General features: G+C 71.0%; 399 protein-coding genes, 11 tRNA genes and 1 CRISPR repeat array (1 of these 411 only partly in view). Of the genes, 240 read left to right on the top strand and 170 right to left on the bottom strand.

What is annotated here, in order from left to right:
* The 6 genes from BDW27_RS04715 to BDW27_RS04690 form a co-directional block, all read left to right on the top strand.
* Positions 1-813: the 3' end of an Rne/Rng family ribonuclease gene (locus BDW27_RS04715; RefSeq protein WP_110048353.1), read on the top strand. It extends 2319 nt beyond the left edge of the window; only the last 813 of its 3132 coding nucleotides appear in the window; its start codon lies beyond the left edge, outside the window; it ends in the stop codon at positions 811-813.
* A 279-nt stretch (positions 814-1092) separates the two neighbouring features.
* Positions 1093-1404 carry a 50S ribosomal protein L21 gene (gene rplU / locus BDW27_RS04710; protein ID WP_017545212.1) on the top strand — a complete coding sequence of 104 codons (312 nt, stop codon included), beginning with the start codon at positions 1093-1095 and terminating at the stop codon, positions 1402-1404.
* A gap of 13 nt (positions 1405-1417) precedes the next feature.
* Complete coding sequence (gene rpmA / locus BDW27_RS04705; protein WP_026129380.1) at positions 1418-1678, top strand: 50S ribosomal protein L27; 261 nt, start codon at positions 1418-1420, stop codon at positions 1676-1678.
* A 139-nt stretch (positions 1679-1817) separates the two neighbouring features.
* Complete coding sequence (gene obgE, locus BDW27_RS04700) at positions 1818-3182, top strand: GTPase ObgE (protein ID WP_017545214.1); 1365 nt, start codon at positions 1818-1820, stop codon at positions 3180-3182.
* Positions 3183-3283: 101 nt separating this feature from the next.
* On the top strand, positions 3284-4471 hold the full coding sequence (gene proB, locus BDW27_RS04695; protein ID WP_370446427.1) for a glutamate 5-kinase: 1188 nt from the start codon (positions 3284-3286) through the stop codon (positions 4469-4471).
* Positions 4472-4625: 154 nt separating this feature from the next.
* Positions 4626-5513, top strand: coding sequence for an alpha/beta hydrolase fold domain-containing protein (locus BDW27_RS04690; RefSeq protein ID WP_017545216.1), 888 nt, complete (start codon positions 4626-4628; stop codon positions 5511-5513).
* Between the two features lie 38 nt (positions 5514-5551).
* On the opposite strand, the gene BDW27_RS04685 is transcribed toward BDW27_RS04690, so the two are convergent.
* The 3 genes from BDW27_RS04685 to BDW27_RS04675 are packed head-to-tail and all read right to left on the bottom strand — an operon-like array spanning position 5552 to position 7466.
* Entirely contained in the window at positions 5552-6301 is a 750-nt protein-coding gene (locus tag BDW27_RS04685) for an SDR family oxidoreductase (RefSeq protein ID WP_110048351.1), read from the bottom strand.
* Positions 6298-7161 carry an SDR family NAD(P)-dependent oxidoreductase gene (locus tag BDW27_RS04680; RefSeq protein WP_110048350.1) on the bottom strand — a complete coding sequence of 288 codons (864 nt, stop codon included), beginning with the start codon at positions 7159-7161 and terminating at the stop codon, positions 6298-6300. The genes BDW27_RS04685 and BDW27_RS04680 overlap by 4 nt, the downstream gene beginning before the upstream one ends.
* Positions 7158-7466 carry a hypothetical protein gene (locus tag BDW27_RS04675; protein ID WP_233515636.1) on the bottom strand — a complete coding sequence of 103 codons (309 nt, stop codon included), beginning with the start codon at positions 7464-7466 and terminating at the stop codon, positions 7158-7160. The genes BDW27_RS04680 and BDW27_RS04675 overlap by 4 nt, the downstream gene beginning before the upstream one ends.
* 40 nt (positions 7467-7506) lie before the next feature.
* Between BDW27_RS04675 and BDW27_RS04670 the strand changes: the two genes are divergently transcribed.
* From BDW27_RS04670 to BDW27_RS04650, 5 genes are all read left to right on the top strand, one after another.
* Entirely contained in the window at positions 7507-8091 is a 585-nt protein-coding gene (locus tag BDW27_RS04670; RefSeq protein ID WP_233515635.1) for a TetR/AcrR family transcriptional regulator, read from the top strand.
* 206 nt (positions 8092-8297) lie between these two features.
* On the top strand, positions 8298-8693 hold the full coding sequence (locus tag BDW27_RS04665; protein ID WP_017545221.1) for a type II toxin-antitoxin system PemK/MazF family toxin: 396 nt from the start codon (positions 8298-8300) through the stop codon (positions 8691-8693).
* Positions 8694-8861: 168 nt separating this feature from the next.
* Positions 8862-10136 (top strand): glutamate-5-semialdehyde dehydrogenase, encoded by a 1275-nt coding sequence (locus BDW27_RS04660; RefSeq protein WP_110048347.1) that lies wholly within the window; start codon positions 8862-8864, stop codon positions 10134-10136.
* A 295-nt stretch (positions 10137-10431) separates the two neighbouring features.
* Positions 10432-11403: a hypothetical protein gene (locus BDW27_RS04655; protein WP_017545223.1), complete on the top strand. Its 972-nt coding sequence runs from the start codon at positions 10432-10434 to the stop codon at positions 11401-11403.
* Between the two features lie 234 nt (positions 11404-11637).
* Positions 11638-12402, top strand: a complete 765-nt coding sequence (locus BDW27_RS04650) for an SDR family NAD(P)-dependent oxidoreductase (RefSeq protein ID WP_017545224.1) — start codon at positions 11638-11640, stop codon at positions 12400-12402.
* Between the two features lie 133 nt (positions 12403-12535).
* Here the strand turns inward: BDW27_RS04650 and BDW27_RS04645 are convergent, their stop codons facing one another.
* Positions 12536-13459: a PaaX family transcriptional regulator C-terminal domain-containing protein gene (locus BDW27_RS04645; protein WP_110048346.1), complete on the bottom strand. Its 924-nt coding sequence runs from the start codon at positions 13457-13459 to the stop codon at positions 12536-12538.
* 382 nt (positions 13460-13841) lie between these two features.
* Between BDW27_RS04645 and BDW27_RS04640 the strand changes: the two genes are divergently transcribed.
* Complete coding sequence (locus BDW27_RS04640) at positions 13842-14609, top strand: S9 family peptidase (RefSeq protein ID WP_110048345.1); 768 nt, start codon at positions 13842-13844, stop codon at positions 14607-14609.
* Between the two features lie 80 nt (positions 14610-14689).
* Here the strand turns inward: BDW27_RS04640 and BDW27_RS04635 are convergent, their stop codons facing one another.
* Positions 14690-15757 carry a M48 family metallopeptidase gene (locus BDW27_RS04635; RefSeq protein WP_017545227.1) on the bottom strand — a complete coding sequence of 356 codons (1068 nt, stop codon included), beginning with the start codon at positions 15755-15757 and terminating at the stop codon, positions 14690-14692.
* 274 nt (positions 15758-16031) lie between these two features.
* On the opposite strand from BDW27_RS04635, the gene nadD reads away from it, so the two are divergent.
* The 7 genes from nadD (at position 16032) to BDW27_RS04600 (ending at position 21310) form a co-directional block, all read left to right on the top strand.
* Positions 16032-16640 carry a nicotinate-nucleotide adenylyltransferase gene (gene nadD, locus BDW27_RS04630; protein WP_255421452.1) on the top strand — a complete coding sequence of 203 codons (609 nt, stop codon included), beginning with the start codon at positions 16032-16034 and terminating at the stop codon, positions 16638-16640.
* 49 nt (positions 16641-16689) lie between these two features.
* Positions 16690-17088, top strand: coding sequence for a ribosome silencing factor (gene rsfS / locus BDW27_RS04625; RefSeq protein ID WP_110048344.1), 399 nt, complete (start codon positions 16690-16692; stop codon positions 17086-17088).
* Between the two features lie 42 nt (positions 17089-17130).
* A complete protein-coding gene (locus tag BDW27_RS04620) occupies positions 17131-17754 on the top strand; it encodes a histidine phosphatase family protein (RefSeq protein ID WP_026129382.1) in 624 nt (207 codons plus the stop codon).
* A 77-nt stretch (positions 17755-17831) separates the two neighbouring features.
* A tRNA-Ala gene (locus tag BDW27_RS04615) sits at positions 17832-17904 on the top strand.
* 279 nt (positions 17905-18183) lie between these two features.
* Positions 18184-18516: a lactococcin 972 family bacteriocin gene (locus BDW27_RS04610; RefSeq protein WP_370446422.1), complete on the top strand. Its 333-nt coding sequence runs from the start codon at positions 18184-18186 to the stop codon at positions 18514-18516.
* Positions 18517-18570: 54 nt separating this feature from the next.
* Positions 18571-20631 (top strand): hypothetical protein, encoded by a 2061-nt coding sequence (locus BDW27_RS04605; RefSeq protein WP_110048343.1) that lies wholly within the window; start codon positions 18571-18573, stop codon positions 20629-20631.
* 28 nt (positions 20632-20659) lie between these two features.
* Positions 20660-21310: an ABC transporter ATP-binding protein gene (locus BDW27_RS04600; RefSeq protein WP_110048342.1), complete on the top strand. Its 651-nt coding sequence runs from the start codon at positions 20660-20662 to the stop codon at positions 21308-21310.
* A 59-nt stretch (positions 21311-21369) separates the two neighbouring features.
* On the opposite strand, the gene BDW27_RS04595 is transcribed toward BDW27_RS04600, so the two are convergent.
* A complete protein-coding gene (locus BDW27_RS04595; protein WP_110048341.1) occupies positions 21370-23127 on the bottom strand; it encodes an ABC transporter ATP-binding protein in 1758 nt (585 codons plus the stop codon).
* Positions 23128-23277: 150 nt separating this feature from the next.
* On the opposite strand from BDW27_RS04595, the gene BDW27_RS04590 reads away from it, so the two are divergent.
* A complete protein-coding gene (locus BDW27_RS04590; RefSeq protein ID WP_017545235.1) occupies positions 23278-23865 on the top strand; it encodes a TetR/AcrR family transcriptional regulator in 588 nt (195 codons plus the stop codon).
* 22 nt (positions 23866-23887) lie between these two features.
* Here BDW27_RS04590 and BDW27_RS04585 read toward each other — a convergent pair whose 3' ends face one another.
* Complete coding sequence (locus BDW27_RS04585) at positions 23888-24181, bottom strand: co-chaperone GroES (protein ID WP_017545236.1); 294 nt, start codon at positions 24179-24181, stop codon at positions 23888-23890.
* 172 nt (positions 24182-24353) lie between these two features.
* Here BDW27_RS04585 and BDW27_RS04580 point away from each other — a divergent pair.
* Together BDW27_RS04580 and BDW27_RS04575 are read left to right on the top strand one after the other, a co-directional pair.
* Positions 24354-24426, top strand: a tRNA-Ala gene (locus BDW27_RS04580).
* Positions 24427-24762: 336 nt separating this feature from the next.
* The gene (locus BDW27_RS04575; RefSeq protein WP_233515633.1) at positions 24763-25332 is read left to right on the top strand and encodes an NmrA family transcriptional regulator; all 570 of its coding nucleotides are present in this window, start codon (positions 24763-24765) and stop codon (positions 25330-25332) included.
* Here the strand turns inward: BDW27_RS04575 and BDW27_RS04570 are convergent.
* Positions 25325-25927, bottom strand: a complete 603-nt coding sequence (locus tag BDW27_RS04570) for a DUF998 domain-containing protein (RefSeq protein ID WP_110048340.1) — start codon at positions 25925-25927, stop codon at positions 25325-25327. The genes BDW27_RS04575 and BDW27_RS04570 overlap by 8 nt on opposite strands.
* Before the next feature lie 135 nt (positions 25928-26062).
* On the opposite strand from BDW27_RS04570, the gene BDW27_RS04565 reads away from it, so the two are divergent.
* Together BDW27_RS04565 and BDW27_RS04560 are read left to right on the top strand one after the other, a co-directional pair.
* Positions 26063-26920, top strand: a complete 858-nt coding sequence (locus tag BDW27_RS04565) for an SRPBCC domain-containing protein (RefSeq protein ID WP_110048339.1) — start codon at positions 26063-26065, stop codon at positions 26918-26920.
* A 4-nt stretch (positions 26921-26924) separates the two neighbouring features.
* The gene (locus BDW27_RS04560; protein WP_017545240.1) at positions 26925-27242 is read left to right on the top strand and encodes a metalloregulator ArsR/SmtB family transcription factor; all 318 of its coding nucleotides are present in this window, start codon (positions 26925-26927) and stop codon (positions 27240-27242) included.
* On the opposite strand, the gene BDW27_RS04555 is transcribed toward BDW27_RS04560, so the two are convergent.
* Positions 27214-27447: a hypothetical protein gene (locus BDW27_RS04555; protein ID WP_017545241.1), complete on the bottom strand. Its 234-nt coding sequence runs from the start codon at positions 27445-27447 to the stop codon at positions 27214-27216. The two genes, BDW27_RS04560 and BDW27_RS04555, sit on opposite strands and share 29 nt — an antisense overlap.
* 92 nt (positions 27448-27539) lie before the next feature.
* Entirely contained in the window at positions 27540-29072 is a 1533-nt protein-coding gene (locus BDW27_RS04550; RefSeq protein WP_110048338.1) for an endonuclease/exonuclease/phosphatase family protein, read from the bottom strand.
* A 202-nt stretch (positions 29073-29274) separates the two neighbouring features.
* On the opposite strand from BDW27_RS04550, the gene BDW27_RS04545 reads away from it, so the two are divergent.
* From BDW27_RS04545 to BDW27_RS04520, 6 genes are all read left to right on the top strand, one after another.
* Positions 29275-29347, top strand: a tRNA-Ala gene (locus BDW27_RS04545).
* 323 nt (positions 29348-29670) lie between these two features.
* Positions 29671-30891, top strand: coding sequence for a glutaminase A (gene glsA, locus BDW27_RS04540; protein WP_110048337.1), 1221 nt, complete (start codon positions 29671-29673; stop codon positions 30889-30891).
* Between the two features lie 46 nt (positions 30892-30937).
* Positions 30938-31501, top strand: coding sequence for a DUF4291 domain-containing protein (locus tag BDW27_RS04535; protein WP_110048336.1), 564 nt, complete (start codon positions 30938-30940; stop codon positions 31499-31501).
* Between the two features lie 84 nt (positions 31502-31585).
* A complete protein-coding gene (locus BDW27_RS04530; RefSeq protein ID WP_110048335.1) occupies positions 31586-31936 on the top strand; it encodes a helix-turn-helix transcriptional regulator in 351 nt (116 codons plus the stop codon).
* Positions 31929-32402, top strand: coding sequence for an SRPBCC family protein (locus BDW27_RS04525; RefSeq protein ID WP_110048334.1), 474 nt, complete (start codon positions 31929-31931; stop codon positions 32400-32402). The genes BDW27_RS04530 and BDW27_RS04525 overlap by 8 nt, the downstream gene beginning before the upstream one ends.
* 93 nt (positions 32403-32495) lie before the next feature.
* Complete coding sequence (locus tag BDW27_RS04520; protein WP_110048447.1) at positions 32496-34613, top strand: ATP-dependent DNA helicase; 2118 nt, start codon at positions 32496-32498, stop codon at positions 34611-34613.
* 183 nt (positions 34614-34796) lie between these two features.
* Here BDW27_RS04520 and BDW27_RS04515 read toward each other — a convergent pair whose 3' ends face one another.
* Both BDW27_RS04515 and BDW27_RS04510 read right to left on the bottom strand, forming a co-directional pair.
* Positions 34797-35321, bottom strand: coding sequence for a DUF6315 family protein (locus tag BDW27_RS04515; RefSeq protein WP_026129386.1), 525 nt, complete (start codon positions 35319-35321; stop codon positions 34797-34799).
* A gap of 194 nt (positions 35322-35515) precedes the next feature.
* Positions 35516-35863 (bottom strand): hypothetical protein, encoded by a 348-nt coding sequence (locus BDW27_RS04510; RefSeq protein WP_017545249.1) that lies wholly within the window; start codon positions 35861-35863, stop codon positions 35516-35518.
* A 185-nt stretch (positions 35864-36048) separates the two neighbouring features.
* On the opposite strand from BDW27_RS04510, the gene BDW27_RS04505 reads away from it, so the two are divergent.
* Entirely contained in the window at positions 36049-37860 is a 1812-nt protein-coding gene (locus BDW27_RS04505) for a hypothetical protein (protein ID WP_110048333.1), read from the top strand.
* 34 nt (positions 37861-37894) lie between these two features.
* Here BDW27_RS04505 and BDW27_RS04500 read toward each other — a convergent pair whose 3' ends face one another.
* A complete protein-coding gene (locus tag BDW27_RS04500) occupies positions 37895-38686 on the bottom strand; it encodes a glutamate racemase (RefSeq protein WP_110048332.1) in 792 nt (263 codons plus the stop codon).
* A 270-nt stretch (positions 38687-38956) separates the two neighbouring features.
* Between BDW27_RS04500 and BDW27_RS04495 the strand changes: the two genes are divergently transcribed.
* The 6 genes from BDW27_RS04495 to BDW27_RS04470 all read left to right on the top strand — a co-directional run bounded on the left by BDW27_RS04495 (position 38957) and on the right by BDW27_RS04470 (position 45821).
* Entirely contained in the window at positions 38957-40441 is a 1485-nt protein-coding gene (locus BDW27_RS04495; protein WP_017545252.1) for an FAD-binding oxidoreductase, read from the top strand.
* A gap of 86 nt (positions 40442-40527) precedes the next feature.
* Positions 40528-41814 carry a cyclopropane-fatty-acyl-phospholipid synthase family protein gene (locus BDW27_RS04490; protein ID WP_026129387.1) on the top strand — a complete coding sequence of 429 codons (1287 nt, stop codon included), beginning with the start codon at positions 40528-40530 and terminating at the stop codon, positions 41812-41814.
* Positions 41815-41995: 181 nt separating this feature from the next.
* The gene (locus tag BDW27_RS04485) at positions 41996-42481 is read left to right on the top strand and encodes a hypothetical protein (protein WP_017545254.1); all 486 of its coding nucleotides are present in this window, start codon (positions 41996-41998) and stop codon (positions 42479-42481) included.
* A 154-nt stretch (positions 42482-42635) separates the two neighbouring features.
* Positions 42636-43922: a sugar ABC transporter substrate-binding protein gene (locus BDW27_RS04480; RefSeq protein WP_110048331.1), complete on the top strand. Its 1287-nt coding sequence runs from the start codon at positions 42636-42638 to the stop codon at positions 43920-43922.
* A gap of 60 nt (positions 43923-43982) precedes the next feature.
* Positions 43983-44882 carry a carbohydrate ABC transporter permease gene (locus tag BDW27_RS04475; RefSeq protein WP_017545256.1) on the top strand — a complete coding sequence of 300 codons (900 nt, stop codon included), beginning with the start codon at positions 43983-43985 and terminating at the stop codon, positions 44880-44882.
* 45 nt (positions 44883-44927) lie between these two features.
* Positions 44928-45821: a carbohydrate ABC transporter permease gene (locus tag BDW27_RS04470; protein WP_017545257.1), complete on the top strand. Its 894-nt coding sequence runs from the start codon at positions 44928-44930 to the stop codon at positions 45819-45821.
* Positions 45822-45992: 171 nt separating this feature from the next.
* Here BDW27_RS04470 and BDW27_RS04465 read toward each other — a convergent pair whose 3' ends face one another.
* Positions 45993-47576, bottom strand: coding sequence for a long-chain fatty acid--CoA ligase (locus BDW27_RS04465; RefSeq protein WP_110048330.1), 1584 nt, complete (start codon positions 47574-47576; stop codon positions 45993-45995).
* Between the two features lie 279 nt (positions 47577-47855).
* Between BDW27_RS04465 and leuS the strand changes: the two genes are divergently transcribed.
* The 3 genes from leuS (at position 47856) to BDW27_RS04450 (ending at position 51719) form a co-directional block, all read left to right on the top strand.
* The gene (leuS, locus tag BDW27_RS04460) at positions 47856-50351 is read left to right on the top strand and encodes a leucine--tRNA ligase (RefSeq protein WP_110048329.1); all 2496 of its coding nucleotides are present in this window, start codon (positions 47856-47858) and stop codon (positions 50349-50351) included.
* A gap of 82 nt (positions 50352-50433) precedes the next feature.
* The gene (locus BDW27_RS04455) at positions 50434-51051 is read left to right on the top strand and encodes a hypothetical protein (protein ID WP_370446421.1); all 618 of its coding nucleotides are present in this window, start codon (positions 50434-50436) and stop codon (positions 51049-51051) included.
* Positions 51048-51719 (top strand): hypothetical protein, encoded by a 672-nt coding sequence (locus BDW27_RS04450; protein WP_110048327.1) that lies wholly within the window; start codon positions 51048-51050, stop codon positions 51717-51719. The genes BDW27_RS04455 and BDW27_RS04450 overlap by 4 nt, the downstream gene beginning before the upstream one ends.
* 15 nt (positions 51720-51734) lie before the next feature.
* On the opposite strand, the gene BDW27_RS04445 is transcribed toward BDW27_RS04450, so the two are convergent.
* The gene (locus BDW27_RS04445; protein ID WP_233515632.1) at positions 51735-52826 is read right to left on the bottom strand and encodes a S9 family peptidase; all 1092 of its coding nucleotides are present in this window, start codon (positions 52824-52826) and stop codon (positions 51735-51737) included.
* 49 nt (positions 52827-52875) lie between these two features.
* Positions 52876-53604, bottom strand: coding sequence for a transcriptional repressor LexA (lexA, locus tag BDW27_RS04440; RefSeq protein WP_110048325.1), 729 nt, complete (start codon positions 53602-53604; stop codon positions 52876-52878).
* A 608-nt stretch (positions 53605-54212) separates the two neighbouring features.
* Here lexA and nrdR point away from each other — a divergent pair.
* The 3 genes from nrdR (at position 54213) to BDW27_RS04425 (ending at position 58109) form a co-directional block, all read left to right on the top strand.
* Positions 54213-54689 (top strand): transcriptional regulator NrdR, encoded by a 477-nt coding sequence (gene nrdR / locus BDW27_RS04435; protein WP_017545263.1) that lies wholly within the window; start codon positions 54213-54215, stop codon positions 54687-54689.
* A gap of 128 nt (positions 54690-54817) precedes the next feature.
* The gene (locus BDW27_RS04430) at positions 54818-57562 is read left to right on the top strand and encodes a vitamin B12-dependent ribonucleotide reductase (protein WP_110048446.1); all 2745 of its coding nucleotides are present in this window, start codon (positions 54818-54820) and stop codon (positions 57560-57562) included.
* 118 nt (positions 57563-57680) lie between these two features.
* Positions 57681-58109 carry a CBS domain-containing protein gene (locus BDW27_RS04425; protein ID WP_049565779.1) on the top strand — a complete coding sequence of 143 codons (429 nt, stop codon included), beginning with the start codon at positions 57681-57683 and terminating at the stop codon, positions 58107-58109.
* Here BDW27_RS04425 and BDW27_RS04420 read toward each other — a convergent pair.
* Positions 58106-58411 (bottom strand): hypothetical protein, encoded by a 306-nt coding sequence (locus tag BDW27_RS04420; RefSeq protein WP_110048324.1) that lies wholly within the window; start codon positions 58409-58411, stop codon positions 58106-58108. The genes BDW27_RS04425 and BDW27_RS04420 overlap by 4 nt on opposite strands.
* A 544-nt stretch (positions 58412-58955) precedes the next feature.
* Here BDW27_RS04420 and BDW27_RS04415 point away from each other — a divergent pair.
* Together BDW27_RS04415 and BDW27_RS04410 are read left to right on the top strand one after the other, a co-directional pair.
* Entirely contained in the window at positions 58956-60752 is a 1797-nt protein-coding gene (locus BDW27_RS04415; RefSeq protein WP_110048323.1) for an SPFH domain-containing protein, read from the top strand.
* Entirely contained in the window at positions 60753-62222 is a 1470-nt protein-coding gene (locus BDW27_RS04410) for an SPFH domain-containing protein (RefSeq protein ID WP_017545268.1), read from the top strand.
* 110 nt (positions 62223-62332) lie between these two features.
* Here BDW27_RS04410 and BDW27_RS04405 read toward each other — a convergent pair whose 3' ends face one another.
* The 3 genes from BDW27_RS04405 to BDW27_RS04395 form a co-directional block, all read right to left on the bottom strand.
* Positions 62333-62539, bottom strand: coding sequence for a hypothetical protein (locus BDW27_RS04405; RefSeq protein ID WP_110048322.1), 207 nt, complete (start codon positions 62537-62539; stop codon positions 62333-62335).
* A gap of 167 nt (positions 62540-62706) precedes the next feature.
* On the bottom strand, positions 62707-63363 hold the full coding sequence (locus BDW27_RS04400; RefSeq protein WP_017545270.1) for a hypothetical protein: 657 nt from the start codon (positions 63361-63363) through the stop codon (positions 62707-62709).
* A gap of 74 nt (positions 63364-63437) precedes the next feature.
* Entirely contained in the window at positions 63438-64064 is a 627-nt protein-coding gene (locus tag BDW27_RS04395; RefSeq protein WP_110048445.1) for a DoxX family protein, read from the bottom strand.
* A gap of 208 nt (positions 64065-64272) precedes the next feature.
* On the opposite strand from BDW27_RS04395, the gene BDW27_RS04390 reads away from it, so the two are divergent.
* The 4 genes from BDW27_RS04390 to BDW27_RS04375 all read left to right on the top strand — a co-directional run bounded on the left by BDW27_RS04390 (position 64273) and on the right by BDW27_RS04375 (position 69317).
* Complete coding sequence (locus BDW27_RS04390; RefSeq protein WP_110048321.1) at positions 64273-64989, top strand: ribonuclease HII; 717 nt, start codon at positions 64273-64275, stop codon at positions 64987-64989.
* A 202-nt stretch (positions 64990-65191) separates the two neighbouring features.
* Entirely contained in the window at positions 65192-67711 is a 2520-nt protein-coding gene (locus tag BDW27_RS04385) for an AAA family ATPase (RefSeq protein ID WP_110048320.1), read from the top strand.
* Positions 67712-67746: 35 nt separating this feature from the next.
* Positions 67747-68478: a nucleotidyltransferase family protein gene (locus tag BDW27_RS04380; RefSeq protein ID WP_110048319.1), complete on the top strand. Its 732-nt coding sequence runs from the start codon at positions 67747-67749 to the stop codon at positions 68476-68478.
* Positions 68479-68519: 41 nt separating this feature from the next.
* On the top strand, positions 68520-69317 hold the full coding sequence (locus BDW27_RS04375) for a tyrosine-protein phosphatase (RefSeq protein ID WP_110048444.1): 798 nt from the start codon (positions 68520-68522) through the stop codon (positions 69315-69317).
* A gap of 188 nt (positions 69318-69505) precedes the next feature.
* Here BDW27_RS04375 and BDW27_RS04370 read toward each other — a convergent pair whose 3' ends face one another.
* Together BDW27_RS04370 and BDW27_RS04365 are read right to left on the bottom strand one after the other, a co-directional pair.
* On the bottom strand, positions 69506-71122 hold the full coding sequence (locus BDW27_RS04370; protein ID WP_110048318.1) for a hypothetical protein: 1617 nt from the start codon (positions 71120-71122) through the stop codon (positions 69506-69508).
* Between the two features lie 220 nt (positions 71123-71342).
* Positions 71343-71627 carry a three-helix bundle dimerization domain-containing protein gene (locus BDW27_RS04365; RefSeq protein ID WP_110048317.1) on the bottom strand — a complete coding sequence of 95 codons (285 nt, stop codon included), beginning with the start codon at positions 71625-71627 and terminating at the stop codon, positions 71343-71345.
* A 580-nt stretch (positions 71628-72207) separates the two neighbouring features.
* Here BDW27_RS04365 and BDW27_RS04360 point away from each other — a divergent pair.
* Together BDW27_RS04360 and BDW27_RS04355 are read left to right on the top strand one after the other, a co-directional pair.
* Positions 72208-74262 (top strand): SpoIIE family protein phosphatase, encoded by a 2055-nt coding sequence (locus BDW27_RS04360; RefSeq protein ID WP_199560536.1) that lies wholly within the window; start codon positions 72208-72210, stop codon positions 74260-74262.
* A gap of 196 nt (positions 74263-74458) precedes the next feature.
* The gene (locus tag BDW27_RS04355; protein WP_193374245.1) at positions 74459-76129 is read left to right on the top strand and encodes an RNA polymerase sigma factor; all 1671 of its coding nucleotides are present in this window, start codon (positions 74459-74461) and stop codon (positions 76127-76129) included.
* Positions 76130-76456: 327 nt separating this feature from the next.
* Here BDW27_RS04355 and yaaA read toward each other — a convergent pair whose 3' ends face one another.
* Entirely contained in the window at positions 76457-77251 is a 795-nt protein-coding gene (yaaA, locus tag BDW27_RS04350; protein ID WP_110048316.1) for a peroxide stress protein YaaA, read from the bottom strand.
* A 104-nt stretch (positions 77252-77355) separates the two neighbouring features.
* Between yaaA and BDW27_RS04345 the strand changes: the two genes are divergently transcribed.
* A complete protein-coding gene (locus BDW27_RS04345) occupies positions 77356-78048 on the top strand; it encodes a GNAT family N-acetyltransferase (RefSeq protein WP_199560535.1) in 693 nt (230 codons plus the stop codon).
* Positions 78049-78344: 296 nt separating this feature from the next.
* Here the strand turns inward: BDW27_RS04345 and BDW27_RS04340 are convergent, their stop codons facing one another.
* Complete coding sequence (locus BDW27_RS04340) at positions 78345-78569, bottom strand: hypothetical protein (protein ID WP_026129396.1); 225 nt, start codon at positions 78567-78569, stop codon at positions 78345-78347.
* A 494-nt stretch (positions 78570-79063) separates the two neighbouring features.
* On the opposite strand from BDW27_RS04340, the gene BDW27_RS04335 reads away from it, so the two are divergent.
* Entirely contained in the window at positions 79064-81169 is a 2106-nt protein-coding gene (locus BDW27_RS04335) for a type IIA DNA topoisomerase subunit B (protein ID WP_017545282.1), read from the top strand.
* An 80-nt stretch (positions 81170-81249) separates the two neighbouring features.
* Here the strand turns inward: BDW27_RS04335 and BDW27_RS04330 are convergent, their stop codons facing one another.
* From BDW27_RS04330 to BDW27_RS04310, 5 genes are all read right to left on the bottom strand, one after another.
* Entirely contained in the window at positions 81250-82386 is a 1137-nt protein-coding gene (locus tag BDW27_RS04330) for a PLP-dependent cysteine synthase family protein (RefSeq protein ID WP_110048315.1), read from the bottom strand.
* Between the two features lie 176 nt (positions 82387-82562).
* Entirely contained in the window at positions 82563-82889 is a 327-nt protein-coding gene (locus tag BDW27_RS04325; RefSeq protein WP_026129397.1) for a M48 family metallopeptidase, read from the bottom strand.
* Between the two features lie 230 nt (positions 82890-83119).
* Complete coding sequence (locus tag BDW27_RS04320; RefSeq protein ID WP_017545285.1) at positions 83120-83650, bottom strand: carbonic anhydrase; 531 nt, start codon at positions 83648-83650, stop codon at positions 83120-83122.
* An 87-nt stretch (positions 83651-83737) separates the two neighbouring features.
* Positions 83738-86230: a DNA topoisomerase (ATP-hydrolyzing) subunit A gene (locus BDW27_RS04315; protein ID WP_017545286.1), complete on the bottom strand. Its 2493-nt coding sequence runs from the start codon at positions 86228-86230 to the stop codon at positions 83738-83740.
* A gap of 210 nt (positions 86231-86440) precedes the next feature.
* Positions 86441-88783, bottom strand: a complete 2343-nt coding sequence (locus BDW27_RS04310; RefSeq protein ID WP_110048314.1) for a glycosyl hydrolase — start codon at positions 88781-88783, stop codon at positions 86441-86443.
* Positions 88784-89305: 522 nt separating this feature from the next.
* On the opposite strand from BDW27_RS04310, the gene BDW27_RS04305 reads away from it, so the two are divergent.
* A complete protein-coding gene (locus BDW27_RS04305) occupies positions 89306-91510 on the top strand; it encodes an ATP-dependent DNA helicase RecQ (RefSeq protein ID WP_110048441.1) in 2205 nt (734 codons plus the stop codon).
* A gap of 271 nt (positions 91511-91781) precedes the next feature.
* Here BDW27_RS04305 and BDW27_RS04300 read toward each other — a convergent pair whose 3' ends face one another.
* Complete coding sequence (locus BDW27_RS04300) at positions 91782-92717, bottom strand: carbohydrate kinase family protein (RefSeq protein WP_110048313.1); 936 nt, start codon at positions 92715-92717, stop codon at positions 91782-91784.
* Positions 92718-93073: 356 nt separating this feature from the next.
* On the opposite strand from BDW27_RS04300, the gene BDW27_RS04295 reads away from it, so the two are divergent.
* The 4 genes from BDW27_RS04295 (at position 93074) to BDW27_RS04280 (ending at position 98666) form a co-directional block, all read left to right on the top strand.
* Positions 93074-95794, top strand: a complete 2721-nt coding sequence (locus BDW27_RS04295; protein ID WP_017545290.1) for a GNAT family N-acetyltransferase — start codon at positions 93074-93076, stop codon at positions 95792-95794.
* Positions 95795-95880: 86 nt separating this feature from the next.
* The gene (locus tag BDW27_RS04290) at positions 95881-96459 is read left to right on the top strand and encodes a DUF5998 family protein (RefSeq protein WP_017545291.1); all 579 of its coding nucleotides are present in this window, start codon (positions 95881-95883) and stop codon (positions 96457-96459) included.
* 628 nt (positions 96460-97087) lie between these two features.
* Entirely contained in the window at positions 97088-97912 is an 825-nt protein-coding gene (locus BDW27_RS04285) for an enoyl-CoA hydratase-related protein (protein ID WP_017545292.1), read from the top strand.
* A 100-nt stretch (positions 97913-98012) separates the two neighbouring features.
* Positions 98013-98666: an MBL fold metallo-hydrolase gene (locus BDW27_RS04280; protein WP_017545293.1), complete on the top strand. Its 654-nt coding sequence runs from the start codon at positions 98013-98015 to the stop codon at positions 98664-98666.
* Positions 98667-98714: 48 nt separating this feature from the next.
* On the opposite strand, the gene BDW27_RS04275 is transcribed toward BDW27_RS04280, so the two are convergent.
* From BDW27_RS04275 to BDW27_RS04265, 3 genes are all read right to left on the bottom strand, one after another.
* A complete protein-coding gene (locus BDW27_RS04275; RefSeq protein WP_233515631.1) occupies positions 98715-100982 on the bottom strand; it encodes a CHAT domain-containing protein in 2268 nt (755 codons plus the stop codon).
* A 208-nt stretch (positions 100983-101190) separates the two neighbouring features.
* Positions 101191-101610: a hypothetical protein gene (locus BDW27_RS04270; protein ID WP_017545295.1), complete on the bottom strand. Its 420-nt coding sequence runs from the start codon at positions 101608-101610 to the stop codon at positions 101191-101193.
* A gap of 3 nt (positions 101611-101613) precedes the next feature.
* A complete protein-coding gene (locus BDW27_RS04265; RefSeq protein ID WP_110048311.1) occupies positions 101614-102213 on the bottom strand; it encodes an RNA polymerase sigma factor in 600 nt (199 codons plus the stop codon).
* A 312-nt stretch (positions 102214-102525) separates the two neighbouring features.
* Here BDW27_RS04265 and BDW27_RS04260 point away from each other — a divergent pair, with 312 nt between their 5' ends.
* A complete protein-coding gene (locus tag BDW27_RS04260; RefSeq protein ID WP_040694042.1) occupies positions 102526-103020 on the top strand; it encodes a DUF3145 domain-containing protein in 495 nt (164 codons plus the stop codon).
* A 317-nt stretch (positions 103021-103337) separates the two neighbouring features.
* Here BDW27_RS04260 and BDW27_RS04255 read toward each other — a convergent pair whose 3' ends face one another.
* From BDW27_RS04255 to BDW27_RS04240, 4 genes are all read right to left on the bottom strand, one after another.
* On the bottom strand, positions 103338-103793 hold the full coding sequence (locus BDW27_RS04255; RefSeq protein WP_017545298.1) for a DUF1707 domain-containing protein: 456 nt from the start codon (positions 103791-103793) through the stop codon (positions 103338-103340).
* Positions 103794-103917: 124 nt separating this feature from the next.
* On the bottom strand, positions 103918-104706 hold the full coding sequence (locus tag BDW27_RS04250; protein WP_110048310.1) for an inositol monophosphatase family protein: 789 nt from the start codon (positions 104704-104706) through the stop codon (positions 103918-103920).
* Positions 104703-105761, bottom strand: coding sequence for an ATP-grasp domain-containing protein (locus BDW27_RS04245; protein WP_110048309.1), 1059 nt, complete (start codon positions 105759-105761; stop codon positions 104703-104705). Before BDW27_RS04245 ends, BDW27_RS04250 begins: the two co-directional genes overlap by 4 nt.
* Before the next feature lie 250 nt (positions 105762-106011).
* Entirely contained in the window at positions 106012-106542 is a 531-nt protein-coding gene (locus BDW27_RS04240; RefSeq protein ID WP_110048308.1) for a YbhB/YbcL family Raf kinase inhibitor-like protein, read from the bottom strand.
* Between the two features lie 175 nt (positions 106543-106717).
* Between BDW27_RS04240 and BDW27_RS04235 the strand changes: the two genes are divergently transcribed.
* A complete protein-coding gene (locus BDW27_RS04235; protein WP_110048440.1) occupies positions 106718-107683 on the top strand; it encodes an LLM class F420-dependent oxidoreductase in 966 nt (321 codons plus the stop codon).
* 104 nt (positions 107684-107787) lie between these two features.
* Here the strand turns inward: BDW27_RS04235 and BDW27_RS04230 are convergent, their stop codons facing one another.
* Positions 107788-109038, bottom strand: coding sequence for a CdaR family transcriptional regulator (locus BDW27_RS04230; RefSeq protein ID WP_110048307.1), 1251 nt, complete (start codon positions 109036-109038; stop codon positions 107788-107790).
* Positions 109039-109336: 298 nt separating this feature from the next.
* Positions 109337-110962 (bottom strand): bifunctional aspartate transaminase/aspartate 4-decarboxylase, encoded by a 1626-nt coding sequence (locus tag BDW27_RS04225; RefSeq protein ID WP_110048306.1) that lies wholly within the window; start codon positions 110960-110962, stop codon positions 109337-109339.
* Positions 110963-111249: 287 nt separating this feature from the next.
* Between BDW27_RS04225 and BDW27_RS04220 the strand changes: the two genes are divergently transcribed.
* From BDW27_RS04220 to BDW27_RS04210, 3 genes are all read left to right on the top strand, one after another.
* Positions 111250-111756: a lumazine-binding domain protein gene (locus tag BDW27_RS04220; RefSeq protein WP_110048305.1), complete on the top strand. Its 507-nt coding sequence runs from the start codon at positions 111250-111252 to the stop codon at positions 111754-111756.
* 191 nt (positions 111757-111947) lie between these two features.
* Positions 111948-112271, top strand: a complete 324-nt coding sequence (locus tag BDW27_RS04215; RefSeq protein ID WP_017545306.1) for a putative quinol monooxygenase — start codon at positions 111948-111950, stop codon at positions 112269-112271.
* 43 nt (positions 112272-112314) lie between these two features.
* Positions 112315-113364, top strand: a complete 1050-nt coding sequence (locus BDW27_RS04210; RefSeq protein WP_110048304.1) for an aldo/keto reductase — start codon at positions 112315-112317, stop codon at positions 113362-113364.
* A 51-nt stretch (positions 113365-113415) separates the two neighbouring features.
* Here BDW27_RS04210 and BDW27_RS04205 read toward each other — a convergent pair whose 3' ends face one another.
* Positions 113416-113613 carry a hypothetical protein gene (locus BDW27_RS04205; protein WP_026129400.1) on the bottom strand — a complete coding sequence of 66 codons (198 nt, stop codon included), beginning with the start codon at positions 113611-113613 and terminating at the stop codon, positions 113416-113418.
* Positions 113614-113668: 55 nt separating this feature from the next.
* Positions 113669-114883, bottom strand: a complete 1215-nt coding sequence (locus BDW27_RS04200; protein ID WP_110048303.1) for an acyl-CoA dehydrogenase family protein — start codon at positions 114881-114883, stop codon at positions 113669-113671.
* Between the two features lie 267 nt (positions 114884-115150).
* On the opposite strand from BDW27_RS04200, the gene BDW27_RS04195 reads away from it, so the two are divergent.
* Positions 115151-116965, top strand: a complete 1815-nt coding sequence (locus BDW27_RS04195; RefSeq protein WP_110048302.1) for a long-chain fatty acid--CoA ligase — start codon at positions 115151-115153, stop codon at positions 116963-116965.
* 71 nt (positions 116966-117036) lie between these two features.
* Here BDW27_RS04195 and BDW27_RS04190 read toward each other — a convergent pair whose 3' ends face one another.
* Entirely contained in the window at positions 117037-117885 is an 849-nt protein-coding gene (locus BDW27_RS04190) for an LLM class F420-dependent oxidoreductase (protein ID WP_110048301.1), read from the bottom strand.
* Positions 117886-118071: 186 nt separating this feature from the next.
* On the opposite strand from BDW27_RS04190, the gene BDW27_RS04185 reads away from it, so the two are divergent.
* A complete protein-coding gene (locus tag BDW27_RS04185) occupies positions 118072-118872 on the top strand; it encodes a winged helix-turn-helix domain-containing protein (RefSeq protein ID WP_110048300.1) in 801 nt (266 codons plus the stop codon).
* A gap of 49 nt (positions 118873-118921) precedes the next feature.
* On the opposite strand, the gene BDW27_RS04180 is transcribed toward BDW27_RS04185, so the two are convergent.
* From BDW27_RS04180 to BDW27_RS04160, 5 genes are all read right to left on the bottom strand, one after another.
* The gene (locus BDW27_RS04180; protein WP_233515630.1) at positions 118922-119932 is read right to left on the bottom strand and encodes an ABC transporter permease; all 1011 of its coding nucleotides are present in this window, start codon (positions 119930-119932) and stop codon (positions 118922-118924) included.
* Positions 119929-120891 (bottom strand): ABC transporter permease, encoded by a 963-nt coding sequence (locus tag BDW27_RS04175; RefSeq protein WP_199560534.1) that lies wholly within the window; start codon positions 120889-120891, stop codon positions 119929-119931. The genes BDW27_RS04180 and BDW27_RS04175 overlap by 4 nt, the downstream gene beginning before the upstream one ends.
* Positions 120888-122408, bottom strand: a complete 1521-nt coding sequence (locus BDW27_RS04170) for a sugar ABC transporter ATP-binding protein (protein ID WP_110048298.1) — start codon at positions 122406-122408, stop codon at positions 120888-120890. The genes BDW27_RS04175 and BDW27_RS04170 overlap by 4 nt, the downstream gene beginning before the upstream one ends.
* Before the next feature lie 54 nt (positions 122409-122462).
* Entirely contained in the window at positions 122463-123584 is a 1122-nt protein-coding gene (locus BDW27_RS04165) for an ABC transporter substrate-binding protein (RefSeq protein ID WP_199560533.1), read from the bottom strand.
* A 141-nt stretch (positions 123585-123725) separates the two neighbouring features.
* Entirely contained in the window at positions 123726-126044 is a 2319-nt protein-coding gene (locus BDW27_RS04160) for an AbfB domain-containing protein (RefSeq protein ID WP_110048297.1), read from the bottom strand.
* A gap of 248 nt (positions 126045-126292) precedes the next feature.
* Between BDW27_RS04160 and BDW27_RS04155 the strand changes: the two genes are divergently transcribed.
* On the top strand, positions 126293-127339 hold the full coding sequence (locus tag BDW27_RS04155) for a LacI family DNA-binding transcriptional regulator (protein WP_110048296.1): 1047 nt from the start codon (positions 126293-126295) through the stop codon (positions 127337-127339).
* Positions 127340-127497: 158 nt separating this feature from the next.
* Here BDW27_RS04155 and BDW27_RS04150 read toward each other — a convergent pair whose 3' ends face one another.
* Positions 127498-128379, bottom strand: coding sequence for a LysR family transcriptional regulator ArgP (locus BDW27_RS04150; RefSeq protein ID WP_110048295.1), 882 nt, complete (start codon positions 128377-128379; stop codon positions 127498-127500).
* Between the two features lie 84 nt (positions 128380-128463).
* Here BDW27_RS04150 and BDW27_RS04145 point away from each other — a divergent pair, with 84 nt between their 5' ends.
* Positions 128464-129141, top strand: coding sequence for a LysE/ArgO family amino acid transporter (locus tag BDW27_RS04145; RefSeq protein ID WP_110048294.1), 678 nt, complete (start codon positions 128464-128466; stop codon positions 129139-129141).
* Between the two features lie 142 nt (positions 129142-129283).
* Positions 129284-129556: direct repeats of the CRISPR family, unit length 29 nt; unit sequence GTGCTCCCCGCGCATGCGGGGATGGGTCC.
* A 175-nt stretch (positions 129557-129731) separates the two neighbouring features.
* Here the strand turns inward: BDW27_RS04145 and BDW27_RS04140 are convergent.
* Genes BDW27_RS04140 through BDW27_RS04125 form a run of 4 tightly spaced genes read right to left on the bottom strand, consistent with a single transcriptional unit; the run spans position 129732 to position 134355 of the window.
* Entirely contained in the window at positions 129732-131324 is a 1593-nt protein-coding gene (locus tag BDW27_RS04140) for a glycoside hydrolase family 43 protein (protein ID WP_110048293.1), read from the bottom strand.
* Positions 131325-131352: 28 nt separating this feature from the next.
* A complete protein-coding gene (locus BDW27_RS04135; RefSeq protein WP_017545322.1) occupies positions 131353-132177 on the bottom strand; it encodes a carbohydrate ABC transporter permease in 825 nt (274 codons plus the stop codon).
* Between the two features lies 1 nt (position 132178).
* A complete protein-coding gene (locus BDW27_RS04130; protein ID WP_017545323.1) occupies positions 132179-133066 on the bottom strand; it encodes a carbohydrate ABC transporter permease in 888 nt (295 codons plus the stop codon).
* Positions 133063-134355: an ABC transporter substrate-binding protein gene (locus tag BDW27_RS04125; RefSeq protein WP_110048292.1), complete on the bottom strand. Its 1293-nt coding sequence runs from the start codon at positions 134353-134355 to the stop codon at positions 133063-133065. The genes BDW27_RS04130 and BDW27_RS04125 overlap by 4 nt, the downstream gene beginning before the upstream one ends.
* A 216-nt stretch (positions 134356-134571) precedes the next feature.
* On the opposite strand from BDW27_RS04125, the gene BDW27_RS04120 reads away from it, so the two are divergent.
* A complete protein-coding gene (locus BDW27_RS04120; protein WP_110048291.1) occupies positions 134572-135588 on the top strand; it encodes a LacI family DNA-binding transcriptional regulator in 1017 nt (338 codons plus the stop codon).
* A gap of 179 nt (positions 135589-135767) precedes the next feature.
* Here the strand turns inward: BDW27_RS04120 and rpsN are convergent, their stop codons facing one another.
* From rpsN to BDW27_RS04070, 9 genes are all read right to left on the bottom strand, one after another.
* Positions 135768-136073, bottom strand: coding sequence for a 30S ribosomal protein S14 (gene rpsN, locus BDW27_RS04115; protein WP_049579603.1), 306 nt, complete (start codon positions 136071-136073; stop codon positions 135768-135770).
* The gene (gene rpmB, locus BDW27_RS04110) at positions 136073-136309 is read right to left on the bottom strand and encodes a 50S ribosomal protein L28 (RefSeq protein WP_017545327.1); all 237 of its coding nucleotides are present in this window, start codon (positions 136307-136309) and stop codon (positions 136073-136075) included. Before rpmB ends, rpsN begins: the two co-directional genes overlap by 1 nt.
* Before the next feature lie 75 nt (positions 136310-136384).
* Positions 136385-136636 carry a 30S ribosomal protein S18 gene (rpsR, locus tag BDW27_RS04105; protein ID WP_017545328.1) on the bottom strand — a complete coding sequence of 84 codons (252 nt, stop codon included), beginning with the start codon at positions 136634-136636 and terminating at the stop codon, positions 136385-136387.
* 51 nt (positions 136637-136687) lie between these two features.
* Entirely contained in the window at positions 136688-137800 is a 1113-nt protein-coding gene (locus tag BDW27_RS04100; protein ID WP_199560532.1) for a GTP-binding protein, read from the bottom strand.
* A 108-nt stretch (positions 137801-137908) separates the two neighbouring features.
* Complete coding sequence (locus BDW27_RS04095) at positions 137909-139114, bottom strand: FAD-dependent monooxygenase (protein WP_110048290.1); 1206 nt, start codon at positions 139112-139114, stop codon at positions 137909-137911.
* 145 nt (positions 139115-139259) lie between these two features.
* Positions 139260-140117 (bottom strand): NAD-dependent protein deacetylase, encoded by an 858-nt coding sequence (locus BDW27_RS04090; protein ID WP_110048289.1) that lies wholly within the window; start codon positions 140115-140117, stop codon positions 139260-139262.
* A gap of 74 nt (positions 140118-140191) precedes the next feature.
* Positions 140192-140905 (bottom strand): PIG-L deacetylase family protein, encoded by a 714-nt coding sequence (locus BDW27_RS04085; protein ID WP_110048288.1) that lies wholly within the window; start codon positions 140903-140905, stop codon positions 140192-140194.
* A 566-nt stretch (positions 140906-141471) separates the two neighbouring features.
* Positions 141472-144843, bottom strand: a complete 3372-nt coding sequence (locus BDW27_RS04075) for a pyruvate carboxylase (RefSeq protein ID WP_110048287.1) — start codon at positions 144841-144843, stop codon at positions 141472-141474.
* Between the two features lie 302 nt (positions 144844-145145).
* Positions 145146-145745 carry a TetR/AcrR family transcriptional regulator gene (locus BDW27_RS04070; protein ID WP_026129404.1) on the bottom strand — a complete coding sequence of 200 codons (600 nt, stop codon included), beginning with the start codon at positions 145743-145745 and terminating at the stop codon, positions 145146-145148.
* Positions 145746-145818: 73 nt separating this feature from the next.
* Here BDW27_RS04070 and BDW27_RS04065 point away from each other — a divergent pair, with 73 nt between their 5' ends.
* From BDW27_RS04065 to BDW27_RS04045, 5 genes are all read left to right on the top strand, one after another.
* The gene (locus tag BDW27_RS04065; protein WP_017545335.1) at positions 145819-147006 is read left to right on the top strand and encodes an alpha/beta hydrolase; all 1188 of its coding nucleotides are present in this window, start codon (positions 145819-145821) and stop codon (positions 147004-147006) included.
* Between the two features lie 646 nt (positions 147007-147652).
* Positions 147653-148384, top strand: coding sequence for an ABC transporter ATP-binding protein (locus BDW27_RS04060; RefSeq protein ID WP_017545336.1), 732 nt, complete (start codon positions 147653-147655; stop codon positions 148382-148384).
* Positions 148385-151342 (top strand): ABC transporter permease, encoded by a 2958-nt coding sequence (locus tag BDW27_RS04055; RefSeq protein ID WP_110048286.1) that lies wholly within the window; start codon positions 148385-148387, stop codon positions 151340-151342.
* Positions 151329-152630, top strand: a complete 1302-nt coding sequence (locus BDW27_RS04050) for an MFS transporter (RefSeq protein ID WP_110048285.1) — start codon at positions 151329-151331, stop codon at positions 152628-152630. The genes BDW27_RS04055 and BDW27_RS04050 overlap by 14 nt, the downstream gene beginning before the upstream one ends.
* The gene (locus BDW27_RS04045) at positions 152627-153670 is read left to right on the top strand and encodes a 3-oxoacyl-ACP synthase III family protein (RefSeq protein WP_017545339.1); all 1044 of its coding nucleotides are present in this window, start codon (positions 152627-152629) and stop codon (positions 153668-153670) included. Before BDW27_RS04050 ends, BDW27_RS04045 begins: the two co-directional genes overlap by 4 nt.
* On the opposite strand, the gene BDW27_RS04040 is transcribed toward BDW27_RS04045, so the two are convergent.
* Positions 153649-153903: an acyl carrier protein gene (locus BDW27_RS04040; RefSeq protein ID WP_083927543.1), complete on the bottom strand. Its 255-nt coding sequence runs from the start codon at positions 153901-153903 to the stop codon at positions 153649-153651. The two genes, BDW27_RS04045 and BDW27_RS04040, sit on opposite strands and share 22 nt — an antisense overlap.
* A 94-nt stretch (positions 153904-153997) precedes the next feature.
* Between BDW27_RS04040 and BDW27_RS04035 the strand changes: the two genes are divergently transcribed.
* The 10 genes from BDW27_RS04035 (at position 153998) to BDW27_RS03990 (ending at position 163840) form a co-directional block, all read left to right on the top strand.
* Complete coding sequence (locus BDW27_RS04035) at positions 153998-154267, top strand: acyl carrier protein (RefSeq protein WP_017545341.1); 270 nt, start codon at positions 153998-154000, stop codon at positions 154265-154267.
* On the top strand, positions 154264-154914 hold the full coding sequence (locus BDW27_RS04030; protein WP_110048284.1) for a GNAT family N-acetyltransferase: 651 nt from the start codon (positions 154264-154266) through the stop codon (positions 154912-154914). The genes BDW27_RS04035 and BDW27_RS04030 overlap by 4 nt, the downstream gene beginning before the upstream one ends.
* 4 nt (positions 154915-154918) lie before the next feature.
* Positions 154919-155704 (top strand): SDR family NAD(P)-dependent oxidoreductase, encoded by a 786-nt coding sequence (locus BDW27_RS04025; RefSeq protein WP_017545343.1) that lies wholly within the window; start codon positions 154919-154921, stop codon positions 155702-155704.
* Positions 155701-156648: an ACP S-malonyltransferase gene (locus BDW27_RS04020; protein ID WP_110048283.1), complete on the top strand. Its 948-nt coding sequence runs from the start codon at positions 155701-155703 to the stop codon at positions 156646-156648. Before BDW27_RS04025 ends, BDW27_RS04020 begins: the two co-directional genes overlap by 4 nt.
* Complete coding sequence (locus tag BDW27_RS04015; protein WP_110048282.1) at positions 156645-157592, top strand: ACP S-malonyltransferase; 948 nt, start codon at positions 156645-156647, stop codon at positions 157590-157592. Before BDW27_RS04020 ends, BDW27_RS04015 begins: the two co-directional genes overlap by 4 nt.
* 13 nt (positions 157593-157605) lie before the next feature.
* On the top strand, positions 157606-158976 hold the full coding sequence (locus tag BDW27_RS04010; RefSeq protein WP_233515627.1) for a class I adenylate-forming enzyme family protein: 1371 nt from the start codon (positions 157606-157608) through the stop codon (positions 158974-158976).
* 551 nt (positions 158977-159527) lie between these two features.
* Positions 159528-160898, top strand: a complete 1371-nt coding sequence (locus BDW27_RS04005; protein WP_110048280.1) for a radical SAM/SPASM domain-containing protein — start codon at positions 159528-159530, stop codon at positions 160896-160898.
* Complete coding sequence (locus BDW27_RS04000; protein ID WP_017545348.1) at positions 160895-161884, top strand: hypothetical protein; 990 nt, start codon at positions 160895-160897, stop codon at positions 161882-161884. Before BDW27_RS04005 ends, BDW27_RS04000 begins: the two co-directional genes overlap by 4 nt.
* Positions 161865-162983 (top strand): hypothetical protein, encoded by a 1119-nt coding sequence (locus BDW27_RS03995; protein ID WP_110048279.1) that lies wholly within the window; start codon positions 161865-161867, stop codon positions 162981-162983. Before BDW27_RS04000 ends, BDW27_RS03995 begins: the two co-directional genes overlap by 20 nt.
* A complete protein-coding gene (locus BDW27_RS03990) occupies positions 162980-163840 on the top strand; it encodes a JmjC domain-containing protein (protein WP_110048278.1) in 861 nt (286 codons plus the stop codon). Before BDW27_RS03995 ends, BDW27_RS03990 begins: the two co-directional genes overlap by 4 nt.
* Positions 163841-163852: 12 nt before the next feature.
* On the opposite strand, the gene BDW27_RS03985 is transcribed toward BDW27_RS03990, so the two are convergent.
* The 3 genes from BDW27_RS03985 to BDW27_RS03975 form a co-directional block, all read right to left on the bottom strand.
* Positions 163853-165538, bottom strand: coding sequence for a glutamate synthase-related protein (locus tag BDW27_RS03985; protein WP_110048277.1), 1686 nt, complete (start codon positions 165536-165538; stop codon positions 163853-163855).
* A 217-nt stretch (positions 165539-165755) separates the two neighbouring features.
* Complete coding sequence (locus BDW27_RS03980; RefSeq protein WP_110048276.1) at positions 165756-166583, bottom strand: peptidoglycan recognition family protein; 828 nt, start codon at positions 166581-166583, stop codon at positions 165756-165758.
* A gap of 204 nt (positions 166584-166787) precedes the next feature.
* Entirely contained in the window at positions 166788-167717 is a 930-nt protein-coding gene (locus BDW27_RS03975) for an alpha/beta hydrolase (RefSeq protein WP_110048275.1), read from the bottom strand.
* Between the two features lie 415 nt (positions 167718-168132).
* On the opposite strand from BDW27_RS03975, the gene BDW27_RS03965 reads away from it, so the two are divergent.
* On the top strand, positions 168133-168609 hold the full coding sequence (locus tag BDW27_RS03965) for a nitroreductase family deazaflavin-dependent oxidoreductase (protein WP_110048274.1): 477 nt from the start codon (positions 168133-168135) through the stop codon (positions 168607-168609).
* Here the strand turns inward: BDW27_RS03965 and BDW27_RS03960 are convergent.
* The 6 genes from BDW27_RS03960 to BDW27_RS03935 form a co-directional block, all read right to left on the bottom strand.
* A complete protein-coding gene (locus BDW27_RS03960) occupies positions 168546-168821 on the bottom strand; it encodes a hypothetical protein (protein WP_233515626.1) in 276 nt (91 codons plus the stop codon). The genes BDW27_RS03965 and BDW27_RS03960 overlap by 64 nt on opposite strands.
* 6 nt (positions 168822-168827) lie before the next feature.
* Positions 168828-170072, bottom strand: coding sequence for a tetratricopeptide repeat protein (locus BDW27_RS03955; RefSeq protein WP_110048273.1), 1245 nt, complete (start codon positions 170070-170072; stop codon positions 168828-168830).
* A gap of 115 nt (positions 170073-170187) precedes the next feature.
* Complete coding sequence (locus BDW27_RS03950) at positions 170188-170919, bottom strand: ABC transporter permease (RefSeq protein WP_110048272.1); 732 nt, start codon at positions 170917-170919, stop codon at positions 170188-170190.
* Complete coding sequence (locus BDW27_RS03945) at positions 170916-171659, bottom strand: ABC transporter ATP-binding protein (protein ID WP_110048271.1); 744 nt, start codon at positions 171657-171659, stop codon at positions 170916-170918. The genes BDW27_RS03950 and BDW27_RS03945 overlap by 4 nt, the downstream gene beginning before the upstream one ends.
* 97 nt (positions 171660-171756) lie before the next feature.
* Positions 171757-172665 carry an ectoine hydroxylase gene (gene thpD, locus BDW27_RS03940; RefSeq protein WP_110048270.1) on the bottom strand — a complete coding sequence of 303 codons (909 nt, stop codon included), beginning with the start codon at positions 172663-172665 and terminating at the stop codon, positions 171757-171759.
* Between the two features lie 342 nt (positions 172666-173007).
* Positions 173008-173529, bottom strand: coding sequence for a MarR family winged helix-turn-helix transcriptional regulator (locus BDW27_RS03935; protein ID WP_110048269.1), 522 nt, complete (start codon positions 173527-173529; stop codon positions 173008-173010).
* Positions 173530-173733: 204 nt separating this feature from the next.
* Between BDW27_RS03935 and BDW27_RS03930 the strand changes: the two genes are divergently transcribed.
* Together BDW27_RS03930 and BDW27_RS03925 are read left to right on the top strand one after the other, a co-directional pair.
* Entirely contained in the window at positions 173734-175569 is a 1836-nt protein-coding gene (locus BDW27_RS03930) for an NAD(P)/FAD-dependent oxidoreductase (protein WP_110048268.1), read from the top strand.
* Positions 175570-175607: 38 nt separating this feature from the next.
* Positions 175608-176624 carry an SMP-30/gluconolactonase/LRE family protein gene (locus BDW27_RS03925; protein WP_110048267.1) on the top strand — a complete coding sequence of 339 codons (1017 nt, stop codon included), beginning with the start codon at positions 175608-175610 and terminating at the stop codon, positions 176622-176624.
* 83 nt (positions 176625-176707) lie between these two features.
* On the opposite strand, the gene BDW27_RS03920 is transcribed toward BDW27_RS03925, so the two are convergent.
* The 11 genes from BDW27_RS03920 to BDW27_RS03870 form a co-directional block, all read right to left on the bottom strand.
* Complete coding sequence (locus BDW27_RS03920; protein WP_110048266.1) at positions 176708-176923, bottom strand: hypothetical protein; 216 nt, start codon at positions 176921-176923, stop codon at positions 176708-176710.
* Positions 176920-178539 carry a BCCT family transporter gene (locus BDW27_RS03915; RefSeq protein WP_233515625.1) on the bottom strand — a complete coding sequence of 540 codons (1620 nt, stop codon included), beginning with the start codon at positions 178537-178539 and terminating at the stop codon, positions 176920-176922. Before BDW27_RS03915 ends, BDW27_RS03920 begins: the two co-directional genes overlap by 4 nt.
* Positions 178540-178826: 287 nt before the next feature.
* Positions 178827-179813 (bottom strand): NAD(P)-dependent oxidoreductase, encoded by a 987-nt coding sequence (locus BDW27_RS03910; protein ID WP_110048265.1) that lies wholly within the window; start codon positions 179811-179813, stop codon positions 178827-178829.
* Positions 179814-179940: 127 nt separating this feature from the next.
* Positions 179941-180543: a dTDP-4-dehydrorhamnose 3,5-epimerase family protein gene (locus BDW27_RS03905; protein ID WP_110048264.1), complete on the bottom strand. Its 603-nt coding sequence runs from the start codon at positions 180541-180543 to the stop codon at positions 179941-179943.
* 80 nt (positions 180544-180623) lie between these two features.
* Positions 180624-181337 carry a class I SAM-dependent methyltransferase gene (locus BDW27_RS03900; RefSeq protein ID WP_110048263.1) on the bottom strand — a complete coding sequence of 238 codons (714 nt, stop codon included), beginning with the start codon at positions 181335-181337 and terminating at the stop codon, positions 180624-180626.
* A gap of 121 nt (positions 181338-181458) precedes the next feature.
* Complete coding sequence (locus tag BDW27_RS03895) at positions 181459-182583, bottom strand: DegT/DnrJ/EryC1/StrS aminotransferase family protein (protein ID WP_110048262.1); 1125 nt, start codon at positions 182581-182583, stop codon at positions 181459-181461.
* A 4-nt stretch (positions 182584-182587) separates the two neighbouring features.
* Entirely contained in the window at positions 182588-183937 is a 1350-nt protein-coding gene (locus BDW27_RS03890) for an NDP-hexose 2,3-dehydratase family protein (RefSeq protein ID WP_110048261.1), read from the bottom strand.
* Positions 183938-184068: 131 nt separating this feature from the next.
* Entirely contained in the window at positions 184069-184872 is an 804-nt protein-coding gene (locus tag BDW27_RS03885) for a PhzF family phenazine biosynthesis protein (protein WP_110048260.1), read from the bottom strand.
* Positions 184872-185759, bottom strand: coding sequence for an LLM class flavin-dependent oxidoreductase (locus BDW27_RS03880; RefSeq protein ID WP_110048259.1), 888 nt, complete (start codon positions 185757-185759; stop codon positions 184872-184874). Before BDW27_RS03880 ends, BDW27_RS03885 begins: the two co-directional genes overlap by 1 nt.
* A complete protein-coding gene (locus tag BDW27_RS03875; protein WP_110048258.1) occupies positions 185756-186628 on the bottom strand; it encodes an L-tyrosine 3-hydroxylase in 873 nt (290 codons plus the stop codon). Before BDW27_RS03875 ends, BDW27_RS03880 begins: the two co-directional genes overlap by 4 nt.
* Positions 186625-187098 (bottom strand): VOC family protein, encoded by a 474-nt coding sequence (locus BDW27_RS03870; RefSeq protein ID WP_110048257.1) that lies wholly within the window; start codon positions 187096-187098, stop codon positions 186625-186627. Before BDW27_RS03870 ends, BDW27_RS03875 begins: the two co-directional genes overlap by 4 nt.
* A gap of 443 nt (positions 187099-187541) precedes the next feature.
* On the opposite strand from BDW27_RS03870, the gene BDW27_RS03865 reads away from it, so the two are divergent.
* The 10 genes from BDW27_RS03865 (at position 187542) to BDW27_RS03820 (ending at position 203667) form a co-directional block, all read left to right on the top strand.
* Positions 187542-188669, top strand: a complete 1128-nt coding sequence (locus tag BDW27_RS03865; RefSeq protein ID WP_233515624.1) for an aminotransferase class V-fold PLP-dependent enzyme — start codon at positions 187542-187544, stop codon at positions 188667-188669.
* Positions 188666-189478, top strand: a complete 813-nt coding sequence (locus BDW27_RS03860; RefSeq protein ID WP_017545375.1) for a tryptophan 2,3-dioxygenase family protein — start codon at positions 188666-188668, stop codon at positions 189476-189478. Before BDW27_RS03865 ends, BDW27_RS03860 begins: the two co-directional genes overlap by 4 nt.
* A gap of 73 nt (positions 189479-189551) precedes the next feature.
* On the top strand, positions 189552-190598 hold the full coding sequence (locus BDW27_RS03855; RefSeq protein WP_017545376.1) for a methyltransferase: 1047 nt from the start codon (positions 189552-189554) through the stop codon (positions 190596-190598).
* Complete coding sequence (locus tag BDW27_RS03850; protein WP_110048255.1) at positions 190588-191418, top strand: alpha/beta hydrolase; 831 nt, start codon at positions 190588-190590, stop codon at positions 191416-191418. Before BDW27_RS03855 ends, BDW27_RS03850 begins: the two co-directional genes overlap by 11 nt.
* Entirely contained in the window at positions 191415-192602 is a 1188-nt protein-coding gene (locus BDW27_RS03845; protein ID WP_110048254.1) for a glycosyltransferase, read from the top strand. The genes BDW27_RS03850 and BDW27_RS03845 overlap by 4 nt, the downstream gene beginning before the upstream one ends.
* Positions 192599-193627 carry an FAD-dependent monooxygenase gene (locus BDW27_RS03840; RefSeq protein WP_110048253.1) on the top strand — a complete coding sequence of 343 codons (1029 nt, stop codon included), beginning with the start codon at positions 192599-192601 and terminating at the stop codon, positions 193625-193627. Before BDW27_RS03845 ends, BDW27_RS03840 begins: the two co-directional genes overlap by 4 nt.
* A gap of 97 nt (positions 193628-193724) precedes the next feature.
* Positions 193725-196028, top strand: coding sequence for an excinuclease ABC subunit UvrA (locus BDW27_RS03835; RefSeq protein WP_110048252.1), 2304 nt, complete (start codon positions 193725-193727; stop codon positions 196026-196028).
* A 43-nt stretch (positions 196029-196071) separates the two neighbouring features.
* Positions 196072-197880 (top strand): amino acid adenylation domain-containing protein, encoded by a 1809-nt coding sequence (locus BDW27_RS03830; protein WP_110048251.1) that lies wholly within the window; start codon positions 196072-196074, stop codon positions 197878-197880.
* Entirely contained in the window at positions 197877-202289 is a 4413-nt protein-coding gene (locus BDW27_RS03825; RefSeq protein ID WP_110048250.1) for an amino acid adenylation domain-containing protein, read from the top strand. The genes BDW27_RS03830 and BDW27_RS03825 overlap by 4 nt, the downstream gene beginning before the upstream one ends.
* On the top strand, positions 202282-203667 hold the full coding sequence (locus tag BDW27_RS03820; RefSeq protein ID WP_233515623.1) for an NAD(P)/FAD-dependent oxidoreductase: 1386 nt from the start codon (positions 202282-202284) through the stop codon (positions 203665-203667). Before BDW27_RS03825 ends, BDW27_RS03820 begins: the two co-directional genes overlap by 8 nt.
* 74 nt (positions 203668-203741) lie before the next feature.
* Here BDW27_RS03820 and rfbB read toward each other — a convergent pair whose 3' ends face one another.
* On the bottom strand, positions 203742-204719 hold the full coding sequence (gene rfbB, locus BDW27_RS03815; RefSeq protein ID WP_110048248.1) for a dTDP-glucose 4,6-dehydratase: 978 nt from the start codon (positions 204717-204719) through the stop codon (positions 203742-203744).
* 69 nt (positions 204720-204788) lie between these two features.
* Positions 204789-205853 (bottom strand): glucose-1-phosphate thymidylyltransferase, encoded by a 1065-nt coding sequence (locus BDW27_RS03810; RefSeq protein ID WP_110048247.1) that lies wholly within the window; start codon positions 205851-205853, stop codon positions 204789-204791.
* A gap of 453 nt (positions 205854-206306) precedes the next feature.
* Between BDW27_RS03810 and BDW27_RS03805 the strand changes: the two genes are divergently transcribed.
* Positions 206307-207239, top strand: a complete 933-nt coding sequence (locus tag BDW27_RS03805) for a cyclopropane-fatty-acyl-phospholipid synthase family protein (protein ID WP_199560531.1) — start codon at positions 206307-206309, stop codon at positions 207237-207239.
* Between the two features lie 126 nt (positions 207240-207365).
* Here the strand turns inward: BDW27_RS03805 and BDW27_RS03800 are convergent, their stop codons facing one another.
* Together BDW27_RS03800 and BDW27_RS03795 are read right to left on the bottom strand one after the other, a co-directional pair.
* Positions 207366-209168 (bottom strand): gamma-glutamyltransferase family protein, encoded by a 1803-nt coding sequence (locus BDW27_RS03800; protein WP_110048246.1) that lies wholly within the window; start codon positions 209166-209168, stop codon positions 207366-207368.
* A 3-nt stretch (positions 209169-209171) separates the two neighbouring features.
* A complete protein-coding gene (locus tag BDW27_RS03795; RefSeq protein ID WP_233515622.1) occupies positions 209172-210656 on the bottom strand; it encodes an FAD-binding protein in 1485 nt (494 codons plus the stop codon).
* Between the two features lie 409 nt (positions 210657-211065).
* On the opposite strand from BDW27_RS03795, the gene BDW27_RS03790 reads away from it, so the two are divergent.
* Both BDW27_RS03790 and BDW27_RS03785 read left to right on the top strand, forming a co-directional pair.
* Entirely contained in the window at positions 211066-211938 is an 873-nt protein-coding gene (locus BDW27_RS03790; RefSeq protein WP_017545389.1) for an NAD(P)H-binding protein, read from the top strand.
* A gap of 241 nt (positions 211939-212179) precedes the next feature.
* Positions 212180-212896, top strand: coding sequence for a response regulator transcription factor (locus BDW27_RS03785; protein ID WP_370446418.1), 717 nt, complete (start codon positions 212180-212182; stop codon positions 212894-212896).
* Positions 212897-213418: 522 nt separating this feature from the next.
* Here the strand turns inward: BDW27_RS03785 and BDW27_RS03780 are convergent.
* The 3 genes from BDW27_RS03780 to BDW27_RS03770 all read right to left on the bottom strand — a co-directional run bounded on the left by BDW27_RS03780 (position 213419) and on the right by BDW27_RS03770 (position 213689).
* Positions 213419-213492: transfer RNA gene (locus BDW27_RS03780), tRNA-Val, on the bottom strand.
* 13 nt (positions 213493-213505) lie between these two features.
* A tRNA-Cys gene (locus BDW27_RS03775) sits at positions 213506-213576 on the bottom strand.
* A 40-nt stretch (positions 213577-213616) separates the two neighbouring features.
* Positions 213617-213689 (bottom strand) — tRNA-Gly (locus BDW27_RS03770).
* A 201-nt stretch (positions 213690-213890) separates the two neighbouring features.
* Between BDW27_RS03770 and BDW27_RS03765 the strand changes: the two genes are divergently transcribed.
* Positions 213891-215084 (top strand): molybdopterin molybdotransferase MoeA, encoded by a 1194-nt coding sequence (locus BDW27_RS03765; protein ID WP_110048244.1) that lies wholly within the window; start codon positions 213891-213893, stop codon positions 215082-215084.
* 72 nt (positions 215085-215156) lie between these two features.
* On the opposite strand, the gene BDW27_RS03760 is transcribed toward BDW27_RS03765, so the two are convergent.
* Positions 215157-216833 (bottom strand): MFS transporter, encoded by a 1677-nt coding sequence (locus BDW27_RS03760; RefSeq protein WP_110048243.1) that lies wholly within the window; start codon positions 216831-216833, stop codon positions 215157-215159.
* 194 nt (positions 216834-217027) lie between these two features.
* On the opposite strand from BDW27_RS03760, the gene BDW27_RS03755 reads away from it, so the two are divergent.
* On the top strand, positions 217028-217579 hold the full coding sequence (locus BDW27_RS03755; RefSeq protein ID WP_026129411.1) for a TetR/AcrR family transcriptional regulator: 552 nt from the start codon (positions 217028-217030) through the stop codon (positions 217577-217579).
* 33 nt (positions 217580-217612) lie between these two features.
* Here the strand turns inward: BDW27_RS03755 and BDW27_RS03750 are convergent, their stop codons facing one another.
* Positions 217613-218110: a GNAT family N-acetyltransferase gene (locus tag BDW27_RS03750; RefSeq protein ID WP_110048242.1), complete on the bottom strand. Its 498-nt coding sequence runs from the start codon at positions 218108-218110 to the stop codon at positions 217613-217615.
* A 513-nt stretch (positions 218111-218623) separates the two neighbouring features.
* Between BDW27_RS03750 and manA the strand changes: the two genes are divergently transcribed.
* From manA to BDW27_RS03735, 3 genes are all read left to right on the top strand, one after another.
* Positions 218624-219823, top strand: coding sequence for a mannose-6-phosphate isomerase, class I (gene manA / locus BDW27_RS03745; protein ID WP_199560530.1), 1200 nt, complete (start codon positions 218624-218626; stop codon positions 219821-219823).
* 69 nt (positions 219824-219892) lie between these two features.
* On the top strand, positions 219893-220276 hold the full coding sequence (locus BDW27_RS03740; RefSeq protein WP_026129412.1) for a VOC family protein: 384 nt from the start codon (positions 219893-219895) through the stop codon (positions 220274-220276).
* 276 nt (positions 220277-220552) lie between these two features.
* Entirely contained in the window at positions 220553-220927 is a 375-nt protein-coding gene (locus tag BDW27_RS03735; RefSeq protein ID WP_017545397.1) for an FKBP-type peptidyl-prolyl cis-trans isomerase, read from the top strand.
* Between the two features lie 154 nt (positions 220928-221081).
* Here BDW27_RS03735 and BDW27_RS03730 read toward each other — a convergent pair whose 3' ends face one another.
* Positions 221082-222257, bottom strand: a complete 1176-nt coding sequence (locus BDW27_RS03730; RefSeq protein ID WP_110048240.1) for an acyl-CoA dehydrogenase family protein — start codon at positions 222255-222257, stop codon at positions 221082-221084.
* A 201-nt stretch (positions 222258-222458) separates the two neighbouring features.
* On the opposite strand from BDW27_RS03730, the gene BDW27_RS03725 reads away from it, so the two are divergent.
* On the top strand, positions 222459-223100 hold the full coding sequence (locus BDW27_RS03725) for a TetR/AcrR family transcriptional regulator C-terminal domain-containing protein (RefSeq protein WP_017545399.1): 642 nt from the start codon (positions 222459-222461) through the stop codon (positions 223098-223100).
* Positions 223101-223107: 7 nt separating this feature from the next.
* On the opposite strand, the gene BDW27_RS03720 is transcribed toward BDW27_RS03725, so the two are convergent.
* The 4 genes from BDW27_RS03720 to BDW27_RS03705 all read right to left on the bottom strand — a co-directional run bounded on the left by BDW27_RS03720 (position 223108) and on the right by BDW27_RS03705 (position 227850).
* Positions 223108-223686 (bottom strand): TetR/AcrR family transcriptional regulator, encoded by a 579-nt coding sequence (locus BDW27_RS03720; RefSeq protein ID WP_017545400.1) that lies wholly within the window; start codon positions 223684-223686, stop codon positions 223108-223110.
* A 112-nt stretch (positions 223687-223798) separates the two neighbouring features.
* Positions 223799-224761, bottom strand: a complete 963-nt coding sequence (locus BDW27_RS03715) for an SDR family NAD(P)-dependent oxidoreductase (protein WP_110048239.1) — start codon at positions 224759-224761, stop codon at positions 223799-223801.
* 669 nt (positions 224762-225430) lie between these two features.
* On the bottom strand, positions 225431-227089 hold the full coding sequence (locus BDW27_RS03710) for a hypothetical protein (RefSeq protein ID WP_110048238.1): 1659 nt from the start codon (positions 227087-227089) through the stop codon (positions 225431-225433).
* Complete coding sequence (locus BDW27_RS03705; protein ID WP_017545403.1) at positions 227074-227850, bottom strand: ABC transporter ATP-binding protein; 777 nt, start codon at positions 227848-227850, stop codon at positions 227074-227076. Before BDW27_RS03705 ends, BDW27_RS03710 begins: the two co-directional genes overlap by 16 nt.
* A gap of 169 nt (positions 227851-228019) precedes the next feature.
* On the opposite strand from BDW27_RS03705, the gene BDW27_RS03700 reads away from it, so the two are divergent.
* Together BDW27_RS03700 and BDW27_RS03695 are read left to right on the top strand one after the other, a co-directional pair.
* Positions 228020-229258 (top strand): sensor histidine kinase, encoded by a 1239-nt coding sequence (locus tag BDW27_RS03700; RefSeq protein WP_110048237.1) that lies wholly within the window; start codon positions 228020-228022, stop codon positions 229256-229258.
* Positions 229258-229971 carry a response regulator transcription factor gene (locus BDW27_RS03695; protein ID WP_017545405.1) on the top strand — a complete coding sequence of 238 codons (714 nt, stop codon included), beginning with the start codon at positions 229258-229260 and terminating at the stop codon, positions 229969-229971. The genes BDW27_RS03700 and BDW27_RS03695 overlap by 1 nt, the downstream gene beginning before the upstream one ends.
* A gap of 22 nt (positions 229972-229993) precedes the next feature.
* Here the strand turns inward: BDW27_RS03695 and BDW27_RS03690 are convergent, their stop codons facing one another.
* Entirely contained in the window at positions 229994-230569 is a 576-nt protein-coding gene (locus tag BDW27_RS03690) for a TetR/AcrR family transcriptional regulator (RefSeq protein ID WP_017545406.1), read from the bottom strand.
* A gap of 101 nt (positions 230570-230670) precedes the next feature.
* Between BDW27_RS03690 and BDW27_RS03685 the strand changes: the two genes are divergently transcribed.
* A complete protein-coding gene (locus BDW27_RS03685) occupies positions 230671-232143 on the top strand; it encodes an FAD-dependent oxidoreductase (RefSeq protein ID WP_110048236.1) in 1473 nt (490 codons plus the stop codon).
* A 3-nt stretch (positions 232144-232146) separates the two neighbouring features.
* On the opposite strand, the gene BDW27_RS03680 is transcribed toward BDW27_RS03685, so the two are convergent.
* Complete coding sequence (locus tag BDW27_RS03680) at positions 232147-233541, bottom strand: MATE family efflux transporter (protein ID WP_110048235.1); 1395 nt, start codon at positions 233539-233541, stop codon at positions 232147-232149.
* A gap of 97 nt (positions 233542-233638) precedes the next feature.
* On the opposite strand from BDW27_RS03680, the gene BDW27_RS03675 reads away from it, so the two are divergent.
* Positions 233639-234085, top strand: a complete 447-nt coding sequence (locus BDW27_RS03675; RefSeq protein WP_017545409.1) for a carboxymuconolactone decarboxylase family protein — start codon at positions 233639-233641, stop codon at positions 234083-234085.
* Positions 234086-234244: 159 nt separating this feature from the next.
* Here BDW27_RS03675 and BDW27_RS27985 read toward each other — a convergent pair whose 3' ends face one another.
* Both BDW27_RS27985 and BDW27_RS03670 read right to left on the bottom strand, forming a co-directional pair.
* Positions 234245-234373 (bottom strand): hypothetical protein, encoded by a 129-nt coding sequence (locus tag BDW27_RS27985; protein ID WP_255421451.1) that lies wholly within the window; start codon positions 234371-234373, stop codon positions 234245-234247.
* A gap of 166 nt (positions 234374-234539) precedes the next feature.
* A complete protein-coding gene (locus BDW27_RS03670) occupies positions 234540-235667 on the bottom strand; it encodes a hypothetical protein (protein WP_110048234.1) in 1128 nt (375 codons plus the stop codon).
* A gap of 269 nt (positions 235668-235936) precedes the next feature.
* On the opposite strand from BDW27_RS03670, the gene BDW27_RS03665 reads away from it, so the two are divergent.
* Genes BDW27_RS03665 through BDW27_RS03655 form a run of 3 tightly spaced genes read left to right on the top strand, consistent with a single transcriptional unit; the run spans position 235937 to position 238632 of the window.
* Positions 235937-236770, top strand: coding sequence for an ABC transporter permease (locus BDW27_RS03665; RefSeq protein WP_110048233.1), 834 nt, complete (start codon positions 235937-235939; stop codon positions 236768-236770).
* Between the two features lie 49 nt (positions 236771-236819).
* A complete protein-coding gene (locus BDW27_RS03660) occupies positions 236820-237857 on the top strand; it encodes an ABC transporter substrate-binding protein (RefSeq protein ID WP_110048232.1) in 1038 nt (345 codons plus the stop codon).
* Complete coding sequence (locus BDW27_RS03655; protein ID WP_110048231.1) at positions 237841-238632, top strand: ABC transporter ATP-binding protein; 792 nt, start codon at positions 237841-237843, stop codon at positions 238630-238632. Before BDW27_RS03660 ends, BDW27_RS03655 begins: the two co-directional genes overlap by 17 nt.
* A 58-nt stretch (positions 238633-238690) precedes the next feature.
* On the opposite strand, the gene BDW27_RS03650 is transcribed toward BDW27_RS03655, so the two are convergent.
* Positions 238691-239191, bottom strand: a complete 501-nt coding sequence (locus BDW27_RS03650) for a hypothetical protein (RefSeq protein ID WP_110048230.1) — start codon at positions 239189-239191, stop codon at positions 238691-238693.
* A 214-nt stretch (positions 239192-239405) separates the two neighbouring features.
* Between BDW27_RS03650 and BDW27_RS03645 the strand changes: the two genes are divergently transcribed.
* The 8 genes from BDW27_RS03645 (at position 239406) to BDW27_RS03610 (ending at position 246606) form a co-directional block, all read left to right on the top strand.
* Complete coding sequence (locus BDW27_RS03645; RefSeq protein ID WP_110048229.1) at positions 239406-239957, top strand: helix-turn-helix transcriptional regulator; 552 nt, start codon at positions 239406-239408, stop codon at positions 239955-239957.
* Between the two features lie 210 nt (positions 239958-240167).
* Positions 240168-241058, top strand: a complete 891-nt coding sequence (locus BDW27_RS03640) for a serine hydrolase (RefSeq protein WP_233515621.1) — start codon at positions 240168-240170, stop codon at positions 241056-241058.
* The gene (locus tag BDW27_RS03635; protein WP_017545414.1) at positions 241055-241432 is read left to right on the top strand and encodes a hypothetical protein; all 378 of its coding nucleotides are present in this window, start codon (positions 241055-241057) and stop codon (positions 241430-241432) included. The genes BDW27_RS03640 and BDW27_RS03635 overlap by 4 nt, the downstream gene beginning before the upstream one ends.
* A 337-nt stretch (positions 241433-241769) precedes the next feature.
* Positions 241770-243758 (top strand): sensor histidine kinase, encoded by a 1989-nt coding sequence (locus BDW27_RS03630; protein ID WP_110048228.1) that lies wholly within the window; start codon positions 241770-241772, stop codon positions 243756-243758.
* Between the two features lie 95 nt (positions 243759-243853).
* The gene (locus tag BDW27_RS03625; protein WP_110048436.1) at positions 243854-244273 is read left to right on the top strand and encodes a roadblock/LC7 domain-containing protein; all 420 of its coding nucleotides are present in this window, start codon (positions 243854-243856) and stop codon (positions 244271-244273) included.
* The gene (locus BDW27_RS03620; protein WP_017545415.1) at positions 244270-244671 is read left to right on the top strand and encodes a DUF742 domain-containing protein; all 402 of its coding nucleotides are present in this window, start codon (positions 244270-244272) and stop codon (positions 244669-244671) included. Before BDW27_RS03625 ends, BDW27_RS03620 begins: the two co-directional genes overlap by 4 nt.
* A 37-nt stretch (positions 244672-244708) precedes the next feature.
* Entirely contained in the window at positions 244709-245323 is a 615-nt protein-coding gene (locus BDW27_RS03615) for an ATP/GTP-binding protein (protein WP_017545416.1), read from the top strand.
* Positions 245320-246606, top strand: a complete 1287-nt coding sequence (locus BDW27_RS03610; RefSeq protein ID WP_110048227.1) for a cytochrome P450 — start codon at positions 245320-245322, stop codon at positions 246604-246606. The genes BDW27_RS03615 and BDW27_RS03610 overlap by 4 nt, the downstream gene beginning before the upstream one ends.
* Positions 246607-246667: 61 nt before the next feature.
* Here the strand turns inward: BDW27_RS03610 and BDW27_RS03605 are convergent, their stop codons facing one another.
* On the bottom strand, positions 246668-247909 hold the full coding sequence (locus tag BDW27_RS03605; protein ID WP_017545418.1) for a cytochrome P450: 1242 nt from the start codon (positions 247907-247909) through the stop codon (positions 246668-246670).
* A gap of 276 nt (positions 247910-248185) precedes the next feature.
* On the opposite strand from BDW27_RS03605, the gene BDW27_RS03600 reads away from it, so the two are divergent.
* Entirely contained in the window at positions 248186-248842 is a 657-nt protein-coding gene (locus BDW27_RS03600; RefSeq protein WP_110048226.1) for a PadR family transcriptional regulator, read from the top strand.
* Positions 248843-248900: 58 nt separating this feature from the next.
* Here the strand turns inward: BDW27_RS03600 and BDW27_RS03595 are convergent, their stop codons facing one another.
* Complete coding sequence (locus BDW27_RS03595) at positions 248901-249242, bottom strand: UBP-type zinc finger domain-containing protein (protein ID WP_017545420.1); 342 nt, start codon at positions 249240-249242, stop codon at positions 248901-248903.
* Between the two features lie 188 nt (positions 249243-249430).
* Here BDW27_RS03595 and BDW27_RS03590 point away from each other — a divergent pair, with 188 nt between their 5' ends.
* Positions 249431-250195 (top strand): enoyl-CoA hydratase/isomerase family protein, encoded by a 765-nt coding sequence (locus BDW27_RS03590; RefSeq protein ID WP_017545421.1) that lies wholly within the window; start codon positions 249431-249433, stop codon positions 250193-250195.
* Between the two features lie 22 nt (positions 250196-250217).
* Here BDW27_RS03590 and BDW27_RS03585 read toward each other — a convergent pair whose 3' ends face one another.
* From BDW27_RS03585 to BDW27_RS03560, 6 genes are all read right to left on the bottom strand, one after another.
* Entirely contained in the window at positions 250218-251012 is a 795-nt protein-coding gene (locus BDW27_RS03585) for an SDR family NAD(P)-dependent oxidoreductase (RefSeq protein WP_110048225.1), read from the bottom strand.
* 94 nt (positions 251013-251106) lie between these two features.
* Positions 251107-252570: a GntP family transporter gene (locus BDW27_RS03580; protein WP_110048224.1), complete on the bottom strand. Its 1464-nt coding sequence runs from the start codon at positions 252568-252570 to the stop codon at positions 251107-251109.
* A gap of 4 nt (positions 252571-252574) precedes the next feature.
* Complete coding sequence (locus BDW27_RS03575; protein ID WP_110048223.1) at positions 252575-253483, bottom strand: NAD(P)-dependent oxidoreductase; 909 nt, start codon at positions 253481-253483, stop codon at positions 252575-252577.
* Positions 253480-254955: a four-carbon acid sugar kinase family protein gene (locus tag BDW27_RS03570; protein ID WP_110048222.1), complete on the bottom strand. Its 1476-nt coding sequence runs from the start codon at positions 254953-254955 to the stop codon at positions 253480-253482. The genes BDW27_RS03575 and BDW27_RS03570 overlap by 4 nt, the downstream gene beginning before the upstream one ends.
* A 191-nt stretch (positions 254956-255146) precedes the next feature.
* Positions 255147-255854 carry a FadR/GntR family transcriptional regulator gene (locus BDW27_RS03565; protein ID WP_110048221.1) on the bottom strand — a complete coding sequence of 236 codons (708 nt, stop codon included), beginning with the start codon at positions 255852-255854 and terminating at the stop codon, positions 255147-255149.
* Positions 255855-256374: 520 nt separating this feature from the next.
* Positions 256375-257361, bottom strand: a complete 987-nt coding sequence (locus BDW27_RS03560) for a LacI family DNA-binding transcriptional regulator (protein WP_110048220.1) — start codon at positions 257359-257361, stop codon at positions 256375-256377.
* A 252-nt stretch (positions 257362-257613) separates the two neighbouring features.
* Between BDW27_RS03560 and BDW27_RS03555 the strand changes: the two genes are divergently transcribed.
* The 9 genes from BDW27_RS03555 to BDW27_RS03520 all read left to right on the top strand — a co-directional run bounded on the left by BDW27_RS03555 (position 257614) and on the right by BDW27_RS03520 (position 266950).
* Positions 257614-258411 (top strand): ABC transporter permease, encoded by a 798-nt coding sequence (locus tag BDW27_RS03555; RefSeq protein WP_017545428.1) that lies wholly within the window; start codon positions 257614-257616, stop codon positions 258409-258411.
* Positions 258408-259196 carry an ABC transporter permease gene (locus tag BDW27_RS03550; RefSeq protein ID WP_110048219.1) on the top strand — a complete coding sequence of 263 codons (789 nt, stop codon included), beginning with the start codon at positions 258408-258410 and terminating at the stop codon, positions 259194-259196. Before BDW27_RS03555 ends, BDW27_RS03550 begins: the two co-directional genes overlap by 4 nt.
* Before the next feature lie 38 nt (positions 259197-259234).
* Positions 259235-260266, top strand: a complete 1032-nt coding sequence (locus BDW27_RS03545; RefSeq protein ID WP_110048218.1) for an ABC transporter ATP-binding protein — start codon at positions 259235-259237, stop codon at positions 260264-260266.
* Positions 260263-261324: an ABC transporter substrate-binding protein gene (locus BDW27_RS03540; protein WP_110048217.1), complete on the top strand. Its 1062-nt coding sequence runs from the start codon at positions 260263-260265 to the stop codon at positions 261322-261324. Before BDW27_RS03545 ends, BDW27_RS03540 begins: the two co-directional genes overlap by 4 nt.
* Before the next feature lie 29 nt (positions 261325-261353).
* Complete coding sequence (locus BDW27_RS03535; protein WP_110048435.1) at positions 261354-262304, top strand: nucleoside hydrolase; 951 nt, start codon at positions 261354-261356, stop codon at positions 262302-262304.
* Positions 262305-262365: 61 nt separating this feature from the next.
* Positions 262366-264090 carry an adenine deaminase C-terminal domain-containing protein gene (locus tag BDW27_RS03530; RefSeq protein WP_110048216.1) on the top strand — a complete coding sequence of 575 codons (1725 nt, stop codon included), beginning with the start codon at positions 262366-262368 and terminating at the stop codon, positions 264088-264090.
* Between the two features lie 7 nt (positions 264091-264097).
* On the top strand, positions 264098-265381 hold the full coding sequence (locus BDW27_RS03525) for a cytochrome P450 (RefSeq protein ID WP_370446415.1): 1284 nt from the start codon (positions 264098-264100) through the stop codon (positions 265379-265381).
* A 298-nt stretch (positions 265382-265679) separates the two neighbouring features.
* Positions 265680-265811, top strand: coding sequence for a hypothetical protein (locus tag BDW27_RS27980; protein WP_255421450.1), 132 nt, complete (start codon positions 265680-265682; stop codon positions 265809-265811).
* The gene (locus BDW27_RS03520; RefSeq protein WP_110048214.1) at positions 265811-266950 is read left to right on the top strand and encodes a methyltransferase domain-containing protein; all 1140 of its coding nucleotides are present in this window, start codon (positions 265811-265813) and stop codon (positions 266948-266950) included. The genes BDW27_RS27980 and BDW27_RS03520 overlap by 1 nt, the downstream gene beginning before the upstream one ends.
* A gap of 352 nt (positions 266951-267302) precedes the next feature.
* On the opposite strand, the gene BDW27_RS03515 is transcribed toward BDW27_RS03520, so the two are convergent.
* The 6 genes from BDW27_RS03515 to BDW27_RS03490 all read right to left on the bottom strand — a co-directional run bounded on the left by BDW27_RS03515 (position 267303) and on the right by BDW27_RS03490 (position 275327).
* A complete protein-coding gene (locus tag BDW27_RS03515) occupies positions 267303-268352 on the bottom strand; it encodes a ParA family protein (protein ID WP_110048213.1) in 1050 nt (349 codons plus the stop codon).
* Positions 268349-269530 carry an ATP-binding protein gene (locus tag BDW27_RS03510; protein WP_017545438.1) on the bottom strand — a complete coding sequence of 394 codons (1182 nt, stop codon included), beginning with the start codon at positions 269528-269530 and terminating at the stop codon, positions 268349-268351. The genes BDW27_RS03515 and BDW27_RS03510 overlap by 4 nt, the downstream gene beginning before the upstream one ends.
* A gap of 372 nt (positions 269531-269902) precedes the next feature.
* A complete protein-coding gene (locus BDW27_RS03505; RefSeq protein WP_110048212.1) occupies positions 269903-271837 on the bottom strand; it encodes a substrate-binding domain-containing protein in 1935 nt (644 codons plus the stop codon).
* Positions 271827-273359 carry a sugar ABC transporter ATP-binding protein gene (locus BDW27_RS03500; RefSeq protein WP_110048211.1) on the bottom strand — a complete coding sequence of 511 codons (1533 nt, stop codon included), beginning with the start codon at positions 273357-273359 and terminating at the stop codon, positions 271827-271829. The genes BDW27_RS03505 and BDW27_RS03500 overlap by 11 nt, the downstream gene beginning before the upstream one ends.
* Positions 273352-274377, bottom strand: coding sequence for a LacI family DNA-binding transcriptional regulator (locus BDW27_RS03495; protein WP_110048210.1), 1026 nt, complete (start codon positions 274375-274377; stop codon positions 273352-273354). The genes BDW27_RS03500 and BDW27_RS03495 overlap by 8 nt, the downstream gene beginning before the upstream one ends.
* Before the next feature lie 266 nt (positions 274378-274643).
* Positions 274644-275327: a GntR family transcriptional regulator gene (locus tag BDW27_RS03490; RefSeq protein WP_110048209.1), complete on the bottom strand. Its 684-nt coding sequence runs from the start codon at positions 275325-275327 to the stop codon at positions 274644-274646.
* A gap of 147 nt (positions 275328-275474) precedes the next feature.
* Here BDW27_RS03490 and BDW27_RS03485 point away from each other — a divergent pair, with 147 nt between their 5' ends.
* The 7 genes from BDW27_RS03485 (at position 275475) to BDW27_RS03455 (ending at position 282039) form a co-directional block, all read left to right on the top strand.
* Positions 275475-276659 carry a CaiB/BaiF CoA-transferase family protein gene (locus BDW27_RS03485; protein WP_026129421.1) on the top strand — a complete coding sequence of 395 codons (1185 nt, stop codon included), beginning with the start codon at positions 275475-275477 and terminating at the stop codon, positions 276657-276659.
* Complete coding sequence (locus tag BDW27_RS03480; RefSeq protein WP_110048208.1) at positions 276659-277531, top strand: CoA ester lyase; 873 nt, start codon at positions 276659-276661, stop codon at positions 277529-277531. The genes BDW27_RS03485 and BDW27_RS03480 overlap by 1 nt, the downstream gene beginning before the upstream one ends.
* A 390-nt stretch (positions 277532-277921) precedes the next feature.
* Positions 277922-279265 (top strand): TRAP transporter large permease subunit, encoded by a 1344-nt coding sequence (locus BDW27_RS03475; RefSeq protein WP_110048207.1) that lies wholly within the window; start codon positions 277922-277924, stop codon positions 279263-279265.
* 60 nt (positions 279266-279325) lie between these two features.
* Positions 279326-279589, top strand: coding sequence for a hypothetical protein (locus BDW27_RS03470; protein ID WP_017545446.1), 264 nt, complete (start codon positions 279326-279328; stop codon positions 279587-279589).
* 137 nt (positions 279590-279726) lie between these two features.
* Positions 279727-280326, top strand: a complete 600-nt coding sequence (locus BDW27_RS03465) for an RraA family protein (RefSeq protein WP_017545447.1) — start codon at positions 279727-279729, stop codon at positions 280324-280326.
* A 42-nt stretch (positions 280327-280368) separates the two neighbouring features.
* The gene (locus BDW27_RS03460) at positions 280369-281136 is read left to right on the top strand and encodes an IclR family transcriptional regulator (protein WP_233515620.1); all 768 of its coding nucleotides are present in this window, start codon (positions 280369-280371) and stop codon (positions 281134-281136) included.
* A gap of 129 nt (positions 281137-281265) precedes the next feature.
* Positions 281266-282039 (top strand): NAD(P)-dependent oxidoreductase, encoded by a 774-nt coding sequence (locus BDW27_RS03455; RefSeq protein WP_017545449.1) that lies wholly within the window; start codon positions 281266-281268, stop codon positions 282037-282039.
* 67 nt (positions 282040-282106) lie between these two features.
* On the opposite strand, the gene BDW27_RS03450 is transcribed toward BDW27_RS03455, so the two are convergent.
* Entirely contained in the window at positions 282107-283222 is a 1116-nt protein-coding gene (locus BDW27_RS03450; RefSeq protein ID WP_110048205.1) for a winged helix DNA-binding domain-containing protein, read from the bottom strand.
* 154 nt (positions 283223-283376) lie between these two features.
* Positions 283377-285530: an alpha-N-acetylglucosaminidase TIM-barrel domain-containing protein gene (locus BDW27_RS03445; protein WP_199560529.1), complete on the bottom strand. Its 2154-nt coding sequence runs from the start codon at positions 285528-285530 to the stop codon at positions 283377-283379.
* Positions 285531-285776: 246 nt separating this feature from the next.
* Between BDW27_RS03445 and BDW27_RS03440 the strand changes: the two genes are divergently transcribed.
* The 3 genes from BDW27_RS03440 to BDW27_RS03430 are packed head-to-tail and all read left to right on the top strand — an operon-like array spanning position 285777 to position 288875.
* On the top strand, positions 285777-287108 hold the full coding sequence (locus BDW27_RS03440) for an ABC transporter substrate-binding protein (RefSeq protein WP_110048203.1): 1332 nt from the start codon (positions 285777-285779) through the stop codon (positions 287106-287108).
* Positions 287101-288051 (top strand): carbohydrate ABC transporter permease, encoded by a 951-nt coding sequence (locus BDW27_RS03435; protein WP_110048202.1) that lies wholly within the window; start codon positions 287101-287103, stop codon positions 288049-288051. The genes BDW27_RS03440 and BDW27_RS03435 overlap by 8 nt, the downstream gene beginning before the upstream one ends.
* Complete coding sequence (locus BDW27_RS03430) at positions 288051-288875, top strand: carbohydrate ABC transporter permease (protein WP_110048201.1); 825 nt, start codon at positions 288051-288053, stop codon at positions 288873-288875. The genes BDW27_RS03435 and BDW27_RS03430 overlap by 1 nt, the downstream gene beginning before the upstream one ends.
* A 111-nt stretch (positions 288876-288986) precedes the next feature.
* Here the strand turns inward: BDW27_RS03430 and BDW27_RS03425 are convergent, their stop codons facing one another.
* From BDW27_RS03425 to BDW27_RS03415, 3 genes are all read right to left on the bottom strand, one after another.
* Positions 288987-290063: a ferric reductase-like transmembrane domain-containing protein gene (locus tag BDW27_RS03425; protein ID WP_110048200.1), complete on the bottom strand. Its 1077-nt coding sequence runs from the start codon at positions 290061-290063 to the stop codon at positions 288987-288989.
* A gap of 195 nt (positions 290064-290258) precedes the next feature.
* Positions 290259-291827 carry a BCCT family transporter gene (locus BDW27_RS03420; protein ID WP_233515619.1) on the bottom strand — a complete coding sequence of 523 codons (1569 nt, stop codon included), beginning with the start codon at positions 291825-291827 and terminating at the stop codon, positions 290259-290261.
* A 935-nt stretch (positions 291828-292762) separates the two neighbouring features.
* Positions 292763-294010 carry an amidohydrolase family protein gene (locus tag BDW27_RS03415; protein WP_110048198.1) on the bottom strand — a complete coding sequence of 416 codons (1248 nt, stop codon included), beginning with the start codon at positions 294008-294010 and terminating at the stop codon, positions 292763-292765.
* Positions 294011-294169: 159 nt separating this feature from the next.
* Between BDW27_RS03415 and BDW27_RS03410 the strand changes: the two genes are divergently transcribed.
* The 10 genes from BDW27_RS03410 (at position 294170) to BDW27_RS03365 (ending at position 307549) form a co-directional block, all read left to right on the top strand.
* Positions 294170-295003, top strand: a complete 834-nt coding sequence (locus BDW27_RS03410) for a MurR/RpiR family transcriptional regulator (RefSeq protein ID WP_017545458.1) — start codon at positions 294170-294172, stop codon at positions 295001-295003.
* Between the two features lie 110 nt (positions 295004-295113).
* Positions 295114-296523, top strand: coding sequence for a sodium:solute symporter (locus BDW27_RS03405; protein ID WP_110048197.1), 1410 nt, complete (start codon positions 295114-295116; stop codon positions 296521-296523).
* A 220-nt stretch (positions 296524-296743) separates the two neighbouring features.
* Positions 296744-297121 (top strand): DUF2255 family protein, encoded by a 378-nt coding sequence (locus BDW27_RS03400; protein WP_017545461.1) that lies wholly within the window; start codon positions 296744-296746, stop codon positions 297119-297121.
* A 342-nt stretch (positions 297122-297463) separates the two neighbouring features.
* Positions 297464-298849: an MFS transporter gene (locus BDW27_RS03395; RefSeq protein WP_110048196.1), complete on the top strand. Its 1386-nt coding sequence runs from the start codon at positions 297464-297466 to the stop codon at positions 298847-298849.
* Entirely contained in the window at positions 298846-300981 is a 2136-nt protein-coding gene (locus tag BDW27_RS03390) for a molybdopterin oxidoreductase family protein (protein ID WP_110048195.1), read from the top strand. Before BDW27_RS03395 ends, BDW27_RS03390 begins: the two co-directional genes overlap by 4 nt.
* On the top strand, positions 300978-302420 hold the full coding sequence (locus BDW27_RS03385) for an FAD-dependent oxidoreductase (protein WP_110048194.1): 1443 nt from the start codon (positions 300978-300980) through the stop codon (positions 302418-302420). Before BDW27_RS03390 ends, BDW27_RS03385 begins: the two co-directional genes overlap by 4 nt.
* Before the next feature lie 360 nt (positions 302421-302780).
* The gene (nirB, locus tag BDW27_RS03380; protein ID WP_110048193.1) at positions 302781-305291 is read left to right on the top strand and encodes a nitrite reductase large subunit NirB; all 2511 of its coding nucleotides are present in this window, start codon (positions 302781-302783) and stop codon (positions 305289-305291) included.
* Complete coding sequence (gene nirD, locus BDW27_RS03375; protein ID WP_110048192.1) at positions 305288-305650, top strand: nitrite reductase small subunit NirD; 363 nt, start codon at positions 305288-305290, stop codon at positions 305648-305650. The genes nirB and nirD overlap by 4 nt, the downstream gene beginning before the upstream one ends.
* A 29-nt stretch (positions 305651-305679) precedes the next feature.
* On the top strand, positions 305680-306819 hold the full coding sequence (locus tag BDW27_RS03370) for a uroporphyrinogen-III synthase (protein WP_370446426.1): 1140 nt from the start codon (positions 305680-305682) through the stop codon (positions 306817-306819).
* Positions 306820-306859: 40 nt separating this feature from the next.
* Entirely contained in the window at positions 306860-307549 is a 690-nt protein-coding gene (locus BDW27_RS03365; RefSeq protein ID WP_110048190.1) for a sirohydrochlorin chelatase, read from the top strand.
* A gap of 90 nt (positions 307550-307639) precedes the next feature.
* Here BDW27_RS03365 and BDW27_RS03360 read toward each other — a convergent pair whose 3' ends face one another.
* On the bottom strand, positions 307640-307957 hold the full coding sequence (locus tag BDW27_RS03360; RefSeq protein ID WP_017545470.1) for an antibiotic biosynthesis monooxygenase: 318 nt from the start codon (positions 307955-307957) through the stop codon (positions 307640-307642).
* 358 nt (positions 307958-308315) lie between these two features.
* Between BDW27_RS03360 and BDW27_RS27055 the strand changes: the two genes are divergently transcribed.
* From BDW27_RS27055 to BDW27_RS03315, 10 genes are all read left to right on the top strand, one after another.
* Positions 308316-308591 (top strand): transposase, encoded by a 276-nt coding sequence (locus BDW27_RS27055; RefSeq protein ID WP_146223243.1) that lies wholly within the window; start codon positions 308316-308318, stop codon positions 308589-308591.
* A 219-nt stretch (positions 308592-308810) separates the two neighbouring features.
* Positions 308811-310082, top strand: coding sequence for an XRE family transcriptional regulator (locus tag BDW27_RS03355; RefSeq protein WP_158543564.1), 1272 nt, complete (start codon positions 308811-308813; stop codon positions 310080-310082).
* Positions 310083-310698: 616 nt separating this feature from the next.
* Entirely contained in the window at positions 310699-311712 is a 1014-nt protein-coding gene (locus BDW27_RS03350; RefSeq protein ID WP_110048188.1) for a hypothetical protein, read from the top strand.
* Positions 311713-311721: 9 nt separating this feature from the next.
* The gene (locus BDW27_RS03345) at positions 311722-312735 is read left to right on the top strand and encodes an SDR family oxidoreductase (protein WP_110048187.1); all 1014 of its coding nucleotides are present in this window, start codon (positions 311722-311724) and stop codon (positions 312733-312735) included.
* Positions 312732-313961 carry an acyl-CoA dehydrogenase family protein gene (locus tag BDW27_RS03340; protein ID WP_110048186.1) on the top strand — a complete coding sequence of 410 codons (1230 nt, stop codon included), beginning with the start codon at positions 312732-312734 and terminating at the stop codon, positions 313959-313961. Before BDW27_RS03345 ends, BDW27_RS03340 begins: the two co-directional genes overlap by 4 nt.
* Position 313962: 1 nt before the next feature.
* Positions 313963-315192, top strand: coding sequence for an aspartate aminotransferase family protein (locus tag BDW27_RS03335; protein ID WP_110048185.1), 1230 nt, complete (start codon positions 313963-313965; stop codon positions 315190-315192).
* Between the two features lie 197 nt (positions 315193-315389).
* Complete coding sequence (locus BDW27_RS03330; RefSeq protein WP_017545476.1) at positions 315390-315851, top strand: hypothetical protein; 462 nt, start codon at positions 315390-315392, stop codon at positions 315849-315851.
* A 104-nt stretch (positions 315852-315955) separates the two neighbouring features.
* The gene (locus BDW27_RS03325; protein WP_026129426.1) at positions 315956-316408 is read left to right on the top strand and encodes a type II toxin-antitoxin system RatA family toxin; all 453 of its coding nucleotides are present in this window, start codon (positions 315956-315958) and stop codon (positions 316406-316408) included.
* The gene (locus tag BDW27_RS03320) at positions 316405-317316 is read left to right on the top strand and encodes an ABC transporter ATP-binding protein (RefSeq protein ID WP_110048184.1); all 912 of its coding nucleotides are present in this window, start codon (positions 316405-316407) and stop codon (positions 317314-317316) included. Before BDW27_RS03325 ends, BDW27_RS03320 begins: the two co-directional genes overlap by 4 nt.
* Positions 317313-318080, top strand: a complete 768-nt coding sequence (locus tag BDW27_RS03315; RefSeq protein WP_017545479.1) for an ABC transporter permease — start codon at positions 317313-317315, stop codon at positions 318078-318080. The genes BDW27_RS03320 and BDW27_RS03315 overlap by 4 nt, the downstream gene beginning before the upstream one ends.
* A 77-nt stretch (positions 318081-318157) precedes the next feature.
* Here BDW27_RS03315 and BDW27_RS03310 read toward each other — a convergent pair whose 3' ends face one another.
* Entirely contained in the window at positions 318158-319438 is a 1281-nt protein-coding gene (locus tag BDW27_RS03310; RefSeq protein WP_110048182.1) for a helix-turn-helix transcriptional regulator, read from the bottom strand.
* Between the two features lie 235 nt (positions 319439-319673).
* On the opposite strand from BDW27_RS03310, the gene BDW27_RS03305 reads away from it, so the two are divergent.
* From BDW27_RS03305 to BDW27_RS03260, 10 genes are read left to right on the top strand one after another with little or no spacing between them, the layout of a single operon-like run.
* Positions 319674-320087, top strand: a complete 414-nt coding sequence (locus BDW27_RS03305) for a 6-carboxytetrahydropterin synthase (RefSeq protein WP_110048181.1) — start codon at positions 319674-319676, stop codon at positions 320085-320087.
* Positions 320084-320803, top strand: coding sequence for a 7-carboxy-7-deazaguanine synthase QueE (locus BDW27_RS03300; RefSeq protein ID WP_110048180.1), 720 nt, complete (start codon positions 320084-320086; stop codon positions 320801-320803). Before BDW27_RS03305 ends, BDW27_RS03300 begins: the two co-directional genes overlap by 4 nt.
* Before the next feature lie 46 nt (positions 320804-320849).
* Positions 320850-321491, top strand: coding sequence for a GTP cyclohydrolase I (folE, locus tag BDW27_RS03295; protein ID WP_017545483.1), 642 nt, complete (start codon positions 320850-320852; stop codon positions 321489-321491).
* Positions 321488-322018, top strand: a complete 531-nt coding sequence (locus BDW27_RS03290) for a phosphoribosyltransferase (RefSeq protein WP_110048179.1) — start codon at positions 321488-321490, stop codon at positions 322016-322018. Before folE ends, BDW27_RS03290 begins: the two co-directional genes overlap by 4 nt.
* Before the next feature lie 55 nt (positions 322019-322073).
* A complete protein-coding gene (locus BDW27_RS03285; RefSeq protein ID WP_110048178.1) occupies positions 322074-322784 on the top strand; it encodes a thymidylate kinase in 711 nt (236 codons plus the stop codon).
* Positions 322774-323808 (top strand): radical SAM protein, encoded by a 1035-nt coding sequence (locus BDW27_RS03280; protein WP_110048177.1) that lies wholly within the window; start codon positions 322774-322776, stop codon positions 323806-323808. Before BDW27_RS03285 ends, BDW27_RS03280 begins: the two co-directional genes overlap by 11 nt.
* Positions 323805-324920, top strand: a complete 1116-nt coding sequence (locus BDW27_RS03275; protein ID WP_110048176.1) for a DegT/DnrJ/EryC1/StrS aminotransferase family protein — start codon at positions 323805-323807, stop codon at positions 324918-324920. Before BDW27_RS03280 ends, BDW27_RS03275 begins: the two co-directional genes overlap by 4 nt.
* A 47-nt stretch (positions 324921-324967) precedes the next feature.
* The gene (locus BDW27_RS03270) at positions 324968-325738 is read left to right on the top strand and encodes a hypothetical protein (RefSeq protein WP_017545488.1); all 771 of its coding nucleotides are present in this window, start codon (positions 324968-324970) and stop codon (positions 325736-325738) included.
* Positions 325735-326451, top strand: coding sequence for an HAD family phosphatase (locus BDW27_RS03265; RefSeq protein ID WP_110048175.1), 717 nt, complete (start codon positions 325735-325737; stop codon positions 326449-326451). Before BDW27_RS03270 ends, BDW27_RS03265 begins: the two co-directional genes overlap by 4 nt.
* A 59-nt stretch (positions 326452-326510) precedes the next feature.
* Positions 326511-327176 (top strand): PolC-type DNA polymerase III, encoded by a 666-nt coding sequence (locus BDW27_RS03260; protein ID WP_110048174.1) that lies wholly within the window; start codon positions 326511-326513, stop codon positions 327174-327176.
* Between the two features lie 8 nt (positions 327177-327184).
* Here BDW27_RS03260 and BDW27_RS03255 read toward each other — a convergent pair whose 3' ends face one another.
* Positions 327185-327745, bottom strand: coding sequence for an NUDIX hydrolase (locus BDW27_RS03255; protein WP_017545491.1), 561 nt, complete (start codon positions 327743-327745; stop codon positions 327185-327187).
* A gap of 226 nt (positions 327746-327971) precedes the next feature.
* Here BDW27_RS03255 and BDW27_RS03250 point away from each other — a divergent pair, with 226 nt between their 5' ends.
* From BDW27_RS03250 to BDW27_RS03215, 8 genes are all read left to right on the top strand, one after another.
* Positions 327972-328802 (top strand): class I SAM-dependent methyltransferase, encoded by an 831-nt coding sequence (locus tag BDW27_RS03250; protein WP_110048173.1) that lies wholly within the window; start codon positions 327972-327974, stop codon positions 328800-328802.
* A 633-nt stretch (positions 328803-329435) separates the two neighbouring features.
* Entirely contained in the window at positions 329436-330398 is a 963-nt protein-coding gene (locus BDW27_RS03245) for a DUF6282 family protein (protein ID WP_370446413.1), read from the top strand.
* Between the two features lie 3 nt (positions 330399-330401).
* Complete coding sequence (locus BDW27_RS03240) at positions 330402-331316, top strand: hypothetical protein (protein WP_110048171.1); 915 nt, start codon at positions 330402-330404, stop codon at positions 331314-331316.
* Entirely contained in the window at positions 331313-332065 is a 753-nt protein-coding gene (locus BDW27_RS03235) for an HpcH/HpaI aldolase/citrate lyase family protein (RefSeq protein WP_110048170.1), read from the top strand. Before BDW27_RS03240 ends, BDW27_RS03235 begins: the two co-directional genes overlap by 4 nt.
* Positions 332058-332828: an ABC transporter ATP-binding protein gene (locus tag BDW27_RS03230; RefSeq protein WP_233515618.1), complete on the top strand. Its 771-nt coding sequence runs from the start codon at positions 332058-332060 to the stop codon at positions 332826-332828. Before BDW27_RS03235 ends, BDW27_RS03230 begins: the two co-directional genes overlap by 8 nt.
* Positions 332825-333685: an ABC transporter permease gene (locus tag BDW27_RS03225; protein ID WP_017545497.1), complete on the top strand. Its 861-nt coding sequence runs from the start codon at positions 332825-332827 to the stop codon at positions 333683-333685. The genes BDW27_RS03230 and BDW27_RS03225 overlap by 4 nt, the downstream gene beginning before the upstream one ends.
* Positions 333686-333710: 25 nt before the next feature.
* Positions 333711-334796 (top strand): ABC transporter substrate-binding protein, encoded by a 1086-nt coding sequence (locus BDW27_RS03220; RefSeq protein ID WP_110048168.1) that lies wholly within the window; start codon positions 333711-333713, stop codon positions 334794-334796.
* Positions 334789-335439, top strand: a complete 651-nt coding sequence (locus tag BDW27_RS03215; RefSeq protein ID WP_233515617.1) for a flavin reductase family protein — start codon at positions 334789-334791, stop codon at positions 335437-335439. Before BDW27_RS03220 ends, BDW27_RS03215 begins: the two co-directional genes overlap by 8 nt.
* A 5-nt stretch (positions 335440-335444) precedes the next feature.
* Here BDW27_RS03215 and BDW27_RS03210 read toward each other — a convergent pair whose 3' ends face one another.
* Entirely contained in the window at positions 335445-336218 is a 774-nt protein-coding gene (locus BDW27_RS03210) for an IclR family transcriptional regulator (protein ID WP_110048166.1), read from the bottom strand.
* A 309-nt stretch (positions 336219-336527) separates the two neighbouring features.
* On the bottom strand, positions 336528-337409 hold the full coding sequence (locus tag BDW27_RS03205; protein ID WP_017545501.1) for a LysR substrate-binding domain-containing protein: 882 nt from the start codon (positions 337407-337409) through the stop codon (positions 336528-336530).
* Positions 337410-337480: 71 nt separating this feature from the next.
* On the opposite strand from BDW27_RS03205, the gene BDW27_RS03200 reads away from it, so the two are divergent.
* From BDW27_RS03200 to BDW27_RS03190, 3 genes are read left to right on the top strand one after another with little or no spacing between them, the layout of a single operon-like run.
* The gene (locus tag BDW27_RS03200; RefSeq protein WP_110048165.1) at positions 337481-338686 is read left to right on the top strand and encodes a thiolase family protein; all 1206 of its coding nucleotides are present in this window, start codon (positions 337481-337483) and stop codon (positions 338684-338686) included.
* Positions 338683-339378, top strand: coding sequence for a 3-oxoacid CoA-transferase subunit A (locus BDW27_RS03195; protein ID WP_110048164.1), 696 nt, complete (start codon positions 338683-338685; stop codon positions 339376-339378). Before BDW27_RS03200 ends, BDW27_RS03195 begins: the two co-directional genes overlap by 4 nt.
* A complete protein-coding gene (locus BDW27_RS03190; protein WP_110048163.1) occupies positions 339375-340067 on the top strand; it encodes a CoA-transferase in 693 nt (230 codons plus the stop codon). The genes BDW27_RS03195 and BDW27_RS03190 overlap by 4 nt, the downstream gene beginning before the upstream one ends.
* Positions 340068-340171: 104 nt before the next feature.
* On the opposite strand, the gene BDW27_RS03185 is transcribed toward BDW27_RS03190, so the two are convergent.
* Positions 340172-341011, bottom strand: coding sequence for a helix-turn-helix transcriptional regulator (locus BDW27_RS03185; RefSeq protein WP_110048162.1), 840 nt, complete (start codon positions 341009-341011; stop codon positions 340172-340174).
* 189 nt (positions 341012-341200) lie between these two features.
* On the opposite strand from BDW27_RS03185, the gene BDW27_RS03180 reads away from it, so the two are divergent.
* A complete protein-coding gene (locus BDW27_RS03180; protein WP_017545506.1) occupies positions 341201-342145 on the top strand; it encodes an SDR family oxidoreductase in 945 nt (314 codons plus the stop codon).
* Positions 342146-342359: 214 nt separating this feature from the next.
* Here the strand turns inward: BDW27_RS03180 and BDW27_RS03175 are convergent, their stop codons facing one another.
* The 3 genes from BDW27_RS03175 to BDW27_RS03165 all read right to left on the bottom strand — a co-directional run bounded on the left by BDW27_RS03175 (position 342360) and on the right by BDW27_RS03165 (position 345404).
* Positions 342360-342620: a hypothetical protein gene (locus BDW27_RS03175; protein ID WP_110048161.1), complete on the bottom strand. Its 261-nt coding sequence runs from the start codon at positions 342618-342620 to the stop codon at positions 342360-342362.
* Positions 342617-343963 carry a TRAP transporter large permease subunit gene (locus BDW27_RS03170; protein ID WP_110048160.1) on the bottom strand — a complete coding sequence of 449 codons (1347 nt, stop codon included), beginning with the start codon at positions 343961-343963 and terminating at the stop codon, positions 342617-342619. The genes BDW27_RS03175 and BDW27_RS03170 overlap by 4 nt, the downstream gene beginning before the upstream one ends.
* An 88-nt stretch (positions 343964-344051) precedes the next feature.
* Positions 344052-345404: an NAD(P)-binding domain-containing protein gene (locus BDW27_RS03165; protein WP_233515615.1), complete on the bottom strand. Its 1353-nt coding sequence runs from the start codon at positions 345402-345404 to the stop codon at positions 344052-344054.
* Positions 345405-345620: 216 nt separating this feature from the next.
* On the opposite strand from BDW27_RS03165, the gene BDW27_RS03160 reads away from it, so the two are divergent.
* The 4 genes from BDW27_RS03160 to BDW27_RS03135 all read left to right on the top strand — a co-directional run bounded on the left by BDW27_RS03160 (position 345621) and on the right by BDW27_RS03135 (position 352683).
* Positions 345621-346373, top strand: a complete 753-nt coding sequence (locus tag BDW27_RS03160) for an IclR family transcriptional regulator (RefSeq protein WP_110048158.1) — start codon at positions 345621-345623, stop codon at positions 346371-346373.
* Positions 346374-346708: 335 nt separating this feature from the next.
* The gene (locus tag BDW27_RS03155; RefSeq protein ID WP_110048157.1) at positions 346709-348976 is read left to right on the top strand and encodes an APC family permease; all 2268 of its coding nucleotides are present in this window, start codon (positions 346709-346711) and stop codon (positions 348974-348976) included.
* A 251-nt stretch (positions 348977-349227) separates the two neighbouring features.
* Complete coding sequence (locus BDW27_RS03150; RefSeq protein WP_110048156.1) at positions 349228-350598, top strand: VTT domain-containing protein; 1371 nt, start codon at positions 349228-349230, stop codon at positions 350596-350598.
* A 960-nt stretch (positions 350599-351558) separates the two neighbouring features.
* Positions 351559-352683, top strand: coding sequence for an alcohol dehydrogenase catalytic domain-containing protein (locus tag BDW27_RS03135; RefSeq protein ID WP_158543561.1), 1125 nt, complete (start codon positions 351559-351561; stop codon positions 352681-352683).
* Between the two features lie 221 nt (positions 352684-352904).
* On the opposite strand, the gene BDW27_RS03130 is transcribed toward BDW27_RS03135, so the two are convergent.
* The 6 genes from BDW27_RS03130 to BDW27_RS03105 form a co-directional block, all read right to left on the bottom strand.
* Positions 352905-353729: an SDR family oxidoreductase gene (locus BDW27_RS03130; RefSeq protein WP_110048153.1), complete on the bottom strand. Its 825-nt coding sequence runs from the start codon at positions 353727-353729 to the stop codon at positions 352905-352907.
* A gap of 388 nt (positions 353730-354117) precedes the next feature.
* A tRNA-Val gene (locus tag BDW27_RS03125) sits at positions 354118-354191 on the bottom strand.
* 20 nt (positions 354192-354211) lie between these two features.
* Positions 354212-354286: transfer RNA gene (locus tag BDW27_RS03120), tRNA-Cys, on the bottom strand.
* A gap of 48 nt (positions 354287-354334) precedes the next feature.
* Positions 354335-354407, bottom strand: a tRNA-Gly gene (locus tag BDW27_RS03115).
* Positions 354408-354480: 73 nt separating this feature from the next.
* A tRNA-Gly gene (locus tag BDW27_RS03110) sits at positions 354481-354553 on the bottom strand.
* A 162-nt stretch (positions 354554-354715) separates the two neighbouring features.
* Positions 354716-355147 carry a roadblock/LC7 domain-containing protein gene (locus tag BDW27_RS03105; RefSeq protein WP_017546789.1) on the bottom strand — a complete coding sequence of 144 codons (432 nt, stop codon included), beginning with the start codon at positions 355145-355147 and terminating at the stop codon, positions 354716-354718.
* Positions 355148-355545: 398 nt separating this feature from the next.
* Between BDW27_RS03105 and BDW27_RS03100 the strand changes: the two genes are divergently transcribed.
* On the top strand, positions 355546-356388 hold the full coding sequence (locus BDW27_RS03100; protein WP_110048152.1) for an aminotransferase class IV: 843 nt from the start codon (positions 355546-355548) through the stop codon (positions 356386-356388).
* Between the two features lie 90 nt (positions 356389-356478).
* Here BDW27_RS03100 and BDW27_RS03095 read toward each other — a convergent pair whose 3' ends face one another.
* Positions 356479-356901, bottom strand: a complete 423-nt coding sequence (locus BDW27_RS03095; RefSeq protein ID WP_017546787.1) for an SsgA family sporulation/cell division regulator — start codon at positions 356899-356901, stop codon at positions 356479-356481.
* A 476-nt stretch (positions 356902-357377) separates the two neighbouring features.
* Here BDW27_RS03095 and BDW27_RS03090 point away from each other — a divergent pair.
* Positions 357378-357451: transfer RNA gene (locus BDW27_RS03090), tRNA-Val, on the top strand.
* Between the two features lie 150 nt (positions 357452-357601).
* Here the strand turns inward: BDW27_RS03090 and BDW27_RS03085 are convergent.
* Positions 357602-357907: a PGPGW domain-containing protein gene (locus BDW27_RS03085; RefSeq protein WP_199560528.1), complete on the bottom strand. Its 306-nt coding sequence runs from the start codon at positions 357905-357907 to the stop codon at positions 357602-357604.
* Positions 357908-358463: 556 nt separating this feature from the next.
* Between BDW27_RS03085 and thrS the strand changes: the two genes are divergently transcribed.
* Positions 358464-360440 (top strand): threonine--tRNA ligase, encoded by a 1977-nt coding sequence (thrS, locus tag BDW27_RS03080; protein ID WP_017546785.1) that lies wholly within the window; start codon positions 358464-358466, stop codon positions 360438-360440.
* Between the two features lie 102 nt (positions 360441-360542).
* Here the strand turns inward: thrS and BDW27_RS27375 are convergent, their stop codons facing one another.
* From BDW27_RS27375 to BDW27_RS03055, 6 genes are all read right to left on the bottom strand, one after another.
* Complete coding sequence (locus BDW27_RS27375) at positions 360543-360701, bottom strand: hypothetical protein (protein WP_017546784.1); 159 nt, start codon at positions 360699-360701, stop codon at positions 360543-360545.
* Between the two features lie 112 nt (positions 360702-360813).
* A complete protein-coding gene (locus tag BDW27_RS03075) occupies positions 360814-361500 on the bottom strand; it encodes a hypothetical protein (protein ID WP_017546783.1) in 687 nt (228 codons plus the stop codon).
* 446 nt (positions 361501-361946) lie between these two features.
* Positions 361947-363509, bottom strand: a complete 1563-nt coding sequence (locus BDW27_RS03070; RefSeq protein WP_110048151.1) for a serine/threonine-protein kinase — start codon at positions 363507-363509, stop codon at positions 361947-361949.
* Between the two features lie 327 nt (positions 363510-363836).
* Positions 363837-364994, bottom strand: coding sequence for an acyl-CoA dehydrogenase family protein (locus BDW27_RS03065; RefSeq protein WP_110048150.1), 1158 nt, complete (start codon positions 364992-364994; stop codon positions 363837-363839).
* Positions 364991-367078, bottom strand: coding sequence for a biotin carboxylase N-terminal domain-containing protein (locus BDW27_RS03060; RefSeq protein WP_110048149.1), 2088 nt, complete (start codon positions 367076-367078; stop codon positions 364991-364993). The genes BDW27_RS03065 and BDW27_RS03060 overlap by 4 nt, the downstream gene beginning before the upstream one ends.
* Before the next feature lie 7 nt (positions 367079-367085).
* A complete protein-coding gene (locus BDW27_RS03055; RefSeq protein ID WP_370446412.1) occupies positions 367086-368711 on the bottom strand; it encodes a carboxyl transferase domain-containing protein in 1626 nt (541 codons plus the stop codon).
* Between the two features lie 121 nt (positions 368712-368832).
* On the opposite strand from BDW27_RS03055, the gene BDW27_RS03050 reads away from it, so the two are divergent.
* Entirely contained in the window at positions 368833-369438 is a 606-nt protein-coding gene (locus BDW27_RS03050) for a TetR/AcrR family transcriptional regulator (RefSeq protein ID WP_017546778.1), read from the top strand.
* Positions 369439-369543: 105 nt separating this feature from the next.
* A complete protein-coding gene (locus BDW27_RS03045; RefSeq protein WP_110048147.1) occupies positions 369544-371010 on the top strand; it encodes a catalase in 1467 nt (488 codons plus the stop codon).
* Positions 371011-371086: 76 nt separating this feature from the next.
* On the opposite strand, the gene BDW27_RS03040 is transcribed toward BDW27_RS03045, so the two are convergent.
* A complete protein-coding gene (locus BDW27_RS03040) occupies positions 371087-371599 on the bottom strand; it encodes a hypothetical protein (protein ID WP_110048146.1) in 513 nt (170 codons plus the stop codon).
* 303 nt (positions 371600-371902) lie between these two features.
* Here BDW27_RS03040 and BDW27_RS03035 point away from each other — a divergent pair, with 303 nt between their 5' ends.
* Complete coding sequence (locus BDW27_RS03035; protein ID WP_040694821.1) at positions 371903-373279, top strand: NAD(P)/FAD-dependent oxidoreductase; 1377 nt, start codon at positions 371903-371905, stop codon at positions 373277-373279.
* Here the strand turns inward: BDW27_RS03035 and BDW27_RS03030 are convergent.
* On the bottom strand, positions 373264-373962 hold the full coding sequence (locus BDW27_RS03030; RefSeq protein WP_110048145.1) for a metal-sensitive transcriptional repressor family protein: 699 nt from the start codon (positions 373960-373962) through the stop codon (positions 373264-373266). The two genes, BDW27_RS03035 and BDW27_RS03030, sit on opposite strands and share 16 nt — an antisense overlap.
* A 70-nt stretch (positions 373963-374032) precedes the next feature.
* Positions 374033-374323 (bottom strand): metal-sensitive transcriptional regulator, encoded by a 291-nt coding sequence (locus BDW27_RS03025; RefSeq protein ID WP_017546773.1) that lies wholly within the window; start codon positions 374321-374323, stop codon positions 374033-374035.
* 455 nt (positions 374324-374778) lie between these two features.
* On the opposite strand from BDW27_RS03025, the gene BDW27_RS03020 reads away from it, so the two are divergent.
* The 5 genes from BDW27_RS03020 (at position 374779) to BDW27_RS03000 (ending at position 380284) form a co-directional block, all read left to right on the top strand.
* Positions 374779-375024: a DUF2630 family protein gene (locus tag BDW27_RS03020; protein WP_110048144.1), complete on the top strand. Its 246-nt coding sequence runs from the start codon at positions 374779-374781 to the stop codon at positions 375022-375024.
* Positions 375025-375135: 111 nt separating this feature from the next.
* Positions 375136-375828, top strand: coding sequence for a DUF4126 domain-containing protein (locus BDW27_RS03015; protein WP_110048143.1), 693 nt, complete (start codon positions 375136-375138; stop codon positions 375826-375828).
* 84 nt (positions 375829-375912) lie between these two features.
* Complete coding sequence (locus tag BDW27_RS03010) at positions 375913-376590, top strand: HAD family hydrolase (RefSeq protein WP_110048142.1); 678 nt, start codon at positions 375913-375915, stop codon at positions 376588-376590.
* A gap of 212 nt (positions 376591-376802) precedes the next feature.
* Positions 376803-378854, top strand: a complete 2052-nt coding sequence (locus tag BDW27_RS03005) for an acetoacetate--CoA ligase (protein WP_110048141.1) — start codon at positions 376803-376805, stop codon at positions 378852-378854.
* 131 nt (positions 378855-378985) lie between these two features.
* A complete protein-coding gene (locus BDW27_RS03000; RefSeq protein WP_110048140.1) occupies positions 378986-380284 on the top strand; it encodes a heparan-alpha-glucosaminide N-acetyltransferase domain-containing protein in 1299 nt (432 codons plus the stop codon).
* A 39-nt stretch (positions 380285-380323) separates the two neighbouring features.
* Here the strand turns inward: BDW27_RS03000 and BDW27_RS02995 are convergent, their stop codons facing one another.
* Positions 380324-381013, bottom strand: coding sequence for a hypothetical protein (locus tag BDW27_RS02995; protein ID WP_017546767.1), 690 nt, complete (start codon positions 381011-381013; stop codon positions 380324-380326).
* Between the two features lie 324 nt (positions 381014-381337).
* Between BDW27_RS02995 and deoC the strand changes: the two genes are divergently transcribed.
* The 7 genes from deoC (at position 381338) to BDW27_RS02960 (ending at position 388549) form a co-directional block, all read left to right on the top strand.
* Positions 381338-382285, top strand: a complete 948-nt coding sequence (deoC, locus tag BDW27_RS02990) for a deoxyribose-phosphate aldolase (RefSeq protein WP_110048139.1) — start codon at positions 381338-381340, stop codon at positions 382283-382285.
* 3 nt (positions 382286-382288) lie between these two features.
* Positions 382289-383719, top strand: coding sequence for an aldehyde dehydrogenase family protein (locus BDW27_RS02985; RefSeq protein ID WP_017546765.1), 1431 nt, complete (start codon positions 382289-382291; stop codon positions 383717-383719).
* Complete coding sequence (locus BDW27_RS02980) at positions 383712-384644, top strand: aldehyde dehydrogenase (RefSeq protein ID WP_110048138.1); 933 nt, start codon at positions 383712-383714, stop codon at positions 384642-384644. The genes BDW27_RS02985 and BDW27_RS02980 overlap by 8 nt, the downstream gene beginning before the upstream one ends.
* A 67-nt stretch (positions 384645-384711) precedes the next feature.
* A complete protein-coding gene (locus tag BDW27_RS02975) occupies positions 384712-385362 on the top strand; it encodes a GNAT family N-acetyltransferase (RefSeq protein ID WP_110048137.1) in 651 nt (216 codons plus the stop codon).
* Positions 385359-385997 carry a GNAT family N-acetyltransferase gene (locus BDW27_RS02970; RefSeq protein ID WP_110048136.1) on the top strand — a complete coding sequence of 213 codons (639 nt, stop codon included), beginning with the start codon at positions 385359-385361 and terminating at the stop codon, positions 385995-385997. The genes BDW27_RS02975 and BDW27_RS02970 overlap by 4 nt, the downstream gene beginning before the upstream one ends.
* Positions 385994-386791, top strand: a complete 798-nt coding sequence (locus BDW27_RS02965) for a purine-nucleoside phosphorylase (RefSeq protein ID WP_017546761.1) — start codon at positions 385994-385996, stop codon at positions 386789-386791. Before BDW27_RS02970 ends, BDW27_RS02965 begins: the two co-directional genes overlap by 4 nt.
* A gap of 84 nt (positions 386792-386875) precedes the next feature.
* Positions 386876-388549, top strand: a complete 1674-nt coding sequence (locus tag BDW27_RS02960) for a phospho-sugar mutase (protein ID WP_110048135.1) — start codon at positions 386876-386878, stop codon at positions 388547-388549.
* Between the two features lie 18 nt (positions 388550-388567).
* Here the strand turns inward: BDW27_RS02960 and BDW27_RS02955 are convergent, their stop codons facing one another.
* Entirely contained in the window at positions 388568-389062 is a 495-nt protein-coding gene (locus BDW27_RS02955; protein WP_017546759.1) for an Lrp/AsnC family transcriptional regulator, read from the bottom strand.
* A gap of 624 nt (positions 389063-389686) precedes the next feature.
* Here BDW27_RS02955 and BDW27_RS02950 point away from each other — a divergent pair.
* The 10 genes from BDW27_RS02950 to BDW27_RS02905 all read left to right on the top strand — a co-directional run bounded on the left by BDW27_RS02950 (position 389687) and on the right by BDW27_RS02905 (position 400731).
* Positions 389687-390724 carry a thiamine pyrophosphate-dependent dehydrogenase E1 component subunit alpha gene (locus BDW27_RS02950; RefSeq protein WP_110048134.1) on the top strand — a complete coding sequence of 346 codons (1038 nt, stop codon included), beginning with the start codon at positions 389687-389689 and terminating at the stop codon, positions 390722-390724.
* On the top strand, positions 390721-391740 hold the full coding sequence (locus BDW27_RS02945) for an alpha-ketoacid dehydrogenase subunit beta (RefSeq protein WP_017546757.1): 1020 nt from the start codon (positions 390721-390723) through the stop codon (positions 391738-391740). Before BDW27_RS02950 ends, BDW27_RS02945 begins: the two co-directional genes overlap by 4 nt.
* A gap of 5 nt (positions 391741-391745) precedes the next feature.
* Positions 391746-392090 carry a biotin/lipoyl-containing protein gene (locus tag BDW27_RS02940; RefSeq protein WP_017546756.1) on the top strand — a complete coding sequence of 115 codons (345 nt, stop codon included), beginning with the start codon at positions 391746-391748 and terminating at the stop codon, positions 392088-392090.
* 137 nt (positions 392091-392227) lie between these two features.
* Complete coding sequence (locus BDW27_RS02935; protein WP_110048133.1) at positions 392228-392959, top strand: alpha/beta fold hydrolase; 732 nt, start codon at positions 392228-392230, stop codon at positions 392957-392959.
* 336 nt (positions 392960-393295) lie between these two features.
* Positions 393296-394348, top strand: coding sequence for a BMP family protein (locus tag BDW27_RS02930; protein ID WP_110048132.1), 1053 nt, complete (start codon positions 393296-393298; stop codon positions 394346-394348).
* Positions 394349-394529: 181 nt separating this feature from the next.
* Positions 394530-396137 (top strand): ABC transporter ATP-binding protein, encoded by a 1608-nt coding sequence (locus tag BDW27_RS02925; protein WP_017546753.1) that lies wholly within the window; start codon positions 394530-394532, stop codon positions 396135-396137.
* Positions 396134-397696: an ABC transporter permease gene (locus BDW27_RS02920; RefSeq protein WP_110048131.1), complete on the top strand. Its 1563-nt coding sequence runs from the start codon at positions 396134-396136 to the stop codon at positions 397694-397696. Before BDW27_RS02925 ends, BDW27_RS02920 begins: the two co-directional genes overlap by 4 nt.
* Positions 397693-398952 (top strand): ABC transporter permease, encoded by a 1260-nt coding sequence (locus BDW27_RS02915; RefSeq protein WP_110048130.1) that lies wholly within the window; start codon positions 397693-397695, stop codon positions 398950-398952. The genes BDW27_RS02920 and BDW27_RS02915 overlap by 4 nt, the downstream gene beginning before the upstream one ends.
* Complete coding sequence (locus BDW27_RS02910) at positions 398931-399344, top strand: cytidine deaminase (RefSeq protein WP_017546750.1); 414 nt, start codon at positions 398931-398933, stop codon at positions 399342-399344. Before BDW27_RS02915 ends, BDW27_RS02910 begins: the two co-directional genes overlap by 22 nt.
* 97 nt (positions 399345-399441) lie before the next feature.
* Positions 399442-400731: a thymidine phosphorylase gene (locus BDW27_RS02905; protein ID WP_110048129.1), complete on the top strand. Its 1290-nt coding sequence runs from the start codon at positions 399442-399444 to the stop codon at positions 400729-400731.
* Positions 400732-400762: 31 nt separating this feature from the next.
* On the opposite strand, the gene BDW27_RS02900 is transcribed toward BDW27_RS02905, so the two are convergent.
* Both BDW27_RS02900 and BDW27_RS02895 read right to left on the bottom strand, forming a co-directional pair.
* Complete coding sequence (locus tag BDW27_RS02900; RefSeq protein WP_017546748.1) at positions 400763-401338, bottom strand: hypothetical protein; 576 nt, start codon at positions 401336-401338, stop codon at positions 400763-400765.
* A 79-nt stretch (positions 401339-401417) separates the two neighbouring features.
* Complete coding sequence (locus BDW27_RS02895) at positions 401418-401933, bottom strand: hypothetical protein (protein WP_110048128.1); 516 nt, start codon at positions 401931-401933, stop codon at positions 401418-401420.
* Positions 401934-402085: 152 nt separating this feature from the next.
* Between BDW27_RS02895 and BDW27_RS02890 the strand changes: the two genes are divergently transcribed.
* The 8 genes from BDW27_RS02890 (at position 402086) to BDW27_RS02855 (ending at position 413821) form a co-directional block, all read left to right on the top strand.
* The gene (locus BDW27_RS02890) at positions 402086-403834 is read left to right on the top strand and encodes an acyclic terpene utilization AtuA family protein (protein WP_233515614.1); all 1749 of its coding nucleotides are present in this window, start codon (positions 402086-402088) and stop codon (positions 403832-403834) included.
* A complete protein-coding gene (locus tag BDW27_RS02885; RefSeq protein ID WP_110048126.1) occupies positions 403831-405429 on the top strand; it encodes an acyl-CoA carboxylase subunit beta in 1599 nt (532 codons plus the stop codon). The genes BDW27_RS02890 and BDW27_RS02885 overlap by 4 nt, the downstream gene beginning before the upstream one ends.
* 14 nt (positions 405430-405443) lie before the next feature.
* The gene (locus BDW27_RS02880; protein WP_110048125.1) at positions 405444-407504 is read left to right on the top strand and encodes a biotin carboxylase N-terminal domain-containing protein; all 2061 of its coding nucleotides are present in this window, start codon (positions 405444-405446) and stop codon (positions 407502-407504) included.
* A gap of 8 nt (positions 407505-407512) precedes the next feature.
* Positions 407513-408673 carry an acyl-CoA dehydrogenase family protein gene (locus BDW27_RS02875; protein WP_233515613.1) on the top strand — a complete coding sequence of 387 codons (1161 nt, stop codon included), beginning with the start codon at positions 407513-407515 and terminating at the stop codon, positions 408671-408673.
* 22 nt (positions 408674-408695) lie between these two features.
* Positions 408696-409307 carry a TetR/AcrR family transcriptional regulator gene (locus BDW27_RS02870; RefSeq protein WP_110048123.1) on the top strand — a complete coding sequence of 204 codons (612 nt, stop codon included), beginning with the start codon at positions 408696-408698 and terminating at the stop codon, positions 409305-409307.
* Between the two features lie 136 nt (positions 409308-409443).
* A complete protein-coding gene (locus BDW27_RS02865; RefSeq protein ID WP_110048122.1) occupies positions 409444-412137 on the top strand; it encodes an AAA family ATPase in 2694 nt (897 codons plus the stop codon).
* A gap of 92 nt (positions 412138-412229) precedes the next feature.
* On the top strand, positions 412230-413000 hold the full coding sequence (locus tag BDW27_RS02860; protein ID WP_233515612.1) for a DUF2306 domain-containing protein: 771 nt from the start codon (positions 412230-412232) through the stop codon (positions 412998-413000).
* Positions 413001-413299: 299 nt separating this feature from the next.
* Positions 413300-413821 carry a hypothetical protein gene (locus BDW27_RS02855; protein WP_199560541.1) on the top strand — a complete coding sequence of 174 codons (522 nt, stop codon included), beginning with the start codon at positions 413300-413302 and terminating at the stop codon, positions 413819-413821.
* Here BDW27_RS02855 and BDW27_RS02850 read toward each other — a convergent pair.
* Positions 413811-414221, bottom strand: coding sequence for a hypothetical protein (locus BDW27_RS02850; RefSeq protein ID WP_110048119.1), 411 nt, complete (start codon positions 414219-414221; stop codon positions 413811-413813). The two genes, BDW27_RS02855 and BDW27_RS02850, sit on opposite strands and share 11 nt — an antisense overlap.
* Before the next feature lie 82 nt (positions 414222-414303).
* A complete protein-coding gene (locus tag BDW27_RS02845) occupies positions 414304-415569 on the bottom strand; it encodes an MFS transporter (protein WP_017546739.1) in 1266 nt (421 codons plus the stop codon).
* Positions 415570-415684: 115 nt separating this feature from the next.
* Here BDW27_RS02845 and BDW27_RS02840 point away from each other — a divergent pair, with 115 nt between their 5' ends.
* Positions 415685-416434: a glyoxalase gene (locus BDW27_RS02840; protein ID WP_233515611.1), complete on the top strand. Its 750-nt coding sequence runs from the start codon at positions 415685-415687 to the stop codon at positions 416432-416434.
* A gap of 6 nt (positions 416435-416440) precedes the next feature.
* On the opposite strand, the gene BDW27_RS02835 is transcribed toward BDW27_RS02840, so the two are convergent.
* Positions 416441-417046 (bottom strand): PadR family transcriptional regulator, encoded by a 606-nt coding sequence (locus BDW27_RS02835; RefSeq protein WP_110048117.1) that lies wholly within the window; start codon positions 417044-417046, stop codon positions 416441-416443.
* Between the two features lie 68 nt (positions 417047-417114).
* A complete protein-coding gene (locus tag BDW27_RS02830) occupies positions 417115-419106 on the bottom strand; it encodes an acyl-CoA dehydrogenase (RefSeq protein ID WP_110048116.1) in 1992 nt (663 codons plus the stop codon).
* A gap of 257 nt (positions 419107-419363) precedes the next feature.
* On the opposite strand from BDW27_RS02830, the gene BDW27_RS02825 reads away from it, so the two are divergent.
* Positions 419364-420263: a polysaccharide pyruvyl transferase family protein gene (locus BDW27_RS02825; RefSeq protein ID WP_199560540.1), complete on the top strand. Its 900-nt coding sequence runs from the start codon at positions 419364-419366 to the stop codon at positions 420261-420263.
* 45 nt (positions 420264-420308) lie between these two features.
* Here the strand turns inward: BDW27_RS02825 and BDW27_RS02820 are convergent, their stop codons facing one another.
* Positions 420309-420593, bottom strand: a complete 285-nt coding sequence (locus BDW27_RS02820) for a helix-turn-helix domain-containing protein (RefSeq protein WP_017546734.1) — start codon at positions 420591-420593, stop codon at positions 420309-420311.
* A gap of 81 nt (positions 420594-420674) precedes the next feature.
* On the opposite strand from BDW27_RS02820, the gene map (BDW27_RS02815) reads away from it, so the two are divergent.
* Complete coding sequence (gene map, locus BDW27_RS02815; RefSeq protein ID WP_110048115.1) at positions 420675-421442, top strand: type I methionyl aminopeptidase; 768 nt, start codon at positions 420675-420677, stop codon at positions 421440-421442.
* Between the two features lie 86 nt (positions 421443-421528).
* On the opposite strand, the gene BDW27_RS02810 is transcribed toward map (BDW27_RS02815), so the two are convergent.
* From BDW27_RS02810 to map (BDW27_RS02785), 6 genes are all read right to left on the bottom strand, one after another.
* Positions 421529-422527 carry an LD-carboxypeptidase gene (locus BDW27_RS02810; protein ID WP_017546732.1) on the bottom strand — a complete coding sequence of 333 codons (999 nt, stop codon included), beginning with the start codon at positions 422525-422527 and terminating at the stop codon, positions 421529-421531.
* Between the two features lie 23 nt (positions 422528-422550).
* Complete coding sequence (locus tag BDW27_RS02805; protein WP_110048114.1) at positions 422551-423942, bottom strand: M20/M25/M40 family metallo-hydrolase; 1392 nt, start codon at positions 423940-423942, stop codon at positions 422551-422553.
* 144 nt (positions 423943-424086) lie between these two features.
* Positions 424087-424920 carry a M55 family metallopeptidase gene (locus BDW27_RS02800; RefSeq protein WP_017546730.1) on the bottom strand — a complete coding sequence of 278 codons (834 nt, stop codon included), beginning with the start codon at positions 424918-424920 and terminating at the stop codon, positions 424087-424089.
* Positions 424921-425050: 130 nt separating this feature from the next.
* Entirely contained in the window at positions 425051-425614 is a 564-nt protein-coding gene (locus tag BDW27_RS02795; protein WP_110048113.1) for a dihydrofolate reductase family protein, read from the bottom strand.
* A gap of 97 nt (positions 425615-425711) precedes the next feature.
* Positions 425712-426509, bottom strand: a complete 798-nt coding sequence (locus BDW27_RS02790; RefSeq protein ID WP_110048112.1) for a HEAT repeat domain-containing protein — start codon at positions 426507-426509, stop codon at positions 425712-425714.
* 482 nt (positions 426510-426991) lie between these two features.
* A complete protein-coding gene (map, locus tag BDW27_RS02785; RefSeq protein WP_233515609.1) occupies positions 426992-427843 on the bottom strand; it encodes a type I methionyl aminopeptidase in 852 nt (283 codons plus the stop codon).
* An 89-nt stretch (positions 427844-427932) separates the two neighbouring features.
* On the opposite strand from map (BDW27_RS02785), the gene BDW27_RS02780 reads away from it, so the two are divergent.
* Together BDW27_RS02780 and npdG are read left to right on the top strand one after the other, a co-directional pair.
* Positions 427933-428124, top strand: coding sequence for a hypothetical protein (locus tag BDW27_RS02780; protein WP_110048111.1), 192 nt, complete (start codon positions 427933-427935; stop codon positions 428122-428124).
* Positions 428125-428199: 75 nt separating this feature from the next.
* On the top strand, positions 428200-428895 hold the full coding sequence (gene npdG / locus BDW27_RS02775) for an NADPH-dependent F420 reductase (protein WP_017546725.1): 696 nt from the start codon (positions 428200-428202) through the stop codon (positions 428893-428895).
* On the opposite strand, the gene BDW27_RS02770 is transcribed toward npdG, so the two are convergent.
* Positions 428892-429932, bottom strand: a complete 1041-nt coding sequence (locus tag BDW27_RS02770) for an LLM class F420-dependent oxidoreductase (protein WP_110048110.1) — start codon at positions 429930-429932, stop codon at positions 428892-428894. The two genes, npdG and BDW27_RS02770, sit on opposite strands and share 4 nt — an antisense overlap.
* A 166-nt stretch (positions 429933-430098) precedes the next feature.
* Between BDW27_RS02770 and BDW27_RS02765 the strand changes: the two genes are divergently transcribed.
* Positions 430099-430713: a winged helix-turn-helix domain-containing protein gene (locus BDW27_RS02765; protein WP_110048430.1), complete on the top strand. Its 615-nt coding sequence runs from the start codon at positions 430099-430101 to the stop codon at positions 430711-430713.
* A complete protein-coding gene (locus BDW27_RS02760) occupies positions 430710-431966 on the top strand; it encodes an MFS transporter (RefSeq protein WP_110048109.1) in 1257 nt (418 codons plus the stop codon). The genes BDW27_RS02765 and BDW27_RS02760 overlap by 4 nt, the downstream gene beginning before the upstream one ends.
* Here the strand turns inward: BDW27_RS02760 and panB are convergent.
* Complete coding sequence (panB, locus tag BDW27_RS02755; RefSeq protein WP_017546722.1) at positions 431954-432808, bottom strand: 3-methyl-2-oxobutanoate hydroxymethyltransferase; 855 nt, start codon at positions 432806-432808, stop codon at positions 431954-431956. The two genes, BDW27_RS02760 and panB, sit on opposite strands and share 13 nt — an antisense overlap.
* 372 nt (positions 432809-433180) lie before the next feature.
* Here panB and BDW27_RS02750 point away from each other — a divergent pair, with 372 nt between their 5' ends.
* The 3 genes from BDW27_RS02750 to BDW27_RS02740 all read left to right on the top strand — a co-directional run bounded on the left by BDW27_RS02750 (position 433181) and on the right by BDW27_RS02740 (position 440710).
* Entirely contained in the window at positions 433181-434749 is a 1569-nt protein-coding gene (locus BDW27_RS02750; protein ID WP_233515608.1) for an MFS transporter, read from the top strand.
* A gap of 94 nt (positions 434750-434843) precedes the next feature.
* The gene (locus tag BDW27_RS02745) at positions 434844-437807 is read left to right on the top strand and encodes a helix-turn-helix transcriptional regulator (protein ID WP_110048108.1); all 2964 of its coding nucleotides are present in this window, start codon (positions 434844-434846) and stop codon (positions 437805-437807) included.
* Positions 437808-437845: 38 nt separating this feature from the next.
* Entirely contained in the window at positions 437846-440710 is a 2865-nt protein-coding gene (locus BDW27_RS02740) for a helix-turn-helix transcriptional regulator (RefSeq protein WP_110048107.1), read from the top strand.
* Positions 440711-440740: 30 nt separating this feature from the next.
* Here BDW27_RS02740 and BDW27_RS02735 read toward each other — a convergent pair whose 3' ends face one another.
* From BDW27_RS02735 to BDW27_RS27370, 4 genes are all read right to left on the bottom strand, one after another.
* Positions 440741-441319 (bottom strand): rhodanese-like domain-containing protein, encoded by a 579-nt coding sequence (locus BDW27_RS02735; RefSeq protein ID WP_110048106.1) that lies wholly within the window; start codon positions 441317-441319, stop codon positions 440741-440743.
* A 126-nt stretch (positions 441320-441445) separates the two neighbouring features.
* Positions 441446-442807 carry a glutamine synthetase family protein gene (locus BDW27_RS02730; RefSeq protein WP_199560527.1) on the bottom strand — a complete coding sequence of 454 codons (1362 nt, stop codon included), beginning with the start codon at positions 442805-442807 and terminating at the stop codon, positions 441446-441448.
* Positions 442808-442960: 153 nt separating this feature from the next.
* The gene (locus BDW27_RS02725; protein ID WP_110048104.1) at positions 442961-446008 is read right to left on the bottom strand and encodes a helix-turn-helix transcriptional regulator; all 3048 of its coding nucleotides are present in this window, start codon (positions 446006-446008) and stop codon (positions 442961-442963) included.
* Entirely contained in the window at positions 446008-446163 is a 156-nt protein-coding gene (locus BDW27_RS27370) for a hypothetical protein (RefSeq protein WP_199560526.1), read from the bottom strand. The genes BDW27_RS02725 and BDW27_RS27370 overlap by 1 nt, the downstream gene beginning before the upstream one ends.
* A gap of 331 nt (positions 446164-446494) precedes the next feature.
* Between BDW27_RS27370 and BDW27_RS02720 the strand changes: the two genes are divergently transcribed.
* The 3 genes from BDW27_RS02720 (at position 446495) to BDW27_RS02710 (ending at position 449610) form a co-directional block, all read left to right on the top strand.
* Positions 446495-447115 carry a hypothetical protein gene (locus tag BDW27_RS02720; RefSeq protein WP_017546715.1) on the top strand — a complete coding sequence of 207 codons (621 nt, stop codon included), beginning with the start codon at positions 446495-446497 and terminating at the stop codon, positions 447113-447115.
* 79 nt (positions 447116-447194) lie between these two features.
* The gene (locus BDW27_RS02715; protein WP_017546714.1) at positions 447195-447533 is read left to right on the top strand and encodes a hypothetical protein; all 339 of its coding nucleotides are present in this window, start codon (positions 447195-447197) and stop codon (positions 447531-447533) included.
* A gap of 256 nt (positions 447534-447789) precedes the next feature.
* Positions 447790-449610 carry a carbohydrate-binding module family 20 domain-containing protein gene (locus BDW27_RS02710; protein WP_110048103.1) on the top strand — a complete coding sequence of 607 codons (1821 nt, stop codon included), beginning with the start codon at positions 447790-447792 and terminating at the stop codon, positions 449608-449610.
* A 43-nt stretch (positions 449611-449653) separates the two neighbouring features.
* Here BDW27_RS02710 and BDW27_RS02705 read toward each other — a convergent pair whose 3' ends face one another.
* Positions 449654-450244, bottom strand: a complete 591-nt coding sequence (locus BDW27_RS02705; protein WP_110048102.1) for a M15 family metallopeptidase — start codon at positions 450242-450244, stop codon at positions 449654-449656.
* 157 nt (positions 450245-450401) lie between these two features.
* Between BDW27_RS02705 and BDW27_RS02700 the strand changes: the two genes are divergently transcribed.
* On the top strand, positions 450402-451076 hold the full coding sequence (locus BDW27_RS02700; RefSeq protein ID WP_017546711.1) for a response regulator transcription factor: 675 nt from the start codon (positions 450402-450404) through the stop codon (positions 451074-451076).
* Positions 451073-452206, top strand: coding sequence for a HAMP domain-containing sensor histidine kinase (locus BDW27_RS02695; protein ID WP_110048101.1), 1134 nt, complete (start codon positions 451073-451075; stop codon positions 452204-452206). Before BDW27_RS02700 ends, BDW27_RS02695 begins: the two co-directional genes overlap by 4 nt.
* Here BDW27_RS02695 and BDW27_RS02690 read toward each other — a convergent pair.
* Complete coding sequence (locus BDW27_RS02690; protein ID WP_110048100.1) at positions 452194-455295, bottom strand: bifunctional [glutamine synthetase] adenylyltransferase/[glutamine synthetase]-adenylyl-L-tyrosine phosphorylase; 3102 nt, start codon at positions 455293-455295, stop codon at positions 452194-452196. The two genes, BDW27_RS02695 and BDW27_RS02690, sit on opposite strands and share 13 nt — an antisense overlap.
* A 112-nt stretch (positions 455296-455407) precedes the next feature.
* Positions 455408-456832 (bottom strand): type I glutamate--ammonia ligase, encoded by a 1425-nt coding sequence (glnA, locus tag BDW27_RS02685; protein WP_017546707.1) that lies wholly within the window; start codon positions 456830-456832, stop codon positions 455408-455410.
* A gap of 329 nt (positions 456833-457161) precedes the next feature.
* On the opposite strand from glnA, the gene BDW27_RS02680 reads away from it, so the two are divergent.
* A complete protein-coding gene (locus tag BDW27_RS02680; protein WP_017546706.1) occupies positions 457162-457668 on the top strand; it encodes an RDD family protein in 507 nt (168 codons plus the stop codon).
* A gap of 226 nt (positions 457669-457894) precedes the next feature.
* On the top strand, positions 457895-458577 hold a 683-nt coding region (locus tag BDW27_RS02675; RefSeq protein ID WP_199560525.1), incomplete at its 3' end, for an LCP family protein.

Genomic DNA, 458577 nt, shown 5'->3' with positions numbered 1-458577 from the left:
GGCCAGGGCCTGCTCGAAGCCTTCTCGCACACCTGTGACCACTGCAACGGTCGCGGCCTGCTGCTCTCCGGCGACCCGGTGGAGAACAAGGGCGGCGGCGGTGGCGGCACCGGCGGACGCAAGAAGAAGAAGGGCAAGGGCGACGCCGAGTCGACCGGGGACAAGGCGTCCTCGGGTGACAAGGACGCCTCGGGCAAGGCGGACAGGTCCGACAAGCAGGACGGCGACGACCTCCCCGTGAACGGCGAGGAGGCGGCCGACCAGCCCGTCGAGCAGGCCGAGAAGCCCGCCAAGGCGGAGAAGGCGGAGAAGACCACCAGGAAGAGCCGTGGCCGCAAGGCAGCGGAGCCGGTGGCCGCCGGAGCCGACCAGCCCGAGTCGGCTCCCTCTGGCGAGTCCGCTCCGGCCGAGGCTCCGGCCGCCGAGGAGGCCGCTCCCGCGAAGAAGACGCGTAAGCGCTCCTCGCGTGCGAAGAAGGTCGCCGAGCCCACTGAGGCGGCCGAGGGGTCCGTGTCGGAGGACAAGCCGGCTGAGGAGCCCGCTGAGGCCCCTGTGGCCGAGGAGGCCCCGGCCAGGAAGACCCGTCGGCGCACCAGCACCCGCAAGGCGGCCCCGGCCGACAGCGGTGAGGGTGAGCAGACACCGGCGAGCGGTGCCGAGCAGGTCTCGGACTCCGACGCCACCGAGACACCCGCCACCGCGGAGGGTGACGCCGACGGCGCCACCGAGCGGCCCAAGCGCCGCCGTACGCGGCGGACCAAGGCGGCGGTGACCTCACAGACCAGTGAGTCCACCGCGGTCGACGTCCGCTGATCAGCGGTCGAGGCGGGACAGCAGTCTGGCCCGGACCCGTTCGTGAACGGGTCCGGGCCAGGGCACGTGTGCGGGCCTGTGTCGGGTCGGTGGTAATCTGATGGACGGTGCGTCGGCGCGCCCCAAATGTTCGCGCGCCCCGAGACCGCAGTGCTCTCCACCAAGGTGGGTTTGTTTCCCTCAGATCCCCGCGCCCCGCTACAGGCGATTCGTGGATCGTGGCATCACGGTCATGAGTGAGCGCATTATTCGTTGAGCGAGCAGGAAGAGAGTTACCCGGTGTACGCGATCGTGCGAGCGGGCGGCCGACAGGAGAAGGTGTCTGTCGATGACGTCCTGAACATCGACAGGGTCTCCGACGAGACCGGCGCCACCCTCACGTGGCAGCCCATCCTTGTGGTCGACGGTGACAATGTCATCAGCGAGGCCGACAAGCTGAGCGGCTACACGGTCACCGCCGAGGTCCTCGGCGAGACCAAGGGCCCCAAGATCAACATCCTGAAGTACAAGAACAAGACCGGTTACAAGAAGCGCCAGGGTCACCGCCAGAAGCACACCCAGGTGCGCGTCACCGGCATCGCGGCGAAGTAGGAGGCCTGGAGAAATGGCACATAAGAAGGGCGCTTCGTCCAGCCGTAACGGTCGTGACTCGAACGCCAAGCGCCTCGGCGTGAAGCGCTTCGGCGGTCAGGCCGTCTCGGCCGGTGAGATCCTGATCCGTCAGCGCGGCACCAAGTTCCACCCCGGTGCGAACGTCGGCCGTGGCGGCGACGACACGCTGTTCGCGCTGGTCGATGGCGAGGTCAAGTTCGCCAACTTCCGCGGTCGCAAGGCCGTCAACATCGTTCCGGTCGCCGCCGAGTAGGCTGCGCCGGCAACAGCGGTTTTTCGGGGGCGGGCCAGGGAACACTGGCCCGCCCTTCGCGTTGTCACTGGTGAGATGACGCATGAGGAGTACCGGTCCACGCCGGGTGGCGGGGACCGCAAGAGTAACGGGGAGAGCTATGCCTGACTTCGTCGACGAGGCGGTCTTGCACGTCAAGGCCGGGAACGGCGGGCATGGCTGTGCCTCCGTGCACCGTGAGAAGTTCAAGCCGCTGGGCGGCCCGGACGGCGGCAACGGCGGCCAGGGCGGCGACGTCGTCCTGGAGGTCGACGCCCAGTCCGCGACGCTGCTGGACTACCAGCGCCGTCCGCACCGCAACGCTCAGAACGGCACTCCGGGACAGGGCGGCCACCGGGCCGGAGCCAAGGGGCAGGACCTGGTCCTGACCGTCCCCGACGGCACCGTGGTCACCAAGGGCGACGGGGAGGTCATCGCCGACCTGGTCGGCCACGGCACCCGCCTGGTCCTGGCCCAGGGCGGCAGTGGCGGCCTGGGCAACGCCGCGCTGGCCTCCAAGAAGCGCAAGGCCCCCGGCTTCGCCCTCAAGGGCGAGGAGGGCGAGGCCTTCGACGTGCGCCTGGAGATGAAGACCATCGCCGACGTCGGCCTGGTGGGCTTCCCCAGCGCCGGGAAGTCGTCGCTGATCGCGGCGATGTCGGCGGCCCGGCCCAAGATCGCCGACTACCCGTTCACCACCCTCATCCCGAACCTGGGAGTGGTGGAGGCGGGCGCGACCCAGTACGTCATCGCCGATGTGCCCGGCCTGATCCCCGGTGCGAGCGCGGGCAAGGGCCTGGGCCTGGAGTTCCTGCGCCACATCGAGCGCTGCTCCACCCTGCTGCACGTCCTGGACTGCGCCACCTACGAGCAGGGCCGCGACCCGGTCAGCGACCTCGACGCCCTGGAGGCGGAGCTGTCCGCCTACAGCGAGCAGGCCGGGGTGGACCTGTCCGACCGCCCGCGCATCGTCGCCCTGAACAAGGTGGACGTCCCCGAGGCCCGCGACCTCGCCGACATGGTCACCCCCATGCTGGAGGAGCGCGGCTACAAGGTGATGGAGGTCTCCGCGGCCTCCCGTGAGGGTCTGCGCGAACTCTCCTTCGCCCTGGCCGAGCAGGTGGCGGCGGCCCGTCAGGCCGCACCGGTCGAGGAGCCCACCCGCATCGTGCTGCGCCCGAAGATGATCGGGGACGTCCCCTTCGAGGTCGTGCCGCTCGGCGACAACTCCTTCCAGGTGCGCGGTGACAAGCCCGCCCGGTGGGTGCGTCAGACCGACTTCTCCAACGACGAGGCCGTCGGCTACCTGGCCGAGCGGCTCAACCGCCTCGGCATCGAGGAGGCGCTGGCCAAGGCCGGTGCCACCCAGGGCGCCGAGGTGCAGATCGGCACGGACGAGGACGCCGTGGTCTTCGACTGGGACAACTCGATGGACGCCGAGGTCGTCCCGTCCGGCCCGCGCGGAACCGACGCCCGGCTGGGCTGACCCGCGCGGGGACCGACCGCTCCACACACCAGCCGGACCCAGACAAGGTACGAGCACGGCGCTCGGGAGGGCGCCGTGCCACGGATGGAAAGCCCCTCGTGGTGCACAGCGCAGACACCCAGCAGCACACCGGCCGACAAGCCGGGCAGAGTGACGTCGACACCCTGGAGTCGGCCGGGCGGGCGGCGGTCGCCGGGGCCCGCCGGATCGTGGTCAAAGTGGGGTCGTCCTCACTGACCACCCCGGACGGGCTGATCGACTCCGGCCGGATCAGGGACCTGGTCGAGGTCCTGGCGGACCGCAGGGCCCTCGGCCAGGAGGTGATCCTGGTCTCCTCCGGCGCGGTGGCCGCCGGGATGGCGCCGCTGGGTATGGCCCGCCGCCCGCACGATCTTGCCTCACAGCAGGCCGCCGCCAGTGTCGGCCAGGGGCTCCTCGTGGCCTCCTACGCCGCCGAGCTGGCCGGGCACGGTCTGACCGCCGCCCAGGTTCTGCTGACGGTGGAGGACATGATGCGCCGGGTGCAGCACCGTAACGCCCAGCGCACGCTGCGCCGCCTGCTGGACATTGGCGCCCTGCCGATCGTCAACGAGAACGACACCGTGGCCACCCACGAGATCCGGTTCGGAGACAACGACCGCCTCGCCGCTCTGGTCGCGCACCTGATGAGGGCCGACGCCCTCGTGCTGCTCTCCGACGTGGACGCGCTCTACGACGGCAACCCCGCCGACGAGGGGACCTCGATCGTGCACCTGGTGCGCGGACGGGACGACCTGGACGGGATCGACATCGGCTCCTCGGGCAAGCGGGGCGTGGGCACCGGCGGGATGGTCACCAAGGTCGACTCGGCGCGCATCGCCACCGAGGCCGGGGTGCCCACCCTCCTGACCTCGGCCGCCAACGTCCGTTCCGCCCTGTCCGGCGAGCGGGTGGGTACGTTCTTCGCTGCCGCTGACGGCCGCCGCCCCTCCGCGCGCCAGCTGTGGCTGGCCCACGCCACGGCGGGGCGGGGCAGCCTGGTCCTGGACCCGGGGGCGGTCAACGCGGTGGTGCGTGAGAAGGCGTCGCTGCTGCCCGCCGGGGTCGTCGGGGTCGACGGCGACTTCAGTGCCGGTGACCCCGTGGATCTGCGCGACGAGCAGGGCACGGTGGTCGCTCGGGGCCTGGTCAACTACGACGCCGCCGAGATCCCGGACCTGATGGGCCGGTCCACCCGGTGGCTGGCCCGGGAGATGGGCCCCTCCTACGAGCGCGAGCTCGTGCACCGCGACGACCTCGTGGTGCTCTGACGGACGACCGCCGAGGGCCGGTCCGGGCCGTGGGTCCGGGCCGGCCCTCGGTGTGTCCGGGCGTTCGATCACCGGCCGCGCCGTCGCCCTTCGCGCACGCCTGTCGTCCGTGCGTGAAAGAGTCCGAGAGAACGTCCCGAGGAGGGTGACACCCATGTCCAGTCTGATGACACACCTGGCGTCGCTGGCCCTCCGGGTCCTGCGCAAACCGACCCTGGAGTCGGTGGAGGACACCCGGGAGTGGCTCCACGAACCCAAGGAGGACGCGGAGCCGCCGCAGTGGCTCAGCGCACGGCACTGGATCACCCGCAGGGAGGTCGGCGGCTTCCCCGTCTACACGGTGCGTCCCCGCAGCGTCGTCGAACCGGAGAGGGCGGTGTTCTACCTGCACGGGGGCACCTACGTCAGCGAGATCGCCGCGTGGCACTGGGTGCTGGTCGCCCGGATCGCCGACGCCGGCTGCCGGGTGGAGGTGCCGATCTACGGCCTGGCACCGGAGCACACCTACCGTGAGGCCTTCCCGTTCGTCACCCGGGTCTACCGGGAACTGACGGAGGACGCCCCGCCGGAGCGCACCCTGATCGCGGGTGACTCCGCCGGGGGAGGGCTCGCGCTGGCACTCACCCAGACCCTGCCCGGGGCACGGCTGCCGCTGCCCGCGAGGCTGGTCCTGATCTCCCCGTGGACCGACCTGACGATGTCCAACCCCGACATCGCGGAGGTGGAGGGGTCCGACCCCTGGCTGGCACCGGTGGGTCTGCTGGAGGCCGCAGGGGAGTGGGCGGACGGGGACGACCTCGCCGAGCCCCGGCTCAGTCCGCTGTACGGGCCGATGGCGGGGCTGCCCCCCATGGACCTGTACATCGGCACCCGCGACCTGCTCCTGCCCGACACACGTCGCCTGCACGACCGCGTCACCGAGGCCGGGGGAGTGGCCGAGCTCTTCGTGGAGGAGGGGGCCTTCCACATCCACCCGCTGGTCCCGGTCCCCGAAGGCGTTGACGCGCGTGACCGGATCATGCGCACTGTCCGGGAGCTGTGAGGCCGCCCCGATGCGGCTCCCCCGGGGGACCCCTCGGCTCACGTCAGTCTTCTGACCACGGAGAGCGGCAGCCGCTTCAGCAGGAAGCCGATGGGCGCCCAGGGCCAGGCGGGGACGTAGGCCCGGACCCGCCGCCTCTCGATGGCTGCGACCATGGCTCGGACGCCGACCTCCGTGTCGACCATGAACCGGGTCCTCTGAGCGACGTGCTCGTTCATCTCCGTGCGGATGTAGCCGGGGTAGACCACCGACACGTCCAGCCCCGGCACGCCCTCGGAGCGCAGCCCCTCGGCCACGGCGGCCACCCCGGCCTTGGTGGCGGAGTAGACGGTCATGGCCCGGCGCATGCCGCGCAGGGCCGACATGGAGGAGACCATCACGAGGTGGCCGCGCTCCTGTCCACGGAAGATCTCCATGGCGGCGTCGGCCTGCGCGAGGGCGCCCACGAAGTTGGTCATGGCGGTCTGCCGGTTGGCGTCGTGTCGGCCCGTGCCGAGCGCCGCGCCCTTGCCCAGGCCCGCGTTGACGATGACCCGGTCCACCCCGCCGAGCTCGGCGGCGATCTCCCCGAAGACCCGGTGCACCGCCTCGTCGTCCGTGACGTCCAGGGCCCGGAGCACCACGCGGCGGTCGGGGTGGACCGCGGCGATCCCGTCCCGGAGGACGGCCATGGGCTCGGTGCGCCGGGCGCACAGGCCGAGGTCGTAGCCGAGCGCCGCGAACTGGCGGGCCATCTCGGCGCCCAGCCCGGCCGAGGCGCCGGTGATGATGATGGTTCCCTTGCTCATACGCGGTTCTCCGTGGGGTCCTCGGGTGTGGGGGAGGGGCGCTCCACACGGCGGCGCACGCCCTCGGCCACCCGGCGCATCGCGCGGTCGTACAGGGGGCGCAGCCAGCGCTTGGCGAGGACCGCGGCTCGGCCCTCCCGGTCGGTGAGGATGACCGGACGACGCCGGTCCGTCCCTCGGAGCACGCGCGCGGCCACCTCGTCGGCGGACAGCCGCGAACCGTTGATCAGCCTGGTCGCGGAGGCCTCCACCTCGGGGTCGCTGCCACTGAGGGAGGCGGCCAGGTTGGTACGGAAGAACGACGGGCACACCACCGAGGCGGTGACGCCGTAGGGGGCGAGCTCGTGCCGGAGGGTCTCGCTGAGCGCGACGACCGCCGCCTTGACCGCGTTGTAGGAGCTCATGACCGGCGGGTGCACGAGCCCGGCCATGGACGCGACGTTGACGACGTGTCCCGACCCCTGCCGCTTGAACAGCGGGGTGAACGTGCGGCAGCCCCGAACCACGCCGAACAGGTTGATCTCGGTGATCCGCCGCCAGTCCTCGACGGTGAGGACGTCGATCCGTCCGCCCGCGGCGATCCCGGCGTTGTTGACCAGCACGTCGAGCCCGCTCCACCGTTCCTCGACGTGGGTCAGGGCCGCCGCCCAGTCGTCGTCGGAGGTCACGTCCAGGCGCAGGTAGGTGACGTCCTGGGGAAGGGGGTCGGGGGCGCGTTCGGCGAGGTCGGTGGCGACCACCCGGTCCCCGCGCGCCGCGAACGCGGCCACCAGTGCGGCGCCCAGGCCGGAGGCGCCGCCCGTGACGAGGACGCGTCGGCCCGCACCGGTTGTCGGGGTCCCCCGCTCGGGGGCGCTCATCTGCGGACTCCGTGCTTCACCGGTTCGAGCCGGGCGACCACGGCCCGGTGCGCCTCGCCCGGTCCGTCCGTGAGCCGCTCGGCGTCGGGGCCCTCGTGTGCGGCGGGCGGGAAGAGGTTCCACAGTCTCCGGGCGCGGGCGCGGTGCTCGTCGACCACGGGCAGGGGGCGCCACGGGTCGCCGTCGGCCCGGAGCGCGGCGGGGTCGTGTTGGCGGGCCTCCTCGACGGGCTCGATCCCGGTCTCGACGAAGGTGCGGACCCGCCCGACGAGGTCGGTGGCGCGGGGGGAGGGTGCGAAGTCCATGTCGTTGACACTACGACCTTGTTGAGCAACGCTCAATAGGGTGAGTGGAGCAGCTCCGCGCCGGACGCGGATGACCCAGGACGAACGCAGGCGCCAACTGGTCGGGATCGGCCTGCGCATGCTGGTGGAACGTCCCATCCAGGAGTTGGCGGTGGACGAGGTCGCGAGGGAGGCGGGCATCTCCCGAGGTCTGCTGTTCCACTACTTCCCCAACAAGACCGCCTTCCACGAGGCCGTCGTGGCCGCCGCCGGACGGCGCGTCGTGCGCAACACCGCCCCCGACGAGGACCGCACCGGCTGGGACGCGGTGACCCAGTTCGCCGAGCGCTACATCGAACAGGTGAACCGGCGCCGGGCGTCCTATGCGGCGCTGGTGTTCGGCGCGGGTCCGGTGACCCTGGACGGCGCGCTGGTGGAGGACCTGCGCGAGACCATGGGTGCCCGCGTACGCGCCCTGCTCGGCGCCCCCGAGTCGGCGGCGGCGGTCACCGACGCGTGGACCGCCTACCTGGAGGCCAGGGCCCTTCGCTGGGCGGCCGTCCCCGACGAGGAACGCGTCACCGACCCGACCGCCGAGGCCGACCACTGCGTCCGGGCCCTGCGCGCCCTGCTGGACCTGGACTGATCGCGTGCCGACGGCGCCCCCGGAGCGCTGTGCGCGGGGGCCGCGCGGGTCCTAGGATGCGGTGCGTGAGCCAACACACGACACAGCACGGAAACCCGCCACAGGGCGGCGCACCCCGACGGAACGGCAGCTCCCGGCGCGACGGCGACACCCCGCAGCGGGGCGGTCTCCAACAGGGAACCGAGACCCACCCCCATGAGGGTGCGGTGCGCGAGGTCCCCACCGGACGCAACGCCACCAGACTCGTCTACGCGCCAGAGAAGGACGGCCTCGCTGACGCGGGCGAGATCGTGTGGACCTGGGTGCCCTACGAGGAGGACGCCACCCAGGGCAAGGACCGCCCCCTGCTCGTGGTGGGGCGAAAGGGGCGGCGTCTGCACGGACTCATGCTCTCCACGCAGGTCCCCGACGAGCACGAACGCCAGGACTGGCTGCCGATCGGCACGGGCGCCTGGGACCGGGAGGGCCGTGACTCCTTCGTGCGGGTGGACCGCCTCTTCGAGTTCGACGAGGCGGCGATCCGCCGGGAGGCCGCCGTCATGGAGGAGAGCCTGTTCTGGAAGGTCGCGGCGGTCCTCAGGGACCGCTACGGCTGGACCTGAGAGGGACGCGGGGCGCTCCGCCGTCTCACCCTGTGGATAACCCGGTGTCTCCGGGGGCGGGGCCCTATACGCTGAGGGAGATCCTCCTGGTCCGGTGCCCTACGAAGGGGTGGGTCCACCGGCCCGGGCGGCCTCCCGAGCAAGGAAGCCCCGACAAGGATGACAGCCATGAGTGACATCGAGCGCGCGGTCCACGCGGTCGCCGAACGCGCAGGGGACGCGGCGGCCGACCTCGCCCCGCTCAGCCGGTCCGTGAAGGACGCCGCCCTGCTGGCCATCGCCGACGCCCTGGTCAAGAGGGCGGACGAGATCACCGCCGCCAACGCCGAGGACGTCGAACAGGCCCGCCAGGACGGCACCAGCCCCGCCATGATCGACCGGCTCACCCTGAATCCGGCGCGGATCGAGGCCATCGCGGAGGCGGTGCGCGAGATCGTCGAGCTGCCGGACCCGGTCGGCGAGTCCGTGCGCGGCGGTGTCCTGCCGGGCGGCCTGGACCTGCGGCAGATCAGGGTGCCCCTCGGGGTCATCGGCATCATCTACGAGGGCCGGCCCAACGTCACCGTGGACGCCGCAGCCCTGTGCCTCAAGAGCGGCAACGCCGCCCTGCTGCGCGGCTCCTCCTCCGCCTACAACTCCAACACCGCCATCGTCGCGGTGCTGCGCGAGGCACTGGAGGGCACCGGCGTCCCGACCGACGCCATCCAGATGGTCCCCGGCCGAACCCGGGAGTCCTCCACCGCGCTGATGCGGGCCCGCGGGCTCGTCGACGTACTCATCCCGCGTGGCGGCGGTTCGCTCATCCAGGCCGTGGTGCGCGACTCCACGGTCCCTGTCATCGAGACCGGCGAGGGCCTGTGCCACGTGTACGTGGACGCCGACGCCGACCTCGACAAGGCGGTGGCCATCGCGGTCAACTCCAAGGCCCAGCGCTGCTCGGTGTGCAACTCCGCCGAGACCCTCCTGGTGCACGAGTCCGTGGCCGAGGACTTCCTGCCGCGCGTGCTCGTGTCCCTGGCCGAGGCCGGGGTGACCGTGCACGGCGACGAGCGCGTGCTCGCGGTCGCCGCGGCCCACCCGACCGGCGCCACCGTGGTCGAGGCCACCGAGGAGGACTGGGCCACCGAGTACCTGTCCATGGACCTGGCCGTGCGGGTGGTCCCGGACGTGGACGCGGCGATCGCGCACATCCGGCGGTACTCCACCCAGCACACCGAGGCGATCGTCACCGACTCGCTCAGCACCTCCCGGTACTTCGTCGCCCGGGTGGACTCGGCGGCGGTGATGGTGAACGCGTCCACGCGCTTCACGGACGGCGGCGAGTTCGGATTCGGCGCCGAGATCGGCATTTCCACCCAGAAACTGCACGCCAGGGGCCCGATGGGGCTCACTGAAATGACCTCGACCAAGTACGTGGTCACCGGGGACGGTCACCTGAAGTAGCCGGGGGAACCGTCGGCACGTACCAGAATGGTCGCTCGGATGTCCGGGCGACCATTCGTGTGCCCGCACCGGCCGTGCACAACCGCACCAGAGGCTATCCGCAGCCCCTCGGGGTAACACACGTCACCAGGTGAATTCTTCTGCTGGAAACCTGGGCAGAAGCGAATCTTCTCCTGCAAGTATTCCCAAAGCGCTTTGGGGTCGGTACTTTCACTGTGGTGTCCCCAGGCGCTCTTCCCGCACCCTCATCAGGAGCGTCGGACCCCACCGGTCACGACGAAAGGAATTCCCCCGCATGAAGTTCGGGAGCAAGATCGCTGCGTCCACCGCCACCGCGGCCCTGGCCATCGGCGGCGTCACCCTCATGGCCGCCCCCGCCCAGGCGGACCTGATCACTCTCTGCTCTGGGCACGGTGGCGCGGTCACCCTGCCCACTGATCTCAAGGTCCCGGCCGGTGCGAGCTGCTTCCTTGACGGCACCGTCATCCAGGGCAAGGTCACCGTCGAGGGCGACGCCAACCTGCACGTCCTCGGTGGTCAGATCGACGGCGGCGTGACCGTCTCCAACGGTGGCTACTTCGACGCCTCCGACACCAAGGTCGCCGGGGACGTCGTCAACACCGGCTCCTACGGCACCTACCTGGAGGAGGGCACCTCGGTCGCCGGTCTGAGCGCCGCGCCCGCCGAGGGCGCCGACAACGACGGCTTCGTCTTCGTGGTCGGTTCCTCCGCCTCCTCCGTCGACGCCAGTGTCGGCGAGGTCTACGTCACCGACTCCCGTCTGGGTGGCGTGACGGCCGAGGGTGTGGAGTACGTGGACATCTTCGACAGCGTGGTGCGCGGTGACCTCTCCGTCACGGACGCGGCCTCCGGCGGCATCCTCGCCGACAGCGAGGTCATCGGAGACGCGACCTACAGCGGCGGCAACGGCCCGGTGGCGGTCGGTGCGGGCGCCGAGGAGGGCTTCGCCAGCTCGCTCAACTACATCGACGGCAACCTGACGGTCACCGGAGTCTCCGGTGGTGTGTACATCGACAACAACATCGTGGGTGGCGACCTGACCACCTCCGACAACAGCCCGACCGCCCAGGTCGGCGACAACAACCGCGTGCGCGGTGGCATCGTCACCCAGGAGGTCGCGCTGCGGGCGCTGGCCGCCGAGGTGACCGCCGAGTTCGAGGCGCACGAGGCGGACCTGGAGGAGACGGTCGAGGAGCTTCGCGCCCAGACCATCGAGGACGCCCTGGAGGCCGGTCCCGCCTTCTAGCCGGTCCCGCTCCAGTCGGTCTCGCCGTCCCAGGCGGCGCGACCACGGCACACCCGGCGGAGGGCCACCCCCCGCCCTCCGCCTCCAGCAGCGCCGACGGCCCCGTGCCGTCGGCGCTGTTCTCGTGTGGGTCCAGGCCGCCTCCGGGAACTCTTCGACCCCATCTGTCCCACAAACACCACTGATATGTCGTAGCAGTGACGACGGTCATGGCCCGGTGATACATTCCGGGGCATGGCTGACTCCGAACGGCGTGTCGTGGTCTCCGGTGGTTCCGGCGGAATCGGGCGGGCCATCGTGTTCGCCCTGGCGAGTGAGGGGGACGAGGTGATCGCCCTCGGGCGGGACTCCGGGCGGCTCGCCGCCATGGAGCGCCGGGCCCGCGCACACGGCCTCAACGTCACCACCCGGATCTGCGACATCACCGACGAACAGGCGGTGGAGTCCCTCGCGGACGGCCTCGGAGAAGTGTCCGTCCTGGTCAACAACGCGGGCACCGCACAGAGCGCACCGTTGCGAGGCACCAACCTCGACCTGTGGGACACCCACCTGCGCACCAACACCACCTCGGCCTTCCTGCTCACCAGGGCGCTCCTGCCCGGCATGCTCGCCCGCGACCGGGGGCGGATCGTCTTCATCGCCTCCACCGCCGCGCACACCGGATCCCGCTACACCGCCGCCTACACGGCCTCCAAACACGCGATGCTCGGCCTCGCTCGGGCCGTCGCCGCCGAGGTCGTGGGCACCGGTGTCACCAGCAACGCCGTGTGCCCCTCCTTTGTCCGCACCCCCATGACCGAGCGCTCCGTGGCCCGCATCGCCGAACGCACGGGGCGCGGGCTCGAACAGGCCGAGGCGACCCTGGCCACGACCAGCCCTCTGGGCCGACTCATCGAACCCGACGAGGTGGCCGCCGCCGTCGTCTATCTGGCGAGCCCCCTGGCAGGGGCGGTCAACGGCCAGTCACTGACCATCGACGGCGGAGGAACCCACCGGTGAGCCCCTTCCGTGAGTCCGCCCCGTGGCCGAACACTGGCGGCACTTCGGACTTCACCGGGGAGAGGGGGTGGCCACCGTGATCCCCGGGCAGGTCGCCCTGGCGGGCGCCCGCTCCGAGGTGCTGGGAGGAGCCCTACGAGGCGGTGGGGCCGAGGGCCGCCGCGGCGCGGACGTGCTGCAGGCCCGGTTCGCGCAAGAGGGCGTGCAGATCGAAGAAGACCCGAGACGCCCGGCTGCCGGCCCAGCGGTCGGGGAGCAACTCCGGGGGCAGACCCGGGTCGTGGAAGGGCATCCGCCGCCACGCGTCCACCGCCCGTAGGTGGTCGGCGAAGGCTGCCGCGCGCAGTCCCGGTTCCTGGTGTGAGCGGGCGCCCCGGCGGCGCCAGACGGCCGCCACCGGTTCGTGCTCGTCGAGGAACCCCTGGTACATCGCCTGGAGCCCGGGCAAGTCCCACCAGCGCGACACGGACGCGGTGAGATCGCGAAAATCCAGGTAGGAGGCGTGGAACAGCTCCGCGTGCTCCTCCAGTCCGAGGTCGCGAAGCGCTCTGCGGGCCTGGTCGGCCAGGTGGGCGGGGGCGATCCACACACCGGCGGCGGTGGTGCCGAAGCCGAGCCGGGTGAGCTGGGCGCGCAGGGCGTGGCGGCGGCGCCGCTCGGTCTCGGGCACCGAGAAGACCACGAGCACCCAGCCGTCCTGAACGCGGGCGGGCCGGTGGCCGAAGACGCGCTGGTCGTCCTCGGCGAGGATGCGTCGTCCCTGTTCGGACAGGCGGTACCCGGCCACCCCGCCCAGGCGTTCCGGGGTCAACAACCCCCGGCGCTTGAGCCGGGACACCGCCGAGCGTACGGCGGGGCCGTCCACGTCGAGGCCGGCCATGAGCACGATGAGGTCGGCCACCCCGATCCACCCGCCCACGTCACGGGCGTAGGAGCCGAAGAAGGAGACGATCAGCGACCTCGGCCGCCGCCGCTCGGAGTCGGCCGAGGTACCGGTGGGGGTGTCCGGCAGGGGATCGGCGGCGGTCCCGGCTGGCCGGTCGCTGTTGGACGTCACGCGGACACGATAGCGGCAGGAACCCACATGCCCCGGGTGGTCCACGCCATCACCGGTGGTCGGGCACACCGCGGAGAACTCTCCATGTAGGTCTCTTGGCGGTCGTCACCGTTACCGCACATCTATGATGTCGGGTGGATCACGTCACGACGAGGGTCGAGGTCCTTCCGTGGAGCTCCTCAGCGACGACACCACGTCTTCGCGCACCGGCGCCGGGAGCGCGCGGCCGACTTCGACACCGGGTCGTCCCCCACGGCCCCCCACCCCGGCCCGACCTGCTACGTTCCTCCGAGACACCGGCCACCCGGCACTGGAGGGGCGCCCAGAGGCCCCGGGCGCCCCGGAACCGGGACGGGACGGGCCACGAGCAAGGGAGACCGCGGTGACGACGTCCTACGGTGCCTACCCCAGCCAGATCATCCACCGTTGGGACCCCGAGGACCCCGAGGACCCCGGGGACCCCGAGGACCCCGGGGACCCCGAGGGCGCCGAGGGCCCCGCGCCCGTGGCGGTCCTCCTGCACGGCGGCTGGTGGCGCGACCTGCACGACGCCCACCTCATGGACCCGATCGCCCACGACCTCGCCGCCACCGGGTGGGCGGTCTGGAACATCGAGTACCGGCGCACCGGAGAGGACGGCGGCGGCTGGCCGCAGACCCGGGACGACGTCGCCCGCGCCCTCGACCTGCTCGCCGCCACCGCGGACCGCGACCCGGGCCTGGACGCCTCACGCGTGGTGTCCATCGGGCACTCGGCCGGGGGACACCTCGCCCTGATGACGGCGGCCGAATCCCTGGTCACCTCAGTGGTCGCCATCGCCCCCATCACCGACCTGCGCCGCTGCGCGGAGGCCGAACTGGGGGAGGGGGCCGTCGCACCCTTCCTCGGCCCCGACCCCGCACCCGCCCTGTACTCCGAGTCCTCACCACTGCACCGACTGCCCCTCGGCCTTCCCCAGCTGGTCGTCCACGGGGACGTCGACCAGCGAGTACCGGTCCAGCACAGCCGCGACTACGTGGCAGCGGCCGCAGCGGCCGGCGACCCCGTCGACTACCGGGAGGTCCCCGGCATCGACCACTTCGCCGTCATCGACCCCGAACGCGCCGCCTGGCGCGAGGTGCGCGACACACTCGCCCACGGCTGGGGCTGACCGCGCCCCAGGGCCCCGGACACACCAAGGGGGCGGTACCCGGCCGGACCGGGCGCCGCCCCCGAAGAGTTCGGGTGGGGCTAGTTGCTGTTGCCGCTCTGGTCGCCGCCGCCCTCGGAGCCGCCGTTCTGGCCGCCCCGCCAGCGGTCCGCCACCGTGTCGAAGATCTGGCCGCCGGCGCGCCCGGCGCCGCCCGCCACGTCCCGGATGGTCTTCACCAGAGGGTCGGAGGAACGGCTCCAGCCCTCCCGGTAGGAGTTGGCCGCGTTGCTCGCCTCCTCCGAGACACTGGCGTCACGGTCGGTGGAACGGCGCGCGTACTCACCGTCCAGGACCCGCTGGTACTCGCCGCTCTCGATCCACCGGTGCAACTCGGCCACCCGCACCACCGCGAACGGGTGGCTCTGCGGGATGGTGGTCATCAGTTTGAGGACGCTGTCCACGGCGTCGCCGCCGCCCTCGTACTCGCGGGCCTGCTCCATGAACGCGTCCGGGTTCATCTGGGACAGGTTCGAGCCGCCGGCCAGCTTCATCAGGGCGCGCTTGGCGGCCTCGGGGTTCTGGCAGGCGAGCAGACCGGCGCGGTCGCTGGAGAGCTCGGACTTGCGCTGCCACTCCCGCAGACCCGCCAGGATCGCCTGGATCGCGATCGCGCCCAGCGGGATCCACATGATCTTGGTGGAGAGCCACACCAGCAGCAGGAGCATGGTGCGGTACACGGAGTGCCCGCTCAGCACGTGACCGACCTCGTGGCCGATGACGAACCGCTTCTCCTCGTCGTTGAAGAGGTCGAACAGACCGGTCGTCATGACGATGAACGGCTTCTTGCGGCCGATCGCCATGGCGTTGGGCTGGGGGTCCATCTTCACGTAGAGCTCGGGCACCTCGTCCAGGTCCAGGACGTAGGCGGCGTCGCGGAGGTAGTCGTGCAGCTCCGGGAACTGCGTGGGGCTGACCCGCACGGCGCTGGAGAGGAACATCAGGCGGAGCGAGCGCTCGTTGACCCGACCGAACAGGGACTTGACGAGAGTGTCGAAGCCCGACAGCGATCGCAGCGCGACCAGGGCGCCACGGTCGGCGGGGTGCTCGTAGGCACGTGGGGAGATGTCTGTGAGCCGGACGCGTACGCGGTCTGGTGAGTTGGCCATAACGGCATGCTATGCGGCACGATGCCCGTTGGCCACGGTTCCGGGCCATCGAGATATGACTTGACTCCCCGGAGTTTCACGAACCCGCGGGAAGTACGGCGTCCCGGCCCTTGTTTCAGCTGATCCGGGAGTAACGCGCCCGGGAGAGGGCCGACACCCGCCAGGGTCGGCTAACCTCGGTTGGCCGAAACCGGCAAGACGGCAGCGCCACGGCGAAACGGAGCGCACAGTGACACACCAGGCCACCGGCGGCTCCCACGGAGGGAGCTCACCCGTGAGACGGGACGGCTCCGCACCGACGCGGGTCGGAATCATGGGCGGAACCTTCGACCCCATCCACCACGGACACCTCGTCGCCGCGAGTGAGGTCGCCCACCTCTTCGGACTCGACGAGGTGGTCTTCGTGCCCACCGGCCAACCCTGGCAGAAGGACCTCGACAAGGTCACCCCCTCCGAGGACCGCTACCTCATGACGGTCATCGCGACCGCCGAGAACCCCCAGTTCAGGGTCGACCGGGTCGAGATCGACCGTTCCGGACCCACCTACACCCTCGACACCCTCCGCCAGATGCGCGCCGCCTACGGCCCGGACGTGGAGCTCTTCTTCATCACCGGGGCCGACGCTTTGGGCGCCATTCTGAGCTGGCACAACGTCGACGAACTCTTCGACCTCGCACATTTCGTAGGCTGTAACCGGCCCGGACACCACCTCAGTGACACCGGCCTGCCCGCGGGCAAGGTCTCCCTGGTGGAGGTCCCCGCGCTCGCCATCTCCTCCACCGAGTGCCGCGAACGCGTCCGCAAGGGCGAACCCATCTGGTACCTCGTACCGGACGGCATCGTCCGCTACATCCACAAGACCGGGCTCTACCTGGAGTCCTGACCGCGCCACGCGGACCCGCATCCCGACCAAGTAAGGCAGCAGGCACAACGTGACAGCCACCGACAGGGCCCTGGAACTCGTCAAGGTCGCCGCAGAGGCGGCCTCCGACAAGCTCGCCCAGGAGATCATCGCCTACGACGTGAGCGACCAGCTCGTCATCACCGAGGCCTTCGTCCTGTGCTCGGCGCCCAACGACCGCCAGGTCCGCGCCATCGTCGACGAGATCGAGGACCAGCTCCGCATCCACTCCGGCGCCAAGCCCGTGCGTCGCGAGGGCGAGCGCGACGGCCGCTGGGTCCTTTTGGACTACGCCGACATCGTCGTCCACATCCAGCACGAGGAGGAGCGCGGCTACTACGGCCTCGAACGCCTCTGGAAGGACTGCCCGGAGATCGAACTCCCCGAGACCGCCCAGGGTGCCGAGCGCACCCCCCTGGACGAGCCGTAACCTCCGCGGCCGTCCGGTCGCCGAACAAGAGGGACACACCACGTGACTGACGCGCCCCGTGTGCTGTTCTGGCGGCACGGACGCACCGCCTGGAACGTCGAGAAACGCTTCCAGGGACAGACCGACATCGACCTCGACCCGGTCGGCCACGCCCAGGCCGAACGGGCCGGTCGGCTGCTCGCCACCCTGACCCCCGACGTCATCGTCGCGTCCGACCTCAGGAGAGCCGCGGACACCGCCGGGTACCTCTCCCGGTGCTCCGGGCTCCCGCTGGAGTACGACAAGGGGCTCAGGGAGCGCTTCGGCGGCAGCTGGGAGGGACACACCGCCACCGAACTCGCCGAACGCTGGCCCGTCGAACACCCCCGCATGGACATCCCTGACGGAGAGCCCATCTCCGAAGTCGGAGACCGCATGTACGCCGCCATCCACCGGGGTATCGACAGGACCCCGCCCGGCGGCCTCCTGGTCGTCGTCAGCCACGGAGCGGCCCTGCGGATAGGCATCACCCGCATGCTCGGCATCCCCGACGAACAACGGGAGATCCTCGGCCCGCTCAGCAACGCGTGCTGGTCCGTGCTCCAGACCCGAGCCGACACCTGGCGACTCATGGAACACAACGCCGCCAGCCTCCCCGAGCCCGTGGTGCTCAGCGACGACGCCTGAACCCGTTTCGACGAACCGCCCAACTTCCGCTAAGGTTCAGGGAGTCGGAAGGGCGCACGCCCCCACGACTCCCACACGGGGCTATGGCGCAGTTGGTAGCGCGCCTCCATGGCATGGAGGAGGTCTGGGGTTCGAATCCCCATAGCTCCACTCGACTCCGAAACGACCCTGCTCGGGGGACCTCGTCCTCCTCGCCGGGTCGTTTCGTCGTTTCTCTGGGGGGCGCCCCCACGCCCCCGGTGTGCGTTCGCTGGGGCTCGCGCACCTCGCCGCCCCTGCCCGCGCGTAGCCGCGCTCATTGAGGCGCCTGGCTCGCTCGCGTTCTCCCAGACCCGTGGTGGGTGCGGGTGATGGGTTTCCCGTTCGGCCCGCGCTGTCGGTTCCCTCTTGATTTCTCGCGAATGGACGTGCATTCTCTGGTCTACTCGTGTGTGGTCGTCGATCCGAGAAGAGGGTCAATTAGTGGGCAGCTTTCAGCGTACGTCTCTCGTGGTTATTCTGTCCGGATTTCTCGCTTTCGCCGCTATTGGTCCGGTTGCTGCCCGAATCCAGAATGTCGGTGGCGGAAAGTGGGACCAGGGAATGACGTCGTCCCGCGTCTACTCGAACTATCTCCACGAGACCGTGTGCCACACCTCCACCGCTGTGGGCACCTACACGTCCGTGGGCAAGGCGCCCGCGGGCAAGTGGTCGTACGCCAGCGCCCCGCGTGCGGAGAAGAACAACGCCACCTACTGGAACAACGACGTCGCCTCGTGCTGACCTGAGGGGCGGCGGGACGCCGCCCCTTTATCCCCCTATTCCTCGGAGTGTTCGGTGCTGCACCGAAGTGTCACCTTCACGCATTTCATTCTCCTCCTGGTCGCGGCCTTTCTCTCCTTCGTCACGGTTCGCACCTACGAGGAAATGGCGATCACGGTTCCCTCCGGCGTGGTCTGGGTGAACAGCAACAGCGGGGACGCCGATCTCCCGCAGATCGTCGACACGGTCGAGGGGTTCGCGGAGGAGACCGGGGTCTCCGTCGCACTGCACACGCCCGACCTGCGCGATCCCGGCAACGCCCGCCACCTGTACCTGGCGGCGGGCGCGGCCGGGGCGCCCGCCGCGAACTGGCTGGAGGACGGCTACCCCTCCTTCGGGCACACGATGCGCACGGACGTCCGTCCCTTCGCTGACCTCGAACAACCCGATCCGCGCGGGTTCTACCTGGTCTTCGGGACGCGGGAGGACACCCAGCGGTTCGAGGAGGAGCTCGCCGGGATCGGCCTCCGTGAGGTCTCCAGCGTCGGCGCGCAGGAACTGAACTGGACCGACCTCTACCGGTACGGCGGCGACCTCGACACCGCGTTGGTCATCCTCCTGCTGTTCTCCGTCACGGTCACGGCCTCCGGGGTCCTCCTCAACGCCCGTTCCTACGGTGTGCTGCGTCTCCAGGGCCACTCCTACGCGGGCATCCTCGGGCGCGACCTGGCCCAGCTGGCCCGGTTCCACCTCGGGTACGGGCTCGGCGCCGCGGCCCTGGTCCTTCTGGCCCTGTACCTCCACAACCGCTGGTCCCAGCTCGGGCTGTTCGCCGCGATCTCGGGACAGCTCCTCGCGCTGCTCCTCGGTGCGGCCCTGGTCGCCCACGCCTTCGCCCTGGCCATGGTGCACGCCACCGACATCCTCGGCGCACTCAAGGGGAGGCTGCCCGCCCGTCTCGCCGGGGCAGGGGCCTACCTCGTACGCGTCCCGGCACTGGTCTTCGTGCTCGTGGTGATCGGGCACGTCGTCGTCTCCGCCCAGAACGTGCGCGCCCAGGAGGAGAGCCTCGACAGCTACGAGCAGGCGGGGCAGGCGTCGCGGGTCACCCTGTCCGGAAGCGTCGACCTGACGGACGAACGCGAGGACATGGAGGGTCTCGTGGCGGGCTGGCTCCGCCAGGCCGACACGGAGGGCCAGCTGGTCCTGACCGCACGGGAACGGGGCGAGAACCTCCTGCCGCCCGGCAGACCGCGCCCCGACTTCGACGTCCTGGTGGTCAACGACACCTACCTGGAACAGCAGGTGGTGACCGCCGCCGACGGGCGACGCCTCGGCCGGGAACCCGGGGTGCGCCTCCTCGTCCCCGAGAACCGGACCGAGGAGGTCGGCGCCATCCTGGAGGGGTTCGGCTCGTGGCTGCGGTTCGTCGGTGAGGGATCGGCCCAGGGGTTCCGGACGGCGACCGTCGCGACCGGACAACGGATCTTCACCTACGGCTCGGACCTGCCCGGGGACGTCCACAGCCGGGCCCACCTGGAGGACCCGGTGATCGTGGTCCTGCCCGACGGCGGTGTCCTGGACGACCACACCTACGTCTCCTATGCGACCAGCGGGGGACTGGTCTTCCCCGACCCCGGATTCGCCGCGGCGTCCATCGCGCGACCGCCCTTCTCGACCTACGTCAACGGCCTCCAGATGGTCGTCACCAGCGCGGCGGACATCCAGACGCAGCTCGTCCGCGACCTGCGGCTCCAGACCTTCAACCTGGCGGCGGCCACGGTCGTGCTGCTGATGACCGCCGTTTCCGTCTGCGTCATCCACGTCCGCGCCCGGGCCCAGACGATCTTCGCGCGCCACCTGGCCGGATGGGGGTTCCTGGCCATCCACCGGAGGCTGCTCGTGGTGGAGTCCGCCCTGGCCGCGCTGTTCGTCGGCTGGGCCGTCTGGCGTACCAGGGCCGAACTCGCCTGGCACGCCGACCCTGCCAACCCGGTGACCGGTGAACCCGCGGCGGCCCTCGGACTCCAGCCCTTCCTCGCGGCGGCCATCGCCGTGTCCGGCCTCCTGCTCGTCACCGCCACGCTCCTGGGTTTCCACCGCCGCGTGGTGCGTGAGGGCGCCTCCCAGGCATGATCCGGTCGACCATCCCAAGGAGCACAGCGTGATCAACACACTCGACCTCGGCAAGTCCTTCGGACGGCGCGTCCTGTGGGAGGGCGTGAACCTCGACATCCGTCCCGGCGAGACGCTCGCGCTGGTCGGCCCGTCCGGCAGCGGAAAGACCACCCTCCTCAACTGCCTCGGACTCCTGGAGGCCCCCGACTCCGGAGAGATCCTCTTCTACGGCCGGTCCGTGACGAGGCAGGGAGCCGGGCGCCGACGGCGCTTCCGGAGGGACCACCTCGGCTACCTGTTCCAGAACTACGCCCTGATCGAGAACGCCACCGTCCGCCAGAACCTCGACGTGGTCCGCCGCGACCGGGAACGGCAGGAAGAGGCGCTCGACCGCGTCGGTCTGGCAGGGCGGGACCGGGAGCCGGTGCACCACCTGTCCGGGGGCGAGCAGCAGCGCGTGGCGCTGGCCCGGCTCCTGGTCAAGCGGCCCCGCCTGGTCCTGGCCGACGAGCCCACCGGCGCCCTGGACCAGGAGAACGGCGTCATGGTCATCGACACTCTGGCGGAGATGGCTGACGAGGGGTGCTCGGTGGTGATCGCCACCCACGACGCCTCGGTGCGGGACTCCTGCGACGCCGTGTTCGACGTGGGGGAGGCCTCCGGCCGTCGCCCGGTCGCCGCCGGACCCGGCCGCTGACCCGCACCTCGCGGCGGCCGATCGCAGGTACGTGCCCGAGCCCGCCACCGGAGCTCCGATCACACGGACGGCGCCCCTGAGGCCACCTCCTCGCCGCGGTCCTCGGTCTCGGCGATGTGCAGCGCGGAGACCAGGTTCCGGTACAGGTCGTCCTGCTCCAGGAGCTGCCCGTGGGTGCCCTGCGCGCGGATGATCCCGTCCTCCAGGAGCAGGATGCGGTCGGCGTGGATCACCGTGGACAACCGGTGCGCGATGGTCACCACGGCCGCCCGGTCCGCGTGTCCGCGTACGCTGCGGGTGATGGCCGACTCGGTGATCGCGTCCACCTGCGAGGTGGCCTCGTCGAGGAGCAGCACGTCCGGGGAGCCGAGCAGGGCCCTGGCCAGGGCGATGCGCTGGCGTTGACCCCCGGAGACCGAGCTGGCGTCCAACGGGGTGTCCAGGCCCTCCTCCAGGGACGCGAACTTCTCGGTCAGCAGGACGTCGTCGAGGACCCGCCGGATGTCGTCCTCCGTCGCCTCCGGGTTGGTGAACAGCAGGTTCTCGCGGATGGTGCCGGGCACCACCGGGGTGTCCTGCTCGACGTAGGCGAAGTGTCCGCGCACCTGCTGCGGGGACAGTTCGCGGTAGGGCGTGCCGTTGACCGTGATCCGGCCCTCCTCCGGCTCCAGGAACCGCAGGAGCAGCGACAGGACCGTGGTCTTTCCGGCCCCGGAGGGGCCGACGATCGCCGTGTGCCCGCGTCTGGGAATGGCCATGTCGACCCCCTGCAACGCGGCGGCGGCCCCGGGCGCGTACCGGGCGGTGACCCCGCGCAGCTCCAGCAGCGGTCCCCCGTGACCGTCGCCGGACCCCGGAGCGGAGCCACTCGGGCCCTCGGCCGTCGGTTCGAGGGGAATGGCCTCCACCTCGCGGATGCGCTTGGCGGCGGCGATGCCCGACTGGAGGGTGGTCACGCTCTGGGAGAGCTCCATGACCGGGTTCATCAGGGTGAAGGCGTAGAGCAGGAACGCGACCAGCGTGGAGACCGCGATCTCCCCCGAGGCCACCCGCATCGCGCCCACACCGAGGATGGCGATGATCGCCAGCTGGACGCCGCCGAAGGCGATGGTCCAGGCCACGGCCTCGCGCCGGACCGATCGGATGCCGTGCCGGGTCGCGTCCTCCGCGTGTTCGAGGATCTGCGATCCCAGACGCTCCTCGGCCCGGCTCACCTTCACTGTGCGGATCGCGCGCAGGGAGCCGTCGAGCACCCCGCCCATGAGCCCGAGGGAGTTCTGAGCCCTCTCCTGTGCCCTGGCGATGGCGGGCATCAGAGTGAGGAACAGGACCGTGACGACGACCACCGCGACGACGGTGACGCTCAGCAGGACCAGGTCGAGGACGCCCATCATGACCAGGGTCCCGATCATCAGAACACCGCCGTTGACCAGGCTGATGATGCTGCTGGAGGCGGCCTCCTTCAGCAGGACGGTGTCCGAGGTGGCCCTGGTGACGAGCTCGCCGGAGGAGCGCTTGGACATCGGGAACAGGGCCGCCCGGAAGTAGCGCCGGACGAGGGAGGTGCGGGCCTCGAGGACGACCTTCTCGGCGACGGTCCCGAGCACGATCCAGTGCCACAGGCCGGTGACGAGACCGACGCAGAACAGGCTGAGCAGGATCGCGATGGGCATCGCGAGGCTGCCCGCGTCGGAGATGGTGTCCAGGACGAGCTTGACCACCATCGGGTTGGCCAGCTCCAGGGCCGAGCCGAACAGGGCGAGGACCAGGCCCAGCAGGAGCTTGCTCCGGTACGGGCGGACGAAGGACCAGAGCACCCTCAACTGGGCGAAGCGCGGCTCCTGTGTGGTTCCGTCCGAAGAGTCGGGTGGGGCATGTTCTACCGGTGGATGAGCAGTCATGGATGAAAGTAGGTCATATGTGCCCGATTATTGTCAACAGGTTACCGACGCCCCTACTATGAGGACATGGTGAAGAGCGCTCCCTCTGAGGAAGAGACCAGAACCCGCGCCCGAACCCGCCGGGCGATCCTCGACGCCGCCGTCGACGTGCTCGGCGAGAACCGAGCCGCGCCACTGTCACAGGTGGCCACCCGCGCCGGGGTGGCGCGGAGTACGCTCCAGCGCTACTTCCCCGAGCGCGCCGACCTCGTGGCGGCCCTGGGCGACTACACCGACGAACTGGCCAACGAGGCCACCGAACGCGCGCGGACCACGGAGGGCACCGCCATCGAGGCCTTCTCCCGGCTCGTGTCCGAGTACTTCGCGCTCCGCCGGGCCGCCATGCTCTCCTTCGCCGGGGAGGAGGCCGCGCAGGCGCAGGACGAGGAGGAGTGCGGGCCCAGCGACCTCGCCCTCTACGAGATCGTCGAGCGCGGACACGAGGACGGCACCATCGACCCCCGGATCACGCCGCTGTGGGCACAGCAGCTCATGTGGTCCACCCTCTACGCGGGCTGGCTCCACGTGACCACGGCCAGGGTCCCCGCCTTCGAGGCACACAACATGTGCCTGATGTCACTGGTCAAGGCCGTCTCGCGGGAAAGGGCGGCCTGACCGCTCGGGGGCCGGTCGGCCCTCACAGGTAGAGGCCGGTGCCCCGATCCGGAGCCTCGTTCGCGATCGCGTGGACGTCCCGCTCCCGCAGGATCACGTAGCGCTCACCGTTCAACTCGACCTCGCCCTGTTCCTCGGGGTCGAAGAGCACACGGTCACCCGTCTTCACGTGACGCGCACCCGTCCCGGCGCCGCGCACCTCGCCCCAGGCCAGCCTGGTCGCCAGCTTCACCGTGTCCGGGATGACCAGACCCGCGCTGCTGCGCCGCTCACTCTTGTCCGGGACCGTCTTCACCAACAGGCGGTCATGGAGCATCTGGATTTCAAGCTTTGATTCGGCCACCTCCCCAGAGTATTCGGCCCGACCGGGACCAGCCCCCACGCCCGGGAGCACTCGAAGGTCACCCAAGGTTTCACCCTGGTCCGACCCACCCTTGACTTCCTGTAGAGTTGAAGTGTGCCGAGCGGGGAAACCGCCCGGCCTACCAGGGGCTATGGCGCAGTTGGTAGCGCGCCTCCATGGCATGGAGGAGGTCTGGGGTTCGAATCCCCATAGCTCCACGAGTAGGGCCCGCTGGGTGGTTGCCGCGCAACCTCCCGGCGGGCCTTCCTGCTTTCTCCGAGACGACCCCGATCGCACGCGATCGCCGGGTCGTCCCGTCGTTGCACCGGGGTGACCCCCACTCCCGGTGCGCGCTCGCCGGGGCTCGCGTACCTCGCCACCCTGCTCGGGGTGGGCACGCCCACGACGTCCCGTCCGCGGCTGACACGGGTGTTCGGCCCTCCGTTCGGCTCGCTCACGGCGGTGCCGTTCCGCGACCGGTTCCCTCTCTTCCTTCCTCCCGCCGTACCGGCGTCTCCTGTGCCCCGGATCCTGGCTCCCGTCGCGTTCCGAAAGTGGCCCGATCCGGGTTCGACACCGACTACCACCTTCCGGTGGAGAGGGCGGTGGAGGCCTCGGGAATGGAGTGGACCCACGTGCGCCCGGGGGAGTTCGCGTTGAACAAACTCTGGCTGTGGGGGCCTTCGATCAGGCGCCGGCGGACGGTCAGGGACCCGTTGCCGGAGGAGGCCTGGTACCCGGTGCACGAACGGGACATCGCGGACGTCGCGGTGGCCGCACTGACGGGGGAGGGGCACACCGGACGGGCGTACACCCTGAACGGCCCGGATCTGGTGAGCCGCCGGGAACAGGTGGCCGCGATCGCGGAGGCGATCGGGGAACCGGTGCGCTTCGAGGTGGTCGACGCCCACACGGCGAGGAAGGACTACCTGGCCCAGGGCGGATTCGCGGCCGAAAACGCGGACTTCCTGTTGGGCTTCGAGGACTACTCCGGTGGCGAGTCGGGCCCCGGGGACCTGGAGGTCCTGCAACCGGAGGCGGTGCCGACCTCGATGGACGCCCTCGGGCGGCCCGCACGCACCTTCCGGCAGTGGGCGCGCGACCACGCGGCGGACTTCAGGTAGTCGCCCCGTAGGCGAACAGGCAGCCGAGCCAGACCAGGCTGATGGTGATCGCGGCTCGCTGCACCAGGCCCACCCTGGGCGAGTCCTGCTCCCACAGTCGGCCGAAGGCGCCGGCGGCCACGGCGGACGCCGCGGCGACGATCCCCGACGCCACCTTCCAGACCGGGTCCGCGAGTTCGAGGACCGCGATGAGCGCGACCCCTGGCAGCAGCAGGAACACCACCGTGCCCGCCCAGTCGTGCGCCTGGTGCCGTGTGGAGTACTCCTCCGGGGTGGAGTCCGGGGTGCCGGGCGGGTAGCCGCGCATCGGGTCCATGCGGAAGATTCCCGAGGCCGCCAGGGCGAGTCCGAGCACTCCCACGCCCAGGGCCAGCGCATAGCCGTCGGTGGCGGTGGGCAGGGTGGTGGCCCCGGCCGTGATCAGCAGACCGCAGAGGACGAAGTTGGTCGTCTGGATCCACCCGCGAGGGCCGAGTGCCAGGGCGCTGACGGGTTGCCTGACGGACTGGTATCCGGGTCGGGTGAGGCCGTCCAGCAGGAAGACGGCGACGAACAGCCAGGAGCCGACGGCTCCGGACCACAGGAGTGGGGTCATGGGGGGCTCCGAACGATTAGGCCGTATGGACGGATTTTAGGCCGATCGGACTGATTCCCGCAAGGATTGTGCAATGCGTTGGTTGCGGTTTGGTTGACCCATGTGCAACCCTGGAGTTGCACAAAGGGGGTTGGTATGGACAGGATCGAACGACGGGTGGACATCGACGCCACCGCTGAACGGGTCTGGGAGCTCGTCTCGCGGCCGGGATGGTTCATCAACGACGGCCGAGTGGTCGACCACCGGATCGAGGAGGTCGAGGAGGGTGTGCACCTCGTGCACGACCCCACGCACGGTGTGTTCCGGGTGCGCACGGAGAAGCTCGATCCGCCACACCACGCCGTGTTCAGCTGGGTCGGCAGGGTGGAGGACGAACAGTCCACGCAGGTGGAGATCCGGATTCGTGAGCGTCCGGGCGGCGTCACGCTCACGGTTGTGGAGAGCGGGTTCGAGGGGTTGGGTCTGGCCGAGGCCGAGCTGCGTCGCCACGTCGCCGGACAGGTCGAGGGCTGGGAGATCGAACTCGCCGCCGCGCGCGGTCTGCTCGATCCACTGACGGTCGAGCGCACCGTGCACGTGGAGGCCAGCCCTGAGCGGGTGTGGGAGGTCCTGACGACGCCGGAGCACTTCGCGGCCTGGTACGCCTTCGACGGTGCGGACTTCGAGCCACGTGCGGGCGCACCGATGGAACTGCGCTGGGCCGAGCACGGAACGTTTCGCGGCCGGGTCGTCGAGGTGGACGCGCCGCGCAGGTTCGCCTACCGGATCGCCATGGAGCCCGGGACCGACCCCGGGGCGGACGACAGCACACTGGTGACCTTCGAGGTCAGGGCCTCGGGGACGGGGAGTCTGCTCACCGTCACCCAGGTGGGGTTCGACGCCCTGGAGGCGCGGTTCGGTGACGCGGCGGACAATGCCGCCGTGGAACTCGAGGGTTGGAACGGCGGACTCACCACCCTCACCGAACACCTCTCCGCCACGCAGGGGAGATGAGGCCGTGGACACCGCACTGCCTCCGGTCTTCGCCGCTCTGGGGGACGACACCCGGTGGAGCATCCTGGTCCGGCTGGGCCGGGAGCCCGCCTCGGCCTCGGAGCTGGCCCGGGAACTGCCCGTCTCCCGGCAGGCGATCGTGAAGCACCTGGAGGTCCTGCGCACCGTCGGGCTGGTGCGCACGAGGCGCAGCGGGCGCTCGGTCCTTCACGAGGTGGAGGGCGCCCGCCTCGACGAGGTGGGGCGGGACCTGCGCGGTATCGCCGCCGCCTGGGACCGCAGGTTGGAGGGGATCAGGTCGATCGCCGAGGATCGGGGCTGAGGGGCTCCTCGGAGCTGGTCCGCTGACCGAGGAAGGAGAGGAGTTCGGGGTCGTCCGAGGTGACGCGGTCCACCTCGGTGCCGCCGTCACAGGTGAGCATCGACACGGTCACGGTGCTGCCGGTGCGTGCCACCACGCGCCACAGGGCACCGTGCTCCTCCCAACGGAGCAGGGCGGCGACGTGCGGGTTTCCTTCGTCGCTCACTCGGACCCCCTTTCCCGGGACGTCTGGGCGCCGTCGTCCCAAGGTACGGGAGTCCCGCGCGCCCCTCCCCGGTCCGGGGAGGGGCGGAGCGCCTAGGAAGTGAGCGAGTAGAAGGTCAGCACCGCGGCGTGGTCCGTGGTCCACTCGTTGTCGGCGTGCCCCGGCGCCGGGGCGGGGTCCCCGACGACCAGGTCGTGCGACTCCCGGACCGTGAGATCACCGGCGTGGTAGACGAAGTCGATCCGGTCCTGCGGTTCCACGGGGCCGGTCGAGCCTTCGTGGAACGGGAAGAGCGGTGACCAGGTGAGGCCCGGAGAGCTCACCGGGTCCGGATGGGCCACACGGTAGGAGTCCGTGAACCCGGCCTCCGTCGGCAGCACCGAGGTCGGCCACGGCACGTCCGCGTACCCGCAGTTCTTCTCCCTCAGCTCCTCGGTCCAGTCCAGGTGCGAGGGCGCGTTGAAGTCACCCACGAGCAGTACCGGTACCTCGTCGGCGGCGTCGACCTGGTCGGACATCGCGGCCAGGGTGTCGGTGATCTGCGGGGTACGACCCGACTCCGCCTCACGCTCCAGGACCCGGTCCACGTCCATGCCGTCGAAGCAGAAGTCGTAGGGACCGTAGGGGGTGTACCCCAGGTGCACGTTCCACAGGTTGACCTGGGACTCCTCGCCGTCCAGCGCGATCCGCACGCCGCCGGAGGCGTTGACCTCGCCGTACTCCTCCACGATCGGGTACCGGCTGATCACCCCGAGACTGCCCGACCCCTGCCAGTGGTGCCAGCCCAGGGCCTGCGCCAGCCGGGCCGCGTGCGTGCCCTGCGTCTCCTGGAGCCCGACGACGTCGGCACCGCTCTCCAGCAGGAAGCGCACCTGCTTCTCGTGGTAGCCGTTGACCTGCGTGCCGCCGTGCCAGGTGTTGAGACTCATGACGCCCAACTCGTCGACCAGCGGCTCGTTGTGGCGGCGCACGGGGATGGTGACGTCCAGGCGTGCGGAGGAGCCGTCCTCGCCGGTGGCCTCCACCGTCACCATCGCCGAGGAGCGGTCGGGGCGGGAGACACCCGGCTCACGTCGCGCCGAGGCGCGCGGGGTGCCCGAGAGGGTTCCGTCCGCGGCCACCTCGACCCAGGCGTCCCCGCTCACCTTCGTGAACTCGGCACCCGCACCCGAGACCAGTCCGCCCAGGCGCGCCTCGTAGGCCTGACCCTGGCGGGCGTTGTGCAGCGTGGCCTCCTCCACCGGGAAAGAGATCGACCCCTCGTCCGACAGCCGCACCTCGATCGGTTCGGCCAGCCACGCGTAGCCGTCACGTGCCAGGAAGAAGGCGGTGTAGGAGCCGGGTTCCAGGGAGTCCGCGGACAGCCGCACGGTCCCTTCGGCCTCGGGTGCGTACTCCCAGACGAGGGAGGGGGCAACGTACTCCTCCTCCACGGGCCCGCCGCCGGACGAGCGGTAGAGCCCGATCCAGTTGGTGGCGTGCGGCTCGGAAGTGGAGTAGGCGAAGGTGAAGTCCTCACCCTCGGCCAGGGACAGGGTGCCCTGCGGTGCGGCGGACACGGGGAACGCCCCCAGCGCCAGGAGGAGTGCTGTGAGCACCGTCGGGATCAGGAAACGGACACGCATCCGGGGGAAGCCTCTCGTTCGGGGGATTTCCAGACTCAAGCCACCATCCGATACCCCGGAAACGGGCATGTCCAACATGGGGGTGTCTCGTCTGAAGACCCGGTGAACTCGGACCGGCGTCGAACGCCCGCGGTGTGACTCGAAAGATGTTCACGGCACCGCCGGACATCCGATAGAATCGAACCGTTGCCGCAAGGCACACGGGGCTATGGCGCAGTTGGTAGCGCGCCTCCATGGCATGGAGGAGGTCTGGGGTTCGAATCCCCATAGCTCCACGAGAAACGGGCCGCTGCTCGGGGGACGTCGTCCTCCTCGCCGCGGTCCGTTCCTGTTTCCAGGGGGAGGCCCCCAAGCCCTGCGGATTGCGCTCTCTGGGGCTCACCCACCGCGTCACCCTGCCGGGTCGTATCGTCGTTTCTCCGAGGGGACGCCCCCCAAGCCGCCCGGTGCGCGCTCCCGGGAGCTCACGCCCCCGGCCGCCCCGGTTCCCCCGCGATCACGACCTCCAAGCGTCCGTTTCCGGAGAACTCGGCCCGTTCCACGGACTGGCCCGCGTGGCCGGGGACGGTGCGCGCTCCCGCCTTCCTAGACTGGGCGGATGGACCACGACTCCGCCGACGAGACCAGCCCGGTCAGCCAGGTGCTGGACAAGATCCGCGAGGAGGTCGCCGGACTCACCGGCGGCCGGGTGGCCGACTACATCCCCGAACTGGCGGGCGTCGACCCTGGACAGTTCGGGATCGCCGCGGTGAGCGCGCACGGCCGTTCCTACTGCGTGGGGGAGTCCGAACTCCCGTTCACCATCCAGTCGATCTCCAAGCCCTTCGTGTACGCGATCGCCGTGGAGCAGCTCGGGCTGGACACGGTGCACGGACATGTCGGCGCCGAACCCAGCGGCGAGCCCTTCAACGCGATCAGCCTCGACGAGCACGGTCGTCCCGAGAACCCGATGATCAACGCCGGGGCCATCGTGACCACCTCCCTGGTGGAGAGCGCGGAGCCCGACAGACGCTTCGACCGCATCCGCTCGGTCCTGTCGTCCTTCGCCGGTCGCGCATTGGACGTGGACGAGGACGTGTTCCGCTCCGAGGCCGAGACCGGGCACCGGAACCGTGCCCTCGGGTACCTGAGTTTGGCCGGCGGCGTGCTGGTGGGGCAGGTCGAGGACGCCGTGCGGGACTACTTCCGCCAGTGCTCCCTCAGTGTGACCGTGCGCGACCTGGCGGTCATGGCCGCGACCCTGGCGGTTGGCGGGGTCAACCCGGTGACCGAGGAGCGCGTGGTCTCCCAGCGCACCGCGCGGCACACCCTCTCGATCATGTCCAGCTGCGGCATGTACGACCGCGCGGGGGAGTGGGGGCTGCGGGTCGGCATCCCCGCCAAGAGCGGGGTGAGCGGCGGCATCCTCGCGGCCGCTCCGGGCGCCTTCGGTGTGGGGGTGTTCAGCCCGCCGCTGGACGACGCGGGCAACAGCGTGCGCGGGGTGGCGGCGCTGGAGCGGCTCTCCGACGACTACGACCTGCACATGCTCCAGACTCCCTCGGAGCCGCCCTCGCCGATGCACAGCGTGACCAGGGACGGGAGCCGGCTCGACGTGCGGTTGCGGGGTGAGATCGATTTCCTCGCTGCCGAACAGATCGTGTCCCGGTTGGAGGAGGCCATCGACGACGCGCGGGTGACATCGGTGAGCGTGGCCCTGGAGCGGGTGTCCGGGCTGAGCGACGCCGCCAGGTCGTTGCTGGCCGCCGAACTCTCCGAGCTGGCCGACGCCGGAGTCGACGCCACGGTGAGCGACCCCAGGGGTGTCCGCCGGTCCTGAGGAATTCTCTTGCGGTGGGCACGAGGCGCTTGGAAGTCTGATCCGCATGCAGACCCAACGCCAGGTGCGCGCCGACTTCGACGACCGGACGATCGTGGTCTACCAGGCCTACTCCTCGGCGGTCGCTGACCCCGCGCTGCGGGCCGGTCGGTTCGTTCCGCCGTTCTCCCTCAAGCGGATGACGTGGATCAAACCGTCGTTCCTGTGGCTCATGCACCGGAGCAACTGGGCCCGCAAGCCGGGTCAGGAGCGTGTGCTGGCGGTGCGGATCACCCGTGAGGGATGGGAGGAGGCGCTGGCGGCGGCGCTGACCACCTCGGCGCCGGACGTGGTCGCCGGAGCGGCCGTGCACGTCCAGTGGGACCCGGAGCGCTCGCTGCGCGGTGCGGCGCTCAACCACTACAGCATTCAGGTGGGCGTGGGCCGGGGGCTCATCACCAGCTTCGCCGAGGAGTGGGTCGTGGGGCTGACCGACATCACCGAACGGACGCGCAGGATCTCCGAGGCGGTGCGCTCGGGCCGGGTGGCCAGGGCCCGGCGCCTGCTGCCTCCGGAGCGGGTCTACCCGGTCCCGGGCGGAACCGCGGCGAGGCTCGGGATCGAACGCTAGAGACCGGGACGGGTCTTGACGCGGGGCAGGGGCCGGGCGCATAATCAACATGTTGGTTGATTAACAGAGAGGTTGAATGCACAGATGGCGGACGACCCGCTCAGCCTTACCTTCGCCGCACTGGCGGATCCCACCCGTCGGGCGATCCTCGCCCGGCTCGCGGAGGGCGAGGCCACCGTCAACACCCTGGCGGACCCGTTCGACATCAGCCTCCAAGCGGTCTCCCGACACCTGAAGGTCCTGGAACGGGCCGGACTCATCACCCGGGGGCGAGACGCCCAGTGGCGCCCCTGCCGTTTGGAGTCAGCGCCGTTGGAGCAGGTCAACGAGTGGGTGGACCGCTACCGGGACCACTGGGAGGGACGCTTCGCCCGCCTGGATGAGGAAATACGAAGGCTACAGAGCCGTACCGGAGGAGAGCAGAGCCATGAGTGACCTCAGGATCGTCGCCGAGCCGGGCCGTCAGGACATCGTGATGACCCGCACCTTCGACGCACCACGCGACGTCGTCTTCCGTGCCATGACCGACCCCGGACTGCTGCCGAAGTGGTGGGGCCTCAAGGACACCGAGACCGTCATCGACCGGTACGACTTCCGCTCCCAGGGGAACTGGCGGATCGTTGAGCGCGACACGGACGGACAGGAGTACGCCTTCCACGGCGTCATCCACGACGTGAGCGCGCCCGAGAGCTACACCCAGACCTTCGAGTTCGAGGGCATGCCCGGGCACGTCCTGATGGAGACCCACCGCCTGGAGGAGGCCGACGGAGGCACGAGGTACACCTCCACCGCCGTCTTCCAGAGCGTGGAGGACCGGGACGGCATGCTCGCCTCCGGAATGGAGACCGGCGCCGGGCAGTCCATGGACCAGCTGGAGGCGCTGGTCCGCACCCTGGTCTGAACCCGGGGTTCGCCGCCCGGCGGCCGGGCCGGGCCGCGAACCGTGCCTGTGGACGACGCCGAACCTGTCGTCACCGACGGGTACTGTCGATCCGTGGCAGATCTCCCCGACGTTCCCACTCTGCTCGGCGCGGCCGTCAAGGCCCTGGGCGGCAGCAGCCGAGAGGGCCAGCAGACCATGGCAGCCGCCGTCGCCGAGGCGGTCGAAGAACGCGAACACCTGGTGGTCCAGGCCGGTACCGGCACCGGCAAGTCCCTGGCGTACCTGGTGCCCGCGATCAGACACGCGATGGCGACGAAGACCACCGTGGTCGTCTCCACCGCGACCATCGCGCTCCAGAACCAGCTGATCGACCGCGATCTGCCGCGCCTGGCCCGAGCGCTGTCACCGTTGCTGCACCGCGAACCCACGTTCGCGGTACTCAAGGGGCGGCGCAACTACCTGTGCCGCAACCGTATGCAGACCGCCTCGGACGAGGAGGCCGAGGGCAGCGAACTGTTCGATGCCCGCCAGCTCTCGTCACTGGGCCGCCAGGTCGCCCGCGTGCACGAGTGGGCGGAGGAGACCCTCACCGGAGACCGCGACGAACTCGTGCCCGGCGTGAGCGACCTGGCCTGGCGCCAGGTCTCCGTGGGCGGGAACGAGTGCATGGGCGCCCGCGTGTGCTCCTTCGGCCAGGAGTGCTTCGCCGAGTTCGCCCGCGAGGCCACCACCGGGGTGGACGTGGTGGTCACCAACCACGCCATGCTCTCCATCGACATGTCGCAGGGCTACCACATCCTGCCCGAGCACAACACGATCATGATCGACGAGGCGCACGAACTCGTCGACCGCGCCACCTCCGTGGCCACCGGAACCCTCACCGAGCGCAGCGTCACCACCGCCGCCAAGCGCGCCGCCCGCCTGGTCGAACCGGGGATCAGTGAACGGCTCAGCGAGTGCGCGGACGGGCTGGCCCTGATGTTCACCGAGGTGCCCGAGGGGCGGCTGGACCACATCGACGAGGGCCTCGCGGGGGCCGTGGCGGCGGCGCGTGACGCCTCCGCCGCCTGCGTCGCCGCGATCGGCCCCTCCCCGGGCGAGCTCGACCCGGACACCGCCTCCGACCGCCGCCTGGCCCTGGCCGCGCTCGCCGAGGTCCGTGAGGCGGCCGAACGGGTCCTGGAGTCCTTCGAGCCGCCGCTGCGCGACCGCACCGAGATCGTCTGGCTCACCAAGGCCCCCGCGCGCCCGCCGACACTCAACGTCGCCCCGCTCGGCGTGGGCGGTCTGCTCCGGGAGAAGCTCTTCGGCGACCGCACCGTGGTGCTCACCTCCGCCACCCTCACCCTGGGCGGCGACTTCGGCGCCCTGGCCCGCCAGTGGGGGCTGGGCCGCGAGGTCACCCAGGAGGCCGCCGAACGGGCCGCCCGCGACGGAGCCGTGACCGAGTCCGCCCCGTCCCCGGGCGCCCCGGAGGCCGAGACGACGCAGGACGCCGACGAGGACGGTCCGCACCGGGCCGCCGGTGAGCCGCGCTGGCGCGGCCTGGACGTCGGGTCGCCCTTCGACCACGGCCGCAGCGGCATCCTCTACGTCGCCCGCCACCTGCCCAAACCCGGCCGCGACGGACTCTCCGACGCCTACCTCGACGAGATCGCCGAGCTCATCGAGGCCTCCGACGGCCGCGCCCTCGGCCTGTTCTCCTCGATGCGTGCCGCCCAGCAGGCCGCCGACGAACTGCGCGAGCGCCTGGACCAGCCCATCCTGTGCCAGGGCGAGGACTCCACCGGGCAACTGGTCCGCCGCTTCTCCGAGGAGGCGCGCTCCTGCCTGTTCGGCACCCTGTCCCTGTGGCAGGGCGTGGACGTGCCGGGCCCCTCGCTCCAACTGGTGATCGTCGACCGCATCCCCTTCCCGCGCCCCGACGACCCGCTGGCCTCCGCACGCCAGCGCTCCGTCTCCGCGCACGGGGGCAACGGCTTCCTGTCGGTGTCGGCCACCCACGCCGCGCTGCTGCTGGCTCAGGGCACCGGTCGCCTCCTGCGCTCCACTGACGACCGGGGGGTGATCGCCGTCCTGGACCCGAGACTGGCCACCGCCGGGTACGGGGGGTTCCTGCGGGCTTCCCTGCCGCCCTACTGGGGGACGGCCGACCCCGAGGTCGCCCGTTCGGCCCTGCGACGTCTGGCCGAGAAGGCCGCGGCGGGGCAGGACGAGTCGGCCGCCTGATCGCGCTGACGCTCGCCGCCGCCGGGGGCCGGTCCGGCCGCGCGTGCCGAGCGGGGGGACGGGGTCACACGACGGAGGCCGGGCTCCCCTGGGGTGCCCGGCCGCTGCCGTCGCCGAGATCGAGCCGGGGCCTCGTACCCCGCGCCCTCGCGCTGTCCGTGTTGTTCCGGCGTCCCCGCCGGATCAGCCGCGTGTGCGGTAGCCGAAGAGCCGGACCGCGTACCCGGGGGAGTCGTCCTCCGGCTCCTGGATCTGCCACCGGTCGTCGTGATCGCCCACCAGCAGCTCGTTCCACATCATGTCGATGAGCTTGAGCCGGGACACCACCGACGCCTCGGGGTCGAGCACGATCGAGTAGGCGTGGTCGGTGAGTCGCTGGGTCACCATGCCGACGGACTGGCCGTCCCAGATCGCCGGCACGGGGGCGTGACCGATCTCGACCCCGCACAGCCGGAGCTGCTCGACCTCCTCGTCGAGTGCCTCGGCGGCCAGTGCGCCGTCGAGCCGCAGGGCGTCCTCCAGCTCGTCGCGTTCCTCGTCGGCTCGCAGGTAGGCGTGGTAGGTGCGGTAGCCGCACGGGCGGCACTTGCGCCAGACCACGCAGCGGGCCAGCCCGTACGCGGACTGTGCCTCGCCGACACTCTGGTGGTCGCTCACCTCGCGAACCATGCCGCATTCGCAACACAAGGCAGTGAGATCCTGCTTCATCAGAGTCCCCCCTCCCAGGCGAGTATGCGACGGATGGAGGTCGTTAGGGAACCCGTTCGGCGAGGAAGTCGCGGCAAGGACTCGTCATCAATGCCCAAAATGACCGGCTGACGGGTTTCGGACGTGCTCAGAGGGGGTGTGGACGTGGCCGGTCTCACCTTGGGGCGGTATGCTCCGCCCGCACTGCTCGGGGGTCAGTCGTCCATGGACAGGCCGCGCTTGTTCCGCTCGGTCCAGTCGCGCATGCGCTGCGGATAGCCCACGATCTGTACGTCGTACGCGGGCTTGGCCAGGTTGCTCGCCACCTTGCGGAGCACCTCGGGGGAACCGCAGCGCCGTCGGATCCACTCCCCGTCCGTGGCGACGGCGACAGCGGTGGCCCGTGTGGCGAAGGTTTCGGGCTCCACGAAGAACTCCACCCCCACCCGGCTCTTGGCGAACTCGATCAGCGCCTTGATGTCCGAATCCTCGGAGGCGCGGTCGAAACGGGCCTTGCCCTTGCGATTGGCCTTGCGGAGTCCGAACCGGTCTCGCCATCCCATCGGCGCTCATGTCTCCCTCGTGCCGCCCTGAGCCAGCCGCTCGCTGGCCGCCTCCGAGTCTATCCGCCGTGATCCAGCCGCACAGGGGCCAGAGCGCCCGAGTGGCAGCGGGTTTGCGCGTTCGCCAGACAGCCCTGTCACCACGCTGCTACGTTCTGTCGCACATGGCACAGGGGGGAGACACCATGACGATGTGGACATGGGTGGGGGAGACCGGACGCCAACTCCGCGCCGCCGGTCAGGACGAACTCGCCGAAGCCGTCGCAGAGCTGCCCGTACTCAGCGAGGCGGGCGACGCGGTCAAGGTGGAGGCGCTGGCCAGGTCGGCGATGCGCACCGCCCGCCGCCTCGTCGCCGAGGCCGCGAAGTCCGACAACCCCGCGCCCACGGCGGTTCCGGCCTCGGTCCCGGGGGTGTTCGGCCCGCCGACCCTGTTCTTCCTGGCGCACTGGCCGCTCGCCGTGCGGGTGGGCGCGCTGGCGGAGGGGCGTCGCGCCCTGGACCAGGCCAAAGCCGTGGTCGAGGACGAGCCCGCACCGAACCGGTACGGGCCGCTGCCGGTCTCCGCCCTGGAGACCCTGGTCCGCTGCCACGCCAACATCGACGCCAGGGGCACCACCGACCAGCGCCGCGAACTCCTCTCCGCCCGGCGCCTGTCCGGTTGGGAGGGCACCCCGGCCTGGCCCGGCTTCACCTTGGCCCGCGTCCACCTGCTCATCGACGAGGGTCAGGCCGACCGCGCCGAGGCCGAGCTGCGCCGCTACGACCACACCGCCACCGGTCCGGCCGTGCTCGGCGCTGAGGGTGTCTTCGCCCTGGTCAGGGCATTGCGTCACCAGGACAAGCACACCGACGCCCTGGACGCCCTGGACCGGATGGAGGCCGAGCTCGACCTGGGCGGCAGGGGCGGGGACGGTTCCTCCGCCAACCCGCGTCGCGCCGCCCTGCTGCGGATGATCCGCTTCGAGCGCGCCCGGCTGCTGTCCTGGCTGGCCCGCCTGGGGCTGTGCGACGCCCGCCAGGCCATCGGCCTCCTGCCCACCGTGGAGGAGGCCGAGACCTACCCGAAGCTGCGTTCGGCGTGGGTGGAGGCGGTGGAGAACCTGGTCTGCCAGGGGAGCGTCCGCAACGACTGGCGACTGGGCGTACGCGTGACCACCTGGTCCCGGTACTTCGAGCGGGTGGGGGCGCCCCGCCGGGGCGCCGAACTCGCCCTGTCCGCGTCCCGGTTGGCCAGCGGTCGCGGTGCGCGGTGGGTCGCCGAGTGCTCCGCGCAGCGGGCCGAACGCCTCATCCGGGAACTCGGCGGCGCCGAGGAGATCACCGGTGACCTGACGGAGGTGAGGTCCATGGTGCGGGGGATGGAGGCCATCCTTCCCCTGGCCCCCTCCGGGGGCATCCTGGAGTTCCTCCGTGCGCAGAAGGCCGAGGAGGTCAACCCCGAGCAGCAGGCCGAGCAGGTGAACGTGGCGCTCATGGAGCGACCGCACGACTCCGCGCTGCTGAGCGCGCTCGGGCAGGTGGGCCGCACCCTGATGCTGTCCGACGTGGCCACCGAACCCCAGTGGCGCCACGTCCGCGAGCAGCCGGGCGACCAGCGCGCCGCCCTGTCGCTGCTGGAGACACTGCTGCATGACAACGACACCGCCGGGGTTCGCGACCTCGTCCGCACGCTGGCCGCCGGCGCGCTGGTCCCGGATCGAGGGTCGCTTCCGGAACAGTCGCTGGTGAGTGGTCGCCGGTCGGTTCCGGACCACCCGGGGGTCGACGACCCGCGGCAGGTCCCGGACGACGCGCCGGTGTGGGAGGAGCATCCGGCTCCGAGCCGCCCGCAGGCGGTCGAACACCCGTCGGTCCCGGAGTACCCGCCGGTGCGTGAACACCGGCCCGCGCCCGCGCACCCGCAGGTCGGGGACCACCCGCAGGTGCCGGACCATCCGCCCGCCCGGGAGCCGCAGGAGGCCGCGGGGGCGGTGCGGTTCGGGGTCGGAGGCTGATCGCTCCACCCAGGTGCCGACGTCGGCGCCGGGGTCAGTGAGGCAGGAGTGAGCGGCCCGCCGGGTAGGTCAGGGCCGCCGGGGGGAGCTGCGCGGGTCGGCCGCTGGCCAGGACGGTGACCCGCCCCGGTCGGTCGGCGGGGGTGGCCTCGGGGGAGCCCTCACCGGCCTCGTCGGTCGCGCCCATCCTGCGCAGGGTCTGGGCGGCCACGGCGCGGTCCGCGGTGAACAGGTCCGCCCTGCCGGACAGCGCCTTGGAGATCTCCTCGCCGACCAGGTCGTAGTGCGTGCAGCCCAGCACCACACCCCTGACCTCCGGTGGCGTCAGCGAGGCCGCGTACGCGACCGCGTCACTGATCAGGGCGGGATCGGCGGACTCCACCGCCTCCGCCAGGCCCTTGCAGGCGACCTGGGTCACGGCCACGTCCCGGGCGAAGGTCTCCACGAGCCGCTTCTGATAGGCGCTGCTGGTGGTGGCCTCGGTGGACCACACCGCGATGGGCGTGCCGGCGGCCGCCGCCGGTTTGATGGCCGGGACGGTCCCGATCACCGGGATGTCCGGCTCCAGCTCCGTGCGCAGTCGGTTCAGCCCGTGCACCGACGCCGTGTTGCACGGCACCACCACCGCGTCCAGGGAACCCGCCGCGTCCAGGGCGGCACGGGCACCGGCCACGGCCCGGTCGATCACCTGTTCCGGGGTACGACGGCCCCACGGCATGTGGTCCGGGTCCATGGACAGGTAGAGGTCCGCGTCGGGCCGGGCGGCGTGCAGGGCGGCGGCCGTGGACAACATGCCGATACCGGAGTCAACGAGAGCGATGCGCATGGAACCGCATCCTATGCGGCCCCCGCCGTAACCCTCGTATCACCGCAGGTAAGGGCGGAACCGAGGGGTTCGGACGCCGCGAAGGCCCCCGTTCCCGCCTTCGGTGGCTTCTTCGTCCGTGCCCGAGAGTGGGTAAGACACGTACCGAAATGGGGTGGCCGTGGACCGATACCGATAGGTAGAACTGAGGGGATCGGCCTGCCGAGGCATGCCACCACCGGTCCTGGCCGACCCAAGCTGTGCGCCGTCAACAGTTCAGGGGAACCCGGTATGACTCCGAAACAGCCCGGTACGACCTCCAACTCCGGCCCCCGGTCCCCACGGGGGCCGTCGGCCGGTACGGGGCTGGCGGAACACGTCGCGGCGGTCCAGCGGCTGCGGCGCGACTACCGGGCCCTTCCCGAGGGCGCCCCGGTCCGGCTGGCCAAACCGACCTCCAACCTGTTCCGGTTCCGCGAGGAGTCCTCCGCCCCGGCGCTGGACGTCTCGGCCTTCTCCGGGGTCATCTCCATCGACCCCGTCGAGCGCCTGGCCGACGTCGGCGGCATGACCACCTACGAGGAGCTGGTCGCCGCGACCCTCCCGCACGGGCTCATGCCCACGGTCGTGCCGCAGCTGCGCACCATCACCCTGGGCGGGGCCGTCACCGGACTCGGGATCGAGTCCTCCTCCTTTCGCAACGGCCTCCCGCACGAGTCGGTCCAGGAGATGGAGATCCTCACCGGCTCCGGGGAGGTCGTCACCGCCACCCGGGACAACGCGCACAGCGACCTGTTCCACGGCTTCCCCAACTCCTACGGCACGCTCGGGTACGCCCTGCGCCTGCGGGTGGAACTCGACCCTGTGTCCCCCTACGTGCACCTGCGCCACCTGCGGTTCCACGACTCCTCGGCAGCGATGGACGCCCTCGCCCGGATCTGCTCCGACGCGGCCCACGAGGGGTCGCCCGTGGACTTCGTGGACGGGGTGGTGTTCGGCCCCGACGAGCTGTACCTGACGTTGGCCCGGTTCACCGACCACGCCCCCTGGGCCAGCGACTACACGGGCAACGACGTCTACTACCGCTCGATCCCGCGCTACGCCGACCGGGAGGGCGGTTCCACGGGCCCCGGCGACTACCTCACCGTGCACGACTACCTGTGGCGCTGGGACACCGACTGGTTCTGGTGCTCCCGGGCCTTCGGTACCCAGAACCGGTTCGTGCGCCCGTTCTGGCCGCGCTCCCTCAAACGCTCCGACGTCTACCGCAGGCTGGTGGCCTGGGACCGGCGCACCGACTTCTCCCGGCTCCTGAACCACTACCGGGGCCGCCCGCAACAGGAGCCCCTCATCCAGGACATCGAGGTCGGAGTGGAGCACGGGGCCGAGTTCCTGGACTTCTACCACGCGGAGATCGGCATGACCCCCATGTGGTTGTGCCCGCTCCGGCTCCGCGAGCCCCGCCGCGCCGGGCTCGCCGACGACGAGCACGTCTGGCCGCTCTACCCCCTGGAGAACGACCGCCTCTATGTGAACTTCGGGTTCTGGGGTCTGGTCGACACCGAACCCGGCCAGCGCCGCGCGCACCACAACCGCAGGGTCGAGGAGGAGGTCACCCGGTTGGGCGGCCACAAGTCCCTGTACTCGGACTCCTTCTACTCGGAGGACGACTTCTGGGCGCTCTACAACGGCGCCGACTACGCGGGCCTCAAGGAGACCTACGACCCCCAGGGCCGGCTCCTTGACCTGTACGCCAAGTGCGTACGCAACGGCTGAGTAGCCCATCGCCGAGCAGTCGACAGCACCGCCGGGCGGCGACCTGTGGGCAGGGGCCGCGTACGGGAGGGAAAAAGGACATGAGCATGCGGCTTGCAGAGATCTTCGAGCGTGTCGTCGGACCCGACGCGCCCATCCGGTTCACCGCCTACGACGGCAGCTCCGCGGGGGACCCCGACAGCGAGGTCACGGTCAACGTACGGACCCCGGTGGCCGTCAACTACCTGGCCCAGTCGCCCAACGCCGTGGGCCTGACCCGGGCCTACGTCTCCGGCCACCTGGAGCTGGAGGGCGACATGTACACGGCGCTCAGACACATGGCGGACTTCACCTTCGCCGAGGGCGTCAACGTGACCGCCCGCGACCTCCTCGCCATCGTGGGATCGGTGGGCTGGGTGAAGTTCGTGAACCGGGTGGCGCCGCCGCCCCAGGAGATGCGTCAGGGAACCCTGCTGGGGCGGGGGATGCGGCACTCCAAGCAGCGCGACGCCGAGGTGATCCACCACCACTACGACGTCTCCAACGAGTTCTACGAGATGGTCCTCGGGCCGTCGATGACCTACACCTGCGCGGTCTTCGACGAGGAGGACGGTGCCCTGGACCGGGTGGGCTCCTTCGACGGCGCCCTGGAGAGCGCCCAGTTCCGCAAGTACGACCTGGTCTCGCGCAAGCTGGGCCTGGAGAAGGGCATGCGGCTGCTCGACGTGGGCTGCGGATGGGGTGGCATGGTGCGCCACGCCGCGCGTGAGCACGGGGTCAAGGCGGTCGGCGTGACCCTGTCCAAGGAACAGGCGGAGTGGGGTGCGAAGAGGATCGCCCAGGAGGGGCTGACCGAGCTCGCCGAGATCCGCCACATGGACTACCGGGACGTGCCGGACGGCAGCTTCGACCGGATCAGCTCCATCGGGCTGACCGAGCACATCGGGTCCAGGAACCTGGACCCCTACTTCGCCTCGCTCAACGCGAAGCTGGTGCCGGGCGGGCGACTGCTCAACCACTGCATCACTCGTCCCCGCAACAACCTCAAGCCCATGAACACCAAGGGTGTCATCAACAAGTACGTCTTCCCCGACGGCGAGCTGGAGGGCCCCGCCCAGATCCAGACCGCGATGAACGACGCGGGCTTCGAGATCCGCCACCAGGAGAACCTGCGCGAGCACTACGCCCTGACTCTGCGCCACTGGGGCGCCAACCTCGAACGCGACTGGGAGAAGGCCGTCGCCGAGGTGGGGGAGGGCACCGCGCGCGTGTGGCGTCTCTACATGGCCGGGTGCGTGCTGGGCTTCGAGCGGGACGTGGTGCAGCTCCACCAGATCCTGGGAGTGAAGCTGGACGGAACCGACGCTCACCTGCCCCTGCGCCCGGACTACTGACGCCCACGGACGGCTGCCCGATCGACCGACCAGCACCGCGACGGGCGCTTCACGGCAGCTGTCACACACGGGGGTGTTCGCGTTGCGCGGACACCCCCGCGCCCGGCCCCGGCCTGCGCCGCGCAACGACGTCGAGGCGGCATCATGGAGCCATCAGATCCAGCATGAAGGGACCCACCCCGTGTCCTCCGACGACAACGCGCACCAGAGCGACCCGACACCCGAGCACGACCTGCCGGACCATGTCAGGGAGACCGCGATCGAGCTGATCAGCGCCTACGTGGACCACAACAGTGAGGAACTGGACCGGGTCATCCCCCGGGCGGTGGACCACGTCGACGACGTCCAGTCCGAGCTCAGGGTGATCGCGGCCTTCCTCGGACGCCGCGTCCAGGAGACCGGCGTGGTGTGGAAGCCCGCCGACTCGCGCGAGGCCGTGGCCCGCACCGTGGCGGAGATGCTGCCGCCTGAGCTGGAGTTCGCCGTCTCCACCGCGTGGGAGGCCCACTCGATCGGTGAGGAGGAGACCGCCGAGCGCCTCGCCCAAGGCGACCGCATGGTGTTCGTGCACATGCTCGCCGCCTTCTGCGCCGCCATCGGACTCGCCGTCTACAAGCGCGCCGAACTCGTGTCGACCCTGCGCCAGGTGACCGGACTGAGCGACTGACCGCGCCTGTCGGGCCGCTCGCGATCCCCGGCCGGAACCGCTCGCCTAACAGGTCAGACACAAGTGGCAGTGGTTTACTTCACAAGTCGTCCTTCTTTACGTAGGTTTCCTACCAACCCTCACGGGACCCTCGAAAGGAACGGGAGGCGAGCCGATGGCCCGCAGACGAGCACACAAGTACGTCACCCTCCCCGCGGCCACACTGACGCTGGCGCTTGCGGCGACAGCCTGTGGCGGCGGTGGTGGCGGCGGCGGAGCCACCGACGCCCTCCAGGTGTGGATCATGGAGGGCACCAACCCGGACGCCAGCGCCTTCTTCGACGCGGTCAACGAGGCCTACACCGAGCAGACCGGGATCGACGTCCAGGTCGAGTTCGTGCCCTGGGCCGACGCCCAGAACAAGATCTCCACGGCCATCGCGGGCGGGACGGTTCCCGATGTCGTCGAGCTGGGCACCACCTTCACCCCGGAGTTCGCGGACGCGGGCGCCCTGCACGACCTCTCCGGGTACATCGACGACCCCTCCCGGTTCCAGGAGGAGATGTACTCCATGGGCGTCGTCGACGACGCCGCCTACGGGGTGCCCTGGTACGCGTCGATCCGCTCGATCATCTACCGCAAGGACATCTTCGAGGAGCACGGCCACGAGGTGCCGACCTCCTGGGAGGAACTGCGCGAGACCGCGACCGACCTCGCCGAGGCCGAGGACGGCATGATCGGCTTCCCGGTGCCCGGCCAGGCGCAGTACTCGGTCATGCCGTGGGTCTGGGGCGGCGGAGGTGAGGTCGCGGTCCAGGAGGACGACGGCACCTGGACCTCCACCATCAACTCCCCGGAGGGGCGAGCCGGGGTCGAGTTCTTCACCAACCTCTCCCTGGAGGACGGCCTGTCCACCACGGGCGCGGTCAACTGGAACGAGATCGACGTCATGGAGTCCCTCGCCGACGAGGACGCCATCATGGCGATCTCCAACAGCTCCAACCCGAAGGCCATCATCGAGTCCAACCCGGACCTCGAGGGCAAGCTCGGCGCGTTCGTGCTGCCCGGCCAGGAGGACGGGTACACGGACTCCTTCGCCGGCGGCTCCCTGCTGTCGGTGTTCGAGGGCACCGGCAACGAGGAGGCCGGCTGGGAGTACGTCGACCTCCTCACCCAGGGCGAGTTCTTCGACCGCTGGGGCGAGGAGAGCGGCTTCTTCCCGGCCGGGGTGGCGGAGATCGAGGCCTACGCCGACTCCGGTGACCCGCTGGTCGAGCCGTTCGCCGTCCAGCTGCTGGAGGCGGGCAGGAGCACCCCGGCCGTCCCCGCCTGGTCGCAGGTCGAGGCCGAGGGGATCATCGTCGGCATGCAGCAGGACATCCTCAACGGCGAAGCGACCGTGGAGGAGGCCACCGACCGCGCCGCCGAGTCCATCGAGACCATCCTCAACGAGGGAAACTAGTTGCGCCCCGCCACACCGGTCCGGCCGCCCAGGAGCGGTCGACGCGCGCCGCTCCTGGGAATGCGGGGGCGGCGCGCCCTCCTGCCCTGGGCACTCCTGGTACCCCCACTCGGGGTCATCGGCGTCCTGCTGCTGTTCCCCATCGGCCGGATCGTGTGGCTGTCCTTCCGGGACTTCAAGCTGCGCAACCTGGTCTCGGGGGAGTCGGACTTCGTCGGCCTGGGCAACTTCGTCACGCTGCTGACCGACCCGTACCTGTGGCGCGTCGTCCTGGTCAACACGGTCGTGTTCGCCGTGGTCGCCGTGGTCACGACGGTGGTCCTGGGCACGCTCGTCGCCCTGCTGCTGGCCAACCTGAAGCCCGTCACGCGGGTCATCGTGGTCTCCTGCGTGATGGTGGCCTGGGCCATGCCCGCTGTCAGCGGCACCTACGTGTGGATCTGGATCTTCGACGTGGACCAGGGGGTCGTGGCGCAGGCCCTGAAGTCCCTGGGCCTGATCGAGCCCTCCGGATACAACTGGTTCGCCAACCGCTTCTGGTTCTACGCGATCGTGACGCTCAACATCGTGCACAGCGGCTTCCCGTTCGTCGCCGTCACGGTCCTGGCCGGACTGCTCACGGTCCCCAAGGAACTGCACGAGGCGGCCCGGATCGACGGAGCCGGCGCGTGGAAGCGCTTCTGGCACGTCACCTTCCCGACGCTGCGCCCGGTGTTCGCCGTGGTGACGGTCCTGTCCACCATCTGGGACTTCAAGGTGTTCGCGCAGATCTACCTGATGCCCGGCGGTGACGTCGGCGGCTCCCAGATGCTCAACCTGGGCGTGTGGGCGTACGTGCGGTCCTTCGGGCAGAACGACTTCGGTATGGGCTCGGCCATCGCGGCCCTGCTCACGCTGCTCCTGCTGGGGATCACGGTCGTCTACCTGCGCGCGCTGTTCCGGGAGGACGAGATCAGATGACCCTCACCGCACGCCGTCAGCACCCCGCCCCCACGAGGAGGTCCGATGGACACGCACACCGCTGACACGTCCTCCGAGTGGGAGGCACGGGTACGGGCCTCCCGGCGCCGGGGCGGAGCGCTCCGCCTCTGGCGCGTGGTCGGCAAGGCCGCCGGGGTGAGCGTGCTGCTGCTCTTCACCCTGTTCCCCGTGTACTTCATGCTGATGAGCGCGTTCTCGGACAGCTCGACCTCCGGGACCGGGGCGCTGCTGCCCACCTCGTTCACGCTCGACAACTTCGTCTACGTCATGACCGAGGGCAACTTCGGCACGTACCTGCGCAACTCGCTGACCGTCGCCGGGATCACCGTCGCCTTCGCCTGCGTGCTGTCGATGCTCGCGGCCGTGGCGGTGGCGCGCTTTCGCTTCCGGTTCCGCACGGCCGTGCTCGTGATGATCCTCATCGTGCAGATGGTGCCCCTGGAGGCGCTGGTCATCCCGCTGTTCATCCAGGTGCGCGACCTCCAGATGCTCAACACGGTGATCGGCCTGAGCATCGTCTACGTGGCGCTTTCGCTGCCCCTGGCGGTCTGGATGATGCGCGGCTTCGTCGCGGCGGTCCCCAAGGAGGTGGAGGAGGCCGCCTACATCGACGGCGCCACCTGGCCCCAGATGTTCTGGAAGGTGCTGTTCCCGCTCGTGGCCCCCGGCCTGGTGGCCACGGCGATCTTCTCCTTCATCGTCGCCTGGAACGAGTTCGTGCTGGCGTTCACCTTCATGACGCAGAGCTCGAACTACACGGTGGCGGTGGGTCTGCGCCAGTTCTTCGGGCAGTACGCCAACGACTGGGGGCACGTCATGGCGGCCTCCACGATCATCACCATCCCCGTGATGGTGTTCTTCGTCCTCGTGCAGCGCTGGATGGTCTCCGGGCTCGTCCAGGGAGCCGTCAAGGGGTAGCCCGGGGTTCACTTCGGAGGGTGGTCGGCCGGTGCCCCGCTGCCCCGGAAGGGGCGTGGAACGCGGGGTGGCCCGTGTGGTCTCCCTCTGGGCTCCGCACGCCTGACGGCCTCTCGTCCCGTGGCCGCGCCGGCGGGGGAGGCCGGACACCGGCCTTCCCCACCCCGGCACTCACCCGGCGTCGCGCAGCTCGCGCTTGAGGATCTTTCCGGTGGAGGTCATCGGCAGCTCCGAGCGGAACTCGATCTGGCGCGGGTACTTGTACGCGGCCAGCCTCTCGCGGGCGAACGCGGTCAGTTCCTCGGCGGAGACCTCCGTGCCCTCCTTGAGGATCACGAACGCCTTGATCTCCTCGCCGTGGGTCTCGTGAGGGACGCCCACCACCGCCGCGAGGCTGATCGCCGCGTGGGTCATCAGGACCTCCTCGACCTCACGCGGGTACACGTTGAAGCCGCCACGGATGATCATGTCCTTGGAGCGGTCGATGATGAAGTAGAAACCGTCGTCGTCACGGCGGGCGATGTCGCCCGTGCGGAACCAGCCGTCTCTGATGACCTCGGCGTTCACCTCGGGGCGGTCGTGGTACCCCTTCATGACCAGGTGCCCGCGGACCGCGATCTCGCCGACCGGCTCCTTGTCGCCCTCCCTGACGACCTCGTTCCACTCGGGGTCGATCAGCTTCATCTCCACACCCCACACCGGGCGGCCGATGGAACCCGTCTTGGCGCCGGTGGCGGGGTTGTTGAAGGTGGCCACCGGGGAGGTCTCGGACAGGCCGTAGCCCTCCTTGATCCCCACCCCGAAGAGCTTGGTGAAGTCCTCGGCGAGCTGGCCGGGCAGGGCCGAGCCACCGGAGACGGCGTCGACCACGTTGCGGGCGATGGCCTCCAGGTCGTACTTCCCCGGCTCCGCCTGCTGGGCGGCGTTGAGCAGACCCCAGTACATGGTGGGCACGCCGGCGAACCCGGTGACGCCCTCCTTCTGCATGAGCTCCAGCGCCTGGTTCCCGTCGAAGCGGGGCATGAGGACCATGGTGCCGTGGCGGTACAGCGACGCGTTGAGCATCACCGTCTGCCCGAAGATGTGGAACAGGGGGAGGACGGTCAGGGACACGTCGCGGCCGTCGGGGTGCGCGTTGACCAGGTTGGAGGCGACCACCGCGTTCATCATCAGGTTGTTGTGGCTCAGCTCGGCGCCCTTGGGCTTGCCGGTGGTGCCGCTGGTGTAGATGATGACGGCCGTGTCGTCGGCCCCGGACTGCACGGTCTCGAAGGTGCCGGGTTGTCCGGCCAGGGCCGCCCAGATCGTCTCGGCGCCTTCGATGGTGGACTCGGTGGCTCCTGCGGTGGCCGGCATGTCCACGAAGATCTCGCAGCCGTCCACCTGGCCGAACGCCTCGAAGGAACGCTGCCCCAGCGGGAGGTCGGGGGTTCCGGTGAAGGCGAAGAGCGCCTTGGCGCCCGAGTCCTCCAGGTGGTAGGCGAGCTCGCGCGGGGTGAGCAGGACGTTCAGCGGGACGACCACGGCCCCCGCCTTGAGCGCGCCGAAGTACACGAACGGGAAGTACGGCAGGTTGGGGCTGGCCAGCGCCACCCGGTCGCCCGGGCGCACCCCCCTGGAGACCAGGAGGTTGGCCACCTGGTTGGCGATCATGTCGGTGATCGCGTAGTTGAGCCGGGTGTCGCCGAAGACCAGGCACTCCTTCTCGGGCGCGGAACGGGCGCCGTCCTCAAGGAGCACGGACAGGTTGAACATGGGGGCCTCCCGCAGACATGTGAATCCGGACAGGTGAAACGCATGCCAGGTGTGACCTGGATCGCGTGTTCTGCGCCACTTTGACGGCAGAGTAACAAACCGGGCGGTCGGTGTGGAGGGGCGCAGGGTCCGGAAAACCACCGGTGCGCTGGTCACCCTCCGTGAGGCCAGCCCTGTTCGGGGTCCCGGCCCGGACGGCGGGAAACCGGTCTTCGGCCGTGTACCGCAGCCGCTAACCTGAAGGCAACACACCCAGAACCGGCTAAGGAACACTCAGCGATGACAGCGGTAGACGGCGACCAGACGACGGGCGACACCTACGACGCCCGCGCCCTCCAGGACAAGTGGCAGGCGCGCTGGGCCGCCGAGCTTCCGTTCGAGGCCGACACGGACCCGGGGGACACCCGCCCCCGCTCGTACATCGTCGACATGTTCTCCTACCCCTCCGGTGACCTGCACATGGGCCACGCGGAGGCCTACGCCATCGGTGACGTGATCGGCCGCTACCGCTTCCAGCGCGGCGACAACGTCCTGCACCCGGTCGGCTGGGACTCCTTCGGCCTGCCCGCCGAGAACGCGGCCATCAAGAACAACGACCACCCCTACAAGTGGACGTACGCCAACATCGAGACCCAGGCCTCCTCGATGCGCCGCTACGGCCTGGCCCTGGACTGGTCGCACCGCCTGCACACCAGTGACCCCGAGTACTACAAGTGGAACCAGTGGCTGTTCACCCGCTTCTTCGAACGCGGGCTGGCCTACCGCAAGGACGGCCTGGTCAACTGGTGCCCCCAGGACCAGACGGTGCTCGCCAACGAGCAGGTCGTGCAGGGCAAATGTGAGCGCTGCGGCGCCGACGTCGAGCGCCGCGCCCTCAACCAGTGGTACTTCAAGATCACCGACTACGCCCAGCGCCTGCTGGACGACATGGACCAGCTGGACGGCGGCCGCTGGCCGGACGAGATCCTGGCTATGCAGCGCAACTGGATCGGCCGCTCCACCGGCGCCGACGTGCGCTTCGAGATCGAGGGCCGCGACGAGCCGGTCACCGTCTACACGACCCGGCCCGACACCCTCTACGGCGCCACCTTCTTCGTGGTGGCCGCCGACGCCGACCTGGCCGCTGAGCTGTGCGCGCCCGAGCAGCGCGAGGCCTTCGAGGACTACCGTTCCGAGGTCGCCAAGCTCTCCGACATCGAACGCCAGACCACCGAGCGCCCCAAGACCGGAGTGTTCCTGGGCCGTTACGCGATCAACCCGGTCAACGGCGAGCGCATGCCCGTCTGGGCCGCCGACTACGTTCTGGCCGGATACGGCCACGGCGCCGTCATGGCGGTGCCCGCCCACGACCAGCGCGACCTCGACTTCGCCCTCGCCTTCGACCTGCCCGTGCGGGTCGTGGTCGAGACCGGTGAGGCCGACCCCGCCGAGACCGGCGTCGCCACCGCGGGCGAGGGCGTCCTGCGCGACTCCGGCCCCCTCGACGGCCTGACCAAGACCGACGCCATCGAGCGCATCATCGGCATCCTGCGTGAGCGGGGCACCGGCGACGCCACGGTCAACTTCCGCCTGCGCGACTGGCTGCTGTCCCGCCAGCGCTACTGGGGCACCCCGATCCCGATCGTCCACTGCCCCTCCTGCGGCGAGGTGGCCGTTCCCGACGAGCAGCTGCCGGTGACCCTGCCCGACCTCCAGGGCGCCGAGCTGGCCCCCAAGGGCATCTCCCCGCTGGCCGCCGCCAAGGAGTGGCTGCAGGTGGACTGCCCGTCCTGCGGCGGTCCGGCCGAGCGCGACACCGACACCATGGACACCTTCGTGGACTCGTCCTGGTACTTCCTGCGCTACGTCTCCTCGCACCTGGACACGGCCCCCTTCGACACCGAGGAGGTGAACAAGTGGGGTCCCGTCGACCACTACATCGGCGGCAAGGAGCACGCGACGCTGCACCTGATGTACGCGCGCTTCTTCACCAAGGTCCTCTACGACATGGGCATGGTCGGCTTCACCGAGCCCTTCCGCCGTCTGACCAACCAGGGCCAGGTCATCAACGAGGGCCGGGCGATGTCCAAGTCGCTGGGCAACGGCGTGGACCTGGGCAGGGAGATCGACGCCTACGGTGTGGACGCGGTCCGGCTGACCATGCTCTTCGCCTCCCCGCCCGAGGAGGACGTGGACTGGGCGGACGTGTCCGTGGTCGCCGCGCAGAAGTTCCTCAACCGCGCCTACCGGGTGATGAGTGAGGCCGGTGCGGGCAGCGCTCCCGGAACGGACCCCTCCACCGGCGACACCGACCTGCGCCGCTTCACGCACCGCTCCATCGACCAGATCACGGCCCTGGTCGAGGACAAGCGCTTCAACGTCGCCATCGCCCGCTGCATGGAACTGGTCTCGGCCGCCCGCAAGGCGATCGACTCCGGGCCCGGCGCCGCCGACCCGGCCGTCCGCGAGGCTGCCGAGTTCGTGGCCGTCGCCCTGTCCCTGTTCGCGCCCTACATCGCGGAGGAGGGCTGGGAGAAGCTGGGCCGCAGCGGCTCGGTGGCCGTCGGCAACTGGCCCGAGGCCGACCCGGAACTGCTGGTCCAGGAGTCGGTCACCTGCGTGGTGCAGGTGCAGAGCAAGGTCCGCGACAAGCTCTCGGTGTCCCCCGACATCGACGCCGCCGAGCTGGAGCGCCTGGCCCTGGCCTCGGAGAAGGCCCAGAGCTTCATCGGTGACAAGACCGTGCGCAAGGTGATCGTCCGCGCACCCAAGCTGGTGAACATCGTCGTCGGTTGATCCGTCGCACGGGGCGGTGGTCGCGGTGGCGGCCACCGCCCTCTACCTTGGGCGTGACAACTGATGGGGAGGCGGTGGCCGGGTGGGATCTGCGACAGGTTCCGGACCCAGACCCTGGGTGCGGGCGGCGATCGTGGTGACGGGCACGGTGGCGGTCTCCGCCGCCGCTGTCGGAGGCGGTCTCTGGCTCACGGGGAAAGACCCGGACCAACCCCGTGGCGGTGACGCCCACACCACGGCGCCACCGTGCGGCGTGGTCCCGGAGGAGGCCATAGCCGAGGCGCTGCCCGGTGCCGTCCTGGAATCGGACGACGGCGGCCCCCTCGCGGGCGGTGAGAGCACCTCCTGCGTGTGGACCACCGCCGGACTCGACGCCGAGGAGCAGGGGGTCCTGCGGGTCGATCTGTCCGCGCGCTTCACCGACGCCTCCGCCGAACCGGCCGTGACCGGTGACGAGTCCGCAGCCCGGGCCCAGACCGCCATGGCCCCGGCTCGCGGTCGTTCCGTGGCCCTGGGAACCGGCGCCGAGGCCGAGGTCTGGCGCGGCCAGGTCCCCGGCACCGCCGAACTCGCCTTCCACAGCGACAACCTGCTGGTCCGCGTCTCCTACAGCGCCATGGACGAGGACGACCCCATGTCCTACGACCGCGCCCAGGAGACCGTCGTGGCCTTCGCCGAACAACTGGGAGAGGCCCTGTGAGCACCCCCCACCCCGGGCCCCCACCCGCCTTCGGGCAGCCGGAGGACCCCGGAACCACCCCGCCGCAGAGCCGGGGACTGGCCGTCACCCTCCTCGTCGTCCTGGTCGTGGCCGTGCTGGCGCTCGCCGCGTGGCTTGTCTGGTTCCTGCTGCGGGACGACGTGGAACTGGGCGAGTTCGAGGCCGCGCCCGAGTGCGGGACCGGTGAGACCGAGGCCCTGGAGGAGCTGGTGCCCGGCTACGAGAGGGAGATCGAGGAGACCGTCGGCAGCGCCCAGGACCCCTTCGGGGCCGGGTGGCAGTGTCGCTGGGCCACTACCGAGGGAGCGGGGGCCTCCGTGCCCTCCGCCGCCACCCTCGTCCTGGTCGCCGCCCCGGTCGAGGCAGGCCCGGAGACCGCCGCCGAAACCCTGCGCTCCACCGCCGGTGAGAGCGACGCCCAGCCCGTGGAGGGCCTTGGGGACGAGGCCCTCACCTGGGTCGAGGAGGGTGCCTTCGAGGTGGGCTGCGTGGGTGTGCGGGTCTCCAACCTGTACGTGGAGTCCTGCTACACGGCCGCCACAGACTACGACGCGATCGGTTCCATGGACGGTGTGGCCGCCGCCGAGGAGGCCGAGATCCTCGCCCGCGCCGTCGTCGAAGAGCTGCCCGCGCCCGCGGACGACTAGCGGCTCCCGGGTCGGCTACCAGAGACCGTCGAGGAACCGCTCCAGCGCCGGGGTGACGTCGGGGGAGAAGGCACGGTCCGCGTCGAGGGCGGCGGCCCCCGGGGTGTCGTCGTACTCGCGCAGGATGTGGTCCACCCCGGACAGGTCCACCCGCTCGGCGCCGTCCAGACCGGTCATGAGCCGGTCGACCTCCTCCTCGTTCACCTGGGCGTCCTGGTCGCCCCACAGGACCAGTACCGGGGTGTCCCCGGGCAGGCCCTCGGCCAGCTCCACGGGGTCGAAGGAGTCGATCCAGGTCAGGTAGTCCGCACTGTTCTCGTCGAACAGCCCCGTGGTGTCGCTCTCGGGCAGCTCCCCGCCCGCGCGCACGGCGGCCCGGCCCGCCCGCAGGTCCGAGAGCATGCGCGCGGCGGTCACCTCGCCGACACCGCCCTGGGCCTCGGCGGTGCGGATCTGCTCGGACACCTGGCGGTCGATGAGATCCAGCATGCGGGTGCCCGGCGGAGCGGCCAGCACCAGTGCGGGTTCGGCGTCGAGGAGTTCGTGGGCGCGCAGCGCGAACAGGGCGCCCTCACTGTGGCCGAGGATGACCGTGCGCTCGGGGTCCACCTCGGGCTGGGAGACCAGCTCCGTGTAGGCGGCGGCCATCTGCCGGTCGAAGACGAGGGGGTCGACCGGCTGGTCGAGAGCCTCCTCCTCGGCCGCGCTCATGTCGGCCGGATCGGCGCTGCCGAACTTGTCGTAGCGCAGCGAAGCGGCGCCCGCACCGCTCAGCACCCGGGCGAGGTTCAGGTTGGTGTTGGCGTCCGGTCGCGCGGCGCCGTTGCCGTCCCGGTCGGTGGGGCCGCTGCCGGAGACGATGAGCACCCCCGGGACGGAGCCCTCGCCGGCGCCGGAGGGAGCGGTGAAGGTGCCGGGCACGGTGAAACCGCCACCCTCGAAGGAGACCTCGCGCTCCTGCCCGGCGGCACCCGGTAGCGCGGGGCCGTCACCGTCGCTGGGCGTACACGCGGAGACCAGCAGGGCCCCGGCGACCAGGGCCGCGGCCAGGGCAGTGCGCGGTCGGCTCGGGGAAGGGGACACGGGGGCGGAGGCAGGTGTCGACACGCCCTCAGCGTATCGGCACGCCCACCACCCCCGGCTCCGGGACCTGGGCTCAGACCCGGCGCATGACCGTGACGACCTTGCCGAGGATGGTGGCCTCGTCACCCTGGATGGGCTCGTAGGCGTCGTTGCGCGGCATCAGCCACACGTGCCCGTCCGGCTCCCGCCGCAGCACCTTGACGGTGGCCTCGTCGTCCAGCATCGCCGCGACGATGTCACCGTTCTCGGCGGTCTGCTGCTGACGGACCACCACCAGGTCGCCGTCGGTGATCGCGGCGTCGATCATGGAGTCGCCGACCACGGTGAGCATGAACAGGCGGCCCTCGCCGACCAGCTGACGCGGCAGCGCCAGGACGTCCTCCACGGCCTCCTCGGCCAGGATCGGGCCACCGGCCGCGATCCGGCCGACCAGCGGCACCGAGGCCGCCCTGGTGGAGTCGGCGGTGAGCTCCTCCTGGGTGAGGGTCTGGGAGGCCTCACGGCCCGGGGTGCGCAGCTCCACGGCGCGCGGCCGGTTCTGGTCCCGGTGCAGGTAACCCTTGCGCTGGAGCACCTTGAGCTGGTGCGCCACGCTGGAGGGGCTGGACAGGCCGACCGTGTCGCCGATCTCCCGGATGGACGGCGGGTAACCCCGTTCCCGGACGTACCGCTGGATGCAGTTGAGGACACTCTGCTGACGTGCGGTGAGCTTGGGGGTGTCGGACCCGGGCGGGCCCGGGTCCACGGGCGAAAGAACGGTGGTGGGTCCGGAGCCGACGGCTCCGGGGTTCTCCTCCGGCACGGCCGGGCCTCCTCGGTGTTCGGTTCGGTCAGGGCCTGTGTGTGGCCGGATCGGCCACGCGGACCGGACGGCGAAGCCGGTGTGAAATCAAGGTCAACTTTAGTCGTTGCACACGGTGATATCAAACAAGCGTTCGAGAACGTGTGGACGAGGGCGCGCACGGATTTCGCATTGTGTTTTCGCGTCCCGATTTCCGGTGGCCCGGACTTATGTGTGTACACGCTCGCCGTGGCCGTTGTCCGTGGAATGCGCGCTCCGGTATGGGGTTCGTCTCGCCGTGCCCCGCCGCCACTCCGTGCTGACAGGAGAGGGGGGAATTCGGTCGGCGCCGAGGCGTGGCGGGCGTCGAGCCGCGCGCCCGCGCCCCCTTATCCTTGGATTCGTCTCCCGGAGCCGCGCATCCCCGTTTCCACCTCCTCGAACCCCGTTCCTTGGCCGCCCCTGTTCCGGGTTTGGGGACACGCCGTCGGCAGGGTTGCGGGTGTCCGCCCCAACGCCTAGGTTCGACCACAACATCTGGTGTTGACATGGGGGCTGTGGTCAATAAGTTGTGGTTAAGTAGACCTCCAGGGTTGTTGGTCGGGTACAGGAAAGCCAGGTGAACCGGGATGCACTGTCCGTTCTGCCGTCATCCGGACACCAGGGTGATCGACAGCAGGTCCACCGACGACGGCGCGGCCATCCGGCGCCGCAGGACCTGCCCCGTCTGCGAGCGGCGCTTCACCACCCAGGAGACCGTCCTGCTGATGGTGGCCAAGCGGTCCGGGGTCACCGAACCCTTCAGCCGCACCAAGATCATCGCCGGGGTACGCCGCGCCTGCCAGGGCCGTCCCGTCTCCGAGGACGCCCTCGCCAAACTCGGCCAGCAGGTCGAGGAGGAGATCCGCGGCCGGGGCGTGGCCGAGGTGCCCGCCCACGAGATCGGCCTGGCCATCCTGGGCCCCATGCGTGACCTGGACGAGGTCGCCTACCTGCACTTCGCGAGCGTCTACCGTGGGTTCGAGAGCCTCGCCGACTTCGAGGCCGAGATCGCGAGCCTGCGGGAGGACCGCGAGGGAGAACCCGCGGTCGACACCACCGGGTAACCCCGGAGGCCGCCGCATGGTGGGCGGAGAGCCGGGCAGAGACCGTGCCTTCCGCACCACCCCGAACACACATGAACGTCCGCGCGGTCACCGCCGGGTCCGCGCATGACCTTCGGGGAGGGGTCGCCATGACGCGAAGGACGAACGGCACGACCAGGCGCGGGGGCAAGGGCCTGACGATCGGCCGAGTCAACACCACCGAGGGCGTCCATCCGTACGACACCCTCGAATGGGAACTCCGCGACGTCGTCATGACCAACTGGCGCGACGGCACCGTCAACTTCGAGCAGCACGGCGTCGAGTTCCCCGTCACCTGGTCGGTGAACGCCACCCAGATCGTGGCGAGCAAGTACTTCCGGGGGGCCGTGGGCACCCCGGAACGCGAGTCGAGCCTCAGACAGCTCATCGACCGCGTCGTCGGCGTCTACACGAGTACCGGCCGCGAGCACGGCTACTTCGCCTCCGACCAGGACGCCGAGGTCTTCGACCACGAACTCAAGTACGCCCTGGCCCACCAGCTCTTCAGTTTCAACTCCCCGGTCTGGTTCAACGTCGGCACCACCTCGAAGGCCCAGGTCTCCGCGTGCTTCATCCTCTCCGTGGAGGACACGATGGAGTCGATCCTGGAGTGGTACAAGGAGGAGGGGCTGATCTTCAAGGGCGGCTCCGGCGCGGGGGTGAACCTGTCGCGCATCCGCTCCAGTCGGGAGCTGCTGTCCTCCGGGGGCTCCGCTTCGGGCCCGGTCTCCTTCATGCGCGGCGCGGACGCCTCCGCCGGGACCATCAAGTCCGGCGGCGCCACCCGTCGCGCGGCCAAGATGGTGGTGCTCGACGTGGACCACCCCGACATTGAGGAGTTCGTCGGGACGAAGGCGCGCGAGGAGCACAAGATCCGCGCGCTGCGCGACGCGGGCTTCGACGTCGATCTGGGCGGCGACGACATGTTCAGCGTCCAGTACCAGAACGCCAACAACTCCGTCCGCGTGTCCGACGCGTTCATGCGCGCGGTGGAGACCGGCTCCGAGTTCGGTCTGACCTCCCGCACCACGGGCGAGGTCATCGCCACCGTCGACGCCAAGGAGCTCTTCCACAGCATGGCCGCCGCCGCGTGGGAGTGCGCCGACCCGGGCATCCAGTACGACGGCACCATCCAGGACTGGCACACCAACCCCGAGACCGGCCGCATCAGCGCGAGCAATCCCTGCAGCGAGTACCTCAGTCTGGACGACTCGTCCTGCAACCTGGCCTCGATCAACCTGCTGAAGTTCCTGCGCGAGGACGACACGTTCGACGTCGAGGGGTTCACCCGGCTCACCGAACTCGTGATCACCGCGATGGACATCTCCATCACCTTCGCGGACTTCCCCACGGAGAGGATCGGTGAGACCACCCGCGCCTACCGGCAGTTGGGGATCGGGTACGCGAACCTGGGCGCGCTGCTGATGGCCACCGGCCACGCCTACGACTCCGAGGGCGGACGGGCCGTGGCCGCCGCCGTCACCTCTTTGATGACCGCTGCCGCCTACCGCCGAAGCGCCGAACTGGCCGGTGTGGTCGGCCCCTACGACGGATACGGGCGCAACCAGAGCGCCCACGAGCGCGTCATGCGCAAGCACGCGGCGGCCAACGACGGCCTGCGCACCGTCGGCGCACTGGAGGAGCCCGTCCACGCGGCCGCCACCAGGGAGTGGGAGCGGTGCCTGGAGGTCGGCGAACGCAACGGCTGGCGCAACGCCCAGGCGAGCCTTCTCGCCCCCACCGGGACGATCGGGTTCATGATGGACTGCGACACGACCGGGATCGAGCCGGACTTCTCGCTGGTCAAGTACAAGAAGCTGGTCGGCGGCGGGTCCATGCGGATCGTGAACCAGGCGATCCCCCGGGCGCTGCGGAACCTGGGCTACCAGGGCGAGCAGATCGAGCCGATCGTCGACCACGTGGCCGAACACGGGCACGTGGTGGACGCTCCCGGTCTCCGACGGGAGCACTACGAGGTGTTCGACTGCGCCATGGGGCGCCGGTACATCGAGCCCATGGGGCACGTGCGCATGATGGCCGCCACCCAGCCGTTCCTCTCGGGGGCGATCTCCAAGACGGTGAACGTGCCGGAGGGAGCCACGGTCGCCGACTTCGAGGAGATCTACTACGAGGGCTGGCGCCTCGGGCTCAAGGCCCTGGCCGTCTACCGGGACAACTGCAAGGTGGGCCAGCCGTTGTCGGCCTCCGCCGCGGAAGCCGAGGACGCGTCGAAGCCGGTGCGGCGGCGACTGCCCAAGAAGCGGCCGAGCGAGACCACGTCGTTCTCCGTGGGCGGCGCCGAGGGGTACATCACCGCGGGCTCCTACCCGGACAGCGGGCTCGGCGAGGTGTTCCTGAAGCTCGGCAAACAGGGCTCCACCCTGGCGGGGGTGATGGACGCCTTCTCCATCGCGGTCTCCATCGCACTCCAGTACGGGGTGCCGCTGGAGACCTACGTGGAGAAGTTCACCAACATGCGCTTCGACCCGGCGGGCATGACGGACGACCCGGACATCCGTATGGCGCAGTCGGTGGTGGACTACATCTTCCGCCGCCTCGCCCTGGACCACCTGCCCCACGAGGAGCGGGCCGCCTTGGGGGTGCTGTCCGCCTCGGAGCGGGAGGCCCGGGTCCACGGGGAGGACCCGGCCCAGGCCGCCGTTCAGGTGGAGTCTTACGCGCAGTCCGCGGCCTCCGCCGAGGCGCCTGCGCGGGAGGAGCGCCCCGAACGGGCGGCCCCCGACGAGGGGTTCATGGCCGACGCCCCGCTGTGCACCACCTGCGGGACCAGGATGCGCCCCGCGGGCAGCTGCTTCGCCTGTGAGGGCTGTGGCGCCACCAGCGGGTGCAGCTGACTCCCGGGGGCCGGGTTCCGGAGGGAGCCCGCCCGCGGGTGGTCCACACCTTTGGTTGGCGGGGCCGGGAACGGGTACCCCTTCGGCACCCGGCGACGGCCAGTGGAAGGTGGTTCCCATGCTGATAGCCGCGATCCTGCGGGCGAAGGGCCCGGAGGTGGTGAGCGTCGCCCCCGAGGCGACCGTCGCCCGACTGCTCACCGAACTCGCCCGTCACAACGTCGGCGCCGTCGTGGTCGCCGAGAACGACACCCTCGTCGGGATCGTCTCCGAGCGCGACGTGGTCCGGCACCTGGAGCGCCGGGGGCCGGAGCTGATGTCCGCCCCCGTCTCCGACATCATGACCTCCGACGTCGTCACCTGCACCCCCGACGACACCGTCGAGGAGGTCAGCGAACACATGACCGTGCGGCGGTTCCGGCACGTCCCCGTGACCGCCGAGGGACGCCTGGCCGGGATCGTCAGCATCGGCGACCTCGTCAAGAGCCGTCTACGGGGTCTGGAGGACGACCGGGCCCAGCTGGAGGCCTACATCCACGGCCGTTAGGGCTCGGAGCGGTCGCTGGAGGCCACGGCGACGGCGGCGGTCGCGGCGGTCACCCCCAGGACGGCGGGCCACGAGCCGACCTTCTTCGCCAGCGGGTGCGACAGGCCGAAGGCGGCCACGTACACGCCGGTCAGCGCGACGGCGGTGCCCAGACCGGAGCTTCGGCGGGTGGTCTCGAAGGCCGCCGCGCCGAAACCGGCCAGGACCGCGCCGCCCAGGGGCCGGTTTCCGGTGGCGCGCGCCACCGAGTAGCCGCCGATCAGACCGGCGGTGGTCAGGACGGCACTGGGTACTGCGGGCATGGAGAACTCCCCGTTCGGTGCGATGCGGTCATGACGAGGCTGGGGTGTGGTTTCGGACGCCTGCGGCGCGGTGTGGACCCTCTTCGTCGCCCGCCACCACCCTCAACGGACGCCTGCGGCGCGATGGCCGCGTTACCACCAGGTTGCCTCTGGCCCCGGCAGATGAAGCTCGGACAGCCAACCCCGGGGCAGCCCCCGCCGCACGAGACAGCGGAGCCTGCGTAGCAGGAACACAGCAGGGCAGGCGGCCGCCCGCATCGGTGGCGGCGGAGTCGCCACCGGCGAAGCATCCGAAAACCCACCCTAGCCCCGCACCCGGGGCCGCGCCATCCGGCACGCATTGGCGGCCCCGGATCACCGAGCGGCTGATTCCGCGTCACGCTCGGGACACACCCATGGGTTTCGGCTGGCCCCCGTGTCAAGCTGGGGGCTGACCACTACCGGTTTGTCCTGAAACGAACCCGCCCCGACCTGGAACCAGGTCGCGGTACGCGACGTCGAAGCCGATAGTTCCCGACGTTCCGTCACAAGGAAGTGCATGCCTATGTCGTTCGCGCAAACGGTGCGCGGCGCGGCCGGCGCCGTCGCCCAGGGGGGCGACCCGCGCCAGGCCATGACCGACGCAGTCCAACAGGCCGCGGGCCAGATGACCGGACAGGACTCCGGCCAGCGGTCCGGGAAGAGTACGGAGGGCGGCCTCGATCCCCGTGACTTCGTCGCGGCACGGGAGCAGGGCGCCTCCGTCGACACCCGGATCGAGCAGAAGACCACCTCGCTGAGCAACGCGGGCGAGGCCCTCAACCGCAGCTACTACGAGCGCGGCGGGGGCGGCCCCGTCCACGTCATCTGCCCGATGGTCATCCCCCGGGGACGCACCTTCGTGACGATGCTGCCGGCCATCGCCCTGCTCGTCATCGGTGTCGTCGGTTTCTCGACCTCCGCCGCCACGGCGATGGTCAGCGGCGCCAACCCGCTGCTCAACCCCTTCTTCGGCGTCCACTACTGGATCATCACCATCGCCGTCACCGCCTTCATGTGGTGGCGCCAGGGCATGGTCATGGTTCCGGAGGGCTGCCAGGCCATCGTGACGCGGTTCGGGAAGATGGAGAACCTCTACCAGCCGGGCAGGGTCACCCTGTTCAACCCCTGGAAGCGCGTCTCCTACATCGTCAACACCACGCGCGAGTACCCGTTCAACGCCCCGATCCGCTCGGCCCCCACCAAGAGCGGCGTGCAGGCTTCGGTCGACCTCTTCGTGCAGTTCAAGATCGAGAACGCCACCGACTTCGTCTACACGCTGGGTGGTGTGCCCGGCTTCCAGGAGAAGCTCAACAACGCCATCAGCGAGACCACCCGCAGCCTCATCTACGAGCAGGAGGCCTCGGCGATCTACGACATGGTCGGCGAGAGCACCCAGGCGCTCCTGGACTCCCTGAACCGCCAGTTCGGCGGCATCGTCGTCCTGACCAGCGCCAACATCACCCACGCCGAGCCCTCCAGCCAGGAGTACCGGATGGACCTGGCGGCGCCGGAGATGGTGCGTGTGGCCAAGGACGCGTACACCTTCGAGTACGAGCTCCAGCTGCGCAAGGAGCAGAACGAGGGTGACCTGAACAAGGAGCTCGCCACCCTCAACGAGACGCTCTCCGCGATCCAGGCCGACATCGCCCAGTACCAGGCCCAGATGGACACCGCCCTGGAGCGCGAGACCAACCGGGCCCGCGCCACCGCCCGGCAGCGCTTCGTGGAGGCCGAGTCCGAGGCCAACGCGAACGCCGCGCTCCTCCAGGCCCAGGCCCTGGACATCCGCGCGGTCAGCGCCGCCGAGGCCCCCGAGATCCTCAACTACCGGTTCCGGGAGAACCTCCTCGACAAGCTGGAGTCCGTCGCCGACAGCCTCCCGCAGGTGCTGCGGATCGGTTCGGGAGACGGCGCCAGCGTCGACTACCTGCGGATCGCGCAGGAGATCATCGGCCAGACCGACGCCGCCCTGTTCTCCGACGAGGACATGGCCGCGATCCGTGAGCGTCTGGGCGCGATCAACGCCCGTATCTCCGAGCGCCAGCAGGAGATCAGCGCGCTCGTGGAGGACGAGGCGGACGAGCGCCGCGGCCCCTCGGCGGAGGACCCCGGCGTGGACCTGGTGGAGGAGATCCGCCAGTCGGTGAGCGACGATTCCCTCGACGAGCGCATCTCCGAAGCCGCACCGGAGCCGTCCGCCGGTCAGGCCCCGGCCGACTCCCCGCCGCCCTCCGGCGCTCCGTTCCAGAACCCGCAGGACCCGCCGCCGCCCCCGTGGTCGCAGGGCGGTTCCGAGGGCCAGTACCCGGGAGGTCAGTAGATGAGTGAGTCCTTCAACCCCGGCGGCGGCTCCAACATCAAGGAGTCCCTGGCCTCGTGGGGCGACCTCGCCGGTCTGCTGCGCGGCGGCGACCAGGGCGCGATCGTTCCCGTGGTCATACCGCGCGACAACCGGGGCCTGCGCTGGACCATCCTGGTCTGGTTCGGCCTGTTCGCGATCAGTTCCGCCCTGATGATGTCGCTGAACGTCGCGTTCGGCAGCGGCGTGGCCGGTTTCGCCTACGGCGCTCTGGCCGTGCCGACCCTGTTCGTCGGCGTGCTCAGCGTGCTCGCGGCGGGCCTGTGGTGGTGGCGCGGTTCGATCGTGGAGATCGAGGAGGGCACCACCGGCATCCTCACCAAGTACGGCGCCTTCGCCAAGAGCATCGGCCCGGGCCGCCACTACCTGTGGCACCCGTGGTCGCGCGTGGACTTCGTGGTGGACACCCGCACGGAGATCCCGTACACGGCCCCCGTGCTGGCCTGCCCCACGCGGGAGAACGTGCCGCTGAAGTCGATCGAGTTCTTCCTGAAGTTCCGGATCGAGGAGCCGTACCGGTTCGTCACCTCGATCGGTGCGAGCAACTTCGACCTGGTGCTGTCCAGCGCGGTGCAGGACGCCATCCGCCAGCGCAGCCGCATGGTCAACACCGAGTCCGCGTACGACCTGCGCGGTTCCAACGTCGAGGACATGCGCAGCCTGCTCAACACGCAGCTGCACAAGTACGGCGTGACCATCACGGGCTGCAACATTCCGGACGTGCAGCTTCCCAGCCAGTACCAGCAGCACCTGGCGACCCGGGAGCGGGTCGCCAAGGAGCTGGTGGCCTATGAGCAGGAGTGGGAGCTCACCCGCAAGCGTCGCATCGACACTCTGCTCATGGACATCGAGCGCTCCAAGAAGACCCGCGACGCCAAGATCGTCGAGGTCAACGCCTCCCTCAACAAGGCGCGCAAGGACGTGGCGCAGATGCTGGAGGAGCAGGAGACCGAGGCCCAGCGGGTGCGGTACGAGATCGAGACGCGCGGCCGGGCCGACCTGGTCGCCGCCGAGAACGAGGCCAAGGCGCAGCACCGCCTGGCCACCGCCTACCGGGACAACCGGGCGGTGCTGGAGTACGAGCTGGCCCGCCGCCGCCTGGACGTCGGCGCGGCGCTGGCCGAGCGGGCCCCGAGGCCGGTCGTCGTCCAGACCGAGGGCGGATCCGGTGACGGCTCGGCGCTGTCCACGCTGATCACGGCCCAGCTGCTGCCGCAGGTGCTCAACAACGGTGGCGGGTCCTCCCGCTCGCTGGGCGCCTCGGCCGCGCAGGACGCCCTCGACGGCGTGCAGGGTTCGGTGGCCGCTGCCGCCGCCCGTCAGCAGCAGATGGCCGAGGAGTACCAGAGCCAGCAGGACACCGCCATGCGTCAGCAGTTCGAGCGCGGTGAGGGCTACGGAAGCGGTCAGGGAGGTCGTCGGGGGCGCTGACCCCGACCTGGCCGACGGCACGGAACGGCGGAACGCGAAGGGGCCCCGACACTCTCCTGGAATCCAGGCGGGTGGCGGGGCCCTCGCGTGTGTACTGGGGGAGTGCGGGCTCAGCTCGCCGTGGTCAGGGCCCGGTGGGAGGTCAGGCCCGCGTACCCGGCGATGTCGATTCCGTGCCGCGCGGCGATCTCCACCAGGTCCTCGACCTCTCCGGCCTGGGCGGTGGCCAGGTCGTCGTCGCCGACGGCGTGGGCGCGGCGCAGCGCGGTGAGGGAGTCGTGCAGACGCAGGTGAAGGGTGAGCGCGAACTCGCGCATGGGTCCTCTTCTCGGGTAGCGAGACTGCCGTGGGGGAGAACCGTGAGGGTGTCTCCCGGGGGACGGACCCATGTCTACACGTCGAGGGTGAGAGTCAGGTTGGAGCGGGACAGCGCCGAGTAAAGAGGTGGTCGGGGGACCGTCCGTTCCGGCGGACGGCCAGCCCCCTAGTGGTCCACCCAGACGTACCAGTCACCGGAGACGTGTTCGTAGATCCGCGAGCCCTGGCCGGGAACGAAGACCCCCACAGGGATCTCCTCGGTGCTGTGCGCCAGTCCCGCGGGTTTGAGGAGTCCGGCCTTCTCCACCTCGTAGTGGGTGACGTCGTCGGCCACCGACACGCTCCGCAGCGCGTACAGGCCGGTCCACTCCCCGTTGCGGGGGATGGTCGTGGGGTCGGCCACCTCGTCGCGCAGTTCGAGGAGCTGTTCGGAGGAGGCCTGCACACGGGTCTGGAGGGGCACGTCGGCGACGGCCAGACTCAGCGCCACGAACGCGATGAGCGGGGCGGAGATCCAGCGCAGCCAGTAGTGGCGGATCATCGGTCGGGCGACCGCCAGTGCGATTCCCAGACGGAGCGCCCCCATCCCGGCCAGGAGGAGGCCGCCGCCGAGTCCGACGACGAAGGTGGGCAGGTGCCCGGCGGGCATGCTGTCCTCGAAGAGCAGGACGAGTCCGATCACCGCGCACGCGGGGATGTAGAGGCGGCCGGGCGGACGGGAGGCCCAGCTGATCAGTCGCTGGCCCAGCGTCGGCTTCTCGGCGATCTCGATCAGCTTGGCCACGGACCCGTCAGGGGTCGGGCCCGAAGCTGAGGCGGACATGGCGATCCTTCCATCGAATCCGGGTCACGGCGACGCGGGCCCGATGGGCGGCCGAGGGGCTCGAACGGGCCGCGTCACAGTCGATTCGGCCTACGCGGTGCGGCCTGTTCCACAGGATAGAGCAGAGGCGGGGCGTGTTCGGGGCGACGGGGTGAAAAGGCGGGAGCTTTCCCCCGCGCGAGGGACGGGGCTCGGCGTCGGACCTGGTGGGACCCCCGGGAGCGGGGTGAGAGGACCAGGTGGTCCCACGACCACCGTCCTCCGCCGACCGCCATGAGTACGCACACCGCCGTGACCAGCGCCGTCGCTCCCCAGGAGCCGAACGGGGAGGGGGCAGCGGCCGTCGCGGCGAGCGTCCCGGCGACGGCTGCCAGGGCCAGGAGCGGGCCGGTGAGCCATGTGAGCAGACCCACGGCGAAGGCCACCGAGAGGGCGACGAGCACCGCGGGGAGTACGGGGGCGACCAACGCGGCGGCGGGTGTCCCGGCTCCGGAGAGGCGTTCGGCGATCACGTCCTCCCGGCCGCGCAGGGCCAGGCCGTACTCAGCGAACACCCAGCCCACACCCACGCGGGTGCCGGCCGCGATGACGTCGTAGAGGCGGCCGCGCAGGAACGGTGGCGCGGTCCGCCGCTTCGGGGTGGGGCGGGCCGGGAGGCGCGGTGGGGGTACGGGCCGTGTTCTCGGCCTGGTCTGCTGCATGTCCATTCCTCCCGGGCGGCCCGGCACGGCGTTTCCAACAAGCGGAAACTACCGAAAGTCACGGCTCATGACTGGGTGTCACTCTCGGTGAGTCGCACAAAACCCACCGGATTGGCCGTCCCCTGCCGCCCGGTGGTTCTCCCCGCGCCTGTCCCGTTCCTCGGCCGAACCGGCCCGGAAGGTCACCCACCCGCTCTAGGGTTGTGGCGTGCCGACGACGACTCCCCAGAAGAACAGCCCCCCCGAGAGCGAACCGATCCCCGCTCCCACCTTCGAGGTCGAGGACGAACTCCGTGCCTCGGGCGCGCGGGTGGTGGCCGGTGTGGACGAGGTGGGCCGAGGCGCCTGGGCCGGGCCCCTCCTGGTCTGCGCCGCCGTCCCCGGAGAGGGCGAGCCCCCGGCCGGACTCACCGACTCCAAACGCCTGACCCCCAAACGGCGCCGCGAGCTCGCCGCCCAGATCGAACCCTGGGTCGCCGACCACGCCTTCGGGTGGTCCGAGGCGACCGAGATCGACGAGGTCGGCATGACCGAGGCCCTGCACCGGGCCGCCCGCCGCGCCCTGGAGGCACTGGAACCCCGTCCCGACGCGGTGATCCTGGACGGCCGCCACGACTTCATCGGTCGGCCCTGGCGCGTGCGCACCCAGGTCAAGGGCGACCTCACCTGCGTGAGCGTGGCCGCAGCCGCCATCCTGGCCAAGGTGCGGCGCGACGCCCTCATGGCCGAGCTCGCCGAGGAACATCCCGGCTACGGGTTCGAGAGGGCGGCGGGCTATCCCTCGCCCGTGCACCGGGCGAACCTGGCCGAGCACGGACCCACCCCGCAGCACCGCATGAGCTGGTCCTACCTCGACGACCTGCCCCGATGGAGCCACCTGCGCCGGGTCCGCGCCGCCCCCGGAGGCCAGATCCCGCTGCTCTGATCCTTGCCGGGGCGGCCCGCGACACGGCGCCCCGCACTGGACATCCGGCCCCACTTGGGGCAAGGCTGTTCCTGGGCCGTGCCCGCCGAGCACGGCCCAGAGGAAGACGACCCGGCTCATGTCCGGATCGCGGGTGTCGGCCCCTCCGACCCGGCCCGCCCCCGGGCCGCCCACGCGACCCCCACGCAGGAAGGGGCTACGGATGACGCGCGAGACGCGCTCCACCGCCGCCGCGCAGCCGAACCGCGTCTCGGGACTGGACCGCATGCGCGCCGTCTACCACCGGGTGCCCCTCGGACGGCGCCTGGTGGCGGCCCTGGTCGTGCTCACCGTGGTCGCGGTCGCGGCTTTCGTTCTGAGCCTGCCCGTACTCAACGTCCTGTTCGGCACCCTGCTGGCGCTGGTGGCGTTCTCCGCCCTGATGCGTTCCCTCGACGCCTTCCTCACCGTGGTGGTCTCGGTGGTCTGGCTGGCCATCGCCGTGCCGCTCTTCCAGATCCCGCTCAGGGGCGAACCCGTCACCCTGCTCGTCCTGCCGCTGCCCCTCCTGGTGGTCCTCGCGGCGGGCCGCGCCCGCGAGTTCCCCTCCTGGCACACCGCCCTGCTCTCGCTCACTGCCGGGCTGGTCGCCGGGTTCTCCGTGGCGCTGTTCGGCATGATCGTCGAACCCTTCCCGGCCGGTGCGGGGATCGCCGCGCTCTACGCCGCGGCCGGGGCCTGCCTCCTGTGGCGGCTGGTCGCCTCAGGACAGGTGGCCAAGGAGAGCCGGGAGAACGATGAGAAGCGCCGCAACAGCACTTCGAGATCCGGGCCGGGCCCACGTGACGCCCAGGCGCCCCGGGGGAACTCCTCCGGGAGATCGGACCGGAACGGTGCCTCGGGCGGGTCCGAGGGCCGGACCGCCCAAGGGCTGCGCGGTCGGGGCTCGGACGCACCGCACCGGGGCGCCGCCGCCGACCACGGTGCCGACGGCGAGGAGGAACCCGTCCCCGTGGACGTGGCCCTGGCCGAACTGGAGGACATGATCGGCCTCGACCCGGTCAAACAGCAGGTCCGGGGGATCGCCGCCTCCATCGAGGCCGCCCGGCTGCGCGCCGACGCCGGGCTCTCCGTGGAACGCCCCCTGCGCCACCTGGTCTTCTCCGGGCCGCCCGGCACCGGCAAGACCAGCGTCGCCCGCACCCTCGCCACGATCTTCCACTCCTTCGGCCTCCTGCCCAGTTCCCGGGTGGTGGAGGCCCAGCGCGCCGACCTCGTGGGTGAGTACCTCGGTGCCACCGCCATCAAGACCAACGAGCTCATCGACAGCGCCCTGGGCGGGGTGCTGTTCGTCGACGAGGCCTACTCGCTGGTCAACGAGGGCGACGGCCAGGCCGACCGGTTCGGCAACGAGGCCGTCCAGACCCTGCTCAAGCGCGCCGAGGACGACCGCGACCAGCTGGTCGTCATCCTCGCCGGGTACGAGAAGGAGATGGACGCCTTCCTGGCCACCAACCCCGGCCTGGCATCCAGGTTCGCCACCCGCATCAGCTTCCCCAGCTACTCCGCCGCCGAACTGTTCCGCATCGCCGAGGCCCTCGTGGCCCAGCGCGGCGACCTCCTGGACCCCGAGGCCGCCCGGACGCTGCGGCGGCGGTTCGACCAGACCGTGCAGCGCGAGGCCGTCGACGAACTCGGCAACGGCCGCTTCGCGCGCTCCGTTGTGGAGAAGGCCTCCCAGGCCCGCGACGTCCGCGTGGTCACCTCGGGGACCAACGGGGACGAGCCGGCCCTGCGCCCCACCGCGGACGCACTGGTCACCGTGCGCGCGGTGGACGTCGAGTCGGCCTACTCCGAGCTCACCTCGCGCCTTCCGGGCTTCGGGGAGTCCCCGGGCCTGGAGGAGGCGATGGCCGAACTCGACGGGATGATCGGCCTGGAACCGGTCAAGGAACAGGTGCGGTCCCTGGTCGCGCAGCTGCGCGTGGCGCGTCTGCGCGAGGAGCAGGGGCTGCCGCACCAGCCGCCGATGCGGCACTTCGTCTTCACCGGGCCCCCGGGCACGGGCAAGACCACGGTCGCGCGCGTGCTCGGCCGGGTCTTCTCCGCCCTGGGCATGCTGGGCCGCTCCGAGGTGGTGGAGGCCCAGCGCGCGGACCTGGTCGGCGAGCACCTGGGCGCGACCGCCGTCAAGACCAACCGCCTGGTGGACCGGGCCCTGGGCGGGGTGCTGTTCATCGACGAGGCCTACTCCCTGGTCAACCCCGGTTACAGCGGCGGCGACGCCTTCGGGGCCGAGGCCATCCAGACCCTGCTCAAGCGGGCCGAGGACGACCGCGACCGGCTCGCGGTGGTCCTGGCGGGCTACACCGACGAGATGGAGCGGTTCCTGGCCTCCAACGCCGGGTTGTCCTCCCGGTTCAACGTGCGCGTCCGGTTCCCGTCGTACAGTCCGGACGAGCTGTCCGAGATCGCGGACACGGTGGCGGCGCGTACCGGAGACGCCTTCGACGACACGGCGCGTGAGGACCTGCACAGCATCTTCACGCACGTGTGCGGGACCGGGTGGATCGACGAACTGGGCAACGGGCGCTTCGCGCGTTCGCTGTACGAACGCGCCTGCTCCCACCGTGACCTGCGGGTCTCCCAGGAAGTGGGGGAGTCGGCCACCGCCGCCGAGCTGACCGTGGTCACCAGCGAGGACGTGCGCAGGGCCTACTCCGACGCGACCCAGCAGAGCTAGGGATTCGCGACCCCCCTCCTGCTACTGTCCAGTACATGACCGCTGCACCCACATCCTCCGAGTCCCCCGTCAGGCAGGCGCTGATCCTCGCTGGAGGACAGGCCACCCGGCTGCGGCCCTACACCGACACCCGCCCCAAGGCGATGGTGGAGGTGGCCGGACGGCCCATCATCGACTACCAGCTGGAGTGGCTGGCCTCGCACGGGGTCGAGCAGGTCGTCGTCTCCTGCGGCTACAAGGCCGAGGTCCTGCGCGAACACCTGGAGAACCGGAGGGGCGGCCCCGAGATCGCCCTGCTGGTGGAGGACGAGCCGCTGGGCCGGGGCGGTGCCCTGCGCTACGCCGCCACCGGGCTCCGCGACCCCGGAGCCCCCTACTTCGCCCTCAACGGCGACGTGCTCACCTGGTTTCCGCTGGACGAGTTCACCAGGCGCCACCGGGCCAGGGGCGGCCTGGGCACCCTGGCCCTGGCTCAGTTCCGCACCACCTGGGGCATCGTCGACGTCGACGGCGACGACCGCATCGAGGGCTTCACACAGAGCCCGCTCCTGCCGGTGTGGATCAACGCGGGCGTCTACCTGTTCGAGCCGGGCGTGACCCCGCTGCTGCCGGTCAGGGGCGACCACGAGTCCTCGACCTTCCCCGACCTGGCCAAGGAGGGGAAGCTGACCGCGTTCCGGATCGAGGGCTTCTGGCGCGGGGTGGACACCGCCAAGGACGTCAAGGAGGCGGGCGCCGAGATCGAGGCGATGCGGTCCACTGACTGACTGACCCACCCCGGAACCGAGTGGTGACGGGCACCGGAGCGGTGGGTATCGTCTGCGTCGTGACGAATGACGGATTCCTCCTCTCCAGTGCCCCCAACTTCCGTGACCTCGGCGGCCACCGCACGAAGGACGGCCGTACCCTGCGCGGCGGTCTCCTCTACCGTTCCGACGCCCTGCACACCATCGCCGAACACGACCTGCCCGCGTACCAGGGGTTCGGCATCCGCCAGCTGATCGACCTGCGAACCCACCACGAGCGCGACCGCCTCCCCGACGTGGTCCCCGAGGGCGCCGAGTATGCCGCCGTGGGCGTCCAGGACGCCGAGGCGGCGGGCGCCAACTTCGTCGAGCTGCTCGCCGACCCCGAACGGGCCAGGGCCATGTTCGGGGACGGAGCGGCCGAGCGGTTCATGCTCGAGGTGTACCGCGCCCTGGTCTCCGACACCGAGGCCCTCGACGGCTACCGTGACCTGGTGGAACGCGCCGCCAAGGGGCCGACCGCGCTGGTCTTCCACTGCAGTGCGGGCAAGGACCGCACCGGCTGGGGTGCGGCGCTGCTGCTCACCCTCCTCGGTGTCGACCGCGCGGCGGTCACCGAGGACTTCCTGGTCAGCAACGAACGCCAGGCCAACACCGACCACTGGATGCGCCAGCTGTCCAAGGACAGCCAGCTCCCGTGGGAGGACGTGGAGCCCATGACCCGCGTCCGGGCCGCCTACCTGGACACCGCCTTCGCGCACATCGACGAACTGTACGGCTCCTTCGACGCCTACGTGGCCGACGGCCTCGGGCTCTCCGGCGGAACCGTGGAGGCCCTCAGGGACCGGATGCTCGACTGACCCTCTGAGGGCTTCGCGCGGGGACGCGGCTCGTCTCGCCGAACGGGAGAGCAGGGGCTCGCGGCCGGTGTCCGAACAGCCGAGTACCCGTCGCCGCTGACCGGGAGCGCTCGGGAGGGAGACGGGCGGTCCTGCCGGGCGGATCGGGACGTCCCTGCCTGCGAGCGGCCCCGCGGGACCGCTGGGTGCTACAGCGCGTCCAGTCTTCGGCGGAGGTCGCTCTCGCTGGTGGCGCTGGACAGTTCCTCGGAGAGGGCCGCCAGCACCGTCGGGCGGTCCTGGCCCCGGTCGAGCATCCGGCGGGCCGCCGCCCACAGGTTGGCGGGGCGGCCGTCCCAGAGCCTCTTGGCGAGGCGTTCGTGGCGGTCCAGCTCGCGCTCCCGCTCGGGGTCCAGGCCGGTGACCGGGCGGTACCAGCGGTCCTGCCCGGTGGAGTGGTGACGGCCGCTGTGCGGGGTGGCGGCCTCGTACTCGCCGTAGTGGTCCAGCCTCAGCAGGGCCCGGCGGCCCCTGGAGGTGTCCGGGGCGAACTCCTCCTCCGGGGCGCCGGTGACGATCTCGCTGGCCAGCAGGGGGAACGCGAACATGCGCCGGGCCAGGGACGCGAAGTCGCCGTCCGGGAGCAGCCGCCGGACCGCCTCCTGGCGCAGGCCCAGAGGGCGGGCCGGGTCGCGGTAGGTCGAGGCGAAGGCCGAGATGGTCTCCCACACCGCGTCCAGCGTGGCGCCCACGGCCACCTCCGGGAGCTGGGAGCGGGCACCCGCCCAGCGCACCCAGGCGGCGAGGACGTGCGGCATGGCCTCCTGCTCCTCGGGCAGGAGCACCACCCGGCCGGGTAGCCAGTGCAGCAGGAACGACTCCACCTTGCGGGGGCTCACCCGCAGCGGTCGGCCCGAGTCGACGTCGCAGCCGTGCGCGATGATGTGGTCCACGCACCGGCTCGCCGCGTAGGAGTCCGAGAGTTCGGCAGCCTGGTCCGAGGCGAGGAAGCGCGCGGCCAGCACCGCGCGCCGGTCGCGCCGCCACACGGGGACCGGCGAGGCCGCCACCCCCTCGGGTGGGAGGGGGAGCCGCTGCACCCGGGAGGCGGCCAGCGCGAAGTGCGAGGCCAGCGAACCCCCGGCGAGGTCGGCGGAGGAGATCCCCACCGGTTCCACGGTCGGTCCGGTGGAGGGGTCGGCGGCGGCCCCCGTCACCACGCGTTCGGTGCGTTCCAGCGCGCGGGAGAGCAGGGACCGCGCCTCGCTCAGTTCCAACCGCTCGAACCGGGCGAGGTCGTCGTTCTCGGCGCGCTCGCGACACTGCTCCAGCAGCTGCTCCACCTTGGTGGTGACCCAGGCGTCGCGCAGCAGACCGCCGCTGTTGTGGTCCAGGACGAGGATGAGCGCGTGTTCGGGCGGCATCGCTCCGTCGCTGCCGGGGGCGTCCCTGCTGAACACGCACACGACGTCGTCGGTGTCGCCGAACCGGTCGCCGTTGACGTACGCGGCCACGGGGGAGACCGCGCCCAGCTGGGCGGCCCAGGCCGGGGCCTGGAGCCCCCGCTCGCGCAGGGCGATCATCCCCTGTTCGGCCAGTTCCCGTTGTGAGGGGGAGGTGCCCAGCGCCGTGACCGCGGCCAGCACGCCGAGACCGGCCGGTTTGCCGGAGGCGGTGGCGTGCGTGATCAGCCCCTCGCCGAGCAGCCGCTCCACGTCGACCCCGGGCAGTCGTTCACCCCACCAGGAGCCCAGGAGCGCACTGAAGGCCAGTTCCGCGTCGAGCGGGTGCCGCATGGCGAGCAGGGCTCTGGCCGCGCGCAGCATCTCCTCGAAGGCGGCGGCGGGGACGTCGGGGCCTGTGGGTGTGGGCGAAGGGGATGGCACGAACTGAAGCGTATGCCAGCGGGAAGCGGGTCCGCTCCCGCTTGTGGACAACGGGTCCGCGAGGAGTCGGTCACTGACCCGTGACCGTCCGGTGCCGGGCGGCGCGACAGCCGGGCGCGGTTCCCGTGGGGGTCCGTGCCCGGCTGTCGTGCCACCGGGTTCAGCGCGGCTCGGGTACCGCGCGGTGGCCGGTGAGCAGGGTGGTCCCCGTGCGGCGGACGGTCTTGCGGACCGTGGAGGGCGGCACCGAGTTCACCATGGCCTCCAGGTGTTCACGGGCGACACGCTCGACGAGGTGTGGTGTGACCGTGATGCCCAGGTGTTCGACGCAGTGCCAGGTATCGCTGACACAGCGCTCCACACAGCGGGGGGACAGCCCGCTGAACTCGTCGTGGAGCCGTGCCGAGATCTGTCTGAGATCCTGGACCGGGAAGGTCTGGAGCATTCTCGCTCACACCCCTAGCTGATGATGGTCTGGACGGTGACCTCCACCTATTTCACTTGTTCTGGGCGGACAGTCAACCCTCGTCGCGGCACACTGTTGATAAAACCTGGGGGAGGTCCCGTTTACCCGGATGACTCCGTCGCCGCAGGTCATCACGGAGAAATGGACCTTTCAGACATATAACGTTCCCGTTTCGAAGGGTTCGACGCAAACCCGGTCCCCTCGTGAGGCATCGTGAATTATGGGAAAACACGCCCGCAAACCCCCCGGTCGACTGTGCCGAAGCGACACCGTGGCCTAACATTTACCTTCCGTGTCCACGGCGGGTCCCCCGCACCGGCGGCCGTTGCGAGTCAGCGGGTGTGTCTTATGCTTGAGCCGTGACAGCGGCCGAGAGGAGTCATGGAGCGTGACTCCTGGGAGCCGCGGAGCCCCCCGACCGGAATCGGCGCCGCGCACCCAGCGCCGGAGCGCCACCGTGAACGGGTGGCGGGCACGGTGCACAGGGGACCACGCGGTCCAGAAAGCCCCCCATCGAAACCCGGCTGGGGAATCCGACGGTTCCGGAGGTGTCGAGCAGTTGAGCGCCGAGACGTCCATTCCCCCACCCAGGATCAGCGCGGCGGAACTGCCGGACGCGGTGAAGTCCCTCCTCACCGACGCCCCCATCGGTTTCGCGCTCCTGGGCCCCGACGACGTCTTCGTGTCGATCAACGCCCGCATGGCCTCCGTCCTCGGCAGTACTCCCGACCGCTGTCTGGGACGCACCCCCGCCGAAGCCGGGGAACAGGCCGGTGACCCCGACGGGGCCTCCGCCCACAGCACCTCCGTCGCCAAGGTCCGCGACACCGGACGCTCCGTGCGCGGCCGCCACCGGACCGCCTCCGGCCAGACATGGGACCTCACCTGGTTCCCGGTCAACGACCCCTCCGACGGCGCCCGCCACATCGCCCTCATCGCCGCCCGGGACCACGAGGACGCCTCCCACCGCGAGGAGGAGCGCCTGCGCGCCCTGCTCCAGGCGGGCAACCAGATCATCTGGTCGGCCGGGGCGGGCGGCGACGTCCGCGAGGACTGCCCCCAGTGGCGGGCCATCACCGGCCAGGACCTGGACGCCTACCTCGGCCGGGGCTGGCTGGACGCCGTGCACCCCGACGACCGCCCCGGTGTCGAACGCGCCTGGGACGACGCCGTCCTGGACGTCACCCCCTTCGACGCCATGTTCCGCGTGCGCACCCGCGCGGGCGGGCACGTCCACTACAGGGCGCGGGCCAACCCGATCATGGACGGCGCCGCGACCGCCGAGTGGGTCGGCACCCTGGTGGACATCACCAACGAGCGCGAGGCCGACGAACTCCGCCAGCGCCTCAACCAGCAGCTCAGCGAGGCGGCCATGCGCACCGCCCGCCTCCAGAAGGCCACCTCGGACCTGGCCGAGGCGCTCACCGCAGACGAGGTCGTCCAGGCCATGTCCGAGATCGGCCGCTCCGGCGTGGGCGCCGACCACACCTCCGTCGCCCTGTTCGACCGGGACCGGCTGCGCCTGCGGGTGCTCTCCGCGGACGGCTGCCTGGGCCTGCCCGAACGCGGCTTCTCCCTGGACTACCCGGACGTCGCGGCCCGCGCCGTGGCCTCCCGGGCGCCGCGACTGGCGGCCAGCCCCGCCGATCTGCGCGAGCTCATGGAGCACGCCCCCGAGGTCGACGAACTGCTGGAACGGACCTCGGAGCGCGCCTGGGTGGCGCTGCCCATGATGGCCGCGGGCCGCCCCATCGGCGCGCTGCGCTTCTCGTTCAGGGCCCAGCGCGACGTCACCGACGAGGAACGCGTCTTCCTGGAGGCGCTCGCGGGACAGTGCGCCCTGGCCATCGGCCGGGCCATCGTCTACGAACGCGAACACGGCACCGCCGAGGAGCTCCAGCGCAGCCTCCTGCCCGAGGAGCTTCCCGTGGTGGCGGGCGTGCGGCTGGCCGCCTACTACCGTTCGGGCTCACAGCACGTGCAGGTGGGCGGCGACTGGTACGACGCCTTCCCCCTGTCCGACGGGCGGGTCGCCGGGGTCCTCGGTGACGTCATGGGCAAGGGCATCCAGGCCGCCGCGGGAATGAGCCGGATCCGCAACGCGCTGCGCGCCCTGGCCTTCTCCATGCCCGAACCGGCCGACGTGTTGACCGGGCTGGACCGCATGTTCACGGCCACAGAGGGAATGGATCAGGTAACAACCCTGGTCTACTTCGTCCTGGACCCGGTCACCGGACAGCTCGACCTCAGCAACGCGGGGCACCTCCCGCCGCTCGTGGTCGCCGGGAACGCCGGGCCCTCACTGCTCGACACCGAGCCCGACACACCGCTCGGAGTCAGCTCTCCGAGGGGGCATCACAAATTCTTCGTGCAACCCGGTAACACTGTCGCCCTCTACTCCGATGGACTGGTTGAGAACCGCAGACGATCCGTCGACGCCGGTCTGGACGAGCTCGTCAGGGTCGCGTCGAGGGCGCGTCCCGAGGTGGTGGGCGATCCACAGCAGATGCTGGAGTACCTTGTTGAGAGAATGCTCGATGGGTATGAGCAGGACGATGACGTCACTCTGCTCGCCGTTCAGCTTCCGGTGATCGATTCCGCGTCGGAGCGGTAGACCGTACGAACAAGTCCATTGCCTTGCCTACAGTGAAGAAGCCGCCGCGCCCCGCGAAGCGGAGGTGACCACGGCTTCCCCGCCCAGTGGGGACGATCCCAGGCCGCAGGTGGGAGAGGGTGCAGTGCCCGGTCCCGGCCAATCCGGACCACCGGGTCCGATCAATTCTCGCCACACGTCCGTTCGAGAGGTGTTTGTGTCATCTGCCAGTTCGACTCGCTCGAAGCAGTCCGAGTCACTGCAAGAGCCCGTCATTCAGCAGCTGATCGAGCGTGGGCGGTCCCAGGGCTTTCTTGAGCCCGAGGACGTGCGCCGTGCCTTCGAAGAGGCCGAAATCCCGATGTCGCAGGCGCAGTCCGTGCTCCGCAGCCTCGCCAAGGAGGGCGTGACCGTACTCGTTCCCGAGTCGGCCTCCTCGCGGCGCAAGACCACGCGGCGCAAGTCGGCGGCTCCTCGGTCCAGCACCACCACCACCCGCTCGACCACCACCACGAGCCGGGCCGCCAAGCCCGCCCGTGCGGCGGCCGCTCAGGACCAGCCGGAGACGGTCACCGCCGTCGTCGACTCCTCCGAGGGCTCCACCGCGAAGAAGGCCCCGGCCAAGAAGGCGGCGACCGCGAAGAAGGCGGCCGCCCCCAAGAAGGCCACGGCCAAGAAGCCCGCCGCCAAGGCCGCCCCCGCCAAGAAGGCGACGGCGACCAAGAAGTCCACGAAGAAGGACCTCGAACTCGCCTCGGGCTCCGGTGACTTCGCCGAGGAGGGCCTGGACGACGACCTCGAACACACCGGCGCTGAGCTGGAGCTGGTCGAGGACACGGCCGAGCCGGAGAAGGAGACCAAGCCCGCCAAGCCCGAGACCGTCGGCGCGCCCGTCAAGCCCAGCAAGGACGACGACTCCTTCGTCCTGTACGACGATGACGACGACGCCCCCGCCGCTCAGGTGGTCGCCGCCGGTGCCACCGCGGACCCGGTCAAGGACTACCTGAAGCAGATCGGTAAGGTCCCGCTCCTCAACGCGGAGCAGGAGGTCGAGCTCGCCAAGCGTATCGAGGCCGGTCTGTTCGCGGAGGAGAAGCTCTCCGAGGAGAACGACGTCCTCACCTTCGAGCTCCGTGACGAGCTCGAGTGGATCTCCGAGGACGGCGGCCGCGCCAAGAAGCACCTGCTGGAGGCCAACCTCCGTCTGGTCGTCTCCCTGGCCAAGCGCTACACCGGCCGCGGCATGCTGTTCCTGGACCTGATCCAGGAGGGCAACCTCGGTCTGATCCGCGCGGTGGAGAAGTTCGACTACACCAAGGGCTTCAAGTTCTCCACGTACGCCACGTGGTGGATCCGCCAGGCGATCACCCGCGCGATGGCCGACCAGGCCCGCACCATCCGTATTCCGGTGCACATGGTCGAGGTCATCAACAAGCTGGCCCGCGTCCAGCGCCAGATGCTCCAGGACCTGGGTCGCGAGCCCACCCCGGAGGAGCTGGCCAAGGAACTCGACATGACCCCGGAGAAGGTCGTCGAGGTGCAGAAGTACGGCCGCGAGCCGATCTCCCTGCACACTCCGCTGGGCGAGGACGGCGACAGCGAGTTCGGTGACCTCATCGAGGACTCCGAGGCGATCCAGCCGGGCGAGGCGGTCAGCTTCACCCTGCTCCAGGAGCAGCTGCACTCGGTGCTCGACACCCTGTCCGAGCGCGAGGCCGGCGTCGTCTCCATGCGCTTCGGTCTCACCGACGGTCAGCCGAAGACTTTAGACGAGATCGGCAAGGTCTACGGGGTCACCCGTGAGCGCATCCGGCAGATCGAGAGCAAGACGATGTCGAAGCTCCGTCACCCGTCGCGCTCCCAGGTGCTCCGCGACTACCTGGACTAGTCAGCCGGTCCGGGTGAAGACCCACGCTTCAGGCTGAGAAGCAGAACAGGCGCGCCCTCCCGAGATGAACCGGGAGGGCGCGCCTGGCGTTCATGCCCCCTGCATGCCCACGGGTGTGGCGACGCCCGCGTGTCCCTCGCATGTCATCAGGCACTCACTGTCCCCGCACGGAGTCCGATCTCCATCCGATGGCCACCATGCTGCCGCACGTGCTGTAGGTGCGGCATAAAAGTGCCGTGATCCGGCCTTCCTGATGGTTCGTCCCGTTTGACCTGCGAAGAAGCCCGAGGCCGACGGTTTCGCCCCCGCCCCGGGCCGCTCGGGGGATCAGTCGCGGACGACGACGTCCATCGTGCACGAGGTGCCCGGTTTCGACGCGGGCGGAAGCTCCACGGTGTGCCCGAGGTCGCGCAGCGCCGCCACCAGTTCCTCCGGACTGTCGGCCTGGACGTTCTCGCTGACCAGTACCCGGGCGATGTCCCCCCGGGTGGCCTTGGCCATGTGACTGACCACGGACCGCTTGGTCACGCCGTCGACCTCGCGTTCGCGCAGCACCCGCACCGCGACGGTCCGCTCGGCGGCGGCGCCCGTGGGCCTGAACGCCGCCGCGTAGGCCGCCGACCGGCAGTCCACGAGCAGGCGTCCCTCCGTGAGCTCTCCGAGCGGCCCGCTCATGGCCCCGCGCCAGTACGTCCCCAGGGCGCCCAGCGGCGGCAGCTTCACTCCCATGGACAGGCGGTAGGGCGGCAGCTGGTCGGCGGGGCCCACCACGCCCCACAGGCCCGAGAACACCAGGACGCGCTCGCGCGCGGCGGCACCGTGCTCGCCGAGCAGTTCCGGGAGCCCCAGGCGGTCGTAGAGCACACCCGTGTAGAGGTCGGCGGCGCGCAGCGTGGGAGCCGTGGTCAGGTCCAGGTTGCGCTTGAGAGCGTCGGTCTGGGACACCGACAGGCCCAGGACCTCGCGTGCGGCGTCCTCGGGGCCAGAGCAGAGTACGGCCAGCGCGTCGACGACCCGCTCCCGGGTCTCGGTCAGCTCCGGCAGGGTCAGTGACCCCACCTCCAGCGGGGGGCCCTCGCCGGAGGTGGCCTTGCCCTCGGAGGGCGGGAGCAGGATGAACATGGACTCTCCAGGTCACGGGTGGGGCGGGGACCGTGCCCATGTTAGGGCGTGAACGGCCGGATAGGATGTGCGGCTTCCGACAGCGGGACAGTGAGGGGACGAACATGCACACGTGGGCGGAACGGGTGTCCAGGGACTGGCCCGCCTTCCGGACCGAGTCGCGCGCGGGCTGGAGGTTGGGCCTGGCGGACGGGTTCACCAAGCGGGCCAACTGCGCCGTGGTGGAGGACCCCGGGGCCGATGTCGCGGAGGTCACCCGGTTCTACCGCGCCCACGGGCTCCGCCCCTGCGTGCAGGTGTGGCCGGGGGAGGAGGCGGTGGACACCCGCCTGGCCGAACACGGGTACGAGCTGGTGGAGCCCACCCTGGTGCTGGCCAGGGAGCTTCACGAGCGGCCGGACGCCCCGGGGCGGACCCTGGTCTCGGACGCGCCGACGCCGCGCTGGACGGAACTCTTCGCCGAGACGGGTGTGTCCCCGGACTGGGCCGACGGTGTCCTGCGCATCCTCGACCAGGTGACCACGGCCTACGGGGTCCACGAGGACGGGGAGGGCCGGGGCTGCGCGGTGCTGGACGGGGAGTCGGTGGCGGTCTGCGCGATGGTCACCGCCCGTGCGGCCCGCGGGCGCGGTGTGGCGGGGAGCATCCTGGCCGATCTCCTCGCCTGGGCGCACGACAAGGGGGCCCGCCGCGCCTACCTCTGCGTGGTGGCCGGGAACGAACCCGCGCTGCGCCTGTACCGGAGTGCGGGGTTCGAGGAGGTCTCGCGCTACCACAACCGGGTCCTCGCGGACTGAGGTGGCGCTCCGGCCCCGCCGGAGTGCCGTACCCCTGGGGCCTCGGCCAGGGACGACCCGTCTCCGGACCGGAACCCGGAAGGGATCCATGGAGCCGGGTCCCGGGCTGGACACGTCACTCACTTCTCAGGTGTCACACCTGGGACCCCGGCGGAGGCCCGTGGTTCATCGGGCCTGACCCCCGAGGAGTTCCCGAGATCGCGTACGTCACTCGCGTCCCGGGTGTCCCACCCCAGAACGAGGACGGCGGCCCCCGGAATCCGGGGACCGCCGTCGACGTTTCGTGGTCGTCGTGGCTAACGCTCTTCCGCGTCCTTGTCGCTCTTGGTGAGCTTGTCCGTCTCGTCCTGGATGTCCGAGGCGATCTTGCGGAGCGAGTCGTCGTGTTTACGCATGTGGTGCGCGCAGAACAGGAGTTCGCCGCCGGAGTTCAGCAGCACCCGGACGTACGCCTGTGCACCACAGCGGTCGCAGCGGTCAGCAGCCGTCAGCGGCTGAGTGGGGGCAAGGGTTCCAGTCACTTCGCCATCCTCAATACTCGGCGTTAGTCACCTCTGACAACATCTAACCCGACCCAGACGTTCCCAACCGGGTCCCGTGTACGCCGACAGCGGAATCCGCCCGGTTCGTGCCCGTCTGGTACCCAATGGGTCATATTCGTCGGACACGCTTCCTCGTTCTTGTTGTACCCCTGAGGGGGGCCTGGCTATCCCCGGAAAACGGGAGTATCCAGGTCGCATCCACCAGAGGTGGTAGTCTCGCGCGGGCAGGCCCCGTCCGACCCCCATGTCGGCCCGCTCCGACCCGCACACGGGTGCGTGGAGCCCGTCACGGCGGCCCCGGCGTCGACGCCGGAGACCCGCACCCGGGGGACACGACCCCGCCCACACACGGCCGTGCCACGGCAAAGTCCCCGGCTCGCCGTAGCCTGGCCCCCTCAACAGTCGGCGCGGCGCGGTACAAAGGGCACGCACCGCACAGCCACGATGGCCCTCAAGACGCAGGAGATGTCCGAGTGACCGCCTTGACCGCAGCCGTCCACGATCCCGAGGATTACTCCGCTCGGCACCTGTCGGTCCTGGAGGGCCTCGAAGCGGTCCGCAAGCGGCCGGGCATGTACATCGGGTCCACCGACAGCCGAGGCCTCACCCACTGCATGTGGGAGATCATCGACAACTCCGTCGACGAGGCCCTGGGCGGCCACTGCGGGCGCATCGACGTGACCCTGCACAGCGACGGCTCCGTCTCCGTCAGCGACGACGGGCGCGGTATCCCCGTGGACACCGAGCCCAAGTCCGGACTCTCCGGTGTGGAACTGGTCATGACCAAGCTCCACGCCGGCGGCAAGTTCGGCTCGGGTTCCTACACCGCCTCCGGCGGTCTGCACGGCGTCGGCGCCTCCGTCGTCAACGCCCTCTCGGCCCGCGTGGACGTGGAGATCGACCGCCAGGGGCACACGCACGCCCTGAGCTTCCGCCGGGGCATCGCCGGACGGTTCGCCGGTGCGGGCCCCGACGCCGAGTTCACCCCGGTGTCCGGGCTGGAGCAGGTCCGCAAGATCGCCAAGAAGATCACCGGCACCCGCATCCGGTTCTGGCCGGACATGCAGATCTTCCTCAAGGACGCCGAGATCACCCGGGAGAACCTGCTCGACCGGGCGCGCCAGACCGCCTTCCTCGTCCCCGGGCTGACCATCGCGGTGCGCGACGAGCGCGCCGAGGGTGAGACCGCCTACACCGAGGAGTTCCGCTTCGACGGCGGCATCAGCGAGTTCTGCACCTTCCTGGCCCCCGACGACCCGGTCAGCGACGTCCTGCGCATCCAGGGCTCCGGCAACTTCACCGAGACCGTCCCGGTCCTGGACGAGTCCGGCCACATGGTGCCCGCCGACGTCGAACGCCGCCTGGACGTGGACGTGGCCCTGCGCTGGGGCACCGGCTACGACACCACCGTGCGCTCCTTCGTCAACGTCATCTCCACCCCCAAGGGCGGAACCCACATCAACGGGTTCGAACGCGCCCTGGTGCGGGTGATCAACGACCAGCTGCGCGCCACCAAACTGCTCAAGAACAGCGACGACCCGGTCACCAAGGACGACACCCAGGAGGGCCTGACCGCCGTCGTCACGGTGCGCCTGCCCGAGCCGCAGTTCGAGGGGCAGACCAAGGAGATCCTCGGCACCTCGGCGGCCTCCCGGATCGTCTCCCAGGTGGTCGGCAACGAGCTGCGCGAGTTCCTCACCTCCACCAAGAAGGCGGAGAAGGCCAGGGCCCGCACGGTCATGGAGAAGGTCGTCGGAGCCGCCAAGGCCCGGCTGGCCGCCCGCCAGCAGCGCGAGACCCAGCGCCGCAAGAACGCCCTGGAGAGTTCCGCGCTCCCCGCCAAGCTGGTGGACTGCCGCAGCGAGGGGCTGGAGCACAGCGAACTGTTCATCGTCGAGGGTGACTCCGCCCTGGGCACCGCCAAGCTCGCCCGAGACTCCGAGTTCCAGGCGCTGCTGCCCATCCGGGGCAAGATCCTCAACGTGCAGAAGTCCTCTGTCGCGGACATGCTCAAGAACGCCGAGTGCGCGGCGATCCTCCAGGTCATCGGGGCCGGTTCGGGGCGTACTTTCGACCTCGACGCCGCACGCTACGGCCGGGTCATCCTGATGGCCGACGCCGACGTGGACGGCGCGCACATCCGGTGCCTGCTGCTCACCCTCATCTACCGGTACATGCGGCCGATGCTGGAGGCCGGGCGCGTGTACGCGGCCGTGCCGCCGCTGCACCGCATCGAGCTGACCAACGTCCGGCGCAAGCGCGGGGCCAAGCCGGAGGACCGGTACGTCTACACCTACTCCGACGCCGAGCTGCGCCGTACCCTGCTGGACCTGGAGAAGCGCAAGATCTCCTGGAAGGAGCCGGTGCAGCGGTACAAGGGTCTGGGTGAGATGGACGCGGACCAGCTCGCCGAGACGACCATGGACCCGCGCCACCGCACGCTGCGCCGCATCCGGGTGGAGCAGGCGGAGGAGGCCGCGTCCGTGTTCAGCCTGCTGATGGGCAACGAGGTGGCGCCGCGCCGCAAGTTCATCCAGGAAGGCGCCCAAGAGCTGGACCTGGAGCGCATCGACGCCTGACCGGCTCCACACGCGAGGGCCCGCACCGGCCCGGGGTTCGATCGAACCCCGGGCCGGTGCGGGCCCGTTCGCGTTCCCGCTCAGGGGGCCTTCGGCGGCTCCCAGACCCCGTCCCCCAGGAAACGGTCGATCGCCGCCCGGTACGGGCCGGGGTCCAGGCCCCGCTCCGACACCCAGGCGTCGTTGTAGTAGCTGTGCTGGTACCGTTCGCCGCCGTCGCAGATCAGGGTGACCACACTGCCCCCTCGGCCCTCACGGAGCATTCTGGCGACCAGGTGCCACACGCCCCACAGGTTGGTACCGGTCGATCCGCCCGCGCACCGGCCGGTGACGTCGTTGAGGTGGCGCATCGCGGCGATGCTCGCGGCGTCGGGCACCGGCATCATCAGGTCGATCACCGACGGTACGAAGCTCGGCTCCATCCGGGGGCGGCCGATGCCCTCGATCCGGGAGGGCATGCCGGTGGCGTAGTCGGCGGCACCGGTGACCCAGCCCGGGAAGAACGCCGAGTTCTCGGGGTCCACCACGGCCAGGCGGGTGTGCAGGCGCCGGTAGCGCAGGTAGCGGCCGATGGTCGCCGAGGTCCCGCCCGTGCCCGCGCCCACCACGATCCAGTCCGGGTCGGGGTGGCGCTCCATGGCGAGCTGCTCGAAGATCGACTCGGCGATGTTGTTGTTGCCCCGCCAGTCCGTGGCCCGCTCCGCGTACGTGAACTGGTCCATGTAGTGGCCGCCCGTCTCGGCGGCGAGGCGCTCGGCCTCGGTGTACATGTCCGGCGGGTTGTCCACGAAGTGGCAGCGACCGCCGTACCTCTCGATGAGCGCGATCTTCTCCGGGCTGGTCCGGCGGGGGACCACCGTGATGAAGTCCAGCCCGACCAACTGCGCGAAGTAGGCCTCCGACACCGCCGTGGAGCCCGAACTGGCCTCCACGATCGTGGTGCCCTCGGTGATCCACCCGTTGGCCAGCCCGTACAGGAACAACGACCGCGCCAGCCGGTGCTTGAGGCTGCCGGTGGGGTGCACCGACTCGTCCTTCAGGTACAGGTCGATGCCCCACTCCGGGGGCAGCGGGAACACGTGCAGGTGCGTGTCGGCCGAACGCGTGTCGTCGGCGATCACCCTGCGGACCGCCTCGTCCGCCCAGGAACGGGCGCTGTCGGAACATCGGTCGACCCAGGGCAGGTCCGGGTCGGGGCGGTCAGGAAAGGGAGCCATGGTCAGGAGGCTACCCGCATCCTTTCGGGCCTGCCGCTTCGCTTCGGCCCGGGGCCGGCGCCTCGCGGAGGAACCTTCGGCGTCTGCGGTGCGATGGCTCGTTCCCCGCGATCCCACCGGGTTCCGGACGACACAGGGCCGGGCCCTGGGAGGCCCGGCCCGGTTCGGTGTTCCCGTCAGTCCAGGGAACCGCCCGACATCACCGCGTGCATGCGCCGGTAGGTGGCCGCCTCCTCGTGGCGGCTCTGCCTCTCCAGCGTGCGCGCCAGAGCGATGTGCGCCCAGTTGTCCACCGGGTCCAGCTCGATCAGACTGCGGAAGGCCGACTCGGCCTTGTTGAGCTGAGCGGAGTGGAAGTAGGCACGCCCCAGAAGCTCCAACATGGAGCGGCTGCCGGGCTCGTTCTCCACCACCGGTTCGAGGATCCGGGCGGCGTAGATCGGGTCGCCCAGCTCCATGAACATGCGGGCTCGGTTGTAGGTGTCGTAGGTGCTCTCTTCCACGGTGCTCCTCTCGACGGTGCCACCGTCCCGGGTCACAACCGTCCGGGAAGGGGCGGCATTCCCGGGTGATGGGCGAGGCGGGTGCGGGGGCGGGGACGGGGACGGGTGGTGGTGCGCACCACCCACCACAGTGATCCCCGTGCCGCACCCTCGCGACACCTTCCCGCAAACGACACACGACCGCCCCCGGCCGTACTCGGCTGGGGGCGGTCGTGTGTTCACCGGGCCGACTAGAGGTCGACCGGGGTCACGCTGCCGTTGTCCACGTCGTAGATCGCACCGGCCACCGGCAGGCCCTTGGGCAGCAGCGGGTGGTGCCGGATGCGCTCGAGGTCGTGCTGGAGCGCGCCCAACTGGTCGTTGTCGGTCTTGAACTCCAGGCTGCGCGTGTCCACCCCGTAGTCGTTCAGGATGAGGTCGTGGACGACGTCGTCGTTCTCCACGGACGCCATCTTGCACTTGGTGTGGGGCAGGATCAGGACTCGTTCGACACCCAGCAGGTACACGGCGAGGACCAGCGTACGCAGGGTGTCGTCGGTGACCCGGGCGCCCGCGTTACGCAGGATCTTGGCGTCGCCGGGCTCGAGGCCGAGCATGTCCAGCGGTTCGATCCTGGAGTCCATGCACGTGACGAGGGCCAGACCTCTCGCCGCCAACGGCTTGAGGCCGTTGAGTGAGAAGTCGGCGGCGTAGTCGGCGTTGGCGCCGAACACGTCGTCGAAGACCCCGGGGGGAGGGGTGGCGTCGGTGCTGTCGCTCACTTTCGGTGACTCCCTGTGTCGTTTGGGTGCATGGACTCTCGTGCACACAGACAAGCACATCCGCGTGCACGTTGGGTCGGGTTGTACTCAGGCCCCTGAGCCCGGAGGGGTGATTCCGGAGTCGGTCTGGCCACTGCCGACCGTGACGACCGCACTGGTCAGGGCCTCGCCGGAGCCGTCCCTGCGCTCGGTCAGGTCGGGCAGGCGGACCGGCTTTCCGTCGGCTCGTGAGGCACGGGCCGGTGCGCGTCCCACCCACGCGAACATCAGGGTGTCCTCACCCTTCAGGTAGCGGTGGCAGCGCACGCCGCCGGTGGCCCGCCCCTTGGACGGGTAGGACGCGAACGGGGTGACCTTGGCAGACCCGGGCTGGGTGCCCTCCAGGGCGTCGCCGCCGGACACGGTCACCACAAGGGAGTCCTCGGGGCTGGGCACCGCGCCGAACCACAGCACGCGGGCCTCCTCGGAGAGTCTGACCCCGGCCACGCCGCCCGCCTGGCGGCCCTGCGGCCGGGCGGTGGAGGCGGAGAAGCGCAGCAGCTGCGCCTCGGAGGTGATGAAGACCAGGTCCTCGTCGCCCGTGGACAGCTGGGTGACGCCGATCACGCGGTCGTCGTCCTTGAGTGTGATGATCTCGAAGTCGTCCTTGTTCGGCGGGAAGTCGGGTGCGACCCGCTTGACCACCCCGCCTACGGTGCCCACGACGAACCCGGGCCCGGAGGTGTTCATGGACACGATCGACACGACCCGTTCGCCCTCTTCGAGCTGGACGAACTCGCCGACGTCCAGACCGGCGGCCAGAGGCGGACGCTCGGGTTCGCCCTCGCCGTCGACAGGGAGCTCGGGCAGCTCCACCACCGGGACGCGGATCATCCGGCCCAGGTCGGTGACCAGCCCGATGTCCGAACGCGAGGTGGTCGGGACCGAGACCTCGATCGCGTCGTGCTTGGCGCGCAGGCCCGTGTACACGCGCGGCGGGGTCGCCCCCTTGGTGCGGCCGACGTGACCGTCGACGCCGAACAGCACGTGGCAGGGCTGGTCGGCCATCTCCAGCGGGATGACGGCGGCGCGGGCCACTCCGTCACTCTCGCGCAGCTGCGTGCGGCGCGGGGTCGCGAACTTCTTCGAGACGTCGTTGAGCTCCTTGGAGACCACGCGACGCAGCTTCTTGTCCGACTCCAGGATGGAGGTGAGCTCCTCGATCTCCAGGTCGAGCTTGTCCCGCTCGGTCTCCAGCTCCAGCCGGTCGAAGCGGGTGAGGCGGCGCAGCGGGGTGTCGAGGATGTAGCGCGCCTGGATCTCGGACAGGTCGTAGGCGCCCATCAGGGACTCACGCGCGGCGGCGGTGTCGTCGGCCTCGCGGATGAGCGCGATGACGCGGTCGATGTCGAGCAGGGCGACGAGCAGACCCGCGACCAGGTGCAGGCGCTCCTGGCGCTTCTTGCGGCGGTGCTCGCTGCGGCGGCGGACCACGTCGATGCGGTGGTTGACGTAGACCTCGAGCAGTTCACGCAGGCCCAGGGTCTGGGGCTGGCCGTCGACCAGGGCCACGTTGTTGATGCCGAAGGTCTCCTCCATCGGCGTGAGCCGGTAGAGCTCCTCCAGGACCGCCTCGGGGTTGAACCCGTTCTTGAGCTCGATGACCAGGCGCAGGCCCTGGTTGCGGTCGGTGAGGTCCTTCAGGTCCGAGATGCCCTGGAGCTTCTTGGACTGCACCAGTTCCTTGATGCGGCTGATGACCTTCTCGGGGCCGACGCTGTAGGGCAGTTCGGTGACGACCAGGCCGGTGCGGCGGGCGGAGACCTTCTCGATCGCGACGGTGGCGCGGGTCTTGAAGGTGCCGCGGCCCTTGCGGTAGGCGTCGCGGACGCCGTCCAGGCCGACGATGGTGCCGCCGGTGGGCAGGTCGGGCCCGGGGACGAACTCGGTGAGCTCCTCCAGGGTGGCTTCGGGGTTGGCGATCAGGTGGCGGGCGGCGGCGATCACCTCGCCCAGGTTGTGCGGGGCCATGTTGGTGGCCATGCCGACCGCGATGCCGGACGCGCCGTTGACCAGGAGGTTGGGGAAGGCCGCAGGTAGGACCTCGGGTTCGGTCTCCTGACCGTCGTAGTTGGGCTTGAAGTCGACGACGTCCTCGTCGATGGACGACACCAGGAGTTCTGCGGCGCTGTCCAGACGGGCCTCGGTGTACCGCATGGCGGCCGGGGCGTCGTCGCCGCCCAGGGAGCCGAAGTTGCCGTGGCCGTCGACCAGCGGGACGCGCATGGCGAAGGCCTGGCTCAGACGGACCAGGGCGTCGTAGATGGCGGAGTCGCCGTGGGGGTGCAGCCGACCCATCACCTCCCCGACGACGCGGGCGCACTTGACGTGGCCGCGGTCGGGCCGGAGGCCCATCTCGTTCATCTGGTACAGGATGCGCCGTTGGACCGGTTTCATGCCGTCACGCGCGTCGGGTAGCGCGCGTTGGTAGATCACCGAGTACGCGTACTCCAGGAAGCTGCCGCGCATCTCCTCGGAGACGTCGATGTCGATGATCTTCTCGGCGAGATCCTCGGGGGGACGGGAAGTAGTACGGGCCATGTCCGTAATTCTGGCCTGTGCCAGGGACTGAAACGTACCGGGGCGCGTGGTTGGGCGTGTGTGAGTCGCACGACTGGGGGGTTTCGCACCGTCTTCGACACGGTTTTCCGTCCCCGGAGGACCCGGGGACGGAAAACCCGACTCGCGTGTCGCGGGTGTGCCTCCCGTCCGCGCGCCCGGTCACGGGAGGGGGCGCGGAGGGAGGGACCGTCAGCCGGTGGTCACGGCGGTCTCCCCGGCGGGGACCTCAAGCGAGGTGCCGTCGGAGAAGGAGACGGTGAGCGGGCCCGTGCCCGGGTTGAAGGCGGTGTACGTGCTGGTCCCGTCCTTGTCGAACACCGCGTAGTGGGCGGTGTCGGCGGTCACGGACACGTCCACGGTGCCGAGCTCGGCGAGGGTGGAGACCCACTGGTAGGTGTGCGGCTTGGAGCCGCCCGCCTCGGGTTCGTAGGTCTGCCACTGCTCCTCGAACATCCGCAGGGCGTCCTCGCCGTCGGAGAGCGCGCGGTGCGCCCAGTGGATGTCCCGCCAGATCTCCGGCTCCCCGCCGAGCTTGTCCACGAGTGATTCGTAGATCACCCCGGCGTGCTCGGGGTCGTGACCCAGGTAGAGGGAGCCAGCGGTGATGGGGAGGTAGTTGATGCCGTAGTGCTCCTCGTGGCCGCCGTCCCACCAGATGCGGTAGTCGCCGCCGTCGCCCCAGACCATGCCCACGACGTCCTCGGGGTAGTCCTCGGGGAAGGTGTCCCCGCCGGCGTTCTGCCAGTAGCGGGCGATGGTGGAGGCCTGGGTGGTGTGGAGGTAGACGCCGAGGTCGCGCAGCTCCTCGTCGCCGGTCAGCGCGCCGAAGTGGGCGGTGGCGGCGGCGAAGTGCATGCCCTCGGAGGAGGACTCCTGGTTGTTGCCCGCCGCGAACCCGGCGTGGCCGGAGGCCCAGCCGTGCCCGGCGTAGGGGGAGAAGGAGCGCAGGCGCGGGAACATGTCGCCTTCGGTTCCGGCCACGTCCTGGATGAGCAGGCGGATCATGCCTCCCCAGGCGTCCTCGTCGGCCCAGTCGCGATCGTAGCGGGCGACAACGGCAGCGGCCGAGACGAAGTAGCCGTAGTGGAAGTCGTGGTCGTTGAGTTCGGTGGCGGCCCCGAAGCTGTCGGGGTAGCCGAGCATGGTGCCCCACTCCTCGTTGTAGTGGAACTGGCGGGTGCCCCCGGCGGTCAGCCAGTCCTCCAGGCGTTCCTGGACCAGGGAGAGGAGTTCGTCGCGGGCCTCGGTGTGGCCGATGGAGTCCGCGATGGGGATGAGCTGGGCCAGACGGCCCATGGCCTTGCCGTCCCAGTAGGTGTCGCCGGGCTCGGGGAAGAGTTCCTCCTCCGCGAGGACCTCGTCGATCAGGGAGGCCAGCCGCTCGTGGTCCGCGGCGTCGACGGTGGGCAGGCTGGGCATGATGCCCTGCGTGGTCAGCTCGGTGGTGAAGGAGGCGCCCTCGGAGACCTTCATCTCACCGCGGGGGGAGGCGTAGGCGAGGTCGGTGAGGTCGCTCGTGGCGTTGGCCCACTGGTGGGGGTACAGGGCGGTGAGGGTTCCGGTCTCCTCGCCCTCCCTGGCCTCGGTCTCCAGCTGGTAGGTGCTGGTGAGGGTGGACGCGGCCTCGTCGTAGTCGTACTCCACGACGGAGCCGGTGACGAAGGAGTGGGCGTAGGGGGCGAAGGCGTCCAGGTCCTCGGGTGAGGGCAGGACGGCCACCGAGTAGTACCCGTCGTCCCCGGTGTCGGCGGTGAGGGTGTCACCGGAGACGCTCCAGGGCGAGTCGGAGGGTGAGAACAGGGCGTAGTGCCTGCCGTTGACGGTGGCGCCGACGGTGGAGCCGTCCTCGTGCCAGATCTCGGGGGTGCCCGAGAAGGTCACCTCGGCCCCGGCGCCGTCGGTCTCGGCGTAGGCGAAGGGGAGCCCCTGGCCGATCGTGACCCGGAGCTGGGCCCCGCCGCCCTCCCACTGCGCGGTGACGGTCCAGTCGCCGCTGTCCGCGGTGCGGGTGTCCGGGGAGTCCAGACCGGCCGCGCCGAGGGTGAGGTCGGAGACGGCGGTGTACTCGTACTTGAGGTCGTCGCCGACCATCTGGTGGGAGTCGGGGTAGCCCATGTCGAGCCCGCCCTCGTGGGGCTTGTAGCTCAGGGGGTGCGCGAAGAGGTTCTCTCCGTGGGGGTTGTCGGGGTAGCGCTGGAAGATCAGTGACGACCACCACTCGTTGGTGGGGGCTGGACCTGTGTGGTCGTCGGTGACCTTGGGCGCGACGGGAGCGCCGTTGAGGTCGGAGGGGCCGGAGGCGCCCGCGGGGAGCGTGGTGGTGTAGCTGCCGGAGCCGACCGGGACCTCGGCCGCGCTGTCGGCGGAGACCGGGGTGGCCGGTGTGGCGCCGGTGACCGCGAGGGTCGCGCCGCCGACCGCGAGGGCGGAGGCGGCGGCCAGCAGACCCAGGGAGGTCCGGGTCCGCGGGTGCGCGTGTCGGGGGGATCGGGGGAGGAAACCGCTGGTGGGGCGGCCTCGTGGTTGCGCCATCGTCTGCCTTCCGTGTTTCTCTCGGGGGAGCCCACGTGATCGGGAGCGCTCCCATTCCTGGGAGACATGAGCCCTGGCGTCGAGTGTTCAGATGACACTCGGTGAGCGCAATGCCACATAACTGGAAAGTTTCCATTCTGTTACCGGCGCCGCCTCTGTGGAACCCGGAACCCGGTTCCCGTCCGTACCCGCTGCCCCGGACGTGATCCAGGGCCGGAGGAAGCGCCTCACCTCCTCCGTCGACCCGCTCAGCGGCGTTCCGGGAGGGGGCCACGGGACCGCGAGGAAGGACAGGGAGCTTGGGAACGCCGCCGAGCTGCCGGGTGGAGCCCGGTGGCGTTCGGCGGTGCGGCCGGAGCCGCCAAGCGACCGAACGGGCCCTGGTGCGTCGCCTGGCTTCCGTGCGGCCCGCTGAGAGTTCGCCCACGGAGCCGTCGCGCGAACCCACGCCCACGGGCGCCCGGAACGGTCGCACCTGTGGACAACCGCGTCCACCCCCGCGGCCTCTGGTACCAAGGACTCATGGCCACTCCCACCCCGCCTGACGTCCCCGTCCCCGACGCACCGACCGCCGCCGACTCGGCATCGCCCGCCGCCACCGGCGGTGTCCTGCGTGAACGCGCCGAGGGGCACCTGCGCGCCCTCGCCGGAGAGTCCGCGCGCCTTCGTGAGGACCAGTGGACCGCCATCCACGCCCTGGTCGCCGAACAGCGCCGGGCGCTGGTCGTCCAGCGCACCGGTTGGGGCAAGTCGGCGGTGTACTTCGTGGCCACCGCCCTGCGCCGGGCCGAAGGAGCCGGGCCCACGGTCATCGTCTCCCCGCTGCTCGCGCTGATGCGCAACCAGATCGCCGCCGCCGAGCGCGCCGGCATCCGCGCCCGCACCATCAACAGCTCCAACACCACCGCATGGGAGTCCACCTACGCCGAGGTCTCCCAGGGCCTGGTGGACGTGCTCCTGGTCAGCCCCGAACGGCTCAACAACCCGGAGTTCCGGGACCGCGTCCTGCCCGAACTCGCCGCAGGGGCGGGTCTGGTCGTCATCGACGAGGCGCACTGCGTCTCCGACTGGGGCCACGACTTCCGCCCCGACTACCGGCGCATCCGCTCCCTCCTGCACGACCTGCCCGACGGGGTTCCGGTCCTGGCCACCACCGCCACCGCCAACGAACGCGTCACCCGCGACGTGGCCGAACAGCTCCAGGCCGGGGCCGACCGCGCCGACACCCTGGTCCTGCGCGGCAGCCTGGAACGCGAGAGCCTGAGCCTGGGTGTGGCCGAACTCCCCGATCCCACCGCGCGGCTCAGCTGGCTGGCCGAGCACCTGCCCAAGATCCCCGGTTCGGGCATCGTCTACACGCTCACCGTCAGCGCCGCAGCCGAGACCGCGCGCTTCCTCACCGAGCAGGGCCTGGAGGTCCTGTCCTACACCGGGCAGACCGACCCCGACGAGCGCAAACTCGCCGAGGACGCCCTCCTCGGCAACCGGGTCAAGGCGCTCGTGGCCACCAGTGCGCTCGGCATGGGCTTCGACAAACCCGATCTGGGCTTCGTGGTGCACCTGGGCGCCCCGCAGTCGCCGATCTCCTACTACCAGCAGGTCGGCCGTGCGGGACGCGGTGTGGAGCGCGCCGAGGTGGTGCTCCTGCCGGGCCGCGAGGACGTCCGGATCTGGGAGTACTTCGCGGGGCTCTCCTTCCCGCCGGAGGACACCGTGCGCCAGACCCTCCAGGTGCTGGCGGAGTCCGACAAACCCCTGTCCACCGCCAACCTGGAGACCCGGGTGGACCTGCGCCGCACCCGCCTCGAGCAGATGCTCAAGGTGCTCGACGTGGACGGGGCGGTGCGCCGGGTGCGCGGCGGCTGGACCGCCACCGGCGAACCCTGGACCTACGACGCCGAGCGCTACGCGGCCGTCAGCGCGGCCCGTGAACGGGAACAGCGCGCCATGCTCGACTACGTCTCCACGGACACCTGCCGGATGGAGTTCCTCCGCCGTCAGCTCGACGATCCGGGCGCCGAACCCTGTGGCCGGTGCGACGTGTGCACCGGACAGTTCTGGGCCACCGACGTCGACTCCGGACGCCGTCAGGCCGCGGCCGACCACCTGGACCGGCCCGGCACGCCCCTCGCGCCGCGCCGCCAGTGGCCCACCGGTATGAACACTCTCGGGGTGAGCCTGTCCGGCAAGATCCCCGAGAACCTGCGCGCGGGGGAGGGGCGTGCCCTGGGCCGCCTCACCGACATCGGCTGGGGCACCGAGCTGCGCCGCGTCCTCGCCGAGGACGCGCCGGACACCCCCGTGGACGAGCGTCTCCTCCAGGGAGTGGTCCGCGTGCTCGCGGCGTGGGGTTGGGAGAACCGTCCGGTCGGTGTGGTCGCGATGCCGTCGATCTCGCGGCCGACCCTGGTGGGTGACCTCGCCGCCCGCATCGCCGAGCTCGGCCGGCTCACACCGCTGGGCTCGCTGTCCTACCGGACACCGGAGGGCCCGGGAGTCCGCCGCCACAACAGCGCCATGCGCCTGGGGCAGGTGTACGACGCGTTGGTGGCCGACCCCGAGCTGAGAGAGCGCGTGGCCCAACTCCGGAGGGACAACCCGGGGCCGATCCTGCTGGTCGACGACCAAGCCGACACCGGGTGGAGCCTGACCGTGGGCGCGGCTCTGCTTCGTGAGGCGGGTGCCCCCGAGGTGCTGCCCCTGACTCTGGCGACCACGGGAGGCTGACCGGTGCGGGCCGGGGTGGGTGTCCGGGAGACGTGGTCGCCCGCCCCGGTTGCCCGGGCGCTTGCTCGGTGCCCCGGGCAGGTGGTCCCTCTCGCCCGGTTCCGCAGGCGTGGAAGCTCGACCAGGGGTCAGCCCGCCGTCGCTCCGGCCGGTGTCCTCGTGGCGCGCGCCCTTGAGAGCCGCTCGGGGCGCGTGCCGGCAGGAGGGGCGCGAGGGCGGACACGACAGGGCCCCGCCACCTGGAGGTGACGGGGCCCTGTCGGGGAACTCGCTAGCGGAGGCGCTGGCCTCGGGGCGCTCCTCGGCGCACCGGCTGACCCTCACCCAGGTCCGGGCGGGCGCCCGGCTGGTGCAGCGCCCGGGCGGCCAGCCTGCTGGCCCGGCCGAGTGCCTCTTTGGGGTGCCGACCGGTCAGCCACGCGGGGAGGAAACCGGCGATGAACGCGTCACCGGCGCCGACCGAACCGGGGGAGGGGTCCACCGGCTCGGCGGGGGCGGTCACGCAGTCCTCACGGGTCTTGGAGGCCCACAGTCCGCCCTCCTCGCCGAGCTTGATCACGACGTTGGGGAACCAGGCGGTGAGCACCTTCGCGGCGGCCTCGGCGTCGTCCCGGCCGGTGAGCACCCGGGCCTGGTTGACGTTGACGAACAGCAACCGCGCGCCCTGCGTCCAGTCCAGGAAGTTCTCCGCCCCCGCGCGCTCCAGCGGCGCGTGCGAGCCGCCGTCCACGGAGATGGACATCCCGCTCTCCCGCGCCATGCGCAGGGCCACCCGGGCCGCGCGGCGGGAGTCGGAGTTGATCAGGGTGTACCCGGACACGTGCAGGTGACCGTCGGGGCCGAACACGTCGCGGGGCAGGTCCTCGGGCTGGAGGCGGGCGTTGGCGCCCGGGTCGCTCAGCATCGTCCGGTCGCCCCGGTGGGTGATCATCACGACGCAGGTGCCGGTCGGACGCTCGGGATCCATCACCATGCGGGAGTCCAGGCCGTAGCCCATGAGCTCCATCTCGCGGGTGCGCCCGGTGATGTCGGAGCCGCGACGGCCGACGAACGTGGTTTCGGTGCCCTCGACCGCGAGCCACGAGGCGATGTTCGCACCGGAACCGCCGCCGTACATGATCACCGACGCAGGGGTGTCGCTGCCGCGGGCCAACGGGTGGAACGCGCGCGCGACGGCATCGGTCATCAGATCACCGATCACGACCACTCGAGTCATTTCGCCAGCCACCACCGAGGGTTTGAGAATCTGTGCCCGCACGACGTTAACAGCTTAACGATCAGTGTCGGGTAACGAACTGACAGCACTCGGGACACGCGGTCGCGCGGGACTGTCGCGGGTCGCGAGCCCCTGCGCACAGGGGGTTTCGACCCACCCAGGAAGACTATCCGCACTCGGCGTTATCTCGGACGCCAGTCAGTCCCCGCGGGGGTGCTCGGGTGCCCCCGGCTCGGGCCGGAGGGGCCGTCGACACCCATCCGCCCAGGCCCTTCCAGGGGGTCGATTTCGGTCACCCCGCATGGACTTTCTCCGAATTCGGCCGATTGTCGTCTAGTCTCGCTGTCGTGCAGTCCTACCCGAACCACTGGGAAGCCGACGTCGTCCTGACCGACGGAGGCACCGCGCACCTGCGCCCCATCACCCCTGACGACGCCGACCTGCTGCGCGAGTTCCACTCCCGGCTCTCGCCGGAGACGATCTACTACCGGTTCTTCGCGCCCTACCCCAAGCTCTCCGACCGGGACGTGAAACGCTTCACGACGGTCGACTACGAGGACCGCGTGGCCCTGGTAGCCACCATCTCCGACTCCATGGTCTCCGTGGTGCGCTACGACAAGGTGGCCCCCGAGGAGGCCGAGGTCGCCTTCGTCGTGGAGGACGGACACCAGGGGCGGGGCCTGGCCTCGGTGCTCCTGGAGCACATCGGGGCCGCCGCCCGCGAACGGGGGGTGCGTCGCTTCATCGCCGACGTCCTGCCCGAGAACCGGCGCATGATCAACGTCTTCCGCGAGGCCGGGTACACGGCGCAGCAGACCTTCGACGAGGGCGTCATCCGCCTCACCCTGGACCTCCAGCCGACGGATGACTCCACGGAGGTCATGCGGGCCCGCGAACAGCGCGCCGAGTCGCGCTCCATCGCCCGCCTGCTCTTCCCCGAGTCCGTCGCCGTCATCGGCGCGAGCCGCACCGCGCACACCATCGGCCAGACCGCGCTGCGCAACCTGCTCGGCGGGGAGTTCCAGGGACCGGTCTACCCCGTCCATCCCGAGGCGAAGGCCGTCGTGGGCGTGCGCGCCTACCCCTCCGTCCTGGACATCCCGGACCAGATCGACCTCGCGGTGGTGGCGGTGCGCGCCGACACCGTCGTCGACGTGGTGGAGCAGTGCGCCGAGAAGGGCGTGCACGGGCTGATCGTGGTCAGTTCCGGGTTCGGCGAGGTCGGCCCCGAGGGGCGTGCCCGCCAGGACGAACTGGTGCGCACCGCCCGCGCCGCGGGTATGCGTGTGGTCGGGCCCAACTGCCTGGGCATCGCGAACAGCGACCCCACGGTCTCGCTGAACGCCACCCTGTCCCCGGACCTGCCGCCGCAGGGCCCCATCGGCTTCTTCTCCCAGTCCGGCGCCCTGGGCCGGGCCATCCTCCAACGGGTGGCCGAACGCGGGATGGGGCTGTCCACCTTCGTCTCCGCGGGCAACCGCGCGGACGTGTCCGGCAACGACCTCATGCAGTACTGGCAGGAGGACCCCGCCACCAAGGTGGTCCTCCAGTACCTGGAGTCCCTGGGCAACCCACGCAAGTTCACCCGCCTGGCCCGGCGCCTGGCCAAGCAGAAGCCGGTCGTCGCCGTGCGCAGCGGCGGTTCCGCGCAGACCACCCCCACGGGGCACGCCGCCGGTGGCCTGGCCCTGCCCGACTACGCCGTCACCTCCCTGTTCCAACAGGCGGGCGTGGTGCGCGTGGACGACATCACGCAGATGTTCGACGCCGCCCAGGTGTTCGCCTACCAGCCGCTGCCCGACGGGCCGCGCGTGGGCATCATCGGCAACTCCGACTCCCTGGAGCTGTTGGTCAAGGACGCCGCCGTCCGCCAGGGGCTCAAACCGCACGACCCGGTCAACCTGGGCCCGCAGGCCACCGCCGACGACTTCGACACCGCGATCCGGGCCGCGCAGGCCGCCGAGGACGTGCATTCGATCGTGGTGGTCTTCGTCCCGGCCCTGCACCCCATCGGCGACGACGTCGCCCGGGTGCTGCGTGCCCGCTCACTGGACTCCGACAAGCCCATCGTCACCACCTACCTCGCGCGCCAGGGCCTCCCGGAGGAACTTCGCCACGTCGGGGACCAGGGGCAGACCCTGCACGGGTCGGTGCCCTCCTACCCCTCGCCCGAGGACGCCGTCCGCGCCGTCGCCCACGCCACCCGGTACGCGCAGTGGCGCAACCGCAAGCCCGGACGCCACCCGGAGCTGCCCGACATCGACCGCGCCCGGGCCCGCGCCACCATCGGCCGCGCTCTCAAGAAAGCCGCGCCGACCGAGGAGGACATCGCCTGGTTCGGCGGCGAGCGCCGCTACGACGAGGAGACGGCGATCTCCGCGGAGGACGCCCGCGACCTCCTGGCCTGCTACGGCATCGCCGCCTACCCGGACATCAAGGTCACCTCCGCCGAGGAGGCCGTGGTCGCCGCCGGTGAACTCGGCTACCCCGCCGTGGTCAAGGCCGACGCCCCCGACCTGCGGGTACGTGCGGGTGGCACGTTTGTCCGCGCGGACCTGCGCACCCCGGAGGACGTCCGGAGCGCCTACCTGTCCCTGGAGGACCGCTTCGGCGGTGAGGCGGAGCTGGTGGTCCAGCGCATGGCCGCGCCCGGTGTGCCCACGGTGGTGCGCGCGGGCGACAACCAGTCCTTCGGCTCGGTGGTCTCCTTCGGGCTCGCGGACGTCACCGCCGAGCTGCTCGACGACCGCTCCTTCCGGCTGGCTCCGCTGACCGACATGGACGCGGCCGACCTCATCCACGCGGTCCGGGCCGCCCCGCTGCTGTTCGGGCTGCCCGCCGGGGCCACCTCACTGGCCGAACAGCCCAACGTGGAGGCACTGGAGGAGCTGCTCATCCGGGTGTCCCGCCTGGTGGAGGCCTTCCCCGAGATCGGCTACGTGGACCTGGACCCGGTTCTGGTCAACGCCACCGGAGCCCACGTCCTGGGTGCCCGCATGTGGCTGCGCGAGGCCCCCGATGTGCGCCCCGACGTGGGCCCGCGCCGACTGCGCGGGGTGACGTTCTGATCAGGGAGTGGGCCTCACGTTTGGGTGGACGGTCGCGAAGTGTCGCCGGAAGGGGGCAGGATAGAGGTATGAGGAAAACACGTGCCGTGTCCACGGATTGGCGCCTGGAGATCGAACGGAGCGGCTACTACCCCGCTCTGGTCATCGACGCCGTCGCGACCACCCTGGGCGAGGAGGCCGCCGAGGCGTTCATCGTGCACCATGAGGCGACCTTCGACCCGGCCATGGAGATGCGGCGGCACATCACCGTCATGCTCCTGACCGCCACCCGCCTCGTCGTCTGCCACACCGACGAGCACCCGCCCACCGAACCCGGTGGGACCTCGCACGCCTCCACCACGACCGACAGCATCCAGTTGGGCAACATCCAGTCGGTGGCACTGACCCGGGTCGTGCCCAACCCCGCCCAGTACACGCCGGGCAGCCTGCCCAGCGAGCTGGTGCTCAGCGTGAACCTCTCGGTGAACTGGGGTGCGGTCGCGCACATCGACCTCGAACCCGCCTCCTGCGCGGACGAGAGCTGCGAGCTCGACCACGGCTACACGGGTGCCCTGACCGCCGAACCGCTCACCCTGAGGGTCAGCGAGGCGGCCGACGGGGCCGAGGCCGTCACCACGATGCTGCACTTCGCGGACGCACTGTCCGCCGCGACCACCCGGCGCTGACCGGCTGACTCGCCCGAAACACCCGGCGGGGCCGGGGCGTCCTCCTTGAGGCCGCCCCGGCCCCGCGGCGTTGAGGGGGCTGTCCGGGCCCGCCCAGTGGGGCCATCTCATCCAGCACAGCCGGGTGGGTACGGGTCGGGCCGATCCGCGCGACTCCGTGAGCACACCCCGCGCGGGCTGCATCTCGGACCGGGAGTGAGCCACACGAGAGTCCGGTGCCTGGGTCAGGGGGCGGTGAGCCCGCAGGGGTGTTCGGTGCCTGGGTCAGGGGGCGGTGAGCCCGCAGGGGAGTCCGGTCCCTGTGTCAGTGCGCGCCGAGCCACACGGGGCGCCCCGACCCCGGTCCGAGGCCGGGGTCGCGTGCCCGGGCTGGTGATCCACGCGCCGTCCTACGCGGGGTCTCGGTGACCGAGCGTCGTTCGGCGGCTTCCGTGGGGCGGGTGCGGGCCGTGACGTCCGTGAGCGCTAGCGTGTGGTGCACGTAACACAGGCGCGGCCGCCCGTAACACGGGCCCGGCAGACTCGGCGTCGGTGGACCCCGGCCGTGACGGCCGCGTGTACCGCCGCCAGTCAGACGCGGCCGCCGTGGCCGGTCCGCGCGCGTTCAACGGAGAGAGGTCAGCCTGCGATGACGCAGCACCCGACGCCCCCGAACCCCTCGGACGACGCCCCCCTCGTGCGGTCGAGTGTCGACCGTGCCATCGCCACCATCACCCTCGACTCCCCACGCAACCGCAACGCGCTGTCCGCTCGGCTGCGCACCCAGCTCTCCTCGGCGCTCTCCGCTGCCATGGCCGACGACGAGGTCCGGGGCGTCGTCCTCACTGGCAGCGGTCCCGTGTTCTGCGCGGGTGCGGACCTCAAGGAGGTCGGCGCCGCACTCCAGGGAACCCCGGTCGAGCCCGCACCGGAGCTCCCGGAGATCTTCGAGCAGATCATGGGCGGGCCCAAACCGGTGATCGCGGTCCTCAACGGCGCCGCGCGCGCGGGCGGTATCGGCCTGGTCGCCGCCGCCGACATCGCACTCGCGCCCAAGAGCGCCACCTTCGCCTTCACCGAGGTGCGGATCGGTGTGGTCCCGGCGATCATCTCCGTCCCGGTCTCGGCGCGCATGCACTCGCGGCAGCTCAGCCGCTACTTCCTCACCGGAGAACTCTTCGACGCCTCCGACGCGGCGAGGGCGGGGCTCATCACACAGGCCGTCTCCGACCGCGACATGGAGCAGGCGGTGGACGCCGTCCTCCAGGGCCTGCGCGGCTCCGCCCCGCGCGCGCTCTCCCGCACCAAGGAACTCCTGGGAGAACTCGGCGGCGGGGCCCAGGCCGCCCCGGACCGCCGCACGGAGGTGTTCACCCGCATGGGTGAGCTGTCCGCCGAGTTCTTCGCCGGGGAGGACGCGGCGGAGGGCAGGGCGTCCTTCTTCGAGAAGCGCCCGCCACGCTGGGCCAGGTGACACCGTCGCGGAGCACGCATGGGCGCGGAGGTGGGACACCCGGATCACCGGGTGTCCCACCCGGGTTCGTACGCTCCCCACGACAGGCCACAATGGTCGTGTGAGCTACTCCGGAGATACCAAGGTCGGCGGCCCCGCCGACCTGCGCCAACTACCGCATCTGACGATCACCAAGCTGGCCGTGGGCCCGATGGACAACAACGCCTACCTCCTCCGCTGCCGGAGCACGGGCGAGGCGGTCCTCATCGACGCGGCGGCCGAACCCGACCGAATCCTGGAGCTGATCGGTGAGGACGGGCTGACCCGAGTGGTCACCACCCACCGCCACCAGGACCACTGGCAGGCCCTGGCCGAGGTCGTCGGCCAGACCGGTGCCCGCACGGTCGCCCACCCCGACGACGCCGACGAACTGCCGGTGTCCGTGGACGAGCCCGTCGCACACGGCGGCACCGTCCCGGTCGGGGACAGCGCACTCACCGTCATCCACCTGCGCGGCCACACGCCCGGGTCGATCGCCCTGCGCTACGACGACCCCGAAGGCCACACCCACCTGTTCACCGGCGACAGCCTCTTCCCGGGCGGGGTCGGCAAGACCTGGTCCGACGCGGACTTCCAGACGCTGTTCGGTGACGTGTCGGAGCGGCTCTTCGGCGCGCTGGGCGACGACACCTGGGTCTACCCCGGGCACGGCGGGGACACCACCCTGGGCGCTGAGCGTCCGCACCTCGCGGAGTGGCGCGAGCGGGGTTGGTAGGAACCCGCGGGGCGCGGCGGTGATCAAGGACCGCCGCGCCCCGGGCCCTCAGGCCCCGTAGCAGCAGAATCCGAGGTGGCCGAGGTGCTCCGCCACGGCCTCGGACACCTCGGTGCCGTCGGTGAGCGCCCGGTGGAAGGCACGCATGGCCACCCCCGTCCGCTCGTCGTCCACCGGCACCGGGCTGGCCACCACCGTGCGCGTGCCCCGGGCCAGCAGCGCGCCCACGAAGCCGCCGGAACGCCCGGGTGCGCCGCCGAACCCGTGCCCTCCCCAGCAGCTGGACAGGACGGCCAGCGCCGGGGCGGCGGGGAGCGCCGCGAGGTCGCAGGCGAGCAGCGGCCCGTCGTGCAGGTCGAATCGGCCGAGCATGGGTGTCCGGTCGCCGACGCTCCCGTGCCCGGCCAGATGGGCGAGGTCGCACTGGGCGAGGGCGTCCAGGACCCGTGCCTGGCCAGCGCGCACCAGGACCCGCGCGCCCGGGTGGACCCCGGCCAGGGCGCCCACCTCCAGCCGGGCCATGCGGGGCTCGGGCCCGCACACCAGCAGGACTCTGTCCCGACTGGGCCTCGTGGCTGGCCGTTCGGCCCACGACCTCGCCGTGGACACCAGGCGCAACGGCCGTCCGCGCAGGGCCGGGAGTTGCCCCCAGGGCAGGTCGCCCAGGTACGGCGCGGCCGTCACCACCAGGGGCCGGTCTCCGACCACGGGCAGGATCGGGCCGAGCAGGGTCGAGGAGACCAGGTCCGCCGGGGACGACCGCGCGGCGTTTCCGGGCGGGCCGGGGAGTCGGAGCGGGCCTGTGCGCGCCGCGGAGCGCGCGTGGGGAAGCGGCACGTTCCGCTCGTGGACGAACCTGCCGAGCGCCCGGCGGATCCGCACGAGGGGGCCGAGCTCCCGTGCGTGCACCTGCCCGGCGACCGCTACCAGTGCCACGGCCTCGGAGCCCGCCACCGCGTAGTGGACGAACGCCCGGCCGCCCAGGCGTTCCATCAGCGCTTCCAGCACCGGGAGCCGGTGCTGGCGTGCTCCGCCGTCCTCTGTCCGCGGCGCCCGCCAGTGAGCCGACTCCCAGCGCCGCGCGTGGTGGTGGGCCTCGGGGCCGGCGCCGCGTCCCAGGGCCAGACGGTAGCGGCCGGTCGGGTCCGCCATCCTGGGAGCGGCGGCGGTGTCCGGTGCCGGTGCCAGTCCGTCGGCCCAGGTATGGCTCATCTCCGCCCACTCCAGGGCGGTCGCGGGGTCACCGGCGAGCAGGGAGCTCTCCAACCCGGCCCGGATCACGTGGGGGTCGCGGTCGGCGCTCCCCAACCAGGGTCCGGGCGCCGGGGCGCCGCGCTCAGCGAGACGGTCCAGCGCCCGACGCGCGTCCGTGAGCGTTCCCCGCCTCCCGGCGACGTCCCACGCGTTCCGGAATCCGTCCCCTCCGCCACCCGCGACACCTGCGCGATCTGCGACACCTGCGGCACCCGCGCCCTCCGCTCCACCTGCGACACCTGTGCCAGCCACTCCACCTGAGTCACCGGTGCAACCGGCGGGCCCGTCGGCGAAGGGTTGCGCCACGGCGGGCACGCGGAGTTCCAGGAGGTCCCGGGCCCTCCTGGCCGGTGCCGGGCTCCGGGTGGCGGCCTCCGCCACCCCCTCCAGCCGCCCGGCCAGACGGTGCCAGAGCGAGCCCGGCCCGAGGCCCGCGCGCACCTTCCGGGTGAGGTGGAGCGCACCCGAGCGGTCGCCCTCCAACAGGCGGAGCTTGGCCTCCACCAGTACGCGCGCGGTGTCGTCCTCGTCGGCCCGCCACGGGGCCTCCGCGAGGACGCGCCCGGCCTCCTCCACCAGCCCCACCGCGAGCAGGGCCTCGGCCAGGTCCACACGCAGCGGGTCCTGGCGGTCGTCGGGCATCTGGTGGGTGAGTTCGTGGAAGGTGGTCAGGGCGGCGGCGGTGTCACCCCGGTACAGGTCCAGGCAGCCCAGGTTGTGCCGCGCCACCAGCCCGAGCAGGGGGAGGCGGCGCTCGTCGGCCAGGGAGAGCGCCTCGTTGAGGTGGTCCGCGGCCGGGCCGAACCGTCCGCACATGGTCTGGGCCAGCCCGAGGTCCGTCAGTACCCCGGGCAGCACGGGGTCGAGCTCGGAGACGGGGTGGCCGCGCAGGCGCCTTCTGCTGTCGTCGAGGAGCACCACGGTCTGATCGAAGCGTCCGGTCTGCGCCAACCGCACGCCCTGGGTGACCTGCGCCAACAGTGCGCGTCCGGTGGCCAGGAACGGTGGGTCGTCCGGGGGAGGGCTTGTGGTCGAGCGGGCGGGCGTTGCGCTGGGGAGCACGTCCGGCAGCCTTCTTTCGCCAGGGGGCCGATCAACTCCAGTGATAGCAGCGCGTCCGTCCAGGCGGGAGTGGCCCGCGTCAACCTGTGGACAACCGATCGGTGGCGGGGTGGGGCGAACCGGGGCGAAGCCAGACACGTGGAGGTGAGTTGGCGCACGGAGAAAACCGGGTTCGGGTCGTATCCGTTTCCCGTCTCCCGGGCGGGTCTCAGACGGTGAACCAGTCCGTGACGGTCGCAGGGTGGTCGGGTCGTTCCACGACCAGGCAGAGCGGCCCGGAGGGCACGGAGGTGTCGAAGCGGCCGTCGAGTCCGACGAACAGGAGGAGTGTGCCGTCCAGGCGCCGCAGGCGCACGTCCACGTGGTCGAACTCGCCGCTGACCAGGCCGGACAGGAGGCGCTGGTCGCCGCGGGCGCGTACCTGGAGGTCCAGGTGGACGCCGTCCAGGTCGAAGCTCAGAACGCTCGGAGCGGTTCCCTGCTCGTCGCGTTGGAGTGGTCGCGTGGGGGACGGGGCCGTGTCACTGACGGTTCTGGCCATCCTGGCACCGTCGAACGAGCGGTCGAAGGCGGCCAGCGCGGCGGCCCGACCGGCTCGGTCCTGAGTGGGGTCTGGATCGTTCCGCACGGTTCACGCACGCCTTTCACTCGGATCAGTGTTCGCTCGAAGGGAACGGCGAAGCTGACGGATCAGGTGCCGCCGCTGGTTCGGAGTGGTCCGGTGGGAGATCGGTCCGGCGTCGGGGGAGTCGTCCAGGTAGAGCCGCGCTACCCGGCGGTCCACCGGGTCGGTGAGGCCGTCGACGGCGCGGTGGAGAGCGGCGTTCCGTTCGTCGCGCAGGTACCGGAGCTCGGGGTCGTCCTGGTCGTGGGCGTACCCGTCCATGTCCACGGGGTCCGTGGGGACGAAGCGCCGCTGGTGCAGCCGTTGGCGGTCACAGGCCGTGTGTGTGGCCCGGCGCAGCCAGGAGGCGAGCCGGTGCGGGGAGTGGAGGCGGGGCAGGTGCTGGTTGAGGCGGAGCCAGACCGTCTGGACGGCGTCCTCGCGGTCCTGCTGGGGGAGCCGGTAGGACCTGGCGATGGCGTTCACCATGGCGAGGTGGCGGTCCACGATGGCCTCCCAGGCGTCCGCCCTTCCGTGACAGGCGCCCAGTACGAGTTCGGCGTCGTTGGGCTCGACCGCCTCGGGAGGGGGCGCCGGGGCGGGGCCGGATGTGGCCGGAACCGGCAAGGAAGTGGTAGAAACATACCCTGAACAGTGCGGATGGGCGTTTCTGTCGTGGGTTTCCGGAGAGTGGATGCCCTCTCGAGTCTGGTCTGGCACATCCGCCCCCACTATGATCGGACTCCCTGTCGCCGCCTGGGGCACACGCTAATCACTGGGTGCCGCGGGCGCGGTGGGAACGCTGGAAAATACCAGCGTGCGAGATGGTTCTCAGGGTGCCATTGGGGCACAATGGGGCAAAAGGCATTCAGGCGGGTAAGCAACCTTCTCGAGTACGAGGGCGTCGGGGAAGCGCACTCGTTCGTATCAGGAGGTTCGGTGTCCGCACGTGGCGTCTTGTACGTCCACTCCGCGCCCGCGGCGCTGTGCCCACATGTCGAGTGGGCGGTCGCGGGCGTTGTTGGAGTACCCGTCAAACTCGACTGGGCCGCCCAGCCGGCGGCCCCCGGCCATCACCGTGCCGAGCTCAACTGGCAGGGGAAGCCGGGGACCTCGGCGGCGATGGCCTCCGCGCTCAACGAATGGCAGCGCCTGCGTTTCGAGGTGACCGAGGAGGGGTCGCCCGGCTGCGACGGCATGCGCTACAGCTACACGCCATCCCTCGGGGTGTTCACCGCCGTCACGAGCGCCGCCGGTGAGGTACTCGTTCCCGAGGGCAGACTGCGCGCCGCCATGGCCACCGCGGCCGCCGAGGGCACCGAGCTCGCGGCCGAACTCGACCGGCTCACCGGCCGCGCCTGGGACGAGGAACTCGAACCCTTCCGTTACGCGGGTGACGGCGCCCCCGTGCGCTGGCTGCACGCCGTGGGCTGACCCCTCTCCGGGCAGCACCATGCGGGCGAAGGCGCGAGTCCCCCGATATGTCGAGTATCGCCCTCCGGCCCGAGACATCACCAGTCAGACGACGCAGGCCTGTGGACAACCCCGTGCCCTGCTCGCGCACGTCCGCGCCGTGCCCCGGTCCTGCTCCCCGAGGGGCCGTCGCCGGTTACCGAGTGGGCGCTCCGGGAGCTCATGCCGGTCCCGAGGACTGGCGGCTGGTACTTGAACGGCCCCCCGGGGACTCACCGTGTGCCCGGGCCGCTCCGGCCCCGAGGGGTCTCCCCGGGGCCGTGACCGCGCGGGTCGGGTCAGGGCGGGGTCTCCTCGCTGGGCCAGATCGCGGAGGCCAGCAGGACCGCGGCCCAGATCCCCAGGGGAACCAGAGGCCAGTACGGAACCAGCTCGCCGCCGAGCAGGCTCGCCACACCCCAGACGCCGGTCAGCGCCCCCGCCACGCCCAGCCACCAGCGCCACTCCTCGCCCCACTCCTCCCACGGCACCAGCACACCGGCCGGTTCGGGGGAGGGACGCGACTCGCGGTGGAACCTGGGCTGCGGTACCGGGAGTTCGGGTTCGGGGAGGTCCGCGGTGAGCGAACGCAGCTCACCGACCATGACCGAGCACAGGGCTGCACCGACACGGCGCTCGTACTCCTCGTGGTCCAGACGGCCCTCGGAGAACGCCACCGCGAGGCGGTCGACCGTCAGGTCCCGCTCGGTGTCCGAGGCGCGCATCTGGTTCAGCGGCAGACGTTGGGCCTCCACTTCCCACCCCCAAAGGCGCGTTGGTTCCCACACGATACGCGCCGTGTACGGCGCGCGAAAGGGCCCCGGGTCACCAGTTCGGACGGCTTGCGAACCACCCCTGAAGGAGTGGTTTCGCCGCAGGTCAGAGCGCTAACCAACGGGACACCGTGCGACACGTGGACGGATCCGCGGCACCCACCAGCCCGGTGTGCTCGAAGGCCCCCTGGTAGGTGAACCCGGAGCCGTCCAGGCGGGTCAGCAGACCCCCCGTCTCGGCCAGTACCAGACCGGGCGCGGCCACGTCCCAGTCACGGACCGGGACGTCCTTCACGAACAGCTGGGCGTCGCCCTCGGCGATCCGGCAGAGCTTCAGCGAGATACTCCCGCTCTCCAGGTAGCCGTCGTAGCCGAAGTGGTCGTACACGCTTCGGGCGATGCCCGAGGGGGCCGGGGTGTTGTCGGTGAGCGCCCCCTGACCGGGAGGGGCGGGCTGCTGCTGTGGCAGCGCCCGGCCGTCGCGCCAGGCGCCCCGCCCGCGCACGGCCGTGTAGAGGGTTTCCCTCTCGGGGGCGAAGACCGCCGCCACCTCGGGGCGTTCCCCGACAACCAGCGCGGCCTGGGTCACGTACCCGGCGAACCCGTGCGCGTAGCTGGCGGTGCCGTCGATGGGGTCGATCAGCCAGTACCGGGGCGGGCGCTCCCGGGTCAGCGAGTCCGGGTCCTCCTCGCTCACCACAGGGATGCTGGCGTCGATGCTGGTGAGTCTCCGGGAGAGCGCCCGGTGCGCCCTGGCGTCGGCCTCGGCCTTGAACTGGCTCCCCTCCCACACACCGTCGCGCGCCGTCGGGTCCGAACGCCACGCGCGCAGCAGCCCGCCGACCTCCACCACCGCGTTCGCCATCGCCTCGAACAGCGCGTGCTGAGGGCTCATCGGGCCGCGGGAAAGGTGGCGGGCCGCTCTCCGGTGCCCACCGCGCCGGGCAGGGAGAATCCCCCGCCGCTGGTGGTCGGGGTGGGTGCGGGGGAGATCCCGTGGGAGGCGAACCGCTCCTCGGACATGAACTCGTCGGTCCAGCGCCGCACCATGGCCACACCCTCACGCCATTCGTCGGTGAGTCGGGGGCCGTCGCACACGGCCTGGCGGAGCAGACCGGTGATCTCGTCGACCCCGGCGGCCACGGTGAGCGCCGCCGTGGAGGAGAAACGGGGATTGATCTCGAAGACCCGGGGCCGACCCCGGTCGTCCAGGCACAGCTGGACGTTGAACGGTCCGTCCGCGCGCAGGGCGTTCTGGACCGCCCGGCAGGTGCGGACGACCTCCGGGTGGCGCCGCGTGACCGCGTACTTGGTGACCCCCTGCTTGAGGAGGACCTCCTTGGGCACCACGGCCTGTACGTCGCCGTCCCGCCACACCACGACGGACACCGTGTACTCGGGGCCGGTGACGCGTTCCTGGACGATCAGGTCGTCGGCCGCGTAACCGCTCTCCGAGACCGCTCGGGCCATGTCGCGGGCCGAGTCGACCACCATCACACCCCGGCTGCCCCGACCGCTGCGGGGTTTGACGATCAGCCCGCCCGGCGACCTGTCTGCGGCGTCGGTGGGCCACTCCGAGGCGAGCCAGGTGCGGGGCACACCGATCCCGGCGTCCTCCAACTGCCGCATGAGGGCGTACTTGTCCAGGCAGGTGCTGACGAACTCCAGACGGGGCAGCAGGACCGCCACCCCGTCCTTGGCCAGGTCGGTCACCCGGACCAGTTCCTCGTCCACCAGCGGCACCACGGCGGCGGCGTCCTCCTCGGCGCACAGGGAACGCATCCGGGGCAGGAAGGCCTCGCTGTCGCCCGGCGGTACCAGGCAGCCGCGGTCGGCGAGGTACAGGCCCGGAGCGGCCGGGTCCAGGTCGGTGGCCACCACCCGGAAACCGTTCTCACGCAGGCGCAGGATGGTTCCGGGTGTGGGGGCGGAGCCCGCCGTCGTCACCACGACGGTCGGTTTCCTCGAAGTCTGCTGTGGCACCGGCTGAACCCTTCCGAGCGAGATTCGAGTGGGCCGAGGGGATGGCCCGAGCCTAAACGGGGGAGTGCCCCCGCGGCTCGGGATTGGCCGGATGCGGTTGCCGGGACAACCGAACGGGCCTCTCGCGCGTGTACTCACCGGCCCCGGGAGGAAGGGCAGAGGGCGGGTGACGCGCTCGGTGCGTCACCCGCCCTCCGGCGGCGGGGGTCGAGACCCCCTAGCCCTGCTCGTACGTGGGCGTGACGACCGCGCGGCCGATCGCGTGCGAGAACAGGTTGAAGCCGAGGAACGCCGGGCTCGCGGAGGCGTCGATGCCCAGGCTCGGGACGTCCACGGCGTGCACCACGAACATGTACCGGTGGGGGCCGTGCCCGGCGGGCGGGGCCGCACCGATGTAGCGGTGGCTCCCGGCGTCGTTGCGCAGGGTGATCGCCTGTTCCGGCAGACCGGAACCGTTGCCCGCGTCAGCCGCCAACTCGGTCACGTCGACGGGGATGTCGCAGACCGACCAGTGCCAGAACCCGCTGGCAGTGGGAGCGTCCGGGTCGAAGCAGGTCACGGCGAAGCTCCGGGTCCCCTCGGGGAACCCGCTCCAGGACAGGTGCGGGGAGACGTCCTCGCCCCCGGCACCCATGATCCCGCTGACCTGCGCCCGGGGCAGGCCCTGGCCGTCCCTGACGTCGTCGCTGGTGACGGTGAACGCGTCGACGTCGGGCAGGAAGTCGTAGGGAGAGGGTGGCTTGGCCACGGGGATGGCCTCCTTCGTTCTCGGGGTCGTCCGTTCCGGCCCGCTGGCGGGCCCTGCACCGAACATACGCCCCGACGGGCGGGGTGCGGTCTTCTGCGCGGACCTCGGCGGGGGTACGGTCGTGCCACACCGGACCGAACCCGGTTCGGTCCGCCCACCGACCCATGGAGCCACCATGACCGAACGCTGGGGCATCACCGTTCCCTTCGAGGGCGTCCCCCTGACCGGCCAGCGCGCACTGTTCGAGTCCCTGCCCGACCTCGGCTACACCGACGCGTGGTCATCCGAGGCCAACGGCACCGACGCGTTCACCCCGCTGGCCCTGGCCAGTGTGTGGGCGCCGAGACTGCGACTGGGCACCGCGATCGTGCCCGTCTACACGCGCGGCCCCGCCACCCTGGCCATGAGCGCCGCCACCATGGCCGCCGCCGCACCCGGCCGGTTCGTGTTGGGGGTGGGCACCTCCTCGAACGTGATCGTGGAGCGCTGGAACTCCCTCCCCTTCGAGGAGCCCTACAAGAGGGTCCGCGACACCGTGCGCTTCCTGCGCCAGGCGCTGACCGGCGAGAAGGTCAGGGCCGACTACGACACCTTCTCGGTGCGCGGGTTCACGCTCGGCGCCGTCCCGGAGCGGGTGCCGCCCGTCCTGGTGGCCGCGCTGCGCCCGGGCATGCTGCGTCTGGCCGGGCGGGAGGCCGACGGCGCCATCCTCAACTGGCTGTCCGCCGAGGACGTGCGGACGGTCGCTCCGATCGTGCGGGAGTTCGGTGACGACAAGGAGATCGTGGCGCGGATCTTCGCCGTGCCCGACACCGACGCCGACACCGCGCGGGGGATCGGCCGGTGGGCGATCTCGGCCTACCTGAACGTCCCCGTCTACCGGGCCTTCCACGAGTGGCTGGGTCGAGAGGAACTCGGTCCCATGTGGAAGGCGTGGGAGGAGGGGGACCGCAAGGGCGCGCTCGCCGCGATTCCGGACTCCGTGGTGGACGAACTCGTCGTGCACGGACCGGCCGGGTACTGCCGTGAGCGGATCGGCGCCTACGTCGAGGCGGGCGTGGACACTCCGGTGATCGCCCCGATCGGCCCGCCCGGCACGGATCCGGCCGCGGTGGTCAGGGCCCTGGCTCCCCGGGGCTGACCCGGCCCGCGGTCCCGGGCGGGTCCGCTGGCGGGCCTGGAGGGGGCTCCTCGGGATGTTCCCCGCGCACCATCGCGCAGGGAACATCCCGACTGTTCGGTATGTCATCGGTCCCGGTCCAGCGGGCCCAGCAGCCTGCGGGCCCGCAGCACCAGCTCCAACTCGAAGCGCGCCCCCGGATCCCGCAGACCGGGACCGAACAGCTCCTCCAGCTGCCGCATCCGGTACCGCACGGTCTGCGGATGGATACGCAACCGTTCCGCCGCCCCGTTGGCGTTGAACCCCGACTCCAACCACGCCAGCAGGGTGTCGGCCATCCGCTCCCGCTGCTGCTCCCGCATCGCCGACAGCGGCGCCAACCGCACCCGGGCCAGCTCCGCGACCAGCGCCGTGTCCCGCGACAGCAGCAGTTCCGGCAGGTGGTCGCTCCACCGCAGCACGCCCTGCCCCGACACCACCCCGGCCCGCGCCAGCTCGGCCAGCTCCCGTGCCCGCGACAGGGAAGCCGGGGCCTCGTCCAGGGGCACAGCCGGACCGAGCACCGCGCGGCAGCCCCGCATCGACCGCTCCAGCGACCTCAGCCTGCCCGGGCCCTCCGGGTCGGGCACCAGCGCGCACGGCTCCAGGCGGTCCAGGTCCACCAGCACGTCCGAGGGCAGCACCGGGGCACTCGCCGACCCCTCCTGGTCGAGCAGTGCCACGGCCACCCGCTCGGGCACGCGCCACCGCGCCGCCCGCGCCAGGGCGGACACCGTTCGCGCCTCCGGCTCCGTCCCGGACTCGGCCAGCAGCACTTCCAGCAGCCGGGAGCGGCGTCGTCGCAGCGCCTCCACCCCGGCGCCCCGCACCTGGGCGTGCCCCTCCGCCGCGGCCGAGGAGATCTCCTCCTGGAACGCGAAGAGCGCCTCGCCGAGCGCGGCCATCTGGTCCCGGTCGATCGAGTCGGCCTCGGCCAACCGACGCCACGCCACCGCTGCCGACGTGCGCATGCCGGTGTGCAGGCACTCCAGGCCGCGTCCCTGCCGGGCCTCACCCGCCCCGAACGCGCGGAAGGTCCGCTCGATCGCGCCGGTGTGCTCGACGCCGGGGGCGGCCTCGCCGTCTCCGTCGCCGGTGGCCCCCGCGCCGTCCTCGATCCGGTCCAGGAAGGTGTGCACGGCGGCCCCGATCACCGCGCGGACCGACTCCACGTGCGCGGGCTCCAACTCCTGGGCATGGGCCTCGGCCCGGCGCCGGATGGCCTCCACGGCCTCCTCGGTCAGGTGCGGCACCAGGGGGCGGAGCCTGGCCCCCAGGGCCGGGGGAAGCTCCGCGACGAGGGCGCCGCGGGCACCGTCCCGTAGTCGGTACGACATGTCACCTCCGGCGCGGACGCACGGCGGCGCGGCTCCGCGTGCGCCCGTGCGCCCGCCGAACCGCTGGTGGCACGCCCGCGCGTGCTCTGTGCGCCAGTGGATACCGTGATGCCGGTCACCCTCCTCCATATCACCAGAGGCCGCCCCGGGGGACAAGCCCCCGTCTCGCTCGCTGGAAACGCCCGCCTCCCAAGGAAGTCGGTCCGCTCCTGCGCGGGCCGATGCGCTTGCGTACGGGTCGGCCCTTCTCCGGGACCGGCTCCCTTGGTGGAACCAGTCCCCTCCTCTCGGGTCGGTCTCAGGGGCGCTCGGTGGCCTCGGTGTACCTCCGGTGGTACTCCTCGCCGATCTCCCTGAGGACGCGCCCGATCCGCTTGTAGGCCTCGTGGTCGAGGTTGGCGAGGCTGATCCGCACGGACCACTCCGGGCCGTCGAAGCCGCCGCCGTTGAGCAGCACCACGCCGTCCTCCCGGGCCAGGCGCAGGACCGGGTCCACCGGTTCGTAGTTCGCGCGCGTCCACTCGGCGAACTCGGCGCCCCAGTGGCGTTCGGCCCAGGACATCAGGTCGAGTTCGACGTAGTAGCCCGCGCGACGGGTGTCGGTGGGCAGGGGCACGCCCAACCCTTCGGACAGCGCGGCGAGCCGCCGGTCCAGCACGCTCATGACCGGTGCGTGGTACTCCTCGTCGGCGTGGGTGAGCGAGAAGAGGGCGAACAGCGCCATCTGCACCTGCTGGGGCGTGGACAGCCCGGCGGTGTGATTCAGCGCCACGGACCGGCTGTCGGCCACCATGCGGTCGATGAACCGCATCCCCGGCACGTCCAGCGACAACGAGGCGTAGCGCCGCCGGACCGCCTCGGCGTCCTCCCCGTCCAGGCGGGCGATCAGATCGTCCACGACGTTGTCGGGCTGGAGGGCCACCACTCCCAGGCGCCAGCCGGTCGCACCGAAGTACTTCGAGAACGAGTACACGCCGAGGGTGTTGCGCGGGCACACCTCCATCAGCGAGGTGAAGCCGCGCACGAACGTGCCGTACACGTCGTCCGTGACGATCACGAGGTCGCGGTTGCGCCGCTCCACGATGTGGCGGACGCGTTCCAGGGAGTGCTCGGACAACGCCACCGAGGGCGGGTTGCTCGGGTTGACCAGGCACACCAGGCGCACCGACGGGTCGGCCAGCTTCTCCAGCTCGGCGTCGTCGTAGTCCCAGGTATGGAAGTCGCTCTCGGTGCCCCGCGAGGCGCTGACCTCCACGACGTCGAAGTCGTAGCGGTCCAGGCGGGGGATCTCCAGGTAGGGGGTGAAGATCGGTGTCATCAGCGCGATCCGGTCGCCCCGGCGCAGGACGCGGTTGGCCTGGAGGGAGTCGAAGACACAGCACATGGCGGCGGTGCCGCCCTCGACCGCGAACAGGTCGTAGGGGGTCTCGGGGGCGCGGTCGCCCATCGCCCGGACCACGTACTCGTGCACCGACTCGGCCACGAACGGCAGGATGCGCGCGGGCACGGGGTAGTTGTCACCGATGACGCCGTCGACCAGTTCGTGCAGGACCTCGTCTCGGCGGTGCGGTTCCAGCCGGTTGAGGACGCGGCGGAGCAGGTCGGCGCCCGGCTCGCCCGCGTTCTGGTCGAGGAACAGGAAGAAGCGCTCGCCGACGCCCTCGGCGGCGGGCATCCCCGCGACGGCGGGCCACTCGTTCCAGGTACGGCGGGACTCCAGGACGGCGAACCGGCCGAGCAGGAAGAACGCCTCACGGGGAGGGGCGGCGGTCCAGTTCGGGTTCCCGCGTCCGGCGTTGAGCATGGCGTGGGCGCTCTTGTGCGAGGAGTCCCCCGCCAGGTCCATCAGGTGCCCCCTGAGTTCGAAGGGGCTCAGGCCCTCCAGCTCGCGTTGGGCCTCGCGGTCGTCGTCGAGGTCGGTCATCGGACCCTTCCGGTAGGTCGCCCGGTCTGAACGCGCGTGTTCGCGGAGTGCGCGCGTGTTCGCGGAGTGCGCGCCGGAGGGGTGCCCCGGGCCGGGTCAAGCCGAACCGAACCCGGACCCATGCTTTGCCTGGTCAGGGGTGTGCCAGGGAGCGAATGGCGGGCACACGTAGTCATCGATCGGGTGAATGCGGTAACAATGGTGCGTCCCGGAAACACCGACGGCGCCCACCCCCGCCGCACCCGCCGTCGGCCGTCCCCCAGTCCGTCCACGGAAGGCGACCCCCCATGCGACGCACCCTGATGTGTGCTGCCCTGCCCCTGTTCCTCGCGCTCACCGCCTGTTCGGGAGGGGACGAGGCCCCCGAGGAAGAGGCCGTCGAGGAAGCGGCGGACGCCCAGGGCGGTTCCGAACCCAGCGAGGAGGACACCGCCGAGGCCACCGATGCCGCCCGCACCGTGGCGGAGGGGTTCGTGGCCGCGCTCGCGGTCGACGACGGGGAGCTGGCCTGCACCTTCGCTGACGAGAGCGCCCAGGCGGCGATCATCGGCCAGGGAGATGACGGACAGGACTGCGTGGAGGCCTTTCCCGCCTACGCCGCCGGACTGCCCGATGCGGACGGCATCGAGGTCGGCGAGGTCACCGTGAGCACCGACCTGAACGGGGACACCCTCGTCGCCAGCGTCGAGATGGTCCACGCCGAGGAGACCCTCGGCTCCCTGGAGGTGCGTGAGGACTCGGACGGCGAGTGGCGCGCCACCCGCCTGCCCGGTACCACCCTCGGCGGAGCCTAGGGCGCTTCGGCGCCGCCCCGCCGCCCCGACGCCCTGACGCCGTGCGGCGCCGGCCACGGTCCCGGGTGAGGGGACGAACACCCCTTGTGCCCGGGCCGTCGAGCCCCGACCCTCCTGGCTCTGGGAGAGTGGTCGACCAAGGGGCGAGGCACGACCGCGCGCCCCGTGGCACACATCGAAGGAGATGCGGGATGATCCTGATCGTCGTCAAGTTCCGGACCAAGCCGGAGGCCGTGGACGGCTTCCTCGACGCGGTCGCCGACTTCACCGCGGCCACCCGCGCCGAGCCCGGCAACCTGTGGTTCGAGTGGTCCCGCAGCGTCGAGCGCGACGACGAGTTCGTGCTCGTCGAGGCGTTCAAGGACGGTGCCGCCGAGGCCCACGTCAACAGCGACCACTTCCGTGCCGGGCTGGCCTCGATGAAGCCGCTGCTGAAGGAGACCCCGCTGATCGTCAGCCGTGTGGTCGACGGCGAGGGCTGGGACCGGATGGGCGAGCTGACCATCGACGAGTAGCGTCGGCACGGGCACATCGGCTGGACGGAAGGGGAGCGGAAGTTTGGGCACGTACGTGGCGGACGACGACCGGTACGAGTCTCTGGAGTACCGGACCTGCGGCAGGAGCGGGCTGAACCTGCCGAGACTGTCACTGGGACTGTGGCAGAACTTCGGTGACGACCGGGACCTGGAGGGGCAGCGCCGCATCCTGCGCCGCGCCTTCGACCTCGGTGTCTTCCACTTCGACCTGGCCAACAACTACGGTCCGCCGCCGGGCAGCGCCGAGGTCAACCTCGGCCGCGCCCTGGCGAAGGACCTCGGTCCCTACCGCGACGAGCTGGTGATCACCACCAAGGCCGGGTGGGTGATGGGGCCGGGGCCGCACCAGCGGGGCGGTTCGCGCAAGTACCTGCTGTCCTCGCTGGACCGCTCGCTGGCCCGGATGGGCCTGGACTACGTGGACGTCTTCTACAGCCACCGGCCGGACCCGGACACACCGCTGGAGGAGACCATGCTGGCCCTCCACCACGCGGTGGTGTCCGGGCGGGCCCTGTACGCGGGGATCTCCTCCTACGGTCCGTCGCTGACCCGGCGCGCGGCGGCGATCATGCGCGACCTCGGTACGCCGCTGGTCGTGCACCAGCCCTCGTACTCGATGCTCAACCGGTGGGTCGAGGACGGATTGCTGGAGGCCGCGGCGGACGAGGGTATGGGCGTGGTCGCCTTCTCCCCCCTGGCCCAGGGGCTGCTCACCTCCCGGTACCTGGGCGGTGAGGTGCCCTCGGACTCCCGAGCGGGTGTGGGGCGGCCCAGCTGGCGGGAGAACATGCTCACCGAAGAGGTGCTCGGCCGGGCCCGGGCACTCAACCAGATCGCCACCGAGCGCGGTCAGACCCTCGCCCAGATGGCGATCTCCTGGGTCCTGCGGGCCCAGGGGCCGCGCACCGTCACCACGGCGCTGGTCGGCGCCTCGAGCGTGGAGCAGCTGGAGCAGAACCTCCGTGCGGTGGACCACACGGACTTCTCCGATGAGGAACTGCGCGACATCGACCGCTGGGCGGTCGACTCCGACGTGAACATCTGGTGGGGCGCCACCGCCTCCAAGGAGTAGCTCCCCACCGGATCGGTGCCCCGAGGCCAACGGGGGCCGGGGATCCGGGGCCTACCGGTCGTCTCCGGTGCGGCCCCGGTCCTCGTCCTCGTCGGTCCGACCGCCGGGGACCTGGTCCCAGTAGTCGGGCGAGCGGACGGCCTTCTCCGCCTGGCGCTGGACGATCCTGAAGATCGCCAGCACCAGGAAGATGATCGCGACGGGTACGGCGATGCCGATCAGGACGCCGAGTGCGGGCCATGCGAACACCGGCCTCACCTCCTCACCCTGAGTCTCCCCGCTCACCTGCGGGTTCACCCGTGTGTCAGCGGATCGGCAGGCCGGTGACGGTGCGGCCGATGATGAGCCTCTGGATCTCGCTGGCGCCCTCGAAGATGGTGAAGATGGAGGCGTCGCGGTGCCAGCGCTCCACCGGGTAGTCCCTGGTGTAGCCGTTGCCGCCGAGGATGCGCAGGGCGTTCTGGGTGACGAAGGTGGCGGTCTCCGAAGCGTAGAGCTTGCTCATGGAGCCCTCGGCGTTGGTGAAGTCCTTGCCGTTGCGGGCCATCCACGCGGCCCGCCACACCAGCAGACGGGCGGCGTCGATGCGGGTGGCCATGTCGGCCAGGAGGAAGGCGACACCCTGGTTGTCGCCGATCGGCCTGCCGAACTGCTCGCGCTGGGTGGAGTAGTCGCGGGCGTACTCGTAGGCGGCGCGGGCGCAGCCCACCGCCATCGCGCCGACGGTGGGCCGGGTCGCCTCGAAGGTCTTCATGGCGGCCTGGCCCTTGGAGCGCTTGCCCTCCTTGGCCCGGGCGATCCGCTCGTCCAGTTTCTCCTTCCCGCCCAGGAGGCAGGAGCCGGGGACGCGGACGTCGTCGAGGACGACCTCGGCCGTGTGGGAGGCGCGGATGCCGTGCTTGGCGAACTTCTGGCCCTGGGACAGGCCGGGGGTGTTGGGCGGAATGATGAACGAGGCCTGGCCGCGTGAGCCGAGTTCGGGTTCCACGGAGGCGATCACCACGTGCACGTGGGCGATGCCGCCGTTGGTGGCCCAGGTCTTGACGCCGTTGATGACCCACTCGTCCTTGGCCTGGTCGTAGACGGCGCGGGTGCGGATGGCGGAGACGTCCGAACCGGCGTCGGGCTCGGACGCGCAGAACGCGGCGAGCCTGACGTCGTCCGGAGTGCCGAACATCTGCGGGGCCCACTCGCCGATCTGCTCGGGGGTGCCGGTCTTGCTCAGCGAGGCGGCGGCCAGGCCGGTGCCCATGATGGACAGGCCGATGCCGGAGTCGCCCCAGAACAGCTCCTCGATGGTGACGGCCATGCCCAGGCCGCTCTCCTCGAAGGCCTGGGTGGCGAAGAAGTCCAGGGAGTAGAGGCCGATCTTGGCGGCCTCCTGGATGATCGGCCAGGGGGTCTCCTCCCGCTCGTCCCACTCGGCGGCGGCGGGGCGGATGACGTCGGCGGCGAATCCGTGGGCCCAGTCCCGGACGTCGCTGATCTCTTCGGGAAGCTGGAGGGAGAAGTCGGGCATGGGGGCTCCTTGGGGGTCACGCGGGGACGCGGGGGTGGGCGGCAGGGTGTTACCGGTGGTCACCCTAGTGAACATTACCCGTGAGTAGCATTCGGGGCGTCGGGGGGTCGGGGCGGGATGGTCAGCGGTCGTCCGATCACCCCTGGTCCGGGCCGCTCCTTTCACTGGAAAGCGCCCACGGGAAACCCTTTCCGAGGAAAGGCGGAATGCTAGGCTCGTGTGTGTTCTGGATCACAAAGTAGAGGAAGCTGCCCCCCAGGAGCACAGATGACCTCCGCCCCCGGCACCGAGGACGATCCCACGAACCGCACTCTCCCCGAACTCCTCCTGCGCAACGCGCGTGAGCACCCCGGTCTCCCAGCCCTGTCCTGGCGTGAACCCGGCGCCACCACCTGGTCCACCCTCACCTGGGAGCAGGCCCGCGAGACGGTGTCCGCCCTCGCCGAAGGGTACGCGGCCCTCGGCGTCCGGCCCGGCGACCACGTGCTCCTCATGATGGGAAACCGGCCCGAACACTGGCTCTCCGACCTCGCCCTGGTCCACGCCGGGGCTGTCCCCACCACCGTCTACTCCACCGCCGCCCCCGAACAGATCGGCTACGTCTGCCGCCACAGCCGCGCCCGGCTGGCCGTGGTGGAGGACCCCGACGTCGCCGCCCACTGGGAGAAGCTCCTCGACGACCCCGGCACAGCCCTGGAGACCCTCGTGGTGCTGGACCGGCCCGATCCCGGGCGCGGCCACACCCCCTACGACGGCCTGACCGGCTCCGCCCCCTCGGGCGCCTTCGAGCGGTGGCGCGACCTCACACCCGACCACCTGGTCACCGTCGTCTACACCTCCGGCACCACCGGTGACCCCAAGGGGGCCGCCATCACCCACCGGCAGGTCCTCGCCCAGGCCACCGCCCTCGACGCCGCCGTCGACCTGCCCGACCACCCCAGCCACGTCTGCTACCTTCCGCTGGCCCACATCGCGGAACGGCTGCTCAGCGTCTACCTGCCGCTCGTCCGCGTCTCGCACGTGTGGATGTGCGCCGATCCCGCCGCACTCGCCCGGGCCCTGCCCGAGATCAGACCTCCGCACTTCGTGGGGGTGCCGCGCGTGTGGGAGAAGCTCGCCACCGGTGTGCGGGCCTCCCTCGCCGCCCTGCCCGAGGAGTTCACCGCCGTCATCGACGCCGCACGCGAGGTCGCCAGCGACTACCACGGGCGGCGGGCCCGCGGCGAGGAGGTCCCCGCTGACCTGGAGGAGCGGTACCGGGACGCGCACGCCTCCGTGCTCACCCCGCTCCTGGCCCGACTCGGCCTGGACCGGCTGCGCCTGGCCTCCAGCGCCTCCGCGCCCATGCCCGTGGACGTGCTGCGTTTCTGGTCCTCCCTGGGCGTGGCCGTCATGGACGTGTGGGGGCTCACCGAGTCCGTGGGCGTGGCCACCCTCAACACCCCGGAGGTCGGCCGAAACCGGCTCGGCTCCGTGGGCCGCCCCGTCCAGGGCGTCCAGGTGCGGCTGGCCGACGACGGCGAGGTGTTCCTGCGCGGACCCTCGGTCTTCGAGGGCTACCTCCAGCCGGACGGCTCCGTCAGCCCCGCCACGGACGACGAGGGCTGGTTCGCCACAGGGGACGTGGGCCGGATCGACGAGGACGGCTTCCTGTGGATCACCGACCGCAAGAAGGAGATCATCGTGACCTCGGGCGGGAAGAACGTCCCGCCCGTCCTGGTGGAGAACACCCTCAAGGAGCACCCGCTGGTGGGGCAGGCCCTCGTGCACGGCGACGGCCGCCCCTACCTGGTGGCGCTGCTCGTCCTCGACCCCGAGATGGCGCTGGCGTGGGCCCGCGAACACGGGGTCGACACCGGGGGAGCGGTTCCGGCCGACCACCCGGAGGTGGTGGCGGAGGTCGAACGCGCGGTGGCGGCGGCCAACACCCGGCTCAGCCGTCCCGAACAGGTCAAGCGCCACCGACTGCTGTCGGGGGAGTGGGGGCCGGGGACGGGTGAGCTGACCCCCTCCCTCAAGCTCCGCCGCCGCGTGGTCGAGGACCGCTACGCCGAGGAACTGGCCGCTCTCTACCGGGACTGAACAGGATTCCCGTCCGATCCGGGGCCGCGCCGAGGCCGGCCCCGCGCCGGCCGGCCCCGGTCCGGAACGAGTCAGGCGGTCAGCGCCGGGGCCAGCCGGGCGAGCGTGCCGAGCAGGCCGGACTCCCCGGGGATCGGCTGCACCACCACGTGGTCGGCCCCGGCGTCCAGGTGCGCCCGCAGCACCGCCGCGGTCTGGTCCGCGTCGCCCTGCGCGACGAGGTCGTCGATCAGCGCGTCACTGCCGCCGTCGGCCAGGTCCAGCACCGTGTACCCCAACCGCTCCAGGTTGGCCGCGTAGTTGCGCATGCCCAGGTAGAACGACATGCCCCGGCGGGCCTCCTCCCGGGTCCGTGCGGGGTCGGAGCCCAGCACCAGCTTGTGCTCGGTGGCCAGCAGCGGTCCGTCGCCGAGCACGCCGCGCGCGAACCGCGTGTACGCCGGGGTGACCAGGTACGGGTGCGCGCCCGCCGCCCGTTCGGCGCTGAGGCCGAGCATCCTCGGGCCCAGTGCCGCCAGCACCCTCCGGTCGGCGGGTACGCCGCCGCGGTCCAGCACGTCCAGGTAGTCCCGCATCCCCTGGAGCGGGCGGACCGCCTCGGGGCCGTTGAGCTCCCGGTGCCCGGCCCCGATGCCCAGCAGGAACCGTCCCGGGTAGGCCGACTCCAGCCGTGTGAAGGAGTCGGCGACCTCCTCGGCGGAGGACGCCCAGATGTTGACGATCCCCGTGGCCACCGCCAGCCGCGACGTCGCCGCCAGGGCCGTGGCCACCGGCTCCAGGTCGGCCGGGGCGGAGCCGCCCAGCCACACGGCGCCGAACCCCAGGCGCTCGATCTCGGCGGCGACGTCCTCGTCGAGGTTCTGGTGGCTCAGCCAGACGCCGTACCTGCCCAGGTCGACCGGTGTCGCGTTCAGACCCATGGATACTCCTCGGTGAACTCGGTGATCCCCGTGCCCGTGGGGCGGTGCCGCCACCAACCTACGGCGGCGAGGCCCGGAGGTCGCGGATCGGCGCTCTCCCCGCCAGTCGGGGGCCGCGACGTATCCTGCGGGGGCGGGCCCCCACCCCGGAGGCCGCTTCTCCTCTGACCCCCTGGAGACGGCGAGATGAGCGTGCACCTGTTCCCGGCCGACGACCTCGACCTGGTCGTCACGGTCCAACAGGACTACGAGAGCGACACCCCCATGGACACCCACCACCTGACCCCGGGGGAGACCCGGACCTTCGGGCGCGGCGGTCGGGACCGGGACGTGGACATGAGGCTCGGAGCCGGAGACCGGGCCGTGCACCGGCACGCCGGAGAGATCACCTCCCACGGGGACCACTGGCGGATCAGCAACCTGAGCCCCAACAAGTCCTACATCGTGGAGAACACGGAGCGGTTGGCCGGGTACGTGCAGGTCCAGCCGAACACCCACGGCATGGTGGTGCCCTTCGAGACCTCCCGGGTGCGCGTCCCGGGAGCGACGGGGGAGCACAGCTTCCTGGTGATGGCCCCGGCCGCGTGCAGCGCCGTCCTCTCCCCGGAGTCCCCGGACATCGCCGAGGACGACTGGGCGGACTCCACCGGGGAGCGCACCGAGGCCAACAGCTTCCGTATGGACCGGTGGCACACCTACTACCGCGTCCTGGTCGCCCTCTGCGAACCCCGGCTGCGCGGCCTCACCCCGCCGGTACCGACCCAGAACCAGGTGGCCCAGCGCCTGGGTATCGGTACTGCGGCCGTGAACGCCCAGGTCAACTACCTGCTCAAGGACAAGTTCAAGGTCGAACTGGAGGGCGGGGGACAGGGGCAGGGATGGCGGTCCCAGGTCCTCATCGACAAGGCCCTCCACTTCGGGGTGGTCACCGAACGCGACCTGCGGCTCCTCGACGACGATCTCAGCGGGCCGAAGGCCCCGGCGTAGCGCCGCCGCCCCGGGAGCCGGAACGGCGGACGCACGCCCACGGGACGGCTCAGCCGGGATCGCGCCCCCGGCTCAGGTGCCGCTGCACCAGCACCACGATGATCAGGAACAGACCGCTGACCACCTCCTGGAACGCCGAGGTCAGGGAACCCACCGCGTTGATGACGTTCTGGATGACCCCCAGCAGCAGGACCCCCACCAGGGTGCTGCCGACGAACCCGTAGCCGCCGGTCAGCAGGGTGCCGCCGATCACCACCGCCGAGATCGCCTGGAGTTCGGTGCCGATCCCGAAGATCGTCACCCCCGATCCCAGCCACACCGCGTTCAGCGCCCCCGCCGTGCCCGCGCACAGACCGGAAAACGTGTACACGGCGATCCGGGTCCGCGCCACCGGCACGCCCATCAGCGCGGCGGTCCGCTCGTTGCCGCCCACCGCGTACACGTGCTGGCCGACGGTGGTCCGGCGCAGCACCAGGCCGCCGGCCACGAAGGCCCCCACCACGAGCAGGAACGGGTATCCCAGCACCCCGAACAGCTTCCCGTGCACCAGCGCCGAGAGCGCCAGCCCGTCCGGGACCAGGTAGGTGGTGTTGCCCTCCTCGGACACCGACAGCATCAGCCCCCACGCGCCGAGCATGGTCGCCAAAGTCGTGATGAACGGCGCCAGCCGAGCCCGGGCGATCAGCACCCCGTTGAGCAGCCCGATCAGACCGCACACCGCCAGCGGAACCGCCATCAGCGCCAGGCCCCCGTACTGCGAGGCCCACGCGGCCAGCACGCCGCCGAGCGCGAACACCGTGCCCACCGACAGGTCGATCCCGCCGGTGATGATCACGAACGTCATGCCGAGCGCGATGATCGCCAGGAACGACGCGCTCACGGCGATCCGGTTCAGGTTGCCCAGGGCCAGGAAGCCTTCCAGGCTCACCCCGGCCACCGCCACCACCAGCAACAGCACCACCAGTGCGCCGTGCCGGGCGGCCAGCTCACGCCAGGGCACGCCTGGAGCGGGCCCCCGGCCACCGGCGCGCGGCCCCGGTCCCCTCACGGTGGTACTCATGTCCTCCCCCGATCCCGGGCCAGGTAGACGGCGCCGATGATCACGGCCGTCTGCGCCATCTGCGTCCACGACGGCGGCAGGTCGTGCTTGATGAGCGTGGCCACGAGCAGCTGCATCAGCACCGCCCCGGCCACCGTCCCCGCGATCCGCACCCGCCCGCCGGTCAGCGGGGTACCGCCGACCACCACGGCGGTGATCGCCGACAGTTCGATCAGCACGCCCACCGAGTTCGGGTCGGCCGCCTGCAACCGGGCGGTCACCAGGACCCCGGCCACCGCCGCCAACGCGCCGCTCAGCGCGTACACGCCCAGCAGCACCCGGCGCACCGGCAGCCCGGAGAGCTCGGCCGCGCGCCGGTTGCCGCCCACCGCCACGAGGCGTCGGCCGAACACGCTCCGGCGCACCAGGAACGCCACCGCCGCCACGAGCAGAGCGGCGATCCACACCACGTAGGGCACGGCCAGGAACGACCCCGAACCCAGTTCCCTCAGGTCCGGGTTGCGCACGCCGTCCAGCTGCGGGAGCAGCACCAGGGCCAGCCCCCGCCCGCCGATCATCATCGCCAGGGTCACGATGATCGCCTGCACACCCGCGAAGGCCACCAGCACACCGTTGGCAGCCCCGGCCAGGGCGCCCACGCCCACCGCCACCAGCACGGCCACCAGCGGCCCGTACCCCAGGTACAGCGAGATCATCGCGGCGGACAGCGCCATCACCGAACCCACGCTGAGGTCGATGCCGCCGGTCGCGATCACCAACGCCATGCCAAGAGCGACGATCAGCACCGGGGCGACCTGCACGGCCTGCGTGCGGAAGTTCTCGAAGGACAGGAAGTTCGGTGTGAACACCACGTTGAACAACACGACCAGAGCCACGCCCACGTACACGCCGTAGTCCCGCATCCACAGGAGGAGCTGTTCGCGGTCCACCCTGGGGCGCCCGCGCAGGGAGACGGTCACCGCTCCTCACCGCCCCGCGCGATCGCGGCCAGCAGGGAGTCCTCGGTGACCTCGTCACCGACCAGCTCACCCACCACCGCTCCGTCCCTGAGCACCACCACCCGGTCGGCGCCCTCCACCAGTTCCTCCAGGTCCGAGGAGACCAGCAGCACGCCCAGGCCCTCCTCGGCCAGTTCGTCCACCAACCTCTGCACCTCCGCCTTGGCGCCCACGTCGATCCCGCGCGTGGGCTCGTCGAGCAGCAGCACTCTGGGGTTCAGCGCCAGCCACCGGGCCAGCAGCACCTTCTGCTGGTTGCCGCCGGACAGCTCCTCCACCTTCTGGTGCGGGCCCACCGCCTTGATCCGCAGGCGCTCCATGAACCGCTCCACCACCCGGTCGATCGCCCGCTCGGACACCAGCCCGAACCGGCTCAGGCCCGGCATGGCCGCGAGCGCGATGTTCTCCCGGATCGACAGGCCCGGCACGACGCCCTCGTGCTTGCGGTCCTCCGGCAGGAGACTCACCCCCGCCCGGATGGCCGCAGCCGTGGACCCCGTCCGCAACGGGACGCCCACCACCGACACACGGCCCGCGTCCAACGGCAGCGCGCCCGCGATCGCCTTCGCGGTCTCGGTGCGCCCCGACCCCAGCAGTCCGCCGAGCCCCACGACCTCGCCCGGCCGGACCGTCAACGACACCCCGTGCAGCCGGTGCCGGGCGCTCAGCCCCTCGGCCTCCAGCGCGGGGGTCCCCGACCACGCCTCCCGGTCGCCGGAGAACGTGGTGGCGCCCTCGCTCCGCACCCGCTCCATGTCCCGGCCCAGCATCAGCGAGACCAGCCGCAGCCGCTCCAACCCGGCCATCGCGCCCCGGTGCACCAGGCGGCCGTCCCGCAGCACCGTCACCCGGTCGCACACCCGGTACAGCTCGTCCAGGCGGTGGCTCACGTAGACCACCGCCACACCGTCCTCGCGGAGGCGTTCGATCGCTCCGAACAGCGTCTCCACCTCGCGCGGCTCCAGCGACGACGTGGGCTCGTCCATGATCACCACGCGGGCCCGCGCCGACACCGCCCGGGCCAGCGCCACCATCTGCCGGGCGCCCATGGACAGGGTCCCCAGCGGACGGCGCACGTCCACGTCCACGCCGTAGACCCCGAGCGTCCGGGCGGCCTCGCGGTGCATGCGCGCGAAATCGATCAGCCCGAACCGCCTCGGCTCGCGCCCCAGGTACAGGTTGCGGGCCACGCTCAGCAGCGGCAGGAGGTCGACCTCCTGGTAGATCGTGGCGATCCCGTCCCGTTGGGCGTGCAGGGGAGTGGCGAACCGGGTGGGCTCCCCGTGGTGGCGCAGCTCGCCCCCGTCGGGCTGGTACACCCCCGTCAGCACCTTGATCAGGGTGGACTTTCCCGCGCCGTTCTCGCCGACGAGCGCGTGCACCTCGCCGGGAAGCAGCTCGAAGTCCACCCCGTCCAACGCCAGGACGCCCGGGAACCGCTTGGTCAGCCCGCGGGTGTCCAGGACCGGAACGGTCACCGTCCCACCCCCTCCGCTCGCGGGGGCGCCCCGCCCGGGGCGCGACCGGAACCCCTAGTAGGCATGGGGCAGCTCCTCCTCGGCGTTGTCCGCGTCGTACTCGCGGTCGGTGATGATCAGCTGCGTGCCGACGTCCTCACCGGCGCCGAAGGCCGCGGCCGCCTCGAAGGCCAGCGGGCCGAAGCGCGGGTTCGACTCCACGACAGCCGCGATCCACCCGTCGACGATGTACTCCACCGCCGCCTGGGTGCCGTCCACGGTCACGATCCCGACGTCGCCGGGCGCCTTGCCCGCGCCGTTGAGCGCGGTGACCGCCCCGATGCCCATCTCGTCGTTCTGCGCGTAGATCCCGGAGATGTCGGGCTGCGACTGGATGAGCTGCTCGGTCACCGACTGGCCGCCCTCGCGGGTGAAGTCGCCGGACTGCTGGAAGACGATCTCGATCCCGGGGGCCTCGGCCTCGATCCGCTCCAGGAAGCCACTGGTGCGGTCGGTGGTCACGTTGTTGCCGGGCGCGCCCAGCAGGATGGCCACCTCGCCCTCGCCGCCCAGCACGTCGATCATCTGGTCGGCGGCGCGACGCCCCTGCTCCACGAAGTCGGACCCGATGAAGGTCACGTAGTCCTCGCAGGCGGTGCCGTTGATGGGCCGGTCGATGGTGAGGATCGGGATCGCGCCGGCGCGCGCCTGGTCCAGGACGGGCTTCCAGCCGTCGGAGTTGAGCGGCGCGATGATCAGCACCTCCGCGCCCTGGGACATGAGGTCCTGGACGTCGCTGATCTGCTGCGAGAAGTCGGACTGGGCGTTGGAGGTGATGAGTTCGACGCCCCGGTCCGCGGCCTCGTCCTTGATGGACTGCGTCTCGGTGATGCGGAAGGGGTTGGACTCGGCCTCGGACTGGGAGAAGCCGACCTTCTTGTCCGTGAGATCGAAGGGCTCGATCCCGTGGTCCTGAGCGTTGCAGGTCTCGCCGCCGCTGGCCGCCTCGTCCAGGACCTGGGCCTGGCCCTCGGTGTCCCCGGCGGCGGCGTTCCCCGCCGCGACGTCGTCCTCGCCCCGGGCGCAGCCGGTGGCCGCCAGGGTCAGGGCCGCGCCCACTGCGGCGGTGGCCAGCAGGACCCGACGGGGTCGGGAGAGCGCTCCCGCACCGGTGTGGTGGGTGTGGTGTTCGATCATGTCCGGTCTCCGCCCGGGTTGAGGGGAAGCCGACTGGGGGAGCCGGCGCAGGGGTGCGGGAGGGGCGGGGCGCCGGGTCGGGGGCGCCCCGCTGAGGGATGTGGTCAGTCACGGGATCCGAGGGTCACCGGGGGCGACGGCTCAGGGTGACCAGGGCGTCTCCACGGACCACGAGGTGTCGTGGTCGTAGTGCTCGGCGGTGTCGTGGTCCTCGCCGACGGTGCCCGCTCCGGACAGCCAGAGCTCGGAGTCGTGGTGGCGCAGGTACCGGTCCGGGTAGTTGTAGGAGCGCAGCGAGATCCCCTCGCCGCTCAGTCCGGGCACGGCGCACCAGGTGGCGTCCTGGTCGAACAGGCCGGAGCCGTCCGCGGGCTCCCGGCTCACCCGCGACGCCTTGTGCCGCAGGTACTCGCCCGGATGGTCCACCGACTCCAGCGTCAGGCACTGGTCGTCGGCCAGGCCGGGCACGAACCGCCAGGTGGCGGCGGACCTGTCGGTCTCGGAGCTGTCACCGTCCACCGGGGCGGTGACGCCGAGCCCGCCCTCGTGGGCCAGGTAGCGGTCCTCGTGGCCGGGGGTGGTGACCCGCAGCGACAGGTTCTCCTCCACGGGCACGTCCGCGACCCCGCCGACCGGCTCCCCGGACAGCAGCTGCTCGTGCGCCCCGGCGACGACCTCGGGGTCGACCTTGAGCACCCGGCGGTCGTAGGTCCAGAACCCGTTGAGCTCGGTCTCCACGTCGGTGATCTCGGTGTAGACCGCCGCAGACAGACCGTGGGTGCGCTCCAGCCGCTGCACGCCCGCCATCAGGCCGACGTAGCGGGTGGCCAGGGAGTGGCCGTCACTGATGTCCTCGTAGCCGAAGCCGTCGCCGGGGCTCCACTCGTGGCCCTCCACCGGGAGGTTGTAGCCGCCGAACTCGCCCAGCACCGAGATTCGCTCGTCCTCCGCGGGCGCGGGATCACCGGGGCCGACGTAGATGTGGGAGTCGACGATGTCGCCGTTGCCGGTGTCGTGCCAGCCGGAGGCGCCGGTGACCAGGCGCGAGGGGTCGGACGCCTTGACCTCGTCGGTGAGGCGGGCGTCGTCGTCGTACTGGCCCCAGCCCTCGTTGAACACGATCCAGTTCACGATGGACGGGAAGCTGCGGTGCTCGTCCACCAGGGCGTGCAGCTCGGACTCGAACTGGTCGCGCCCCGCCTGGCTCGGGTCGCCCGACATCGACGGCATGTCCTGCATGACCATCACGCCGAGCCGGTCGGCCCAGTAGTACCAGCGGTCCGGCTCCACCTTCACGTGCTTGCGGATGGTGTTGAAGCCGAGTTCCTTGTGCGACTCGATGTCGAAGCGCAGGGCCTCGTCGGTGGGTGCGGTGGAGATGCCGTCCGGCCAGTAGCCCTGGTCGAGCGTGCCCACCTGGAACACGTACTCGCCGTTGAGGAGCGGGCGCAGGACCCCGTCCACCTCACCGGTCTCGATGGAGCGCATCCCGGTGTAGCCCGCGACCTCGTCGCGGACCTCGCCTCCTTCGCCGGAGGTGAGGGTGACGTCCACGTCGTACAGGTAGGGGTCGTCCGGGCTCCAGAGGCGGGCGTCCGGGACCGGAACGGTGATGGCGGAGTCAGGGGCACCGGTGGCCGAGCCGACCTCGGCGCCCTCGTCGTCCAGGACGGTGACGGTGGCCGTGGCGTCCTCGGCGCCGGTCGCGTTCACCACCACCTCGACCTGTTCACCGGGCACGTCCGGGGTGATGTCCAGCCGGGTGACGTGGGCCTCGGAGACCGGTTCCATCCACACCGTCTGCCAAATGCCGGTGAAGGTCGTGTACCAGATGCCGCCGGGTTCCAGCCGTTGCTTGCCGACGGGCTGCTCACCCTCGTCGCTGGGGTCGTGGACCCCGACGACGACCTCGTTCTCACCCTCCTGGAGGGCGTCGGTGACGTCGAAGGAGAACTTGTCGAACCCGCCCTTGTGGGAGCCGACGGAAGTGCCGTTCACCCACACCTCGGAGTCCCAGTCCACGGCGCCGAAGTGGAGCAGGACGCGGTCGCCGTCCCAGGAGTCCGGGACCTCCATGGTGCGGCGGTACCAGAGGCGGTCGTGGTGCTCCTCCACGCCGGACAGCGCGGACTCCACCGGGTAGGGGACCAGGATCTCGCCGTCCAGGTCGGTGCCGAAGGGCGGTGCCTCGCCGTCCTCGGCCGGGGCCCACTGCCAGAGGCCGTTGAGGTTCTCCCAGTCCTCTCGCACCATCTGCGGGCGCGGGTACTCGGGCAGGGCGTTGTCCGGGGAGACCTCCGAGGTCCAGGGGGTCTCCAGGCGGGGCTCGTCCGACGCTGCGGCCGGGAGCGCGGTCAGCGCCGAAGCGGTCAGGAACGCGGCCAGAACGGGGGCGGCCGCGCGGACGGTCGTCCGGCGGGCGGGACTCGGGGACAGGGACGCGGGGGGTTGACGTCTCATGGGGGTTCTCCGTGTCGAGTGGTGCGGGAGGACCTGCACGAGGCAGTGCCACCCCCGCTTTTACAACGTGGGAAACCTGACTTAGCCAAGATGACAGCACGATCAAGGAGTCCTGTCCAGACCCTGAAAGGAAACCCGCTGGACATCTGGGGAAACCTCAGGGCCCGACACAGGGGGGAAACCAGCCCGTCAGCAACGCTGGGCAGAGAACGCACCCGTGTTGTATAACGATGTAAAACTCAACGGCCCTGGGTACAGCGGCCCGGAAGGGGAAGCGAGTGGGCATCAGCCTGAAGGACGTCGCGCTACGGGCGGGGGTGTCGGTCAAGACCGTGTCGAACGTCGTCAACGGCTACCGGCACGTCACCCCCGAGACCCGCCAGCGCGTCCAGCGGGTCATCGACGAACTCGGATACCGCCCCAACCTCACCGCCCGCCACCTGCGCAAGGGCAGGACCGGGATGATCGCCCTCGCCCTGCCCGAACTCGGCAACCCCTACTTCGCCGAACTCGCCGACGCCGTCATCGAGTACGCGGGCGGGCTCGACTACATCGTGCTGCTCGACCACACGGGCGGCCGCCGCGACCAGGAGGTCCTCTTCGCCCAGGGCCTGCGGGCCCGGGTGATCGACGGTCTGATCCTCAGTCCCATCGAACTGGAGAACGAGGACCTGCTCGCCCGTGAGAGCGAGGCGCCCCTGGTCCTGCTCGGCGAGCGCGAGTACGACGCCCCCCACGACCACGTCGCCATCGACAACGTCGCCGCCGCCCGCACCGCGGCCGCCCACCTGGTGGAGATCGGCCGGGAGCGGATCGCCTTCCTCGGCGCCCGGCACGGACGGGCGCGCCAGACCGCCCACCTGCGCCTCCAGGGCTGGCGCGAGGTGATGACCGAGCACGGGCGGCCCACCGGCGACGAGTTCGTCGCGGTCACCGACGGCTACGCCCGCGAGGACGGCGCCCAGGCGATGGCCCGCCTCCTGGACTCGGGCGTCCGCCCGGACGCGGTGTTCTGCTACAACGACCTCGTGGCCATAGGGGCCATGCGCACCCTCACTGAACGCGGCCTGCGCATCCCCGAGGACGTGGCAGTGGTGGGCTTCGACGACATCGAGGACGGCAGGTACGGCGCCACCACCCTGACCACCGTGGCCCCGCACAAGAGGGCCATCGCCCGTGCCGCCACGGACGCGCTCCTGGAGCGGCTGGCCGACGCGGACCGGGCGATAGCGCCCAGGCGCGTGCAGCCGGGCTTCGCCCTCGTGCCCCGGGAGAGCACCGTGGGAAAGCCCTGAGAACCCGACGGAACCGCCCACACGCGCCCTGGGATCCCGCTGGTTTCTCCCGGTGAGGGATGCTCCGCCCACCAGGGATGACACACTGTGCGCGCCAGTTCGAGTGTTCCCCGCGCTCAGCGGGGATGGTGGCTTCGCCAGCATCCCCGCCTCCGGACTCACACCGGGCGCAGGTACGCGGCGGCCCCGGCACGCACGTGGCGGGTGACCTCGTCGAGCAGGGGCGAACGCAGGTTCCACCGCTGCCAGTACAGGCGGACCTCCACGGGCCTGCCGGGCGCCAACGGCACCAGCCTCCCGGACGCCAGGGCCTCGGCGCACTGCTGCTCGGGGACCACCCCCCAACCCCAACCCAGCAGCACCGCGCGGGCGAAGTCCTCCGAGGCCGGAACGTAGTGGGTCGGCCCCCGGGACCCCTCACCGGTGAGATCGCGCAGGAAGCGGTCCTGGAGGTCGTCCTTGCGGTCGAAGTTCACCATCGGCGCGTCCGGTAGGCGCGCGGGATCGGTGGCGTCGTACCGTTCCGCGAAGCCAGGGGTGCACACTGCCTGGTAGTTGAGCCCCCCCAGGGGCTCCACGGAGCAACCCTGGACCGCCTCGGGGGTGGAGGTCACCGCCGCCATGACCGCGCCCGACCTCAGCAGGCCCGTGGTGTGCTCCTCGTCCTCGCGGTGGAGCTCGAAGACGGCCCCCGACTCCGTCGGGAGCGCCTCCAGGAACCAGGTGGACAGGCTGTCGGCGTTCACGGCCAACGGCACCCGGGTGCGGCCGCCCTCGTGGCCCGCGGCCCTGAGTTCGGAGCGCACCTCCTGGTCCAGCAGAAGCACCTGCCTGGCGTGACGCAGCACCGCGTCGCCCGCCTCGGTCGGCAGGACCGGGTTGGTGCGGCGGACCAGGACCTGACCGGCGGCCTGCTCCATGGCCCGGACCCGTTGGGACACGGCCGAGGAGGTCACGTGCAGCCGTCGCGCGGCCGCCTCGAAGGTGCCCTCCTCGACGAGGGCGGTCAGGGTGCGCAGATGGTCGAACTGAAAGGGCACCGTACGCTCCTGTCATAAGCATCTCTAAGGGGATCTGAGAAAGTTTAGCTTTACTGCACGGGCTCCTTCCTGGAGGCTTGTCCCGTGAACGAAACCCTTCTCCCCGCACTGATGGGCCTGGGCACCGGACTGGCGCTCATCGTGGCCATCGGTGCCCAGAACGCGTACCTGCTCCGCCTCGGCATCGACGGCAGGCTGTCCTCGGTGCTGGCCGTGGTGCTGGTCTGCGCGGTATCGGACGCCCTGCTCATCACCGCCGGTGTCGTGGGCATCGGTGGCCTGGTCGAGGCGATGCCCACGGCCATGGTGGTCATCCGCCTGCTCGGCGCAGGCTTCCTCATCGTCTACGGACTGTTCGCGGCCCACCGTGCCCTGCGACCGGGGCGGGCCGAGGTCCTGGTCCCCACGGAGAGTGAACCCGCCCAGCCCACTCAGGGTGCGGGGGTCGCGCTGGCGACGACCCGCTCCACCGGAACCGGAGCGGCGGTGGTCACCGCCCTCGCCCTCACCTGGCTGAACCCGCACGTGTACCTGGACACCGTGTTGTTCCTCGGTTCGGTCGCCAGCCAGCAGGTCGGCGAGGCTCGCTGGTGGTGGGCGGGCGGTGCGGTCACCGGAAGCTTCGTGTGGTTCTTCGCCCTGGGCTTCGGTGCCCGGCTGCTCCGCCCGGTCTTCGCGAAGCCCGGAGCCTGGCGGGTGCTCGACGGCATCATCGCCGTCGTCATGCTCACCCTGGGCCTCCGCCTTGCCCTGGGCGGCTGACCCGAAGATCGGTAGCCTGCTCTGGTGAGCGGGAGAGAGGCCCCTGTGTGGGTTCCCTTTGGGGTGTTTGTCTTCGGAGTCTGTTTCTCGACAAGTTGTAGATTTCGCTGGTTCCGCGCTCTGGAACCGCAGGTCAACGAGTGTGCTCCCCGCGCATGCGGGGATGGGTCCCTGATCGGCATCTATCAGCGTCTGTCTGCGGAGTGCTCCCCGCGCATGCGGGGATGGGTCCGAGCAGGTGAACGAACACGGGATCTCCTTACGGTGCTCCCCGCGCATGCGGGGATGGGTCCAGCGTTGGCACCCTGGCCGACAACCCCGCCGAGTGCTCCCCGCGCATGCGGGGATGGGTCCATGGCGCCGGACACCGTGCCGAACAGGGATGCGTGCTCCCCGCGCACGCGGGGATGGGTCTAGGTCGGGGGAGTGGGTCACTCCGTCGCTCGGGGCAGGCTGGTGCGGCTGCTCGGCGAGCTGGACTCTGCGCCCGAATCCCGCGCAGCTCGACGCGCTCGACCGGCTGGCGTAGTACTAAGAATCTACGTAGTAAAGGTGGGGGAGCGCCCCGTCAGGAGAGCGCTCCCCGGTACTCAGGATCCTTGGTAGGTGGCGTGGTCGAAGTCGGCGTGACAACCCGTGCCGGTCAGGTCCTGGACCCACAGACCCAGGAACGCGCCCGTGAAGCCCCAGATGGTCGCCGTCTCACCGTCGCTCTCTGCGGCGTAGTCGTCGGACAGGATGCTGGCGTCCAGGACCCCGCCGACGGGCGTCCAGTCCTGGCCATCGGGGGAGAGGGCGAACCGCAGTGCGGCTCCGTCGATCTCCGCGCGCAGGTGAAACCGCTCCCAGCCCCGCACGTCGACCCGGTCCCCGGACTCGCACACCCGTCCCCGGTCGGAGCTGAGCACACCGGCGAACAGCCCGTCCCGCTCGTCGAAGCCGACGCGCAGGTAGTGCCACTGCCGCATGTTGTAGTACGCCGTCAGTCCGGCCATCCGCTGGAAGGTGTCGGTGGAGAACTCCATCACCGTCTCCAGCACGCACCGTTCGTGCTGCACCCGTCGGGCCACCAGGCTGGGCGCGCGGGTCCCGGAGGGGGACTGCCCGCCCTGCACACGCAGGTGTCCGGGACGCTCGGTCAGCGAGACCCACTCCTCGTCCACGTGGCGCCGCAGCGTGCTCCACTCCGGGCGCAGCACCGGCGCGTCGAAGTCGTCCCTCTCGGGCACCTCCGGCCACGGGTGCGGCTCCAAGTCGGGCCCCTCGACCTCCACGTGCGGCACCCCGTCACAAATTCGGGGCCAGCCGTCCACCCAGTCCACCCGTTGCAGGGCGGTCTCGCGTCCGCGCACGCAGCGGCCGCGTTCGGTGAGCGGCCGTGAGGCCAGGTGCGCCAGGAACCACTCGCCCGACGGCGTGCTGACCAGGCTCCCGTGCCCGGCCTTCTGCAGGGGCAGCGAGGGGTGTTCCCGTGAGGACAGCATGGGCCCGGCCGGGTCCACCTTGTAGGGCCCGGTGACGCTCCTGGACCGAGCCACCGTCACCTGGTGGTCCCACTGCGTCCCGCCCTCGGCGGTCACCAGGTAGTACCACCCGTTCTCGCGGTACAGGTGCGGCGCTTCGGTCACCCGGGCCGAGGTGCCCTCGAAGACCACCGTCGGCTCGCCCAGGAGGCGCATCCACTCGGTGTCCAGCTCCTGGAGCACGATCCCCGCGAAGGCGTGGTGCCCGGGCCTCCAGTCCATCAGGCTGGTGACCACCCAGCTCCGGCCGTCCTCGTCGTGGAACAGGGACGGGTCGAATCCCATGGAGTGGATCGGCGCGGGGTCGCTCCACGGGCCGTCGAGGGTGGGCGAGGTGGTCACGTAGTTGGGCGTGTCCCAAAAGCCCCCGGCGTAGTTCTCCACGTCGGTGAAGATCAGGTGGAACACTCCGTCCTTGCGGGACAGGCAGGGCGCCCACACGCCCGCCCCGTCGCGGTGCCCGGTCAGGTCGAGAAGGCGGTCCTCGTTGAGGACGCCGCCGAGGGGGCGCCAGTGGACCAGGTCCCGGGAGTGGTGCAGCAGCACTCCCGGGCTCCACTCGAAGGTCGAGGTCGCCAGGTAGTAGTCCTCGCCGACCCTCAGGATCGACGGGTCGGGGTGGAACCCGGGCAGGACCGGGTTGTGGATGGTCGCGGTCATCACGGCCTTTCGAGGAGGGGGTGGGGTCCTACTTGCCGAAACCGGCGGCGAGACCGCCCAGGAGGTGTCTGCGGCCGAACAGGTACAGGGCCAGGATCGGGATGGTGGAGAGCACCACCGCGGCCATCAGGCCGGGCACGTCGGTTCCGTACTGGGTCTGGAACGCCCAGAGTCCGAGGGGCAGGACCCGGTTGGACTCGCTCTGGGTGAGCACCAGCGGGAAGATGAAGTTGTTCCAGGCGTTGAGGCCGACGAAGATCGCCACCGTCACCACGCCGGGCCGTGACAGGGGCAGGACCAGGCGGAGGAACACCTGCCAGGTCGCGGCCCCGTCCAGCGCCATCGCTTCGTACAGTTCGCCGGGCACGTCCCGCAGGGAGCTGGTGAGCACGACGATGGAGATCGGCAGCGTGAACGCGGCGGTCGGCAGGATGATCGCGGGCAGGCTGTCGTACAGGTGCAGTCGGGTGATGATCAGGTAGATCGGGATGATCACCGCCTGGGCCGGTACCGCCAGCCCCAGGAGGAACAGGGTGAAGCTGATCCGGACCGCCCGGCTGCGTCCGCGCACGATCGCGAACGCCGCCGGTACCGCCACCAGCAGCACCAGGAGGATCGCCCCCGCGGCCACGATCAGGCTGTTGGCGAGGAATCCGAGGAACCCGACCTCGAAGACGTTGCGGTAGTTGTCCAGGGTGAGTGACTCGGGCAGGGACAGCGGGCCCCGTGACAGGTAGTCACCGGGTCCGCGCAGGCTCGTGGCGACCAGGTAGTACAGGGGGACGCACACGACCAGCAGCCAGAGGGCGGCCCCGGCCCCGGCGGCGTACGCCGGTCTGCTTCGGGAGGCCATGTCACATCCCCTCTCTCTGGCTGGTCATCCGGGAGTAGCCGGTCGCCCGGACCACCGCCAGCGACAGCCCCGTTCCCAGGACCACAAGCAACACCGCGATGGCGCTCGCGTAGCCCATCTCGAAGGCGACGAAGCCCTGGTTGTACATGTGGAGCGGCAGGATGCGGGTGGCGTTGCCCGGGCCGCCGGCGGTCAGCAGCAGGACCGTCTCGAAGTACGTCATGGACCCGACGAGCATCAGCACCGACGACGCGATGATCGTGTGCCGCAGCTGCGGCACGGTCACGCGCAGGAAGCGCTGGAGGGCGGAGGCCCCGTCCAGTTCGGCCGCCTCATGGAGCGAACGCGGTATCTGCCGGGCGGCCGCCTGGTACAGGAGCATGTGGAACGGCAGGAACTGCCAGAGCAGGATGAAGACGATCGCGTACAGCGCCAGTGTCGGATCGCCGAGCACGTTGCTGTGGCTGAGTTCGAACCACTCGCGGACCTGGGAGGGGATGCCGAAGCTCGGGTCGAGCAGCGCCTTCCACACCAGGGCGATGGCCGCGGTGGACAGCAGCAGCGGCAGGAAGAAGACCGCGCTCACCACCGCTCGGACGCGCTGCGGGCCGGCCGCCCACACTCCGAACGCCAGGGCCAGCGGGGTCTGGGTCGCCCAGCACAGGGCGGTCAGGGTCAGGGTGATCGTGAGGCCGCCGCGCACCCGGCCGTCGTTGGTGAGCGCGGACCAGTTGGCCAGGCCCACCCACTCGGGAGAGCCGATCCCGCTCCACGAGGTCAGGCTGAGGTATCCCACGATGACCACGGGGGCCAGGCCGAACAGGCCGAAGAACAGCAGGGCCGGGGCGACCCAGAGGAGCCCGGGCCGTTCCGTGGCGGAGTTCCTCACCGCTGTTGCTCCATGTCCTCGGCGAACTCCTCGGGGGTGATGTCGCCGATGAAGAGCAGTTGGAGATTGGTCAGCATGGCCTCGGCCGCCGCCGGGGCCAGCGCCTGGTCCCAGGACTGGGTGAAGGTGGGCGCACCCGAGACGAGTTGGTGCGTGAAGGTGGCGAACTCGGCGTGGTCGCTCTCCTGGAGCTGGTCCTCGATGCCCTCGACAGCGGGGACCTGACCTGCCCTGATGAGCTCGTCGACGTACTCCTCGGAAGCCATGGTCTCGACGAGGAAGTCGGTCGCCGCTTCGGCGTGCTGGCTGTCGCTGTTGACGGAGAAGTAGTTGCTGGGGTTGCCGACGATCGCGTCGGGGTCTCCCGCTCCGCCCTCCACGACGGGGAAGGAGGTGAAGCCGAGCTCGTCGTTCTCCACGAACCCGGGGTTGTTGTCCATCTGCTGGGCGATGTCCCAGCTGCCCATCAGGAACATCGCGGACTCGCCGGTGGCCAGGAGCGCGGAGGCGCTGCCGTTGTCGTAGTCGATGGAGGTGAAGTTGGCGCCGAAGGCCCCGCGGTCGACCAGGTCCTGGCAGGTCGCCAGGGCCTCCAGGACGGCGGGGTGCCGCCAGGCGTCCTCCTCCTCGTCGACGACGGCCTGGAACACGTCCGGGCCGCCGATCCGGTCCACCAGGTAGGAGAACCACATCAGCTGGGTCCAGCCCTGGGCGCCGGGAAGGACGATCGGGGTGACACCGTCCGCCTGGAGGACCTCGATCGCCTCGTGCAGGTCGTCGAGGGTCCGCGGGGGCTGGAGGCCGGCCGCCTCCAGGACGGGCTTGTTGTAGTACATGACGACGGGCTGGACGCCGAGGAGGGGCACGCCGTAGTAGGCGCCGTCGATGGCGGCCACGTCCAGGACGCTCGGCAGGAAGGCGTCGCGGAACCCGGGGTTGTCGTCCAGGGTCGGGGTGAGGTCGAGGACCTGGCCCTGGTCGGTGTACTGGGCGAGGTTGCCGCCGCCCCAGTTGAAGAACACGTCGGGTGCGTTGGGGGAGCCGAGCGCCACCTGGAGGCGCTGCTTGTAGGCGTCGTTGACGAAGGTGACCAGTTCGGCGGGCACGTCGTGGGACGCGTTGTGCGCCTCGATGCCCCGTTCGACGATCTCGTTGACCGCCGCGTCCTCCAGGGCCCAGACCTGTAGGGCGTCACCGCCTCCGGGGCCGGAGGTGCCGCAGCCGGTGGCGAGGAGGGAGAGGGCCAGAGCGGTACTGCCGATCACACGTGTCCGGTGGGTGCGACTCATGGCGTGTACACCGTTCTTCCGTTGTTCCGGGGGGAGCCGCAAGCTGCCGAAAAGTTTCCGATAGCTTTCGGGAAGCACGACGCTAAGTTCTCCCTGTGTCCCCGTCAAGGGGAGTTCTCGTTGCGAGGAGGTTTCGGTGTGCGTCCTCGAAAACTTTCGGGATACAATCCAGCGCAGCGAACCGAGGGAACCCGGTCCCCGACGACGAGGAGGCACATGGCGAAGCGTCGCCCCACCCTGGCCGAGATCGCTGGTGAGGCGGGGGTGTCCGTCTCGACCGTCTCCAAGGTGATCAACGGCCATCTCGACGTCGCGGCCGAGACCCGGCGACAGGTGGAACGGCTCCTGGAACACCACCGCTACCAGCAGCGCCGCCACCGTAAGCGCCGCCCGGTCGGTCTGATCGACCTCGTCTTCCTGGACCTCGGCAGCCCCTGGGCCATGGAGATCCTCACCGGGGTCGAGGAGGTCACGCACGACGCCGGTTTCGGGGTCGTGGTCTCCGCCGTGCACGACCGCAAGCGCAGCAGGCCCGGCCGCAAGTGGCTCGACAACATCCAGGCCCGGCGTTCGGACGGCGTGGTCCTGGTGCTGTCCGAGCTCTCCTCCCAGCAGCAGGAACAGCTGGACGCGCTGGGCGTGCCCGTGGTGCTCGTCGACCCGGTCGGCGACCCCGCGCGGGAGATCCCGGCGGTGGGCGCCGCCAACTGGGACGGGGGGTTGACCGCCACCGAACACCTCATCGGCCTCGGCCACCGGCGCGTCGCCATGCTCGCCGGGCCAGCCGACGTCATGTGCAGTCGGGCCCGGGTCGACGGGTACCGCAGCGCCATGCGGGACGCCGGGCTCCCGGTGCCCGACGGCTACGTCTCCCACGGGGACTTCCTGGCGGGGACCGGCAAGGACCTCACCGAGGTCCTGCTCGACCTGCCCGAACCGCCGACCGCGATCTTCGCGGGATCGGACCAGATGGCCCGGGGCGCCTACGAGGTCCTGTACAAGCGGGGCCTGCGTGTGCCCGACGACGTCTCGGTGGTGGGGTTCGACGACCTCCCGGAGGCCAGGTGGGCGACCCCGCCGCTGACCACCGTCCGGCAGCCGTTGCGGGACATGGCGCAGATGGCCACCCGGATGCTGTTCGACCTGGTCAACGGCAACGAGCCCGAGACCACGCGGGTGGAACTGGCCACTCGTCTGGTCCGACGCGACAGTACGGCCCCGCCCAAGGAGTGAGCTGGGGGAGTGCTCTCACGGCTCTCGGCGCGGGGAGCGCGGGGGCGGGTCCCCGGGGACGGGGGAGGGGGCTCCCGGGGGAGGGAGTGCCCCGGGAACCCTCGGGCCGACCGGATCGCGAACGGTCGGTCCCGTTCTCGGAGCCGGTGGGCGTCAGCGCGCCCACACGGCAGGCCCGGTTACCAGCTGGACTTGGTGACCCCGGGCAGTTCGCCGCGGTGGGCCATCTCCCGGAACCTGATCCGTGACAGTCCGAACTTCCTCAGGTGCGCGCGGGGGCGGCCGTCGACGGCGTCCCGGTTGCGGACCCGGGTCGCGCTGGCGTCGCGCGGCTGGCGGCGCAGCTCGGCGACGGCGCTCGCGCGCTCGGCCTCGCCGGTGTGCGGGCTCTTGATCAGGCGTTTGAGTTCGGACCGCCGCTCTGCGTGGCGGGCGACGATCTCCTTGCGCTGTTCGTTGCGGGCGATCTTGCTCTTCTTGGCCATCAGACCCTGCCTCCCCGGGCGCGGATCTCGGCGACCACGCGTTCGATGCCTCGGGCGTCGATGACCCGCATGCCCTTGACGCTCAGCCGCAGCTTCACGAAGCGCTGTTCGCTGGGCAGCCAGTAGCGCTTGTTCTGGATGTTGGGGTCGAAGCGACGCCTGGTGCGGCGGTGGGAGTGCGAGATGGCGTTGCCGAAGCTGGGTGCCCTTCCGGTCACCTGGCAGACACGGGACACGGTGGTCTCCTCCTGGTCGTCGGTCGTCTTCCGGCCCTTCGCTCCGGGCCGGTCCTGTTCGGTCCGGTGGGGCGGTCAGTCCCGCCTGGTCGTGGACGGGTACGGCAGCAGGGCCATCTCCCGCGCGTTCTTGACCGCCGCCGCGATCAGGCGTTGCTGGCGCGCGGTCACGCGGGTGACCCGTCGGCTGCGGATCTTGCCCTTCTCCGAGATGAACTTGCGGAGCAGGTTGGTGTCCTTGTAGTCGACGTGGTCCGCGTCGCCCAGCGGGTTGGCGAAGCGTCGCGTCGCGCCTCGTGGGTCGGGGCGTCGGGTCCTCTGTGGCACGGGTCCTCCTCCGGTGGTGGGGTCATCGGGGCGTCGGAACGCTGCGGCTGGTCAGAGCGCGTCGGCGAAGGGGTCCGCGGCCAGGGGGCGCCCGGCCTCCTCGTCGGTGAGCAGGCAGGAGTCGAGGAGCTCCACGAGCCGCGCGGCGTCGAGGTCGACCCCGGTGAAGGCCAGGTGCTGTCGGCGGTCGCCCACCACCGGGTCCCAGTCCAGGTCCGCCGAGGCGCGACGGGTCTCGGAGACCAGGTCGAGGGCGGCCCCGGGCAGGGCGTCCAGCCAGGGGCCGGCGCTCTCCAGCACCAGGGAGTCGTTGTAGTTGTCCCAGGCCAGTAGCGTGTCGGGCCTGCTGGCCAGCCAGATCCGGCCGCGTCCGCGCAGTCCGGTGGAGACGATCCGCTCCAGGGACTCGTGCAGTCGGACGGGGTGCAGCGGTCGTTTGCGGGTCCACACCACGGTGCTGACCCTGTCGTCGGACAGGTCCCAGTACTGGGCCCAGGCCGGGTTGAGCCGGTTGGCGGCGGCGTCGGGGAGGAAGCGTCCCTCGGTGAGGGCGACCAGGCCGCCGCCGGGCGGGACCACCAGAGCCGCGGGGTTCAGGTGCGCGACGAGGGAGCGGGCCTCGTTCCGGTGGTGTTCTCCGTGGAGGGTGACCACCGTGGGGTACTCGATCTGGTGGGAGAGGACCTCCGCGACGGAGCGCCGGTCCTCGGAGACGACGGTCAGGGAACGGTCGGAGAGGTCGTCGACACTGGACAGGTCCGGGAGGAGGCGCTCGGCGTCCACGGCGGTGACCACGGCGGCCAGTCGCAGATCCTCGTGGGCGGCGACGGCCTCGGCCACGGAGCGGGGTTCCACCGCGTCCCAGGTCTCCACCACGCACAGGCTGTGCTCGCCGCGTTCAGCCAGGTCCAGTAGGACGGGGAGGAGGTCCTCGCGCAGGGCGCAGGTGGCGCAGGGGTGGTCGAGGTCGAGGTGTGCGCGGTCGAGGACACCCCATCTGCTGCGGGTGACCCGGAGGACGATCCCCTCGCCGATACCGTCCATGTCGTGGTGGAGGGCGATGGAGCCGGGTACGGCGGTGATGAGGTCGTCGACGGTGCTGCGGCGGGCCAGCCGGTGCAGGCCGGAGACCACGACGACGGGCAGGGGTGTCGCTACGGTCATCGGAGTGGACCTCCCTAGGATGAAAACGATAATCATTACCGTAGCGCACGCGCACGACTCCCGGGAACACCGGGGGCCCGCCGCGCGGGCGGGCCCCCGGTCGGAGTCTCAGGCGGTCAGTATCCCGGCGTAGCGCTCCAGGGCGAACTCCCCGCCCACGCTGTCCATGGGCGGGCGGATGCCGAGGCGCCCCATCAGCAGGGTGCCCCGGGCCAGGGCCAGTTCGGCCCGCTCGCGAATCCACGTCTCGTAGCGGCCCGCCTCCGGAGCGACGCTGTCCACCACGTAGGGGGCCACGGTCTGGGCCTCGCGCACGGACTGGCGCAACGCCGCCTCGTAGGAGAAGAACGCCCGCCCGTGCTCGCCCCGCGTGAACACCAGCTCGCCCGCCAGGGCCAGGGCGCCCATCAGAGCCATCGTCGGACCCTGCCCGCTCAAATGGTCGGGGCAGGAGGCGGCGTCGCCCACCAGCACCACGCGGCCCTGCTCCCACACGTCCATCCGTACCTGCGTGGACGGCAGGACCCGGACGTCGGCGTCGCGCGCGGCGCGCAGCAGCCGGGGCATCTCCCAGCCGTCCTCGCTGAAGGCCTCCTCCACCCACCGCCGCCGGGCGTCCTGGTCCATGGAGTCCGCGTCGATCGGGAAGCGGTCGCGCACCACCAGCACCACCGAGGCGCGGTCCCCGCCGGGCAGGGTCGTGACCAGACAGCCCCGGTGCGGCCACACGTGCCAGGCGGTGGTGTTGTCGGCGTCGAGGAGGTTGGCCGTCTCGAAGATCGCCGTGTTGGCGCCCAGGTAGCGCAGGCGTTTGTCGTCCGGCCCGGGGAAGGCCAGTGTGCGCACCGGCGAGTTCCGGCCGTCCGCACCCACGACGAGGTCGAAGCGGCGGGCGGGGGCGTGCGCGAAGGTGACGTCGACGCCCTCGTCGTCCTGTTCCAGCGCGGTGACACCGTCGCCGAGGAGGTACTCGACCCCGCCGTCGTCCTCCCGCAGGGCCCGGACCAGGTCGCCGTGCCGGACGGTCAGGTTGCCGGGCTCGCCGGGCAGGCACGCCGGTTCCCGGCGTCCGCTCACGTGGGTGCGCACCTCGTCCACGGGAGAACCGAGCGCGCGCACCCTCTCACCCAGGCCCATCCGGTCCAGGAGGGCCATCCCCTGGCGGGAGACCTCGGCGGGGCCGACCTCCGCGCCCGGTTCCGGGGCGAGGTCGACCACGGTGGGCGCGAACCCCCGCCGGGCCAACCAGGTGGCCAGCGCGCTCCCGGCCACGCCGCCCCCGGAGACGAGGATGTTCCTGTTGCTGATCGGCACGTGGACCTCCGTGTGCGCTCGGATCCTGGTCCTCCCCGCTCGGAGGAGACGCGCCGGAGGCGGTGGAGGGGCGTCGATGGGTCGCCTCGGGGTTACTGTACCGTCCGGTTGGTATACATAGGCGGCATGTCGGGCGCGGGCGGCGTCACGCGGAGTCGCCCCGGGCGCGGTCCTCCGCCAGCGCGCGCAGGACCTCGGAGCAGCCGTACCCCACCGTCAGGGCCGCGAGGTCGTCGGCGCGTGTGGTGCCCCGGTTGACGATGACCACTGGTTTGCCCTGCCCCACGGCGTGCTTCACGAACCTGCGGCCGGAGAACACGGTCAGCGACGACCCCACGACCAGCAGCCCGACGGCCCGGTCGACCATCGCGTAGGCCTCCTCGACCCGCGGCCTGGGCACGTTCTCGCCGAAGTACACGATGTCCGGCTTGAGGACACCGCCGCAGGAGGCGCAGTCGGCCACCCGGAAGTGCTCGGTGGAGGCCAGGACGGCGTCCGCGTCCGGGGCCACCTCGACGTCGGCCACCTCCTCCGCGAAGCCGGGGTTGAGCGCGTCCAGCCGCACCGCGAGCTCGGCGCGGGCGGTCACGGCCCGGCAGCCCAGACAGATCACCCGGTCGTAGCGGCCGTGGAGGTCGATGACGCTTCGACTGCCCGCCGCGTCGTGCAGGGTGTCCACGTTCTGGGTGATGACCCCCGACACCCTCCCGGCGCGTTCGAGATCGGCCAGGGCGCGGTGGCCGTCGTTGGGGGCGGTGTCCGCCACGTGGCGCCAGCCCACGTGGTTGCGCGCCCAGTAGTGGCGTCGGAAGGCCGCGTCTGCGACGAACTCCTGGTAGGTCATGGGTGTGCGCGGCGGTGAGCCCGGGCCCCGGTAGTCGGGGATGCCCGAGTCCGTGGAGACCCCCGCGCCGGTCAGCGCGACCACCGGCCCCGGGCCGAGGACGTCGCTCACACGGCGGGCGGTCTCGACCAGGCCGCTGGGGTGGAACGTGTTCGTCACCCTTCGAGGATAGGTCGCGATCGTGCTCCCCTTCCTCCACGGGGCGAGGGCACCCGCCCCGGCCCCGGAACGGTTCAGGCGGTCCGGACGATCCGGAAGACCTCGGCCAGGCGCCCCTCGGGCAGCTCGCCCTCTGCGGCGTTGGCCGCCATCCACTGGCGCAGCATGGGCTCCAGTTCGCTGATGTCACCGATCTGGCTCTCGTGCGCGGCCAGCGCCGCCACCTTGCGTTCGAAGACGTCGGTGATGTCCGAGTAGTGGTGCGGGGCGGGGCCGCCGACCACCCACACCTCGGGCACGGTCCATGCGGTCAGGCCCTCCTCGTGGAGGAGTTCGCGGTGCGCGTGCGGGTTGCGGGCGTCGGGGAAGACCGCGTTGATCGAGGCCTCGCCGGTGGCCATGTGGTCGGGGTGGCTCGCGGCGACGCTGTCCCAGTCGCGTTCGGGGCTGGGGATGACGACGCGTTCGGGCCGGACCTGCCGGATCACCCGTGCGATGTCCCGGCGCAGGTCGAGGGTGGGCTCCACGCGCCCGTCCGGGTAGCCGAGGAAGCGCACGTCCTTGACCCCGACCTCGGCCGCCGCTCTGCGCTGCTCCTCCCGGCGCATGGCGGCGATCTCCGAGCTGTCCAGGGTGAGCGCGTCGCCACCGGCCTCGCCGTCGGTGACCATCAGGTAGACCACCTCGGTCCCGGCCCGGGTCCACTGCGCCACCGTCCCGGCGCACGAGAAATCGGCGTCGTCGGGGTGGGCCATCACAACCAGGGCGCGTTCGGGCACGTCAACCACCGGGGCTCCTTCCGTCGCGGGAGGACCCGCGTGATCGATTCGGTCTACATCGTATGAAACCGTCACGCGGGAACTCTCCGGGCGGGCGCGGCGTGGCCGTTCGGGATGTGCGCGCGACGGCGCGGTACATGTCGGTGTCCGGGGCGCGGCCGACCTCCACCGGTTCCGGGCGCCACTGGGGGACCGGCCCCGGGGGCGAGCAGTTCCAGGCCGTCGAAGTAGAACGCGAACCCCGCCGGGGTGTGGCCCCGGTAGGCCGGGGCCGCCCGAGGATCTGGTCGCCGAGTTCCCGGTCGACCCGGTGGTTGTCCTACCGCCGAGCCAGGAGTTCCACACCCGTGCGGAGTGAGGGGTGGTGACGTCGACGCTTTCCGGCGCTGAGGGTCCGGGGGCTGAGGGGGGTGCATGGGGTACCGGTCCGGTCGGGGGGCAGTCTGACCGGTGCCCCCGACCCCCGTACCCCCAGCCTCCGCGCCCCAGCCCCCACACGGAACGCCCGCGGCAGGGAGCCTCTCGCTCCGCACCGGCAGGTGGGTGGCCGTCGTCGACGACGGCCACCCGACGCCTCAGTTCAGATGGACGATCAGGTCGCCGCCCTCAACCCGCTGGGCTCCCTCGACGGCCACCCGTGCGACCACCCCGGCACGTGGGGCGGTGATGGAGGCCTCCATCTTCATGGCTTCGATGGTCGCGACCGTGTCCCCGGCCGCGATCTCGTCGCCCACGGCCACGGTCGGGGTGACCACCCCGGCGAAGGGCGCCGCGATCTGGGAGGGGTCGTCACGGTCGGCCTTCTCCGCTTCGGGCGCGTCCGAGGCCAGTGACCGGTCGCGTACGTGCAGCGGTCGCAGCTGGTCGTTGAGGGTGGTCATGACGGTGCGCATGCCGCGCTCGTCGGCCTCGCTCACCGCCTGGAGGCCGATCAGCAGGCGCACGCCCGGCTCCAGGTCCACCACGTGCTCCTCTCCCTCGCGCAGACCGTAGAAGAAGTCCCGGCTGTCCAGCACGCTGGTGTCGCCGTAGGCGGCGCGGTGCGCCTCGAACTCCTTGGTGGGACCGGCGAACAGCAGGCGGTTCAGCGTGGCCCGGGGCTCCTCGGCCAACCCGGCGCGGTCCACATCGCTGAGCGGTGTGGTGGCGCGGGCCTCGCCCCGGCCGCGCAGAGCCTTGGTGCGGAAGGGCTCGGGCCACTCGCCCGGGGGCACTCCCAACTCGCCCCTGAGGAAGCCCACCACCGAGTCGGGCACGTCGAACCGGTCCGGGTCCCGCTCGAACTCCTCGGGCTCCACCCCCGCGCCCACCAGGTGCAGGGCCAGGTCGCCGACCACCTTGGAGGAGGGGGTCACCTTCACCAGGCGTCCCAGCATGCGGTCGGCGGCGGCGTACACGGCCTCGATGTCCTCGAACCGGTCGCCCAGTCCCAGCGCGACCGCCTGGGTGCGCAGGTTGGACAGCTGGCCGCCGGGGATCTCGTGGTGGTACACGCGTCCGGTCGGCGAGGTCAGGGCGGCCTCGAACGGCGCGTAGACCCGGCGCACCGCCTCCCAGTACGGTTCCAGTTCGTTCACCGCGTCCAGGGAGAGCCCGGTGGGGGTGTCCGAGTGGTCGAAGGCGGCCACGATCGCGGACAGGGAGGGCTGCGAGGTGGTGCCCGACATGGACGCCACCGCGCCGTCCACCGCGTCCGCGCCCGCGTTCACCGCCGCGAGGTAGGTGGCGAGCTGGCCGCCCGCGGTGTCGTGCGTGTGCACGTGGACCGGCAGGTCGAACTCGCGGCGCAGCGCGCTCACCAGGCGGGACGCGGCCGGTGCGCGCAGCAGTCCGGCCATGTCCTTGATGGCCAGCGCGTGCGCCCCGGACTCCACGATCCGCTCGGCCAGCTTCAGGTAGTAGTCCAGCGTGTACAGCTTCTCGGCCGGGTCGGACAGGTCGGCGGTGTAGCACAGGGCGACCTCGGCCAGCCCGGTGCCGGTCTCGCGTACCGCGTCGATCGCCGGGCGCATCTGCTCGACGTCGTTCAGGGCGTCGAACACCCGGAAGACGTCCACGCCGGTGGCGGCGGCCTCCCGCACGAAGGCCCGCGTCACCTCGGTGGGGTAGGGGGTGTACCCGACGGTGTTGCGGCCGCGCAGCAGCATCTGGAGGGCCACATTGGGCACAGCCTCGCGCAGCGCCGCGAGCCGCTCCCACGGGTCCTCGGCCAGGAACCTCAGGGCCACGTCGTAGGTGGCGCCGCCCCAGCACTCCAGCGACAGCAGTTCGGGCAGGGTGTGCGCCACGGCGGGCGCGGCCGCCAGGAGGTCCTGGGTGCGCACCCGTGTGGCCAGCAGCGACTGGTGGGCGTCCCGGAAGGTCGTGTCGGTGACCCCCAGGACGTCGGACTCGCGCAACCAGCGCGCGAACCCCTCGGGGCCGAGTTCGAGCAGGCGCTGCCGGGACCCCGCGGGCGGGGTCGTCTCGGGGACGGCGGGCAGCTTGGCGGCGGGGTCGATCAGGTGGGGGCGTTCACCGTGCGGCTTGTTGACCGTCACGTCGGCCAGGTAGGTGAGCAGGCGGGTGCCCCGGTCCGCTGAGGGGCGCGCGGTCAGCAGCTGGGGGCGCTCCTCGATGAAGGAGGTGGTCACCCGGCCCTGCCGGAAGTCCTCGTCCTCCAGCACGGCCTGGAGGAAGGGGATGTTGGTGGAGATGCCACGGATGCGGAACTCCGCCACCGCGCGCTGGGCGCGGCTCACGGCCGTGGCGAAGTCACGGCCCCGGCAGGTGAGCTTGACCAGCAGGGAGTCGAAGTACGCGCTGACCTCCGAACCCGCCGCCGCGGTGCCGCCGTCCAGGCGGATGCCCGAGCCGCCGGGGGAGCGGTAGGCGCTGATCGTCCCGGTGTCGGGTCGGAACCCGTTGGCCGGGTCCTCGGTGGTGATGCGGCACTGGAGGGCGGCTCCGTGCAGGACGATCGCGTCCTGGGACAGGCCGAGGTCGGCGAGGGACTCACCTGAGGCGATCCGGATCTGCGACTGCACGAGGTCCACGTCGGTGACCTCCTCGGTCACCGTGTGCTCCACCTGGATGCGGGGGTTGAGTTCGATGAACACGTGTCGGCCGTCCCGGCCCACGAGGAACTCGACCGTGCCCGCGTTGCGGTAACCCAGCTCGCGGGCGAGCAGCACCGCGTCCCGGCACATGCGCTCGCGCAGCTCCGGGTCGAGGTTGGGTGCCGGGGCCAGCTCCACGACCTTCTGGTGGCGGCGCTGCACGGAGCAGTCGCGCTCGTAGAGGTGGATCACGTCCTCGCCGTCGGAGAGGATCTGCACCTCGATGTGGCGCGGGTCCACCACGGCGCGCTCCAGGAACACCGTGGGGTCGCCGAAGGCGGTCTCGGCCTCGCGCATGGCCGCCTCGATGGACTCGCGCAGCGCGGCGGGCGCGTCCACGCGGCGCATGCCGCGGCCGCCGCCACCGGCCACGGCCTTGACGAACACCGGGAAACCGATCTCCTCGGCGGCGGCGACCAGCCCGTCCACGTCCGTGGAGGGGGCGGTGGAGTCCAGGACGGGGATGCCCGCCCGCTTGGCGGCGGCGATCGCGGTCGCCTTGTTGCCGGTCAGTTCCAGCACCTCGGCGGGCGGGCCCACGAAGGTGATGCCCGCCTCCGCGCAGGCCCGGGCCAGGGCCGGGTTCTCGGACAGGAAGCCGTAACCGGGGTACACGGCGTCGGCACCCGCCTCCCGTGCCGCGCGGACGATCTCGTCCACTGAGAGGTAGGCGCGGACGGGGTGCCCGGGCTCGCCGATCTGGTAGGCCTCGTCGGCCTTGAGCCGGTGCAGCGAGTGGCGGTCCTCGTGGGGGAAGACCGCGACGGTGCGGGCTCCCAGTTCGTGCCCCGCGCGCAGGGCGCGGATGGCGATCTCACCTCGGTTGGCCACCAAGATCTTCTCGAACATGCCGGATGCCTCCTGGACTCCGTGACGCGGTACCGGTCGGGTCGGCGCCGTCGCCGGTGTTGCCGGTACTCCGGGTGCTGCCAGTGGACGCGCGGGGGCGCCACTCCAGGGAAGCGGTGCCCAGGCACGGCCACGGGAACCCTAACGAGCGGTGCCTGGTGCGGTGGAGACCGGGGTTACCCGTGGGTAGTTTCGTGCTCCGCTGGGGCCTTTGGGCTTGCCTGGGCGGGTTCGGGTTCGGGTCCTGTGGCCGGGGGTGCTGTGCGCTCCCGTGGAGAGGGGAGGGGGGAGGGGCGCCGGGGCTAGTGGCTCAGGAGCTGGACGGCGGCCTCCACGGCCGCGCGGTGCCCGTCCAGAGGGGCGCCCTCGGGGAGTCGCGCGCCGCCGATCCAGAGTCCGTCGATGATCACCAGGATCATCTCGGCGGTGGCTTCCAGGTCCCTGTCGGGGGTCAGGGCGTCCTGTTCCCGGGCGTACTCCAGGAGCCGGAGGAAACTGACTCGGGTCTGTTCGGTGAGCGTTCGCAGGGTGTCCGCGAACACGGGGTCCACCGCCGCCCGGGCGTAGAAGGCCGCCCAGATGCGGGCCTGGGCCAGTTTGCGTTCGTCGGTGGGCAGCATCTCCAGGAGGACCTGGCGCAGCGCTCCCGCGAAGTCGAGCCGGCCCGGGCCGATGCGTAACCGCCCGAAGCGCTCGGCCACCTCGTCCACTGTCACGTGGAGGGCGAAGCGGAGCAGCTTGTCCTTGGAGTCGAACTCCCGTTGGACCGCGCCCGCCGAGAGCCTCGCTTCCGCCGCGACGGTCCTGACACTGACGCCCTCGAGGCCCTCGCGCGCGGCGATCCGGTGAAGGGCCTCCGCGATCTCCCGGCGTCTGCTCTCCTTGTCCACGATCTTTGGCACAGGGTTCATTCTGGCACAGGGCGGGCATGAATGATACGCTCGTATCGATACGTACGTATTAAGGTTGGCTCGCTTGACCACAGACGCCCCCACCCGCTCGCGGGGTCTCCTCATCGGCTCGGCACTGTTGTGCCTGCCGGCCCTGGCCGGGCTCGGCCTGGTGCTCCTGCCGCCCCTCTCACTGGCGATGTGGCAGGCCGCGCTGGTCGTGCTCGAGTTCTCGGCCCTGTTCGCGCTGCCCGCCCTGGGCGGGGCGCTGCTGGCGCTGAGAGCCAGGCGCTCGGTCCGTGGCCGCGGAGCGAGCCTGCTCGCGGCGTCGAACGCGCTCCTGATGGTCCTGGCCCTGGTCCCCTCGGTCTCCGTCTGGCAGACGGCCCGCGACGAGGGTGTGCGGCTCGATCCGTTCCAGTACGCGGCCGGGTTCGCCACCTCCGCCGACCGCGAGCCGGTCACGGTGGAGTACGCGAGCCCGGAGGGCGAGCCGCTGGAACTCGACGTGTGGCGGCCCGAGGACGGCGTCCCCGAGGACTCCCGGCTTCCCGTGGTCGTCAACGTGCACGGCGGCGCGGAGGACCTTCCGCAGAGCCTGCTGCCCCGATGGGACACGTGGCTCGCGGACAGCGGAGGGAGCCGGGTGGTGTTCGACGTGGACTACCGGTACTTCCCGGACGGCGACTGGTCGGCCTCCCTGGCCGACGTGCACTGTGCCCTGGGTTGGGTGTATGAGAACGCCGCCGAGTACGGGGGCGACCCCGAGCGGATCGCGCTCAACGGGCAGTCGGCCGGCGGGCTCCTGGTGCTGCTCGCCGCGTATTCGGACGCGCCCGAACCCAGTTGTGACACCGAGGTGCCCGAGGTCGAGGCGGTCGTCGCCTGGTACTCGGCGACCGACGGGACCGCCGAGGCACCCCCGGTTCCCTGGCGGCAGCGGAGGTCGCCGGTCGGGGACGAGCTGCTGGAGTCCAGCGAACGCATGGTCGGCGGCCCGCCGGAGGAGCACCCGCAGGAGTACGAGGCGATGTCCCCGATCCTCCAGGTCGACGCGGACAGCCCGCCCACCCTGCTGATCACCGCCGGGCACGACTTCTTCCTGGGAACCGAGGACAACGGCCGTATGGTCGACCGCCTCGAATCGGAGGGCGTGCCCCACCACCATGTGGAACTGCCGTGGACCGAGCACATGTTCGACCTGAACTGGGGAGGACTGGCCAGTCAGGTCGCGCGGCAGAGTATCGGCGACTTCCTCGCCGACCATTTGTAGCACCAAACAGCAATAGACCGCCGGATTCGGTGCGTGACTTCCTCGTCACCGTCCGGCGGTCTTCTTTGTCATGCTCGGTTTCGTGGCGCCGGGAAATGCTCCGGGTTTCAACTTAAAAGAAGCTTAAAGGTGTCTTAAAGGAAGGGGGCCAGGCGGGGTCGTGTTTTCCGCCAGGTTTGCGGGTCGGGAGTGGTGCGCGAACATGAATGGATTCCGGCGGGGGCTCTCGTTGAGCGCCTGCGAGGCATAGTGTGTGGCGGTGAAGCGCACCGGGTTTGGCGATTCGCGTACTCAAACATTCACGCTACGTGGCTGTGGTCGTCCAGAACCCCTTGCTCCAGGGCTAAGTCGAGTGTGTGAACCGGCTCTGATCCTGTCCGAAACAACGCGAGGGAACCCGTCCACCTGCTCATCTTGGGCCATGGTGAAACCATTGAGGGGGCGGTACTCAGTCCCTTTATGGGGCTGTCCGATCGGGTGCTTGGTATTTCGGCGTTCGATTCCTCGGGAAGTATTGACAAGAATGATTGCCTCTGCTTCGATTTGGCAATCGAGCCCTGATCAACTTCGGAACTGGTCGGGCGGACAGTGTAGGGCGCGTATCGCCACTGGTTGGCGGTAGACCGTGACGTAAGTAAGGGAACTCGTGACCAACCCAGTCGTGCGCGTAAAAGACATAACAAAGACATACGGTGATGGTCGGGTCACGGTTCCGGTACTTCGCGGAGTTTCCCTGGACGTCACCGAGGGTGAATGGGTCTCGGTGATGGGACCCTCGGGCTGCGGCAAGTCAACGCTGTTGAACTGCGCTTCCGGCCTCGATCGCATCGACGGGGGCAGCGTGCTCGTCGAGGGCGAGGACATCCACGCCATGTCGGAGCGCAAGCGCACCGCCTGGCGCGCGCGCCGGACCGGATTCGTCTTCCAGGGCTACAACCTCGTCCCCGTCCTGTCGGCCGTGGAGAACGTGGAGATGCCCCTCCTTCTGGGCGGCGTGCGTCCGAGGGAGGCCCGGCGCAAGGCGGTCTCGGCGCTCGCGCGCGTGGGGTTGGGTGAACGCTCCGACCACCTTCCAGCCCAGCTGAGCGGTGGTCAGCAACAGCGCGTCGCCATCGCCCGGGGCATCGTGCACGCCCCGGCGATCGTCTGGGCGGACGAACCCACCGGCGCCCTGGACTCCGCCTCCACCTCGGAGGTGCTGGCCCTACTGCGGGAGCTCCACGCCGACGGCCTCACCCTGATCATGGTCACGCACGACCCCGAAGTGGCCGCCTACGGCGACCGCGAGGTCCACATGCTCGACGGCCGCGTGGACCGCGTCGAGGACAACAACAGGTCCATCACCGCCTCCGCCACTCCTGCCGGGGGCGACGAGTAGATGAACGACGCAATCACGCTGGCCGTCGCGGTCGCGTCGCCCCTGGCGCTGATAGCGCTCGTGGCGCTCTCCGCGCGGGGCCGACTCAGTGTCCGTATCGCCGCGCGCAACGTCTGGCGGCGCCCGGGGCAGACCGTGCTCGTGGCCATGGGCCTGTCCCTGGCCGCACTCCTGTTCTCCGCCTCCTTCACCCTGGAGTCCGCGCTCCACCAGGCGATGCGGGCCCAGCAGACCGCCGACCTCGGTGGGGTCGACGCGGTCGTGACCCCGGACGGGAGCGGGGTCGGGACCGACGACGAGGACGACCGCCGGGACTCGGACGACCCCGACGACGAGCCGCCCATGCTGGAGCGCGACGACGTCCGCGCCATCGAGGAGGCCCTCGACGATCCCGACACCACGGTCTCCTCGATGCTCACCCTGCGCCTCCCGGTCGCCCACGAGCGGGCCGACCGCGGCGACCCGGGGCTGACGGTGCTCGGCGCCGCCAACACCGACGGCGCCATCCAGCTCGTCGACGGGGACGGCGAGGAGATCGCGCGCGGCGGCCTGAGCGAGAACGACGTCCTGCTCAGCAGCGAGGCCTCACGGGAGCTGCGCGCCGAGCGCGGCGACACCGTCGAGGTCGCCGGGCGCCAGACGCGCGTCGTCGGCGTCTACGAGGCCGGGGCGCCCCTGACCCCGCCCGAGTCCGCCGTCGTGCCGCTGTCCGCGCTCCAGCGGACCGCCGATCTCACCGGCCGCGTGAACACGGTCACGCTCTCCTACGGCGAGGAGGTCACCTGGGAGGAGGCCGAGGACCCGGTCCGCACCGACCTCTCCTCGCTGGTCGAGGACAACGGCTGGCAGGCCGAACCGCTGCGCGCCTCCGCGCACGACAGCGCGGACCGCCTCACGACCGACCTGGCCACCCTGTTCCTCCTCTTCAGCCAGCTCTCGATGGTCGCGGGCGTGCTCCTCATCGTCCTGGTCGTCATGATGCTCGCGGGCGAGCGCCGACAGGAGTTCGGCGTCCTGCGGGCCATGGGTATGAAGCGCGCCCGCCTCGGTCTCGTCCTGACCGTCGAGGGGCTCGGCTACGCGGTCCTGGCCTCGGCCGCCGGAACGGCGGCGGGCTGGTTCGCGGGCGCCGCGGCTTCACGTGTACTGAGCGATCGCGTCGCCGACCCCGCGATGCCCGCCCCCGCCCTGGAGTTCGGGTTCGACCCCGTGGCCATGGCTACCGCCTACCTCATCGGCGTCGGGGTGATCACGGTCGTGTTCACCTTCGCGGCCGTGCGCGCCTCCAAGGTCGACATCGTCTCGGCGCTGCGCGGGTCCGAGGCGCCGTCCCGCCGCCGCTGGTGGTCCGTACCGCTGCTGGCGCTGATCCTGTTGCTGGGCCTGGCCACCGTCGCCCTGGGCGTGCAGAACGGCACCGCGACCGAGACCCTGACCGGTCTCACGCTGGCGGTCGGGGGCCTCGGCGCTCTCCTGCCGAGGCTGCGGGTGCCCAGGCGGCTGGCCCACTCGCTGTGCGCCGCCGTGATCATCGTGCTCTGGTCCGTGCCCGGGGAGCTGTTCGGCGACACCGGCTCCGGAATCACCCTGTTCTTCCTCGCGGGCATGGCGCTGGTGGCCGCGGGTGTGTGGCTGTTCGTGGCCAACAGCGACCTCGTCCAGCGCTTCCTGCGCCGCGTCCTGGCGCCCCTGCCCTCGATGACCTCGGTCGTGCCCATCTCGGTGGCGTACTCCGTGCGCAACCGCGTCCAGGCCGGGATGACGATCGCGATGCTGAGCATCGTCGTCCTCACCATCACCCTCAGCGGCTTCGTCACCGCCGCCGTCAACCAGGTCTACTCCGACCACCGCTCGGTGACGGGCGGGTTCGACGTACGGGCCGAGTGGGTCGCCGCCCAGGGTGAGCCGCCCGCGCTCCGCCAGGTGCTGGAGGAGAGCCCCCGCGTGGACACCGCGAAGGTCGCGCGCCTCGGCGGATACGAGGAGATCACCACCGAGGCGCGCCAGGTCGACACCGACGCGGACGCCGAGGAGGTCCGGGTGTGGGGTGCCGACGACGACTACCTCCTCGGCAACCGCTACCCGGTCTTCCTGCGCGCGGACGGCCTGGACACCTCCGAGGAGGTGTGGGACGAGCTCAGGCGCACACCGAACACCGCCGTGGTCTCGGCCGCCATGATCCCCAGTGACTCCGCCGCCTTCGTGGGCGGCGGGAGCGACCTCGAACTGGAGGGCGTGGACATCCTGGACGACAGCCTGCCCGCGAACCTCCGTCTGGAGGTCACCGAACCGGACGGCGAGAGCACCACCACGCTCCGCGTCATCGGCGTGGTGGACCGGAGCGCCGAGTACCTCGGCGACGTCGTCACCTCGAGTGAGGGCATGAGCCGGGTCACCGGTGAGGACAGCGTGCCCGGGAACTGGTTCATCCGGGCCCAGGACCGGGACGAGGTCGGCAAGCTGGAGATCGCCGTGCAGCGCGCGCTGATGGAGCACGGGGTCGCCACCGCCCCGATGCAGGAGGAGGTGGAGTTCCGGGCCTCGTCCAACGGCGTCGTGCAGTGGCTCCTGATGGCGTTCATGGGCTTCGGACTCGTCGTCGGCTGCGCCGCGCTCGGGGTCGTCAGCATCCGGTCGATCTCCGAACGCCGCAACCAGATCGGGGTGCTGCGCGCCATCGGCATGCAGATCTCCGGGGTCCGCCGCCTCTTCCTCATCGAGTCGCTGGTCATCACCGTGAGCGGTATCGCCCTCGGTGTCGGTCTGGGCTTCGCGGTCTCTCCCGGGCTCGTCGATTCGCTGCGGGTCGACCTGCCGGGGGTCGTCTACACGGTGCCCGTGTCCGTGCTCGTCGGAGTGGTCGGGGTCACCCTGGTGTTCTCCATGGTGGTCTCGGTCCTGACGTCGCGGAGGGCGGGAGAGGTCCCCCCGGCGGAGGCGCTCCGTGGCCAGTCCTGAGCGCGAGCCGGCTCCGCTGCGCCGCAACCGGTCGTTCCACATCCTGTGGACCGGTCAGTTCGCAGCGCAGCTGGGCCCGGGCATGGGGGCGGTGGCCTACCCCGTCATCCTCCTCGACCTGGGCGGGACACCGGCCCTGACGGGCTCGGTGACCTTCCTCCTGGGGGTGGCGGCGGTCGCCGCCCGTCTGCCCGGCGGCGCGGCGGCCGACCGGTTCGACCGGCGCGCCCTCATGATCGTGGCGCAGGGCACCCGGATGCTGGCCATGGCGGTCCTGTGCCTGGGACTGCTCACCGGAGCGACCTGGCTGTTGTGGCTGGTGGTGTTCGTGGCGTTGGTGGACGTGGTCGGGCACGAGGCCTACCGCTTCGCCGAACGCGCCGCGCTGCGCCACATCGTCCGACCGTCCGACCTGTCCGCGGCGGTCGGCCAGAACGAGGCGCGCAACCAGATCGCCTCGCTGATCGGCCCGGTGCTCGGCGGATGGCTGATGGCGGCCTCGCGGACGCTGCCCTTCGGGGCGGCGGCCCTGGGGCACGCGGTCGCCGCGATCGGGCTGCTCTTCGTCAGGGAGCGGTTGCAGAGCCCGAGGACGCCCGCGGAGCGGGGGGCCGGGCCCCGGCGCCGCGTCTGGACCGAGGCGTTCTCGTGGATCTGGGCGCGGCCCGAACTCCGGGTGCTGCTGCTCAGCTGCGTCACTCCGAACCTCGTGATCACGGGGGTGGTACTCACCGTGGTCATGGTCGGCGCGGAGGCGGGGATCGGCACCGGTCAGATCGGGACGGTGCTCGGTGTGGCCAGCCTCGGCGGGATCGGCGGCGCGCTGGGCGCCTCGGCCCTGCTGCGCAGGTTCTCCGCACGCGGCCTGGTGCTGGCCGCCCTGTGGTGGCTCCCGGTCACCGTGCTGGCCACGATCCCCCTCATCGACCACTGGACGGTGGTGTTCCCCCTCGCGGCGGCCATGGCGGCCGCGCCGCTGCTGTCCATCATCCTCGGCACCTACCAGCTCCTGAACACCCCCGACCGCCTCCAGGCCCGTGTGGGCAGCGCCTGCACGTTCGTCACGGGGATCGCCGCACCCCTGGGCCCCCTGGCCGCGGGGTTCGGTCTCCAGTTCGCCGGAACGCTGCCCCTGTTCCTGGGATTCACCCTGCTCATGTTGGTCGTCGCCGTGTGGGTCTCGTTCGACCCCAGCACACGGCGGCTGAGCTCACTCCCCACCTCCCCGGACCGCGCTCCGGGGAATCCCCCTGACCACGCACCCCCCAGTGCAAAGGAAGTGTCATGAGACCGCTCCAGGATGTTCCCTCCACGTCCGGCAGCACGCTCTCCCACAGGTTTCCCGTGGGGATCCTGGGTGTGGGCTCCTACGTGCCCGACAACGTGGTCACCAACGAGGAACTCACGCGACACCTCGACACGAGCGACGAGTGGATCGTCGCGCGGACGGGCATCCGCGAGCGGCGGTTCCTGCCGGAGGGGACCGGCACCACGGACATGTGCGTCGCGGCGGCCGAACGCGCCCTGAGGGAGTCCGGGACCGACGCCTCCGACCTCGACTGCGTCATCGTCGCCACCTTCACCTTCGACCAGCTGCTCCCCTCCACCGCGCTGACGGTGGCCGAGCGGATCGGCGCCCGCCGGGCGGTCGCGCTCGACCTCAACCAGGCGGCCTGCTCGGGCGGCCTGTACGGCATGTGGACGGCGCTGCACCTCTTCCAGGGCGGCCAGTTCCAGCGGGTGCTGGTGGTCGGAGCGGAGGCCCTGTCCCGCATCACGGACCCGACCGACCGCACCACGCGGGTCTTCTTCGGCGACGCGGCGGGCGCCGCCGTGCTCGGCCCGGTGGAGGAGTCCAGCGGAGTGCTCTCCTGGAGCCTGGGCGGAACGCTCTCCCACGGGGTCGAGGTGCCCGCGGGCGGCACCAGGGAGCCGTTCGGCCCCGAGGTCGTGGGCACCGGCCGCCAGTACCTCAAGATGAACGGCTCGGAGGTGTGGGACCAGGTCATGACCCGCATCCCGCCGAGCGTGGAGGAGACGCTCAAGCTCGCCGGTCTGCGGGCGGACGAGGTCGACCACTACGTCTTCCACCAGGCCAACGGCAACCTCGTGACCGGCCTGATGGACGCCCTGGGACAACCCCGGGAGAAGGCCGTGACCACCATCGAGGAGTACGGGAACACGGGCGCGGCCACGATCTTCACCGTGCTCGACCGGCTCCGGGAGAGCGGCCGGCCCCGCGCGGGCGAACACGTGCTGATCGCCGTCATCGGGGCCGGTTTCCTCTGGGGCAGCCTGTGCCTCCGTCAGCAGGCCTCCGCGGCCTGAGAGCGGACCAGGTCCAGCAGATCCCCCACACTGCCGAGGTCCTCGAACCCCTCCTCCGGCACCTCCACCCCGCACCTCTCCCTGATCAGTAGACGAATCTCGTACCCGGCGATCGAGTCCACCCCCACGTCCTGGAGGAGATCGCCCCTTTCGAGTCGCGTTCCCGAAGCGTCGGTCGCCTCGCAGATGATCCCGAGAGTGACCGAGTCGTCCACTGAGAATTCCCCTGCCATTTTTCACCTCGATCTTCCTGTTCGATGAATCCGTGTCGACCAGGAATGAACATACAAGAAAACCCATCATCCCCACAGTGATTGGAATTTCCAGATGAGCGGGACCGAGTCGTACGAAAGCGAAGTCAAGAAGGTCTACGTCGAGCTGTTCGAGATCGATGTCGACCCGGAGTCGATCGGCGGTGACGAGGAGTTGTTCGGCCCGCAGTGCGACTACGGGATCGACTCCATGGACGTCCTGCGGTTCCTCGCGGACCTGCGCCAGCGCTACGACCTCGACGTCTCCGAGATCGCGACCGAGACCTTCCGCACGCCCGCGTCCATCGCCACCTTCCTCTCCGAGCGCCGGGGGGCCGCCGAGTGAAGGGCGCCCTGGTAACGGTCTCCGCGATCGAGGAGGACGAGTATCCCCTGGTCGCGCAGTGGTTCCGGCGGGGCATGGTCGGAGCACTCAGCACCGGCGGCTCCGCCCGCTTCACGAGCACCGCGGACATCCGCGGCGCCATCGCGGCCGGACCGGAGAAGTACGCGATGGTCCGGACGCACGACGGCGTCCCCGTCGGCCTGGTCCAGTGGCGCCAGCGCAAGTACCCCGGGAGCTACACCGTCGGCGGTGTCATCGGGGACAGCGAGCTCTGGGACTCGGGCTGCGGCGGCGAGGCGTCGTGGCTCCTGGTCCACGAACTGTTCCACGCCCACAACGCGCACCGGGTCGAGTTCGTCACGGCCGCGTTCAACGTCCGCGTCGTGCGAATGCTGATCAAGTCCGGAATGGTCATCGAGGGAGTGTTGCGCGACTACTTCTTCCTTGACGGCGCCTATCACGACGCGATCGTCACGTCGTATCTGCGCGAGGAGTACTACAGCGCGGACGAGAGCGGAATGACGGGCGACGCCTTCTTCGGAGACACCGTCCCCGCCTCGGACAAGTCCGAGGCCCGCGCGCTGTTGCGCGACTACATGCGTGACCAGTGGCCACAGGACATCCGCAGGGCCTATTCAGAGGAGTAGTGACATGACAAAGGAACTCAACTCGAAGGTCGCCCTCGTCACAGGCGGAGGCAGCGGTCTGGGCAGGGCCGTGGCGATGCGGCTGGCCGACCTCGGCGCCGTCGTCGCCGTGGGCTACCTCAACCGGGCGGAGGTCGCGGAGAAGACCGCCGAGGAGATCCGCGCGGCCGGTGGTAGGGCCCAAGCCCTCAGGGTCGACGTCCGCGACTACGAGGCGGTCTCCGCCGCCGTCCAGGAGCTGACGAGGGAACACGGCCGTATCGACATCCTGGTGAACAACGCCGGCATCTGCACGGCGGGCACCATCGTCTCCACGGACTCCACCGAGGGCTGGAACGACGTCATCCAGACGAACCTGGTGGGCGCCTACCACTGCATCAAGGCGTGCGCCCTGCCGATGATGCTCCAGGGCTCGGGCGCGATCGTCAACGTCTCCTCCATCCTCGGCCTGGTCGGCAAGGGCGGGCTGAGCGCCTACTGCGCCAGCAAGGCCGGGCTCTCCGGGCTCACCGCCTCCCTGGCCGCCGAGTTCGCCATGCACGGCGTCCGGGTCAACGCGGTCGCCCCCGGCTACTCGGACGACACCGGCATGATCCAGCAGTTCCCGATCGAGCAGAAGGAGGTCATCATCAACGAGCGCATCCCCCTGCAACGCCCGGCCCAGCCCGAGGAGATCGCCGAGACCGTGGTCTTCCTGACCCGTGAGGGCTCCAGTTACATGACCGGGCAGACCATGGTGGTCGACGGCGGTCTGACGTCGGTGATCCGGGGGATGGCGAAGACCAGATGAGCCAGAGGACCGCGATTCTGTTCAACCCCCAGGTCGCCATGCGCCCGGGGGACTACCGGGACCTGTACGAGGCCCTGCCCCTGGTGCGCCGCCGCCTGGAACAGGCCTCCGAGGCGATCGGTGTCGACCTGGACGGGGCCTTCCACTCCGCCGACGCCGACCTGGTCAACCAGGGGCCGCTGATCCGGCCGATGTCGGTGGCGCTCGGGGTGGCTCTCTACGAGTCCCTGCCCGCCGAGTACCGCGACGGAGCGGAGTACATGGCGGGCCTGAGCCTGGGCCAGATCACCGCCGCCGCGGCCTGCGGGGCCCTCTCGTTCGACGACGCCGTGCGCACCGTGAGGACCATGGCCACGGTCGAGGGCGAGGTCTTCGCGGGCCGGGACTACGGGAGCACCTTCTGCTACTGCGTCGACCTGGAGTCGGTGTTCGCGAGGATCGGGGAGCTCACCGCTCAGGGCCTGGACGCGGCGCCCTGCGCCATCACCGGTGACGACCAGATGGTCGTCTCCGGGGAGGCCGCCGCCCTGACCTCCGTCAACGAGCTCGCGGCGGCCGGGGGCGGGGTCGGTGTCCGCATCCCGCACGGCCCGCCCGGCCACTCGCCCATGCTGGCACCGGCCGAGGAGCGCTTCGCGGCCGAGTGGGAGCAGCGCGAACGGGTGCGCACCCCCAGGGTGCCGCTGCTCTGCAACATGGACTCCACGCCGTTGGCCACCGCCGAGGAGGTGCGCGACGCCCTGATCACCCAGTACACCCGGACCGTCCACTGGTCCCGAGGGATCGAGCGCCTCCTGGAGCTGGGCACGACCCGGTTCGTCGTGGTCGGCCCCGGCCACTTCATCGGGAAGTCCTTCCGGTTCATGACCCTCGCCAAGCGGGCGAGTGTGGTCCGCTTCGACCAGGCGTCCTCCTTCACGGAAGAACTGGCGGGCCGGTCGTGAGGGCCGTGCTGTTCGGCGGGACGGTGCCGCCGCTGCACGCCAAGGTCGGCGAGTTCCTGGAGACCGACCCCTACGCCCGAGAGCGGTTGGCACAGGCCGAGGAGGTCCTGGGCCACCGCGTCCTGCCCCGCTTCTCCCAGGCGACGGAGTCCTACTCGCCCGAGGCGCGGCAGGCCTACCTCGTCACCTGCGTGGCGTTGGCTGACCGGGCCAGGGACGAGGACGGCGAGGCCGGTGTGTGCGCGGCGGCGAGCATCGGACACCTGCCCGCGCTGCACTACTCGGGGGCGCTGTCCTTCGCGGACATGGTGCTTCTGGGAGAGGCGGTCACGGCCTGCGAGAACGAGTGGAACGCGACCGACCACGGCCTGGTCTCGCACTTCATGTACCGGGTCGGACGGGACCGCCTCGCGCAGCTGTGCGCGGAGGTGGAGGCCGAGGGCGGGCGAGCCGAGGTGGCGGGTCACTTCAGTGACACCATCCACCTGCTCAACGTCTCCGCAGGAAGCCTTCCCCAGCTCGAACGGGGTGTCCGGGCGGGGGGAGGGGTTCCGGTGCTCACCTTCCCCCAGGCCGAGCACAGCGGGGTGAACGCCCCGCTGCGCGACCGGATCGGGGAGGCCGTCTCGGGTTTCCGCTTCCGGGACGCGCGGGTCGGGTTCGTCCGGGGGGCGGACGGCGCGCTCGTCGACTCCGCCGAGGACCTGCGCTCGCTGTTGCGGGACGACTGCGTCACCCCGGTCGACTTCCCCCTGGTCGTGGACCGGCTCCGCGCCCTGGGGGTGGACCGGGTCCACGTGATCGGACCGGGAAACCTCTTCGAGCGGCTGACCAAGGAGCACTTCGACGTGACCGTCCTGGTGCCCGACGCCCGCGCCCGCGGCCTGGAGGTCCCCGACTCGGGCCCGGCCCGGGTGGGCGGCCGGGTCCCGTCCAACACGTGAGAGGGAGGGACAGGTGACAGGAAGACTCGTGATCGACGGCGAGGAGATCCCCCGCGGCCGCGTCCACGGGGACGCCGCGGCACTCGCCACGGCCCTGGCCTCGGCGGGCGCGGGACCGGGGCGAGGGGTCGTCATCGCACGTGACGACCCCTATACCGCGGTGCTGACCGCCCTGGCCGCCGAGTCGCTGTGCTTCCCGGTCCTGTGCCAGGGGGAGCGGTGGCGCGGCGTCGCCCGCACCAGGCGGGTGGCCGCCGTGGTCACCCCGGGAGAGGGCGGCGCCCCTTCGGTGACGGCCCAGCGGGACACGGGGCTGCCCGACTTCGAGGGGTCCGCCCACACCCTGCTCTACACCTCCGGGAGCAGCGGCGAACCCAAGGCGGTGGAGCTCTCGCACTCAGCGATCGGCTACCACCGGCACGACGTCGCCGCGCACGCGGAGATCACCTCCAGGGACCGCATGCTGGTTCCGATGTCCCTTCTCAACTCCTACGGCTGGGGCATCGTCCAGTACTGGCTGGAGCACGGGTTCGAGATGCACGTGGAGTCGCGGCTGAGCATGGACCGGGTGGCCGCCCTCTTGCGAGAGGGCGGCTACACCAGGCTCGACGGGGTGGGTTCGATGTACGCGGCCCTCCTGGTCGCGGCGCGCCGCGACCAGGGTCTGGCGACTGCTCTGGGCGCGCTCCACCTGCGCGGATGCGGGGGCGACGTGCTCCCGGTCGGTCTGGTCGAGGCCTACGCGGACCTGGTCGGCGGGCCGATCCACGACGGGTACGGGCTCTCGGAGACGGTGGCGTGGGTGACCCAGTCACTCCCCGGTGCCTGGAGACCCGGAACGGTGGGCCCGCTCATCAAGGGGTCGTCCGCCCGGATCGACCCGGCCGAGGGGGAGGTCCTCCTCCACGGACCGGGCCTGATGGACGGCTACCTCGACGACGACGCGGCCAACGCGGCCGCCTTCACCGAGGACGGGTGGCTGCGCACCGGCGACCGGGGGACGGTCGAACCCGACGGTCACCTCACCATCGAGGGGCGGATCAAGGAGTCACTGGTCGTCCACGGGGAGACCATCCCGCCGAGGTTCGTCGAGGACGTCCTGGCCTCCTGCGACCCGGTGCGGGAGGCGGCGGTGGTGGGTCTCCCGACCGGTCGGGCCAGGGGCGACCGGCTGGTGGCGTTCGCGGTGGTGGACTCGGCGGAACGGGAGGAGGCCCTCCCACTGATACGCCTCGCCCTGAGGGACCACCTGCCGGTGCACCAGAGGCCCAGGGAGATCCACCTGCTCGACGAGTTCCCCCGTACCCGAACGGACAAGCCCGACCGCCGCGCCCTGCGGGCCCGGGCCGCCTCCCTGGAAGAGGAGAGGGTTACCGACAATTAATTGACCGGCGCGCGCGAAGGGTGATCGGAAGAATGTGAATCCGATTTATCCGGCGAGGCCGAGGTGACTCCGATGTGCACTGACCAGGGGATCCGGCGATCCCCGAACTCTTTGCACGCCGAACGCCTCGGTCGTTTCGCCATGCCTTTTTCCGGCAGGTTCGGGCCAGTTGAAAAAATGCACGGAAAGCGCGGAGAACGTGTTGACACGGGAAAAATGAGACTCCTAGACTCGGCACCGTTCGCATTTGGTTCGGCGCGAATGTCACAGATTCACCCGGAGAATTCGGGTCCACCAGACCCGTAGGCTCCAACCCCCTTTTTGAGATTACTGAGAGGAATGGTTCCCATGCAGGAGTTCGAGGAGATCATCACCGAGTCCGCCGCTGGTGACGAGGTTTCGGTCATCGACTTCGGCTGCTAGCAGCCAGAGACCGCCCTCGGCCCCAGAGGCCGACGACGAGGTAGTCACAGGCCCCGTGGCGGACCGGAGGATCCCGGTTCCCGCCACGGGGCCCCTGTCTCACAACCCGCGGCACCAGAGGACTGACCATGGCTGACACCACCGTCACCAGTACCTTCCGACCCTCCAGGTTCAACGTCGTCACCAGGACCGACGACGGTGACGCGGTCGTTCTGTACAACTCCATGCGCGGGAGCGTCTTCCGCGTCCAGGACCCCGTCGGCCAGCGGGTGCACGATCTGCTGCACAACCGACGGAGCGTCCTGCGCCGGCCCGACCCCGGCACCGCCGACGAGTCCCGCCTGTTCGACACCCTCGTCACCAAGGGCTTCCTGGTGGCCGAGGAGCACGACGAGCTGGCGGAGGCCGACGCCCTGCGGGACCGGCGCAAGAACCGGACCGACCGCCTCGAACTGATCATCATGCCCACCGAGGCCTGCAACTTCCGGTGCACCTACTGCTACGAGGACTTCGCGCTGGGCCGCATGCTGACCGAGGTGCGGGAGGGCATCAAGTCGCTGGTCAGGCGCCACCGCCGCGAACACGGCATCGAACGGCTCACCGTCGCCTGGTTCGGCGGCGAACCGCTGGTGGCCTTCGACGTGATCGAGGAGCTCAGCACCTTCTTCCTGGAGTTCTGCGCCGAGGAGGGCATCGAGTACAGCGCGGGCATCACCACGAACGGACTGCTGCTCACACCCGAGGTCGCGCGGCGCTGCGTCGAGTTGGGTATCAGCAACTACCAGGTCACCCTGGACGGCCCGGCGCACACACACGACTCCTCCCGCTTCCTCATGGGCGGTGGGAAGACCTTCGACGAGATCATCGCCAACCTGACGCGGATGGCGGAGACGGACGCGGACTTCCGCGTGATCGTCCGGACCAACTTCACCGAGGCCAACAGCGTCCACGTGCCCGAGCTCATCGAGCAGCTGGGCGGGCTGTACGCCGGTGACCCCCGGTTCGGGGTCATCTACCGTCCCGTCGGCGACTGGGGCGGACCCCAGGGCGAGGAGTCCGAGGCCTACGCGGGCAAGCAGGCGGAGATGACCAAGCTCGACCTGTGCTCGAACGCGGTGGAGTCCGGCCTCGCCCCCGCGGACGACGTGTTCCTCAAACCGAACGGCTCAGTCTGTTACGCGGCCTCCCCGTGGTCCTTCGTGATCCGGCCCAACGGGCTGGTCAACAAGTGCACCGTGGCCCTGCGCGACCCCCGCAACGCCGTGGGACAGCTCGGCGCCGACGGTGACCTCGGGTTGGACCAGGAACTGATGAGTCTGTGGGTGGACAACGACGACGCCAAGGACTCCGGCTGCCACTCCTGCTTCTTCCGGCCCTCCTGCCAGGGCGCGCACTGTCCCCTGGTGCGCATCCAGGAGGGGACGCGGCCCTGCCCTCCGCAGAAGGTCTGGATCGGACCCACCATCACCACGGTGGCGTCGAACGGGAGGACGCGGTGACCGGCACACGCGGCGCGGAGGTCGCGGTCGACGACGACGGCACCTGGTGCGCCTGGACCACCGGCTCAGGTCAGGTCAGGGCGCTGGGACTGTGGGGCCCCGACAGCGGACGGATCATCGACCTCGGTCCGGGAACGGCCGTGTACGCCGGGGCGGGCACGGGACGCTTCCTCCTCCGGGACGGCGGGTCCGTCCGGTCGTGGAGCCCGGCGGCGGGTTCGCGCGACGAGGGGACGGCGCCCGCCGGAGCCCTGCTGCTCGAAGCCCGCGTGCCCGGGGCGGGCGGCGGCCGAGTGGTCGCCGCCTCCTCCGAGGAACTGGTCCTGCACGCCGGGGACGGGACCGCGGTGTCGCGCAGGCTCTGCGCACCGCCGCTGGTCCTGGCCTGGCAGCACCGGCGGCGCACCGTCCTGTGCCTGCTGTCGGACGGGACCGTCCTCAGGGCGGACCCCGTCACGGGGTCGGTGGAGACCTCAGCCCTGCCCGGGGGCGAGGACCACCGCCTGGCCTGCTACGAGGAGGTTTTGGGGGGTGTCTGGGTGGTCCCGGCCCACGAGCCGGGCACCGTTCGCTTCCACCGGACGGAGGCCGACCCCTCCGCGGCCGTCTACCGGCTGGACCTCGGCGCGGCGGTCGACTCGCTCCGCGCCTCGCACAGCGGGGAGTGGCTCATCGCCCGGAACCCGGGTCGGGCCCCGACCCGCCTGGTCAACGTCAACAGCGGACGGAGCTTCGAGGTGCCGGGAGAGCTGGCGGCACGCGGCGCCCCCTGCGTCTTCTCGTTCGACAACCAGTTGATCAGCGTGGAGGGGGACGCCTTCGAGTCACTCCCGGTCCCGGCGAGGGCCGACATCCGCTCCCGCGACGGGTCCCTCGACATCGACACGTTCTGGTCGGCTCCGCCGCAGATGCACCGTGCCTCCCGCCCGCAGCGGCCCGCTCCGAGGAACACGGAGGTGGGCGCACGTGCCGGCACCCGTTCATGACCTCCCCCTGCGCCTGCTTTCCCCCGAGAACCGCCTGACCAAGGTGTCGGTGTGGGAACGGGCCCGGGAGTGCGCCGCCGAGATGGACCGTGCGTCACACCGGCCCCCCTTCGACGCGGACGCCTTCTGCCGGGCCGCGAACCGGGGCGCGCTGGTGCTCGCGATGGCCGGTGACTTCGAGGAGAGTGAGCGGTCCTGTCAGCGCCAGGCCCGCGTCCTGCTCTCCCTCGTCCGGCGGGGGCTGCTGCCCCGGTCCGAGACCGTCCGGGTCCTCCAACCCTGGATCAACATCGGCCGGCTCCGGGTGATCCGCGGTGACTGGGAGGGTGCCCTGGCGCACTTCCCCGCGCCGGACAGCCTGCGGGACACCGGGGTCTTCGCCGGAGCGCTCGGCCCCGAGCACGGGCTGACCCCGGACGAGGCCGAGGGCGTCCTGGACTCCGAGAGCGGCGGCGCCTTCGTCACGAACACCCACGTCGTGGAGACCACCAAGGCACTGGCGCGCGGGCGACGCGCGGACCTGCTGGCGGCGCACGTCAGCCGTTGGCGGGGGACCGCGCGCACGCTCCCGCACGTGCGGGAGGCCTCGGCCCTGCTGGCATTGAGAGGCGGCGCGAAGCTCCCCGCCGTCGCGCCGGGGACCGTGCCGACGCTGGGGGCCACCGCCATCGAGGTCCACGCGTCCCTGGTCGACGCGTCGCGGACCGACTCCCTGCTGCGGTCCCTGGACACCCTGTCGGAGGGAGCCCCCTCGGCCGACCTGGTGGCCGTGTTGCGGGCGGGCGCCGGAGTCCTGCGTTCCCAGGACCGCGTGGACGACTGCGCGCGGGTCCTCCGCCGGACCGCCGACGTCTGCCGTGAACTGCGTGACGAGGCGGAACTGTTCGCGGTGCTCAGGGAACTGGGCGGTCTTGACCCCGCCTCGGGTGCGGCCCAGGAGGCCCTGGCCGTCGCGGCCGACAGCGGTTACGCGTTCGTCAGGGCCCAGGCCGGGGAGCCGCCGCTGCCCCCGGCGGAACACGAGCCGCGTCTGGCGGTCCTGATCACCGCCGAACTGGAAGCCGAGTCACGAACGACCCTCGTCAGGAGGACCCCATGATTCCAGCGCACCTGCCTCCCCGGACCACGCGGGGCGACCACCCGGTCCTCGAACGGATCGTCGGTGACTCCGACGCCTTCCTGGGGCACTGGGAACACCGACCGGTGGTCGCGGAGGCCGGGCCCGCCGTGGGCGGGGCGTTCTCTCTGGAGACGGCGCTGTCCCTGCTGAACCGGGCCGGTCTCCCCGCGTCCTGCTTCCGGGTGTTCCAGGACGGCGCGCCCAGGCCACAGGAGGAGTTCAGCGCGGATCGCGGGCGGCCCGGCCGGGGGCGGGAACCCGTGGCCGACCGCACCGCGCTGCTGCGCGCCCACGACGCCGGGGCGACCATCGTCTTCGAGGAGGTCCGCCTCCTCGTCCCCGAGGTGGAACGGCTCGCGTCCCAGCTGGAGGAGGAACTGGGCTTCGGCGTCTACTGCGCGGCCTTCCTGACCCCCGCCGGGAACTCGGGGGTGCGTCCGCACTACGACCTGGCCAGCGGGTTCCTCTGCCAGGTCCACGGCTCCAAGTCCTGGTCGGTGGGCGCCCCGGAGACGCTGTGGCCGACGGTCCCGAGCGGCGGTTCCCAGCCGGAGTTCGCCCCGGTCCTCCAGACGGTGCTCACCCCGGGAAGCACGCTCTACATCCCCCGGGGGCATCCGCACGCCGGAACCGCCACGGACGAGCTCTCGCTCCACCTGTCGTTCGCCGTGAGGCCCCGCACCTGGAAGGACGTCCTCCAGGCCCACCTGCGCGAGGAGGGCCAGCACGAACCGCTGCGTGAGATGCTGCCCCTCGGTCACACGGACCTGGACGGGCGGGACCTGCTCACCGAGGCCGTGGAGCGGTTGAACGCGGCGGTGGCCGCAGCCAGGTGAGGGCACCGGGGCTCAGACGGAGACGCCGCCGTAGGACACCCCGGACAGGTCGGCGAGCTCACGCTTCCACGCCACCAGGTCGTCGGGGCCGAACCCGCCCAGGTGGTCGTGCCCGCAGGCCCGCGCCATCACCTGCATGAGCTCCACCGACGAACGCAGGAACCGGTTCAGCCGCTCAGCGGCCTCCGCCACTGGCAGGCGCTCCCGCAGGTGCGGTCGCTGGGTGGCGATGCCCACCGGACAGTTGTTGGTGTGGCACGCACGCATGCCCAGGCAGCCGATGGCCTGCATCGCGGAGTTGGCCACCGCGACGGCGTCCGCGCCCAGGGCCAGCGCCTTGACGAAGTCGGCCGGGACCCGCAGGCCCCCGGTGATGATCAGGGTGACGTCGCGGCGGCCGAGCCTCTCCAAGTGGCGGCGGGCACGGGCCAGCGCGGGGATGGTCGGCACCGAGATGTTCTCGCGGAACAGCAGGGGAGCGGCCCCGGTGCCACCGCCCCGGCCGTCCAGGATCACGTAGTCCACCCCGATCCGGAGCGCCGCGTCCAGGTCGCGTTCGATGTGCTGCGCGGACAGTTTGAACCCGATGGGGATGCCCCCGGTGGCCTCACGGACCTCGGCGGCCACCCGGCGGAAGTCGGCGACGGAGACGAGGTCCGGGAAGCGGGCCGGGGAGATCGCCGTCCGCCCCTCCGGGAGTTCACGCACCTCGGCGATGCGCCCGCTCACCTTGTCGCCCGGCAGGTGCCCGCCGGTCCCGGTCTTGGCGGCCTGGCCGCCCTTGAAGTGGAAGGCCTGGCAGCGCGCGACCCTGTCCATCGAGTAGCCGAAGCGCGCCGAGGCGAGTTCGTAGAAGTACCGGCCGTTGGCTTCCTGCTCTTCAGGGAGCATCCCGCCCTCACCGGAGCAGATGCCGGTGCCCGCCAGCTCGGCGCCCATGGACAGCGCGGTCTTGGCCTCGGCGGAGAGCGCCCCGAAGCTCATGTCCGAGACCAGGAGCGGGATGTCCAGGACCAGGGGACGGCGGGCGTTGGGGCCGATCACCACGCTGGTTCCCACCGGATCGTCGTCGAGCAGCGGGGGCGTGTGGAGCTCGGCTGTGACGATCTGGAGGTCGTCCCAGGAGGGGAGTTCGTGGCGGGGAACACCCATCGCCGCCACCTCGCCGTGGTGGCCCACCCGGGAGAGCCCCTCCTCGGCCAGCTGGTGGATGCGGTCGTTGAACGGTTCGTCCGGGGTTCCCGTGAAGTCGGCGTAGGAACCCTGGTAGGCGGAGCGGTCGTAGTTCTGCGGGTGGTCCCGTTCCCAGGCGCGGATCTCGTCCTCGTCGACCCGCACCGCGCCGTCCTCCACCCAGGCCTGGAACCTCTCCAGGTCCTCGCCCTCGTAGTACAGGTTGACGCCGCTGCGCGCGTCGTAGACGGAGCCGTGGACACCGCAGACCAGCCGGTTGCCGTCCTCGACGGTGGCGTCGGACATGAGCGCGCCCCGGTGCTGGCAGCGCCCGTACAGGACCCGTACCTCGTCCCCGGCGCCGGCGGTCTCGGGACCGGGGGCTCTGGAGCCGGTGGATTCGGTCTCGGGAGCCACGGAGGCCGCTGGCAGACGGATCACCGCCAGGTCCACGTTGGAGACCCGCGCGTGGGCGGGGCGGAGCGGTTCGAGGTCGTCCCAGTCGGCTACCTTCGTCGGCCGCATTCCGTGCTCCTCGGGTCGTCGCCGCCAGCGCGGGCTCACCGCGCGGGCAGGGGTCACGGCAGATTGTATTGATCAGATCACTCTCCGCGTTCGACGACATGCTCGGTGGGCGCGCGGACGAGGCGGCGCCCGCACGCCGCGGCCGTGGCCGGGGCGTGCGGGCGCCGTGGGAGGGGTGAGAGCGACAACGAACGGGGTGATGTCCTCTCCGTGGACGTCAGCGCGAGAAGTCGTCCGGGCCCCGGAGCGGGCCGTGGTAGAACTCGTGGTCGGGCTCGTCGTCGGGGACCGGCGGGAAGGTCGGCCCGTTCTCGGTTGTCGCGGGGGCGGCGGCGATGGGGATGCCCTGGGCCCGCATGGTCGAGGCGACCCTGTTGCGCAGCTCGGGGAGCATGGAGTACAGCACGTCTCCGGGGCAGGCGGTGGCGTTGAAGTCCCGGTGTCCGCGGATCGCGCTGCCCGGGTTGAGGCCGTACGCCCCGCACAGCCAGGCCAGGGTGTCGACCAGCGTGTTCGTCAGGGCCTGGGTCGGGCCCTGGGTCATGTAGGTGCCCTCGTTCTCGATGCCGATGCACGTGCTGTTGTTGTTCGCCACGTGCGTGCCCACCACGTGCTGGCGGGCCGCGATCGACTCGGGGGTGCGGTCGCGTCCCTCCATGAGGAAGCCGCCACGGCTGATGGTGAGCTGCTGACCGGTGTCGATCCAGCCGTTGCTGTCCATGTGGTAGTTCTGGATCGACTTGGACAGGTTCAGGGCGTGGTCGAGCGTGTAGTTCGTGCTGTTGGCCGTCGCGGTGTGGTGGACCACGATGTACTGCGGCGGAGTGGCCAGGACCTGGATGGGGCTGCTCGGCGGACGCGCGTTCCAGGCGCCGCGCCAGTACAGTTCGGGCGCTGCCTGGGCGGCGGGGTCGACGGTCTCGGCGGAGGCGCCACCGGCGCCCAGGGCGCCGAGGGACCCGCCGAGGACCGCGGCTCCCGAGGTGAGGGCCGCCGTCCTCAGGAGTGCGCGTCTGTCCATTCCGGAGTGGGGGATAGGCGTCATGGCCGTCCTTCGTGTTCGGCGTGGTTACTTGCCAGTTAATGAAAAACACGAAAGCCGGTCGCGCGCAAAGGGTGAAACGAGGAATTCTGTTGACCGGGACCGGCCAGCAGAATTCACGAAAAGCCCCCTGTGGTGCCATCATTCAATGATGTATCGAGTCCCTTTGGAAGCGGATGTTCGCCGGAACGGCGGTTTCGGAGGTGCTCACCCGAAGGCCGCGCGCAGCACCGCGACCTGTTCGCGGCGGAACTCCCGGACCACCTCCGCGTGCGGAAGGTACGTGTCGAACCCGTGGAAGGCCCCCGGGACCACGGTCGTCGCGCAGGGAACACCCGCCTCGCGGAGTCGTCCGGCGTAGGCGAGGTCCTCGTCGTGGAACAGGTCCAGCGTGCCCACCCCGATCCAGGCCGGGGGCAGCCCGGACAGGTCGTCGCGACGGGCCGGAGCCGCGTAGGGGGAGATCCCCGTGTCCCCGGGGTCGGTACCGAGATACGCCCCCCAGGCGAACCGGTTGCTGGCCACCGACCACATGCGCACGTCGAGTCCCTCCAGGTCGGCGCGCAGCACGGTGCGGTCGTCGAGCATCGGGTAGACGAGCAGCTGGAACAGGGGGCGGGGACCGCCCCGGTCCAGGCTCATCTGGGCCAGTGCGGCCGTGACTCCGCCGCCCGCGCTGGCCCCGCCGATCGCGACGCGGTCGGGGTCGATCCCCAGCGGCCCGGCCTGCTCGACCATCCAGGACAGCGCCGCGAGAGCGTCCTCGACCGGTGCGGGGGCGGTGTGCTGGGGCGCCTTGCGGTAGCGGAGCGCGACCACGGTGGCGCCCAGCTCGCGGGCGAACTCGATGCTGCCCTTCTCGTCCTGGATCGGGCTGCCGAACAGGTAGCCGCCGCCGTGGCTCCACAGCAACGCGGGTGAGGGGCCCTCCAGTGACCGTGGCCGGTAGACCCGGAGGTCGAGCGGCGGCGCGCCCTCGGGCCCCGGTGCGGTGAGCTCCTCGATGAGGAGGTCGGAGGGTGCCCGGACCGGCCGCATGCGTTCGGTGAGCCGCCGTGCCAGCTGTGCCGTGCGCGGGCCGAAGGTCGGCGTCGGCAGGAATCGGGCAGCGGACAGGTCGGGGTGCAGCTGGGGCATCGGGTTCCTCGGGTGATGGGGGAGAGGTGAGGGAACGGCGGCGGGGCCCGAACGGCCGGGAGAACCGGGCGTTGGTGCCGAGGCCCTTGGTCCGGGTATCGGCGTGTTCCTTCGTAGGAGGAACTCCGCCGGGCACGGCGGAGTTCCCGTGCCCGACGGACATCACACCAGTTGGGAGCGTGTTACCACCGGTCGGGGTGGACGTTGGCCCCTCAGTGGGGGCGGGGGTGCCTGAGCAGGACCGCCACCGGGACACTTCGCGCGGGACGCCGGACGGACGCTCACCGATGCCTCCAGCACCGACCGCGCCGCGCCCAGCCCGCGCGATCCCACCACCACGGGGTCGACCGGACCGCTCGGCCCGTGGTCCGCACGGGGTCTCCCGAATCCGGCGGCAGGCACCTACGATGCGGACATGGGCCTGTTCACACCGCTCGCCGTACGTATCGGGGCCCTCCCGTGGTTGCCCCGACTCCTCCCCCAGATCACCTGGCTCGACCGGAGGCTGCACCGCCTCAGCCGAGGGCGCCTCGGACTGCTCGACCTGGCCGGGTTGCCCAACACCGTGCTCACCGTCAAGGGCCGCAAGAGCGGACGGCCGCGCACCACGCCCCTGCTGTGCGTCCCCGACGGCCTGGACCGCCTGGTGGCCGGTTCGTCCTTCGGGGCTCCCGCCACTCCGGCGTGGGTGCACAATCTGAGGGCCGCGCGCACGGCGGAGATCGAGCGGTCGGGCCGACTGGTGACCGTACGGGCCGAGGAGCTCACCGGAGCCGACAGGGACCGCGCCTGGGCACGCATGAGCGAGGTCTGGCCCAACTTCGCCCTCTACCAGCGGCGGACCGACCGGGTCATCCCCGTCTTCCGGCTCACCGCGCTCCCGGAACCCTGACGGCCAGTGCCGCCAGGCCTCCTGACGCCAGGCCCGTCCCAGAACATCCACTCGAAGGTCGTGGCCCGCCGGAACGCCTCGCGTACCCGCGCGACCGTCGACTCCCCGGAGCCCTCGGCGAGCCGGTCCGCGATCGCCCTGGCCCGCTCGGTGCACCGGGCGAACTCGTCGTCCCCGTAGGTGGCGATCCAGCCGCCGAAGGGACCGGACACCGGCACTCAGTCGTCGTCGGCGCCGTAGGACGAGCGGCCGCTGCTGGACGACGAGGAGCCGTAGGAAGAGGAGCCGCCGTAGGAGGACTCGTGGGAGGAGGAACCGCTGGAGTACGACGAGTCGCCCGACGAGGAACCACCGGAGTGGGAGGAGTCCTCGAAAGCGGACGAGTACCTCCGGGGCGCGGGGGTGCCGCCGTCGCTCCCCCCGGCGTCCACTGCGGTCGCCGAGTTCCTGCCGCCCCGGTCCTCTCGATCACCCATGTACTCGAGGACGAGCTGTCTGGCGACGACGCCCAGACCGCTGATGGCCGCTCCGGTGGAGGTGACGCGGGTGAGCGCCTCCTTCCACGCCCGGGCCCGCTGGAGCTGGTGCAGAGCCTTGTAGACGGCGGGCACGCGACTCGCCGAAGCGAGCGATCCCCTCCCCACGGCCGCCTTGTGCAGGGTCAGAGCGGAGCCGAATCTGCTCTGTGCCTCCAGGGACCGGGCGACCAGGTACATCGCGTGCACGTTCCAGGCGGTGGAAGCCCTCATTCCCCACAGGGACTCCCGGAAGCTGGGACGCCCCCCGGAACAGTCGGAAGGGTAGTGGCTCAGTAGGCCGATGAGTTCGGCCAGTTCCTCGGCGTCCTGTTCCTCCCGAAGGAGCGCGTCGACCAACAGACGGAGCTGGAGGTCGTCGATCCCCCACGTCTCGAGGCAGGCGTGCAGGAGCATTGCGTCGTCGTCGCCCCGTTCAGCCGCCACCGCGAACCAGAACAGGGCCTGGTGTTCGTCGGCCTGCCGGTAGGCCAGCACCCCCGTGAGGCGGGCGTCGACCCGCGCGCCCTCCTGGTGTGCCCGGTGCAGCCAGTCAGCCGCCTCCTCCACGACGGAGGTGTCCTCACTGATCGCGATCTCCGTCAGCACCTCTCCCAGCCGCGCCATCGCCCGGGGGTCCCCGTCCACGACCGCGCGCCGGAGGAAGGGCATGGCGCCCGACCGGTCACCGGCCCGCAGAGTCAGGAGCGCCATACCCAGGTTGGCCTCGGGGTGCTCGGGGAAACGGTCGAGGAAACGCGTCCAGGCGTGCTCGGCGACGGTGAACCGTTCGGTCTCGAAGGCGGCGAAGCCGAAGACCGGCAGGTACTCCACGGGGATTCGGTGCGGGATCAGGTTCCACACCACCGCGGGTACCTCGGCCGACTCGGGGTCCTGGAGCGCGTGGGAGACCAGGTGGTGGAAGGGCTCGTACGACCTCTCTCCCACCCGGGTCAGGCAGCCGGAGGCGCCTCCCTCCGCATCGGCGGCCCACTCGAGGGCTTCTTCGAAGGTGGGTGTCCCGGGGGCGTGCCTCGCGTTCGGATTGAGCCCGGTGACCGTGTCAGGGCGTGCGGCGGCGGAGGGTGAGGGAGGCCAGGAGCACCGCGCCCCCAGCGAAGGCGGTCACGATCAGCAGTGGCCGGTACACGTCCCAGGCACCGTCCCCGGCCGCCACCGCGTTGACCGCGTCGATCGCGTGGCTGAGGGGCAGCCAGTCCGAGATCGCGTGGAGCACGTCGGGCATCTGTTCGCGTGGCATGAAGAGCCCTCCCAGGATGATCTGCGGGAACACCAGCACGGGCATGAACTGCACCGCCTGGAACTCGGTGTGCGCGAACGCGCTGGCCAGGAGTCCGAGCGCGGTCCCCAGAAGGGCGTCGACGACCGCGACCAGGCCCAACGACCAGAGCGGCCCCTCGACGCCGAGCCCGCACACGTACACGGCGAACAGCACCGTCACGAAGGCCTGGACGACGGCGGTGAGTCCGAACGCGAACGCGTAGCCGAAGATCAGGTCGAACTTGCCGATCGGGGTCGACAGGAGGCGTTCGAGGGTGCCGGAGCGGCGCTCCCGCAGCGTGGTGACGCTCGTGATCAGGAACATCACCACGAACGGGAAGAGGGCGAGGATCGCCGGGCCGATGTCGTCGAACACCGACGTGTCGGTGAACAGCCACGAGAAGAGGCCGACGAGCAGGCTCGGGGCGACGAGCAGGAGCACGATCGACCGGGGGTCGTGGCCGAGTTGGCGCAGTACGCGACCGCTCGTGGCGAAGGTGCGCGCGGGGTTCATCCGGCCCCTTTCTCGATCAGGGCCAGGAAGGCGCGGTCGGGGTCGCTCGCTCCGGTCTCGGACAGCAGCCGAGCGGGTGTGGTGTCGGCCATGACGCGACCGTCGCGCATCAGCAGCAACCGGTCACAGCGCAGGGCCTCGTCCATCACGTGACTGGAGACGATGAGCGTCGTCCCCTCGGCGACGAGCGAGCGGAACACCGCCCACAGCTCCTCGCGCAGCAGCGGGTCGAGGCCGACGGTGGGTTCGTCGAGGACGACGAGTTCGGGGCGGCCGAGGATCGCGACCGCGAGCGACACCCGGCTGGCCTGTCCGCCGCTGAGCGTGTCGACCCTCCGACCGGCCTGGCCGCGCAGGTTCACCTGGTCGAGGACGCGCCCCACATCACTGCGGGGGGCGCCGACCAGTCGGGCGAAGTAGCGCAGGTTCTGTTCGACGGAGAGGTCGGAGTACACCGACGCGGCCTGGGTGTCGTAGGCGACGCGGTGCCGCAGTCCCGCGCTCCCGGCCTCCTGGCCGAGTACCGTGACGCTGCCCGCCCGGACACGCTGGGTCCCGACGATCGCGCGCATCAGGGTGGTCTTGCCGCACCCGGAGGGGCCCATCAGACCGGTGACGCCGCCTCGGGCCACCTCCAGGTCGAGTCCGTCGAACACCGAGCTGCCGCCGCGCCGGACACACAGGTCACGGACGACGACGGCAGCGGGTGGGTCCGTGGCGTCGCTGGCACCGAGGTTCATAGCGCAGCATCATCGGTGGCGGACCCGGTCCGGGTCAACGCGCCACTCGCGGTGCGTGTCGCCTGGTGCGGGCGAGGCCCGGAGGCGACCGCGGGAGTCAGGAACGCAGCGGCGTGAAATCGCGCGCGGCCACGAAGCCGGGCCGGCGTTCCCGGGCGGAGAAAGGCTCGACCAGAGCGTTGTCCACGCTGTTGAACACGACGAAGATGTTCGAGCGCGGGTACGGCGTGATGTTGTTCCCGGAGCCGTGCATGCTGTTGCAGTCGAACCACAGGGCCGACCCGCTCGGGCCGGTGAACTGCTCGATCCCGTGCTGATGGGCCAGTGCGGCGATGTCCTCCTCCTGCGGGACACCGATCTTCTGGGCCTTCAGAGAGGACCGGTAGTTGTCGTCCGGGGTGCGCCCCAGGCAGGGAACGAACGTCCGGTGCGCCCCCGGCATGAGCATGAGCCCGCCGTTGAAGGGGTAGTTGTCGGTCAGTCCGATGGACAGGCTGACCGCCCCCATCCGGGGCATCCCGTCCTCCGCGTGCCAGGTCTCGAAGTCCGAGTGCCAGTAGAACCCGTTGCCGCGGAAACCCGGCATGAAGTTCACGCGGCTCTGGTGGACGTAGACGTCCGAGCCGAGGATCTGGCGTGCCCGGTCCAGGATGCGGGGTTCCCGGATGAGCCGGGCGATCCGCTCACTGAGCAGGTGCGCGTCGAAGACGGACCGCACCTCGTCGGACGCGGGTTCGGTGATGGTGCGCTCGTCGGCGCGGATACCAGGGTCCTCGACCATTGCACGGAGCTCGTCGAGCGTGGAGCTCACTTCCGGCCCGGACAGCAGGTCCCGCTGGATGTGGAACCCGTCGCGGGCGTGGTCGGTGAGCTCCTTCGCGGAGGCCGGCCCCTCCGTCACCCCGGGGTGCACGGTCGGTTCGGCGCGTTCGATCCACCCCCGGCCCTGGGCAGGGTCGACACGGGTGGGGTATTGGTCCTGGATCTGGGCGTCTACGAGTGTCACGGCAGACCCCTCCTTTCAGTGTCCTCTTCTTCCTTTCGGTGGTCGAAGGCGTACTGGTGCGTCTCGCGACCAAGGGCGACGATCCGCCCCCTGCCCTACGGACTGCCCTCCCGCGAATCGGATAATCATCGCGGGATCGCGGTGGGAGCCCCGGCGGCCAGTGCGGGGGTAACGGAGTTCCAACGGGGGTTGTACGGCCGGAACATGGAGCGGAACGGAGGAACATGTCGGCCCTTTCACCGGTCTGCTCCACGGCTCCCGCTGCCTCATGGGAGGAAACGCGGTCCAAAGTCTGCGCGGGGAGGTTCCCTGGTGCGGACTCGCAGGCCGTGCGGGGGAGTGTCAGGTGGTGGCGTCGGCCCCGTTGGCCGGAGCGGAGTCCGAGGCCGCGCCGAACCCGCCGACGAGGCTGGCGTAGCGGTCGCTCACGGCGCGGATTCCCTGTTGGAGGGCGTTGAGGTCCTCGATGCTCAGGCCCATGAGCACGCTGTCGTTGAACTCCGGGCGTTCCATCACCAGGCGCCGGGCGAGTGCCGCGCCCTGGGAGGTGGCGTGGACTCGGCGCACGCGGTGGTCGTCGGGGTCCTCCGAGCGCGTGGCCATGCCCTGGGACGCGAGCCGGTCGATCAGTCCCGACATGGTGGCCATCGACACCCCGAAGGACGCGGCCAGTCCCCGACCCGTCGCTCCCTCCCGCGTGGTGACCAGGACCATAAGGACCTTGAGCTGTTGGATCGTCAGGTCCATCGAGAGCAGGTGCTGGACCTGCGCGGGGAGTGCGGCCTGCTCCATGGCCGCGGTCAGGGTCCTGATCTCGTGCACGACGCGTGCGCGTTCTCCCTGCTCCGTGGCGTCTGCTCCCATGCGATCAGGATAGCTCCGCCCCGACGGGGACGTGGCTGACGAAAATACTTAGCTTGATGCTAACCTTTTTTCATGGAGGCGCGCCGCCTCCCGTGCGGAACCACGCGTGCCCCGACCGGCACGGGCCCGTTCCGCCTGCCGGTCGCCCCCGCCGGTTCGGCGCTCGCGCCCCCATCACCATCGGCGACGAAGTTGGGAAGCCCCATGGGCACTGCACCAGACACGCGAACGGCGATCGAGGCTGACGCGGCGGAGCTCGACATCCAGGGCCTGCGGGCCCGCTACGCGAAGGAACGGGATCGCCGCGTCCGGCCCGACGGCGCGTCCCAGTACCGGTCCGCGTCCGGCGAGTTCGGCTACTACGCGAAGGACCCCTACACCCCCCGCACGGAGCGCGAACCGCTCACTGACGCCGTGGAGGTGCTCGTGGTCGGCGGCGGCTTCGGCGGCCTCGTGGCCGGAGCGCGCCTGCGACAGGCGGGGGTCGAGTCGATCCGGATGATGGACGAGGCCGGTGACTTCGGCGGTACCTGGTACTGGAACCGCTATCCGGGCATCCACTGCGACATCGAGTCCTACTCCTACATGCCCCTGCTGGAGGAGGTCGGCCACGTGCCCCGGTGGCGCTACGCCCCGGGGGAGGAGATCCGGCAACACGCCGTGGCGATCGCCGAGACCTTCGCCCTCTACCGCGATGCGGTGTTCCAGACCAGGGTCACCGGTCTGACCTGGGACGACCAGGCCGACGAGTGGGTGGTCGAGACGGACCGGGGCGACATGATGCGGGCCAGGTTCGTCATCACGTCGTCCGGTACGCTCACCCAGCCGAAGCTCCCCGGCATCCCGGGTGTCGAGAGCTTCCGCGGCCACACCTTCCACACGAGCCGCTGGGACTACGGCTACACCGGCGGTGACCAGAGCGGCGGCCTCACCGGACTCGCCGACAAGCGCGTGGCGGTCGTCGGCACCGGTGCCACCGGAGTGCAGGTCATCCCGCACGTGGGACGCGACGCGGAACACCTGTACGTGTTCCAGAGGACGCCGTCCTCGGTGGACGTTCGCGACAACCGCCCCACCGCCCCCGAGTGGGCCGCCTCCCTGGAGCCGGGCTGGCAGCGGGAGCGCATGGAGAACTTCCTCGCCCTCGTCTCCGGCGAGCCGGTCGAGACGGACCTGACCCGGGACGGCTGGACGTCGACGGCGCGCCTGCAACGGAAGCTGACCACCGGGGCGCTGGACACCAGCGTGTCGCCGGAGGAGCGCGAGCGTGTCGATGAGCTGGCCGACGCCCGGAAGATGAACCAGATCCGCGCGCGTGTGGACGAGGTCGTGGACGACCCGGACACGGCTGAGCTGCTCAAACCCTGGTACCGCTACATGTGCAAGCGGCCCTGCTTCAGCGACCACTACCTCCAGACCTTCAACCGGCCCAACGTCACGCTCGTCGACACCGCGGACCACGGCGGGATCACCCGCATGACCGAGGACGCGATCGTCGTGGGCGACGTCGAGTACCCGGTCGACTGCGTCGTCTTCGCGACCGGTTTCGACGTCGGCGTCTCCGGAGTGGTGTCGGGGACCCTCCCGGTGCGGGGCCGTGGCGGGCGGGAACTCCTCCACTCCTGGAGCCGTGGACCGAGGACGCTGCACGGCTTCTACAGCGACGGCTTCCCCAACCTCTTCCACCTGGGCCCCTTGCAGAACGCCACATCGGTGAACTTCACGCACATCCTGCTGGAACAGGCCGAACACATCGCCGCCGTCATCGCGGAGGGGCGCAGGACCGGTGCTCGTGTCATCGAACCGGCGTCGGACGCGGTGGACGAGTGGGCCCGCACCATCGGCGAGAACGTACTCGACACCGTCGACTTCCAGCGCGAGTGCACTCCCGGCTACTACAACCGCGAGGGCGCCGGCCATGCGGGCGGGCAGTCCTACGGTCCCGGACCGGTGGCCTTCCACCGGCTGCTCGAGGACTGGCGGCGGGACCGCATCCACGAGGTCATGGTCCAGGACCATGCGACCACGGACGAACGCTGACCCCCTCCGCCACGGAACCCACGATCGGGACGGAAGACATGGAATCGAACCGACGCGGCCACCCGGTGGCCACCACGGGGCTGCTGACGGCAGTCCTTCTGATCGTCGCCACCACCGCCTGTGGCCAGGAGGAGGCCGCGGAGAAGGAGCGCACCGCCTCCCAGCTGGTCCAGGTGAGCTCGGTCCACGAGGAGACCGGGATGACCCTGCTGGAGGGGCCGACCTTCGCTCCGGACGGCGGCCTCCTCGTCGTCGACGTCACCGCTCCGGCGGGAGAACCCAAGGTCCTGAGGGTGGACACGGAGTCGCTGGAGGTGTCGCCGGTCCTCACCGACGAGGCCAGCGCGTACACCTCCGCGCAGTTCAGCCCCCACGACGACCGGCTGTACCTGACCGATCTCATCGGGGGGAAGATCGACAGCTTCACCCCTGAGGGCGAGGACCCCGTCACGTTCTTCTCCGGTGACGTCGACGGGAAGCCGATGCTCCCCGACGACCTCGCGTTCGACGAGGACGGGAACCTGTTCGTCAGTGACACCACGGGTCACTCGGATCCCGTCTGGGACCCCCAGGGCAGAGTGGTCAGGATCGACCGGGACACGGCCGAGGCCACCGTGCTGGCCGACGAACTCCCGGCTCCGAACGGTATCTCCTTCAGCGAGGACTTCACCGGCCTGTGGGTCAGCCAGTACGCCGCGAACCGCATCGACTACCTCGGGCTCAACGAGGACCGGACCGAGGTGGCCACGGCCCACCCGGGCATCCACTTCGACGGTGGGACGAGCCAGATCGACTCCAACGCGGTCGACGCGGAGGGCAACGTCTACCAGGCCGTCCACGGGCAGCCGAGCATCTTCGTCTACAGCTTCACGGGCGAACACCTGGCGACGGTGAGCGTCCCCGCCGAGGACGCCGGGGGACTGGACACGGCCACGAACCTGGCCATCGCCCCGGGAACGACCGACGCCTACATGACGGTCAGCGGCGAGGACGGCGGATTCGTCTACACCTTCGAGGCGCTCGGCGAGGGGATCCGCCAGTCCAACGGAGGATGACCTCGTTCACGGGGCCGTGAGCCCCGGATCCCTGCCGGAGGGCGGCCCACGTCGGGCCGTCCTCCAGCGTCACGCCCGCCCCCTCACGTGGTCCCGGCGGGGGAGAGCCCGTCGCGCAGTCGCCGCAACCCGGCCCGGCCGCCTCTCCACGCCGTCGCCGGGGTCGCGCTGGACCAGGCCTTCGCTCTGCGCTCCCCCTTCATCGGCGGCGGACTGGTCACGGCCTCGTTCCCCCTGATCGCCGTGCGGTTCGGCAACCTCTGGCTCGGGGCGGGCTCCCTGGTGCCGTGCGCGGTCATGCTGGCGATCGCCCGGCCGTTGGGGCTGTGGAACCGTCCTCCGCGAGTTCGCCAGCAGGCCTGAGGTCCCCCTCCCGGACACCATGGTGGCGGTCGTGCTCGCGCAGCCAGCGCACAAGGGACGCCGCGACCAGGCTCAGGACGATGATCAGGGGGAACGCGGTCACGACCGACAGGGTCTGCAACGCGTCGGTGCCCCCGGCGGACATCACCGAGACCGACACGGCCGCGAGGACGAGCGCCCAGAGCACGCGGTTGAACCGTGAGGGCTCCACCTCGTTGGGAAGGTCACGGGAGGTCGCCGCGCCCATGATGTAGGAGGCGGAGTCCAGCGTCGTGGCCAGGAAGATCAGCAGCAGCACCAGGAACAGCGGGGTGATGATCCAGCTGAGCGGGAAGGCCTCCAGCGTGGCGAAGATGGCCGGGACGGCGCCCTCGGCCTCCAGCGTGTCGACGATGGGCGCCTGCTCCCTCAGGTCGAAGGCCATGCTGGAGTTGCCGAGCAGCGCGAACGACAGCCAGCAGCCCAGGCTTCCGAAGCCGCACATGCCGACGATGATCTGCCTGACGGTGCGGCCTTTGGAGATCTTGGCGCAGAACATGCCGACGAACGGTCCGTAGGAGATCCACCAGCCCCAGTAGAAGACGGTCCAGACCTCCTGGAAGCCGGACCCGCCGACGGGATCGGTGTAGGTGCTCATCCGGACGATGTTCTGGGCGAGCAGGCCGAGGCTGTTGGTGAAGGTGTCGATCACGAAGACCGTCGGTCCCACCGCCAGGACCAGGAGACCCAGGGCGGCGGCCAGGTAGAGGTTGAGGTTCGCGAGCCGCTTCAGGCCGCGGTGCAGGCCCAGAGCGACACTGCCCGCGAACAGCAGGGTCCACAGGCCGATGACGACGGTGTTGAGGGCGGCGCCCGGCTCGACCCCCAGCATGCGGGAGGCGCCCTCCGCGATGGTGGGCACGGCCAGGGCCAGGGAGGTCCCCGCCGCTCCGATCATCCCGAGGATGAAGAGGACGTCGATGAGCCTTCCGGGCCAGCGGTCGACCCGGTCGCCGAGTACTCCCCGGCAGGCCTCGCTGAGGCGCAGGTGGCGGATCCTGCGCACGTGGTACGCGTAGGCGAGGGCGAGGGTCGGAACGCAGAAGACCGCCCAGGCGGTGGGGCCCCAGTGGAACAGGGGGTAGGTGGCCGACCACTCGGCGGCCTCGGTGCCGTGCGGTTCCAGTTGGAACGGGGGAGCCGCGTGGTAGTGGGCCCACTCGATGATGCCCCAGTACATGAGGCCGCCGCCGATCGCGGCGGTGAAGATCATCGCGAGCCAGGTGGGGGTGGAGAACTCGGGCCGGTCGTCGGGACCGCCCATCCTGATGCGGCCGTATCGGCTGAAGACGAGCCAGACGAGCAGCACCGCGAGTCCGGCGACGAACCACATGTACACCCAGCCCAGGTCGGACTGGAGCCAGGCCAGGACGTCGCCGAGCAGGCGTTCTCCCGTTCTCGGCGCGATCACGAACGGTGCGCTGAAGCCGACCACCATGATCAGCGCGGGCCAGAAGACTTTGTTGTCGATGTTCCAGCGGATGACTCGGGTCACCTCCGGGTTCGAGGGCACGGGCCATCCAGTTACTACTGTGTTGCGCTTGACTAATCAACCAGTCAGAATCGCATCACGACGGTGGTCTTCTTGTCACGGGTCAGCGAAAGTCCTTGTCTGGCAAGGCTTTTCATCTCGCCGTAGGCAGTCTCGGAGTGCACTGTAACGAAGTGACAACCCTCGTCTTCGTTGCGAAAATCGCCACCTCTGCACGGCTGGAGGCGACCGGCCACGTGTCGGAGTCCCGGGCCTCTGAGACGTGGACACGTGGGCTGTGCGAAGTGGCCCGGGGATTTCCTCCACGCCTATCCCGTGAGTGCGGTGATGGTTCTGCGGAGTCCTTCGGTGAGGGTGGTGCGGGGGCGCCAGCCGGTGATTCTTCGGAAGGGTGTGGGGTCGATGACCATGCTGTGGAAGTCGGTGGTCTCGGATTCGGTGGGGGGTGGGACGGAGGTGACGGGGACGGGTGGTTGGCCTGTGGTGTGGGCGGTGATGTGGGCGATGTGGGTGAAGGCTTCGCGTAGGGGGGTGCCGTGGCCGGTGCCGATGAGCCAGTGGTGTCCGGCGAGGGGGTCGGGGTGGTTGAGGGCGGTGGTGAAGGCGTGGGCGATGTCGTCGACGTAGACGAGGTCGCGTAGGACGGTGCCGTCGTGCCACATGGTCAGGGGTTGGCCGTTCAGGGCGCGGCGGATCATGGTGGAGATGACGCCGCGGTCGCCGGTGGTGGGGTCTGGGGCGGGGCCGTAGACGGTGGGCAGGCGCAGGGTGGTGGCGCGGATGATGCCTTGGGTGGTGGCGTCCTTGAGGGCGTTCTCGGCGGTGAGTTTGTGGCGGTCGTAGGTGCTGTGGGGATGGTCGGGTTCGGTGCCGTCCAGGTGGGTGCGGGTGGTGGGTCCGACTTGGGTGGTGGTTCCGGCAAAGAGCACCTGGGGTGGTGGTCCGGGGCGTGAGTGGGCGCTTAGCGCGTGGATGAGGCCCAGGGTGAGGCCGACGTTGACGCGTTCGGCGGTGTTGTCGCTGTGGGTGGCGCGCCAGCTGGTGCCGGTGTCCAGGTGGGCGACGAGGTGGACGATGGCGTCGGCGTCGGTGACGCAGCGGGTGAGTGTGTCGGACTGGGTGAGGTCGGCCTGGATGGTTTCTATGTGGGCGGTGGGGTTGTGGGGTAGGGGGGTGGGTCCTCGGGCGATGAGTCTGAGGCGGAGGGGTTGTCGGGCGAGTTGGCGGGTGATGGCGGAGCCGATGAATCCGGAGGCTCCGAGCACCACGACCAGGGGGCGTTCATTCAGCGGCACGTGGCTTCCTGGGTTTGCGGGCGTGGGGTGTCGGAGGGGCGGGGCGCGTGCTGGCACCGGGGGTCTGCGGTGCTGCATCTCGTGAGCTTGCGGGCACTGGGCGTGGGACCGGGGCGGTGTAGTGGGTTCAGTGGTGCGTTGTTTCCTGGGCTCTGAGGCACTCGGTGTACGAGGGCAGGAGTCCTTGTTCGTGGGCTTGGGCGAGGGTGGGGGCTGCCTGGTCGCGGGCGGAGAGGATCGCTTCGCCGTTCTGGGGCAGGGGCAGGCCCAGTTCGGGGTCCAGGGGGGACAGGGAGAGTTCGTTGTGGGCGATGTAGGAGTCCGAGAGCAGGTAGGACATCACGGTGTCCTCTTCCAGGGCGATGAAGGCGTGGCCCACGCCCACGGGCAGGTAGACGGCCCGGTAGTGCTCCTGGTCCAGCAGCACGCTGTCCCATTGGCCGAAGGTGGGTGAGCCCACGCGGATGTCCACCGCGATGTCGATGGCGCGTCCGATGGGGCAGTAGACGTATTTGGCGGTGCCCGGGGGTGTGCGGGTGTAGTGGATGCCGCGGACGACACCGCGTTTGGAACGGCTGTGGTTGGACTGGGCGACGGGGAAGAGGGGGTGTCCGAGGGCTTGGGTGAAGGCGGGTTCCTGGAAGGGGGCGAGGAAGAGCCCGCGTTCGTCGGGGAAGACGGTGGGGGTGAATTCGTGGGCTCCGGTGATGGCCAGGGGCCGTGAGGTCATCGTCCTGGTTTCTTCAAGGGGCGATGTTGTGGGCTGGGTGGTTTCGCTCAACCGCTCGGTCCTTTCGTCAGGGGTGGGGGTCAGCGGCGTGTGGCCAGGAAAAGGCCGCGCCCTCGGTGCAGGTGGGGGAGGTAGTCCAGGTCGAACCCAGCGGTTTCGAACGCGGTTTCGTATTGCTGTCGGGTGAACAGACTGGCGACGTAGGTCTCGCTGAAGTGGCGGATGCCGGTGGTGGGGTCGGCGATGGTGTAGTGCACCTGCATGCGTGAGGTGTTGTTCTCGCGTACGGAGTGGGAGACGCGGGCGATGGTGCGGTCTTGGTGGTGGATGACGTCGCCGGAGACGAATCCGTCCAGGAAGGTGTCGGGGAACCACCAGGGGTCGACGGCGGCCAGTCCGCCAGGTGTGAGGTGGTGGGCGAAGCAGCGAAGGGTGTTGGTGAGTGCTTGGACGCTGGTGGGGTGGCCGATGGATCCGAACATGCAGGTGATGACGTCGAAGGTGCGGCCCAGGGAGAAGTCGCTCATGTCTGCCAGGTGCAGGGCGACCGGCAGGTTCTTGGTGCGTGCGGTCGCGATCATGCTTTCGGACAGGTCGAGTCCGGCGAGGTCGTCGAACCATTGGGTGAAGGCGGCCAGGTGGGCGGCGGTGCCGCAGCCGACGTCGAGCAGGGAGCGCGCGTGGGGCAGGCGGGCGCGGATCAGGGTTTCGAGGTGTTGGGCTTCTGCCCGGTAGTCCTTGCCGCGTCCTTGGTAGATGAGGTCGGAGATGTCGGTGAAGTCCTGGCCGTACATGGTTCTGCTTTCGTTGGCGCGGTCGGAGGGTTGTCGGGTGGTGCGGTGGTGCGCCCTGACCCGACACCACTCGACCGAGGTCTGCGGTGCGACTGTTGGGGGTGGTCGGTGCTCCGCGCTCCTAGAGGCGGGCCAGGACCTCGCGCAGGGCGGTGATCACCCGGTCCTGGGTGTCCCTGGGCAGGGACGGATACATCGGCAGGGAGAAGATCCGGTCCGCGAGCCGCTCGGTGACGGGAAGGGAACCCGCGGGCACGTTCAGGTGCGCGAAGCCCTTCATGGTGTGCACGGGCCAGGGGTAGCTGATGTTCAGGGCGATGTCGTGGCGTTCGCGCAGCAGACGCAGGATGTGGTCGCGGCGGGGGTGGCGGACCACGTAGACGTAGTACACGTGGTCGTTGCCCGGGGTGACCGAGGGGAGTTCGAGCCCGCCCGGAGCGCAGAGGTCGCTCAGGCCCTGCTCGTAGCGTCGGGCCACCTCCTGGCGCCCCTGCACGTAGCTGTCCAGGCGGGTGAGCTTGCGGCGCAGGATCTCGGCCTGGACCTCGTCGAGTCTGCTGTTGTGCCCGGGCAGGGACTGCACGTAGTAGGTCTGTTCCATGCCGTAGTAGCGCAGACGGCGCAGGTTCGCGGCGACGGTGTCATCCCCGGTGAGCACGGCGCCGCCGTCGCCGTAGGCGCCCAGGACCTTGGTCGGGTAGAAGGAGTAGGCGGCGGCGTGGCTTCGGGTTCCGGCCAGGATCCCGTTCCTGCGTGCTCCGTGGGCTTGGGCGCAGTCCTCGATCACTTTCAGGCCGTGGGTGTGGGCCAGGGCCTGCAGGGTGTCCATGTCGGCGCACTGGCCGTAGAGGTGCACGGGCAGGATCGCCTTGGTGCGGGGGGTGATGGCGGCCTCGACCAGGGCGGGGTTGATGAGGTGGTCCTGTTCGCGGACGTCCACGAACACGGGTGTGGCTCCGGTCCCGTGGATCGCTACCACGGTGGGCGCGGCGGTGTTGGAGACGGTGATGACCTCGTCCCCGGGCCCGATCCCGCATGCTTCCAGAGCCAGTTTCACCGCGTTGGTGCCGTTGTCGACGCCCACGCAGTGTGTGACGCCGTGGTAGGCCGCGAACTCCGCCTCGAACCCCCGGACGCTCTCTCCGAGTACCAGGCGTCCGCTGGAGAAGACCGTGCTGACCGCGTCGAGGAGGTCGTCACGCTCCGCCTCGTACTCCGGGAGGTAGTCCCATACGTGGGTGGCCATCTTCCTATGCCTCCTCGTAGAAGCCGAAGAACGTCAGCAGGCTCCTGGCCTCGACGTTCAGGTGGTTGCCGTACCGCACGAGCTCGGTGAGCTGGCGCAGTGTGACCCAGGTGTAGTCCTGGGGCACGTCCAGGTCGAAGTCGTCCTCGACCTCGACCATGAGGTAGCGGTTCCGTGCGTGGTAGAAGCGTCCGCCCTCTTCGGAGTGGACGCTGTCGAACCGGACGCGGTCCTCCGGAGCCGCCAGCACCTCGTCCAGGAACAGGGGGCGGCGGGCCTCGGGGAGCCACTTGTAGTTCTCGGGTTGGCATTGGACCGTGGGTGCCATCTCGACTCCGTCGAGGGCGCCGGTCTCGATGCGTGCCTGGACGAGCAGGTGCAGAACTCCCCGGATGTTCTTGACCAGGAAGGCGATGATGCCCTGGCCGCGGGGTTCGAACATGGGTTGGTGCCAGCCTGTGACTTCGCGGCTGTTGCTCTGCACGGCAACTCCGATAACGGAGAAGTGCAGGTCGAGGTCGTGTTTGATGGCGCCGTCGCGGTGGGACCAGCCGCTGACCTTGTTGAGTGGGATGGTGTGCCGGGTCAGGGTGCATCGTCCTTTGGCTTCGGTGAACCAGCTCAGGACCTCGACCATCGAGTGGAGTGATTCCTCGGCCCGGCGGGAGCGGGTCAGGGCTCCGCGGAAGGTGTCTTCGGTAGTGTCGCCGTCGCTGAGGCTGATCCCGGCGGCCCCGGCGAGCACGGTGCGGGTGTCCATGTTCATCAGGTTGGGCAGACGTAGGAGGGCGCTGATCTGGGGGAAGCTGAGCCAGCAGAACTCGTCCAGGATGGGGACGTGTTCGTCCACCCGGACGATCATGTTGCGGTTGCGTTTGGCGAGGAACCACGAGGCCTGTTCCGACTGCAGGACGTCGGAGAGCACCAGCCCCTTTCTCGGGGCGGTGAAGTACTGGAGGTAGGGGACGCTGCGGCCCCCGTGGATCTTGGCGATGTTGCTCTGGGTGGCCTGCACGGTGGGGGAGAGCTGGAGGCCGTTGACGTTGCCCGGCTCCATCTTGGCCTGGAGCAGGCAGTGGGGGACGCCGTTGAACTCCTTGACCAGGATTCCCAGGACGCCCTGTTCGGGCTGGACCATGATCGGCTGCTGCCAGGCCTCGACGCCGCGTCCCGAGCGGGTCAGGTCCAGGCCCTGGATGGTGAAGAAGCCGCCGGTGTGGTGGTGGAGGTCGCCGGTTTCGGGGTGGGTGGTCCAGCCGTGGAGGTCCTGGAGAGGGACGCGGGTGACATGGTGGTGTTGTTCCTGGGCTCGGTGGGCGAACCATGTGTGGAATTGGTTCAGGTCGGTGAACAATGGACCACTTCCCGGCTCGTTGAGGGTGTCAACGGTGCCTTCCGTTCGAGGAGTTCGTGTCGACCGTCTGGTTGCCCTGGGCTGAGCCTCTCGTGGATCAGGCTCGCTTCGGCGCCGCGGTCGGCCCGCGGTCACCGCATGACCCAGACCCTTCCCGACACCTTGATGTCGGCGGTGCCGTCGACGATCGTGCCCACACAGGTGAAGACGGATTCCGTGCCTCGCGCGGTCGACTGGTTCACGGTCACGGGCACACCCTGTGACGTGGGATCGAGGCTCAACGCGGCGACTCCGAGGGCACTGGCGGCGGGTAGGCAGCCAGCGTCCTCGGGGAAGCCGAACCCGGGGGCGAAGACCCGCGCCGCCATGTGTCGGCGCTCGGGGTCCCACTGGAAGAGCGTGAGGTCGCTGAGGCCCGACTTCCGCATCAGTACTGGGTCCGGCGCCGGGAGACTTCGAGGGTCCTCGTCGACGTGGACGAGTGTGAACCGGCGTCCGACCCCGGCGCCGAAGGCGCGACCTGTGTACGGGGAGACGAGGTCGGGGTCGATCGGGACGGCGTGGTGGACCGCAGGCCCGTGGAACGGCACCCGGACGTGGTGTCCGTCGGTCCAGAGCCGCTGGGCACCGTTGGGGGTGATGTGCTCGACCAGGTCGGAACCGGGGGTCAGCCGTCCGCGCGCGACCAGGCAGGCGGCCACTCCGGCCATGGAGTGTGTGCCGAAGGGGCTCTCCCCGTCCGCATGGAAGATCCTGGTCGTGAAGGCGCCGTCCGCACACGAGACCACCAGGGCTGTCTCGTGCGCGTCAGTGTCGCGCACGTGGGAGGAAACCGCGGCCGCGTCCCATGACTGGTCCGCGTCCGGTACGAGGACGTCCAGCACGCTCCCCCTGCCAGCGGAGAGACCGAACATGTCCACTCTGATGCGGGACATCACGGCCTCCCGCCCAGGTTGTTGCGGGCGAAGTCGAGGACGACCCGTTCGTCGCCCTGATAGGGATGGTCTGGCCGGGGCCAGTGGACGACGAGGTCGGTGAACCCCAGGCCTTCGAGCTCGCTCGTGGCGTCCTCGTACGCCGTCACGGAGGCGGTGATTCCGCCCGCCGACGCGTCCGCCACGAACAGGCGGCGTACGTCGGCGGGATCGCGCCCCGCGCGTTCGCAGGCCGAGTCGAGGCGGCTCATCTGCTCACGCAGGACCGGCACGACCTCGCGCAGGGGCCGCGAGCGGAAGTCGTTGGGCGGCCCGCTGGTGATCCAGTACTGCCCGAACCCGGCAGCGAGCCCCAGCCCTCGCGGGCCGGCGGCCGCGACGGCGAAGGGCAGGCGGGGTCCCTGCTCCGCCCGCGGGTGGAAGGTCGCCCCGGCCACCGTGTACCAGCGCGAGGACCGGTGCAGGTCTCCCGTGGTGAGCAGCGTGTCGAGCAGGCCGACGAACTCCTCGAACCGCTCCGCCCGCTCGCGCGGGGAGATCTCGGGCTGGCCCAGGAGGGTCGTGTCGAACCCGGGGGCGCCGGCCCCCAGCCCGCAGATGACGCGGCCCCCGGAGATGTCGTCGAGCGTGGCGAGGTCCTTGGCGAGGACGGCGGGGTGCCGGAAGTTCGGCGTGGCCACCAGAGTCCCCAGCCCGATCGTCTCGGTGACCGTGGCCGCAGCGGTGAGGGTCGGGATCAAGCCGTACCACGGGCGGTCCGCGAACCAGCGCCACATCAGGTGGTCGTAGGTCCATGCGTGGTGGTATCCGAGTTCCTCGGCCGTGCGCCATCGCTCGGCGGCGACCTTCCACTCGTGCTCGGGCAGCAACACGACGCCGTGCTTCATGGGTGGGCTTCCTCAAGTGAGTTCTCCGCGTCCGCCGAGAGCTGCGCGGCGCGATGCGCGAGCAGGAGCACGTTCGGGGCCAGGCGCTCCAGCGCGTTGTCCGACGGATCCGGGGCGAGGGTGTGGTGCTTGCCGTCGACCTCGGGATACAGGCCGTTGCGGTCCAGGTCCGCGGTGACCCCCGCGATCCGGGAGTTCAGCTGGTCGCAGAGGGAGGAGCGGCTGACGGGGCCCCGGACGGTCATGAAGAAGCCGTCGAAAAGCTCCTCCTTCTCCTGTGAGACGCCCGCCCTGCCGGAGTGCTTCTGGAGCAGCGACTCCCCGTCCGGGACGAGATGGTCCGCGATCCGGGCGTGCGTCAGGTGGTTGAGCTCGAGCGCTTCGCGCAGGGGCCCGCACGAGGGGTCCGCTTGCCAGGGGAACCGTGCCCGGAAGAGCGGACGGAGCGGACGGTAGTCGGGTGCCCAGGCTCCGCTGAAGGCGGGATGCTGGAGCGACATACGTTCGCGAATGTCCGTGTGGTACAGCTCGCGGGGAACGGTGGCGGAGTAGAGCAGCATCGTGCTGTACCCGTCCACGCACGCCGCCATCGCCTCCCGTTCCCCCCGCGTGGGCGCCCGGTGAGCGCTGCGTTCGAGGGCGTCGCCCAGCAGCCGCCAGAGGAGGAAGGAGATCTGGTGCCCTGTCACCCATCGGTACCAGAAGAGAGCGAACGCGTCCGCGCACGCGGGGCCGTACAGTTCGTACTTCTCCTGACTGAGTGGATGGACGAGGGAGGGGGCGCCGTCGTCCGCGCCGTACCCGTGCCCGGTCGGCGGAAGGCGGAGCGTCCGCGGTAGGAAGGCTGCGTGCTCGTCCGGTGCGATCATGCCTTCGCCTTCGGAAAGTAGATGAACTCGATCTCCAACCCGTTGGGGTCGAGGACGTAGAGGCTCTGCATTCCGTCCGGGTCGACCACGATCTCCGACGGGGGCTCCTCCCGGTTCCAGCGGATCCCCTCGTTGGACTCCCGCACTCGTAGCCAGCGCTCCCGCAGCTCCACGAGGTGCGACGCCTCGCCCACCTCGAGCCCCAGATGCTGGAACTGGTAGTCGAGGGGAGTCGGGCCGGACCGAGAGTGGTCGATCCGGTCGAAGACGTGGAACCGGACTTCCCCCGCCTTCAGCTCCACGAGTTCCCTGATGCCCGGGAGTCGTTCGAGGGTGAGCGGGGAGAACGTGTCGAGTTTCCATTCGACGGTGGCACCGAGGAAATCCCTGTACCAGCGGATCGTTGAGTCCACGTCATCGGTCTGGATGGCTATGTGGTTGAACTTCGGTGCGATTTCGATTCTGTTCATGAGGCCCCCATGGCTGGTGATACTCCTGACTTATGCTCGGCGAGCCCGGCCCGGCCGGCAATCAGAAGATATTCAGAGGACTTAAAATTTTCCCAGGAAGGGCTGAAATCACCAGGTCGCGCCGGTGGCCCGAGGAGGGGTCGGTGTTCGTGCGTCCGGAATGGCCTTCGGAAGAGGTCCCGAGCCGCCGTAACGGGTCGCAGCCGCCGACGATCAGAGACCTGTCGGCCGACTTCCCGGCCCCTGTCTTCAGAGGATTTCTGACAATGGGCTGAGCATTCTTTGATGGTGCGGGGTCCTCTCGATCGGCTAGGTTCGTACGGCGGGGCGAAGGAGTCGTCGCCGGTTCGGAGCCTGAAAGGGGGCACATGCGCGAAACGCTCGATGAGGCCAGGCGACTGGATGCCGAGGATCCGATTTCTCGGCGAGTGGGAGAATTCTCCGTGGGTGATTACGTGCACCTGAATGGGAATTCACTGGGGCCTCCGCACACGGGTCTGCTGCGCGAACTCGAACGGGTGGTGGACCGCCAGTGGGCGCCCCGACAGGTGCAGGCGTGGTTCGCCGAGGGCTGGCTCGACCTGCCGCGTACTGTCGGCGACGCGATCGGAGAGCTGTTGGGGGCCGGGCCGGGTCAGGTCGTCGTCGCGGGGGAGACCACGTCGACCACGCTCTTCAACGCAGTGGTGGCCGCCTGCCGTCTGCGCGGGGACCGGCCGCTCCTGTTGATCGAGGCGGACGCGTTCCCTACGGACCTGTACATCGCGCAGTCGGTGGCACGCCTGCTCGGCCGCCGTGTGCTTGTCGAGTCCTCGGCTGGATTCGACTCGGCCCTGGAGACCCACGGGTCGCGGATCGCCGCGGCGATCGTCGCCCCAGTGGACTTCCGCACCGGTGAACTCCGCGAGATCGGACCGACGACCGATCGCTGCCACGCCGCGGGAGTGGTCTCGGTATGGGACCTCAGCCATGCCGCGGGAGTCCTGCGGATCGACCTCGACGACAACCGCGTCGACCTGGCCGTCGGATGTGGATACAAGTACCTGGGAGGAGGCCCCGGGGCGCCGGCCTATCTCTACGTCGCGGAGCGGTTGCAGGCCACCGTGGATCTGCCCCTGTCCGGATGGCACGGCCACGCGAAGCCGTTCGACATGTCTCCCGACTTCGTTCCGGCCGCCGGCGTCGACCGCGCCCGGACCGGGACTCCGCCGCTTCTCAGCCTCGTCGCGCTGCACCATGCCCTGGGCCCGCTGACCCGGGCGGGGATCGAGACGCTGAGCCGACGCAACCGATCGCTGTCGGACTTCTTCCTCGCGTGCGTCGAGGAACACTCCCCCCACCTCATCGGGCGGCTCGCCTCACCTGGAGACGTCGACCGTCGGGGCGGGCACGTGGCGTTCGACGTTCCCGACGCGGCGAAGGTCGAGCACGAGCTGGCCGAGCGCGGCGTCCTCATCGACTCCCGCCCGCCCGACCTGATCCGGATCGCCTTCGCCCCGTTGTACGTGAGCCACGTGCAGGTGTGGCACGCGGCGCGGGAATTCGCCCACGTCCTGGAGAGGTCACGATGACCGGGGTACCCGAGTACGTCTCGTACGCACGCATGGACGAGCTGCACGAACTACAGCGCCCCCGAAGCGATGTCCGGGGAGAACTGGGCTTCCTCCTGATCAGTCAGGTCAAGGAGCTGCTCTTCCGGATGGTGACCGACGACCTCGACTCGGCCAGGACCGAGCTCGGTCACGACGACCTCGACGGCGCCTGCCTGGCCCTGGCCAGGGCTGTCCGCAGCCAGGGCGTCCTCGCGGCCTGTTGGGAGGCCATGAACGGGATGTCCGCCGACGAGTTCGTCGCGTTCCGCCACGTCCTCGATGACGCGTCGGGCGTGCAGTCCTTCGCCTATCGCACGCTGGAGTTCTCCCTGGGGAACCGACCCGCGCGGCACGTTCGGGCCGCGTTGCGTGAGGGGCCCGAGCGGGTGCGGGATGAACTCGCGAAGCCGTCGCTGTATGACGCCGCGCTGCACCACCTGGGCCGGCGGGGCTTCGCGGTCCCGGAGTCCTGCCTGCGGCGGCCGCAGACCGAACAGCACGAACCGAACGCCGGAGTCGAGGATGTCTGGCTGGAGATCTATGGCGACCCGAGGACCCACCGGGGTCCGCACCGGCTCGCGGAGTGCCTGTTGGAGGTCGCGTACCAGTTCTCCCGATGGCGCGCCACGCACCTGCTGGTGGTCGAGCGGATGCTCGGCGGGAAGGGCGGGACCGGCGGAACGGACGGGGCCTCCTGGTTGCGGGAGATCAACGAACACCGGTTCTTCCCCGAGCTGTGGACGTTCCGGACCCGTCTGGAGAGCCCGGCACAGGGAGGGACGCCATGACTCGCGACGCGTCCGCAGCCGGACGCGTCGTCGCCGCTGAGCAAGAGTTTGTCGAACTGATCGGAGCTAGGACATGACGGGAAAAGCCGACCTGGAGTCACTTGTTCCACTGATATTCGGGTTCTCCGCGTTCCAGCAGTTGCGGGCGGCCTCCGAACTTCAGCTGTTCGAGTACCTCACCCAGAATGGCCCGTCGACCTGCGAGCAGGTGGCCGAGGGGCTGCGCCTGCCCGCGAAGTCGGCGCGCAAGCTGATGTTCGGCACGACCTCGCTCGGGCTCACCGACCATGCGGACGGAACGTACGTGCCGAGCGCCCCGCTGCGCGAAGCGATCAAGGACGGCACGTGGCCGCTGATCCGCAACATCATCGACTTCCAGCAGAGACTCTCCTACCTTCCGGCGACGGAGTACGCGCAGTCGCTGCGCACCGGGGAGAACGAGGGGCTCAGACACCTCCCCGGACGGGGAAACGACCTGTACACCCGGCTGGAGCAGGCGCCCGAACTCGAGAGCCTGTTCTTCCGTGGCATGCACGCGTGGTCCGAGCTTTCCAATCCCGTGCTGCTCGGTCAGGTCGACTTCCACGACACCGCGACCGTCCTCGACGTCGGCGGCGGTGACGCGGTCAACGCCATCGCGCTGGCACGCTCCCACCCCCATCTGAAGGTGACGGTCTTCGACCTCGAGGGTGCCATCGAGGTGGCGAGGGACAACATCCGCGCGGCCGGGCTCTCCGACCGCGTCGACGTCGTGGTCGGGGACATGTTCTCCGACGCTTGGCCGACCGGTGCGGACCTCGTCCTCTTCGCGCACCAGTTCGTCATCTGGTCACCGGAGCAGAACCGGGAACTCCTCAAGAAGGCGCACGACGCGCTGCGGCCCGGCGGGAGGGTCGCGGTCTTCAACGCGTTCGCTGACGACGACGGGCGCGGACCGCTCTACGCCGCCCTGGACAACGTCTACTTCGCGACGCTCCCCGCCGAGGAGGCGACCATCTACCAGTGGTGTGAGCACGAGACCTGGCTGGAGGAGACGGGGTTCGTGGACATCACGCGCATCCGGGGCAACGGTTGGACGCCGCACGGCGTCATCGAGGGAAGCAAACCCGATGCCGTCTGACCTCGACACCGAGTACTCCCCGAGCTCCGTCGCGCGCCACCCCCGACGCTCGTTGCGCCTGTACCGGGAGCGCGGGGCCGCGGCCCGGGGCCGACTCCGGGTCGAGGAGTCCGTGCCGTACGGGGACGAACCCGGCGAGAGGTGTCACCTGTTCCCGGCCGGTGCGTCCGGGTCTCCCGCCCTCGTCTTCGTGCACGGTGGGCACTGGCAGGAGTCTGGCATCGACGACGCCTGCTTCGCCGCCGAGAACGCCGTGCGCCACGGCCTCGCCTACGTCGCCGTCGGCTACGGCCTGGCGCCGGAGCGGACGCTGCCCGACATGATCGCCTCGGTCGAACGCGCCCTGGTGTGGATCGCCGACAGGGGACCGTCCTTCGGCATCGACCCGGACCGGATGTACGTCGCGGGCAGCAGCGCGGGCGCCCACCTGCTCGCGTGCGCGCTGGCCGACCCGGCGACGCCCCGCGTGAGGGGAGCCCTCCTGCTCAGCGGCCTGTACGACCTGACCGAGATCCCCGAGACCTACGTCAACGACGCCCTCGGCCTGACCCGCGAGACCGCACGGGACCACAGCCCCCTGTGGATGCCCGCTCCGCGGTGCGACGCGGTTCTCCTCGCCGCGGGCCGGTACGAGACCCACACCTATCTGCGTCAGCAGCGCGCGTACGAGGCCCGTCTCGCGGGCTCCGACCTCCCGGTCGTCTCCCAAGTCGTTCCCGACCGGGATCACTTCGACCTGCCGTTGGACCTGGCCGACTCCGAGACCGGATTCGGTCGACTCAGCCTGGATCGTTTGGGAAGGGTGACCCCCACTTCATGAAGTACCTGTTCACATCGATGCCGGTCGTCTCCCACGTCCTGCCGTTGGTACCGCTGGCCCAACAGCTCACCCTGGACGGCCACGACGTCCTGGTGGCCACCACGGGCCCCGCGGCGGACACCGCGCGCCGAGCCGGTCTCACCACCGTCGACGCGGGTGGTCGGCTCGACGCGCGAGAACCCTATGACCAGTTGCTCGAAGTCATCGCGCGCGGGGAGTCCGGGCACGCGGCGGACGACGCGGAGGCTTTGCGGGTGCACGGTGCCTACTTCGGCGAGGTCGGGCTGCGCATGCTCGACGACCTGCTCGGGATCGGTCGGCAGTGGGGTGCGGAGGCCGTCGTGTACCCGGGCATCCACGCCTGTGGTCTGGTCGTGGCCCACGCGCTCGGAGCCGTAGGGGTGCTGCACGGGTACGGGATCCCGCTCCCCACGTTCGCCCCTGCACTGGAACACATGCTCACTAGTCGGGACGACCTGCCCGACTGTGTCCCCGAGGCCGATGTCGAGCTGGACGTGTTGCCGCCGTCCCTACCGAACTTCGCCGAGCTGCCCTGGACCAATGGGAAACCTCGACACCGACTGGGCATGAGGTACGGGTCCTTCAACGGCGCGGGCGACGTGCCCCCGTGGCTCCTTCACGAGCGTGACGTGCCACGCGTGATCCTGACCTGCGGGACCACTGAGGCCCAGGCCCAGCGGGGGGACACCTACCGTCGCATTGTCGAGGCTCTGGAGGGGACGGAGTGCGAAGCGGTCATCCTCTCCGGCGGGGCGGTCCTGGACCGCCTTCCGGTCCCGCTGCCCCCATGGGTGCGGCTGGAGCGGTGGCTGCCGTTGAAGTTCGCCCTCGACCAGGCGGACGCGATCGTGCACCACGGCGGCTCCGGAAGCCTGCTGACGTCGTTTGCCGCGGGCCTGCCGCAGGTGGTGATCCCCATCGCCGGAACGGTCAGCATGAGCAACGGCCAGGCGGTGGAGGCGTGCGGTGCGGGCACGATGGTCGACCCCAACGGGCTGAACTCCGCCGAACTCGCCAAGGCCGCCGTCGATGTGCTCACCTCCTCCGCCAAGCGCGGGGCCGCGGCCGCGGTTCAGCGGGAGATGGAGGAGATGCCATCGGTTCGCACCGTGGCCACACGGCTCTCGTCCATCGTCGGTGAGCGGGCCGAGGTGAGGTCGTGAGAGTCGCGGTCATCGGCGGAGGCCCGGCGGGCCTCCTCACCGCGTTGCTGGTCAAGCAGCGCGGGGTGGCAGACCACGTCGTCGTGTGGGAACGGAGCCGGGGAGAGGACACCGGCTTCGGCGTGATCCTCCCCTCGGAGTCACTCGACCTCCTCCGCCGTGCCGCGCCTGACCTGGCGGACGCCGTGGCCCGGCACCTGGCTCGCTGGGAGCGGACCGGTGTCAGCCGGAACGGGGAGTTGTGGACGACGAAGGCGACCCCGCCGATGGCGGCGATCGCGCGTTCCACGCTGAAGCGGTTGCTGTGGGAGGCCTGCGGCGCGCAGGGCGTGGTCCTCCGAGAGCGCGAGGCGCCGAAGCTTTCCGCCCTCGCGAGCTCGTACGACCTCGTGGTCTGCGCGGACGGCGCGGGCTCGATGGCGGATCGGGCCGGTTTCACCACGACTGTCGAGGAGGTCGGCCCGCCCTATGCCTGGCTCGGTCTCGACCAGGCGCTCGGTGAACTGAACTTCCTCGGGGTGTCGGCGGTCGACGGCTGTTACATGGCGCACGCCTACCCGTTCAGCGACTCCGCCAGTACCTTTCTGGTGGAAGGGGCCAGGGCGCTCGGACCGGCCGATCTCTCCGTCCTTTTCGGTCTCCCCGTTCGCCCTGATCCGGTTCGGGATAACCTGATATGGCGTAGATTCCGAGAACGGACGGTGCGCCCGTGGTCCCGCAGTAACATCGTACTTGTCGGTGACGCCGCGCACACCGTGCATTACTCGATCGGTAGCGGTACGCACCTGGCTTTCGAAGACGCTTTCGTGCTGGTGGAAAGCATGGCCGTCGCTGACTACCTTCCCCGCGCGCTGTCCGTGTATGAGGAGACCCGTCGACCCGTCGTCGAGCGGTTCCAGGAACAGGGCAGAACGAGCGCCGCATGGTTTTCCCAGGTGGAAGACGTGTTCGATCTTCCCTTGAGCCGGTTCGCGGCCAGCCTCCTGACCAGAGGGGGGAGCTTCGGGCGTGACGTCGGAACGTGACCCCCGCCGTGATCTCGGTACTCGGATCCCAGGGATTCGCCGGAGGCACCGATCTCGTGAATGACCAGCAATAATCCATGAAAGAAGGTAGAACACGGTGAACAGTACGAGGCCGGCACTCATCATCCACGGGGCCCGTGCGAACAACCTGAACGGTGTCACCGTGCGAGTCCCCTCACCCGCACTGACCGTGGTAACCGGAGTATCCGGATCAGGGAAGTCGTCACTGATATTCGAGACGATCGCCAAAGAATCACAACGGCAGCTCAACGAGGTCTTCCCGCTTTTCATTCGGAACCGGCTCCCGAAGTTCGAACGCCCCGATTTCGAATACATCGAGAACCTCTCCCCGGCCATCGTCGTCGACCAGCGCGCTCTGGGGCGCAACGCGCGCTCCACGGTCGGCACCCTCACCGAGGTCCAGCCGATGCTGCGCGTCCTGTTCTCCCGGCACGGAAGTCCGAGCGCTGGCGAGTCGACCGCCTACTCGTTCAACGCGCCCGAGGGGATGTGCCCGGAGTGCGAGGGGCTGGGCCAAGTGCTGAGCCTGGACGTCGACCGGTTGCTGGACCGGTCCAAGTCGCTGAACGAAGGCGCCATCCAGCACCCCAACTTCGCCGTCGGCACGAACTACTGGAAGCGCTACGCGACGGCCCACTTCCACGGCGACCAGTCCGGTTCCCGCCTCGGCGAGCCACTGTTCGACTCCGACCTCCCGCTGAGGGACTACTCCGAGGACAAGCTCGAACTCCTGCTGCACGGCGGCGGCTTCCAGACCGCCCGGCCCGACGAGTTCGGCAACGTCTCGGTGAACGACTACGAAGGCCTCGTGGAGCGGTTCACCCGGCGGTACGTCAAGCCGGGCCTGGACTCGCTGAAGGCCAAGGAGCGCAAGTACGTCGAGAAGGTCGTCGACATGGCGGCCTGTTCCTCCTGCGGCGGCACTCGGCTCTCCAGAGCCGTCCTCGACTCGCGCATCGACGGACGCAACATCGCGGACCTGTCGGCGATGCAGGTGACCGAGCTCTTGGACACGCTCGTCGCGATGGAGGCCACGATCGGCGACGCCTCGCTCCTCGCGCAGCCGATCGCCGCGTTGCGGCGCATGGAGACGGTCGGGCTCGGCTACCTCTCCCTCGACCGTTCCTCCCTGACCCTCAGCGGCGGCGAGGGGCAGCGCCTGAAGACCGTGCGCCACCTCGGATCGAGCCTGACCGGCATGATCTACGTGTTCGACGAGCCCAGCACCGGCCTGCACCCCCGTGACGTCGAGCGGCTGATCGCGCTGCTATACCAGCTGCGGGACAAGGGAAACATCGTCCTCGTCGTCGAGCACAACCGAGCGGTCATCGAGGCCGCCGACCACGTGATCGACATCGGTCCCGGCGCTGGCAAGCACGGCGGAACGGTCGTCTTCGAGGGCACCCCGGCCGAACTCGCCGCGAGCGACACCGCCACCGGCACGGGGCTGCGCGAACCGCTCCCGGCCTCCAGGGCGCGCCGCTTCGACGCCCACCTCCAGGTCCGGTCCGCCAACCTGCACAACCTGCGCGACGTCGACGTCGACTTCCCCCTGGGCGTCCTCACGGCCGTGACCGGAGTCGCCGGTTCGGGGAAGAGCTCGCTGACCACCCAGGTGCTGCCCAAGCAGAACCCCGGCGTCGTCGTCATCGACCAGAGCGCGGTCGGCATCAACCCCCGGTCGACCCCCGCGACCTACGCCAAGATCTGGGACCACATCCGCCAGGAGTTCGCGCGTGTGCACGGGGTCAAACCCGGTCTGTTCAGCTTCAACGCCGAGGGCGCCTGCCCGACCTGCAAGGGGCGCGGGAGCGTGACCAGTGACATGGCCTACCTCGACCCCGTCACGGTCACGTGCGAGACGTGCGGTGGCGGGCGTTTCCACCCTGACGTGCTGCAGTACCGGTTGTACGGCCGTACGGTCACCGAGTTGCTGGAGACGACCGTGGAGGAGGCCGTCGAGCAGATCGGAGGAACGGTCAGGGAGCGGCTGAAGGCCTTCGTGGACGTGGGGTTGGGCTACCTCACCCTCGGTCGTTCGCTGTCCGAACTCTCCGGTGGCGAGCGGCAGCGCGTGAAGCTCGCGAGCCGGCTCACCGACAACGGGCGGATCTTCGTCTTCGACGAACCGACCTCAGGGCTGCACATGGCCGACGTGCGCAACCTGGTCGCCCTGTTCCACCGCATCATCGACGCGGGCAACACGGTGATCGTCATCGAACACGACCTCGACGTGGTGCGGCTTTCCGACTGGGTGATCGATCTCGGGCCGGGCGCGGGACACGAGGGGGGCAGGGTCGTCTTCACCGGTCGGCCGGAGGACCTGGCCACTGATGAGGACAGTCTGACCGGAAGGTACTTGGCCAAGGAGCTGGTCTAACCCCATGAGCGATCCCGAGCAGAGCTGTGATGGAGGAGTGGGAATGCTGTCGACGACCACACTCGGACGACCGGAGGCCGTCATCTCGGAGACGATCACCGGCGCGTTCGCGAGGACGGCACGGGACCAGGCGCACTGTGAGGCGATCACGGACGGCCTGCGGACCCTGACGTACGGGGAGCTTGACGCGGGCACCGACCGGATCGCCCTGGCTCTCTCCGCCCGGGGGCTGCGGCCGGGGCAGCACGTGGGCGTCCACCTCGACCGAAGCCTTGCCACCTACCAGCTCTTCCTCGGCATACTCAAGGCCGGGCTCGTCGTCGTCCCGTTCAACCCCGCCCATCCGCCCGACTACAAGGCGCGGATGTACGAGGCCGCCGAGCCCGCTCTCATGGTGGTCGGCGACCGCCCGGCCGAAGCGCCTTGGGAGGAGGACCTGCCGGTCGCAGACCTGCTGGCCGAGGCGGCCGCGGTCCCGGCCGGGCCGCCCTCGGCCGAGCCGAGCCCGGACGCCCCGGCCTTCGTCCTGTTCACCTCCGGATCGACCGGGGTGCCCAAGGGGGTCGTGATCGCGCACCGCGGCATCGCCAGGGTCTCCCGGCACCTGACCGACTACACCCCCGGGCCGGGCGACAGGTTCCTGCAACTCGCACAGCCGAGTTTCGCGGCGTCGACCACCGACATCTGGACCTGCCTGCTGCGCGGCGGAAGGCTCATGGTCGCCCCGCAGGAGGTCCCCGCACTTCGGGACCTCGCCGAGCTGATCATCCGTGACCGGACCACGGTACTGAACCTGCCCGTCGGACTCTTCAACCTCCTGGTCGAGCACCATCCGGAGACCGTCGCCCGGGCCAGGTGGGTGATCGTCAGCGGGGACTTCCCGTCCACCACGCACCTGGAACGGGCCCTCGGCGTCATGGAGGGCGCGTTGTTCAACGCCTTCGGCTGTACGGAGAACTCCGCGCTCACCGCGGTCCACCGGGTCACCGCCGCGGACCTGTCCACGGGGGAGGTCCCCGTCGGCCGCCCGATGCCCACGGTGGAGTTGTCCGTGCGGGACGAGCACTTCGAGGAGTGCCCGCCGGGTCGGATCGGTGAGTTCTGCATCGCCGGGGAGGGACTGGCCCTGGGCTACCTCAACGACCGGGAGCTCACCGGGGAGAAGTTCGTGAGGCACGGCGGCCGACGGCTGCTGCGCACCGGAGACCTGGCCAAATGGACCGAGGACGGCGAGATCGTGCTCGGCGGGCGCGGCGACCAGATGCTGAAGGTCCGGGGGTACCGGGTGGAGCCCCGCCACGTGGAGGTGACCGCCGAGGCCTTCCCGGGTGTGGCCCGGGCCGTAGTCCAGGCGCCCGTCGGCGACGGGGCCTCGGAACGACTCGTGCTGTGGTGCACGGCCGAGCCCGGGGCCGAGGGGAGCCGGGTCAGTGAGCACGCTCTCATGACCCACCTGCGCGAGAGGCTGCCGGACTACATGGTTCCGACGACCGTGACGCTCCTCGACTCGTTCCCCCTGAACGCCAACGGCAAGGTCGACCGGGGGGAGCTGCGCACTCGGCTCGCTTCGGTCGAGCAGGGGACCGAGCGAAACGGGGAACGGCCTCCGAAGGACCGACTCGCCGAGACCGTCCGGTCGACGCTTGCCGCCGTGATGGACCGCCAGGGCCTGGGCGCCGACGAAGCGCTCCTGGAGGCCGGGGTCACGTCGCTGCACCTGATCGACCTTGGATCCCGGCTCGACGACGTGGTGGGCGTCTCGTTGTCCCCCAGTGACATCCTCGACGCGGGCACGGTGACCGGTGTCGCCGCTCTGGTCCGGGCCCGGCGCCGTGGAGGTGATTCCAGATGACGAGCCTCGGAGGACAGGCGTTCCCGCCGTCACCGGTCCAGGCCGGGTTGTGGTTCGCGAGCACGTACGGCACCGAGGATCCCACGGCGTACAACCAGCCGCTGGTTCTCAGGCTCCCCGTCCTGCTGGACGACGACCGCTTCGTGGCAGCGGTACGCACGGTCCACCAGGAGCAGGCCGCCCTGCGCACGACGTTCGAGATGGGCTCGGATGGTGACCTGCGGCAGATCGTGCACGACCGCCTGGACCCGGTCGTCGAACTGCGGGACTCCGGCGGGCGGGATCCGCGAACGTGGATCGGCGAGCAGGTGGACGAGGTCGCCCGGACCGTGTTCGACCTGGGCACGGGACCGCTCGCGCGCGTCCGTCACCTGCGCCTCCTGTCCGAGGACACGAGTCTGCTGGTCTTCAACATCCACCACACCGTCTTCGACGGCATGTCCTGGAAGCCCTACCTGCGTCGCGTCGAGGCGGCCTACACGGCCCTGGCACGCGGCGACGCGCCCGAGCGGCCCGTCCCTCGGCAGTCGTTCGAGGCCTACGCCCGGTGGCGTGAGCGTGTGGCGGACACGGGAGAGCCAGGGGCGGTTTCGAGGACGCTCGGCTACTGGCGGGAGAAGCTCGTCGGCGCGCCCGCGGTCGTGCCCGTCTCGTTGACGGGGGATCGAGCGCCCCGCGGCACCTCCGCCCAGACGGTCCTCGACGCGGAGCTGAACGCACGGGTGCAGGAGTTCTGCGCCGCTCAGGGCATCACCACCAGCATGTTCTTCATCGCCGTGTACATCGTGCTGCTGCACCGACAGACCCGTCACGACGACGTCCTGCTGGGCATGCCGCTCTCGGTGCGCGAGGGCGGGGAGGACGCCGAGGTCGTCGGACACCTGACCAACACCGTCGTGCTACGCCACCGCCTGGCGGACCGGGCCTCCGCCCACGACGTGCTCCAGGACGTCAGACGCGAGGTGCTCGACGTGCTCCGGCACCGGCACGCCCCGCTGGAGACCGTGGTCGCCGACCTCCGCGAGAGCGGTGACCACCGCGACGGCACCGGCGAGCTGTTCAACGCGATGATCACCGTGATGCCGTCCCACGCACGGGGCCTCGATCTTCACGACTGGGGGGTGGCCACCTGGGAGTACACCTCGGGCGGCGCCAAGTACGATCTGGCCCTCATCGTCGACGAGGCCCAGAACCACAGGACGCTCATCGTCGAGCACACCTCGACAACCGATGACGGCGCCGTCATCGCGGAACACCTCGTCCAACGGCTCCGGAAGCTCATCGAGAGCGTGCTCGCCGAACCGGACACACCGGTCCGCGAGCTGCCCTGGACGGGTGCGCGCGAGGAGGCCGCGATCATCGAGTCCTGCTCGCGGCAGGAGGACGCCCGTGAGCTGGGCACCGAACTGACCGACGACCTCTTCACGGCCGCCGTCAAGGCGGCCCCCGACCATCCCGCCCTGGTCACTGGCAGCGCCGAGTCCACGTATGCCGAACTCGACGCGCGGGTCCGTTCCGTGGCGGTGGACCTGGCCGCGCGTGGGGTACGGTCGGGCACGCCGGTCGCCGTCCTGCTGCACCCCGGCCCCGACCTCGTCGCCACGGTTCTCGGAATCCTGAGGGCCGGCGGGAGCTACGTCGCCCTTGATCCCGGCAACCCGGTGGAACGGCTCGGCTTCGCCATCGGCGATAGCGGATCCACCATCCTCGTCCGTGACCCCGACGTCGACCTGTCCGGCGCGGACCTGCCTCCGGGGCTGGAGGTCCTCGCCCCCGACGACCTGGGCGGCGATCCGGCCGATCCTGTCGAGCCCGGACGCAAGGGGCCCGGCGACACCGCCTACGTCGTCTACACCTCGGGCTCCACCGGCCGGCCCAAGGGTGTGGTGATCACCGAGGCCACGCTGGCCAACCTCGCGCACTGCCAGGAGTGGATCTCGTCCGGACGCCGGATGCGCACGCTCCAGTACATGTCCCCCGCCTTCGACGTCTTCGCGCTGGAACTCGTCGGCTCCCTGTGCACGGGCGGCACACTGGTCATCCCTCCCGCGCACGCTCGAACGGATTTCGAGGCCCTCGCCGCACAGCTCGCCGAACAGCGCATCGAGCGGGCGTTCTTCCCGTATGTGGCGCTCCGCGAACTCGCCGCGGTCCTGCGGACCTCCGCCGTGCGGCTGCCGGACCTGCGCGAGGTGTACGTCACCGGAGAACGACTGGTCGTCACCGAGGACCTGCGCGCCATGTTCCGTGCACTGCCCGACGCTCGTCTGATCAACGCCTACGGACCCTCCGAAGCGCACTGGTGCACGGCGGAGACCCTGGCCGCCGATCCCGACACGTGGCCCGCGATGCCGCCGATCGGCGCGCTCGTCCCGGGCGTGGACGCCCGCGTCCTCATCGACGACGACCGCCTGGCGCCCTTCGGGGTGGAGGGGGAACTCTGCATCGCGGGGCCGGTGATCTCTCCGGGCTACCTGAACCTGCCCGAGAGGACCGCAAGGGCGATGCGGCCCGATCCCTTCGGACCGCCCGGGCAGCGGATGTATCGGACCGGAGACGTGGTCGTCCTGGCGCCGGATGGACGCCTGCACTACCGCGGCCGGATCGACGACCAGATCAAGATCCGGGGCTACCGCGTCGAGCCGGGCGAGGTGGAGTCCGCGCTCGAACGTGCGCTGGGCGTGGAGATGGCCGCGGTGATCGCCCAGGCCTCGGGGAGCGAACTGCGGTTGCACGCGTTCGTGCAGTCCGGTGCCGAACCACGGCCCGAATGGCGGGCGCGTCTCGCGGACCTGCTCCCCGACTACATGATCCCGGCGACGCTGACCCGTGTAGACAGCATTCCTCTGACCGCGACCGGGAAGATGGACCGCCGCGCGCTTGAGTGTCGGCATGTCGGGCGGGCCGGGGATGCCACCGTCGACGGCTCCGGCGTCGATCGCCCGCACCAGTCCCTGGCGGAGGCGGTCGGACAGGACGAGCCCGGAGCCCGGTACGTGCTGGCCATGGCCGAAGTGTGGGCGGAGCTGCTCGGGTCCTCCCCCCAGAGCCCCGACGACGATTTCTTCCTCCTCGGCGGCCACTCGATGCTCGCCGCCCGCCTGCACCGACTCGTCCGGCAGCGCTTCGACACCGATGTAGCTCTGTCGGCCCTGCTCAACACCCCCACCCTGAGGGGGATGGCCGGGTGCCTGGCGGGCGGAGAGGGCGCAGAGGAGGGGACGACGGCGCAGGTGCTGCGCGACGACGCACGGCTACGCGACTTCTCCGTCTCTCCCAGGCGGGAACCGGGAGACGGAACGGTCCTGCTGACCGGCGCGACCGGCTTCCTGGGCAGCCATCTGCTCGACGAGCTCCGGCGGGCCGGGCGACGGATCCGCTGCCTCGTCCGCGCGGACACCGAACACCAGGCCCGGCGGCGCCTCGCGGGAGCGTTCGAGAAGTTCGCCCTGGACCCCTCCGTGCTCGACGAGGTCGAGGTCGTCCTGGGCGACCTCTCCCAGCCCGAACTCGGGCTGGGAGAGGAGTACAGGCGACTGGCGAGGTCCGTGGCCGAGGTCTACCACGCCGCCGCCCACATCAACTTCGTCGTTCCTTATCACACGGTCCGGCGCGCCAACGTCGACGGCCTGCGGGTGCTGCTCGACGTCTGCGCGGCCAACCGGACACCGCTGCGTCTGGTCTCGACGATGGGGGTCTTTCCTCCTGACTCGACCGGGGACCGCGTGACCGAGGACGCGGTTCCGGGCGACCCCGCGTCCCTGGGCATCGGATACTCACAGAGCAAGTGGGTGGCCGAACACCTCGCCCTTCAGGCCAGGCAGGCCGGACTGCCGGTCACGCTGCACCGGGTCGGCCGGATCGGCGGCCATGACGGCACCGGGGCCTCCAGGCACGACGACTTCTTCTGGCTCCAGATGAAGAGTTTCACGCTCCTGGGCCGCTACCCGGATGACATTACGGACGCACCGCCCGTCGACCTGCTGCCCGTGGACTACGTGGCCAGGGCCATCGTGCGCCTCTCGGCAGCTGGGCCCGACGACGCGAACTGGCACCTGTTCCACGACCGTGGGCTGTCGTGGCCCGCGATCATCGAGGCCATCCGCGAGCGCGGGTACGAAGTCGAACCGGCCTCCCGCGCCCAGTGGATGGCCGCTCTGGAGAAGCGAGCCGAATCCGACGCCCAGGGGGAGGGCCTTGGCCCCCTGGTTCCGTTCATGCGCGAGGGCGTGATGCGGCTCGGCGACCACGCCTTCGACAACGAGAGGACACGGTGGTCCCTCGCCGGACTAGGGTGCCCGCTGCCACCCGCGGACACGCGGTGGATCGACCGGATGTTCGAGTACTTCCGCTCCCACGGAGCGGTCCCCTTGCCGGAGAAGGAGCGACGGAAGGCGAGCCATGACTGAAGAACACAGGTACTCAGCGGTGATCGTCGGCGCGGGGCCGGTCGGGTGCGCCCTGGCCACCCTGCTCCGGGGCCAGGGGATCGAGGTCGATCTCCTGGAACGGACCTCCGCGTCCGGTCCGGTCGGCAGCGGCCACTCCTTCAACCTCACGCTCACCTCGCGCGGGCTCTCCGCCCTCCCCCACGAGGTCAGGCGCCGCCTCTACCACCAGGGAGCGGTACTGACCAAACGGATCATCCACCACCGGGACGGCGCGGTCTCCACACAGCCGTACGGGACCGCGGACACCCACCATCTGCTGTCCATCCCCCGCAACGTCCTCCAGGACCTGCTGCGCGACCAGGCGGTCCGCGCCGGGGCGCGGATCCACTACGAGCGCGAGTGCGTCGAAGTGGACGCGGCCCGGGCCGCGGTGACGGTGCGTTCCGGAGACGGCCACAGGGCCCGGTTCCAGGGGGACCTGCTCATCGGCTGCGACGGCGCCAACAGCGCGGTCCGCGACGCCATCGCCGCCTCCGCTCCGACGCACATGCGGGTCACCCGCAGGTCCATCGCGCACGGGCACGCGGAGATCACCATGGACTACGCGGACGCCGATCCGAGCGGTCTGCACCTGTGGCCGCGGGGCGACCACTTCCTCCAGGCACAGCCCAACCGCGAACAGACGTTCACCACGAGCCTGTTCAAGCCGATGGCCGGGCGCGACCGAAGGTCCCACTTCCGCGGACTCGACTCGGCCGACGCGGTCCGCGACTACTGCTCGACCGAGTTCCCGGACGTGTTCGACCGGATGACCCAGGTCGGAAGCGGTCTCATGGCCCGCCTGCCGACGCGGCTCCGGACGGTCGACTGCGCTCCCTACCACCACGCCCGCGTGGTGCTCGTGGGGGACGCCGCGCACACGGTCGTCCCCTTCTACGGCCAGGGGGTCAACTGCAGTTTCGAGGACGCCGCCACCCTGGCCGCCCTCCTTGAGAAGTTTCGCCTCACCGACGAGAGCGAGGTCGGCGCGGTCACGGAGCTCGTCGCCAGGGAGTACAGCGACGTGCGGGTCAGGGCCGGGCACGCGCTCGCCGAACTGTCCCTGGACAACCTGAGGGAGCTGTCGGCCCACGTCGACGACTCGGCCTTCCTGGCCCGTAGGTCGTTGGAGCGGCGGCTCCACCAAGAGCACCCGGAGTTGTACACACCGCTCTACCAGCTGGTGGCGTTCACCTCCGTCCCCTACAACGAGGCCCGGCACATGTACCGCGAGACGAACGCAGTGCTGGACAAGCTGTGCGCGGGGCGGGATCTCCACCGGGAAAGGGAGCAGATCATCGGCGAGTTCGCCCGGGCCCGTGAGGGCTGGCTGAGCCTGTCCGGCACCGCGACCTGACAGCCGCGAGGCAGCCATGTGCCCGGCCCGTCTTCGACCGGCGCTCCGAAGCCGTCGTTGTATGCGCGGAGGGCCTACGACGCCGCCATGGCCGACCGCAGCGGTTCCCACCACGAGGGGTGGGCGCCGTACCAGTCGATCACCTCGGTCAGCCCCCGCTCGAAGTCGACCCTCGGTGTGTAGCCGAGCGCACGCAGCTTGTCGTCCGCGAGGGAGTAGCGTTGGTCGTGGCCCTTGCGGTCGGCGACCCACTCCACTCGGTCCCACCCCACACCGAAGGCGGAGAGCAGTCTCTGGGTGAGTTCGAGGTTGGTGAGCTCGGCGGTGCCGCCGATGTGGTACACCTCGCCCGGCGCACCATGCTCCATCACGACGCGAACGCCCTGGCAGTGGTCGTCCACGTGGACCCAGTCGCGAACGTTGCGTCCGTCCCCGTACACCGGGACGCACCGTCCCTGGAGCAGGTTGGTGACGAAGAGCGGGACGACCTTCTCCGGATACTGGCGGGGGCCGTAGTTGTTGCCGCAGCGAGTGACGCACACCGGCAGCCCGTGGGTGCGGGCGTAGGCCAAGGCGATGAGATCACCTCCGGCCTTCGCCGCCGAGTAGGGGGAGCGCGGGTCCAGCGGGGCGTCCTCGCTCCAGCTCCCCGTCGCGATGCTCCCGTACACCTCGTCCGTGGAGACCTGGACCACTCTGCGGACCCCGGATTCGAGGCAGGCCTGCATCAGGGTCTGGACGCCGAGCACGTTCGTGCGGGCGAACGCCGTGCCGTCCGTGATGGAGCGGTCCACATGCGACTCGGCGGCGAAGTTGACCACCACGTCGTGGTCCGGAAGGAGCCGCGCGAGCAGGTCGGCGTCGCAGACGTCGCCGCGAACGAAGTCGATCCGATCGGCGACCTCATCCAGGTTCGACTTCCTGCCCGCGTAGGTCAGCTTGTCGAGAACCGTGACCCGGTCCCGAGTACGGGACGCGGAGTGCTCGCCGAGCAGCTTGCGCACGAAGTGCGAGCCGATGAAGCCCGCACCGCCCGTGACCAGAGTTCTCATCGCTTGTTCCGAGCCTTTCCATGCTTGCGCAACCCCGCCGGGCGGCGTGGGACGCGGCGGGTGAGGGGGTCAGGTGCTGATCCGCACCTGGCTGTGGTCACCGAGCACGAGTCGGTGCGCCCGCGGTGTGGGAGGGGCGGGGACGATCTGCGACTCCCGACCGATGAGGGAGCGCTCGATACGGCGCATCCCCTCGATCGAGGCGCCGCGGAGCACGATGGAGTACTCGATCTCGCTCGCGTTGATCCGGCAGCCGCCCTCGATGGACGTGAACGGTCCGATGTAGGAATCGTGGATGACCGCGTCCGGTCCCACGGTCACGGGGCCGACGATGCGCGAGCGGACCACCTGGGCGCCCTCGGCCACGGCCACGCGCCCGACCAGGTCGCTCTCGGTGACGGAGCCCGCGATCTGCGGCTCCAACGTCTCCAGGACGTTCCGGTTCACCTCCAACATGTCGTCCACGTTCCCGGTGTCCTTCCAGTAGCCGGTGATGGTGGTGGAGTCCACCCGCTCGCCCGCGTCGATCAGCCCCTGGATGGCGTCGGTGATCTCCAGTTCGCCGCGAACGGAGGGTTTGAGGTGCGCGACGATCCCGTGGACGGCGGGCGTGAACATGTACACTCCGGCCAGCGCGAGGTCGCTCTTGGGGTGGGTCGGTTTCTCCTCCAGTCCCACCACCTGGCCGGCGGCGTCCAGTTCGGCCACGCCGAACGCCTGGGGCGTGCTGGTGTGGGTCAGCATGAGTTGGGCGGCGGGGCGGAGCCGGCGGAAGCGGGCGGCCAGGTCGGCGAAGCCGCCGACGATGAAGTTGTCGCCCAGGTACATGACGAAGTCGTCGTCGCCCAGGTACTCGCGAGCGATGAGGACACCGTGCGCCAGCCCCAGCGGGGCCTCCTGTCGCAGGTAGGTTACTTCGAGGCCGAAACGGCTGCCGTCTCCGACGGCCTCCTCGATCTCGGCGGCGGTATCCCCGGTCACGATTCCGATTTCACGCACTCCGGCTGCGGAGATCGACTCTAAGCCGTAGAACAGTACAGGTTTGTTGGCGACGGGGACGAGTTGTTTCGCGGAGGTGTGGGTGATAGGGCGCAGCCGCGACCCGGACCCGCCAGCCAGTACCAGAGCCTTCATGGGCTGAGGGCCTCCTCAGGAGTCGAAGGGGTGGTCTAAGGGTTATCCTTTCCCTCCTGTTCGGGGAGATTCCATCAAGGAAACTGAAGATATTCTCAAGACTTTCTTCTGCCGTGATTCGGCCAGGTCCCTCGTGATGTCGCCTGGTGGCGGCCTCGCGTGCTGCTAAGGTGCGACGGCGGCGGGCTCGGTTCCCTGAAAGAGTCTCTTACGGTCCGATGAGTTTTATTTGTCGGTCAGCTGCTTGTTCCCCTTTGTGTTGAAAGTTACCCTGGGTGCCAATGGTTGTTGGCGAAAGGGGGAGTGCTCGGTTTGCGTTCCCTGGAGACCCCGAGGAGTTTCGAATTGGATATGCCGGATCTCATGGAAGTCTGGAATGACGAGCAGATCGGCCCATGGCATTCCTATCACATTTCCGGTATGCCGGAACTGATCAGCTCGATGCATCTGTGCATGTCGATCTATGCTTTCGTCGAGTCCGGATGCCTCGAACGGTTGCGCGCCAGGGAATGGGCGTCTCCGGTGGAGATCCTCGGCGAGGGGGACACTGACACCGGCCGGGGGTTTCTTCGGTACCTGCGGGTGTGCGGCGTCCTGGACCGGAGGGAGGGGTGCTACCGGCTGTCTCCGAAGGGGACCCTCCTCACCAGTGAGATCTCGCTGGCCCGGCTCGGCTTCTATCTTGAGGCGTACGCACCCGTCACCGCCAGGATGACCGACCTGATCACGAACAAGGTCGAGTACGGGCGCGACGTGACCCGGGCGGGCGGAGCGCTCAGCCGTCACTCCGGAACCGTCGCCACGGTGTCCTACGTGGGACTCGTCGCGGAGGCCCTCTCGGATCGGCAGCCGCGTCGGATCCTGGACATCGGGTGTGGGGACGGGTCTCTGATCCTCCAGCTGTGCGCACGGCTTCCCGAGCTGTCGGGCGCGGGAATCGACATCTCCCGCGCCGCCGTCGACAACGCCAGGGCGGACAGCGAACGGGGCGGGCTCGCCGACCGTACGAATTTCGAGGTCGCCGACGCCTTCGCACCGGACACCTGGTCCGAGAAGGCGGCGGAGGCCGATGTTCTCGTCGGGGTCGGTGTGATGCACGAGCTCTTCCGGGACGGTGAGGACGCGGTGATCGCGGTCCTCGACCGCCTCGCCGACGTCCTGACCGAGGGGAAGGTGTTCCTGCTCGGGGAGCCGGAGCTGCGCTACGACAACCGGGAAAACGACTCCGACTTCTTTCTCGTGCACGTCCTGACCGGCCAGGGCATACCGCGGGACCGGACGGCGTGGCTGGACGTGTTCCGGAGGTCGCGGCTGCGATGCGAACGCGTCATCACCAATGCCGCCGCGGGGCCGCGCACCTGCTTCTACGAGCTGACCGCGCGCTAGCCGCAGACCCAGGGGAGCCGACTCACGGGAGAAGTGGGTTTCGCCCGTATGGAGGGGCGGTGGTGGACGGACGACACCGTCCACCACCGCCCCTCGTGCGCTCGTCCGGGGATCAGACCGGGGGCCTCATCGGCATACCGCGTAGGCCTGGCGGCCGCGCGGACCCGCGCCCGCGCGCAGGAACCCGTCCCGGCCCACGCCCACGATGCAGGCCTTGGCACCCATGGACATCTCGGGAACCACGTCGACCACGTGCCCCCTGCGTCGGAGTTCGGCCACGGTCGCGGAGCCGACCCCGGCCTCTGCCACCATCGTTCGGTGCCGGCGTCCACGAGGGGTGAACGACGACGGGAAGTGGTCGGTGTGGAACAGGGGAACCTCGGTGCTGCGCTGGAGGTCCATGTCGAACTCGACCGCGGCCAGGAAGGTCGCCAGCGTCCACTGGTCCTGCCGATCGCCCCCCGGGGTGCCGAAGGCCAGGCGGGGCCGTCCGTCCTGGGAGACCAGCGTCGGGCTGAGCGTCGTGCGGGGACGTTTGCCCCCGGCTACTGAGTTCGGGTGCCCTTCGACCAACCACATGGTCTGACCCCGTGTGCCGAGTGGGAAGCCCAGCCCGGGGACGACCGGGGAGCTCTTGAGCCAGCCTCCGCTGGGAACCGCGGCCACCAGGTTCCCGTACCGGTCGGCCACCACGAGCGCACAGGTGTCGCTGGGCTCCAGCGTGGCCCGCAGGACGACAGTGGGCATCCCGCTCTGCAGCTGTCCCATCCAGTCCCCGCCCCAGTCGGGAACCGGGTCCGGGTCGATCACGGGCACCTCGGAGGTTCGACCGCCCAGAATCCCCGGAGCGGGGTCCGGGTTGGCCCGATCCTCGATGAGCCGTCTCCGGGCCGTGTTGTACTCCGTGGAGAGCAGAGTCGTGAGCGGTGAGTCGGGACGGGTGGCGGGGTCCCCGTACCACGCCTCCCTGTCCGCGAAGGCGAGTTTGGCCGCCTCCGTGAGCAGGTGGACGTACTCGGGGCTGTCCGGGGCCAGCGAACGCAGGTCGTAACCCTCGAGGAGGGCCAGTTGTTGGAGGAAGACCGGCCCCTGGGACCAGGGGCCCGGCTTGTTGACGGTCAGTCCGCGGTAGTCGCCGCGGAGCGCCGGCTCGACGTCGGCCCGCCACGTCGCGAGGTCGTCGCCGGTGAGCAGCCCCCGGTGCCGGCGCCCGGAGGCGTCGAGAACCGCGGTCGAGGCGACGAACCCGTCGATGGCGTCCGCCACGAAGCCTTCGTAGAACGCGCGTCTGGCGTTTTCGATCTGCGTCTTCCGGTCCGTGCTCCCCGCCCGCCCCTCGGCGACGAGCCGACTCAGCACGGCGGCCAGGTCGGGGTTGGTCAGCCGGTCCCCGGCCACAGGGGCGCTGCCCCCGACCAGGTACGTCTTGCCGGAGGAGGCCCACTCGTCCTCGAACAGCGGGACGAGCGCGCCGATCGCCTTCGCGGTGTCGGGCATGACCGGATAGCCGTTCGTGGCGTATCCGATCGCCGGGTCGGCCACCGTCTCCAGGGGGAGCCGACCGAAGTCGGCGAGCAACCGCAGCCAGGCGCCCATGGCTCCGGGGACGGCGGCGGGAAGGAGGCCGGACCCGGGGATCTGGCGTAGGCCCAGGCCGGTGAAGTGCGTGATGTCCGCGCCGCTGGGCATCGGCCCCTGCCCGCAGATGACGGAGGCGTCCTCCTCTCCGGAGCGCTGGGCGATGATGGCGACGTCGCCGCCGGGGCCGTTGGAGTGCGGCTCGACCACCTGTAGTACCAGCCCACCCGCGACGGCGGCGTCGAAGGCGTTGCCGCCCTGCTCCAGGACGGCCATCGCGGCGCCCGACGCCAGGGGTGAGGTGCTGGAGACCGCTCCGATGTCTCCGATGAGTTCCGGTCGGGAGACCATGGCTCACGCCTCCCCGACGGTTCCGGGGGCCCCGAAGACACCGGGGCCGGGCGTGAGGACGTGGTCGGGGTCGTAACGTTCCTTCGCGGAGCGGAAGTCGTCCCAGGCCTCGCCGTAGTGCTCGCGCCACTCCGGTTCCGTCATCCGTACCGAACCGATGGGGTAGAGCACGCCGCCGTGCCGCTCCCGGGTCAGGGACATCAGGCGCTCGTTGCGCGCGAGCATGGAGTCGGCGAAGCCCGGTTCCGGGTCCGGGGTCTCCGACACGGTGTTGATGTCCACGACGAACATCCACTCCGATCCGTGCGGTTCGGGGACGCGTGGCAGCGGGCGCGTGGCGTGTGAGCGTCGCTGCGGGTAGATCAGCCCGGCTCCGTAGGGGCCGATGTCCTGGGGGGTCAGTGTCGGGTGGATGTCGGTGAAGAAGTCCTCCAGCCTCGAACCCGGGAGCCAGGTGTCGAACCACGGTTTGACGAGCCGGTCCCATCCCTCGGTCTCGCACAACGGATCGATGAGGTTGTCGATCGAGAGCACGTGGTCCATGTATCCCCGGTCCTCGATCTCAGGCGAGGCTCCCAGGCCGTCCAGGATCGCCTGGTCGTCCGGAGCGCTGGGGGAGTCGTAGAACGACGTCGCGAGCAGCGTGAACGTCGGGTTCGCGCCGGGTGCGACGAACTCGGCGTAGACATGGTCGACGCCGACGCGGTCGATGACCGTGCGCAGGTCGCGGAAGAAGGTCCCGCTGTCGGTGTAGCCGAGGACGTAGGTGCGTGCCCGTTCGGCGGCGGGGACGAGGTCGATGGTCGCCTTCGTGATGATGCCGCACTGGCCGAGCCCACCGAGCATGGCGTGGAAGAGGTCGCTCCTGTGCGTGGGGGAGCAGCGCTCGATGGCCCCGGTTCCGGTGACGACCTCCAGTTCGCGTACGTGGTCCACCTGGAGTCCGGTGCGCAGGCCGCCGACGATTCCGCCGACGCCGCCCACGGACAGGGTTCCGCCCACGGTGAGCCCGGTGTAGCCGGTGAGGACCGGAGGTGTCAGCCGCGGCGACTGGTCGTAGGCGGCTCTGGTCAGGTCCCTCCACAGGACACCGGCGTCGACCTCTGCGAAGTCCGGGCCAAGGGAATGGATACGGGCGAGGTGCCGGTTCTCGATCAGCAACCCCCGCGAGAGCCCCTGGCCGAAGGTGGTGTGCGCCTGGCCGCGGCTGGACACCGGAATTCCCTGCTCCCGGCAGAAGGCGACCATCGCGGCGACGTCGCGCGCCGACCCGGGGCGCAGGACCGCACTCGGCTTCTCGGAGGAGAGGTTTCCCAGATCCACGGCTGCCGCGTCACGGGACTCGTCGTCGACCGCCAGAACGCCGTCCAGCGGAGGGATCGGGGCGAGCGCTGAGCGCGGTTCTCCGGATTCGACAGTTATCCATTGTTTAGCGAATGGATCGAACCCGATGACCTTATCGATCGACTCGATGTTTCTTTCGGGCATGTAATCCCCTCCGAGAAATTCTTGATTCCCTGATCCCGGTGTAGCGTATCCAGGTGCGTCGATTAAGTGCACTCAGGTATTCTCAAATTGTTTATAAAGTCTCTTGTCGCTGCCTCTCGTCGCTCGCTCGAACCCTCACTCGGCCGACTTGGCGCGGGCCCGACGGAGCCCCTCGGGCCGGTGTTGACGACGGCCCGGTCCGGCCCTGGCCCGGGGCACCCCGACTTCGTCGATATCCCAGCGAAGCAGCAGGTCAGTCGGTAAGGTCCTGATCGGCCCCGTCCCCCCTGTCGGCCACGTCTCCGCGCCGCCGACGGGTTCGTCCGGCGGATACGAGGACGCCTCTCGGTCCGTTTCCGGCAGTCGCGAGGGCGGATCCCCCGCTGACTCTCAAAGGAAGTTCACTGGTATGACGATCGTTGTGACGACGCCGACCGGGCATGTCGGCTCGCGCGTGGTGCGGCTGCTGATACAGGCCGGGGTCCGGCCCACCTTGCTGGTCCGCGACGAGGGGCGGCTCGGGGAGGAGACCCGTCGGCGGGTCGACGCCAAGCAGGGGGACCTCACCGACGGCGCCTTCGTCCGTACCGCGGTGGCCGGTGCCCGGACTGTCTTGTGGGTCGATCCCACGCCGCACACGTGCCCCGATCCGGTCACGGTCTCGCTGCGGACCGCCGAGGCGCTCGCGCGGGCCGCGGAGGCGGGAGACGTCGACCGCATCGTGCTGCTGAGTAGCGTGGGGGCCGAGAAGAGGGGCGGCGCCGGCCATATCGACGGACTCGCTCGGATCGAGGAACTCTTCGAGGCCACCGGGGCCGACGTGTTCCATCTACGCTGTGGGTACTTCTTCACCAATCTGCTGGCGGCCGCCGACTCGCTCGCGTGTGGTGTGCTCACCACAACGGTCGATCCGGACCGGCCCATGCCGTGGGTCGATCCCCGCGACATCGGGGACGTCGCCGCCGCGCGTCTGCTGAACGACGGGTGGTCGGGCCTCGGGGTCCAGGCCGTCCACGGCCCGGAGGATCTGAGTTACCGGCGTGTCGCCGCGATCCTCAGCGAGGTGCTCGGCCGGAACATCGGGGTGCGCCACATGAGCGATGACGACCTGCGCGGAGTGCTGCGCTCGGCCGGACTGCGCGACGGTGCGGTCGAGGGCATCGTCGGCATGGCGGCGGGTACCCGTGACCTGGTCCCCGAACAGTCACGGGACGTGGTCACCACGACGCCAGGATCGTTGGCGGCATGGGCCTACGAGTACCTGCGTCCGGCCCTTCCGTAATTCATCCGGCAAAAGCCGAGGACGAGCGGATCTGCGCACCCTTTGAGCTGGGGTATTGTCGCGATGTCCTGGTAACGGGCCGACCGAAAACAGCCTCTTTACAGACAACCTCATGCATGATAGAAATGTGAGACTTGGCCTTTTTGTAGCTTATTGTGAAGAATCTTCCGTTAATAATCGCTCTAGGTCGTCAGTTCATCCTTTGTCCTATCGGTTTAGTTGAACTGAGTGGTCGTTTCTCATGACAGGAAATTTCAGCATGACCTGGGGAGGCCCTCCTGTTCTGGTGGTCGCGGACTGTGAGGGCTCCGACGAAATACTCAGGGACCTGCGAAGGCATGGCCTATTGGGGGAATTAGTTTCGACCGGCGCCGAGGCGATGTCCAGATACGAGGAGTTCCAGCTCGTTCTCGTGGACCTCGACCTGGAGGACTTCGACGGCCTGACCCTGTGTCGGGAGATGCGCAAGGTGAGCGACATCCCCATGATCGGGTTCACGTCGTCAGAGATGAACCGGATCCTCGCGCTGGAGGGAGGGTGCGACGACTGCATCGACAAGCCTTATTCCAGCCGGGAGTTCATGGCACGCATCAGTGCCCTGCTCAGACGCTCTCGGGTCTCCTCGTCGTCGGCGCTCGCCTTCGGTGAGCTGTCGATACATCCCACGACACGAGAGGTGCGGGTGGGCGACCGGTCGGTCAAGGCGACCCGCAAGGAGTTCGAACTGCTCCACCTGCTGGCGTCCCACTCGGACTCTCTCTTCTCCCGCGCGGAGCTCCTCCGCAGGGTGTGGCAGTTCAACGTCGTGCAGGACGAGGTCACTCCCCTGGCCAGCCGAACGATCGACACCCACGTGAGCAGCCTCCGCAAGAAGCTCGGCGCACCGGACTGGATCGTCACCGTTCGCGGTGTGGGATTCCGCTTCAACGACCCCGACGCTTCACACGAATCACACTGAGCCCCGTCTGTCGCACCTGGGGGACCTTCGTCCACTCGGAGCACGGGGCCCGTGACTCACGCTCCGGACGGAGTGTGGGGCGCGTCTGCCGCCCACCGGACGACCCGCTCACGAGACCGTCCTGTCTCCGGGACACAGGACGGCGTCGCGGCCAGCCGGAACAGTGTGCCGCCGCTCTCTCACCCTCACGCTGACGGCGTTCGTGGTCCGGTCCCGACGTCGACCACGCCTCGTCGAGCTCGGCGTCACCCTCTCGGTCCGGGAGGTGACGCCCATGTGCCTGCTCGCGCAGGGGAGTTCCTGGTGCAGATCGGGGGTCCCGTACCGGGTCTCAACCGCTGATCTACGTCCAGTAGATTCGGGCGGAGTCCGCTGAAGCCTGAGGTGCGTCTGGCCTGGTGCCGGACGCGAACGGTCGGGGCCGTCTGGTGGCGTCCGCTGCCACGGTCAAGCGACGGTCAGACACAGCGAAGGGCATGTGCCGGATCTCTCCGGAACATGCCCTTCGCTGGTCATACTCTGTGGGCGATACAGGACTCGAACCTGTGACCCCTACCGTGTCGAGGTAGTGCTCTAGCCAACTGAGCTAATCGCCCCAGTGAGACTGGGAGGTGGAGACGGGATTTGAACCCGTGTAGACGGCTTTGCAGGCCGCTGCCTCGCCTCTCGGCCACTCCACCGAGTACACGTGGAGCGATCTCTCGCCCCGCGCCTCCTCCGAGCGGACGACGGGATTCGAACCCGCGACCCTCACCTTGGCAAGGTGATGCTCTACCAGCTGAGCCACGTCCGCTTGCTGCCCGGTCCGGCCCTCGTCTCCGTTGGCCTCGCCTTGCTGCTGGTACAGACTTTAGCGGAGATTCGACAGACGGCAAATCGGAGCCCGGCGGGGTGGTGCGGCGCTCCCCTGGGTGGGTGCGCGGGGGCGGTAGCGTCCGCGTCAGGTGTCCCGGGCAGACTCGGGGCACACCAGCAGTGAAGTGGACGGAGCGGCATGGACATCCCCGTGGCGGACGGTGCGGCGTGTGGAGGGCACGGAGGTGCCGTCTCCTGGGCGCGGGCGCGTGAGCGGGCCCGCGAGCTCGGGGCGCGCCTGCGCACGCCCGCTCGTGAACTTCCTCTGGGCCGGGCGCTGGGTGGTGTGCTCGCTGACGAGCTGAGGGCCCTGGTGGGCCTGCCCGCCTTCGACGCGTCGGCGATGGACGGGTTCGCCGTGGCGGGGGAGGGGCCGTGGCTCCTGGTGGGCTCCCAGCTGGCCGGGGCACCGGTCGCCGGGCTCTCCCTGGGCCGAGGTGAGGCTGTGGAGATCGCCACCGGCGCCCGGGTGCCGAAGGGCACGGAGTCGGTCCTGCCCTACGAGCACGCCGAAGTGGTGGACGGCCGGGTGCACGGCGAGGCCCAGCGCGGGCGGCACGTGCGCTGGTCGGGGGAGGAGACCGCGCCGGGGGAGCGGGTGCTGGAGGCGGGCACCGAGGTCACCCCGGCGGTGCTGGGGCTGTCGGCGAGCCTGGGCCACGACGGTCTGGAAGTGCGTCTTCCCACGGTGTCCGTACTGGTCACCGGGGACGAGATCGCCGCCAACGGCCTCCCCGGCGAGGGCTTGGTGCGGGACGCGCTCGGCCCGTTGCTGCCCGGGGTCCTCACCTGGGCCGGCGCGCACCTGGAGCGGGTGCGGATGCTGGGGGACGGCTTCGGGGACCTGGGTGAGGCGTTGGCCACGGCCGGGACCGACGTGGTGGTGGTCTGCGGCTCCTCCTCGAAGGGACCCGCCGACCACCTGCGCGGGGTGCTCCGGGAGCTGGACGCCGAGGTGGTCGTGGACGGGGTGGCCTGCCGCCCCGGACACCCCCAGTTGCTCGCGCACACGGGCGGAACCGTGTTCGTGGGCCTGCCCGGCAACCCGAACGCCGCGCTCGTGGCGTCACTCACCCTCCTGGTCCCGCTGCTGAGCGCGATGTCCGGCCGCCCTGACCCGTCTGGTGGCCTCCCCGGGGCGACCATGGTCGGCGAGGTGGCCTCCCGGCCCGACGACACGCGTCTGGTCGCGGTGCGGGTGGGGGAGGGGCACGTCGAACCGGTGGGCCACGACCGCCCCGGCAGTCTGCGTGGTGCCGCTCTGGCCGATGCCTACGCGGTGGTGCCCCCGGGCTGGGCGGGTGGCGCGGTGGAACTCCTGCGACTGCCCTGACCCCGGACCCACGCCCCCGGGCACACGTCGGCCCCCGAGGGAACTCCCTCGGGGGCCGAACTGCGATCCCTGTTACTTCGCGGGCTCGTTGGTCTCGACGGCCACGGGCGCCTCTGAGGCACCGGTCGTCGCAGGGGCCTCAGACGCCTCCTGGTGGAACGCCTCGGGCTCCGGGGTGTCCACGGCCGGGTTGCCGTGTCCGCGCAGCAGGAACCAGGCCTGCGCCGCCGCGGCGAGCACGATCACCACGGCGATGGCCGAGGTGAGGTGCATGCCGTCGGTGAACGCCAACCGAGCCGAGTCCATCAGCGCCTCACCGGCGGGCCCGCCCAGGTCGGCGGCCGTGTTGGCGGCACCGCCCAGGGTCTCCCGGGCGGCCTCGGTCGCGGAGTCGGACACCCCGTCCACCTCGGTGAGGTGCCCTCGGTAGAAGGCGGTCAGCACGCTGCCCAGCACCGCGACGCCCAGCGCACCGCCCATCTCGTAGGCGGTCTCGGAGATCGCGGACGCGGCGCCCGCGCGCTTGGGCGGCGCGGCCGACATGATCGCGCCGTTGGTGAGCGTCTCGGCGAAACCGGTGCCCAGCGAGATCAGCACGAAGGCGGTGATCACGAGACCGACGCCACGAGTGACGTCGTCGGCCGGGGTCAACACCAGCGCGCCGAATCCGGCCGCCGTCACGATCAGGGACACCCCGATCACGGTGGACAGGCTCAGGTGGCGGGCCACCCGCGCGGCCACGAGACCGGCGACGATCGACAGGACCAGCCCGGGCAGCAGCACCATGCCGGCGCGCATCGGCGAGACGCCGAGCACCAGCTGGAGGTACTGGGTGAGGAAGAACAACGACCCCACCAGGGAGAACACGATCATCAGGTTGGTGACCACCGCCACGCTGAACACGCGCGAACGGAACAGGTGCACGTCGATCAGCGGGTCCTTGAGCGCCCGCTGACGGCGGACGAACAGGTAGCCGAGGGTCAGACCGAACACCAGCGAGACGACCGGCAGGAGGTCGAGCCCGCCGGTGGCCAGCTTCTTGATCCCGAAGACGACGGGCAGCATGGCACCCAGCGACAGCACGACGCTGAGCATGTCGATCCGTCCGGAGTCCGGGTTGCGGGACTCACGGACCAGCAGCGGCACCAGGATGAGGATCAGCGCCATCACGGGCAGGTTGATCAGGAAGACCGAGCCCCAGAAGAATTGCTCCAGGAGCCAGCCGCCCAGGATCGGGCCGAGGGCCGCGCCGCCGGAGAAGCCCGACGCCCAGATCGCGATGGCGAGCAGGCGCTGGCGCGGGTCCAGGAAGATGTTGCGCAGCAGGGACAGGGTCGAGGGCATCAGCGAGGCCCCCGCCACTCCCAGCAGGGCGCGGGCGAGGATCAGTGTCTCGGCGTTGGGTGCGAAGGCGGCCAGCAGGGAGGCCGCGCCGAAGGCCGCCGAACCGATCATGAGCAGGCGTCGCCGACCGATCCGGTCACCGAGCGAACCCATGGTGATCAGCAGTCCGGCCAGGATGAAGCCGTAGATGTCGATGATCCACAGCAGCTGCCCGGAGGAGGGGCTCAGTGCCTCGCTCAGGGCGGGGACCGCGAAACCGAGCACGGTCATGTCGACCGAGATCAGTACCACGGGCAGGACCAGGACGGCGAGTGCGGCCCACTCGCGCGGGCCCGCGAGTGCGGGTGGGGACCCGGTGCCCCCGTGCGTGTGGGTGGCGCCGTTTCCGGCCTTGGCGGAACTCATCTTTCCCTCGTCATCGCTTGTGGGTTGCGCGCCCTTCGGAGTGAGGGCGCGGGCCCGGCGGGTGGCTGGCGCCGTCCGGGCTGGTGGGACGGGAAGTCTGGTCGACCGGGGTGCGGCACGGTGGTGCGGGCACGATCCGGGACTCTTCAACCGTCCAGCCGGTACAGTACCGTCCAGCCGGTACAGTGTCAATCGTGAGTACATCGAACACGCGGGACAGAATCCTCGACGCTTTACAAGACATCCTGATCGCCGAAGGTTATTCCTCGGTGACCCTGGAAGCGGTCGCACGCGCCGCCGAGGTCTCCAAGGGCGGGCTGCTGTACCACTTCCCCTCCAAGTCGGCCATGATGGTCGGCCTCATGGAGCGCGTCCGCGCCCTGGCGGAGGAGGAGTTCCGCGAGGCGGTCGAGAGTGACGAGGGCGTGGTTCGCTACTTCCTGCGTACGTCGCTGCCGCAGACCACGGTGGAGGGCGAGCTCTACTGGGCGGTCATCGCGGCGCTGCGCAGCAAGGAGGACATCCCCCCGGAGGCGGGCGTCCTGGTGAAGGAGTTGTTCACCCGCTGGGGCGAACTCCTGCACGCCGAGCTCACTGACCCGGTGCTGGCCGAGACCATCCGCCTCGCCGGGGACGGCATGTACATGTCCTCGATCGCCGGTCTGGGGAGCCCCGACCCCGAGCTGACCCAGCAGGTGATCGACCGCCTGGCCGAGGCCTCGGACCAGGTGCGCCGGGATCGCTGAGGCCCGGCCGTCCGTGCGGTTCGGCGAGCCTGGTCAGAGGCGGTCCTCGAACACCTGGACCTCCTTGTCCCTCACCGGCACGCGCACGGTCGGGGTGAACCCCTGGCGCTCGTAGTAGCGGATGAGTGAGCCGTCCCCGCCCGACCAGCAGTCCACCCGGACCAGGGAGATCCCGCGTTCGCGGGCCTGGGTGCGGGCGTGGTCGAGGAGCCTGCCGCCGACACCGCGACCCGCGTGTCTCCGGTCGGTCAGCAGCAGGCGCACGTAGATCTCCCGCTCGTCGACCGGCGGCGCGTAGTCAAGGGCGGACTCGCTGATGACCAGGGCGCCCGCTGTGATCCCGTCGCTCTCGGCGACCCACAGACCTTCCGAGGCCAGCCCGCGGACCATCTCGACCCTCTCGGGGATCTCCGACCAGGGGCGGGTGCCCCACTGCTCGGCGGAGCCGCGTTCGGTGAGCCACACGACCGCTTCGTCGAAGAGCCGCAGGAGTTCGGCGGTGTCGTCCGCGCCGCCTTGACGCAGTCGCATGGGCTGGCTCCTTGGTGCTCGCTTGTCCCGGGTCGGGGAACCCTACTGGTCGGGATCCCCGGACGGCATCTGCTTTTCCGGTGCCCCCACGTGCCCGAGTCCTCGGGGACACCCTCACCGGAGGGGTGGTGTGCGGCGTGCTGGTGGGTCGGGGTGATCGGTGGGTGTCGGATTTCACGATCCAGCGCGGGGGCGGGGCCGTGCGAAGCGGGCCTCTTCGTCATGTGGATGGCATCATGAATCACCCTGGAGGGCACCGTTGGTCGTCTTCTCGAAGGTGACAGTGTGGTGCTGTTCACGTGTCCTCGAACGTGGTTTACTTCCCAGTAACTTCGTTGCCGTCACCGGGCGCCGGGTCCACCGGGTGCCTGCCCAACTGGCGAGGTGAAGTGTGCACTACCGCGAGATGTGGGGCGTGCCGTGTCGACCGGGAGGCTTCTCTTGGCAAGACTGTTCCCACCTCACCGGAGCGTCCTCGGGGTGAGAACACGCCGACGGGAAAGCGGGGAGCGGATGCACAGGCTCACCAACCGGGTACGACCGTACGCCTGGGGAGCACGCGCTGCCATTCCTCGTCTGCTGGGTACCGAGCCGGACGGAAGTCCCCAGGCCGAGCTCTGGCTGGGCGCCCACCACGGCGCCCCCAGCACCGCGCACTGCGACGGCGGCGACAGGCTCCTCCCCGATCTGATCTCCGCGGACCCGCACCGCGTCCTCGGCCACGGGACCGCCGAACGCTTCGGCTCGCGCCTGCCCTACCTCCTCAAGTACCTCGCCGCCGAGGCGCCGCTCTCCCTCCAGGTCCACCCCGACGCCGAGCGGGCCCGCGCCGGGTTCGAGGCCGAGGAGCGCGCGGGCATCCCGCTCGACGCCCCTCACCGCAACTACCGCGACCCCCACCACAAACCGGAACTCCTGCTCGCCCTGGAGCCCTTCGAGGCCCTGTGCGGGTTCCGTGAACCCGCCGCCACCGTCGCCGACCTCATCGGGCTCGACAACGACCTGGCCACCGCGCTCCGCGATGACCTGTCCGACTCCGACACCCACGCGGCGCTCCGTGCGGCCCTCACCCGCCTGCTGACCCTCCCGGCCTCGGACCGGTGCCGGATGATCGAGGAGTTCGTCCGGGAGTGGTCCGGTGGAGGCGGACGCGGGCCCCACGCGGAGATCGTCACCGACCTGGCCGCCCGTTACCCCGGGGACCCGGGCGCCGTCGCCGCCCTGCTACTCAACAGGGTCACGCTCTGGCCGGGTCAGGCCCTCTTCCTCCCGGCGGGCAACATGCACGCCTACCTCCAGGGCACCGCCGTGGAGGTGATGGCCAGCTCCGACAACGTGCTCCGGGCGGGTCTGACCGCCAAGCACGTGGACGCGCCCGAACTCCTCGACGTGGTGGACTTCTCGGTGCTCCCCATCCCGTACGCCCAACCGGGATTCCTCGACGGCCGCCGGGAGTTCCGCCCGGCGGCGCCGGAGTTCGCTCTGCACGAGATCGGCCCGGGCCGGATCACCGCGCACCTGCCGGGCGACGGCCCCACGGTGGTCCTGGCGCTGCACGGGACCGTGGACCTGGTCGCCGAGGTCGGCGAGGGGGTCACCCTGGGCCGGGGCGAGTCCGTGTTCGTCCAGGCCGACAGCGGCCCGATCAAGGTCGAGGGCCACGGCCACGTCATCGCCGCCACGGTCGGGGACCACGAGCGCGCGCGGGTGTGACCTCGGGCCTCCCGACGCGGAGCCGAAATCCGCTGGCGCGCCGGGCGGTGGCCGACCATGCTGGCGTCCATGACTTCCTCGGTGCTGAACATCGCGATCGACTGTGCGGACGCCTACGAGCTGGCCCGGTTCTGGAGCGGGGTGACCGGGCGCCCCCTGCATCCGGAGGACCGGCCGGGTGAGCCGGAGACCCAGGTGATGTTGGCGGAGGGGCCGGTGCTGCACTTCAACCAGGTACCCGACGCGAAGACGGTCAAGAACCGCCTGCACCTGTGCCTGCGCCCGGAGACCTCCCGGGAACAGGAGGTGGAGCGGCTGCTGGGGATCGGCGCCGCGTTCGTCGGTGACCACCGCAACGCGGACGGCTCCGGCTGGGTGGTCCTCGCTGACCCCGAGGGCAACGAGTTCTGTGTGCTCCGCAGCGCATCCGACCGGGCCGCGACGGGTTCCTGAACCCCGGGCCTCCGGTCCCCTGTGCCCCCGGGACTCGGACCCCTGCGCCCCCGGGCCTCCGGGCCTCCGGGACCCGGACCCCCGGGCCCGACCCCCGGGTGCTCCGGGCCTTCCGCCCTGGGACGGGCCCGTCGTGGACGGCCGGTGCCCCGAGTCCCCGGATTCCCGGATCGTGAACCCCGACTTCCGGCCCTTTTGCGAACTCTGTCCGGCACCATCGGTCACCACCGATAGCCTGGGCCTCTCTGTTCACGTCTTCAACCGAGGGGACCCACCATGGCGCTTGAGCGTCCTGAGATCGACTTCATCGAAGGCCCGCCGCCCGCGGACCTCCAGATCACCGACATCACCGTCGGCGAGGGCGACCAGGCCGGGCACGGCAGCACCGTCAGCGTGCAGTACGTCGGTGTCTCGCACTCCACCGGTGAGGAGTTCGACGCCAGCTGGAACCGCGGCGAGCCCCTGCGTTTCAAGCTGGGCGCCCGTCAGGTCATCCCCGGCTGGGACCAGGGTGTCCTGGGCATGCGCGTCGGCGGCCGCCGTCAGCTGGTCATCCCGCCGGGCCTCGCCTACGGCGACCGCGGCGCCGGTGGCCTCATCAAGCCGGGGGAGACCCTGGTGTTCGTCGTCGACCTGGTCGACGTCAACTAGGACACTCCGCGCCGCCGCCCGGCCAGGGGTCCCCGAGGCCGAGCGGTGGGCGGACGAACCGGGGTCCGTGAGGCGTCTTCGAGCGCGGAGCGGGCCCCGGCTCGGTCGCGAGGCCCACCTTGGTGCGAGGAACGGGCCCCGTCCGGCGTGAGCCCTACCTGAGGGTCGCGCCCACCTTCACGTGGCCCTTGAGCAGGTCGCGGGCGATGGTGCGGCGCTGGATCTCGTCGGTTCCCTCGAAGATGCGCAGGAGCCGCAGGTCACGGTAGAAGCGTTCGACGGGCAGTTCCCGCGTGTAGCCCATACCGCCGTGGATCTGCATGACGCGGTCGACGATCTCGTTGGCCTTCACGCCGCCGAACAGCTTGGCGATCGACTGCGCGTGCCGTGAGTCCACGCCCTGCGAGACCTGCCAGGCGGCGTGCAGCACCAGCAGCCGCAGAGCCTCGATCTCGGTCTGGGAGTCGGCGATCATCCACTGGATGGCCTGCCGGTCCGCGATGGGCGCCCCGAAGGTCTCCCGGGTCTTCGCGTACACGATGCCCATGTCGAGCAGGCGTTCGCAGCCGCCGAGGGCGCGGGCGGGCAGCAGGTAGCGGCCCCGGCCGATCCACTTCATGGCCAGGGCGAAGCCCTTCCCCTCCTCACCGAGGATGTTCTCGTGGGGGACGCGCACGTCCTGGAAGACCAGGGACGCCGGGCGGCGCTCGCCCATGGTGTCGATGGGCTCGGAGGTCCAGCCCATGTCGCGGTCGACAAGGAAGCAGGTCACGCCGCCGTTGGCGCCCCTCTCGGGGTCGGTGACCGCGAAGACCAGGGCGAAGTCGGCCTCCTCACCGCCGGTGATGAAGGTCTTCTCGCCGTTGATCACCCACTCGTCACCGTCGCGGACGGCCCGTGTGCGGATGGCCTTGGCGTCGGACCCGGCTCCGGGTTCGGTGATGGCGAAGCAGGACCTGCGCTCGCCCTCGATGGTGGGGAGCAGGTAGGCGCGCTTCTGCTCCTCGTTGGCATGGAACAGGATGTTGTCGGCCTCGCCGCCGAACTTGAACGTGAGGAAGGTGCGGCCGAGTTCGGTCTCGATGAGAGCCTCCGTGACGGCGTCCAGGCCCATGCCGCCGTACTCCTCCGGCGTGCCCACACCCCAGAAGTCGGACCTGCGGGCCAGCGCGCGCAGCCGGGCCTTCTCCTCGTGGGTCAGCCCGGGCGGGTGGCCCTCACGTTCGCGGCGCAGCGCTTCGTTCTCCAGAGGCATGAGCTCCCGCTCGACGAAGGTCCGCACCCAGCTCTGGATGGCGCGCTGCTCTTCGCTCAGTGAGAAATCAATCACGGCTGCTCCCAAATAACCTAACGCTGTTCGGTTATTCGAGAGTACGTCGCGCCCGTCAACTCACGCAAGGGGTCGGCCGTACGGTCGGGGACGCGACCGAACCAGGGGCGTTCGACGGGAGTCGGGGCGCCACCGTGCGATGATCAGCGCTGACGCCGGACAGCCCGGCGCTCAAGAGCAGCGCGGAAGGGGAGCCCCGCCGTGGCCCGACCCAAGACACCGATCCTGAGCAAACCGGCCATCCGTGAAGCCGCGCTCGCGCTCATCGACCGGGACGGGCTGGAGAAGCTCTCCATGCGCAAGCTCGCCCAGGAGCTCGCCGTGCAGGCCGCCTCGCTGTACAGCCACTACCGGACCAAGGAGGAGCTGCTCAGCGAGGTCGCGGAGGAGGCCACCAGACACATCGACGTCTCGGCCTTCGGAAACCGCGACTGGCGCCGGGGCCTGGCCGTGTGGGCGCGCTCCTACCGCGCCGCCCTGGCCCAACACCGCAACCTGCTGCCGGTGATCGCGGCCGGTCCGGGCCGTCGTGAGGAGGCGCTGCGCCGGGCCGACGCCGTGCACGGAGGGCTCGTGGGCGCGGGCTGGCCGCCCCGGTACGCGACCATGATCGGTGCCTCCACCAAGTACCTGGTGGTGGGTGCGGCGACCCACTCCTTCGCGGGCGGCTTCGACGACGACGTGTGGGTCTACCAGGACCGCTACCCGAACCTGTCGCAGGCCCACCGGCTGGCGGAGGTCGCGGCCGAGATCGACGAGGACAGCTTCGAGCTGGCGTTGACGGCCTTCCTCGACGGCCTGGTGCCGGTCTACGAGAGGGTGCGCGTGCGGACCGGCGAGTAGACCCGAGTCAGCGCGGTGGCGTGGTGGCGTCGATCCACTCGCACAGGAGGTCCAGCCCGGCCTCGGCGCGGCCCAGGTCGCCGGTGGACAGGTAGTCGGCCTCCAGGCCGGAGAAGGCCGCGTTGAGCAGCGTGGCCTGGCTGAGGGCGCGGTCTGGCGAGGCGCCGCGCAGGGTCAGGCAGGAGGCGACGAACTCCGCCCGCCCGCGCAGGAACCCGGCGCTGGACGCGGGTAAGCGTCCCGCCGAGGCCAGACCCTCGATCTCGCGGATGAGCCGGGTCATGGGGAGTTCCGGGCCGAGGTTGCGCTCCCAGGAGTCGCGGACGATGTCGCTGACCGGGACCGCCGGGTCCTCCCACCCCTTGGTGGCCAGCAGCGACCGGTGCTGACGCTCGTCCAGGCGGGACAGGACCGCCGAGAGCAGGTCCTCGCGGTCGGCGAAGTGATGGGTGAACACGCGGGTGCTCTGCCCCAGTCCCTGGGCGAGGCCGCGCAGCGTGAACCCGCTGATCCCGGTTTCCGCGAGCTGTTCGATCACGGCGTCCAGGACCTCGCGTCGCCTCGCGGGGTCGGCCTTCCGAGCCATCTGTACCTCCTGCTGGTCCTCCCGGATCCAACTCTGGCACAGGCGGCGGGGTGGCCGACGCCGCTTGCGGGGCGCCCTCGTCGGACGGGGCGCCCCGCGCGGGTTCACGGGGTCAGGAGCGGGCGAGCGCGTCCACGCCGGTGAGCTCGGCCGACCACGCCCAGAGCCGTTCGGCCTGCTCGGGATCACGGGCGTGGGCGGCCACCCCGGCCTCTCCCTGCTTGGTGTCGGCGGACTCGGGAGGTTCGGCGATGTCGCAGTTCTCGCAGTACACCCCGCCCAGGTCCGTGAGCCGCGGGGAGGTGGCCGCCCACACCTGGGTGGCGGCGCCCTGCTCGGGAGACTTGAAGACGGGGTCGACGATGTTGCCCTCCTCGTCGATCCACCCCCGGTCCACCTGCTCCTGGGCGGTCATGTGCCGCTGGAGCGGGGTGAGGATGGCGCCCGGGTGCAGGGAGAAGGCCCGCACCCCATGCGCACTGCCGAGCCGGTCCAGGTGCATGGCGAAGAGGGCGTTGGCGGTCTTGGCCTGCCCATAGGCCAGCCAGCGGTCGTAGCCCCGCTCGAACCACGGATCGTCCCAGCGGATGCCGGAGGCGTGGTGTGCGGCGGAGGACACCGAGACCACCCGGGTTCCGTCGGTGAGCCGGTCCCACAGATGGTTGACCAGGGCGAAGTGCCCCAGGTGGTTGACGGCGAACTGGGCCTCCCAGCCGGGCCCGACCACAGTGTGCGGGCTGGCCATGATTCCGGCGCTGTTGATCACCAGGTCGATCCGGTCGTGCGGGAAGGAGGCGGCGAAGGCCCGCACGCTGTCCAGGTCGGCCAGGTCCAGCGCGGAGGTCTCGGCGCCGGGGATCGTCGCCAGGGCCTCCTGGGAGAGTTCGGGCCTGCGGGCCGGGACGACCACGCGGGCGCCCGCCCCCGCGAGGGCCCGCGTGGTCTCCAGGCCGATTCCCGAGTAGCCACCGGTCACCAGTGCGACCCGTCCGGTGAGGTCGATGCCGTCGAGGACGTCGGCCGCGGTGCTTCGCATGCCGAACCCGGACCCGATCCTGCTCTGTTTCGTGGTCATGCGGCCCACGCTAGGACCTGGAGCGCGCTCCAGGTCAAATCTCACGCGCCGACACCCGCTCCGGGCCGCCACCCGCTCCGGGCCGCCACCCCGATGCGCTTGGGAGCCGCGCCCGGGAGGAGCCCTGCCCGGTGCGCGTGCGGTTCCCGGGGAGCCGGAAGGGCCCAGCGGGGCCGGAGGTTGTCCACAGGCCCGGACCCAGGGCTTGTGGCGGGTCGCGGGCTCCCGGAGGATCGAAGGTGGAGGGCGATCCAGGGGGTGGTGCGGGGTGTGGCAGGCGGTGCGGTGGACGTGGGAACAGCTCTGGCGGTGGATACGGGGGCGGGCCCGGAAGCCGGGATGGGCGGGTGCGGTGGAGCGGGGCCCCGACGGAAGTACGCCGGTGGTGACCTGGGGCCACCACCGGCGCCGCTCTTCCATGAGTAGTCCTGTGAACCTCCGCCCGGTCGGGAGGTCGGTCTCAGGCCCCTGGCCGGAGTCGCGGCCGATCGCGCCCCTTCGGCAGTGGTCCTCCCGAAGAGGGAGAGCGGGAGCCACCTGCTGAGGGGGACGGCCCGATGTGTGGTCGGCCTGAAGCGATGGGGGAAGGGTTTCCCTTGGGAGTGGACAGCCCGTCCTGACCAGTGGCCTTCTTGGGTGGGCCGTCCTCGGGCCGTCCGGTCGGCCGGGTCAGGAGCCGGTGGGTTTGATGTCCACGTTGGTGGACAGCGCCCCGCGCTCCAGTTGGTCCAGCAGGCCTCCGCCGGACCCGGCAGCGGCCTGAGCCGCGACTGCCTTGCCGTAGCGGATGCGGGTGAAGGTCTCGGGCAGCCGCTTCTCCAGACGTTGGTGGGCGGACCTGCCCAGCAGCCAGGCGGCCAGAGCCCCGTTGGCCAGCGCCACCGGAACGGCCAGCCAGGGCACGCCCTGGACACCCGCCCACACGAGGGTTCCGAGGGCGGGGGCCGACAGCAACGGCAGGGCGACCAGGCTGATCCACACCTGGATCTGGTTGTCACCGGCGTCGTTGGCGTCCACTCGCAGGTGCGGGTCCACCCCCGGGGTGACAGCCACCACCGACAGCAGGAGCGTCAGCCCGGCGGTCACCCCCAGGAACACCACCAGGCCCGACACCACGTACGGAACTGCCCAGTACGCTCCGGAGGCGACCACGGCCACCAGGCTCAACGCCGCCGATGACGGGCCCGCGAGCAGGGCGAACGCGATCTGTCTGCCCCGCACGTCGGCGCGGAGGGTGTCGCGTCCCTGGCCGACCACGGTCAGCCACAGGGCGGTGCCGTCGTGCCCGTACATGTTGGCGCCTCCCAAGCCGATCACGAGGAGGGCCACCACACCCGCGAAGGGAGCGATCTGTGGCAGGTGACCGATCAGCCCGAACACCCCGATGATCAGACCCGTCCACAGGGCGGCGCGAAGTTCCAGGCCGCGCCACGGGTCCCGCCACCACTGACGCAGCTCCTTGCCGACCACCGCGCCCAGCGGGGTGTCCGGCAGGAACGAACGACCGCCGAGCAGTACCCGCGAGCCCAGCGGCCGCGACCGTCTCCGCACACCGCGGGGGGCCACGCTCGGAGCCAGCAAGCGCACGGTGACCAGCACCGTCACCAGGGTCAGCGCGCCGAGTGCGCCCAGCCAACCGAAGGCCGCCCCCCACGACCCCGCGGCGGCCGCGTCCACAGCCAGCACCGGCCAGGAGGTCGGCACCACGGACAGCACGGTCAGGACCGTGCCCTGGAGCCCTTCCCGGGACAGGCTCGACACGGCCGAGAACGCTGGCTGGACCACCATCCACCCGAAGAAGAGTCCGGCCAGGATCAGGCCCCATTGCAGGGAGGCGATCTCCATCCCGATCCGGCTGTGCATGGCCGCGCCCAACGCCCGGAACACCAGGCGCGACAGCGACACCATGAGCACCAGCAGCGCCAGCATGCCGAGCAGTCCCAGGAACAGCGCGGCCGGATCCGAGGCCCACGCGTGCCAGGCGACCGTCGCCGTGGCCACCAGGGTGAGCAGCGGGCCCGTGCCGACGAACGCCGTCGCCAGCAGCCCGGCACCCACCCGGTTCCGGTCCAGAGGCAGCAGGGTGAAGTATTGCGCCCGCAGCACCCCCACCCCGTTGGTGATCGTGGGGCCCAGCAGCCATCCGCAGGCCCAGACCGCGAGGGCCAGCATGAGCAGGCCCGACCGGACCTGGTCGGAGGTGGCCGCCACCGCCAGGTACCAGGTCAGCGCGACCCCCAGGGCGATCATCACCAGGGAGAAGAACCTCGTGCCGACGGAGCTGTGCCGTCCCAGGGTGATCTTGAGGCGAATCAGGAGTTCAACCACGCCAGATCCCCCTCCCCGACCTCGCGGGCCCCGACCAGACGGACGAAGGTGTCCTCCAGGGTCGCGTCCGCGCCCCGGACCTCACCGAGCGTGCCGTCCGCCAGCACGCGCCCCTCCGCGATGATCGCCACCCGGTCGGTGAGCTGCTCCACCAGGGCCATCACGTGGCTGGAGATCACCACGGTGCCGCCACCGTCGGTGAACCGGCGCAGGATCGCCGTCAGCACCCGCGCCGAGACCGGGTCCACCGCCTCGTACGGCTCGTCCAGGACCAGCACGTCCGGGGCGTGCAGCAGCGCGGTGGCCAGGCCGATCTTCTTGCGCATACCGGTGGAGAACTCAGCGACCAGCACGCCGTCGCGCTCCGCGCCGTCCAGTTCGAGGACCTGGAGCAGTTCCTCCGCGCGGGTCCGGGTGACGTCGCGGGGCAGGCCGCGCAGCCGCCCCCAGTAGTCGAGCAGTTCGCCTCCGGTGAGCCGTTCCGGCAGGGAGAGGCCGTCCGGAAGCACGCCCATCCGTTGCTTGGCCTCGACCGGGTCCCGCCACACGTCCACGCCGAGGACCCTGGCGGTGCCGGAGTCCGGGCGCAGCAGACCTACGGCCATCGACAACGAGGTGGTCTTGCCCGCGCCGTTGGGGCCGACCAGGCCCAGCGTGGCGCCGCGCGGGACGGCGATGCTGACGTCGTCAGCCGCCCGCGTCTCGTTGAAGGTCTTGGTGAGTCCGTCCAGTTCGAGGGCTGGAACGTCGTCGCTAGTCATGCTGCCCATACTCCGGGAACGCCGTCCGGTTCGCATCGGTCAACCGGACAGACCCGCTGGCCGGGTGGCCAGCATGAGCACGCCACACCTGGCCTGGTGATCGAGGTGCCCGGCGGACACGTCGTTCTAGGCTGGAATCCGGCCAGGACGTGACAGTGGGGAGGGGTGCATGGAGCCGAGTCGCCGCAGCCGCCGCGACCTCGTGGTGGACATCCTCCTCGTGGTGTTCGCGGGCGTGTTCGGGCTGGTGTCCTACGCGGGCTACGCGGCGGACCTGCACCCGACCGACCGGGTACCCGCGTGGGTCCTCTGGCTGGACCTGGCCTGCCTCCCGCTGGGCTGCCTGGCCCTGTGGTGGCGGCGGGACCGCCCGCTGGCCGTGGCGCTGGTCATCGTCCTGCTCTCCTCGTTCTCCACCTCGGTGATCGGGGCGCTCACGGTGGCCGTCATCGGGCTGGCCGTCTACCGGCCACTGCCGCAAGCGGCTCTGGGAGCGGCCCTGGCCGTGGTGCTGGGGCTGCCCTGGGTCGCCCTGGTGCCCGACTCCACCGGCGACTCCATCATCACCGCGATCGTCATCCTGGTGTTGATGAGCGCCTACGTGGCGTGGGGTGCGGCCATCCGCTCCCGCAGGCGACTGGTCGAGCGGTTGCGGGAGGACGTGCGCCGCGAACGCGAACTGAGGGAGGAACGGTTGGCCGCCGCGCGGGTGGACGAACGTCGCAGGATCGCCCGCGAGATGCACGACGTGGTCGCCCACCGCATGTCCCTGCTGTCCGTGCACGCCGGGGCGCTGGCCTTCCGCACCGAACGGGCGGAGACCGGGGAGGCGGAGCCGCTCAAGGCCGCGGAGGTGGGCTCCGCGGTCCGGGTCATCCGCGACAACGCGCACCGGGTCCTGGACGAACTCGGCGACATCCTCACCGTGCTGCGCTCGGGTGACCTGTCCGGGGAGGACGAGGGCACCCACCAGCCCCGGCTCACGGACGTCGCACGGTTGGTGGCGGAGGCCGTCGACGCGGGGGAGAAGGTCTCCTACACCTCTGACCTGCCCGAGGGCGTCGAACCCCGGGACCAGGTCAGGCGCACCGCCTACCGGGTGGTGCAGGAGGGGCTGACCAACACCCGCAAACACGCCCCGGGGGCGAAGGTCTCGGTCACGGTGACCGGCGCCCCGGGCCGTGAACTGGTGATCGTGGTCAGCAACGTGCTGCCGATCGGCAGGGCCGAGAGCGAGATCCCCGGCGCCGGGGCCGGACTGGCGGGGCTGGCCGAACGGGTGCACCTGGACGGAGGGCGCTTGAGACACGGTCCCTCCCGTGGCCGGTTCCGGTTGGCCGCCGTCCTGCCCTGGCACGTGGACCAGCCCACGAGGCCCGCCGATGACCGTGGCCGGAAGGTGTCATAGTGGAGCCCGTGAACGCTCCGGTCCGGGTCCTGCTCGTGGACGACGACGCCCTGGTACGCGCCGGTCTGCGCCTGATGCTCTCCGGAGGCGGCGACATCGAGGTCGTGGGCGAGGCCGACGACGGCTCCCAGGTGGCGGCAGCCGTGGCCGAGCACCGTCCGGACGTGGTCCTCATGGACGTGCGCATGCCGGGGGTCGACGGTATCGCCGCCACCGAGCAGCTGAGAACGGGGCTGTCGGATGGAACGCCCCGGTTCCCGGGACCGCAGGTGCTGGTGCTGACCACCTTCGACGCCGACGCCACCGTCGTGCGGGCCCTGCGCGCGGGCGCCGCCGGATACCTGCTCAAGCACACGGACCCGGCGCGGATCGTCGAGGCCGTGCGCCGCGCCGCGCTGGGCGAGCCGGTGCTGTCACCGAGCGTGGCCCGCGCGCTGATGGACCGGGTGGCCGGGATCGACCAGGTGGAGCGTTCCGAGGCTCCCACGCGCCGCGATCGCGCCCGGGCCCGGTTGGCGCTGCTCACCGAGAGGGAACGGGATGTGGCCGAGGCAGTGACCGAGGGGCTCTCCAACGCGGAGATCGCGGATCGCCTGTTCATGTCCATGGGCACCGTCAAGGCACACGTGTCCAGTGCGCTGACCAAGCTGGACCTGTCGGGCCGCATCCAGTTGGCCCTGCTCACTCATGACGCTCGGGACCTCGAGGGCTGAGCGGCCGGTTCTCTCGGCGCCTTCAGGCCGCGGCGGCGGTGGCCATCGCGGCGGCCAGGGCGGCGGACTCCTCCTCGCCGGGCAGCGGAAGGTCGGTGGCCAGACGCGCCATGATCATTCCGGAGAGCAGGTCGGCGACGAGCCGGGCCCGCTCCGTTCCGGGGATCTCACCGCGCTCCACCGCGCGCTCCAGCAGCGCGGTGACCAGCTCCAGACGTCGGTTGAGGAGCCCGCGGATGATCACCGCGCCCGGTTGTTCCCGCAGCGCCGCCACGAGGGCGTGTCTGGCCAGCGTCTGCGTGGCCTGCTCCTCGAACACCCGGTACACGGCGCGGACGGCGGCGGTCAGGTCGCCGGTGAGGGAGCCGGTGTCGGGGACCTCGATCCGGTCGATCGTGATCTGCTCGGCGGCGGCCAGGAGAAGTTCCTCCTTGGTGGCGTATCGGCGGAACACGCTGGTCCGGCCGACCCCCGCGCGTTCGGCGACCTCGTCGAAGGTCAGCTCGAACCCGCGTTCCCGGAGCAGCCCCACCGTGGCCCGCCGGATGGCCTCGTCCACGGCGGGATCGGGGCGGCGGCCACCGCGTCCCTTGCGCATTACCTCTCCCGGATCCTTGACAGTGGTTCTGGTACTCGTAGTATCGGTACTAGGAGTACCGGTATTGAGAGTACCGTTGAATCTCCGTAAGGAGAAACGGCATGAGCGTCATCATCGTCGGGGCCGGGCCCACCGGTCTCATGCTCGCGGGGGACCTCGCGGAGGCCGGGGCGGACGTCACCCTCCTGGAGAAGCGGGCCGAGGAATCCAACCTGACCCGTGCCTTCGCCCTGCACGCCCGCACCCTCGAACTCTTCGACATGCGCGGTATCGCCGACGAGATCGTCGACCAGGGCTTCGAGGTGTCCGGGGTCCGCGTGGACCTGGGAGGTGGGGAGACGGCCCTGGACCTGGACCACCCCGAGAGCCGGTTCAAGTACGTGCTGACCGTCGCGCAGGCGCGCACCGAGACACTCCTCCAACGCCGGGCCGAGGACCTGGGCGTGCGGATCCGCAGGGGAGCCGAGGTGGTGGGGCTCGAACAGGACGGTGACGGCGTCACCCTCAGCGTCCGAACCCGGGACGGAGCGCACACCGAACGCGCCTCCTACGTGGTGGGTGCGGACGGGGCGCACAGCGTCGTCCGCAGGTTGCTGGGAGTGGGGTTCAGCGGACGCAGCTACGACACCCACATCATCCTCGCCGACGTGCGCCCGGACCAGGAACTGCCTCCCGCGATCAACCCGTACATGGGAGCGGACGGTGTCGCCCTGCTGCCGCCCTACGGGGACGGCTGGTTCCGCGCCATCGTCTGGGACCGCAGCCGACAGGACGTACCCCTCGACCACCCGGTCAGCCTGGACGAGCTCAACGACTCCCTGCGGCGGATCACCGGCGGACGGATCAGCGTCGCCGAGATGAGCTGGTCCACCCGCTTCCTCAGCGAACGCCGTCAGGCCGACCGCTACCGGGTCGGACGGGTCCTGCTCGCCGGTGACGCCGCCCACGTGCACTCGCCGATGGGCGCCATGGGTATGAACACCGGCATCCAGGACGCCGCCAACCTGGCCTGGAAGCTGGCCGCGCAGGAACGGGGCCGGGCCCCGACCTGGCTGCTCGACACCTACGAGGGGGAACGCCACCCGGTGGGCCGTCAGGCCCTGCGTGTCACCGACTTCGTCCAGCGCATGGCGGTGGCGCCCGCGCCGGTCCGTGCCATCCGAGCCCACGTGGTCCCGAGGCTCCTCCGCGTCCGCAGGTTCACCGCTGCGATGCGCAGGCTGATCTCCGGTCTGGGTGTGCGCTACGACCGGCCCCGCGAGGTGGAGGACTCCCCGTCGGTGGGCCGCCGCGTGGACGATCTGCCGTTGGTCCGCGCGGGGGAGCCGACCCGGCTGTACGAGCTGGTGGACCCCACCCGGTTCACCCTGCTCGACACCACCGCGCAGGGGAGCGCCGCCGAGGCCGCGCAGCCCTGGGAGGACCGTGTCCTGTCCGTGCGTGTCCGGGGCGACCTCCCCGAAGGCGCGGACGTGCTCCTCGTCCGGCCCGACGGGCACGTCGCCTGGAGCGGCGAACACCCCGCCCCCGGCCAGGTCCGCCAGGTCCTCGCCGAGTGGACCGGCGCCCCCTGACCCTCAGATTGAGGGCGCCGGGGGTGTCTCCCGCACGACGCGGCGGGACATCCGGAGGAACGAGAACCACTGCGCCACCACCAGGAACGCCGTGGCGGCGGCGTAGGCCGACCACAGGTCGGCCAGTCCTCCCCGTTCCACGAGCGGCACCGAGGACAGCACGAGGACCCCGTACCCGAGAGCGAACGCGTACATGGCGGGCCGGGTGTCCTTGAGCCCGAGCAACCCCGAGTTGGGTGCCGACTGGAGGGCGTCGAACGCGCCCACCAGGCACAGCAGCGGGACGAGCGCGACCACCCCCGCGCGCACGCCGGCGTCGTCGGTGAACAGCCCCACCACGGGGTCCGCCGCCCACCACAACAGCGCGCCGCTGACCAGCACCACCGGGATCGACACCAGGTAGCTCGCCACCACCGTGCGCACCACCAGCGCCCGGTCCCGGACCCGGGCCGCGCGCACGGTGAACGGGACGGTGGCCTGTCCCACGCTGACGAAGGAGATGAAGGCCATCCCCACGAGCACCACGGCGACCTGGTGCATGGCGGCCTCCTCCGGGCCGATCCGGGCCACCACCACGGCCAGGACGCTCAACGACCCCGACTTGATCAACAGCGTGGAACCCGTGGGCAGCCCCACCTTCGCCATCCTGCCGATCCCCGCCCACCGGGGCGCCCCGAACCCGATCCGGTGCCCGCGCAGGATCGTGCCGCGTCGGACCACCGCGAAGTTCAGGCCCACGGTGATCACGTTCATCGCGAGCATGGAGACCCCCGCGCCGAGCAGCCCCAGAGCCGGGAAGGGGCCGAGCCCGAGCACCAGGGTCGGGGTCGAAACCAGAGAGAAGGCCACGGCGGCCAGGGACAACGCCAGCACCGCCCGGGTGTGGCCCAACCCGACCAGCAGCACGGTGGTCGCGTTCTTGACCGCCGCCAGCACCACGTACCCGGCCATGAACAGGGGGTAGAGCCCGAGGGCGGCCACCGTGGGTTCGGCCACACCGATCCACCGCGCACCCGGGGGAACGGCGAGGATCATCAGCCCGCCCACGATCCCCAGGAGCAGGCCGAGCCACAGTCCGTCACGCAGGACCGGCGCCAGTGCACGGGGTGACCCCTCGTTCTCCGTGAAGAAGGGCAGGGAGCCGCGCAGAGTGCCGTGCACGACCATGATCATCGGGTTGAACACGGCGATCACCAGCGCGTACGCGGCCAGCTGCACGGTGCCGGAGTTGCCCAGGACCGCCGCTGTGACCGCGCTCCCGATGAGGGTGGACAGCATGGACAGGTAGAGCGGCAGGGCCTGGCCCGCGATCCTCCAGGCGATCACTCCCGAGCGCTCGGGCAGGTCGGCGGTGGACGGGGGTTCGGACACGGGGGTCCGGTCGGTGCGTGTTGACATGCTCGGGGATGACTCCTCGGGGGGTTGGGCGTTTCCCGGAAGGACGGGGCCGTAGCATCTGGCTCGACAGGGTCTTCGACGAGAGGGGACGGTTCTCATGGCCGAGAAGCGCGTGGTGTGGGCGAAGAAGCTGCCGGAGGTCTACAAGAAGCTCGACGAGATCGACGTGGTCATCGCCGACCACCTGGACGTCAAGCTGCTCGAACTGATCAAACTCCGGGCCTCCGTCCTCAACGGCTGCGCCTTCTGCGTGGACCTTCATACCCAGAAGGCGCTCAAGGAGGGCGAGTCCCAGCAGCGACTCTTCCTGGTCTCCACCTGGTACGAGGCCGGTGAGCGGTTCACCGAGCGCGAGCGCGCCGCCCTCGCCCTCACCGACGAGATGACCGAGCTCGGCGGCACCGGGGTCTCCGATGAGGCCTACGAGTCGGCGGCCGAGTTCTTCGACGAGACCGAACTCGCGGCCCTGATGTCCGCCATCGCGATGATCAACCTCTACAACAGGCTCGCGGTCACCAGCCAGCTGCACCCCAAGGAGCGCTAGGGCGCTCCGCCGTTCCCGCGCCGGGGGTACGCCCCCGGCGCGGAATGGTCTGCGGGTGCCGGTGGGAGTCTCCGTCCAGCGCTCCCGGGGGCGGTGTCAGCCCCGGGCGCGGGTGCGTGTTCGCGGTGCGGTGGGCGGCCACTCCCGAGCCGCCCTGGGTCATCCCCGGTGTGGCGCCCCGCCACATCGGGGCGTGGAGGCGGCGACCAGCGTCGACAGCGCCTCGTGCAGGCCCGGTCGGGCGGCGTCGTCCTGGAGGACCAGGTGCTGGGCGGCCCGGCCGGGCATGGTGGACCAGGCTCGGGTGAGGTGCGCAGGGTGGACGGCGGCCCTTCGGATGCGGGGTTCGTGACCACGGTGTGCGCGAGCCCGGGCAGGGCTCGTGCCAGCGCGCGGGCGGCCCCGGCTTGGCGCCGGTGCGTCATCACCGCGCAGGAGACGCGCACGTCGCCGGTCACAGGGCCTCCTTGGGGGCGGGGCAGTGCTCCGCGCCGAACTCCAGGGCGTCCAGGGTCAGCGAGACCACCGCCGACCGGTGCTCCTCCAGGACGTCGACGTCGACCACGGTGCGCAGGGCCCCCGGCACCAGCGTGGCCAGCGCCCCTTCCACCGCCCTCTCCCCGCGCCGGTTCCGTAGCCCGCCGACCACCCCCGGCCAGCGGCCCTCCAACACGGCGCCGTTGGCCACCGCCGTGTGCCAGACCGCAGACAGATGTGGAGGGGGAACCAGCCCGGCCACCGGACCAGCTCCGGCACTGGCGGCGAGTGCGGCCGACATGCGTGCCCCGTCGGCTCCCCAGGCGGACAGGGCGCGGGCGAGCGGCACGTGGGACTCCGGTACGTCGTGGTCGAGGTCCACGAGTACGGCCTCCCCGGTGGTCCAGTTCAGGTGGGGGAGCGGGCGCGGCGGTTCCAGGACCGAGGTGTCGGGGTCCGCCACGGGCGCCGCTGCGAAGCACACCGAACGCCGCGCCCCGTGACCGGAGTTGCCGACCAGGCTGGGCAGCTCCTCGTGTTCCACCGGGGTCGGCACCGCGACCAGCGCGCGGGTCCCGGTGCGCCGGACGAACCGCAGCACCTCCCGGTCGTCGGGCTCCTCCTCCCTGCCCTCGGCCGCCAGGAACCCGGCCAGGTCGGCGGAGAGCCACGAGGGCAGCGCCAGGGCGACCGTGGGCACGTAGGGGTTGACCACCGGAACCGCTCCGGCTCCGGTGAACACCGCCCACCGGGCCAGGGTCGCGGTACGCGACCCCCACTCGACGAAGAACGAGACCGCGGCCCCCGGGTGAGCGTCCAGGTACCGTTCCACGGTTCCCGCGAAGCCCTCCGCGAGCCGCACGTCGTCCTGGAGGACCAGGTGGTGGGTGGTGTCGTACCGCTCGGCGGCGCCGAAGGCCACTGTGGCGCTGCGCAGGGCGGTGGGCGGGCCGGCCGGGTCGGGGTCCAGGGCCAGCCCGGTGAGGGGCAGGCCGGTGTGTGCGGCGACCCTCCTCGCGGACTCGGCTCGGCGGGGATGGGACATCACGGAGGCGGACACACGGATTCGCGGCAGACGCGGACGGGGGGTACGCATGCCTTCCATCCTAGGTTCCGAAAGCCCGGGAATCCGGTTGTCCACAGGCCTCCCGGTCGGTGGAGAGTCCTTCCGCACCCGTTCGCGTCTTCCGAACGGGCGCGGGTTCGGGGACCCTCCGGCCTTAACTTCTGATTTCCTACCTGTATAGTCAGGTTTGTTCTTCGGCTCCTCCGCGAAAGACGCCCCCACATGTGCCTCCACCAGCCCCCGTCCCCCGACCTCGGCCCCTCCGCCTCCCGCGCCCGAACGGTGCCGGGCCATGCGGGGATCCTCGAATGAGCGTCCTCGCGCCGGACCGTCAGGCACGCGAGACACCCGCGCCGGAGCGTCGGGGCCTTCCCCCGGTGGTGCGCTCGTTCGGGCTCCGGGCGCTCTCAGTGGGCGGCTTCCTGCTGGTGTGGTGGGCCGCGGCCCGGGCCGAGCTCTGGCCGCCGGTCATCCTGCCCGGGCCCGGAGCGGTCTGGGACCAGGCCGTGGCCACCAGCACCCAGGGCTACAGCGGGCACACCCTCCAGGAACACCTCGGGGTGAGCCTGCGCCGCATCCTCGTGGGCAGCGCCCTCGGAACGGTCGGCGGGGTCCTCCTCGGACTGCTCATCGGGCTGGTCCCGGTGGCCCGCGCCGTGCTCGGCCCCTTCGTCACCTTCGTGCGCACCCTGCCGCCACTGGCCTACCTCAGCCTGCTTGTCATCTGGTTCGGGATCGGCGAGGAACCCAAGATCTGGCTCCTCGTCATCGCCTCCCTGCCCCCGGTCGCCGTGGCCACCGCGGACGCCGTGCGCGGGGTGGCGCCGGACTACCTGAACGCCGCCCGGTCGCTGGGCGCGCGCCCCTGGCACCTGCCGGTGTGGGTGGTCCTGCCCCACTCGTTGCCGGAGATCATGACCGGCGTGCGGATCGCGGTGGGCGTGGCCTACACCTCGGTTGTGGCGGCCGAGACGGTCAACGGCGTCCCCGGGATCGGCGGGATGATCCGCGAGGCCCAGCGCTACAACCAGACCGACGTGGTGATCCTCGGCCTGGTCGTCATCGGCCTGTCCGGGCTCCTCCTCGACTGGCTCCTCCAGACCCTGGACCGCACCGTCGCACCCTGGCGGGGCAGGGAGTGAGTCCCCGCCTCCGGTCCCCGACCCCCATCACCTCTCCCACGGAGCACCCATGACCCCGAGAGACACCGCCCGCACCGCCTCGGCCGCGGCGGCCCTGGCCCTGATCCTCGCTGGCTGCTCCGGCGCGGCCGAGGACCCGGCCGACGGGGCCCCGGGCCAGTTGCGCATCGGCTACCAGTCGATCCCCAACGGCGACCTCGTCGTCAAGCACAACGGTTGGCTGGAGGAGGCCCTGCCCGGCACCGAGATCGTCTGGAACCGGTTTGACTCCGGGGGAGACGTCAACACCGCCTTCCTGGCCGGGGAACTCGACATCGCCCTCGCGGGCAGCGCCCCCGTCACCCGGGGCCTGTCCCAGCCGCTCGACATCGACTACCAGGTGCCGTGGATCCACGACGTCATCGGTGACAACGAGGCCCTGGCCGCGACGGAGGGCATCGACGAGGTCTCCGATCTGGAGGGGCGCACCGTAGCGGTCCCCTTCGCCAGCACCACGCACTACCACCTGATCGCCGCCCTGGACGAGGCGGGCCTGGGCACCGACGACGTCGAACTGCTCGACCTCGAACCCCAGGACATCCAGGCAGCCTGGCAGCGCGGGGACCTCGACGCGGCCTTCGTCTGGTACCCGGTCCTGGGCCAGCTCTACGAGCAGGGCGCCCAACCTCTGGTGACCAGCGGGGAACTGGCCGAGCGCGGCTGGGTCACCGCCGACCTCGCCGTGGTCGGCACCGGTTTCGCCGAGGACTACCCCGACGCCCTGGCCACCTGGGTGGAGCAGCAGGACCGTGCCGTCTCCCTCCTCCGAGAGGATCGGGACAGCGCGGTGGAGGCCATCGCGGCCGAACTCAACCTGGAGCCCGGGGAGGCGGCCGAGCAGGTCGACCAGCTCGTCTTCCTGAGCGCGGAGGAACAGGCCTCCGCCGACTACCTGGGGACCGCCGACACACCCGGGGCCCTGGCCGGGTACCTGCGGCTCACCGCCGAGTTCCTGGCGGACCAGGGGGAGATCGACACCGCACCCGACAGTGCGGACTTCGAGAACGCGCTCGCCCCCGCTGGAGCCGAACGTGTCGCACGCTCCTGAGCACCCGGCCGCCCTGGAACTGGTCGGGGTGGGACACGACTACCGGAGGGGCGGACACCGGGGGCGCGGCGGTACCGTGCCCGCGCTGGACGGCGTCGACCTGACCCTGGGCACGGGTGAGCACCTGGTGGTCGTGGGTCCCTCCGGCTCAGGCAAAAGCACACTGTTGCGGCTGGTCGCCGGGTTCCACGCGCCCACCCGGGGCACGGTCACCGTCAACGGGCGGCCGGTCCGGGGCCCCGGACCCGACCGGGGCGTGGTCTTCCAGCGGCCCACCCTGTTCCCATGGATGACCGTGCGCGGAAACGTCGAGTTCGGGCTGCGCATGGCGGGAACGGGCAGAGCGCGGCGGCGGGCCCTCGCCGAACGCCAGCTCGCTTTGGTGGGGCTGGCCGACGCCGGGCACCTGCGCAGCTACGAGCTGTCCGGCGGCATGCGGCAGCGGGCGGCCATCGCCCGCGCCCTGGCCCCGGACCCCGGCATCGTGCTCATGGACGAGCCGTTCGGAGCCCTGGACGCCCTGACCCGCGAGCGCATGCAGGAGGAGGTGCGCTCCCTGTGGCGGCTGACCGGCAAGACACTGCTGTCCATCACCCACGACGTGGGTGAGGCGGTCCGTCTGGGCACCCGGATCGTGGTGCTGAGCGCGCGGCCGGGGCGGATCGTGCTCGACGAGGTGTCGGACCTCCCCCGGGCCGGGGAGCCGAGCGCGCATCCGGACTTCGCGGCGACCCGGGACCGGATCGCGGACGCTGTGCGCGCCGCGGCCCGGTGACACGCGCGCGCCCCCGCCCCGAGCGTTCGGAGCGGGGGCGGCGCAAGGGGTCGCAGACTCAGTTGGTCGACTGCTGGTGGCCGTGTTCCGGGGACGAGGTCGGCCGGGGCGCGGCACGCGGCCGATCGTGGGCCGCCCGATAGCCGGCCTGGTAGCTGGCCTCGCGGGAGCGCTCGGAGTCACCGACCGCGATGGGCCAGCCGGCGGTCAGACCGTAGATGACCAGGATGTCGATGGCGATGACCACCACCGACCACAGCGGCATCGCGATCAGGAAGGCCAGTTGGGCGACGGCGTTCAGCGCGGACAGGACGATGGCGAAGACCCGAGCCCAGGCGCTGCCGGACAGGACCGCCAGACCGGCGGCGACCAGCACCACACCCCAGAGGCCGAGCAGGACGCCCCAGGCGCCGTACTCCAGGATGAGCATCTGGGTCTCCGTGGCGACGAAGAAGCCCGGGGTGAAGATCGCCGCGAGGCCCTGGATCACGTTGATGACTCCGGTGACGATGAGCAGCGTGGCGACGAAGTACTGCCAACCGTTGGCCTGTGTCCGCATGGGTGCTCCTCTGCCGGTCGCCCAGGAGTACTGACGGGGGCGACCTCTCTGGTGTCACGAGCAGGCGGATACCGACTCCGCCCCCTCATCATCGACCACGGTGCGTAAGTGGCACGGAACCTGTTCCCCCGGATCGGGCAAAGCCGGGCGGGGGTCCTCGCCGGGCCCTCGACACATCCAGGGAAGTTCTGCTTTTACGTAACAACGTAGAATCGTGTACCGTGGGCACGTGGCAGAACCAACCGCGGAACCCGCCCCCCACGCCAGCACGGAGCAACGCCTCGCCGACCTGGAGGCCCGGGTCGCCGAGCTGGAGCGACCGGATCCCGCGAAGGCCGGGCCCGCCGAGAACACCTACGCCGGACACTTCTTCGTCCTGGAGGCCCTCAAGGAGCGCGCCCCCGACGACGGCTCGGTCGTCTTCGCGGGCGTCGTCCCGGTCGAGGGCGCACCGGAGCCGGTCCAGTGGCAGTACGGCAGATCCGTCGAGGACATCGAGAACCTCGACTGGTCCGCGCTGGCCGGGAACCTGGACGCCCTCGGCCACCCGGTCCGGCTCAGCATCCTGCACGCGGTCCACTCCGGAGTCTCCACCGTCGCCGAGCTGAAGGAACGCGCGGAGTTCGGCACCAGCGGCCAGATCTACCACCACGTCAACCTGCTGGTCGCGGCGGGCTGGCTGGTCACCCGCAAACGCGGCCGTTACGTCATCCCGCCGGAGCGACTGGTCCCGCTGTTGGTGATCCTCACCGCCGCACGGGGCTGAGCAACGAAACGAGGAACGAGGGGGCTCGCATGCGGAGAGACACGCGGGCCGGGGTGACGGCGGTGGTCGTGGCCGTCGCCGTCCTGGCCGCCGGGTTCGTCGTGCGGCCCGCGCCCCCCGGACCTGTCGGCGGAGGTCACCGGCGACACCGGTCTGGCCGAACGCGCCCTCCCCCTGCTGGAGGAGGGCCCCCGCGCGACGGCGGCCGTCGTGGAGGTCGACGGCGACAGCGTCCGGGAGGCCTACTTCGGCGCGGACGAGACGACCCTCTACGAGATCGGTTCCGTCTCCAAGTCCCTGACCGGGCTCCTGCTGGCCGAGGCGATCGAGCGCGGCGAGGTGGAGGAGGTCACCGAACTCGGTGCCCTGCTCGACCTGAAGGGCGCCCCCGCCTCGACGGTCACGCTCGCCGAGCTCTCCTCCCACCGGTCCGGGCTCCCCAGGAACCCGCCGGGCGCGGCGAGCTCGGTCACCATGCTCCTGGACAACCTGCGCAACCGCGACCCCTACACCGGCGACCTCGACACCCTGCTCGACAGTGCCGCCGGGGCCGACCTCACGGACCGGGGTGAGTTTGCCTACTCCAACCTCGGCGCCGCCCTGCTGGGCCAGGCCCTGGCGGCGTCGGCCGGAACCGACTACGAGACGCTCCTCCGCCAGCGCGTGCTCGTCCCGCTCGGGATGGAGAGCACGGTCGTCCCAGCCGCTCCCGACGACGTACCCGCTGAGGCGGCCGTGGGGTACGGCACCAACGGTCGCCCCTTCTCGCCCTCGGCCAACGCCGCCTGGGCACCCATGGGCGGGGTGTACTCCACCGGCGGCGACATGGGACTCCTCGTCCGCGCCCTGCTGGAGGGGGAGGTACCCGGCGTGGAGGCCCTGGAGCCGCGCTGGGACGACGGGCGGGGGAGCGGGATCGGCCTGGGCTGGTTCGTCACCGACCACGACGGCACCGAGGTGACCTGGCACAACGGCATGACCGGTGGATTCGCGGCCATGGTCGCCCTGGACCGCGAGGGCGGGCGCGCGGTCCTCGTGCTGGCGGACAGCGCCGTCGCCGTGGACTCCGTCGCCCTCGACCTGCTGCTGGAGAAGGCGTGAACGACACCCTGGTCAACCTCACCGTGTGGGCGGTGCTGACGGTCTGCGCCACCACCCTGACCTGGGAGATGGTGCGGTCCGCGCGAAGCCGGGAGGGCGACCACGCCTTCCCTGACCGCTGGACCGTGGTCCGGAGGTCCGCGTTCGTGGTCCTGGCCACGGCGTACACCCTGCTCGCCGTGGGATGGCTGTACGTTCCGGCGGCCCTGTGGTGGGTCAACGCCGTCCTGACCGCGACGGCCCTGGGCGCGGGAGCCGTCCGCTGGCGGGTCCTGCCCTGGAGGTCGGAGGGCGGCGGAGGCCGCGGGCGCTGGATCGGGGCCCTGCTCGTCGTGGGCCTGACCGTCGCCCTGGTCCTCTTCCTGACCCTCTGAGGGGCCAGAACCCTTCTTCGGCGGTCGCCCTCCTCGGTTTCCGAGACGAGGAATCGATAAAAGCCGTGAAAGCCCCCTTTTCGGAAAACACCGGCAATGCCGAAATGTCCATCAAAGTGACATTGTCCGGCGGGCGCGCCGCCGGTCTTCTCCCTGCCAGGGGGCCCGCTTGTGGAAAACTCCCCGCACTCCCCAGGGGGTGGTCTAACGTGAAATCCATCCGCCCCCGAGCCCACGCTTCGGGTCTTTCGGGGTGTAATCCAGACCGCACGTGACACGGGCGGGTGCAACGGCAACGAATCCGCCATCCGCACGGAAAGCCGCGAGGAACCCCTACATGGCAGTACACCTGTCCGACCGGAAACGCCCGCACCCGCGCCCCGGCCAACAGGCACTCGTCGCCCTCCTGGTTGCCTCCGCCGTGGCCGCTCCGGCATGGTCGTGGGCGGTGATCGAGACCCCCGAACCGGCCCGACCGGTCATCGCCCTCCTCGGCGGCGTGGTCGCACTGCTGCTGTGCGCCGCCGTGGCGACCGCCGCCCACCACGCGGCCGTCGCGCGCATCACCCGAGCCCACGGCACCAGGGTCAGCGCGGGGGCGCGCACCCTGGAGGAGGAGACGGGGTGGGTCGTCGACGCCCTCCTGCCAGCCCTCTCCCACGCCGCCCGTGAGGGGCGGCCCCTCCAGCGCGTGCTCGCCGACCACCCCCGGCCCACCCACCCCACGGTCGACCGGCTCGCGCACGCCCTCACGACCCAGCTCGCCGACGCCGAGCGCCGGGCCACCGAGGCCCGTACGGCGCGCACGGAGATCGAGAACGAGGTCACCGACCTGGCCGACACCACCCTGCCGTTCATCGTGCACCGCGTCCGCCAGGACCGCACCATCGCCGAGGAGGTCCTCGCCCAGGAGCTCCGGGAGGTCCACCCGGCCGTGGCCCACCTGCGCACCCGCGTGATCGAGGAGCTGGTGACCGCCGAACGCCGCAGCGCCACCGCGCTGATCTCGGCAGCCAACATCGGCGGGCGCGTCCAGGCGCACCTCACCACCCTGCTCGCCCAGCTCCGCGACCTGGAGTTCCGCTACGGCGACCGCTCGGACGTCTTCAACGACCTCCTGCTGGTCGACCACAACGTCTCCCGCACCGGCCGCCTCGCGGACGCGTTCGTCACCCTCGCCCGAGGCCGCTCCGGGCGACGCTGGAACCGCCCCATCGGCATGGAGAGCATCCTGCGCGGCGCCCAGGGCCGCATCACCGCCTACCGCCGGGTCCGCCTGCACTACACGCACCGTTCGGCGGTGGTCGGCTACGCGGCGGAGGGGGTCATCCAGGTGCTCGCCGAACTCATGGACAACGCGGCCAACTTCTCCGCGAACGGCACCGACGTCAACGTCTACGCCCAGGAGGAGGACAGCGGGGTCACCGTCACCGTCGAGGACAGCGGCCGGGGCCTGCGCCAGCGGGAGCGCCGGGCGGCGGAGAACTACATCGAGGAGCCCCGCACCCTGGCCACGCTCCCGGGCCTGCGCATGGGGCTGGCCGTGGTGGGAGCCCTGGCGGACAAGTACGACCTCCAGGTGAGCTTCCGGCCCTCGGCGCGGGGCGGCACCGGGGTGGTCGTGCTCATCCCGCCCAACCTCATCACCGCGTACGAGATGCCGCTGCCTCCCCGACTCCAGAAGGAGAGGGACGAGGAGCTCGCGAGGGAGGCAGAGCTGGCGGAGCGGGCCGCCGCGACCCGGACTCCCGGCCCCGGCGCCCCCGCCGTCGACGCGTCCGCACTCGACCAGGAGCCCCAGCCCCCGGCACCGCCCGCGTTCACCGCTGGGGACCCCGCCCCGAGTGACCCGGGCGTCGACGTCCTGGCCGGGGACACCCCGGCCACCGGCACTCCCTCGTCCGGAATCCCGGTGGCCGGTGCGCCCTCCGCCTCCTCCAGGCCGTGGACCCGGGCCGAACCCACCCCCTCCCGCCCGCCGTTGGCCAGGCGGGACGGCGGCCGCCGAGCCGCGGCCAAGGCCGATCCCCTCGCAGACGTCGCCGACGAGCCCGTCACCGGGTCCGCGCGGGGCACCGGGCCCGCGACCCGATCCGACGGGGACGCCGGGCCCGAGCCGGTCTTCGACCTGCCGCAGCGGTTCCGGGGCCTCACCCTGGCCCAGGCGGTGCGGGAGAACCCGGAACAGCTCTTTCCCTCCATGCGCCGTGACTTCGACCCCGACACGCGCAGGGAACTCCCCAGCCGGCTCGCCGCCTTTCGCGACGACGACGAGGACGACGACCAGGTGAACGGACCGGGCACCCTCTGGGAGGACGGTCGGTGAACACCGCCTCCGCCCCGCACCACGACACACCCGACGAAGAGGAACGGAGGGAGGGGCACCCGGCGCCGCGGCCGGACGACCGCCCCACTACCCCCATGACGACCACGGACGCCAGTCTCGACTGGCTGCTGGAGGACCTGCGACACAGGACACCGGGCATCCGCCACGTCCTGGTGCTGTCCAGGGACGGCCTCAAGATGTGCCACACCCGGGAACTGGACGTGGACCGCGCCGACCAGCTCGCCGCCATCTCCGCCGGCGTCCAGAGCCTGTCCCTGAGCGCCTCGGCCGAGTTCGGCGACGGCACCGGGTCGGGTCAGGCCATGCTGGAGTACGGCGGGGGGCTCCTGCTCATCATGGGCGCGGGCGAGGGCGCCCACCTGGCCGTCATCGCGGGATTCGAGGCGAAGGTGGGGGTGGTCGCCCGCCACATGAACCAGCTCGTCGACCAGATCGGAGGGCACCTCACCGCCGGGCCCCGCCGCAGGCCCCACGAGGTGGACCCGTCCCGATGAACACGGACCCCCGTCGCGGTACCGCCGCCCAGGGCGCCCCCTCCGGATCCGAGGTACCGGACCGGTTCTACACGGTCACCTCGGGGCGTGGCGACGCCGACGATCCCGCCATGGACGCCGTCACCCTCGTCGTCGCGGAGTCCGGCCCCGCCCCCGACATGCAGTCAGAACACGCCAGCATCCTCCGGCTGTGCGCCCGGCCCACCGCCGTGGTGGAGCTCTCCGCTGAACTCAGGGCCCCGGTGAGCGTCGTCAAGGTGCTGCTCACCGACCTGCTCGACACGGGAGCGGTGGCCGCCCGGCACCCCGTGCCCGTTCGGTCCTTCCCCGCGCGAGGAGGACCCCGGCACGATCCCGAGACCCTGAAGCAGGTGCTCATTGCCCTTCAACGACTCTGACGCACACGTACCGACGGTCTCCACACCCCCGGCGCCGGTGGACGCGACCACCGCGCCGGCCCCGGGACGCCCCCCGCTGGCCAGCACCGCGAGCCAGGCGCTGAAGATCGTCATCGTCGGCGGCTTCGGCGTGGGGAAGACGACCCTGGTCGGATCGGTGAGCGAGATGCGCCCCCTGAGCACCGAGGAGGTCATGACCCAGGCCAGCGACGGGGTCGACGACCTCAGCGGGGTCCGGGACAAGCGCACCACGACGGCCGCCTTCGACTTCGGCCGGATCACCATCGACGCCACCCGGGTCCTGTACCTCTTCGGAGCCCCGGGCCAGAAGCGCTTCTGGTTCCTCTGGGAGCAGATCTTCACCGGCAGCCTCGGCGCGGTCGTCCTCGTCGACACTGCCCGGGTGGAGGACTCCTGGTACGCCATCGACCGGCTCGAACACCACCACACCCCGTTCGTCGTCGCGGTCAACCGGTTCGCCCCGGGGCCGAGCCTGCACGACGTGCGCAACGCCCTGGACCTGTCCAACGACGTCCCCCTGCTGGAGTGCGACGCCCGCAGCCGCGAGTCCAGCCGCGACGTCCTCATCTCCCTCGTCCGCCATCTGTCCCGGTACCGCCCGCCCGAGTCCGCACCGGAGAGGTCATCGTGAACAACAACGTCGGAGCCCCGGGGACCGTCGTCCCCAGGAGGCCCGCACCCCTGTCGCCCGACCACGAGCACGCCATGCGCTTCTACGGGCCCGACATCGCCTGCGACCCGGTGCCCCTCTACGAGGAGATGCGCCGTCACTACGGCCCCGTCGCCCCCATCCTCCTCGACGGTGACATCCCCGCGTGGTTCGTCCTCGGCTACCGGGAGCTGCACCACGTCTCCGACCGGCCCGAGTGGTTCGCCCGGGACTGCCGGCGCTGGAACATGTGGGACCACATCGACGACGCCTGGCCGCTGATGCCGTACGTGATGTGGACCCCCTCGGTGATGTTCGCCGAGGGTGCCGAGCACCAGCGGCGCGCGGGGGCCATCGGTGACGCCCTGGACGCCACGGACCGCGCCGACCTGCGCACCCTGTGCGAGCAGGTCTCGGACGACCTGATCGACCACTTCGCCGGGGACGGTGAGGCCGACCTCGTCAGCCAGTACGCCCACCACATCCCGGCGGGGGTGATCGCCCGGCTGTACGGCCTGCCCCAGCAGGAGGTCCCCGACCTGGTGCGCGACATCCTCGTCTCCCTCGACGTCACCGCCGACGCGGGGCAGGCCCACCACCGGGTCCAGGAGCGCATGCGGCGCATCGTCAGCGAACGCAGGGCCCACCCGCGTGACGACATCCCCTCGCGGCTGCTCCTGCACCCGGCCGGGCTCACCGACGACGAGGTGGTCATCGACCTGTTGGTGATCATGTCGGCGGCCCAGGCCCCCACCGGCAACTGGATCGGGAACACGCTGCGGCTCATGCTGCTGGACGACCACTTCTCACTCACGCTCCAGGGCGGTCGCAGCAGTTCCGGTGAGGCGCTCAACGAGGTGCTGTGGAAGAACACCCCCACGCAGAACTTCATCGGGCGGTGGGCGGTGCAGGCCTGTGAGCTGGGCGGGCGCCGGATCAGGCGCGGCGACCTCCTGGTGCTGGGGATGGCCGCGGCCAACGCTGATCCCCGGCTCAACACCGGTGACCTGGGAATCTTCGGCAGCAACCGGGCGCAGATGTCGTTCGGGCACGGGGAACACGGCTGCCCGTTCCCCGCGCCCGAGGTGGCGGAGGTGATCGCCCGCGCCGCCGTGGAGACCCTCCTGGACCGGCTGCCGGACGTGCGGATGGGCGTGTCACCGGACCAGTTGCGGTGGCGGCCCTCGGTGTGGATGCGCGGACTCTACGAACTCCCCGCCCTGTACAGCCCGATCGTCGGCCGGTGTCGGCGCCAGGTGGTGTAGCCCGCCAGTCGACACCGGTGGACACGGTCGGCGGCTGTCGTGCGCGGGTCGGGGCCGGGAGTCAGGGGACGGTCCGGGGGCCGGGGGCCGGTGAGAACTCCAGGGGCAGTTCTCTCAGGCCCCTGGTGAACAGGCCCTGTTCCACCAGAGTGGCTCCTGTTGCCAGTCGCACGTTCGGCATGGCGTCGAGCAGGTCGTTGACCGCCACCCGCACCTCGGCCTCGGCCAGCAGCGCCCCCACACAGAAGTGGCGGCCGAGCGCGAAGGCCAGGTGGTCGGCGGCGGCCGAGAAGGACGTGGCCCCGGACAGCTCCGGGCGGGAGATGTCGAAACGGTCCGGGTCGGCGTACCGGTCGGGGTCGCGGTTGGCCGCCCCGATCAGGCAGGTGACCGTGGCTCCCGCGGGCACCGTTCCACCGCCGACCTCCACGTCACGGCTGGCCTGGCGCATGATCATCTGCACGGGCGGGGTGAGGCGCAGCGACTCCACGAAGGCGCGCGGGATCAGGGAACGGTCCGCGCGGACCGCCTCCAGCTGCTCCGGGTGGGTGATCAGGTTGGCGAACAGGCTGGCCAGCGCCTTGTCCGTGGTCTCCCCGCCCGCCGCCAGGAGGAGGCTGCAAAAGGCCTTGACCTCCTCGTCGGTCATCCGGGTGCCGTCGACCTCGGCCTGGCACAGGCGGGAGAGCAGGTCGTCTCCGGGCCGTTCCCTGCGTTCGGCGATGATCGGGAGCATGTACTCCGCGAACTCGTCCCTCGTGCGGAGCCCGTCCTCGGTGACCCGCGGGTCCTGGGCGAGGTTGCCGAGGAAGGCGATGATCGCCGAGTACCAGTCGTGGAAGCGGTCGTGGTGGCCCTGGTCCAGGCCGAGCATGTCCACGATGACGTTGATCGGGAACCGGGTCGCGTACTGGGAGACGAGGTCGACCCGGCCCTCGTCCCGGAACGCGTCGATGAGGGCGCGGCTGTTGCGCTCGATCACCGGCAGGAAGCGGTCCTGGAGTTCGCGGCCCCGGAACGCGGGCGCGACGAGGGCCCGACGGGTCGCGTGTTCGCGCCCGTCCAGCTGGAGGATGGTCCGGCCGTGCACCGGCTCCAGCTGCCAGCCGTAGTTGTCCGTGGAGAAGGCGCGCTCGCGGTCCTGGAAGACCCGCCGCACGTCCTCGTATCGGGAGAGGACGTAGCTGGAGGTGGGTTCGTGCCACAGCAGGGGCTCGTGATCACGCAACAGGGAGTAGGCGCTGTAGGGGTCGTCGGCGAACGCGGGGGAGAGGAGGTCGGGGATGCCGTGTGCGTTGGACAAGTGGTCACGCTCCCAGCGGTGGCGGAGGCCAGAGGAATCCTCACAGTAGGTAGGGGTTCCGGCACGAATCCACCCCCTGACCTGGCCGAGACACGATTTCCAGGCGAAAGGAGAGAGAGGTCCGCTTTTCTGATGTCCGAAACGCGTCCGAAGAGCGGAGATTCGGTTGTCCGTGTCGGGCGTGGGGCGTGCCCGTACGAGATTCCGTGTTGGTGGGGACCCGGCCGTGCCGCCGCCTCCACGTCGGTTTTGGGGTCAGGGTGCTAATTTGTCCCAATGGCATTGGGAGAGGCGGTCCTGGCGGCGCTGCTGGAGGGGGAAGCCTCCGGCTACGACCTGGCCAAACGGTTCGACGCGGGGGTCGCGAACTTCTGGTCGGCCACCCCGCAGCAGCTCTACCGCGAACTCGAACGCCTGGAGGGGGAGGGCCTGCTCAGTGCCCGGGTCGTGCGGCAGGACCGCAGGCCCGACAAGCGGCTGTTCACCGTCACCGAGGCCGGACGCGAGGCGCTGCGCTCCTTCAGCCAGCGGCCCGCCCGGCCGACCGCGATCCGTGACGACCTGCTCGTCCGGCTCCAGGCCGTGGACGAGACCGACATGGACGCGGTGATCGGCGCCGTCGAGGAGCGCATGGAGCTCAGCCGCGCCAAGCTCGAACGCTACGACCGCATCGCGGCCCGCATGCTCGACGGTCGCGACGAGGAGCGCTTCCTGCGCGGGGCCGACCGGGTCGGCCCCTACCTCACCCTCCAGCGCGGACGCTCACACGAACAGGAGAACCTGCGCTGGGGCGCCGCCACCCTGGCCATCCTCGAACGCCGCCGCGACGACAGGGTCCGGGTGCGCAACGATCGGGTCGAGGACGACGGGGGCCGGGACGACGGCGGCCGGTCCGCACGGGCACCGGGCGCCGGGGTCGGCCCCTCGTCATGACCACCGAGGTCCCCTCGCCGCCGTCGGACCGCACCCGGTCGCCCGTGGTCGCGCCCGGCTAGTTGACGTGCCTCTGCCAGTCGGACGGCAACCGGTCGGCCGGGCCGGGCACCGTCTGGTCCAGGGGGTGCGAGGTCGGCGCCGTCAGCTCCGGGCCCTCGCTGACCTGCTGGGTGCGGAAGTCGTAGAACCAGTCCTCACCCGGCTCGAAGCTCTGCATGATCGGGTGGCCGGTGGCCTCGAAGTGACGAGTGCCGTGCTGGGACGGAGAGCTGTCGCAGCAGCCCACGTGTCCGCAGGCCGCGCACCTGCGCAGGTGCACCCACCAGCCACCCCCGGCGAGACACTCCTGGCAGCCGGTGCCGCTGGGCGGCGCGGTCGGGTCGATCTCGTTGCTCATGACGTCACGCTAACCACTGGAACCGTCCCGGACGGTGAACAACGCGCGGCGACGACCCACTCCGGAGACGGGGACAGCGGTCAGCGTGCCCTCCCGCCGCCGGTGACGCGCACTCCCGATACCCTCGTCGCCGGTCGCCCCGAACAACGGACCCGAAGCCCGGGCCCGCACTACCTGGAAGGCACTCCATGAGCGAGGAGCTGTCCGTCGGCGTCGACGGTCACGTCGGTGTCCTGGAGATCCACCGCCCACCGAACAACCACTTCGACCTCGACGTCCTCACCGCACTGGCCGACGCCGCGGAGGAGCTGGCCGCCGGGGGATGCCGGGCGCTCGTGCTCTGCTCGGAGGGCAGGAACTTCTGCGCCGGGGTGGACTTCGCCTCCGGCGGGGTCGGCGACTCCCCGGTCCGCACGCTCAGCGCCATCTACGGCCAGGGGCTGCGCCTGTACTCACTGCCGGTCCCCGTGATCGCCGCCGTCCAGGGCGCGGCGGTGGGCGGCGGGCTCGGTCTGGCGTGCGCGGCCGACTTCCGCGTGGCCGCGGCCTCCTCCCGGTTCCATGCCAACTTCGGCCTGTTGGGCCTGCACCAGGGGTTCGGCCTGAGCGTCTCCCTGCCCCGCATCGTGGGTCGGCAGAAGGCCGCCGACATGCTCTACACGGCGCGCCGGATCACCGGTACCGAGGCCCACGCCATCGGCCTGGCCGACCATCTCGTGGACGAGGAGCACCTGCGAGAGGAGGCCGTGCGCCAGGCGCGACGGATCGCCGAGTCCGCCCCGCTCGCGGTGCGCTCCATGAAGGCCACCCTCCGCGCGGGCCTGCTCAGCGAACTCCCCTCCGCTCTGGAACGGGAGATCATCGAACAGACGAGGCTGCTCGAGACCAGGGACAACGCGGTCGGGATCACCGCCTCCCTCGACCGCACGCGTCCGGTCTTCACAGGGGAGTGAACCGGGCCGGGCCCCGCCCGGCTCAGGGAACTATGGAGTCGACGTAGCCGCCGTCCACCCGGACGGCGGCGCCGGTCGTCGCCGAGGCCAGCGGGGAGCTCAGGTAGGCCACCATGTTGGCGATCTCCTCGGGCTCGATCAGGCGTTGGAGCAGCGACATCGGACGGTGCCGGATCATGAACTCGTGCTGGGCCTCGTCCCACGGCAGGTCACGGTCGACCAGTTCGTACACGAAGTCCTCCACCCCGCGGGTGTGGGTGGGTCCGGCGACCACCGAGTTGACGGTCACCCCGGACCCGGCCGCCTCCTTGGCGAAACCCCGTGTGACGGCGAGCAGCGCCGTCTTCGAGGCGCCGTAGTGGATCATCTCGGCGGGGATCGCCAGTGCCGAGTCACTGGCGATGTTGAGCACGCGTCCCCAACCGCGACGGATCATGCCGGGCAGGGTGGCGCGGATCAGCCGTACGGCGGAGAGCACGTTGGTGTCGAAGTAGCGCCGCCACTCCTCGTCGCTGATCTCCAGCGCCGGGGCGCTTCCGAACAGGCCCAGGCTGTTGACCAGGACGTCCACCTCGGCGGCGGCGGAGAGCACGGCCGCCGCGCCGCGCTCGGTGGTGACGTCGCCCGGGGCGGCGACCAGCTCTCGCCCCGGAACGCGGTCCCTCAGAGAGCCGATCGCCTCGGCCACCCTCTCCGGGCGGCGACCGTTGATCGCGACGCGGGCCCCCGCGTCCGCGAGCGCGGCGGCGACGGCCATCCCGATCCCCTGGGTCGACCCGGTGACCAGTGCGGTACTCCCAGACAGATCGATGCGCATGGGACCCACACTAGAAGGACGGGGCGGACCTGGTCCGCCCCGTCCGGGGTGTGTCGTCAGGGTCGGCCCCCACCGCGGGCGCCGGGCGCAGGGGTCAGCCGAGCACCAGCCACAGCAGGCTGACGAACAGGAAGCCCGACACGCCCAACACCGTGGTCAGGACGGTCCACGTCCGCAGGCCGTCGGAGACCGACAACCCCAGGTAGCGGGTCACGACCCAGAAACCGGAGTCGTTGACGTGCGACAGCCCGAGCGCGCCGAAGGCGATGGCCAGCGCGATGAGCGCCACCTGGATCGAGGAGAAGTCCCCGCCCAGCGTCATGTCGGCGAGCAGACCGGAGGTGGTCAGGATCGCGACCGTCGCCGACCCCTGTGAGGCGCGCAGTGCCAGCGAGAGCACGAAGCCGAGCAGCAGGATGGGCAGGCCGGTCCCGGCGAGGGTGTCGGCGAGCGCCTCGCCCACACCGCTCTCGGTGAGCACGCTGGCGAACACCCCGCCCGCCCCGGTGACCAGGACGACGATGGCCACGGGAGGCAGCGCCGCCTCCATGACCTCACCGATGTGGGAGGTCGACCACCCGCGCCGTACCCCGAGCAGGAAGTAGGCGAGCACCAGCGCGACGAGCAGCGCGAAGACGGGGGCGCCCACGAACGACAGCACGGGCAGCAGCGGGTGGTCCTCGGGAAGGACCGTCGCCGAGGTCGTGCCGACCATGATGAACGCCAGCGGCGTGAGGATGAGCCCGAGGATGGTCCACACGCTGGGCGGCGTCTCGGTCCGGTCCAACGTGCCGGTGGAACCGCCGGACGCGCCGCCCCCGGTGCCGCCGGAGCCCTCCGGCCCCGAACCGCCCTCTCCTGCGCCGCCGAACGCCTCGAACTGCGCGCGGGTCGCGGCCAGCATGGGGATCTCGCGGCGGGTGAGCCGCTTGGACACGTAGTGCGCGATCACGGCCAGCGGCGCGCACACGATCAGGCCCAGGATCAGGATCCAACCGATGTCGCCCTCAAGCAGCGCGGCCCCGCCGACGACGCCCGGGTGGGGCGGCACGGAGACATGGACCGCGAGCATGATCCCGGCCACCGGCAGGCCGAACCTCACCGGATCGACCCCGGCGGCCTTCGCGAACCCGTAGATGATCGGCACGAGGATGATGAAGCCGACGTCGAAGAACACGGGGACGGCGAGGATCAGCGCGGCCCCGGTGAGGGCCGCCGAGACCCGTTTGGGTCCCAGCCAGCCGGTGAAGCGCCCGGCCAGGCTCTCGGCGCCGCCGGACACCTCGATCATGCGGCCGAGCATGGCGCCCAGGGCGACGAGCAGCGCCACCGACCCCAGGGTCCCGCCCATGCCGGCGGTGATCGTGGCGATGATGCCGAGCTGTTCGGGTGCGTCGCCGGTGGCCGGAACGGTGACCAGCGGCATGCCCGAGACCAGGCCGACGAGGATGCTCACCAGGAGCAGGGCCACGAAGGCGTGGACCTTGAAGCGGATGATCAGCACCAGCAGCAGGGCGATGCCGCCCGCCGCGATGCCCAGAAGGGTGAGGGCGCCCATGCGACTACTCCTTGCCGGTGGGTTCGGGTGCCACGACACGGATCACGGCGGAGTCGTCGGCGGCGCCCAGGCCCTGTCCCTGTCCCAGCAGGTACAGCTGCTCGGCGGTGGCCGCCAGCGGCGTCGCCAGTCCGGCGGAGCGGCTCGCGGAGGTCACGATGCCCATGTCCTTGACGAAGATGTCGAGTCGGCTGAGCACCTCGGCGCCCTCCTCCTCGTAGGCCTGGAGCATGCGCGGCCCGCGGTTGCCCAGCATGAACGAGCCGGCCGCGCCCGCGCCCAGCGTCTCCAGGGTGGCCTGGGGGTCCAGTCCCAGCGACCGGGCCAGGGCCAGCGCCTCGGCGGCCGCGACGATGTGCACCCCGCACAGCAGCTGGTTGACGGTCTTGAACGCCTGGCCGTCGCCGGGACGGTCACCGATGACGCTCAGGGTGGAGGCGAGCCGCCGCAGCACCGGATCGGCGGCCTCCCGCGCCTCGGGGGTGGCGCCGACCACGATCAGCAGGTCACCCTCTCCGGCGCGGACCGGACCACCGCTGAGCGGGGCGTCCACGAGGAACAGGCCGCGCGGGGCCAGTTCCTCGGCGGTCGCGGTGACCGTCTCGACCCCGACCGTACTGGTCAGGACCAGAACGGTGCCCGGAGCCAGGGACTCGACGATGCCGTGTTCACCGAAGAGCACGTCGCGCAGCTGGGCGCCGTCGCGCACCACCAGCACCACGGAGTCGACCCCGGCGACGGCGTCGGCGGCGTGCTCGAAGGGCACCACACCGGCCTCGGCGGCGAGGTCGCGGCGAACGGCGGCGATGTCACAGCCGTGGACGGTCATCGTCCCGGCCAGGCGTGTGGCCATCGGCAGACCCATGGCGCCGAGGCCGATGACGGCGACGCTCGAGACGGGGCTGGTGGTCATGGGTGGACTCCTGTGTTCGGGGCGCCGGTGACGGGGGCGCCGTCTCCGGGGCGGGTGGTCAGGGAGCTCAGGCGGTCGACGACCTCCGCGAGGGAGTCGTCGGCGCCGACGTTGCCCGCGAAGACGACGTAGGGGATGCCGGTGGCCGGACCGCCGACCGGTTCCCACAGGGAGACCAGGCCGGGCAGCATCGGCCCGCGCACCAGGGCGCGGTGGATGCCCAGGCCCAGCGAGGCGACGTCGCTGGAGGTGATCCCGCCCTTGGCGACCACGAAGCGCGGCGCGCGGCGGCCGAGGGTGTCGGACACGCACCGGACGAGGGCGGCCGAGACCTCGCGGGCGATGGCCAGGCTGGTGGCCGGGTCGTCGCTCAGGCGCAGCAGGCGCGAGGTGTGCAGGACGACGTCGTGGTCGGCCAGGCCCTCGACGATCGTGTCCACGGTGCGGGCGACGGCGGCGTCGCGAGCGGACGGGTCGAGGACCTCGTCCACATCGAGCTCGATCACACGGGCGCCGGGGTGCCGGTCCACCAGGGCGGCGAGCTGGCGGGTGGTGAGTGCGACGTGGGAGCCGACCACCACGAGTCCGCCGGGGGCGTCCGTGCCGGTTCTGATCTCGTCCTCGTCGAGGGGGACGCGGGCCTCCATGCCGATGCGGGCGCGCACGAACGGCGGGCCGACCCGGTAGACGAAACGGCGGCCCCGTCGCTCGGCGGCGATGAGGGCCAGGGAGAGGACGCGCAGGTCGTCCTCGGACTCGGCGTCCACCACGACCGGCGCGGCGTCGTGGAGTTCCAGCAGTCGGGCGGTGACGGCGTCGGTGTCGCCTCCGCGCAGCAGGGCGAGGTCGATGAGGGTGACGTCGCTCGCGGGGACCTGTCCTTCGGTCTTCTCCTCGACCCAGGCCCGGAGGTCGGAGTTGCGGTAGCCGAAGGTGGCGTCGCGGGCGAACTCGGTCTCCGCGACGGGGGTGAACTCCGTGCCGGAGCGCATGTAGTGGACGCCGCCGACGGTGACGCGTCCGGCGTCGGGGAAGGCGGGGACGATGACGACCCCGTCGACGCCGGGGTCGCCGAGTTCCTGGAGGGTGGCGTCGAGGACCCGGGGTTCGAGCGGGTAGTGCCCGCGCAGGGTGGAGTCTCCCCGGCTGGCGAAGACCAGCGGCCGGTCCCCGGCGGCGGTGCGGGCGTTGCGCACCACCTCGGCGTTGCGGGCTTCGGCCTCGGCCGGGTCGAGGCTGCGGGTGTTGGTGAGGACGTAGACGGCGAGCGTGTCCTGCTCGAACGCCCACCGCAGGTCGTCGACGGACCAGCGGGTGAGCACGGGCAGGCCGTGCACCGACTGGGTGCCGGTCGGGTCGTCGTCGAGGACGACGATGACGGAACCGGCGGCGGTGGCCTCCCGCGCCACGGCGGACGCGGTGACGGGGCTCGGTGCCCCGGCAAGGGTGAGGACTTCGTGGGGATCGACCATGGAAACTCCCTTGTAAGACATCAGACATCTTATGTTAAACGGCGTGGTCGTCAAGCGTCATGTCACAGGGATTACCAGGTGAGGGCGGTCAAAAGCCCGAGCGCGGACCTGGGGCGCTCGGGCCGGGATACGTGAGGGCGGGGGTTACGGGCCCTCCATGGGGTGGTGTGAGACCGGTGCGGGGTGGCCGGTCAGTCCGGCAGGCCGAAGACGTGCTCGCGCAGATCGCGCGCGGTCTGCGCCATGTGGCTCTCCATGGCGAGCCGGGCCGTCTCCGCGTCGCCCGAGCGGATCGCCTCCAGTACCCGGCCGTGCTCGTCGATCGCGTGGGCCTGGATGGCGGGGATCGAGGAGGTCTGCCGGCGCTTCTCGCGCATCACCCGCGACAACGGCTCGAACAGCACGGCGACGAACACGTTCCCGGTCGCCGACAGGATCACGTCGTGGAAGTGGATGTCGTGCTCCACGAACGCCGCGAGATCGCCGCGCTCGTGCGCGTCGCGCATCCCCTGGAGGTCCTGCTCCAGGGCGGCGAGGTCGGAGGCGTCCCGGTGCTCGGCGGCCAGCGCGGCCGCCCCCGTCTCGATCATCCGCCGCACCTGGATGAGCTGAAGCGAAGCGGTGAGGTCGTCACCGCCGCGCACCGTGGCGCGCAGCACCGCCTCCAGGCCGGTCCACTCGTCCACGGGGCGCACGAGGGTGCCCCGCCCCCGTACCACCTCGACCACGTTCTGGGCCTGGAGCGTCCGGATCGCCTCGCGCACGGTCAGGCGGCTGACGTCGAACTCCTGGCCCAGCTCGTTCTCGGAGGGCAGTCTGCCTCCTGAGGGCAGGTCACCGTCGACGATGCGGTCCAGGAGGTTCTGGGCGATCTCGTCGGCGAGCAGCGGCCTCGGCACGACACTTCCTCTCGGGCGGGGGAGACGGCAGGGTCGCGCGCAGCCCCCGGCGGTGCCTCGTCGACCCCCGGACACCTCACGGGAGTGCGCGGCAAGGGCAACCCTATCGCTGCGGCCCGACCCCGGCTCCCGGCCTGGCGCGAGGTCACGGGAGCCGGGGCGTTCTCAGGAGAGGGCGGTGCCGCCGAGGGCGGCGGAGAGGAATCTGTGCGTTCTCATGGAATGCCTTTCGGGTCGAAGCGCGAAGGGGTGGCGGCCGGGGAGGGAATTCCCGATCCTTTCCCGTGGCCCGACGGTCGGGTGTCATCGCTGGTGAGGGCCGCTGTCCTGCGGGTCGTTGTCCCGGCTCGTCGGTATCCAACAGAGTGCGCCACGGGAAATCAGAATGGCAAGTGAATTCGTCGAACTCCTCGGGGTCCAGGGCCATTCCTGGGGGAGAATGTCAGGAGTTCTCCACATAGGGAAGCGAAGAACCGCGGGACGGCCCCGGGTTTCGGACAGGTCGGCGGGGTCGCAACGGTCACGCTGTACGCGGCGGCGCCAGCGAGTCGGTGAGCCGCACGGTCGTGGGCAGCCGCCGTCCCCTCGGCCGGTCGTCCCGGTCCCCGTCCACCATCGCGGACAGGGCGGTCACCGCCGCGCGCCCCAGTTCGTCGGCGGGGGTGCGTACGGCGGTGATCGGTGGTCCGGGCAGGTCGGCCAGGGCGATGTCGTCGGCGGCGGCGACACTGATGTCCTCGGGCACCCGTACACCGAGACGTCCGAACTCGAACATCACCCCCAGCAGCAGCAGGCTGTTGTAGACCAGCACCGCCGTGCAGCCGGAGTCGACGATCCCGCGGGCCGCGGCCACCCCCTCGGCGAACGCCGGGCGTACCGGGCCGTGGACCCGCACCCGCAGCCCGGTCCGGGCCGCGTGCTCGACCAGCTCCGCGCGCCGGTGCCGGTCCATCCACGAACTCGGCGGCCCCGCGAGGTAGGCGACCTCGCGGTGCCCGAGCTCCACGAGGCGGTCGTAGACCACGCCCAGGCCCCCGGGGGTGTCCACGGTGAACGAGGCCAGCCCCGGCACCCGGCGGTTGATCGCCACCACCGGTTTGCGCGCGTGCGCCTCCTTCAGCTCGGCCGCCGAACTCACCGGGGACTGCACGGCGAACCCGTCCACCTGGTCCTCCAGGTCGTGCAGCGCCGCCGCCTCACGAACGGGGTCGCCGCCGGTGACGGCGATGATCACGCGGCGGCCGGTCTCGCCCGCCAGGTCCTGGGCGGCGGTGGCGGTGGTGGAGTAGAAGGGGTTGTCCAGGTCGGGGACGAGCATGGCGAAGAAGCCGCTGCGCCCGGTGGTCAGGGCCCGGGCGGCCGGGTTGGCGCGAAAGCCCAGCCGCTCGGCGGCGGCGCGCACCCGCAGCAGGGTGGACTCGGCGACCATGGTCGGCCGCGACATCGCCCGCGACACGGTGGACGCCGAGACGCCGGCCTCCCTGGCCACGTCGTCCAAGCTCGCCATTCCGACTCCTCGCAGGTCACGGTGCCCCCGGTCACATTCGCGGCCGTGGGCTTGGCTCGGTGCCCACCTGAAGGTTACGGTGTTGCAAGCGCTTGCAGAAGCGCTTGCAGGTGTCATCGCAGATGAGACACCACACAAACTCCGAACACCCGCCGACAGCGACCGGGAGTGGAATTGTCCCGCCCGTCACCCACCGCAGAGGCCGCCCGAGTCGCTTCGCGCCGCCGTCTCCTCCCACGCCCACCCGTCACGGTGCTGCTCGTCCCCGGGCTCGCCGTGATGCTCTTCGCCTTCTGCTACCCGGTCGTGGCCACCCTGGCCTGGCCGCCCGACGGCGACCCCGCCACGGTCGCGCGGGAGACGGGGAGCCTCCTCACCGACCCCTACCTGCTCCCGGTGATCGCGCGCACCGTCCGCGTCGCCGTCCTGACCACCGCCCTCTGCCTGCTCATGGGCTTCCCGGTGGCCTACCTCATCTCACGGGCACCGGGTCCCTGGCCCGGCCGCCTCCTGGCCCTGGCGATCTTCCCGCTCCTGCTCAACACCGTCGTGCGGACCTACGGCTGGATCGTGGTGCTCGGCGGCAACGGGCTGATCAGCAAGGTCAGCGAGGCCCTGGGCCTGGGCCGCGTCCAGCTGCTCTACACCGAGACGGCGATCGTGCTCGGCCTGGTCCAGCTCTTCCTGCCCCTGATGATCCTGTCGGCCTACTCCAGCCTCTCCCAGCAGGACCACCGCCTGGAGGAGGCGGCCCGCGGACTCGGCGCCTCGCCCGGCCGCGCGTTCCGCGACGTCGTCTTCCCGCTGGCCCTGCCCGGCGCCCTGGTGGGATGCACCCTGGTCTTCGCCGGGGCGGTCACCGCCTTCACCACGCCCCAGCTGCTCGGCGGGCCCCGCGAGCGACTCCTGTCCACCCTGCTCTACAGCCGGGTCAACGTCAGCCTCGACTGGCCCTCGGCCAGCGCCATCGCCCTGGTGATGACCGCCCTGGTGCTGGTGGTCGGCGCGCTGTCCGGTCGGCTCGGCAAGATCGGGAGCACCACCTCATGATCCTGAGACGCCCGTTCCTCTCCCTGCTCGCGGCGGCCGCCTTCGTGCTGATGCTCGGCCCCGTGGTGATCCTGGTGGGGGTCGCCTTCACCGCCGGAAGCACGCTCGCCTTCCCGCCGGAGGGCCTGTCCCTGCGCTGGTTCTCCGCCGCCCTGGCCTACGGCCCGTTCATCGACTCCTTCGGCACCAGCATGCTGGTCGCGGCGGTCTCGACTGTGATCGCGCTGGCCCTGGGCGTCCCCGCGACCCTGGCGCTGCACCGGGGCAACCCGCGCGGGCGCAGGATCATGGAGAACCTGTTCTTCGCCCCGATTGTGGTCCCCGAGCTGGTCCTGGGCCTGGCCCTGTTCCAGCAGCTCATGGTCGGCATGCGGGTGACCGCGGTCGGCGCGCTGATCGTCGGCCACGCCGTCCTGCTGCTCCCGTACACCGTCCGGGTGGTCGGGGCCTCGCTGGCCCTGGCCGACGCCCGGCTGGAGGAGGCGGCCCGGGGGCTGGGCGCCGGACCGGTGCGCACCTTCCTCACGGTGACCCTTCCGGTGATGGCTCCGGGCATCCTCTCGGCCACCATCCTCGCCTTCATCACCTCGCTGAACAACGTTCCGCTGTCCCTGCTGCTCACCGGCCCCGGCGTGGCCACCCTGCCGGTGGAGATGCTCAACTACGTCCAGTCCTCGTTCGACCCCGTCGTCGCCGCGGTCAGCGTGCTGCTCCTGGCGCTCAGCGTCGCGGTCGCCCTCGCCACCGAACGCCTGGTCGGTTTCACGAAGGTCTTCGGCCGATGACCGGGAAGCCCGCCCGCCGGGAAGAAGGAGACACACAGATGACACCCGTCGTCGAACTCGACCGCGTCAGCCACATCTTCGGGGACCGGGGCGGCAAGGGCGGCACCACCGCCGTCGCCGAACTGGACCTGACCGTGCGCCAGGGGGAGTTCACCACCCTGCTCGGCCCGAGCGGCTGCGGCAAGACCACCACCCTGCGGATGATCGCCGGGTTCCTCCAGCCCACCTCCGGGCGCATCCTCCTGGAGGGCGTGGACGCCACCCGCACGCCGCCCGAGAAGCGCAACATCGGCATGGTCTTCCAGTCCTACGCGCTCTTCCCGCACATGACGCTGCGCGACAACGTCGGCTACGGCCTGCGCACCCGCAAGGTGGCCTCGGACGAGGTCAGGCGTCGCGCGGAGGAGGCGCTCGACCTGGTCGGTCTCGCCCACCTAGCCGACCGCAAGCCCGCCGAGCTCTCCGGCGGCCAGCAGCAGCGCGTGGCCCTGGCCCGCGCCGTGGCCATCCGCCCCTCCGTGCTGCTCCTGGACGAACCCCTGTCCAACCTCGACGCCCAGCTCCGGGTGCAGATGCGGCGCGAACTCCTGCGCGTGCAGCGCGAGACCGGCCTCACCGCCGTCCTGGTCACCCACGACCAGGACGAGGCGCTGGAGCTGTCCGACACGATGGTCATCCTCAACGAGGGCCGACTGGAACAGCAGGGCTCGCCCCGGGACGTGTTCCCGCGTCCCGCCAACCGGTTCGTAGCCGAGTTCCTGGGATACGACAACTTCCCCGAGGTGCCGGGGCACGGGCCCGTCACCGTCCGGCCCGAACACGTGCGGCTGCTCTCCGGCGAGGCCCGCGAGGAGTCCGGTGAGACCGGCCTGGACGGCACCGTCGGCGAGGTCACCTTCCAGGGCAGCAACTGCCTGGTCGAGGCGGCCATCAACGGGGCCGAGGGACCGGGTTCGGTGCTGCGCGTGCTGCACCCCAGCGACGACCTGCGCCCCGGCGACCCCGTCCGCATCGCCCTGCCCCACCGCCACCTGGTGGAACTGCCCGCCCGTGAGGTGACGACCGGATGAACCGACCCGCACGCAGGGCGCGGATGACCGCCGTCCTCGCCGGGGCGCTGGCCCTGGCCACCGTGACCGCCTCCTGCGCACCCGTCCGCGAGGACGACCCCGACACCCTGGTGGTGAGCACCTTCGCGTTCGCCACCGAGGAGTTCACCCAGGTCGTCGCCGAACCCTTCGAGGCCGAGACCGGTATCCGGGTGGTCCTGGACACCGGGAACAACGCGGGGCGGCTCACCAAGCTGAGGATCAACTCCGAGCGGCCCGACACCGACGTCGTCCTGATCTCCGACTACTACGCGCAGATCGGCAAGGACATGGGGCTGTTCGCCCCGGTCAGCAGCGAGGACGTGCCCAACCTCGACGCCATCCAGCCCTGGGCCGTGGACCCCGACGGGTACGGCCCCGCCTACACCTTCCAGCTCCTCGGCCTGATGTACCGGACCGACATGGTGGACGAGGCGCCCGAGTCCTGGGACGACCTCTGGGCGGAGCCCGAGGGCGGCTACGCGCTTCCCGACATCTCCGTGTCGGCGGGCCCGATGTTCGTCCTCGCCGCCGGGGAGCACTTCGGGTCCGGGCCCTCCGACGCCGGCGCCGGGTTCGAGGCGCTGGCCGAGATCGGCCCCGACGCGCTCCAGTTCTACACCGGCTCCACCGAGCTCACCAGCCTGCTGGAACGCGGTGAGATCGCGATGGCGCCCGGCCTCGACAACTTCGCCATGGGGTCCGTGGAGGCCGGCCAGCCCGTCGGCTTCGCCGCCCCCGACGAGGGAAGGGTGATGACCGCCAACACCGTGCAGGTGGTGGAGGGAGCCCCCAACCCGGCCGGGGCACGGGCCTTCACCGACTTCCTGCTGCGCCCCGAGATCCAGGAGGGCATGGCCGAGGCGCTCTACGACAAGCCCGTGGCGCTGGGGGCCGAACCCACCACGCTCATGGAACAGGTCTCCCGGGAGGCGGCCTCGGACCCGGTCGCCAGCGGTTACCACCAGGGCGACCTCGAACTGCTCGCGAACGAGCGCTCCGCCTGGCTGGACCGCTTCACCGAGGAGGTCGCCAAGTGAGCGACGACCCCGTCAACGGAGGAGGACCGGTGCCCGCGCCCATCGTGATCGACTGCGACCCGGGGGTCGACGACGCCGTCGCCCTCCTGCTGGCCCTGGCCTCACCGCTCCTGGACGTGCGCGGAGTGACCACCGTCGCGGGCAACGTCTCGCTCGCCGACGTGAACCGCAACGCCGCCCACGTGCTCGACCTCGCCGGGGCGCCGACCGAACTCCCGCTGGTCTCCGGGCTGGCAGGACCGATCGCCCGCGCCTCACGCATCCGGGACGAACCCATGCACGGAGCCGGGGGACTGGGCGGACTGGTGCCGGACTCCCCGCCCCGGCCCCTGACCCCCGGCCACGCCGTGGACTGGCTCGCGGAAAAGGCCCTGGAGTCCCCGGGCGAACTGACCCTCGTGGCGATCGGCCCGCTGTCCAACGTCGCGGCCATGCTCGCCCGCCACCCCGAGGCCGGTCCGGCCTTCAGGGAGATCGTCATCATGGGCGGGGCCGCCTTCGCCCAGGGCAACGTCACCCCGGCGGCGGAGTTCAACTTCCACGCCGACCCCGAGGCGGCCCGCTACGTCCTGGAGTCCGGCCTGCCGGTGCGGATCGTGGGGCTGGACGTCACCCGCGCCGCGCTGTACCCGCTCTCCGAGGCCGAACACCTGGCCGCCCTGCCCGGTACCGCAGGGATCGCCGGAGAACTCCTGCGCGCCTACGCCGTGCGCTACCTGGAACGGTTCGGTGTCCCGGCCGTCCCCGTGCACGACGCCCTGGCCGTCGCGGCCGTCAGCCACCCCGACCTCATCGGCTGGGAGGAGGGCAGCGCGTCCGTGGAGTGCTCCGGTGAACTCACCCGGGGAGCCCTCGTCGCCGACGTGCGCACACCCGACCGCACCCGCAACGTACGCGTGGGCCGTACCGTCGACGCCGACGCGTTCTCCGCCCTGCTCACCGAGGGCATCGCCCGCCACCGCACGCGCCCCACCGCCTGAACCAGGCACGCACCAGCCCCCTGAACCAGGCACCCGCCCACCCGAAGGGAACCCGACACCGATGTCCCACGCCCAGCTCAGCGCAGACCTGCTCATCCAAGGCGGGGAGGTCGTCTCCGTGCACACCGGCCAGGTGTGGCGGGCCGACGTCGCCGTGAGCGGTGACCGCGTCCGCGCGGTGCTGCCCCCGGGGACGCCGGTGCGGGCCGAACGGACCCTCGACGCCACCGGGCTCGTCGTCGCGCCCGGCTACGTGGACGCCCACATGCACATCGAGAGCTCGCTGCTGGCACCGGCCGAGTTCGCCCGGGTCACGCTGGCGCGCGGCACCACGACCGTGCTCGCCGACGCCCACGAGATCGTCAACGTCGCCGGACGCGACGGGCAGGCCTGGATGATCGAACAGGGCGGCGACACGGCGCAGTCCATGCGCTGGGCGGTGCCCTCGTGTGTGCCCGCGCTGGACGGGTTCGAGACCGCCGGGGCGCGGCTCGACCACACCGACATCGCGGAGATGCTGGAGTGGGAGGGCGTCACCACGCTCGGCGAGGTGATGGACTACCGGGCGGTGGTCAACGGCGACCCCCGCATGCACGCCATCATCGACGCGGCCCGGCGCCGGGGCGTGCGCCTGGACGGGCACTGCCCCAACCTCTCCGGCGCGGAACTGGGCGAGTACCTGTGGGCCGGGATCGACTCCGACCACTGCAAGAACACCGCCGAGGTCGCCGTGGAGAAGGCCCGCCTGGGCATGCTGCTCATGCTCCAGGAGAAGTGCCTGACACCGGAGGTCGTCCGCGCCCTCCTGGACCTGCCCCACCTGCCCGTCTTCTGCCTGGTCACCGACGACATCGTCGTGGACGCCATCGTGACCACCGGCCACCTGGACCGGGTGGGTTCGGTGGCTCTGGAACGCGGTCTGCCCCCGCTGGCGGTGCTGCGCGCGCTCACCCTCCAGCCCGCCCGCAGGCTCGGCCTGGACGACCGGGGGACCGTCACCCCCGGCAAGCGCGCCGACCTCGTGCTCCTGCGCTCGCTCACCGAGCTCACCCCCGTCGTGACCATCGCGGGAGGGGAGGTGGTGGGCCGCGACGGCGCCCCGGTCGACGGCCCCGGCCCCGCGCCGGAGCACGGGTTCGGCGCGACCGTCCGGATCGACGCCCCCCGCGCCGAGACCGCGCGCTGGCGGGTCGACCTGCCCGACGGTGAGCACGCCTTCCGCGCGATGCGGGTGAACGGCGTGGACACCTACACCGAACCCGACGAGGTGGTGCTCCCGGTCCGCGACGGGGTGGTCGACTGGCAGGGCCGCACCGCCGTGGTGGCCGTGTTCGAACGCCACACCGGGCACGGCGGGGTGGCCTTCGCCCCGGTCGTCGGCCAGGACCTCGGTGCGGGCGCCTTCGCCACGACCTACGCCCACGACAGCCACAACCTCACCGTGGTCGCCACCACCGAGGACGCCCTGCTCACCGCCACCGCCGACGTGGTGTCCTGGGGCGGTGGCATGCGGCTGGTCCGCGAGGACGGACCGGGTGCCGGGCTGCCCCTGCCCATCGGCGGGGTGATGTCGGAGCGGCCCGCGGACGAGGTGGCCGAGGCCTCCCGCCGGCTCCGCGCCGAGCTGGCCGCCTGGGGATGGGACAACCGCAACGCCTTCATGAGTCTGTCGACCCTCACCCTGGCGGTGTCCCCGAGCGTGAAGATCACCGACCGCGGGCTGGTGCGCGTGGTGGACCGTGCCTGGGAACCGGCCACTGTTGTCAGGGCGACCCCGGCGACGTAGAACGAGGGTGTGGGACCGGCCGCGCCCAGCGGCCGGACCGCCACCCTCACCACAGGAGGCCGCCATCACACCCCCCGAATCCGGCTGTCCGTACCGTTTACGCCCCGACGGCACCGCCTTCCACGAAGAGGTCGCCGAACTGCGCCAACGTGAGCCCGCCGTCCGTGTGGAGCTCCCCGGAAACCTGGTCGCCTGGGCGATCACCCGACACGACCTCCTCCGGGAACTGCTGAGCGACCCGAGGGTCTCCCGGGACTTCCGTGCGCACTGGCCCGACCACGACCAGGTCGGACACGACTGGCCACTGGCCGCCCTGGTCTTCCTGGAGAGCTTCATCAACCGCTACGGGGAGGAACACCGAAGGCTGCGCCGCAAGGTCACCCCCGCCTTCACCCCCGGCCGTATCCGCCGGATGGAGGACACCGTCCGCGATCGGGCCCGCTCGCTGGTCGCGGACATCGCCGCCACCGAACCCGGCCAGGAGGTGGACCTGCGCGCGGCCCTGGCCCGCCCGCTCACCATGTGGGTGATCAGCGAACTCTTCGGTGTCCCCGAGGAGCTGCGGGATCGGCTCGGCACGGCGATGGACGCGGGCGTCGACACCACGGCCGAGCCTGAAGCGGTCCTGGCCCAGCAGCTGGAACTGCTGACCTGCCTGGAGCTGCTCGCCGAGCACAAGCGCGCCCATCCTGCCGCGGACCTCACCGGGGACCTGGTGGCTCCACCCGAGGGCGAGCCGCTGCCCCACGCGGACCTGATCGGCACGCTCCTGCTCATGATCGGAGCCGGGTACGAGACCACCGTCAACCTCATCGCCAACTCGGTGTACTCGCTGCTGGCGCACCCCGAGTACCGCGACCGCCTGGTCGACGGCTCGCTGGCGGCCGACGAGGTGGTGGAGGAATCGTTGCGCCTCGACCCGCCCGCCAAGTACGTGCCGCTGCGCTACGCGGTGGAGGACATCGACGTCGGCGGTGTGCTGATCCGCAAGGGCGAACCCATCCTGGTCGCCTTCGGCGCCCCCGGCCGGGACCCGGAGCTGAACCCGGACCGCCCGGAGGTCTTCGACCCGGACCGCGCGTCCAAGGAGCACCTGTCCTTCGGACACGGAGCGCACTTCTGCGTGGGCGCCCACCTGGGCCGGATGGAGGCCCGGGTCGCCCTGGAGGAGCTGTTCACGGCCCTGCCGGGGATCGCCCTCACGGAGGAGGGGCGGGACCGGGCCCCGATCCCGTCGCTGCTGATCAACGGCCCGCTCCACGTCCCGGCGGTTCCCCACCCGACCTCCTGACCCGGGCCGCGTGCGTGTTCCGGTGGCGACCGCAGTACGGAGAAGTGCGGTCGCCGCCGGGTGCGCCAGCCTCCCGGATACCGGACCTCCCGGACCAGCCCACGTGGCGCGCACCGGGATCATCTACGAGGGCTACGGGGTCGACCACCGGTTCGGTGCGATCACATCCCTTCGCACCCACGCTCGCCGGTCATCGGCTTGTCCTGCATGTACACGCGTTCCGCTTTCGTCCGCTCCCGCTGCTCCCTAGTCTGACTCTGCCGACATAAGCGATAACCCCCCACATCTGGAGCAGCCCGTGTTCATCACCGCCGTGCGCGGCAAGCACGACGACAACCCCACCTCCGATGGGCACAAGCCGCCGATCCCTTCGCTCACCCCCGATGACGGGGGCTTTGGCTGCGGCAAGCACGAGAGGGGCGACAAGTAGTGCTTCCTGAACACGAAAAGCTGGTCGCCCGCCTCGTACAGGCGGGCGACCTGTCCCCGCACTGGCGCACCGCGTTCGAGAAAGTCGAGCGACACCGTTTCCTCCCGGACCGGATCACCAGTCTGAACGGCGCCACCGTGGACCGGCTCCGGGACGAGGCCCGGTGGTTCGAGCTGGCCTATGACGACATCCCGGTCGTCACCCAGACCGACGACGGCGCCGAGGGCGGCTCCGGGTGTCCGAGCAGCTCCGCCTCGCAACCGTCGATCGTCGCCGACATGCTTCGCCGACTGGACGTGTTCCCGGGTATGCGCGCACTGGAGATCGGAACCGGCACCGGGTACAACGCGGCCCTCCTGTCGCACCTGCTCGGTGACGGCGAGGTGACCAGCATCGAGGTGGACGCGGAGCTGGCCGAGCTGGCCCGGATCCGCTTGATGTCGGCCGGGTTCACCCCGCTGGTGGTCACCGGTGACGGAACCCAGGGCTGGCCTGCCCGCGCCCCCTATGACCGGGTGATCTGCACCGCCGCCGTGCAACGGGTCCCCTACCACTGGGTCGCCCAGACCTGTCCTGGCGGGAGGATACTCACCCCTTGGGGCAACGCCTTCCACAACGGGGTCCTCGCGGAACTCCGGGTCGGATCACATGGCACGGCGCACGGGCGCTTCGGGGGTGGCGTGGTGTTCATGTGGGTGCGTGACCAGCGCGTGCCGAGGAACGTCGTCGAGACCTACGTCCACCCCGAGGAACAGGGGTTCGAGACCAGCCGAACGGAACTGCACCCGTACGAGCCGATCAACGACTTCGACGCGAGGTTCGCCATCGGGCTGCGCATGCCCACCGTGCTGAACCGGGTCGAGTTCGCGGAGGCAGGGGATGGACGGTTCACGGTCTACCTGGTCGACCCCGACACCGCCTCCTGGGCGTCCTGGCACATCGACCCGGAACAGCGGGGGACCGGCTATGAGGTCCGTCAGCACGGTTCACGGGAGCTGTTCGCCGAGCTGGAGTCCGCCTACCGGTGGTGGCGACGGGAGGGTCGCCCCGGTCACGCGCGGTTCGGTCTCACGGTGTCCGCCCAGCACCAACGGATCTGGCTGGACGAAGAATCCAACCTGGTCGCCTCCGCAGCCTGACGCTGATGCCTGAGACACGGTGGTGGCCGTCCCGGGCTGGGGCGGCCACCACCGTGCTTGATCGACGGAGTCACCAGAGTTCGAGGAGCGGGGGTAGGAGGCGGGCGAGGGTCTGGGTGTCTGGGACCTCGGTGAGGCCGGTGGGATTGGCGATCTTGATTGCCATCGGCGCCGGCCGAGACCCGAATCCGAACCCGGACCGCCCGGTGGTTTTCCGGCCTCGTGGCCTCGCGGAAGTTGTTCGGGAGGGTGCCGGTCCTCGCCCTCTCCGACGAGGCACGCGCCCTGAGCCAGCGTGCGACGGACTCCCAGGGCGGACAGCAGACAGAGACAGATTCGGCTTCGCGCCGCTCTAGATGCTCCCAGGCCTCGGAGCCCTGGAGGACTGGGCCAGGCGGTCGTCGATCTTCTCGACCAGATCCCGGAAGTCCCGGTAGCAGGTCTGGACGAAGGCCTGGGTACTGCCGAGGGCGCCGTCTCCGGCTCGCAGGTCGAACATGGGTTTGCGGGCATCGTGTGACAAGGGCATGAGACTGCGGTAGTTGCGGATGGTGGCGATCTCGTGCTCGGTGTTCCTCGATCGGACGGAACTGTCCAGGACGAAGCGGTCGTAGACGACCGGGATCCGGTCGAGCCAACGCTGGTAGGCCTGTACCGGGCGGTCCAGGCGCATGCCCGGCTGCATGATCACGTAACCGAGCGGTGCCATGTGCCCGGGTGGAAGGTCGAGTCCGTCGGGTGCCCAGGGCAGGACGGTTTTCTGCCACTTCTCGCGCCATTCGCGAAGCGTGGGACCGAGGTTGCGAAGACCCCGCAGGGAGAACAGGTCGGCTGCCAGGGGCATCAGGACGGTGTCCGAGGACAGCAGCGCCGCCCGGTTGATAGCGCCCAGGTTCGGACCGATATCGATCAGGGTGATGTCAGGATCGATCCTCCGTTGCGCCTTCTGGATGATGCGGTGGAAGGCCGAGGTGGTGCGCAGTGCCTTCTCGTCTCCGCCGAATCCCCTGGTCCAGTTGGCGGACAGCTCGTCCTCGAATCGGCTGAGCTCCAGGTCTCCGGGGATCAGCCACAGGTTCTCGACCACCTCGATGGGATCGACCGCCTTGATGTCTCCCGTGCCCTTGACGATCGGGTCGACCGCCTGGGCGATGGTCCAGACGCCGCCGAGATCGAACCGGGAGAAGAGTCTTCCCTGATGGCCGGGAATGGTCGGTTCGGATTCGTCCCACAGAAATGACAGGTCATCCTCGTCGAGGAAGAACGAGGTCAGGTTGGACTGTGGGTCCAGGTCGACGGCCAGGACTCGTTTGCCCTGCCTCTGGTACATGTGCGCGAGGTGGTAGACCAGCGTCGTCTTGCCGACACCGCCCTTGTTGTTGAACAGCGCGACCGACGTCATCGGGCTCTCCTCACCACGACGGACCAGTGGGACTCACCAACCGTGAACTCCGGAGGCGGGTTCCCGTTGCTCTCCAAGGCAGTCATGATGCGGCCGATGCCACGGCCGAAACGGTTGACGTAGCCGAGGTTCTTCATCGCTCCTGCCAGTGAGGGGTTCCGGTAGTCGTTGACGTGCTCGTAGTTGTCCTCACGGACGGCACCGTAGGGGCCACCCGGGTTGCTGATCTCCACTCGGTCCACGAACCAGAGAATGCGGATGGGGGCGTTGGACGACTCGTAGTTGCGGTGCATCACGGCGTTCATGACAGCCTCGCGCAGCGCTGGGAGCGGATAGTCGGGGCGGCTCTCCTCACGGAACCCACCGGTTTCGACGAGCCGCGTGTGCAGGTGTCCGCGAAGTACCGCGTCCAGCCGTTCGGCCGTGTCGACCACGTTGGAACGGATCTCCTGGTCGTCGACCACCGCGGAGTCCATGTTGTCGCCGTCGTAGCGCACGAACTGGGTGTAGGCACCGGGCAGCCAAGCGGTCGGATCCAGACCGATGAGGAGGAGTCCCAGAACAGTCGCCCTCTGTGAGCCCGGGTCGAGTAGACGCAGTGAGGCGAGCTGTTGCTCCTCTGGGCGGTGGTTCTCTTCCAGGACCTCGTCCGAGACCGCGGAGCGCAGATAGGTGCCGCGGAAGAGCTGGATGTCCAAGTCGGAGACGGAGCTTCCCGGCCAGGCGTGACTGTCGAAAGGGAGTGTCTTGTGACGCCTGCGCTCGGTGAGGATGCGCTCATCGTCCGCCGTGGCCTTCCGCGTGGTGGGACCCGGGCGCACCCAGGCCACACCGTTGAGTCGGACCGGCGGGGCGGGTGAGGCCTCGACATGGATGTGGATGATCGACTCGCCATTGAAGAGCGCGCGCTCTACGGTGAAGGACGGACGGTCCAGGATCTTGCCGTCATCGCGAAGGTTCGCCAGGTTGAGCAGTGCCCTGTCGGAGGTGTCCAGCTCCGGATCGACCGTCCCGTCATCCCGGACCCCGACCAGAACGTCACCACCACCCTTGTTGGTGAGGTCGTTGGCCATCGCGCACACGGCCTTGCGAACGATATCGAGGCTTCTGATCTCTCGCTTGAACTCCAGGGTGCACGTTTCCTCTGTGCCCAGCTCAGCGGCGAGTTCGCGTTCCATGTCTTCCGTTTCCGTTTCGCACCGCGCCCAGCGGCCGAACCATAGTGTCATGTCGGTGCTGAGGGGCCGCACAGTACGCACAGAGCAGTCAGAACGAGCCTTCTGAGGGCCGCATGTCGCAGTGGGCGGTCTCCCCGATGACACTCAGGGGACATCAGAGGGCGGTCCAGGGGCTGGGCGTCGGGGACCTTGGTGAGGCCGGCGGGGCTGGCGACCCAGTAGGAGCCGGTCCGCTCTCCGTACCAGATGATCAGGTGCGGGTTGCGGGCCTGGAGCGAGGCGGCGAGGGCGTGCTCGGAGGATCGTGATGAAGGGCCCGGGGCGCATGCCCCGGGCCCTCCCTCATGCCGTCACGCAGCAGTGCTCACCTGGTCAGGAGAAGTCCTCGACGTTCTCCTCGGTGACGACCTCGACGGGGACCATCACGGTCTTCTCCAAGGCCTCACCGTTGGCGGCGGCGATGGCGTTGCGCACCGCCGTCCTGCCCAGTTCGGCGGGCTGCTGGGCGATCGAGGCGTGCAGCACGCCGTCCGCCACCGCCTCCAGACCCTCGGGGGTGCCGTCGAAGCCGATCACCACGGCCTCCTCGCCACGCGAGGACAGCGCGGCAGCCGCGCCCAGGGCCATCTCGTCGTTCTCCGCGAACACACCGTCGATGTCGCCGTTGCCCTGCAACATGTTGGTCATCACGTCGAGCCCCTTGGAGCGGTCGAAGTCGGCGGTCTGCTCCGCCACCACCTCGATGTCCGGGAACTCCGCGATGCCCTCCTCGAATCCGGCTCCGCGCTCACGGCTGGCGGAGGTGCCAGGGGTGCCCTGGAGGACCACGATCCGGCCCTCCTCACCGAGCGCCTCGGCCATGGCCTGCGCAGCCAAACGCCCACCTTCGACGTTGTCGGAGGCCACCAGGGTCGCGACCTCGGCGTCGGTCACCCCACGGTCGGCCGCGATCACGGGGATGTCGGCGTTGTTGGCGCCTCCCACCGGGGGACCGGCGGCGTCGGAGTCCACCGGGTTGACCACCATGGCGTCCACACCGGTGCTGATGAAGTTCTGGATCTGGTCCGCCTGCTGGGAGGCGTCATCCTGGGCGTCGGTGACCACCAGGTTCACCCCGGCCTCGTCGGCCTCGGCCTGGGCGCCGTCCCGCATCTGGATGAAGAACGGGTTGTTGAGCGTGGACACCGACATTCCCACGCGGGGACCGTCGGAGGAGGAGTTGGGGACGAGGAAGGACAGCGCGCCCACCACCACGGCGGTGACCGCGGCCGCGATCGCGAGCTGGATCCCGCGTCGGCCCCTGCTCACCGAAGCTCCGGCCCCGGTGCCGCCGCCAGCACCACCGGAGCGTCGGCGCAGGGTGTCGAACAGGACCGCCAGGGCGATGACCACACCGATCACGACCTGCTGCCAGAACGCGGAGACCGACAGGAGGTTCAGCCCGTTGCGCAGCACCGCGAGGATGAGCGCACCGATCAGCGTGCCGAAGGCCGTCCCGACGCCACCGGCCAGGCTGGCACCGCCGATGACCACGGCGGCGATGGCGTCCAGCTCGTACCCCTGCGCGGCCTGCGGCTGCGCGGAGGCCAGACGGGAGGCCAGGATGACACCGGCCACCGCGGCGAACAGGCCCGACAGCGCGTAGATGCCCAGCTTCTGGCGCTTGACCCGGATACCGGACAGGCGCGCCGCCTCCTCGTTGCCGCCGATCGCGTACATCGCGCGGCCCGTGAACGTGCGGCGCAGGATGACGGCGGTGACCAGGCCCATCACGACCATGATCAGCACCGGCACGGGCAGCCAACCACCGATCGAACCCCCCAGGGCGGCCACGGAGTCCGGCAGCGCGATGGGGCTGCCTTCGGAGATCACCAGGGACAGACCGCGCCCCACGGAGAGCATCGCCAGGGTGGCGATGAACGGCGGGAGCTTGCCGTAGGCGATCAACGCACCGTTGACCAGACCGCACGCGGTACCCGTGGCGGCTGCCAACGGCAGCGCCAACCAGACCGGGACCCCCTCGACCGTCGCCAGGAACGCCAGCACCGTCGCGGACAGCGCCGCGACCGAACCCACGGACAGGTCGATCCCGCCCGCGATGATCACGAAGGTCACACCGAACGCCAGGACCGCGATCACGGCCGCCTGGACACCCACGTTGAGCAGGTTCTGCGCGGTGAGGAAGTCGCCGGACAGCAGCGACATGACCACGACCAGGACGGCCAGGGCGGTCAGTGCGCCGTTCTCCAACAGGAAACGCCGCAGGGCGGGCCAGACGCCGCCGGTCTTCTCTGTGTCAGTGGCCATGGGGGCCCTCCACTCCGTTCTCTTCTGTGCGGGGCGCGGCGGCCAGAGCCAGGGACATCACGGCGTCCTGCGTGGCGTCCTCGGCGGTCAGCTCCCCGGTGATGCGGCCCTGGGCCATGACAAGGACGCGGTCGCTCATGCCCAGCACCTCGGGGAGGTCACTGGAGATCATCAGCACCGCGTGCCCGGAGGCGGTCAGTTCGTTGACCAGGCGGTAGATCTCGACCTTGGCGCCGGCGTCCACGCCGCGTGTGGGCTCGTCGAGGATCAGCACCTTGGAGTCGGCCAGCAGCCACTTGCCGATGACGACCTTCTGCTGGTTGCCGCCGGACAGGGTGCGCACGTGCTGGTCGATGCCGGACATGCGGACCCCGAGTTCACCGGCGATCCGCCGGGCGGAGGCCCGCTGCCCCGAGCGGTCCACGAACCCCGCCCGGCTGGTCGGGCCGAGGGTGACCAGGCCGAGGTTCTCCTCCACGGAGGCGTCCAGAACCAGGCCCTGACCCTTGCGGTCCTCGGGGACCAGGCCGAGCCCGGCCCGCATGGCGGCGTTGACGTCCCCGCCGGACAGCGAGCGGCCGAGCACCTCGACCACGCCCGCGTCGTAGGGGTCGGCCCCGAACACCGAGCGCGCGACCTCCGTGCGGCCCGCGCCCACGAGCCCGGCGAGCCCGACGACCTCGCCCGCGTGCACGTCGAGGTCCACGTCCTGGAAGTGACCGGTCCGGGTCAGGCCGCGCACCCGGAGCAGCGACTCACCGGGCTCGGGGCGCTCGCGCGGGTACTGTTCCTCGATGCTGCGCCCCACCATCAGGCGCACCAGCTCGTCCTCGGGGGTGTCGGCGCCCACGTGGGCCACCGAACGGCCGTCGCGCAGGACCGTCACGCGGTCGGCGAGCGCGGCGATCTCCTCCAGGTGGTGCGTGATGAAGACGATTCCCACGCCCTCGTCACGCAGGCGCCCGGCGATCTCGAAGAGCCGCTCGACCTCCCCCGTGGTGAGCACGGCGGTGGGCTCGTCCATGATGAGGACCCGCGCGTCCAGGCTCAGCGCCTTGGCGATCTCCACCATCTGGAGTTGGGCGATGCCCAGTCCGCGTACCTTGGCGCGCGGGGAGACGTTCACGCCCACCCGGTCCAGCAGCAGCGCCGCCTCGGCCTCCATCCGCCTGTGGTCGATGAGCCCGAACCGGCGGGGCTGACGCCCCAGGAAGATGTTCTCGGCCACCGTGACGTCGGGGACCAGGTTGAACTCCTGGTAGATGGTGGCGATACCCAGGCGCGCGGCGTCCTGGGCGTCGCGGATGACGACCTCCTCGCCGTCCACGAGGAGGCGGCCCCGGTCGGGGCGGTGCGCACCGGAGAGCACCTTGATGAGGGTGCTCTTCCCGGCTCCGTTCTCGCCGAGCAGGGCGTGGACCTCGCCTCGGCGGAGGTCGAAGCCGACGTCGTCGAGGGCCACCACCCCCGGAAAGGCCTTGCGTACGCCCTCGATGCGCAGCAGTTCGTGCGGGCTACTCACGTGCGGCTCCTCCTCGGGGTGGAGTGGCGGGCTCGCCGCAGGAGCGGCGGACGACCAGATGGGCGGGCAGGACGGTCGAGGTGGCCGGTTCGCCCGCGATGAGCGCGGCCAGGGCCCGTACCGCGACCCGCCCGAGTTCGGCGGTGGGCTGGGAGATCGTGGTGATCGGCGGGTCGGTGTGGGAGAACCACGGGATGTCGTCGAAGGCGGCCAGCCCGATGTCGTCCGGCACGCGCAGGCCCCGCGCGGAGATCGCGTCGAGGGCGCCCAGCGCCATGAGGTTGTCGGTGGCGAAGACGACGTCCGGGGGTTCGGGCAGGTCGAGGAAGCGTTCGGTGGCCAGGCGGCCGCTCTCGGCCTGGAAGTCGCCCCGTCCCACGTAGGCCTCCGGGAGCGGGAGGCCGTGTCCGGCCAGGGCCTCGCGGAAGGCGTCGAGGCGTTCGCGGCCGGTGGTTGTGGCGGCCGGGCCCGTGATGACGGCGATCCTGCGGCGGCCCAGTGCGAACAGGTGGTCGACCAGGTTGCGGATGGCGTCCCTGCCGTCCGCGCGCACCACGGGGGCGTCGGCACCGGCGATCCAGCGGTCCACGAAGACCACGGGGGTGGGTCCGGCGGCGGCTTCGAGCGTGGTGGGGGAGCGGCCGTCCGCGGGGGAGACCAGCAGACCGTCGATGCGCCGCTCCAGCAGACCCCGGACGTGGTGGTCCTCCAGGTCGGCCCGCTCGTCGGCGTTGCCGATGATCACGCTGTACCCCAGGGCGCGGGCCTCCTCCTCCACGGCCCGGGCGAGCTCGGTGAAGTAGGGGTTGAGGACGTCGCTGATGACCAGGCCGATGGTGCCGGTCCGGTCGGTGCGCAGGGAGCGCGCCACGACGTTGGGCCGGTAACCCAGGGCGTCGACGGCCGCGAGGACCTTCTGACGGGCGCCGTCACTGACGGACGGGTGCCCGTTCAGGGCCCGGGAGACGGTGGCCACGGACAGCCCCGATGTGGCGGCGACGTCCTTGATGCTCACCACCCGGGACCACCGCCCCTGCCGTGTTCCGGGGTGTGGCCACCGGGGCTGACGACCCGAATGGAAACGATTACATGTGCGATCACGAAGACATGATGCGTCATGAGCACAGGAATTCACAAGTCAGGGTCGGCGGGTACCAGTGCGTACCGGCTCGCAACGCCCGTGAGCGGCGCCGGGGCTGACCCTTGATCGTCGTCCCGCCGTGGACGGCCCAGTGGCTCGCGGCGGCGGATCCGCCATCGGCGCGAGCCTGGGAAGAGTTCTCCCTAGCGGGCCCCGTCCTCTCCGGGGGAGGCCAGGATGTGCTCGGCCATGAGGCGTTCGGCCTCGGCCCCGTCGCCCTGCGCGAAGGCCTTGAGCATCCGCGCGTGCGCGTCGAGGTACAGGCTGGCCTTGACCGGGTCCTTCCAGCGCGAGACGGTCTCCAGGATGGGGTTGTTGCGCCGGAGCGAGCGGACGTGACCGCTCAGGAAGGCGGGGCCGCCGACGTCGGCGACCATCTGGTGGAACAGGCGGCTGTCCCGGGCCAGGTCCTGCGAGTCGGCCGTGTCGCGTGCGGCGACCATGCGGTCGTGGACCTCGGTGAGCTCGGCGAGCTGGGCGGCGGTGACGCGCTGGGCCGCCAGCCGCGCGCTCAGACCCTCCACCGACGCGCGCAGGAGCCGGAGTTCCTCGGCGGCCTCGACGCCGAGCCCGGAGACGGTCGCGCCGTGGTGCGCGCGGTAGGTCACCAGGCCGTCGCTCTCCAGGCGGCGCAGTGCCTCGCGCACGGGGGTGATGGAGACCCCGAGGCGGGTGGCGACCTCGTCCTGGTTGACGGAGGCCCCGGGGGGATGGACCCCGTTCACGATCTCGTGCCGCAGCGTCTCGTGTACGTATTCGGCCTTGCTCGTCGGGGGACGCCCGGTACGCGGGAGCCCCGCTGTCTCCCCGCTACCAGAGGCGGACAAGAGCGGACCTCCCCGTCGACACGATGTTCATGGAACCAAGCTTAGAGGTCCGGTGTCGCTGTCCCGCCGGGGCTGGCGGGGTCTCGTGGGGTGGGATTCCTCGCCCACCCCCTTGCGTGTGTTCATATATCTTATAAGTTGTTTGCTATGAGATCACTGGGCAACTTGAAGGTCGTCGACGCGGCCACGCTCTTCGCCGGTCCGATGGCCGCGACCTACCTGGGCGACTTCGGGGCCGACGTCGTCAAGGTCGAGCACCCCCGGCGGGGCGATCCCGCCCGGGGACACGGGCCCACCAAGGACGGGGTCGGGCTCTGGTGGAAGATGCTGGCCCGCAACAAGCGCACGACCACCCTCGACCTCTCCCAGCCCGAGGGGCAGGAGGTCGCGCTCCGCCTGCTGGACGAGGCCGACGTCCTCATCGAGAACTTCCGGCCCGGCACCCTCGAACGCTGGAACCTGTCCCCCGAGAAACTCCTTGAACGCAACCCCCGGCTCATCATCGCCCGCGTCACCGGGTTCGGGCAGAAGGGGCCGATGGCCCACCGCCCCGGCTTCGGGACGCTCGCCGAGGCCATGAGCGGCTTCGCCTCCATGACGGGGCAGCCGGACGGCCCGCCCACGCTCCCGCCCCTGGCCCTGGCCGACGGGATCGCGGCGCTCGCCGTGGCCTACGCCGTCATGGTCGCCGTGCACAACCGTGAGGAGACCGGCAAGGGCCAGGTGATCGACCTGGCCATCATCGAGCCGATCCTCACGGTCCTGGGCCCCCAGCTCACGGCCTACCACGCGACCGGGGCGATCCCGGAGCGGACCGGCAACCGGTCCACCAGCAACGCCCCCCGCAACACCTACCGCACCCGGGACGGCCGCTGGCTGGCGATCTCGACCAGCGCCCAGTCCATCGCCGAGCGCGTGATGCGCCTGGTCGGTCGGGAGGACCTGGTGGACGAGCCCTGGTTCGCGTCCGGCCGCACCCGCTACGAGCACGCCGACGAACTCGACGAGGCCGTCGGCTCGTGGATCGCCGAGCGCGACGCGGACGAGGTGATCGAGGAGTTCGACCGTGCCCAGGCGGCCATCGCGCCCATCTACGACGCGTCCGACATCGCCACCGACCCGCAGTACCAGGCCCTGGAGACGATCGTGCACGTCCCGGACGACGAACTCGGGAGCGTGGCGATCCAGAACGTGCCCTTCCGCCTGTCCGAGAGCCCCGGCGAGATCCGGTGGGTGGGCCCGCCCAAGGGCCGCCACACCGACGAGGTCCTGGCCGAGCTCGGCTACTCCGAGGAGGCCCGGACCGGGCTGCGTGAAGCGGGGGTCATCTGATGAACGGCACCCAGGCGCCACTGGTCACGTGGCTCTACGTACCGGGTGACCGGCCCGAACGCTTCGCCAAGGCGGTCGCCTCCGGAGCCGACGCCGTCATCCTCGACCTGGAGGACGCGGTCCTGCCCTCGGCGAAGGAAGCGGCCCGGCGCAACGTGCGGGCCTTCCTGGAAGAGCGCGGGGCGGCCGACGACGGGGTGCGGGTGCACGTGCGGATCAACGCGCCGCACAGCGAGTGGTTCGCGCTCGACGCCGCCGCGGTGGCAGCCGGGGGAGCGGAGGGGGTGCGCGTGCCCAAGATCGAGTCGGCGGGGGACGTCGACCTCGTCGTGGAGGCGGCCGGAGACGGCGTACCCGTGGACTGCCTCCTGGAGTCGGCGCGGGGCGTGGAGAACGCTCCGGAGATCGCGGCGCACCCCGCCGTGCGCTCGTTGGCCCTGGGCGAGGCGGACCTGACCGCTGAGCTTGGTCTTCGCGGAGACGAGGCCTTCTCCTGGCTGCGGACCCGCATCGTCGTCGCCTCGGCCGCCGCCGGACTGGCCGCCCCGGGGATGGCCGCCTACATCGACGTCCAGGACACCGAGGGCCTGTACCGCTCCTGCCTGCGCGGGCGCGACGGCGGACTCTTCGGCCGCTCGGCGATCCACCCGCGGCAGGTCCCGGTGATCCGGCGTGCCTTCACCCCCTCCGAGGAGGAGGTGTCCCGCGCCCGCCAGATCGCGGAGGCGGCAGAGGGCGCTTCCGCGGAGTCGGTCCGGGGCGGCGGCGCGATCGCCCTGCCCGACGGCCGCTTCATCGACGCCCCGGTGGTGGCCGCGGCCCAGCGCACGCTGGCCCTGGCCGAGAGCATCGCCGAACGGGGGTCGGACTGAGGTCCGCCCCCGCTCCCTGAGGCGGGAGGGCGGTTCCCCGTCCCGCCTCAGGGCCCGAGCGACCCCGCGCCGACGAACGGAGCGCCGCGGGGCGCCCGCCACGCGTGCCTTGGGCGATCCCTCGGCCGTGTGCGCGGTGTGACCGCTCCATCGCAGGTCAGAAGATTTCTGGCGAACGGTTGACGTCCGACGTAACCTGGGACACACTTCACACAGCGAACTTACACTTCACTGTTTGAAACGTTGTTTCGTGCAGGTGAAAAGTGTCGACTATGTGGGCGAGGACGACCTCCCCACCGGGCCGACCGTCCGACTCCACCGAACGGTCACGCGCCACCCGCGGCGTACTCCGCGCCGCCGTTCCCTGATCACCGAGCCCGGGAGTCTCCCATGCCCTCCGCACTCTTGGCCCTGGCCGCCTTCATCGCGGTCATCATCGTCTGGAGCGCCGTCTTCAAGAGGAACATGGGCGAGGCCATGTTCCTCGGCTTCATCGCCACCTGCCTGTTCGCGGGCAGGGACTTCTTCGGTGCGATGGTCTCCGGCCTCGTGAACACCACCTCGAATGAGGTCATCTACGCCGCGCTGGCCTTCGTGTTCATGGCCTACATGATCGAGCGCACCGGCCTCATCAACAAGATCCTCGACATCCTCAACGCCGCTTTGGGGCGCCTGCGCGGCGGTCCCGCCTACGTGGACATCGTCGCCTCCGGTGTGATGGGGGCGCTCTCAGGCTCCAACTCGGGCAACGTCGCCTCCACCGGTTCGGTCACCGGACCCTGGATGGTGCGCAACGGCTTCAGTCGTGCGCGCGCGGCCACAGTCCTCGCGGGCAACGGGGGCATGGGCGCCGCCCTGCCGCCCAGTTCGTCCATGGTGATCATGCTCGGCTTCGCGGGTGCGGCGGTCTCGACCGGGGACATCTACCTCGCGCTGCTGGTCACGGGCCTCTATCAGGTCCTGCACCGCCTCGTCGTGGCGTTCGCCTTCATCCGGGTGGACGGTGTGCGGGCCGCCGAGGACGAGGCCCGCCTGCCGTTCGCCAGGGTGTGGCGCACCGGATGGCCCGCCACCCTCATCTACCTCGGCGCCCTCATCCCGATCGCCGTGACCACCGGCCCGCTCTCGGACTACCTCGGCTCGCCGGACCGGCTCGGGGACGCGCTCGGCGACATCTCGCTGATCACGTGGATCCCGATCCTGATCATCCTCATCGCCGCCATCGTCGGCCGACGCGAGCTGCCGGGAAACGCGCGCCAGTGGTACGACTTCGTGCTCGCCGCGATGCCGCGTCTGGGCACCATCGGCGCGCTGCTGATCTTCGCGATGGCCGCGAGCGGTGTGCTCGCGGACCTCGGCCTGGCCGAGGACGTCGAGCAGGTGCTGGGCTACTTCAACGCCGGACCCGTCCTCATGGTGGCGCTGACCGTCTTGCTGGTCGCGATCGTCTCCATCCCGCTGACCTCGACCGCCGCCCTCACCGCCGTGGGCCAGGTGTCCTTCCTCAGTCTCGTCGCCGTCGGCGTGGACCCGGTGATCGCGCTGGTCGTGCCGCTGGTGGCCGCCTCCACCGAGGGCTCCTCCCCGCCCTCCGCTCCGATCTTCATCGCTTCGGGGATCGTGCAGGTCAAGGCGGAGAAGACCTTCGTGCCGCTGATCCTGTTCTACCTCGTGCCGATCATCCTCCTGGCCTGTTTCGTGGGCTGGGGGATCCTGCCCATCTTCGTCGTCTGACCCACCGCGGTCCGGGGCGGGCGGCACCGCGCCGCCCGCCCGAACAGAAAGGGACACCTGATGTCCGAACGCACACAGTCGGCGCGCCACATCGCACTGAGCGTCCTCCGGGTCCTCTTCGTCGCGACGTTCGCCGGGTTCTTCCTCGTCGCGATCCTCATGGTGCTGGGGCAGCTGCTGGGCACCATCCTGTCGCTGCCCGGGCTCGTCAGCGCGGCTTCCGAGTACCTGCTGGTCCCCTCGGTGACCCTCGCCTCCACCTTCGGTGTCGTCGCGTTCCTGGCCTCCTACCTCCAGAAGGACGACCAGGAGACCGCGGCCTGAGGCCACGGTTGCCGTCCGTCGTCGAGGTGGCACCGGCCGCCGCAGATAATTTCATGCATTGACAAGTTACTTCGCTAGGTGAAATGTTGGCTGTGTCGCCGAGCGAACACGGCGGCCGCGCCCTCGAAAGGAACCCCATGACGGGACAGACGACACCCCTCCCCGAAGACCTCCACCGACGCCTGGGCTCGCTGCCCGCGGCCAATGTCGGTGACGTGCTCGACCGCCTGTACGTGGCCGAGTCCGCCATCTCCTCCGTCTGGAAGGGCGCGAAGGTGGTGGGACCGGCCTTCACCGTGATGACCGCCGGGGGCGACAACAAGCACATCCACGAGGCCATCGACGCCGCGGCACCCGGCGACGTCCTCGTGATCGACGGCCAGGCGGCCACGCACCGGGCCCTGCTCGGCGACCTCATGGGCAGGCGCGCCAAGGCACGCGGCCTCGCCGGGTTCGTGGTGGACGGCGCCATCCGCGACGCCGACGACCTCGGCGCCATCGGCTTCCCCACCTGGGCGCGCGCCGTCACCCCGGCCGGTCCCTACCGCAACGGCCCCGGCCTGCTCCAGGTCCCGGTCTCCGTGGGCCGTGTCGTGGTCAACCCCGGCGACGTGATCGTGGGTGACGACGACGGCGTCACCGTCATCCCCAGGAACCGTCTGGAGGAGATCGTGGCCGCCGCCGAGAACAAGCGGGCCAGCGAGGAGGAGGCCCGGGCCAGGATCGCCGCCCTGTAGCATTTGCGGGACATCCAGCTCCCTAGTCTGAGGGGTTCCGCAGTGGCCGCAGAGTCGTCGGGCCAGCCCACGGTGCGCAGTGTGGAGCGTGCCCTGGACGTCCTGGAAGCCCTGGAACGCAGCGACACCCCGCTGCGCCTGGTGGACCTGTGCCGTCTGGTGGACCTCCACCCGGCCACCGTGCTCCGGTCGCTGGCGGTACTCCAGCGCAGGGGCCTCGTGGTCACGGAGAACCAGACCTACCGCCTGGGTGTGGCCGTGCTGCGCATGGCCCACGGGTTCCTGGTCAACGACCAGCTCACTCAGCGGGCCCGTCCCGTCATGCAGAGCCTGACCTCGGTCACCGGACTGACCTCCTCCCTGTACGTGCGCAGCGGATTCGAGCGTGTGCTCGCCGTGCGGGTCGACGGCAGTCCCCAGCTCCACTACCAGGTTCCGATCGGCCGCTGGTTCCCCCTCTACGTGGGATCCGGCAAGGTCATCGCGGCCCACCTGCCCAAGGACGAGCGGGAGGCCGTGGTGGCGATGTCGGAGGGGTGCGTCAACGCCTCCGGGGAGCCGCTCGACCCCGAACGCGTGCGCCGGGAACTGGACGACATCGACAGGGACGGCCACAGCCTGACCATCGGGGAGCGCGACGTCGCCGTCGCCGCCGCGGCGGTGGCCGTTACCGGCCCGACCGGTGAGGTGCTCGCCGCCCTCTCCCTGTCCGGCCCCTCCGAACACACCTCACAGGACCGCCTGCGCCAGGCCGTCCCCGAACTCCGAAGAGCAGCCTCCGCCCTCAGCGGGAGGCACCCGCACTCGTGATCCGGCCCAGCGCCTGACCCCTCACCGGGAACGCCGCCCGCCGGACCACGGCGGAGCGGCGACCGGACGGAGCGGGCACCCGTGTGCCGCACCGGACCGTCGTCGGCTCCCACACGACGAAAGGTCACCATGCGCATCACAGTCATCGGTCTCGGTGAGGCCGGGAACATCTACGCCACCGCGCTCACCGGGGCGGGCCACGAGGTCACCGGCTTCGACCCCGGCCCGGCGGCCACCCCCGAGGGCGTCCGCCGCGCCGACTCCGCCCACACGGCCGTGGCCGGAGCTGAGATGGTGCTGGTGCTCACCTCCGCCTCCGTCGCCCCCGCCGTCGCGGACAGTGTGCTCGGGGCGCTCACCCCGGACACGGTCTACGCCGACCTCACCTCCGCCACCCCCGATGTCATGAGGTCGCTCAGCGAGAGGGTCCACGCCACCGGGGCCCGGTTCGCCGACGTGGCCATCCTCGGCCCGATGACCATCGGGGGAGCTGCCACCGACCTGATCGCCAGCGGCCCGGGTGCCCCCGAGGTCGCGCGGGTGTGCCAGGCCCTGGGCGCCGACGTCGAGGCCCTGCCCGGGGAACCGGGCGAGGCCACGGCACGCAAGCTCCTGCGCAGCTCCCTGATGAAGCCCCTCGCGTCGGTGGTGTGCGAGGCCGTGGTCGCAGGCCGGGCCGCCGGGGCGGAGGAGTGGGTGCGCGAGCAGATCGCCTCCCAGCTCACCGGAGGAGCGGAGCTGGTCGACCGCTTCCTCAGCGGGACGGTCAAGCACGCCGGGCGGCGCAGCGAGGAGGTGCGGGCCACCGCTGACTTCCTCGACTCCCTTGGTGTCCCGAACGAGATGACGACCGCCTCGGAGCAGACCCTGCGCAGGCTCGCCGCGAACGGTCGTCAGGGCTGACGGCTGCCCGTGGTGCCCTGCCCGTCCGGCTCACGGGCAGGGCGGTGTCAACCGGCGGGCGCGGCGCTCACGCGGGTGGGGCCCCGACACGCACGCGGTCGCTCTCCTGGTCGGAAAGGAACAGGGCCAGCAGCCGACCCTGCTCGGCGACCTCGTCGCGGTCGGCTCCGGACAGGGTCCGCAGCGGGGTGACCGCCACGGTGCCGTCCTCGGATCGCCAGGTCGCCGAGACCCGGCCGTCCACCAGCACCACGCGTTCGCCCGCCACTGACAGCCCGCGGTGCTCGTCGTCGATGATCCGGTTCCGGTACTGGTAGCCGAGGACGGCGTTGTCGAAGGCGGGCAGGAACCGGGCCGGGGCCGCGGTGTCGGGGTCCGGGCGCGGCGCGTCCGGCAGGTCCAGCAGCTCACGGCCGCGTTCGTCCCGGAAGGACACCAGTTCGTCGCGGACCGCGGCCAGCGCCGAGGGCAGCCCGGCCAGACCGCACCAGGAGCGCAGGTCGGTGGAGGTCGCGGGGCCGTAGGCGGCGAGGTAGCGACGGACCAGGGCCCGCCCGACAGGGTCGGAGCCGTCCGCGGCGAGCGGGTCGACCTCCCGGCCGAGCCACGAGGACAACAGCACGTTGCGCACCCCGCCCCCGGTCCGCCACAGTCCGCGCGGCGGGGCCTGCGCCACCGGGACCAGGGCCGAGACCAGCATCTCGCCCAGCGGGCGCCGACCCGGGTCCGGCCAGCGGTGGGAGAGCTCCGCGACCAGCTCGGTCATGGAACGGGGCCGGCCGTCGGACATCACCTCCCGTCCCGCCTCCGCGAGTTCGTCCAGGTCCACCCCGCGCAGGTCGTCCCGGTAGACCCCCATGACCTTCTGGCGCAGCATGGCGGCGAACCGGGACCGCCAGGCGAGGGCGTCCTCGGCGGTGACCAGGTGCACAGTGCGCCGCATGAGGTGGACTCGCACCACCCGCCGTTCGGCCAGGAGGTCGGACAGCGTCGCGGCCTCGAAGGAGCGCATCCGGGTCCAGAGCCCGACGAACGGCTCCTGGGGTTCCTGCGCCTGGAGTCCGCCCAGGTGGGACACGGTCTCCAGCGCCGACCGCCCGGTGGGTTCGAGCAGAGCCTGCCGGGCGAGGGTGGCGCGGTTGAGCGCCCGGTCGTCCAGCACGGTCGCGTTCCTGGTGGACATGGTCTGTTCCCCCTGCTTTCTGTCGTACCGGGGGAACCCTCGCAGAGGTGGAGGTCAGATTCTGTCCTCCATTGACCGGCGCGGCGCCGGTACCCGCGTTGGGGCCGGTCCCCGGCGGCTCGCACACGGAACGGAGGTCACCTCGGGACCGCGCTCACGGGGCGCCGGAGCGGCCATAGCGGTCCAGGAGCAGGCGGGAACGGCCCACGATCCCCTCCTCCGGGACCGGCACCTGGGGCGCCCCCTCGGCCAGGAAGCGCTCCGCGATCCCGGTCAGCTTCCGGTCGAGCTCCGCCGAGGCCGCCGACCGGTCGGAGAGGGCCAGGGGCAGGCCCTCCGCCCACGCCTTCCACCGCGGCCGGTAGTAACCGCCGACCAGACCCGCCCACAGGCGTGCGGCGTAGTCGTCGAGCACGGTGTCCCCGGACGTGGTCCAGACAGTGAGGATACGGCGGGCGTTGTCCCGCAGGGCACGGAGCTCGGTCTCGTCGGTGGCCCACGTCCGCGCGCTGGCCTCCCAGGTCGAGTACCGGTACTCGGGTCGGGTGGCCAGGAGCGCGTCGAGGTCGTCGAACACGCGCAGGAACCGCTCCACGCCCTCCGGCGGGACCTCGCTGCGCCCGGCCGCCGCCTCCACCAGGTTCGCGTAGCGGTGGTCGGCGACCCTGGCCAGGACCGCCATGGCGACGTCGGCCAGGTCGCCGCCGAGGGGACCGTCCGCGAGTCCCGGGCTCCGTTCGGCCGCGCCCACCAGTGACTCCCAGGCCCCGACGAGGTCCGACCACTCGTACCAGACCAGCCCGGCGGCCTCCGAACGGACGCGGCCGGGGGAGCCGAGATCCGCGTAGCCCGGTCGCGCCGTCATGACCCCGTTGAACTGCTCGGGGAAGATCCGCAGCTCCGCCGCGCCGTAGACGGTGGCGTTCAGCGCCCGCCAGGCCGCCAGGAGGGCTGGGTCGGCGTCCGCGCCGTAGCGCCCCCGGACGAACCCGGGCAGCCAGTCCCGGGACACGTCCCCGGTCCGGGTCCACGCCTGGTCCGCCACGAGCTCGAAGAAGGCCGGGTTGTTCCGGGTGGCCTCCATGGCCAGCCCCAGGCCCACGGGGCGGTTCCCGGCGGCCTTGGCCGCGTTGATCCCGTCCACGGCGCCCTGGAGGTCGCCGATGGGGTCGGTGCGTCCGCCGAAGTTGAGGAGGGCGCACCAGACCCACGTCTTGGAGCCGAACGAGTCCAGGCGGGACCACTGGGGGTCCTCCTCCGCCCAGAGGTCGAGGACCAGCAGGCGCTCGTCGGGGACCGCGTCCAGGAAGGCGTTCACCCGGGAGTCGGACCAGAAGTCCCGCTGGTAGGAGAAGGGCCAGGCCTGGAGTGCCCACACAGCGTTCGGGTCGACCCTGGTGAGGCCGTCCAGGGTGGCCCGTGCCACAGCTCCGGGGAAGGCCGGGTCGGCGTCCACCGGGACCATCTCGATGAAGGGGTCGATGGCGTACAGGTGGTCGGTGCCCAGCAGGCGGGTCTGGCTGCGGGTGATCTCCTCGGCCACGCGCGCGTACAGGGGGTCGGCGGGGTCCAGGACGTGGGTCCGGAAGCCCTGCCAGGTGCGGGTCCTGGTCCGGCCGGGCGCCAGTTCGGCGGGGACGTGCCCGGTGAAGCCGGGGAGCGCCGGGGTCATGCCGAAGGAGCGCTGGCGTTCGAGGACCCGCCGGGCCAGGGCCAGGTGGCCGTCGACCCACGAGGAGGGCATCGGGCCGGGGAACCCGTCCAGGTTGCCCATGTACTGCCAGGGCAGGTAGCCGGGGCCGCCGAGGAACCGCAGGAGCGTCGACTCGTCCAGCCCGAGTCCGGTGTACGCGTCCAGCAGGACCGCCTCGTGGCCCAGCAGGGTGAGGGGCATGGTGACGCCGTGCAGTGCCATCCAGTCGGTCTCGTGCTCCCAGTCCTCCCAGTCCCAGTAGGCGGACGTGTACCCCTGAGTGCAGAAGTTCAGGTAGTAGAGGTGGTCGGTCTCGGCGGTCCCCTCGGTGGTCGGGGCGTCGGGGAACGCGGTGACCGGCAGGGGGCGGGGGGTGTCCCAGCCGACCGCGACCGCGCAGACGCGCCGCAGATAGGTGTGCAGGCCCACGGCGGCGGCGAGCGCGTCGGTGGCGGCGACCGTGAGGACTCCCGCCTCGGCGCGGTACTCGAAGGACCGTTTCCGCGCGTCGAGCGATCCGAAGTGGACTTCCGGATGGGCGGGACCGAGAATCCTGGTGACCAAGCCGGTCACTACTGAATCCCAAATTGGAGGATTTGTTGCAAGAGCGGACATTTAGGTTATCCAAGTTGCGTCGTGAGAATTCAGTTACGTACAGTACATAATCGATCTGAGGCCGGACAAGCCTTGGGGTGCCAGGCCTCGCCATATCGCGCCGGGGCGGGTACGTGGTGGTGAAATGCCCCCCGACCTGCGAACTCCCCCGCCGCTGTTCCCCTTTTTCGTGCGTCGGGGGTTCGGTGGGCGGTTTCCCCCAGGAGGTTCGGCACCCCCCGCGAAAAAGGATCACGGAGATTCAGGATGCCCCCCAAGGAAAAGGTTCTGCGCCCCGCCGCGTTCTCGCTGGCGAGCGCGTCGGCCGTGCTCGCACTCACGGCCTGCGCCGCCCTCTCCGGCGGTTCCGCCCAGGACAACACACCCGACAACGTCTCCACCGACATCAGCGACGTGGAGGCCACCCTGACCCTGGCCTTCGCGGACGACCCGCCCACCCATGAACTGGTGGAGGGCTTCACGTCCCTGTACCCCAACGTGAACATCGAGCTCCAGCAGACCCAGTTCACGGACTACGTCAAGACCATCAGCCTGTCGATGACCTCGGACGACGCCCCCGACATCGCGCAGTACAACCCCGGGGCGATGCGGTCGCTCATCCCGGGAGGCCACATCCTCAACCTCGACCCCTACGCCGAGGCCTACGGCTGGGACGAGTCATTCCCCGAGGCGAGCCTGGAACCCCTCCAGTCCAACGACGAGGCCTCCGAGTTCGCCACCGGCAGTCTCTACGCCGCCCCCGGAGCCCTCTCCGTCCTCGGTGTCTTCTACAACACCGAGGTCCTGGAGGAGGCCGGGGTCCCCGAACCGCCCGCCACCCTGGACGACTTCGAGGCCGCCCTCGAACTCGCCCACGAGGCCGACATCGCCCCCATGAGCGTGGGCGGCCTCGAAGTGGGCGGCTTCCAGATCTGGAACGCCCTGCTCAACGGGCTGGGAGACCACAACGAGTACAAGGACTGGGTGTACGGGGCCGAGGGCGCCACGATCGAGACCGAGGCGGCCGCCGAGGCCACCGAGACCTTCCACCGCTGGGTCCGGGCCGGGTACGTCACCGAGAGCGCCAACGCCACCTCGGACAACGACGCCCGCGCCGAGTTCGTCGACGGGGAGAGCATGTTCCTCGTGACCGGCAACTGGGCCGCTTTCGAACTGGAGGCGGAGATGGGCGACGACGTCGGCTTCCTGCTCATGCCCGGCACCACCGTGGATCGGGCACCGGTGGCCTCCGGCGCCAGTGTCGCCTACGCCGTGTCCTCCCACACCGAGCACCCGGACGTGGCCGCCGCCTTCCTCGACTACCTCAGCAGCGTCGAGGCGGCCGAGATCCAGCTGGCCACCGGCTTCATGCCCGTGGACACGCAGGCGCCGATCGAGAGCTACGGCCTGTTGAACGAGGTCAACTTCGGCTTCTCGACGGTCGCGGACAACGAGGGGATCGTCCCCTTCCCGGACTACGCCACGCCGGGCATGATCGACCAGCTCACACCCGGAATCCAGGGGCTCATCTCCGGCAGCGCCACTCCGGAGGAGTTCCTCGCCTCGTTGCAGGCCGAATGGGAAAGCCACCATGAGTGACGGCGCCCCAGCGCACCCGCCCGCCACGCCCGCCCCCGCGCCGAGCCACGGCGCCGGGGGCGGGCGCCCGCGTCGGCGGAGGCGGCTCCGGTCCGGCCTCAAGGGCTGGCTCTACCTGCTGCCCGCCCTGGCCGTCTACGGCGGCTTCGCGATCTACCCCGCGCTGAGCACGTTCTCCTTCTCCTTCCTGGACTGGGACGGGGTCCAACCCCCGGCCTGGGCCGGGCTGGAGAACTACGGGCGGGTCGTCACGGACCCGCTCCTGGCCGGGGCGATCGGCAACGGGCTCGTGCTCATCCTCTTCTTCTCCATCGTCCCCATCGCGGTGGGGCTGCTGATGACGGGGCTGCTGACCGCCCGCGGCGGCCGGGGAACCACCTTCTACCGGACCGTCTTCTTCCTTCCGCAGGTGCTGCCGCTGGTGGCGGTGGGCACCACCTGGCGCTGGCTCTACAGCGGCGACGGCGCGGTCAACGAGTTCCTGGGCGCAGTGGGGCTGGGCGGGCTGGCCCGCTCCTGGCTCGCCGACTACCACGTCGCGCTGGTCGCCCTCGGACTGATCGGCACCTGGTGCATGAGCGGCCTGTGCATGGTCCTGTTCATGAGCGGCGCCCAGAAGATCGACCCGGCGCTGCACGAGGCCGCCGCGCTCGACGGGGCCGGACGGCTGCGCCGGTTCCTCCACGTCACGCTGCCCGGGCTCCGCAAGGAGATCAGCATCGCGGGCGTCATCACCACCATCGCGGCGCTGGCCAGCTTCGACCTCGTGTACGTCACCACCAACGGCGGCCCCGCCGGGCAGACCAACGTCCCGGCCCTGCTCGTCTACCGGCTCGCCTTCAACGAGGGCGACATCGGAGCGGCCAGCGCCCTCGCTGTGGTCCTGACCCTGCTGGTCATCGCCCTGGTCAGCGTCATCCGACTGCTCGCGAGGGAGAAGTGATGCGTCGAGGAGTACCGCTGTCGGTCCTGCGCCACGGCGTGCTGACCCTGATCGCCGTGCTGATCCTGTTTCCCTTCCTCGGGATCGTCCTGGCCGCGCTGCATCCCACCAACACCCAGGTCGGCGGCCTGAGCGTGCCGGACCAGTGGTCGTGGGAGAACTTCCGGCTCGCCTGGGAGGCCGGACGCTTCGAGCAGCTGACCAGGTCGGGCTTCGTCATCGCCGCGTTCGTCGTGCCGCTGACGGTCTGCTTCGCGACCCTGGCCGGGTACGCGCTCGCCATCCTCGGTGTGTGGGGCGGCCGCGCGCTCTCCCTCGCCTTCGTCCTGGGCCTCACTCTCCCGGTCGAACTGCTGGTCATCGCCCTGTACCTCAACCTGCGCGAGGTGGGCCTGACCAACACCTACACCGGGGTGGTCCTCGCCGAGGTCGCCCTGTTCCTGCCCTTCGGCGTCTACTGGATGCAGTCGCACTTCGCCGGGGTCCCCAGGGAACTGGTGGAGGCCGCACGGGTGGACGGCGCCCGCGACAGCGCCGTGCTGGCCCGGGTGCTGCTCCCGATCTCCTGGCCCGCGATCACCACGCTGTCGGTCCTGGTGTTCATGTGGTCGTGGAACCAGTTCCTGCTCATCCTCGTGATGATGCAGACCCCGGCCCTGCGCACCGCGCCCACCGGCCTGGGGCTGTTCGTCGGCCAGTACGGCACCGACATCCCGCTGCTCTCGGCGGCCAGCCTGATCGTGATCGCCCCCATCGTGGTCGTCTACCTGGCCTTCCAGCGCAGCTTCGTCAACGGCATCACCCGGGGCGCCGTGAAGGGGTGACAGCGGGAGAGGGTGACTGCGGGAGAAGGGGACGGCGGGGGTGGGGATCGGTTCGCGGGGCCCGACCGCCGTGACGGGGGCCGCCGGGACTTGCCCCGGCGGCCCTCTCCGCTAGGAGTCCCCGGTGCGCTGGGCTCGCCGGACGCGCCCGGGCTCCTGGTCGGAGGCTCGGACGGCCAGCCCGACCGCGCCCATGACGGTCAGCAGGACGGCGAGGCCGCCCCACACCATCGGCTGTGTGACCAGCATGTCCCCGGACGGTTGCCCGGGCGTTCGCCCTCCGTCGCGGCCGGTCACTGTCACGAGCAGCAGGACGACCACGGCGGCGGCCGCGAGGAGGCGGCCGCAGAGCCGGGCCAGAGCCGGGAGCACCGGGCCCCGTTGGAGTTCGGACCGGGTGAGGCGCTCCTCCGGTCGCAGCGGTGTGAGCAGCCTGGCCAGGAACAGCAGGGCCACGGGCAGCTGGAGCGCCCACACGAAGGTGCGGAACGCGCCGTCGAACCACACGTTGGTGCCGTACAGCAGGGTGTGCCACACGCTCAGGACGTAGACGACGATGACGAACCGGTGCAGGACCCGCCACAGCCGCGACCCGGTCCAGGCCCGCACGTAGAACGACAGGCTGAGCGGAATCGCCAGGTAGAGGGAGATCAGCCCCAACAGGACGGCCACCTGGCCGGTCCCCGAGGAGTACCCGCCGGGAACGAACACGTCGACGAACGCCGAGAACAGCAGCGGCAGCGTGCCGAGGCCGTCCTCGTTCTGCCTGAGGAGTTCGAGGAAGAACGCGAGGGCGTGCCCGAACATCAGCGCGATGGTGGTGACGCTGGTGACCCGGTGCCAGCGCTCGAGCCGGGAATGCTTCACAGGGGACGACGGGATCGGCATGGTCGCTCGCAGCAGGCCGAGCATGACGGTGATCCACGCCCACAGCAGCGCGGACCAGCCGAAGGCCTGGCAGGCCCAGTACAGCCAGTACCGCTGGGCGTCCGCGAGGTGGGGCATCACCTCCAGGGTCTGGGAGGTTCCGCCCTCGACGCGCAGGTACAGGACCACGAACATCACGAAGGTGACAGCCAGGGCGGCGGTGGCGTCGAAGAGGAGGTGGCGCAGGTCGGATCGGAGCGTGCGGCGGTCGAGGAGGGGCTTCCTGGCGGCGCCGGGGGTGCGGTCGGGGGAGGGGGTCATGGAGGCTCCCAGGGGGTGGGGAGTGATCGGATCGGGCGGCCGTGGAGCGCGGGGAGGTTCCCCGTGGCGCTCACAGTGAACCGGAGCGGCACCCCGCCGTCCAGAAGGGCAGGCGGGCACGGGCGCGCCCCCGCGCCACGGGTGGTCCCGTGGCGGCCGGGGCGTTGTCGCGAGGTGCCGGTGCCCGGCCGGCCGTCAGCCCGTCCGGGCGGGCTCGTCCGCCTGCGCGGCCGTGCCGTGGTCGTGGTGCGGGCAGGGAGCCGTGGCGGGTTCGGTGCGCAGGTCGCGCAGGAAACTGACCACCACACCCACGATGACCACGAGGAAGGGCGCCGAGGCCACGATCACGGTCTGTTGCAGGGCGTTGAGACCCCCCGAGATCAACAGGATGATCGCCAGGGCGCCGGTCACCGCCCCCCACAGCAGCAGGATCGGCGTCCGGGGCTGGATCGACCCGTGCGTGGTGAGCATGCCCAGCACGTAGGTGTTGGCGTCGGCCCCGGAGACGAAGAAGAGCACCGCCAGGATCACCACCAGCGTCGCCGTCACCATGGGCAGCGGGAACTCCGCCAGCGTCACGAAGAAGGCGCTGTTCAGGTCCGCGGCGGTGGCACCCGCGATGTCCGTGCCCCCGTTCAGGTCGAGGTCGATGGCCGAGCCGCCGAACACGGAGAACCAGGCGAAGAAGGCCAGGCTGGGCATCCCGAGGACGACCAGGATGAACTGGCGGATCGTGCGGCCGCGCGAGATGCGGGCCAGGAACACGCCGACGAAGGCGCCCCAGGACACCCACCAGGCCATCATGAAGTAGGTCCACCCCTGGAGCCACTCGGTGTCACCGAAGGCCGGACCCCGCAGGCTCATCAGCAGGAACTCGCTGCCGTACTGGCCCAGGGACTCCAGGAAGAGCGAGACCAGGAACGCCGTCGGGCCCAGGAACAGCACGAACAGGAAGAGCACCGAGGCCACTGACAGGTTGATCTCACTGGTGTAGCGGATTCCCCGCTTGACCCCGGAGGCCGCCGACAGGCTGAACAGCACCGTCACCACGACCACGATGACGACCTGCGTGGTGGCGCCGGTGGGCGTGCCCAGGATGCGGTTCAGGCCGTTGTCGATCTGGAGCGCGCCCAGCCCGAGCGAGGTGGTGGTGCCGAACAGGGTCGCGAACACCGTGAAGACGTCGATGGCCTTGCCGGCGGGGCCGTCGGCGTGCCGTCCCAGCAGCGGCCGGAACAGCGCGCTGACCAGGCCGGGGCGCTGCTTGCGGTACATCGAGTACCCGAGGGCCAGGCCGAAGACCGCGAAGATCGCCCAGGCGTGCAGGCCCCAGTCGTAGAAGGAGTACTGGAGCGCGAGGACGGCGGCCCCGGGGGTCCCCGGCTCGGCCAGGGCGTGCGGAGGCGCCGCGAAGTGCGAGATCGGCTCGGCGATGCCGTAGGAGACCAGACCGATGCCCATCACCGCGCAGAGGATCATGGCGATCCAGGTGTGCGTGGCGAACTCGGGGCGGTCCTCGTCTGCGCCCAGGCGGACGCGTCCGTAACGGCTGAAGGCCAGCCAGACCAGCAGTGCGATCAGGAGGAGGGGGAGGAGCAGGTAAGCCCAGCCGAAACTGGAGGTGATCCCGTTCAGGGCGGTGTTCATCGTGGACATCTGGTGTTCCGGAGCGACCACGCCCCAGACCACGAACAGGGCGGAGATAGCGAGGGAGGCCCAGAAGACCACCCCGACGGTTCTTCGCCCGGCCGGAGCGTCATTCATGTGTGGACACCTTTCGGGCGATACGCGCCGCGGTCACGGGGGACACGCGGGGCGCGTCGCACGGCGGTGGGCAGTGGAGCACGACCGTTCTGGGGTCGGGTGAGCGTCGCACGGGAGTGAACCGCCTGTTCGTCTGTGGAAGATCGGGACCCGGAGAACCGTCCCGGAGCGCGCATGGCGACGGGCACCCTTCATGCCGAACGGAGAAGCGGGACGGTCGGCGTCGAGGTGAGCGTGACGGATTCCGGGAGAACGAGAACAGCGCCGCGGAAGGAGTCCGCGACGCGGGTGTCGGTGGCGGCCACGGCTGGGACGGCCCCGGACCGAGTCGGCGCCCGGCGAGGTCGACAGCACGGCTGCGCACTGACTCAGGAGGCCTTCGCGCAGTTCCGGACCGGAGTGCGGACCGGGCACCGCTCGTGGTTCGACCTTTCGCGTACCGACCTTCGGAGGTCGGAGTGAGAGCGGTCGAGCCCCATGGGGCCGAAGAGCTGGCAAGGGCCTCCGGAAGAGCGTACTCGCATGTGGGAGCGGGGGCGCCACTCCGACCACCGGTCGTCGGGTCATAGGGCCGGGTCGGTGGGGAGGCGGGGAGCGCCATTACGGGAGTCCCGTCCCGCGTCCGCACCGAGGCGGGCGCGACCTCCTTCGCTCGCGGCCGACCGAGGGAACGAGCGTGTCCGACCCACCCATGGTGGGCCCGGTCGGGCGGCGTGGTCGACGGCGTCTCGGTGGCGCCAAGCACTGACTGTCGGGCGTTCGGGGGCGGAGGCGGACCCACGCCCTGCCGGTCGGTTCACGCGCCGAGCTCCGTCGGGCCGTGTTCGTCGGCGCCGTCAACGGAAGGGGTGGACTCCGGGGCCGAGGCGGCTCACGCCACGGCCCCGGCGGCGGGCAGCGTGTGCCCGCCACGGCCCCGGCGGGGGCCGGGACCGTTACGAATTGGTGCGCCGTGTCACACCGTCACGCAGCACCGCGCGCACGCCCCGCTCGGGCTCGGCCAACAGGGAGAGGTCGGAGAGCGGGTCCCCGTCGACGACGATCAGGTCGGCCCGCGCCCCCGTGCGCAGCGTGCCGACCTCACCCTCGAGACCGAGCAGCGCCGCGGCCTCGCTGGTGGCCGAACGCACCACGTCCGCCGCGGGCTGGACCTCGCCGCGAATGGAGAACTCGGCGCTCTGGTGCGACTGCATGCCCCCGAGCAGGTCCGTGCCGAACACCAGGCGCACTCCGCCCTCGTGCGCCATCCGCAGCGCCTCCAGCCCCCGGTGCAGCACCGTGTCCACCTTGGCCTGGCTCTCAGGGGGCAGTCCGTTGCGCGCCCCCTGACGCGACAGCTCGCGGTAGGTGACCAGCGTCGGGACCAGGAACGCCCCGTGCTCCACGAACAGCTCGACGCTGCTCTCGTCGATCAGGTTGCCGTGCTCGATGCAGCGCACACCCAGGCGCAGCCCGCGGTTGACCGCGCGTGCGGTGTAGGCGTGCCCGGTGACGTACCGGTTCGCGGCCTCGGCCTCCTCGACGACCGCGCGCAGTTCGTCCTCCGACGACTGGGTGGAGTCGATCCGGTCGGTGGGTGAGGCCACCCCGCCCGAGAGCATCACCTTGACGTGGTGCGCGCCGGTACGGAGCTGTTCGCGGGCGGCCCTGCGGAACTCGACGGGACCGTCGCAGACCAGACCCGCGCCCGGGCAGCACCCGTGCTGGTCCGTGCCGTGGCGACCGCGCGGACGGAAGTCACCGTGCCCGCCGGTCTGCGAGAGGGCCTTGCCGCCGAAGACCAGGCGGGGGCCGTCCACGAGACCGTCGTCCACGGCCTCGGCGAGCCCCCAGTCGGCCCCGCCGACGTCGCGCACCGTGGTGAAGCCGCGGCCGAGCATGTCGGACAGCGACCTGGCGGCGAAGGCGGCGACGTAGGAGGGGGAGTGGTCGCCGACCGCGCCGAGGTCGGCGCTCAGCGCGGTGACGTGCACGTGGGCGTCGATGAGGCCGGGCATGAGGGTGGCTCCGCCGAGGTCGGTGGTCTCCGCCCGTTCGGTCACGGAGACCGGTACCTCGCCCGTGCCGCGTGCCGCGATGACGCCGTCCTCGACCAGCAGCCAGGACCCGGGGGTGCGGGAACCGGTCTCGGGGTCGAGCAGGGCTGTGTTCGTGTAGGCGGTGGGCCGGGGGCCGTCGGACACGGGGAACCTCCAGGGGTCGGGTGCGCGGTCTGGTGCGGGGCGATCCGCAGCGATGCAATGCAATATACGTTGCATTTGGCCTCGGTTGTCGAACGGGGGTGGTATCGCTGGGTTGGCGCGACCCGGGTGTTCCGGACCGCTCGAACGGAGGGAAGACCGATGGCGGACTGGATCGAGGAGACGCTGGAGCGAGGGCGCCTGGGCAGGGCCAGCGAGAGGGTGCTGCACGTCCTGCGTGACGAACCCCGTTTCGCCTCCTACGCGACCACGGCCGAGGTGGCGGCCAGAGCCGAGGTCAACGTCGCCACCGTGGTGCGCGCGGCCCAGCAGCTGGGGTTCACGGGATGGCCCGCCCTGCGGGTGGAGCTGCGCTCGCGCTACCTGGCCTCGCTCAGTGCGGGCGAGGTGCTGGCCGAGCACGCGGGCTCCGACACCGACCCCGTGCGCGCGGCGGTGCGCTCGGACCGGGAGAACCTGAGGCTGCTGGAGCGGACGCTCGAACCCGAGCGGGTGCGTGCCGTCGCCGCGGCCATCCACGGTGCGCGGAGCACTCTCGTCCTGGGCTCGGGCACCTTCGCCGCCCCCGGCGTCCAGCTCTCCCACGCCGCCGGGATCATGGGCTACGACGTGCGGCTGCACGACTCCGGCGGGACCGCCCTGACCAACGCGCTGGCCAGGATGGGGGAGGGCGACCTGCTCGTGGTCTGCGACCTGTGGATGCTGCCACTGGCCCTGCGTCGCGCGGTGGAGATCGCCGCTGAGGAGTCCGTGTCGATCGCCCTCATCACGGACCGGCGCGACTCGCCCCTGGGCGTGCTGGCCGACCACGTCGTGGCCGTGCCCAGTGAGGGGGTGGGGATGTTCCCGTCCCTGACCGCGGCGATGACGGTCGTGCACGCGGTGCTGGCGGAACTGGCGCGAGCCGGGGGAGAGGCGGCGCTGGAGTCGGTCAGGCGGGCTGAGGAGCTCTGGCGACGAGCCGAGCTCTTCTAGGTGATCTGAGCCACACCAGATGCAACAAGCATTGCATAATTGACATCGTTGCTGGTTACATCGGGCTTCACCCGCTGTTCACCCCACCGTGTCCCCTCCTGAGGCAGCTCATGCAAACGACCCACCTGGTCCTCATCACCGCCTACCTGCTGGTGATGGTCGGGATCGGCCTGTACTTCTCCCGATCCTCCAAGCTCCGCACCGGCGAGGACTTCCTCTTCGCCGGACGGAGCCTGTCCACACCCGTCATGGTCGCGACCCTCGTTGTGACCTGGGTCGGATCGGGCACGATCATCGGTGGCGCGAACTTCGCCTACAACCACGGCCCCATGGCCGGCATGATCTTCTTCGCCGGTACGCCCCTGGGCATCCTCGTCCTGCTGCTGGCCGCGCGCCGCATCCGCAGGGCGGCCCGGCACACCGTGCCCGAACTGCTGGAGGCTCGCTTCGGCAGCGGGGTGCGCACCGTCGCGGCGGTGGTCACCACCATCGCCTATGTCGGTCTGGTCGCCTCGCAGTTCGTCGGCGGCGGCTACGTCCTCTCCCTGATCACCCCGCTCACCACGACCCAGGGCGCGTTGGTCGTCGCCGCCGTCGTGACGATCCTGACGGTCACCGGCGGCCTGTTCTCCGTGGCCTACACCGACTTCGTATCGGCCATCCTCGTCTTCGGCGCGCTGATCGTGGCGGTACCGCTGATCCTGGTCGCGGTCGGCGGCCTGCCGGTGTACTGGGAAGGGCTGCCCGAGGCCTCCCGCACCCCCAACGGCGGCCTCAGCCCGCTCCAGCTGCTCGGCTACTTCCTCCCGCTGTTCCTGCTCCTGCTGGCTGACCAGAACCTCTACCAGCGGCTGGCCGCCGCCAAGGACGAGCGCTCCGCCCGCAACTCCACGCTGGGCATGCTCATCGCCAGCTTCTTCGTGTTCGTCCCCGTGATCATCCTGGCCACCTCGGCGTCCGTGCTCATGCCCGGGATCAACGGCGACGAGTCCGTCCTGCGCCTGGCCACCGACGGCCACCTGCCCACGCTGATCGGCGGACTGCTGCTGGCCGGTGCCGTCGCGTTCGTCGTCACCACGGGTTCGTCGTTCATGCTCTCGGGCGCCTCCAACATCGCCTTCGACCTGTTCGCCAGGTTCGGCGGGAACAAGGTGGGCGAGCGGGGCACCTTGGTCGTGCAGCGCCTGTCCGTCGTCGGTATCGCCCTGATCGCGGTCGCCCTGGGCCTGTACTTCCCAACCGTCCTCGACCTCCAGATGTACTCGTACACGGTCTACGGCGCTGCGATCACCCCGGCCGTGCTCGCGGTCCTGTTCTGGAAGCGCGCCACCACGACCGGTGCCGTGGCCGCGCTGATCACGGGCACGGCCGTCACCATCGGCTGGGAGGTGGCCGGAGCCCCGGGCGGGTTCAACGGCGTGATCATCGCGCTGCCCGCCGCCGTCCTCGCCCTGTTCGTCGGAAGCATGCTCACCAAGGCGCCCGACGCCCGGACCCTGGAGGCCGCGGGCGTGGACTGACCGGGACACGCACCGCTCGTCGCGGTGCCGGGCCCTGCAGCGGGCCCGGACCCCACACCCTCGGGGCGTGGGCCGACCTCAGGGGGTCGGTCCACGCCCCGATCCGGTTCCCAAGAATCGGCCGCCGCTCCCCACAGGTTGGGCAAAGGGCCGTGTCCGGCCGGGAGTCCCTGGAAAGGGTGGGGAGGACGTCGTGTGACGGACGCGGGGGAGGACACCGATGAGCGGGTGGACCGAGGAGCAGCTCGACGGGATCGGCGGCACGGGGGAGATACGGATCACCTCCCGAGGCGATGACGGGGAGCTGCGGCGTTCCCGGATCATCTGGGTGGTGCGTGAGGGCGACGAGCTCTACGTCCGTTCCGTCAACGGGTCGGGAGCCGCCTGGTACCGGGGAACCCGTGACCACCTCGCCGGGCACGTCAGCGCGGACGGCGTGGAGGCCGACGTGGCCTTCGAGGACGCCGACGACTCCCTGGACGACCGGATCGACGCCGCCTACCGGGCCAAGTACGGGGCGGGGTCCGCCGCGGTCGACCAGATCACGAGCCCGGACGCCCGTGCCACCACGATGAGGCTGGTACCGGACCCGGCCTGAGCGGGGCGCCGCCCACACGGGCCGCTCGCGCCTCCTCCCGTGGAGCGCCCGCTCCATGGCGCTATTGCCAGGACATGATGGTCGCGCCCCCGTGCTCGTCGGGCACGTCGGAGACCGGCTTCGCGCGTGATTCCGCACACATCAGCGTAAAAGGGGCGCACGCCACTTGCTGTGGCACAGGCGGAGCACTACTTTCCGACCTGCGCCGACAGGTCTTCTCACCACGGCCGCGCCCTCTGAGTGAGCCGACTGTTTCCCGCGTGTTACTGCTGGACACCCCCAGGCAACGCGGCCTTCCTACCTTCGGACTCGTCGACAGCCGTCAAGCAGGAAGGCACCCCCGTGACCCCCGGAACAGGCCGACGCGCTCCGCGCACCGGCAGGAGCTGGATCTCCCGCTGGGACCCCGAGGACGAGGGCTTCTGGAACGACGGGGGGCGCCGCGTGGCCCGCCGCAACCTCTGGGCCTCCATCGCCTCCGAACACATCGGGTTCTCCGTGTGGAGCATCTGGTCGGTGCTCGTGCTGTTCATGACCCCCGAACACGGCTTCTCCACCACCCCCGAGCAGAAGTTCCTCCTGCTGTCGGTGGTCACCCTGGTCGGCGCCGTCCTGCGCGTCCCCTACACCCTGGCCGTGCCCGTCTTCGGCGGACGCAACTGGACCGTCATCGCCACCCTGATGCTCATCGTCCCCACCGTCGCCGCCTTCTTCCTCGTCCGCGACCCCGACACCCCCTTCTGGCTGCTGCTGGTCCTGGCCGCCACCGCGGGCGTGGGCGGCGGCAACTTCTCCTCCTCCATGGCCAACATCAACTCCTACTTCCCCGAGCGGGAGAAGGGGTGGGCCCTGGGCCTCAACGCGGGCGGCGGCAACATCGGGGTCGCCACCGTCCAACTGGTCGGGCTGGCCGTCATCGCCCTGTTCACCACCTCCGCCGGGTACCTGGTCCCGCTGTTCTACGCGCCGCTGATCCTGCTGTCGGCCTGGTGGGCCCACCGGTCCATGAACAACCTCGTCCACGTGCGCGGTGACGTGGCCGGGCAGCTGTCGGCCACCCGCGACCGCCACTTCTGGATCATGTCGCTGCTCTACGTGGGCACCTTCGGCTCCTTCATCGGCACCGGGTTCGCCTTCGGGCTGCTGCTCCAGGCCCAGTTCGGCCTGGAACCCGTGCAGTCGGCGGGGATCGCCGTCCTGGGACCGGTCGTGGGTTCCCTCATCCGCCCCGTCGGCGGCAGGCTGGCCGACTCCCTGGGCGGGGCCCGCGTCACCCTGTGGGTGTTCACCGCCATGGCCGCCTGCGCGGCCGTGCTCGTCCTGGCCGTCCAGGCCGGTCACCTGGTCCTGTTCGTCGGTGCGTTCGCGGTGATGTTCGTCCTCACCGGACTGGGCAACGGCTCCACCTACAAGATGATCCCCTCCATCTACGCCGCCCGTGCCGAGGACGCCATCGCCGCAGGGGAACCCCGCGAACAGGCCCTGGCGCGCACCAAGCGCGTGGCCTCCTCCATGCTCGGTCTCATCGGCGCGGTCGGTGCTCTGGGCGGGGTGGCCATCAACGTCGGTTTCCGCGAGGCCTTCGCCGCGACCGGCTCCAGCGCCCCGGCCTTCGTCGCCTTCGGTGCCTTCTACCTGCTCTGCGCCGTGGTGACCTGGACCGTGTACCTGCGGCGTCCCTCCCGCTCCGCCTCCGCTGACGAGCCCGTCCGGGCCACGGCCCGATGACCACCACCCACTGCCCCTACTGCGCGCTCCAGTGCGCCATGCGCCTGGAACCGGGGACGGACGGGCGTCTGACCGTCCGTCCCGCCCCCTTCCCCACCAACCGAGGGGGACTGTGCCGTAAGGGGTGGACCTCCGCCGAGGTCCTCACCGTCCCCGACCGGCTCACCCGCCCCCTGCTGCGCAAGGACCGCGGCTCCGACCTGGTCGAGACCGACTGGGACACCGCCCTGGACCACATCGCCGAACGCCTGTTGTCCCTGCGAGCCGAATCCGGCCCCGACTCCGTCGCGGTCTTCGGGGGCGGCGGTCTGACGAACGAGAAGTCCTACACCCTGGGCAAGTTCGCGCGCCTGGCCCTGGCCACCTCGCAGATCGACTACAACGGCCGCTTCTGTATGTCCTCGGCCGCCGCCGCGGGAACGCGCGCCTTCGGCCTGGACCGGGGCATGCCCTTTCCGCTGACCGACGTGGCCGAGGCCGAGGTGGTCGTGCTCGCGGGGGCCAACCCCGCCGAGACCATGCCGCCGATGATGGGCCATCTGTCCGCGCCCGCCCTCATCGTCATCGACCCCCGCCGCTCGGCCACCGCGCAGGTCGCCCTCGACCAGGGCGGTCTCCACCTGGCTCCCCGGCCCGGAACCGACCTGGCCCTGGCACTGGGACTGCTGCACGCCGCGCGTGTGGGCGGTTGGTGCGACGACGAGTTCGTCGGCGAACGCACCACCGGGTTCGACGCCGCCTGGGAGCACGCCGCCGCCTGGTGGCCCGAACGCACCGAACAGGTCACCGGCGTGCCCGCCTCGGGCATTCGCGCCGCCGCGGACCTCCTCGGCCGGGCCGCCCGCAACCGCTCCGCCTACGTGCTCACCGGACGCGGCACCGAACAGCACGCCAAGGGCACCGACACGGTCTCGGCCTGGATCAACCTCGCGCTGGCCCTGGGCCTGCCCGGCCGCCGGGGCTCGGGGTACGGGTGCATCACGGGGCAGGGCAACGGTCAGGGCGGGCGCGAGCACGGCCAGAAGGCCGACCAGCTGCCGGGTTACCGCCGCATCGACGACCCCCGCGCCCGCGACCACGTGGCCGGTGTGTGGGGAGTGGACCCGGGTGCCCTGCCCGGTCCCGGCCGTTCGGCCTTCGAACTCCTCGACGCCCTGGGCACCCCCGACGGACCGCGCGCCCTGCTGCTGTTCGGCTCCAACCCCGTGGTCTCCGCCCCCCACACCGCACGCGTACGCGCCCGCCTGGACTCCCTGGACCTGCTGGTGGCGGCCGACTTCGTGCTCTCGGAGACCGCCGCCACGGCCGACGTGGTCCTGCCCGTGGCCCAGTGGGCCGAGGAGACCGGCACCATGACCAACCTGGAGGGCCGCGTACTGCGCCGCGCCCGGGCCACCGCTCCGCCCGACGGCGTGTGGACCGACCTGGAGGTCCTCTCCGCCCTTGCCGTGAGGTTGGGACAACCCGCCCAGCGCTTCCCCACCGACCCCGACACCGTCCTGTCCGAACTCGGCCGCGCCTCCGCCGGAGGAGCCGCCGACTACTCCGGGGTCACCCCCCAACGCCTGGACGACGGCCAGGCGCTGTACTGGCCGGTGCGCACCCCCACCGAGTCCACCCCCCGCCTGTTCCTGGACTCCTTCGCCCACCCGGACGGGCGGGCCCGCCTCGTCCCGGTCGCCCACCGGCCCCCCGCCGAGACCACCGACCCCGACTACCCCCTGGTGGCCACCACCGGCAGGCTCATGGGCCACTACCAGTCCGGGGCCCAGACCCGCCGCGTGGCCGAACTCGACGGCGCCGAACCCGAGGCGTACGTGGAGGTGCACCCCGACACGGCCGCCCGCGCCGGACTCGCGGCCGGGGCCCGGGCCCGCGTCACCTCCCGCCGCGGCCACACCGACGCCAGGGTGCGTCTGGTGCCCACCGCCCGCCTGGACACGGTGTTCCTGCCCTTCCACTTCGCCGGGGAACAGTCCGCGAACAACCTCACCCACCCGGCACTGGACCCCACCAGCCGTATGCCGGAGTTCAAGGTCAGCGCGGTGCGCCTGGAACCCGCCCCGCCCGTTCTGAGCAGCAGGGGAACCCCCGACCCGGCCGACACCCCCACACCAGGAGGCAGCAGTTGAACACCGTGCAGGGCGCGCCCCCGCGCCGGGTCGTGGTCGTCGGCAACGGGATGGTCGGTGCCCGCTTCGCGGAGGAGGCGGCCCGCCTGGACCCGGACGGAGAACGCGTGCGCGTGAGCGTGGTCGGCACCGAACACCACCCCGCCTACAACCGCGTCCTGCTCTCGGGCGTGCTCGCCGGGGACTACACCCCGGAGCAGATCCGCCTGCCCGCCCTTGGCGGCCCCGGTGTCACCGTGCGCACCGGCGTGGCCGCCACCGCACTGGACACACGACGCCGGACCGTCACCCTGGACGACGGCTCCCGACTGCCCTACGACGAACTCGTCCTGGCCACCGGGGCACGCGCCGCACTCCCTCCGATCCCGGGCGTGCGTGCCCCGGACGAGGGTCCGGGGGAGGGGGTGAGCGCCCTGCGCGACCTGGAGGACTGCCAGCGTCTGCTCGCGCTGGCCCGCCCCGGCGCCCCCGTGGTGGTCCTGGGCGGCGGCGTCCTGGGACTGGAGGCGGCACGCGGCCTCGTGGGCCGGGGCATGCGGGTGTCGCTCGTGGAGTCCTCCCCCTGGATCATGCGCCGACAGATCGACCAGGGGGCCGCGCGCGTCCTGGCCGCCAGCTACGCCGCCTTGGGCGTGGACGTGCACTCCTGGCGGGTCGCCGCGCGCTGGATCCCCGGCACCGGCCTGGAACTGGACGACGGCCGGGTCCTGCCCGGCGACGCCCTGGTGGTCACCGCCGGGGTGCGTGCCAACACCGAACTGGCCTCCGAGGCCGGGATCGTGGTCGACCGCGGTGTCGTCGTGGACGACCGCCTGGCCACCTCCGACGCCCGCGTGCACGCCATCGGTGACTGCGCCCAGCACCCCGGCGGCGGTGCCGGGCTCGTCCAGCCCGGATGGGAACAGGCCGCGGTCCTGGCCGGACGGCTGACCGGTACCGCTCCCCACGCGACCTACACCGGGGCCCGGCCGCTGACCCGCCTCAAGGCCGAGGGCATCGAGCTGACCGCGTTCGGGCGGGTCCATGAGGACGAGGACGCCCAGGACCTGGAGACGGTGACCATCAGCGACCCCCACGGCGGTCGTTACGCCAAGCTGTCGGTGTGTGAGGAGAAGGTGGTGGGCGCGGTGCTGCTGGGTTTCCCCGAGGCCGCCGCCACCCTGTCCCAGCTCTACGACACCGGCGCCCCGGTGCCCTCCGACCGCCTGGCCCTGCTCCAGGGGCTGCCCACCGCGTCCCCCGAGCCCCAGGAGGCGGGGGAGGCGCTGGTGTGCCGGTGCAACGCCGTGAGTCGCAACGACATCGAGCAGGCGTGGCTGGACGGCGCCCGTACCCGTGAGGCCATCGCCGATCGCACGCGCGCCACCACCGGCTGCGGAGGGTGCGTGCGCGACGTGCGGGCCCTGCTGTCGGGGATGCAGGGCTCGCCGGTGGGATGACCCCGTACCCGCGAAGAGGTGGGAGGGTTCGGCGCCGCCACCGGTCCGTCCCACCGGGGGTGCGGGCCGGACCCCCGCCCCGCTGGGGCGTCAGCGCCGCACCGCTCCACGCCCCTCCCCACTGGGGCGCCAGAGCCGTACCGCCCAATGCCCCCGCCCCGCTGGGGCGTCAGGGCCGTATCGGATCCTCCCGCTGGAGTGCCAGTGCCGCACCGCTCCACGCCCCTCCGAATCACGCGCCCCTGACCTGTGGTGGCAGCACAACGAAACAGTCGCGACACACCTGACTGATGCGGGGGAAACACCCGGGAGGTTGCCTGGGGACAGTCCGCCCCCGCAGCAGGAGGAGCCGCGCACACCATGGAAGAACTCGTCGTCATCGGCAACGGCATGGTCGGCCACCGGCTGGTCGAGGCCCTCCGTGACCGCGACACCGCCCGACGGTGGCACGTCACCGTCGTGGGCGAGGAGCCCCGCACCGCCTACGACCGGGTGGCCCTGTCCTCCTACTTCGACGGCGCCAGTGCCCACGACCTGTCCCTGGGCGACCTCTCCGGCCCCGCCGTCGACGTGCACGTCAACGAACGCGCCACCGCCGTCGACCGTGCCGACCGCACCGTGACCACCGCCTCCGGACGCGTACTGCCCTACGACCGGCTGGTCCTGGCCACGGGCTCCACCCCGTTCGTGCCGCCCGTCCCCGGCCACGACCTGCCCGGCTGCCACGTGTACCGGACCATCGAGGACCTGGACGCCATCACCGCCTCCGCCCGGGGCGCCAGCACCGGAGTGGTCGTCGGCGGCGGACTGCTGGGCCTGGAGGCCGCCAACGCCCTGCGTCTGCTGGGCCTGGAGGCGCATGTGGTCGAACTCGCCCCCCACCTCATGCCCGCCCAGATCGACCAGGGCGCCGCCGCGCTCCTGCGCACGCTGGTCGCCGACATGGGTGTGCGGGTCCACACCGGCACCGCCTCGACGGCCGTCGAGGCCTCACCCCTGGGCCGCGCCGCCCGGCTGGTTCTGGACGGGGGCGCCCACCTGGACGCCGACCTGGTCGTGTTCTCCGTGGGTATCCGCCCCCGCGACGAGCTCGCCCGCTCCGCCGGGCTCGAGGTCGGCGAACGCGGCGGCATCGTCATCGACGACACCTGCACCACCAGCGATCCCCGCGTCCACGCCATCGGCGAGGCAGCCAACCACCAGGGCACCGTCTACGGCCTCATCGCCCCCGGCAACGCCATGGCCGAGGTCGTCGCCGACCGCCTCCTGGGCGGACAGGCCACCTTCACCGGCGCCGACACCTCCACCAAACTCAAACTCCTCGGCGTGGACGTGGCCAGCTTCGGCGACGCCCACGGGCGCACACCCGGAGCCCTGGACGTGGTCGTCAACGACGCCGCGGGCGGCCGTTACGCCAAGCTCGTGGTCTCCGACGACGCCACCACGCTCCTCGGCGGTGTCCTGGTCGGCGACGCCTCCGCCTACGCCACCCTGCGCCCCCTGGTCGGATCCCCCCTGCCCGGGGACCCGCTCACCCTGATCACCCCCGAGGGCACCGCCGACCTGGGCACGGACTCCCTGCCCGACTCCGCCCAGATCTGCTCGTGCAACGCCGTCACCAAGGGCGACCTCACCCGGGCCGTCGCCTGCGGCAACCACGACGTCCCCTCCCTCAAGGCCTGCACCCGGGCGGGCACCAGCTGCGGCTCCTGCGTACCCGTGCTCAAGCAGATCCTCGCCCAGTCCGGCATCGAGCAGTCCAGGGCCCTGTGCGAGCACTTCCCCCAGTCGCGCGCCGAACTCGTCGAGATCGTCCGGGCCACCGGCACCTCCACCTTCTCCGCGCTGATCGCCGCCCACGGCACCGGACACGGCTGCGACATCTGCAAACCCGCCGTCGCCTCCATCCTGGCCTCCCTGGGCAACGGGCACATCCTGGAGGGTGAACAGGCCACCCTCCAGGACACCAACGACCGCTACCTGGCCAACATCCAGCGCAACGGCACCTACTCCGTGGTGCCGCGCATCCCCGGCGGCGAGATCACCCCCGACAAGCTCATCGTCATCGGCGAGGTCGCACGCGACTTCGACCTCTACACCAAGATCACCGGGGGCCAGCGCATCGACCTGTTCGGCGCCCGCCTCGAACAGCTGCCCGCCATCTGGGCACGCCTGGTGGAGGCCGGGTTCGAGTCCGGGCACGCCTACGGCAAGTCGCTGCGCACCGTCAAGTCCTGCGTGGGCACCACCTGGTGCCGCTACGGCGTCCAGGACTCGGTGGGCCTGGCCATCCGGCTGGAGGAGCGCTACCGGGGTCTGCGCTCACCCCACAAACTCAAGTCCGCCGTCTCCGGATGCGCCCGCGAGTGCGCCGAGGCCCGGGGCAAGGACTTCGGAGTCATCGCCACCGACCAGGGCTGGAACCTGTACGTGGGCGGCAACGGCGGCTTCACCCCCCGTCACGCCGAACTCCTGGCCGCGGACCTGGACGAGCCGACCCTCATCCGCTACATCGACCGGTTCCTGATGTTCTACGTGCGCACCGCCGACCGACTCCAGCGCACTGCTCCGTGGATCGAGTCCCTCGAAGGCGGCCTGGACCACCTGCGCGACGTCGTGGTCCACGACACACTGGGTATCGCCGCCGAACTGGAGGAGGCCATGGACCGCCACGTGGCCTCCTACGCCGACGAGTGGGCGGCGGTCCTGGCCGACCCGGACAAGCTCTCCCGGTTCGTCTCCTTCGCCAACGCCCCCCACACCCCCGACCCCACCATCAGCTTCACCACCACCCGTGACCAGCGCGTACCCGACACCTCGTCCGTGAACCTGGGCATGCCCGCCCGCCGACCCCAGGAGGCCACCCGATGACCGTCACCACCGCCCCGGCCAGGACCTGGACCGACGTCTGCCCCGCTCACCTGCTGCGCGTCGAGGACGGCGTGGCCGTACTGCTGCCCGACGGCAGACAGGCCGCCCTGTTCCGCACCCGCGACCACCACCTGTACGCGGTGGACAACATCGACCCCCGCACCGGAGCCGCCGTCATCTCACGCGGGATCGTCGGCGACAGGGCCGGAGAACCCACCGTCGCCTCACCCATGCTCAAGAACGTCTTCTCGCTGCGCACCGGGCTCGGCCTGGACGACGAAGACACCCACCTGACCACCTGGCCCGTTCGCCAGCGCGGCACCACCGTGCAGATCGCCACGGAGGAGGGAACGCCGTGAACCCCGTCCCCGCCGTTCCCGAGGACACCATCCCGGCCCAGGCCGCCGCACCCGCCACCACCGCCCCACTGGCCGGTTTCACCGTGGCGGTGACCGCGGCCCGCCGAGCCGAGGAGCTCAGCGCCCTCCTGCGCCGCAAGGGCGCCGAGGTGGTGGCCGCGCCCGCCCTGCGCATCGTGCCGCTCAGCGACGACCAGCGCCTGGCCTCGGTCTCCGAGGAACTCGCCCGACGCCCCGCCGACGTCGTCGTGGCCACGACCGGCATCGGCTTCCGGGGCTGGGTCGAGGCATGCGAGACGTGGGGCACCGCCGAACGGCTCCTGGCCAGCCTGCGCGCCTCACGCCTGCTGGCCCGCGGCCCCAAGGCCCGCGGCGCCATCCGCGCGGCCGGACTCACCGAGGAGTGGTCACCGCCCTCGGAGTCCTCCGCCGAGGTGCTGGACCACCTGCTCGACCAGGGTGTTCAGGGCCTGCGCGTGGCCATCCAGCTGCACGGTGAGCCGCTGCCCGACTTCACCGCCGCGCTCCGCATGGCCGGAGCCGAGGTGGTCGAGGTGCCCGTCTACCGCTGGACCCAACCCGAGGACACCGCCGCCCTGGACCGGCTCATCGAGGCCGTCACCAGCGGGGGAGTGGACGCGGTCACCTTCACCAGCGCGCCCGCCGCCGCCGGACTGCTCGCCCGCGCCCACACCACCGGTCACCAGGGCGGCCTCGTCCGCGCCCTGCGCGGCGACGTCCTGGCCATGTGCGTGGGGCCGGTCACCGCCCGGCCGCTCATGGCCCACGACATCCCCACGGTGTGGCCCGAGCGGGCACGCATCGGCTCCCAGGTCCGCAAGCTCTCCGAGGAACTGCCCGGCCGCTTCCCCGCCCTGACCGTGGCCGGACACCGCCTGCGCCTGCGCGGCCACGCTGTCCTGATCGACGGCACCGTCCGCACGCTCTCACCCACACTGATGCGGCTCGTGCGCGCCCTGGCCCACCGCCCCGGACAGGTCCTCGACCGGGCCCGCCTGCTCACCTGCCTCGGAGAGGACGCCGACGCCCACGCCGTGGAGACGGCCGTGGCCCGACTGCGCACCGCCCTGGGCGACCCCCGGATCGTCCAGACCGTGGTCAAGCGCGGCTACCGGCTGGCACTGGACACACCCGACTGCACCGCCTGACCCGCACCAGGAAGGACGGGGCGGGCGCGCCCGCCACGCGATGAACCGAGACACCCTGATCCTGGCCGTCCACGGCACCCGCGACCCCCACGGCACCGCCGTCGCCCGAACCCTGGCCCGCGACGTGGCCAACCTGGTCAGCCAGCCCACCAGGCTGGCCTTCGCCGACGTGCGCACACCGACCGTCGGCCAGGTCGCGGCCCGGACCCCCGGCCCCCTCGTGGTCGTGCCCGCGTTCCTCGCCTCGGGCTACCACGTGCGCACCGACATCCCGCACCAGCTCGCCCGGGCCGGGCGCGCGGACGCCGTCGTCACCCCGGCGCTGGGCGACCATCCCGCGGTCCTGGACACCGCCGTGCGACGTCTGGACGCCGCCGGATACCGCCCCGGAGACGCCGTCGTGCTGGCCTGCGCCGGCACCTCCGACCCCCACGCGGGCGACGAGCTGCGTCAGGCCGCCTGCCGCCTGTCGCGACGCCTGGCGGCCCCGGTGGAGGCGGGCTTCATCGCCACCGGAAGGCCCACCGTCACCGAGAGGGTCGCCCAGCTGCGCGAGCGGGGCCACCGGCGGGTGGCCGTGGCGACCTGGTTGCTGGCTCCGGGCCTGTTCCATGACCGGCTGGCCCACACGGGCGCCGACGTGGTGGCCGACCCCCTGTGCCCGGCCCCGGCCATCGCCCGCGCCGTGGTGGCCCGCTACCACCGGGCCGCGATCGGCCAGCCCGCCTGAGCGACCGCTCGTGCAGCGCGGCTCGGGACTCCCGGGCGATCCCCGTCCGGCGCCGCGTCCTTCCCCACCGGGCCGGAGGCCGCGCTCAGCTCACCCCTCGGTGAAGCGCAGCTGGTACAGAACCGAGTCGGAACTCGCGATCGCCTGGCAGGCAGCGAAGTGCGGCTTGGAGTCCGGGTGGGCGATGGCCGCCCGGAAGGCCTCCTCACTGCTCCACTGGGCGTAGTTGCAGACCCGGGTGCCGTCGAGGCTGGCGTGCACGCTCGCCGAGACGAACCCGGGGAGGTGGCGCATGACGTCGTCCGTCGCCTCACGCAGGATCTCCAGCAGCCGCTCGTGGTTCTCGGGCTCGACGGTGAAGGTGTTGACGAGGGCGACGCCGTCGCGGTCGGTGCTGATCACGGGCATGGCTGGGATACCTCACTTGGGCGGCTCGGGCGGCGGACACCACGACCCCGCGGATCGAACTCCTGGCGTCGACGCGGGGCTTCGCACCGTGGCCCGCCTCACAGTAATCGCAGCGTAGGGCGTGTGTAAGGCAAACGGCGGGTCCGGAAACGGTGTGTCGTACGCGTGCCGCGAGGCACTACGGAGCAAAGCCGGTCGAACCGGTTGTCCGTCTCAGGGTTGTCCGTCCAGAGGCACCGGGCAACACCGGATCGCCGTTTGCGTGGGGGCTGACCAGGATGCGCACTCCGTCGATGACCCGGCGTCTGTTTCCCGGAAGTGGGGGTGCGGCGGAACCCTGCCTGGCATCCTGGTTGTCGTGCCTGGCCGTCATGAACACACCGATGCCGCGTGGGCCCTGCTCGCCCCGCTCCCGCCCACCGACGCACTCAAGGGCGAGAAGTGGGCGGCCGATCAGCGCGAGGTCATCGACGCGACCCTGTTCCCGGCCCGGCGGCGCACCGCCGGTGCCACCCCACAAGCGGTACCGTCCGGGACGCACCGTACGGGTGCGCCGCAATCGGACGCTCCGGCCGCGGGCAGACCACCAAGGTCCACCTGCCCGTTGACCAGCACCCGCGCCCACTGGTCCTGACCACCGGCCCCGGCCCGCGCGGGGACCCTCTCATCCTCGCCCGTCCGGGAACGGGGCGGTCGCCCGAGGTCTCAGGACACCGGTCCGTGTCTCACAGCGCGACCTTTGCACGGAGAGAGGACGGCGGATGGAACACGACTCTTCGGACGCGGTGCCGCGAGGCCGCGCGGGAACAGGCAGAACGTGTTTCCGGACCTTCGGTTGGAGCGTGGACGACCGGTGAGCGTCGAACCCGTGGAGTTCGGCCCCGCGTTGAGGACGCTGAGGAGCAGTCAGGGTCTGTCCCTCGGAGACCTCGCACGCCTGGTCAACTACAGCAAGAGCCACCTCAGCCGGGTGGAGAACGGCAAGAAGCAGCCGACCTCGGATCTGGCCCGGCACTGTGACGTCGCGCTGGGTGGCGAGGGCAGTCTCGTCCGTATCGCCATGAGCGTTCCGCGTCGCGTGCGACAGGCCATGGCGGCTCCCACAGTGCGGCAGCTCCCGCGTTCCGTCACCGACTTCGTCGGGCGGGTCGACCTCCTTCGACAACTCGACGGAATGTGCCCGGAAACCTCCGACGGGCGGTATCGGGGCTCCCCGCTCGTCCTGGTCGACGGACCCGCCGGGATCGGCAAGACCGAGACGGTCCTGCGCTGGGGGCACGTCGCAGCGGAGAGGTTTCGCGATGGCACGCTCTTCGCGGACCTGAACGGATTCCGGCAGGGTGGTTCGGCCCTCACCGCCGAGCAGGTGCTCCGCCGCTTCCTCCACGACCTCGGCGAGTCGGGCGCGGCTCTGAACGGGAGGGACGCACAGCAACTGGGCGTTCGCTTCCGCAGTCTGCTCACCGGGAAGCGCATGCTGATCGTCCTGGACAACACCACCGGGCCCGAACAGGTGCGCCCCCTCCTGCCCGCCAGTCCCGGCTGCATGACCGTTGTCACCAGCCGTAGCCGGATGCCGGGCCTGCTGGCCAGAGACGGCGCTCTGCGTGTCCAGGTCCCGCCCATGGACCCCGAGGAGAGCCTGGAGCTCCTGGCCACCCTCGACCCCGAAGGCCGACTGGCCCGCAGGCCCGAGTACCTCGACGCGTGCGGGCACGTACCCCTGCTCATCCGCATCGCCTCCCGGCGGAACATGAACCCGGAGTTCTACGACAGCCCCTGCCGGTGGGAGAGCGCCGCGATGCTGCGGCTCTTCTCCATGGGCGGTGACGACTCCACGTCCCTGCGGTCCCTGCTGTCGGGGTCGTACGAGGTGCTGACCGACGAGGCCACACGTGCCTTCAGGCTGCTGGGTACCCGCACAGAGGGGTGGTGCACGGCCCGCGACGCCGCCCGGCATCTGGACACCGGACAGTCGGCGGCCGAGGAGTTGTTGTCCGAACTGGCCGACCTGCACCTGATCCAGTACCGGGACGGGTGGTTCTCCTTCGATCCCCTGCACCGCGCCTTCGCTATCGAAAGGGCGGGCGCGGTGCGGCCGGAACGGGGCGTCGGACCGGTGTAGCCGCTCGGAGGTGTGGCGCCTCAGCACCAGCAGCCGCCGGGGGCACGGGAGCGGCCCGCGGCGGTGGTCCGCCGTTCCGGGAACGACCGCCCCGAAGGGCGCCGTCCGCATTGCAGAGGTCCTCACTCGTGATGGAATGCCCCGTCATCACATTTATCGACGACTTCGTGGTTCTTGTGCAAACAAGAGGCGTTGTCTGGGATCTCCGAAGAACAGACAACGGGCAACGCCTCCCCAACGGTGTCGAAACGAATGCAGACTTGTCGTCCATCGGTGATTGAGGACGGACACGTGCAACTTCCCTCCGATTCCATCCGCGTCGACGACAGGAACAAGGGTCCGCGCCATGGGCGATCGCGCCTTCGCCATCCGGCCGCGTACCGCCACCGGGCGACGTCTCCCGGCGGGTCCGCCTGGAACCGAACCCCAATACCAGAGGCGGGTCGCCCGACCGTTCGGCGAGAGTGATTCCCTCTCCTCCCTTTCCGTGGATCCCTCGACGCGTGTCCACGTCGAGGGCCGTCCCGGACGAACAACGGTCGCTGTCACAACAGACCCGCCGTGATCCACATCAGTGCCGTGCTCATGAGCGCACCGAACCAGAATGGGCTAGTTGATGCGCGATGTCAGGCTCGACAGATACCAGGAATACATCAAGCGGCACGGGCTCACGGAACAACAGGTACTGGACCAGGTCGACGAGACGTTCGGAGAGCCGCTCCTCGTCGTCGCCGCGGGATCGGTCATCTCCGGATTCGGCAACGACACCAGCGACCTGGACCTGTACACCGTCGTGGAAGACGACGTGGCCAGCCTGCTTCCGCTGATGTCGTATCCCAACGGCGCACGGATCGACGCGGTCCTGTGCGGAGCCCGACAACTCCTGGACAGCCACCGGGAACTCGGTTCGGACACGTGGCCCCCGCGGCAGGTGAAACCGGGGGACATCTGGGCCAAACGCAAGGCGATCGACGCCATCACCAGGTACGGCCTGGGCCTTCCGCTCTTCGGCACAGAGCGGTGGACCGCCTGGCAGCGGCGTTTGCAGGCCGAAGCGCACGGGTGGATGAGTGACTGGCACGCGGTGGACGCGTACCGCATGCGGGCGGCGGCGAGGGCCCTGCTCACCCACAAGCCCCTGGTGGCCGGCATCCGAGCGGGCGACGCGCTCATGGCGGCGCTCGAACGCCACGCGCTCGCGCGGGGAGAACCGTACTTCAAATGGAAATGGCTGGGGGAGAAGCTGGAACGCCTGGGCGACTCACAGGCGCTCTCGGCCTACGAACAGGCACTGAGCCCTCCGCTCTCCGAACGCGACGTTCCGCGCTACGTCGAGAGCACCGAAGACCTGCTCCACTCCTACCTGGGCGATGTCGACACCGGCTCCTGGCGCCTGAGTCTGCAACCGGCGGTCGGTACCTCCTGGGAGTCGTTCGGGGAGGAACACCTGGTCTCCCGGTGGGGACTGCGGGCGGCGGCGGTCTCAGCGGGAAGCAGCGTCGGTGAGCCCGGTACCTGGACCTATCGCCTCTCTGAGACGTGGGATCCGGATGTCGAGGCGCTCTTCAGTGAGGACATGCTCTGGCTCGGCGTGCAGCAGGCGGGGCCGCTCCCAGGCCAACCGGAATGAGGAGGACGCATGAACGTGCGGCGCAGCATGTTGGTCACCGGTGCCACCGGAGTGGTCGGCTGGGAACTGGTACAACAGGCACGCGCGGCGGGGTGGGACGTCGTCGGCTGCTCGGCGCGGGGGAGCGACACCAGCACCGCCTGGCGCATGGGCAAGGAGCCGCCTCCCGCGGAACTGGACAGGGAATGGCACGTCATCGTGCACGCCGCCGCCCGGCCGCGTTGGAACCTTCCCCGGGACGAGGCGGTCAGCGGCAACCTGGCGCCCGTGGCGGCACTGGCCCCGTTGGTGGGCCGGGGAACGCACGTCATCCACATCTCCACCGCGTATTCGATCGGCCTGCGAGGGGACACACGCTCCGACTCCCTCCACGACTACCGCAACACGTACGAATGGTCGAAGGCCGCGGCGGAGCGAGAAGCACGGGAACGCTACTCGGCGAGCATCGTCCGCCCGCCTCTGATCCTCGGACGCCGTTCGGACGGAGCCGTCAGGAGACGGAGCGGGCTCTACTCCCTGCTCCAGGCATCAGTGACCGGAGCCCTCCCCGTGCTCGTGGGAGAGCCGGACGCCGGCTTCGAGGCCGTCACCACCTGCGACGTCGCCACGTGTGTGCTGGCGATCGCCGACGGCGGGCCCGCCGCACGGCCCGTCGTTCTCGGCCGTGCGGAACACGCGGCGACCGCGGGGGAGATCTGGGATCTCGCCTTCGCCTCGCTGAACGAATGGAGAGTCGAGCGCGGAGCGGGCGAACTGGAGGCGCCCACCTTCATCACGCCCGACCAGTGGAACCGCTTCTACTTTCCCTTCGCCCGGCCGCACCTCTCGGACCTCCAACTGCACACCATCGACCTGCTCAGCGAATTCATCCCCTACCTCTCCCGGGTCGATCCGATCGGCGTGAACTGGTGCGTCGATCCCGTTGAAGCCGCCCTGCCCACCATCGTGCGGGGCTGGGCCGAGCGGTTGCCCGGCCTGGCGATGCGAAGCCCACAGCCCTGGACGGTCAAGGAGCAGGTATGACGGATGCGTACGCCTTCGAAGCCGCGAGAGTCTCCGCCTGGTCCGACACGTCGCGTCTCATCTCGCAGGGCGGCATCGACGAACTCGCCGCCCACGCCGAGGAGAACGACAGGTCCGGCAGACTGTCGGATCGCAGTATCGATGTCCTGCGTGAGGCCGGATACTTCGGCCTGCCCGTCCCCCGGGACTTCGAGGGCCAGGGGGCGTCAGTCGAGGAGTGCTGCGCGGTACAGCGTCGGATCGGGGCGGCGGACCCCGCGCTGGCGATCGCCACCAGCATGCACCTCTTCTCGGTCGGGGTCGTCGTCGAGCACTGGAACCGCAACCACGACGAGTCGTGGATGCTGTTGGAGGCGATCGCCAGCCAGCAGCGGATCGTGAGCAACGCGTTCGCGGAGCCCGGACTCGCCGGAGCGCTCACGAGGTCGAACTGCGTCGCCCGCAGGTCCGGTGAGGACTGGATCCTCGACGGCCTCAAGGTGCCCTGCTCGCTGGCGGAGCGCAGTGATCTGCTCTGTCTGCAGATGATGGACGAGCAGGACGGGGAAGACGCCCTGATGGTCGCTCTGCTCGCGACCAGGAGTCCCGGAATCAGGACCGAACGCACCTGGAACACCCTCGGGATGAGAGCGACGGAGTCGGACTCCGTGCGGTTCGAACAATGCAGGTTCTCCGATGACCTGGTCTTCCACCGGACGGAACCGGGATCCCAGAGCGATGAGGTCTTCGCCGCCGGCATCGCCTGGTTCTGTGTCGCCTCGACCGCGTCCTACCTGGGCGTCATCTCGGCGGCGGTCGACGAGTCCCGCGTCGCTCTCCAGAAGTCCCGGATCACGCACCTCGACGCGTCGCGGTCGCAGCTGCCCTCCTTCCAGGGAGCACTCGGCGACATCATGTCCCTGGTCCTGCCGATGGAATGGTCCTGTGCGGGGCTCGCGCGTCAACTGGGCGAGAAGGGTACCGATCCGCGTGCCCTGATCCCCTCGGCGCTGGCCCTCAAACAGCAGACGGCCCAGCTGGCGACCACCGCCGTGGCGATGGCGGCCGAACTCGTCGGAGTGGGCTCGTACTCGGCGAACGGCAAGGTGGCGCGGCTCCTGCGAGACGCCCAGGCGGCCCGCTACCATCCGCCCACCCGGTTCGCCACACGGCAGCTCCTGGGGCGTTGGGCACTCGGACTTCCGTTCGGTTTCGAGCTGGACGAGAATCCGGTTGGAGACCACTGAGATGCTCGAACCCGTCGATCTCATCCGTACCCACCAGTCCTCCGGCCGGTCGTTCCTTCACAACATCATGGGTGCCGTCGACCCGGAGGTCTCGGGGAAGGGGCAGTGGATAACGAGCCGGGACGGCAGCCGCTATCTCGACGTCGGTTCCTTCGGGGTGTTCCTCCTCGGACACGGGCACCCCGGGCCGGTGGGCGCGGTCGCTCGGCAGCTCGACCTCATGGCGGGCTCCAGCAGGACCCTTCCCAACCCGGTCAACGCCCGCGCGGCGGCCGCGCTGGCGGGGGCAGCACCACCGGGCCTGTCCAAGGTGCTCCTTCTGAACTCCGGGTCCGAAGCGGTGGAGGCCGCACTGAAACTCGCCAGGGCCCGCACGGGGCGGACAGCCCTGGCACACCTCTCCGGCTCCTTCCACGGCAAGAGCACCGGCGCGCTGAGTCTCACCGACGCACGCGCGTTCCGCCAGGGAATCGGCCCGTTGCTGCCGGACGTGGTGAGGCTTCCACGCGACGACGCCGCCGCGGCCGCCGATCTGATCGAACGCCACCGGCCAGCCGCCGTGTTCGCCGAACCCGTGCAAGGCGAGGGCGGTATGTATCCGATCGGGCGGGACTACGCCGCGGTCCTGCGGGAGGCGTGCACTCGGACGGGCAGCCTGCTGGTCTTCGACGAGATCCAGTCCGGTCTCGGGCGGTGCGGAACGCTGTGGGCCCATGAGGGTCTCGGCGTGCTCCCCGACGTCCTGCTCAGCGGGAAGGCGCTGGGAGGCGGTGTCATGCCGGCTTCGGCGGTGATCGCCACCGAGGACGCGTTCCGTCCGTATGACGTCGATCCACTGCTGCACACCTCCACGTTCGGCGGGAACCCCCTGGCGTCGGCTGCCGTTCTCGGTGCGCTGGACGTCATCGCCGAGCTGGACGTGCCGGCAAGGGCCAGCCGTGCGGGTGAATCGCTGAAGGGGGTCCTGAACGGACTCGTCTCGAACCGGCCCTCGTTGTTCTCCGCCGTGACCGGACGCGGCCTCATGCTGGGCCTGCACTGCCGCAAGGCGGACGTCACGGCTGAACTGATGCGGGAGTCCCTGACCGAGGGTGTGCTGCTGACGATGTGTCTCACCACTCCGACCGTGCTGCGATTGACGCCGTCCGCCTTCATCGACGCCGAGGAAATGGATTTCCTGGGGCGGAGGCTGGACATCGCGGCCGCGCGAGTGGAAAGAGATCTTGCCTGACTCCTTCGCGGTCCACCTCGCCGTCGGCCCGACCGGAACGGGGACGCCCCGGACCGGAGGAAGCAGTCCCCGCCGGGGCCCCGGCGTTCTCGGCCCCGGCCGTCATGCCGTCGCCCAGTTTTCCGAACAGGAGTTGTATGAGTGTTCGAAGCACGAACGGACTGCGGTCCCACGTTTGTCGAACCAGTCACGGTGCCGTGATCACGCTGGTGATCATCCAGGGATCCCTGGAGGACATCGCCGGTGGAGTACGCGCCGGCCAGTGGCGGATGGTGGCGGCGCAGACCCGACAGCTGGTTCTGGCGAGTCTCCAGGTGAGCGGGCTCGAGTTCGGCGGTGAGCCCTACTGGCAGGAGAACGGCGGCGCCCTCGACCAGATCACCCGTGCGCCGGAGTCGCTCCGCGTCCAGGGGTTCACACTCGTCCACGAGGCGAACGCACTCGCCACCGACCCCTCAGGGGCCGATTCCTGGCTGGCTCGACTCGAGGGGTGGGCGGGTCTGGTGCAGAAGGGGCTCGGCCTCGACGAGAACCTGCCCGAACTCCGATCGCCCCAAGGAATGTTCGGAGGGCTCAGGTTGGTCAGGGGGTGGACCGAGACCGTCGACTCCCTCGGTCTTCCGCCCCTGCTTCCCAGCGACTGGACCAAGCCGCTCTAGACAGCGTTCCCGCCTGCGCCCGGACCCCGGAATCCCGCCGGTTCGAGCGGCTCCATCCCCCGTTCCCCCTCAAGTGAGCCGATCTCCACGAAAAGGAAGCATCCATGCCGATTGTGACAGTGACCGAGCGTTTGCAGGTGTCGGCGGAAAAGGTCTGGGACCTGGTGTGTGACGTCGCGTCGTATCCCAGGTTCATGGAATCGGTGATCAGTACCAGCGTGCTGTCCGAGGCCACACTGGAGAACGGCCATGTCGAGGTCGTGACCGAGTGGGAAGTGCAGATCAAGGGGTCCGTACTCAAGTGGGTCGAGAGGGAGATCCGCTACCCGGAGCGCTGGCGCATCGACTACACCCAGCAATCCGGTGACCTGGAGGTGTTCCAGGGGTTCTGGCAGGTGGCCCGGGTCGACGACGAAGTGACCGAGGCCACGCTCGAGGTCGAGTTCGAGATCGGCGTGGCGATGCTCAAGCCCATGCTGGAGCCCGTGGCCGCTCGGGCGATCGAACGCAACTCATCGGACATGCTGCTTTCGCTGGGCCGACGGGTCGGCGTATGACGCTGAGCCTACGGGTGGAGGGACTCACCAAGTCCTACGGTGAGCGGCAGGTGTTGAGGGGCGTCGACCTCGCCGTCGGGCGCGGTGAGATCCTGGCGATACTGGGTGCCAACGGAGCCGGGAAGACGACCCTGCTCTCCGTCATCGCCGGAGTCACCTCCCCCGGCGCCGGTCGGGTACGCGTCCTCGGTGTCGACGTGGGGGCGCATCCGAAGGCCGTGCGTGGTCGGATCGGCCTGGCGGCCCAGGACACGGCCGTCTATCCGACCCACACCGTCGTCGAGAACCTTCGGTACTTCGGAACTCTGGGTGGGGTCCGCCGTGGTGAGTTACGCGCGTCGGTCGAAGCCGTCATGGAGGCCCTCGGCCTCACCGGGCTTCGTCGCACCCTGGTTCGGAACCTGTCGGGAGGACAGCGACGCAGGTTGCATGCGGGATGCGCGCTCGTGCACAAGCCGGAGATCGTCCTGCTCGACGAACCCACCGTCGGAGCCGACCCCGAAACCCGACGCGATCTGCTGCGCCTGGTGACCTCGATCGCCCGGGACGGGGCCACCGTGATCTACACGTCCCACTACCTCGGAGAGATCGAGGAGCTCGACGCTCGTGTCGCCGTGCTCTGCGGGGGCAGGTTCCTCGACGAGGGTCACGTGGGTGACCTGGTCTCTCGGCACGCCAGAAGTGAACTCGTTCTCCAGTTCGACGGATCACCGCCAACGATGAGTTGGCCCGGGGCGAGGGTGGAGGACGACCTCCTCCGCCTTCCCACGTCGGATCCCGCCATCGACATCATGAAGGCCGTCGGGTTGGTGGGCGTCGAGCGCGGTCGACTGCGCTCCGTGGACATCTCCAGGGCCAATCTGGAGTCCGCCTACTTCAACATCCTGAAGTCGGAGCCAGGTCCGTGACCAACGCGCTGTCCGTTCTTCGCCACGACCTGATCTGGTTGCGCCGGGACCCGGTGCCGTTCGTGACCCTGCTCCTGACACCCTGTCTGCTGATGTCCTTCACGGCACCGCTGTACGCCGTCGTCACCTCCCAGTTCGGCTACGACGACGCGAGCGGTGCGGATCTGTCGGTTCCCGGCATGGCTCTGATGTTCTCCTTCTTCATGGGTGGGGTCATCAAGGAGTCCATCTTCCGTGAGTTCGAGCTGCACACCTGGAAGCGGGTGCGGGTCTCCGGTCTTTCCGCCAGGGATCTCCTCTGCGGAAAGGTGCTTCTGGGGGGAACGCTGGTCCTCATGCAGTCCTCGGTGCTGTTCCTGGTGGGGTGGCTGCTGCTCGGCCTGAACGTGAGGGGGAGTGTGGCGGCCCTGGTCGTGCTCCTCGTCGCGGTCGCGGCGTGCGTCGTCTCCTTCTCCCTGGCGCTGTGCGCACTCGCACGCTCCCGCAGCCAGGCGTTCGCCTACGACCGGGTGGTCACTCTCCTGTGGACCGTCGTCGGGGGTGCTCTGGTCCCCATCGACCTCATGCCCTCCTGGGTGCGGGCCCTCGCCACGGTCACCCCCGTGTACTGGGCCATCTCGGGGTTGCGCGAGGTCATCGTCGGCGGCGGCGACCTGCGCCAGGTCGTGGCGCCGGTGGCCTGCCTTCTCGCCTTCTCCTCCGTGTTCGCCGTGATCGCCTTCTGGCGCGTGTCCACGAAGGTCGACAAGGTGTTCAGGTCGTGAGCGTTCCGAGTCCCCCGGACCCTGGGCCCCGAACAGCGGGACCGCGCCGGCCCCTGCTCCAACAGCTGCCACGGGAGCTATTCGCTCTGTAGGAGCTCCCGCACGGCCGTGTACGAGGTGTGGGCCCGCAGCTTCTCGCGCAGCCCCCCGAGCTCGGAGGCTGATCGAACCGAGTCGACCGAACTCAGGCACCGGGACGCGTGGCGTACGGTGGCGACCGCCGCGTCGAGGTCCCCCAGGGCCAGATGCGCCTCCGCGGCCCGCACCAGGTAGATCGCGTGGCTGCGTGGGAACTCCGTGTCCCCGGGGTAGGCCGCGGCCCTGGCGGCCTCGAAACGGCGCAGGGCCTCGGACGGGTCGCCCAGACTCAGGGCGGCCGACCCCGCGATCATCTCGATCTCGCCGTGGTCCACCCAGTACAGGACCTCGGGATCGTCCTCACACGGGCCCTGGTCCAACGCCGTACGCGCCAGGTGGAGCTGGCGCGCGCACTCCTGCTTCGCCCCTGTCGTGGACAGCGCACGCGCGGTGCGGGCCGCGAGCATGGCCCGCATACGCGGGGTGGTCTTCCCCCGCACCTGCGCGTGCGCGACCTCCAGCAGGTTCACCGCCCGGTCGCCCGGTCCCGTGGAGTAGCACTGGATCGCGGCGAACGACGCGGCGTAGGCACCGCCCACGGGGTCGTTGGCCTCGGCCGAGGCGCGCAGCGCGCCGTCGAAGTACCGGCCCGCCAACCCCGGTTTGCCCTGGTCGAACGCGGCCCATCCCACCTGTCGCGAGGCTTCGGAGGCCATCGCGTACAGGCGGGTCACGGTGGCTCCGTTGTAACGCCCCGAACGGATCAGCTTGATGATGAGCGCGAGTTCGCCGCGGGCCAGGTGCAGGACGTCGCCGCTGCCGAGTTTGTCGTCGAGGTGGCGCAGGTGGTCGAGTCGGTCTCCGATGTGTGCCAGGAGGCCCGGGCCGCCGGGGACGTCGAGCGGCTGTCGGGGCGCCGCCTCCAGCGCCCTGGCCCAGCTGCTCGCCGAGACCGACAGGGCCTCCGCCACGGTGAGGGGCTCGCGCCGGTCCGCGTGACCGCCCTTCAACAGGCCGGTGAGCACCGCCATGCTCTCCGGTCGCTCCCAGACCAGCCCGCAGGTGCCGGTGACGGGGTCGTGCAGGGCCCTGGTGAAGCGGCCGCCCGTGCTCAGCACCCCGTCGTAGGCCCTGGCCACCTCGGGAGTCAACGCCCTGTTGCCGTTCTCGATGTTGCGCAGATAGGTGGCACTGAACCCCGCCTCGCGTGCGAACCGAGCCCAGACCAGTCCCGATGCGCGGCGCTCCTGTCGCATCTCCTCGCGCAGTCGATCGGACATGCAGGGCGCCTCCGCTGTGGAATCGGTGCTGGATCGGCTCTCGCCATTGTCCTCGCGAGCCCGCGGGGTTGTACTCGAAATGACGAATCGGGCACCTCTCCGACCTGCGCCTCCGGGGCCGTAGGGGGACACCGCCGGTTCCGCCCCCGATGTCAGCGAACGACCTTGCCCGCGGCCCACGACCCCGACCGGCTACGGCCAGGGGCGGTGGTCCCACGAGAGAACAAGGACGCCCATGCCCGACGAGACCGTCGTCTCGCCCCCCGCAGGGACCCACACCATCGGCAAGACCTTCGAGTTCGAGGCGGGGCACCGCCTGGAGGGCCTCCCGCCCGGCCACAAGTGCTCACGCCAGCACGGACACAGTTACCAGGTCGAGGTCATCCTCACCGCCCCGGCCCTGACCGGGCCCGGGTTCGTCACCGACTTCGGTGACCTCGCGCCGTTCAAGGCGTATCTGGACACCGAGCTCGACCACCACTACCTGAACGACGTCCTCCCCTTCGAGCCGACCTCGGAGAACCTGGCCGGGTACCTGGCCGGGTGGTTCATCCACCACGTCGAACCGGGGCTGCCCGGCCGCCTGGTCGCCGTCCGCGTCCGGGAGACCACGCGCAGCTGGGCGCGCTTCGACGTGGAGCGCCCATGAGCCCCGAACGTGTGGACGGGCCCGGACTGCTCGTCGCCGAGCGCTTCGGGGTCGAGCGGCCCACCTTCCAGGGGGAGGGCCCGAGCAGCGGGGTTCCGGCCCTGTTCATCCGGCTGTCGAGGTGCAACCTCACCTGCACCTGGTGCGACACCCCCTACACCTGGGACACCTCCCGGTTCGACCTGCGGGCGGAGTCGTCGCGGCAGACGGTCCAGGACCTGCTGGTGTGGGCGCACGGTTCGCGGGTGGAACTGGTCGTCATCACCGGTGGTGAGCCGCTGATCCAACAGCGGTCCCTGGTGCCGCTGGTGCGGGGCCTGTTGGCCCGTGGCAACCGCGTGGAGTTCGAGACGAACGGCACCATCACCCCCGCCCCGGAACTGCTGGTCGAGGGCGTGCGGTTCAACGTCAGCCCCAAGCTCGCCAACTCCGGTGTCGCCGAGGACAGACGGCTCGTCCCCGAGACCCTGAAGGCCTTCGCGGCCAGCGGCAGGGCGGTGTTCAAGTTCGTCGCCCGTACCGAGGCGGACCTGGACGAGATCGACGCCCTCACCGGACGGTACGGCCTGGCCCCGATCTGGGTGATGCCCGAGGGCGCCACGCCGGAGGAGCTGATCGCGACCACGCGCGTTCTCGCCGACTCCGTCGCGGCCCGCCGATGGCACCTGGCCCAGCGTCTGCACGTGATGGCGTTCGCCCAGACCCGTGGACGCTGACCCCGCCTACTCCGTTCTGCCCGGACCCCTTGGAAGCGAGGCCCCTGTGACGCACACCCTCAGCTCGCCCCCCGAACAGAGCCCGTCCCCGCTGCCCGAAACCGATCCCCGGACGATGCCGCCGGTCGACGTCGACCGCGTCACCGACCTGGTCGGCCAGCTCCTGTCCGCGCTCGGTGAGGACCCCGGCCGGGAGGGCCTGGCCGACACTCCGGGCCGGGTCGCGACCTGGTACCGCGACTTCCTCTCACCGGACGCCGCCAACATGGAGACCAGCTTCGCCGAGTCCCGGGTGAGCGGCCAACTGGTCGTGGTCTCGGGCATGAGCGTGTGGTCGCTGTGCGAACACCACCTGCTCCCGATGCGCCTGGAGGTGGCCACCGGATACCTGCCCGGAGACCAGGTGCTGGGTCTGTCCAAGTTCGGGCGCATCGCGCGCGAGTGCGCGGCGCGTCTGCACGTCCAGGAGCGGTTCACCCGCCAGGTCGCCGACAGGGTCGCCGCCGCCGTGGGAACCCCGGACGTGGCGGTCGCCGTGCACGGCACCCACCTGTGCATGAGCATGCGGGGCGTACGGATGGAAGCGGCCCGCACCACCACGCTGGAACACCGGGGGCGCCTGGACGGCGATCCGGCGCTGGCGCAGCGCTTCCTCACCCTGACCGCCGCCCCCCGGGGAGCCGCATGAGCCAGCACAGCACCCCGACCCGTACCGACCAGGACCGGGCGGTCGTGCACCTGACGTGGCACCGGATCGGGGAGATGGTCGACCACATCGCCGAGCAGGTCCGGAACGACGGCGCCCCCCGGGTCGTGGTGGCCGTACTGCGCGGCGGCGCCACCCCCGCGGTGTGGCTCTCCCACCGCCTCCGGCTGCGCGACGTGCGCACGGTCGAGGTCACCCACACCGCCGACGACAGCCGGCACGCCGCCAAGACCCCGGAGCCGGTGGCGGTCAACCCCGGCTCGCTGGGCGACCTGACCGGCCAGGACGTCCTGGTTGTCGACGACGTCGCGGGCACCGGTCACACCCTGGCGGCGACGGTGCGCCTGGTTTCCCAAGCGGGCGCCGCCCGGGTGCGCACGGCGGTGTGCGCGGTCAACAACGACAACTGGGTCGGCACCGCACCCGCCGAGGCGACCATCACCTACATCGGGGAGAACACCCGCGGGTGGGTGGTCTTTCCCTGGGAGGGCGGCATCAATGAGGGCTGAACCCCCGCACGGACCCGGCGGCGAGCGATCCGCCCCCTACCCGCCGAAGGAACCCATGACCGCTCCTGTCATCCGCGCCGAACCCGCGCTCCCGCGCCCGTTGTGGGTCAGCGTCGAGGGCATCAACGGCGTCGGCAAGTCCACCGTGGCCCGGTCCCTGGCCGCCGCGCTGGGCGAACGGTGCCTACTGCTCGACGAACTCACCGACCGGTCCGAGGAGACCCTGCCCGGCCGGGTCACCGCCGCACTGGCGGCCGAGGGGGACGTGTACCTGCGCACGGGTCACCCGGTCGCCGAGACCCTCGCCCTGCTCGCCCTCAAGGTCCGCGAGACCGAACGGCTCGCCGACCGGCGCCTCCCCGGGGTGGACGTGATCCTCGAGGACCGCGGTCCGGACTCGGTCGCGGTGTACCAGGCGGCGATCCTGGCCGCCCACTACGGCGAGGAGGACCCCGCCCGGTTGGCCTGGTACGTGCTGGCCACGGCGCGCGCCTGGTCCCGGCTCCCGGACGCCACGGTGTGGCTCACCGGCGACCGGGCGGTGTGCGCGGACCGGTTCGCCGCGCGCGTGGGCCGCACGCTCGAGCCCCGGGACCTGGACGTGATCCATCGGGCCGAGGAGCTCTACCGTGTGCTGGCGGCAGGGGAGCCCGACCGCTACACCGTCGTGGACACCACCGGGTTGTCCCCGAGGGAAAGCGCCGAGGCCGTCGAACAGAGCGTGCGGGACCTGATCCGGACGCGGGAGGTCGCCCATGTCGCGTGACGTCACCCTGCTGTGGGGCCTGCGCAGCCCGTGCGCCTTCGCCTGCCCCCACTGTTACTTCGGGACCATCGAGGAGCACAGGGACGCGCCACCGGACCAGCTCGGAGTCCTGTCCCACCTGTCGCGCAACGACCTGTCCGGCCGGGAACTGACCGCCTTCGCCCGCACCCTGTCCGACTCACCGGTCGAACGGGTGGTCATCGCCGGGGGCGAGCCGCTGGACTGGCCCGGCGCCCTGGAGGTGATCGGACTCATCAAGGAGGCGGGCTGCCAGGTGGTGATCGCGACCAACGCGATACCGCTCACCCGGCCCCACATCGTCGAGGGCCTCGTCGCCCTGGGTGTCGACGGCGTGTCGGTCTCCCTCGACAGCGCCGACGCCCCGACCAACGACCGGCTGCGGCCCTCACGCTCGGGCCGGTTCGGCTACGACCAGGTCCTCCAGGGCATCCGGGCCCTGCTGGCGGCACGTGAGGGCCGGGCCGCCCCGCGGGTGGGGATCTACACCGTGGTCATGCGCTCCCGCCCCCAGGAGATCGGCGACGTGGCTCGCCTGGCCGCGGACCTGGGCGTGGACTACTACGTTCCCCAGCCGATCTCCCTGGCACCCGACCACGCCCTCTTCGAGAAGCACGCCCACCGCCCGTCGGACGTGGCGGAGGTGGCCGGCCAGCTCGATGACCTCTACGCCGACCCGTCCGGCCTGACCCTGCCCGACCCCTCGTACGCGCGGCGGTTCCTGGAGGCGATCTCCACCCACGACAGCGGCCGGGTGGCGGGCTGCTTCGGGGGAGCGCGGCTGTTCTTCGTCCAGCCCGACGGGTCGGTGTGGGACTGCCCCTCCGACCGGCGCATCGCCGCCACGCCCCCCGAACGGCGGCGCTCCATCCGCGGCGCCGACGCACGCACCCTCTTCGCCGAACGGCCCGGGTGCAACGACTGCGATCTGTTCAGCAGGGACTGCGTGAACATGTGGCCCCTGGTGCTGGACATGCCGCGGATACTGAGCACGGAGGCGCCATGACGGGGCTCCCGACCGTGCCCGACCGTGCACGGCTGATCGCCGCACACCTCGGCCCCGTCCTGGAACAGATGCCCGACCCCAGCGGCGGGCGCGCGGTGACGGAGCTGGAAGGCGAACTCGCCTCAGTCCTCGGTGCCGATCACGTGGTGGCGGTCTCCTCCGGCACCGCGGCCCTGCACGCCGCGCTGTCGGCCCTCGGCGTGGGACCGGGGGACGAGGTCCTGGTGCCCGCGCTGAGCGTGGTCATGACCGTGGCCCCCCTGGCCGCGCTCGGGGCGCGTCCGGTGTTCGTCGACAGCGACGCGGCCGACCTCGACCTGGACTACGACGACGCGGCCCGCAAGGTCACCTCGCGTACCCGGGCCGTCCTGCCCGTGCACCTGTGGGGCCGGATGGGTGACCCGGCGGCCCTGACCGCGTTCGCCTCCGCACACGGGCTCGCCGTCGTCGAGGACGCAGCCCAGGCCATCGGCACCGTCCGCGACCACCGGCGCGCGGGCACTGTCGGCACGGTGGGCTGTTTCAGCATGAAGGACGGCAAGGTCGTGTGGAGCGGGGAGGGCGGCTTCCTGGTCACCCGGGACCCCGGGATAGCCGAGCACGCACGCGCGTCGCGCAGCCACTGGCAGCCGCCCCCGAAGGGCCAGGCGCCGCAGAGCCGTCTGGCGACCAACACCCGCCTGGCCGCTCCGCTGGCGGCGATCGCCCGCGCCAACCTGGACCTCCTGGACGCACTGGTGGAGCGTCGCCGCGCGCAGACCCACCACCTGCTGCACGCCCTGGAGGGGACACCCGGACTGCGCCCCCAGGTCCCGTCGCCGGGCGAGGAGTGGAACGCCTACGCCCCGCTCCTGCGCCTGGACCTGCCCCGCCCCCGGGCCTTCGCCGAGCACCTGGCCGCGCGGGGCGTACCCAACTCCACCGGCAGCTTCCGGCTCGTGCCCTGCGACACCAGACCCATGTTCACCGACCAGCCCGGCGCGCCCTGCCGGGGCGCCGCCGAGATCCTCGACCACACGCTCGCCGTGATCGTGACCGAGTCCGACACCGAACCGGTGCTGGACCACCACGCCGACGTCATCGCCCGCGAGGCCGCCGCGTGGACCGGGTGAGGCACGACCCGTCCCCGCCGGCCACCTCTGGAACGGAACCCAGCCGTATGCGAAACACAGCAGTTCACCCCGCCTGTACCCGCGGTCCGCTGATCTCCGCCGAGGGCGTCAACGGGGTCGGCAAGACCTACCTCACCAACCGCGCCGTCGAGGCCCTCCGTGAACCGCCGTTGATGCTCGACGAGTTCTCCGAACGCGTACACGGCCGCCACGGACTGGGCGAGGACCTGCTGGACGCGCTGCGCGAGGCCAGCGGCAGGGACCCGTTCCTGCGCGGGGGCACCCCGATGGCCGAGGCCCTGCTCCTGATGGCCATGAAACGCCATGACCTGGACACCGTCCTGCCCGACCTGGCCGCGGGGCGGTCCGTCGTCGAGGGCCGCAGCGTCGACACCACGGCCGTGTACCAGGCCCTGCTGCTGTGTCCCGACGACCCGGAGGGTGCCCTGGACACGGCCAGGGCCCTGCTCGACCTGGCGGCCTCCTACCGTTGCCTGCCGGATCTGACCGTCCTGGTCACCGATGACGCCGCACAGGCCGTCGAGCGAGCCCAACGGCGCGACCGGCGCATCCTCACCCCTGAGCAGTCCGGGTTCCTGGTGGCCGCGTGCGAGCTCTACGAGCGGCTCGCCGCCACCGACCCGGCACGCTACCGGGTCGTGGACCGGCGCCGGGTCGACGAGTTCGAGGCGGCCGAACTGATCCGGTCGTGGATCCTCGACGCCGGGGCCGACCTCGGATGTGTGCGGGAGCCGTGGCAGGACCCACAGACCCCGTGCCTGTGCTGCGGGCAGGGCGTGGAACCGGTGCCGGCGTGAACGCGGCGCCGCACGCGTGGACCTGTCCCGGACCCGCCTCGCCGGGCTGCGCCTCCGGAATCCCCGAGGGCGTCGAAGCGCTGATCCTGGACTTCGACGGCACCGTCGCCGACACCACGCCCGGACACGAGCGGGCACTGCGGGCGGCCCTGCGCCCGCACGGTGTGGACCTGGACCCGCACTGGTACCGCCGCCACGTGGGCCTGTCCATCCACGACCTGGTGGCCGCACTCCCGGGCGGGGAGCGTCTGCCCCACGAGGAGATCATCCAGCGCAGCCGCGCCCACCTGCTGTCCCACGTGCACACCATCACCCCGTTCGGCTGTGTCCTGGGCCTGCTGCGCGCCGCGCGCCGCGCCCGCCTGCCCTGCGCCGTGGCCTCCGGGGCCAGCCGCCTCCTGGTGGGGCCCGGTCTCAGGGCCCTGGGCCTGGAACGGGAGTTCGCCACCGTCGTCACCCGCGAGGACGCTCCGCACGGCAAACCGGCCCCTGACCTGTACCTGGCCGCCGCCCACCGACTCGGCGTCCCCCGGGGCGCCTGCCTGGCCGTCGACGACGCTCCCGAGGGCGTCGCCTCCGCTCGCGCCGCAGGTATGCGGGTGCTCACCGTCGTGGACGGCCACCTCGCCCCCACCGGCGCCCAGGGCACGGACGCCGTGGTCGGGGACACCGCCGGGGCGGAGGCGAGACGATCGGCTGATACCGCCTCATGATCACACCCCGACCGGCAAGGCCACGGAACCCGAACACCTGCGACGGGACGGTGAACCGCATGGGCTCCCTGACAAGCGACCCCGCCTTTCTGGCGACGACCTTCGGGGTCATCGACTTCGAGACGACGACCCCCGCCGGGCATCCGGCCCAGCCCATCGAGGTCGCCGTTCTCGCGCTGCGTTACGAGCAGGAGGGCGGGTGGGTCGAGGCGGGCCGGACCACGTCCCTGATCCGGCCACCCGGGTTCGCGCCGGTGACGCCCGCCGACACCGCCCAGAGCGGGCTGAGCCCCGAACAGTTCACGACGGCCCCCGCCCCCTCCGAGGCGCTGGGGGCGTTGGACCGGCGGTTCGCCGCGGACACCCGGTACCTGCTGGTGGCGCAGCACGCGGCCACCGAGGCCAACATCATCCACCACCAGCGCGCACACTGTCCGAGGCTGGCGCGCATCGACTACCTGGACACCATTCCGCTCGCCAAGCGCCTCGTCCCGGGCCTGGAGAACTACAAGCTCGACACCCTGCTGGCTCACTTCTCGATCCCGCACCCGGCGGACCGACACCGGGCCTACGCCGATGTCGACGTCACCGCGCAGGTGTTCGTACGGCTCATCGACGCCGCCGACCGCGCGGGCGACCCCCATGACCTCGCGGCGCTGGTGAAGGTCGCCGGACGCACGGCCAAAGCCAACCTGCCCACCCAGGAACACCTGTTCGACCTCTGACGGCCCGGTCAGCCGACGTCGGCCGGCCCCCGGATCGCTTGGGAGACGCGTTGCCCCACCAGTCGCTCCGCCGTCGTGAGCGGATACCAGGCGGCGCCCCTGACCTCCGAGCCCTGGACACGGCCCACGTCCACGTGCGCCGGCGCGCTGAAGGAGTACCCGATGTCCAGGTGGAAGTGCGCCGGCTCGCCCTTCGCCGGGCGGGCCGGAACCGGTCCGTACTCGACGTAGACGGGGGAGGGGGAGGCCGGGACGATCTGACCGGGATCGACGTCGGCCTCCTCGACCAGTTCGCGCAGCGCCGCGTCGATCAGCGTGAGGTCGGTCGGCTCCAGGTGCCCGCCCGGCTGCAACAGGATCCCGTACGCGAGGTGGTCGACCAGCAGGACCTCCTCACCGCGCACCAGCAGCGCACCGACGGTGACGTGCATCGGATAGGTGTGCCGCGAAGCGAAGTCAGCCCCCTCGGCCAGCTGCCGTACCGGGTCGGCCAGCGGCTCCGCCTCCTGCGGATGACGATTGAGGTAGTCGGCCACCACGGCCCTGATCTGGGAGTCACCGACCGCCACGGCACACCCCCGTACCAACCGGGGAGCCGGGCTCCCCGTGCCCCGATGACAGGTGGGTACCGATGAACAGCGACACGATCAGCTCCAGAACACACGGTGGCGAAGAGGTCCGTAGCCTACTGGCGGGACCCGGCCCGTGGAGGGCCAACGCGCCACTTCACCGCCACCGAGGGGCGCCTCCCACGCACGACCTGGACCTGCCCGACCGCGGAACGGGGCGCCCGCGATGACCACGGACGCCCTCACCGGCTGGGACGAGGAGGCCACCGCCGAGGCCTACGCCGCGTTCGCGCGGGACTGGCCCATGTACAGCGACACCAGCCACGACCTCGCCCGACGCGCCCGCCTCACCGACAGTCGCCTGGTCGTGGACCTGTGCGGGGGCACCGGCGTGACCGCCCGGGCGATCCTCGATCTCGTCCCCGCCGACGCCAGGGTGATCTCCCTGGACAACGCCGCCGCCATGCAGCGCATCGGCCGACGCACCCTGGACGACGCACGCCTGACCTGGGTCACCGCACCAGCCGAGACCCTCACCCAGCACGTCCCCGCGCACCGGGTCGACGCCGTGGTGTGCAACTCGGGCATCTGGAAGACGGACGTCCCGGCCGTGACCGCGGCGGTCCGCCGCGTCCTTCGCCCCGGCGGCCGGTTCGTGTTCAACATCGGTGGAGGCTTCGCGGGCCTGACCGACCCGAACGACCGCGCCACACCGTCGCTGGACTCCTTGATCCACCTGATCGCGGCCCGCGACCACGGACACAGCCCGCCACCGGCGACCACCAGCGGTCCGAAGCTGCCCCTGGCCACCGTCACCCGCCACCTGAGCGACGCGGGGCTCGCACTGGTGGGTGCGGAGGTCAAGGAGCAGCACACCACCATGGCGGAGCGCAGGGCCTGGTTGTCCATCCCGGTGTTCGCCCGCCCCGCCGGTGCCTTCACCCACGAACAGAGGATGCGGATGCTGGAGGCGGCCTACGCCCGGACCAGCCCCGACCAGACGACCGTGACCCGCTGGCTCGTCGTCACCGCCCAGCTGCACCGGGACCGGCCATGACGTCCGCACGCGATCACGACCCCCGTGCGTCCGAACGCCCGCGGTGGTGAACCCGCCCGGTCGGACGCTGCGAAGGGCTTGTTCCGGATCTCTCCGGAACAAGCCCTTCGCTGGTCACACCGTGCGGGCGACACAGGACTCGAACCCGTGACCCGCGCCGCGTCGAGGTAGCTCGGACGGTGTGGCGCCCCGCGCCACCAGGCGGTGCGGGTCGCCCCTCGGACCGGCCCGCTCCGCCAGGGCCCACCCGGGGTGGGGAGAGCGCCGAACCCGCCAGGGGCCCGGGCCTTGGTCTGGGCGCCCCCGGGGGGTACAGGGCTCGGCCTCCGTCCGCGGGACGTCTCGGCGGCGAAGGCCGCGAAGCGGGCGCCCGCGCCCCGCGGCCCCGACGCTCCGCGATCCCGAAGTGCCGCAGGGCGGGCGCGGGCCGAATCAGCACTCGCATCCGCAAAGTGTGGTGGCAGCAGGGGAGTTCGGCTGCGGGGCGTCGACATCGCGACGCGAGGCGCCCTCCCGGCCGAGGCAGGTACCGCACGCTGCGAGAACGCGGCCGCGCCCCGCGAAGGAGCGCTCTGCGAGAGCCGTGCCGGGGCGAACCCACACCCGCACTTGACAGTCGCAATCCGAACATAGATGATTCAATACGAACATGTGACCCTGATCTCAGAGGTGTGCTCTATGACTCTCACGTCCCTCCCGCCCATCGCGGAGGCACTCGACGGAGCCGTCGATCTGCATTGCCACTCGGGACCGAATCCCTTCTCGCGGGAGTTCGATCACGTGGAGGCGGCCCGTGATGGAGAGCGCCTGAACATGCGGGGAATCCTGGTGAAGTCGCACCACCACAACACCGTCATGGACCTGCTCGCGATGCACCGCGAACTGGACGACGTCGCGACGCCGATCTTCGGGGGGATCGCTCTCAACGCCCAGGTGGGTGGACTCAACCCGTACGCGGTCGCGATGTCGCTACAGATGGGCGGGCGCGCGGTGTGGTTCCCCACCTTCTCCAGCCGCTGCCACTGCGAGAACGAGCACCACGGCTTCCCCGAGTCCGACTACGACATCCCCAACCGCATCGTCGACGTGGTCGACGCCGAAGGCCGTCTCGTCGACGCGGCCCACGAGGTCGTCGACCTGGTGGCGGAGGCGGACGTGCTCCTCTCGGCGGGCCATCTGGAACCGGCCCAGTCGGCCCAGCTCTTCGCCGCCGCCGCCGAGCGCGGAGTGCGACGCATGATCCTCAGCCACCCGAACTTCATCGTCGACGCCGATGTCGAGCGTTGCCGCCAGCTGGCCGCCCTCGGCGGCTACATCGAGCACGAGGTCGGCATGTACGACCCCCAGGGCTTTCGCAAGTGGGACCCGGCACTGTTGGTCAAGTGGATCCGCGCCATCGGCCCCGACCACACGGTGCTTTCCTCGGACCTCGGACAACGAGGGCGCCCCATGCCCGTCGACGCCTTCATGCGCGTCGGTGAGGCCCTGCTCGATCAAGGCCTGTCGGTCGAGGAGCTCCGCCAGGTCACCTCGCACAACGCCGCCTTCCTGCTCGGTCTGGATGACGAACGGCCCGCTTCGGTCGAGGGGCGCTGAAGGATGGCCTACCTCGCGAGTGACCCACGCAGCCAACTGGCCGCTTCGAGCGGACTCGACACCGACGCCGCGCACGAACCGCAGTACTTCGACTTCAGTGAGCTCGACCCCACCGGAACCACGGGACGGGGCGGGCGCCTGTGGACGGTACGAGCCGCCAACGCCGTCGTCGTCTACGCCGAACACGCCGACGGAGACACCTTCGACCGCGAGGACGTCGACGAGACGATGCTGGTGGTCCTGCCATCCACGGGCCGCCTCACGGTGCGCACGGCGGGGGAGGTGGTCACTGTCGAACCGACGAGCGTCATCACGGTCCAGCCGGGCCCCTGGCGGTACGAGGCCGAGGGGGCGCTGCGGCTGCTGCGTCTGCACACGGTGGCCACATCGGACGTGCTGGATCAGGCGCTCAACGGCGAAGCCTATGCCGACGGCCTCGGACTCAGCGTCCGTGCCGAGCCCTGGCCCGCACCCTCGGGCGACGCCGCGATCCGCGTCTACGACGCCATCGAGGACATCGCCCCGCAGGAAGGACGCCTGGGGCGCATCCTCCGCAGCCGTCACGCCATGGTGAACCTGCTGTACCCACGCGTCGGTCCTCGGGATCCACGCACTCTGTCCCCCCACACCCACGACGACTTCGAGCAGTTGAGCTTCGTCGACGCGGGCGAGTACGTCCACCACATCCGGCGTGCGTGGGGAAACGACCGCACCGCATGGCGCTCGGACCAGCACCGTGAGATCGGTGGGCCGTCGTTGACCATCATCCCGCCGCCGCTGGTGCACACGAGCGAGGCGGTCGGAGCCGAAGAGAACCGCATGGTCGACATCTTCGCCGGGCCGCGCGAGGACTTCTCGCGACGTCCGGGCTGGGTGCTCAACGCCGCGGACTACCCGGTGCCGGAGGCACTCCGATGAGCCGCGTGAACGGATCCGAGGGCACGCGGTGGGCCGCCTGGGTCAAACTCGACACCTGGGAGTCCACAGCCATCCTCGCCCACGCCGGTGTCGAAGTGATCGTCGTCGACGCCGAACACACGATGCTGGACATGTCGGCGATCGCCCGGCACATCGCCGTCGGACAGGCGCACGGCATGCGGGCGCTCGTGCGGGTTCCCGACCAGGGGCCGTCCTTCGTCCAACGGGTGCTCGACGCCGGGGCCGACGGGATCGTCGTTCCCCACGTCGACGGTCCCGAGGCCGCCGCCGAGGTCGTGTCAGCGACGCGATTCGCTCCTGAGGGGCGGCGCGGCTCCGGCGCGACGTCGCGTGCCGGAGCGTGGGGGCAGGGCCCGCGAGCCGACTACCTGTCCCGGCCGGTCGAGGTCATCGCGCAGATCGAGTCACTCGCCGCGCTGGAGTCCGTCGAGGACATCGCCGCGGTCGACGGGATCACCGGACTCCTCCTCGGGGCCGCGGACCTCGGGCTCGACGCCGGCCGTGCCGTCAGCGACGCCGATCTCACCATCGTCACCGCCGCTCGCAGGCACGGGATCGCCGCCGGGGCGGCGGGAGGCCCCGATGGCGCAGCCCGCGCCCGCGAACTGGCGTTGGACTTCTTCGTCGGCGCCGCCGACACGACACTGCTCGCCGAGGCCGCCGTGAGTGCCGTCAGGCGCATGCGGGCCAACGAGGACCACACGGGAAAGGCGCCGCTCCATGCGTGAGCCAGTCATGAACTTCGTCCATGTCAGCAAGCACTATCGCGGAGGAACAGTCGCGGTCGACGACTTCCATCTCGACGTCGCCGACGGTGAGTTCGTCTCCATCGTCGGACCGAGCGGATGCGGCAAGAGCACACTGCTCAAGCTCATCATGGGTCTGGAACCGCTGACCGAGGGCAGCATCAGGTACCGCGCCGAAGCGCGCAACGAGTCGGCGATGACCGGCATGGTGTTCCAACAGCCGCTCCTGCTGCCCTGGAACACGGTCCTGGACAACGTGCTCGTCCCCTCGATCCTTCAGGGGCGCTCTCAGCGCAGGCGCGACGAAGGCCGGGCGCACGAGCTCCTGGAGATGCTCGGACTGTCGGACTTCGCCACCAGTCACCCCTACCAGTTGTCCGGTGGGATGCAACAGCGCGTCGGGATCGCCAGGGCCCTCCTGCACGACCCGAGGATCCTGCTCATGGACGAACCGTTCGGCGCACTGGACGCGATGACTCGCGACCAGCTGACGATGGACCTGCTGGAGATCTGGGAGAGGGACCGCAAGACGGTCGTCTTCATCACCCACAGCATCTCCGAGGCAGTGCTCCTCTCCGATCGCGTCGTCGTGATGACCCCGCGTCCGGGACGTGTCGGCGCGGTCATCGACATCGACCTACCGCGCCCGCGCACCCTCGACGTCGTGAGCACTGCCGGGTTCGGCGACTACACGCGTCGCATCAGAACCGTTCTTGACAGAGCCGAAGTGGTGACCACCCCATGACCGCATCCAACTCCTCCTCGTCCAGGCAGACCCTGACAGTGGAACGCGAGGCCGGGAACACCGAGACACGGCGCAGGCTCTCCGACCTTCCAGGCTGGTTGCTGTCGAGCACCACGGTGCTCATCCTGCTGACCGTCTGGGAAGTGGTGGTCCGCACCTTCGACATCTCGGTGATCCTCTTCCCCGCGCCCACCCGGATCGTCCAGGCGCTCGTCGAGGGCTTCACCGACGGGCCGTTCCTGCGCCACACCTGGGTCACGCTGCAGGAGATCATCTACGGCTTCGGTATCGCCGTCGTCTCCGGACTGCTCGTCGCGGTGTGGGTGAGCTCCTCGCGTCTGGCCGAGAAGATCGTTCTGCCGATCGTCGTCGTGCTGCAAACCGTGCCGAAGGTGGCCCTCGCGCCGTTGTTCCTCGTCTGGTTCGGCTTCGGTATGGAGTCGAAGATCCTCACGACGGCGCTGATCGCGTTCTTCCCGATCCTCGTCAACGCCACGCTCGGCTTCAACTCCACCAGCAGCGACCAGGTGAACATGATGCGTTCCTTCGGAGCGACGCGTCTGCAGGTTCTCACGCGGTTGCGCCTGCCGACGGCCATCCCCAGCATCATCGCCGGCCTCGACGTGGCGGTCGTGCTCTCGGTCATCGGTGCCATCGTCGCGGAGTTCGTGGGTTCGCAGGCCGGGCTCGGCTACCTGATCATCGCCAGCAACACCTCGCTGGACGTGGCCACCATGTTCGCGGCGCTCGTCGTGCTTTCGACCATCGGTCTCGTGCTGCACTACGCGGTCGTCCTCGGAGGGCGGCGACTCGCCTTCTGGTCCGAAGAGAACCGCGCCCGCTCCGTTGCCAACTGACTCCCCTCAAACCGAAGGACAACTCATGGCTATGACACGTGTGTCTCGCAAGGTGCTGCAGGGCGGCGCCGTACTGATGTTCACCTCCCTGCTGGCGGCCTGTGGCGGGTCGAGCGGCGACGGTGGCGACCAGCAGGTCTCCATGACGCTCGCGACCCCGACCTGGAACGCGGGAATCGCCTCGATCGCGGTGTCCCAGGAGATGGGCTACTTCGAGGACGAGGGCCTGGACGTCGAGATCATCCTGGCCGACTCCGCGACGACCCAGGTGCAGCAGATCGCGACCGGGCAGGTGGCGACTGGGGCCGTCAGCCCCGAACCGGTGATCCTGGGCCGTGAGCCCGGCAAGAACCTCGATCTGACCTACTTCATGTCCTACTACAAGGACAACATCTATGGTCTGAGAGTCCCCGCGGACAGCGACATCACGTCGATCGAGGACCTCGAGGGCAAGACGGTGGGCGCGATCAGCCTCGCGAGCGCCTCGGTCACACAGGCCCAGGTCGGTCTGCGTGAGGCGGGGGTACCGGAGGACTCGGTGACCTTCGTCGCGATCGGGACGGGAGGCCAGCAGGCCACCGCCGTGGAGAACGGCCAGGTCGACGCGCTCGCCTTGCTGGACACGTCGTTCCAGGTCCTCGAGAACCAGGGGATCGAGCTGCGCGAGATCGAGGTCCCGGGTACCGACGAGCTCACGAGCGGCGGACTCGCGGCCCGGACCAGTGACCTGGAGGAGGACCGCGAGCTCTACGTCAAGCTCGGACGCGCGATCGCCAAGGGCGTGGTCTTCAGCGAGGCGAACCCCGAAGCCGCCATCGAGCTGCTCTTCGACGCCCACCCCGAGGCGCGCCCATCGGGCCTCGAGGACGACGTCGCCGTCGCGTCGTCGGTCTCCGTCCTCGAAGCGCGACTGGCCAACCTCGGTGCCGAGGACGATCCGTACGGCGCGATCGATCAGCGGGCGCTCCAGGCCAACGTGGACTTCCTGCTCGACGCGGGCGAGCTCACCGAGCCGGTGGACCCCGCCGACCTGTACGACGACTCGTTGATCCAGGACATCAACGACTTCGACCGTGCCGCCGTCCGTCAGGAAGCCGCCGACCATGCCTGATGACATGACCGTGATCGACCCCTCGGGGTTGAGCGCGCAGGAAAACTACCGGCTGCTCACGGGCTGCGTCGTTCCCCGCCCCATCGCGTGGGTGACCTCCGTGAGTCGTGACGGTGCGGCGAACCTGGCGCCGTTCAGCGCCTTCACGATGGTGTCCAACGATCCGCCCATGGTCGGAATCAACATCGGTCGCCGTGAGGGCGGGTTCAAGGACACGGCCCGCAACATCGCCGAGCGGGGCGAGTACGTCGTGAACATCCCTGGTTGGGAGCACTGGAAGGACGTCCACGAGTCGGGGGAGGTCCATCCGCCCGGCGTCGACGAAGCCGAGATCCTCGGACTCGGGACCGAGCCGAGCGACGTGGTGAGCGTGCCCCGGCTGGCCGCGGCTCGGGTGAGTCTGGAGTGCCGGCTCGCGCGCGTGGTGGAGTTCGGTCGGGCCGGCGCGCAGTTCACAGTGGGTGAGGTCGTGCGGTTCCATGTGCTCTCGTCGGCGTTGGACGGCCTCAAGATCGACACCGCGATGATCGACCCGGCGTCGCGCCTGGCTGGCCCGACCTACGGACGGCTCGGGAACGTCGAACGAATCGGTCGGGCGTCGAGGGGCCCGGGTCAGGGGGAGTCGTTGGCGGAACGTACCTGACCGGGTCAGTCCTCGGCGCCGAGCGACTGGGAGATCGTGGTCGCGGCGTTCCGGAGCGCCGCGAGTTCGACGCTCTCGGCGTGGACGTCGAGCACGTCGCGGGTGCTCAGGAGCGCGAGGGATGCCGCGAGGCCGTGCTCGTCCCACACGGGAGTGGCGAGCACGGCAATGCCCCGGGTGCTGACCTGCGCGGCGTAACCGCGCTCGGACGTCTCGCGCACCAGGCGCTCGATCCGTTCACGCTCCCCGGACGGGAGCTGCCGCGAGGCCCGCGCCACGCTGGGGGCGTCGGCCATGAAGGTGTGGAAGATGCCGGTCTGCGCGGCGGCGGTCGACAACTGCATGCCCACCCGCACGGAGACGACGATCTCGCGGCGCGGAGGTTCCTCGACGTGGGCCACGACCGGTGACGAAGAGCCCCAGAGCGACAGGACCGCCGTGATCTCGGTGTCGCGAGCCAGGGTCTGCATGGGGTCCACGGCGAGGCGCAGGATGTCGCGTCGGCCGAGAGCGAAGGCGCCGAGTTGCACGAGCGCCGGTCCCGGAACATACGTGCGGTCATCGCGGAGGTCGAGCACGTTCGCGTTGACCAGGGACGTCAGATAGCGGTAGGTCGTCGTGCGATTGAGTCCGATGAGGTCGGCGGCTTCGGTCGACGTCACCGACTCACGATGCGGACCGAACAGTGCGAGGATCATTCCCACGCGGTCTACAGCTTGGATGTCCACTCCGGCGCCCCTTGACGTGATGTGTTCCAGTTGTTCACATGGCGACCACATCGTACCTCGCTTGCGGGCACCCCAAGGAATCGCCGGCGACGCCCAGCCCCTCGGAATCGGGCCTGGGAACCCAGCGGAGTCGGCAGGGAGCCGACGATCCGAGACGGAGGCGGTCCTGACCAGGAGAGCCTTGGGGCCGCGGCACGGGCACTCGCCGCCGGACGTCCCGGCGACATTGGCGGAGAACGACGCCAGTGGCCGCGGTGCGATCGAAGCCGCGGTGTCCGGTGTGGCTCACGCACTGACCGGCCGGACCCTTCCGTGCCCGCGTGGGCTGCGTCCCTCCGGTGGGGGTGGTCCGCGGATTCCTCAGACCGTCGCCCGGATGATCTCCACGGTACGGGCCAGGTGGGGCTCGGAACGGTCGGCGCGGTGGGCGACGGCGAGTTGCACGTGCGCGTCGGCCCCGGTGAGCGGCCGGTAGGCGACGCCATGGAGTTCCAGCGCCGTGACGGGTTCGGGCACGACCGCCACACCGAGGCCCCCGGCCACCAGAGTGACCAGAGTCGAGGTCTCGCCGACCTCGTGGCGGATGCGTGGCTCGACGCCCGCGTCGCGTAGCAGGCCCAGGACGATGTCGTACATCACCGACCGGCGGTCGGCGGAGTGCACGATCAGATCCTCGCTGGCGAGGTCCTCGGCACGCAGACGTCTGCGCTGGGCCAGGCGGTGGTTCACCGGCAGGGCGACGACCAGCCGGTCCCGACGCAGTGTGTGCACGATGATGGAGCGATCGGCCACCGGGGGACGCAGCAACGCGACGTCGATCGTTCCCTTGCGCAGTGCCTCGACCTGGTCGGGGCCCAGCATGTCGCCCCGGAAGGAGAAGTCGACCCCCGGGAGTTCGACCGAAAGCCGACGGGAGAGCGTCGGCAGGAGGCTGTACGTCGCCGATCCCACACATCCGAGCGCGAGGTGGCCCACGGAGCCGGAGGCGATGAGGCGGGCGTGGTGGGCCGCCTTGTCGACGTCGGCGAGAATCCCGCGCGCCAGATCCAGGTAGACCCGACCGGCCTCCGTGAGGTCGACGCGACGTGTCGTGCGGTACAGCAGTTCGACACCGAGTTCCGCCTCGAGTTGGCGGATCTGCTGGGAGAGCGGCGGTTGGGCCATGTGAAGCCGCTCGGCGGCCCGACCGAAGTGGCGTTCCTCCGCCACCGCCACGAAGTACCTGAGATGACGCAGATCCATATCTGGTCCATATCAATAGCCTTGGATATGAGTACTTCAGGATATCGCGCTCAGGGATTAGCGTCGTTGGCATGAGTTCATTCCTGTACGCCGCGACACGGACACCGTTCGGTCGCTTCAACGGCGCGCTGGCCGGCGTCCGCCCTGACGACCTGGCCGCGGCCGCGATCACCTCGACGCTCGCCAAGGTGCCCGGGTTCGACCGGGCCGCGATCGACGATGTGGTGTGGGGCAACGCCAACGGAGCCGGAGAGGAGAACCGCAACGTCGGCCGCATGGCGGCGCTGCTCGCCGGACTGCCGGTCAGTGTCCCGGGCACCACGGTCAACAGACTGTGCGGTTCCGGCCTCGACGCGGCGATGACGGCCAGCCGGACGATCGAGTCCGGCGACGCCGAGGTCGTGCTGACCGGTGGTGTGGAGTCGATGACGCGGGCGCCGTGGGTGCTGCCCAAATCGGCGAGGCCGTTCCCGGTCGGCGACGTCACCGCGGTGTCGACCACGCTCGGTTGGCGTCTGGTCAACCCGCGCATGCCGAAGGAGTGGACGGTCGGCCTCGGTGAGGCCAACGAACTACTCCAGGAGCGCTTCGGGATCTCCCGCGAGCGTCAGGACCGGTTCGCCGCACGCTCTCACGGACTCGCCCATCAGGCCTGGGAATCGGGCTTCTACGACGACCTGGTGGCACCGGTGGGAGGGGCCGACCTGGTTCGCGACGAAGGCGTCCGAGCCGAATCCACACCGGAAGTACTGGCCACACTCAAGCCGGTGTTCCGTTCACCGGAGCAGGGCGGCACCATCACCGCGGGGAACGCCAGTCCCCTCAACGACGGCGCGTCCGCGGTGCTGTTGGGCAGTGAGAGGGCCGCGGACGCGATCGGGGCCGACCCGATCGCCCGCATCGCGGGCCGGGGCGTCATGGCGCTGGAGCCGCAGAACTTCGGCTACGCCCCGGTCGAGGCTGCCAACCGCGCCCTGGCCCGAGCCGGGATCGGCTGGGACCAGGTGGGCGCGGTCGAACTCAACGAAGCCTTCGCCGTGCAGGCGCTGGCCTGCCTCGACGCCTGGGGGATCGATCCCGCCATCGTCAACCAGAAGGGCGGGGCCATCGCGATCGGACACCCGCTGGGCGCTTCCGGCGGTCGTATCCTCGCCACCCTGGCCAAGGTCCTGCAGGAGTCGGGGCAGCGCTACGGAGTCGCCGCGTTGTGCGTCGGGGTCGGCCAGGGGCTGGCCGTCGTACTGGAGAACTGCGATGCCACGGAGCGGGTCCGATGAGCCGCGCGGAAGTCGCTGAGAGCGCCGACGCCGCCGTGGCCGGGGTCGAGGACGGGGCCACCGTCCTCGTCGGCGGCTTCGGTCTGGCGGGTATGCCGTTCGATCTGATCGAGGCGCTCATCCGCCAGGGAGCCAAGGACCTCACGATCGTGTCCAACAACGCGGGCAACGGCGAGGTCGGGCTCGCCGCGCTGCTCGCGGCCGGCCGGGTGCGCAAGGTGGTCTGCTCCTTTCCCCGGCAGGCCGACTCCTGGGTCTTCGACCGTCTCTACCGTTCGGGAGGGATCGAACTCGAAGTGGTGCCGCAGGGCAACCTCGCCGAGCGGATGCGCGCGGCCGGTGCCGGCATCGGTGCCTTCTACTGCCCGACGGCGATCGGTACACCTCTGGCCGAGGGCAGGGAGGAACGTGAGATCGACGGTCGCAGGTACCTGTTGGAGTACCCGATCAAGGGCGACTACGCCCTGATCGGCGCGCACAAAGCGGACACGTTGGGCAACCTCACCTACCGCAAGACCGCACGGAACTTCGGGCCGGTCATGGCCACGGCGGCGACGACGACCGTCGTTCAGGTCGATCAGATCGTCGAGCCCGGGGAACTCGTCCCCGAGGCCGTCGTGACCCCGTCCATCTACGTCGACCGGATCGTCCAGGTGGAGTCCCGTCGCTACACCGTCCAGGGGGCACGATGACCCACTCCAGCAACCCGCACACCGGAGCGCCGATGAGGGCCGACCATCCCTTGTCGATGGACGAGCTGGCCGCCGTCCTCGCCGCCGACATCCCGGCCGGAGCCTTCGTCAACCTCGGGATCGGGCAGCCCACCAGGATCGCCGACCACCTGCCAGCCAGCTCAGGGGTGGTGCTCCACACCGAGAACGGCATGCTCAACATGGGGCCGAGGGCCGAGGGCGAGGCCGTCGACCCGGACCTGACCAACGCGGGCAAGGTCCCGGTGACCGAGCTTCCCGGATCGGCGTACTTCCACCAGGCCGACTCCTTCGCCATGATGCGCGGCGGGCACCTGGACGTCTGTGTCCTCGGCGCCTACCAGGTGGGGTTCCAGGGCGACCTCGCCAACTGGCACACGGGTGAACCCGACGCCATTCCCGCTGTCGGCGGTGCCATGGACCTCGCCATCGGTGCCAAGGACGTCCACGTGATGATGCCCCTGTTCACCCGCTCGGCTCAACCGAAACTCGTACCGCACTGCACGTATCCGCTCACCGGGGTGGGGTGTGTCAGTCGTGTCTACACGGACCACGGCGTCTTCGAGGTCGGTGCCGAGGGCGTACGGATCCGGGAGACGTACGGTGTCGGCGCCCACGAACTGGCCGAACGACTCGGCATCACGTACTCCGGCACCGCACTCAACGGCTGAGAGGGCCTGCGCCGTCGCCCTGCCGCGGTCTCCTGGCGTCGTGGCCCCGGCCCCGGCGGCCCCGGCGGACGCGGGGCGACGCCGGGGCCGCCGTCCAGCCAGGGTCAGCGGAGCGTTCCAGGGCCGATCACGGACAGCAGGCGCAGCTTCTCGTGGCTCTCGCTGCCGGGGACGGCGGTGTAGACGAGCAGCGAGTGGGCCTGGTCCGGGTCGAGGAGCCTCTGGCAGTTCAGTTCGAGCGGGCCGACCTCCGGGTGCACGAAACGTTTGATCCCATGCGGGCGGATGCCGACCTCGTGGTCCTCCCAGACCCGGCGGAACTCCTCGCTCTGCTCCAGAAGCAGGTCGGCGAAGTGTGCGGCGCGTGAGCCGGGACCGCGCAGAGTGGCGATCTCGCGCAGGCCCGCGACGTACATGCGGGTGAGGAACCGGTGCTCCTCGGGAGCGTGGAGCGACCGTGCGGCCGGGTCGGTGAACCACCGGTACCCCGAACTGCGGGCGGGCCCCTCGTATCGGGTCGTGGCGCCGGTGAGCGCGACCCCCATCGGGGTCTGCCGCAACGTCTCCCCGAGTTCGGTGACGATCTCCGCCGGTGTGTCCCCGAGGCGGTCGAACACGCGCAGCAGCCCCGGGCTGATGTGCTCGGTGTCCGCGCCCCGAACGGGCGGGTTGTGCCCGGCCAGGCGGAACAGGTGATCCCGTTCGTCGAGCGACAGGTGCAGCCCCTGGGCGATCGAGGCGAGCATCTGCTCTGAGGGATGCGGCCCGCGCGCGCGTTCGAGCCGCGCGTAGTAGTCGGTCGACATGGCGCAGAGGAAGGCGATCTCCTCTCTCCGCAACCCCTTGGCCCTCCTGCGTTGTCCGCGGGGGAGTCCCACGTCCTCCGGCTGCAGGGACTCTCGGCGGCGGCGGAGGAACCCGGCCAGCCCGGTGCGATCGATCACGACTGTCCTTCTTTCGGTGTCCTTCCTCGTGTCTACCGTCTCGGCGCTCGGTGAACCACGGCCCGTCGATCCACCTCTGCGCCCCGAAGGGGGGCTCGGCGAGCCGTGGTTCGGCGAGTCCTTGTCCCGCCTCCGCTGAGAGACGAACCTGGGGATCGGAACCCATCACATCGGCCCTGGAGACGACCCATGCCCCGCCAACGACCCGAGTTCACCGTTCCCGATCAGTCCGGCCGACGTGCGTTGGTCACCGGCGCGAGTGACGGAATGGGGCTGCACCTGGCCCTGCGCCTGGCCGAGGCCGGAGCGGAGCTGGTTCTTCCTGTGCGGAACCAGGGCAAGGGCGAGGCCGCTCTCGCGTGGATCGGCGAGCGGGTGCCCCACGCGAAGGTGGAGCTCGCCTCCCTGGATCTGTCCTCCCTCAACTCGGTCGAGGCCCTCGCCGAGCGGCTCTGCCACGAGAACCGGCCGATCCACCTGCTCGTGAACAACGCGGGGGTGATGACGCCTCCGGAACGACAGAGCACGGAGGACCGCTTCGAGCTCCAGTTCGGCACGAACCACCTCGGACACTTCGCTCTGGTGGCCCGCCTGATGCCACTGCTCCGGGCGGGCGGGGCACGTGTGACCTCCCAGCTCAGCGTCTCGGCTGATCGGAACTCGATCAACTGGGACGACCTGAACTGGGAGCGTTCCTACAACGGAGGGCACGCCTACAGCCAGTCGAAGATCGCGCTCGGTCTCTTCGCCCTCGAACTGGACCGGCGCAGCAGGGACCAGGGGTGGGGCATCACGAGCAACATCTCGCATCCGGGGGTCGCTCCGACGAGCCTCCTGAGCGCCCGTCCCGAGATCGGTCGTGACCGGGACACCCTGGGCGTGCGCGTCATCCGGGCGATGTCCGCACGGGGCATCCTCGTCGGAACGGTGGAGAGCGCTCCGCTCCCGGCCCTGTACGCGGCGACCTCGCCCGAGGCCGTGGGCGGTGGGTTCTACGGCCCCGCCGGCCCCGGCCACCTGGGCGGACCGCCCGCGGAGCAGAGGCTCTACAGTCGGCTGAAAAGCCCGGAGGAGGCCGCTCGGGTCTGGCAGGTCTCCGAACGGCTCACCGGGGTCGCACCCTCCGCGTTCTGAGCCTCCCGCCGTTCGGGAAGCGACTCCGCTTCCCAAGGGCGCCCGCCCTGTCGTCAGGCGTCCGAACCGGGCACGGCTGCCTCGGGGATCCCGTCGGGTCGTCGAACGGCGCGGGGGCCCTGCGCAAGCACGCGCGATCACCCTGACACTGAGCGGTCCGTGGCGTTGGTGGGGGCGGGCGACGGTGCGCCCCCACCCCACCGCTTCGGGTCTCTCAGTTGTCTTCGGGCTCCGGCTCCTCGGGCGTGAGGTAGTTCCCGATGAATCCCAGGACACCGAAGGCCGCCGCCGCGCCGATGCTCGGTACGAACAGCAGGTCGGAGGCTCCGGTCACCCAGTCCGGACGTTGGGTGAGGACGCCGGCCATCTGTCCCAGGACCAGGAGCGCCCCGAGCGCCAGACAGCAGACGAGGCCGATTTTGAACAGCGCGCGGACCACGGTGAAGGTCCGGGGCTTGAGAGCGAGCACGGTCATACCCCCAGAATCGGAAGGACGCCCCAACCGATCAGACAGCCGATCAGGAAGATCGGGATCATGTAGTAGACGATGAGCGGCAGGAAGGTGCTCTCCGGCCGTGCCCCGGTCAGGCCGGCGGCGACGAAGATCGAGCCGGAGGCGGGAGGGGAGGCCCCTTCGGTGGAGGCGAACACCAGGATCGCGATGATCGCGAGGAGCGGGTCGACCCCCACGCCGACCAGCGCGAGGAAGGAGATCTGACCGACCGCGGTCAGGGTGGCCGTGGACGACAGAGGGCCGGCGACCAGGGTGATCACCAGGCCGACGACGACCACCATCACGGTGGAACCGACGGGCAGGGACTCGAGGATGACGTTGACGTCCTCCGCCAGGCCCAGGCGCCCCAGGATCTCGCTCGCGGCGATCGCGAAGAACAGCAGGGCCCCGATGGTCGCGAACTTCGGGAGGGCGCCGTCCAGCAGACGGGACCAGCCGCTCACCGTCCTTGGGAGGCGGTCCCGTCCGGCGATGAGTGAGAAGCCGATGATGAGGATGGGGATCCAGGTCAGCAGCGAGATGTCGTCGACCGCGTCGCCGAGCGGCGTGGACTCGGCCAGGTAGGTGGCCAGGGGACCCACGGTGACGGCGATGGGAATCAGCGCACCGAGGAAGATCGTCAGAGCGCCGGCACCCTGCCGCAGCGACGTACGCATCGGCACCAGGTCGTGTTCGTCCATCTTGGGGACCCCGTCGCGGCGGACGAAGTACGTCACGAGACCGATGCGCAACAGGATCTGGTAGAGCCCGGCCACCAGCAGGCCCAGATACACCTGTCCGGTGGTGACCATCCCCCCGGCGAAGCCGATCATGATGACCATCGAGGCACTGGGTGGCAGGGCCGCGCCCATCCCGCCGTTTCCGGCGAGCACGGTCGCCGCCCGCGTGGGGGTCCACCCGGTACGCACCATCCAGGGGCCGGTGAAGGACCCGCTGGAGGCGGTGTTCGCGGAGTTGGACCCGGACAGCGACCCGAAGACGGCCGATCCAGCCGTGTCGATGAACGCGGGACCGCCTCGGATGCGCCCGAACGCGGAGTTGAGGATGGCCAGGATCTTCTGGATCAGCCCCATCGCGTCGATGAGGTAGGCCATGAAGACGAAGGCCAGGGCCGCGAAGAGCACATCGTGGGTGAGGGCGTCGGTCAGCCCTCCCAGGAGGTACTCCGGGGCCTGCGTTCCGGCGAACAGGGCGGTGACCACGAGTCCGAGGAGCATGGCCTCGCCCATGTTCCGCTTGAACACGACGTTCCACACGATGATCACGGCGATGAACGCCGCGAGGGCTAGTAGTGCGATCGGCATGGGTCGACTTTCGGTGGAGGGGAGTACTGGTGCCCGTGGACGGGCGGTGTGTCGCCCCGGGGGAGCGACCTGGTGGGGCGGAGGTGCGTCACGCGCGTTCCCTCCGGATGGCCTCGCGGCGCTCGGCCTCGTCGGAGATGACGAGCCGGGCGGCGACCAGGGTCCGCTCGGCTTCCAGGCGGGGCACGACGAACACCCCGTCTCCGTCGGCCACCACGATGTCCCCTGGAGCACAGACCGCGCCCCCCACCGCGATGGTGCGACCGACGTGGCCGGGACCGTCCTTGTAGGGGCCCGCGGGGGAGATCGCGGCGGACCAGACGGGGAAGCCGAGTTCGCGCAGTTCGTCGGCGTCCCGGACCGCGCCGTCGATCACCATCCCGCGCACTCCCTTGTTGATGGCGCGTTCGGCGATGAGCTCTCCCAGCAACGCCCGGGAGTCGTCACCCCCTCCGTCCACGACCAGCACGTCGCCGGGCCGCGCGACGGTCAGGGCCTGGTGCAACGCGCGGTTGTCGCCGGGCCGCGTCTGCACCGTCAGGGCACGTCCCGAGAGCCGCGCCCCGGCCCAGACGGGCCTGATCCTGGAGGACAGGAAGCCGAGACGGTCCCGCGCGTCCCCGATGGCGGCGGTGGGGATCGTCGTGTAGGCGTCGATCAGCTGCTCGTCGGGCTGGTCGGTCACGCGCGCCAGATACCGGTGACGGTCGGCCGCACCCGTGCTCACGGGGGCTTCCACGTGGAGCTCGTTCAACAGGGCGATGCTGGCGTCCAGCTCCTGCGAGCGCCGCACGGCGTGCAGACGCGTCCCGTGATCCAGCCGCTGGAGCGCGGCGGTCCCGTCCGTGAGGGTGGCGGCCACCTGCTCACGCATCCACTCCTCCTCGCCCGCCGCGGATCCGGCGTCCAGGGCCTCGGTGATCAGTGCCCCCAACCCCTTCATGAACACGCTGCGCAGCAGCTTGCGCCCCGACGCGGCGCCCACGGTCTCGCCGATCGGCTCGGCGTCCGAACCCACCGCCCTCAGCGCCAGGGCGGCGTCCTCGGCGGCCGGTCCCGCGAGGAGGATGTTGACCTTCGGCCCGAACTTGACGACCGAACCGATGAGAGCTCCGTCGACCACGCGGGCCGCGCCATCGATGGTACGAGCCACGTGCCTCTTGACCTGCGGCGAGGCCGCGTTGAGGTCAATGTAGACGGCGTCGGTGCGCAGCGCGGACACGGCTTCGCGGGCGACGGAGACCGCATGGGCGGCCGTGGCCAGGCTCAGGACGACATCCGCTCCGGTCACCGCCTCCGCTGTCGACGTGGCCCGGGTGACGCCCTCGGGAGTCCGCGCCGTGCTCGCGGGATCGAAGCCGACGGCCTGCCAACCGGCGGCGGCGAAGGCCTCCGCGAAGATCGCGCCGGCTTCGCCGAGTCCCAGTACGGCTACCTTCATCATTCCACCAGCTATCATTGAGTGATAGTTCCTCTTGTTGATTGATAGCGAGTGTGACCTGTGGCTCTCTCGGCTGTCAACCTGCCGGAAACCTCTCCGCTACCTTGGAGAGGGCGACAGCAAGCTGCATCGCCGTGTCCGGCGGGCCCCGAGGTCACTGCCCGGGGGGCAAGGAAGTTTTCCGAGGAACACGAGCGAAGGAGTGGCGAGGCGAGCATGGGCGCCGGAGGCGGAAACCAGGGGCGCACGCTCGACCGTGCGCTGGACGTGCTCGAGTGCCTGGAACGCGCGCGCGGTCCGCTGAGGCTGAGCGACATCGCGCGGGAGGCTGACCTGCACCTGGCCACCACCCAGCGGACGGTGAACCAGCTCGTGCGGCGCGGCTACGTCCAGCAGGGACGCCTGGGGTACTCACTCGGGCCGGTGGTGCTGGGGCTGGCGCACGGTTTCGTGGTCAACGACCGTGTGAGCACGATCGCGACGCCGGTGCTCACCGAGCTCTCCGCGACCACGCGACTGACCTCCTCCGTGTTCGTCCGCTCGGGGGACGAGCGCATCCTCATCGCACGCGTCAGTGGAGCGGACCCCCTCCGGTACCAGTTCCCGATCGGGCGTCGCGTGCCGCTCAACGTCGGTGGCGGGAAGGTGCTGCTCGCAGCGTGGCCGGACGGGGAGATCGAGGACTACGTGCGCCGCTTCCCGGAGACCTCACTGGCCTCCGGGAGGACCCAGGGGGAGCGGGACCTGATGGAGGACGTCCGGGGAGTGCGCGAGGACGGCTACTACCTCGCGGAGTCCGAGCGGGAACTCGGTGCGCTGAGTCTGAGCGTGCCGGTGTACGACGCTGACAAGGAAATCGCCGGGGCGATCAACCTGGTGACGACGACCGATGTCACCAGCGCGGAGAAGCTGCTCACCTGGCTGCCCGAGCTGTCACGGGGGGCCGGGGCCATCGGCGCTCGCATCTGAACCGGGCCTGTTGCGCATCGAAGAAGTGCATCAGGGCTACTCCCTGCCCAGTTCGCGAATGCGCGGCGCGTGGCTCACACCATCCTGGGCCGTCTCGGCGCCGCTAGGAGTACCAACGCGTTCCGTGCTCGTGTCCAGCGGCTGCGGAGGCACACAGCTCATGGATCGGCCGAACTCCCACCGGCGCGACCATCGTGGACGGGGCGCTGACACAGCCGATCCCGCCGAGGCGAGGGTCGGTACGCGTACGCCCTGTTCCGATCACGACCAGACACCGCCGGACGACGTCCCACAAATGCGAGGCCGCGTGGCCTCGATGAACAACACTGGGTCGCATGACGGAGGAACGCTCGACCCGACCACCTGCCCCGAGTGATCTTCTGCCCGATCTCACCCCCGGACAACTCCGTGCGCTCCACCAGATCGGACGAGAGTGGGGTCAGGTGGCGGGGGAGCCGAAGGAATGGCGCCGTGCCCTCCCGGTGGACCCGACAGTGGGGAGCTACCCGGCGCGCCACCAGGTCCGGCAGCCGCGCTACGAACGCTTCGTCACCGTCTCCGAACTCGGCGGAGATCCCCGTACGACACTCGCCTCGGCGGCCGCTGACGAAGCCTCCACTCCCGCGGGCCGCGCTGGCTATCGCCTGCGCCGCGTGCTCCTGGGGCCAGCCCTGAAGAGCACCGCGCTGGTCCGTGAACGCATGCGCAAACTCGTCGCCCTGCCCGTGCTGTCCTCCGACGCCCTGTCCTCCGTCGCCTACGGCCCCGAGGCGATGCTCACCATCCTCGTCATCGGCGGCGTGGCGGGCCTGTCCCTGTCCCTGCCGATCGCCCTGGTGATCATGCTGATGATGCTGGCGGTGGGACTCTCCTACCGACAGACCATCCGCGCCTATCCCAACGGCGGCGGTTCCTACATCGTGGCCAGCCACAACCTCGGGCGAGCACCGGGCCTCCTGGCGGCGGGCGGTCTCATCGTCGACTACGTCCTCACCGTCGCGGTGTCGATCGCCGCGGGCATCGCCGCGATCACCTCCGCGCTGCCCGCGCTCAGCGGAGCGACCGTGCCCATCGGCCTGGGTGTCATCGCCCTGCTCCTGGCCGGGAACCTGCGCGGCGTGCGCCAGGCGGGCATCCTCTTCGCCGCCCCCACCTACGTCTTCGTCCTCTCTGTCGGCGCCGTGATCGTCGTCGGTCTCGTCGACGCGGCCCTCCGTGGCTTCCCCCCGGCTCCCACGCCCCAGGTCAACGCCACCACGGGCGTCACGCTGTTCCTCATCCTGAGGGCCTTCACGTCGGGGGCCACGGCCCTGACCGGCATCGAGGCCATCACCAACGCCGTCCCCGCGTTCAGGCCCGTCGAGTGGCGCAACGCCCGCACCGCGCTGACCTGGATGATCGGCACACTGTTGGCGCTGTTCGGTGGTCTGATGGCCCTGATCCTGGTCACCGGCACGATCCCGGCACCGGGTGAGACCGTGCTCTCGCAGCTGGCCCGGCACTCCTTCGGGACCGGCGCCATGTACGTGCTCGTTCAGGCGAGTACGGCGGCCATCCTCCTGCTGGCCGCCAACACCGCCTACAACGACTTTCCACGGGTCCTGTCCCTGTTGGCACGCGACCACCACGCCCCCCGCGGGTTCATGCGCATGGGTGACCGACTGGCCTACAGCAACGGCATCCTCCTGCTGTCGGTCGCGGCCGCCCTGATCTTCGTCTCCTTCGGTGGCGACACGACCTCCCTGATCCCGCTGTACGCGGTCGGGGTGTTCCTGGCCTTCACACTCTCGCAGGCCGGCATGGTGGTGCACTGGTGGCGATCACGAGCCCGGCACTGGCGCACGAGCCTCGCGTTCAACGCCACGGGGGCCGTGATGTGCGGGGCGGTGTTCGTCACCGCCGCCATCGTCAAGTTCAGCGCGGGAGCGTGGGTGGCGCTTCTGGCCGTGGCCGCGTTCGTCGTGCTGGCCCTGCGCATCCGCGTCCACTACGACGCCGTCGGGCGTGCGCTGCGGCTGCGACCCCACGCGGCCCCCGCCCCGGGTGGCCCGATCAGCGTGGTCCGTCGTCCACCCGATGCGCGCACAACCACGGGACGGCCAGACGCGGAAGCGACTGTGGATGAGGCGGGCCCCGAGACGAGAGTGGGGGCGAGCCGCGCGGAGGGGCCGGGGGACCAGGAGGCGGAGGAGACCCCCGAGGAGGTCCACCACCTGTCGGTCGTTCCCGTGGAGACCCTTGATCTGGCCAACATCCGCGCCCTGGCCTACGCGGCCTCACTCCGACAACCCGTTCTCGCCGTCCACCTCAGCCCCTCCGAGGAGGAGGCGGAGAGGATGCGGGGGTACTGGCTGCACTGGGGGGACCATCTGCCCCTGGAAGTGGTGGTCTGCCCCTATCGGACGATCATCGCGCCGTTGGTGAACTACATCGAGGCGCTGCGCGAACAGCGGTCGGACCTGACGATCACGGTGATCTTGCCCGAGGTGGTGCCCCGGCGCTGGTGGCACCGGGTCCTCCACGACCGGATGGCGTTTCGGCTCAGACACGCCCTGCGCGAACGTCCCAAGATCGTCGTCACCACCGTGCCCTTCCACGTCTGAGCCATCGTCGCTGGGCCCCACACACGAAAGAGCCGACGCATCCCCGGAGCCTGCCCGGGTGAATCGAGTTTCGCCCGCTGATCGCGCGTGTGTGTCGCTCACAGGACGAGGCCAGAGCGAGCATGAACATGGTCCTGCGTCACGAGGTCGGGCGATGCACTGGGTGTCGGTGAGACGCGGATACGAGAACCGGGGTTGGTACCCGAGCCGCGCGACGGCTGGCCCCCGTCGTGGCACAGGATGGGGGCGGGGTGGGGGACTGGGAACAGTGGCTGCTGACCGTACCGGTCGGCGTGATCTACTCAGTCGCCCTCGTGTTGCCGTTCCTGGAGTCAGCAGTCTTCGTCGGACTGGTGGTTCCCGGCGAGACCGGGCTGCTGGTCGCCGGAGCGGCAGCGGGCCTGGGCCACGCGGATCCCTTGGTAGTGGCGGCCTGTGGAATCGTCGGAGCCGTGGCCGGGGACACCGTCGGCTTCCTCGTCGGTCGTGGCCTGGGGCCACGGCTGACCACCGGAAGGCTCGGCCGCATGATCGGTACCGCCCGCTGGGAACGCGCTGAGGGGTTCGTGCAGCGCTACGGTGGCCACGCGGTGTTCCTCGGCCGCTGGGTGGGGTTCGCGCGTGCCCTCGTCCCTGCACTGGCGGGCGCTGGCGGTCTGGGATACCGGCGCTTCCTCGTCTGGAACGCGTTGGGGGGTGCGGTGTGGGCGACGTCCGTGACCCTGCTCGGATACCTCGCGGGGCAGTCCTGGCAGCATGTGGAGCGGATCTTCGGTGCGGCCGTGATCCTGGTGCTGCTCGCCGGAGCCGTGGTCCTGGTCACTGTTGTCCTCGCCCGATGGATCGCCCGACACCCCGACCGCGTGCGCGGTTGGGTCGGGCGCCAGGTGGTGCGACCCGGCGTGCGAACGGTTCTCACACGCTACGACCGGCAGGTCCAGTGGCTGGGCCGCAGATTCCAACCGCACACGGTGCTGGGCCTGCAGCTGACCGCAGGGGTGGCGTTCATCGTGATCGGAGGATGGTTCTTCGGCGCGGTGCTCCAGGACGTCATCGTCGGCGAGGAGGCCGTCCGAGTCGACCGACCGATCCTGCACTGGTTGGCCATGCACCGAGACGGTGCCCTGACCTCGCTCGTCGTCCCGGTCCACGGTCTCACGGGTGTGTGGGGCTCCCTGGGCGTCGCCGTCGCCGGAGCCCTTCTGCTGCGGGGGCGCCTCCGGAACGTGGTCCTGGCCCTGGCGGCATGGAGTGGTGCTGCGGGCAGCGCTCTGGTGGTGGCCGCGTTGGTCGGGCGTTCCGGGCCACCACCGACCTGCGCCCTCGCCGCTGGGCCCACCAGTGGGTCCTTTCCCGCGTTCGAGGTCGCGACCACGACGGCCGTGGCCAGTGTCCTGGCCTGTCTTGCGAGCGGGCGGGCGCGTAGTTGGGTTCGCGCGGTGATCTACTGGACCGTGGCCGTGCTCTGGGCAGGCACGGCCGGAGCCCTGGCTGCCTACCTCGGTGTGGCGTGGGCCACCGACGTTCTGGGTGGCTGGGCCCTGGGAGCGTTGTGGTCCGCGGCCCTCGTCACCACGACCACCCAGTGGGAACGCTTGTCCGACTCCGCGTGCACGAGCTGAACCCGTTCCCGGAGGGAGGCTCCCCGGGTCCGCTCACACGCGGGCGAAACTCATGTCGGACCCGGCCCCACGAGTGCGAGGAGCGGAACGTTCTCAGCGGGTACGCCGAAGCGACGATCCATCAGGAGCCGGGCGACGCGAATGAGGAAAGCCCTTCACCGCTGAGCGTTCGGAGCGGACTGTTCGGAGTGGGTCTCCCCGTTGGTTGACCCGTACCCGCCTCCGCCACCACCGCCCGAGCCCGATCCCGGGCAGCCCGTAGCGAGGACGGCGACCGCTGTCGCGGCCAGGGCCCCGAGGAGTACCCGGCCCACACGCTGGGGCGGAATCTGACCGCGATTGGTGTCGTCCTGCATGACTCATCCCATCTGCGACCTGCCGGTATCTCTGGCTGCGAGACGCCAGCGGCGCCACCGTCAGCACCAGCATGAATACTCCATGTAATCATCCCGAGTCGTGCGGTACCGGAGCGGAACGGCCGTGCCGAACCGGACGCGCCGTTCGTTCGGGACCGCAAGTACGGGAAGGTGTGAGTAGGACACGCAGCCAACGGCTTGGATTCGCCTCAACCCTGGTGAGTGGGAGGACCTTCGGGCTGTTCGGCGTTGCGCTCGTACTCCGCCATCGCCTCCGGCGTGTTCAGCGGGGAGGGAACCCAGGTCGCCTCGGTCTCGGTCTCACCGCGCCGCGAAGGAGCGCTTGGCCGCCAGCGCGTGGACGGCAGCCAGCCCGGCCGCCGCCCGTTCCGCCCCCGCCGCCCCCGTTGCCGCGTTCGCTTGGCGAGCGTGTGCACCCTACGCACGCTTCACCCCCCTTGTGGGAGTGTGGTTCTCCCGAACACCCGACAACAGGACAAGTGGACCTGCGGGTAAGTACGCGGCCGGTCAGTCCTGAAAGTGAAGAGAATCACCACGATCGGTGACGCCCGTTGTGGCCACCGTGATGGTTAGAGTTCGGCCCATGCCCAAGATCAACGCTGCCCGTCTGCATGTCCCCGGCCACCCGCTGCAGGTCGAGACGGTCGACAAACCCGCCCCCGGGCCCAAAGAGGTCCTGGTCAAGGTCGCCGCGTGCGGCCTGGTCCCCAACTCCTACAACGTCGTCAACGGCCACACCCCCTTCACCCTGCCCGACCTGCCGGCAGTGTTCGGCCTGGACGCGGCCGGGACGGTGGAGGCCGTGGGCGAGCACGTCCTGGGCATCGAGGTGGGAGAGCAGGTCTACGTCGATCCGCACATGACCTGCGACACCTGCCACCAGTGCCGCAAGGGCCGCCAGGACCTGTGCGTGCACGGGTGCCTGCGCAGTTACATGGCCACGCGCAGCGACGGTCGGCTGCTCAACCAGAACCGCACCGGAGGACTCTCGGAGTACCTGCTGGCCCCGGACGCGCGCGTGGCCCGCCTGCCGGAGTCGATCGACCTGCTCACCGCGGCCCGGTTCGGTTACATCGGCACCTCCTTCGGCGCGCTGTGCAAGGGGGAGCTGAGGCCGGGTCAGACCCTGCTGATCAACGGCGTGACGGGAACGCTCGGGGTGGCCGCGGTGGCGATCGCCCTGGGGATGGGAGCCACCAGGATCCTGGGGGTGGGGCGCAACCGGAAGCTGCTGGCCCGGGTGCAGCAGATGGCGCCGGACCGGGTGGAGACGGTCTCCTCCGAGGACGGCGTGGACCTGGCGGCCTGGGCTCGGGGGCGCACCGGTGGCGCGGGTGTGGACGTGCTCTACGACTGCCTGGGCGTGGGCGGGCAGGGCAACTCCACCAACGCGCTGCTGCGGGGGGTCAAGCCCGGTGGGTGCGCGGTCCTGGCCGCGGGCGGGGTTGAGGGGCAGATCAGCCAGAGCTACGCCGAGGTGGTGGCGCGCGATGTGCGGGTCCTGGCCTCCAACTGGTTCACCTCCGGTGAGATCGACCAGATGATCGCGATGATCGCGGCCGGGGTGATCGACCTGTCGTTCCTGGAGCACCGCCCCTTCCCCCTGGCTCAGGTCAACGACGCCTTCGAGCTGGTGGGGTCGCGGCCGGGCGGCTTCGCCAACGTGGTGGTCCTACCGGCCTCGCTGGAGGCTCCGGTGGGCGTGTGAGGGCACGCAAGCAGCCCGGGGCGCCGGAAGGCGAGTAGACCGGGACGAGCCCCGCGCAACGCGACGTTGCGCGGGGCTCGTCGTTGGTCATGGACTGGGAGCCGCCCATGAGGAACATGATTGCCAGGAAGTTCTGGTTGCCGGCGCTGGTCCCCTGCCCGGCCGAGTGTAAGCCGGAAGGGGCAGGGGCGGGCTCCTGCGGTCGGCCCCGCCCCGGCCCGTCAGCCGGGGTTCCCGCCGACGGAGGAGGCGATCACACCGCCGTCCACCAGCAGGTCGGCGCCGGAGACGAACCCGGCGGACGGACCGAGCAGGAACTCCGCCGCGGCCGCGATGTCGGCGGGGGTGCCCACCCGGCCGGCGTTGGAGGCCTCCACCATCGCCCGAATCCTCTGCCCGTGCTCGCCGTCCAGCTCACCGCGGCCCATGGGCGTGGAGACCAACCCGGGGCTGATGCTGTTGACCCGCGCCCCCCGGGCGCCCCAGACGACGCTGGCGCCCTGCACCCGCAGCCGGTTGGCGCGCTTGGCGAACCCGTAGGCGCGCCCGGAGTCGGGGAAGCGGTCCTGCGCGGTGACGGGAAGGGACAGCAGGCGGTCGGCCGGTGCGGAGGCCAGCTGGACGGCCTCCTGCGGCGACAGCTCCACCGGACCGTAGGAGGCCATGCTGGAGATGACCAGGCCCGCCCCGCCCGGGGCGACGGCCTCGGCGAACTCCTCCAGCACGAGGGCCACCCCGAGCAGGTCCACTGCCAGGATCACCGGCACGGGGGCCTGGACCGGGGAGACCCCGGCGGTGTGCACGACCTTGCGCACCGGGCCCGCCCCGGCGGCGGCGCGCGCCAGCCCGGCGACGGAGCCCCGGTCGGCGATGTCGACCGGAAGCCCCGTCACGTCGTACCCCTGGCCCGCCAGCCGGTCGGCGACCGCCGACAGGAGCTCCTCGTCGCGGTCGGCGAGCAGCAGGCGCGTCCCCGCCCCGATCCTCGTGGCGATCGCTTCGCCCATGCCGCCCGCTCCGATGACCACGGTCACGTCGTCGGCCATGCCGCCCTCCTCCTCCGCGCGCTGTGGGTGCGGCGCCCACTGCGACACGGCGTTCGCCGGTTCTGTGACGACCTTCGTACCATCCGCGTTTCCGGGGCCGCGCCGGGGCCCGTCCCCGAGCCCGAAGAACGCGCTCGCTCTCGCGTTCGATCCCGTCGGGGCCGTCCGGTCGCTCCTGGTCATCGATGAGCTGGGTCGGATACCGGAGTCCGCCGCTCCGCTTCGCCAGGTCCGCGTCGGTACCGGCGGCCCCGAAGACCACGGAGGAGAGCCCGCACACCAGCGGGGCGAGCCAGCCCGTGACTGGCCCGAGCCATCGGCCGATGGTGGACACCGACCATGGAAACGACGGAAGCGGGCTCCCTAGGGAACCCGCTTCCGCTTGATGTGGGCGATACAGGACTCGAACCTGTGACCCCTACCGTGTCGAGGTAGTGCTCTAGCCAACTGAGCTAATCGCCCTTATGGAAATGTGGTGCGCATGGAGCCGGAGACGGGAATCGAACCCGTGTGCAGGGATTTGCAGTCCCTTGCCTCAACCACTCGGCCACTCCGGCATGCAAAGCACGGGGGAGCCGCGTGGCACCCATGCGTGCCTTACTCCGAGCGGACGACGGGATTCGAACCCGCGACCCTCACCTTGGCAAGGTGATGCTCTACCAGCTGAGCCACGTCCGCGTGTGTACGGGGTGTGTTGCCCCGAACCCGATCCGATTGTGCCACCTGAGGAGGCACGAGGCGAATCGTCTCGAGCGGACGACGGGATTCGAACCCGCGACCCTCACCTTGGCAAGGTGATGCTCTACCAGCTGAGCCACGTCCGCGCGGCGAGTGTGGTCGCGGGCCTCCGGGGCTTCCCGGTGCCGCGTCCCTCGCTGCGTTTAGAACTCTAGCGGAAGTTTCGGGGAAGTGCGAAATCGGTTCCGCGCAGGGGCTTTCGCGCCCTGCCCGTGGCAGGCCGGACCGGCCCGCCGCGGTGGCAGGAGCTACTTCTCCACGTGGGCGGGTGTGGACGGCATGTCGGGACGCGGTGGAGCGGACAGGTACTGGCCGACCCGCTCGATCACCTTGTTCATCTCGTAGGCGATGAGCCCCACGTCGCTGTCGGAGTCCGACATCAGGGCCATGCACGCGCCCTCGCCCGCGGCGGCCACGAAGAGGAAGGCCCGGTCCATCTCGATGATGCTCTGACGGATGTTCCCCGCGGAGAACTGCTTGCTGGCTCCCCCCGCGAGGCTGTGCAGACCGGAGGCGATCGCGGAGAGGTGCTCGGCGGCGGGCCGGTCGAGTCCGCTGGAGGTGGCCATGAGGAGGCCGTCCGTGGACAGCACGATGGCGTGTTGGGTGCCCGAGGCGCGGGTGAGGAGGTCGTCCAGCAGCCAGCTGAGTTCGCCGCGGGCGGTGCTCGGTGGGGTCATGTCTCTCTTCGCTGTGTCTGGTGCGGTCGTGGGCGAGGGGCGCGCGCGTGCTGCGGGAGGCTTCGCGTGTACCGGCAGGGGATGCGGCTGGGGGTGGCTGCTACCGGTCCCGCATAAGCGTTGCCCAGATGATAGTCATTCGTAACTTATCTGTCCGTCACGAGCCATCGTTTCAGGGTGGGTCGTGCCATGGGAGCAGCCACTCTGACCTGTGACGACACCATGTGAAAACCCGTCGACTTACCGGACCGGAGGCCGGTGCCGGACAAGGGCCTTGCCAAGGCGCGGCCCCGGCGGGTAGGGCCGGCTGCGGGATCACAGGCGGGACGGGCCGCGGAGGTGGCAGGATTCGGGGTGTCACCGGCCCGACCAGGGGCCCAGAGAACGTGGGGGTTGGAATGAGGGTGTGGATCGCGGGAGCCGGTCACGGCCAGGGCGCCGTGCTGGAGGAGAGGGACGCGCGAATCCCCGTGGCCGACCACGGGATCACCGTCGGCGACGGCGTCTTCGAGACGGTGCGGGCGCAGGACGGCAAACCGTTCGCGCTCACCCGCCACCTGAAGCGGTTGGCGCGCTCCGCCCAGGGGCTGGGCATGGACGAGCCGGACCTGGAGCTGATCGCCGACGGCGTCGCCCAGGCGGTGGCGGCCAACCCGGAGATGACCGACGCCCGGGTGCGCATCACCGTCACGGACGGGGCGGGGCCGCTCGGTTCGGACCGGGGCCAGGGCGAGCAGACCGCCATCGTGGCCCTGGGCCCCTTCCCGGGCATCGCCCCCTCGACGAACGTGGCCCTGGCACCCTGGCCCCGCAACGAGTTCGGCGCGCTGGCCGGACTGAAGACCACCTCCTACGCCGACAACGTGCGCGCGCTCGCGTACGCGCGTCAGAGGGGCGCCAGCGAGGCGGTCTTCCGCAACATCGCGGGGAACCTGTGCGAGGGCACCGGCAGCAACGTCTTCGTGGTGCTCGACGGAAGGCTGGTCACCCCGCCGCTCTCGGCCGGCCCGCTCGCGGGCATCACCCGCGAACTGGTCCTGGAGTGGTTCGGCGGCGAGGAGGAGGACGTTCCCATGGAGCGGCTCCCCGAGATCACCGAGGCCTTCCTGACCTCCACCGGCCGTGACGTCCAGGCGATCCTCAACATCGACGACCAGAAGGTGTCGACGGAGCCGGGCCCGGTCACGCGGAAGGCGATGGCCGTGTTCGCGGAGCGCTCCGCGGCCGACATCGATCCGTGACGGACGCCGCGCCGCGGTGAGGCGCGCAGAGACGAAACAGGAGGACGGCGCCCCGGCGCCGTCCCCTCTTCGTTCCTGACCCCCGTGTACCTAGGAGTGGAGGTGCTGCTGGATCTCCTCGTCGAGGTCCACGAACTGGCCCTCCTGGCCGGCCGGGACGATCTCGTAGGTGCGGTGGAGGAACTCCGCCAGCGGTGAGACCTGGGTGTCGAACTCGGCCTGGCCGAAGGGCGAGGAGAGCGCGATGCTGACCGAGCGGTCGCCGCTCTCGTCCTTGGAGGGCCACACGCGGACGTCGCCCTCGCCGACGGGGCGGACGATGCCCACGGTGAGGAGCTCGCGCGCGAAGATCCACTCGACGGGGTTGTCCTCGCCGGTGTGGAACGCGACGCGGATCGCGTACGGGTCGTCAGCGCTGTAGTCGAGTCGCGCGACCAGGGGAACCGCGGTGCGCTCCGGGACCACGAGTCGCAGGCCCAGCTCGGCGGTGGCAGTGGTGTCGCTACTGTTCATGTTCGCCAAACCTTTTCTCGTCCGGCCCAGAGTCCTGGGGCGCGGGCCGGTTGCCGCCTCACTCGCTCCTACGCGGCTGTCCGCGGACTATGACGTGAGTACGGGAACTTTCTTGGTCGGTGGGACCGGAGATCTCGCTGTCCGCCCTGCGGAGCCAGCGCGCCGCCTGGCGGCACCACGATCCTTCGTCACTGTAATGACCAGGGGAAACCAAAGATTTCCCCATGTTGAGTGGCCCGTGTCACGCGGAGGTCGATCCGCGGTCGCTACGGGAGGGTTCACGGGGTCGGGAACTCCTACTCATTGCGGGGATCATGGCTGATGAGGGAGCCTCGTGGGAACCCGTTGACCAGCATATGTGACCTCGATCACGCAGCTATGTGCCCGCTGGGCGGGTTTGCGTGCGTCGAACACTCCGGAACATGCGCTAGAGTTTTTCTTGTCAGGCCGACGAGGCCGGACAGGGCAGCAGACCGGGGCGATTAGCTCAGTTGGCTAGAGCGCATCGTTCACACCGATGAGGTCACTGGTTCGAGTCCAGTATCGCCCACAGTAAAGAGGGGCCCGGTTCGTATCGCACGAACCGGGCCCCTCTTTTTTTGTTTTGGTCGGGTCAAGCTCGGGCAACGTGCGCGTATGCGTCTCCGTGCGGGTTTCGGAGCGGGTGAGGGCCGGGAAAGGTGCCCACCCATTCGGGAGGTCAGTCCGGGGGAGCGGTGCGTCCACGGCGCGCGGCTCTGGCGGCCCTGCGCTCGCGGCGGCGCTCCAGGAGCTGGTCCTTGGTCCTCAGCGCCCACTTCTCACCCCGGCGAGCCCACACGCGAGCGGGCCTCAGCAGCCGGTGCGCCCAGTGGAACTCGGTGCTGATGATGAGGAGTCCGAGGAGGATCGAGGCGATCCCCGGTCCGGGGACCACCAGCATGACAACCCCGGCCAGGATGACGACGGTGCCCACCGTGCCGACCAGGACGCGCCACGGCAGGTGCAGGGCCGGGTGGGTGTGCATGCGTCTGCGGAACAGGCGGAGCCGCGCGCGCAGGCGCCTCCACTGTCGTACACGGGCGTGGCGAGTGGGGGATGTCTCCGGGGCCGGTGGCCCGTTTGGTGGGCTCGGTGACATGCGCTCACAGTATTCGGTCGATGCGACTGGTGCTTTCGGGTCGGGCTGGGTTCGCTGGATCGGATGTCTGCTGATTCTCACCGATCTCACGGGTCGGATCAATGGTTCCTCCCAGGACGGTGGAGAAACCTCGAAAAACGTGATGATTCATGACAGAACCTTCGTATGTGCGCGGGTTCCTCCTCGTCAGGGGGCGGCTCGGCCGTCTCACGGCTTCTTCGGCAGAGACAGACGGGGAGGCCGAATTCCACGACCGAATCACGACTGTCCTCCCTTGTGTGGACTTTCCCGTCGCCTTGTCGGAGCGTCCGGGCCCCTGTGGACAACCAGAGGCACCCTCCTTCCGGAGCCGATAGCATCGGGGTGCGCAACACCCGTGCCCCGCGCACCCTCGCGGGCCGGTCCGCGTCCACCACATCGACGTACATCCCTAGGAGTCACCGTGTCCGCCGCGTCTGAGCTGCACATCACCCTCGCCGGAACCCCGCGTGCGGTGGCGGCCACGACCACCGCGGGCCAGGCGCTGGAGGCGGACGGCAGGACCGTGATCGCCGCCCTGGTCAACGGTGAGCCCCGCGACCTGGCCTGGGAGCTCTCCGACGGCGACGCCGTCGAGCCGATCGCGATCGACTCCGAGGAGGGGCGGGCGATCCTGCGCCACTCCACCGCGCACGTCCTCGCCCAGGCGGTCCAGGAGCTCTTCCCGGAGGCCAAACTGGGCATCGGCCCGCCCGTCGAGAACGGCTTCTACTACGACTTCGACGTCGCCGAGCCCTTCACCCCCGCCGATCTCAAGGGCATCGAGAAGAAGATGCAGCAGATCATCAAGCAGGGGCAGCGCTTCGACCGCCGCGCCGTCTCGGACGACGACGCCCGCGCCGAGCTGGCCACCGAGCCCTACAAGCTGGAGCTGATCGGCCTCAAGGGCGGCGCCGCCGAAGCGGCCGAGGGCGCCTCCGCCGAGGTCGGCGCCGGTGAGCTCACCATCTACGACAACGTCCACCCGCGCACCGGCGAGCTGTGCTGGAAGGACCTGTGCCGTGGTCCGCACATCCCCACCACCAAGGTGATCCCGGCGTTCAAGCTCATGCGCACCGCCGCCGCCTACTGGCGCGGCAAGGAGACCAACCCGCAGCTCCAGCGCGTCTACGGCACCGCCTGGGAGACCAAGGACAAGCTCAAGGAGTACCTGGCCTTCCTGGAGGAGGCCGAGAAGCGCGACCACCGCAAGCTCGGCTCCGAGCTCGACCTCTTCTCCATCCCGGACGAGATCGGTTCGGGCCTGGCCGTCTTCCACCCCCGGGGCGGCATCATCCGCCGCGTGATGGAGGACTACTCCCGCAGGCGGCACGAGGAGAGCGGGTACGAGTTCGTCTACTCGCCGCACGCCACCAAGAGCGCCCTGTTCGAGAAGTCGGGGCACCTGGACTGGTACGCGGACGGCATGTACCCCCCCATGCAGCTCGACGGCGGTCAGGACTACTACCTGAAGCCGATGAACTGCCCGATGCACAACCTGATCTTCGACGCCCGCGGGCGCTCCTACCGTGAGCTGCCGCTGCGCATGTTCGAGTTCGGCACCGTGTACCGGTACGAGAAGTCCGGCGTGGTGCACGGCCTGACCCGCGCCCGCGGCTTCACCCAGGACGACGCCCACATCTACTGCACCCGCGAGCAGATGGCCGACGAGCTCGACTCGCTGCTCACCTTCGTGCTGGAGCTGCTGCGCGACTACGGCCTGGAGGACTTCTACCTGGAGCTGTCCACCAAGGACCCGGAGAAGTACGTCGGTGACGACGCCAGCTGGGAGGAGGCCACCGACACCCTGCGCCGGGCCGCCGAGAAGCAGGGCCTCGAACTGGTCCTGGACCCGGGCGGCGCCGCCTTCTACGGCCCGAAGATCTCCGTGCAGGCCAAGGACGCCATCGGTCGGACCTGGCAGATGTCCACCATCCAGCTGGACTTCAACCTGCCCGAGCGCTTCGACCTGGAGTACACCGCGGCCGACGGCACCCGTCAGCGCCCGGTGATGATCCACCGTGCCCTGTTCGGTTCCATCGAGCGGTTCTTCGCCGTCCTGCTGGAGCACTACGCCGGGGCGTTCCCGGCGTGGCTGGCCCCGGTCCAGGCGGTGGGCATCCCCATCGCCGACGAGCACGTCCCCTACCTCCAGGAGGTCGCCGCCAAGCTGCGCGCCGAGGGGATTCGGGTCGAGGTCGACTCCAGCGACGACCGGATGCAGAAGAAGATCCGCAACGCGCAGAAGCAGAAGGTCCCCTTCATGCTGCTGGCCGGTGACGAGGACATCAGCAAGGAGGCGGTCTCCTTCCGTTACCGCGACGGCTCCCAGAACAACGGTGTGCCCGTGGACGAGGCCGTGGCCGAGATCGTCGCGGCCGTCCGCGAACGCCGCCCCTAGGGGCGGCGGAGCGCCGCGGAGAGACGCGCGTACGCCCAGGACGAGAGGAGCGCCCGTCCCCCGTGTGGGGGTGGGCGCTCCGTCGTTGCGGGGAGGGGCCGGTCAGCCGCGCTCACGCGGGCCCTTCGGGTCCTGGTCGTCCTTGAAGAGGTCCTCACGGGAGATCTGCGCGGTGGCGTTGGGGTCCGAAGTGGTCTCCTCCTCGTCGTCGCGGAACAGGTCCGCGCGTGAGATGCGGTGCGTGGCGTTGGGGTCACTCATGGGGTACTGCTCCTTGTGCGTTGGGGTACGCCGGATTTTATCGGCCCCCTGTGACAGGGGCGCACGCCCGGGGGCGGCGCGCACGGCCCTGACCGGGTCCGGGGGTGAGGGTTCAGGACCCGGCGGTGTCGTGCGCCCAGGCGCGGGCGGGCACCCGGCTGACCAGTTCGATCAGGTAGTCGGCCGCCGCCAGGGCGCGGTCGGGGTCCAGGCGCAGGGTCGCCCAGGTCAGTACGTGGCCGCCGGTGAAGCGCACCGGGAAGGAACGGGATCGGGAGTCCGCCAGCAGCCAGGAGACGGTGTCGTGGTCCAGGACCGCGTCGGTGAAGCGGTCGTCGGAGCCGTCGGTCCGGAAGGCCTCGGCGAACGAGCGGCGGACCTCCTCGGGCCCTCCGCTGGCGTCGAGGGAGACGGTGCGCGCCAGGTCGCGTCGGAGGATCTCCAGGTCGGCCCCGGGACCCGGGGTGTGCACGGCCACGACGCGTCGGGTGCGCCGTGGCCGCCCCGTGCCGCGTCGCGCGTTCGGGTCGGAGTGGGTGAGCTCGAACATGGTGACCAGGTGCGCGCCGCGTCGGCCGGTGAGCACGTGCCGTACGCGCGGGTCCGGGCCGTGCAGGGCGACCGGAAGGGTGGCCTCCTCCAGGGGGCGCGGGTGGTGTTCGGTGTAGTGCCAGCCGTGTCCACGCGCCCAGCTCTGGAGCTCGGTGACCCGTTCCTTGCGAAAGTGCGCGGCGACCGTGATCGCCCCGGCCGACACCACGACGGCTACCAGGGCGATCAGGGACAGTGCGCCTTCCATCCGGTGTCTCCTCCGGTGGGGAACGGTGAAGCGGCCGGGGACCCGTTGGCGGGCCCGCCGTGGCGGGCCGGGTCTCGGCGAACCCGAAGAGCAGGGGGTTCGCACCGGCCGTGTGGCTCCATTCTGTGCTGCTTGACGGCCCTTGTCACCCCTTGGGCCGGTTACTCCGGTGCGCTCGGGAGTGTGTACGCTCCGTGATCAGGGTCCCGTCTCCGGCTGCTCGCGGCCGTGGACGGCGCCCCGGGGTTCGGAGCCCGGGGCGGCCGCCCGGAGTACGGAAACACTGCGTGGAACGGGTTCCGGGGTGCGGCTCCGCGGGGCTCGGGGGTGCGCTTTGTCCTCTGACACGCGCCCCGCGCCCGCTCCGCGGCACGCGCGGAGGGGTGTCCGGAAGTGGCCAGTCGAGTCCCCAGGGAACCGGGTTCGGGCGTCGGCCTTCACCGAGCTCATGTGCACTTTGTGTAGTCAACAGAGAACTCCGCGTCCGTCACGCTGTAGCAGACCCCGACCGGCGGGGCGCCGTCCACGTCCTTGACGTAACCGTTCTCGCGCACGACGAGGAGCCCGGTGTCCGGCGCTCCGTCGAACCCCACGGAGAAGCGGACACCGGCGTCGTCGGCCTCCTCGAGGGGGAAGTGACCGGGGGAGTACTCACCCTCCTCCGTGAGGACGGCGAACTGATCCTTGGCGAACCCGTACGCGTACGCGGGATCCTGGGCGCCGTGGAACTCTCCCTGGAAGACGAGGGTCCCGTCCGGGGACCGTTCCGGCGCCGAGACCCTGATGGTGGCGCCGTCGCGTCCGGGGGCACCCATGGTGAACTCGGCCCGAACCTCCTGCGCAGTGGAGCCGCCTCCCCGTCTCTCAGTGCCCACCTCGTTGCGCCGTCCCGCGTTGACCGCCGTCTCGGTGGCCTCGGGCGGCGGCCAGCGCCCGGTCCGGTCCGTCACGTCGCCCTGGCGGGCACCCCCCTCGTTCACGCCGGACATCCCGATCCGGTCAGGGGTCTCCCCGGTGCCGCCGTGCCGTACGCCCACGACCGCGCCCGCCGTGACCACGGTGGCCACCGCCAGGACCGCCGCTCCCCGACGAAGGAGACGCCGGTGCCGGGAGGCTCCGCTGACCACGGCCGAGGACCACTCCTCGCGCACGATGCGGGTGGCCACGACACCGGTGTCCGGTACCCCGCGGCCGTTCCCCAGGACACCGAGGATCTCGTGCGGTGCGGGCCGGTACCCCGGGAGGGGGCTCAGGGACGCGTGCACCAGCGAGGCCAGTTCCAGGGGCACGCCGTTCAGGTCGGCCTCACCGCGCATGACCCGGCGGACGACGGCCTCGGGGTTCCCCCGGCCGAAGGGGTTGCGTCCGGTCGCTCCGTAGGCGGTCAGCTGTCCCCAGGAGAACACGTCCGAGGCGGCCGTCGCGGGACCTCCTCGGAAGCGTTCCGGGGCGATCCAGCCCGGGGTGCCCATCACGCCGCCGGGGAGTGCAGCGCCGTCCAGGGTTCCGGCGATGCCGAAGTCCAGGACTCTGGGGCCGTCGGGGGAGAGGATCACGTTGCTCGGTTTGAGGTCGCGGTGGATGACCCCGGCGGCGTGGATGTCGGCCAGGGCGGCGGCCATCCCCGCCGCGAGCCCGGTCAGGGGGCCTCCGCGCAGCGGACCGCCCCTCTCCACCTGCTCCTTGAGCGTGGGACCGTCCACGTACGCGGTGGCCAGCCAGGGCACCTCCGCATGGGGAGCGGCCCCCGCGAAGCGGGGGACGAACGGGCTGCGAACCCGGCTCAGGGCGTCGACCTCCCTGGCGAACCGGGAGCGGAACTCGGGTTCGTCCGCCAGTTCGGGGTGCACGGCCTTGACCGCCACGGGAGGACCGATCCAGGGCCGCGCGAGGTAGACGGTGCCCATCCCGCCGGCGCCCAGCCGCCCGACCAGCCGGTGCGGACCCAGTCGGGCCGGGTCGTGGGCGCTGAGAGGGCGCACGGCCGACACCGTGGCGCGCCTACCCATGCCGCTCCTCCCGTTCGGAGACACGGCGGTGGGACCAGGGCACCTGGTCGGTGGCGACCCTCCGGCTCAGGGCCGGGCCGGTCGGGGTCCCTGGGGACGGCTCGGAGGGCAGGAGAGCGTCGGTGCGGGGAGAGGGTGTCACTGTGTCGAAACCTCGGGGGTAGGGGTCCGAAAGCGAGCCTCATTCTCCCAGTGACGAGTCGGTCACGCGCGAAGTGGCTCCAGCACGGTTGACGCGCCGCAGCCCCGAAAAGTTCGGCCCCCAGGGCCGGAGGGCGGCGGCCCCGGGGCGTCGCCTCTCCGACCGGCGCCCCGGGACCGTCGAGCCTAGGCGGGCAGGCCCAGCTCGCGGGCGATCAGCATCTTCTGCACCTCGCTGGTGCCCTCACCGATCTCCAGGATCTTGGCGTCCCGGTAGAAGCGGCCCACGGCGTAGTCGTTCATGAAGCCGTAGCCGCCGAACACCTGCGTGGCGTCGCGGGCGTTGTCCATCGCCGCGTTGGAGGCGATCAGCTTCGCGATGGCCGCCTCCTTCTTGAACGGCTCACCGGCCAGCATCCGGGAGGCCGCGTCGTAGTAGGCCAGGCGGGCGCCGTACGCGCGGGCCTCCATCTCGGCGATCTTGAACTGGATCGCCTGGTAGCGGCCGATGCTGTTCCCGAAGGCCTGCCGCTGGTGGGCGTAGCGCACGCTCTCGTCCACGCAGCCCTGGGCCAGCCCCACGGAGAGCGCCGCGATGGCGATGCGGCCCTCGTCCAGGATGCGCAGGAACTGGGCGTAGCCCCGGCCGCGCTCACCGACCAGGTTGGCCTCGGGCACCCGGCAGTCCTCGAAGACCAGTTCGTTGGTGTCCGAGGCGTTCCAGCCGACCTTGGAGTACTTCTGGCCGACAGAGAAGCCGGGCGTCCCGCTGGGAACGAGGATCGACGAGATCTCCGGACGCCCGTCCTCGCGCCTGCCCGTCACGGCGGTCACGGTGACCAGGGCGGTGATGTCGGTGCCCGAGTTGGTGATGAACGACTTGGTCCCGTTGATCACCCACTCGCCGTCCTCCAGGCGGGCGGTGGTCCTCGTCGCTCCGGCATCGGAACCACCGTCGGGCTCGGTCAGCCCGAAGGCGCCGAGGGCCTCGCCCGAGGTGAGCCTGGGCAGGTAGGTCTTCTTCTGCTCCTCGGTGCCGAAGCGGTGGATCGGCATCGCCCCCAGGGACACACCGGCCTCCAGGGTGATGGCCACGGAGGAGTCCACCCGCGCCAGCTCCTCCAGGGCCAGGCACAGGGCGAAGTAGTCGCCGCCCATGCCGCCGTGCTCCTCGGGGAACGGCAGCCCGAAAAGGCCCATCTGACCCATCTTGGCGACGATGTCGTACGGGAAGGCGCCCCGCTCGTAGAAGTCGCCGATCACCGGCGCGACCTCGGTCTGGGCGAAGGTCTCCACGGCGGCCCGGAGGTCGGCGTGCTCGGTCGAGAGTTCGTGGCGGTTCATCGCTGCTCCTGGGAAAGGGTGACGGCCGGGTCCTCGGCCGACGCGGGGAGGGGTTCGACGGTGACCAGGACAGCGTCCATGGGCACCGGCACCCCGGGGCGGACCGCCACGGTGGTGACGGTCCCGTCAACGGGTGAGGGCACCGAGTGCTCCATCTTCATCGCCTCGACCACGGCGAGGGTGGTCCCGGCGGAGACCTCCTGGCCCACCTTGACCGGGACGTCGAGCACGGTGCCCGGCATGGGGCTGCGGACCGTGCCGTCGGCGGCGGCGTCGTCCTCACGCAGGGCGGCGGCCACCGGTTCCTCGTGCAGGCTCCACGCCGCGCCGCCGAGCCCCAGCCAGCGGTGGTGCGTGCCGGGCTCGTCGGCACGGGCGTAGGTGACGGTACCGCCGGAGCCGGTGACGGTGAGCCGGGTCCCGTCGGCGGAGCGGTGGCCCCTGAGGGCGACGGGGGCGTGGTCCTCCAGCTGGACCAGGTAGTGCCCGGCCGCCCCGTCGCGCCGCACCCGCACCACGGTGGCCTCGTGCCCGGGCGCGCGCAGCCGCCACGGGGTCCAGGCGGGGCCGCCCATGCGCCAGCCGTCCGGGACGGCGAAGCGGTCGGGGCCCGGCGGCCCCTCCAGGTCCAGTTGGTGGTCCAGGGCGGCCGCCGCGTACACGGCGGGAAGCAGGTCGGGGGCGCCCTCGGGCGGGTCGGTGGCGATGAGGTCGGTGCTCAGGTCTCCGGCGACCACGCGGGGGTGGCGCAGCAGCCGTCGCAGGTAGGCGGTGTTGGTCACGCAGCCGAGCAGCGTGTGGGCGGCCAGGGCGGCGTCCATCCGCCGCAGGGCCTCGGCCCGGTCCGCGCCCCAGGTGACGACCTTGGCCAGCATCGGGTCGAAGTCCGAGGTCACCGCCCCGCCCTGGGTGATCCCCGAGTCCACGCGCACGTGGGGCCCGGAGGGCTCCTCCAGGAGGAGGATCGGTCCGCCCGAGGGCAGGAAGCCCCGGTCGGCGTCCTCCGCGTACACGCGGGACTCGATCGCGTGCCCGATCCAGGAGACGTCCTCCTGGGCGAAGGGCAGCGCGTCCCCGTAGGCGACGCGGACCTGGAGCTCCACCAGGTCGACGCCGCGTTCACCGCGCACGGCCACGACCTCCTCGGTGACCGGGTGCTCGACCTGGAGGCGCGTGTTCATCTCCAGGAACGAGTAGGACAGTTCGCCGCCGGGACCGGTCTCGGCGATGAACTCCACGGTGCCCGCGCCCACGTATCCGCAGGAGCGGGCGGCGGCCACCGCGGCCTCGCCCATGGCGGCGCGTTGGGCTTCGCTGAGCAGCGGGGAGGGGGCCTCCTCCACCACCTTCTGGTGGCGGCGCTGGAGACTGCACTCGCGTTCACCCAGGTGGAGGACGTTGCCGTGGCCGTCTGCCAGGACCTGCACCTCGATGTGGCGCGGCCGCTGGACCAGCTTCTCCACCAGCAGGGTCGAGTCGCCGAAGGAGGCCAGCGCCTCGCGGCGGGCGGCGGCGGCGTCGGCGACCAGGGTGTCGGGCGAGCGCACCTCCCGCATGCCCTTGCCGCCGCCCCCGGCAGAGGGCTTGATCAGCAGCGGGTAGCCGGTCTCCTCGGCGGCACGCAGCAGGGCGTCGTCGTCCATGGGCTGACCGGGCTTCTCGGTGAATCCGCCCAGCACCGGCACGCCGGCGGCGGCCACGGTGTCCTTGGCGCGGATCTTGTCGCCCATGGCCTCGATCGCCGAGGCGGGCGGGCCCACGAAGACCAGCCCGGCGTCCACGCAGGCGCGGGCGAACCCGGCGTTCTCGGACAGGAAACCGTACCCGGGGTGCACCCCGGTGGCCCCGCAGTCCACGGCCAGGGCGACGATTCCGTCGGAGTCCAGGTAGTGGTCGACTCGGAGCGCCACGTCGGCGGCGAGGGTGTGCGGTGCCCCGGTGTCGGCGTCGGTGTACACGGCGGCGGGGCTGATGCCCATGCCGCGCAGGGTGCGGATGACGCGCAGCGCGATCTCGCCCCGGTTGGCGACCAGGACGCGCGTGACACCCCCGCGCGACGCGGTGGTCTGTGGTGTGGTGGTCAAGGGTTCCTCACATCCGGAAGACGCCGTAGCCGACCGGCTCCAGGGGCGCGTGGCGGGCGGCGGACAGGGCCATGGCGAGCACGTCGCGGGTGTCGGCGGGGTCGATGACGCCGTCGTCCCACAGGCGCGCGGTGGAGTAGTACGGGCTGCCCTGTTCCTCGTACTGGTCGCGGATGGGCGCCTTGAAGGCCTCCTCGTCCACGGCCGACCACTCCTCGCCGCGCGCCGTCATCTGGTCGCGGCGCACGGTGGACAGCACCGACGCGGCCTGTTCCCCGCCCATGACGGAGATGCGGGCGTTGGGCCACATCCACAGGAAGCGGGGCGAGTACGCGCGGCCGCACATGGAGTAGTTGCCCGCGCCGAAGGACCCGCCGATCACCACGGTGAACTTCGGGACACGGGCACAGGCCACGGCGGTGACCATCTTGGCGCCGTGCTTGGCGATGCCGCCCGCCTCGTAGTCGCGGCCGACCATGAACCCGGAGATGTTCTGGAGGAAGACCAGCGGGATGGAACGCCGGTCGCACAGTTCGATGAAGTGCGCGCCCTTGAGGGCGGACTCGGCGAACAGGATGCCGTTGTTGGCGACGATTCCCACCGGGTGCCCGTTGACGCGTGCGAACCCGGTGACCAGGGTGGTGCCGTATTCGGACTTGAACTCGGTGAACTCGCTGCCGTCCACGACGCGGCCGATGACCTCGCGCACGTCGTAGGGGGTGCGGGTGTCAGCGGGGACCACACCGTAGAGCTCCTCGGGGTCCAGCGCCGGCGGGCGGGGTTCGCGGGTCTCCCAGGCCGGGGGGTCCAGCGGGCCCAGGGTGTCGACGATCCGCCGCACCTTGGTGAGGGCGTCGGCGTCGTCGTCGGCGAGGTGGTCGGTGACCCCGGAGACCCGCGAGTGCAGGTCGCCGCCGCCCAGCTCCTCGGCGGTGACGACCTCGCCGGTGGCCGCCTTCACCAGGGGCGGGCCACCGAGGAAGATGGTGCCCTGCTCGCGGACGATCACCGCCTCGTCGCTCATCGCCGGGACGTAGGCGCCGCCCGCCGTGCACGAGCCCAGGACCGCCGCGATCTGCGGGATGCCCGCCCGGGACATGGTGGCCTGGTTGTAGAAGATGCGGCCGAAGTGCTCGCGGTCGGGGAAGACGTCGTCCTGCATGGGCAGGAACGCGCCACCGGAGTCGGCCAGGTACACGCAGGGGAGGCGGTTGTGCAGCGCCACCTCCTGGGCGCGCAGGTGCTTCTTGACCGTCATCGGGTAGTAGCTGCCGCCCTTGACGGTGGCGTCGTTGGCCACCACCACGGTGGCACGCCCGGCCACGCGGCCGATCCCGGCGATCATCCCGGCCCCGGGGGCGTCCTGGCCGTCCCTTCCGTAGAGGCCGTAGGCGGCCAGCGGGGCGATCTCCAGGAACGGGGAACCGGGGTCCAGGAGGAGGTCGACGCGGTCGCGGGGGAGGAGCTTGCCGCGCTCGACGTGACGCGCTCTGGTCTTCTCGGGGCCGCCGAGGGCCGCGGTCGCGATCCGCTCCCGCAGCTCCAGCGAGAGCGCGCGGTTCGCGGCGTCGTTGGCGGCGAACGCGGGCCCGGCGGTGTCTACCGCCGAACCGAGCACAGGTGCCCTGCTCATGGTGTCCTCTCGTGGAGGGATGTTAATGCTCACTAACAGAGGTGATGTTAGTAACTACTAACATGGGTGTCCAGGGTCCGGGTGGCGCGGACCACGCGGACGGGCGGCGAGAGGCGGACGGATGGCGACGGCACCCCAGGGTCAGCGGCCCACGGGCGAGCGGAGAACGGCGATCCTGGGTGCGGCGGCCCGGCTCTTCGCCGCGCACGGCTACCGGGGTGTGACCATCGACGACCTCGGGCGCGCCGTGGGCACCACGGGGCCCGCCCTCTACCGGCACTTCCCCGGTAAGGAGGCGCTGCTCGGCGAGGTCCTCGTGGACATCAGCGAACGCCTCGCCAGTCGGGGACGCGAGCTCGTCACCGGCGCGGACGGCCCCGAGGAGGCCCTGGAGGCCCTGCTGCGCGGGCACATCGAGTTCTCCCTCGGGGAACCCGACCTCATCACCGTGCACGACCGCGAACTGGTCAACCTCACCGACGACGACCGCCGCCGGGTCCGCCGCCTCCAGCGCGGTTACGTGGAGGAGTGGGTGACCGTCCTCGTCGAACTCCGCCCGGGGTCCCCGCGCGCCGACCTGCGGGCCTCGGTGCACGCCGCGTTCGGTCTGCTCAACTCCACCCCGCACAGCCGGGGCCCGCTGTCCCGGGGCGCGATGTCCGCCCTGCTGCTGCGGATGGGATCCGCCGCCCTGCTCGCCGAGGACCCCGCGCCAAAGCCGAGTTGAAACCCGCAGGTACATGGCTTGACCCTCACGTGGGTAGGCCCGCGCACGAGTCTCCCGGACCGACATCCGGGACGCGCGCGTCCACTTCCACAAGGGGGATCGTTCATGGTCGACAAGCGACCGGAGTCCGAGCGCACCACCACCAACGCGGGTATCCCCGCACCCAGCGACGAACACTCACTGACTGTGGGCAGCGACGGCCCCATCGTCCTCCACGACGCCTACCTCGTCGAGAAGATGGCCCACTTCAACCGTGAGCGAGTGCCCGAACGGGTGGTGCACGCCAAGGGCAGCGGTGCCTATGGCACGTTCCAGGTGACCAACGACGTCAGCGAGTACACCTGCGCCGACCTCTTCCAACCGGGGCGTCGAACCCCGATGCTGGCCCGCTTCTCCACGGTGGCCGGGGAGATGGGCAGCCCCGACACCTGGCGCGACCCGCGCGGGTTCGCGCTCAAGTTCTACACGCGCGAGGGCAACTTCGACATGGTCGGCAACAACACGCCGGTCTTCTTCGTGCGGGACCCCCAGAAGTTCCAGGACTTCATCCGCTCCCAGAAGCGCGACCCCCGCACGGGCCTGCGCGACAACACCATGCAGTGGGACTTCTGGTCGCTGTCGCCGGAGACCTCGCACCAGGTGACCTGGCTGATGGGTGACCGGGGCGTTCCGAGGACCTGGCGCAACATGGACGGGTTCAGCTCGCACACGTACCAGTGGATCAATGCCAAGGGGCAGCGGTTCTGGGTCAAGTACCACTTCCGCACCGACCAGGGCAACGACTTCCTCACCCAGGAGGAGTCGGACCGCGTGGCCGGTGAGGACGCCGACCACCACCGCCGCGACCTGTTCGAGGCGATCGAACGCGGGGACCACCCGTCGTGGACGCTGAGCATGCAGATCATGCCCATCGACGAGGCGGCGGGCTACCGGTACAACCCCTTCGACCTCACCAAGGTGTGGCCCAAGGGCGACTACCCGCTGATCGAGGTCGGGCGGATGACCCTGGACCGCAACCCGGACAACCACTTCATCCACATCGAACAGGCCGCCTTCGAGCCGTCCAACATGGTGCCGGGCACCGGCGCCTCCCCGGACAAGATGCTGCTGGGCCGCATGTTCTCCTACCCCGACACCCACCGCTACCGGATCGGGGTCAACTACGACGAACTCCCGCCCAACCGTCCCCACGCGCCGGTGCGCTCCTACGGCAAGGACGGGGCGATGCGCCACTACGCCCCGGACACCGGGCAGGTCTACCACCCCAACTCCTACGGCGGCCCCGACGCCGCGCGCCAGGAGGGCGTGGAGGAGGCCGGGTGGAAGGTGGAGGCCTCCGAACTCCTGCGGGAGGCCTACCGGCTGCGCGAGGACGACGACAACGTCTCCCAGCCGCGCGCGCTGATCCGCGACGTCATGGACGACGCCGCTCGTGCCCGGCTGGTCTCCAACATCGTGGGCCACGTGAGCGCGGTCACCGACGAGGGGATCCTCCAGCGCGCCCTGAAGTACTGGAGCGACATCGATCCCGGGATCGGCGCCCGTGTGGCCGAGGGGGTCAACCGGAGCTGACCCTCCGGGGCCGGGACGGCAGACGGAAGGGGGCGGGTGGCCACGATCACCCGCCCCCCTCACGTGCGAACCGGTCCTACCTGAGGCCGACGCCGCCCACGACGTCCTCCACCGGCTGGGTGACGTCGCCGGTGTCCGGGGCCTCGGCCGGGAGCTGGCCGGTGACCTCGTCGGTGGCGACCGGGGCCTCCTCCGCGCTGACGGGAAGGTTCTCGGTGGCGACCGGGAGCTCGAGCGCCGCCAGGGCCGCGGTCGGGTCCTCCAGTTCCATGAGCGCCTGGAGCGACTTCAGGGAGTCGGCGTCGCTGAGCAGCGCGACGGCCTCCTCGTCGGCCAGGATCTCCTGGACCTGGGGGTTCGCGAGCAGGGCCTCGGCCTCGGGCGAGAGGTTCTCGACGGAGCCGGTGGCCTCCTCCGCGGGCTGCGCGGCCTCCTCGGCGGGCTGGGCGACCTCACCTGCGGGCTGGGAGACCTCCCCCACCGGCTGGGCGACCTCGTCCTTCGGGTCGGCCTGGGCCGCTCCGACGCCGACGAAGGTCATTCCCCCGGCCAGTACAGCGGCGGTGGTGATCCTGGTGAAGGCACGCATATGCGTTCCTTACCCCTCTCTGTGACACGGGTCAGCACGTTCCGTAAGTGCATGACCACACATAGTCATCTAGTCTCAGGTTCAGGACACCAAGAGCGGGTTTCGCCCCCGTGAAGTCACCGTATGTCTTTCGGGCCGTGTGCCAATGGCGGACAAAGTCCCCGGAACGACTCGTGTGGGAGTGAGGGGAAACCACCGCCTCGCCCGTACATTCGGCAGCGGTGAAGTGGGTACGCCCGCGATCGACGGCCCACAGACGCGTCAGGCGTCCCGCCCCCGACCCGAAGAAGGAGCGGTGTACCTATGTCTCGGCCTCGAATCGTGGTGGTCGGATCGGGTTTCGGTGGATTTCACACCATCCGTCACCTGGAACGACGCATTCCCGCGGGAGCGGCGGACATCGCCCTCGTGGCACCACACGACTACATGCTCTACAGCCCGCTGCTGCCGCAGGTGGCCTCCGGTCTGCTCACCCCGCAGTCGGTCGTCATGTCGGTGCACCGGCTCACCAAGCAGACCCGGCTCGTCCCCGGGCACGCCGTCGGGGTGGACACCCGCCACCGCACGGTGGTGGTGCGCAGGCCCACCGGTGAGCTCGCACCCTGCCGTTACGACCGGCTCGTCCTCGCCCCGGGCTCCATGACCCGGGAGTTCGACATCCCCGGGCTCACCGAGCACGCCTACGGTGCCAAGACCCTCGCGGAGGCGGTGCTGCTGCGCGACCACGTCCTCTCCCAGCTGGAACTGGCCAACGACTCGCGCGACCCGGTCGAGCGGGAGGAGCGCTGCCGGTTCGTCGTGGTCGGTGGCGGCTACACCGGGGTGGAGACCGCGGCCTCGCTCATGCGGCTCTGCCAGGAGGCCGCCCAGCGCTACCCCGAACTCCGCTCGGTCATCCGCTGGCACCTCGTCGACATCGCTCCGAAGGTCCTGCCCCAGCTCGGCGACCGGCTCGGCCGCAAGGCCGTCGACCTGCTCCGCAACCTCGGGATCGAGGTGAAGATGAAGGTCAGCGTCCGCGAGGTGACCGCAGACAAGGTGGTGCTCACCGACGGCCGAGCCCTCCCTTGCCGCACCCTCATCTGGACGGCGGGCATCACGCCCAGCCCGCTGATGGAGACCCTTGGCAAACCGACCCAGGCCGGGCGCCTGGAGGTCGGCACCGACCTGGCCGTACCCGGCCAGCCCGACGTGTTCGCGATCGGTGACGCCGCAGCGGTGCCCAACCTCTCGCACACCGACAGCGCCTACTGCCCGCCCACCGCCCAGTACGCCAGCCGGCAGGCCTCCACAGCGGCCGAGAACGTCGTGAACTCGGTGCTCGGGCGGCCGCTGAAGGAGTTCCGCCACCACGACATGGGCCTGGTCGTGGACCTGAGCGGGCGCGACGCGCTGGCCCGGATCATGCAGTTCGACCTCAGCGGTCTGCCCGCGCTGGCGGCCACGCGCGGCTACCACGTGGCCTCGGTCCCGTCCGGGACCGCGCGAGCCCGTATCGTCGCGAACTGGGGCATCCGCGCCTTCCTTGGCAGTGAGGTGTCCCGGATGGGGTTCGCCGACGACGGCCGGCCGTCGTCGTTCGTGGCCAACGAGGCCGTCGACTACCTGGACGCGGGGACGTCCCGTTCCGAGGGCGCCCGCCTTCTCGACAACGAACGGGAGCGCTACGGCGAGGACTGATCCGCGCCCCCGTTGGGGGAGGGGGTGCGGGACCGGCGCCAGCGGCGGACGACCACGAGGGCGGTGGCGCCCGTGAGGACCACGACCGCCAGGATGACGAGCCAGGTCCCCGTCCCCGAAACCAGGGACTCGGCGTACCGGCGGCTGGTCGAGGTCGGATCGGCCAGGACCGCTGCGACGAAGACGGCGGACAGGACGGTGGTGGCCGCGGCCACCACCGTCCCGCGTGTCCCGGTCAGTCCCAACCGGCGGCGCAGCACCCCGCCGGCCTCGACGATCCGGGTGACACGGAGCAGGCGCAGGGTTCCGGCCGCGCGCAGCAGGCGCAGGACCTGGGCGGGCCCGAGTGCGAAGACCACGGCGGGCAGCGTCACCGCCGCCACGAACGTGCTCCACTTGTGGGTGCGCAGCCAGCCGAGCTTGTTCTCGGCCAGCGCGATGAGCAGGATCCACTCGGCCCACAGGACCAGCCCGGCCAGCCAGTTGACCCGGTGCCCGAGCTCTGCCCACCGGTCCTCGCCCCACATGCCGAGGAAGACCGCCGGGACGGAGACCACCGCGCAGAGCAGGACCGGCAGCGCCAGGCGGCGTTCCAGCGTGCGGGCGAGCCCGTTCTCCTCGGTGGCCCGGTGGTCGGCGGAGGTTTCGTCGAAGGTGCGTTCAGGGGGGTCTTCGGGGGGCATACCGGTACGTTAGCCCTGGTGTGGGCGCGGGAGGACGGATGGCCGGGACCGGTCGCGGCGGTCCCGTCGGTCAGGAGCGGACCAGGCGGGCGATCGCGTCGGAGGCCTCGCGCACCTTCTCGTCGGCCTCGTCGCCGCCGTTGGCCACGGCGTGCGCCACGCAGTGCTTGAGGTGCTCGTCCAGCATGGACAGGGCGAAGGAGCGCAGCGCCTTGTTGACCGCGGAGGTCTGGGTGAGGATGTCGATGCAGTACTGGTCGTCCTCGACCATCCGCTGGAGACCCCGGATCTGCCCCTCGATACGGCGGAGCCGGTTGATGTGGCTCTGCTTGTCGTCGCTGTAACCGTGGTTCGCCGCCATGCCACCGTCTCCGTGTCGTTCCTGCTCAGCTGCCATAACAATACCCCCTCAAGGTATTCAAGCGGGGAGCTTCGCGGTCTATTCCGCGCTTCCGGCCGTCGACCGGCGAACCATTTGTCACCAACCAGGCCGTACGAGAAGTTTCCCAGACCGCGGGGGTCGGCCGCCCCGCCGTCAGCGGCCGTCGAGGGTCCCGTTCTACGCGTCCTCGGTCTGGGGGCTGCTCGCGCCGGACCCGTGTGTACGGCGGAGGGGTGGTCCGCAGCGGCCCCGCCCCACTCGACGAGCCCACGCCGAGCGCGGGCGGCGCGGTCGCCTCCCCGGTCGCCGACCGCGTCGCCCACGGAGTCCCCCGGGGCAGCCCGCGTGGCCGCGCGTAAACGTTCGGTCTGACCTGGGCAATCCCGGGACCGGGACTCTTGCCCCGGTCCCGGAGCCGCGCGGACCATGACGGTATGAGCGACAACCCCGAGCAGGACATCATGACGACCATCCGCGGCCTGATGGACGAGGAGCACGCGCTCCGCTCCACCCAGGGAGGACTCGACCCGGAGGAACGGAGCCGGATGAGGGAGGTCCAGGAGTCCCTCGACCAGTGCTGGGACCTCCTCCGTCAGCGCCGGGCCCGCAGCGAGTACGACCAGGACCCCGAGGAGGCCCGCGTCCGGCCCGTCTCCGAGGTGAGGAACTACCGGCAGTAGCCGAGCAGGAGCACGCAACCAGCGGCCCTCCACCGGCGTCACAGAAGAGTCGGTGCCGGTCCACGCACCCGGACCGGCACCGCCCCTGTCCGGCGCGCACGGAGGAATCCCTTGTTCGCTTCCCTCACCGGCCTCGGCCTGGCCTCGGCCGCCGGTCTCAACGCCTACGTCCCCCTGCTGGTGATCGGGCTGCTGGCCCGCTACACCGAGATCATCCCGCTCACCCCCGCCTGGGCCTGGCTGGAGCACCCAGCCACGCTCGTCTGCCTCGGCGTGCTGCTCGTCGTCGAGTTCGTGGCCGACAAGGTGCCCGCACTCGACAGCGTCAACGACGTGGTGCAGACCGTCATCCGGCCCACCTCGGGCGGGATCACCTTCGGCGCCGGTGCCTCGGCGGTCCAACTCTCCGAGATCACCGAGATCTCCGGCGAGGCCTCGGGCATGGCGACCACCGCTGGCGGCATCGCCTGGGGAGCGGTGATCGTCGGGGTCGTGATCGCCCTGCTCTTCCATCTGGCCAAGGCGCTGGCCCGCCCGGTGGTCAACACCCTCACACTCGGCCTGGGCGCTCCGGTGGTCTCCTTCCTGGAGGACGTCGCCAGCTTCCTCACCGCGCTGATGGCGGTGCTGCTGCCCGTTCTCATCGTGGTGGTGTTCCCGCTGATGGTGGTGCTCGGCGTGTGGGCGGCGCGCAAGGGCCGCAGGGCGCGGGAACAGCGCAGGGCCGAACGAGCGGCGCGACGGAACGGGACCGGGACCGGTGCCCACTCCCCACCGGGGCGCGCAGACCAGGACCGGCAGTGACTCCCACTCTGGCCAGCGCCGACGCGGCCGGGGTGGCGGAAAACGCATATCGGTGACGGGTCGGGGGGTCGTACAGTGCTCCCAATGGCTGAGATGACTTCCGCGAATCCGAACACCCACCACATCGTCTGGGACTGGAACGGCACCCTCCTGGACGACAACCACGCCAACCTGGCGGCCGTCAACGCGGTGTGCGCCCAGTTCGGCCGTGAGCCGGTCGAGATGGACCACTGGCGCACCGTCTTCCGCCGCCCCCTCATCCCCTGCTACGAGGAGCTCCTCGGCCGGAGCCTCTCCGCCGAGGAGTGGGAGCGCATCGAGAAGCTCTACGACAGCAGCTACCTGGAGTACCTGCACACCTGTGAGCTGGCCGCGGGCGTTCCTGACGTCCTGCTCCAGTGGGCCGGGAGCGGCCGGACCCAGTCCCTGCTGTCCATGGCCACCCACGACCACCTGGTGCCGCTCATCACCGAACGCGGGCTGAACGACCACTTCACGCGGGTCGACGGACGCAAGTTCGACACCGAGCACGACTCCAAGGCCGAACACCTCGTCCACCACCTGGAGCAGCAGGGCCTGGACCCCGCGCGCGTCGTCCTCATCGGCGACATCGACGACGACGCCCGCGCGGCCCGTGAGGCCGGGGCCCAGACCGTCCTGGTCGCCAGCGGGCTGATGGCCCGCGAGCGCCTGGAGGCCACGGGCGCCCTCGTCGTCGACACCCCGACGGACGCCGTCGCCGCCGTACGCCGACTCGGCTGAACCCCGTCCCCCGACGCGGTCAACGTGGCCCGCCCACCCAATGACACGCTTCGGGGGTGGGCGGGCCACGCTGGTGCTCCCCAGCGGTGACCTGCGTACTTCGTGCCCGCCTCGCGCAGCCGTTAGGCCGGACCGGCCCGTGGCGCCGATGATGGTGTGCTGTTAGATGTGTCTCACAGCAACACACAGCGACGCGATTGGGAAGGCCTTCAATGACGGAGAGCAGCGTGCCCCGTGTGCTCTGGGAGCCCGGTGAGGACCGGATCGAGTCCTCCAACATCGTCGCGTTCGCCCGGTGGGCCGAGCGTGAACAGGGCGTCAGGGCCTTCGGCGAGGGCGCCTCCACCGCCGCCCCGGACTTCGACTACGACGCCCTGTGGCGCTGGTCGGTCACCGACGTCGACGGGTTCTGGGCGTCCGTCTGGGAGTACTTCGGCGTCCGCTCCGCCACTCCGTACGAGCGGGTCCTGGCCGACCGGAGCATGCCCGGCGCCCGCTGGTTCCCCGGCGCCACGCTCAACTACGCCGAGCACGTCTTCGAGGGACGCGACCCCGGTGAGGTCGCCATCCGCCACGCCACCGAACTCCGCGCGCTCGGCTCCTGGACCTGGGGCGACCTGCGCGAGCGCACCGCCGCGATCGCCGCCGGGCTCCGTGAGCTCGGGGTGGGGAAGGGCGACCGGGTGGCCGCCTACCTGCCCAACCTGCCCGAGACCGCCGCCGCGTTCTACGCTGTCGCCTCCCTCGGCGCGATCTGGTCCTCCTGCTCGCCCGACTTCGGCGTGCGCAGCGTGATCGACCGCTTCGCCCAGATCGAACCCAAGGTCCTGCTCGCCGTCGACGGCTACCGGTACGCGGGCAAGGACTTCGACCGGCGTCCGGTCGTGGAGGAGCTGCGCGCCGCGCTCCCCACCGTCGAGCACACCGTCCTCCTCGACTACCTGAGCCCCGGGGCCGCCCTCGACGGCACGCTGCCGTGGGACCGTCTCACCGAGAGCGGGGCGGGCGCCGAACTCACCTTCACCCCGGTCCCGTTCGACCACCCCCTGTGGGTCCTGTACTCCTCGGGGACCACCGGTCTGCCCAAGGCGATCGTCCAGGGGCACGGCGGCATCCTCCTCGAACAGCTCAAGAACCTGAACCTGCACCTGGACGCCCAGTCGCACGACCGGGTCCTCTGGTTCACCACGACCGGCTGGATGATGTGGAACTTCCTGGTCAGCGTGCTCCTGACCAGGGCCTCCATCGTGCTGTACGACGGCAGCCCCGCCCACCCGTCACCGTCCGCGGACGACGCCGGGGCGCCGCAGGCCGCGGGCCCCGCCTCGCCCGACCTGGGCTCCCTGTGGGACCTGGCCGCCGAAGCGGGGGTGACGGTCTTCGGTACCAGCGCGGGGTACCTGTCCTCCTGCATGAAGGAGGGCGTGCACCCCACGCGGGGCCGCGACCTGTCCGCGCTCAAGGCGATCGGATCCACCGGCTCCCCGCTCAGCCCCGAGGCGTTCACCTGGGTCTACGAGGAGTTCGGCGACGACCTGTGGCTCTTCTCCACCAGCGGCGGCACGGACATCTGTAGCTGTCTGGTGGGCGGGACCCCCACCCTGCCCGTGTACGAGGGCGAGATCCAGTCGCGCGGGCTGGGCATGGCCGTGGCCTCCTGGGACCCGGACGGCAACGAACTGGTCGGCGAGGTCGGGGAACTCGTGGTCACCGAACCCGCCCCGTCCATGCCGGTGTTCCTCTGGGGCGACACCGACGGCGAGAGGCTCAGGGACAGCTACTTCTCCGTCTACCCGGGCATCTGGCGGCACGGTGACTGGATCGAGATCACCGACCGGGGCACCGCGATCATCTACGGCCGCTCGGACTCCACCATCAACCGGGGCGGCGTCCGCATGGGCACCAGCGAGATCTACCGCGCGGTCCTGGCCCTGGACGACGTGGTGGACGCCCTGGTCGTGGACGTGCCCCAACAGGACGGGTCCTCCCGCATCGAGCTGTTCACGGTGCTGCGCGAGGGGGCCGACCTGGAGGGCGGCCTGCCCAAGGAGATCGCCCGCCGGATCCGGACGGACTGCTCGCCCCGGCACGTGCCCGACCGGGTCCGCGTGATCGCGTCGGTGCCGCGCACACTGTCCGGCAAGGTGCTGGAGGTTCCGGTCAAGCGCATCCTCATGGGGGAGGACCCCAGGAAGGTGGCCAGCCGGGACTCGCTGTCCAACCCGGAGGCGCTGGACCACTTCAGCGAGCTGGTCGACGACTGAGCCCGAGGGCGGCGCCCGGCGCCGCTCGTACCGGGCCCGGAGGAACACCCCCTCTCCGGGCCCGGTCAGGGGCCCGTGGCCGGGAGTGGCCTTCGCTCGCCGCCGGACAGAGCCGGGCGTAGCCTGACAACGTGCCACAGAACCGATCCGACCGCTCCCCGTCCGCCAGCACGCCCTCCCCGGACCGGCGCCGCATCGACGGCATCGACGCCGCGCGGGCGCTCGCGGTCTTCGGGATGTTCGCCGTCCACCTCGGGGTCGTCTCCTTCGGCCTGCTGCCGGAGGAACAGGGGTGGGAGTTGCACAGCCTCGTGCGCGGCAACTCCTCGGCCCTCTTCGCCTTCCTCGCCGGGGTCTCCCTGGCCCTGATGACCGGACGCACCCGTCCCGTCGGGGGCGATCCGCTGCGCCGGGCGGTCGTGCGCATCCTGGCCCGCGCCCTGCTGATCGGACTGCTGGGGTTCGTCCTGGACGCGTTCGCCGTGCCGGTGGCGATCATCCTCACCTACTACGCCGGGTTCTTCGTGCTGGCCCTGCCGCTGCTGCGGGCGCGGGCGGCCCTGTTGTGGGTGTCGGCCGCCGCCCTGGCGCTGTTCGGCCCGGTGGTGTCCTTCCTGCTGCGCGCGGAGTACTTCCCGGGAGGGATCCGCACCAGCGCGGTCAGCTCGTTCACCGAGTTCCTCCTCACCGGCTACTACCCGGCGATCACCTTCATGGCGTTCGTGATCGCGGGCATGGCGGTGGGCCGCACGGACCTGACCTCCGCCGTGGTGCGGGTCCGGATGGCGGTCGGCGGCGCGGTCATGGCGGCCTCGGGCTACCTGGGCTCCTGGGCCCTCCTGTACCCGCTGGGCGGCCTGGACCGGCTGACCGAGGCGGAGAACCCCTTCCTCGACGGCCGCCCGCTGAGCTCCCTCGATCCGCAGTACGCCGAGGACCTGCGCTACGCCACGACGGACCACGCCCACAGCATCAGCGGCCAGGTGCCCACCGACTCCTGGTGGTGGCTGGCGGTGAACACCCCGCACACGGGCACGACCTTCGAGATCCTCGAAGCGGTGGGGCAGGCCCTGGTCGTGCTGGTCGTGTGCATGCTGCTCGCCGAGCGCCTGCCGCGCCTGCTGTACCCGCTGACGTCCGTGGGCCGGATGCCCCTGACCGTCTACTCGGGGCACATCCTGGTCCTCGCGGTGATCGTGGCCCTGCACCCGGACGGCTCCGCGAGCGGCCCCTGGTACCTGGAGCTGTTCATCCTCGGGGCGCTGGTCTTCGCGAGCCTGTGGCGATGGGGCGTGGGCCGGGGACCGCTGGAGACCGGCCTGGGCTCCTTCGCGGACGCCGCCGTCAGCTTCGTGGAGGGCGGCCGGTCCGACGGCGGAGGGCTCGGCGGCCAGGGCCCCGGCCCTGGAGCGGCACCGCGGGCGGACTGACGGGGCCGACCCGCGGACCGCCGCGGGCGCGGTCCCGGATCAGCGCTGGTCCTCCGGCCGGGTGATGTGCGCGGAGGTGCGGTCCTGGTGCGCCAGGGTGTCCGTGGTGGTGCGCGTGTTCTGCCGGATCAGGCGGCGGGCGTCGTCCGCCGCCGAGCGCGCCACCGCCGGGCTGGCCACGGGCCGCGCCGACAGCTCGGTGTCCTCGGGCAGGCCGATGTCCATCGGCAGTCCGGCCCGGCTGATCACTCGCAGCTGCGCCGACTCCTGCGACTGGGAGGGCCGGATGTCCCCGTCCGGGGTCTTCCACGCCGACAACCGGTGCGCGAACCAGGCGGCACCCCGGTAGTCCGGGCCGCTCTCCCAGTCCACACCGTCCGGGCGGTGGGCCAGTGCGTGCTGGAGGTCGGCCAGGGTCCAGCCGGCGGAGAAGAACCGGGCGCTCTCGTTCCTGAGGGCGGCGAAGTCCACCCCGCGTAGGGAGGTGTCCTCCCGGCGCAGCAGCTCGCAGGCGTCGTGCACCGCGTGCGGGGTGTGCCGGGGCCGGTGCAGGGGGTCGGCCTCCGGTCTGCGCAACAGGGAGTCGTCGATGGTCACGATCACCTCGCCCCGGCGGTTGTCCCAGATGCTCACGTCCTCGCGTGCCCACCCCTGCGACTCGGCCAACGCGGTGGCCATTCTGCGCAGGTCGACCTGCCTGTCGTCACTGCTGATCCGGAACTCCGCCATGTCTCCAGGGTAGTCGCGCGCACCGGCGGAGACGGCCGGGGAAGGGCCCGGTGTCCCCGCTCAGTGGAGTGCTCCGGTCTAGACCGCAAGCCGAGCGGGCATGCCATCACGCGCGGCCAAAACGTCGTTTTTCGGGCTTTTCGCACCCACGGTTGGAGAAAAGGACGACCTCAGGGGCCCTCCACCCTTGGAGCCTTCTCCAACCTTGGGGGCGCGCACCCGCCGGGGACTGACGGCGGAGCGGCCCGGGGTTATGGTGACTGCCTGACGGCGGGGGACACCCACCCCGCGTCGAGTGAGCCCACTTGACCTGACGAGCTGTAGGTGCCCGTGCCCCACACCGCATCCGTGCCCGAGGCGACGACCAACCGCGCGCTCCGGGCCTATCTGCACGGCTTCCCGGGGGTCGACGAGGTCGGCGCCCGAGCCCGCGCCCAGGACCTGTCCACCCGGTCCATCAAGACCACCGCCAAGGCCCACGCCATCGACCTGGCCGTCTCCATGGTGGACCTGACCACCCTGGAGGGCGCCGACACGCCCGGCAAGGTCCGGGCCCTGTGCGCCAAGGCGGCCCTGCCCGACCCGACCGACCGCACCGTGCCCCACGTGGGCGCCGTCTGCGTCTACCCGGACATGGTCGCCGTCGCGGTGGAGGCGCTGCGCGGCACCGGGATCGGTGTGGCCTCGGTCGCCACCGCCTTCCCCGCCGGACGCGCCCCCCTGGACGTCAAGCTGGCCGACACCCGGCGGGCGGTCGCCGACGGCGCCAGCGAGATCGACATGGTCATCGACCGCGGGGCCTTCCTCTCCGGCGACTACCTGAAGGTGCACGAGGAGATCGTCGCGGTCAAGGAGGCCTGCGGCGACGCCCACCTGAAGGTCATCCTGGAGACCGGCGAGCTGGTCACCTACGACAACGTCCGCCGCGCCTCCCACCTGGCCATGCGCGCGGGCGGGGACTTCGTCAAGACCTCCACCGGCAAGGTGTCGCCCGCCGCGACCCTCCCGGTCACGCTGGTCATGCTGGAGGCCGTGCGCGACCACCACGCCGCCACCGGACGACGCGTCGGCGTCAAGCCCGCGGGCGGCATCCGCAACACCAAGGACGCGCTCCGCAACCTGGTCCTGGTCAACGAGACCGCGGGACCCGCGTGGCTGACCCCCGACCTGTTCCGGATCGGCGCCTCCAGCCTCCTGAACGACCTGCTCATGCAGCGCACCAGGCTGTCCACCGGCACCTACCCGGGCCCCGACTACTACACGCAGGACTGAGCCGTGATCTTCGAGTACGCGCCCGCACCGGAGTCCCGCTCCGTCGTCAGCCTGCGCGAGACCTACGACCTGTTCGTCGACGGCGAGTTCACCCCGGCCCAGAGCGGTGAGTACCTCACCACGCTCAACCCGGCCGACGAGGAGGAGCTCGCCCGGGTGGCCGTGGCCGGGGAGGCCGACGTCGACCGCGCCGTCGCCGCCGCCCGCCGGGCCCACGACACCGTGTGGGGCCGCATGAGCGGCGCCGAACGCGGCAAGTACCTGTTCCGCATCGCCCGGATCATCCAGGAACGCTCACGCGAACTGGCCGTCCTGGAGACGATGGACAACGGCAAGCCCATCAAGGAGACCCGCGACGTCGACCTCCCGCTGGTCGCCGCGCACTTCTTCTACTACGCCGGTTGGGCCGACAAGCTCGCCCACGCCGGGCTGGGCCCCGACCCCCGCCCCCTCGGCGTGGCGGCCCAGGTCATCCCGTGGAACTTCCCGCTCCTCATGCTCGCGTGGAAGGTCGCCCCGGCCCTGGCCACCGGCAACACCGTGGTGCTCAAGCCCGCCGAGACCACCCCGCTCAGCGCGCTGGTCTTCGCGGAGATCTGCCAGGAGGCGGACCTGCCCCCGGGCGTGGTCAACATCCTGACCGGCGCCGGGGACACCGGCCGGGCCCTGGTCGAGCACCCGGGCACCGACAAGGTCGCCTTCACCGGGTCGACCGGGGTCGGCCGCCAGATCGCCCGCGCCGTGGCCGGGACCGACAAGCGCGTCACCCTGGAGCTGGGCGGCAAGGGCGCCAACATCGTCTACGACGACGCCGCGATCGACCAGGCCGTGGAGGGCGTGGTCACCGGCATCTTCTTCAACCAGGGCCACGTGTGCTGCGCCGGATCGCGTCTGCTCCTCCAGGAGTCCGTCGCGGACGAGTTCCTGCCCCGCCTGAAGGAGCGCATCGCCAAGCTGCGGCTCGGTGACCCGCTGGACAAGAACACCGACATCGGAGCCATCAACTCCGCCGCGCAGCTGGAGCGGGTCCGCGAACTCACGGCCACCGCCGACGAGGAGAACGTCGAGCGCTGGTCCCCCGCCTGCGACCTGCCCGAGCGCGGCTACTGGTTCGCGCCCACCGTGCTCACCGGGGTCAGCCAGGCGCACCGGGTGGCCCGCGAGGAGATCTTCGGTCCGGTGCTGTCCGTCCTGACCTTCCGCACCCCGGAGGAGGCCGTGGCCAAGGCCAACAACACCCCCTACGGGCTCTCGGCCGGTGTGTGGACCGAGAAGGGCTCCCGCATGCTCTGGACCGCCGAGCGCCTGCGCGCCGGGGTGATCTGGTCCAACACGTTCAACAAGTTCGACCCGACCAGCCCCTTCGGCGGCTACAAGGAGTCGGGATACGGCCGCGAGGGCGGCCGCCACGGTTTGGAGGCCTACCTTGGCTGAGCGTCGCGGCAAGAAGAAGAGCACCGGCGGCGGGTCCCAGACCCCCGTCCCGGCCCGGCTCGCGGTCCGCAAGACCTACAAGCTCTACCTGGGCGGGGCCTTCCCCCGCTCGGAGTCCGGCAGGAGTTACCCCGTGACCTCAGCCGACGGCACCCACCTGGCCAACGCCTCCCTGGCCTCCCGCAAGGACGGCCGGGACGCCGTTGTCGCGGCCCGCAAGGCCTTCGGCGGCTGGTCCGGGCGCACCGCGTACAACCGGGGCCAGATCCTGTACCGGGTCGCCGAGGTCATGGAGGGGCGCCGCGAACAGTTCGCCGCGCGCCTCGTGGAGGCGGGCGACGTGACCCGGGCCGACGCCGACCGCGCCGTGTCCGCCGCCGTGGACCGCTGGGTGTACTACGCGGGCTGGACCGACAAGTTCGCCCAGGTGCTCGGCGGGGCCAACCCCGTCTCCGGGCCCTTCTACAACCACTCCGCGCCCGAACCCACCGGTGTGGTCGCGGTGTTCGCGCCCCAGCACGCCCCGCTGCTCGGGCTGACCTCGGTGGTCGCCCCGGTGATCGCCACCGGCAACACCGCCGTGGTGGTCACCTCCGAGTCCGCGCCGCTGGCCGCGATCGAGCTGGCCGAGGTGCTGGCCACCTCGGACCTGCCCGGAGGCGTGGTCAACCTGCTCACCGGGAAGGCGGGCGAGATCGGCCCGCACCTGGCCTCGCACGCCGACGTCAACGCCCTGGACCTCACGGGGGCCGGGGAGCACGCGGTGGAGTTCGAGCGGGCCGCCGCGACCACCCTCACCCGGGTGCTGCGCCCCGGACCGGAGGCCCACGGCGGGGAGGACGCCTGGCTCGGCGCCGACCCCGGGACCTCCCGGTTGACCCCTTTCCTGGAGACCAAGACGGTCTGGCATCCGGTCGGGGTGTAAGACTGACGGTCCGGCCCGCCCCCACCTTCCGGGGGCGGGAACGGCCCGACAGCCGAGTGGAGGAACGGTGTCAGCGAACACCCCCGAGCAGGCCGAGCCCCGAACCACCGAATCACGCGCGCCCGAACCGGTGCGCGTCCCCGGGCTGCGCCTGGTGCGCCTGGACCGCACCACCCCCGAGGTGGCCCTGCTGCGCGAGGTCCTGCCCCGCCAGCGGGTCGCCCCCGACCAGCGCCGGTTCATCGACGAGGCGGTGCACACCCTGCCCCGCGCCGACGACGACCCCGCGCGCCACCCCTTCGCGGTCGTCCTCAACGACGGGCCCCTGACCGACCGGAGCGCCGTCCTGGAGGCCTGTGTCGGCTTCGGAGTCGTCGACCGGGCCGGACAGCTCCGCGAACTGGTCGACGACCCGGAGACCGCCGTGCAGCTGCGCGCCTTCTACATCGCCCTCGAACACCAGGGGAAGGGCATCGGCCGCGCCGCCTGCTCCGCCCCGCTGCTCGACCTCCTGGTGGCGGCGATCGCACCCGCGGCCACCCAGATCGTCCTGTGCGTCAACGACGGCAACGACATGGGTGAGCGCACCTACCGTTCGGCCGGGTTCACCCCCAACGGTCGCCGCCACGACGCGGGCCAGCACGGCATGCAGAGCGTGCTGACCCGACCCGTCGAGACCGGATCCCACCCCGTACCGCAGCTACCGGAACTCCGATGACGCGCTGGCGGGGGTCGCGCAGGAGGGCGGCGGGGCGCTGGGACACCTCCCAGGTCCGCCTGGTGCGGCTGGACTCGGGGACGGCCGAGGCCGGCCTGCTCCGGGACGCCGCCCTCGAACACGACCTGCCGCCCGAGCAGCTGCGCTTCACCGGGCTGCCCGCACGGACCCTGCCCGACGCCGACGGCGACCCCGAACGCTTCCCGTACGCGATCGTCGCCCTGGAGGGGCCGCTGACCGGCCCCGACCGGGCGCGGGCCGCCTGCGCGGGGTTCGGTGTGCTGGACCGGCTCCTGCGCTCGGAGCTGGTCGACGCGCCGGAGCGGGCGGTACTGCTGCGCGCCTACTACGTCACGCCACAATGGCAGGGCCGGGGAGTCGGCCGGGCCTCCTGCTCCGCACCCCTGCTGGACGGACTGGCCCACGAGGTCGCTCCGGGCGCCGAGGAGATCGTGCTCTGCGTCAACCGGGCCAACCAACCGGCGCAGCGCGTCTACAAGGCCTCCGGATTCGACTTCACCGGCACGGTCGTCCCAGGTGGCGCGGGCCCCCAGGAAGTGATGTCCCGCCCCCTGGAGACCGGAACCCACCCCGCACCGCACCAGCGGTACCGACGAACGGAGAAACCCCAGTGACTCGCACACCCCAGGCCGCCGCCGAGGAGGCCGCGACCGAGCTGCGTTCACGCACCGGTGTGGACAGCTACGACGTGGCCCTGGTGATGGGGTCCGGCTGGGCGCCCGCCGCCGACCTGCTCGGCGACTCCAAGCACGAGTTCGCCACCTCCGAACTGCCCGGGTTCCTGCCCCCGGCGGTGGAGGGGCACAGCGGCACCCTGCGGAGCATCGTGGACGGCGACCGCCACGTGCTCGCCTTCCTCGGCCGCACCCACCTGTACGAGGGCCACGGCACCGACGCGGTCGTGCACAACGTCCGCACCGCCGTCGCGGCGGGCGCGCGGACCGTCGTGCTCACCAACGCTGCGGGCGGCATCAACACCGACTACGCCGTGGGCTCCCCGGTCCTCATCGCCGACCACCTCAACATGACCGCGCGCTCCCCGCTGACCGGCGCGACCTTCGTGGACCTCACCGAGACCTACACCCCGGAGCTGCGCGCCCTGGCCCGCGAGGTCGACCCCGACCTTCCCGAGGGCGTGTACGCGGCCATGCCCGGCCCGCACTTCGAGACCCCCGCCGAGATCCGCATGCTCCGCGCCATGGGAGCCGACCTGGTCGGCATGTCCACGGTCCTCGAGGCCATCGCCGCCCGGGAGGCCGGGGCCCGCGTGCTGGGCATGTCCCTGGTCACCAACATCGCCGCCGGTCTGGAGGGAGCCAACCTCGACCACGAGGACGTCCTCGCCACCGGCCGCGACTCCGCCGCGACCGTCGGCCGTCTGCTCGCGGACATCGTCAAGAGGTTCTAGGCGAGCCCGCCCTCCGCCTCGGTCCGGTGCCCCTGTGCCCCGCTTCGCCCCGGCCCCGCCCGCTCATCCAGACAGGAGATTCCCATGATCGACTCCGCGCTCCTCGTCGAGGCCAGGGACTGGCTCGACCAGGACCCCGACCCCGGCACCCGGGGGGAACTGGGCGCGCTCCTGGCCCGCGTCGAGGTCGGCGACGGGGAGGCCCTGGCCGACCTCGACGACCGGTTCGCGGCGCGGCTGGAGTTCGGCACGGCGGGACTGCGCGGTGCGCTGGGGGCCGGGCCCAACCGGATGAACCGCGTCGTGGTCATGCGCGCGGCGGCGGGGATCGCGGCGTGGCTCGGGGCGGAGCGCCGACACGTGGTGATCGGCTACGACGCCCGCCACCGGTCGGCCGACTTCGCCCGGGACAGCGCCGCCGTCCTCACCGGGGCCGGGCACCGGGTGTCCCTGCTGCCCGGCCCGCTGCCCACGCCCGTGCTGGCCCACACCCTGCGGCGGTTGGGCGCGGACGCCGGGATCGTGGTCACCGCCAGCCACAACCCGCCCCAGGACAACGGCTACAAGGTGTACGTGGGCGGGTCCGGTCACGACGCGGGCAGCCAGATCGTCTCACCGGTGGACGCCGAGATCTCCGCGGCCATCGACGCGGTGGGGCCGGTCGGCGCGCTGCCGCTGGGCGAGGACTGGGAGGTGCTGGGCGCCGACGCGGTCTCGGAGTACCTGGACGCGGTGACCGCGCTGGTTCCGGACGGGCCCAGGGAGCTCTCGGTGGTCTACACGCCCCTGCACGGCGTGGGCGGCCGGGTGCTGTCGGAGGCGGTGGAGCGGGCCGGGTTCGCGGCGCCCGAGGTGGTGGTCGAGCAGTTCGAACCGGACCCGGACTTCCCCACTGTCGCCTTCCCCAATCCGGAGGAGCCGGGTGCGATGGACCTGGCCCTGGCGGCGGGGGAGGCCCACGGGGCGGACCTGGTGGTGGCCAACGACCCCGACGCCGACCGGCTGGCCCTGGCGGTGCCCGGGTACGGCCTCCTCACCGGGAACGAAGTCGGCGGCCTGCTCGCCGAGTACGTGCTGGACCACACAAGTGGCGCGGACCGGGTGGTGGCCACCTCGATCGTCTCCTCCAGTCTGCTCGGCAAGATCGCCCGGGACAGGGGAGTGCACTACGAGGAGACCCTGACCGGCTTCAAGTGGTTGGCTCGCGCGGGCGCGCCGGGCCAGAGCAGGGTGTTCTCCTACGAGGAGGCGCTGGGCTACTGCGTGGGCGGGGACGACGGCCGACCGGTGGCCGACAAGGACGGCGTGAGCGCGGCGCTCGTGGCGCTGGCGCTGGCGGCCGAGGCGCGTAGCCGGGGCCGCACGCTGGTCGACCTCCTCGACGACCAGGCCCGGCGGTACGGCCTGCACCTGAGCGACCAGTTGTCGGTCCGGGTGCGGGACCTCTCGGAGATCACCGCGGCGATGCGGCGGTTGCGCGCCGAACCGCCCGCCGCGTTCGGCCCCCTGAAGGTGTCGGGGGTCGTGGACTTCGCCGACGGGCACGTGGGTCTGCCGCCGACGGACGCCGTGCGGTTCGAGCTCGAAGGTGGGACGCGTGGGCGGGTGACGCTGCGCCCCTCGGGGACCGAACCCAAACTGAAGGCCTACGCAGAGGTGGTGTCGGGGGTCGACGGCGACATCGCTGCCAGCCGCGCGCGCGGCTCGGAACTGCTGTCCGAGCTGATGACGGCGGTCGCCGGGGTGGTCAGGGGATGATCCGGGGGTGGGGCGGGGTCACTCGCTCCCCTCGGCGGGCTCCACGACCGGTCGGTGTACGACCTCGTCGATGACGGTGAGCGTCTGGGTGGACGTCACACCGGGGAGCGACTGGAGGCGGCTCAGGATCAGGTCGCGCAGCTGGTTGGTGTTGGCGACGCGGACCAGCAGCACGATGTCAGCCGACCCCACCACGTACCAGCAGTACTCGATCTCGGGGTAGGACGAGAGGATCTCCCGGTTGGCCCGCCAGTCGGGCTGACTGCCGGAGATGAGGACGAGCGCGGTGACGCCGAGCCCCATCTTGGAGTGGTCGGTCACCACGGAGTAGCCGCGGATGACCCCTTCGTCGGTGAGGCGCTTGATCCGGTTGTATGCCGTGGCTCGGGAGACGTTGGCCAGCGCGGCGATCTCGGTGATGCCGGTCCGGGCGTCCTTGGCGAGCGCGCTCAGAATGGTCTGGTCGGTCGTGTCCGGCCGCCGGCCGTTCCTGTGCTGTTCGCCCATGGCCATGTGCGTGCTCCTCGTGTGCTCTTGTCGCAGGGCTCGGCTCCGTGCTGTCTTCATTGACAGGAAGCTGGGAAAAACCGGTCGGGGAGATGACGGACGCACGTTCCGTGGTGCTCGGGTCGGTGTGGGGGTATCGGGGGGATTCGTGCGTACGGACCTCTTGTGCGAACCGCCAAACAGGGGAGTGGCGGAGGAGTTCCGACTGTACTCATGGTTGACGCACGGAGTAGGTCGAGGGTTTCCCTGACTGAGCAGTAACTACACCCGAACCGCCGGAATCCGCCAGAAATTCTTGTCCTGACACCCATTCTCCGCATATTTGTCGTGACTGTCCGGGCATACGACGACTCCTGTGTGTGGCTTCCGGGCTTCCCTTCGGCGGGGTTGGCGGATGGTGGTGTTGATGGTGATTCGTGATGTTTGGCACTGCGTGTCGTTTTCCCCTGTTTCGGAGGCTGAAACTTGGACATCCACGAACGAAACCAGGTCCGATGTTCTTGATCGTATCGACTGTACGGTCGTATCTAGCGAAACTGTCCAGTTGTACGGAGAATCAAAGGCAGACCTGACCACCCCGAGCCCGGGTCGCGCCACACGCGCGCAGGGCCACGTTGGGAGCCGCTCGACATGCCAACCCCAGAGCCCACGGGCCAGGGCGCCATCACCGTGGAGCACCTGCGACCCGAACTCACCCGGGAGCTGTACCGCGCCATGCGCACCGCGCGTGACCTGGACACCGAGGCCATCGCCCTCCAGCGGCAGGGCGTCTTCCCCGCGTACGTCTCCGTCCGGGGTCAGGAGGCCGCCCAGGTGGGCAGCGCCAGCGCGCTCGACCCCACCCGCGACTTCGTCTTCCCCACCTACCGCGAGATGGCCTCCGCCCTCGCCTACGGCGTGGAGATGGTCGCCTACATGGCCACCCACCGCGCCCTGTGGCACGGCGGACTCCACGACGTCATGGAGTCCCGCTTCGGCGCCATCAACGCGGTCGTCGGCGGCCCCGTCCCGCACGCCGTGGGATGGGCGGTCGGCGAACGGCTCCGCGGCGGTGACGGTGTCGCCATGGCCTACTTCGGCGACGGCGCCAGCTCCGAGGGCGACGTGCACGAGTCCATGAACTTCGCGGGCGTGTTCACGGCACCCGTCGTCTTCCTCTGCCAGAACAACCAGTGGGCCCTCTCGGTGCCCAACGAGCGCCAGGTCGCGGGCGGCTCCGTCGCGGCCCGCGCCGAGGGCTACGGCATGCCCGGGGTGCTCGTCGACGGCAACGACGTCGGCGCCGTGTACACCGCCACCGCCGAGGCGGTCGAGCGTGCCCGCGCGGGCGGCGGCCCCACGGTCATCGAGGCCCTCACCTACCGGGTCGAACCCCACTCCACCTCCGACGACCCCAGCCGCTACCGGGACCGAGCCGACACCGACCACTGGCGCACACGCGACCCCCTCGACCTGCTGCGCACCGCGATGATCGAGGCCGGGCACGACGACGAGTCCCACCTCGCCACCGTCGACGCGGAGGCCGCCAAGCGCGCCGAGGAGATCCGTGACGGGGTCGCCGAGGCCCCCGAGCCCGACGGCTCCGAACTGTTCACCCACGTGTTCCGGGAGACCACCGAGGAGCTGGCCCGGCAGCACCGCACCTGGCAGGAAGAGGTCGAGCTGTGACCGAGCTGATCGAACACACCGACGCCCCGGCCGACTCCCGAGCGGTCGAGCTGTCCATGCAGCAGGCGATCAACCGGGCCCTGCGCGTCCTGTTGGAGGAGGACCCCGACGTCCTCGTCTTCGGTGAGGACGTCGGCGCCCTCGGCGGCGTCTTCCGCGTCACCGACGGTCTCCAGAAGGAGTTCGGCGACCAGCGCGTCTTCGACACCCCGCTGGCGGAGTCGGCCATCATGGGCATGGCGGTCGGTCTGGCGATGAACGGCTGGCGGCCGGTCCCCGAGCTCCAGTTCGACGGATTCGCGTATCCGGCCGTCGACCAGATCGTCAACCAGGTGGCGCGCATGAACTACCGCACGCGTGGCGCCGCCCCCATGCCGATCACCCTGCGCCTGCCGTCCTTCGGCGGCATCCAGGCACCCGAGCACCACGGGGAGAGCCTGGAGGCGCTCTTCGCGCACACCCCCGGGCTGAAGGTCGTCGCCCCCTCCGACCCCGCCGAGGCGTACAGCCTGCTGCTCCAGTCCGTGCGCTCCGACGACCCGGTCGTCTACATGGAGCCCAAAGCCCGCTACTGGGACCGCCGCCCGGTGGTGCTGAGCGAGCCCACCGACCCCATCGGCACCAGCAGGATCGTGCGCCCCGGCAGCCACGCCACCCTCGTCGCCTGGGGCGCGATGGTGCACCGCTGCCTCCAAGTGGCCGAACTCGCCGCCGAGGACGGAGTGGACCTGGAGGTCCTCGACCTGCGCTGGCTCAAGCCCATCGACGCCGCCGGGCTGGCCGCCTCGGTGGCGCGCACCAAGCGCGCCGTGGTCGTCCACGAGGCCCCGCTCACCGCGGGACTCGGCGCGGAGGTGGCCACCCTCATCACCGAGAACTGCTTCCGTGAGCTGGCCGCCCCGGTCCAGCGCGTCACCGGGTTCGACGTGCCCTACCCGGCCGGACCGCTGGAGCCCCAGTACCTGCCGACGATCGACCGCGTCCTGCTCGCGGTCCAGCGAACCCTGGAGTACTAGCCCACATGGCAGAAGAGAACATCACCTTCACCCTCCCCGACCTGGGCGAGGGCCTGGTCGAGGCGACCGTCCTGGAGTGGCAGGTCGCGGTCGGGGACACGATCGGCCGCAACGACCCCCTGGTCGAGGTGGAGACCACCAAGTCCGCCGTGGTCATCCCCTCGCCCAAGGCCGGGCGCGTGGTGGAGCTGCACGCGGAGGAGGAGCAGGTGGTCCCCGTCGGCGACCCCCTGGTGACCTTCGCGGTGGAGGTCGAGGAAAGGGCGCCGCAGGCCGGAATCGTCGGACGCGTTCCCACTGAGGACGCCAAACCGCAGCGCCGGGTCCGACTCAGGCCCCCGACGAACTGAGGCCGTGACGACAAGGGCCCGTTCGGACGTCGACACCAACGGAACGGCCCTTCGGGTCATTCTGTTTATGGGAACGTCTGAATGGGCCCTCGTTCGCTTCCAACAAATCCCCACCGGATCGAGAACGGAAAAGATTCATGAACGCGAATCTCGTCGGAGACGTGACAATGCGTTATGCGGATTTGCCGCCGCAGGCCCCCGGCGATCACCTTCCGGTGCTTCTGCTGCACGGTTTCGGTACCACGTTCGAGATGAATTGGAGCGCCGCCGGGTGGCCGCGCGCGTTCGACACCGCCGGACGCCGGGTGATCGGCCCGGACCTGCGCGGGCACGGGGCCAGTGACAAGCCGACCGACAGCGGGCTCTACCTGCCCGAACACTTCGTCGCCGACCTTGTGGGTCTGCTCGACGAGCTGGCCGTGGAGCGCGTCGACGTCGTCGGCTACTCCATGGGCTCCCGGATCGCCTGGGAACTCGCGCTCACCGCGCCCGAGCGGGTGCGTCGTACGGTGCTGGGCGGGTTCGGCCCGGCCGACGCCCTGGCGGGCCTGGGTGCTGCCGAACCGGGCGCGGGGGACACCCCCTTCGACCACGTGTACCGGACCGTGGTCGCGCTTCCGGGCAACGACGCCGCGGCGCTCGCCGCGTGCGCCCGCGGCCAGGCCGCCCGTCCCTTCCAGGAGGAACCGCGTCCCGAGGGCCTCCCGCCGCTCCTGGTCGCCGGAGCGGGGGACACCGTCGCCGAGGGTGCCGCCGGGCTCGCTGAGCGCTGTGGCGGGTCGTTCGTGGAGATCCCGGGTCGCGAGCACGCCAACGCCGTCTCGTCGCGCGTCTTCAAGCAGGCCGTGGTGGAGTTCCTCCAGGACTGAACCCGCGCCCGCCAAGTGGATCAGGCCGGTCTAGACCGGATGGGGCCGAACAGGGCGAGGTCACCACAGGTGAAGGTCACGACACGGGCGGTCGCAAAGCCGGATTCATCGAGAGAACAGGAGGTCAAAAACAGCGATTAGGCCGAAGGTTGCCCCGATCCGGTGTGCTCTTGGTAACTTCCCGGTAAGGCCCCGTGTCACTCTGCTCTCGCCTTCATAACAACTACGGCCGTGGGTTAGATGTACATTCGGCCAGCGGATATCGTCCGGCTGCAGAACTCAGGTCGGTCCCGCGCGGAATGCGGTCCGCTGAGAGGGCGAAGGGGAGACTTTCAAGTGAAGCGCAGCAACGCAGCCAAGTTCGCAGCGGTCGCCGCCGCGGGCGTGCTGGCACTCACCGCGTGCGACAACGCGGCCGACGACGGTGCCAGTGGCGGAGGCGACGGCGAGACCTCCTCCGACGTCAAGGTCGGCCTGGCCTACGACGTCGGCGGCCGCGGTGACCGCTCCTTCAACGACTCCGCCTACCGCGGCCTCGAGCAGGCCGCCGAGGAGCTGGGCGTGGAGACCAACGACTTCGAGCCCGCCGACGGCGAGGCCGAGTCCGCCAAGGAGGAGCGCCTGGCCACCATGGCCGAGGAGGGCTACGACGTCATCATCGCCGTGGGCTTCGCCTACGACGCCGCCGTCCAGGCCGTCGCCCCCGAGTACCCGGAGGTCGACTTCGCGATCGTCGACTCCGAGATTGAGGAGATCGACAACGTCACCAGCCTCGTCTTCGCCGAGGAGCAGGCCTCCTTCCTCGCCGGTGCCGCCGCCGCCCTGACCACCGACGAGGACCACGTCGGCTTCATCGGCGGTGTCGAGACTCCGCTGATCCGCAAGTTCGAGGCGGGTTACGTCGCGGGCGTCGCGCACGTCAACGAGGACATCGAGGTGGAGATCAACTACCTCAGCCAGCCGCCGGACTTCGCCGGGTTCAACGACCCGGCCCAGGGCCGTGAGGCCGCCCAGGCCCAGTACGACCGCGGCGCGGACGTCATCTACCACGCCGCCGGCGCCTCGGGCAACGGCATCCTCCAGTCCGCCGTCGACAACGAGTTCACCTTCATCGGCGTCGACAGCGACCAGTACGAGAACGCCGAGGAGGAGCAGAAGCCGTACGTGCTGACCTCCGCCATCAAGCAGGTCGACGTCTCGGTCTTCGAGTTCATCCGCTCCGCCACCGAGGGCGACGTCGACGCCGGGATCAAGCGCTTCGACCTCAGCGAGGGCGGCGTGGACTACACGCTGACCAACGAAGAGGCCATCGAGCCCGTCCAGGACCAGCTCGACGAGCTCAAGCAGCAGATCATCGACGGTGAGATCGAGGTTCCCAGCCAGCCGTAACGGCGCTGGGACACTCCACGGAGCGGGCACCGGGCCCGCGCCGTGACCCGAACGAACACGGAGCCGGAGGGGCCAGCCCCCTTCGGCTCCGCCCGGTAGCCGCACCGCGACGAAGGCGTCCCGGCCGTGGCCGATCCCAGGCCCGTCCGCGCCCCGCCGCACATTCCCACAGAGGAGTCTGATGAGCAGCACGCCATCGGGCGGCGGGTCGAACGAACCCGCCGCCGTTGAGCTGCGCGGGATCACCAAGCGTTTTCCCGGCGTCGTGGCCAACCACGACATCGACATCACCGTGGCTCCCGGTACCGTGCACGCCATCGTCGGCGAGAACGGAGCGGGCAAGTCCACGCTGATGAAGACCCTGTACGGCATGCACCGGCCGGACGAGGGCACCATCCACATCCGTGGCCGGGAGGTGCGCTTCCACTCGCCCTCCGACGCCATCAAGCACGGCATCGGCATGGTCCACCAGCACTTCATGCTGGCGGACAACCTCACCGTGCTGGAGAACGTGGTCCTGGGTGCCGAGCGCAGGCACGGCATCGGCCGCAAGGCGCGCGCCCGCATCCAGGAGCTGTCCGCCCAGTACGGGCTCGGCGTCGACCCCGACCGCCTCATGGAGGACCTGGGCGTCGGCGACCGCCAGCGCGTGGAGATCCTCAAGGTGCTCTACCGGGGCGCCCAGACGATCATCCTGGACGAGCCCACCGCCGTGCTGGTGCCGCAGGAGGTCGAGGAACTCTTCGACAACCTGCGCGTGCTCAAGCGTGAGGGCCTCACCGTCATCTTCATCTCGCACAAGCTCGACGAGGTCCTGTCGGTCGCGGACGAGATCACCGTCATCCGGCGCGGCACCACGGTGGCCACCGCCGACCCGCGCACCACCTCGGCCCGCCAGCTGGCCACGCTCATGGTCGGCGGGGAACTGCCCGTCCCCGAGCTGCGCGAGTCCACCGTCACCGACAAGGTCGTGCTCGCCCTGTCCGGGGTCACCGTGCTCTCCTCCGAGGGCCGACCGGTGGTCGACGACGTCACCCTGGACATCCGCGAGGGCGAGATCGTCGGCATCGCCGGGGTCGAGGGCAACGGCCAGTCCGAGCTCATCGAGGCCATCATGGGGATGCGCCGGGCCAGTTCCGGCACCATCACCCTCGAAGAGCGCGACATCACCGAGTGGTCCACGCTGAGCATCCGCGAGGCCGGTGTCGGCTACATCCCCGAGGACCGCCACCGGCACGGCATCCTGCTGGAGTCCCCGCTCTGGGAGAACCGCATCCTCGGCCACCAGACCCGGGAACCCAGCGTCAACGGTGCCTGGATCAACCGGTCCGGTGCCCGCGCCGACTCCGAGCGCATCGTCGGCGAGTACGACGTGCGCACCCCCAACATTGACGTCATCGCCGACGCGCTGTCCGGGGGCAACCAGCAGAAGTTCATCATCGGCCGGGAGATGAGCGGGGACCCGCGCTTCCTGGTCGCCGCACACCCGACCCGAGGCGTGGACGTGGGCGCGCAGTCGGCCATCTGGGAGCAGCTGCGCGAGGCGCGCGCCGCCGGGCTGGCCGTGCTGCTCATCTCCGCCGACCTCGACGAGCTCATCGGCATGTCCGACACACTCCACGTCATCCTGCGCGGCCGCCTGGTCGCGGAGGCCGACCCCACCAGCGTCACCCCCGAACAGCTCGGATCCGCCATGACCGGCGCCGGACTGGACGGCTCGGACGCGCACACGGAAGGTGACAGCGGTGCTGAGGGCGCCCATCGTAACGAGAGCGAGGGCGGCGCATGACTGACAGCGGACGCCGCACCGTCGCGGCACCGATCGTGATCCTCCTCGCCGTCCTCATGGGCGGTCTGGTCACCGTCGTGCTGGACCTGTTCCTCCTGTGGTGGGCCGCGCTCATCGTCGGAGTGACCCTCGCCTTCGTCCTCGTGGCCGTGCTCGCCCCGATGACCCCCGACCGGGGCCGGGTGGGCGCCGACGGCACCAAGGAGGAGGGCACACCCCTCCACAACGTCCTCGTCCTCCCGATGGCCCTGGTGCTGTCGGTCGTGGGCGGCCTGGTCGCCGGGTGGATGCTGGACCTCTCGCTGATCGAGCCCGTCGCGGCCGCGTCGGGCGCGGTGATCGGCTCGCTGCTGGCGTTCGTGCTCTTCCACCGCCTCGCGGCGATGATGGCGCTGTCCTTCGCCGCCGTCCTGACGGCGGGCGTGATCGCGATCGGCGTCACCGCCGCCGTCCTGTACTTCAGCGGTATCGCCCCGCTGCCCACCTTCGAGCGGATGCTGGAGTACGGCACCCGGCCCAACAGCCTGGTGCAGATCATCAACGACAGCACCACCTACTACCTGGCCGCCGTAGCCGTGGCGATCGGCTTCAAGATGAAGCTGTTCAACATCGGTGTGGACGGTCAGTACCGGCTCGCGGCCCTGCTGGCCGCCGCCGTCGGCGGGTACCTGGTGCTGCCCCCGGTGCTCAGCCAGTTCGTGGTCATCCTCACCGCCGTGGCCGTGGGCGGCCTGTGGGCGGGCATCGCGGGCTACCTCAAGGTCGCCCGGGGCGTGTCCGAGGTGATCTCCACGATCATGCTCAACGCGATCGCCACCGGCATCACCGCCTACCTGCTGACCGAGGGCCGCCTCGCGGTCGAGATCAGCACCAACAACATCGGCACCCCGCCCATCCCCGAGTCGGGCTGGGTCCCGGGCATCCCGGCGACCTTCCTCGGCTCGGACCGGGAGATCTACGGTCTGATCCTGCTGTCCGTCGCCGTGGGCATCGGGTACTGGATCATGCTCAACCGCACGCGGTTCGGCTTCGAGCTGCGGGCCACCGGCCAGTCGCAGACGGCGGCCGAGGCCAGCGGCGTGAACGTCAAGAAGATGGTCTTCCTGTCCATGCTCTTCTCGGGCATGGTCGCCGGTCTGGTGGGTCTGCCGCAGTTGCTCGGCAACTCCCACTACTACGCGCTGGACTTCCCGACGGGGATCGGCTTCATCGGCATCGCGATCGCGCTGCTGGGCCGCAACCACCCCGTGGGCATCGTCTTCGCCTCCCTGTTCTGGGCCTTCCTGACCCAGGCGGCGGGCATCCTGCCCTTCGACGGAATCCCGCAGGAGATCGCCGTCATCGCGCAGGCCACCATCGTCCTCACGGTCGTCGTGGTCTACGAGGTCGTGCACCGCTGGGGCCGCCGCTACCAGCAGCAGCAGATCGGCAGGCAGCTCGGCCGTACGACCGAGTCCACCCCGGAGCCCGCGGCCGTGTCCGACGGCGGCGCCTCCGACGGAGCCGTCACCGAGGACACCGACGGCACCGACGACAAGCGCGGCGGGGAGGCACAGTGAGCCAGGAACTCAACGTGATGGAGCCGGTGACCCAGCGGTCCCGGCCCCGGGGGTGGGCGCGCTGGCGCGTCCTCACCCTGCTGATGGCGGTCTTCGTGTCGCTGGCGGGTCTGCGCGTCATCACCGGTCAGGACATGCTGACCGACGCGGGCACCGTCCGCACCACGCTGACGTTCGCGGTCCCGATCGGTCTGGCTGCCCTCGGCGGTCTGTGGGCCGAGCGCGCGGGCATCATCAACATCGGCCTCGAGGGCATGATGATCTTCGGGACGTGGTTCGGCGCGTACTTCGCGTGGAGCTTCAACGACCCGTGGATCGGCCTGCTGGCCGGAACCCTGGGCGGCATGCTCGGCGGCCTGATCCACGCGGTGGCCACCGTGACCTTCGCGGTGGACCACATCGTGTCCGGTGTGGCGATCAACATCCTCGCCCTGGGCGCCATGCGCTACCTGTCGATCCTGGTCTACTCCGACATCCCCGGCGCGGGTGCGGCCCAGTCCCCGTCGGCGCCGTCGTTCCCGACCCTGAACCTGCCGTGGCTGCCGGAGGCGCTCGCCCCGGTCGCCCAGAGCGGTATCTTCCTGGTCAGCGACCTGGCCGCGCTGGTCATCGGCCTCACGACCCGGATGTCCGCGCTGACCCTCATCGCCATCCTGCTGGTCCCGATCAGCTACCTGGTGCTGTGGAAGACCACCTTCGGCCTGCGGCTGCGCTCGGTGGGTGAGAACCCCGACGCCGCCGAGTCCCTCGGTGTGCCGGTGTACACGCTCAAGTACGTCGCCGTGGTCATCTCCGGTGGTCTGGCTGGTATGGGCGGCGTGTTCCTCGCGATCGTCGCCTCCCAGATCTACCAGGAGGGGCAGACCGGCGGCCGCGGGTACATCGGTCTGGCCGCGATGATCTTCGGCAACTGGCGGCCGGGCGGCCTGGCGATGGGCGCGACCCTGTTCGGCTACACCGACGCGCTCCAGCTGCGCGGCGGCGGCGCGGCCATCCACGCGCTGCTGCTGCTCCTGGCCGTGGTCCTGCTCGTGGTGGCCGTGTGGCAGGTGCGCAAGGACCGCAAGGGCATCGCCGTGGCGGGTTTCCTCGCCGCGATCGTCCTGCTCTTCTGGTACTTCAGCACCGACTCGCTGCCGCGTGAGCTGGCGACCTACAGCCCGCACATCGCCACGCTGCTGGTGCTCTCGCTGGCCTCGCAACGGCTGCGCGCACCCGCCGGGATCGGAAAACAGTGGAGGGCGAGCAGGTCATGACCGACACCGCAGTGGACTGGGAGGCCCTCCGGGAGACCGCCCGGGAGGCCATGGGCCGCGCCTACGCGCCCTACTCGAACTACCCGGTGGGGGCGGCGGCGCTGGTCGACGACGGCCGGGTGGTGAGCGGCTGCAACGTGGAGAACGCCTCCTACGGTGTGGGCCTGTGCGCCGAATGCGGTCTGGTCAGCGCCCTGCACGCCTCCGGCGGCGGTCGGCTGGTCGCCTTCGCCTGCGTGGACGGTCGGGGCCTGGCCCTGATGCCGTGCGGGCGCTGCCGTCAGCTCCTGTACGAACACGGCGGGCCGGACCTGTTGGTGGACACGCCGGAGGGCATCCTGCCCATGGAGCGCGTGCTGCCCCAGGCCTTCGGACCGCACAACCTCGCCTGACGGGCGGAGCACCATCGGTCGTCTCCCCGGTCGCCGGTCCACGGCGGCCGGGGAGACGTCGTTTCGCACCACCTCTTCACGACGGAAGGAACATGACATGGACGTCATCGAGATCATCCGGGCCAAGCGCGACGGGGGACGGCTCTCCCCGGAGCAGATCGACTGGGTGATCGGGGCCTACACCCGTGGTGAGGTGGCCGAGGAGCAGATGGCGGCGCTGGCGATGGCGATCTTCCTGCGCGGCATGGACCGCGCGGAGGTGAGCCGCTGGACCGAGGCCATGCTCTCCTCCGGCGACCGGCTGGACTTCACCGACCTGGCCAGGCCCACCACGGACAAGCACTCCACCGGGGGTGTGGGGGACAAGATCACCCTTCCGCTCACCCCCACCGTGGCGGCCTGCGGGGCGGCCGTCCCGCAGCTGTCCGGGCGCGGACTCGGGCACACCGGCGGCACCCTCGACAAGCTGGAGTCGATCCCCGGGTGGCGGGCCTCGCTGTCCACTCAGGAGATGCGGGAGGTCATCACCGATACCGGCGGGGTGATCTGCGCGGCAGGGAGCGGGCTCGCCCCGGCTGACCGCAAGCTGTACGCGCTGCGCGACGTCACCGGCACGGTGGAGTCCATCCCGCTGATCGCCGCCTCCATCATGAGCAAGAAGCTCGCGGAGGGCACGGGCGCCCTGGTCCTGGACGTCAAGGTGGGGTCGGGCGCGTTCATGAAGGACGCCGACTCCGCCCGCGAGCTGGCCCGCACCATGGTGGACATCGGCAACGACCACGGAGTGCGCACGGTGGCGCTGCTCACCGACATGGCCACGCCCCTGGGCCGCCAGGTCGGCAACGCGCTGGAGGTCGCGGAGTCGGTGGAGGTGCTCTCCGGGGGCGGCCCCGCCGACGTCGTCGAACTCACCGTGGCGCTGGCCCGCGAGATGCTGGCAGCGGCCGGGATGACGCCCGGTGAGAAGGGTGTGAAGGACCCGGCCGAGGCGCTGCGTGACGGCAGCGCGCTGGAGTCGTGGAAGGCGCTGGTGCGCGCCCAGGGCGGCGACCCGGACGCGCCGCTGCCCGTGGCGGCCGAACGCCGCACCGTGCTGGCCCCGGCCACCGGTGTGGTCACGCGGCTGGACGCCTACCAGGTGGGTCTGGCCGCCTGGCGTCTGGGCGCCGGTCGGGCCCGCAAGGAGGACGACGTCTCCTTCGGCGCCGGGGTCACCCTGCACGCCAAGCCGGGAGAGGCGGTCGCGGCGGGCGAACCCCTGTTCACCCTGCACGCGGACGAGCCCGAACGCTTCGACCGCGCCGCCGAGGCGCTTGAGGGCGCCTTCGACATCGGCGGCGCGGCCGAGCGGAAGCCGGGCCCGCTGGTCATCGACCGGGTCTCCTGACCCGGTGTTCCCCGGAGCGGGATGACCCCTGCTAGTTGGGCATGGGGGGCATCATCTGCTGCGGGGCGGCGTCCGGCACCAGCAGGAACGCGGCGGCGGCGACGAGGACGAACAGGAAACCGACCACAGTCGTCGCCGTGGCGGTCCAGCGCGCCCACGGGCTGCTGCCCCGGTTGAGCAGGGCCAGCGCCAGGGTCGAGGCGAGCACGGTGAGCAGGGACACCGCTCCGCCCATCCACAGCTGGGCCTCGATCGAGCGGACCTGCCCGGCGTCGATGGGCTGGCCTCCGAGCATGATCATGCTGGTGAGGAGCTCCAGCAGCTGGCCGGAGAAGATGGTGACCGCGAGCAGGGCAAGGCCCACGATGCTGAGGGTCTCGGTGGAGAAGGCGCCGCCGGGTCGGGGCTCGGCCTCGGTGACCTCGAACTCGTGTTCGTGGTCGTGACCGGCCTCCTCATCGGCGAGGCCGTCCTCCGCGGAGTCTGCGGCATCCGTCGCGCCGGAGTTCTGGGCGGGGTACCCCGGCTCGAACTTCGGCTGCGGCGAGCCCTCGCCGGAGCTCGTGGTGTTCTCGGGCTTGTCGTTGTCTTCCGGTGCGGTACTCACGCGGCCAACGTACCCGCGCATCGGGATAAGCGGGACCTAAGAATCACCTGCTCAGGCCAGGGATACCGCCAATTTCCACTCAGGCGGCGGGCGCGGGGGCGGTCAGCAGCACGTACGACAGCACGGTCAGGACGACGAGCAGGATCCCGACCAGCACGGTGCCGGCTGCCAGGTGGCGGACCCACGGGTGGGTCTCGGAACCCGACCGGAACAGGGCCACCGCCGAGCACAGGACGGCCAGTGCCGAGAACAGTCCGGCGCCGGTGAGTTCGCCCTGGACCGCCGCTCCGAGGGTGCCCTCGGCTCCGATCAGGGTCTGCGTGTTGAAGATCCCGACCAGCTGGGTGGACAGCAGGGTGGTGGCCAGCATGATGAGCCCGGCCACGCTGAAGGTCCCGGCGCCGAACAGGGAGTCGCGGTGCGGGGCGGGCTGACCCTGGAGGAAGGCCTCGGAGGCGGGTGAGGGCTCCGGGGTCGCGGAGGTCTCGGGTGTCTCGGGGGACTCCGAGGTGGGGGAGGTCTCGGGTGTCTCGGGGGACTCCGAGGCCTCGTCGGGGGTACTGGGGGACGCGGTGTCTTCTGAGGAGGTACTCACGCGCGCCAAAATACCCCTCGTCTGTCCCGATTCGCGGCCCCGTAACCGGTCGACTGCGGCCGGTTCCGGCCATTTCACCCGAGGGTGCCATTCAGGGGAAAAACAATCACGGGTGCTTGTTCTTTTCTGTGTCCGGTGTCACCCTCTTTCCCATGACCGCTACAGCAGCTCCCCCTCTGCGGATCGGGAACGCCTCCGGCTTCTACGGCGACCGCGTCGCGGCCGTCCACGAGATGCTCACCGAAGGCCCCGTCGACGTGCTCACCGGCGACTACCTGGCCGAACTCACGATGGCCATCCTCGGTCGGGACCAGCTGGCCGACCCGAGCCGGGGCTACGCGCGCACCTTCCTGCGGCAGATGCGCGAGTGCCTGGCCACCGTCATGGAACGCCGGGTCCGCGTGGTCACCAACGCGGGCGGCCTCAACCCACGGGGGCTGGCCGACCGCCTCACCGAGCTCGCCGACGGCCTCGGCTTCGAGCCCCGCATCGCCTGCGTCACCGGTGACGACCTGCTGCACCGAGCCGAGGAACTCCACCTGGGCACCCCCCTCACCGCCAACGCCTACCTGGGCGCCTTCGGCATCGCCCGGTGCCTGGACGCGGGGGCCGACATCGTCGTCACCGGGCGCGTCACCGACGCCTCACTGACGGTCGGCCCCGCCGTCTCCCACTTCGGCTGGGCCCGGGACGACCTCGACGCCCTCGCCGGGGCCACCGTCGCCGGACACGTGATCGAGTGCGGGACCCAGGCCACCGGCGGGAACTACGCCCTGCCGCGCGAACTCGCCGGACACGACCTGGACCACCCCGGGTTCCCGATCGCCGAGATCGCCGCCGACGGCACCTCGGTCATCACCAAACAGCCCGGCTCCGGCGGCGCGGTCACCGCGGGCACCGTCACCGCGCAACTCGTCTACGAGATCCGCGGCGCCCGCTACCCCGGCCCCGACGTCACCACCCGCCTGGACACCGTGCGGCTCCACCAGGAGACGCGGGACCGGGTGCGGATCAGCGGAGCCACCGGGGAGGACCCGCCACCGGACCTCAAGGTCGGCCTCACCGGCATCAGCGGCTTCCGCAACGAGGTCGAGTTCCTCGTCACCGGCCTGGACGCCGAGGACAAGGCGGCCCTCGCCGAACGCCAGATGCGCGCCGCCCTGGCCCACCGGGGCCCCGCCGACCTTCGGTTCGAGTTCGTCCCCGCCCTCGACCCCCACGGCGACACCCAGGACGACGCCACCGCGCGCCTGCGCGTGGTCGCCCGTGACCACGACCCCGCCGTCATCGGCCGCCGCTTCGGCGCCGCGGCCGTGGAGCTGGCGCTCTCCAGCTACGCCGGGTTCCACATCACCGCGCCGCCCCGCGACGCCCGACCGGACGGGGTCACCGTCACCCACGCGCTGGTCCCAGCCGCCGAGGTCGAGCACACCGTCATCACCCCCGAAGGCGAACGCGAGCAGGTACCGCACACCGTTCGCACCAGGGAGCTCACGGAGGTTCCCGAACCCCCGCTCCCCGCGTCCCCTCCCGACGAACCCACCAGGCTGGCCCCCCTCGGCCTGGTCCTGGGCGCGCGCAGCGGCGACAAGGGAGCCGACGCCAACGTGGGCGTGTGGGCCCCCTCGGACGAGGCCTGGCGCTGGCTTGCGCACACCCTCACCGCCGACACGCTGCGCGAGCTGCTGCCGGAGACCGCCGACCTCCGGGTCACCCGCCACCTGCTCCCCGGTCTGCGGGCCGCCAACTTCTGGATCGAGGGGATACTCGCGCCGGGCACCGCCCGCCGCGAGGGACTGGACCCCCAGGCCAAGGGGCTCGGTGAGTGGCTGCGCGCCCGCCGCCTCCCCGTCCCCGAGTCGCTGCTGTCCGAGACCCCGCTGCCCGAGGAGGGCCCGTGAGCGTTCTGACCTCCCGACTCGACACCCGGGGCCCGGCCTACGCCGAGGCGCGGGACACCATGCTCGCCAAGCTGGCCGAGCTCGACACCGAACACGCGAAGGCGCTGGCCGGGGGCGGCGAACGCTACGTGGAGCGGCACCGCGCCAGGGGAGGTCTGCTGGCCCGGGAACGGATCGAACTCCTCCTGGACGAGGGCAGCCCCTTCCTCGAACTGTCCCCCCTGGCCGCGTGGGGCAGCGACTTCCACGTGGGCGCCAGCGTGGTCACCGGGGTGGGCGTGGTCTCGGGCGTGGAGTGCGTGATCGTCGCCAACGACCCCACCGTGCGCGGCGGCTCCAGCAACCCCTGGAGCCTGCGCAAGTCCCAGCGGGCCGGGGAGATCGCCGAGCGCAACCGGATGCCCATGATCAGTCTCGTGGAGTCGGGCGGCGCCGACCTGCCCACCCAGAAGGAGATCTTCATCCCCGGCGGCGGCACCTTCCGCCACCTCACCCGGCTCTCCGCCGCGGGAATCCCCACCATCGCCCTGGTCTTCGGCAACTCCACGGCCGGAGGCGCCTACGTCCCGGGCATGAGCGACCACGTGGTCATGGTCCGGGACCGGTCCAAGGTCTTCCTCGGCGGACCACCGCTGGTCAAGGCCGCCACCGGGGAGGAGAGCGACGACGAGTCCCTGGGCGGCGCGCGCATGCACGCCGAGGTCTCCGGGCTCGCCGACCACCTGGCCGAGGACGAGCACGACGCGATCCGCGTCGGCCGCCGCATCGTGGCCCGCCTCAACCACACCAAGGCCGGTCCCGCCCCCGTCCGCGGGGTACGCGAACCCCTGTTGCCCGCCGAGGAACTCCTGGGGATCATGCCGCCCGACCTCAAGGTCCCGGTGGACCCGCGCGAGGTGATCGCGCGCGTGGTGGACGGCTCGGAGTTCGACGAGTTCAAACCCTCGTACGGCCCCGGCCTGGTCACCGGCTGGGCCACCCTGCACGGGTACCCGGTCGGACTCCTGGCCAACGACAACGGCGTGCTGTTCAGCGCCGAGTCGCAGAAGGCCACCCAGTTCATCCAGCTCGCCAACCGGTCGAACACACCGCTGGTGTTCCTGCACAACACCACCGGCTACATGGTGGGCGCGGAGTACGAGCAGGGCGGCATCATCAAGCACGGCTCGATGATGATCAACGCCGTCTCCAACAGCACCGTCCCGCACTTCTCGGTGCTCATCGGCGCCTCCTACGGCGCCGGGCACTACGGAATGTGCGGACGCGCCTACGATCCCCGCTTCCTCTTCTCCTGGCCCAGCGCCCGCTCCGCCGTCATGGGCCCCAAACAGCTGGCCGAGGTCGTCTCGATCGTCTCGCGCGCCTCGGCCGCCAAGAAGGGCCAGCCCTACGACGACGACCAGGACGCGGCCATGCGCGAGCTGGTGGAGAACCAGATCGAGGCCGAGTCCCTGCCGATGTTCCTGTCCGGCCGGGTCTACGACGACGGCGTCATCGACCCCCGCGACACCCGCACCGTCCTCGGGCTGTGCCTGTCCTTCGCCAGCAACGCACCGGTACGCGGCACCGACCGCTTCGGTGTCTTCCGAATGTGAGAAGGGGAAGGCCCATGACCCCCACAAGCCACACGGCCCACACCCGTCCCATCAGCACGCTGCTCGTTGCCAACCGGGGCGAGATCGCCCGCCGGGTCATCCGCACCTGCCGGACCCTGGGAGTGGCCACCGTCGCCGTGCACGCCCCCGGCGAGGAGGACGCCGCCCACGTGCGCGAGGCCGACACCGCCGTGCGCCTGTCCGTCCCCGAGGGGCGCGGTCCCGTCGACGCCTACCTCGACCCCGACGCGCTCGTGGCCGCCGCGCGGACCGCGGGAGCCGACGCCGTCCACCCCGGGTACGGCTTCCTCTCCGAGAACGCCGACTTCGCGCGCGCGGTCACCGGCGCCGGACTCACCTGGGTCGGACCCTCCGCCGAGGCCGTCGAGCAGATGGGGTCCAAGACCCTCGCCAAGAAGATCGCCCGCGACGCCGGGGTGCCGGTCGCGGACGCCCTCGACCCCGCCGCCGTGCGCGCCGAACACCTGCCCGTCCTGGTCAAGGCGGTGTCCGGGGGAGGCGGACGCGGCATGCGCGTGGTCCGCGACCTCGGCTCCCTCGCGGACGAGGCCGAGACCGCGCGCGCCGAGGCGGCCTCCGCGTTCGGTGACCCGGCGGTGTTCTGTGAGCCCTACGTGGAGCGCGGCCGCCACGTGGAGGTGCAGATCCTCGCCGACCACCACGGCACGGTCTGGGCACTGGGCGAACGCGACTGCTCGGCCCAGCGCCGCCACCAGAAGGTACTGGAGGAGGCGCCCGCCCCGGGGCTGCCCGAGGAGGTCCGCCAGCGGCTGCACCGGGCCGCCCGCGACCTCGCCGCCGTGATCGGCTACACGGGGGCCGGAACGGCCGAGTTCCTGGTCCCGGTCACGGACGCGGGCCTGGGGGAGCCGGTCTTCCTGGAGATGAACACCCGCCTCCAGGTGGAGCACCCCGTCACCGAGTGCGTCACCGGACTGGACCTGGTGGAGTGGCAGCTGCGGATCGCTGAGGGCGAGCCGCTGCCCGACACCGGGCCTCCCGCCCCGCGCGGCCACGCAGTGGAGGCCCGCCTGTACGCCGAGGACCCCGGTGACGACTGGCGGCCCCGCACCGGCACGCTGCACGCCTTCGAGGTCCCCGCCGCGGACCTCTCCTTCGCTCCGCTCACCGCGCCCGGGGTGCGCCTCGACCACGGGGTGGAGGCGGGTGACACGGTGGGAACCGACTTCGACCCCATGCTGGCCAAGGTCATCGCCTACGGACGCGACCGCCGTGACGCCCTGCGCCGACTGTCCGCCGCCCTGGCGCGGGCCCGTGTGCACGGGGTGGGCACCAACCGGGACCTGCTCGTCCGCGCCCTGCGCCACCCGGACCTCACGCATGCCGAGACCGGTCCCGAACGACTGCACACCGGCTTCCTGACCGGCGACCGGCTCACCGAGCTCGCCCGACCCCTCGCCGACCCGGCCACGGAGGAGCTGGCCGCGCTCGCCGCCTCCCTGGCCTCGGTCGAGGCGGCCCGGGGGAACGGCGTCCTTCCCCCGGGCGTCCCGGCCGGATGGCGCAACCTGCCCTCCGCCCCGCACCGGCACCGGCACACCACACCCGAGGGCCGCGAGACCACCTCGTCCTTCCGTTCCGTGCGCGGCGCCCACCTGCCCGAACGTGAGGGCGTCCGGGTGCTCTCGGCCACGCCGGAACGGGTGGTGCTGGAAGTGGACGGGCTGCGGCGCGCCTTCGACGTGTACGGCCCCCGCCCCGGCGGCGCGGACGTGTACGTGGAGTCTGCTCTGGGCTCGGTCACCCTCACCCCCGTCGACCCGCTCCCCGCACCCGAACCCGCCGTCGACCCCGGAGCCCTGCCCGCGCCCCTGCCCGGAACCGTCACCGCCGTGGACGTCGCGGTGGGGGATCGGGTCCGCGAGGGGCAGACCCTGCTGCGCATGGAGGCGATGAAGATGGAGCACCGCGTCACCGCTCCCGCCGCCGGGACCGTCCGGGAACTGCCCGTCGCCGCGGGGGACCGGGTCCCCGCAGGGGCCCCGCTGGCCGTCCTCGACCACACCGACAACAACGAAGGGCCTGATCAGTGACCGGTGCCATGACCTTCAACGAACCGACCGAGCGCGTCGAACTCCGGGCCGCCGTCGCCGGCCTCGCGGCCAAGTACGGCTCCGAGTACTACCGGGCCAAGGCCAGGGAGGGCTCCTACCTCACGGAACTGTGGAAGGAGGCGGGCGGCCTCGGATACCTCGGCGTCAACGTCCCCGAGGAGTACGGCGGCGGGGGCGGCGGCATCGGCGACCTGGCCGCCGTCCTGGAGGAGTTCAGCGCGGCGGGCTGCCCCACCCTGATGATGGTGGTGTCCCCGGCCATCTGCGGCACCGTTCTGGCCCGCTTCGGCACCCCCGAGCAGCGCGGCCGGTGGCTGCCCGGGCTGGCCAGCGGAGAGTCCATCATGGCCTTCGCCATCACCGAACCCGACGCCGGATCCAACTCGCACCGCATCACCACCACCGCGCGCCGCGACGGCGACGGCTGGGTGCTCAACGGACAGAAGACCTTCATCTCCGGCGTGGACGTCGCCGACGCCGTTCTCGTGGTCGGCCGTGTCCAGGACGAGGACACCGGCCGCCTCTCGGCCGCCCTGTTCGTCGTCCCCACCGGAACCCCGGGGTTCACGGCCCAGCGCATCGAGATGGACCTGGTCAGCCCCGACCACCAGTACCAGCTGTTCCTGGACGACGTCCGGCTGCCCGCTGACGCGCTGGTCGGGGACCCCGAGGCCGGACTCCTCCAGCTCTTCGCCGGGCTCAACCCCGAACGCATCATGGCCGCCTCCCTGGCCACCGGCAGCGCGCGCCACGCCCTCGACAAGGCCGTCGCCTACGCCAAGGAACGCACCGTGTGGCGCGACCAGCCCATCGGCTCCCACCAGGGGCTGGCCCACCCGCTGGCGCAGGTGAAGATCGAGATGGAGCAGGCCCGCCTGATGACCCAGCACGCGGCGCTCCGCTACGATTCCGGCGACGACGCGGGCGCCGGGGAGGCCGCCAACATGGCCAAGTACGCCGCCGCCGAGGCGTGCGTTCGATCGGTGGACCAGGCCGTGCAGACCCTCGGGGGCAACGGTCTGGCCAGCGGGTACGGTCTGGGTTCGGCGATCGCCGCCGCCCGGCTGGCCCGGATCGCCCCGGTGAGCCGGGAGATGGTCCTCAACTACGTGGCCCAGCAGTCCCTCGGGCTGCCCAAGTCGTACTGACACGGGAGAGAAGGGGCGCGCAGTGGGCACGGCATCCGACCGGGAGCCGAGACAGGAACGCAGCCGGGCCACGCGGGCCCGGCTGCTCGACGCGGCCGTGGAGTGCCTGGCCGAACGCGGCGTGGCCGGAGCCACGGTGGGCGCGGTCGCCCAGCGAGCCGGGGTGTCCCGGGGCGCCGCGCAGCACCACTTCCCGACCCGTGAGGACCTGCTCCTCGCCGCGCTGCGGCACATGGTGGACGGTCGCGGGGCCGAGCTGCGCCGCCGCGCCGAGGCGGTCCCGGAGGGGCCGGGCCGCACCGAGGCCGTCGTGCAGATGGTGGTGGACGCCTTCAGCGGCACCGGCTTCAACGCCGCCCTCCAACTGTGGGCCGGGGCCGCCAGCGACCCCGCGCTGCGCGCGCGGGTCATCCCCCTGGAGGAACAGGTGGGGCGGGAGGTGCACCGCGCGGCCGTGGAACTGCTGGGCGCGGACGAGTCCGTGCCCGGGACCCGGGAAGCGGTCCAGGCCACCCTGGACCTCGCTCGGGGGCTGGGCCTGGCCAACCTCCTCACCGATGACGGACCCCGTCGGCGCCGGGTCGTCCGCCAGTGGGCGGCCATGCTCGACCAGGCCCTGGAGATCGTCGGCTGAACCCCGGGAGCGGAGCTGTCCGACAACTTCCCGTGGTCGCGTTGGCCGCGAGCGGCATGATCGGGTCCTTCGTGGTCGCGAGAGCCCGACAGCGCGAGGACCAGAGCGCACGTGCCGGTTCACTATCGTTCTGCGTATGCCTACTGCCCCTTCGCGACCGCTTGTCGGCAGGTGCGTCGAGACCGGCCGCCTGAAGACCCTGATCGACACCGCCGACCAGGGACAGGGAGGTGTTCTCGTCCTGCGCGGCGAGCCGGGCATCGGCAAGAGCGCACTGCTGGACCAGGCAGCGCGCATCGCCGCGCCACGCTTCCAGATCCTCCACGGCACCGGATCAGAGTTCGAGAAGGAGCTGCCCTTCGCCGGGCTCCACCAGCTCTGCATGCCGGTCTCGACCCACCTCGACCAACTGTCGCCCGATCACCGTGACATCCTCCGGGTGGCGTTCGGCCTGGCGGGCGGCTCCCCGGACCCGCACCGTGTCGGCTTGGCGGCCCTGGAACTGCTCTCCACCGCCGCCCGGCGACAACCGGTGCTGTGCGTCATCGACGACGCGCACTGGCTGGACCGGGCCTCGACCCGGGCACTGGGGTTCCTGGGTAGACGTGTCGCCGCCGAACCCGTCGCCATGGTGTTCGCGACCCGGGCCACCGAACACCGCCTGGACGAGCTACCGGGTCTCACCCTGGGCGGACTGAGCAACTCCGATGCTCGCTCTCTTCTGAACGCGGAGAAGACCACCACCCTCGACACACAGGTACGCGAGCGCCTCCTCAGCGAGGCCCGAGGCAACCCGCTCGCCCTGATCGAACTGCCCAAGGCGGGCGGTTTCGTCCCCACCGCGCCTTCGGCGGTCGCGCAGCGCCTACAGCGAAACTTCCACACCAGGTTCGAGGGGCTCTCCGAACCCGCACAGCGACTGCTGACCCTGGCAGCGGCCGAACCGACCGGAGATCCGCACCTGCTCTGGGCCGCCGCCCAAGAGTCGGGCATCGACGTGGCAGAGGCCTGCCCCGTCGCGGAGGCCTCCGGACTGGTCGAGTTCGGTACACGCGTGCGCTTCTGCCACCCTCTGGCTCGCTCCTCGGTGTACTGGGGGGCGGATGTCCAGCGCCGCAGGGCCGTGCACCGTGCCCTGGCCGAGGTCACCGACGCGGTCACCGCGCCAGATCGGCGGGCCTGGCACCGGGCCCAGGCGAGCAGCGCGCCGGACGAGGAAGTGGCCACCGAACTCGAGTCGGCAGCCGCGCGAGCCCAGGCACGCGGAGGGATCGCGGCCGCGTCCGCCTTCCTCGAACGCGCGGCGACGCTGTCCCTGGACCCCGGCAGACGCGTCCAACGCACACTCGCGGCGGCCCGGGGAGCACTCGACGCGGGCATCGCGGACACCGCAGCCGACCTGCTCAACAGCGTCGACGCCGACACCCTGGACCCGCCCCTGCAAGCCTCCGTCGACCTGCTACGCGGCAAGCTCGCCCTCCTCAGGGGCGGGCAAGAGGTCCAGAACGGGCCGCGCCTACTCCTGCGGGCCGCCCGCCGACTGGCTGCCACCGATCCGGAGCTGTCTCGTTCCTCCCTGGTGAGCGCCCTGGAAACAGCACTGGTGACCGGACGACCCGCCGGGGTGATGGAGCAGGTGCTCGAAACCGCGAACGCGGCTCCTCCGACCAACCGATCCCCTGATCTTCTGGACGCCCTGGAGTTGCTCAACGCCGGGCGGTACCGGGAAGGCGTCCCGATGATCCGCCAGCTACTCACCGGTGAGGCGAGCGCGTGGGACCGGCACCCGGGGTTGGCGAGCCTCCTGGCCGCCGACCTGTGGGACCACGACGTGCACACCATCATCACCAAGTGGATGACGCACACCGGGCAACAGAGCGGATCACTGACCCTGACCAGGCTCGCTCTGGCCCAGAAGGCCATCTCCGCGGTGCTCACCGGCGACTTCCAGCGAGCCAGCGCCGCCATCGCCGAGGAGGAGGCGATCGCCGACGCGCTCGCAGACGCGCCGAAGATGTACCCACGCCTCCAACTGGCCGCGATGCGCGGCCGCGACAAGGAGGTCTCCCAGTTGCTGGCCGAGGCGCAGCGCCAAGGCCAAGGGCATCTCCCCGCCAATATCGACTGGGCCGGGGCCGTGCTCAACAACGGACTCGGGGACTACTCGCGAGCACTGGATGCGGCCGTGCGCGGGTCGCGGGACGCGGGCCTGTTCCTCCCCGGGGTCATTCTCCCCGAACTGGTGGAGGCCGCTGCCCGGTGCGGGCACGAGAGGCTGGCCGCTGAGGCACTGGAGTCCCTGGCCGAGCGGACCGAGCCGGTGGACACCACCTGGGCCCGGGGTGTTCTGGCCAGCACCCGGGCGCTGGTCAGGGGAGTGGAAGACGACTACTGCCAGGGCATCGAAGAGCTGGAACGCAGCCCCTGCGCACCCGGGCTGGCCAGGTCTCACCTGCGCTACGGGGAGTGGCTGCGCCGCCGCAACCGCCGTCGCGACGCGCGCGAGCAACTGCGCACCGCACACCGGATGCTGTCCGATCTGGGGATGGAGGCCTTCGCCCACCGGGCGGCCAACGAGCTGCGGGCGACCGGCGAGGTGGTGAGCGAGCGCTCCGAACGGCCCCTGGACCGCCTGACCATGCAGGAGATCCACGTCGCTCGATGCGTGGCGGAGGGCGCCACCTCCAAGGAAGTGGCGGCACGGCTGTTCCTGAGCCCGCGGACCATTGACGCCCACCTGCGCAGGATCTTCCGCAAACTCGACATCACTTCCCGCAGACAGCTCAGGGACCTGCCCGAACTCGGCCAACCGTTGGAAGCGGCTGATTAGGCGACGATCACCGACGCGAACGAGCCCGCCCACGCAGCAGCATGTTGGTGACAACGGCCTACTACTCCTGCGTGGGGGAGATCTTGACCAGCATGACCAAGTCGACGCGCCGACGATGGTGGTGGGCCCTGTGGGGCCTTCTGGCCGCATCCGCGGTCGGGATCGCCGTCTACTCGGCACAGACCTATCTGATCGGCGGCGAGGAACGCAACCAGATCCCGCTCAACGACCTGTTCGCTTCGCACTACGTGACCATCGCGGTGCACGCGGTCCCCAGTTCGCTGGCGTTGCTCATCGGCCCGTTCCAGTTCCTCACCTGGATCCGAGTCCGCTACCCGAAGGCGCACCGGGTCGCGGGACAGGTCTACATGGTCTCGATCGTTCTGGGTTCGATCGCGGCCCTGTTCGCCGCGACCTTCTCGGTCAGCGGGTTCTCGGTGCAGGTGGCCTTCTACATCCTCACCGTGGCGTGGCTGTACACCCTCTACCAGGCTTACGCCACCATCCGCCGTGGTGAGGTCCAACTGCACCGCATCTGGATGATCCGCAACTACGCGCTCACCTTCGCCGCGGTGAGCCTGCGGATCTACCTGATGACCGGCCTGGCGCTCCAGGAGAGGTTCTTCCCCTCCCTGACCTTCGATGACATCTACCACGCGAGCGCCTGGGCCTCCTTCTTGGTGAACGTGCTCGTGGCGGAGTACTTCATCGTCCAGCGCACCCTGAAGCCCCTGGCCAGGCGTCAGAAGGTCAAGGGGCGCACCAGCCGGGCCGCCGCCGGGGCTGCGGTTCGTCCGACAGTGGAGGGCCCCGAGGTCGAACCGGTCGGTGCGGGTCCGGCTGATTCGTCCCGGGTTCCTTAGAGGCTCGGAACCAACGCTTCGTCGTGTGCCGACACGGGCCCTGCCGGTGGAACGTCAGCTCGGGGCGCTCCTCAAGGGTGTGGGGTCTGGAAGCACCGGAGGCTCTCGTGCTCCACGTCCGGGTGGTCTGCGGCTACTGTTGGGTAATCGCCTACCACCCCGGCGTGGCGGGCGATTATGATCGGAAGTGTCGGTCGGGGGACCGCCCCGACGGTTCCTCACAACACTTCTGCGGACAGGGCGGTGGACCGGTGGCAGCGGACGCGGGCAGGGACCTTCCCAGCCTGGCCAAACGGGCGTTGGACGCGTTCTCTGAGAGCGCCACGCGCGGCAGGGACCGCGACGCCCTCATGGACTCCGCGTTCGCGCGGCTCTTCGAGCTCTACCAGGCCACGACCGAGGCCGAACGCGGATCCCCGGCCGGGCAGAACTTCAACGCGACCCTCGCCGAACTCCTCGTGAGCGGCAACAACCCGGTCCGGCTCAGCCTGTACGTGGTGCGCAGCCAGACCGCCGCCGAGAACGGCCAGCACGAGGGGTACCGACCGGCCTGCTGGCGCCGTTCCATGATCCAGCTCCTCGGCGACGCGTTCGTCCCGCTGGAGAGCTTCCTGCGGCCCATCGACCTCGGAGCGCTCCCGCGCATCGACGACGCCCTGGAGGCGGTGGCCGCCAACGCCAGCCCCGCCACAGTCGAGGAGGTCCCCGCCTGGGTACCGGAGACGCACTGGTGGTGGTGGGAACCGGCCCGTCAGCGCGGCGAGGAGACTCCCTCGCACACCCGTGCGGACAGCGGCACCCTGGACGCCGTCAGCGACTGACCGGCGGGTCGCGCAGGGAGTCGAAGCCGCCCCGGGCCGGAACCAGGTGGACCTCCCCGGGCCTGGCCGTGTCCACGGTCTCCTGGAGATGGACCATCAGCAGCTCGAAGGCCTCGGTCAGGCCCTCCTCGCGTCGGGTGCCGAACGCGGCCACCGCTTCCTCGACCAGATCCCGCAGCCGGGCGGCCAGGGTCGGCGGGTCCAGGTGCAGGACCATCGACTCCTCCAGCTCCCGGCCCTGGAAGCAGCCGATCCGGATCCCGCGCTCCCCGGGCAGGACCTCGGCCCGGCTGGCGGCACGGTAGGTCACCGGGGCGCCGGCCCCGCCGGGCTGGACGGTCGTCTCCGCACCCTCGGTCAGCTCCCTGACCAGCCATTCCCAGGTCTTCCGCTCATCCATGCCCCCATGGTCACCCCTGGTGGGGCAGTGGCGCCAGGGGTGACACGGTGGTCAGCCCGCTCCGGGCCCCGCTGCCGGGGGCTCAGCGCACGCCCCGGATCCTCCAGACGGTCACCGCTCCCACCAGGGAGACGAGCCCGCAGACGGAGTACAGCACCGGGTAGCCGCCCAGGTGGACGACGATCGGCCCGGCCAGTGCCGGGGCGATCACCTGGGGGCCCGAACTGGCGATGTTGACGATGCCCAGGTCCTTGGCGCGCCCCTCGGCGGCCGGGAGCACTTCGGTGACCAGCGCGTTGTCCACGGACAGGAAGACACCGAACCCCACCCCCAGGACCACGGCGCAGGCCAGCACGGCGGTCCACGTGGGCACGAGCGCCAACGCGAACGCGGGCAGGCCCATCACCACCCCGGCGAGGGCGACCATGCCGCGGCGCCTCCCGATCCGGTCCGAGACCGCGCCCGCGACCACGGTGGTGGCCACGACCGCCGCCGTGTACACGAGGATCAGCGTGAGCAGCCCGTCCGTGGCGGAGGAGCCGGGGAACAGGTCCTCGTACCCCACGGCGTCGCGCAGGAAGTAGAGCATGTAGAGGATGAACATCGCGTTGCCCGTGCCGATGAGGAACCGGGTGAGGAAGGCCCAGGCGAAGTCCGGGTGCCTCCGGGGCGAGACCCACAGGCTCCGGACGAGGTCGCGCCAGGGCGGCCGGTCCTCGCGGGGCAGGGGAGGGTCGGGGGACAGGAGCGCGAACGGCAGGGCGCACACCAGGGTGAGGACCCCGATGAGCGTGTACCCGGGGGAGACCTCGGTGACGACCACGGTGACCAGCACGACCGCAGCCACGACCCCGGCCGACTGGGGGATGCCGATCCACCCGGAGACCGCGCCGCGCTGGCTCCGGGGCACGTGGTCCGGGACGGCGGCGAGCAGGGTGGCGTTCAGGCAGGACAGCGCGGTCTGCACGAACGCCCAGCCCAGCAGGATGCCCCAGACGCTCTCCTGGGAGCCCAGGACGACCAGCCCGGCGCCGCCGAGCAGGGCGCCGGCCAGGACCCAGGGTCTGCGACGGCCCAGGGGCCCCGTGGTGCGGTCCGACAGCGCTCCGGCCAGCGGAGTGGCCACCATGGCCATGGCCGCGCCGACACCGGTGACCCAGGCCAGGACGGTCTCCTTGTCGGCGGGGCTGACCCGGCCGATCTGTTCCGGGAGGAGGACCTGGAGGGGGCCGAAGAAGGCCATCCACATGCCGAGGTTGGCCAGGCTGATCCCGGCCACCCACAGGGCGCGGACGTCGCGTGTCGGCTCGGCGAGGGCTCGGGGCGGCGGCGCCGGGGGAGTGCGCACAGTGTGACCCACCTAACATGAGGAGGGTTCATGTTAGACCAGTCGGGCCGAGCGGGGGAAGGGTTCGGGGGAACCCGTTGGCATCTAGTCAACTTTGACTAGTAGCGTGGGGGGCATGACAGAGTCGATGCGTCCCAACGAGACCACCGTGCCGGGTCTGCACACCCACGACCCCCAGGCCACCCTCGACTTCTACGAGTCGCTCGGTTTCGAGGTGACCTGGAAGCAGTTCCGGCCCTACGTCTACCTCGCGTTCAGGTGGAGCGGCTTCGAGCTCAACTACAGTGCCGCGCCCAAGGGACTGGACCCCGCCCAGGAGAACACCGGCGGCGCGCTGGTGATGGTCGACGCCGTGGCCCCGTACCACGAGGCCATCACCGACGCCATGCGCGCCGCCCACGGCAAGGTCCTGTCGCGGGGCCTGCCGCGCGTCACCCGCTTCCGCCCCGGCGCGAGCCGCTTCACCCTGATGGACCCCTCCGGGAACAGCCTCATCTTCATCCGGCGCGACGAGCCCGAGGGTCTGGACTACGGGGGATCACCCGAACTGGAGGGCATCGCCCGGGCCCTCGACCAGGCGCGCAACTTCAGGGAGTTCAAGAACGACGACCTCGCCGCGTACCGCCACCTGAAGTCCGCCCTGCGCAGGCACGCGGAGACGGCCCCGGCGGTGGAGCGGGCCCTGGCGCACGCCACCCTGGTCGAGCTGTCCCTGGCACTGGACGACCCGGAACGGGCCCGGGCCTGGCGGACCGAGCTGGCGTCGGTGGAACTCACCGAGGAGGAGCGCCAGCGGGTCGAGCGGGAGCTGGACCACGCCATCCGCCTGGAGGAGTGGCGGGACGGCGAGGGCGACCGGTCCTGACGTCGTTCAGTTCCCGGTGTCGGGGGCCAGCACGCCCTCGAACGGCGTGCCCTCCTCGTCGGCGAAGGTGTACGCGCCGCCCTCGACCCGTGAGATCAGCCCCCGGGTCCAGGCGGCCTCGGAGTCCGAGGTGTGCACCCACAGGTCCATGATCTCGCCGATGTGCCCCATCGGCTCCGGGCCCCGGTCGGGGTCGTAGTACCGCACCACCTCGGAGCGCCACTCCTCCAGGCCCGCCAAGCGTCGCCGCAGCAGGGTGAGGGCCTCACCCCGGGGCAGGTCCACGGCGAAGCCGAGTCCGGCGGAGAGCACGTCCGGCCCGGTGTCGTGCGCCGACAACGCGGCGCGCAGCAGCGAGAAGTACTCCTCGGTGCCGCGCCCGGTGACCTCGTACTCGACCCGGGGCGGACCACCGGCGGTGGAGGGCGCCACCTCGTGCGCCACGAGCAGGCCCTGCCGGGCCATCTGCTTGAGCGCGTGGTAGATCGACCCCGCCTTGGCGTTGGTCCACTCGTGCGCGCCCCAGGACTCCAGGTCGTTACGGACCTGGTAACCGTGTGCCCGCCCGTGGAGCCGGACCGCTCCGAGCACCAGCAAGCGGATGGCCGACATCCCCGCACCCCTCACCCCGTGTGGTCAACGCCGACCAGCCTACGGGGTGAGGGGCACTGGGGGCCGGATCAGACCGGCTGCTCGGCGGCCAGCTGCTCGTCCTGCCGCCGGTGCTCGGCGCCCAGGGCGATCGGCGCGCCCAGCCACTCGTCACGCAGCCCGAAGGCGTCCACCAGCCGCACCGCGTAGGGGCGCAGCCCGCGGCAGAGGTCGTTCACGGCGGCCGTGACCGCCTTGGTGCGCGCGGTCGAGAGCCGCTCGTGCTCCAGGAACCAGGCCCGGTCCTCCTCGATCACCGACAGCACGTAGAGGTCGCACAGGCGGTTGAGCAGCTTGGCCGTGGACTGGTCGCCGCAGCGGTCGATGCCCGCCACGAACGCCTCCAGCACCACCCGGTCCATGTGCGCCCGACCGGCCGCGAGCACGTGGTCCTGGGCCTGGTTGAACACCTCGAAGGCGTCGCTGCCGTCCTTCCTGGAGCGCCGCAGCCGCCCGGCCAGGCCCTCGATGATGTGCTTCTCGCGGTCCTCCATCAGCTCCAGGTGCCAGCCCCGGTTGTACAGGCCCGCCTCGTCCCGGCCCGGGGACGCGGCGACCAGCCGGTCGATCAGCGGGATCGCGGCGGTGCGCTCGATGACGGTCTCGAACACCTTCCCCGCCATGAACCGGGCCAGGCCCAGCTGGTCGAGGTCGCCGAAGGAGTCCTTGAAGTTGGTGAGCAGGGCCTTGGTGAGCTGCTGCAACAGGACGGTGTTGTCACCCTCGAACGTGGTGAAGATGTCCGAGTCCGCCTTGAGCTGCGGGATGCGGTTCTCCGAGAGGTACCCCGAGCCGCCGCACGCCTCGCGGCAGGTCTGGATGGTCTCGGTGGCGTGCCAGGTGGCGACGGCCTTGAGCCCGGCCGCGCGCGACTCCAACTCCCTCTGGGCGTGCTCGTCGCGCTCGCTGGCCCGGGACAGCTCGTGCAGGCGGGTGACCAGCTCCTCCTGGGCGAAGTGCAGGCCGTAGGTGCGGGCCAGCGCGGGCAGCAGCTTGCGCTGGTGGGCGAGGTAGTCCAGGACGCGCACCTCCCGCTCCGGCTGGGTGTCCGTGGCCGGGCGGGTGAACTGGCGGCGGGTGTCGGCGTAGCGGATCGCGATGGCCAGCGACGCCTTGGTGGCGGTGCCCGCGCCCCCGGCCACGCTGATGCGGCCCCGGATCAGGGTGCCCAGCATGGTGAAGAACCGGCGGTTGGGATTCTCGATGGGGCTGGAGTAGGTGCCGTCGGCGGCCACGTCCCCGTACCGGTTGAGCAGGTTGGTGCGGGGCACCCGCACGCCGTCGAACCACAGGCGGCCGTTGTCCACCCCGTTCAGCCCGGCCTTGGGGCCGCAGTCCTCGACGGTCACTCCGGGCAGCGGAGTGCCCTCGGCGTCGCGGAGGGGCACCATGACCGCGTGCACGCCGTGCTCGATCAGGCCGCCGTCGCCGTCCGGCGTGCGCAGCTGGGCGAAGACCACCGCCATGCGTCCGTCGCGGGCGGCGTTGCCGATGTAGTCCTTGCGCGCGGACTCGTCGGGGGTGTGGACCACGAACTCCCCGGTGCCCGGGTCGAAGGTGGCCGTGGTGCGCAGGCGCTGCACGTCGGATCCGTGGCCGGTCTCGGTCATCGCGAAGCAGCCCGGCAGGTCCACGGTCATGACGCCGGGCAGGTACTTCCGGTGGTGCTCGTCGGTACCCAGGGCCCGGATGGCCCCGCCGAACAGTCCGAACTGCACACCCATCTTGACCATGAGGGACATGTCCGCGACGAGCATCTCGAAGGCCACCACCGAGGCGCCGATGTCGTCGGTTCCGCCCACGGACTCGGGGAAGCCGTAGGCGGGCACGCCGGTCTCCGCCAGCGCCAAGAGCTGCTTGAGGGTGCGGGCGCGGTGCTCCTCCACGGACAGGCCGTACACCGGGGCGAACTCCTCGCCCCGGATCACGTCGCGCGCGCGTTCGCGCACGTGGGCCCAACGCCCGTCGAGCAGCCCGCGCAGCTCGGCCTCGTCCAGCTTCAACAGAGCCTGTTCGCTCATGTGCTCCCCCTGTGGTCGTCGTTGACGCGACCTTCACCTGTTACCACTCCGCGCCGAGGGCGGCCGTGTACACGCCCGGGTCGCGGGTGTGTGAGTCCCAACGTAGGGGGTGGCGCGCCGGAGTTCCTCCCTTCCCCGTTTGTGGCCCGACGGCGGCGGTAATCACTGACCACGGTGGGGGTGGTCGAGTGCGTGAGAGAGAAAGGGGCCCGGAGAAGGACACCGGCCGGATACGGCGGACTCCCGGGCGCGTTCTGGTGGCGGGGTGGTTCTCCTTCCTGCATGGGGAGGCCACAGCAGGCGATGTCGGCGCCGCCGAGGCGGTGGGCGCCACGCTGCGGTCGGCCGGAATCCGGTACGAGGTGGCATGGAGCCCCGTCTTCAGGCCCGACGGGCTCACCCTGGACGAGGCGGAGAAGCGTGACTACTCGGATCTGGTCTTCGTCTGCGGGCCGGTCGGCGGTGAGCAGGTGCGCGATCTGCACCGGCGGTTCCCACGGAGCCGACGTGTCGCGGTGGGCGTCTCAGTGGTGGATCGCGGGGACCCCGCCTTCCTTGGTTTCCATGCGGTCCTGGCCCGGGACGGAACGTGCGCGGGGCCCGAGCGTGACCTGGCGCCGGGGGCACCGAGGAAAGGCCGGGAACTTCCGGTCGTCGGGGTGACCGCCGCGCCTGGCCAGCCCGAGTACGGTGCTCTCTCGGCTCATGACCGGGTCCATGAGGCTCTTAGCGGATGGTTGGTCGCCAAGGACTGCGGGCGTCTGCCCCTTGACACGAGACTCGACCGGACGGACTGGCGACACTGCGCGCACCCCGACCAGTTCGACGCCTTGGTGCGTCGCACCGACCTGGTGGTGACGACCCGCCTTCACGGGCTCGTCCTGGCCCTGCGCAACGGTGTACCCGCGCTCGCGGTGGACCCCGTCGTCCACGGGGCGAAGGTTGCGGCACAGGGCAGGGCCTGGAACTGGCCGGTGCTGACGGTCGAGGATCCCGTCCGGGGCCCGGACCCTGCTTCCCTGGACCGTTGGTGGGAGTGGTGTCTGGCAGAAGGACGCCGGGAGGCGGGGCTCAGGGCGGCGGACACGGTCTCGCCGCTGGGGTGCCGGCTGGTGGAGGTGCTGCGAGGGGAGAGGGCGCCCCTCAACGGAGGCTGAAAGGCCCCTGTGCTGTGCCGTCGTCGAGTGCTCCTCCCGCCGAGGTCAGACGGCGATGCCGTGCAGGGGGGCGGGTACGGGGCTCGGCACGGGGTCGACCCGGGCGAGCAGGGTGTCCAGGGACAGTCCCAGGGTGGCGGCGACGGCCGCCACGGTGAAAAAGGCCGGGGTGGGGACGCGGCCGCCCTCGATCTTGCGGAGGGTCTCCACGGAGATCCCCGAGCAGCGGGCGACGTCCACCATCGTGCGGTCGGCCCGGGCCTCCCGCAGGAGGGTCCCCAGGGCACGGCCGCGTTCGATCTGGTCTTCGGTCAGCGGTTCTCGAACCATGGCGCGAGTCTATCCCGGGCGCGAGAGGTCGTATATTAATACCGGTATAGTTATCCTCACCTCATTCGGAAAGGGTTCCCCATGGTCGAGATCAAGACCCCCGCGGAGATCGCACTCATGCGCGAGGCCGGACGGGTCGTCGCCAACGCGCTCGCCGCCGGACGCCGGATCGCCGCACCCGGCCTCACCACCGCAGACCTCGACCGCGCCGCCGCCAAGGTCATCTCCGACGCGGGCGCCGAGCCGCTCTTCCAGGGGTACCAACCGGGCTGGGCTCCCATGCCCTTCCCCGGTGTGGCCTGCGTGAGCGTCAACGACGAGATCGTCCACGGCGTCCCCGGAGAGCGGGTGCTGGCCGAAGGAGACCTGGTCAGTCTCGACTGCGGCGCGCGCCTGCGCGGCTGGTCCGCCGACGCCGCGATCAGCTTCGTGGTGGGGGAGGCCGACCCCGCCGACCTCGCCCTGATCGCCGACACCGAGGCCGCGCTGGCCCGGGGGATCGCCGCCGCGCGCCCCGGTGACCGCGTGGGCGACATCGGCCACGCCATCGCGACCGAGGCCCGCGCCGCCGGGTACGGGCTCACCGCCGACCACGGCGGGCACGGTATCGGCCGCACCATGCACGAGGCACCCGACGTGCTCAACGACGGTCGTCCCGGCCGGGGCTTCCGGCTCGCCCCGGGGCTGGTCATCGCCATCGAGCCCATGCTGGTGCGCGGCGGCTCCGACGGCTACGCCCACGGCGACGACGGGTGGACGGTGCTCAGCGACGACGGCACCCGGGCCGCCCACTGCGAGCACACGGTCGCCGTCACCGAGGACGGCCCGGTGGTGCTCACCCTGCCCTGACGCGGCCCGGCCCGAGAACGGCCCCTGGGGCCCCGGTCCACCCGCACGAGCGGGTGGCGCGGGGATCCCGGGGTCGTCTGCTCCAGCTATTCCAGTCCCGGTACACCCAGAGCGAGGGTGCCCGCGTCGGCGTCCAACACCGCCGGAACACCCAGCGGGACGGTGAGCTGCGCGGGGCAGTGCCCGAAGTCCAGGCCCCACAGCACCGGTACCCCCAACGGCTCCAGGCGTTCCCGCATCAGCTCGGAGACGACCCCGGGGTCGGGCGGGCAGTCCGTCCACGTGCCCAGGGCGACCCCGGCGACCCCGTCCATCCACCCCGTCCGCAACAGATGGGTGAGCATGCGGTCGAGTCGCGCGGCGTCCTCGTTGACGTCCTCCAGGATCAGGACCCCGCCCGCCGCCGAGAGCCGGCTGTGCGGGGTGGCCAGCCCGTCGTTGAGCAGACTCAGGTTCCCGCCGAAGGTGACCCCCGCGACCCGGCCCGGGACCAGGGCCCGGGCACCCGGCGAGGTCAGGAGCATGCGCCTCTCGGGGGTGAACAGTGTGGTGTGCAGCTCCCGCTGGGCCACGTCGTCACCCACGAAGTAGCGGGTCCCCACCACCGGACCGTGTACGGTCGCCATCCCCAGCTCCACCGCGAACGCCTCGTGCAGCGCGGTGATGTCGCTGAAGCCGATCAGCGCCTTGGGAGCGGCCTGGCGCATCGCGTCGAAGTCCAGCAGGTCCAGCATCCGGTGGGCGCCGTCACCGCCCCGCGCGCAGAACACCGCGCGCACACCGGGATCGCACCACGCCTCCTGGAGGTCGCGGGCCCGGTCCCGGTCCGCCCCGGCCAGGTACGGCAGCACCGGATGGCGGTCACGCACGTGGGGGGCCAGCTCGACCTCCAGGCCCCACCCCCGCAGCGCCTCCACCGCCGCGTCCAGCTGCTGGTCCGGAACCGGACTGCACGGGGCGACCAGACGCACCCGGTCGCCCTCCCGCAGTCTCGGCGGACGGGTCAGCGCCCTCGCTCTGCGGGGGTCCGCCACGGGGCCCCCTTCGCGAACCTCGGTCACCGACTCACCCACGTTGGTCCCCATCCCTGTTGTTGGTGCCCGCCGCCTCAGGCGCGCAGGAAGCTGTCCAGCACCCGCACGCCGAACCGGAGTCCGTCCAGCGGCACCCGCTCGTCCACCCCGTGCAGCAGGTCGGGGTAGTCGATGCCGCCGGGCAGGCGCATGGGGGAGAAGCCGTAGCAGTCGATCCCCAGCCGCGCGAAGACCTTCGCGTCCGTCCCGCCGCCCAGGCACACCGGGACCACCAGGCCCTCCGGGTCGTGGGCCAGGAGCGCCGAGCGCAGCGCGTCGAAGGCGGGCGAGTCCACCGGAGCCTCGACCGGCGGAGACCCGTGCGCGTACTCCCAGTCCACACGGTCCCCGGTGAGCGCGTCCATGGTCGCCTCGAAGTCGTCCCGGCCCCCGGGCAGCACACGGCCGTCCACACCGGCGGTCGCGTCGCCCGGCACGACGTTCACCTTGTACCCGGCCGAGAGCATGGTCGGAGCGGCGCTGTTGCGGACCGTCGCGGAGACCAGGGAGGCGGCGGTGCCGAACTTCCCCACCAGGTCGTCCACCGCCTCGTTGGATCCGGTGTCACCGGCCGCGCGCTCGACCTCCAGCGCCCGGGCGATCGCGTCGATCGCGGCACGGGTGACCGGGGTCAGGTGCAGCGGCCAGCGGTGCTGATCGATCCGGGCCACCGCGGCGGCCAGCGAGCCCACGGCGTTGTCCCTCGGCGGCCGCGAACCGTGCCCCGCCGTCCCGTGCGAGCGCAGCGTCAGCCAGGCGCTGCCCCGTTCGGCGGCCCCGATCGGGTACAGCCGGGCCGCCGCCCCCGAGGAGGTCCGGGCGTGCACGGTGTGCCCGCCGCCCTCGCCGATTGCCACCGTGCAGCCCTCGAAGAGGTCGGCGTGGCCGCGCACCAGGTAGTCGGCGCCGTAGGCGGCGCTGTCCTCCTCGTCGGCCACGAACGCCAGCACGATGTCGCGCCGGGGACGCAGGCCCAGCCTCGCCCAGTACCGGACGACGGCGCTGACCATGCCCACCGTGTTCTTCATGTCCACCGCGCCGCGCCCCCACAGTGAGGGGGCGCCGGTCACCGGGCAGTCAGCGATCTCCCCGGCGAAGGGCGGGAACGTCCAGTCGTGGGCGTCCGCCGGCACCACGTCCAGGTGACCGTGGACCAGCAGGGCGTCCGCGTCCGGGTCGGTCCCGGGGATGCGCACCACCACGTTCGCGCGCCGGTCGGCGGACTCCAGGACCACCGGGGAGAGCCCGGCCTCCCCGAGCGCCTCGGCGGCGAACTCGGCGGCGGCGCGTTCGTCGCCCTCGCCCCTGCCGTGGTTGGTGGAGTCCCGCCTGATCAGCTCTCGGGTCAGGCGGACGGCGTCCTCCCCCGCTTCGGCCAGTTCCGCGTCGCGCGCACTGTCCGTCAGGGAGGTGTTGGTGTGGCCCACGGTCTCGGCCTCTCTCAGCAGGCTTCGGGGTTCTTGCTCACTTCAGACACACGTTTCCCACGTGTGGTTCTCCCCGCCACAGTTCTATCGTTTCCCACGGGGCGCTGTCCTCGCGATGCGCACATCACCTGGCGCACGAGGAAGTCACCCGTAGTCCTTCTCCATGGCGTTCGAAATCAGGGTGCAGACCGCCTTGAACGTCCGGATCATCTCGTAGGCGTCCGGCGACGTGTACCGGACACGCCGAGCGTCCGTTCGGGTCACACCGGGAACGATCGCCGCGGCCTGGGCCAGCTGCGCGGAGTCGACCTCGACCTCCATCGTCTTCGGAGAGGGCTCCACCGCCTCCGTCCGCCCGGCCAGCGCCATCGCGCGCCGCGCCTCGCCGCGGATGTCCGCGGCCGTTCGCGCCGGGGGCCGGCAGCGGGCCGCGTACCGGCTCACGTGGTCCTTGACCGCCACCGTGCCCGCCGACGGAGCGTAGGACCCCGCGTCCTCGCACGCGCGGTCGTCCCCGGTCACCAGGATCACCGGGGTTCCGTACTCCGCCACCACCGCCGCGTTCAGGTAGCCCTCACTCGCCGTGTGGCCGTCCAGCCACACCCCGGTGATCGCGTTGGGCAGGTACGTGTGCGCCAGCACGCCGTCCTCGCCCGCAGCGCAGTGGTACCCGAGGAAGACGATCCCGTCGACGTCCCCCGCCTGGACACCCTCCACCATGGAGAGCTCCTTGTGGCGTCCGGTGATCATCGTGGCCCGCTCGTCCAGCTCCTCCAGCAACAGGTTGCGCATGGTCGAGTGGGCTTCGTTGACCAGCACCTCCGTGGCGCCGCCCTCGAACAACCCGCCGATGGCGGCGTTGACGTCGCTGGTGAACATGGACCGGCAGCGCTGCCACTGCTCGGTCCCGGGCTCGCAGTCGGCGGGCCAGGTGACGCCGGTGGCGCCCTCCATGTCCGCGGAGATGAGGATCTTCATCCAGCAGACCCTAGCCCGGAGTCGGAACCGGTCACCAGTCCCGTACCGGCCGCCGCACCCGTGCCCCGCCGTCCCGTGGTGGCGCCCGTCATCGGTTCACGCCGCTTCGCGCAGGTCATCTCGCCGCCGATCAGCGCACCACACGGTGGCGGAGGTAGACGACCCCCGAACCGAAGGTGCGGGACTCGACGAACTCGAGGTCCACCCGGCGCTCCTCACGGGGGAAGAACGGGACACCGCCGCCCACCAGCACGGGGTGGACCCTGATCCGGTACTCGTCGATCAGGTCCGAAGCCGCGGCCGTGGCCGCGAGGGTGGCGCCGCCGATCGCGATGTCGCCGTCCCCCGGCTCGGCCCGCAGGCGCACGATCTCCTCCTCCAGGCCGCCGGAGAGGAGTCGGGCGTTGCCACGCACCGTCGACAGCGTCGTGGAGAACACCACCTTGGGGAGCGAGTTCCAGAGCGCGGCCCACTCCAGCGTCGCGTCGTCGAGGGAGGGATCCCCGCCGACGGTCTCCCAGTACAGCATCGTCTCGTAGAGGCGTCGGCCCAGCAGGTAGACGTCGATCCGCCGGGTCTCGTCGGTGACGAAGCGGAAGAGTCCGTCGTCGGGGTCGGTCCAGTCGAAGCCGCCGTCCGGTCCGACGATGTAGCCGTCGAGCGATACGCCCATCGAACAGGTCACTCTGCGCACGGGAAGCCCTCCTCGGTGACGGTCCCACCGTACGACCGCCACATGTCGCGGACCCGGCACGGCTCGCCGGGACACCCGTGTCGCGCGCCCGGCCCGTTCAGTGACGGGTACGGGGGTGGAACAGGGCGCCTCTGGGGTGCGGGAGCGCCCCTTCGGGCACGCTCGGAGAGGCGGTCCGGATCCCGCGGGGCCGGGGGACCGGTACGGCGGCGCGGGTCTCCAGGGCCTGGACGGCGGCCTCGCGGACCTTGTGGTCGGGGTCCCCGGACAGGCGGGTCAGCAGGTCGTCCACGCCGGGGACGGCCCAGGGGACGATGGACTCGGCCAGGGTGGCGCGGACCAGGGGTTCGGGATGGCCGCACAGGGACGCGACGCGGTCGATGGGGCCCCGGCGGCGCCGGCCGAGCAGGGACAGGGCCTCACGCAGGGCCACAGTGTCGGCCCGGTCGCAGGCGTCGGCGACCAGTTCCATCGGGACCGGGCCGCTCCGGGGGAGGGGCCGGGTCTCGGCGAGCCGGCGGACCTCCCGGATGCGGTGGACCTCGTGGCGGTCGACCCGGCGGGGTACGAACACCTCCCAGCCGCGGGGTTCGCGGAGCCCGGCGACGACACGCACCGCTTCGGCGGCGCCGACCCTCTGGGGGCCGTCGCTGTCGTCGAAGTGCCCCACGGTGACCGGTTCGTCGTCGGCCAGGGTCAGGTACACCGCTATCAGGCCACGGGGTCCGTGGTGTCCGGTCAGCTCACGCAGCCACTGGTGGGTCACCGTGTACGACGGCAGCACGGGGAAGCAGAACACCCCGCGCAGGCCTCCGGGCCCGATGGCGGTGCCCAGGCCGGACCTCCGTATGCGGGAGATGTTGGCGCGGGGTGTCAGGTGGACGAACATCGCCATGGTTGGTTCCTGTGTGTTGGTGGGTCGTGACGGTGGGTTGATGGTGTCGGGGATCAGTCAATCCGCAACAGTGCGCCCGGTGCAGGGGTTTTCCCCAACCCGTTCGGAGCCCGCTCCGTGTCGTCCGCACGCGCGAGGGCCCCGGTGCCCGTCGGGCGGCCAGGGTCTGGGGGATGGGAGCGTCGGGCGGTCGACCGGTCGGTCCGGGGGTGACGCGGCCCGCTCGGGGTTGCCGAAGGGGAGGTACCCGGGTTCGCGGTCGTTCGTATCCCGCACAGCATAGGATGCCGCTCCGTGAGCGAGCGACCGCGTTCCGACACACTGTCCACCAGGGTCCCAGTGGAAAGGGGGGCGTGCGAGGGCCGGACGGCCCTGGAGTTCCCCTCTCGCGGTTGGCACTCTCCGCTCTGGCGACATCACCCTGGGTTCCTGTCGGTGGGCACAGGGGAGCCCCGGCGCCGAGGGCGGCCGGGGCTCGGGGACTACGGCAGGGTGAGGATCTCCGCGCCGGAGTCGGTGATGACCAGCGTGTGCTCGAACTGCGCGGTCCACCTGCGGTCGGCGGTGACGGCGGTCCAGCCGTCGTCCCACATGTCGTACTCCACGCCGCCCAGGGTGATCATGGGCTCGATCGTGAAGGTCATGCCCGGCTCCATCACGGTGGTGGCGCGCGGGTCGTCGTAGTGCGGGACCACGAGGCCGGAGTGGAACTCGGGGCCCACACCGTGGCCGGTGAAGTCGCGCACCACCCCGTAGCCGAAGCGCTTGGCGTACGACTCGATGACGCGGCCGATCACGTTGATCTGCCGCCCGGGGCGGCAGGCCTTGATGGCGCGCATCGTGGCCTCACGGGTGCGCTCGACGAGGAGGCGGTTCTCCTCGGAGACGTCACCGGAGAGGAACGTGGCGTTGGTGTCGCCGTGCACGCCGTCCTTGTACGCGGTGATGTCGATGTTCACGATGTCGCCGTCGCGGACCACGGTGTCGTCCGGGATGCCGTGGCAGATGACCTCGTTCAGGGAGGAGCAGAGCGACTTCGGGTAGCCCTTGTAACCGAGGGTGCTCGGGTAGGCGCCGTGGTCCAGCAGGAACTCGTGGCCGATCCGGTCCAGCTCGTCCGTGGTCACCCCGGGCTGGACGTTCTTGCCGACCTCTTCGAGCGCACGAGCCGCGATGCGCCCCGCCTCACGGATCCGCTCGATCGTCTCCGGGGTCTGGACGTCGCCCAGGACGCCCTCCACGGGACGCTTCTGACCCACGTACTCCGGCCGGACGATGTGCGAGGGGACCGAACGTTGGGGCGAGATGCGCCCAGGAACCAGCGGAGTAGTCATGGACACTGATTGTAGTTCGTGGGCGCGGTCAGGAGCGCCCGGCGGAGGGTAGGTGCCACACGTACCCGCAACGACGAGAGGGGTCGGTAGTGAGCGACGTACAGGACGACGGCTGGTGGTACTGCCTCCGTCACGGCAGGGTCGAACACGGCGCGGGATGCCCCGACTCCCAACGGCTCGGCCCCTACGAGGACGAGGCCACGGCGGCGCGCGCACTGCGCATCGCGGCGGAGCGCAACGAGGCCTGGGACGAGCAGGACGAGAACGAGGGCAACAGCTGACGGAGCAGGGGCCGGGCCGGAGGAGCACCGGCCCTGCGCGTTCCCCCGCCGGGCCCGTTCTGACAGGATCGGCGCATGAGCGAACACGACGCACAGCAGGGCGCGGACATCACCGGGCTGACCATCGCGGTCCTGGGCGGGACCGGCGACCAGGGACGCGGGCTGGCCCGCCGCTTCGCGCTGGCCGGACTCCCGGTCCTCCTGGGTTCCCGCAGCGCCGAGCGCGCGGCCCAGGCCGCGGACGCCCTCGTGGCGGCCGAGTCCACGCCGATCGAGGTCCGGGGGCTGGCCAACGCCGACGCGGCGGAGCGCGGTGACATCGTGATCGTCGCCGTTCCGTGGGACGGCCACCGTGAGCTGCTGGTGTCGCTGGCCGACCGGCTCGCGGGCAAGATCGTGGTGGACTGCGTGAACCCCCTCGGCTTCGACAAGAAGGGCCCCTTCGCTCTGGACGTCCCCGAGGGCAGCGCCGCCCAGCAGGCCGCCGAGGTCCTGCCGGGCAGCCGGGTCACCGCCGCCTTCCACCACGTCTCCGCCGTGCTCCTCCTGGACCCGGAGGTCGACCAGATCGAGCTGGACGTCCTGGTGCTGGGGGAGGACCGTGAGGCCACGGACACCGTGCGCGCCCTGGCGGACCGGATCCCCGGGGTGCGCGGAGTGTTCGGCGGGCGGCTGCGCAACGCCCACCAGGTCGAGGCCCTCACGGCCAACCTCATCGCGGTCAACCGCCGCTACAAGACGCACGCGGGTGTGCGGATCACCGGTATCTAGGCGGCCCACTCCCTGACCTTCTCGATGAGCCGGGCGGGGTTCTCGCCGACCGGGGTCACGTTGAGCTGGGTGACCCCGGCGGCTCGGAAGGCCTCCACGCGTTCGCGCACGTGGGACTCGGGGCCGACCAGGTTGGTCAGCTCCACGAACTCGTCCGGCACCGCGGCGGCGGCCTCGTCCTTCTTCCCGGCGAGGTAGAGGTCCTGGATCTTCTCCGCGGCCTCCTCGTAGCCGTAGCGCTGGGCCACCGTGTTGTAGAAGTTCCTGCCCTTGGCGCCCATGCCGCCCACGTAGAGGGCGATGACCGGGCGGGTGAGGTCCGCGATCCGTCGGGTCTGCTCGCCCTCACCGATGGCGAGCAGGCCGCCCGCGGAGATCTCCAGCGCACCCAGCCCGGGATCGCGCTTGGCCCTTCCCTTGGCGAGGAACCCGCCCCACACGCTCTCGGCCTTCTCCGGGATGAACAGGTGCGGAAGCCAGCCGTCGGCGATCTCGGCGGTCATCTCGACGTTCTTCTCACCGAGGGAGGCCACGTGGATCGGGATCCGTGAGCGCACCGGGTGGTTGATGATCTTGAGCGGCCTGCCCAGGCCGGTGCCCTGCTCGGGAGGCAGCGGCAGCTGGAACACCTTGCCGTCGTGGGTCAGACGCTCCTCGCGGGCCCAGACCTTGCGGCAGATCTCGATGGTCTCCCGGGTGCGGGCGAGCGGTTTGGTGTAGGGGACGCCGTGGAAGCCCTCGATCACCTGCGGGCCGCTGGCCCCGAGGCCGAGCACGGCGCGCCCGTCGGAGAGGTAGTCGAGACCCGCGGCGGTCATCGCGACGAGCGTGGGGGTGCGGCTGTACATCGGCAGGATGGCGGAGCCGATCGTCACCCGCTCGGTGCGGGCGGCGAGGTAGCCCATGAGGGTGGGGCTGTCGTAGCCGTAGGCCTCGGCGACCCACACGGTGTCCAGCCCGGCCTTCTCTAGTTCGACGACCTGATCGACGGCGTCCTTGGGCTCACCCGCGTACTGGAGCGGCATCGAGATGCGCATGTGCTGTCCTCCCGTGGGCCGGACCCCGGCCCGCGTCGGTGCTCGGTGTGTCGACACTGTACTACCGAGCCCCGTTCGGTTTTATGGCGCCGTCCGGCCTTCGTGCCCGACACCTCCCGCCCAAGGAGTCTTGGCCAAGACTCCTTGGGCGTCTATGGTGCGGAGTATGAGCGACACACACGAGGACCACGAGGACGCCGTTCCGGACCCGTTCGAGAACGCCGCCGTCCTGGACGCGCGCTCTCTGCGCGGCCTGGCCCACCCACTGCGCATGCGCGTCTACCAGCTGCTCCAGAAGGCCCCCGCCACCGGCAAGACGGTCGCGGAAACGCTTGGCGTCTCCTCCGCCTCGGCCAGCTACCACCTGCGCCAGCTGGAGACCTACGGGTTCATCAGCGAGGACCCCGCACTGGGCACCAGCCGCGAGCGCTGGTGGCGGGCGGACTCCCACGGCTTCCGACTGCCCGAGACCCTGGACACCGAGGCCCCCGAACTCACCACAGCGCTGCGCCACACCATCGCCGCAGGGTGGACCGAACGTCTGGGTGCGGCGGTCAACGAGTGGACGGCCCAGCCCGAGGGCTGGCGCGAGGCCCAGTTCATGTCCGACCGCACCCTGACCCTGACCCTCGAACAGATGGACCGCCTGCGGGCGGAACTCCTCGACGTGCTCGACCGGCACACCGCCGGGGGCGACACCGGCGGTACGGGCGAGCGCACCGTGCACGTCCAACTGGCGGCCTTCCCCGGGTCCGATCCGACCGCCGAGGGGTCCCCGTGAGACCTATCGTCGGCCTGGTCACCTCCGAGGCGTTCGCCTACACGGGCACGAGACTGGCCATGATCGCCATCCCGTGGTTCGTGCTGGAGACCACCGGCAGCCCCGCGCACATGGGGGTGGTCACCCTCTTCGAACTCGGCGCCTACACCCTGGCCCGGCTGTTCGTCGGCCCCGTCCTGGACCGCGTGGGACAGCGTGCGGTGAGCGTCCGGGTGGACCTGCTGGCCGCCGCCGCGCTCGTGGTCGTTCCCCTCCTGTTCTCCGCCGGGCTGCTGCCGTTCCCGGTGCTGCTCGTGCTGGTCACCGTGATCGGCCTGGCCACCGGCCCCTCGGAGGCGGCCAAGGTGTCGCTGTCCCCGTCCGTGGCAGCGGCGGCGGGCGTGCGGGTGGAACGCGTGACCGGGCTGACCGGGACGGTCGACCGGCTCTCCATGACGGTGGGTCCGATCGCCGCCGGAGCGGTGGTGGCCGCCCTGGGCTCGCTCACCGCGCTGTACGTGAACGCCGTGCTCATGGTGCTGGCCGCCCTGGTGATGGCGCTTCTTGTGAGCCGTGACGTGGAGGCGGCGGGCCGTGACGGGACCGACCCGGAGGAGGGCGACGGCTACCTCGCGCGGCTGCACGCGGGCTGGCGTGCGGTCTGGGGCGACCTTCCGCTGCGCACGCTGGTCGCGATGATCATGGTGACCAACGTCGTGGACGTGGCGGTGATGAGCCTGGCCCTGCCCGTCTGGGCGGCCGAGGGCGGGTGGGGGCCTCAGGCCGTGGGGCTGGTCGCGGGCGCGCTCGGAGGCGCCTCCGTGGCGGGTTCCCTGATCGCCGTGTGGATCGGCCATCGACTACCCCGCCGGGCCACCTTCTTCGCCGCCATGGTGCTCGCCGGGCCACCGCGCGTCCTGGTGCTGGCCCTGGACGTTCCCCTCTGGGCGGTCCTGGCGGTGTGGGCGGGCTCCGGGCTCGGCGGCGGGCTGATCAACCCGATACTGAGCGCGGTGGTCTTCGAACGCCTGCCCGCGCGCATGGTCGGTCGGGGGATGTCCATGGTGGGGGCGCTCGCCCGGATCGGAGCGCCGGTCGCGGCGCCGGGCGTCGGGGTGGCGATCGGCCTGTTCGGGGTCTCCCCGGTCCTGGCCGCCGGGGCCGCGCTGTACCTGGCGGCGGTGTGCCTGCCCGCCTTCGGTCGGGCCGCGCGGGGGCTGGAACGGCCCCCGGAACCACCGGAGGCCGTCCAGCGGCCGGATCAGCTGGCGTAGGTGTGCTCCTCGGCGGGGAAGCTCCCGCCGACGACCTCGGACGCGTAGTCCGAGGCGGCCTCGCGCAGCGTCTCCGCCAGGTTGGCGTAGGTCTTGACGAACTTCGCCACCCGGGGGCTCAGCCCGGCCATGTCCTGCCACACCAGCACCTGGGCGTCGGTGGACGGACCGGCGCCGATCCCGATGGTCGGGACCGCCAGCTGCTCGGTGACCTCGGCGGCCAGATCGGCCGGGACCGCCTCCAGCACGACGGAGAACGCGCCCGCGCGCTCCAGCTCCTTGGCGTCCTTGAGCAGACCGGCGGCGGCCTCGCCCCGGCCCTGCACGCGGTAGCCGCCCAGGGTGTTGACCGACTGCGGAGTCAGGCCGATGTGGCCCATGACCGGGATGCCCGCCGAGGTCAGCAGCTCCACCTGGGGGGCGACCGCCTGGCCGCCCTCCAGCTTCACCGCCTGGGCGTTGCCCTCCTTCATGAACCGGGAGGCGCTCTCCAGCGCCTGCTGGGGGGAGGCCTGGTAGGAGCCGAAGGGCAGGTCCGCCACGACCAGGGACCGCTGGGTGGAGCGGGCCACGGCGGCGGTGAGCGGGACCAGCTCGTCCACCGTCACCGGGACGGTGGAGTCGTAGCCGTAGACCACGTTGGCGGCGGAGTCGCCGACGAGGAGGACGGGGATGCCCGCCTCGTCGAAGATCCGCGAGGTGAGGGCGTCGTAGGCGGTCAGCATCGGCCAGCGCTCGCCGCGCTGCTTGGCCAGGGCCAGGTCACGGATGGTGACGCGCCGATTGGTGACCCCGCCGTACAGGGCGTTCCCGGCGGAGGGGGTCTTGGCTGTGGTGCTCATGATGGTTCTTCCTCCGTTGTCTCGAAGCACCCGCTGGGGGGTGTCCCCGGACCTGTGGACGAAAACTGTTGTCGTGCGCTCGCGCGCGGTTCCCCGAAGGGAGGGGTTCCTCGGGAGGAACGGCGTGCCGGAGGGGGATGTTCCCCGTCTCCCGTCCACCGGTTCCCTGCCACCCGGCGGCGCCGGTGCGGGGGGAACGGGTGTGCGGGGGTGGCACGCAAGCATCATCGCACGGGACGTGCCGCGCCGTCCTCCCCGGGGAGGCGGCCGTTTTCGGACCCGTCCGGTGAGCCCGGTGCGGTGCGGGGCACCGCGAGGGGGCGGCTGGTTAGCATGACAGGCGGCACCGGATGGACGGCGGAAAGGGTGTTCGTGGACCAGCAGACAGCGCACCGGCGCAGGTGGGGCGGGCTGGCGGTGCTCATCATCTGCCTGCTGGTGATCGTGGCTGACAACACGATCCTCAACGTCGCACTGAAGACCCTCTCCGACCCGCAGCGCGGCGTGGGCGCCAGCCAGTCCCAGCTGGCGTGGGCGATCAACGCCTACACCCTGGTCTTCGCCGGGCTGCTGTTCACCTTCGGTGTGCTCGGCGACCGGTGGGGGAGGCGGCGGCTGCTGGTGGCCGGGCTGGTGGTGTTCGGTACCGCGTCGGCGCTGACGGCCTACTCGCAGAGCCCCGAGCAACTCATCGCGGCGCGCGCCGCGATGGGGTTCGGCGCCTCCATGGTGATGCCGCAGACCCTGTCCGTGATCACCAACGTGTTCCCACCCGAGGAGCGTGCGCGTGCGATCGGCCTGTGGGCGGGCGCCGTCGGCCTGGCGATGGCGATCGGCCCCTCGGCGGGCGGTCTGCTCCTGGAGAACTTCTGGTGGGGTTCGATCTTCCTGGTCAACGTGCCCTTCGTGATCCTCGGGCTGTCGCTGATGTTCGTGCTCATCCCCGAGTCCAGGAACGAGAACGCCGGACGCCCGGACGTGCTGGGCGTGCTGCTGTCCATCCCCGGACTGGTGTTGATCGTCTACGGGATCATCACGGCGGGGGAGCGGGCCTCACTCACGGACTGGGACGTGTACGGCTCGCTGGTGCTGGGTGTGGGGGTGCTGGTGTTGTTCGTGTTCCACGAGTCGCGCACCACCGACCCCTCTCTGGACGTGCGCTTCTTCCGGGACCCCCGATTCAGCGTCTCCGTCGCCACGGTCATGGTGCTGTTCTTCAGCATGGCCGGGATCATCTTCTTCCTCAGCTTCTACTGGCAGAGCGTGCGCGAGTTCCCTCCGTTCATCGCGGGGCTCCTGGTGCTTCCCGCCGCTCTGGGCCAGATGATCTTCGCCCCGCTCAGCCCCACCCTGGTGCGCTACGTGGGCCCGCGCGCCCTCGCCCTGGCGGGTGTGGCGACCGTCTGTTGCAGCTTCGCCTTCTACACCCAGATCCGGGTGGACACCCCGCTGTACTTGATCATCGCGTTCTTCTTCCTCCAGACCTCGGCCATGGCGGTGGTGCTCACCCCGGCCACCAACGCGATCATGTCCTCGGTTCCGCCGGCCAAGGCCGGGGCGGCGTCGGCGGTGCAGAACACGGCGCGCCAGATCGCCACCGCCATGGGGGTGGCGGTGCTGGGGGCGGTGATCTCCTTCCGTTACCGGGCGGGGATCGAGCCCACGCTGGACTCGGTCACGGAGCGGGCCCACGACGTGGACCCGGCGCAGGTGCGGGCGGCGGGTGAGTCCATCGAGGCCACCATGGTCCTGGCCCAGCAGTTGGGCGGGGAGGGTGACGCGCTGGTCGCCCCGGCCAAGGAGGCCTTCGTGTCGGGCCTGCACGCGGCGGCGCTGGTCTCTCTGTGCTTCGGCCTGCTGGGACTCGCGGTGGTGTGGAAGTGGATGCCCCGGGAACCGCCCACCCACGAGTCGAACGATCGGACCGCGAGCACCTCCTAGCGCGGGCGCACCGAGAGGAGGCCGCGGACCCGGTCGCGGTTGTCCCGACCAATGACCCCCGCTCCGACGGGATCCAACGGACATACTGGACCTCATGCAGGTCCACGAACCCTCCCCCGTCTTCGTTGGTCGCCACCACCACCTGTCCCAGCTCGCGGCGGACGCGCGCCGCACCGTCCCTGAGGGCGCCCGCACCGTCCTGGTCTGCGGCGGTGCCGGGGTCGGCAAGTCCCGCCTGTTCACCGAGCACCTGCGGCGGGTGTCCGGCACCCCCTCCGCCGTGGGCGGATGCCTGGAGCTGGGCGCCGAGGGCGTCCCCTTCGCCCCCTTCACCGCCCTGCTGCGCCAACTCGTGCGCTCGGGCGGATCCGCCGCCGAGCCCACCGGCGACATCGGTCGCCTCCTTCCCGGACCGGGCGGGGCCGCAGGGGCCGCCGACCAGGGGCGCGCCCGGCTGTTCGAGGCGGTGCTCGCCTTCCTGGAGGAACGCGCCAAGCCCCACGGCCTCACCCTGGTGATCGAGGACCTGCACTGGGCCGATACCTCCACCCGGGACCTGCTCGTCTTCCTGCTCCGCAACCTCGGCCCCGCACCCGTCCAGCTGCTCGTCAGCGTGCGCACCGACGACCTGCACCGCACGCACCCGCTACGCCGCCTGCTCCCCGAACTCGAACGCCTGCCCGGGGTCCGGCGCCTCGACCTGGAACCGCTCTCCCGTGACGAGGTCGGCGCCCAGGCCACCGCCCTGCGCGGCCGGGAACTCGACCCGGCCGACCTCGACCTGCTGTTCGAGCGCAGCGGAGGCAACCCGCTCTTCGTGGAATCGTTCCTGGCCGCCAGCCACGACCCCGCCGGAGCGCCCATCCCGGACGGCCCCCGGGACCTGTTGCTCTCCGCCGTCGAGCCCCTGCCCGAACCGACCCGGCGCGTCCTCGGCCTGGTCGCCACAGCGGGGACCCGGGTCCGGCACACCCTGCTCGCCAGCGTCGCCCGCCGTACGGGGGTCTCCGAGGAGGACCTGGAAGCCGCCCTGCGCCCGGCCATCGACACCCGGATCCTCCGCTCCACCGCGGACGGCTACGCGTTCCGGCACGCCCTGCTCTCGGAAGCCGTGCACACCGACCTCATGCCGGGCGAACGGGTGCGCGCGCACCGGCGCTACGCCGAGGCGCTCCAGGAGGGAGTGGAGCGCGTACCCGAGAGCGAGCTGGCCCTCCAACTCGCCCACCACGCGCACTGCGCGCACGACCAGCCGCTCGCGCTCTCCGCCGCGTGGCGGGCCGCCGAACACGCCGCCGCCGCGCACGCCTACCCAGAGCACCTGGGGCTGATCGAACGCGTCCTCGAACTCTGGGACCAGGTGCCCGACGCCGCCGAACGCGTCGGCCTGCCCCGCGACCAGGTGCTGGCCCGGGCCTCCGAGGTCTCCCTGGTCGCCGGTTCGCTGCGCAGGGCGGTCAGCTACGCCACCGAGGGACTGGAGGAACTCGGGGTCACCGGCGTCCACGATCCCAGGAAGGGACGCCCGGAGAACTTCGAAGGCGTTTCCCGGCTGCGCCACGCGCGCGGGCGGGCGCTCAAGGAGTTGGGCCGTGACGGCGCGATGGAGGACCTGGCCGAGGCCTCCATCCTGCTCACGTTCAACCACCCGGACGCCCCCGGGGTGGCCGCGACCATGGCCGCCACCTTCATGATGCGCGGCCACCACGAGCAGGCCGCCAGTTCGGCCCGCCGCGTCCTCGCCCGCGCACGCGAGCTCGGTGACCGGCGCAGTGAGGCCGACGCCCTCATCACCCTCGGTAGTCTCAGCGGCCCCCTGGACGCGGACGAGGGGTTGGAACTGTTCGCCGAGGGCATCGGGCTGGCCCGGGAGATCGGTGACGTCCCGGCCGAGATCCGCGGGCTGATCAACCTCAGCGGGTACTTCAAGAACCTCGACAGGCTGGAGGAGAGCGCCCAGGTCTCCCTGGAGGGGATGCGCCGCTGCCGTGAGTTCGGGCTGACCCGGACCCAGGGCGGGGCGTTCGCCTGCGGGCTGGCGGTCACCCGCTTCTACCAGGGGCGCTTCTCCGAGTGCGAGGAACTGCTGACGGGAGTCACGGACGGAGGGGTGACGTGGGCCCGGGCGCTGACCCTGCGCATGCACCTGGAGCTGTACCGCTGGCGGCCGGACGCGCTGAGGGCCACCCTGAACGAGTTCCACCGCGTGCTTCCCGCACAGGTGAGTTCTCCGGTGGAGCACCTGCCGGTCCACGCCGTCCTCCAACAGCTGGCCGTGTACGAAGGTCGCCTGGTGGACGCGGGACGGATGGCCCGGGACCTGCTCTCCAGCGCGACGGGCGACCGGTCCCTGACCCCCCTCGCCCACGGCCTCTACCGGTCCACTCAGGTGTGGCACGCGTCGATCGTCGCGCGACTGGCCGAGGAACCGGGGGACGAAGCCCGCCGCCTGGCGGAGGAGATCCGCGAACTCAGCGAGAAGGTGGCCGCGAACCCCGAACACGCCGACTCCCCTCCGGTCCGGCTGGCCGCCAGGGCCTGGCTGGCCCCGGACCCCGAGGAATCGCTGGCCCTGTTCGAGGCCGCGGTGGCCGCGGTCGTCCCCAGCGGCCACGTCCTCGTGCGGGCCGAGTACCAGTTGGCCGCGGCAGGGGCGGCGCTGCGGGCGGGGCGCCGCGACCGCGCGACCGAGCACGTCGACACCGTCCACCGCCTGGCCGTGCGGCTCGGCATGGCGCTCTTCGAGCGGGAGACCCGCGCCCTGCGCGCCCGCCACGGCCTGCCCGACCCCGACCAGAACGCCGCCACCGGTGCCACTCGGGAACGCACGGCGCTCCCCGCCGCCCCCGGCACCACGGCCCCGCCCGCTGGCCTCACCCCACGTGAGGTGGAGGTCCTGGCGGAGGTGGCCAGGGGATCAAGCAACCGTGAGGTGGGGGAGGCGCTGTTCATCTCGGCCAAGACGGTGAGCGTGCACGTCACCAACCTCATGGGCAAACTCGGCGTGCGCAACCGCACCGCCGCCGCGGCGAGGGGGCGCGAACTGGGACTGTTCTGACCCGTCCGGCTCCCGGCGCCCCGGGCATACTGGGGCGTATGTCCCCCTCCGCCTTCGTCGGCCGCCAACAGCAGGTCGACCACCTTCTCTCCGACGCCGCGCGGGTCCGTTCGGGAGGATCCAGCACGGTCCTGCTCTGCGGTGACGCGGGGATCGGCAAGTCGCGGCTCCTGGAGGAGTACCTGGAGCGCACGCCCCTGCGGCACGCGGCCCTGGGCGGATGCCTGGAGCTGGGCGCCGAGGGCATCGCCTTCGCCCCCTTCACCGCGCTCCTGCGCCAGCTGGTCCGGGCGGGCGGCCCGGCACCCGGCGAAGGCAGCGATCTCACCCGTCTCCTGCCCGGCCCGGGGCACAGCCCCCAGACGCGCCCCGGCACCGACGACAACTCCCGGGCCAGACTCTTCGAGGCGGTGCTCACCTACGTGGAGGAGTACGCCGACCCGGGCGGCCTCAGCCTGGTGATCGAGGACCTGCACTGGTCGGACGCCTCCACCCGCGACCTGCTGGTCTTCCTGCTGCGCAACCTCGGCCCCGCCCCCGTGCACCTGGTGGTCTCGGTGCGCTCGGACGACCTGCACCGGACTCACCCCCTGCGCCGGGTCCTCCCCGAGCTGGAGCGGCTGCCCCGGGTGACGCGGCTCGACCTCGACCCCCTCACCCGGGAGGCCGTCGCCGAGCAGGCCGCCGCCTTGCGGGGGCGGGCCCCGGACCCCGCAGCGCTGGACCTGCTCCTGGAGCGCAGCGGCGGCAACCCGCTGTTCGTGGAGTCCTTCCTCGCCGCCCCCGGAGGCGCGGTCCCCGACGGCCCGCGCGAACTCCTCATGCGCCGGGTGGAACCCCTCGCGCCCACCACCCGCAAGGTCCTCGGGCTGGCCTCGATCGCCGGTGACCGGGTCGACCACGGGCTGCTCGCCGAGGTCGCCGAGGCCTCCGGGGTCGGTGAGGACGACCTCGACGAGGCGCTGCGCGAGGCCGTGGACGCCCGGGTGCTGAGCGCCACCGAGACCGGTTACCTGTTCCGGCACGCACTGCTGGCCGAGGCGGTCCAGGGCGACCTGCTGCCGGGCCAGCGGGTGCGTGCCCACCGCCGTTACGCGCAGGCGTTGGAGGGTGGCGTCCCGGGTCTGGCCCGCACGGAGACAGTCGCCCAGCTGGCGCACCACGCCTACGCCGCGCACGACCACCCGAGGGCCCTGGCCGCCTCGTGGGAGGCGGCCCAGCGGGCCCGGGACGCCAGTGCCTACCCCGAGCACCTGGCGTTGCTCGAACGCGTGCTTGAGCTGTGGGAGCTGGTCCCGGACGCCGCCGATCTGCTCGGGCTCTCCCAGGGGGAACTGCTCCTGGGGGTGTGTGGGGCCGCGCAGATCGCGGGCAGCCTGCGCAGGTCGGTCGAGCACGCCAGTGAGGCCCTGGGCGACCTCGACCCCCGGGTCGATCCCGAACTGGTCGCCCGCTTCCTGGTCGCGCGGGGCCTCTCCTACAAGGAACTGGGGCGCATCGAGGCGCTGGACGACCTGCGCGCGGCCGCCGCGCTCGTCCCCGACGGACATCCGGAGCGGGCCGTGGTGAGCGCCACGACCGCGTCGGTGCTCATGCTGAGGGGCAGCGACGCCGAGGCGGAGCGGGTCGCCCGCGTGGCCATCGAGGAGGCGCGGGCCTGCGGGGACCGGGTGAGCGAGGCCGACGCGCTGATCACCCTGGGCAGCCTGCTGGACCACACGGGATCCGATGAGGCTCTGGAGATGCTCCGAAAGGGGGTGCGGCTCGCTCGGGAGCAGGGTGCCGTCCAGGTGGAGATGCGCGGGCTCAACAACCTCGGCGGCAACCACGCCAGCCGGTTCGAGTACGCGGAGTGGCTGGCGTGCGCGCGGGAGGCGCTGGACCGCTGCGCGGAACTGGGGGTGGCCCGCAGCCAGGGCGTCGGCCTGGTCAACGGGGTGGCCAGTGCCCTCCTGGCTTCGGGGAGGGTGGAGGAGGCCCGGGCGGAACTGCTCGCGACCCCGGCGGGGGAGGACCTCATGGGAGGGCGCCGACAGGCCATCATCGCGCAGCTCACCGCACTGGAGGGGGACTGGGAGGGCAGCCAGCGCGCCCAGGACGAGTTCACCCGCCTGCTGCCCCGGGAGACCGCCACCTGGGTGGAGTACATGCCCCACTACTACACACGGGTCCTGCTCCTGTTGTTCGGGCCCGGAGAGCGGTGGGCCGAGGCCGCCCGGGTGATCCTGGAGGGGGAGCGCGACATCGGCATGCTCTCCCTGGTCCGGTTCAGCTCCAGCGGTCTGTCCGCCATGGCGATGGTGGCCTGGCGGCTGCGGCGCCGGGCCGACCCCGGGGACCGCGTCCTCGCCGACGAACTGGCCGGGGCCCTGTCGACGCTGCTCGACCGGGAGGACTGGCCTGTCTCACCGGTGGGAGAGCTGATCGGCTCCACCAGCAGGGCCTTCCTGGAGGAGGACCCGGCCCTGGCGCTGGCGCACTGGGAACGGGCGCTGCCCCTGGTCGGCCGGGCGAGGGGGCTGACCCGGTACGCGTGTCTGTTCGGGGCCTTCTGGGCCGCGTACGAGACGGGGGACACCAGTGGTGCCCGGGAGCTGCTGCACCGTTCCGAGAGGCTGCTGACCGAGCTCGACCTGCACTTCGCCCGCCAGTTCGTGGCGGAGATGCGCGCGGTCCTGCCCCGATCCGCCACCACGGCCCCGCCCGCCGGACTGACCCCGCGTGAGGTGGAGGTCCTGGTGGAGGTGGCCAAGGGGCTGAGCAACCGTGAGGTGGGGGAGGCGCTGTTCATCTCGGCCAAGACGGTGAGCGTGCACCTGAGCAACGCGATGGGAAAGCTGGGGGTGGCCAACCGGACGGCGGCGGTGGCGCGTGCCCGGGAGTTCGGCCTGCTCCAGGCCTGAACTCCCGGGCGGCTGGGTTCGGGTGGACCGTTAGGTCCGGGAACCCGCTCGGCTGATCCGTGCCAGTGAGGCCTCGACGTCCACCCGCTCGGTCGGCCGGTTGTAGGGGAGCTTCGAGAGCAGGTGGACCATGGCGCACGTGTTGGTGATCCCCGCGAAGGCCAGCCCGGCGCCGACGAACGCGGCCACGAACACGGCGGGGGTCCACCACAGGCTCAGCAGCGCCGCGACCAGCACGATCGAACCGGCGACGAGGCGCACCTGGCGGTCCAGGGCCCACCGTTGCGGCCCGTGCACGGCGGGGCCGTCGGCGGCCGCCCAGGCGTTCATGCCGCCGGTCAGCACCACGGCGTCGTCCAGTCCGGCGGCGGCCAGCCGCCGCCGCGCCTGTTCGGCGCGGGGCCCGGACTGGCACACCAGGACGACCTGCTCGGAGGCGTCCCGGGCGACCCGCCCGGCGTGTTGGTCCAGCTCGCCCAGCGGGAGGTTGACCGCCCCGGGGATGTGCGCGCCCTCGAACTCGGCGGGGGTGCGCACATCCACCAGGAGCGGGGCCGACCCGCTGTCGAGCCTGGCTCTGACGGTCGCTGCGTCGACGGACTCGATCATGTGTGTGTGACTCCAGGAGGGGAGAAGGGATAGTCGACAGCTTTGGTAGGAATTCTACCCCCCGGGGTATGTGACGTGCTTGCCACTCCTTCCGGGAATACCCCCGCCGCGAAGCCCGGCACCTGGTCAGAGCGTGGGCAGGTACCTCTGGAGTTCGTACGGGGTCACCTGGCGTCGGTAGGAGTTCCACTCCGACTTCTTGTTGCGCAGGAAGAAGTCGAAGACGTGCTCGCCCAGTGTCTCGGCGACCAGCTCGCTGTTCTCCATCAGGCGCAGCGCCTCGTCCAGGCTCTGCGGCAGCGGCTTGATGCCCAGCGCGCGGCGCTCGGAGTCGGTGAGGGCCCAGACGTCGTCCTCGGCTCCCGGCGGTAGCTCGTAGCCCTCCTCGATCCCCTTCAGCCCGGCGGCGAGGATCACCGCGTAGGCCAGGTAGGGGTTGGCGGCGCTGTCCAGCGAGCGGATCTCGATCCGGCTGGAGTTCGACTTGCCGGGCTTGTACATCGGAACGCGGACCAGGGCCGAGCGGTTGTTGTGCCCCCAGCAGATGTAGGCCGGGGCCTCACCGCCCATGCCGGCCGAGGCGGCCGGGTCGTCCCAGATGCGCTTGTAGGAGTTCACCCACTGGTTGGTGACGGCCGCGATCTCGTCGGCGTGTCGCAGCAGCCCGGCGATGAACCCGCGCCCGACCTTCGAGAGCTGGTACTCCGCGCCCGGCTCGTAGAAGGCGTTGCGGTCACCCTCGAACAGCGACAGGTGGGTGTGCATGCCCGAACCCGGGTACTGCGTGAACGGCTTCGGCATGAACGTGGCGTACACGCCCTGCTCCATCGCCACCTCCTTCATCACGAGCCGGAAGGTCATGATGTTGTCGGCGGTGGTGAGCGCGTCCGCGTAGCGCAGGTCGATCTCCTGCTGGCCGGGGCCGCCCTCGTGGTGGCTGAACTCCACCGAGATGCCCATGGCCTCCAGCATGTTGATCGCGTTGCGGCGGAAGTCGTGGGCGCTGTTGTGCGGCGTGTGGTCGAAGTACCCGCCTGAGTCGTTGGGCTCGGGGAACTCGCCGTGCTCGGGGAACTTCTTCAGCAGGTAGAACTCGATCTCGGGGTGCGTGTAGAAGGTGAACCCGAGGTCGGAGGCCTTGCCGAGCTGGCGCTTGAGCACGTGCCGGGGGTCCGCCGGGGACGGCGAGCCGTCGGGCATGAGGATGTCGCAGTACATGCGCGCGGTGCCGTGCGGCTCGTTGCGCCATGGCAGCACCTGGAACGTGGAGGGGTCGGGCTGGGCGAGCATGTCGGCCTCATAGACCCGGGCGAAGCCCTCGATGGCCGAGCCGTCGAACCCGATGCCCTCGGAGAAGGCGGCCTCCAGTTCGGCGGGTGCGACCGCCACGGACTTGAGGTACCCGAGCACGTCGGTGAACCACAGCCTCACGAACCGGATGTCGCGCTCCTCCAACGTGCGGAGCACGAATTCCTGCTGTCGATTCACGATCAAACCTCCTCGATGCCGGTCGGTCCCGGCCCGGTCCGCGCACGTGAGCCGTGCCGGGAACGATCTCCCGGGGCCAGTCTGCCGTGCGGATATTTCCGGGGCATTTCCGCACACGCCAGCCAGCCTGCCCGGACCTCCCCCGCACAGGCATTATGACCGCTGAACCGGGAGGTTCGGGACGAGCTGGGCCAGGCCGAGTTCGCGCGCACGCGCCCCGGCCGTCGCGCGGTTGGGCACACCGAGCTTGCCCAGGATGTTGGACACGTGCACGCTCGCGGTCTTCGGGCTGATGAACAGCGCCTCGGCGATGGCCGCGTTGGTCGCGCCCGAGGCCAGAAGCCGCAGCACCTCGGTCTCCCGGGCGGTGAGCCCGGCGGGCGCGGGCGGCGGCACGGACCCGCCGGACAGGCCCGTCCCGAGCCTGCGCGCCAGGTCCTCGGCCGCGCGGGCCAAGGGTGACGCACCACACGCGGCGGCCGTCTCGTGGACCATGCGGGTCAGCTCCACGGCATGTGACCGTTCCCCGGCGGCGATCCGGGCCTCGGCCTCACGCAACCGGGCCCGTGCCCGGTGCAGCCGCATGGGGGTGGCGTCCCAGGCCGTCACCGCGGCGGCCCACGACGCGGCCAGGGCCGGGGCCTCGGTCCCCCCGGCCTCGGCCAGCAGGGACCGCACGGTCGCCGCGTACGCCGGTCGGACCAGACCGTTGAGGGGGAGCTTCCCCGCGACGGTGCCGACCAGCCCGCCCACCAACCGGGCCGTCTCCCCGTACTTCGCCCCTCCGCGGGCCCGCTCCGCGCCCAGTCGGGCGGCCTCGGCCATCTGTTCCAGCAGCGGCCACGAGTACCCCGGAGAACGCTCCAGGGCCGCCTGCTCCAGGACGTCCCGGGAGAGGGACAGCGCCTCGGCCAGGTCACCCTCGGCCAGGGCGGCGTCCAGCAGCCCCGTGGTGCGCAGCTGAACGATGTCCATCCGGTGCGCGTCCAGCATGGAGCGGTCGCCGCTGGGCCCCGCCTCGGCCCGCGCCGCGACCACGTCTCCCATCGCGGCCGCAGCTCGCGCCTCCACCGCCTGCATGTAGTGCTGGTGTTTGCGGTCGCCCAGATTCCTGCTCAGGTAACGGCGGTAGACCTCCCGGCTCTGGCGGAGTTCTCCTGTCTCGAAGAGGATCTCGGCCCGGTTCTGGTGGTTGAAGGACCGGTGGAAGGGCGCCCAGCTCAGTGCCTCGTGCCGGGCGAGGGACTCCTCCAACACGCGCAGGCCCTCCTCGTGGTGACCGAGTTCACGCAGGAAGTGGCCCAGGTTCCCTGCTCCGCGCGCCTCCATGTAGGGCTCACGCAGCTCCATGGCCTCCGCCATGCCCCGTTCCACCAGAGGGCGCCCGTTTTCGATGTCACCGTCGCGCATACGGACCCCGCCCAACGTGATCCGGGCGTCGGCCGCCGCGCACCGGTCGGAGCGGCTGCCGCCGTCGGCCGCCTCGATCGCCAGTTCGGACAACGTGCTGGAGCCGCGGCCGGTGTCGTTCAGTTCCTGGAGGATCCGCTGCGCGGGGGTCGGTTCCCGGTCCTCGCGGAGCATGGCGCTCTCCCGGGCGAGGACGGCCAGGAGCTGGCTGTACTCCGGCATGTGCGGCGGGTGCAGTTCCAGGGCCCGCACCAGGTCGTCCAAGCCGCCGCCGCGCACGTTGGTGGAGCGGGCCTGCCCGCGCTTGCGCAGCAGGATCGCCCGTGTCGCGAGGGTCACGTCGTCGTCGGCGTCCTCGGGCAGGGTCGCCAGCGCCTCGTCGACCAGCTCCAGCGCGCGCCGGTGGCGGTCGGCCGAGATCGCCGCGCTCGCGGCCTGGCTCACGACCTCGGGCCAGCTGTGCCCCTCCACCCGGTCGCCGGGGTCGGGTACCCGGTCCCACAGGGCCAGGACGCGGTCCAGCATGCCCAGGCGTTCGCCGAAGGCGAGCGTCTTGCTGGCCTGGACAGCCGCCCGCCAGGCGGCCTGCATGGCCCGGGGCAGGTCCTGCGCGGCGTGGTAGTGGTGGGCCTGCTCGGCGGCGCGGCGGTCCTTGGGGACCGCGTCCGGGTACTCGTCGATGAGCCGCGCGTAGCGCAGGTGCAGCCGGGAGTGCGGCCCGGGCAGGATCTCGTGGTGCACGGCGTCGCGCAGCAGCGCGTGCCGGAACCGGTAGCCGGTGCGATGGGGCCGCAGCACGTTGGAGTCGACCAGGGTGTGCAGGGCGGCCTCCAACTCACGCTCGGGCAGGTCGACCGCGTGGTGGAGCACCTCGTGCTCGATACCGTCGGCCACGGCCCCCACCGCCGCCGCGCGCAGGACCGACAGCGTGGTCTCGTCGAAGCGGCGCACCGGTTCCAGCAAGAGGTCGCGGAAGTGGTCGGGCAGGTCGGGGTCGTCGTCGGAGGGGCAGGTCTCGGCGGCGGCCAGCGCCTCCACGAACAACGGGACGCCCTCGCTGCGTCGGAAGAGCGTGTCCAGGGCGTCCTGTTCCAGTTCCTCGCCCCGGATCGCCGTGGCCTGGGCGCCCACCTCCTCCCGGGTGAACGGCTCCAGCACGATCCGGCCCACGCACGGAAGGCGTTCGAGCTGTGGCAGGAGCTGCCGCAACGGGTGCGTGCGGTGCAGGTCGTCACTGCGGTAGGTCGCGATGAGCTGGGTTCCGGGCCGGGAGAGGTTGCGGGCGAGGAAGACCAGCAGGTCCCGGGTGGCGCCGTCCGCCCAGTGCAGGTCCTCCAGGACGACGGTGACCCCCGCCTCCCCGGCCACCTGCTCGAACAGGCGCAGCACCTGTTCGAAGAGGATGCCCCGGTTCTCCCGGTGGTCGGCGGAGGGCTCGCCGAGTTCGGGGAGGAGCCGGGCGAACTCACCGGTCCCGCCCGGTGCGGCCGCGTCGAACGGGGGACGCCCGCGTTCGCGCAGGATCTGGCGGAGCACGGCGGTGAAGGGGGCGTAGGACAGGCCGTCCACACCCAACTGCAGGCAGGCGCCGACGAACACCGTCCCGGCGGGCCGGGTGGCGGCGAACTCGGAGACCAGGCGGCTCTTGCCGACCCCCGCGTCTCCGCCGACCAGCAACGTCTCCGGTGACCCGGTGCGCACGCGTTGGGCCTGGTCTGCCAGGAGACGGAGGTGGTCCCGGCGGCCGACGAAGAGGGGGCTGGTTTCGGAGAACAGGGGCATAGCGCTCATTATGCTCGCCGTGGACGCGGGCGCTCCTGGTTTCCCCTGGTTCCGTTCCGTGCTTCGGCCTTCTGGAGGCGGGCGCGGCGGCTGAGCTCGGCCTGGCGCAGGCGTTCGTCGCTGAGCGCGCGGGCGGTGGCGGCGCGCAGGTCCTCGAAGGTCATGGTGGTGGTTCCTCTTCCTCTGGGTCAGCGGGTGCGCGGGAGCCGTTTGTGGGGCCGGACCCGTGTCCCGCCCCGATGACCTCCACGATCCGGCTAAGAACGGACCCGGCGCATCGGTAGGAATCAGCGGTTCCCCGCCCGGCCCGGGGGATGGCGTCCTAAGACGGGTGAGAACCGCCCTAAGCGCCGCGTGAGCACGACCGATTCGCCAAACGCCCCGGCACTTCCTTGACTCCGGGACCCTGAGCCGGACAAGTGTGTGAGGTGGCCGGTCGTCTCCTGCGGGGGGCTGCCTGACCGGCCCCAGTGGTGAATCTCAGGAGGGCGTGGGATGACTCGGGTCGCTTGCGGGACCGACCGACGGGGCACGTTCGGGCGAAGGGCCGGAGGGGTCGTCGCGGGGCTGGTCGCGGCCGTGCTGTGCGCGGCCCCCGCCGTCGCGGACAGCGGTGGGTTCGGGGACGCGGACGCCGTGCGGCTGTCCCTGTCCGGGGTGGACGAGCCGCCGCTTCCCGGCGAGGAGGTCGTCTACCGGGCCACCGTGGTCAACGGCGCGGGGGTGGAGGTGGAGAAGGGCCTGCTCGCGCAGCACGTGCCCGAACCCCTGACGGTCCAGGAGGTGGGCGAGGGCGGGATCGTCGAGGAGGGCGTCGCCAACTGGAGGGTGGACCTGCCGGAGGAGGGTGAGGGGGTGTACACCGTCCGGGTCCGAGTGGCCGAGGACGCCGAGGTGGGGGAGCGGGTGGTGAGTACGGCCTGTCTGCTGTTGGACCGGGACGCCGAACCCGCGGCCTGTGCGAGCGACACCCTGCTGGTCGGTGACCCCACGGTGCTCTCACGGGTGGGGGATCTGATGGACCGGGACGGTCTCGTCCGCGCGGTGGGCGTGGGGGTGCTGATGTTGCTGGTCTGGCTGCTGTGGCGCCAGTGGGGCGCCTCCCGCAGAACCTGACCGGGCGGGTGTCTGATTTGTTACGTCATGGCGTCAGAAAGACGGGAGCTTCAACTACAACGCGTAGTAGTGTGCGGGTATGGACTTCCTTTACTCCGCGCTCGTGTTCCTGCACATGATCGGCCTGGCCGGGATCATCGCCGGTTTCCTCATGCAGCTGATGACCGACAACGTCAAGGCCACCAAGGTGCTGCTGCACAGCGCCCTGCTCCAGTTCGTCACGGGCCTGCTGCTCGTCGGCGTGGCCGAGATGGCCGACATCGGCGAACTCAACCACGTCAAGATCGGCGTGAAGCTCGTCATCGCCCTGGCCGTGGTGGTCGTCGGTGTGCTCAACCTGCGCAAGCCCGCGAAGAACCTGGCGATCATCGCCGGGGTCCTGGCCATCGTCAACATCGGTGTGGCGGTCTTCTGGTAGACGCCCGCCCGACCCGCCCGCACGGGTCTGTCGCCGGTGGCGGCCCGGAGTGCTCCGGGCCGCCACCGGCTTTTTCGTCTGGAAAATCTTGCAGCTCCTTTCGTCCAGATCAGAGCCGCGTTTCCACCATGTGTGCGTGTGAGCCGCCGTTCACGCGGTGTTCACAGGCGGGAGTTGGTCTGTTACCTTCGTCACCTCAATGCAAACTCTTGCGGAAACTGCAAGAGAATGCAGCACCTCCCCCCAAGGAGCGCACATGAGAACACCCCGCGTCGGCGCCCTCGCCGGAGCGGCCCTGCTGGGAGCCGCCCTGCTGGCGGTTCCCAGCCCGGCCGCCACCCAGGACGCCGAACCCGTCTCCGCGCAGAACCCCGCCCAGAACGGCAACGGGGACACCATCGTCCACCTCTTCCAGTGGAACTGGGACTCCGTCGCCGCCGAGTGCGCCGACTTCCTCGGCCCCGCCGGATACGGCGGCGTCCAGGTCTCCCCGCCCCAGGAACACGTGGTCGTCCCCTTCTCCGAGGGCGGCAACCACCCCTGGTGGCAGGACTACCAGCCGGTCTCCTACCGGATCGACAACACACGGCGCGGCACCGCCGAGGACTTCCAGGAGATGGTCTCCACCTGCGCCGACAACGGCGTGCGGATCTATGTGGACGCCGTCATCAACCACATGACCGGGCCGGCCGAGGGCACCAGCACCGGCAGCGCCGGGACGGAGTGGGAGCGCTACGAGTACCCCGACCTGTTCGGGGACGGCACCGCCGCCTACTCCTACGACGACTTCGGCCCCTGCTACGACACCATCGAGAACTGGAACGACAAGGACGAGGTGCAGAACTGCCAGCTCCTCGACCTGGCCGACCTCGACACCGGCTCCCCGCACGTCCGTGACCAGATCGTCCGGTACCTGAACGGCCTCGTCGCCATGGGGGTCGGCGGTTTCCGGGTGGACGCCTCCAAGCACGTGCCCGAGGACGACATGGGCGCCATCGTCGGAGCCCTGGACGAGGTCCCCGGCTTCGGCGGCGCCCCCCGGGTGTTCCACGAGGTCTACGGGGACCAGACGATCCCCTACACCGCCTACACGCCCTACGGGCAGGTCACCAACTTCGACTACAAGCGCTCCGTCGCCTCGGCCTTCGCCAACGGTGACATCGCCGGGCTCACCGACATGCCCGACCACGGCGGCCTCACCTCGGAGGAGGCCGTGGTCTTCGTCGACAACCACGACACCCAGCGCTACGAGCCCACCCTCACGTACGTGGACGGCGACCGCTACTACCTCGCCACCGCCTTCATGCTGGCGCACCCCTACGGCACCCCCGTGGTGATGTCCAGCTACGACTTCGAGGGCAACGTGACCGAGGGCCCGCCCAGCGTGGGCGATCAGGACGGCAACCCCGCCGGGTGGGTCACCGATGACAGCGACTGCTCCGGCTCCGCGTGGGTCTGCGAGCACCGGAACGAGGCCGTCAGCGGCATGGTGGCCTTCCGTGCGGCGGTGGACGGCACGGGCCTGACCGAACGGGTCCGGGAGGGCTCCTCCCGCGTGGCCTTCGACCGCGGTGCGGCCGGGTTCGCCGCCTTCAACGCCTCGGGCGGGTCCTGGTCGCTGTCCGCCCCGACCTCGCTCCCGGACGGCGAGTACGACAACGCCTCCGGCCCCGGCACCGCCACGGTCTCCGGTGGCCAGGTCAGCGCGACGGTCCCCGCCGACGGCGCCCTGGCGCTGCACGTGGGCGGCGAGTGCGAGCAGGACTGCGGCGGCGGTGAGCCGGGCGAACCGGGTGAGCCGGGTGCCCCCGACACCCTGACCGCGACCGTCGAGACCCGGTTCGGCCAGGAGGTGTACGTGGTCGGCTCCACCCCCGAGCTCGGGTCCTGGGACCCGGCGAACGGCGCCCCGCTGAGCACCGACGCGTCCACCTACCCGCAGTGGTCCGGCCCCGTCACCATCGGTTCGGAGACGGAGTGGAAGCTGGTCCGGGTCTCCCCGGACGGCGGCGCGGACTGGGAGCCCGGTGACAACCGGGTCGGCCCGGCCACCGCCGTCACCTGGGGTCAGCGCTGAGACCACCGGGCACCCCCGCGCTGGCGGGGGTGCCCGGCCCGGTTCAGCCCGCCGACGCGTCCTCCAGCGGCGTCGGGCAGGTTTCGCCCGGCTCCACGGTGAGTTCGTAGTGCCACACCTCGTTGGCGTAGGTCTGGCAGAGCCCGAACCTCGCCCCGTGTTCGACGAACCAGTACGCCGCGTCGGTGAGCCCCACGTCCACAGCGGCCCCCTGCACGTGCGAGGAGTCCTGGGGGGAGGCCACCCACCGGGCCGCCTCCTCCTCGCTTCCGTACACCTTCACCGCGGACTCCAGCAGGTAGCGCTGATAGCGCTCGCTGCGCCACCCGCTGGTCACCAGCACCTCGATCCCGGCCTCCTCCAGCGCCGCGTCGGCGGCCTCGCGCACCGCCTCCAGCAGGTCGGGGTCCAGCTCGGACAGCGCGGGCACGTCGTCAGCGGGATCCAGGCCGCCGCCCTCGGGAACGAACCCGTCCTCGTCGCCCAGCGGCGTCAGCCGGGTCACCGGCAGGTCCCGCGCCCAGGACTTCCCGGGGCCCGCCTCGCCCGCGTCGGCCGTCCCGGAGGCCGCACACCCCGCAAGGGCCACCACCAGGGCGGCCACGGTGGTCAGAGCGGTCGTTCGAAAGCGCATGGCACGTCCCTCCTCCATGGGCCGAACCCCGTGCTCGGCGCCGGAGGGCCCAGACCACCAGGGAGGATGTTGCACGGGTGTGTGCCGCCGAGCCAACACTTTCGCAACACCCCGCCTGCCTACACTGGGTCGCTGGCCGAGTGACGGGGGGAACCGCATGCGTGTGCTGGTGGTCGAGGACGAGGTCTTCATGGCCGAGGCCCTTCAGGCGGGACTGCGCCAGGAGGCCATCGCCGCCGACGTCGCCCTGGACGGCGACGCCGCGCTGGAGCGGATCGGGGTCAACGACTACGACGTGGTCGTCCTGGACCGGGACCTTCCCGGCACCCACGGGGACGAGGTGTGCGCGGTCATCGCCCGCGACCGTCCCGGCACGCGGGTGCTCATGCTCACCGCCGCCGCCCGGCTCCGGGACAAGGTGGACGGCTTCTCCCTGGGCGCCGACGACTACCTCACCAAACCGTTCGCGGTCGAGGAGCTGGTCATGCGCCTGCGCGCGCTCGCCCGCAGACCCGCGGCCACCGTCCAGCCGGTGCTGGAGCGGGCCGACCTGCGCCTGGACCCCTACCGGCGGGAGGCCTACCGTTCCGGCCGCTACGTCCGGCTGCCCCGCAAGCAGTTCGCCGTCCTCGAACTGCTCATGCGCGCGGACGGAGGAGTGGTCAGCGCGGAGACCCTCCTGGAGAAGGTCTGGGACGAGCACGCCGACCCCTTCACCAGCGCTCCCCGTGTCACGGTGTCCCAGCTGCGCCGGGCCCTGGGGGAACCCGACCCCATCGTGACCGTGCCGGGGGTGGGCTACCGCCTGGTCGACACCGGGGAGGGGAAGTGAGCGACGGCGGGGTGCGGGTCAGTGCTCGCCTGCGCCTGACCCTGGGCTACGCCGGGTTCGTGGTCGTGGCGGGTCTGACGGTGCTGGTCGGGGTGTACGCGGTCCTGCGGTTCGTGCCCGACTATCCGCTCACCGCAGCCAACCCCAGCGACCTGGGTCAACCCATCGCGGCCCGAGGGCAGATCCTGGAGGCCGTCGTCCGGATCTCCGGGGGCGTCCTGCTGGTGCTGGCGGTGATCGGGCTGGTCGGCGGCTGGATCCTGGCCGGATGGGTCCTGCGCCCCCTGAACCGGATCAACGACGCCGTCCTGATCGCCGCCACCGGCAGGCTGGGCCACCGGGTCGCCCTCTCCGGGCGCAACGACGAGTTCCGGCAGCTCGCCGACGCGTTCGACCACATGCTGGACCGCCTCCAGGACGCCTTCGAGGTCCAGGAGCGGTTCGCCGCCAACGCCTCCCACGAACTCCGCACCCCGCTGGCGGTCAACGCGACCCTCCTGGACGTGGCCCGGCGCGACCCGGAGGGGCAGGACCACCCGCGCCTGCTCGAACGGCTGGACCTCACCAACGCCCGGGCGATCGGCCTCACCGAGGCGCTGCTGCGGCTGGCCGACGCCAACGCCGTCACCGCGGTGTCCGAACCCGCCGACCTCGCCGAGATCGCGCGCGGGGTCCTGGCCGAGGGCGAGGAGGAGGCGCTGCGTCGAGGCGTCCGGCTGGAGCACGGGCTCGTCCCGGCGCCGACGGTCGGCGACACCGCGCTGCTCACCCAGCTCACCGAGAACCTGGTGCGCAACGCCCTGCGCCACAACACCCCGGGGGAGGGGGACACCGGCACCGCCCTGGTCACCACCGGTCGCGACCGGAGCACCGGCGACACCTTCCTGAGGGTCGAGAACACCGGGCCCGTGTACACGCCGGAGACCGCGGCCCGCCTGCACGAACCCTTCCTCCGTGGCGCGGGACGGATCGGGTCCGGCCAGGGACACGGCCTGGGCCTGGCCCTGGTGGCGCGGGTCGTGCGGGTCCACGGCGGCACCCTGGACCTGCGTCCGCGCGGGGCCGACCAGGGGGGAGGGCTCACCGTCACGGTCACCCTCCCCGCCCGCGGCGCCCCTCAGTCGTCGTAGAAGGCGCGTTCCATCACGGCGCGCGCCCGCCGGGTGGTCCGCAGGTAGGCCTCGGTCAGCTGCTCGGCCGGGCCCTCCTGTTCGGGACCCTCCGCCACCGCCTCGTCCTCCTCGGTACCCTCGCCGTCCGCGTCGGTCCCGTCGTCGTCGCCGAACCCCATGGCCTGGGCCAGGGCCGCGCGCACCCGCGGGTCGTGCGGGATCGAGTCGCCGCCCCGGCCGCGCACCAGCATCACCATGCCGCGCACCCGGGAGGCCAGCCGCCACGACCGCTCCAGGGCCACACCGTCGTCGGCGGCCAGGAACCCGTGCGCCACCGCCACCGCCAGAGCGGGCAGCGTCTGCGGGGTGCGCAGGTCCGGGTACTCGTGCGCGTGCCGCAGCTGCACCAGCTGCGCCACCCACTCCACGTCGGACAACCCGCCCCGGCCCAGCTTCGTGTGCAGGGTCGGATCCGCCCCGCGCGGCAGCCGCTCGGCCTCCATCCGTGCCTTGAGTTTGCGGATCTCCAGCACGGAGGCACGGGACACGCCGCCCTCCGGGTAGCGGAGCGGGTCGATCAGCGCGACGAACGCCGAACGCAGCCCCTCGTCCCCGGCGATCGGCCGCGCCCGCAGCAGCGCCTGGCTCTCCCACACCTGTGACCAGCGCCCGTAGTAGGCGGCGTAGGAGTCCAGGGTGCGCACCACCGGTCCGCTCCTGCCCTCGGGCCGAAGGTCCGTGTCGATCTTCAGCGGGGGCTCGGCCTGCGGCATCTCCAGCAGCCGGGCCAGCTCCCGCACGATCGCCAAGGCCTGCTTGGTGGCCGCGCCCTTGTCCGCGCCCGGCATCGGGTCGTGCACGTACATCACGTCGGCGTCGCTGGCGTAGGTCAGCTCACCGCCGCCGAACCGGCCCATGGCGACGACGCACACCCGGGTGAGCTCCTCACCGCCGGACTCGGCCACCACCTTGGTGTAGGCCGCGCGCAGGGCCGCGTCGATGGTGACCGCCGCGATCCCCGTGAGGGCCCGGCCCACCTCCTCGACCGAGCACACCCCCAGCAGGTCGGCGGCGGCCGTGCGCAGCAGCTCCCGGCGGCGCAGGGCCCGCACAGCGGACACCTTCTCCTCCGGGGTGTCGTAGCGGCGCAGGGCCGCGTCCGCCTCGGCCATCAGCGACCGCGTCTCCCGGCGCCGGAGGTCGGCGTCGTCGCCCAGCATGGCCACCGCTTCGGGGGCGCGCAGCAGCAGCTCGGTCACGTACCGGCTCGTGCCCAGCAGCCACGCCATCCGCTCGGCCACCCGGACGTCGTCCCGCAGCAGCCGCAGGTACCAGGGCGTGGTGCCCAGGGCATCGCTGACCTGCCGGAACCCGAGCAACCCGGCGTCCGGGTCGGGGGAGTCCGCGAACCACCCCAGCATCACCGGCAACAGCGTGCGCTGGATGGCGGCCCGGCGGGACAGCCCCGACGTCAACGACTCCAGGTGGCGCAGCGCCCCGCGCGGATCCACGAACCCCAGTGCGCCCAACCGCTCCACGGCCTGGTCGGCGGAGAGCCGGATCTCGTCCTCGGGCAGGGCGGCCACCGCGTTCAGCAGCGGACGGTAGAAGAGCTTCTCGTGCAGGCGGCGCACCTCCGCCGACACCCGCTTGCGGGCTCCGGTCAGCTCCCGGACCGGATCGGCGGTGAACCCCAGGGCCCGACCCAGCTGCCGCAGCCGCGACGGGCCGTCCGGGGCCTGGGGATCGGGCATCAGATGGGTCCGGCGCAGCCGCTCCAACTGCAACAGGTGCTCCACCCGGCGCAGGAACCGGTAGGCGTCGGACAGCCCGGCCGCGTCCCGCCGCCCCACGTATCCGTACTCCGACAGCGCCGCCAGGGCCTCGAGGGTGTTGCCCGACCGCAGGCGCTCGTCCGAACGCCCGTGCACCAGCTGGAGCAGCTGCACGGAGAACTCGATGTCGCGCAGCCCTCCCGGGCCCAGTTTCAGTTCGTGCTCGGCCTGGCCAGCGGGGATGTGCGCCACCACCCGGCGGCGCATGGCCTGTACGTCCTCCACGAAGTCCTTGCGGCCGGAGGCCTCCCACACCAGCGGGGCGATCGCCTCCGCGTACTGTCGACCGAGCCCCTCGTCACCGGCGATCGGCCGAGCCTTGAGCAGCGCCTGGAACTCCCAGGTCTTGGCCCAGCGGTCGTAGTACGCCAGGTGTCCGGCCAGCGGCCGAACCAGCGGACCGTTGCGGCCCTCCGGGCGCAGCGCCGGGTCCACCTCCCACAGGGTGCCCTCCGCGTCGGTCTCCGACGGGACGCGCATCATGGCCGTGGCCAGTCGCGTCGCGGCCCTCTGGGCCTCCTGTTCGTCGGCGGGCACGCCGTCCTCGCCCAGGGCGGGTTCGGCCACGAACACCACGTCCACGTCGCTGACGTAGTTCAGTTCGCGCCCGCCGCACTTGCCCATGCCGATCACGCTCAGACGGCACAGCGCGGCGTCCTCGGGGGACTCCGCGCGGGCCACCGCCAGCGCCACGTCGAGGGTCGCCGCCGCGAGGTCGGCCAGCTCGGCGGCGACCTCGTCCACGGTGTTCACCCCGGTCAGGTCACGCCCGGCCAGCCGCAGCACACGGCGCCGGTAGGCCACCCGCAGGGTGTGCCGCAGCACCGCCGAGGGGTCGTCGTCCCCGCCCAGCCCCAAAGAGAGGTCGGCCACCGGGGCGGGATCGTCGGGCCGCGCGCCCACGGTGTGCATCAGCCCCCGGCGCAGCTCCTCCCGGTCCGGGGTCCGGGCGGCGTCGGCCCCGCGCAGCTCACGCCAGTCGCCGGGGTGGCGCACCAGGTGGTCGGTGAGCGCCGGGCTGACCCCGAGGACGCCGCACAGACGGGTGCGCAGGTCCAGCTCCTCCCGCAGGGCCGCGCGCACCTCCTCCGGGTCCGGGGCGGCCTCCAGCAGCCGGAGCAGGCCCAGCAGCGCCTGGTCCGGGTCGGCCGCGGCCGCGAGGGCGCCGATCACCTCGGTGTCGGCCAGGGCGTCCAGCCCCGCCTCCTCCACCAGCCGCAGGGCCCGGGTGCTGTCACTGAAACCGCGTCGAGCGAGCGCGCCCGCTGTCATGTTGGTTCTTCCGTCCCTTGCCACGCGTCAACGGTAGCCGCATCGGGGAACCATGCCCCGGAACCGGGTCGGGGCCGGTACCCGAACTGGATACCGGCCCCGAGGGGTGTCGCTAGATGTCGTAGTAGAGCTCGAACTCGCGCGGGTGCGGACGCAGGCGCAGGGAGTCGATCTCCTCGGTGCGCTTGAAGTCGATGTAGGTCTCGATCAGGTCCTTGGTGAAGACCCCGCCCTCCAGGAGGAACTCGTGGTCGGCCTCCAGGGCCTCCAGAGCGGCGTCCAGGGACGCCGGGACGGTCTCGATCGCCGCGGCCTCGGCCGGGGGCAGCTCGTACAGGTCCTTGTCGACCGGCTCCGGGGGCTCGATCTTGTTCCGGATACCGTCCATGCCCGCCATCAGCATGGCCGAGAAGGCCAGGTACGGGTTGGCCGAGGGGTCCGGCACCCGGAACTCGATGCGCTTGGCCTTCGGGTTGGACCCGGTGAGCGGCAGGCGGATGCAGGCCGAGCGGTTCCGCTGGCTGTAGACCAGGTTGATCGGGGCCTCGTAGCCCGGAACCAGGCGGTGGAAGGAGTTCACCGTCGGGTTGGTGAAGGCCAGCAGCGCGGAGGCGTGCTTGAGCAGACCGCCGATGTAGTAGCGGGCCGTGTCCGAGAGCTGGCCGTAGCCGGCCTCGTCGAAGAACAGCGGGGCGCCGTCCTTCCACAGGCTCTGGTGGCAGTGCATGCCGGAACCGTTGTCGCCGAAGAGCGGCTTGGGCATGAACGTGGCGGTCTTGCCGGCCTCGTTCGCGACGTTCTTCACGATGTACTTGTACAGCTGGACCTTGTCGGCCTGCTCAAGCAGCGTGCCGAACTTGATGCCGATCTCGGCCTGCCCGGCGGTGCCGACCTCGTGGTGCTGGAGCTCGACCTCGATACCGGAGTCGATCAGGGTCCGCACCATGTCCGAGCGCAGGTCGCTGTAGTGGTCGACCGGCTCGACGGGGAAGTAGCCGCCCTTGAAGCGCGGGCGGTAGCCGCGGTTGCCGCCCTCGATCGCGGAGCCGGTGTTCCAGGCGCCCTCGATCGAGTCGATCTCGTAGTAACCGGTGTTCGCACGCGTCTCGAACTTGACGTCGTCGAAGATGTAGAACTCGGCCTCGGGGCCGAAGAAGGCGGTGTCGGCCACGCCCGAGCCCTTGAGGTAGGCCTCGGCCTTGCGGGCGACGTTGCGCGGGTCGCGGCTGTACGACTCCAGCGTGAGCGGGTCGTGGACGAAGAACGTCATGTTCAACGTCTTGTGCTTGCGGAACGGGTCCAGGACACCGGTGCTCAGGTCGGGCAGGAGCAGCATGTCGGACTCGTGGATGGCCTGGAAGCCGCGGATCGAGGAACCGTCGAACATCTGACCGTCGGTGAACGTGGACTCGTCAACGTTCTCGACCGGGAGGGTAACGTGGTTCACGCCTCCGAACAGGTCCGTGAACCGGACGTCGAGGAACCTGACGTCCTCGTCTCGGATGTAGGCGAGAACCTCTTCGACGCTGCTGAACAAAACGGAACCTCCGTGCAGATAGCTGAGACGGCGGGTTCGCGGGCCGCACCATCGCGGCCATGTCGAACCACGCGCCGTCTCCCGGCCTCGTCATCGAAGCTAGGAGCGCGTGATTTCCACGCCGTGTCTCGATTGTTTCCTGCATGTTACGGAGCCGGTCGCCCGCGTTGGCCAGTGGTCCCGTAACGGTGATTCCGCCTGTTTTGGGGAGAAACCGGGGCACCCGGATCTTGCGGAGTGACCGGCGACACACCCTCTCCCGTGGCACGTCACACCGCTCGCGCGGGCCCGCGCGCGGAGGGTGACGTGGGGCGGATAGCGTGAAAGACATGAGCGACAAGAGCCGGAGCGGCGCCCCCACGGTCTCCGAAGACGACTTCCGTTACCGCGGCAACCGGCTGGGTCTGCCCGAGAGCGGGAGTGGTTCGGTGCCCGGGGTCATGCGCCGCCTGGTCGGCCTCGCCCTGGACTGGGCCATCTCCGCGATGCTGGTGTGGGTCGCCATCAGCTTCGGGCTGGTCGGCCAGGAACTGGCCGCCGCCGCTGCCGCCGGGGGGGACCCCGAGGCCATCGCGCTGACCAACTTCACCACCCTGTCCACGCTGGTGGTGTTCGCGGCGATGAACCTCGTCCTGCTCACGCTGTTCGGTACCACGATCGGGCGACGACTCGTCGGGGTGGGCATCAGCGGAACCGGTGAGCGCTCCTGGCCCTGGTTCGCCTCCATGGCGGTGCGCACCCTGCTGTTGTGCCTGGTGATCCCGGCCGTGGTCTACGACCGCGACACGCGGGGCCTGCACGACCGCGCCGCCGGAACCGTCGCGACCCGCTACTGAGCGAGCACGCGCCGTACGCACCCTCCGCGCGCTGTGCGCACGCGCGTGCGCACCCGTGCCGAGCTGCTGTTAGCATCCGTTCACGGCGTTTCCGCAGGGACCCCCGCGACCTCGGGCCGTGTACCGCCTCTCGACGCCCGCCGCTCCGGCGGGCGCGCCGCCCGGACACGCCCTGGCTGCCCTGACCCGCCCCCCTCTAGGTCTCCTCGCACCCTCGAAGGTTCGCATGGCTGGAAGACGCTCCGCCCCTCGCAGCTCCGGTGCCCTGGGCACCTCCCGGCTGTCCGCCGCACAGTGGGTCGCGTGCGTCGTGACCGCGCTGGCGATCATCGCCAGCCTCGGTAGTTACGGCTGGTACCAGGGCCTGATCGGCAACATCACGACCGCCCAGGTCGACACCGACGAGTGGGATCGGCCCACGAGCGTCGAGGGTGTCATGAACATCCTCATCATCGGCTCGGACGTGCGCTCCGGTGAGAACGCCGAGTACGGCGAGGTCGAGGGGGAGCGGCCGGACACCATGCTCATCGCGAGCATCAACGTGGACAACGGCGCAGCCACGCTGGTGAACCTGCCCCGCGACCTCATGGTCGACCTGCCCGGCTGTGAGGCAGCGGAGGGTTACGAGGGCATGCAGCCCCAGCAGGGCATGATCAACTCGGCCATGACCTTCGGCGGGGTGGGCTGCCAGTGGAACGCGGTCGAGCAGGTCACCGGCGTGCACCTGGACCACTTCCTGATGATGGACTTCGTCGGCTTCAAGGACATGGTCGACGCCATCGGCGGGGTGGAGATGTGCATCCCCGAGCCGATCGACGACCCCAAGGCGCACCTGGTGCTGGACGCCGGACTCCAGAACCTGGACGGTGAGGACTCGCTCGGCTTCGTGCGCTCCCGCTACTCCCAGGG

Source organism: Nocardiopsis sp. L17-MgMaSL7, from assembly GCF_003182025.1.
Classification (GTDB): domain Bacteria; phylum Actinomycetota; class Actinomycetes; order Streptosporangiales; family Streptosporangiaceae; genus Nocardiopsis; species Nocardiopsis prasina.
Note: the sequence above shows the minus strand (reverse complement) of the source record. Positions and strands in the feature narration are given on the sequence as shown.

What these genes read in the sequence shown, in the direction of transcription:
- rpmA (WP_026129380.1), top strand. Translation starts at nt 1,418, where the DNA reads ATGGCACATAAGAAGGGCGCTTCGTCCAGCCGTAACGGTCGTGACTCG.
- obgE (WP_017545214.1), top strand. Translation starts at nt 1,818, where the DNA reads ATGCCTGACTTCGTCGACGAGGCGGTCTTGCACGTCAAGGCCGGGAAC.
- BDW27_RS04690 (WP_017545216.1), top strand. Translation starts at nt 4,626, where the DNA reads ATGTCCAGTCTGATGACACACCTGGCGTCGCTGGCCCTCCGGGTCCTG.
- BDW27_RS04685 (WP_110048351.1), bottom strand. Translation starts at nt 6,301, where the DNA reads ATGAGCAAGGGAACCATCATCATCACCGGCGCCTCGGCCGGGCTGGGC.
- BDW27_RS04680 (WP_110048350.1), bottom strand. Translation starts at nt 7,161, where the DNA reads ATGAGCGCCCCCGAGCGGGGGACCCCGACAACCGGTGCGGGCCGACGC.
- BDW27_RS04675 (WP_233515636.1), bottom strand. Translation starts at nt 7,466, where the DNA reads ATGGACTTCGCACCCTCCCCCCGCGCCACCGACCTCGTCGGGCGGGTC.
- BDW27_RS04660 (WP_110048347.1), top strand. Translation starts at nt 8,862, where the DNA reads ATGAGTGACATCGAGCGCGCGGTCCACGCGGTCGCCGAACGCGCAGGG.
- BDW27_RS04655 (WP_017545223.1), top strand. Translation starts at nt 10,432, where the DNA reads ATGAAGTTCGGGAGCAAGATCGCTGCGTCCACCGCCACCGCGGCCCTG.
- BDW27_RS04650 (WP_017545224.1), top strand. Translation starts at nt 11,638, where the DNA reads ATGGCTGACTCCGAACGGCGTGTCGTGGTCTCCGGTGGTTCCGGCGGA.
- BDW27_RS04635 (WP_017545227.1), bottom strand. Translation starts at nt 15,757, where the DNA reads ATGGCCAACTCACCAGACCGCGTACGCGTCCGGCTCACAGACATCTCC.
- BDW27_RS04590 (WP_017545235.1), top strand. Translation starts at nt 23,278, where the DNA reads ATGGTGAAGAGCGCTCCCTCTGAGGAAGAGACCAGAACCCGCGCCCGA.
- BDW27_RS04585 (WP_017545236.1), bottom strand. Translation starts at nt 24,181, where the DNA reads ATGCTCCATGACCGCCTGTTGGTGAAGACGGTCCCGGACAAGAGTGAG.
- BDW27_RS04570 (WP_110048340.1), bottom strand. Translation starts at nt 25,927, where the DNA reads ATGACCCCACTCCTGTGGTCCGGAGCCGTCGGCTCCTGGCTGTTCGTC.
- BDW27_RS04565 (WP_110048339.1), top strand. Translation starts at nt 26,063, where the DNA reads ATGGACAGGATCGAACGACGGGTGGACATCGACGCCACCGCTGAACGG.
- BDW27_RS04550 (WP_110048338.1), bottom strand. Translation starts at nt 29,072, where the DNA reads ATGCGTGTCCGTTTCCTGATCCCGACGGTGCTCACAGCACTCCTCCTG.
- glsA (WP_110048337.1), top strand. Translation starts at nt 29,671, where the DNA reads ATGGACCACGACTCCGCCGACGAGACCAGCCCGGTCAGCCAGGTGCTG.
- BDW27_RS04535 (WP_110048336.1), top strand. Translation starts at nt 30,938, where the DNA reads ATGCAGACCCAACGCCAGGTGCGCGCCGACTTCGACGACCGGACGATC.
- BDW27_RS04530 (WP_110048335.1), top strand. Translation starts at nt 31,586, where the DNA reads ATGGCGGACGACCCGCTCAGCCTTACCTTCGCCGCACTGGCGGATCCC.
- BDW27_RS04525 (WP_110048334.1), top strand. Translation starts at nt 31,929, where the DNA reads ATGAGTGACCTCAGGATCGTCGCCGAGCCGGGCCGTCAGGACATCGTG.
- BDW27_RS04515 (WP_026129386.1), bottom strand. Translation starts at nt 35,321, where the DNA reads ATGAAGCAGGATCTCACTGCCTTGTGTTGCGAATGCGGCATGGTTCGC.
- BDW27_RS04510 (WP_017545249.1), bottom strand. Translation starts at nt 35,863, where the DNA reads ATGGGATGGCGAGACCGGTTCGGACTCCGCAAGGCCAATCGCAAGGGC.
- BDW27_RS04505 (WP_110048333.1), top strand. Translation starts at nt 36,049, where the DNA reads ATGACGATGTGGACATGGGTGGGGGAGACCGGACGCCAACTCCGCGCC.
- BDW27_RS04500 (WP_110048332.1), bottom strand. Translation starts at nt 38,686, where the DNA reads ATGCGCATCGCTCTCGTTGACTCCGGTATCGGCATGTTGTCCACGGCC.
- BDW27_RS04495 (WP_017545252.1), top strand. Translation starts at nt 38,957, where the DNA reads ATGACTCCGAAACAGCCCGGTACGACCTCCAACTCCGGCCCCCGGTCC.
- BDW27_RS04490 (WP_026129387.1), top strand. Translation starts at nt 40,528, where the DNA reads ATGCGGCTTGCAGAGATCTTCGAGCGTGTCGTCGGACCCGACGCGCCC.
- BDW27_RS04480 (WP_110048331.1), top strand. Translation starts at nt 42,636, where the DNA reads ATGGCCCGCAGACGAGCACACAAGTACGTCACCCTCCCCGCGGCCACA.
- BDW27_RS04475 (WP_017545256.1), top strand. Translation starts at nt 43,983, where the DNA reads ATGCGGGGGCGGCGCGCCCTCCTGCCCTGGGCACTCCTGGTACCCCCA.
- BDW27_RS04470 (WP_017545257.1), top strand. Translation starts at nt 44,928, where the DNA reads ATGGACACGCACACCGCTGACACGTCCTCCGAGTGGGAGGCACGGGTA.
- BDW27_RS04465 (WP_110048330.1), bottom strand. Translation starts at nt 47,576, where the DNA reads ATGTTCAACCTGTCCGTGCTCCTTGAGGACGGCGCCCGTTCCGCGCCC.
- leuS (WP_110048329.1), top strand. Translation starts at nt 47,856, where the DNA reads ATGACAGCGGTAGACGGCGACCAGACGACGGGCGACACCTACGACGCC.
- nrdR (WP_017545263.1), top strand. Translation starts at nt 54,213, where the DNA reads ATGCACTGTCCGTTCTGCCGTCATCCGGACACCAGGGTGATCGACAGC.
- BDW27_RS04430 (WP_110048446.1), top strand. Translation starts at nt 54,818, where the DNA reads ATGACGCGAAGGACGAACGGCACGACCAGGCGCGGGGGCAAGGGCCTG.
- BDW27_RS04425 (WP_049565779.1), top strand. Translation starts at nt 57,681, where the DNA reads ATGCTGATAGCCGCGATCCTGCGGGCGAAGGGCCCGGAGGTGGTGAGC.
- BDW27_RS04420 (WP_110048324.1), bottom strand. Translation starts at nt 58,411, where the DNA reads ATGCCCGCAGTACCCAGTGCCGTCCTGACCACCGCCGGTCTGATCGGC.
- BDW27_RS04415 (WP_110048323.1), top strand. Translation starts at nt 58,956, where the DNA reads ATGTCGTTCGCGCAAACGGTGCGCGGCGCGGCCGGCGCCGTCGCCCAG.
- BDW27_RS04410 (WP_017545268.1), top strand. Translation starts at nt 60,753, where the DNA reads ATGAGTGAGTCCTTCAACCCCGGCGGCGGCTCCAACATCAAGGAGTCC.
- BDW27_RS04405 (WP_110048322.1), bottom strand. Translation starts at nt 62,539, where the DNA reads ATGCGCGAGTTCGCGCTCACCCTTCACCTGCGTCTGCACGACTCCCTC.
- BDW27_RS04400 (WP_017545270.1), bottom strand. Translation starts at nt 63,363, where the DNA reads ATGTCCGCCTCAGCTTCGGGCCCGACCCCTGACGGGTCCGTGGCCAAG.
- BDW27_RS04395 (WP_110048445.1), bottom strand. Translation starts at nt 64,064, where the DNA reads ATGCAGCAGACCAGGCCGAGAACACGGCCCGTACCCCCACCGCGCCTC.
- BDW27_RS04385 (WP_110048320.1), top strand. Translation starts at nt 65,192, where the DNA reads ATGACGCGCGAGACGCGCTCCACCGCCGCCGCGCAGCCGAACCGCGTC.
- BDW27_RS04380 (WP_110048319.1), top strand. Translation starts at nt 67,747, where the DNA reads ATGACCGCTGCACCCACATCCTCCGAGTCCCCCGTCAGGCAGGCGCTG.
- BDW27_RS04370 (WP_110048318.1), bottom strand. Translation starts at nt 71,122, where the DNA reads ATGCTGCGCGCGGCCAGAGCCCTGCTCGCCATGCGGCACCCGCTCGAC.
- BDW27_RS04365 (WP_110048317.1), bottom strand. Translation starts at nt 71,627, where the DNA reads ATGCTCCAGACCTTCCCGGTCCAGGATCTCAGACAGATCTCGGCACGG.
- yaaA (WP_110048316.1), bottom strand. Translation starts at nt 77,251, where the DNA reads ATGTTCATCCTGCTCCCGCCCTCCGAGGGCAAGGCCACCTCCGGCGAG.
- BDW27_RS04345 (WP_199560535.1), top strand. Translation starts at nt 77,356, where the DNA reads ATGCACACGTGGGCGGAACGGGTGTCCAGGGACTGGCCCGCCTTCCGG.
- BDW27_RS04330 (WP_110048315.1), bottom strand. Translation starts at nt 82,386, where the DNA reads ATGGCTCCCTTTCCTGACCGCCCCGACCCGGACCTGCCCTGGGTCGAC.
- BDW27_RS04315 (WP_017545286.1), bottom strand. Translation starts at nt 86,230, where the DNA reads ATGGCCCGTACTACTTCCCGTCCCCCCGAGGATCTCGCCGAGAAGATC.
- BDW27_RS04310 (WP_110048314.1), bottom strand. Translation starts at nt 88,783, where the DNA reads ATGGCGCAACCACGAGGCCGCCCCACCAGCGGTTTCCTCCCCCGATCC.
- BDW27_RS04305 (WP_110048441.1), top strand. Translation starts at nt 89,306, where the DNA reads ATGGCCACTCCCACCCCGCCTGACGTCCCCGTCCCCGACGCACCGACC.
- BDW27_RS04285 (WP_017545292.1), top strand. Translation starts at nt 97,088, where the DNA reads ATGACGCAGCACCCGACGCCCCCGAACCCCTCGGACGACGCCCCCCTC.
- BDW27_RS04250 (WP_110048310.1), bottom strand. Translation starts at nt 104,706, where the DNA reads ATGAGCCCTCAGCACGCGCTGTTCGAGGCGATGGCGAACGCGGTGGTG.
- BDW27_RS04235 (WP_110048440.1), top strand. Translation starts at nt 106,718, where the DNA reads ATGACCGAACGCTGGGGCATCACCGTTCCCTTCGAGGGCGTCCCCCTG.
- BDW27_RS04230 (WP_110048307.1), bottom strand. Translation starts at nt 109,038, where the DNA reads ATGTCGTACCGACTACGGGACGGTGCCCGCGGCGCCCTCGTCGCGGAG.
- BDW27_RS04225 (WP_110048306.1), bottom strand. Translation starts at nt 110,962, where the DNA reads ATGACCGACCTCGACGACGACCGCGAGGCCCAACGCGAGCTGGAGGGC.
- BDW27_RS04220 (WP_110048305.1), top strand. Translation starts at nt 111,250, where the DNA reads ATGCGACGCACCCTGATGTGTGCTGCCCTGCCCCTGTTCCTCGCGCTC.
- BDW27_RS04215 (WP_017545306.1), top strand. Translation starts at nt 111,948, where the DNA reads ATGATCCTGATCGTCGTCAAGTTCCGGACCAAGCCGGAGGCCGTGGAC.
- BDW27_RS04200 (WP_110048303.1), bottom strand. Translation starts at nt 114,883, where the DNA reads ATGCCCGACTTCTCCCTCCAGCTTCCCGAAGAGATCAGCGACGTCCGG.
- BDW27_RS04195 (WP_110048302.1), top strand. Translation starts at nt 115,151, where the DNA reads ATGACCTCCGCCCCCGGCACCGAGGACGATCCCACGAACCGCACTCTC.
- BDW27_RS04190 (WP_110048301.1), bottom strand. Translation starts at nt 117,885, where the DNA reads ATGGGTCTGAACGCGACACCGGTCGACCTGGGCAGGTACGGCGTCTGG.
- BDW27_RS04185 (WP_110048300.1), top strand. Translation starts at nt 118,072, where the DNA reads ATGAGCGTGCACCTGTTCCCGGCCGACGACCTCGACCTGGTCGTCACG.
- BDW27_RS04180 (WP_233515630.1), bottom strand. Translation starts at nt 119,932, where the DNA reads ATGAGTACCACCGTGAGGGGACCGGGGCCGCGCGCCGGTGGCCGGGGG.
- BDW27_RS04165 (WP_199560533.1), bottom strand. Translation starts at nt 123,584, where the DNA reads ATGATCGAACACCACACCCACCACACCGGTGCGGGAGCGCTCTCCCGA.
- BDW27_RS04160 (WP_110048297.1), bottom strand. Translation starts at nt 126,044, where the DNA reads ATGAGACGTCAACCCCCCGCGTCCCTGTCCCCGAGTCCCGCCCGCCGG.
- BDW27_RS04140 (WP_110048293.1), bottom strand. Translation starts at nt 131,324, where the DNA reads ATGACCGCGACCATCCACAACCCGGTCCTGCCCGGGTTCCACCCCGAC.
- BDW27_RS04135 (WP_017545322.1), bottom strand. Translation starts at nt 132,177, where the DNA reads ATGGCCTCCCGAAGCAGACCGGCGTACGCCGCCGGGGCCGGGGCCGCC.
- BDW27_RS04125 (WP_110048292.1), bottom strand. Translation starts at nt 134,355, where the DNA reads ATGAGTCGCACCCACCGGACACGTGTGATCGGCAGTACCGCTCTGGCC.
- BDW27_RS04120 (WP_110048291.1), top strand. Translation starts at nt 134,572, where the DNA reads ATGGCGAAGCGTCGCCCCACCCTGGCCGAGATCGCTGGTGAGGCGGGG.
- rpsN (WP_049579603.1), bottom strand. Translation starts at nt 136,073, where the DNA reads ATGGCCAAGAAGAGCAAGATCGCCCGCAACGAACAGCGCAAGGAGATC.
- BDW27_RS04100 (WP_199560532.1), bottom strand. Translation starts at nt 137,800, where the DNA reads ATGACCGTAGCGACACCCCTGCCCGTCGTCGTGGTCTCCGGCCTGCAC.
- BDW27_RS04075 (WP_110048287.1), bottom strand. Translation starts at nt 144,843, where the DNA reads ATGTTCGAGAAGATCTTGGTGGCCAACCGAGGTGAGATCGCCATCCGC.
- BDW27_RS04055 (WP_110048286.1), top strand. Translation starts at nt 148,385, where the DNA reads ATGAACGACGCAATCACGCTGGCCGTCGCGGTCGCGTCGCCCCTGGCG.
- BDW27_RS04045 (WP_017545339.1), top strand. Translation starts at nt 152,627, where the DNA reads ATGAGACCGCTCCAGGATGTTCCCTCCACGTCCGGCAGCACGCTCTCC.
- BDW27_RS04040 (WP_083927543.1), bottom strand. Translation starts at nt 153,903, where the DNA reads ATGGCAGGGGAATTCTCAGTGGACGACTCGGTCACTCTCGGGATCATC.
- BDW27_RS04035 (WP_017545341.1), top strand. Translation starts at nt 153,998, where the DNA reads ATGAGCGGGACCGAGTCGTACGAAAGCGAAGTCAAGAAGGTCTACGTC.
- BDW27_RS04025 (WP_017545343.1), top strand. Translation starts at nt 154,919, where the DNA reads ATGACAAAGGAACTCAACTCGAAGGTCGCCCTCGTCACAGGCGGAGGC.
- BDW27_RS04020 (WP_110048283.1), top strand. Translation starts at nt 155,701, where the DNA reads ATGAGCCAGAGGACCGCGATTCTGTTCAACCCCCAGGTCGCCATGCGC.
- BDW27_RS04005 (WP_110048280.1), top strand. Translation starts at nt 159,528, where the DNA reads ATGGCTGACACCACCGTCACCAGTACCTTCCGACCCTCCAGGTTCAAC.
- BDW27_RS03990 (WP_110048278.1), top strand. Translation starts at nt 162,980, where the DNA reads ATGATTCCAGCGCACCTGCCTCCCCGGACCACGCGGGGCGACCACCCG.
- BDW27_RS03985 (WP_110048277.1), bottom strand. Translation starts at nt 165,538, where the DNA reads ATGCGGCCGACGAAGGTAGCCGACTGGGACGACCTCGAACCGCTCCGC.
- BDW27_RS03980 (WP_110048276.1), bottom strand. Translation starts at nt 166,583, where the DNA reads ATGACGCCTATCCCCCACTCCGGAATGGACAGACGCGCACTCCTGAGG.
- BDW27_RS03975 (WP_110048275.1), bottom strand. Translation starts at nt 167,717, where the DNA reads ATGCCCCAGCTGCACCCCGACCTGTCCGCTGCCCGATTCCTGCCGACG.
- BDW27_RS03965 (WP_110048274.1), top strand. Translation starts at nt 168,133, where the DNA reads ATGGGCCTGTTCACACCGCTCGCCGTACGTATCGGGGCCCTCCCGTGG.
- BDW27_RS03950 (WP_110048272.1), bottom strand. Translation starts at nt 170,919, where the DNA reads ATGAACCCCGCGCGCACCTTCGCCACGAGCGGTCGCGTACTGCGCCAA.
- BDW27_RS03945 (WP_110048271.1), bottom strand. Translation starts at nt 171,659, where the DNA reads ATGAACCTCGGTGCCAGCGACGCCACGGACCCACCCGCTGCCGTCGTC.
- BDW27_RS03935 (WP_110048269.1), bottom strand. Translation starts at nt 173,529, where the DNA reads ATGGGAGCAGACGCCACGGAGCAGGGAGAACGCGCACGCGTCGTGCAC.
- BDW27_RS03930 (WP_110048268.1), top strand. Translation starts at nt 173,734, where the DNA reads ATGGGCACTGCACCAGACACGCGAACGGCGATCGAGGCTGACGCGGCG.
- BDW27_RS03925 (WP_110048267.1), top strand. Translation starts at nt 175,608, where the DNA reads ATGGAATCGAACCGACGCGGCCACCCGGTGGCCACCACGGGGCTGCTG.
- BDW27_RS03920 (WP_110048266.1), bottom strand. Translation starts at nt 176,923, where the DNA reads ATGACCGCGCACGGCACCAGGGAGCCCGCCCCGAGCCAGAGGTTGCCG.
- BDW27_RS03905 (WP_110048264.1), bottom strand. Translation starts at nt 180,543, where the DNA reads ATGACCTCACGGCCCCTGGCCATCACCGGAGCCCACGAATTCACCCCC.
- BDW27_RS03900 (WP_110048263.1), bottom strand. Translation starts at nt 181,337, where the DNA reads ATGTACGGCCAGGACTTCACCGACATCTCCGACCTCATCTACCAAGGA.
- BDW27_RS03895 (WP_110048262.1), bottom strand. Translation starts at nt 182,583, where the DNA reads ATGGCCACCCACGTATGGGACTACCTCCCGGAGTACGAGGCGGAGCGT.
- BDW27_RS03885 (WP_110048260.1), bottom strand. Translation starts at nt 184,872, where the DNA reads ATGTCCCGCATCAGAGTGGACATGTTCGGTCTCTCCGCTGGCAGGGGG.
- BDW27_RS03880 (WP_110048259.1), bottom strand. Translation starts at nt 185,759, where the DNA reads ATGAAGCACGGCGTCGTGTTGCTGCCCGAGCACGAGTGGAAGGTCGCC.
- BDW27_RS03875 (WP_110048258.1), bottom strand. Translation starts at nt 186,628, where the DNA reads ATGATCGCACCGGACGAGCACGCAGCCTTCCTACCGCGGACGCTCCGC.
- BDW27_RS03870 (WP_110048257.1), bottom strand. Translation starts at nt 187,098, where the DNA reads ATGAACAGAATCGAAATCGCACCGAAGTTCAACCACATAGCCATCCAG.
- BDW27_RS03860 (WP_017545375.1), top strand. Translation starts at nt 188,666, where the DNA reads ATGACCGGGGTACCCGAGTACGTCTCGTACGCACGCATGGACGAGCTG.
- BDW27_RS03855 (WP_017545376.1), top strand. Translation starts at nt 189,552, where the DNA reads ATGACGGGAAAAGCCGACCTGGAGTCACTTGTTCCACTGATATTCGGG.
- BDW27_RS03850 (WP_110048255.1), top strand. Translation starts at nt 190,588, where the DNA reads ATGCCGTCTGACCTCGACACCGAGTACTCCCCGAGCTCCGTCGCGCGC.
- BDW27_RS03845 (WP_110048254.1), top strand. Translation starts at nt 191,415, where the DNA reads ATGAAGTACCTGTTCACATCGATGCCGGTCGTCTCCCACGTCCTGCCG.
- BDW27_RS03830 (WP_110048251.1), top strand. Translation starts at nt 196,072, where the DNA reads ATGCTGTCGACGACCACACTCGGACGACCGGAGGCCGTCATCTCGGAG.
- BDW27_RS03825 (WP_110048250.1), top strand. Translation starts at nt 197,877, where the DNA reads ATGACGAGCCTCGGAGGACAGGCGTTCCCGCCGTCACCGGTCCAGGCC.
- BDW27_RS03820 (WP_233515623.1), top strand. Translation starts at nt 202,282, where the DNA reads ATGACTGAAGAACACAGGTACTCAGCGGTGATCGTCGGCGCGGGGCCG.
- rfbB (WP_110048248.1), bottom strand. Translation starts at nt 204,719, where the DNA reads ATGAGAACTCTGGTCACGGGCGGTGCGGGCTTCATCGGCTCGCACTTC.
- BDW27_RS03810 (WP_110048247.1), bottom strand. Translation starts at nt 205,853, where the DNA reads ATGAAGGCTCTGGTACTGGCTGGCGGGTCCGGGTCGCGGCTGCGCCCT.
- BDW27_RS03805 (WP_199560531.1), top strand. Translation starts at nt 206,307, where the DNA reads ATGTCGATCTATGCTTTCGTCGAGTCCGGATGCCTCGAACGGTTGCGC.
- BDW27_RS03800 (WP_110048246.1), bottom strand. Translation starts at nt 209,168, where the DNA reads ATGGTCTCCCGACCGGAACTCATCGGAGACATCGGAGCGGTCTCCAGC.
- BDW27_RS03795 (WP_233515622.1), bottom strand. Translation starts at nt 210,656, where the DNA reads ATGCCCGAAAGAAACATCGAGTCGATCGATAAGGTCATCGGGTTCGAT.
- BDW27_RS03790 (WP_017545389.1), top strand. Translation starts at nt 211,066, where the DNA reads ATGACGATCGTTGTGACGACGCCGACCGGGCATGTCGGCTCGCGCGTG.
- BDW27_RS03785 (WP_370446418.1), top strand. Translation starts at nt 212,180, where the DNA reads ATGACAGGAAATTTCAGCATGACCTGGGGAGGCCCTCCTGTTCTGGTG.
- BDW27_RS03765 (WP_110048244.1), top strand. Translation starts at nt 213,891, where the DNA reads ATGGACATCCCCGTGGCGGACGGTGCGGCGTGTGGAGGGCACGGAGGT.
- BDW27_RS03760 (WP_110048243.1), bottom strand. Translation starts at nt 216,833, where the DNA reads ATGAGTTCCGCCAAGGCCGGAAACGGCGCCACCCACACGCACGGGGGC.
- BDW27_RS03750 (WP_110048242.1), bottom strand. Translation starts at nt 218,110, where the DNA reads ATGCGACTGCGTCAAGGCGGCGCGGACGACACCGCCGAACTCCTGCGG.
- manA (WP_199560530.1), top strand. Translation starts at nt 218,624, where the DNA reads ATGCACAGGCTCACCAACCGGGTACGACCGTACGCCTGGGGAGCACGC.
- BDW27_RS03740 (WP_026129412.1), top strand. Translation starts at nt 219,893, where the DNA reads ATGACTTCCTCGGTGCTGAACATCGCGATCGACTGTGCGGACGCCTAC.
- BDW27_RS03735 (WP_017545397.1), top strand. Translation starts at nt 220,553, where the DNA reads ATGGCGCTTGAGCGTCCTGAGATCGACTTCATCGAAGGCCCGCCGCCC.
- BDW27_RS03720 (WP_017545400.1), bottom strand. Translation starts at nt 223,686, where the DNA reads ATGGCTCGGAAGGCCGACCCCGCGAGGCGACGCGAGGTCCTGGACGCC.
- BDW27_RS03715 (WP_110048239.1), bottom strand. Translation starts at nt 224,761, where the DNA reads ATGACCACGAAACAGAGCAGGATCGGGTCCGGGTTCGGCATGCGAAGC.
- BDW27_RS03705 (WP_017545403.1), bottom strand. Translation starts at nt 227,850, where the DNA reads ATGACTAGCGACGACGTTCCAGCCCTCGAACTGGACGGACTCACCAAG.
- BDW27_RS03700 (WP_110048237.1), top strand. Translation starts at nt 228,020, where the DNA reads ATGGAGCCGAGTCGCCGCAGCCGCCGCGACCTCGTGGTGGACATCCTC.
- BDW27_RS03690 (WP_017545406.1), bottom strand. Translation starts at nt 230,569, where the DNA reads ATGCGCAAGGGACGCGGTGGCCGCCGCCCCGATCCCGCCGTGGACGAG.
- BDW27_RS03685 (WP_110048236.1), top strand. Translation starts at nt 230,671, where the DNA reads ATGAGCGTCATCATCGTCGGGGCCGGGCCCACCGGTCTCATGCTCGCG.
- BDW27_RS03680 (WP_110048235.1), bottom strand. Translation starts at nt 233,541, where the DNA reads ATGTCAACACGCACCGACCGGACCCCCGTGTCCGAACCCCCGTCCACC.
- BDW27_RS03675 (WP_017545409.1), top strand. Translation starts at nt 233,639, where the DNA reads ATGGCCGAGAAGCGCGTGGTGTGGGCGAAGAAGCTGCCGGAGGTCTAC.
- BDW27_RS27985 (WP_255421451.1), bottom strand. Translation starts at nt 234,373, where the DNA reads ATGCCCGGCCGGGCCGCCCAGCACCTGGTCCTCCAGGACGACGCCGCC.
- BDW27_RS03670 (WP_110048234.1), bottom strand. Translation starts at nt 235,667, where the DNA reads ATGGAAGGCATGCGTACCCCCCGTCCGCGTCTGCCGCGAATCCGTGTG.
- BDW27_RS03665 (WP_110048233.1), top strand. Translation starts at nt 235,937, where the DNA reads ATGAGCGTCCTCGCGCCGGACCGTCAGGCACGCGAGACACCCGCGCCG.
- BDW27_RS03660 (WP_110048232.1), top strand. Translation starts at nt 236,820, where the DNA reads ATGACCCCGAGAGACACCGCCCGCACCGCCTCGGCCGCGGCGGCCCTG.
- BDW27_RS03650 (WP_110048230.1), bottom strand. Translation starts at nt 239,191, where the DNA reads ATGCGGACACAGGCCAACGGTTGGCAGTACTTCGTCGCCACGCTGCTC.
- BDW27_RS03630 (WP_110048228.1), top strand. Translation starts at nt 241,770, where the DNA reads ATGGCAGTACACCTGTCCGACCGGAAACGCCCGCACCCGCGCCCCGGC.
- BDW27_RS03625 (WP_110048436.1), top strand. Translation starts at nt 243,854, where the DNA reads ATGACGACCACGGACGCCAGTCTCGACTGGCTGCTGGAGGACCTGCGA.
- BDW27_RS03620 (WP_017545415.1), top strand. Translation starts at nt 244,270, where the DNA reads ATGAACACGGACCCCCGTCGCGGTACCGCCGCCCAGGGCGCCCCCTCC.
- BDW27_RS03600 (WP_110048226.1), top strand. Translation starts at nt 248,186, where the DNA reads ATGGCATTGGGAGAGGCGGTCCTGGCGGCGCTGCTGGAGGGGGAAGCC.
- BDW27_RS03595 (WP_017545420.1), bottom strand. Translation starts at nt 249,242, where the DNA reads ATGAGCAACGAGATCGACCCGACCGCGCCGCCCAGCGGCACCGGCTGC.
- BDW27_RS03590 (WP_017545421.1), top strand. Translation starts at nt 249,431, where the DNA reads ATGAGCGAGGAGCTGTCCGTCGGCGTCGACGGTCACGTCGGTGTCCTG.
- BDW27_RS03585 (WP_110048225.1), bottom strand. Translation starts at nt 251,012, where the DNA reads ATGCGCATCGATCTGTCTGGGAGTACCGCACTGGTCACCGGGTCGACC.
- BDW27_RS03580 (WP_110048224.1), bottom strand. Translation starts at nt 252,570, where the DNA reads ATGGGCGCCCTCACCCTTCTGGGCATCGCGGCGGGCGGCATCGCCCTG.
- BDW27_RS03575 (WP_110048223.1), bottom strand. Translation starts at nt 253,483, where the DNA reads ATGACCACCAGCCCCGTCTCGAGCGTCGCCGTCATCGGCCTCGGCGCC.
- BDW27_RS03570 (WP_110048222.1), bottom strand. Translation starts at nt 254,955, where the DNA reads ATGGTCGATCCCCACGAAGTCCTCACCCTTGCCGGGGCACCGAGCCCC.
- BDW27_RS03560 (WP_110048220.1), bottom strand. Translation starts at nt 257,361, where the DNA reads ATGGCGAGCTTGGACGACGTGGCCAGGGAGGCCGGCGTCTCGGCGTCC.
- BDW27_RS03550 (WP_110048219.1), top strand. Translation starts at nt 258,408, where the DNA reads ATGATCCTGAGACGCCCGTTCCTCTCCCTGCTCGCGGCGGCCGCCTTC.
- BDW27_RS03545 (WP_110048218.1), top strand. Translation starts at nt 259,235, where the DNA reads ATGACACCCGTCGTCGAACTCGACCGCGTCAGCCACATCTTCGGGGAC.
- BDW27_RS03540 (WP_110048217.1), top strand. Translation starts at nt 260,263, where the DNA reads ATGAACCGACCCGCACGCAGGGCGCGGATGACCGCCGTCCTCGCCGGG.
- BDW27_RS03530 (WP_110048216.1), top strand. Translation starts at nt 262,366, where the DNA reads ATGTCCCACGCCCAGCTCAGCGCAGACCTGCTCATCCAAGGCGGGGAG.
- BDW27_RS03515 (WP_110048213.1), bottom strand. Translation starts at nt 268,352, where the DNA reads ATGACGTCGGTCGCGCTGTTCAACAACAAGGGCGGTGTCGGCAAGACG.
- BDW27_RS03510 (WP_017545438.1), bottom strand. Translation starts at nt 269,530, where the DNA reads ATGGAACGCGAACTCGCCGCTGAGCTGGGCACAGAGGAAACGTGCACC.
- BDW27_RS03505 (WP_110048212.1), bottom strand. Translation starts at nt 271,837, where the DNA reads ATGGCCACTGACACAGAGAAGACCGGCGGCGTCTGGCCCGCCCTGCGG.
- BDW27_RS03485 (WP_026129421.1), top strand. Translation starts at nt 275,475, where the DNA reads ATGAGATCACTGGGCAACTTGAAGGTCGTCGACGCGGCCACGCTCTTC.
- BDW27_RS03480 (WP_110048208.1), top strand. Translation starts at nt 276,659, where the DNA reads ATGAACGGCACCCAGGCGCCACTGGTCACGTGGCTCTACGTACCGGGT.
- BDW27_RS03475 (WP_110048207.1), top strand. Translation starts at nt 277,922, where the DNA reads ATGCCCTCCGCACTCTTGGCCCTGGCCGCCTTCATCGCGGTCATCATC.
- BDW27_RS03470 (WP_017545446.1), top strand. Translation starts at nt 279,326, where the DNA reads ATGTCCGAACGCACACAGTCGGCGCGCCACATCGCACTGAGCGTCCTC.
- BDW27_RS03465 (WP_017545447.1), top strand. Translation starts at nt 279,727, where the DNA reads ATGACGGGACAGACGACACCCCTCCCCGAAGACCTCCACCGACGCCTG.
- BDW27_RS03455 (WP_017545449.1), top strand. Translation starts at nt 281,266, where the DNA reads ATGCGCATCACAGTCATCGGTCTCGGTGAGGCCGGGAACATCTACGCC.
- BDW27_RS03450 (WP_110048205.1), bottom strand. Translation starts at nt 283,222, where the DNA reads ATGTCCACCAGGAACGCGACCGTGCTGGACGACCGGGCGCTCAACCGC.
- BDW27_RS03445 (WP_199560529.1), bottom strand. Translation starts at nt 285,530, where the DNA reads ATGTCCGCTCTTGCAACAAATCCTCCAATTTGGGATTCAGTAGTGACC.
- BDW27_RS03440 (WP_110048203.1), top strand. Translation starts at nt 285,777, where the DNA reads ATGCCCCCCAAGGAAAAGGTTCTGCGCCCCGCCGCGTTCTCGCTGGCG.
- BDW27_RS03435 (WP_110048202.1), top strand. Translation starts at nt 287,101, where the DNA reads ATGAGTGACGGCGCCCCAGCGCACCCGCCCGCCACGCCCGCCCCCGCG.
- BDW27_RS03430 (WP_110048201.1), top strand. Translation starts at nt 288,051, where the DNA reads ATGCGTCGAGGAGTACCGCTGTCGGTCCTGCGCCACGGCGTGCTGACC.
- BDW27_RS03425 (WP_110048200.1), bottom strand. Translation starts at nt 290,063, where the DNA reads ATGACCCCCTCCCCCGACCGCACCCCCGGCGCCGCCAGGAAGCCCCTC.
- BDW27_RS03420 (WP_233515619.1), bottom strand. Translation starts at nt 291,827, where the DNA reads ATGAATGACGCTCCGGCCGGGCGAAGAACCGTCGGGGTGGTCTTCTGG.
- BDW27_RS03410 (WP_017545458.1), top strand. Translation starts at nt 294,170, where the DNA reads ATGGCGGACTGGATCGAGGAGACGCTGGAGCGAGGGCGCCTGGGCAGG.
- BDW27_RS03405 (WP_110048197.1), top strand. Translation starts at nt 295,114, where the DNA reads ATGCAAACGACCCACCTGGTCCTCATCACCGCCTACCTGCTGGTGATG.
- BDW27_RS03400 (WP_017545461.1), top strand. Translation starts at nt 296,744, where the DNA reads ATGAGCGGGTGGACCGAGGAGCAGCTCGACGGGATCGGCGGCACGGGG.
- BDW27_RS03390 (WP_110048195.1), top strand. Translation starts at nt 298,846, where the DNA reads ATGACCACCACCCACTGCCCCTACTGCGCGCTCCAGTGCGCCATGCGC.
- nirB (WP_110048193.1), top strand. Translation starts at nt 302,781, where the DNA reads ATGGAAGAACTCGTCGTCATCGGCAACGGCATGGTCGGCCACCGGCTG.
- nirD (WP_110048192.1), top strand. Translation starts at nt 305,288, where the DNA reads ATGACCGTCACCACCGCCCCGGCCAGGACCTGGACCGACGTCTGCCCC.
- BDW27_RS03365 (WP_110048190.1), top strand. Translation starts at nt 306,860, where the DNA reads ATGAACCGAGACACCCTGATCCTGGCCGTCCACGGCACCCGCGACCCC.
- BDW27_RS03360 (WP_017545470.1), bottom strand. Translation starts at nt 307,957, where the DNA reads ATGCCCGTGATCAGCACCGACCGCGACGGCGTCGCCCTCGTCAACACC.
- BDW27_RS03350 (WP_110048188.1), top strand. Translation starts at nt 310,699, where the DNA reads ATGCGCGATGTCAGGCTCGACAGATACCAGGAATACATCAAGCGGCAC.
- BDW27_RS03345 (WP_110048187.1), top strand. Translation starts at nt 311,722, where the DNA reads ATGAACGTGCGGCGCAGCATGTTGGTCACCGGTGCCACCGGAGTGGTC.
- BDW27_RS03340 (WP_110048186.1), top strand. Translation starts at nt 312,732, where the DNA reads ATGACGGATGCGTACGCCTTCGAAGCCGCGAGAGTCTCCGCCTGGTCC.
- BDW27_RS03335 (WP_110048185.1), top strand. Translation starts at nt 313,963, where the DNA reads ATGCTCGAACCCGTCGATCTCATCCGTACCCACCAGTCCTCCGGCCGG.
- BDW27_RS03325 (WP_026129426.1), top strand. Translation starts at nt 315,956, where the DNA reads ATGCCGATTGTGACAGTGACCGAGCGTTTGCAGGTGTCGGCGGAAAAG.
- BDW27_RS03320 (WP_110048184.1), top strand. Translation starts at nt 316,405, where the DNA reads ATGACGCTGAGCCTACGGGTGGAGGGACTCACCAAGTCCTACGGTGAG.
- BDW27_RS03310 (WP_110048182.1), bottom strand. Translation starts at nt 319,438, where the DNA reads ATGTCCGATCGACTGCGCGAGGAGATGCGACAGGAGCGCCGCGCATCG.
- BDW27_RS03305 (WP_110048181.1), top strand. Translation starts at nt 319,674, where the DNA reads ATGCCCGACGAGACCGTCGTCTCGCCCCCCGCAGGGACCCACACCATC.
- BDW27_RS03300 (WP_110048180.1), top strand. Translation starts at nt 320,084, where the DNA reads ATGAGCCCCGAACGTGTGGACGGGCCCGGACTGCTCGTCGCCGAGCGC.
- BDW27_RS03290 (WP_110048179.1), top strand. Translation starts at nt 321,488, where the DNA reads ATGAGCCAGCACAGCACCCCGACCCGTACCGACCAGGACCGGGCGGTC.
- BDW27_RS03285 (WP_110048178.1), top strand. Translation starts at nt 322,074, where the DNA reads ATGACCGCTCCTGTCATCCGCGCCGAACCCGCGCTCCCGCGCCCGTTG.
- BDW27_RS03280 (WP_110048177.1), top strand. Translation starts at nt 322,774, where the DNA reads ATGTCGCGTGACGTCACCCTGCTGTGGGGCCTGCGCAGCCCGTGCGCC.
- BDW27_RS03275 (WP_110048176.1), top strand. Translation starts at nt 323,805, where the DNA reads ATGACGGGGCTCCCGACCGTGCCCGACCGTGCACGGCTGATCGCCGCA.
- BDW27_RS03270 (WP_017545488.1), top strand. Translation starts at nt 324,968, where the DNA reads ATGCGAAACACAGCAGTTCACCCCGCCTGTACCCGCGGTCCGCTGATC.
- BDW27_RS03260 (WP_110048174.1), top strand. Translation starts at nt 326,511, where the DNA reads ATGGGCTCCCTGACAAGCGACCCCGCCTTTCTGGCGACGACCTTCGGG.
- BDW27_RS03250 (WP_110048173.1), top strand. Translation starts at nt 327,972, where the DNA reads ATGACCACGGACGCCCTCACCGGCTGGGACGAGGAGGCCACCGCCGAG.
- BDW27_RS03245 (WP_370446413.1), top strand. Translation starts at nt 329,436, where the DNA reads ATGATTCAATACGAACATGTGACCCTGATCTCAGAGGTGTGCTCTATG.
- BDW27_RS03240 (WP_110048171.1), top strand. Translation starts at nt 330,402, where the DNA reads ATGGCCTACCTCGCGAGTGACCCACGCAGCCAACTGGCCGCTTCGAGC.
- BDW27_RS03235 (WP_110048170.1), top strand. Translation starts at nt 331,313, where the DNA reads ATGAGCCGCGTGAACGGATCCGAGGGCACGCGGTGGGCCGCCTGGGTC.
- BDW27_RS03230 (WP_233515618.1), top strand. Translation starts at nt 332,058, where the DNA reads ATGCGTGAGCCAGTCATGAACTTCGTCCATGTCAGCAAGCACTATCGC.
- BDW27_RS03225 (WP_017545497.1), top strand. Translation starts at nt 332,825, where the DNA reads ATGACCGCATCCAACTCCTCCTCGTCCAGGCAGACCCTGACAGTGGAA.
- BDW27_RS03220 (WP_110048168.1), top strand. Translation starts at nt 333,711, where the DNA reads ATGGCTATGACACGTGTGTCTCGCAAGGTGCTGCAGGGCGGCGCCGTA.
- BDW27_RS03215 (WP_233515617.1), top strand. Translation starts at nt 334,789, where the DNA reads ATGCCTGATGACATGACCGTGATCGACCCCTCGGGGTTGAGCGCGCAG.
- BDW27_RS03210 (WP_110048166.1), bottom strand. Translation starts at nt 336,218, where the DNA reads ATGTGGTCGCCATGTGAACAACTGGAACACATCACGTCAAGGGGCGCC.
- BDW27_RS03205 (WP_017545501.1), bottom strand. Translation starts at nt 337,409, where the DNA reads ATGGATCTGCGTCATCTCAGGTACTTCGTGGCGGTGGCGGAGGAACGC.
- BDW27_RS03200 (WP_110048165.1), top strand. Translation starts at nt 337,481, where the DNA reads ATGAGTTCATTCCTGTACGCCGCGACACGGACACCGTTCGGTCGCTTC.
- BDW27_RS03195 (WP_110048164.1), top strand. Translation starts at nt 338,683, where the DNA reads ATGAGCCGCGCGGAAGTCGCTGAGAGCGCCGACGCCGCCGTGGCCGGG.
- BDW27_RS03190 (WP_110048163.1), top strand. Translation starts at nt 339,375, where the DNA reads ATGACCCACTCCAGCAACCCGCACACCGGAGCGCCGATGAGGGCCGAC.
- BDW27_RS03180 (WP_017545506.1), top strand. Translation starts at nt 341,201, where the DNA reads ATGCCCCGCCAACGACCCGAGTTCACCGTTCCCGATCAGTCCGGCCGA.
- BDW27_RS03175 (WP_110048161.1), bottom strand. Translation starts at nt 342,620, where the DNA reads ATGACCGTGCTCGCTCTCAAGCCCCGGACCTTCACCGTGGTCCGCGCG.
- BDW27_RS03170 (WP_110048160.1), bottom strand. Translation starts at nt 343,963, where the DNA reads ATGCCGATCGCACTACTAGCCCTCGCGGCGTTCATCGCCGTGATCATC.
- BDW27_RS03165 (WP_233515615.1), bottom strand. Translation starts at nt 345,404, where the DNA reads ATGAAGGTAGCCGTACTGGGACTCGGCGAAGCCGGCGCGATCTTCGCG.
- BDW27_RS03160 (WP_110048158.1), top strand. Translation starts at nt 345,621, where the DNA reads ATGGGCGCCGGAGGCGGAAACCAGGGGCGCACGCTCGACCGTGCGCTG.
- BDW27_RS03155 (WP_110048157.1), top strand. Translation starts at nt 346,709, where the DNA reads ATGACGGAGGAACGCTCGACCCGACCACCTGCCCCGAGTGATCTTCTG.
- BDW27_RS03135 (WP_158543561.1), top strand. Translation starts at nt 351,559, where the DNA reads ATGCCCAAGATCAACGCTGCCCGTCTGCATGTCCCCGGCCACCCGCTG.
- BDW27_RS03130 (WP_110048153.1), bottom strand. Translation starts at nt 353,729, where the DNA reads ATGGCCGACGACGTGACCGTGGTCATCGGAGCGGGCGGCATGGGCGAA.
- BDW27_RS03105 (WP_017546789.1), bottom strand. Translation starts at nt 355,147, where the DNA reads ATGACCCCACCGAGCACCGCCCGCGGCGAACTCAGCTGGCTGCTGGAC.
- BDW27_RS03100 (WP_110048152.1), top strand. Translation starts at nt 355,546, where the DNA reads ATGAGGGTGTGGATCGCGGGAGCCGGTCACGGCCAGGGCGCCGTGCTG.
- BDW27_RS03095 (WP_017546787.1), bottom strand. Translation starts at nt 356,901, where the DNA reads ATGAACAGTAGCGACACCACTGCCACCGCCGAGCTGGGCCTGCGACTC.
- BDW27_RS03085 (WP_199560528.1), bottom strand. Translation starts at nt 357,907, where the DNA reads ATGCACACCCACCCGGCCCTGCACCTGCCGTGGCGCGTCCTGGTCGGC.
- BDW27_RS27375 (WP_017546784.1), bottom strand. Translation starts at nt 360,701, where the DNA reads ATGAGTGACCCCAACGCCACGCACCGCATCTCACGCGCGGACCTGTTC.
- BDW27_RS03075 (WP_017546783.1), bottom strand. Translation starts at nt 361,500, where the DNA reads ATGGAAGGCGCACTGTCCCTGATCGCCCTGGTAGCCGTCGTGGTGTCG.
- BDW27_RS03070 (WP_110048151.1), bottom strand. Translation starts at nt 363,509, where the DNA reads ATGGGTAGGCGCGCCACGGTGTCGGCCGTGCGCCCTCTCAGCGCCCAC.
- BDW27_RS03065 (WP_110048150.1), bottom strand. Translation starts at nt 364,994, where the DNA reads ATGAACCGCCACGAACTCTCGACCGAGCACGCCGACCTCCGGGCCGCC.
- BDW27_RS03055 (WP_370446412.1), bottom strand. Translation starts at nt 368,711, where the DNA reads ATGAGCAGGGCACCTGTGCTCGGTTCGGCGGTAGACACCGCCGGGCCC.
- BDW27_RS03050 (WP_017546778.1), top strand. Translation starts at nt 368,833, where the DNA reads ATGGCGACGGCACCCCAGGGTCAGCGGCCCACGGGCGAGCGGAGAACG.
- BDW27_RS03045 (WP_110048147.1), top strand. Translation starts at nt 369,544, where the DNA reads ATGGTCGACAAGCGACCGGAGTCCGAGCGCACCACCACCAACGCGGGT.
- BDW27_RS03040 (WP_110048146.1), bottom strand. Translation starts at nt 371,599, where the DNA reads ATGCGTGCCTTCACCAGGATCACCACCGCCGCTGTACTGGCCGGGGGA.
- BDW27_RS03035 (WP_040694821.1), top strand. Translation starts at nt 371,903, where the DNA reads ATGTCTCGGCCTCGAATCGTGGTGGTCGGATCGGGTTTCGGTGGATTT.
- BDW27_RS03030 (WP_110048145.1), bottom strand. Translation starts at nt 373,962, where the DNA reads ATGCCCCCCGAAGACCCCCCTGAACGCACCTTCGACGAAACCTCCGCC.
- BDW27_RS03025 (WP_017546773.1), bottom strand. Translation starts at nt 374,323, where the DNA reads ATGGCGGCGAACCACGGTTACAGCGACGACAAGCAGAGCCACATCAAC.
- BDW27_RS03020 (WP_110048144.1), top strand. Translation starts at nt 374,779, where the DNA reads ATGAGCGACAACCCCGAGCAGGACATCATGACGACCATCCGCGGCCTG.
- BDW27_RS03010 (WP_110048142.1), top strand. Translation starts at nt 375,913, where the DNA reads ATGGCTGAGATGACTTCCGCGAATCCGAACACCCACCACATCGTCTGG.
- BDW27_RS03005 (WP_110048141.1), top strand. Translation starts at nt 376,803, where the DNA reads ATGACGGAGAGCAGCGTGCCCCGTGTGCTCTGGGAGCCCGGTGAGGAC.
- BDW27_RS02995 (WP_017546767.1), bottom strand. Translation starts at nt 381,013, where the DNA reads ATGGCGGAGTTCCGGATCAGCAGTGACGACAGGCAGGTCGACCTGCGC.
- BDW27_RS02970 (WP_110048136.1), top strand. Translation starts at nt 385,359, where the DNA reads ATGACGCGCTGGCGGGGGTCGCGCAGGAGGGCGGCGGGGCGCTGGGAC.
- BDW27_RS02960 (WP_110048135.1), top strand. Translation starts at nt 386,876, where the DNA reads ATGATCGACTCCGCGCTCCTCGTCGAGGCCAGGGACTGGCTCGACCAG.
- BDW27_RS02955 (WP_017546759.1), bottom strand. Translation starts at nt 389,062, where the DNA reads ATGGCCATGGGCGAACAGCACAGGAACGGCCGGCGGCCGGACACGACC.
- BDW27_RS02950 (WP_110048134.1), top strand. Translation starts at nt 389,687, where the DNA reads ATGCCAACCCCAGAGCCCACGGGCCAGGGCGCCATCACCGTGGAGCAC.
- BDW27_RS02940 (WP_017546756.1), top strand. Translation starts at nt 391,746, where the DNA reads ATGGCAGAAGAGAACATCACCTTCACCCTCCCCGACCTGGGCGAGGGC.
- BDW27_RS02935 (WP_110048133.1), top strand. Translation starts at nt 392,228, where the DNA reads ATGAACGCGAATCTCGTCGGAGACGTGACAATGCGTTATGCGGATTTG.
- BDW27_RS02925 (WP_017546753.1), top strand. Translation starts at nt 394,530, where the DNA reads ATGAGCAGCACGCCATCGGGCGGCGGGTCGAACGAACCCGCCGCCGTT.
- BDW27_RS02920 (WP_110048131.1), top strand. Translation starts at nt 396,134, where the DNA reads ATGACTGACAGCGGACGCCGCACCGTCGCGGCACCGATCGTGATCCTC.
- BDW27_RS02905 (WP_110048129.1), top strand. Translation starts at nt 399,442, where the DNA reads ATGGACGTCATCGAGATCATCCGGGCCAAGCGCGACGGGGGACGGCTC.
- BDW27_RS02890 (WP_233515614.1), top strand. Translation starts at nt 402,086, where the DNA reads ATGACCGCTACAGCAGCTCCCCCTCTGCGGATCGGGAACGCCTCCGGC.
- BDW27_RS02880 (WP_110048125.1), top strand. Translation starts at nt 405,444, where the DNA reads ATGACCCCCACAAGCCACACGGCCCACACCCGTCCCATCAGCACGCTG.
- BDW27_RS02875 (WP_233515613.1), top strand. Translation starts at nt 407,513, where the DNA reads ATGACCTTCAACGAACCGACCGAGCGCGTCGAACTCCGGGCCGCCGTC.
- BDW27_RS02865 (WP_110048122.1), top strand. Translation starts at nt 409,444, where the DNA reads ATGCCTACTGCCCCTTCGCGACCGCTTGTCGGCAGGTGCGTCGAGACC.
- BDW27_RS02860 (WP_233515612.1), top strand. Translation starts at nt 412,230, where the DNA reads ATGACCAAGTCGACGCGCCGACGATGGTGGTGGGCCCTGTGGGGCCTT.
- BDW27_RS02850 (WP_110048119.1), bottom strand. Translation starts at nt 414,221, where the DNA reads ATGGATGAGCGGAAGACCTGGGAATGGCTGGTCAGGGAGCTGACCGAG.
- BDW27_RS02840 (WP_233515611.1), top strand. Translation starts at nt 415,685, where the DNA reads ATGACAGAGTCGATGCGTCCCAACGAGACCACCGTGCCGGGTCTGCAC.
- BDW27_RS02835 (WP_110048117.1), bottom strand. Translation starts at nt 417,046, where the DNA reads ATGTCGGCCATCCGCTTGCTGGTGCTCGGAGCGGTCCGGCTCCACGGG.
- BDW27_RS02830 (WP_110048116.1), bottom strand. Translation starts at nt 419,106, where the DNA reads ATGAGCGAACAGGCTCTGTTGAAGCTGGACGAGGCCGAGCTGCGCGGG.
- BDW27_RS02820 (WP_017546734.1), bottom strand. Translation starts at nt 420,593, where the DNA reads ATGGTTCGAGAACCGCTGACCGAAGACCAGATCGAACGCGGCCGTGCC.
- map (WP_110048115.1), top strand. Translation starts at nt 420,675, where the DNA reads ATGGTCGAGATCAAGACCCCCGCGGAGATCGCACTCATGCGCGAGGCC.
- BDW27_RS02810 (WP_017546732.1), bottom strand. Translation starts at nt 422,527, where the DNA reads ATGGGGACCAACGTGGGTGAGTCGGTGACCGAGGTTCGCGAAGGGGGC.
- BDW27_RS02800 (WP_017546730.1), bottom strand. Translation starts at nt 424,920, where the DNA reads ATGAAGATCCTCATCTCCGCGGACATGGAGGGCGCCACCGGCGTCACC.
- BDW27_RS02790 (WP_110048112.1), bottom strand. Translation starts at nt 426,509, where the DNA reads ATGGCGATGTTCGTCCACCTGACACCCCGCGCCAACATCTCCCGCATA.
- map (WP_233515609.1), bottom strand. Translation starts at nt 427,843, where the DNA reads ATGACTACTCCGCTGGTTCCTGGGCGCATCTCGCCCCAACGTTCGGTC.
- npdG (WP_017546725.1), top strand. Translation starts at nt 428,200, where the DNA reads ATGAGCGAACACGACGCACAGCAGGGCGCGGACATCACCGGGCTGACC.
- BDW27_RS02770 (WP_110048110.1), bottom strand. Translation starts at nt 429,932, where the DNA reads ATGCGCATCTCGATGCCGCTCCAGTACGCGGGTGAGCCCAAGGACGCC.
- BDW27_RS02765 (WP_110048430.1), top strand. Translation starts at nt 430,099, where the DNA reads ATGAGCGACACACACGAGGACCACGAGGACGCCGTTCCGGACCCGTTC.
- panB (WP_017546722.1), bottom strand. Translation starts at nt 432,808, where the DNA reads ATGAGCACCACAGCCAAGACCCCCTCCGCCGGGAACGCCCTGTACGGC.
- BDW27_RS02745 (WP_110048108.1), top strand. Translation starts at nt 434,844, where the DNA reads ATGCAGGTCCACGAACCCTCCCCCGTCTTCGTTGGTCGCCACCACCAC.
- BDW27_RS02740 (WP_110048107.1), top strand. Translation starts at nt 437,846, where the DNA reads ATGTCCCCCTCCGCCTTCGTCGGCCGCCAACAGCAGGTCGACCACCTT.
- BDW27_RS02735 (WP_110048106.1), bottom strand. Translation starts at nt 441,319, where the DNA reads ATGATCGAGTCCGTCGACGCAGCGACCGTCAGAGCCAGGCTCGACAGC.
- BDW27_RS02725 (WP_110048104.1), bottom strand. Translation starts at nt 446,008, where the DNA reads ATGAGCGCTATGCCCCTGTTCTCCGAAACCAGCCCCCTCTTCGTCGGC.
- BDW27_RS27370 (WP_199560526.1), bottom strand. Translation starts at nt 446,163, where the DNA reads ATGACCTTCGAGGACCTGCGCGCCGCCACCGCCCGCGCGCTCAGCGAC.
- BDW27_RS02720 (WP_017546715.1), top strand. Translation starts at nt 446,495, where the DNA reads ATGACTCGGGTCGCTTGCGGGACCGACCGACGGGGCACGTTCGGGCGA.
- BDW27_RS02715 (WP_017546714.1), top strand. Translation starts at nt 447,195, where the DNA reads ATGGACTTCCTTTACTCCGCGCTCGTGTTCCTGCACATGATCGGCCTG.
- BDW27_RS02710 (WP_110048103.1), top strand. Translation starts at nt 447,790, where the DNA reads ATGAGAACACCCCGCGTCGGCGCCCTCGCCGGAGCGGCCCTGCTGGGA.
- BDW27_RS02705 (WP_110048102.1), bottom strand. Translation starts at nt 450,244, where the DNA reads ATGCGCTTTCGAACGACCGCTCTGACCACCGTGGCCGCCCTGGTGGTG.
- BDW27_RS02700 (WP_017546711.1), top strand. Translation starts at nt 450,402, where the DNA reads ATGCGTGTGCTGGTGGTCGAGGACGAGGTCTTCATGGCCGAGGCCCTT.
- BDW27_RS02690 (WP_110048100.1), bottom strand. Translation starts at nt 455,295, where the DNA reads ATGACAGCGGGCGCGCTCGCTCGACGCGGTTTCAGTGACAGCACCCGG.
- BDW27_RS02680 (WP_017546706.1), top strand. Translation starts at nt 457,162, where the DNA reads ATGAGCGACAAGAGCCGGAGCGGCGCCCCCACGGTCTCCGAAGACGAC.